Source organism: Erythrobacter sp. JB1-15, from assembly GCF_057365035.1.
In genome coordinates this window covers 2508218-2967073 of sequence record NZ_CP200295.1, presented here as the reverse complement: position 1 = coordinate 2967073, position 458856 = coordinate 2508218, and the positions used below count along the sequence as shown (strand labels likewise).

General features: G+C 57.7%; 427 protein-coding genes, 8 tRNA genes, 1 other RNA gene and 9 pseudogenes (2 of these 445 only partly in view). 230 read left to right on the top strand and 215 right to left on the bottom strand.

The window, feature by feature from the left end; translation table 11 throughout:
• The 6 genes and pseudogenes from dnaE to AC0V6L_RS14300 all read left to right on the top strand — a co-directional run.
• A pseudogene (gene dnaE, locus AC0V6L_RS14325) lies at positions 1 to 1394 on the top strand (DNA polymerase III subunit alpha); it begins 2106 nt to the left of the window's first position.
• Complete coding sequence (locus tag AC0V6L_RS14320) at positions 1394 to 2230, top strand: DUF4019 domain-containing protein (RefSeq protein ID WP_486154848.1); 837 nt, start codon at positions 1394 to 1396, stop codon at positions 2228 to 2230. The pseudogene dnaE and the gene AC0V6L_RS14320 overlap by 1 nt, the downstream one beginning before the upstream one ends.
• Before the next feature lie 151 nt (positions 2231 to 2381).
• Positions 2382 to 3980 (top strand): long-chain fatty acid--CoA ligase, encoded by a 1599-nt coding sequence (locus AC0V6L_RS14315; protein WP_486154847.1) that lies wholly within the window; start codon positions 2382 to 2384, stop codon positions 3978 to 3980.
• A gap of 4 nt (positions 3981 to 3984) precedes the next feature.
• The gene (locus tag AC0V6L_RS14310; RefSeq protein ID WP_486154846.1) at positions 3985 to 4425 is read left to right on the top strand and encodes a DUF1330 domain-containing protein; all 441 of its coding nucleotides are present in this window, start codon (positions 3985 to 3987) and stop codon (positions 4423 to 4425) included.
• The gene (locus AC0V6L_RS14305; RefSeq protein ID WP_486154845.1) at positions 4422 to 5063 is read left to right on the top strand and encodes a hypothetical protein; all 642 of its coding nucleotides are present in this window, start codon (positions 4422 to 4424) and stop codon (positions 5061 to 5063) included. Before AC0V6L_RS14310 ends, AC0V6L_RS14305 begins: the two co-directional genes overlap by 4 nt.
• Positions 5064 to 5191: 128 nt before the next feature.
• Positions 5192 to 5404 carry a cold-shock protein gene (locus AC0V6L_RS14300; protein WP_486146427.1) on the top strand — a complete coding sequence of 71 codons (213 nt, stop codon included), beginning with the start codon at positions 5192 to 5194 and terminating at the stop codon, positions 5402 to 5404.
• A 119-nt stretch (positions 5405 to 5523) separates the two neighbouring features.
• On the opposite strand, the gene AC0V6L_RS14295 is transcribed toward AC0V6L_RS14300, so the two are convergent.
• The 5 genes from AC0V6L_RS14295 to AC0V6L_RS14275 form a co-directional block, all read right to left on the bottom strand.
• Complete coding sequence (locus AC0V6L_RS14295; protein ID WP_486146425.1) at positions 5524 to 5688, bottom strand: hypothetical protein; 165 nt, start codon at positions 5686 to 5688, stop codon at positions 5524 to 5526.
• A gap of 117 nt (positions 5689 to 5805) precedes the next feature.
• Positions 5806 to 7041: a PA0069 family radical SAM protein gene (locus AC0V6L_RS14290; RefSeq protein WP_486154844.1), complete on the bottom strand. Its 1236-nt coding sequence runs from the start codon at positions 7039 to 7041 to the stop codon at positions 5806 to 5808.
• Positions 7042 to 7293: 252 nt separating this feature from the next.
• Complete coding sequence (moaB, locus tag AC0V6L_RS14285) at positions 7294 to 7821, bottom strand: molybdenum cofactor biosynthesis protein B (RefSeq protein WP_486154843.1); 528 nt, start codon at positions 7819 to 7821, stop codon at positions 7294 to 7296.
• A gap of 11 nt (positions 7822 to 7832) precedes the next feature.
• Entirely contained in the window at positions 7833 to 9617 is a 1785-nt protein-coding gene (locus AC0V6L_RS14280) for a lytic transglycosylase domain-containing protein (RefSeq protein WP_486154841.1), read from the bottom strand.
• On the bottom strand, positions 9596 to 10396 hold the full coding sequence (locus AC0V6L_RS14275) for a uracil-DNA glycosylase family protein (RefSeq protein WP_486154840.1): 801 nt from the start codon (positions 10394 to 10396) through the stop codon (positions 9596 to 9598). The genes AC0V6L_RS14280 and AC0V6L_RS14275 overlap by 22 nt, the downstream gene beginning before the upstream one ends.
• Positions 10397 to 10499: 103 nt before the next feature.
• Here AC0V6L_RS14275 and AC0V6L_RS14270 point away from each other — a divergent pair, with 103 nt between their 5' ends.
• The 7 genes from AC0V6L_RS14270 to AC0V6L_RS14240 all read left to right on the top strand — a co-directional run bounded on the left by AC0V6L_RS14270 (position 10500) and on the right by AC0V6L_RS14240 (position 17649).
• Positions 10500 to 12146 carry an electron transfer flavoprotein-ubiquinone oxidoreductase gene (locus AC0V6L_RS14270; RefSeq protein ID WP_486154839.1) on the top strand — a complete coding sequence of 549 codons (1647 nt, stop codon included), beginning with the start codon at positions 10500 to 10502 and terminating at the stop codon, positions 12144 to 12146.
• 7 nt (positions 12147 to 12153) lie between these two features.
• Positions 12154 to 12462 carry a hypothetical protein gene (locus AC0V6L_RS14265; protein WP_486154838.1) on the top strand — a complete coding sequence of 103 codons (309 nt, stop codon included), beginning with the start codon at positions 12154 to 12156 and terminating at the stop codon, positions 12460 to 12462.
• A gap of 319 nt (positions 12463 to 12781) precedes the next feature.
• On the top strand, positions 12782 to 13606 hold the full coding sequence (locus AC0V6L_RS14260; protein ID WP_486154837.1) for a 4-(cytidine 5'-diphospho)-2-C-methyl-D-erythritol kinase: 825 nt from the start codon (positions 12782 to 12784) through the stop codon (positions 13604 to 13606).
• 9 nt (positions 13607 to 13615) lie between these two features.
• Positions 13616 to 14338 carry an N-formylglutamate amidohydrolase gene (locus AC0V6L_RS14255; RefSeq protein ID WP_486154836.1) on the top strand — a complete coding sequence of 241 codons (723 nt, stop codon included), beginning with the start codon at positions 13616 to 13618 and terminating at the stop codon, positions 14336 to 14338.
• Between the two features lie 41 nt (positions 14339 to 14379).
• Positions 14380 to 16095: a dihydroxy-acid dehydratase gene (gene ilvD / locus AC0V6L_RS14250; protein ID WP_486154835.1), complete on the top strand. Its 1716-nt coding sequence runs from the start codon at positions 14380 to 14382 to the stop codon at positions 16093 to 16095.
• Positions 16076 to 16438, top strand: coding sequence for a hypothetical protein (locus AC0V6L_RS14245; RefSeq protein ID WP_486154834.1), 363 nt, complete (start codon positions 16076 to 16078; stop codon positions 16436 to 16438). The genes ilvD and AC0V6L_RS14245 overlap by 20 nt, the downstream gene beginning before the upstream one ends.
• Complete coding sequence (locus tag AC0V6L_RS14240; protein ID WP_486154833.1) at positions 16435 to 17649, top strand: class I SAM-dependent RNA methyltransferase; 1215 nt, start codon at positions 16435 to 16437, stop codon at positions 17647 to 17649. Before AC0V6L_RS14245 ends, AC0V6L_RS14240 begins: the two co-directional genes overlap by 4 nt.
• Here AC0V6L_RS14240 and AC0V6L_RS14235 read toward each other — a convergent pair.
• The 4 genes from AC0V6L_RS14235 to AC0V6L_RS14220 form a co-directional block, all read right to left on the bottom strand.
• A complete protein-coding gene (locus AC0V6L_RS14235) occupies positions 17646 to 18461 on the bottom strand; it encodes a hydrolase 1, exosortase A system-associated (RefSeq protein WP_486154832.1) in 816 nt (271 codons plus the stop codon). The two genes, AC0V6L_RS14240 and AC0V6L_RS14235, sit on opposite strands and share 4 nt — an antisense overlap.
• Positions 18458 to 19177, bottom strand: a complete 720-nt coding sequence (locus tag AC0V6L_RS14230) for an alpha/beta hydrolase family protein (protein WP_486154831.1) — start codon at positions 19175 to 19177, stop codon at positions 18458 to 18460. The genes AC0V6L_RS14235 and AC0V6L_RS14230 overlap by 4 nt, the downstream gene beginning before the upstream one ends.
• Positions 19174 to 19467: an acyl carrier protein gene (locus AC0V6L_RS14225; RefSeq protein ID WP_486155155.1), complete on the bottom strand. Its 294-nt coding sequence runs from the start codon at positions 19465 to 19467 to the stop codon at positions 19174 to 19176. Before AC0V6L_RS14225 ends, AC0V6L_RS14230 begins: the two co-directional genes overlap by 4 nt.
• Positions 19468 to 19633: 166 nt before the next feature.
• On the bottom strand, positions 19634 to 20662 hold the full coding sequence (locus AC0V6L_RS14220) for a GNAT family N-acetyltransferase (RefSeq protein WP_486154830.1): 1029 nt from the start codon (positions 20660 to 20662) through the stop codon (positions 19634 to 19636).
• A 32-nt stretch (positions 20663 to 20694) separates the two neighbouring features.
• Between AC0V6L_RS14220 and AC0V6L_RS14215 the strand changes: the two genes are divergently transcribed.
• The 13 genes from AC0V6L_RS14215 (at position 20695) to AC0V6L_RS14155 (ending at position 36971) form a co-directional block, all read left to right on the top strand.
• Positions 20695 to 22257, top strand: a complete 1563-nt coding sequence (locus tag AC0V6L_RS14215) for an acyl-CoA ligase (AMP-forming), exosortase A system-associated (RefSeq protein ID WP_486154829.1) — start codon at positions 20695 to 20697, stop codon at positions 22255 to 22257.
• Positions 22254 to 23480, top strand: coding sequence for a pyridoxal-dependent decarboxylase, exosortase A system-associated (locus tag AC0V6L_RS14210; RefSeq protein WP_486154828.1), 1227 nt, complete (start codon positions 22254 to 22256; stop codon positions 23478 to 23480). Before AC0V6L_RS14215 ends, AC0V6L_RS14210 begins: the two co-directional genes overlap by 4 nt.
• A 198-nt stretch (positions 23481 to 23678) precedes the next feature.
• Positions 23679 to 24320 (top strand): XrtA/PEP-CTERM system exopolysaccharide export protein, encoded by a 642-nt coding sequence (locus AC0V6L_RS14205; RefSeq protein ID WP_486146395.1) that lies wholly within the window; start codon positions 23679 to 23681, stop codon positions 24318 to 24320.
• A 15-nt stretch (positions 24321 to 24335) separates the two neighbouring features.
• Complete coding sequence (locus AC0V6L_RS14200; RefSeq protein WP_486146393.1) at positions 24336 to 25856, top strand: XrtA system polysaccharide chain length determinant; 1521 nt, start codon at positions 24336 to 24338, stop codon at positions 25854 to 25856.
• Positions 25857 to 25866: 10 nt separating this feature from the next.
• Complete coding sequence (locus AC0V6L_RS14195) at positions 25867 to 26829, top strand: AAA family ATPase (RefSeq protein ID WP_486154827.1); 963 nt, start codon at positions 25867 to 25869, stop codon at positions 26827 to 26829.
• 32 nt (positions 26830 to 26861) lie between these two features.
• Positions 26862 to 28505 carry a TonB-dependent receptor gene (locus AC0V6L_RS14190; RefSeq protein WP_486154826.1) on the top strand — a complete coding sequence of 548 codons (1644 nt, stop codon included), beginning with the start codon at positions 26862 to 26864 and terminating at the stop codon, positions 28503 to 28505.
• Between the two features lie 20 nt (positions 28506 to 28525).
• The gene (locus AC0V6L_RS14185) at positions 28526 to 29680 is read left to right on the top strand and encodes an XrtA/PEP-CTERM system-associated ATPase (protein WP_486154825.1); all 1155 of its coding nucleotides are present in this window, start codon (positions 28526 to 28528) and stop codon (positions 29678 to 29680) included.
• A gap of 65 nt (positions 29681 to 29745) precedes the next feature.
• Positions 29746 to 30618: an XrtA system polysaccharide deacetylase gene (locus tag AC0V6L_RS14180; RefSeq protein WP_486155154.1), complete on the top strand. Its 873-nt coding sequence runs from the start codon at positions 29746 to 29748 to the stop codon at positions 30616 to 30618.
• A gap of 8 nt (positions 30619 to 30626) precedes the next feature.
• Positions 30627 to 31688 carry a FemAB family XrtA/PEP-CTERM system-associated protein gene (locus tag AC0V6L_RS14175; RefSeq protein ID WP_486154824.1) on the top strand — a complete coding sequence of 354 codons (1062 nt, stop codon included), beginning with the start codon at positions 30627 to 30629 and terminating at the stop codon, positions 31686 to 31688.
• A gap of 15 nt (positions 31689 to 31703) precedes the next feature.
• The gene (locus AC0V6L_RS14170; protein ID WP_486154823.1) at positions 31704 to 32927 is read left to right on the top strand and encodes a TIGR03087 family PEP-CTERM/XrtA system glycosyltransferase; all 1224 of its coding nucleotides are present in this window, start codon (positions 31704 to 31706) and stop codon (positions 32925 to 32927) included.
• Positions 32917 to 33948 carry an exosortase A gene (xrtA, locus tag AC0V6L_RS14165; protein ID WP_486154822.1) on the top strand — a complete coding sequence of 344 codons (1032 nt, stop codon included), beginning with the start codon at positions 32917 to 32919 and terminating at the stop codon, positions 33946 to 33948. Before AC0V6L_RS14170 ends, xrtA begins: the two co-directional genes overlap by 11 nt.
• 10 nt (positions 33949 to 33958) lie before the next feature.
• The gene (locus AC0V6L_RS14160; RefSeq protein WP_486154821.1) at positions 33959 to 35857 is read left to right on the top strand and encodes an XrtA/PEP-CTERM system amidotransferase; all 1899 of its coding nucleotides are present in this window, start codon (positions 33959 to 33961) and stop codon (positions 35855 to 35857) included.
• Positions 35858 to 36047: 190 nt separating this feature from the next.
• Positions 36048 to 36971, top strand: coding sequence for a crotonase/enoyl-CoA hydratase family protein (locus tag AC0V6L_RS14155; RefSeq protein ID WP_486154820.1), 924 nt, complete (start codon positions 36048 to 36050; stop codon positions 36969 to 36971).
• 11 nt (positions 36972 to 36982) lie between these two features.
• Here AC0V6L_RS14155 and zapE read toward each other — a convergent pair whose 3' ends face one another.
• The 3 genes from zapE to AC0V6L_RS14140 are packed head-to-tail and all read right to left on the bottom strand — an operon-like array spanning position 36983 to position 39433.
• Complete coding sequence (zapE, locus tag AC0V6L_RS14150; RefSeq protein ID WP_486154819.1) at positions 36983 to 38116, bottom strand: cell division protein ZapE; 1134 nt, start codon at positions 38114 to 38116, stop codon at positions 36983 to 36985.
• The gene (locus tag AC0V6L_RS14145; protein WP_486154818.1) at positions 38113 to 38598 is read right to left on the bottom strand and encodes a PaaI family thioesterase; all 486 of its coding nucleotides are present in this window, start codon (positions 38596 to 38598) and stop codon (positions 38113 to 38115) included. Before AC0V6L_RS14145 ends, zapE begins: the two co-directional genes overlap by 4 nt.
• Positions 38599 to 38650: 52 nt before the next feature.
• Positions 38651 to 39433 (bottom strand): succinate dehydrogenase iron-sulfur subunit, encoded by a 783-nt coding sequence (locus AC0V6L_RS14140; protein WP_486154817.1) that lies wholly within the window; start codon positions 39431 to 39433, stop codon positions 38651 to 38653.
• A gap of 363 nt (positions 39434 to 39796) precedes the next feature.
• Between AC0V6L_RS14140 and AC0V6L_RS14135 the strand changes: the two genes are divergently transcribed.
• A complete protein-coding gene (locus AC0V6L_RS14135; RefSeq protein ID WP_486154816.1) occupies positions 39797 to 40531 on the top strand; it encodes an SDR family NAD(P)-dependent oxidoreductase in 735 nt (244 codons plus the stop codon).
• 156 nt (positions 40532 to 40687) lie between these two features.
• Here AC0V6L_RS14135 and AC0V6L_RS14130 read toward each other — a convergent pair whose 3' ends face one another.
• Positions 40688 to 41887 (bottom strand): serine hydrolase domain-containing protein, encoded by a 1200-nt coding sequence (locus AC0V6L_RS14130; RefSeq protein WP_486154815.1) that lies wholly within the window; start codon positions 41885 to 41887, stop codon positions 40688 to 40690.
• A gap of 266 nt (positions 41888 to 42153) precedes the next feature.
• The gene (locus AC0V6L_RS14125; RefSeq protein ID WP_486154814.1) at positions 42154 to 43185 is read right to left on the bottom strand and encodes a D-alanine--D-alanine ligase family protein; all 1032 of its coding nucleotides are present in this window, start codon (positions 43183 to 43185) and stop codon (positions 42154 to 42156) included.
• Between the two features lie 258 nt (positions 43186 to 43443).
• Here AC0V6L_RS14125 and AC0V6L_RS14120 point away from each other — a divergent pair, with 258 nt between their 5' ends.
• Both AC0V6L_RS14120 and AC0V6L_RS14115 read left to right on the top strand, forming a co-directional pair.
• The gene (locus AC0V6L_RS14120) at positions 43444 to 44862 is read left to right on the top strand and encodes a hypothetical protein (RefSeq protein WP_486154813.1); all 1419 of its coding nucleotides are present in this window, start codon (positions 43444 to 43446) and stop codon (positions 44860 to 44862) included.
• 58 nt (positions 44863 to 44920) lie between these two features.
• A complete protein-coding gene (locus AC0V6L_RS14115; protein ID WP_486154812.1) occupies positions 44921 to 45514 on the top strand; it encodes a class I SAM-dependent methyltransferase in 594 nt (197 codons plus the stop codon).
• Positions 45515 to 45603: 89 nt separating this feature from the next.
• On the opposite strand, the gene AC0V6L_RS14110 is transcribed toward AC0V6L_RS14115, so the two are convergent.
• On the bottom strand, positions 45604 to 48315 hold the full coding sequence (locus tag AC0V6L_RS14110; protein WP_486154811.1) for a ribonuclease E/G: 2712 nt from the start codon (positions 48313 to 48315) through the stop codon (positions 45604 to 45606).
• A gap of 490 nt (positions 48316 to 48805) precedes the next feature.
• Between AC0V6L_RS14110 and AC0V6L_RS14105 the strand changes: the two genes are divergently transcribed.
• From AC0V6L_RS14105 to AC0V6L_RS14060, 10 genes are all read left to right on the top strand, one after another.
• The gene (locus tag AC0V6L_RS14105) at positions 48806 to 49657 is read left to right on the top strand and encodes an N-acetylmuramoyl-L-alanine amidase family protein (RefSeq protein ID WP_486154810.1); all 852 of its coding nucleotides are present in this window, start codon (positions 48806 to 48808) and stop codon (positions 49655 to 49657) included.
• 87 nt (positions 49658 to 49744) lie between these two features.
• Positions 49745 to 52258 carry a penicillin-binding protein 1A gene (locus AC0V6L_RS14100; protein ID WP_486154809.1) on the top strand — a complete coding sequence of 838 codons (2514 nt, stop codon included), beginning with the start codon at positions 49745 to 49747 and terminating at the stop codon, positions 52256 to 52258.
• Between the two features lie 66 nt (positions 52259 to 52324).
• Positions 52325 to 52855: a peroxiredoxin gene (locus AC0V6L_RS14095; RefSeq protein WP_486154808.1), complete on the top strand. Its 531-nt coding sequence runs from the start codon at positions 52325 to 52327 to the stop codon at positions 52853 to 52855.
• An 83-nt stretch (positions 52856 to 52938) separates the two neighbouring features.
• Positions 52939 to 54066: a peptide chain release factor 2 gene (gene prfB / locus AC0V6L_RS14090; protein ID WP_486154807.1), complete on the top strand. Its 1128-nt coding sequence runs from the start codon at positions 52939 to 52941 to the stop codon at positions 54064 to 54066.
• Entirely contained in the window at positions 54066 to 54791 is a 726-nt protein-coding gene (locus AC0V6L_RS14085; protein WP_486155153.1) for a class I SAM-dependent methyltransferase, read from the top strand. The genes prfB and AC0V6L_RS14085 overlap by 1 nt, the downstream gene beginning before the upstream one ends.
• A gap of 106 nt (positions 54792 to 54897) precedes the next feature.
• A complete protein-coding gene (fabA, locus tag AC0V6L_RS14080; protein WP_486146355.1) occupies positions 54898 to 55407 on the top strand; it encodes a bifunctional 3-hydroxydecanoyl-ACP dehydratase/trans-2-decenoyl-ACP isomerase in 510 nt (169 codons plus the stop codon).
• Positions 55408 to 55415: 8 nt separating this feature from the next.
• Positions 55416 to 56645 (top strand): beta-ketoacyl-ACP synthase II, encoded by a 1230-nt coding sequence (locus tag AC0V6L_RS14075; RefSeq protein WP_486154806.1) that lies wholly within the window; start codon positions 55416 to 55418, stop codon positions 56643 to 56645.
• Positions 56646 to 56706: 61 nt separating this feature from the next.
• Positions 56707 to 57495 carry an enoyl-ACP reductase FabI gene (locus AC0V6L_RS14070; RefSeq protein ID WP_486154805.1) on the top strand — a complete coding sequence of 263 codons (789 nt, stop codon included), beginning with the start codon at positions 56707 to 56709 and terminating at the stop codon, positions 57493 to 57495.
• A gap of 14 nt (positions 57496 to 57509) precedes the next feature.
• Complete coding sequence (locus tag AC0V6L_RS14065; RefSeq protein WP_486154804.1) at positions 57510 to 57965, top strand: GNAT family N-acetyltransferase; 456 nt, start codon at positions 57510 to 57512, stop codon at positions 57963 to 57965.
• A gap of 11 nt (positions 57966 to 57976) precedes the next feature.
• On the top strand, positions 57977 to 58684 hold the full coding sequence (locus AC0V6L_RS14060; RefSeq protein ID WP_486154803.1) for an alpha/beta hydrolase family protein: 708 nt from the start codon (positions 57977 to 57979) through the stop codon (positions 58682 to 58684).
• Here AC0V6L_RS14060 and AC0V6L_RS14055 read toward each other — a convergent pair.
• Entirely contained in the window at positions 58681 to 59799 is a 1119-nt protein-coding gene (locus AC0V6L_RS14055; RefSeq protein ID WP_486154802.1) for an ammonium transporter, read from the bottom strand. The two genes, AC0V6L_RS14060 and AC0V6L_RS14055, sit on opposite strands and share 4 nt — an antisense overlap.
• Positions 59800 to 59903: 104 nt before the next feature.
• Positions 59904 to 60920 carry a 2-hydroxyacid dehydrogenase gene (locus AC0V6L_RS14050; protein WP_486154801.1) on the bottom strand — a complete coding sequence of 339 codons (1017 nt, stop codon included), beginning with the start codon at positions 60918 to 60920 and terminating at the stop codon, positions 59904 to 59906.
• Positions 60921 to 61034: 114 nt separating this feature from the next.
• On the opposite strand from AC0V6L_RS14050, the gene AC0V6L_RS14045 reads away from it, so the two are divergent.
• The gene (locus tag AC0V6L_RS14045) at positions 61035 to 61526 is read left to right on the top strand and encodes an SH3 domain-containing protein (RefSeq protein WP_486154800.1); all 492 of its coding nucleotides are present in this window, start codon (positions 61035 to 61037) and stop codon (positions 61524 to 61526) included.
• A gap of 40 nt (positions 61527 to 61566) precedes the next feature.
• On the opposite strand, the gene AC0V6L_RS14040 is transcribed toward AC0V6L_RS14045, so the two are convergent.
• Positions 61567 to 62763 carry a thiolase family protein gene (locus AC0V6L_RS14040; protein WP_486154799.1) on the bottom strand — a complete coding sequence of 399 codons (1197 nt, stop codon included), beginning with the start codon at positions 62761 to 62763 and terminating at the stop codon, positions 61567 to 61569.
• A gap of 153 nt (positions 62764 to 62916) precedes the next feature.
• On the opposite strand from AC0V6L_RS14040, the gene AC0V6L_RS14035 reads away from it, so the two are divergent.
• The 22 genes from AC0V6L_RS14035 (at position 62917) to AC0V6L_RS13930 (ending at position 83607) form a co-directional block, all read left to right on the top strand.
• Entirely contained in the window at positions 62917 to 64347 is a 1431-nt protein-coding gene (locus tag AC0V6L_RS14035) for a coniferyl aldehyde dehydrogenase (protein ID WP_486154798.1), read from the top strand.
• Positions 64348 to 64504: 157 nt separating this feature from the next.
• On the top strand, positions 64505 to 64879 hold the full coding sequence (locus AC0V6L_RS14030; RefSeq protein ID WP_486146339.1) for an NADH-quinone oxidoreductase subunit A: 375 nt from the start codon (positions 64505 to 64507) through the stop codon (positions 64877 to 64879).
• On the top strand, positions 64876 to 65469 hold the full coding sequence (locus tag AC0V6L_RS14025; RefSeq protein ID WP_486146337.1) for a NuoB/complex I 20 kDa subunit family protein: 594 nt from the start codon (positions 64876 to 64878) through the stop codon (positions 65467 to 65469). Before AC0V6L_RS14030 ends, AC0V6L_RS14025 begins: the two co-directional genes overlap by 4 nt.
• Before the next feature lie 2 nt (positions 65470 to 65471).
• Positions 65472 to 66176, top strand: a complete 705-nt coding sequence (locus AC0V6L_RS14020; protein WP_486154797.1) for an NADH-quinone oxidoreductase subunit C — start codon at positions 65472 to 65474, stop codon at positions 66174 to 66176.
• Positions 66176 to 67387 carry an NADH-quinone oxidoreductase subunit D gene (locus tag AC0V6L_RS14015; RefSeq protein ID WP_486146333.1) on the top strand — a complete coding sequence of 404 codons (1212 nt, stop codon included), beginning with the start codon at positions 66176 to 66178 and terminating at the stop codon, positions 67385 to 67387. The genes AC0V6L_RS14020 and AC0V6L_RS14015 overlap by 1 nt, the downstream gene beginning before the upstream one ends.
• Complete coding sequence (locus AC0V6L_RS14010; RefSeq protein ID WP_486154796.1) at positions 67384 to 67572, top strand: hypothetical protein; 189 nt, start codon at positions 67384 to 67386, stop codon at positions 67570 to 67572. The genes AC0V6L_RS14015 and AC0V6L_RS14010 overlap by 4 nt, the downstream gene beginning before the upstream one ends.
• Positions 67565 to 68233: a complex I 24 kDa subunit family protein gene (locus AC0V6L_RS14005; RefSeq protein WP_486154795.1), complete on the top strand. Its 669-nt coding sequence runs from the start codon at positions 67565 to 67567 to the stop codon at positions 68231 to 68233. The genes AC0V6L_RS14010 and AC0V6L_RS14005 overlap by 8 nt, the downstream gene beginning before the upstream one ends.
• On the top strand, positions 68233 to 68418 hold the full coding sequence (locus AC0V6L_RS14000) for a hypothetical protein (protein ID WP_486146327.1): 186 nt from the start codon (positions 68233 to 68235) through the stop codon (positions 68416 to 68418). Before AC0V6L_RS14005 ends, AC0V6L_RS14000 begins: the two co-directional genes overlap by 1 nt.
• On the top strand, positions 68405 to 69700 hold the full coding sequence (gene nuoF / locus AC0V6L_RS13995) for an NADH-quinone oxidoreductase subunit NuoF (RefSeq protein ID WP_486154794.1): 1296 nt from the start codon (positions 68405 to 68407) through the stop codon (positions 69698 to 69700). Before AC0V6L_RS14000 ends, nuoF begins: the two co-directional genes overlap by 14 nt.
• A 162-nt stretch (positions 69701 to 69862) precedes the next feature.
• Positions 69863 to 71878 carry an NADH-quinone oxidoreductase subunit NuoG gene (gene nuoG, locus AC0V6L_RS13990; protein ID WP_486154793.1) on the top strand — a complete coding sequence of 672 codons (2016 nt, stop codon included), beginning with the start codon at positions 69863 to 69865 and terminating at the stop codon, positions 71876 to 71878.
• Between the two features lie 82 nt (positions 71879 to 71960).
• Positions 71961 to 73007 carry an NADH-quinone oxidoreductase subunit NuoH gene (nuoH, locus tag AC0V6L_RS13985; protein ID WP_486154792.1) on the top strand — a complete coding sequence of 349 codons (1047 nt, stop codon included), beginning with the start codon at positions 71961 to 71963 and terminating at the stop codon, positions 73005 to 73007.
• On the top strand, positions 73004 to 73492 hold the full coding sequence (locus AC0V6L_RS13980; RefSeq protein WP_486154791.1) for a hypothetical protein: 489 nt from the start codon (positions 73004 to 73006) through the stop codon (positions 73490 to 73492). The genes nuoH and AC0V6L_RS13980 overlap by 4 nt, the downstream gene beginning before the upstream one ends.
• Positions 73489 to 73977 carry an NADH-quinone oxidoreductase subunit NuoI gene (gene nuoI, locus AC0V6L_RS13975; RefSeq protein WP_486146317.1) on the top strand — a complete coding sequence of 163 codons (489 nt, stop codon included), beginning with the start codon at positions 73489 to 73491 and terminating at the stop codon, positions 73975 to 73977. The genes AC0V6L_RS13980 and nuoI overlap by 4 nt, the downstream gene beginning before the upstream one ends.
• Positions 73978 to 74123: 146 nt before the next feature.
• The gene (locus AC0V6L_RS13970; protein ID WP_486151420.1) at positions 74124 to 74750 is read left to right on the top strand and encodes an NADH-quinone oxidoreductase subunit J; all 627 of its coding nucleotides are present in this window, start codon (positions 74124 to 74126) and stop codon (positions 74748 to 74750) included.
• Positions 74751 to 74758: 8 nt separating this feature from the next.
• Complete coding sequence (nuoK, locus tag AC0V6L_RS13965; RefSeq protein WP_486155152.1) at positions 74759 to 75061, top strand: NADH-quinone oxidoreductase subunit NuoK; 303 nt, start codon at positions 74759 to 74761, stop codon at positions 75059 to 75061.
• A gap of 5 nt (positions 75062 to 75066) precedes the next feature.
• Positions 75067 to 77058, top strand: a complete 1992-nt coding sequence (gene nuoL, locus AC0V6L_RS13960) for an NADH-quinone oxidoreductase subunit L (protein ID WP_486154790.1) — start codon at positions 75067 to 75069, stop codon at positions 77056 to 77058.
• A 16-nt stretch (positions 77059 to 77074) separates the two neighbouring features.
• On the top strand, positions 77075 to 78622 hold the full coding sequence (locus tag AC0V6L_RS13955; protein WP_486154788.1) for an NADH-quinone oxidoreductase subunit M: 1548 nt from the start codon (positions 77075 to 77077) through the stop codon (positions 78620 to 78622).
• A complete protein-coding gene (nuoN, locus tag AC0V6L_RS13950; protein ID WP_486154787.1) occupies positions 78622 to 80103 on the top strand; it encodes an NADH-quinone oxidoreductase subunit NuoN in 1482 nt (493 codons plus the stop codon). The genes AC0V6L_RS13955 and nuoN overlap by 1 nt, the downstream gene beginning before the upstream one ends.
• The gene (locus tag AC0V6L_RS13945) at positions 80100 to 80843 is read left to right on the top strand and encodes a biotin--[acetyl-CoA-carboxylase] ligase (protein ID WP_486154785.1); all 744 of its coding nucleotides are present in this window, start codon (positions 80100 to 80102) and stop codon (positions 80841 to 80843) included. Before nuoN ends, AC0V6L_RS13945 begins: the two co-directional genes overlap by 4 nt.
• Positions 80843 to 81619, top strand: a complete 777-nt coding sequence (locus AC0V6L_RS13940) for a type III pantothenate kinase (RefSeq protein ID WP_486154784.1) — start codon at positions 80843 to 80845, stop codon at positions 81617 to 81619. The genes AC0V6L_RS13945 and AC0V6L_RS13940 overlap by 1 nt, the downstream gene beginning before the upstream one ends.
• Positions 81620 to 81651: 32 nt before the next feature.
• The gene (locus AC0V6L_RS13935) at positions 81652 to 83310 is read left to right on the top strand and encodes a ribonuclease J (protein ID WP_486154783.1); all 1659 of its coding nucleotides are present in this window, start codon (positions 81652 to 81654) and stop codon (positions 83308 to 83310) included.
• A gap of 6 nt (positions 83311 to 83316) precedes the next feature.
• Positions 83317 to 83607, top strand: coding sequence for a DUF1467 family protein (locus AC0V6L_RS13930; RefSeq protein ID WP_486154782.1), 291 nt, complete (start codon positions 83317 to 83319; stop codon positions 83605 to 83607).
• A gap of 2 nt (positions 83608 to 83609) precedes the next feature.
• Here the strand turns inward: AC0V6L_RS13930 and AC0V6L_RS13925 are convergent, their stop codons facing one another.
• Positions 83610 to 86213: a coiled-coil domain-containing protein gene (locus AC0V6L_RS13925; RefSeq protein WP_486154781.1), complete on the bottom strand. Its 2604-nt coding sequence runs from the start codon at positions 86211 to 86213 to the stop codon at positions 83610 to 83612.
• 70 nt (positions 86214 to 86283) lie between these two features.
• Between AC0V6L_RS13925 and AC0V6L_RS13920 the strand changes: the two genes are divergently transcribed.
• From AC0V6L_RS13920 to AC0V6L_RS13910, 3 genes are all read left to right on the top strand, one after another.
• Entirely contained in the window at positions 86284 to 86595 is a 312-nt protein-coding gene (locus tag AC0V6L_RS13920) for an Hpt domain-containing protein (protein ID WP_486154780.1), read from the top strand.
• A gap of 155 nt (positions 86596 to 86750) precedes the next feature.
• Positions 86751 to 87701 carry a hypothetical protein gene (locus AC0V6L_RS13915; protein ID WP_486154779.1) on the top strand — a complete coding sequence of 317 codons (951 nt, stop codon included), beginning with the start codon at positions 86751 to 86753 and terminating at the stop codon, positions 87699 to 87701.
• Positions 87702 to 87712: 11 nt separating this feature from the next.
• Complete coding sequence (locus AC0V6L_RS13910; RefSeq protein ID WP_486154778.1) at positions 87713 to 89104, top strand: sensor histidine kinase; 1392 nt, start codon at positions 87713 to 87715, stop codon at positions 89102 to 89104.
• A gap of 17 nt (positions 89105 to 89121) precedes the next feature.
• On the opposite strand, the gene AC0V6L_RS13905 is transcribed toward AC0V6L_RS13910, so the two are convergent.
• Both AC0V6L_RS13905 and gltX read right to left on the bottom strand, forming a co-directional pair.
• Positions 89122 to 90408 (bottom strand): citrate synthase, encoded by a 1287-nt coding sequence (locus AC0V6L_RS13905; protein WP_486154777.1) that lies wholly within the window; start codon positions 90406 to 90408, stop codon positions 89122 to 89124.
• 40 nt (positions 90409 to 90448) lie between these two features.
• Positions 90449 to 91852 (bottom strand): glutamate--tRNA ligase, encoded by a 1404-nt coding sequence (gltX, locus tag AC0V6L_RS13900; protein WP_486154776.1) that lies wholly within the window; start codon positions 91850 to 91852, stop codon positions 90449 to 90451.
• Positions 91853 to 91920: 68 nt separating this feature from the next.
• Here gltX and AC0V6L_RS13895 point away from each other — a divergent pair, with 68 nt between their 5' ends.
• Positions 91921 to 94203 (top strand): ComEC/Rec2 family competence protein, encoded by a 2283-nt coding sequence (locus AC0V6L_RS13895; protein WP_486154775.1) that lies wholly within the window; start codon positions 91921 to 91923, stop codon positions 94201 to 94203.
• An 82-nt stretch (positions 94204 to 94285) separates the two neighbouring features.
• On the opposite strand, the gene lexA is transcribed toward AC0V6L_RS13895, so the two are convergent.
• From lexA to AC0V6L_RS13835, 12 genes are all read right to left on the bottom strand, one after another.
• Positions 94286 to 94999, bottom strand: coding sequence for a transcriptional repressor LexA (gene lexA / locus AC0V6L_RS13890; protein WP_486154774.1), 714 nt, complete (start codon positions 94997 to 94999; stop codon positions 94286 to 94288).
• A gap of 217 nt (positions 95000 to 95216) precedes the next feature.
• Complete coding sequence (locus tag AC0V6L_RS13885; RefSeq protein ID WP_486154773.1) at positions 95217 to 95978, bottom strand: molybdopterin molybdotransferase MoeA; 762 nt, start codon at positions 95976 to 95978, stop codon at positions 95217 to 95219.
• The gene (locus AC0V6L_RS13880; RefSeq protein WP_486154772.1) at positions 95972 to 96403 is read right to left on the bottom strand and encodes a hypothetical protein; all 432 of its coding nucleotides are present in this window, start codon (positions 96401 to 96403) and stop codon (positions 95972 to 95974) included. Before AC0V6L_RS13880 ends, AC0V6L_RS13885 begins: the two co-directional genes overlap by 7 nt.
• The gene (gene moaC, locus AC0V6L_RS13875; protein ID WP_486154771.1) at positions 96400 to 96873 is read right to left on the bottom strand and encodes a cyclic pyranopterin monophosphate synthase MoaC; all 474 of its coding nucleotides are present in this window, start codon (positions 96871 to 96873) and stop codon (positions 96400 to 96402) included. Before moaC ends, AC0V6L_RS13880 begins: the two co-directional genes overlap by 4 nt.
• A 190-nt stretch (positions 96874 to 97063) precedes the next feature.
• Positions 97064 to 97852 (bottom strand): indole-3-glycerol phosphate synthase TrpC, encoded by a 789-nt coding sequence (trpC, locus tag AC0V6L_RS13870; RefSeq protein WP_486154770.1) that lies wholly within the window; start codon positions 97850 to 97852, stop codon positions 97064 to 97066.
• Positions 97849 to 98841, bottom strand: a complete 993-nt coding sequence (gene trpD / locus AC0V6L_RS13865) for an anthranilate phosphoribosyltransferase (protein WP_486154769.1) — start codon at positions 98839 to 98841, stop codon at positions 97849 to 97851. The genes trpC and trpD overlap by 4 nt, the downstream gene beginning before the upstream one ends.
• A complete protein-coding gene (locus AC0V6L_RS13860; RefSeq protein ID WP_486154768.1) occupies positions 98838 to 99473 on the bottom strand; it encodes an anthranilate synthase component II in 636 nt (211 codons plus the stop codon). Before AC0V6L_RS13860 ends, trpD begins: the two co-directional genes overlap by 4 nt.
• Before the next feature lie 33 nt (positions 99474 to 99506).
• Positions 99507 to 99908 (bottom strand): ribosomal maturation YjgA family protein, encoded by a 402-nt coding sequence (locus tag AC0V6L_RS13855; protein ID WP_486154767.1) that lies wholly within the window; start codon positions 99906 to 99908, stop codon positions 99507 to 99509.
• Between the two features lie 6 nt (positions 99909 to 99914).
• Complete coding sequence (gene pip / locus AC0V6L_RS13850; RefSeq protein WP_486154766.1) at positions 99915 to 100871, bottom strand: prolyl aminopeptidase; 957 nt, start codon at positions 100869 to 100871, stop codon at positions 99915 to 99917.
• On the bottom strand, positions 100868 to 101740 hold the full coding sequence (locus tag AC0V6L_RS13845; RefSeq protein ID WP_486154765.1) for a phosphodiester glycosidase family protein: 873 nt from the start codon (positions 101738 to 101740) through the stop codon (positions 100868 to 100870). Before AC0V6L_RS13845 ends, pip begins: the two co-directional genes overlap by 4 nt.
• Positions 101741 to 101748: 8 nt before the next feature.
• Positions 101749 to 103290: an anthranilate synthase component I gene (trpE, locus tag AC0V6L_RS13840; protein WP_486154764.1), complete on the bottom strand. Its 1542-nt coding sequence runs from the start codon at positions 103288 to 103290 to the stop codon at positions 101749 to 101751.
• Between the two features lie 12 nt (positions 103291 to 103302).
• On the bottom strand, positions 103303 to 105270 hold the full coding sequence (locus tag AC0V6L_RS13835; RefSeq protein WP_486154763.1) for a SurA N-terminal domain-containing protein: 1968 nt from the start codon (positions 105268 to 105270) through the stop codon (positions 103303 to 103305).
• Between the two features lie 192 nt (positions 105271 to 105462).
• On the opposite strand from AC0V6L_RS13835, the gene tpiA reads away from it, so the two are divergent.
• From tpiA to pyrG, 3 genes are all read left to right on the top strand, one after another.
• Positions 105463 to 106236, top strand: a complete 774-nt coding sequence (tpiA, locus tag AC0V6L_RS13830) for a triose-phosphate isomerase (RefSeq protein ID WP_486154762.1) — start codon at positions 105463 to 105465, stop codon at positions 106234 to 106236.
• A 109-nt stretch (positions 106237 to 106345) separates the two neighbouring features.
• Positions 106346 to 106768, top strand: a complete 423-nt coding sequence (gene secG, locus AC0V6L_RS13825; protein ID WP_486154761.1) for a preprotein translocase subunit SecG — start codon at positions 106346 to 106348, stop codon at positions 106766 to 106768.
• A 95-nt stretch (positions 106769 to 106863) separates the two neighbouring features.
• Positions 106864 to 108501: a CTP synthase gene (pyrG, locus tag AC0V6L_RS13820; RefSeq protein ID WP_486154760.1), complete on the top strand. Its 1638-nt coding sequence runs from the start codon at positions 106864 to 106866 to the stop codon at positions 108499 to 108501.
• 398 nt (positions 108502 to 108899) lie between these two features.
• Here pyrG and AC0V6L_RS13815 read toward each other — a convergent pair.
• Positions 108900 to 109374 (bottom strand): annotated as a pseudogene (locus AC0V6L_RS13815) (Hsp20 family protein).
• A gap of 202 nt (positions 109375 to 109576) precedes the next feature.
• Here AC0V6L_RS13815 and grxC point away from each other — a divergent pair.
• From grxC to AC0V6L_RS13795, 4 genes are all read left to right on the top strand, one after another.
• The gene (gene grxC, locus AC0V6L_RS13810) at positions 109577 to 109840 is read left to right on the top strand and encodes a glutaredoxin 3 (protein ID WP_486154759.1); all 264 of its coding nucleotides are present in this window, start codon (positions 109577 to 109579) and stop codon (positions 109838 to 109840) included.
• Positions 109841 to 110677 (top strand): carbon-nitrogen hydrolase family protein, encoded by an 837-nt coding sequence (locus tag AC0V6L_RS13805; RefSeq protein ID WP_486154758.1) that lies wholly within the window; start codon positions 109841 to 109843, stop codon positions 110675 to 110677.
• A gap of 8 nt (positions 110678 to 110685) precedes the next feature.
• A complete protein-coding gene (locus tag AC0V6L_RS13800; protein ID WP_486154757.1) occupies positions 110686 to 111228 on the top strand; it encodes a DUF1178 family protein in 543 nt (180 codons plus the stop codon).
• Between the two features lie 79 nt (positions 111229 to 111307).
• Positions 111308 to 111381 (top strand) — tRNA-Arg (locus AC0V6L_RS13795).
• A 375-nt stretch (positions 111382 to 111756) separates the two neighbouring features.
• Here AC0V6L_RS13795 and AC0V6L_RS13790 read toward each other — a convergent pair.
• The gene (locus AC0V6L_RS13790) at positions 111757 to 112677 is read right to left on the bottom strand and encodes a haloalkane dehalogenase (RefSeq protein ID WP_486154756.1); all 921 of its coding nucleotides are present in this window, start codon (positions 112675 to 112677) and stop codon (positions 111757 to 111759) included.
• Positions 112678 to 112727: 50 nt separating this feature from the next.
• Positions 112728 to 113591, bottom strand: a complete 864-nt coding sequence (locus AC0V6L_RS13785) for a mechanosensitive ion channel family protein (RefSeq protein ID WP_486154755.1) — start codon at positions 113589 to 113591, stop codon at positions 112728 to 112730.
• Positions 113592 to 113805: 214 nt separating this feature from the next.
• Between AC0V6L_RS13785 and AC0V6L_RS13780 the strand changes: the two genes are divergently transcribed.
• From AC0V6L_RS13780 to AC0V6L_RS13770, 3 genes are all read left to right on the top strand, one after another.
• Entirely contained in the window at positions 113806 to 114105 is a 300-nt protein-coding gene (locus tag AC0V6L_RS13780) for an FtsB family cell division protein (RefSeq protein WP_486154754.1), read from the top strand.
• A 157-nt stretch (positions 114106 to 114262) separates the two neighbouring features.
• Positions 114263 to 115333: a pyruvate dehydrogenase (acetyl-transferring) E1 component subunit alpha gene (gene pdhA / locus AC0V6L_RS13775; protein ID WP_486154753.1), complete on the top strand. Its 1071-nt coding sequence runs from the start codon at positions 114263 to 114265 to the stop codon at positions 115331 to 115333.
• A 3-nt stretch (positions 115334 to 115336) separates the two neighbouring features.
• Positions 115337 to 116734: a pyruvate dehydrogenase complex E1 component subunit beta gene (locus tag AC0V6L_RS13770; RefSeq protein ID WP_486154752.1), complete on the top strand. Its 1398-nt coding sequence runs from the start codon at positions 115337 to 115339 to the stop codon at positions 116732 to 116734.
• Between the two features lie 78 nt (positions 116735 to 116812).
• Here AC0V6L_RS13770 and AC0V6L_RS13765 read toward each other — a convergent pair whose 3' ends face one another.
• From AC0V6L_RS13765 to AC0V6L_RS13755, 3 genes are read right to left on the bottom strand one after another with little or no spacing between them, the layout of a single operon-like run.
• Positions 116813 to 117505 carry a TadE/TadG family type IV pilus assembly protein gene (locus AC0V6L_RS13765; protein ID WP_486154751.1) on the bottom strand — a complete coding sequence of 231 codons (693 nt, stop codon included), beginning with the start codon at positions 117503 to 117505 and terminating at the stop codon, positions 116813 to 116815.
• A complete protein-coding gene (locus AC0V6L_RS13760; protein WP_486154750.1) occupies positions 117502 to 118113 on the bottom strand; it encodes a TadE/TadG family type IV pilus assembly protein in 612 nt (203 codons plus the stop codon). The genes AC0V6L_RS13765 and AC0V6L_RS13760 overlap by 4 nt, the downstream gene beginning before the upstream one ends.
• A complete protein-coding gene (locus AC0V6L_RS13755) occupies positions 118113 to 120134 on the bottom strand; it encodes a TadE/TadG family type IV pilus assembly protein (RefSeq protein ID WP_486154749.1) in 2022 nt (673 codons plus the stop codon). The genes AC0V6L_RS13760 and AC0V6L_RS13755 overlap by 1 nt, the downstream gene beginning before the upstream one ends.
• A gap of 214 nt (positions 120135 to 120348) precedes the next feature.
• On the opposite strand from AC0V6L_RS13755, the gene AC0V6L_RS13750 reads away from it, so the two are divergent.
• Entirely contained in the window at positions 120349 to 121011 is a 663-nt protein-coding gene (locus AC0V6L_RS13750) for a hypothetical protein (protein ID WP_486154748.1), read from the top strand.
• A gap of 60 nt (positions 121012 to 121071) precedes the next feature.
• On the top strand, positions 121072 to 121536 hold the full coding sequence (locus tag AC0V6L_RS13745; protein WP_486154747.1) for an EF-hand domain-containing protein: 465 nt from the start codon (positions 121072 to 121074) through the stop codon (positions 121534 to 121536).
• 21 nt (positions 121537 to 121557) lie between these two features.
• On the opposite strand, the gene trmFO is transcribed toward AC0V6L_RS13745, so the two are convergent.
• The 3 genes from trmFO to gyrA all read right to left on the bottom strand — a co-directional run bounded on the left by trmFO (position 121558) and on the right by gyrA (position 126631).
• Entirely contained in the window at positions 121558 to 122943 is a 1386-nt protein-coding gene (gene trmFO / locus AC0V6L_RS13740; protein WP_486154746.1) for a methylenetetrahydrofolate--tRNA-(uracil(54)-C(5))-methyltransferase (FADH(2)-oxidizing) TrmFO, read from the bottom strand.
• Between the two features lie 44 nt (positions 122944 to 122987).
• A complete protein-coding gene (locus AC0V6L_RS13735) occupies positions 122988 to 123806 on the bottom strand; it encodes a fatty acid desaturase family protein (protein WP_486154745.1) in 819 nt (272 codons plus the stop codon).
• A 137-nt stretch (positions 123807 to 123943) separates the two neighbouring features.
• A complete protein-coding gene (gene gyrA, locus AC0V6L_RS13730) occupies positions 123944 to 126631 on the bottom strand; it encodes a DNA gyrase subunit A (protein ID WP_486155151.1) in 2688 nt (895 codons plus the stop codon).
• Positions 126632 to 127042: 411 nt separating this feature from the next.
• On the opposite strand from gyrA, the gene AC0V6L_RS13725 reads away from it, so the two are divergent.
• Complete coding sequence (locus tag AC0V6L_RS13725; protein ID WP_486154744.1) at positions 127043 to 128398, top strand: hypothetical protein; 1356 nt, start codon at positions 127043 to 127045, stop codon at positions 128396 to 128398.
• An 83-nt stretch (positions 128399 to 128481) separates the two neighbouring features.
• Here AC0V6L_RS13725 and AC0V6L_RS13720 read toward each other — a convergent pair whose 3' ends face one another.
• A complete protein-coding gene (locus tag AC0V6L_RS13720; RefSeq protein ID WP_486154743.1) occupies positions 128482 to 129210 on the bottom strand; it encodes an NYN domain-containing protein in 729 nt (242 codons plus the stop codon).
• A 48-nt stretch (positions 129211 to 129258) separates the two neighbouring features.
• On the bottom strand, positions 129259 to 129900 hold the full coding sequence (locus tag AC0V6L_RS13715) for a carbonic anhydrase (protein WP_486154742.1): 642 nt from the start codon (positions 129898 to 129900) through the stop codon (positions 129259 to 129261).
• Between the two features lie 144 nt (positions 129901 to 130044).
• Between AC0V6L_RS13715 and lipA the strand changes: the two genes are divergently transcribed.
• Together lipA and AC0V6L_RS13705 are read left to right on the top strand one after the other, a co-directional pair.
• Positions 130045 to 130995 (top strand): lipoyl synthase, encoded by a 951-nt coding sequence (gene lipA / locus AC0V6L_RS13710; RefSeq protein ID WP_486154741.1) that lies wholly within the window; start codon positions 130045 to 130047, stop codon positions 130993 to 130995.
• Positions 130995 to 131456, top strand: coding sequence for a type II toxin-antitoxin system RatA family toxin (locus AC0V6L_RS13705; protein ID WP_486154740.1), 462 nt, complete (start codon positions 130995 to 130997; stop codon positions 131454 to 131456). The genes lipA and AC0V6L_RS13705 overlap by 1 nt, the downstream gene beginning before the upstream one ends.
• On the opposite strand, the gene AC0V6L_RS13700 is transcribed toward AC0V6L_RS13705, so the two are convergent.
• From AC0V6L_RS13700 to AC0V6L_RS13690, 3 genes and pseudogenes are all read right to left on the bottom strand, one after another.
• A complete protein-coding gene (locus AC0V6L_RS13700; RefSeq protein ID WP_486154739.1) occupies positions 131417 to 131929 on the bottom strand; it encodes a CinA family protein in 513 nt (170 codons plus the stop codon). The two genes, AC0V6L_RS13705 and AC0V6L_RS13700, sit on opposite strands and share 40 nt — an antisense overlap.
• Positions 131930 to 131938: 9 nt before the next feature.
• Positions 131939 to 132487, bottom strand: coding sequence for a hypothetical protein (locus AC0V6L_RS13695; protein WP_486154738.1), 549 nt, complete (start codon positions 132485 to 132487; stop codon positions 131939 to 131941).
• Between the two features lie 21 nt (positions 132488 to 132508).
• A pseudogene (locus AC0V6L_RS13690) lies at positions 132509 to 133665 on the bottom strand (bifunctional 2-C-methyl-D-erythritol 4-phosphate cytidylyltransferase/2-C-methyl-D-erythritol 2,4-cyclodiphosphate synthase).
• 77 nt (positions 133666 to 133742) lie between these two features.
• Between AC0V6L_RS13690 and dusB the strand changes: the two are divergent.
• The 9 genes and pseudogenes from dusB to hflX all read left to right on the top strand — a co-directional run bounded on the left by dusB (position 133743) and on the right by hflX (position 143266).
• Complete coding sequence (dusB, locus tag AC0V6L_RS13685; RefSeq protein WP_486154737.1) at positions 133743 to 134759, top strand: tRNA dihydrouridine synthase DusB; 1017 nt, start codon at positions 133743 to 133745, stop codon at positions 134757 to 134759.
• Positions 134760 to 134770: 11 nt separating this feature from the next.
• On the top strand, positions 134771 to 135907 hold the full coding sequence (locus AC0V6L_RS13680; protein WP_486154736.1) for a two-component system sensor histidine kinase NtrB: 1137 nt from the start codon (positions 134771 to 134773) through the stop codon (positions 135905 to 135907).
• Between the two features lie 7 nt (positions 135908 to 135914).
• Entirely contained in the window at positions 135915 to 137375 is a 1461-nt protein-coding gene (locus tag AC0V6L_RS13675; protein WP_486154735.1) for a sigma 54-interacting transcriptional regulator, read from the top strand.
• Between the two features lie 70 nt (positions 137376 to 137445).
• Positions 137446 to 137808: pseudogene (locus AC0V6L_RS13670) on the top strand (PAS domain-containing sensor histidine kinase); the annotation flags it as partial.
• Between the two features lie 73 nt (positions 137809 to 137881).
• Entirely contained in the window at positions 137882 to 138010 is a 129-nt protein-coding gene (locus AC0V6L_RS13665) for a hypothetical protein (protein ID WP_486154734.1), read from the top strand.
• Entirely contained in the window at positions 138000 to 139712 is a 1713-nt protein-coding gene (locus AC0V6L_RS13660) for a sensor histidine kinase NtrY-like (protein ID WP_486154733.1), read from the top strand. The genes AC0V6L_RS13665 and AC0V6L_RS13660 overlap by 11 nt, the downstream gene beginning before the upstream one ends.
• Positions 139713 to 139752: 40 nt before the next feature.
• Complete coding sequence (ntrX, locus tag AC0V6L_RS13655; RefSeq protein WP_486154732.1) at positions 139753 to 141141, top strand: nitrogen assimilation response regulator NtrX; 1389 nt, start codon at positions 139753 to 139755, stop codon at positions 141139 to 141141.
• Between the two features lie 163 nt (positions 141142 to 141304).
• On the top strand, positions 141305 to 141904 hold the full coding sequence (gene hfq / locus AC0V6L_RS13650) for an RNA chaperone Hfq (RefSeq protein ID WP_486146203.1): 600 nt from the start codon (positions 141305 to 141307) through the stop codon (positions 141902 to 141904).
• Positions 141905 to 141967: 63 nt separating this feature from the next.
• Positions 141968 to 143266 carry a GTPase HflX gene (gene hflX / locus AC0V6L_RS13645; RefSeq protein ID WP_486154731.1) on the top strand — a complete coding sequence of 433 codons (1299 nt, stop codon included), beginning with the start codon at positions 141968 to 141970 and terminating at the stop codon, positions 143264 to 143266.
• Here the strand turns inward: hflX and mazG are convergent.
• The 9 genes and pseudogenes from mazG to AC0V6L_RS13600 form a co-directional block, all read right to left on the bottom strand.
• Complete coding sequence (gene mazG, locus AC0V6L_RS13640) at positions 143263 to 144060, bottom strand: nucleoside triphosphate pyrophosphohydrolase (RefSeq protein WP_486154730.1); 798 nt, start codon at positions 144058 to 144060, stop codon at positions 143263 to 143265. The two genes, hflX and mazG, sit on opposite strands and share 4 nt — an antisense overlap.
• Before the next feature lie 79 nt (positions 144061 to 144139).
• Entirely contained in the window at positions 144140 to 144316 is a 177-nt protein-coding gene (locus AC0V6L_RS13635) for a hypothetical protein (RefSeq protein ID WP_486146197.1), read from the bottom strand.
• The gene (locus AC0V6L_RS13630) at positions 144313 to 145095 is read right to left on the bottom strand and encodes an MBL fold metallo-hydrolase (RefSeq protein ID WP_486154729.1); all 783 of its coding nucleotides are present in this window, start codon (positions 145093 to 145095) and stop codon (positions 144313 to 144315) included. The genes AC0V6L_RS13635 and AC0V6L_RS13630 overlap by 4 nt, the downstream gene beginning before the upstream one ends.
• Positions 145092 to 145868: a TatD family hydrolase gene (locus tag AC0V6L_RS13625; protein ID WP_486154728.1), complete on the bottom strand. Its 777-nt coding sequence runs from the start codon at positions 145866 to 145868 to the stop codon at positions 145092 to 145094. Before AC0V6L_RS13625 ends, AC0V6L_RS13630 begins: the two co-directional genes overlap by 4 nt.
• Positions 145868 to 147443, bottom strand: a pseudogene (gene metG / locus AC0V6L_RS13620) (methionine--tRNA ligase). Before metG ends, AC0V6L_RS13625 begins: the two are co-directional and overlap by 1 nt.
• Positions 147436 to 148401 (bottom strand): DNA polymerase III subunit delta', encoded by a 966-nt coding sequence (locus AC0V6L_RS13615; RefSeq protein WP_486154727.1) that lies wholly within the window; start codon positions 148399 to 148401, stop codon positions 147436 to 147438. The pseudogene metG and the gene AC0V6L_RS13615 overlap by 8 nt, the downstream one beginning before the upstream one ends.
• Positions 148394 to 149053: a dTMP kinase gene (tmk, locus tag AC0V6L_RS13610; protein WP_486154726.1), complete on the bottom strand. Its 660-nt coding sequence runs from the start codon at positions 149051 to 149053 to the stop codon at positions 148394 to 148396. The genes AC0V6L_RS13615 and tmk overlap by 8 nt, the downstream gene beginning before the upstream one ends.
• Entirely contained in the window at positions 149050 to 150288 is a 1239-nt protein-coding gene (locus tag AC0V6L_RS13605) for a D-alanyl-D-alanine carboxypeptidase family protein (protein WP_486154725.1), read from the bottom strand. The genes tmk and AC0V6L_RS13605 overlap by 4 nt, the downstream gene beginning before the upstream one ends.
• Before the next feature lie 38 nt (positions 150289 to 150326).
• Positions 150327 to 151370 carry a lytic murein transglycosylase gene (locus tag AC0V6L_RS13600; protein WP_486154724.1) on the bottom strand — a complete coding sequence of 348 codons (1044 nt, stop codon included), beginning with the start codon at positions 151368 to 151370 and terminating at the stop codon, positions 150327 to 150329.
• Between the two features lie 117 nt (positions 151371 to 151487).
• Between AC0V6L_RS13600 and AC0V6L_RS13595 the strand changes: the two genes are divergently transcribed.
• Positions 151488 to 151577 (top strand) — tRNA-Ser (locus AC0V6L_RS13595).
• Positions 151578 to 151599: 22 nt separating this feature from the next.
• On the opposite strand, the gene AC0V6L_RS13590 is transcribed toward AC0V6L_RS13595, so the two are convergent.
• The 4 genes from AC0V6L_RS13590 to AC0V6L_RS13575 all read right to left on the bottom strand — a co-directional run bounded on the left by AC0V6L_RS13590 (position 151600) and on the right by AC0V6L_RS13575 (position 155727).
• Positions 151600 to 152220, bottom strand: a complete 621-nt coding sequence (locus AC0V6L_RS13590) for a hypothetical protein (protein WP_486154723.1) — start codon at positions 152218 to 152220, stop codon at positions 151600 to 151602.
• A 17-nt stretch (positions 152221 to 152237) separates the two neighbouring features.
• Positions 152238 to 153653: a dihydrolipoyl dehydrogenase gene (lpdA, locus tag AC0V6L_RS13585; RefSeq protein WP_486154722.1), complete on the bottom strand. Its 1416-nt coding sequence runs from the start codon at positions 153651 to 153653 to the stop codon at positions 152238 to 152240.
• A gap of 209 nt (positions 153654 to 153862) precedes the next feature.
• Complete coding sequence (locus AC0V6L_RS13580; RefSeq protein WP_486154721.1) at positions 153863 to 154282, bottom strand: hypothetical protein; 420 nt, start codon at positions 154280 to 154282, stop codon at positions 153863 to 153865.
• Positions 154282 to 155727, bottom strand: a complete 1446-nt coding sequence (locus tag AC0V6L_RS13575) for a 2-oxo acid dehydrogenase subunit E2 (protein ID WP_486154720.1) — start codon at positions 155725 to 155727, stop codon at positions 154282 to 154284. The genes AC0V6L_RS13580 and AC0V6L_RS13575 overlap by 1 nt, the downstream gene beginning before the upstream one ends.
• A gap of 131 nt (positions 155728 to 155858) precedes the next feature.
• Between AC0V6L_RS13575 and AC0V6L_RS13570 the strand changes: the two genes are divergently transcribed.
• Positions 155859 to 156311 carry a universal stress protein gene (locus AC0V6L_RS13570; protein ID WP_486155150.1) on the top strand — a complete coding sequence of 151 codons (453 nt, stop codon included), beginning with the start codon at positions 155859 to 155861 and terminating at the stop codon, positions 156309 to 156311.
• Between the two features lie 21 nt (positions 156312 to 156332).
• Here the strand turns inward: AC0V6L_RS13570 and rnr are convergent, their stop codons facing one another.
• The 9 genes from rnr to radA form a co-directional block, all read right to left on the bottom strand.
• Positions 156333 to 158663, bottom strand: a complete 2331-nt coding sequence (gene rnr / locus AC0V6L_RS13565) for a ribonuclease R (RefSeq protein ID WP_486154719.1) — start codon at positions 158661 to 158663, stop codon at positions 156333 to 156335.
• A gap of 68 nt (positions 158664 to 158731) precedes the next feature.
• Complete coding sequence (locus tag AC0V6L_RS13560) at positions 158732 to 159271, bottom strand: DUF805 domain-containing protein (RefSeq protein ID WP_486154718.1); 540 nt, start codon at positions 159269 to 159271, stop codon at positions 158732 to 158734.
• Positions 159272 to 159292: 21 nt separating this feature from the next.
• Positions 159293 to 160837 carry a proline--tRNA ligase gene (gene proS / locus AC0V6L_RS13555; protein WP_486154717.1) on the bottom strand — a complete coding sequence of 515 codons (1545 nt, stop codon included), beginning with the start codon at positions 160835 to 160837 and terminating at the stop codon, positions 159293 to 159295.
• A 53-nt stretch (positions 160838 to 160890) separates the two neighbouring features.
• Positions 160891 to 161454, bottom strand: coding sequence for a polyhydroxyalkanoate synthesis repressor PhaR (gene phaR, locus AC0V6L_RS13550; protein ID WP_486154716.1), 564 nt, complete (start codon positions 161452 to 161454; stop codon positions 160891 to 160893).
• Between the two features lie 66 nt (positions 161455 to 161520).
• Positions 161521 to 162561 carry an alanine racemase gene (alr, locus tag AC0V6L_RS13545; protein WP_486154714.1) on the bottom strand — a complete coding sequence of 347 codons (1041 nt, stop codon included), beginning with the start codon at positions 162559 to 162561 and terminating at the stop codon, positions 161521 to 161523.
• Positions 162548 to 164203 (bottom strand): MFS transporter, encoded by a 1656-nt coding sequence (locus tag AC0V6L_RS13540; RefSeq protein WP_486154713.1) that lies wholly within the window; start codon positions 164201 to 164203, stop codon positions 162548 to 162550. The genes alr and AC0V6L_RS13540 overlap by 14 nt, the downstream gene beginning before the upstream one ends.
• A 60-nt stretch (positions 164204 to 164263) precedes the next feature.
• Positions 164264 to 164704, bottom strand: coding sequence for an iron-sulfur cluster assembly scaffold protein (locus tag AC0V6L_RS13535; RefSeq protein ID WP_486154711.1), 441 nt, complete (start codon positions 164702 to 164704; stop codon positions 164264 to 164266).
• Positions 164701 to 165234 carry a CvpA family protein gene (locus AC0V6L_RS13530; protein ID WP_486154710.1) on the bottom strand — a complete coding sequence of 178 codons (534 nt, stop codon included), beginning with the start codon at positions 165232 to 165234 and terminating at the stop codon, positions 164701 to 164703. Before AC0V6L_RS13530 ends, AC0V6L_RS13535 begins: the two co-directional genes overlap by 4 nt.
• Before the next feature lie 57 nt (positions 165235 to 165291).
• Positions 165292 to 166659 (bottom strand): DNA repair protein RadA, encoded by a 1368-nt coding sequence (gene radA, locus AC0V6L_RS13525; RefSeq protein ID WP_486154709.1) that lies wholly within the window; start codon positions 166657 to 166659, stop codon positions 165292 to 165294.
• Positions 166660 to 166730: 71 nt separating this feature from the next.
• On the opposite strand from radA, the gene AC0V6L_RS13520 reads away from it, so the two are divergent.
• Entirely contained in the window at positions 166731 to 169067 is a 2337-nt protein-coding gene (locus AC0V6L_RS13520; protein ID WP_486154708.1) for a patatin-like protein, read from the top strand.
• Between the two features lie 4 nt (positions 169068 to 169071).
• Here the strand turns inward: AC0V6L_RS13520 and AC0V6L_RS13515 are convergent, their stop codons facing one another.
• From AC0V6L_RS13515 to dnaK, 3 genes are read right to left on the bottom strand one after another with little or no spacing between them, the layout of a single operon-like run.
• Entirely contained in the window at positions 169072 to 170004 is a 933-nt protein-coding gene (locus AC0V6L_RS13515; RefSeq protein WP_486154707.1) for an MBL fold metallo-hydrolase, read from the bottom strand.
• Positions 170005 to 170063: 59 nt separating this feature from the next.
• Positions 170064 to 171209 (bottom strand): molecular chaperone DnaJ, encoded by a 1146-nt coding sequence (dnaJ, locus tag AC0V6L_RS13510; protein ID WP_486154706.1) that lies wholly within the window; start codon positions 171207 to 171209, stop codon positions 170064 to 170066.
• 38 nt (positions 171210 to 171247) lie between these two features.
• Positions 171248 to 173233, bottom strand: coding sequence for a molecular chaperone DnaK (dnaK, locus tag AC0V6L_RS13505; RefSeq protein ID WP_486154705.1), 1986 nt, complete (start codon positions 173231 to 173233; stop codon positions 171248 to 171250).
• 191 nt (positions 173234 to 173424) lie between these two features.
• On the opposite strand from dnaK, the gene AC0V6L_RS13500 reads away from it, so the two are divergent.
• The gene (locus AC0V6L_RS13500; RefSeq protein ID WP_486154704.1) at positions 173425 to 173922 is read left to right on the top strand and encodes a copper chaperone PCu(A)C; all 498 of its coding nucleotides are present in this window, start codon (positions 173425 to 173427) and stop codon (positions 173920 to 173922) included.
• Between the two features lie 35 nt (positions 173923 to 173957).
• Positions 173958 to 174440, top strand: coding sequence for a vgr related protein (locus tag AC0V6L_RS13495; RefSeq protein WP_486154703.1), 483 nt, complete (start codon positions 173958 to 173960; stop codon positions 174438 to 174440).
• Positions 174441 to 174468: 28 nt separating this feature from the next.
• Here AC0V6L_RS13495 and grpE read toward each other — a convergent pair whose 3' ends face one another.
• Both grpE and hrcA read right to left on the bottom strand, forming a co-directional pair.
• Positions 174469 to 175047: a nucleotide exchange factor GrpE gene (gene grpE, locus AC0V6L_RS13490; protein ID WP_486154702.1), complete on the bottom strand. Its 579-nt coding sequence runs from the start codon at positions 175045 to 175047 to the stop codon at positions 174469 to 174471.
• Positions 175048 to 175079: 32 nt separating this feature from the next.
• Complete coding sequence (hrcA, locus tag AC0V6L_RS13485; protein ID WP_486155149.1) at positions 175080 to 176126, bottom strand: heat-inducible transcriptional repressor HrcA; 1047 nt, start codon at positions 176124 to 176126, stop codon at positions 175080 to 175082.
• 117 nt (positions 176127 to 176243) lie between these two features.
• Here hrcA and rph point away from each other — a divergent pair, with 117 nt between their 5' ends.
• From rph to rdgB, 3 genes are all read left to right on the top strand, one after another.
• On the top strand, positions 176244 to 176957 hold the full coding sequence (gene rph / locus AC0V6L_RS13480; RefSeq protein ID WP_486154701.1) for a ribonuclease PH: 714 nt from the start codon (positions 176244 to 176246) through the stop codon (positions 176955 to 176957).
• Between the two features lie 167 nt (positions 176958 to 177124).
• Entirely contained in the window at positions 177125 to 177478 is a 354-nt protein-coding gene (locus AC0V6L_RS13475; protein ID WP_486154700.1) for a YcxB family protein, read from the top strand.
• Complete coding sequence (gene rdgB, locus AC0V6L_RS13470; protein ID WP_486154699.1) at positions 177475 to 178101, top strand: RdgB/HAM1 family non-canonical purine NTP pyrophosphatase; 627 nt, start codon at positions 177475 to 177477, stop codon at positions 178099 to 178101. The genes AC0V6L_RS13475 and rdgB overlap by 4 nt, the downstream gene beginning before the upstream one ends.
• 29 nt (positions 178102 to 178130) lie before the next feature.
• On the opposite strand, the gene AC0V6L_RS13465 is transcribed toward rdgB, so the two are convergent.
• A complete protein-coding gene (locus AC0V6L_RS13465; protein ID WP_486154698.1) occupies positions 178131 to 178808 on the bottom strand; it encodes a CAP domain-containing protein in 678 nt (225 codons plus the stop codon).
• 135 nt (positions 178809 to 178943) lie between these two features.
• Here AC0V6L_RS13465 and hemW point away from each other — a divergent pair, with 135 nt between their 5' ends.
• Genes hemW through AC0V6L_RS13450 form a run of 3 tightly spaced genes read left to right on the top strand, consistent with a single transcriptional unit; the run spans position 178944 to position 181693 of the window.
• Complete coding sequence (hemW, locus tag AC0V6L_RS13460) at positions 178944 to 180110, top strand: radical SAM family heme chaperone HemW (protein WP_486154696.1); 1167 nt, start codon at positions 178944 to 178946, stop codon at positions 180108 to 180110.
• An 11-nt stretch (positions 180111 to 180121) separates the two neighbouring features.
• Positions 180122 to 181033, top strand: a complete 912-nt coding sequence (locus AC0V6L_RS13455) for a tyrosine recombinase XerC (protein WP_486154695.1) — start codon at positions 180122 to 180124, stop codon at positions 181031 to 181033.
• 33 nt (positions 181034 to 181066) lie between these two features.
• A complete protein-coding gene (locus AC0V6L_RS13450; protein WP_486154694.1) occupies positions 181067 to 181693 on the top strand; it encodes a hypothetical protein in 627 nt (208 codons plus the stop codon).
• Positions 181694 to 181703: 10 nt separating this feature from the next.
• On the opposite strand, the gene gshB is transcribed toward AC0V6L_RS13450, so the two are convergent.
• The 3 genes from gshB to rsmI are packed head-to-tail and all read right to left on the bottom strand — an operon-like array spanning position 181704 to position 183898.
• A complete protein-coding gene (gshB, locus tag AC0V6L_RS13445) occupies positions 181704 to 182666 on the bottom strand; it encodes a glutathione synthase (protein WP_486154693.1) in 963 nt (320 codons plus the stop codon).
• Between the two features lie 9 nt (positions 182667 to 182675).
• Positions 182676 to 183035, bottom strand: coding sequence for a YraN family protein (locus tag AC0V6L_RS13440; RefSeq protein ID WP_486154692.1), 360 nt, complete (start codon positions 183033 to 183035; stop codon positions 182676 to 182678).
• The gene (gene rsmI, locus AC0V6L_RS13435; protein WP_486154691.1) at positions 183032 to 183898 is read right to left on the bottom strand and encodes a 16S rRNA (cytidine(1402)-2'-O)-methyltransferase; all 867 of its coding nucleotides are present in this window, start codon (positions 183896 to 183898) and stop codon (positions 183032 to 183034) included. The genes AC0V6L_RS13440 and rsmI overlap by 4 nt, the downstream gene beginning before the upstream one ends.
• 38 nt (positions 183899 to 183936) lie before the next feature.
• On the opposite strand from rsmI, the gene AC0V6L_RS13430 reads away from it, so the two are divergent.
• From AC0V6L_RS13430 to AC0V6L_RS13405, 6 genes are all read left to right on the top strand, one after another.
• Positions 183937 to 185109, top strand: coding sequence for a penicillin-binding protein activator (locus AC0V6L_RS13430; RefSeq protein ID WP_486154690.1), 1173 nt, complete (start codon positions 183937 to 183939; stop codon positions 185107 to 185109).
• Positions 185110 to 185197: 88 nt separating this feature from the next.
• Positions 185198 to 187186 (top strand): DNA topoisomerase IV subunit B, encoded by a 1989-nt coding sequence (gene parE, locus AC0V6L_RS13425; RefSeq protein ID WP_486154689.1) that lies wholly within the window; start codon positions 185198 to 185200, stop codon positions 187184 to 187186.
• Complete coding sequence (locus AC0V6L_RS13420) at positions 187183 to 187716, top strand: hypothetical protein (RefSeq protein ID WP_486154688.1); 534 nt, start codon at positions 187183 to 187185, stop codon at positions 187714 to 187716. The genes parE and AC0V6L_RS13420 overlap by 4 nt, the downstream gene beginning before the upstream one ends.
• On the top strand, positions 187713 to 188078 hold the full coding sequence (locus AC0V6L_RS13415; RefSeq protein WP_486154687.1) for a hypothetical protein: 366 nt from the start codon (positions 187713 to 187715) through the stop codon (positions 188076 to 188078). The genes AC0V6L_RS13420 and AC0V6L_RS13415 overlap by 4 nt, the downstream gene beginning before the upstream one ends.
• A gap of 160 nt (positions 188079 to 188238) precedes the next feature.
• Positions 188239 to 189405, top strand: a complete 1167-nt coding sequence (locus AC0V6L_RS13410; RefSeq protein WP_486155148.1) for a serine hydrolase — start codon at positions 188239 to 188241, stop codon at positions 189403 to 189405.
• 123 nt (positions 189406 to 189528) lie between these two features.
• On the top strand, positions 189529 to 190383 hold the full coding sequence (locus AC0V6L_RS13405; RefSeq protein WP_486146125.1) for an AAA family ATPase: 855 nt from the start codon (positions 189529 to 189531) through the stop codon (positions 190381 to 190383).
• Positions 190384 to 190407: 24 nt separating this feature from the next.
• Here the strand turns inward: AC0V6L_RS13405 and AC0V6L_RS13400 are convergent, their stop codons facing one another.
• Positions 190408 to 191826, bottom strand: coding sequence for a methyl-accepting chemotaxis protein (locus tag AC0V6L_RS13400; protein ID WP_486154686.1), 1419 nt, complete (start codon positions 191824 to 191826; stop codon positions 190408 to 190410).
• A 126-nt stretch (positions 191827 to 191952) separates the two neighbouring features.
• Here AC0V6L_RS13400 and AC0V6L_RS13395 point away from each other — a divergent pair, with 126 nt between their 5' ends.
• The 4 genes from AC0V6L_RS13395 to AC0V6L_RS13380 all read left to right on the top strand — a co-directional run bounded on the left by AC0V6L_RS13395 (position 191953) and on the right by AC0V6L_RS13380 (position 195337).
• Positions 191953 to 193137, top strand: coding sequence for a vWA domain-containing protein (locus AC0V6L_RS13395; protein WP_486146121.1), 1185 nt, complete (start codon positions 191953 to 191955; stop codon positions 193135 to 193137).
• A gap of 26 nt (positions 193138 to 193163) precedes the next feature.
• The gene (locus AC0V6L_RS13390) at positions 193164 to 193499 is read left to right on the top strand and encodes a hypothetical protein (protein ID WP_486154685.1); all 336 of its coding nucleotides are present in this window, start codon (positions 193164 to 193166) and stop codon (positions 193497 to 193499) included.
• Between the two features lie 216 nt (positions 193500 to 193715).
• Entirely contained in the window at positions 193716 to 194138 is a 423-nt protein-coding gene (locus AC0V6L_RS13385) for a hypothetical protein (RefSeq protein ID WP_486154684.1), read from the top strand.
• A gap of 77 nt (positions 194139 to 194215) precedes the next feature.
• On the top strand, positions 194216 to 195337 hold the full coding sequence (locus tag AC0V6L_RS13380) for a zinc-binding dehydrogenase (protein ID WP_486154683.1): 1122 nt from the start codon (positions 194216 to 194218) through the stop codon (positions 195335 to 195337).
• On the opposite strand, the gene AC0V6L_RS13375 is transcribed toward AC0V6L_RS13380, so the two are convergent.
• Positions 195334 to 196536, bottom strand: a complete 1203-nt coding sequence (locus AC0V6L_RS13375; protein WP_486155147.1) for an exo-beta-N-acetylmuramidase NamZ family protein — start codon at positions 196534 to 196536, stop codon at positions 195334 to 195336. The genes AC0V6L_RS13380 and AC0V6L_RS13375 overlap by 4 nt on opposite strands.
• A gap of 51 nt (positions 196537 to 196587) precedes the next feature.
• Here AC0V6L_RS13375 and AC0V6L_RS13370 point away from each other — a divergent pair, with 51 nt between their 5' ends.
• A complete protein-coding gene (locus AC0V6L_RS13370) occupies positions 196588 to 197109 on the top strand; it encodes a TspO/MBR family protein (protein WP_486154682.1) in 522 nt (173 codons plus the stop codon).
• Here the strand turns inward: AC0V6L_RS13370 and AC0V6L_RS13365 are convergent.
• Positions 197106 to 197621, bottom strand: coding sequence for a DOMON domain-containing protein (locus AC0V6L_RS13365; protein WP_486154681.1), 516 nt, complete (start codon positions 197619 to 197621; stop codon positions 197106 to 197108). The two genes, AC0V6L_RS13370 and AC0V6L_RS13365, sit on opposite strands and share 4 nt — an antisense overlap.
• Before the next feature lie 79 nt (positions 197622 to 197700).
• On the opposite strand from AC0V6L_RS13365, the gene tyrS reads away from it, so the two are divergent.
• From tyrS to cysK, 4 genes are all read left to right on the top strand, one after another.
• Positions 197701 to 198933 carry a tyrosine--tRNA ligase gene (tyrS, locus tag AC0V6L_RS13360; protein ID WP_486154680.1) on the top strand — a complete coding sequence of 411 codons (1233 nt, stop codon included), beginning with the start codon at positions 197701 to 197703 and terminating at the stop codon, positions 198931 to 198933.
• A gap of 133 nt (positions 198934 to 199066) precedes the next feature.
• On the top strand, positions 199067 to 199405 hold the full coding sequence (locus AC0V6L_RS13355; RefSeq protein WP_486146107.1) for a PilZ domain-containing protein: 339 nt from the start codon (positions 199067 to 199069) through the stop codon (positions 199403 to 199405).
• 84 nt (positions 199406 to 199489) lie between these two features.
• Entirely contained in the window at positions 199490 to 200797 is a 1308-nt protein-coding gene (locus AC0V6L_RS13350; protein ID WP_486154679.1) for an MFS transporter, read from the top strand.
• A 1-nt stretch (position 200798) separates the two neighbouring features.
• On the top strand, positions 200799 to 201719 hold the full coding sequence (gene cysK / locus AC0V6L_RS13345) for a cysteine synthase A (protein ID WP_486154678.1): 921 nt from the start codon (positions 200799 to 200801) through the stop codon (positions 201717 to 201719).
• A gap of 274 nt (positions 201720 to 201993) precedes the next feature.
• On the opposite strand, the gene AC0V6L_RS13340 is transcribed toward cysK, so the two are convergent.
• From AC0V6L_RS13340 to AC0V6L_RS13325, 4 genes are all read right to left on the bottom strand, one after another.
• Entirely contained in the window at positions 201994 to 203799 is a 1806-nt protein-coding gene (locus tag AC0V6L_RS13340) for an acyl-CoA dehydrogenase C-terminal domain-containing protein (protein WP_486154677.1), read from the bottom strand.
• Positions 203800 to 203850: 51 nt separating this feature from the next.
• Entirely contained in the window at positions 203851 to 204315 is a 465-nt protein-coding gene (locus tag AC0V6L_RS13335; protein WP_486146099.1) for a MerR family transcriptional regulator, read from the bottom strand.
• Positions 204316 to 204346: 31 nt separating this feature from the next.
• Positions 204347 to 204748, bottom strand: a complete 402-nt coding sequence (gene hisI / locus AC0V6L_RS13330; protein WP_486154676.1) for a phosphoribosyl-AMP cyclohydrolase — start codon at positions 204746 to 204748, stop codon at positions 204347 to 204349.
• A 482-nt stretch (positions 204749 to 205230) separates the two neighbouring features.
• Positions 205231 to 205896 (bottom strand): ComF family protein, encoded by a 666-nt coding sequence (locus AC0V6L_RS13325; protein ID WP_486155146.1) that lies wholly within the window; start codon positions 205894 to 205896, stop codon positions 205231 to 205233.
• A gap of 56 nt (positions 205897 to 205952) precedes the next feature.
• Between AC0V6L_RS13325 and AC0V6L_RS13320 the strand changes: the two genes are divergently transcribed.
• Complete coding sequence (locus AC0V6L_RS13320; RefSeq protein WP_486154675.1) at positions 205953 to 206708, top strand: class I SAM-dependent methyltransferase; 756 nt, start codon at positions 205953 to 205955, stop codon at positions 206706 to 206708.
• 5 nt (positions 206709 to 206713) lie between these two features.
• On the opposite strand, the gene ppdK is transcribed toward AC0V6L_RS13320, so the two are convergent.
• From ppdK to AC0V6L_RS13305, 3 genes are all read right to left on the bottom strand, one after another.
• A complete protein-coding gene (ppdK, locus tag AC0V6L_RS13315; RefSeq protein ID WP_486154674.1) occupies positions 206714 to 209401 on the bottom strand; it encodes a pyruvate, phosphate dikinase in 2688 nt (895 codons plus the stop codon).
• A 96-nt stretch (positions 209402 to 209497) separates the two neighbouring features.
• The gene (gene glyS, locus AC0V6L_RS13310) at positions 209498 to 211810 is read right to left on the bottom strand and encodes a glycine--tRNA ligase subunit beta (protein ID WP_486154673.1); all 2313 of its coding nucleotides are present in this window, start codon (positions 211808 to 211810) and stop codon (positions 209498 to 209500) included.
• The gene (locus tag AC0V6L_RS13305) at positions 211810 to 212739 is read right to left on the bottom strand and encodes a glycine--tRNA ligase subunit alpha (RefSeq protein ID WP_486154672.1); all 930 of its coding nucleotides are present in this window, start codon (positions 212737 to 212739) and stop codon (positions 211810 to 211812) included. The genes glyS and AC0V6L_RS13305 overlap by 1 nt, the downstream gene beginning before the upstream one ends.
• Before the next feature lie 123 nt (positions 212740 to 212862).
• Here AC0V6L_RS13305 and AC0V6L_RS13300 point away from each other — a divergent pair, with 123 nt between their 5' ends.
• The 10 genes from AC0V6L_RS13300 (at position 212863) to AC0V6L_RS13255 (ending at position 222014) form a co-directional block, all read left to right on the top strand.
• Positions 212863 to 213795: a TraB/GumN family protein gene (locus tag AC0V6L_RS13300; RefSeq protein ID WP_486154671.1), complete on the top strand. Its 933-nt coding sequence runs from the start codon at positions 212863 to 212865 to the stop codon at positions 213793 to 213795.
• Between the two features lie 30 nt (positions 213796 to 213825).
• A complete protein-coding gene (locus tag AC0V6L_RS13295; protein ID WP_486154670.1) occupies positions 213826 to 214725 on the top strand; it encodes a TraB/GumN family protein in 900 nt (299 codons plus the stop codon).
• Between the two features lie 136 nt (positions 214726 to 214861).
• Positions 214862 to 215536, top strand: a complete 675-nt coding sequence (locus tag AC0V6L_RS13290) for a 50S ribosomal protein L25/general stress protein Ctc (protein ID WP_486146082.1) — start codon at positions 214862 to 214864, stop codon at positions 215534 to 215536.
• A gap of 98 nt (positions 215537 to 215634) precedes the next feature.
• Entirely contained in the window at positions 215635 to 216204 is a 570-nt protein-coding gene (gene pth / locus AC0V6L_RS13285) for an aminoacyl-tRNA hydrolase (RefSeq protein WP_486154669.1), read from the top strand.
• A 224-nt stretch (positions 216205 to 216428) separates the two neighbouring features.
• A complete protein-coding gene (locus tag AC0V6L_RS13280; RefSeq protein ID WP_486154668.1) occupies positions 216429 to 216575 on the top strand; it encodes a hypothetical protein in 147 nt (48 codons plus the stop codon).
• 134 nt (positions 216576 to 216709) lie between these two features.
• Complete coding sequence (locus tag AC0V6L_RS13275) at positions 216710 to 216868, top strand: hypothetical protein (protein ID WP_486154667.1); 159 nt, start codon at positions 216710 to 216712, stop codon at positions 216866 to 216868.
• 206 nt (positions 216869 to 217074) lie between these two features.
• Positions 217075 to 218175 carry a redox-regulated ATPase YchF gene (gene ychF, locus AC0V6L_RS13270; protein ID WP_486154666.1) on the top strand — a complete coding sequence of 367 codons (1101 nt, stop codon included), beginning with the start codon at positions 217075 to 217077 and terminating at the stop codon, positions 218173 to 218175.
• 323 nt (positions 218176 to 218498) lie between these two features.
• On the top strand, positions 218499 to 220937 hold the full coding sequence (locus tag AC0V6L_RS13265) for a PAS domain-containing protein (RefSeq protein ID WP_486154665.1): 2439 nt from the start codon (positions 218499 to 218501) through the stop codon (positions 220935 to 220937).
• A gap of 8 nt (positions 220938 to 220945) precedes the next feature.
• Positions 220946 to 221410 carry a response regulator gene (locus AC0V6L_RS13260; protein WP_486154664.1) on the top strand — a complete coding sequence of 155 codons (465 nt, stop codon included), beginning with the start codon at positions 220946 to 220948 and terminating at the stop codon, positions 221408 to 221410.
• 205 nt (positions 221411 to 221615) lie between these two features.
• Positions 221616 to 222014 (top strand): response regulator, encoded by a 399-nt coding sequence (locus AC0V6L_RS13255; protein WP_486154663.1) that lies wholly within the window; start codon positions 221616 to 221618, stop codon positions 222012 to 222014.
• A 32-nt stretch (positions 222015 to 222046) separates the two neighbouring features.
• Here AC0V6L_RS13255 and mutL read toward each other — a convergent pair whose 3' ends face one another.
• A complete protein-coding gene (mutL, locus tag AC0V6L_RS13250) occupies positions 222047 to 223912 on the bottom strand; it encodes a DNA mismatch repair endonuclease MutL (protein ID WP_486154661.1) in 1866 nt (621 codons plus the stop codon).
• 187 nt (positions 223913 to 224099) lie between these two features.
• Here mutL and AC0V6L_RS13245 point away from each other — a divergent pair, with 187 nt between their 5' ends.
• The 5 genes from AC0V6L_RS13245 to rodA are packed head-to-tail and all read left to right on the top strand — an operon-like array spanning position 224100 to position 229918.
• Entirely contained in the window at positions 224100 to 225143 is a 1044-nt protein-coding gene (locus AC0V6L_RS13245) for a rod shape-determining protein (protein ID WP_486146064.1), read from the top strand.
• Positions 225144 to 225193: 50 nt separating this feature from the next.
• Positions 225194 to 226144, top strand: a complete 951-nt coding sequence (gene mreC, locus AC0V6L_RS13240; RefSeq protein WP_486154660.1) for a rod shape-determining protein MreC — start codon at positions 225194 to 225196, stop codon at positions 226142 to 226144.
• The gene (gene mreD / locus AC0V6L_RS13235) at positions 226144 to 226698 is read left to right on the top strand and encodes a rod shape-determining protein MreD (RefSeq protein WP_486154659.1); all 555 of its coding nucleotides are present in this window, start codon (positions 226144 to 226146) and stop codon (positions 226696 to 226698) included. The genes mreC and mreD overlap by 1 nt, the downstream gene beginning before the upstream one ends.
• On the top strand, positions 226695 to 228797 hold the full coding sequence (gene mrdA / locus AC0V6L_RS13230; protein ID WP_486154658.1) for a penicillin-binding protein 2: 2103 nt from the start codon (positions 226695 to 226697) through the stop codon (positions 228795 to 228797). Before mreD ends, mrdA begins: the two co-directional genes overlap by 4 nt.
• The gene (gene rodA / locus AC0V6L_RS13225) at positions 228794 to 229918 is read left to right on the top strand and encodes a rod shape-determining protein RodA (protein WP_486154657.1); all 1125 of its coding nucleotides are present in this window, start codon (positions 228794 to 228796) and stop codon (positions 229916 to 229918) included. Before mrdA ends, rodA begins: the two co-directional genes overlap by 4 nt.
• Positions 229919 to 229936: 18 nt before the next feature.
• On the opposite strand, the gene AC0V6L_RS13220 is transcribed toward rodA, so the two are convergent.
• From AC0V6L_RS13220 to AC0V6L_RS13170, 11 genes are all read right to left on the bottom strand, one after another.
• Complete coding sequence (locus AC0V6L_RS13220; protein WP_486154655.1) at positions 229937 to 230512, bottom strand: sugar transferase; 576 nt, start codon at positions 230510 to 230512, stop codon at positions 229937 to 229939.
• On the bottom strand, positions 230509 to 231408 hold the full coding sequence (locus tag AC0V6L_RS13215) for an NAD-dependent epimerase/dehydratase family protein (RefSeq protein WP_486154654.1): 900 nt from the start codon (positions 231406 to 231408) through the stop codon (positions 230509 to 230511). Before AC0V6L_RS13215 ends, AC0V6L_RS13220 begins: the two co-directional genes overlap by 4 nt.
• Entirely contained in the window at positions 231408 to 232403 is a 996-nt protein-coding gene (locus tag AC0V6L_RS13210) for an ATP-grasp domain-containing protein (protein WP_486154653.1), read from the bottom strand. Before AC0V6L_RS13210 ends, AC0V6L_RS13215 begins: the two co-directional genes overlap by 1 nt.
• Positions 232400 to 233125, bottom strand: coding sequence for a metallophosphoesterase family protein (locus tag AC0V6L_RS13205; RefSeq protein WP_486154652.1), 726 nt, complete (start codon positions 233123 to 233125; stop codon positions 232400 to 232402). The genes AC0V6L_RS13210 and AC0V6L_RS13205 overlap by 4 nt, the downstream gene beginning before the upstream one ends.
• 30 nt (positions 233126 to 233155) lie before the next feature.
• The gene (locus tag AC0V6L_RS13200; RefSeq protein WP_486154651.1) at positions 233156 to 235507 is read right to left on the bottom strand and encodes a GumC family protein; all 2352 of its coding nucleotides are present in this window, start codon (positions 235505 to 235507) and stop codon (positions 233156 to 233158) included.
• A gap of 156 nt (positions 235508 to 235663) precedes the next feature.
• On the bottom strand, positions 235664 to 236752 hold the full coding sequence (locus tag AC0V6L_RS13195; RefSeq protein ID WP_486154650.1) for a glycosyltransferase family 4 protein: 1089 nt from the start codon (positions 236750 to 236752) through the stop codon (positions 235664 to 235666).
• A gap of 28 nt (positions 236753 to 236780) precedes the next feature.
• Complete coding sequence (locus AC0V6L_RS13190) at positions 236781 to 237695, bottom strand: sulfotransferase domain-containing protein (RefSeq protein WP_486154649.1); 915 nt, start codon at positions 237693 to 237695, stop codon at positions 236781 to 236783.
• Positions 237635 to 238258: a glycosyltransferase gene (locus AC0V6L_RS13185; protein ID WP_486154648.1), complete on the bottom strand. Its 624-nt coding sequence runs from the start codon at positions 238256 to 238258 to the stop codon at positions 237635 to 237637. Before AC0V6L_RS13185 ends, AC0V6L_RS13190 begins: the two co-directional genes overlap by 61 nt.
• On the bottom strand, positions 238237 to 238782 hold the full coding sequence (locus tag AC0V6L_RS13180) for a glycosyltransferase (protein WP_486154646.1): 546 nt from the start codon (positions 238780 to 238782) through the stop codon (positions 238237 to 238239). Before AC0V6L_RS13180 ends, AC0V6L_RS13185 begins: the two co-directional genes overlap by 22 nt.
• Positions 238779 to 240146: a lipopolysaccharide biosynthesis protein gene (locus AC0V6L_RS13175; protein WP_486154645.1), complete on the bottom strand. Its 1368-nt coding sequence runs from the start codon at positions 240144 to 240146 to the stop codon at positions 238779 to 238781. The genes AC0V6L_RS13180 and AC0V6L_RS13175 overlap by 4 nt, the downstream gene beginning before the upstream one ends.
• Positions 240131 to 241477, bottom strand: coding sequence for an O-antigen ligase family protein (locus AC0V6L_RS13170; protein ID WP_486154644.1), 1347 nt, complete (start codon positions 241475 to 241477; stop codon positions 240131 to 240133). The genes AC0V6L_RS13175 and AC0V6L_RS13170 overlap by 16 nt, the downstream gene beginning before the upstream one ends.
• Before the next feature lie 194 nt (positions 241478 to 241671).
• Between AC0V6L_RS13170 and AC0V6L_RS13165 the strand changes: the two genes are divergently transcribed.
• The 3 genes from AC0V6L_RS13165 to AC0V6L_RS13155 are packed head-to-tail and all read left to right on the top strand — an operon-like array spanning position 241672 to position 245242.
• Positions 241672 to 242679 carry a sulfotransferase family protein gene (locus AC0V6L_RS13165; protein ID WP_486154643.1) on the top strand — a complete coding sequence of 336 codons (1008 nt, stop codon included), beginning with the start codon at positions 241672 to 241674 and terminating at the stop codon, positions 242677 to 242679.
• A complete protein-coding gene (locus AC0V6L_RS13160) occupies positions 242676 to 244043 on the top strand; it encodes a pectate lyase family protein (RefSeq protein ID WP_486154642.1) in 1368 nt (455 codons plus the stop codon). Before AC0V6L_RS13165 ends, AC0V6L_RS13160 begins: the two co-directional genes overlap by 4 nt.
• Positions 244043 to 245242, top strand: a complete 1200-nt coding sequence (locus AC0V6L_RS13155; protein ID WP_486154641.1) for a glycosyltransferase family 4 protein — start codon at positions 244043 to 244045, stop codon at positions 245240 to 245242. Before AC0V6L_RS13160 ends, AC0V6L_RS13155 begins: the two co-directional genes overlap by 1 nt.
• Before the next feature lie 47 nt (positions 245243 to 245289).
• On the opposite strand, the gene AC0V6L_RS13150 is transcribed toward AC0V6L_RS13155, so the two are convergent.
• The 5 genes from AC0V6L_RS13150 to AC0V6L_RS13130 form a co-directional block, all read right to left on the bottom strand.
• The gene (locus AC0V6L_RS13150) at positions 245290 to 246528 is read right to left on the bottom strand and encodes an outer membrane beta-barrel protein (protein ID WP_486154640.1); all 1239 of its coding nucleotides are present in this window, start codon (positions 246526 to 246528) and stop codon (positions 245290 to 245292) included.
• On the bottom strand, positions 246528 to 247106 hold the full coding sequence (locus tag AC0V6L_RS13145; RefSeq protein WP_486154639.1) for a polysaccharide biosynthesis/export family protein: 579 nt from the start codon (positions 247104 to 247106) through the stop codon (positions 246528 to 246530). Before AC0V6L_RS13145 ends, AC0V6L_RS13150 begins: the two co-directional genes overlap by 1 nt.
• A gap of 62 nt (positions 247107 to 247168) precedes the next feature.
• Positions 247169 to 248026 carry a sulfotransferase family protein gene (locus AC0V6L_RS13140; RefSeq protein WP_486154638.1) on the bottom strand — a complete coding sequence of 286 codons (858 nt, stop codon included), beginning with the start codon at positions 248024 to 248026 and terminating at the stop codon, positions 247169 to 247171.
• Positions 248027 to 248034: 8 nt separating this feature from the next.
• Complete coding sequence (locus AC0V6L_RS13135; protein ID WP_486154637.1) at positions 248035 to 249276, bottom strand: DegT/DnrJ/EryC1/StrS family aminotransferase; 1242 nt, start codon at positions 249274 to 249276, stop codon at positions 248035 to 248037.
• Entirely contained in the window at positions 249273 to 251399 is a 2127-nt protein-coding gene (locus AC0V6L_RS13130; RefSeq protein WP_486154636.1) for a polysaccharide biosynthesis protein, read from the bottom strand. The genes AC0V6L_RS13135 and AC0V6L_RS13130 overlap by 4 nt, the downstream gene beginning before the upstream one ends.
• A gap of 388 nt (positions 251400 to 251787) precedes the next feature.
• On the opposite strand from AC0V6L_RS13130, the gene AC0V6L_RS13125 reads away from it, so the two are divergent.
• The 7 genes from AC0V6L_RS13125 (at position 251788) to AC0V6L_RS13095 (ending at position 258288) form a co-directional block, all read left to right on the top strand.
• Positions 251788 to 252990 carry a glycosyltransferase family 4 protein gene (locus AC0V6L_RS13125; RefSeq protein ID WP_486154635.1) on the top strand — a complete coding sequence of 401 codons (1203 nt, stop codon included), beginning with the start codon at positions 251788 to 251790 and terminating at the stop codon, positions 252988 to 252990.
• 4 nt (positions 252991 to 252994) lie between these two features.
• Complete coding sequence (locus AC0V6L_RS13120) at positions 252995 to 253900, top strand: methionyl-tRNA formyltransferase (RefSeq protein WP_486154634.1); 906 nt, start codon at positions 252995 to 252997, stop codon at positions 253898 to 253900.
• On the top strand, positions 253900 to 254583 hold the full coding sequence (locus AC0V6L_RS13115; RefSeq protein WP_486154633.1) for a PIG-L deacetylase family protein: 684 nt from the start codon (positions 253900 to 253902) through the stop codon (positions 254581 to 254583). Before AC0V6L_RS13120 ends, AC0V6L_RS13115 begins: the two co-directional genes overlap by 1 nt.
• 176 nt (positions 254584 to 254759) lie before the next feature.
• On the top strand, positions 254760 to 255500 hold the full coding sequence (locus AC0V6L_RS13110) for a LuxR C-terminal-related transcriptional regulator (RefSeq protein WP_486146012.1): 741 nt from the start codon (positions 254760 to 254762) through the stop codon (positions 255498 to 255500).
• Positions 255501 to 255690: 190 nt separating this feature from the next.
• Positions 255691 to 256938 carry a 3,4-dihydroxy-2-butanone-4-phosphate synthase gene (ribB, locus tag AC0V6L_RS13105; protein ID WP_486154632.1) on the top strand — a complete coding sequence of 416 codons (1248 nt, stop codon included), beginning with the start codon at positions 255691 to 255693 and terminating at the stop codon, positions 256936 to 256938.
• A 3-nt stretch (positions 256939 to 256941) separates the two neighbouring features.
• Positions 256942 to 257364, top strand: a complete 423-nt coding sequence (ribH, locus tag AC0V6L_RS13100) for a 6,7-dimethyl-8-ribityllumazine synthase (protein WP_486154631.1) — start codon at positions 256942 to 256944, stop codon at positions 257362 to 257364.
• Positions 257365 to 257673: 309 nt separating this feature from the next.
• A complete protein-coding gene (locus AC0V6L_RS13095) occupies positions 257674 to 258288 on the top strand; it encodes a MarR family transcriptional regulator (protein WP_486154630.1) in 615 nt (204 codons plus the stop codon).
• Here the strand turns inward: AC0V6L_RS13095 and eno are convergent.
• Positions 258285 to 259574 (bottom strand): phosphopyruvate hydratase, encoded by a 1290-nt coding sequence (gene eno / locus AC0V6L_RS13090; RefSeq protein WP_486154629.1) that lies wholly within the window; start codon positions 259572 to 259574, stop codon positions 258285 to 258287. The two genes, AC0V6L_RS13095 and eno, sit on opposite strands and share 4 nt — an antisense overlap.
• A gap of 214 nt (positions 259575 to 259788) precedes the next feature.
• On the opposite strand from eno, the gene AC0V6L_RS13085 reads away from it, so the two are divergent.
• From AC0V6L_RS13085 to AC0V6L_RS13060, 6 genes are all read left to right on the top strand, one after another.
• Positions 259789 to 260421 (top strand): hypothetical protein, encoded by a 633-nt coding sequence (locus AC0V6L_RS13085; RefSeq protein ID WP_486154628.1) that lies wholly within the window; start codon positions 259789 to 259791, stop codon positions 260419 to 260421.
• Positions 260422 to 260459: 38 nt separating this feature from the next.
• Complete coding sequence (locus AC0V6L_RS13080; RefSeq protein WP_486154627.1) at positions 260460 to 260984, top strand: phage holin family protein; 525 nt, start codon at positions 260460 to 260462, stop codon at positions 260982 to 260984.
• On the top strand, positions 260981 to 261409 hold the full coding sequence (locus AC0V6L_RS13075) for a hypothetical protein (protein WP_486154626.1): 429 nt from the start codon (positions 260981 to 260983) through the stop codon (positions 261407 to 261409). The genes AC0V6L_RS13080 and AC0V6L_RS13075 overlap by 4 nt, the downstream gene beginning before the upstream one ends.
• Positions 261402 to 261983, top strand: a complete 582-nt coding sequence (locus AC0V6L_RS13070; protein ID WP_486154625.1) for a glycine zipper domain-containing protein — start codon at positions 261402 to 261404, stop codon at positions 261981 to 261983. The genes AC0V6L_RS13075 and AC0V6L_RS13070 overlap by 8 nt, the downstream gene beginning before the upstream one ends.
• Before the next feature lie 122 nt (positions 261984 to 262105).
• Positions 262106 to 262336, top strand: coding sequence for a DUF4170 domain-containing protein (locus AC0V6L_RS13065; RefSeq protein ID WP_486145994.1), 231 nt, complete (start codon positions 262106 to 262108; stop codon positions 262334 to 262336).
• A gap of 22 nt (positions 262337 to 262358) precedes the next feature.
• Positions 262359 to 262847 carry a GNAT family N-acetyltransferase gene (locus AC0V6L_RS13060; RefSeq protein WP_486154624.1) on the top strand — a complete coding sequence of 163 codons (489 nt, stop codon included), beginning with the start codon at positions 262359 to 262361 and terminating at the stop codon, positions 262845 to 262847.
• A gap of 30 nt (positions 262848 to 262877) precedes the next feature.
• On the opposite strand, the gene greA is transcribed toward AC0V6L_RS13060, so the two are convergent.
• From greA to carA, 4 genes are all read right to left on the bottom strand, one after another.
• Positions 262878 to 263354, bottom strand: a complete 477-nt coding sequence (gene greA / locus AC0V6L_RS13055) for a transcription elongation factor GreA (RefSeq protein WP_486154623.1) — start codon at positions 263352 to 263354, stop codon at positions 262878 to 262880.
• Between the two features lie 122 nt (positions 263355 to 263476).
• Positions 263477 to 266824 carry a carbamoyl-phosphate synthase large subunit gene (gene carB, locus AC0V6L_RS13050; RefSeq protein WP_486154622.1) on the bottom strand — a complete coding sequence of 1116 codons (3348 nt, stop codon included), beginning with the start codon at positions 266822 to 266824 and terminating at the stop codon, positions 263477 to 263479.
• Positions 266824 to 267357 carry a hypothetical protein gene (locus tag AC0V6L_RS13045; RefSeq protein WP_486154621.1) on the bottom strand — a complete coding sequence of 178 codons (534 nt, stop codon included), beginning with the start codon at positions 267355 to 267357 and terminating at the stop codon, positions 266824 to 266826. The genes carB and AC0V6L_RS13045 overlap by 1 nt, the downstream gene beginning before the upstream one ends.
• On the bottom strand, positions 267357 to 268559 hold the full coding sequence (gene carA, locus AC0V6L_RS13040) for a glutamine-hydrolyzing carbamoyl-phosphate synthase small subunit (protein ID WP_486154620.1): 1203 nt from the start codon (positions 268557 to 268559) through the stop codon (positions 267357 to 267359). Before carA ends, AC0V6L_RS13045 begins: the two co-directional genes overlap by 1 nt.
• 153 nt (positions 268560 to 268712) lie before the next feature.
• On the opposite strand from carA, the gene AC0V6L_RS13035 reads away from it, so the two are divergent.
• The 11 genes from AC0V6L_RS13035 to rpsD all read left to right on the top strand — a co-directional run bounded on the left by AC0V6L_RS13035 (position 268713) and on the right by rpsD (position 278782).
• A complete protein-coding gene (locus tag AC0V6L_RS13035; protein WP_486154619.1) occupies positions 268713 to 269165 on the top strand; it encodes a GatB/YqeY domain-containing protein in 453 nt (150 codons plus the stop codon).
• Positions 269166 to 269225: 60 nt separating this feature from the next.
• Positions 269226 to 271151 carry a DNA primase gene (gene dnaG, locus AC0V6L_RS13030; protein ID WP_486154618.1) on the top strand — a complete coding sequence of 642 codons (1926 nt, stop codon included), beginning with the start codon at positions 269226 to 269228 and terminating at the stop codon, positions 271149 to 271151.
• Positions 271152 to 271160: 9 nt separating this feature from the next.
• Entirely contained in the window at positions 271161 to 273185 is a 2025-nt protein-coding gene (gene rpoD / locus AC0V6L_RS13025; protein ID WP_486154617.1) for an RNA polymerase sigma factor RpoD, read from the top strand.
• Between the two features lie 14 nt (positions 273186 to 273199).
• A complete protein-coding gene (locus AC0V6L_RS13020; RefSeq protein ID WP_486154616.1) occupies positions 273200 to 273811 on the top strand; it encodes a DUF2059 domain-containing protein in 612 nt (203 codons plus the stop codon).
• A gap of 42 nt (positions 273812 to 273853) precedes the next feature.
• Entirely contained in the window at positions 273854 to 274507 is a 654-nt protein-coding gene (parA, locus tag AC0V6L_RS13015; RefSeq protein ID WP_486154615.1) for a ParA family partition ATPase, read from the top strand.
• An 84-nt stretch (positions 274508 to 274591) separates the two neighbouring features.
• Positions 274592 to 275071 carry an RpiB/LacA/LacB family sugar-phosphate isomerase gene (locus AC0V6L_RS13010; RefSeq protein ID WP_486154613.1) on the top strand — a complete coding sequence of 160 codons (480 nt, stop codon included), beginning with the start codon at positions 274592 to 274594 and terminating at the stop codon, positions 275069 to 275071.
• Complete coding sequence (gene glyA / locus AC0V6L_RS13005) at positions 275068 to 276378, top strand: serine hydroxymethyltransferase (protein ID WP_486154612.1); 1311 nt, start codon at positions 275068 to 275070, stop codon at positions 276376 to 276378. The genes AC0V6L_RS13010 and glyA overlap by 4 nt, the downstream gene beginning before the upstream one ends.
• A gap of 15 nt (positions 276379 to 276393) precedes the next feature.
• Positions 276394 to 276870, top strand: coding sequence for a transcriptional regulator NrdR (gene nrdR, locus AC0V6L_RS13000; RefSeq protein WP_486145968.1), 477 nt, complete (start codon positions 276394 to 276396; stop codon positions 276868 to 276870).
• A 3-nt stretch (positions 276871 to 276873) separates the two neighbouring features.
• Positions 276874 to 277611, top strand: coding sequence for an RNA methyltransferase (locus AC0V6L_RS12995; protein ID WP_486154611.1), 738 nt, complete (start codon positions 276874 to 276876; stop codon positions 277609 to 277611).
• A 122-nt stretch (positions 277612 to 277733) separates the two neighbouring features.
• Positions 277734 to 277988: a hypothetical protein gene (locus AC0V6L_RS12990; protein WP_486154610.1), complete on the top strand. Its 255-nt coding sequence runs from the start codon at positions 277734 to 277736 to the stop codon at positions 277986 to 277988.
• A 179-nt stretch (positions 277989 to 278167) separates the two neighbouring features.
• Positions 278168 to 278782, top strand: coding sequence for a 30S ribosomal protein S4 (gene rpsD, locus AC0V6L_RS12985; protein ID WP_486145962.1), 615 nt, complete (start codon positions 278168 to 278170; stop codon positions 278780 to 278782).
• Between the two features lie 93 nt (positions 278783 to 278875).
• On the opposite strand, the gene AC0V6L_RS12980 is transcribed toward rpsD, so the two are convergent.
• The 10 genes and pseudogenes from AC0V6L_RS12980 to AC0V6L_RS12935 all read right to left on the bottom strand — a co-directional run bounded on the left by AC0V6L_RS12980 (position 278876) and on the right by AC0V6L_RS12935 (position 286010).
• Entirely contained in the window at positions 278876 to 279178 is a 303-nt protein-coding gene (locus tag AC0V6L_RS12980; protein WP_486154609.1) for a chorismate mutase, read from the bottom strand.
• Positions 279179 to 279181: 3 nt separating this feature from the next.
• Positions 279182 to 280311: pseudogene (gene tgt, locus AC0V6L_RS12975) on the bottom strand (tRNA guanosine(34) transglycosylase Tgt).
• Entirely contained in the window at positions 280304 to 281071 is a 768-nt protein-coding gene (locus AC0V6L_RS12970; protein ID WP_486155145.1) for an ABC transporter permease, read from the bottom strand. The pseudogene tgt and the gene AC0V6L_RS12970 overlap by 8 nt, the downstream one beginning before the upstream one ends.
• Entirely contained in the window at positions 281071 to 282048 is a 978-nt protein-coding gene (locus AC0V6L_RS12965; protein WP_486154608.1) for an ABC transporter ATP-binding protein, read from the bottom strand. The genes AC0V6L_RS12970 and AC0V6L_RS12965 overlap by 1 nt, the downstream gene beginning before the upstream one ends.
• A gap of 10 nt (positions 282049 to 282058) precedes the next feature.
• Positions 282059 to 283096, bottom strand: a complete 1038-nt coding sequence (gene queA / locus AC0V6L_RS12960; RefSeq protein ID WP_486154607.1) for a tRNA preQ1(34) S-adenosylmethionine ribosyltransferase-isomerase QueA — start codon at positions 283094 to 283096, stop codon at positions 282059 to 282061.
• Between the two features lie 51 nt (positions 283097 to 283147).
• The gene (locus AC0V6L_RS12955) at positions 283148 to 283822 is read right to left on the bottom strand and encodes a peptidylprolyl isomerase (RefSeq protein ID WP_486154605.1); all 675 of its coding nucleotides are present in this window, start codon (positions 283820 to 283822) and stop codon (positions 283148 to 283150) included.
• A 131-nt stretch (positions 283823 to 283953) separates the two neighbouring features.
• Complete coding sequence (gene coaD / locus AC0V6L_RS12950) at positions 283954 to 284466, bottom strand: pantetheine-phosphate adenylyltransferase (protein ID WP_486154604.1); 513 nt, start codon at positions 284464 to 284466, stop codon at positions 283954 to 283956.
• Positions 284463 to 284756 (bottom strand): hypothetical protein, encoded by a 294-nt coding sequence (locus tag AC0V6L_RS12945; protein ID WP_486154603.1) that lies wholly within the window; start codon positions 284754 to 284756, stop codon positions 284463 to 284465. Before AC0V6L_RS12945 ends, coaD begins: the two co-directional genes overlap by 4 nt.
• A 68-nt stretch (positions 284757 to 284824) precedes the next feature.
• The gene (locus tag AC0V6L_RS12940) at positions 284825 to 285739 is read right to left on the bottom strand and encodes a polyprenyl synthetase family protein (RefSeq protein WP_486154602.1); all 915 of its coding nucleotides are present in this window, start codon (positions 285737 to 285739) and stop codon (positions 284825 to 284827) included.
• A 1-nt stretch (position 285740) separates the two neighbouring features.
• Entirely contained in the window at positions 285741 to 286010 is a 270-nt protein-coding gene (locus AC0V6L_RS12935; RefSeq protein WP_486145950.1) for an exodeoxyribonuclease VII small subunit, read from the bottom strand.
• Positions 286011 to 286075: 65 nt separating this feature from the next.
• Here AC0V6L_RS12935 and AC0V6L_RS12930 point away from each other — a divergent pair, with 65 nt between their 5' ends.
• The 5 genes from AC0V6L_RS12930 (at position 286076) to AC0V6L_RS12910 (ending at position 291153) form a co-directional block, all read left to right on the top strand.
• Positions 286076 to 286480 carry a DUF2177 family protein gene (locus tag AC0V6L_RS12930; RefSeq protein ID WP_486154601.1) on the top strand — a complete coding sequence of 135 codons (405 nt, stop codon included), beginning with the start codon at positions 286076 to 286078 and terminating at the stop codon, positions 286478 to 286480.
• A gap of 26 nt (positions 286481 to 286506) precedes the next feature.
• Positions 286507 to 287190, top strand: coding sequence for a hypothetical protein (locus AC0V6L_RS12925; RefSeq protein ID WP_486154600.1), 684 nt, complete (start codon positions 286507 to 286509; stop codon positions 287188 to 287190).
• Positions 287191 to 287206: 16 nt separating this feature from the next.
• Entirely contained in the window at positions 287207 to 289486 is a 2280-nt protein-coding gene (purL, locus tag AC0V6L_RS12920; protein ID WP_486154599.1) for a phosphoribosylformylglycinamidine synthase subunit PurL, read from the top strand.
• 115 nt (positions 289487 to 289601) lie between these two features.
• Positions 289602 to 289922 (top strand): DUF6122 family protein, encoded by a 321-nt coding sequence (locus AC0V6L_RS12915; RefSeq protein WP_486154598.1) that lies wholly within the window; start codon positions 289602 to 289604, stop codon positions 289920 to 289922.
• Between the two features lies 1 nt (position 289923).
• Positions 289924 to 291153 (top strand): TCR/Tet family MFS transporter, encoded by a 1230-nt coding sequence (locus tag AC0V6L_RS12910; protein WP_486154597.1) that lies wholly within the window; start codon positions 289924 to 289926, stop codon positions 291151 to 291153.
• Here AC0V6L_RS12910 and AC0V6L_RS12905 read toward each other — a convergent pair.
• The gene (locus AC0V6L_RS12905; RefSeq protein ID WP_486154596.1) at positions 291150 to 291947 is read right to left on the bottom strand and encodes a Coq4 family protein; all 798 of its coding nucleotides are present in this window, start codon (positions 291945 to 291947) and stop codon (positions 291150 to 291152) included. The genes AC0V6L_RS12910 and AC0V6L_RS12905 overlap by 4 nt on opposite strands.
• 117 nt (positions 291948 to 292064) lie before the next feature.
• On the opposite strand from AC0V6L_RS12905, the gene AC0V6L_RS12900 reads away from it, so the two are divergent.
• Entirely contained in the window at positions 292065 to 292751 is a 687-nt protein-coding gene (locus tag AC0V6L_RS12900) for a nitroreductase family protein (protein WP_486154595.1), read from the top strand.
• Here AC0V6L_RS12900 and serB read toward each other — a convergent pair.
• Positions 292748 to 293710: a phosphoserine phosphatase SerB gene (gene serB, locus AC0V6L_RS12895; protein ID WP_486154594.1), complete on the bottom strand. Its 963-nt coding sequence runs from the start codon at positions 293708 to 293710 to the stop codon at positions 292748 to 292750. The genes AC0V6L_RS12900 and serB overlap by 4 nt on opposite strands.
• On the opposite strand from serB, the gene miaA reads away from it, so the two are divergent.
• The 5 genes from miaA to AC0V6L_RS12870 all read left to right on the top strand — a co-directional run bounded on the left by miaA (position 293667) and on the right by AC0V6L_RS12870 (position 298897).
• The gene (gene miaA, locus AC0V6L_RS12890) at positions 293667 to 294614 is read left to right on the top strand and encodes a tRNA (adenosine(37)-N6)-dimethylallyltransferase MiaA (RefSeq protein WP_486154592.1); all 948 of its coding nucleotides are present in this window, start codon (positions 293667 to 293669) and stop codon (positions 294612 to 294614) included. The two genes, serB and miaA, sit on opposite strands and share 44 nt — an antisense overlap.
• A 269-nt stretch (positions 294615 to 294883) precedes the next feature.
• Positions 294884 to 296638 (top strand): biosynthetic-type acetolactate synthase large subunit, encoded by a 1755-nt coding sequence (gene ilvB, locus AC0V6L_RS12885; RefSeq protein WP_486154590.1) that lies wholly within the window; start codon positions 294884 to 294886, stop codon positions 296636 to 296638.
• 34 nt (positions 296639 to 296672) lie between these two features.
• Positions 296673 to 297191 carry an acetolactate synthase small subunit gene (gene ilvN / locus AC0V6L_RS12880; protein ID WP_486154589.1) on the top strand — a complete coding sequence of 173 codons (519 nt, stop codon included), beginning with the start codon at positions 296673 to 296675 and terminating at the stop codon, positions 297189 to 297191.
• Between the two features lie 40 nt (positions 297192 to 297231).
• Positions 297232 to 298251, top strand: a complete 1020-nt coding sequence (gene ilvC / locus AC0V6L_RS12875) for a ketol-acid reductoisomerase (protein ID WP_486154588.1) — start codon at positions 297232 to 297234, stop codon at positions 298249 to 298251.
• Between the two features lie 19 nt (positions 298252 to 298270).
• Positions 298271 to 298897, top strand: a complete 627-nt coding sequence (locus AC0V6L_RS12870; RefSeq protein WP_486154587.1) for a DUF4329 domain-containing protein — start codon at positions 298271 to 298273, stop codon at positions 298895 to 298897.
• A gap of 109 nt (positions 298898 to 299006) precedes the next feature.
• Here the strand turns inward: AC0V6L_RS12870 and AC0V6L_RS12865 are convergent, their stop codons facing one another.
• A complete protein-coding gene (locus AC0V6L_RS12865) occupies positions 299007 to 299477 on the bottom strand; it encodes a hypothetical protein (RefSeq protein WP_486154586.1) in 471 nt (156 codons plus the stop codon).
• 45 nt (positions 299478 to 299522) lie between these two features.
• Positions 299523 to 300002 (bottom strand): YHS domain-containing (seleno)protein, encoded by a 480-nt coding sequence (locus tag AC0V6L_RS12860; RefSeq protein ID WP_486151362.1) that lies wholly within the window; start codon positions 300000 to 300002, stop codon positions 299523 to 299525.
• A gap of 352 nt (positions 300003 to 300354) precedes the next feature.
• Between AC0V6L_RS12860 and AC0V6L_RS12855 the strand changes: the two genes are divergently transcribed.
• On the top strand, positions 300355 to 301503 hold the full coding sequence (locus AC0V6L_RS12855; protein ID WP_486154585.1) for an alpha-hydroxy acid oxidase: 1149 nt from the start codon (positions 300355 to 300357) through the stop codon (positions 301501 to 301503).
• Between the two features lie 96 nt (positions 301504 to 301599).
• Positions 301600 to 302073, top strand: a complete 474-nt coding sequence (locus AC0V6L_RS12850) for a hypothetical protein (protein ID WP_486154584.1) — start codon at positions 301600 to 301602, stop codon at positions 302071 to 302073.
• Between the two features lie 63 nt (positions 302074 to 302136).
• Here AC0V6L_RS12850 and AC0V6L_RS12845 read toward each other — a convergent pair whose 3' ends face one another.
• Positions 302137 to 302691 (bottom strand): YHS domain-containing (seleno)protein, encoded by a 555-nt coding sequence (locus AC0V6L_RS12845; protein ID WP_486154583.1) that lies wholly within the window; start codon positions 302689 to 302691, stop codon positions 302137 to 302139.
• 288 nt (positions 302692 to 302979) lie between these two features.
• Here AC0V6L_RS12845 and leuA point away from each other — a divergent pair, with 288 nt between their 5' ends.
• The 5 genes from leuA to AC0V6L_RS12820 all read left to right on the top strand — a co-directional run bounded on the left by leuA (position 302980) and on the right by AC0V6L_RS12820 (position 309008).
• Entirely contained in the window at positions 302980 to 304656 is a 1677-nt protein-coding gene (gene leuA, locus AC0V6L_RS12840; protein ID WP_486154582.1) for a 2-isopropylmalate synthase, read from the top strand.
• Positions 304657 to 304676: 20 nt separating this feature from the next.
• Positions 304677 to 305453 (top strand): glucose 1-dehydrogenase, encoded by a 777-nt coding sequence (locus tag AC0V6L_RS12835; protein WP_486151352.1) that lies wholly within the window; start codon positions 304677 to 304679, stop codon positions 305451 to 305453.
• A gap of 61 nt (positions 305454 to 305514) precedes the next feature.
• Positions 305515 to 306669: a serine hydrolase domain-containing protein gene (locus tag AC0V6L_RS12830; RefSeq protein WP_486154581.1), complete on the top strand. Its 1155-nt coding sequence runs from the start codon at positions 305515 to 305517 to the stop codon at positions 306667 to 306669.
• Positions 306670 to 306913: 244 nt separating this feature from the next.
• Positions 306914 to 307969 carry an amidohydrolase family protein gene (locus tag AC0V6L_RS12825; protein ID WP_486154580.1) on the top strand — a complete coding sequence of 352 codons (1056 nt, stop codon included), beginning with the start codon at positions 306914 to 306916 and terminating at the stop codon, positions 307967 to 307969.
• A gap of 49 nt (positions 307970 to 308018) precedes the next feature.
• On the top strand, positions 308019 to 309008 hold the full coding sequence (locus AC0V6L_RS12820) for an NAD(P)H-dependent flavin oxidoreductase (RefSeq protein WP_486154579.1): 990 nt from the start codon (positions 308019 to 308021) through the stop codon (positions 309006 to 309008).
• Here AC0V6L_RS12820 and AC0V6L_RS12815 read toward each other — a convergent pair.
• From AC0V6L_RS12815 to AC0V6L_RS12805, 3 genes are all read right to left on the bottom strand, one after another.
• Positions 309005 to 309628, bottom strand: a complete 624-nt coding sequence (locus tag AC0V6L_RS12815; RefSeq protein WP_486154577.1) for an AHH domain-containing protein — start codon at positions 309626 to 309628, stop codon at positions 309005 to 309007. The genes AC0V6L_RS12820 and AC0V6L_RS12815 overlap by 4 nt on opposite strands.
• Before the next feature lie 3 nt (positions 309629 to 309631).
• Positions 309632 to 310339, bottom strand: coding sequence for a hypothetical protein (locus AC0V6L_RS12810; protein ID WP_486154576.1), 708 nt, complete (start codon positions 310337 to 310339; stop codon positions 309632 to 309634).
• A 230-nt stretch (positions 310340 to 310569) separates the two neighbouring features.
• A complete protein-coding gene (locus AC0V6L_RS12805; protein ID WP_486154575.1) occupies positions 310570 to 311070 on the bottom strand; it encodes a flavodoxin family protein in 501 nt (166 codons plus the stop codon).
• Between the two features lie 81 nt (positions 311071 to 311151).
• On the opposite strand from AC0V6L_RS12805, the gene recJ reads away from it, so the two are divergent.
• From recJ to phoB, 8 genes are all read left to right on the top strand, one after another.
• Positions 311152 to 312939 (top strand): single-stranded-DNA-specific exonuclease RecJ, encoded by a 1788-nt coding sequence (gene recJ / locus AC0V6L_RS12800; RefSeq protein WP_486154574.1) that lies wholly within the window; start codon positions 311152 to 311154, stop codon positions 312937 to 312939.
• Positions 312940 to 313048: 109 nt separating this feature from the next.
• Positions 313049 to 313123, top strand: a tRNA-Glu gene (locus AC0V6L_RS12795).
• Positions 313124 to 313233: 110 nt separating this feature from the next.
• Entirely contained in the window at positions 313234 to 314475 is a 1242-nt protein-coding gene (locus tag AC0V6L_RS12790; RefSeq protein WP_486154573.1) for an ATP-binding protein, read from the top strand.
• A 101-nt stretch (positions 314476 to 314576) separates the two neighbouring features.
• Entirely contained in the window at positions 314577 to 315962 is a 1386-nt protein-coding gene (pstC, locus tag AC0V6L_RS12785; protein ID WP_486151334.1) for a phosphate ABC transporter permease subunit PstC, read from the top strand.
• A 1-nt stretch (position 315963) separates the two neighbouring features.
• On the top strand, positions 315964 to 317247 hold the full coding sequence (pstA, locus tag AC0V6L_RS12780; protein ID WP_486154572.1) for a phosphate ABC transporter permease PstA: 1284 nt from the start codon (positions 315964 to 315966) through the stop codon (positions 317245 to 317247).
• Between the two features lie 17 nt (positions 317248 to 317264).
• Entirely contained in the window at positions 317265 to 318032 is a 768-nt protein-coding gene (gene pstB / locus AC0V6L_RS12775; protein ID WP_486155144.1) for a phosphate ABC transporter ATP-binding protein PstB, read from the top strand.
• On the top strand, positions 318032 to 318700 hold the full coding sequence (gene phoU, locus AC0V6L_RS12770) for a phosphate signaling complex protein PhoU (RefSeq protein ID WP_486151330.1): 669 nt from the start codon (positions 318032 to 318034) through the stop codon (positions 318698 to 318700). Before pstB ends, phoU begins: the two co-directional genes overlap by 1 nt.
• A 137-nt stretch (positions 318701 to 318837) precedes the next feature.
• Complete coding sequence (phoB, locus tag AC0V6L_RS12765; protein ID WP_486151328.1) at positions 318838 to 319527, top strand: phosphate regulon transcriptional regulator PhoB; 690 nt, start codon at positions 318838 to 318840, stop codon at positions 319525 to 319527.
• Positions 319528 to 319543: 16 nt separating this feature from the next.
• Here phoB and AC0V6L_RS12760 read toward each other — a convergent pair whose 3' ends face one another.
• The 4 genes from AC0V6L_RS12760 to AC0V6L_RS12745 are packed head-to-tail and all read right to left on the bottom strand — an operon-like array spanning position 319544 to position 326746.
• Positions 319544 to 320287 carry an extensin-like domain-containing protein gene (locus AC0V6L_RS12760; RefSeq protein WP_486154571.1) on the bottom strand — a complete coding sequence of 248 codons (744 nt, stop codon included), beginning with the start codon at positions 320285 to 320287 and terminating at the stop codon, positions 319544 to 319546.
• Between the two features lie 8 nt (positions 320288 to 320295).
• Positions 320296 to 324003 carry an error-prone DNA polymerase gene (locus AC0V6L_RS12755; protein WP_486154570.1) on the bottom strand — a complete coding sequence of 1236 codons (3708 nt, stop codon included), beginning with the start codon at positions 324001 to 324003 and terminating at the stop codon, positions 320296 to 320298.
• Between the two features lie 2 nt (positions 324004 to 324005).
• Positions 324006 to 325496, bottom strand: coding sequence for a UdgX family uracil-DNA binding protein (locus AC0V6L_RS12750; RefSeq protein ID WP_486154569.1), 1491 nt, complete (start codon positions 325494 to 325496; stop codon positions 324006 to 324008).
• Positions 325496 to 326746, bottom strand: coding sequence for a putative DNA modification/repair radical SAM protein (locus tag AC0V6L_RS12745; RefSeq protein ID WP_486154568.1), 1251 nt, complete (start codon positions 326744 to 326746; stop codon positions 325496 to 325498). Before AC0V6L_RS12745 ends, AC0V6L_RS12750 begins: the two co-directional genes overlap by 1 nt.
• Positions 326747 to 326964: 218 nt before the next feature.
• Between AC0V6L_RS12745 and AC0V6L_RS12740 the strand changes: the two genes are divergently transcribed.
• Complete coding sequence (locus AC0V6L_RS12740) at positions 326965 to 327546, top strand: phosphoribosyl-AMP cyclohydrolase (RefSeq protein WP_486154567.1); 582 nt, start codon at positions 326965 to 326967, stop codon at positions 327544 to 327546.
• 81 nt (positions 327547 to 327627) lie between these two features.
• Here the strand turns inward: AC0V6L_RS12740 and AC0V6L_RS12735 are convergent, their stop codons facing one another.
• The 5 genes and pseudogenes from AC0V6L_RS12735 to AC0V6L_RS12715 form a co-directional block, all read right to left on the bottom strand.
• A complete protein-coding gene (locus AC0V6L_RS12735; RefSeq protein ID WP_486151318.1) occupies positions 327628 to 327960 on the bottom strand; it encodes a PilZ domain-containing protein in 333 nt (110 codons plus the stop codon).
• A gap of 366 nt (positions 327961 to 328326) precedes the next feature.
• Positions 328327 to 330444, bottom strand: a complete 2118-nt coding sequence (locus AC0V6L_RS12730; protein ID WP_486154566.1) for a sensor histidine kinase — start codon at positions 330442 to 330444, stop codon at positions 328327 to 328329.
• A 165-nt stretch (positions 330445 to 330609) separates the two neighbouring features.
• On the bottom strand, positions 330610 to 330888 hold the full coding sequence (locus AC0V6L_RS12725) for a DUF6504 family protein (protein ID WP_486155143.1): 279 nt from the start codon (positions 330886 to 330888) through the stop codon (positions 330610 to 330612).
• A gap of 335 nt (positions 330889 to 331223) precedes the next feature.
• Positions 331224 to 332045: pseudogene (locus tag AC0V6L_RS12720) on the bottom strand (Y-family DNA polymerase); the annotation flags it as partial.
• Positions 332046 to 333334: 1289 nt separating this feature from the next.
• Positions 333335 to 334768, bottom strand: coding sequence for a sodium-dependent transporter (locus AC0V6L_RS12715; RefSeq protein WP_486151310.1), 1434 nt, complete (start codon positions 334766 to 334768; stop codon positions 333335 to 333337).
• 174 nt (positions 334769 to 334942) lie between these two features.
• On the opposite strand from AC0V6L_RS12715, the pseudogene panB reads away from it, so the two are divergent.
• A pseudogene (gene panB, locus AC0V6L_RS12710) lies at positions 334943 to 335816 on the top strand (3-methyl-2-oxobutanoate hydroxymethyltransferase).
• A 38-nt stretch (positions 335817 to 335854) separates the two neighbouring features.
• Positions 335855 to 336919 (top strand): DUF475 domain-containing protein, encoded by a 1065-nt coding sequence (locus tag AC0V6L_RS12705; protein ID WP_486154565.1) that lies wholly within the window; start codon positions 335855 to 335857, stop codon positions 336917 to 336919.
• 4 nt (positions 336920 to 336923) lie between these two features.
• Here the strand turns inward: AC0V6L_RS12705 and AC0V6L_RS12700 are convergent, their stop codons facing one another.
• The 6 genes from AC0V6L_RS12700 to AC0V6L_RS12675 form a co-directional block, all read right to left on the bottom strand.
• The gene (locus AC0V6L_RS12700; protein ID WP_486154564.1) at positions 336924 to 337889 is read right to left on the bottom strand and encodes a bile acid:sodium symporter family protein; all 966 of its coding nucleotides are present in this window, start codon (positions 337887 to 337889) and stop codon (positions 336924 to 336926) included.
• A gap of 50 nt (positions 337890 to 337939) precedes the next feature.
• Positions 337940 to 339460 (bottom strand): tetratricopeptide repeat protein, encoded by a 1521-nt coding sequence (locus AC0V6L_RS12695; protein ID WP_486154563.1) that lies wholly within the window; start codon positions 339458 to 339460, stop codon positions 337940 to 337942.
• Positions 339444 to 340808, bottom strand: coding sequence for a PEP-CTERM-box response regulator transcription factor (gene prsR, locus AC0V6L_RS12690; protein WP_486154562.1), 1365 nt, complete (start codon positions 340806 to 340808; stop codon positions 339444 to 339446). Before prsR ends, AC0V6L_RS12695 begins: the two co-directional genes overlap by 17 nt.
• The gene (gene prsK, locus AC0V6L_RS12685) at positions 340808 to 342964 is read right to left on the bottom strand and encodes an XrtA/PEP-CTERM system histidine kinase PrsK (RefSeq protein WP_486154561.1); all 2157 of its coding nucleotides are present in this window, start codon (positions 342962 to 342964) and stop codon (positions 340808 to 340810) included. Before prsK ends, prsR begins: the two co-directional genes overlap by 1 nt.
• Positions 342964 to 344349 carry a TIGR03013 family XrtA/PEP-CTERM system glycosyltransferase gene (locus tag AC0V6L_RS12680; RefSeq protein WP_486154560.1) on the bottom strand — a complete coding sequence of 462 codons (1386 nt, stop codon included), beginning with the start codon at positions 344347 to 344349 and terminating at the stop codon, positions 342964 to 342966. The genes prsK and AC0V6L_RS12680 overlap by 1 nt, the downstream gene beginning before the upstream one ends.
• A 146-nt stretch (positions 344350 to 344495) precedes the next feature.
• Positions 344496 to 345845 (bottom strand): helix-turn-helix domain-containing protein, encoded by a 1350-nt coding sequence (locus tag AC0V6L_RS12675; protein WP_486154559.1) that lies wholly within the window; start codon positions 345843 to 345845, stop codon positions 344496 to 344498.
• Between the two features lie 152 nt (positions 345846 to 345997).
• Between AC0V6L_RS12675 and AC0V6L_RS12670 the strand changes: the two genes are divergently transcribed.
• Together AC0V6L_RS12670 and AC0V6L_RS12665 are read left to right on the top strand one after the other, a co-directional pair.
• Positions 345998 to 347596 carry an isocitrate lyase gene (locus AC0V6L_RS12670; RefSeq protein WP_486151292.1) on the top strand — a complete coding sequence of 533 codons (1599 nt, stop codon included), beginning with the start codon at positions 345998 to 346000 and terminating at the stop codon, positions 347594 to 347596.
• 192 nt (positions 347597 to 347788) lie between these two features.
• The gene (locus AC0V6L_RS12665; RefSeq protein WP_486151290.1) at positions 347789 to 347974 is read left to right on the top strand and encodes a hypothetical protein; all 186 of its coding nucleotides are present in this window, start codon (positions 347789 to 347791) and stop codon (positions 347972 to 347974) included.
• Between the two features lie 354 nt (positions 347975 to 348328).
• Here AC0V6L_RS12665 and AC0V6L_RS12660 read toward each other — a convergent pair whose 3' ends face one another.
• Positions 348329 to 350158: an SLC13 family permease gene (locus AC0V6L_RS12660; protein WP_486154558.1), complete on the bottom strand. Its 1830-nt coding sequence runs from the start codon at positions 350156 to 350158 to the stop codon at positions 348329 to 348331.
• A gap of 146 nt (positions 350159 to 350304) precedes the next feature.
• Between AC0V6L_RS12660 and AC0V6L_RS12655 the strand changes: the two genes are divergently transcribed.
• Positions 350305 to 350389, top strand: a tRNA-Leu gene (locus AC0V6L_RS12655).
• 272 nt (positions 350390 to 350661) lie between these two features.
• Here AC0V6L_RS12655 and AC0V6L_RS12650 read toward each other — a convergent pair.
• On the bottom strand, positions 350662 to 351480 hold the full coding sequence (locus AC0V6L_RS12650) for an inositol monophosphatase family protein (protein ID WP_486154557.1): 819 nt from the start codon (positions 351478 to 351480) through the stop codon (positions 350662 to 350664).
• Between the two features lie 6 nt (positions 351481 to 351486).
• Complete coding sequence (efp, locus tag AC0V6L_RS12645) at positions 351487 to 352050, bottom strand: elongation factor P (RefSeq protein WP_486151284.1); 564 nt, start codon at positions 352048 to 352050, stop codon at positions 351487 to 351489.
• A 194-nt stretch (positions 352051 to 352244) separates the two neighbouring features.
• Between efp and AC0V6L_RS12640 the strand changes: the two genes are divergently transcribed.
• Positions 352245 to 352694 carry an elongation factor P gene (locus AC0V6L_RS12640; RefSeq protein ID WP_486154556.1) on the top strand — a complete coding sequence of 150 codons (450 nt, stop codon included), beginning with the start codon at positions 352245 to 352247 and terminating at the stop codon, positions 352692 to 352694.
• On the opposite strand, the gene thiE is transcribed toward AC0V6L_RS12640, so the two are convergent.
• The 7 genes from thiE to tkt form a co-directional block, all read right to left on the bottom strand.
• On the bottom strand, positions 352691 to 353338 hold the full coding sequence (thiE, locus tag AC0V6L_RS12635; RefSeq protein WP_486154555.1) for a thiamine phosphate synthase: 648 nt from the start codon (positions 353336 to 353338) through the stop codon (positions 352691 to 352693). The genes AC0V6L_RS12640 and thiE overlap by 4 nt on opposite strands.
• Positions 353339 to 353350: 12 nt before the next feature.
• On the bottom strand, positions 353351 to 354241 hold the full coding sequence (locus tag AC0V6L_RS12630) for a fructose bisphosphate aldolase (RefSeq protein WP_486154554.1): 891 nt from the start codon (positions 354239 to 354241) through the stop codon (positions 353351 to 353353).
• Positions 354242 to 354378: 137 nt separating this feature from the next.
• Positions 354379 to 354837, bottom strand: a complete 459-nt coding sequence (locus tag AC0V6L_RS12625; protein WP_486154553.1) for a PaaI family thioesterase — start codon at positions 354835 to 354837, stop codon at positions 354379 to 354381.
• On the bottom strand, positions 354830 to 355918 hold the full coding sequence (locus tag AC0V6L_RS12620) for a serine hydrolase domain-containing protein (RefSeq protein ID WP_486154552.1): 1089 nt from the start codon (positions 355916 to 355918) through the stop codon (positions 354830 to 354832). Before AC0V6L_RS12620 ends, AC0V6L_RS12625 begins: the two co-directional genes overlap by 8 nt.
• 1 nt (position 355919) lies before the next feature.
• Complete coding sequence (locus tag AC0V6L_RS12615; protein WP_486154551.1) at positions 355920 to 357119, bottom strand: phosphoglycerate kinase; 1200 nt, start codon at positions 357117 to 357119, stop codon at positions 355920 to 355922.
• Between the two features lie 114 nt (positions 357120 to 357233).
• Positions 357234 to 358241, bottom strand: a complete 1008-nt coding sequence (gene gap, locus AC0V6L_RS12610; protein ID WP_486154550.1) for a type I glyceraldehyde-3-phosphate dehydrogenase — start codon at positions 358239 to 358241, stop codon at positions 357234 to 357236.
• Positions 358242 to 358268: 27 nt separating this feature from the next.
• Positions 358269 to 360248, bottom strand: coding sequence for a transketolase (tkt, locus tag AC0V6L_RS12605; RefSeq protein WP_486154549.1), 1980 nt, complete (start codon positions 360246 to 360248; stop codon positions 358269 to 358271).
• Between the two features lie 367 nt (positions 360249 to 360615).
• Here tkt and AC0V6L_RS12600 point away from each other — a divergent pair, with 367 nt between their 5' ends.
• The 5 genes from AC0V6L_RS12600 to AC0V6L_RS12580 all read left to right on the top strand — a co-directional run bounded on the left by AC0V6L_RS12600 (position 360616) and on the right by AC0V6L_RS12580 (position 362488).
• A complete protein-coding gene (locus AC0V6L_RS12600; protein ID WP_486154548.1) occupies positions 360616 to 360813 on the top strand; it encodes a hypothetical protein in 198 nt (65 codons plus the stop codon).
• Entirely contained in the window at positions 360813 to 361289 is a 477-nt protein-coding gene (locus AC0V6L_RS12595; protein WP_486154546.1) for a cell division protein ZapA, read from the top strand. Before AC0V6L_RS12600 ends, AC0V6L_RS12595 begins: the two co-directional genes overlap by 1 nt.
• 32 nt (positions 361290 to 361321) lie before the next feature.
• A non-coding RNA gene (ssrS, locus tag AC0V6L_RS12590) (6S RNA) lies at positions 361322 to 361512 on the top strand.
• 136 nt (positions 361513 to 361648) lie between these two features.
• Positions 361649 to 362224 (top strand): 5-formyltetrahydrofolate cyclo-ligase, encoded by a 576-nt coding sequence (locus AC0V6L_RS12585; RefSeq protein WP_486154545.1) that lies wholly within the window; start codon positions 361649 to 361651, stop codon positions 362222 to 362224.
• Between the two features lie 12 nt (positions 362225 to 362236).
• Positions 362237 to 362488, top strand: a complete 252-nt coding sequence (locus AC0V6L_RS12580) for a DUF2842 domain-containing protein (protein WP_486151260.1) — start codon at positions 362237 to 362239, stop codon at positions 362486 to 362488.
• 49 nt (positions 362489 to 362537) lie between these two features.
• Here AC0V6L_RS12580 and AC0V6L_RS12575 read toward each other — a convergent pair.
• The 5 genes from AC0V6L_RS12575 to thyA all read right to left on the bottom strand — a co-directional run bounded on the left by AC0V6L_RS12575 (position 362538) and on the right by thyA (position 367448).
• Positions 362538 to 362614: transfer RNA gene (locus AC0V6L_RS12575), tRNA-Asp, on the bottom strand.
• 88 nt (positions 362615 to 362702) lie between these two features.
• Complete coding sequence (locus AC0V6L_RS12570) at positions 362703 to 364016, bottom strand: dihydrolipoamide acetyltransferase family protein (protein WP_486154544.1); 1314 nt, start codon at positions 364014 to 364016, stop codon at positions 362703 to 362705.
• A gap of 2 nt (positions 364017 to 364018) precedes the next feature.
• On the bottom strand, positions 364019 to 365017 hold the full coding sequence (locus tag AC0V6L_RS12565) for an alpha-ketoacid dehydrogenase subunit beta (RefSeq protein WP_486155142.1): 999 nt from the start codon (positions 365015 to 365017) through the stop codon (positions 364019 to 364021).
• Positions 365018 to 365088: 71 nt separating this feature from the next.
• Positions 365089 to 366393 (bottom strand): thiamine pyrophosphate-dependent enzyme, encoded by a 1305-nt coding sequence (locus tag AC0V6L_RS12560; RefSeq protein WP_486155141.1) that lies wholly within the window; start codon positions 366391 to 366393, stop codon positions 365089 to 365091.
• Between the two features lie 71 nt (positions 366394 to 366464).
• Entirely contained in the window at positions 366465 to 367448 is a 984-nt protein-coding gene (thyA, locus tag AC0V6L_RS12555) for a thymidylate synthase (protein ID WP_486155140.1), read from the bottom strand.
• Positions 367449 to 367551: 103 nt separating this feature from the next.
• Between thyA and AC0V6L_RS12550 the strand changes: the two genes are divergently transcribed.
• Positions 367552 to 367628, top strand: a tRNA-Pro gene (locus AC0V6L_RS12550).
• A 37-nt stretch (positions 367629 to 367665) separates the two neighbouring features.
• Here AC0V6L_RS12550 and AC0V6L_RS12545 read toward each other — a convergent pair.
• Positions 367666 to 368151 (bottom strand): DUF3429 domain-containing protein, encoded by a 486-nt coding sequence (locus tag AC0V6L_RS12545; RefSeq protein WP_486154543.1) that lies wholly within the window; start codon positions 368149 to 368151, stop codon positions 367666 to 367668.
• A 110-nt stretch (positions 368152 to 368261) separates the two neighbouring features.
• Here AC0V6L_RS12545 and AC0V6L_RS12540 point away from each other — a divergent pair, with 110 nt between their 5' ends.
• The 3 genes from AC0V6L_RS12540 (at position 368262) to AC0V6L_RS12530 (ending at position 370291) form a co-directional block, all read left to right on the top strand.
• Entirely contained in the window at positions 368262 to 369662 is a 1401-nt protein-coding gene (locus tag AC0V6L_RS12540; RefSeq protein ID WP_486154542.1) for an ABC1 kinase family protein, read from the top strand.
• Between the two features lie 127 nt (positions 369663 to 369789).
• A complete protein-coding gene (locus AC0V6L_RS12535; RefSeq protein WP_486154541.1) occupies positions 369790 to 369987 on the top strand; it encodes an arsenate reductase/protein-tyrosine-phosphatase family protein in 198 nt (65 codons plus the stop codon).
• Positions 369902 to 370291, top strand: coding sequence for an arsenate reductase/protein-tyrosine-phosphatase family protein (locus AC0V6L_RS12530; RefSeq protein ID WP_486154540.1), 390 nt, complete (start codon positions 369902 to 369904; stop codon positions 370289 to 370291). The genes AC0V6L_RS12535 and AC0V6L_RS12530 overlap by 86 nt, the downstream gene beginning before the upstream one ends.
• A gap of 17 nt (positions 370292 to 370308) precedes the next feature.
• Here AC0V6L_RS12530 and recG read toward each other — a convergent pair whose 3' ends face one another.
• Positions 370309 to 372372, bottom strand: coding sequence for an ATP-dependent DNA helicase RecG (gene recG / locus AC0V6L_RS12525; protein ID WP_486155139.1), 2064 nt, complete (start codon positions 372370 to 372372; stop codon positions 370309 to 370311).
• A 121-nt stretch (positions 372373 to 372493) separates the two neighbouring features.
• Between recG and AC0V6L_RS12520 the strand changes: the two genes are divergently transcribed.
• From AC0V6L_RS12520 to AC0V6L_RS12510, 3 genes are all read left to right on the top strand, one after another.
• Positions 372494 to 372772 carry an FAD assembly factor SdhE gene (locus AC0V6L_RS12520; RefSeq protein WP_486154539.1) on the top strand — a complete coding sequence of 93 codons (279 nt, stop codon included), beginning with the start codon at positions 372494 to 372496 and terminating at the stop codon, positions 372770 to 372772.
• Positions 372773 to 372858: 86 nt separating this feature from the next.
• Positions 372859 to 376365, top strand: coding sequence for a transcription-repair coupling factor (gene mfd, locus AC0V6L_RS12515; RefSeq protein WP_486154538.1), 3507 nt, complete (start codon positions 372859 to 372861; stop codon positions 376363 to 376365).
• The gene (locus AC0V6L_RS12510; RefSeq protein ID WP_486154537.1) at positions 376362 to 376820 is read left to right on the top strand and encodes a phosphatase domain-containing protein; all 459 of its coding nucleotides are present in this window, start codon (positions 376362 to 376364) and stop codon (positions 376818 to 376820) included. Before mfd ends, AC0V6L_RS12510 begins: the two co-directional genes overlap by 4 nt.
• A 26-nt stretch (positions 376821 to 376846) precedes the next feature.
• Here the strand turns inward: AC0V6L_RS12510 and AC0V6L_RS12505 are convergent, their stop codons facing one another.
• Positions 376847 to 377692 carry an EAL domain-containing protein gene (locus AC0V6L_RS12505; RefSeq protein ID WP_486154536.1) on the bottom strand — a complete coding sequence of 282 codons (846 nt, stop codon included), beginning with the start codon at positions 377690 to 377692 and terminating at the stop codon, positions 376847 to 376849.
• A 152-nt stretch (positions 377693 to 377844) separates the two neighbouring features.
• On the opposite strand from AC0V6L_RS12505, the gene AC0V6L_RS12500 reads away from it, so the two are divergent.
• The gene (locus AC0V6L_RS12500; RefSeq protein WP_486154535.1) at positions 377845 to 378669 is read left to right on the top strand and encodes an NAD kinase; all 825 of its coding nucleotides are present in this window, start codon (positions 377845 to 377847) and stop codon (positions 378667 to 378669) included.
• Between the two features lie 87 nt (positions 378670 to 378756).
• Positions 378757 to 378831, top strand: a tRNA-Asn gene (locus AC0V6L_RS12495).
• 72 nt (positions 378832 to 378903) lie between these two features.
• Here AC0V6L_RS12495 and AC0V6L_RS12490 read toward each other — a convergent pair.
• The 5 genes from AC0V6L_RS12490 to AC0V6L_RS12470 form a co-directional block, all read right to left on the bottom strand.
• A complete protein-coding gene (locus tag AC0V6L_RS12490; protein WP_486155138.1) occupies positions 378904 to 380589 on the bottom strand; it encodes a formate--tetrahydrofolate ligase in 1686 nt (561 codons plus the stop codon).
• 90 nt (positions 380590 to 380679) lie between these two features.
• Positions 380680 to 381435, bottom strand: coding sequence for a sulfite exporter TauE/SafE family protein (locus tag AC0V6L_RS12485; RefSeq protein WP_486154534.1), 756 nt, complete (start codon positions 381433 to 381435; stop codon positions 380680 to 380682).
• A gap of 33 nt (positions 381436 to 381468) precedes the next feature.
• Entirely contained in the window at positions 381469 to 384231 is a 2763-nt protein-coding gene (gene secA, locus AC0V6L_RS12480) for a preprotein translocase subunit SecA (protein ID WP_486154533.1), read from the bottom strand.
• A gap of 99 nt (positions 384232 to 384330) precedes the next feature.
• Entirely contained in the window at positions 384331 to 384606 is a 276-nt protein-coding gene (locus tag AC0V6L_RS12475; RefSeq protein WP_486154531.1) for a hypothetical protein, read from the bottom strand.
• Positions 384607 to 384684: 78 nt separating this feature from the next.
• On the bottom strand, positions 384685 to 385377 hold the full coding sequence (locus tag AC0V6L_RS12470; protein ID WP_486154530.1) for an energy transducer TonB: 693 nt from the start codon (positions 385375 to 385377) through the stop codon (positions 384685 to 384687).
• An 89-nt stretch (positions 385378 to 385466) separates the two neighbouring features.
• Here AC0V6L_RS12470 and argJ point away from each other — a divergent pair, with 89 nt between their 5' ends.
• Both argJ and AC0V6L_RS12460 read left to right on the top strand, forming a co-directional pair.
• The gene (argJ, locus tag AC0V6L_RS12465) at positions 385467 to 386702 is read left to right on the top strand and encodes a bifunctional glutamate N-acetyltransferase/amino-acid acetyltransferase ArgJ (protein ID WP_486154529.1); all 1236 of its coding nucleotides are present in this window, start codon (positions 385467 to 385469) and stop codon (positions 386700 to 386702) included.
• A complete protein-coding gene (locus AC0V6L_RS12460) occupies positions 386699 to 387502 on the top strand; it encodes an inositol monophosphatase family protein (protein ID WP_486154528.1) in 804 nt (267 codons plus the stop codon). Before argJ ends, AC0V6L_RS12460 begins: the two co-directional genes overlap by 4 nt.
• A 75-nt stretch (positions 387503 to 387577) precedes the next feature.
• Here AC0V6L_RS12460 and trxA read toward each other — a convergent pair whose 3' ends face one another.
• From trxA to ahcY, 8 genes are all read right to left on the bottom strand, one after another.
• Positions 387578 to 387898, bottom strand: a complete 321-nt coding sequence (trxA, locus tag AC0V6L_RS12455) for a thioredoxin (protein WP_486151228.1) — start codon at positions 387896 to 387898, stop codon at positions 387578 to 387580.
• 51 nt (positions 387899 to 387949) lie between these two features.
• Complete coding sequence (gene addA, locus AC0V6L_RS12450; protein WP_486154527.1) at positions 387950 to 391480, bottom strand: double-strand break repair helicase AddA; 3531 nt, start codon at positions 391478 to 391480, stop codon at positions 387950 to 387952.
• Entirely contained in the window at positions 391477 to 394506 is a 3030-nt protein-coding gene (gene addB, locus AC0V6L_RS12445) for a double-strand break repair protein AddB (RefSeq protein WP_486154526.1), read from the bottom strand. The genes addA and addB overlap by 4 nt, the downstream gene beginning before the upstream one ends.
• A complete protein-coding gene (locus AC0V6L_RS12440) occupies positions 394499 to 395233 on the bottom strand; it encodes a nucleotidyltransferase family protein (RefSeq protein ID WP_486154525.1) in 735 nt (244 codons plus the stop codon). Before AC0V6L_RS12440 ends, addB begins: the two co-directional genes overlap by 8 nt.
• Entirely contained in the window at positions 395230 to 396231 is a 1002-nt protein-coding gene (locus tag AC0V6L_RS12435) for an aminoglycoside phosphotransferase family protein (protein ID WP_486154524.1), read from the bottom strand. Before AC0V6L_RS12435 ends, AC0V6L_RS12440 begins: the two co-directional genes overlap by 4 nt.
• Before the next feature lie 12 nt (positions 396232 to 396243).
• Positions 396244 to 396714, bottom strand: coding sequence for a tRNA (adenosine(37)-N6)-threonylcarbamoyltransferase complex ATPase subunit type 1 TsaE (gene tsaE / locus AC0V6L_RS12430; RefSeq protein ID WP_486154523.1), 471 nt, complete (start codon positions 396712 to 396714; stop codon positions 396244 to 396246).
• Positions 396711 to 399089 (bottom strand): sensor histidine kinase, encoded by a 2379-nt coding sequence (locus AC0V6L_RS12425; RefSeq protein ID WP_486154522.1) that lies wholly within the window; start codon positions 399087 to 399089, stop codon positions 396711 to 396713. Before AC0V6L_RS12425 ends, tsaE begins: the two co-directional genes overlap by 4 nt.
• A gap of 105 nt (positions 399090 to 399194) precedes the next feature.
• Positions 399195 to 400613, bottom strand: coding sequence for an adenosylhomocysteinase (ahcY, locus tag AC0V6L_RS12420; protein ID WP_486154521.1), 1419 nt, complete (start codon positions 400611 to 400613; stop codon positions 399195 to 399197).
• Positions 400614 to 400765: 152 nt separating this feature from the next.
• Here ahcY and AC0V6L_RS12415 point away from each other — a divergent pair, with 152 nt between their 5' ends.
• Complete coding sequence (locus AC0V6L_RS12415; RefSeq protein ID WP_486154520.1) at positions 400766 to 401245, top strand: redoxin family protein; 480 nt, start codon at positions 400766 to 400768, stop codon at positions 401243 to 401245.
• A gap of 68 nt (positions 401246 to 401313) precedes the next feature.
• Here the strand turns inward: AC0V6L_RS12415 and folE are convergent, their stop codons facing one another.
• The 3 genes from folE to AC0V6L_RS12400 form a co-directional block, all read right to left on the bottom strand.
• Entirely contained in the window at positions 401314 to 401925 is a 612-nt protein-coding gene (gene folE, locus AC0V6L_RS12410) for a GTP cyclohydrolase I FolE (protein ID WP_486155137.1), read from the bottom strand.
• Between the two features lie 301 nt (positions 401926 to 402226).
• Positions 402227 to 402304, bottom strand: a tRNA-Cys gene (locus tag AC0V6L_RS12405).
• A 53-nt stretch (positions 402305 to 402357) separates the two neighbouring features.
• Positions 402358 to 402762, bottom strand: a complete 405-nt coding sequence (locus AC0V6L_RS12400) for a (deoxy)nucleoside triphosphate pyrophosphohydrolase (RefSeq protein WP_486154519.1) — start codon at positions 402760 to 402762, stop codon at positions 402358 to 402360.
• Positions 402763 to 402873: 111 nt separating this feature from the next.
• Here AC0V6L_RS12400 and AC0V6L_RS12395 point away from each other — a divergent pair, with 111 nt between their 5' ends.
• Together AC0V6L_RS12395 and AC0V6L_RS12390 are read left to right on the top strand one after the other, a co-directional pair.
• Positions 402874 to 403053 (top strand): Flp family type IVb pilin, encoded by a 180-nt coding sequence (locus tag AC0V6L_RS12395; RefSeq protein ID WP_486151212.1) that lies wholly within the window; start codon positions 402874 to 402876, stop codon positions 403051 to 403053.
• A 131-nt stretch (positions 403054 to 403184) separates the two neighbouring features.
• Positions 403185 to 403346, top strand: a complete 162-nt coding sequence (locus tag AC0V6L_RS12390) for a Flp family type IVb pilin (protein WP_486154518.1) — start codon at positions 403185 to 403187, stop codon at positions 403344 to 403346.
• Positions 403347 to 403441: 95 nt separating this feature from the next.
• Here the strand turns inward: AC0V6L_RS12390 and AC0V6L_RS12385 are convergent, their stop codons facing one another.
• The 7 genes and pseudogenes from AC0V6L_RS12385 to AC0V6L_RS12355 form a co-directional block, all read right to left on the bottom strand.
• The gene (locus AC0V6L_RS12385; RefSeq protein ID WP_486154517.1) at positions 403442 to 404134 is read right to left on the bottom strand and encodes a LysM peptidoglycan-binding domain-containing protein; all 693 of its coding nucleotides are present in this window, start codon (positions 404132 to 404134) and stop codon (positions 403442 to 403444) included.
• Positions 404050 to 404853 (bottom strand): M48 family metalloprotease, encoded by an 804-nt coding sequence (locus AC0V6L_RS12380; protein ID WP_486154516.1) that lies wholly within the window; start codon positions 404851 to 404853, stop codon positions 404050 to 404052. Before AC0V6L_RS12380 ends, AC0V6L_RS12385 begins: the two co-directional genes overlap by 85 nt.
• A gap of 202 nt (positions 404854 to 405055) precedes the next feature.
• Positions 405056 to 406000 carry an acetyl-CoA carboxylase carboxyltransferase subunit alpha gene (locus AC0V6L_RS12375; RefSeq protein ID WP_486154515.1) on the bottom strand — a complete coding sequence of 315 codons (945 nt, stop codon included), beginning with the start codon at positions 405998 to 406000 and terminating at the stop codon, positions 405056 to 405058.
• A gap of 65 nt (positions 406001 to 406065) precedes the next feature.
• Positions 406066 to 406883, bottom strand: a pseudogene (locus tag AC0V6L_RS12370) (tyrosine-type recombinase/integrase).
• A gap of 105 nt (positions 406884 to 406988) precedes the next feature.
• The gene (locus AC0V6L_RS12365; RefSeq protein ID WP_486154514.1) at positions 406989 to 408227 is read right to left on the bottom strand and encodes a hypothetical protein; all 1239 of its coding nucleotides are present in this window, start codon (positions 408225 to 408227) and stop codon (positions 406989 to 406991) included.
• Entirely contained in the window at positions 408185 to 408877 is a 693-nt protein-coding gene (locus AC0V6L_RS12360) for a hypothetical protein (protein WP_486154512.1), read from the bottom strand. Before AC0V6L_RS12360 ends, AC0V6L_RS12365 begins: the two co-directional genes overlap by 43 nt.
• Before the next feature lie 23 nt (positions 408878 to 408900).
• The gene (locus AC0V6L_RS12355; protein ID WP_486154511.1) at positions 408901 to 409110 is read right to left on the bottom strand and encodes a hypothetical protein; all 210 of its coding nucleotides are present in this window, start codon (positions 409108 to 409110) and stop codon (positions 408901 to 408903) included.
• 38 nt (positions 409111 to 409148) lie between these two features.
• Between AC0V6L_RS12355 and AC0V6L_RS12350 the strand changes: the two genes are divergently transcribed.
• Genes AC0V6L_RS12350 through AC0V6L_RS12340 form a run of 3 tightly spaced genes read left to right on the top strand, consistent with a single transcriptional unit; the run spans position 409149 to position 411588 of the window.
• Positions 409149 to 409715: a shikimate kinase gene (locus AC0V6L_RS12350; protein WP_486154510.1), complete on the top strand. Its 567-nt coding sequence runs from the start codon at positions 409149 to 409151 to the stop codon at positions 409713 to 409715.
• Complete coding sequence (gene aroB, locus AC0V6L_RS12345; RefSeq protein WP_486154509.1) at positions 409706 to 410821, top strand: 3-dehydroquinate synthase; 1116 nt, start codon at positions 409706 to 409708, stop codon at positions 410819 to 410821. Before AC0V6L_RS12350 ends, aroB begins: the two co-directional genes overlap by 10 nt.
• Positions 410818 to 411588, top strand: a complete 771-nt coding sequence (locus tag AC0V6L_RS12340) for a cyclase family protein (RefSeq protein WP_486154508.1) — start codon at positions 410818 to 410820, stop codon at positions 411586 to 411588. The genes aroB and AC0V6L_RS12340 overlap by 4 nt, the downstream gene beginning before the upstream one ends.
• A 21-nt stretch (positions 411589 to 411609) precedes the next feature.
• Here the strand turns inward: AC0V6L_RS12340 and AC0V6L_RS12335 are convergent, their stop codons facing one another.
• From AC0V6L_RS12335 to pgi, 16 genes are all read right to left on the bottom strand, one after another.
• Positions 411610 to 413646, bottom strand: coding sequence for an ATP-binding protein (locus tag AC0V6L_RS12335; RefSeq protein ID WP_486155136.1), 2037 nt, complete (start codon positions 413644 to 413646; stop codon positions 411610 to 411612).
• An 85-nt stretch (positions 413647 to 413731) separates the two neighbouring features.
• Positions 413732 to 414154, bottom strand: coding sequence for a lysozyme inhibitor LprI family protein (locus AC0V6L_RS12330; RefSeq protein ID WP_486154507.1), 423 nt, complete (start codon positions 414152 to 414154; stop codon positions 413732 to 413734).
• 6 nt (positions 414155 to 414160) lie between these two features.
• Positions 414161 to 415465: an O-acetylhomoserine aminocarboxypropyltransferase gene (locus AC0V6L_RS12325; protein WP_486154506.1), complete on the bottom strand. Its 1305-nt coding sequence runs from the start codon at positions 415463 to 415465 to the stop codon at positions 414161 to 414163.
• Positions 415466 to 415515: 50 nt separating this feature from the next.
• Complete coding sequence (gene bioB / locus AC0V6L_RS12320) at positions 415516 to 416526, bottom strand: biotin synthase BioB (RefSeq protein WP_486154505.1); 1011 nt, start codon at positions 416524 to 416526, stop codon at positions 415516 to 415518.
• Positions 416523 to 416774, bottom strand: coding sequence for a hypothetical protein (locus AC0V6L_RS12315; protein ID WP_486154504.1), 252 nt, complete (start codon positions 416772 to 416774; stop codon positions 416523 to 416525). Before AC0V6L_RS12315 ends, bioB begins: the two co-directional genes overlap by 4 nt.
• A complete protein-coding gene (scpA, locus tag AC0V6L_RS12310; RefSeq protein ID WP_486154503.1) occupies positions 416771 to 418936 on the bottom strand; it encodes a methylmalonyl-CoA mutase in 2166 nt (721 codons plus the stop codon). Before scpA ends, AC0V6L_RS12315 begins: the two co-directional genes overlap by 4 nt.
• A 46-nt stretch (positions 418937 to 418982) precedes the next feature.
• Positions 418983 to 419771 (bottom strand): enoyl-CoA hydratase-related protein, encoded by a 789-nt coding sequence (locus tag AC0V6L_RS12305; protein WP_486154502.1) that lies wholly within the window; start codon positions 419769 to 419771, stop codon positions 418983 to 418985.
• Between the two features lie 121 nt (positions 419772 to 419892).
• Positions 419893 to 420327, bottom strand: a complete 435-nt coding sequence (mce, locus tag AC0V6L_RS12300) for a methylmalonyl-CoA epimerase (RefSeq protein ID WP_486154501.1) — start codon at positions 420325 to 420327, stop codon at positions 419893 to 419895.
• A 13-nt stretch (positions 420328 to 420340) separates the two neighbouring features.
• Positions 420341 to 420640, bottom strand: a complete 300-nt coding sequence (locus AC0V6L_RS12295) for a GIY-YIG nuclease family protein (protein ID WP_486154500.1) — start codon at positions 420638 to 420640, stop codon at positions 420341 to 420343.
• A gap of 384 nt (positions 420641 to 421024) precedes the next feature.
• Positions 421025 to 422557 carry an acyl-CoA carboxylase subunit beta gene (locus AC0V6L_RS12290; protein ID WP_486154499.1) on the bottom strand — a complete coding sequence of 511 codons (1533 nt, stop codon included), beginning with the start codon at positions 422555 to 422557 and terminating at the stop codon, positions 421025 to 421027.
• 107 nt (positions 422558 to 422664) lie between these two features.
• On the bottom strand, positions 422665 to 424020 hold the full coding sequence (gorA, locus tag AC0V6L_RS12285) for a glutathione-disulfide reductase (protein WP_486154498.1): 1356 nt from the start codon (positions 424018 to 424020) through the stop codon (positions 422665 to 422667).
• Positions 424021 to 424119: 99 nt separating this feature from the next.
• A complete protein-coding gene (locus AC0V6L_RS12280; RefSeq protein WP_486154497.1) occupies positions 424120 to 425148 on the bottom strand; it encodes a hypothetical protein in 1029 nt (342 codons plus the stop codon).
• A gap of 105 nt (positions 425149 to 425253) precedes the next feature.
• The gene (locus tag AC0V6L_RS12275) at positions 425254 to 426729 is read right to left on the bottom strand and encodes a DEAD/DEAH box helicase (protein ID WP_486154496.1); all 1476 of its coding nucleotides are present in this window, start codon (positions 426727 to 426729) and stop codon (positions 425254 to 425256) included.
• Between the two features lie 229 nt (positions 426730 to 426958).
• Positions 426959 to 427366 carry a hypothetical protein gene (locus AC0V6L_RS12270; protein ID WP_486154495.1) on the bottom strand — a complete coding sequence of 136 codons (408 nt, stop codon included), beginning with the start codon at positions 427364 to 427366 and terminating at the stop codon, positions 426959 to 426961.
• Positions 427367 to 427398: 32 nt separating this feature from the next.
• Positions 427399 to 428061, bottom strand: coding sequence for a hypothetical protein (locus tag AC0V6L_RS12265; protein WP_486154494.1), 663 nt, complete (start codon positions 428059 to 428061; stop codon positions 427399 to 427401).
• 339 nt (positions 428062 to 428400) lie between these two features.
• On the bottom strand, positions 428401 to 429933 hold the full coding sequence (gene pgi / locus AC0V6L_RS12260; RefSeq protein ID WP_486154493.1) for a glucose-6-phosphate isomerase: 1533 nt from the start codon (positions 429931 to 429933) through the stop codon (positions 428401 to 428403).
• Between the two features lie 50 nt (positions 429934 to 429983).
• Between pgi and lepB the strand changes: the two genes are divergently transcribed.
• From lepB to era, 3 genes are all read left to right on the top strand, one after another.
• The gene (lepB, locus tag AC0V6L_RS12255) at positions 429984 to 430874 is read left to right on the top strand and encodes a signal peptidase I (protein WP_486154491.1); all 891 of its coding nucleotides are present in this window, start codon (positions 429984 to 429986) and stop codon (positions 430872 to 430874) included.
• Positions 430871 to 431578 carry a ribonuclease III gene (gene rnc / locus AC0V6L_RS12250; RefSeq protein ID WP_486151168.1) on the top strand — a complete coding sequence of 236 codons (708 nt, stop codon included), beginning with the start codon at positions 430871 to 430873 and terminating at the stop codon, positions 431576 to 431578. Before lepB ends, rnc begins: the two co-directional genes overlap by 4 nt.
• Before the next feature lie 109 nt (positions 431579 to 431687).
• The gene (era, locus tag AC0V6L_RS12245; protein WP_486154490.1) at positions 431688 to 432593 is read left to right on the top strand and encodes a GTPase Era; all 906 of its coding nucleotides are present in this window, start codon (positions 431688 to 431690) and stop codon (positions 432591 to 432593) included.
• An 18-nt stretch (positions 432594 to 432611) separates the two neighbouring features.
• On the opposite strand, the gene AC0V6L_RS12240 is transcribed toward era, so the two are convergent.
• From AC0V6L_RS12240 to plsY, 6 genes are all read right to left on the bottom strand, one after another.
• Positions 432612 to 433484, bottom strand: coding sequence for a hypothetical protein (locus AC0V6L_RS12240; protein WP_486154489.1), 873 nt, complete (start codon positions 433482 to 433484; stop codon positions 432612 to 432614).
• Between the two features lie 65 nt (positions 433485 to 433549).
• Entirely contained in the window at positions 433550 to 433732 is a 183-nt protein-coding gene (locus AC0V6L_RS12235) for a hypothetical protein (RefSeq protein ID WP_486154488.1), read from the bottom strand.
• A gap of 5 nt (positions 433733 to 433737) precedes the next feature.
• Entirely contained in the window at positions 433738 to 436323 is a 2586-nt protein-coding gene (topA, locus tag AC0V6L_RS12230; RefSeq protein WP_486154487.1) for a type I DNA topoisomerase, read from the bottom strand.
• A gap of 73 nt (positions 436324 to 436396) precedes the next feature.
• Positions 436397 to 437086: a hypothetical protein gene (locus AC0V6L_RS12225; protein WP_486154486.1), complete on the bottom strand. Its 690-nt coding sequence runs from the start codon at positions 437084 to 437086 to the stop codon at positions 436397 to 436399.
• Between the two features lie 103 nt (positions 437087 to 437189).
• On the bottom strand, positions 437190 to 438302 hold the full coding sequence (dprA, locus tag AC0V6L_RS12220; protein ID WP_486154485.1) for a DNA-processing protein DprA: 1113 nt from the start codon (positions 438300 to 438302) through the stop codon (positions 437190 to 437192).
• Positions 438299 to 438898, bottom strand: coding sequence for a glycerol-3-phosphate 1-O-acyltransferase PlsY (gene plsY, locus AC0V6L_RS12215; RefSeq protein WP_486154484.1), 600 nt, complete (start codon positions 438896 to 438898; stop codon positions 438299 to 438301). The genes dprA and plsY overlap by 4 nt, the downstream gene beginning before the upstream one ends.
• Before the next feature lie 95 nt (positions 438899 to 438993).
• On the opposite strand from plsY, the gene murI reads away from it, so the two are divergent.
• The 4 genes from murI to AC0V6L_RS12195 all read left to right on the top strand — a co-directional run bounded on the left by murI (position 438994) and on the right by AC0V6L_RS12195 (position 442935).
• Positions 438994 to 439794, top strand: a complete 801-nt coding sequence (murI, locus tag AC0V6L_RS12210) for a glutamate racemase (RefSeq protein ID WP_486155135.1) — start codon at positions 438994 to 438996, stop codon at positions 439792 to 439794.
• Positions 439795 to 439959: 165 nt separating this feature from the next.
• Positions 439960 to 441180 (top strand): 5-aminolevulinate synthase, encoded by a 1221-nt coding sequence (gene hemA / locus AC0V6L_RS12205; RefSeq protein WP_486154483.1) that lies wholly within the window; start codon positions 439960 to 439962, stop codon positions 441178 to 441180.
• 73 nt (positions 441181 to 441253) lie between these two features.
• Positions 441254 to 442126, top strand: a complete 873-nt coding sequence (locus AC0V6L_RS12200; protein ID WP_486154482.1) for a TauD/TfdA dioxygenase family protein — start codon at positions 441254 to 441256, stop codon at positions 442124 to 442126.
• A gap of 104 nt (positions 442127 to 442230) precedes the next feature.
• A complete protein-coding gene (locus AC0V6L_RS12195) occupies positions 442231 to 442935 on the top strand; it encodes a nitroreductase (protein ID WP_486151148.1) in 705 nt (234 codons plus the stop codon).
• Positions 442936 to 442977: 42 nt separating this feature from the next.
• Here AC0V6L_RS12195 and AC0V6L_RS12190 read toward each other — a convergent pair whose 3' ends face one another.
• A complete protein-coding gene (locus tag AC0V6L_RS12190; RefSeq protein WP_486154481.1) occupies positions 442978 to 443169 on the bottom strand; it encodes a hypothetical protein in 192 nt (63 codons plus the stop codon).
• Between the two features lie 212 nt (positions 443170 to 443381).
• Between AC0V6L_RS12190 and AC0V6L_RS12185 the strand changes: the two genes are divergently transcribed.
• A complete protein-coding gene (locus AC0V6L_RS12185; RefSeq protein ID WP_486154480.1) occupies positions 443382 to 444377 on the top strand; it encodes a hypothetical protein in 996 nt (331 codons plus the stop codon).
• 24 nt (positions 444378 to 444401) lie between these two features.
• Here AC0V6L_RS12185 and AC0V6L_RS12180 read toward each other — a convergent pair whose 3' ends face one another.
• Both AC0V6L_RS12180 and AC0V6L_RS12175 read right to left on the bottom strand, forming a co-directional pair.
• Positions 444402 to 445607, bottom strand: a complete 1206-nt coding sequence (locus tag AC0V6L_RS12180; protein ID WP_486154479.1) for a type III PLP-dependent enzyme — start codon at positions 445605 to 445607, stop codon at positions 444402 to 444404.
• 168 nt (positions 445608 to 445775) lie between these two features.
• On the bottom strand, positions 445776 to 446333 hold the full coding sequence (locus AC0V6L_RS12175) for a LemA family protein (RefSeq protein WP_486151142.1): 558 nt from the start codon (positions 446331 to 446333) through the stop codon (positions 445776 to 445778).
• 100 nt (positions 446334 to 446433) lie between these two features.
• Here AC0V6L_RS12175 and AC0V6L_RS12170 point away from each other — a divergent pair, with 100 nt between their 5' ends.
• The gene (locus AC0V6L_RS12170) at positions 446434 to 447507 is read left to right on the top strand and encodes a DUF3137 domain-containing protein (protein WP_486154478.1); all 1074 of its coding nucleotides are present in this window, start codon (positions 446434 to 446436) and stop codon (positions 447505 to 447507) included.
• A 3-nt stretch (positions 447508 to 447510) separates the two neighbouring features.
• Here AC0V6L_RS12170 and AC0V6L_RS12165 read toward each other — a convergent pair whose 3' ends face one another.
• Positions 447511 to 448701 (bottom strand): carboxynorspermidine decarboxylase, encoded by a 1191-nt coding sequence (locus tag AC0V6L_RS12165; RefSeq protein ID WP_486155134.1) that lies wholly within the window; start codon positions 448699 to 448701, stop codon positions 447511 to 447513.
• 160 nt (positions 448702 to 448861) lie between these two features.
• On the opposite strand from AC0V6L_RS12165, the gene AC0V6L_RS12160 reads away from it, so the two are divergent.
• On the top strand, positions 448862 to 449533 hold the full coding sequence (locus AC0V6L_RS12160; protein ID WP_486154477.1) for a hypothetical protein: 672 nt from the start codon (positions 448862 to 448864) through the stop codon (positions 449531 to 449533).
• 4 nt (positions 449534 to 449537) lie between these two features.
• Here AC0V6L_RS12160 and AC0V6L_RS12155 read toward each other — a convergent pair whose 3' ends face one another.
• Entirely contained in the window at positions 449538 to 450764 is a 1227-nt protein-coding gene (locus tag AC0V6L_RS12155; RefSeq protein WP_486154476.1) for a saccharopine dehydrogenase family protein, read from the bottom strand.
• Between the two features lie 308 nt (positions 450765 to 451072).
• Here AC0V6L_RS12155 and AC0V6L_RS12150 point away from each other — a divergent pair, with 308 nt between their 5' ends.
• From AC0V6L_RS12150 to AC0V6L_RS12130, 5 genes are all read left to right on the top strand, one after another.
• Entirely contained in the window at positions 451073 to 452029 is a 957-nt protein-coding gene (locus AC0V6L_RS12150; RefSeq protein WP_486154475.1) for a threonine ammonia-lyase, read from the top strand.
• A gap of 95 nt (positions 452030 to 452124) precedes the next feature.
• The gene (locus AC0V6L_RS12145) at positions 452125 to 453342 is read left to right on the top strand and encodes a BtaA family protein (protein ID WP_486154474.1); all 1218 of its coding nucleotides are present in this window, start codon (positions 452125 to 452127) and stop codon (positions 453340 to 453342) included.
• Positions 453339 to 453986, top strand: a complete 648-nt coding sequence (locus tag AC0V6L_RS12140; protein ID WP_486154473.1) for a class I SAM-dependent methyltransferase — start codon at positions 453339 to 453341, stop codon at positions 453984 to 453986. Before AC0V6L_RS12145 ends, AC0V6L_RS12140 begins: the two co-directional genes overlap by 4 nt.
• Before the next feature lie 82 nt (positions 453987 to 454068).
• Entirely contained in the window at positions 454069 to 454512 is a 444-nt protein-coding gene (locus AC0V6L_RS12135; RefSeq protein WP_486154472.1) for an MAPEG family protein, read from the top strand.
• Positions 454513 to 454519: 7 nt separating this feature from the next.
• Positions 454520 to 455002 carry an MAPEG family protein gene (locus tag AC0V6L_RS12130; protein WP_486151124.1) on the top strand — a complete coding sequence of 161 codons (483 nt, stop codon included), beginning with the start codon at positions 454520 to 454522 and terminating at the stop codon, positions 455000 to 455002.
• A 3-nt stretch (positions 455003 to 455005) separates the two neighbouring features.
• Here AC0V6L_RS12130 and trxB read toward each other — a convergent pair whose 3' ends face one another.
• From trxB to AC0V6L_RS12115, 3 genes are all read right to left on the bottom strand, one after another.
• Positions 455006 to 455980 carry a thioredoxin-disulfide reductase gene (trxB, locus tag AC0V6L_RS12125; protein WP_486154471.1) on the bottom strand — a complete coding sequence of 325 codons (975 nt, stop codon included), beginning with the start codon at positions 455978 to 455980 and terminating at the stop codon, positions 455006 to 455008.
• A 61-nt stretch (positions 455981 to 456041) separates the two neighbouring features.
• Positions 456042 to 456509, bottom strand: coding sequence for a tyrosine-protein phosphatase (locus AC0V6L_RS12120; RefSeq protein WP_486154470.1), 468 nt, complete (start codon positions 456507 to 456509; stop codon positions 456042 to 456044).
• On the bottom strand, positions 456506 to 456832 hold the full coding sequence (locus AC0V6L_RS12115; protein ID WP_486154469.1) for a tyrosine-protein phosphatase: 327 nt from the start codon (positions 456830 to 456832) through the stop codon (positions 456506 to 456508). Before AC0V6L_RS12115 ends, AC0V6L_RS12120 begins: the two co-directional genes overlap by 4 nt.
• 178 nt (positions 456833 to 457010) lie before the next feature.
• On the opposite strand from AC0V6L_RS12115, the gene AC0V6L_RS12110 reads away from it, so the two are divergent.
• A complete protein-coding gene (locus AC0V6L_RS12110) occupies positions 457011 to 457475 on the top strand; it encodes a response regulator (RefSeq protein ID WP_486154468.1) in 465 nt (154 codons plus the stop codon).
• Positions 457476 to 457490: 15 nt separating this feature from the next.
• On the opposite strand, the gene AC0V6L_RS12105 is transcribed toward AC0V6L_RS12110, so the two are convergent.
• Positions 457491 to 458856, bottom strand: the 3' portion of a protein-coding gene (locus tag AC0V6L_RS12105; protein WP_486155133.1) for an alpha,alpha-trehalose-phosphate synthase (UDP-forming). The gene runs 26 nt beyond the window's last position; the window shows 1366 of its 1392 coding nt (coding positions 27–1392); the start codon falls outside the window, past its right edge — the gene reads right to left on this strand; its stop codon occupies positions 457491 to 457493.

The following is a 458856-nucleotide window of genomic DNA, read 5'->3' as shown; positions in this document are numbered from 1 at the left end:
GTGCAGGCCGAAATGGACATTCAGCGCGTCCGGTTTGTGGATGGCTGTAAGGAAGTCTCCGGGATTGAGAAAAAGCAGGCCAACGAATTGTTCGATTTGATCGACAAATTTGCAGGCTATGGCTTTAACAAGTCGCACGCGGCAGCTTACGCTTTGCTCGCCTATCAAACGGGCTGGATGAAAGCGCATTATCCTGAAGAATTTTACGCCGCTTCCATGTGCTTTGACTTGCACCAATCGGAAAAACTCAACATCTTTGTCGATGATGCGCGCCGTTATCCGGTTGCTGGAGAAGCAGGAGGCGGGATCGAAGTGCTTCCCCCTGCATCAACGCATCGCAGGCCAAATTCACTGTCGAACAGACCGATCATGGATACGGTGTGCGATATGCGCTCGCAGGCATTCGCAATGTTGGCGAAAAAGCCATGGAGGCGATCACCGCAGAGCGCGATGCGAGCGGCGAATTTGAAAGCCTTTCCGATCTGTTTGAACGCTTGCCGCAAGGATCGATGAACCGGCGGCAATTGGAAGGATTGATCTGCGCTGGCGCATTTGATTGCCTGCATCCCAATCGCGGTGAATTGTTTGCGAATGCCGATATGCTGCTGGCCGTGGCAGAAGCCGCCGCGCGTGAACGCGATAGCGGGCAGGTTGGACTGTTCGGCGGGGAAGACGCTCCCGAAGACACGCTGCGTTTGAAAGAGACACCTGCATGGCCGCGCATCGAACAGATGGCGAAAGAGCGCGAGAATTTCGGCTTTTATTTCTCTGCCCATCCAGTGCAGCAATACCGCGATGTCGCCTCTGGCCAGGGCGCTCGCAGCTATCAGGCGGTGATGGAAGCGGGCGCGCCTGTGGGCGGCAAAGGAACCGCAATGCTGGCCGCCATGGTCGAAGGGGTCGCCAAATTGCGCACCAAGCGCGGGGCCAATTATGTGCGCGCGGATTTCTCTGACAGCTCAGGCCAGTTTTCCGCCGCCTGTTTTGAAGAGAGCCTTGTCCCGCAATTTGAAACCTGGGCGGGTGAGGGCACGTGCCTGCTGCTCACCGCGGAACTCGACGCGCCCAATCCGGGTGAACCGCCGCGCCTGACCATTCGCGGTGCGCGCCCGCTTGAAAGCGTATCGGGCAGCATTCCGATGATATTGAAAGCCGATGTGCTCAGCGTGTCGGCGCTGGCGGATCTCAAGCTGGAGCTTACCCCCAGCGAAAGCGCCATGGGTGAGGTGCTGCTGCGCCTTGTGCTGGGCGCGGATGAGGAGGCGCATATTCGGCTTGGCTCGCGCTATGCGCTTGATGGAGCGCTGGCTGACCGGCTGCAGGAGGCCGAAGGGCTGGCCAATGTGACGCTTGAGCCGAAACGCGACCGCGCAAAGCTGAAACGGGTCGCGTAATGGCTGAGGTGCTTGGGCAGCTTACCGAGAAAGAAAAGGAAGCCTTGCGCCTTCTGCTCGGCGGCCATGACACCAAATCGAGCGCGACTGAACTTGGCATCTCGGTACACACCGTCAACGACCGGCTGCGCAATGCACGCCGCAAATTGGGTGTGGGCAGCAGCCGAGAGGCCGCAAGAATCTTGGGGGATGCCGAGGGCAGCGCGCCGCAAAACTCACCCGAAAATGCCCCCCAAAATCCTGTGCGCACATCTTCTGGGATAGCGGATGAAAGCGCTGGCGCAGACAATGCAGACCTCAGCCAATCACGGCCATCCCGGCTCATCTGGCTCGCAGGAGGAATGCTCATCATGTCTATCGTAATCGCCGCCGCCATCATCGCAGTTGTTTCAGGCTCTGGAGAAGAGGATGGCTCAAATTCAGCCGCTGTTTCTCCTGCTCCTGCTGCCACCACGGCAGCGCAGCAAGCAGCGCCTGGCGCTTTTAGAGATGCTTCGCCTGCAGCGCTCAGCCGCGCAAAATCATTCATGAGCGCGGTGGATAAAGGCGACTGGGAAGCCAGCTGGCAGCGAGCTGGGGAATTCTTTCAAAGCCAGTCCAGCGTGAGCGAATGGGCAGCGCTTGTCGAACCTGTTCGTCAGCCTTTGGGCGCGGTGACAAAACGGCGTCTGGTTTCGGTCGAAAAAGTCGAAACTCTGCCCGGAGCGCCAGCGGGGGATTATGAAATCCTGCAGTACCAAACCGAATTTGAGAACATTGAGGGATGGTCCACGGAGACCGTCATTCTGATCAAAAATGGCGAGACTTTCGATATCGCCGGGTTCTTCATCCGGTAAGGCAGATTGCTTCGGCTAAGCCATAAAAGGGGGTCGGTAAGCGCCGGCCCCTTTTTCTTGTCATGCAATATCATTGAAAAGCGCGGTGAGCCTTGCCAGAAGGTTGCTTAAAGAAACGCGCAAGAGCGCTTGATGAGAGAGGACACAATTGATGCTCGGAGCCATGCAGAACTGGACCATGCGGGTCACCCATGTGATCGACCATGCCGCGCGCGAGGCGGGCGGGCGCGAAATTGTGACGCGCTGGGCTGATGGCAATGAAACGCGCACGGATTGGTCAGGCATTCGCCGCGATGCGCTGAAAATGGCGCAGGCTTTGGAGGCTTTGGGTCTGAAACCGGGCGATAAAGTGGCCAGCCTAGCGATGAACCATTCGCGCCATCTCGTCAGTTGGTACGGCGTTGCGGGCATGGGCGGGGTTCTCCACACGGTAAACCCGCGCCTGTTTGCCGATCAGCTCGAATATATCGTCACTCATGCGGAAGACAAAGTGATGCTGTATGATGCGGCGTTCCAGCCCATTATCGACCAGATGAAAGATCGCTGGCCCACGGTTGAGCACTACATCTGCTACGATTCAGCCGAGCATTCCCCCGCATTCGAAGACTGGATTGGCGAACAATCGGGCGACTACAGCTGGGTTGACGGCGCGGAGACCGATCCGTGCATGATCTGCTATACGTCGGGCACGACGGGCAATCCCAAAGGCGTGCAATATGAGCACCGCTCCACCGTGCTCCATGCGCTTGCCGGGCTGCAACCGGCGGCGTTCAATTTCTCCAGCGCTTCTGTGATGCTCCCCGTTGTGCCGATGTTCCATGCGGCGAGCTGGGGCCTGCCATATGCGGGCGCGATGGCGGGGATCAAATTTGTGTTCTCTGCCGTCAATGATCCGGCTGTGCTCCACGAATTGATGCTGCGCGAAGGGGTAACCGACAGCGCAGGCGTGCCGACCGTGTGGCTCGCGCATTTCCAATATTGCGATCGTGAAGGCATCGACCTGCCGCCTTTGAAAGCCGCCACAATCGGCGGCTCTGCCTGCCCGCGCTTTATGATTGAGCGGTTGATGAAAAACGGCACCCGCGTCCAGCACGCCTGGGGGATGACCGAAACATCGCCCATCGGCACGGTTGGCGGGCCGACATGGGATTGGGACCAGCTTTCGTTCGAGGAAAAAGTCGACAAAACCGCCATGCAGGGCCGCCCCGTTTTCGGCGTGGAGCTTCGCATTGTCAGCCTCGATGACATGACCACCGAATTGCCGCGCGATGGCGAAACATCAGGCGCGCTGCAAATCCGGGGGCCGTGGATTATCAAGCGGTATTTCAAAGCGGAAAAAGACGCAGTGGGCGCAGATGGCTGGTTCGATACCGGCGACGTTGGCATCATCCACCCCGATGGCACTTTGCAGCTGACCGACCGCACCAAGGATGTGATCAAATCGGGCGGCGAATGGATCAGCTCTGTCGAGCTTGAAAACGCAGCCATGGGCCATCCTGACGTGGCAGAGGCCGCTTGTGTGGGCATGCCGCATCCCAAATGGGATGAGCGCCCCGTCCTGTTCGTCATCAAGAACGAAGGCGCAGCCTGCACAGGCGATGATATCGTGGAGCATCTAAAGCCTATCGTTGCCAAATGGTGGCTGCCCGATGCGGTCGAATTTGTGGACGATATTCCGCACACTGCCACGGGTAAAATCTCGAAGAAAGATCTGCGCGATAGGTTCGCGGATTATAAGCTGGAGGGGTGACGCAGTGGCTAAAGCATATATCGACCCATCGCCCGCCAACTTCCAAGCATTCAAAGATCTGCCCCGCGATGAGCCGATCCATATGCTCAACCTGCTGCGTTTCCGCGATTTGGCCGAATACCCCGAGGGCCACGAGCACCATGGCAATGGCTGGTCAGGCAAGCGCGCTTATGAGGAATACGGCAAAACCTCAGGCCCAATCTTCGCCCGCGTGGGCGGAGAGATCGTGTGGCGCGGCGCGTTTCAAACCATGGTCACAGGGCCAGAGCCGGATGACAAGGTGTGGCACGACGGGTTCGTGGCGCAATATCCCAATGCCGGCGCGTTCTTTGAGATGATCAAGGATGCGGACTATCAGCTTGCCGTGGTAAACCGGACAGCTGCGCTGGTGGACAGCCGCCTGATGCGGTTTAAGCCGGGAGAGATTGGCGGGGGTTTTGGGTGAGATTTCTTCTCGCCCTCTTATCACTGGTTTTGGTGAGCTGTGGTCAATCGAATGGGGAAGGGCAGTCGCCTGATGAAGAAAGAGCCAACAACTTAGCATGGGCTTGTATGCTGGATACCGATTTTGCCCCAATTGAAAACTCAGCGAACTGCCTCGCCGTTTTGCGCAATTTTAACGAGGCGCTCAACAAGCTTCCGTCATGCGATTTCGCTCATCGAGACAAATGCGATCGGACCGAAAACTCAGTGCACGACATCTATGATGCCGGATATTTACGAGCAATCAGCAATTCTCTTTGGAGACATGGGCGCCCTTCTGATGCTTTGCTAGAAAAAGTGGGCGCCGACCCTGCAAGCTCTTATTTGAATGTCTACCGCAGTCCCGAGGTCATGGAGCTGCTTTATCGATATTGCTCAGATGAAGAGCAAAGAGCCGACGGGAAACGGGATCACTCGCCAAAATCGACAGTGCTCAAAAAAATCAAATCTGCACTCGAGACAAATCTTGATAGCATTGCGGTGAAGCTGAAAGGGGTCAGCCCGGATAACTCACCCCAAACACAAAGCTATCCACGCCGCCTATACCCTGCTACACCGCTTTTGCTGACGTCGAAATATGCGACGGACTTCGGATTATGACGACCGCCGCTTGGTTTTAAAGCCCCCGGCGAAAACCAGACGACGACTTCCTTTCATCGGACGATTTTACGCATACCGCCTGGCGCTTTGCCATGCGGCACACTCAAGCGTTCTTGAAAGGAACCATTATGAGCAAGACCGGAACCGTTAAATTCTTCAACACCGACAAGGGCTATGGCTTTATCCAGCCCGACGATGGCGGTGATGACAGCTTTGTTCACATCAGCGCCGTGCAGGCTGCTGGGATGCAAACGCTCGATAAAGAACAGCGCGTGAATTACGAGATCGAAACCGGCCGCAATGGCAAGGCTTCGGCTGTGAACCTGTCTGCCGCTGATTAAGCGATCAGACCTGCTGCCCGCCGCTTTCGCTTTCGTCCTTGGATGAATGCCGGGACCGGCGGGCTAGCTTTGCGCCTTGCAAAGCGCGCCTGAGGCCATTGCCTTAAACAGCCGGATAATCACACACCGGCCAGGCGGATCATTTTTCGCAATTCTTGGATCGAGGCATCCAAATGGATCGCCGGAATTGCGGCCCCCACTTTATCAAGTTTTGCCAATTGCACCTGCAAGGCGGCCAGAACCGCGCGCAGTTCGGTTGTGGTGGTTTGTTTTGTGTGTTCCATGACTATCCCCGGTCAGATCGCGCCCGAAACATCGATTTCGGACCTATTCCCCGAGGTTCTACGTAGAAATCACGAAGAGTGATATACGGATAAACCCCTAACTTACCGCCATTATGGTTAAAGCAGCCGCATCTGGCCATCAATCTCAGGCGGTCTGAAGGCGCTGCAATCAAGCGGATGGCGCATCGCGCTGCCCCCATCATCCACCCAGCGCGCGCCCTGTTCGCGCCCTTTCATCACACTCCCGCGCCTTTCACCCCCGCGCCTTTCACCGGCGCGCTTTTCACCCCCGCGCTTTTTACCTGCGCCCATATCGCTATGCGCGATGCCCGCGCGCTTGCACGCAATCCGAAACCGCGCGCGAAACAGATCGGCCCACACGCCTTGAGGTTTCATCCGGGTGAAAAACTGCGGATCATTATCACGCGCGCGGCCGTCTTTTGTGCGGATGGAACGCACAATGCTCATCACTTTCGCGGCGCGCTGCGGGTAATGCACATCCAGCCACTCGCGAAACAGCGGGGCCACTTCGTGCGGCAAGCGCAGCGGGATCCAGCTTGCGCTTTGCACGCCTGCATTGTCCGCCTCTGCAATGATGCTCTCCATAAACTCATCGGTGATCGCAGGGATGATGGGGGAGACAGAGCAATGGGCCGGCACGCCAGAAGCGGCCAGCTTACCCAAGGCCGCTATGCGTTTGGCAGGCGCGGTGCAGCGCGGCTCCAGCTTGCCCGAAAGCACCGGATCAAGCGTGGTCACCGATATCGCCACGGCCAGCAGGCGGCGGCGCGCCATTTCCTCCAGCAGATCGGCATCGCGCAATATGCGGTCCGATTTGGTGGTGATGGTGACGGGATGGCGCGCTTCCAGACACACCTCAAGAATGGCGCGCGTGATGCGGTAGCGCCCCTCAATCGGCTGATAAGGATCGGTGTTGGTGCCCAGCGCAATCGGGCGCGGCTGATAGCGCGGCTTTGCCAGCGTTTTGCGCAGCAAGTCTGCCGCATTGGGCTTGGCAAATAACTGCGTCTCAAAATCGAGGCCGGGTGACAGATCGTGATACGCATGGGTGGGCCGGGCAAAGCAATAGATGCACCCATGCTCGCACCCGCGATAGGCGTTGATCGAACGGTCAAATGGCACATCGGGCGATTTATTGAAGGAGAGGATGGTCTTGGGGTTCTCCTCGGTCACATGGGTGCGCAGCTTTGCAGGCGGGCCATCGTTAAGGGCGGCCACATAATCGCGCCAATCGCCGTCCACCTCGCGCGAGGATAGCCCAAACCGCGTCGGCGCATCGCCAGAAGCAGCGCCTTTGCCGCGCTCATAATCGGGGTGAGGGGGCGATTCCATAGTGGGAACATATATAGAACATAATATCCCAATGCCAACCGAATTTCTGATGCGAGCGCCGGGACATTGATGGGCGGCGCGCAAACTGGACCGCTTTCCTACAGGGCGGCATACCGCTATTGCGGCGGCCACTTTTCAAGGCCGGAATAGGAGGGAAGGTTTTTAGCGCCAAGACCGTGTAACATGCGGTCCATGTCTCAGCTAAGTGCTTGATAACGCTTTATGGGTGAATGGGCGCTGTCATTCGCGCAATCACTCTCTTAGGCGCGGCATCAGTTCGACGAAGTTGCACGGCCGATTGCGGCTATCCAATTGCTCGGCAAGGATACCGTCCCACCCGTCCTTGACCGCTCCGTTCGAGCCGGGAAGGGCGAACAGGTATGTGCCGCGCGCGACCACGGCGCAGGCGCGCGATTGGACGGTGCTGGTGCCGATGGTCTTGTAGCTGAGCCAGCGAAACAGCTCGCCAAAGCCGGGTATGTCGCGGGCGCCGTCTATCAGGGTGAACGCCTCTGGCGTGACATCGCGGCCTGTCAGCCCGGTGCCTCCGGTGGAGACAACGGCGTCAATCGCGGGGTCATCAATCCACGTATCAAGCTGTGCGGCGAGCAAGGCGGCATCGTCTTTGACAATGGTGCGGGCGGCCAGAGTGTGACCTGCACCGGTAACCCGCTCGGCAAGGATGTCGCCAGAGGTGTCCGTTTCCGGCGTGCGGGTGTCAGAGACGGTAAGGACGGCGATCTGGATGGGTTTGAATTCTCTATCCGTGTCGATCGCCATGGGTCATGTCCTTACTGCTGAAGAAGCGCTGCCCTTGCCGTAGCCATTTGCGGGAAGAGTGGCCACTGTCCTTGTGCAAGCGCTTTGCGCGAAGGCGATTGGAGGCCGGCGGCGCGTTCGTACATCCAGTAATTGCGCATGACGATAGCGACATAGCCGCGCGTTTCCCAATAGGGGATCGACTCCATCCAAAGAAGCGGATCACCCTGATCGCGGATCTCGTAGTTCCAGCGGCTGACAGGAGTAAGGCCTGCATTGTAGGCCGCCATGATCTTGGGAAGCAGGCCCTGCGTTGCGCCGCTATCGCGCAGCATCTCAAGGTGTTGCTGGCCATAGGCAAGGTTGACCTCGGGGTCGTTGAGGTCAGCATAGGATGCGCCAAGGTTGAGGCGGCGGTTGTGATCGCGCGCGGTGCCCGGCATGATCTGCATCAACCCGCGCGCATTGGCTGGGCTGACGGCAGAGGCGCGAAAGTTGCTCTCTTGCAGGGCATGGGCAAAGGCAAGTGCAGGGTCAACGCGCCAGCCGGTCGCGGGCTTCCACCGCGCGACGGGAAAGCGCAAGGCCGCATCGCTGCGCACGCCGTAAGGTGCGTTGTGCGCCATGAAGAGCTGGGTGGAAGGCAGGCCGAGCTGGCGCGCGAGCTTGGTCATTGCGGTGTAGTCTTGCGGATTGCCGATCCGGGTCTCATGCCGCAGCACTTCGTCGGCCAGTTGAGGCCGCCCGATCTGGACAAGCGCGGCGGCAACCTGGACGTTGCTGCGCCGGGCAAGGGCATACCACTCGTCCTGGCTGAGCGGTTCCGGCTCACCTGCGGCAGGCGGGGTGATGCCCAGTTGGTCGGCGGCGAGCATGCCGTACAGCGTTTCGGCATGGCTGGCAGCGCTGGACAGGTGCGATTGCGCCCGGCCCGGCTCTCGGCAGCGGACAAGCGAACGGTGCGCCCAGTAATGGGCAGCCGCTGTTAGTTCGGCATTGGCAGAACCCGCAGCGGCGCGCGCGAAGGCTTCACCAGCGATGGCGCAATCGCCCATCCGCCACGAAGCAAGCCCTGCGACCCAGTACCCCTCAGCCACCCATGGGCCGGAGCCTTCGGATACGGTGTCCGCAAGCGCGAGAGCGTTCGCATCGTCGTTCTCGATGTAGTAGCTCCACGCGACACGCTGGCGCCATTCAGCGCGGGCAGCAGAGCTGAGATAGGGATCGACTTCGGCGAGCAATGCGTGTGCGCCAGCCGGGTCATCGTTCTTGATCCGGTCACGAATGGCGGACCTTGTGCTGGCCGAAATGGTGCCATCATTGATGGCGCGCGGACGAATGCGCTTGGGCGCGGAAGGCTGACGGCGAAAGCTGCGGGCCTGGGGCAGATAAGGGAGGCTGGTCAGCCCGCGCTTTGCCCCCAGCCGGCTGAGCTGTTGAGCCTGCGGCAGATCTGATCCCGCCTCAAACCAGCGCGCGATCTGGCCGGCGCTGGCTTTGGGGCTTTTGGCATGGGTGTAGTATTCCGCCCAAGCCGCCTGATGCAGCACGCCCGGCTGCGTATTGGAAAGCAGCTGCTCAACGCGTGACCATTGCTGCGCATCGATCGCGGCAAACACATCGCGGTAAAGCGCCAGTTCCTCTGCCGACAGGATCGTGAAAGCGGTGTCGTTCGCCCCGGCTGAAGGGCGTTCATAATGCGCGACCATGCTGCTCGATTGAGCGGCAAGTGCGGACGGGACAGCAAAACTGGCAACAAGGCCTGCGGCAAGTCCGAGCCTGCGCAGGCCAACATTCAAAACACTTCGGCTGACCATTCGATCCATCTCCGCCAGAACCGCGCTTTCAATCGCGGCATGGCCAATAGGCTGTCCAGCCCGTCGGTTAACATGAAAGGCTTTGATAAATGACCTAGGTTGATTTCACGTAAAGACGCAGATGCTTTCGGTGATGCGAGCCCAAGCAGCGGCAAAGTGTTAGGCCCCATGGCCAAGACAGCCTTGGGCTGGGCCAAAGCAATATGATGCAGCGTTACCGTATCCATCCCGCTCGCCGCGATGGCAGCGGTGTCTGCAACAGGCGTGCGGCGCGGCAGAGCCGACGCGATATAGGTTTCGCTTTCATCAATGCCCATTGCGCGCAGCATCGCAGTCAGCAACTCGCCCTGCGGACCAGATAGCAATCGCTCGCTATCGTGCGCCTCAGGATCGGTGACCAACAGCATCAGCTTTGTGCTCTGATTTCCACCGGGATCACCACGGGGCGGCACCCGGCCGCGCGGACCGATCGCGTCCAATCCCGGCGCCTCCATCCAGAAAGTGCGGAAAGCTTCAAGGGTTTCAGGCGGTGATCCTGCGAAAAGATCAACCCTGTCCGGCAAAGTTTGAGCGGGTGGCGGCGTATTTTCGCTCTTTGCCTCACCCGCAACCGCTTCGCGTTTGGACGGCTGTTTGAGCGTTTCAGGCTCCCCTTGCGCGGCCGCTTCACCCAGCCATGCCGCTGCGTCATCGGTGAACGCACAATCCACCCCGGCATCGCGCCACCAGTCAAATGCGCTTGCCAATTCATCTTTGATAGGGGGCAGAGAGGTATCCATCGGTTACACCAAGTCTTGACTGCGGCTTTGCCAGTAAGCAAGTGATAATGCGAAAGAAGCGGATTTGCGCCGTTTCGATGACTAACCGGGATACCAAAAGCAGATGACTGAACGCGAATCCATGCCATGCGATGTTGTGATTGTTGGTGGCGGGCCTTCGGGCCTTTCCGCCGCAATCAGGCTGAAACAGCTGAATGAAGAGCTTGAGGTTGTGGTCCTTGAAAAAGGATCGGAAATCGGCGCGCATATCCTTTCGGGCGCAGTGGTTGATCCCAAGGCCCTGGATGAACTGATCCCCGATTGGCGCGATAAGGATTGCCCGATGGCAGAAACGCCGGTGACCGATAATTGGCACTGGGTTTTGTCCAAAGGCGGCAAAACCTCGATCCCGCATATCGTTATGCCGCCTTTGATGAGCAATCATGGCTGTTACACCGGATCGCTGGGCAATATGACACGCTGGCTGGCTGAACAGGCCGAAGAGCTTGGCGTGATGGTCTTCCCCGGCTTTCCCGCATCCGAAGTGATGTTTGACGACAATGGCGCGGTCAAAGGTGTTATCACGCAGGATATGGGCATCGCCGAGGATGGCAGCCAAAAAGGCGACTTTGCCCCCGGCATGGAGATCGAGGCGAAATACACTCTGTTTGCCGAAGGCGCGCGCGGCTCGCTTACCAAGCAGATGAAAGCCAAATACAACCTTGAGGCCAATTGCGAGCCGCAGGTCTACGGACTTGGCATCAAAGAGCTGTGGGACATCGATCCCAAGAAGCACAAGCCGGGCCGGGTCATCCACACACAAGGCTGGCCTTTGTCGGAAAGCGGCACGTGGGGCGGCGGCTTCTTCTACCATCAGGCGAACAACCAAGTCGCGATCGGCTTTGTCACCGCGCTCGATTACAAGAACCCATGGGTTTCGCCCTATCAGGAGTTTCAGCGCTGGAAGCAGCACCCCGAAATCCGCGCCTACTTGGAAGGCGGAACCCGCGTTGCTTACGGTGCGCGCGTTATCAATGAAGGCGGCTGGCAGTCTGTGCCCAAGCTTGCCTTTCCCGGCGGCGCGCTGATTGGCTGCGCGGCTGGATTTGTGAACGTGCCAAGGATCAAAGGCTCTCACACCGCGATGAAAAGCGGTATGCTGTGCGCAGAGGCGATCGCGGCTGAAATCGAAGGCCACGAAAGCCAGCCCGAACTGCAAGCCTATGAGCCCGCTGTCCGGTCAAGCTGGATTGCGGACGAGCTCAAGAAAGTTCAGAATGCAGAACCTGCCGTTGCCAAGTACGGCGAAGATATCGGCGCTGTGCTCGCCGGCGTGGATATGTGGATGCGCACTTTGAAGATAGGCCTGCCGATCAGTATGAAGCACCATGCCGATTACACGCAGACAGGCCGCGCGGACCTCTATCCCAAAATCGACTACCCCAAGCCCGATGGCGAAATCAGCTTCGATAGGCTGACCAATGTGGCCTATTCCTTCACCAACCACGCAGAGGACCAACCGGTGCACTTGCATGTGGCGGATTGGGATTTGCAGAAGGAAAGCGAATACGAAGTCTTTGGCGGCCCCTCAAACCGGTATTGCCCGGCGGGGGTCTATGAGTGGATCGAGGAAGAGGGCAAAGAGCCCAAATTCCAGATAAACTCGCAAAACTGCGTCCACTGCAAGACCTGCGATATCAAAGACCCGAACCAGAATATCAACTGGGTAACGCCAGAGGGTGGCGGCGGGCCTAATTATCCGAATATGTGATGGGTCAATGAACCAGATCGATCCATTTATGGCTTTGGCAATCACAGGGTTTGTTCTGGCACTGCATTTCAACACTAGGCACACGATTGATAAGTGGATCGAAGAAACAGTAGTTGACCGCGAAGTTACTGAATTTACGCGAAAATGTTCCAAATTCGAACCGTTTATGCGTTACGGTGGTATGGCTGCAATGGCATTTGGTTTGATACTTATATCTGCAAGGATTGAGTTTTGGATGGGTGTTCTTCTGTCCGTTATGGGTCTTCTCTTCTACGTCGCAGCTCCAACTTGGCGGCTAATTGAATGGAAGCGGTGAAAGAGACTGCATTCGTCCAGCACATCCTCCCCGAAACGGGGAGCGGGACCACGAAGTGGTGGAGGGGCGATTTGCTCCACCAGTATGATAATTGAAAGTGAATGAAGTTTCTTCCGATTCTCCGCAAAATTATTTGTTGGGCAATCTTGCTCTTGGGAATGCTGTTCGCTGGGTTTGTGAATGAGCTTGTCAAAACGGTTCTGACCGATCTTGACCGTTCAGTTTTACTGGTAGGCTATATCGTCGGAGTTGGAGCAATAGTCCGTTGGATTGCGCTACGAGAGTTTTGGAGTGGAAATATCAAAAGCAATAGTGACCGATGATCGAAACCGCCTACGCCAAGATCAACCTTGCGCTCCATGTCCGCGCGCGGCGCGATGATGGCTATCACGAGCTTGAAACGTTGTTCGCTTTCGTCGACGCGGGCGACACGCTTAGCGCGCAGATTGCCGATCAGGGCAAAGTCACCACCGTCGGAGAATTCGCAACAGGCATCGACAATCCATTCGACAACCTCGTCACCAAAGCTCTTGCCATCCTTCCACGCCCGAACGGCCTCGACATCACCCTTGAAAAGAACCTCCCCGTCGCTGCTGGCCTCGGTGGTGGGTCTGCCGATGCAGGCGCGGTTTTCCGGCTGATTGAACAAATGTACGGCCTGCCCGATGATTGGCACGCGCGCGCGGCAAAGCTTGGCGCAGATGTGCCGTGCTGTGTGCGCAGTGAGACGGTGATTGGCCTCGGAACAGGCACCGACTTGGAGCCGGTTGAAAACGACCTCACTGGAACCCCCGTATTGCTCGTGAACCCGCGCGAACCTCTCGCGACAGGGCCGGTTTTCAAAGGCTGGGATGGCAAGGATCGCGGCGGGCTTGCCTTACCAGAGGGCTGCGCCTTGGCTAGTGCGCGTAATATTGCAATAGAAGGGCGTAACGATCTTTCCATCAGCGCCATTTCGCTCAGACCCGCAATTGCGGAGGTACTTCATCAACTAAACCAGTCCGAGGCGTGGCTCACTCGCATGTCTGGTTCAGGTGCCACATGCTTTGCGCTATACGACAATATCGAGGCGCGCGACGAAGCCGCTGCCCAGATAGAGACAGCCCATCCGGATTGGTGGCAATTGGCGGGTAAATTGCGCTAAAGCGCCGGGATGAATGACTCTCCTGCGTTCCGACAAATCGGCACACTCACGTCCGGCGGCATAGTGTGCGTTTCCGATCACGCCTCTAATTTTGTGCCCGAAGACGTGCCGCTGGGCATAGCGGCCCATCTTTTGGCCGAGCACATCGCCGTCGATATCGGAGTTGAGGGCATCGCAGAGCGTTTGGCGCGCCGTCACGGCATCCCAGCGCATCTTGCCTGCCAGAGCCGCCTTGTCATTGATCTTCACCGTGAGGAAAATCACCCCGGCCTTATTCCGGAGGAAAGCGATGGGCACCTCATCCCCGGCAATTTGGGAGCGGATAGAGACGCGCGGATTGCGCGGTTTTACCGGCCCTATCACGATGCTCTGGCCGCATGGCTGGATGATGCGCGGCCCAGTCTGATCCTTTCGCTCCACTCTTTCACCCCTAGCTTGAAAACCAGCGATGAAAAACGCCCTTGGGAGGTTGCATTGCTCTATAATCAGGATGACCGCGCTGCGCGTCATGCAATTCGATTGTTCAGCGAATTCGGTCTGAATGTCGGTGATAACCAGCCCTATTCAGGCCGCGAGCTGAACGCGACAATGAACCGCCATGCCGAAGCGTACGGGCGTCCTTACCTCGCGATTGAGATCCGCCAAGACTTGATCGCTACAAGGGCAGAACAATCGCGCTGGGCTGCGATGGTTGCTGATGTAGCGGGCAGGGTTGCGCTGGCGCTCGCATAAAGGCAGGGCTGTTTCGCAAATACAATGCAGCGGGAAACATAATGTCTTACGACAAATCGAAATTGCCATCGCGCCATGTCTCTGTTGGCCCGGAACGCGCGCCGCATCGCTCGTATTATTATGCGATGGGTATGACCGAAGACGATATCGCAAAGCCTTTTGTTGCGGTTGCCAGCGCCGGCAATGATAGCGCCCCGTGCAACACCACTCTTGATCCGCAAGCGGATATCTGCCGCGAGGGTGTTATCGCCGCAGGCGGGACACCGCGCCGTTTCAACACGATCACAGTCACAGATGGCATCGCGATGGGCCATCAGGGCATGAAAAGCTCGCTGATCAGCCGCGAAGTGATTGCGGACAGTGTAGAGCTTTCGGTGCGCGGGCATTGTTATGATGCGCTGGTTGGTTTTGCCGGGTGCGATAAAAGCTTGCCCGGCATGATGATGTCCATGCTTAGGCTGAATGTCCCCTCGATCTTTGTCTATGGCGGCTCCATCCTTCCCGGCGTTTATAAGGGCGAGGATGTCACGGTTGTCGATGTGTTCGAAGCTGTGGGCCAACACGCTGCCGGAAACTGCCCATTGCAAGAGCTGATTGAGCTGGAAAAGGTCGCGTGTCCCGGACACGGTGCATGCGGCGGACAATTCACGGCAAACACAATGGCATGCGTTGGGGAGGCGATTGGATTATCTCTGCCAAATAGCAATATGTCGCCCGCGCCATACAAATCACGCGAAGAAATTGCGCGCGCTGCGGGCGCTCAGGTGATGGAGTTGTTGAAGATCAATCTGCGCCCGCGCGATATATGCACAAAAGAAGCGTTCGAAAACGCTGCCCGTGTGGTGGCTGCGACAGGCGGATCGACCAATGCCGCACTGCATCTGCCTGCGATGGCGAGCGAGGCGGGGATTGATTTTGACCTTTTCGATGTCGCCGAAATCTTCAGATCAACGCCTTACATCGCCGATCTGAAACCGGGCGGTAAATATGTGGCGAAGGATATGCACGAAGCGGGCGGTGTCTATATGGGCATGAAAACGCTCCTAGACGGCGGTTTCCTTGATCCCAATCCGATCACCGTGACCGGCAAAACGCTGGGCGAAAATATTGAAGAAATCACGTGGAACCCGGATCAAAAAGTGTTCTATGACGTCAAAACCCCGCTGACGCCTACTGGCGGAGTGGTTGGCCTGAAGGGCTCGCTTGCACCTGATGGCGCCATTGTAAAAGTTGCGGGGATGGAGCGCCTTCAGTTCACAGGCTCTGCGCGCGTGTTCGATTGCGAGGAAGACGCTTTTGCCGCGGTTGAGCAGCGCGATATTGCCGAAGGCTGCGTTGTCGTTATCCGTTACGAAGGACCCAAAGGCGGCCCCGGAATGCGCGAAATGCTATCCACCACGGCGGCGCTATACGGGCAGGGTATGGGCGAGAAAGTCGCGCTTATCACCGATGGCCGTTTCTCCGGCGCAACACGCGGGTTTTGCATTGGTCATGTCGGGCCGGAGGCTGCGGATTGCGGCCCCATCGCTTTGGTCGAAGATGGCGACACGATCAGCATTGACGCCGAAGCGGGCACCATTGATCTGGATGTTGATGAGGCGACACTTGCGGCGCGCAAATCCAAATGGGAAGCGCGCACCAACGATTACCAGTCGGGTGCTTTGTGGCGCTATGCCCAGAATGTCGGCAAAGCGCGTTATGGCGCGCTCACCCATCCCGGAGCAAAAGAGGAACGCCATGTCTTTGCGGATATTTAGCGCTGTAAGCGCGGCGGCATTGCTAAGCGGGTGCGGCACGCAGGCAAGCCCCGAACCCGAAGGTGATGCCATCGACTGTGCGATCGGCCAAGGCGTGGAAATGTCCCAAGTTTGCACGCTTGAACATAGTATTAGGGCGGATGCTGATTTCTTCATCCTGCACCATCCTGATGGCGGCTTTCGCCGGATCGAATTTGATCCCGAAACCCAGGAATTGGGAGTCGCTGATGGGGCGGACACTCTCAGAATAAGCGATCAGAGCAGTGAAGACGTGACAGAGTTTTCCATCGGGCAAGATCAATACCGCGTTCCTGCAGATATGCTTCGAGCGTCTGCGGAGTGAGCGATGCCAGCGCTCCCTTGACGGAGCAAGTTGTCCGCCTCGCCGCGAAAGGCGATGGGGTGACACCGAGCGGCATCCATGCCAAAGGCGCGCTGCCGGGCGATTCTGTCGATCCGGCGGGCGCAATTGTCAAACGCGGCCCCCATCATCAATCACCGCCATGCCCGCATTTTGGAACGTGTGGCGGGTGCCAGTTGCAGCACGCCGATGATACCGCCTTAAGCGCTTTTGTGCGCGATAGAGTGGTGAACGCTGCATTGGGGCAGGGCCTGCAAATTGGCGTGGAACTGCCAGCCTATTTGTCGCCCGCCGCCGCTCGCCGACGATGCACTTTGCACGCCTTGCGCACCAAAAAAGGCGCATCTTTAGGATTTCGCGAGAGCGGATCGCACCGCATCGTTGACGTGAACGCATGCCCGGTTCTGCATCCCGATCTTTCTGAACTGGTCGCTCCTTTACGCAGGCTCATCGGCCAATTCGGGCCAAAGGGCGCAGTGGACATCGATCTGACCGTTTGCGACCAAGGGGTTGATGTGGGGCTTTCGAATTTCGCGTTGGACGGCCTTGCAGCGATTGAGGCGCTGTCGGAATTTGCGCGTGAATATCGGCTTGCAAGGGTAAGCGTGGATCAGGGATACGGCGCAGAAACGCGGTGGGAACCAGATCCGGTAAGCGTTACTTTGGGCGGGGTTGCGGTTTCACTGCCGCCGGGTGCCTTCCTGCAGGCAACCCAAGATGCTGAAACGCAATTGGTCAAAGATGCGCGCGAGTTTCTGGGTGATGCAAAGCTGGCGGCGGATCTGTTTGCGGGGCTTGGAACATTCGCTTTTGCTTTGAAGTCCGGGCGAAAGATGCTCGCTGTTGAAGCCGATCAAGCCGCGCACCTGGCGTGCAAGACCGCCGCTGCTCGAACCGGCGGCGCGGTGCATGCCCTTCATCGTGACCTTTTCCGCAACCCACTGACCGGCGAAGAACTAAGCAGATTTGACGCGGTGTTGCTCGATCCACCGCGTGCGGGCGCCAAAATGCAAGTAGCTGAGATCGCCAGCAGCACTTGCGACCGAGTTGTCTATGTGAGCTGCAATCCATCAAGCTGGGCAAGGGATGCTGCAACATTGGCTGAAAAAGGGTTTGCGCTCACCAAACTGCGCCCGGTGGGCCAATTCCGCTGGTCGACCCATGTCGAACTGATCAGCCTGTTTGAGCGCTAAGCACGCATTCCAGCCAATATTTGCGCGATCAACCATTCCTGATGCGCAGGCTCGACATAGGCATGGCCGGCACCTTCGCACTTTTCAACTACGCAGCTTGCAAGGCTTGGTTTTGAACGATCCCAAGCGTTTTCAAAGATCTGAGCGGTGCGATCAGCGCTTCCCAGCAATATCCTCACTGGTCCGTCAAATTTGGCGAGACCATCGCGCATTTCAGCTGCGAGATCGGAGGGCTGGGACGTGGCGCTCACAGACTTGAACAGCCCGCGCGCCAATTTGCGCATATCAACACCACCGCGCAGCAACCTCATTATTTCTGCTGGGTCTTTAAGCTTTTCAGCATAGCGTGCACGGATCGCAGCTGGCGGCGGCGTTGGGTCGCTTATTTGGCCATCTGAAACGCGGTTATTGTCATCGGTAGTCCATGGGTTGGACAGGATAAGGCCGTCGAAACCCGCTCCCGATGTGAGCATCAACGCCGATGCTGCATCGCAATTGCCAAACGCGATCACCCGGTTGATCTGAGGGGCAAGGGCGCGAAACGCCTTTATCGCTGCGGCAATGTCACCCGCACTGGAGCGAAAGCCGCGATTTTCGCCTTCGCTATCGCCAACGCCGCGCCGGTCAAACCTGAACACAGGAAAGCCCGCCTTTGCAATCTGCGCTGCAAGTCTTGCTTGACCCGCAAATGCCCCTGATCGAATTTCATTTCCGCCGCTCACGATCAGCAGACCAGTGGCGCCCGGTGCTGTGTCGAAGCTGCCAGCAAGTTTGAGGCTGCCGCAGCCGAAATCGAGCGCGAGCCGGGTCATGCGCTTGGCAATCCCAGTTCTTGGATATGCGCCGCAATGATGTGCGCGATTTGCTCAGCCTGCGGCACGTCTTGCGAGGGTTCAGCACGGAGCCAAAGGCCAGCATTGCTGACCTGCGATTGTTGAATCTCTCTGAGGTCCGGCGCGGCAGCAACATTTGCTGTTTCAAGTTCTCTGACCATGTGCGCCCCAAGGTGCCACCCTGAAAGAACAATCCCATCCTCAAGGCCGCGCTGCATCATATCGTTCACTTGCTCTGCAATTCCCGCCTCGCGACTTGCGATGCTTTGCGCCCTGATCATGCCGCGCAACAGCTTCGCGCCTGATTGGGGTTCGTAGAGGGTGCCCGGCAACACATCTGAGGCGAGCAACGCGCCGCTGCGCACCGCGAACACATATTTTGCTCCCAATTGCTCAACTGCGCGGCGAATTGAAGAACGCCAATGAGCGATGGTCTGGTCCCCAAGCGGCTCCACGCTTTCATTCAGTCCGGGCAAATCCGGCATGTGGCTTGCGATACCCGATGCCGCGAGCGATCGCATGACCAGGACCAGTTGCCGTCGCATCAAATTGTGCTCGCCAAACAAAGGGGGGACAATCAGAACGCATGCTTCGCCGGTCTTGCCGTTTTCCCCCGCTTCGTCAGCTTCAATCGAAAGCAGCAATTCATCAACGTTCCGGCCATCGGGCAGCGGGCAAGGCCAGGTTGCGATCACTTCGCCGGACTATCCTTGCCATTCTCTGTAAGACGCTGTTCGCTTTCCGAAAGCTTGGATTGGGCAAACGCAAGCAACCCGCCATAGGTTTCAAGCATTTCGCCATCGACATCATCATCTTCGATGAAGATGCTGAGCCGATCCTCCATCTCTGTCAACAAGCCTGCAACGGCCATGGAGTCCAATTCCGGAAGATGTCCAAACAATCCGGTTTCCGGGGCGAACTGGAGAACTGTTTCCGCATCAAGCCCGAGCACGTCGGCAATAATCTGCTTCAGGTCAGTGTCCACATTCTCCGCCGCAACACGATCATCGTCATTGGTGCGCGCGGCATGCTTGCCATCACTTGGGTGAGCTTGCGAATTGCTCATGACCTTTAATTCCCCTTCCGCAGCATTGTGTCGTCATTAGCGCGAAAAAGCGCGCATTAGGCTGCTTTCAAACTTTCGCGCGCGTTTAGCCAGCGGCGGGGCGCGGTGCAAGCGCCGGGACGGTATCGGATTGAAGTCGGCGATAGGCCAGTCTGGCAAGATCGACCCATGCGCGCGGGCTTTTCATGTTGAGGCAATCGATCCGGTAGCGCGGGCGCGTTTCGCCCATCCAGTCTGATTTGTAGGGCTGATCGCCAGTGCCAAAATCAACAAGCTCAACTTTATCAATGTCGATTACATGTTTGAACATCGCCGCTGACAATGTGGTGCCAGCGGAAAGATTGCGGTGTTCGTCGAGGTGTGCGAGCTTGTGGATATAGGCGCATCCGTCCTCAACGGTCCAAAACTGGGCGGCAATGGGTTCATCTTCGTAAAGCGCGATGCCCAACCGCAGTCGCTGCGATCTCGCCTCGTTTTCGGCAAAGGCCCGCAGCATTCCGGGGTGGTCCTCATCGGGCTTCCAACTGGCTGAATAGATACTTTCATAGTGCGCCCACATGGATGCATCAAATTCGGTCAACATGCGAGTTTCAACCTTGTTGCCCTTGCGCTTGAGCGTGGTGCGCAGCGGGCCGGGGCGCGTTGACCAGAAGTCTGCAAAACTGCGACCGCGAAGGCGGATAAAGTGATTGGTGTCGCATTGGCTGACTTCGACGCGCCATCCAGCTTTTGCAAAAGCACGCGCAATCTGATCTGCTGATCCGCATTCATTGGGCACAGGTTCCAAGATGACCCGATGTGCGCGCGATCTAAGGTCGCGGGCAATAAGCGAGATTAGCTGATCGCCATGGGCATTTCGAGAGGCTTGTGGCCGCCACGTGAAAGCGTACCAATTGCGCAGAGCCTCCAGCTGTCTGCCGGTTTGGGACAGCGCCAGAAAAGCGCCTTCCTCGCCGTCTTCAACACAGGCATAGAGCGGGGAAAGACCAGTCTGCTGAAGCAGATCATACCAGTCAGTACGGTCAAAAGGGGCGATGGCAGTGCCAGCAAGACCCCCTGCGCTGCCAAACTGGGCTTGCACATCCTTAACGCTATCGTGATAGCTGGTAATCATCACAATTCGCTATATCCCTTAAAACACAAGCCATGACAAACCGGTCAACCAAAGAGCCTCGGGAAACTTTTCGCCCGATCGACCATCTTGCTGAACTAGCATTGGAGCGGGGGGATGAAACACGTCCGGCCCTCATATTGCGCGATGAGGTGCTTAGCCACGAAGCGTTAAGGGCGCGTGTTGCTCGGCTTGCTGGATGGCTCCGACATAAAGTGCCTGAGCAAGGCGCGCGGATCGCGAGTTGGGCAGCCAAAGGCGAGCTCACTAGCCTTCTGCCACTGGCAGCGGCGCGGGCCGGTCTGGTGCATGTTCCTATCAACCCATTGCTCAAACGCGCGCAAGCAGCGCATATTTTGAAAGACAGCGGCGCTGTGATGCTGATTGCGACGCCTGCGCGGTTAAAGTCGCTCGAGGCGGGCGACATTCCGCCGGGTTGCGGTGTATTGGAAGAACCCGCCGCGCTGGATGAAGCGGCTGCTTTTGCGATGGATCTGGGCCCATCGGGCGGTGCGCCTGAGGATCTTGTTGCGATTCTGTATACAAGCGGATCGACCGGAAGGCCCAAAGGCGTAATGCTGAGCCATGCCAATTTATGGTTGGGTGCTGTCAGTGTGGCGCATTACCTCAAATTGCAGAAGGATGACGTCACGCTTGGCGTGCTGCCATTCTCGTTTGATTACGGGCAAAACCAACTGTTATCGACGTGGTATGCGGGAGGGAGCGTGGTTCCGCTCGACTTTCTGTTTGCGCGCGATGTGGCAAAGGCTTGTGCAAAGCATGCGATCACAACCCTTGCCGCCGTCCCGCCGCTTTGGGTGCAATTGACCGAAATTGATTGGCCTCTCGAAGCAAGCAAGCCCTTGCGCCGTCTGACCAATAGCGGCGGCGCGTTGACGCGCGAGCTGGTGAGTGATTTGACGTCAATCTTTCCGCAGGCGGATCTTTATCCGATGTATGGCCTGACAGAGGCGTTTCGCTCGACCTATCTGGACCCAATTCTTGTAGAAAAACACCCAACTTCAATGGGTAAAGCGATACCTTTTGCAGAAATTCTCGTCATGTCTGAAAACGGAAAAGTCGCGGAGCCCGGGCAGGAGGGCGAACTCGTCCATTGCGGCCCATTGGTCGCGCAAGGATATTGGCAAGACCCTCAGCGCACCGCCAAACGCTTTCGACCAGCGCCAGCCCAATCACGCTATGGCGGCATGGCTGTGTGGTCTGGCGACACGGTGATGCGGGACGATAACGGATTGCTGCATTTTGTGGCACGCAAGGATGCGATGATTAAAAGCGCAGGCAATCGTATTAGTCCGCAAGAGATCGAAGAGGCGGCAATTGCCAGCGATTTTGTGCAAGAAGCGGTGGCGATTGGTCTGCCCGACACGTCTTTAGGCCACGCGGTTCATTTGATTGTGCGCGGACACGCAGACGAGGCGCAGCGCGAGGCGTTTCGCAAAGAGCTGGCGCAGGAGCTTCCCAATTTCATGCACCCCAAGGTGATCCACTGGCGCTCAGAAATGCCCCTCAATCCTAACGGCAAGATTGACCGAACGGCACTCTTGCATGAGCTGACCGCGCAGGAGAAGACCCAGTGAAACCTGTAGGGCCAATTCCTGATGGATATGAAACGATAGATGGTGAGCTTGCGGTTGGCGGGCATAAAGCCAGCGACTTGGCGCAAGAAGCAGGCCGAACGCCGCTGTTTGTTTACTCACGCGATCTTCTAAGTCGCAGGATTGCGCGTTTGCGCGCCAATATCCCAGGCCGGATCGGGATCAATTATGCGATCAAGGCCAATCCCATGCGGGAAGTGGTCGCGCATTTGGACGCGCTTGTTGATGGTTTCGATATTGCTTCGGCAGGAGAGCTGGCGGTTACGCAGAGCCTTGGGATTGATCCGGCACGTGTGAGTTTTGCAGGGCCAGGTAAGCGCGATGAGGAACTGGAAGCTGCCATCGCAGCCGGCGCTACGCTGAACTGCGAATCTGAAGGCGAAGCTGGCCGCGCAATCGCCATCAGTCAGCGCTTGGGTAAAGCACCCCAGATCGCCCTTAGAGTAAACCCCGATTTTGAGCTCAAAGGCTCAGGCATGAAGATGGGCGGCGGGGCTAAACCATTTGGTATAGATGCGCAGCGGGTGCCCGATTTGGCCAAATTTGTCATATCAGAAGGCGCTGAATGGCGCGGTTTGCATATTTTTACAGGCAGTCAGGCTCTCAGCGAGGACGCGATCATCGATGCGCAGAGAAATGTGCTTCAGTTGTCGGTCCAACTGGCTGATAAAATTGGCGAAAGTGTGCCAAAGCTGAACATGGGCGGCGGCTTTGGGATACCCTATTTCCCAAATGATGAGGCGCTCGACCTTAGTATGATCGGTTCGGCGTTAAGCGACATGATTTCTGATCTGCCCGACGCGCTGGCAAAGACTGAATTATGCCTCGAATTAGGACGCTACATTGCCGGGGAAGCCGGGGTTTATCTGTGCCGCGTCATTGATCGCAAGGTTAGTCACGGAGTAACCTATTTGGTAACTGATGGCGGCCTTCATCACCAATTGGCGGCGTCCGGCAATTTTGGCACGGTCGTAAGGCGCAATTACCCCGTCGCAATTGCCTCTCACTTCGCCGCAGAACCCAGCGAAGTGGTTAATATTGTGGGATGTTTGTGCACGCCGCTCGATCGGCTCGCGGACCAGGCGCATGTTCCAGAGGCAGAGGTTGGAGACCTTGTCGCGGTCTTTTGCGCGGGTGCATATGGCGCTTCGGCCAGCCCAAGCGGTTTCCTTGGGCACGGCCCTGCGGCAGAAATAATGGTCTGACACTTGCCGAGTTAAGCTGTGTTAAGGAGCCTTGTTGCATTGTCTCATTCCGAGATAGGCGGTGATTAGGCGCACATCACTAACCGGATGTTCACCATTTTCTGCCAGTTAACCCGTGTGTTTGATGGAATGAAAGTGGCAGGTCGCTCCTGCACCCTCGCTTTTGGACCAGGCGCGCAACGTTAAGGATACGTATCAATGCAAAAGACCATCTCGTTTACGCGGTTTGCCGGCGCTGCCTTTGTTAGTGTGGCCGTCGCGGCCTGCACCACTACCGGCCCTGAATTGCCGCCTGCAACCTACACCAACGAGGCTATAGCGCCGAGTGAGGAATACCGCATTGGTGCGCTTGATGAGATTACGATCCACGTCTGGCGCAATCCGGAGCTGAGCGCGGAAAAGGTAAAGGTACGCCCTGACGGTCGTCTGACGATCCCTCTTGTGCGTGACATTCCAGCCGTTGGCAAAACGGCAACTGAATTGCAGACCTACATCGCCGAACAATTGGCTGAGTATATCGAACAGCCGATCGTTTCGGTGATCGTCAACACGCCAGAAGGAACCTACGACCAACGCGTAAAGGTGGTCGGTTCGACCGAACAGCCTGCCTCGTTGCCGTATCAGGCTAACATGACAGTGCTTGATGCCATGATCGCAGTTGGCGGGCTGAGCGAGTTTGCCGCAGGCAATCGTGCCAAGTTGATCCGGCTTAATCGCGAATCGGGCACGCAGGAAGAATATCGCCTGCGCCTTTCCGATCTTCTTAAGCGCGGCGACAGCACGGCCAATGTGCTTTTGAAACCCGGTGACACCATCATCATTCCCGAGAGCCGGTTCTAAAGGCCTGCTGATTTTATGAACGAACTTGTCGAAGAACTGCGCACAGCGCTCCATGCTGTCTGGCAGCGCCGCTGGTTGGCGCTGGCCGTGGCGTGGGGCGTGTGCCTGCTGGGTTGGCTGGTGGTCGCGCTCATTCCCAATTCCTATGAGGCGAAGGCGAGCATATATGTCGATGTCGATGATGTCCTCTCCGAACAGATGGGTATCGCGAATGACGGTCAGGAAGAAATTCAGCGTGTTCGCCAAACTTTGGTGAGTGCGATCAATTTGCGCAAAGTCATCTCGTCAACGGAGCTTGGCAAGGAAATCACGACTGACAGCGAAATGCAGGCAGCGATCGAGGACTTGAGGCCGAATGTCCAAGTGCGCAGCGAGCAGGACAGCTTGTTCTCCATCGTGGCGACTGTCGGTGAGGGCAATCTGAGTGATGCCGAAAACGCGGTTGTTGCGCGCAATGTGGTGCAAAAGCTACTCGATATTTTCCGTGAAGAACATATCGTCGGCAATCGCGCAGGGATCAGCCAGGGCGTCGCAGAGCTCAATGAGCAACTAGAAGAGCGCAAGGTTGAGCTGGAAGCCGCCGAAGAACGCCGTCTTGCTTTCGAAACGCAATATCCTGAATTGATTGGCGGGTCTGAATCACTGTCGACGAAGATCCAGCAATCACGCACCGAACTTCGTGAGATCGAAGCGGATCTGGCGGCAGCGCAAAGCGCGCTTGGGGCAATAAACGGCCAGATCGCCTCGACCCCGCGCACAATCACGGGCGGGCCAAACGCATCTGGCCCCCAGGCAGCTTTATCAGAAGCACAGACACAATTGGCGACATTGCGCGCTCGCGGTCTGACCGACAACCATCCTGACATTGCATCCGCAAAGAAACAGGTTGAGATATTGCAGCGGCAGGTGGCTGCCGCTGGTGATGGCGGCGGAGGCACTATGAACCCTGCCTATTCATCCCTGCTGGCTATACGCGGCGACCGTCAGGCATCGGTTGATTCAGCCCAAGCGCGCCGCGCTGCTGTGCAGTCGCAAATCGCGTCTTTGATGGCGAGCCAGGCTTCTGAGCCTGCTGTTGCTGCGGAAGCCAATCGTATCAGCCGCGACTACGAAGTTTTGCGCAAAAACTATGAGGATCTGTTGCAAGACCGCGAGGATCTCAGGACTCGCGGTGATGTTGAGGATCAGACCAGCCAGTTCCGTTTTACGGTCACCGATCCGCCGGTTGTTCCGCAAGAGCCGATTGCGCCCAATCGTCCCTTGCTCTTACTCGGCATCCTGTTTGTTGGAGCCGCTGTCGGCGCGGGTGCCGCGTGGGGCATGGCGCAATTGCGGTCTGGCTTTGCCACGCCGCATAAATTGGAGCGCGCGATGGATCTGCCTGTCATCGGTTCGATTTCCTTGAATCGTTCCGATGCCGTTCGCTTGCTTGAAAAGCGGCGGCTCAAACAATTCGCCGGGGCCTGCGCTGGGCTTGTGGGTGTGTTTTTAATCTTGCTCGTGATCGAAATGATCTCGGTCGCATCGGTGGCATGAGGGTATTGATATGACCGAGCACGGCAAAATCCCGAAACCCGGTAAGAAAACGCCATCCTTGTTGGAGCGGGCTAATTCGGCCTTTGGTCTGGACAAGGTGAGTGCTGTCAACGTTCCAAAGGATCTCCCGGAGGATGATCGGCGGCGGCCTGTTCCTGTCGCAGCGACGCGAGGTGCTCAATCGGAAATTGCAGAGCGCCAGAATCCCGCTGTTCCTGAGGTAAAAGTTGAGCTGAGCGGACCTGCATGCGTTGTCAATCGCGACCGCTTACGCCGCGAGGGGCTGATTGTTCCCGAAGATCAGGTCACTGGCCTGCTCGAGGAGTTCCGCATCGTAAAACGCGAATTGATTGCTGATGCGCGCGCTACCAAAGACAAGCGCGGCCGCCGTATTCTTGTTTCTTCCCCGCATGAAGGCGAGGGTAAAACCTATTGTGCTGTCAATCTCGCCATTGCGCTTGCCGCAGAACGCGATGTTGAAGTGTTGCTGGTTGACGCCGATGTCCTCGATCCTTCCGTTGCTGCCCGCTTGGGTATTGATGATGAAGAGGGCGAGGGTCAGGGGCTGATGGACGCGCTGGCTGATCCGAATGTCAAAGTTGAGGCGCTCGCGCGGAAAACGGATATCGAACGCCTGTATGTTCTGCCCGCTGGCACGAGCAGTGCGCGCGATTCTGAATTTCTTGCAAGCGCGAGAACTGGGGAAATCCTTGACCGGCTGACCGCCGGTGCGCCCAACCGTTATGTGATTTTCGACACGCCGCCAGCTTTGGCAGCTTCGCCTGTGGCTGAGCTTGCCAGCCATGTGGGGCAAACCGTTTTGGTGGTGCGCGCCGGCGAAACGGGCCGCGCCGCTTTGGAAGATGCGCGGCAATTGTTGTCCGCCTGTCCCGATATCAAGCTGCTTTTGAATGCAGCGCAATTCAGCCCGTCTGGTCGCCGCTTTGGTGACTATGGTGAGAGGGAGATCTAATCATGCCCATCGCGCTAAGAAATGCATCATCTATGGGGAAATCCAAACTGGCTATGCGCGCAGCGACAAAAGCCACCGCAGCATTTGGCGTCGCGGCGATCGGTCTTTCTGCGCCCGTCTTCGCTCAGGACCAAGCGCCACAAAATGATCGGCGCGGGGTTAACGTTCAACCCTACATCGAAGTAAGCCAGGTGCTCAGCGCCCAGCTGTCGCCTGGTGATGATGTTCTGACCTTTACCCAGATTGCCGCCGGCGTTGATTTGAATGCGCAAGGGCGAAACTCAGGCGGTTCGGTCTCGCTGCGATATGAGCGGAACATCAGCTATGATGACAACCGTGTAGACACAGATCGCCTGACCGGCATTGCGCGTGGTTACGTCGCGCTTGATCAGTCAGTGCGTATCGATGCGGGCGCCTTGGCCAGCACAACGCGGCTTGACGGTGGCGGCGGCTTTTCTGCCAATCCGCTTGTTCAGGATGGCGCATCGAGTGAGATTTACAGCATATTCGCCGGGCCGACACTCAATCGCAGGTTCGGCATTGTCGATGTCGCAGGATCCACTCGCGTCGGCTATAACCGCTTCGAAAGCGACAGCGTGCTCGCCGATGTTAATGGCAATCCAATCGATCTCTTCGATGAAAGCACGACCATAAACAGCCAGCTGAGCGCCACCACGCGCCCCGGCGAGCCATTGCCAATCGGTATTGGCGTCGCTGTCGGGGCTTTTCAGGAAGACATTTCCAACCTTGACCAGCGTGTGCGTGATCTGTTCGCCCGCGTTAATGTCACGGTCCCGATCACTCCTTCATTCGCCATCACTGGCGGTGTCGGATATGAGGATGTTGAAATTTCAAGCCGTGATGCTTTGCGCGATACAAACGGCGATCCGATTATCGATGACACGGGCCGGTTCGTAACTGACGAAACCGGTCCGCGCCAGATTGCCTTTGATGTGGATGGGCTGCTGTGGGACGTTGGCGTATTGTGGCGCCCCAGTTCGCGGACATCGTTGGCGGCAAGTGTTGGTCAGCGTTACGATCTGACCACGTATTATGGCAATTTCACCTATGCGCCTGATGCGCGCAGCTCGCTTGCTGTGAATGTCTATGACGCGGTGAGCGGCTTTGGTGGCGGATTGAACGGCGGGCTTGCGGGGCTGTCGAGCGACTTTAACGCGGTCCGAAATCCTGTAACAGGCGGGTTTGGCGGGCTCGTAACTGGCGCCGGCGGACCTGGTTCAATTGGTTCTGTTGGTTCCATTCGGTCCGCAGCTTTCAGAGGCCGCGGTGTGAATGCCAGCTATCAGCGCCAACTGGGAAGATGGAGCACGGGACTTGCTGTCGGTTATGATAATCGAGAGTTTATTGGAGCTCCCGGAACCGTCCTTGAATCACTCAATGGCGTCACCGATGAAAGCTATTTCGTCATCGCCTCGGCCAATCGCCAATTGGGCAATAGCGGCCGTTTTACCACCAATGCCTATTACAACCGCTTCGAAAGTGGAACCGATGGCGGTGATGTGAATTCTGCGGGTATCTCTGCGGGCTATACAAGGTTTATCACTTCAAAACTTTCAGCCCGTGGTGCGCTTGCTCTAGACTATGTCGACAGTGAATTTTCGGCAGACGATTTTGCAGTCGCATCAGCCCTTGTGGGCCTGCGCTACGACTTCTGAAGGACGGGGCCCTAAACAATATGTACGATCAATATTATGGCTTTACCGGACGCCCGTTTCAGCTCACGCCTGATCCGGATTTCTATTTTGAAAGCTCAACGCATAAAAAGGCGATGTCCTATCTTGGCTATGGTTTGAACCAGGCCGAAGGGTTCATTGTTATCACCGGTGAAGTTGGTGCGGGTAAATCAACGCTTGTTGCGCATTTGATGGAACGGGTTGACCGTAAATCACTCACCGTAGCGCATGTTGTTACAACGGCACTGGATGGTGAAGAGATTATCCATGTCGTCGCGCAGGCATTTGGTCTTGAGGTGGCAGGGCACGATAAGGCGGGCGCGCTGGGCGCGCTTGAACGTTTGCTTCAGGACGAGGCCCGTGCTGGACGGCGGTGCTTGCTGATCGTCGATGAATGCCAAAACCTCGATTTGGAGCCTTTGGAAGAGCTACGAATGCTGTCCAATTTTCAGCTTGGCTCGCATCCCTTGCTGCAATGCCTGCTGCTGGGGCAGCCGGAGTTTCGCAAAACACTGGCGCATCACCCAAGTTTGGATCAACTGCGCCAGCGCATCATCGCATCGCATCATCTGGAAGCATTGGATGAAGATGAGCTGGAAGGCTACATCACGCATAGGATGAAGCGAGTGGGCTGGGGCGGACGTCCCGCCCTCGATGAAAAGCTGATGCCAGCCCTGTTTGCCAAGACTGAGGGTATTCCGCGCCGCGTCAATCAGGTCATGAACAGGCTGCTGTTGTTGGGAGCTATTGAGACTGAGGACCGCTTGACGGCCGAAATGCTGGACACCGTCATTGAAGAGATGGCGGGTGATGTCGAAGGCGGACTTGATGCGCCTGCACCGGCAATTGAACTGACCGGAGATATGTCAGTGTCCGATCAGGATGCTGCCCATATGGGTGTGGCTGGCAATGTCCCGGCAGCTGAAGTAGCTGCGCTGCTGGCTGAGCGCGATAAGCGCACCGCGAGACTGGAAAAAGCCATTAGCGAACTGCGTGCCAGCGGAGCCAGGTCGGGCGATCTGGAATCGGACCCGAATCTAGCTTCGGCGATAGAACGCATCGAAAAACGACTTGAGGATCAAGAACAATCCGTTCGTCATATTCTGACAATGTTGATTGAATGGCTCGAAGATGATTCCGAGCGTGAGGCCGCCTGACAATGCATCGGGGCGATCCCAATGACAGTTATTTGAGCCGGTCTACGGACCCGGTCATCAACGGCATGTCGGTTGATGTCGAGGACTGGTTCCAGGTCGGTGCGTTTGAAAATGTGATCTCTCGCGATGACTGGGACGGCATTTCGTGCAGGGTTGAAAGCAATATCGACCGCATTCTGGAACTGTTTGCCGAAGCGGGCATCAAATCGACATTCTTCACGCTTGGCTGGATGGCAGAGCGTCACCCGGTCATGGTGCGCCGGATTGCTAATGCGGGTCACGAATTGGCCAGCCACGGATATGATCATGCGCGCGTGTTCACCTTGGACCGCGAAAGCTTCTCAGAAGATATCCGCAAAGCGCAGCAACTGATCGAAGACGCCAGCGGTCAGCCTGTAAAAGGGTACCGCGCACCAAGCTTTTCCATCGACAAGCGCAATCCTTGGGCTTTCGAAGTGTTGGCCGAACACGGCTATGCCTATTCCTCCAGTGTCGCCCCCGTAGCGCACGATCACTATGGTTGGCCTGAGGCGCCGCGTTTTGCTTTCACGCCGATCACCGGCTCTTCGCTCGTCGAAATACCCGTGACGACCGCAATGCTGGGCGGCCGCCGCGTGGCCGCTGGCGGAGGGGGCTTTTTCAGAGTGCTGCCATACGCTTTTTCGCGCTGGGCCATCAATCAAGTGAACACGCAGGAAGCGCGCCCGGCGATGTTCTATTTCCACCCATGGGAAGTGGACCCAGATCAGCCGCGCGTGCCTAACGCGCCCATGCGATCACGGCTGCGGCACTATACCAACCTGCGCCAAATGGCCGGCAAGTTGCGCGATCTGGCTGAGGAATTTCATTGGGACCGCGTCGACAAGGTCGCAGAAACCGAAAAGCAACGCGCCAAACCGTTTGATGTCACCGCTCCGTCTCAGGAACTGGCAGCGTGAATGCGCCTGTGAAACCTCCCACTAAGACCGTTCTGCAGGTGAACCCGGTTGACCTCAACGATGTGCGTACCGTTCGGCGGATTGAAGGTTTTGTGGCCGAACGCAGCGCGAGTCTGTTTCATCTGCCTGCCTGGCTGCAAGCGGTAGAAGCAGGAACAGGCCAGCGTGCTGCAGGTTTTCTGGCAGAGCAGGGCGGTGTTATCACAGGTTGGCTGCCTATCAGCGAAGTACGGTCTGCTCTGTTTGGAAAAGCTTTTATTTCAAGCGGGTTTGGGGTCGGAGGCGGAGTTTGCGCAGTCGATCAAGAAACTGCGAATGCGCTGGGTCAAACCGCTGAGACGTTTGCCACGGCAAACGGCTTTACGACGATTGAGGCGCGCGGCGGGGCAGTCCCTGATGGATGGCGGCTCTGGGATGATAAGCATTGCGGCTTTGAACGCCCGCTCGCCGCAGACGATGAAGCTGAGCTCCTTGCAATCCCGCGCAAGGCCCGCGCTGAAGTGCGCAAGGGGTTGAAAAACGATCTTGAGATTCGCATCGGCTCAGGAAAAGAGGATTTGGCTGCTCATTACGCGGCGTTCAGCGCAAGCGTTCGCAATTTGGGTACGCCCGTTTTCCCAAGGAAGCTGTTTGCAGCCATGCTTGAGGCGTTTCCTTACGCCAGCAATGTGCTGACCGTTCTGCACCAAGGCGAGCCGATATCCAGCGTTCTGTCCTTTTACCACAATGGTGCCGTGATGCCGTTTTGGGGCGGCGGCACGTTTGCGGCGCGCGGCGCTCGCGCCAATGAGCGCATGTATTACGAGCTTATGAAACACGCGCGCGAACGCGGGATGCAAAGTTTTGATTTTGGCCGCTCTAAAACCGATAGCGGGCCATACAAGTTTAAGAAAAATTGGGGGTTTGAGCCCAAGCCGCTCACTTATGCAGGCTGGAATGCGGCGGGACACGAGCCGCGCAATATCGATCCCACTGACGCCAGCTACAGCCGCAAGATTGATCTGTGGAAGAAGCTTCCATTGCCGGTTGCGAACACGATTGGGCCGTGGATCGCTCGCGGGCTCGCCTAACAGTTGGGTGGGCCAGTGAGCGATATTCTGTTTCTTACGCATCGGGTCCCGTTCCCGCCCAATCGCGGCGACAAAATCCGCGCGCATCATTTGCTTGCCAAACTGGCGCAATTGGGTCCGGTGCATGTGGGCTGTTTTGCCGACAGTGAAGAGGACCGGGCAGCCATCACTCAATTGGACGCAGTGGCCGCATCGCATTGCGTAGTGGACCGCAAAAAACCCTTGTCACTCGCTGGCGCGCAAGCGGTTGTGACGGGCAAGCCTGTGAGCCTTACCGCTTTTCACAGCGCGCGGCTTGAAAGCTGGGTGCGCTATACTCTGCGCGAGCGCGGCATTGGCAAAGTCGTTATATTTTCGGGCCAGATGGGGCAGTATCTACCCGCAGATTATTCAGGCTCGTGCGTCATTGATCTGTGCGATGTTGATAGCGCCAAGTTTGAAAACTACGCCGATGCGGGTGAACGGGTTTGGCTCAACGCCCGTGAGGCTCGGTTGCTATCGCAAGAGGAGGAAAGGCTCGCACATCGTGCTGACGCTACAATCCTCATTAGCGATGCTGAAGCGGCCTTGTTCACTTCCCGCCTTCAGGAGCCATCCAAAGCTAATGTGCAGGTGATTGGCAACGGCATAGACGCGCGCGCTTTTGATCCCGCCGCCACTGCTCCTCATCCGGACTTAAAAGCGAGCGAGGGGCCGCATTTCGTCTTTACCGGCCAAATGGATTACCGGCCAAATGAACAAGCCACCTTGTGGGCGATTGAAGAGCTTTTGCCACTCGTAAGAGCCGATCATCCCAAAGCGGTGTTTCATATTGTTGGCCGCAATCCCACGCCTTCTTTGCTGAAACACGGTGATATGCCGGGTGTTCGCATATGGGGTGAAGTTCCCGATGTGCGCCCGTTTCTTGCTGCCGCTGACTGTGTTCTTGCCCCTCTCTTGATTGCCCGCGGGGTTCAGAACAAAGTGCTTGAGGCGATGGCGATGGCCAAACCTGTTTGCCTAACTCCCGAAGCCGCAACCGGAATTGCAGCGACCCACGCGGAACATTGGCTGGTGAGCGATGCTGACCCGCAAGAAATGGCCAGCATAATAAAAACCGCTTTGGCGGACAAAGCCGCTTTGATGGGTATCGGTAAGGCTGCGCGCCGTTTTGTCATGGATCATCACGATTGGACGGCGACCTTGGCTCCGCTTGATGATTTGCTTGGCATGACTGGAGGCGCGCGCGATGCCGCCTGAAGGGACAGCGAGCGATGCGGCGCGCGGGGGGCTGCTGGACAGCCTACCTGCCGAGTGGCGTATGCCGGTGCTCAGCCTTGTCGCAGCGAGCGCGGCACTCATTCTTGTGACCGCTCGCGAATGGGGCGAAATGCTGCACCAATGGTGGAACATTGATACCTATTCGCACATCTTGTTGGTGCCGCTCATTATCGCTTGGCTGGTTACTCTGAAACTGCCTGAGCTTGGCAAGATTGTGCCGCGCAGTTTTGCCCCAGGACTGGGGCTTGTGGTCTTGGCTTTGGGCCTATGGGCGGTTGGACGGTTCACGGGGATCAATCTGTTTGCCCAAGCTGGCGCGGTCGGCGCGCTTCAGGCCACTGTCCTGACAGTTTTAGGTGCCCGGGCATCGGTGCTTTTGATGCTGCCATTAGGGTTTGCGGCGTTTCTGGTGCCGTTCGGCGATGAGATTATCGGACCCTTGCAGATGATCACCGCAGACATCGCAATAGCGCTCACCGAATGGTCTGGTATCCCTGCCAGTATTGATGGCATCTACATCGACACTCCCGCAGGGCTGTTTATTGTTGCCGAGGCGTGCTCGGGGGTTCGTTTTCTCATCGCTATGGTGACATTGGCAGTGCTGGTTTGCTTCACTCGCTTTAACAGCTGGATGAAGCGCGCTTCTTTTTTGGCCGCTTGTGTGATCGTTCCGATCCTTGCCAACGGAGTGCGCGCATGGGGGACGATCTATATCGCGCAATTTTACGGCGTCGAATTTGCAGAGGGGTTTGACCATGTCATTTATGGATGGTTCTTCTTTGCAATCGTGGTCGCAGTTTTGCTTGCGGCGGTATGGCGGTTTTTTGAACGTGAACCCGAAGATTATGGCTGGACTGCTGAACAAATCGGTGATGCGCAAATTCTGGCTCGATTGGACCCGCTCGTTGTAAAGACCGGCATTGCCGCAGCCGCAGTGATGGGACTTGCCATTTCAGCAGCAATAACAGGCGCTGCTCTTATTCCTTCCATCGGTGTTTGAAAGCTGAACCATGTGCGGCATCGCAGGAATTTTTGATACGCAAGGCAGCGGCCATATCGATCCAGCAAGTGTTGAGACGATGACCGATGCTCTGGTCCATCGCGGGCCGGATGGGGCAGGAGTGTGGACCGCACCAGGCATTGGCCTTGGCCACCGCCGTTTGTCTGTTATTGATCTGGAGGGCTCACCGCAACCGATGCACTCGGCTGACGGGCGGTATGTCATTGTCTTCAATGGGGAGATCTACAACTTTCAAGCGCTCAGAGCGGAACTGGAAGACAGCGGCGCGCGCTTTCAGACATCGGGCGATACAGAAGTTATTCTCGCTGCGTATGCGCGCTGGGGAGTTGATTGCCTCGCGCAGCTCGATGGGATGTTCGCCTTTGCTCTTTACGACACTCAAACCCGCGAGCTGTTTTTGGCGCGTGACAGGTTTGGGGTAAAGCCGCTGTTTCTTTCCCTCCTTCCCGATGGGCAGCTAGCCTTTGCTTCGGAGCTGAAAGGTTTGCTGGCCTTGCCGCAAATGCCGCGCAGGCTTGATGCTCAGGCACTCGATGCATTTTTGACATGGGGCTACGTGCCTGACAGTCACTCGATCCTTGAAGGCGTAAGTAAGCTACCTGCGGGCCATTTCTTGAAGCTTGAGCAGGGCAAGGGGATGTCCGATCCGCGTCGTTGGTGGGATATCAGCTTTGAAGACCGTACCGCGGGCAGTGAAGCGGACTTATCGGCTGAGCTTGCGCATTTGATGCGCGAGGCGGTCACATCGCGTATGGTCTCCGATGTGCCGTTGGGCGCGTTTCTTTCAGGCGGCGTAGACAGCTCCAGCGTGGTGGCGCTGATGTCCGAGCAAAGCGCGCATCCTGTCACAACCTGTTCGATCGGCTTTGAGGAGAAAGGGCTGGATGAGACCAGCTATGCCAACACGATAGCTGAGAAGTTTGAGACAAATCACAAGTCGCAGATTGTCGATGCGGGCGAGTTTGCAGGCATTGATGCATTGGCAGATATGTTTGACGAGCCGTTTGCGGACGCTTCTGCCTTGCCCACCTGGAAAGTGTGCCAGCTTGCCCGAAAGCATGTGACCGTTGCCTTGTCCGGTGATGGCGCGGATGAAGCGTTTGCGGGTTATCGCCGTCAGGTTTTTCATCACAATGAAGAGCGCATTCGCAGCAAGCTTCCCGCATCCCTGCGCGGGCCGCTGTTTGGCGGGTTGGGACGATTGTGGCCCAAAGCCGATTGGGCGCCGCGTCCCTTGCGCGCAAAAGCGACCTTGTTGGCATTGGCAGAAAGCGGTGAGCACGGCTATGCGCGCGGATTGTCTGCAACAACATCGGACTTTCGCGCGGGGCTCTATTCCGCCAGCTTCAAGCGTGATCTGGCGGGCTTTAAGGGCGAGGATGAGCTGATCGACATTATGCGTCATGCTCCCGGACGAAGCGGTCTGGACCGCGCTCAATATGCCGATCTCACTTTCTGGATGCCTGGCGATATCCTAACCAAAGTGGATCGCACCAGCATGGCGGTTAGTCTTGAGGCGCGTGAGCCTTTGCTCGATCACCGCTTGGTCGAATTTGCAGCTCGTTTGCCCGAAGATATGCGAGTGCGCGGCAGCATCGGCAAATATCTGCTGAAACATTCAATGGAGCCGGTGCTTCCGCGCGATATCCTGTACCGGCCCAAGCAAGGGTTCGTTACGCCGATCGCTGATTGGTTTCGCGGCCCACTGGCTGATGAAGCGAGGGCGATAACCAGTACTTCGGTGATCGCGAATGCCGGTTGGTTTGATGCACGCAAACTCTCCGATCTTTCCGAAGATCATATCGCGGGCAGGTCAGACAATTCGCGTATCTTGTGGCAATTGCTGATGCTCGACAAATCGATACAGCGTTTGGAATTGACAAGGTAATCTCTCGTTTTTGAATGTGTCCCAAAGAGCACTATCCCTTTTTGGGATTTCAAAACCCGAATTAGTTTGAATTACTATTTGCAAACACGCAGCGCTCTCGACTAGCTTGCTTCCATAGCAAGCCGCAAAGGCTGCGGCTCTATTCAGAGCCATTTCCCTTGAATTTCTTGGGGAGGGTCGGAGAACTGGTATGGATATTGGCGCCAACAGCGCAATTCCCTTGACGGGTGACGACGACGCACTTGCGGAAAGCCTTGTTCACGCCTCGATCCCTCAAGAGCTGTTGAACCTCGATCAGCTTGATGTGTTGTATGACGATAAGCGTGCAACCTTGTGGACGTTCATGCGGCCTGAGTTTCGGCCCAGTTTCACGCCCGCAATGCTTGATGATTTCGAAGCTTGGCAGCGGCTTATTGGCGGCAGTTTCGGCGGGTCCGGCGTTCCGCTTCGTTACCTTGTGTTGGGCAGCCGCGCCAATGATGTGTTCTGCTATGGCGGCGATCTTGAGCTGTTCCAGCGCTTGATCCGCAATCGTGACCGGGATGCATTGGTCAGATACGGCCACCGCTGCTGCGCCATTCTTGACCGCAATCTGCGCACGCTCGACATTCCGATGGTTACTGTGGGCCTTGTCCAAGGTGCTGCGCTTGGCGGCGGGTTTGAGGCTTTGCTCTCCTTTGATACGATCATTGCCGAAAAGCAGGCGACGTTCGGCCTGCCTGAGATCATGTTTGGCCTTTATCCTGGTATGGGCGCGCATGCGATGTTGTCGCGCAAGCTTGGCAGCGCCATGGCGGATCGCATCATCCTTTCGAGCGAGACTTACACCGCTCAGGACATGTACGACCTTGGAATTGTGCATGTTCTTGCAGAGCCGGGTGAGGGTGTCCAGGCTGTGCAAGACTACATCAAGAAGTCGGATCGCCGTCATGCGGGTATCGTCGGCGCTTGCCGGGCGACCAAGCATGTGTGGAACCTTGAGCTAGCAGAACTGAACCGCATCACCGAAATGTGGGCGGACACCGCTTTGCAATTGACCGACCATGACCTGAAGATGATGAGCCGTCTTGTTGCCGCTCAAGGCCGAGTGGCAGAGCGCAACGCTGCAGCCTAGACTGCCAAGCGTTAAACACCAGCCTCCTCCTGCGCTCCATGGCCCAAAGCCATATAGTCATCGCTTTGCATTTCGTTTAGCCGGCTCGCCGTGCGCTCAAACTCGAACGCGCCATCGCCTGTCTTGTAAAGCCCATCGGGCTCTGCCGCTGCGGTTGCAAACAGCTTTACGCGGTGTTCATACAGCGCATCAATTAGCTTGGTGAAACGGATCGCTTCATTGCGGTTTTCCGGACCCATTTGCGGAATGCCCACGATAATGACCGTGTGGAACGCGCGGGCAATTGCGAGATAGTCTGACGCTCCGCGGTTCTCTGCGCACAATCGCTTGAAACTGAACACGCCCACACCTTTGAGCGCTTTGGGCACATGCAGAGTGCGCCCTCCGCCCAAGTCCAAAGTGCCCGTGGGCACGTGATCGGCATCTTCGGGGGCAAAGTCGGTCAATCGGAAGAACGCCTCGCGCACCTGCGCTGTGGCTGCCTCACCGATGGGAGTGTGCCAGGTGGATAGCCCGCCAATCCGGTCCAATCTGTAATCGGTCAGGCCGTTCAGCTCGACCACATCCATCTCTTGCTCAACCAGATCGATGAAAGGCACAAACAGCGAGCGATTGAGCCCTTCCTTGTAGAGGTCTTGCGGCGGGCGATTGGATGTTGTCACGATCACTGTGCCGTTTTGCATCATGGCAGTGAAGAACCGCCCCATGATCGCTGCATCAGCTGTGTTGGTCACCACCATCTCGTCAAAGGCCAGGCAGCGTGTCTTCTCGGCAAGCTCCAGTGCGACCGATATCAGAGGGTCCTGACGCTGCTGTTTGCGCGCTTCAGCGACCAGAGCGTCAACCTCGAGCATAAAGGCGTGGAAATGCACGCGCCGCTTGCTCTCAATCGCGAGCGTTTCGACGAACAGGTCCATCAGCATCGATTTGCCGCGTCCCACTCCGCCCCACATGTAGACACCGCGCGGGTCTACGCGCGATGCCGCAGTGCCCGTCAACCGTTCGAACCAGCTGCGTGAGGGCGGGGAAGCGGCCAGCTCATCCTGCAAGCGTTGCAGGCGCTCAGCTGCGGCTTGCTGTGCGGCGTCGGGTTGTAGCTGACCCTCTGCGATCAGCTGTTCGTAGCGCGCAATTATCCCTGTCATTTGCGCGCCTTCATCTTGCGCACAATGCCCGAATAGCTTGCGACAATCGTGTCCCCTTGCACCGCCTGTCCGCGCACGAACAGCATCCGGCCAGTCTCGCGCACGATCTCGCTTACGGCATCAAGCGGCCGCGAAGGGTCGCCTGCATCCACAAACTGAGTGGAAAGCTCGACCGTTACCGAAGGGCCTGCATCGCCCGTGCCGCACATATGCATGGTTGCAAACAGCGCGATGTCGATCAGGCCAAGGGTGACTGCGCCATGCACATTGTCACCCAGATTGGTGTGGCGGCGTTCGGGATACATGCGCAAACGGCACGTATCGCCTTCTCGGCGAACCCGCATATCGCCCAGCACGGCGGTGTTGTAGCGTGTGCGATCGACAAGGTTCCAGCTGAACCAGTCTTGCTCCCCCTCGGCATCTTCAGGCGCTATGGCGTGAAAGTCGAAGGGGACGTTGATCGTGTCAGGGGCGGTGTTCATGCGCCAGCCTCTGCCATGCCTTATGGAAGTAGGAAAGCGCCTTTAACCCAGCTTAGATCGCGCGTTCTGCCATCATCTTCTTGGTTTCTGCAATCGCTTTGGCTGGCGACAAGCCCTTGGGACACACATTCGCGCAGTTCATGATGGTGTGACAGCGATAGAGGCGGAACGGGTCTTCCAGCTCATTGAGCCGTTCGCCTGTCATCTCATCGCGGCTGTCAGCGAGCCAGCGATAGGCCTGAAGCAGGATTGCTGGACCCAGGAACTTGTCTGAATTCCACCAATAGGAAGGGCACGATGTTGAACAGCAAGCACACAGAATGCACTCATACAGCCCATCCAGCTGCTCGCGCTGTTCAGGCGATTGCAGCCGCTCCTTACCCGAAGGTGTTGGGCTGACGGTTTGCAGCCACGGGCGGATACTGGCGTATTGCGCGTAGAAGTGCGTGAAATCGGGCACCAGATCCTTGATCACATCCATATGGGGCAGGGGAGTGATGCGGATCTCGCCTTTCAGATCCTCAATCGCGGTGGTGCAGGCAAGGCCGTTTTTGCCATTCAGGTTCATCGAACATGACCCGCAAATCCCTTCGCGGCAGGACCGGCGGAACGTCAGCGTCGGGTCGATCTCGTTCTTGATCTTGAACAGGGCATCCAGAACCATCGGGCCGCATTCATCCAGATCAATCTCGAACGTATCGTAACGCGGGTTCTTGCCGCTATCGGGATCGTAGCGGTACACCTTGAACTTCTTCACCCGCGCAGCGCCTTCGGCTTTGTGCGTGTTGCCATCCTTGCGGATGACTGAGTTCTTCGGAAGCGTGAAAGTAGCCATTGTCAGTCTGATCCCATGTGTCTTGACACTGTTACTAGCGTTTCCACCGCCTGAGACAAGGGGCACGCGATTGCGTGGTTTGGCCTGTGGGTTGCACCAAAGGCAAGGCGATAGGCAAGACGCGCGCGCATTCGGTGTTTTCGGTGCATTCGGCCACGCCAACATGGACCGCTCACCCCTATATTCTGCAAAAGTTCTTCTTTTCGACAACGCCTTTAGAAACTGAGGGAAATCGGCAAATGCGTGTTCCAATGTGTAACCTTTGGTTCGGGCCAATTTGCCAGTGACTGAATGCCGCGTGTTCGCGCCTGAGCGCTGAGTGATTGCGGGGAACCAAGCGCGCATTCCAATGCTTTACTCTCTATGAGTGAAGTAGGAAAATATCCGCGCACTGCCGCAGTCTTTGGCAGCACCGGCGGGATTGGGCGCGCTTTGTGTGAGCAGCTGGCTCGCGGCGGCTGCGAACGGGTCTATGCAGGCTCTCGGACAGGCGAGGCTCCGCAAGGCGATGCCATAACCCCTTTCGCATTCGATCTGGCTGATGAAGCGACGATAAAAGCCGCCGCAGACATGATGCGCGGTAATCCGCCCGAATGGGTGATCGCGGCCAGCGGAGTGCTCACTTTGCCTGATGGCACCGGGCCAGAGCGGACGTATAAACGCCTTGATCCGGGCGCGATGGCGCAGGTGTTTGCGATCAACACAATCGGCCCTGCCATCATCGCCAAACATATGCTGCCCCTGATGGCGCGCGATGATCGGTCCGTGTTCGCAGCGCTCTCTGCGCGGGTCGGCTCGATTTCGGATAACCGGCTTGGCGGATGGCATTCCTACCGCGCCTCAAAAGCGGCGCTCAATATGCTGATAAAGAACTTCGCGCTGGAAATGGCCCGCACTCACAAGCAAAGCGTGGTGGTGGGCCTGCATCCCGGCACGGTGGACAGCGATCTATCAGCGCCTTTTCAAAAAGGCCTGCCCGAAGGACAGCTAACCCCGCCGGATAAAGCGGCTGACAATCTGCTTGCTGTGCTTTGTGGGCTCGATGCTGGGGACAGCGGGAAGGTATTCGATTTCGCCGGCAAGGTGGTTCCCGCCTGATCTGCGAGATTTTGGGGCGCGAGGCGCTCTAGATGTAGGCTTTTGGCGAACACCTTTGTCAAATGGCTTGACCGTATTTGGGGGTGAAAGCGGACGTCGGCCTTGATGAGCTGCCCAGACGGGAACACCTTCAATTTGACTGAGCAAAGTGTACTCTTAATCGGGACCAGCAGCAGCTTCAGCTTGTTGTAGCCAACGCTGGTAAAGTTCGATCATTGGCGAGTCAGCATCCAACAATGAAATTGCTTTTGGCATGACCTTCAAAGCGTCTTTGCTCGGGGCGTTGAGAAAGATGATGACACCGTCTTTTGACTGCGTATCGAAATAAGCTAGCGTTAACTCGTGCCAATCACTGCCGCCATGGGAAACAATCTTACGGTCCCCGAAGTCGAGTACTTCCCATCCCAAGCCATACCCTTGAGCAAGCGGGCATTGCGCGTATTTTGTGCTGTCGCAAAGGATTGTACTGTCAGCCTCTTTCTTTTTGACATGCACTGTATCTCTATCAGCAGTTAGGGATTTTTCGTACCCGTCGGAATTCATCACCGAGATGAGAAATAAGGCATAATCGCTGACTGAAATCACCAAATCGTCTGCTGGGGTCGAGCTACCTTCCGAGCGGCAATACCCGTTGTTTGGGTAACAATAATGTCCTGGAAAGGATCCATCCGGGGCCTTCGCTTGAGCGATGTTATCGAAATAGGCCTTGTCAATGCTATACGATGCATTCTCAATGCCTATCGGATTAAAGACGTATTCTTGGACAAGCGCTTCAAACTTCTGGTCTGTTAGCATCTCAGAATAGGTTGCCAAATATTCATACCCTTCACCCGAATAGGTGAATGATGTCCCCGGATCGGCATTGAAGGCAAGCTTTCCGTTCTCGGTAAAGAACCGCCAATTGGGAAAACCCGTACTATGTGTAAGCGCGACACGAGGCGTTAGTAGCTCATGCCGATTGTCATCTTGGAGGTCGGGATCTATCCAAACAGGTGACATTGATGCGTCAAGCGACAATGTACCATCCGATACTAGTCGAAGTATGGTTTCCGCTGCGACAGTTTTGGTAATCGACCCTACATTGTACAAAGTCTGTTCGGAGGCCATGATCCCGGGCGCTTGCTCACCAAAGTTTCCAATCCACGCAACGTGCCCTTCAGTGATTATCGCTGCCCCGGCTGTGACAACTTTGTTTTCCGCCAGAAGAGCATCAAAATCTAGCTCTAAATCGGCATATGGATTGCTGATACTGGGTTGAGATGAAGCAACAGTCGCCTGAGGCGAACATCCATGCAGGAGAACCAAACCGCTGCAAACGACCAGAGCGGTACGCGCAACATAACTTGTTGTCTTCAATTCGTCGAACTCCCAAGAACCCTACTCTCTCCGCTACCTCGATTACGGTCGTAGTCAACACTTCTTTTGACCGTCGATCACAGAAATCTGGGCTGACTGCTCAGCGCCAAATGTTGTCGTCGGACGGCGCTGCGCAAAGCGAAATGGCTACCTTAGATTGAAAATAGACGGTCAGCGGTCAACCCAATTCCCAACCGAGTTCAATAGCCGAAACTGGGTCGCCTGCCGACTGTCCTCTTTGCCCCTGATCAAATACGTATTGGCTCTTAAATCAACCCGTGCCGTCCCATCGCCTCTGACAGCAGAGTTTCGATCAGCTGTTCCTGGGTCCACCCGGCCATTGCAGCCGCTTTGCCGAAGACTTTTTCGGACCACAAATTGCAGTTGAGATTGAGCTCTAGAAACGTGATTTCGCCCGTTTCCTCGTTCACCCGGAATTCGAACCGGCCATAATCGAACGGGCGATATTCTTCCCAAACCTGTGCGGTCAGCTTGGCGATTTGATCCACCATTTGCGGGTTTTCAAATGGGTCGAGTGAATATTTCTGGCTGCGATCCACCAGGTCGCGTTTTTCGTAATAGGTGCGCAGATGTGACGGGTCTGCCTGGCGAAAGATCAGCATGGGCATGATTTGCGGCGTGCCGTTGATTGTCACCACCGGCACTTCGACATCGCTGCCTTTCAGGAACGGTTCGACAATCGCATCCTGCCCGCCATTGTCCGGATCATTGTGAATGCGCTCTATCGCGGCGGCGATCCCGTCCCAGTCATGCGCATCTTCGACGCCCCAGCTGGCCGAGGAATTGTTGGGTTTCACGACATAACGCGCGGCTTTGGGCAGTTTTTCCGGCGTAACCGGCGCGCCTTTGCGAAACACGGCCCAAGGGGCGGTGGGCACGCCCGCATCGGCAGCAACGCGCTTGGCCAAATGTTTGTCATCCGACAATCCGCGCAGGATGGGGCTTGCCCCCAGATAGGGCAGCCCGGCTCTTTCGCACAGCAAGGGCACCAGCATTTCAGAATTGAAAAACCCAGCCCGGTTAAGCAGCGGAAAGACGAAATCAACATCACCCGGCGGATCGAACAGAATATCGTGCGTCTCGCTGATGGTCAGATTAAGGCCGAGCCTTTCGAGCACTTCGCGCATTTCGCGGTGATAGCGCGCATGATTGCCATCGGTGGGGTGGATGTCACCCTCCCAAAGGGCATTCTTGGCCAGAAACAGCACGTTAAGCCGGGCTTTGGCCTCAGCGGGAATGCGCAGCGGGGTGAGGGCGGATGTTAAGGCTTGCACCATGGTTGCGATTTCGTTCTTTTTTGTTTGGATCAGCTTACCCGGCCTAGGCAAACAGGCGGGCGCGCGCCAGTCAATTTGCGGTTTTCTTGTGGTCAGCCTTTGGTTAAAGCCAATCCCGTACATGACCGCGGGCAGGGCGCGATCTAAATCGGGCATTGGACACAAGGCTGAAGCGGCGCAAAGCGGCATGGCCATTCGGGATCGGCATTTATTACCCAAATCAGGCTAAACCGGCCTTTACCAGGCATAACGTTTGACGTGGCAGAGCGGCAGCTGATCGGTGATCTGGCTGCCGGCGGTGATGCGCGCATTGCCTTGCGCGACGATACGGGCCTCAACAAATATATGTCCGCGCCTTTTCCGCGCGATGTGCTGGCCTACTCGTCTTCTACAGTGAACGATATCTCGGCAGATGCCTTTTCGCATTTGCTGGAAAGCGCGGGGGATGCACCCGATTATGGCGCGTGGCTGGGCAATTGCGCGGCGCGGATCAAGGCTGCTTTTGCGCTGGGCGAGGCGGCTGAGATCGTCTTTGCGCCGTCAGGGACGGATCTGGAATATACGGCGCTTGCCTGCGCCGTAGGGCGTGCGCCGGGCGGGGTGCACAATGTCCTCTTGGGCGCGGATGAAATAGGCAGCGGCTGCGTGCATTCAGCCCGCGCGCGCTATTTCGCTGCTGAAACCGCTTTGGGCATCAGCGTTAACGCAGGCGAGCCTGTGCCCGGATTTGGCGATGTCACCATGGTCGATATCCCGGTGCGATGCGCGGCGGGCAAGGGCCTTTCCAGCGCCAGCATAGCGCAGGCGATGGCGCGAGAGATTGAGCAGGCGGGGCGCGCGGGCAAGCATTGCTTGGTCCACGGGGTCCATGGCTCAAAAACTGGGCTGGTCCTGCCGAGCGTTGCGGATATTGATGCCTTGCAGGCCCGGTTTGGCGATGCGGTGACGTTCGTTATTGATGCTTGTCAGGCGCGGATCACGCAAAGCGCTATAGCCGCCTATCTGGCGCGCGGCGCGATTGTGCTGATGACGGGGTCCAAATTTGTGGGCGCGCCGCCGTTTAATGGCTGGGCTCTGGTGCCTCCTGAAATCATGGCGCAGGCGCCGCCGCTGCCAGAGGGGCTGAAGACAATTGCCCGGCGAGCGGAATGGCCTGCGGCGTGGCCGGGCGCCTCGGTGCTGGAGGATAGCGAGAACCGCTCGCTTGCTCTCAGGCTGGAAGCTGCCGTGTTCGAGATTGAGCGGTTCCAGCGCATACCAATGCAGCAGGTCACAGACATCATCGCCGCCTTCGAAACCGCAGTGATGGAGCATTGCGCGCACCCCTTGGGGGCAAAGCGGGTTTGGCCGGGTGAGGCGCAATGCACCCCGGACATGCCGATTGAAATGCGTACTTTGGTGACATTGGATATGAGCGCACTGCCCGGCTTTGAGGCATTCGATGATGCGCAAGGCATTCATGCAAAGCTTGCGTTTGATGGCATCAGGCTGGGGCAACCGGTGAAATGTGTTAAGCTGGCTGATAGCGGCGGTTGGGGCGGCAGTTTGCGTATTGGGCTTTCCATGCCGATGATTGCGCATCTGGCCGGGCTGATGATTGACGATGCACGCGCAAGCATTGAGGCTGATATGACGCGCATTCGCGAGGCTATTAGCGCGGCCGCGGGCGGCATTTGAGGATTGCACGATTGAGGAGCAGGCGGTGGGACTGAAGGCGTGGTATAATGAGAGCATCATGCCGCGCCTGATCACCTGCGCGTGTTCGCAAGGTCAGGTGATGAAACGCCGGGCGGCGATTGTCCCTCTTGCGCGCGGCGATGTGTTTGAGCTGGGCTGCGGCGGGGGTATCAATCAAGCGTTCTATGACCCGGCGACCATCACCAGCTATGCTGGGATTGATCCGCATGAAGGGCTGCTTGAAAGCGCAAGATCAAGTGCGCGCGAACTTGGCGTTGAAGCGGATTTTAGGCCTGCAAAGGGCGAGCATATCCCGTTTGCCGCCAGCTCTTTTGACACTGCGGTGTGCACATTCACGCTGTGCTCGGTCGATGACCCGGCGGCGGTTCTGGCCGAGATGCGCCGGATATTAAGGCCGGGAGGCCAGGCGCTGTTTCTCGAACATGGCCGCGCGCCTGATGCAGGGATTGCCAAATGGCAGGACCGAATTGAACCTGTGTGGAGCCGGTTGGCAGGCGGCTGCCGTCTGACCCGGCCAATCAGCGCAGCCTTTCGCGGTGCGGGCTTCTCCGTAGAGCCAAAGGGGCAGGGCTATCTGCCCAAAGCACCCCGATTTGCGGGCTGGAATGAGTGGGGCATTGCCCGAAAATAAGCGCACGGACGGCGTAAGAATGCGAAAAATGTGAAAGCCCAGGCGGCGCGGTCACACCGCACAGCCCAGGCTTCACATTGAATCACATCTTATTCGCCGAAGGTGCGCTGCCACCAACCGCGTTTTTTGGAGCCTGATTTGCCAGTCTCCTCTGACGCTTCAGCCGTGTCACCGCTCTCGGCGCCGCTTTGCGCCTCGGGTTCAGCCTGAACGGCCTGCGCAGGTTCGGCCTCTTCGACCTTTTTCTTACGCGGTGCGCGTTTGCGCTTGGGCTTTTCCTCTGCCTCCGGCTCTGCCTTGGCGTCAGCTTCAGCAGGTGCATCTTTTGAAGGTTCTGCGTCTTTCGGCTCGACCTTTTTCTTGCGGGCTACGCGTTTGCGCTTTGGCTTTTCTGCCGGTGCTTCGTCCTCGGCAGGTGCCTCTGTTGAAGGCGCTTCATCAGCCGTTTGCTCGGCCATTGCCTCGGCTGTTTGAGGTGCATCGTCTGGGCCTGCCACCACGGTCATGTCTTCTTTGACCTGTTCGGCAAGTTCCTCAGCTGCCTGTGCATCGCCATTCTCGCCTTGCGAACCGGCCTCGTCACCAGATTTGCGGCGGCGACCACGGCCCCCTCTGCGGCGGCGCTTTTTCGGCTTTTCCTCGCCATCGTCGCTGTCACCGGCATTGCCAGAGGTGTTGTCAGAGGCCCGGTCATCATCGGAATTGTCATCCGATGCGCTTTCGCCGCTTTCGCCGCTATCATCGCCGCCTTCATCGCTGCGTTTGTTGCGCCCGCGTCCACCACGGCGGCGGCGGCGCTTCTTGCGGGGGCGCTCGTCCTCGTCTTCGTCAAAGCTTTCTTCGGGCAGATCCTCGTCCTCATCGTCATCATCAACGATGGGCTCAAACTTGGGAGCCGATGTTGGGCGAGGGCCGCTGCTGCCAACGACCATTTTCGCGCCTTCATCCTCACCCTCAGGCGCGATTTCGACATTCACGCCGTAGCGCTGTTCAATCTCAACCAGCTCGGTGCGTTTCTCGTTGAGGAGATAAATCGCCGCCTCGGTGCTGGCTGCCAGTTTGATGACAGTGCCTTTGCCTTTGGCCGCTTCGTCTTCGATCAGACGCAGCGCGGATAGACCTGCTGAAGATGCTGTGCGAACAAGGCCCGTGCCGTCGCAATGCGGGCATTCGCGCGTGGTTGCTTCCAGCACGCCGGTGCGCAGACGCTGGCGGCTCATCTCCATCAGGCCAAAGCCCGAAATGCGGCCGACCTGAATGCGTGCGCGGTCCGTTTTGAGCGCGTCTTTCATCGCTTTTTCGACTTTGCGGACATTGGAATTGTATTCCATGTCGATAAAGTCGATCACCACCAGGCCTGCCATATCGCGCAGGCGCAATTGCCGGGCGATCTCGCGCGCAGCTTCCAGATTGGTGTGAAGCGCGGTCTGCTCGATCCCGTGTTCTTTGGTTGAACGGCCCGAGTTGATGTCGATCGACACCAAAGCTTCTGTCGGGTTGATAATAAGATATCCGCCCGATTTCAGCTGCACCATAGGATCATACATCGCGCGCAATTGATCCTCTGCGCCGTAACGCTGGAACAATGGCACAGGATCAGAATAGGCTTTCACCCGGCGCGCATGGCTGGGCATCAGCATTTTCATGAAGGCTTTGGCGGCTTTATAGCCATCTTCCCCTTCGACCACGACTTCCTCGATCTCGCGGTTATAGATATCGCGGATCGCGCGTTTGATCAGATCGCTGTCCGAATGCACCAGACTTGGCGCGGTAGAGGACAACGTGGTCTCGCGAATTTCGTCCCACAACCGGGCAAGGTAATCAAAGTCACGCTTGATCTCGGTTTTGGTCCGGCTGAGCCCTGCTGTGCGAACGATCAGGCCCATTTGTTTGGGCAAGGACAAATCGGACACAACCTGTTTCAACCGCTTGCGATCAGATGAAGAGCTGATCTTGCGGCTGATCCCGCCCCCATGCGAGCTGTTGGGCATCAGCACAGTGTAACGGCCTGCAAGGCTGAGATAGGTTGTCAGCGCAGCGCCTTTATTGCCGCGCTCTTCCTTGACGACTTGCACCAGCACAACCTGACGGCGCTGGATAACGTCCTGAATCTTGTAGCGGCGACGCAGAGCCATGCGCTTGGCGCGGACTTCGTCCACTTCCTTGGCACGGCTGCGGCCTTTGCCGCCTTTGCCTTTGCCGCCCTGACGGCGGCGTCCGCGGCCACGCCGGCCCCGGCGCGATTTATCCTCGCCGTCATCTTTGTCTTCGGATGATTCGTCTTCATCCTCATCGTCGTCATCGTCGTCCGATGCATCATCGCTATCGTCGTCTGATGCGCCATCTTCGATAGTGGCGACCTTGTCCTTTTCGGACGTGTCTATTTCTTCAAGGCCATCTTCGGCGAGATCTTCGGCGAGCGCTTCTGCGCTTTCTTCGTCGGCGTCGTATTCTTCGCCGGGAGTGTGCCCTTCGTCCTCTTCCTCATCGCGCAAACGCGCTTCTTCTTCGGCGGCTGCGGCTTCTTCGGCAAGCAGCGCCTGCCGGTCATCCGCCGGGATCTGGTAATAATCGGGATGAATTTCGCTGAACGCGAGGAAGCCATGCCGATTGCCGCCGAAATCGACGAAGGCTGCTTGCAGTGATGGTTCTACCCTTGTGACTTTGGCCAGGTAGATATTGCCTTTGATCTGCTTGTGTTCGGCAGATTCGAAATCAAATTCCTCAATTCGATTGCCTTTGAGCACCGCCACCCGGGTCTCTTCCGAGTGGCGCGCATCGATTAGCATGCGCGTTGCCATTATATTGTCTCCAAACCCGGTGTCGCACCGCTTTTCGGCGGGTGCGGTCGGGTTGTATTTGTGTCTGATGGATAAAAGCGCGCGCCGGATTTGGTGACGTTGCGCCAATTGCTATAGTCGCGCCCAATCCCGTAACGGGAACGTGCGCGAGATCTGTGTCTGCTTTGAACGAGGTGCGGATCTTGTCCGCGCTCAGGCCCGCAAACCGCCCAGCGCCAAAAGCGCGAACGGATAAATCTTGCGAGCGGAAGCGTCTCGTCACTGCATCAACCTGTTGTGTGACCGGCAATGGATTTGAACACCATCCGGCCTTTGGAAAAGAGGTTTCACCGTCTGCTCGTCCGTGACGCGCTTGGTCTTACCTCATAATTTGAACGCTAGCACCGTGGGTTACACCCCGCAACTCTATTGCGCATGTCTTGCCCGGCGGCCTAAGCGGTTAACCACGATGAGCATTCGCAGCTTACTGTTAATAATTCTTGGATGCCCTGTGTTGATTGTCGCAGGGGCGATCGCGCTGGGCGTGTCCATTCCCGTCCCGGTTCTGGGGCGTGATTATGTCTTGCGCTGGGAATTGATGGGAGAAGGCGGCGATTTCGCGCTGCCGGATATTGCCGGACCCGAGGAGGCTGATCGTCCGCTGGTGGTGATTGATGCAGGGCATGGCGGGCGCGATCCCGGTGCGATTGGCGAAGACGAAGAAGGCGGGCGGATCGAGGAAAAAGCGATCACGCTCGCGATTGCGCTCGCCTTGCGCGATGAATTGGTGGAGCGAGGCGGCATCCGCGTGGCCTTAACGCGCGACGGGGATGAGACGCTGGTTCTGGGCAATCGGCCAGAGATCGCGCGGCAGCTGGAAGCGGATCTGTTCATTTCAATCCACGCCGATTCTGCAGGTGAGTTTGACACGGTTTCAGGCGCGAGCATTTACACCTTGTCCACCGATGCTTCATCCGAGGCTGCGGCCCGTTTTGCTGCGCGCGAGAACGAGGCAGACCGTCTGAATGGGATTTCGGTGGAGGGGGAAAGCGAAGTTGTCAGCTCAATCCTGGTGGAGCTTTCGCAGGCGCAAACGCAGGAAGATGCGACGGAATTTGCGCGGCTTATCAACCGGGAGGGCGAGGGCGAAATCGTGCTCCACCCCGATTCGCGCCGATCTGCCGCTTTGGCTGTATTGCGTAGTCCCGATGTGCCTTCGGTTCTGTTCGAAAGCGGCTTTGTCACCAATCGCGATGACCGCGCGCGGCTGACAACGGCTGAAGGTCAGGCCGCCTATGCCCGCGTTTTGGCCAATGCCATTCAGGTCTATTTCGCCCGCCGCTCTGATGCGCGTGGTGAGTGATGGGGGCCACATCTTTCGGTCTTGCGTTAAACTGGCGTTCAAAGCGCCTAGCGCAGCGCAATAAAGCCATGCTATCGGCCATCCGAAATGACTGAGACTGACAATTCCAACCTGTCCACATTTGCCTATATCCGCTTTCGCGCGGGCCGCGATGTGTCGCGTTTTGGTGGCTGGGTTGCCAATAAGTGGCGCACCAGCTGGCTGTTCAAAATCGCCGCTGTTCTGTTCGTTTGCCTGATTGCGTTCTGGATTGCGGCATGGGTGTGGCTGGCGCGCGATTTGCCAGAGGCGGAAAGCCTGCTCGAATATGAAACGCCGCTGCCCACGGTGGTGCGCGGGATGGAAGGGGATATCATTCATTCCTATGCCCGTGAGCGGCGCGTGCAGCTGCAATATGCCGATTTTCCTGAAAAGCTGAAACAGGCTTATCTTTCGGCGGAAGATAAGACTTTCTACAGCCATGGCGGGGTGGATTTTACTGGCACTGCGGGCGCGGTTCTCGATTACCTGAACCCCGCGCGCACCGGGCGCGCGGTTGGCGGCTCAACAATCACTCAGCAGGTTGCCAAAGTGCTGCTCTTGGGTGATGAATATTCGGTCACGCGCAAGCTGAAAGAGATGATCCTTGCAAGCCGCATCGAAGCGGCATTGACTAAGCAGGAAATTCTTGAGCTTTACCTCAATGAAATTCCGCTGGGCCGCCGATCATTCGGAGTGCAGGCAGCTTCCCGCGCTTATTTCGATAAAGATGTGGGCGAGCTGGAATTGCATGAAATGGCGTTTCTGGCTGTCCTTCCCAAAGCGCCCGAACGGTATGGCCGGGCAGGGCAGCAGGATGCAGCGATTGCCCGGCGCGGATTTGTGCTCGATCAAATGGCGGATAATGGCTTTATCACCGCTGCCGAAGCGTCCGCTGCCAAAGCGCAGCCGCTTGGGTTGGTCCGCCAGCGCACACAGCGCAGCGTTGATGCCGGATATTTCCTCGAAGAAGTGCGCCGCGAGCTGATCGACAAATTTGGCGAGACATCCGAGGATAGCGGCAATTCGGTCTATGGCGGCGGGCTGTGGGTGCGCACCTCGCTCGATATGGAATTGCAAGAGGCTGCGCGTGATGCCCTGCGTAAAGGCTTGATCCGCTATCATGGATCGCGCGGATGGTCCGGTCCGATTGCAACGATTGACGTGTCAGAAGGCAATTGGGCCAGCCAGCTCGCGAGCTCCTATATCTCGATCAATTACGATGACTGGCGCGTTGGCGTAGTCACAGCGCGCAATGGCAGTTCTGCGACTATTGGATTTTCTGATGGGGAAGAAGCGCCCCTTTCGCGCCTGCCCAATGCTCTTAAAACAGGCGATGTGATCGCGGTGTCTCCGCAAGGGAGTGGTTACCGTGTGCGCACCATTCCGGGCGCGCAAGGCGGGTTGGTGGTGCAGGATGCGCAATATGGCCGCGTGCTCGCGATGCAGGGCGGGTTCGATCACCGTTTGTCTGATTTCAACCGTGCGACCCAGGCGATGCGGCAACCCGGATCGACGATCAAACCGTTCGTCTATGCGACCGGGCTGGACAATGGCATGACCCCTTCGACCCAGATCGATAACAGCCGGTTCTGCTATTATCAGGGACGCACAAAGGGGCAGAAGTGCATCCGCGGCGGGCGCGCAGGTCAGTTTCCGATGCGCTATGGGCTGGAGCAATCGCAGAACATTATGACAGTGCAGATCGGCATGCAGGCCGGGATGGACAATGTCGTCGATATGATTGCCAAGACCGGGATCAGCGATGATGCCGATCCCTATGCCGCGACTGCTCTGGGATCGGAGGAAACGACCGTTTCCCGGATCGTTGCGGCCTATGCTGCTTTGGCCAATCACGGGCGGCTGAATGATCCCACGGTCATCGACTATGTTCAGGATCGCCGCGGGAAAGTCATTTGGCGTGCGGATGAACGCACCTGCCGCGGCTGCAATATGGCCGAATGGGACGGCGAGGCGATGCCGCGCTTTGGTCTGAAAGGCCGCCAGGCGATGGATGCGCGCACCGCTTTCCAAACGATGCATATGCTCGAAGGTGTGGTGACGCGCGGGACGGCGACTGTGCTCAATTCGCTCGATCTGCCTTTGTTCGGCAAGACGGGCACCACCAGCGGGCCAAAAGATGTGTGGTTTATCGGCGGTACGCAGCAAATGATCGCAGGGGCGTATCTCGGTTTTGACACGCCCAAAAACCTTGGCGGATATGCCTATGGCGGCACGATTGTCGCACCCATTATCAAGGACATGATCCAGCAATCGCGCGGCAAATGGGCCGATCTGCCCCCCGTCGCGCCCGAAGGCATTCGCATGGTCCGTGTGGATCGCCGCACGGGCAAAAGGGTGTTTGATGGCTGGCCATCCGGCGCGGACAAGGCTGATATCATCTGGGAAGCATTCAAACCCGATACCGAACCTGACCGCGCGACAAGAGCCGACGCAATCGCTGCCAAACGCGACGAAATCCTCGCATTGATCCGCGCTGGCAGGCGCGGGGCGCAAGTGGTCGAGGAAGAAGCCAGCGATGAACCCGAAGACTTTGTTGAGGATCAGGGCGGCATTTATTGATGCGGTTTTGATGCTTGCGGCACCGCGCGCGGGGAACACAGGCACAGCATGACGAGTTTCAATGATATGACCAAACATCTCCGCATGATCACCGCAGCTTTGCTGGCGGTTTTCCTCACCGCACCTGCCGTAGCCCAGCTTGCCGCAGGTGATAGAGCGCCCGCCATATCGACCAAGGCCGCAGTAGCGGGCGATGAGTTCACTTTCTCGCTCACCGCCGCGCTCAAACAAGGGCCGGTGGTCCTGTATTTTTATCCCAAGGCGTTCACCAAAGGCTGCACCTTGGAAGCCAATGCCTTTGCCGAGGCGATGCCTGATTTTCGCAAAGCCGGCGCGCAGGTTATCGGTTTGTCCAACGATGATATTGCGACCCTGAAACGCTTTAGCCGCGAAGAATGCCGCGATGCCTTTCCCGTAGGCGTTGCGAGCAGCCGGACCATTGGCGCCTATGATGTGGCACTGGGCAATTCCGGTCTGTCGAGCCGCACATCTTATGTAATTGCGCGAGATGGCCGCATTGCCTTTGTTCATTCGGACGGGGATTACCGGGGCCATGTCAAAAAGACGCTGGCGGCAGTGCGCAGGCTTTCCAGGTGAACGACAAAGCCGCCCTGCCAAGCTTTACAATCACGCCTGCCCCGCTAAGCGGTTCGCTCTTGTTTTTGTAAAGGGTATGAACGATGCGCGCCGAAGCACAGGCTCATATCGACAGGATCGAAGCGGCGCTTGATCTGGTGCGGCAATCGCTCGATTGGGAGCGCGCTTTGCGCCGCCTGGATGAGCTGAATGCCCGCGTTCAGGATCCGACATTGTGGGACAATCCCAAGGAAGCCCAGGCCGTCAGCCGCGAGCAGAAACAGCTCGAAAACGCGGTGGAAACGGTCAATTCCATCTCAGCTGAAATGGCCGATGCGATCGAATTCATCGAAATGGGCGAGGCGGAAGATGAGGAAAGCATCATCGATGATGGCCTCGCCAGCCTTGCCAAACTGGCCGACCGGGCGGATGCCGATAAGGTTCAGGCGCTGCTTTCAGGCGAAGCGGATGGGAATGACACCTATCTCGAAATTCACGCAGGCGCGGGCGGTACGGAATCGCAGGACTGGGCCGAAATGCTGTTCCGCATGTATTCGCGCTGGGCAGAACGGCGCGGGTTCAAAGTGGAAACGGTTGAATATCAGGCAGGCGATCAGGCCGGGATCAAATCGGCGACTTTGCTGATCAAAGGCGAGAACGCCTATGGATATGGCAAAACCGAGAGCGGCGTTCACCGCCTTGTCCGCATCAGCCCCTATGACAGCGCGGCCAAACGGCACACCAGCTTTTCCAGCGTCTGGGTCTATCCGGTCATTGATGATGATATTGATATTGAGATCAATCCGGCAGACCTCAAAATCGACACTTACCGCGCATCGGGGGCAGGCGGCCAGCATGTGAACACGACCGATTCGGCCGTGCGCATCACGCACCAGCCCACCGGCATCGTGGTCGCCAGTCAGAATGATCGCAGCCAGCACAAGAACCGCGCAACCGCGATGAACATGCTGAAAGCGCGTTTGTTCGAACGCGAAATGGCCGAGCGTGAGGCGGCCGCCAGCGGCGAATATCAGGAAAAGAGCGAGATTGGCTGGGGCCACCAGATCCGCTCTTACGTCTTGCAGCCCTATCAGATGGTCAAGGATCTGCGCACCGGATTCACTTCCAGCTCGCCCGACAAAGTGCTCGATGGCGAAATTGATGGGTATATCTCGGCGGCCTTGGCCCAGCAGGTGACGGGCGAAACGGCTGATATTGAGGATGTCGATTGATGCGGGCAGGAGTGCTGTATTGTGTGCTCCTGGCGCCATTTGCGCTGCTTTCCGCTTGCAATCAGGCAGGCGACAATGGCCAGCGGCCCGAAAGCGCGCTTGAATTCCCGCTGCCCGACCGGCCGGTTGCCGAAGTTGTTTCCAATCAATTCTCGAACGAAGACGCCCGCGATGAACGCGGTGAGGCGCAAAAGGTGATGGACCTTGCCAATATCTCCGATGGCATGACTGTCGCAGATATCGGCGCAGGCGAGGGATATTACACCGTTCGCCTTGCTGAACGGGTGGGCGAAACAGGCCGGGTCACCGCGCAGGATATCGATCTGAAAGCGCTGGAACGGCTTGCCCGCCGGGTTCAGAACGAGCGGCTTGAAAACATCTCGATCAAGCCCGGCGCTGTCGATGATCCGCGCCTGCCCGCTGACAGCTTTGACCGGATTTTTCTCGTCCACATGTATCACGAAGTGGGCGAACCTTACGCATTCCTGTGGAAGATGTGGCCGGCTTTGACTCAAACCGGGCAGATCATCGTGGTTGAAGCTGATCGCCCCACCAATCGCCACGGTATTCCTCCTGCCTTGTTGTTTTGCGAATTTGAAGCAGTGGGCTACAAACTTATCGAGTTCAGCGAAAAGCCTGACATCAAAGGGTATTTCGCCCGCTTTGAAAGAGGCGATGCGCGCACCGAACCGGGCGCGATTGAAACGTGCAGCAGCGCGCCCTAGCCAATCACGGAAACCATTACGAAACCGGATGCGCCCTTTTCCTCGGCAATCGGGGGTGCTAGGCGCGCCGCAGGGTACAAACAACAACAGGTGGGACGCTTTTAGGATGGCAGATTATCCAAGCAGTTTTGATCGCGAGGATCTTCTTAAGTGCGCGCGCGGGGAATTGTTCGGGCCCGGCAATGCACAATTGCCCGAACCGCCCATGCTGATGATGGACCGGATCACCGAAATCTCTGGCGATGGCGGGCCGGGTGGCAAAGGGCACGTGGTTGCCGAGTTTGATATCAAGCCTGACCTGTGGTTCTTCGATTGCCACTTTCCCGGCAACCCGATTATGCCCGGCTGTCTTGGTCTTGATGGGCTGTGGCAGCTTACTGGTTTTAATCTGGGCTGGCGCGGTTGGAAGGGGCGCGGCTATGCGCTTGGCGTGGGCGAAGTGAAGCTGACCGGCATGGTCCGGCCTGATCGCAAGCAGCTGACCTATTTCGTTGATTTCACCAAAGCTGTGCAAACCCGCCGGCTGACCATGGGTGTGGCCGATGGCCGGGTCGAAGCTGATGGCGAAGTTATTTATCAGGTCAAAGACATGAAAGTCGCCTTGTCAGAGGCTTAAGGGGGATTATGCGCCGCGTTGTTGTAACAGGATTGGGGATTGTCTCTTCAATCGGGAATAATCAAGCCGAAGTGCTCGCTTCGCTGAAAGCTGGCAAATCCGGCATCACCTTTAACGAGGATATGGCCCAGCACGGGTTTCGCTCGCAGATTGCGGGCGCGGTCGATCTTGATGTAAAGGAACATGTCGACAAGCGCACGCTTCGTTTCATGGGGCCGGGTGCGGCCTATGCGCATATCGCGATGGGGCAGGCGATTGCAGATAGCGGGCTTGAAGAAAAAGACATCGTCGATCCGATGACTGGCGTGATTGCCGGGTCTGGCGGTCCATCGACATCTGCAATGCTGGCCGCGCATCAAACCGTGCTAAAGAACGGGTCTACCAAGCGCATCGGGCCGTTTGCTGTTCCCAAGACGATGTCGTCAACCGTCAGCGCGAACCTCGCGACGGCGTATCAGATCAAGGGCATGAATTTCTCGATCACCTCGGCCTGTTCAACCAGCCTGCATTGCATCGGCATGGCAGCGCAGCAAATAGCGCTGGGCACGCAGGATGTGGTGTTCGGCGGAGGGGGCGAAGAGCTGGATTGGACACTGTCGTGCCTGTTCGATGCCATGGGAGCGATGTCGAGCAAATATAACGACACTCCGGAGCGCGCATCCCGCGCATTTGATGCAGATCGCGATGGGTTTGTGATTGGCGGGGGCGGCGCGATGGTGGTGCTAGAAAGCCTCGAGCATGCACAGGCGCGCGGCGCGAAAATCTATGCCGAGGTCACCGGATTTGCAGCGACGTCCGATGGGGCGGATATGGTTGCTCCATCGGGTGAGGGCGGCGAGCGTGCAATGCGCGGGGCGATCAAAACCTTGGGCGAAGACCGCAAGGTAAGCTATATCAACGCGCACGGCACATCGACCCCGGTCGGTGATGTGGGCGAGATCGAAGCGGTCCGCCGGGTTTTTGGCGAAGGAAGCACGCCTCCCGTCAGCTCAACCAAATCCATGACCGGACACAGTCAGGGGGCAACGGGCGCGCAAGAGGCGATCTATTGCCTGCTGGCGCTGGAGCATGATTTCATCATCCCGTCGATCAATGTAGAAACGCTCGATCCGGAATTGAAGGCTGAAGAGATTGCAACGCAGCTCGTCGAAAATGCCGGGCTTGATACGGTTATGACCAACAGCTTTGGTTTCGGCGGAACCAATGGTTCGATGCTGCTGTCAAAGTTTCACGGGTGAATTAGAGGCCGTAAGGCCTTAAAAAACGGCGTCAGGGCCAAGAGAATAAGGTGAGATGAAAATGGGCATGCTTGCAGGAAAACGTGGCCTGGTGATGGGCGTTGCAAACGAGCGTTCAATCGCATGGGGCATCGCCAAAGCCTGCGCTGAGGCCGGGGCTGAGCTTGCTTTTACCTATCAGGGCGATGCTTTTGGCAAAAGACTGGAGCCGCTTGCGCAAAGCGTGGGTTCTGACTTTATGCTCGATGTGGATGTAACCGATGACGCATCGCTCGACGGGGCATTTGACGCGCTTACCAAACGGTGGGGCAGCCTCGATTTTCTTATTCATGCCATCGCTTTTTCCGACAAATCGGAGCTGACAGGCCGCATCCTTGATACATCGCGGGCCAATTTCAAAAACTCCATGGATATCTCGGCCTACAGCTTCATCGAAGTATCGCGCCGCGCGCATCCTTTGATGGTGGAAAACGGCGGCACTTTGATCACGCTGAGCTATATGGGATCGAACCGCGTCACGCCCAATTACAATGTGATGGGCGTTGCCAAGGCGGCTTTGGAAGCGGGCGTGCGGTATCTTGCCAATGATCTGGGGCCAGAAGGTATCCGGGTCAACGCGATTAGTCCCGGCCCGATGAAAACGCTTGCCGGATCAGCGATCGGCGGCGCGCGCAAGACGTGGAAACACACCGAAGCCAACGCTCCCTTGCGCGCCAATGCCACGCTTGAAGCGGTGGGCGGCACGGCCGTTTATCTGTGCAGCGATGCAGGTGCGTGTACGACGGGTGAGATTATCCGTGTCGATGGCGGTTTCCATGTTCTGGGGATGCCGCAGCACGACAATCTGTAAAGGCAGCGCGCAGAATGCAAATCGCCCGCACCGATCTTAGCGAACCCGATGTGATCGCTCTGCTTGAATTGCATCACGGCGAAATGGTCGGCTCTTCACCTCCCGGCACGTGTCACGTGCTCGATTTGAGCGGGTTGAAAGCGGATGATGTCACCGTGTTTGCAGCGCGCGATGGTGACAGTTTGCGTGCAATCGGAGCGATCAAACGACACGCCGATTTTGCCGAGATCAAATCCATGCGCGCCCATCCCAGCGCGCGCGGCACCGGGGCGGGCAAGCGGATGCTGGAGCATTTGATTGAGGCTGCGCGCACGCAAGGCTTTGCCGAAATCAAATTGGAAACAGGATCGGGGCCAGTGTTCGAAGCCGCGCTTGGCCTTTACCGCAAATATGGATTTGAACCCTGCGATGATTTTGGGGGCTACACGTCGGGCGAGTTTAACCAATTGTTCGCGCTTCGCCTTGCTTGAAGGGGGCGGATATGAGCGAGGCCAAACCGCCGCCTTTATCCAGTTGGCTGCGCGAAATTCCCAATCTGGCGCTGATCTGGTCCAGCCCCGTGCGCCCTGTTCGCCCGCCAATTGCAGCGAAGCCGCAAAAGGAAAAGCTTCCCCCTGTGCTGGTCTTTCCCGGCATCCTTTCGAGCGATTATGCCACATCTTTGATGCGCCGCACGCTTAGCGCGCATGGCTATCCGGCCTATGCATCAAAAATGGGGGTGGTGACCGGGGTGACGCCTGAATTCTTTGCCAAAGCTGAAGCACGGCTTGATGCGGTGCATGCCCGGCACGGGCAAAAGGTCTGCGTTATTGGGATCAGCCTTGGCGGATTGTTCGCCCGGGTGCTGGCGCAGCGCCATCCTGAAAAGGTGGAACTAGTGATGACGCTTGGCACGCCGTTTTCGGGTAATCGGCGCGCAAACAATGCCTGGCGTTTGTATGAAGCGATCAATGACCACAAAGTCGATGCGCCGCCGCTGCCTGATGATCCCAGCGCCAAACCGCCAGTAAAAACGCTCGCCATATGGTCGCCGCGCGATGGAATTGTCGCGCCAGAATGTTCATGCGGGCGCGAGGGCGAAAGCGATCTGCGGATCGAAGTGAAAGAGCGGCATTTCCAGTTTTCCGCCAGCCGCCCCTCCATTGATCATGTGGTGCAATTGCTGGGCGAGCATGCGGCGTGTGATTAGGTCTCGCTGGCTCGCATCGGAAAGATCAGCGACACCGCCAAAGCGGTAAGCGCAGTTCCAACCGCGCTCCACACAGCGACAGCGCCGACTGCAATGGCTTGCGCGGTCAATTGGCTCAGCATTGTGGACGTGCCGAAATAGCCCGTGCCGCCAAGGCCCGATGACAGGAACACCGCCAGCAGCAGCGCGCCCAAAATGCCTCCGACACCATGCACGGCAAAAACCCCCGCCGCATCGTCAACACCCAGACTAACCGTGACCCAGCGATTGACGGCAAAGCACCCAATCCCCGCAAGGATACCAATGATAAGCGCCGCCATCGGGGACACATAAACAGATGCCGCAGCAATCGCGGCCAGTCCGGCCAGGGCGCCTTTGGCAAAGCCTTGCGCTGATGGTTCGCCGCTGCCGGCATTTTCGAGCGCAAGCCAGGTCAGCCCGGCTGCGCTCCCGGCGCTCAAAACAGATATCATGGCCGCTGCGGCATTGTGATTGGCGCTGAGCGCAGAGGCTCCATTGAGCGCCAGGGATGCGGTCCACAAAAGGCCCATGCCAAGCATGATGGTAGTGGGAGAGACATCGGACACGGCGCTTTTCTCAAACCCTTTGCGCGGCCCTATCAGAACCGCGATCACCAGAGCGGAAATGCCAGTTGCGGTGTGGACAACCAGACCGCCCGCATAATCAATCGCGCCAATCTGCGACCGCAACCAGCCGCCGCCCCACAGCCAGTGCGCGATGGGTGCGAACACGATCAGAGTCCAAAGGCCTGCAAAAACAATCGCCCATGACAGCCGCGCGCGGCCAGCCCATGCGCCGACCAGTAAGGTGGCTGCTAATATCGCAAAGGCCATGCGAAACAGCGCAAAACCGCTTTCTGGCAAAGCTGTGCCGGAGCGCACACCGCCTGCATCAAACCCCATGCCGAGCGCTATCTGGCCAAACCAGCCATTCGTCACCGCGCCAAATCCGAGGCCATAGCCTGCAACAAGCCAAACAAGCGCCGCCGCTGCGGTGATGCAGGCGCTTTGCAAGATGGCTGCGCTGCGCTGCGGCGCGCCCAAATGGCCCGCTGCGAGTGCGCCTGCGCCCAACGCTCCAAGACCGATGGCCATTACGCTGGCGCCCAGGACGAATGCGCCATCCGCACCGCTGATAATTACAGCAGCCTGCCGTCCTGATTCTTGTGCCGCCGCCGATTGCGCCCCCGCCATACCGATCAGCCGATCAACGCGGTGAGCACTTGGTCAGGCGGGCGATGCCCATCGGCCCAAAAGCGGATATTGGCGATCACCTTTTCGCCCGATGCCTCGCGCCCTTCCGCAGTGGCGCTGCCGATATGGGGCAGGGTCATCACATTGGGATGGGCGATCAGGCGCGGATCGACATTGGGTTCATCTGGATAGACATCAAGTCCAGCGCCGATCAGATGCCCGCTTTCCAGCGCGCTTACCAAAGCGTCATTGTCGATCAATTCCCCGCGCGCGGTGTTAACGATGCTGCTGCCCGGTTTCATCAAGGCGATCCGGCGCGCATCGACCATTCCGGCTGTTTCGTCTGTCAGCGGGCAATGCAGTGATAATATATCTGCCTGAGCCATCAGATCATCGACATTGGGGACAAAGCGCACGCCCAGCATGCTTTCCACCGCATCAGGCAGCGGTTTGCGATTGGTGTAGGCGACCTCAAGCCCGAAAGCGCGCGCGCGGTGTGCAACCGCCTGACCGATGCGCCCCATGCCGACAATGCCGAGCACTTTGCCGCCGAGCTTTCGGCCCAGCAGGCCCGATGGTGCCCAGCCTGTCCATTCCCCCCGGCGCACCAGGCCAGTGCCTTCGCGAATGCGGCGCGGCACACCGATAATCGCCGCCATTGCAATATCGGCGGTGTCATCGGTGAAAACGCCTGGCGTGTTGGTGACAGGGATTTTGCGAGCGGCTGCTGCGGCAAGGTCGATATGTTCAGTGCCCGCGCCAAAACTGGCGATCAGGCGCAGATCCTTGCCTGCCTGCGCGATCATGTCTGCATCGATCCGGTCTGTGACTGTGGGCACCAGGACATCGCAATCCTGCATCGCAGCGATCAGCGCATCGCGGCTCATCGGGATATCTTCGCTGTTAAGCCGCGCTTCGAACAGTTCCGCCATGCGCGCCTCGACGCTTGGCATGAGCTGGCGAGTGACAGCGACTTTGGGACGTCCGGCTGAAAATTGGGGCGATGCGGTTTGGTTGGCCATGGCACAAGGGCTAAAGCGAGTAGGGCGGCCCGGTCAAGGGATGCAGGTCCTTGATGCGAAACCTTTCCCAACTGTCTTGATGAAAGCGGGCCATCGGCGCTATTGCTGGATGTTATGATCACTCGGCTATTTTCTTTGTTCGCTTTGGTTTTGATTGGCGTGATGGGCGGTCCTGCTGCTGTTGCACAGGATGCCGACACGACCGAATGGCGCAGCTTGCGCTATGAAGAGGTGCGCATGCGCGTTGGGCCTAGTCAGGATTACCCGATTGACTGGGTCTATAAACGCAAAGGATTGCCAGTGATCGTCATCCGCAAACGCGAAGCGTGGAGCCTGGTTGTCGATTACGAAGGGACACAGGGCTGGATTGCGGACAGCCAATTGAGCGGCGTGCGCGGCGCGCTCATCATGGGGGAGGGCGCGACCGAATTGCGCGCAAAACCTGATGCAACGGCGCAAATCCGCTGGCGCGCTCAGCCGGGCGTGGTGGGTAAGCTTGGCACATGCCAAACCGATTGGTGCGAAATTGATATAGAAGGCCGCACCGGATGGGTGGCGCGTGACAGGTTATGGGGCACACGCGCACCCCAATTGCCGAGCGAATAAAGCGGCAGCGCCAAGATTACCTCAGCGCTGCCGCATAACATCAGATCATTTCAACAGCGATCGCGGTCGCTTCCCCGCCGCCAATGCACAGACTGGCAACGCCTTTGGTTTTGCCTTGAGCTTTCAGCGCGCCGAGCAAGGTCACGATGATCCGCGATCCCGAAGCGCCGATTGGGTGGCCCAGCGCGGTGCCGCCGCCATTTACGTTAATCTTGTCATGCGCAATGCCCAAATCGCGCATCGCAAACATAGCAACGCAGGCAAACGCTTCGTTCACTTCGAACAAGTCCACATCATCGACTGACCAGCCCGCTTTATCGAGCACTTTCTGGATTGCGGGGATGGGCGCGGTGGTGAATTTGGCAGGCTCATGCGCATGGGCTGCGCTGGCGACAAGACGCGCGACAGGGGTCAGGCCTTTTTCCTTGGCGACGCTTTCGCGCGTCAAAACCAAAGCTGCCGCGCCATCCGAAATCGAGCTGGAGGTTGCCGCTGTGATCGTGCCGTCTTTGGCAAATGCAGGGCGCAGCTGAGGGATTTTGTCAGGACGGCCTTTGCCCGGCTGCTCATCGGTTTCAACCGTGACATCGCCTTTGCGCGTTTTGAATGTCACGGGGACGACCTCGTCATCAAATGCCCCGCTGGAAATGGCTGCATTGGCGCGTTCGAGCGAGCTGATCGAATACTGGTCCATGTCTTCGCGCGTCATCTGGTATTCGTCCGCGGTCGCCTGCGCAAATGTCCCCATCGCGCGGCCTTCCTCATAGGCATCTTCCAGCCCATCAAGGAACATATGATCATACGTCGTATCATGGCCCAAACGCGCGCCCGAACGGTGCTTTTTGAGCAGATATGGCGCATTGGTCATGCTTTCCATGCCGCCTGCAACCACCATGTCGATAGTGCCAGAGGCAAGCGCTTCTGATCCCATAATCACCGTTTGCATGCCGCTGCCGCAGACTTTGTTCACCGTGGTCGCTTCAACCGATAAAGGCAGGCCCGCTTTCACTGCCGCCTGGCGGGCAGGGGCCTGGCCCAAGCCTGCGGGCAACACGCATCCCATATACGCACGGTCCACCTCTTCGCCCGCTACGCCTGCGCGCTCCACTGCCGCCTTTAACGCCGCCGCGCCCAGATCGGTTGCGGCCACATCCGCCAAAGCGCCTTGCATGCCGCCCATTGGAGTGCGTGCATAAGACAGGATGACAATGGGATCTTGGGCAGAAAAATGAGCCATAGCAGGAAGAATCCTTGTGTGATTAAATGGTGCAGTGCGTCATGTAGGATTGTGCGAGCGCGTTGGCAAACGATGACGATCCGCTTGCTCAATCGCTGCATTTGCGCAAGAAGCATGGCAAATAACAACTTACCAGCTTCGGGGAGAGACCAATTGGCCGATAATCGCAAAGCAGAACTTGATGCTCTGTTGGACCGCCAGCGCGCAGCTTTCACAGCGTCGCGCCCGGAAGGGATCAACATACGCAAAGACCGGATCAAGCGTGCGATGGCTTTGGTCAAGGAGAACGGCGAGGCGTTTGCTAAGGCTATGGCTGATGATTTCGGTAGCCGTTCGGTGCACCAAAGCATGCTCACCGATGTCGCTGCGACGGTGGGAGCGGGTAAGCATGCGCTCAAACACATCGACAAATGGTCCAAGCCCGAAAAACGTCCGGTGCAATTTCCGCTCGGGCTGCTCGGTGCGAAAGCCGAGGTTCGCTATGAACCTAAAGGCGTGATTGGCATTTTGTCGCCATGGAATTTCCCGCTGCAACTGGCTTTCGGCCCACTTATGCAGGTATTGGCCGCTGGCAATCGCGCCATGATCAAGCCTAGCGAATTTACAGAAAGCACGTCGGCTTTGATGGCGGAGCTGACGGCGGAGTTTTTCGCAGAGGACGAAGTGGCTGTTATGACAGGCGGTCCGGAAGTGGCGGCTGCTTTTTCCGAAATGCCGTTTGATCATTTGGTTTTCACCGGCTCAACCCCCACTGGCCGACTTGTTATGCAGGCGGCTGCCAAAAACCTTGTTCCAGTTACGCTCGAACTGGGCGGAAAATCTCCCGTTATCATGGGCCGCAGCGCCAATTTTGAAAAAGCGGGCGAACGGATCGCTTTGGGCAAGATGATGAATGCCGGGCAAATCTGCCTCGCGCCTGATTATATGTATGTGCCCGAGGACAAACAGGACGCAGCGGTCGCAGGGGTGACCAACGCGACCGCATCGATGTATCCTACCCTGCTCGAAAATGATGATTACGCTTCGATCGTGTCAGACCGGCATTTTGAGCGTTTGCAAGGTCTGGTCGAAGATGCGCGCGACAAGGGCGCTGAAGTGATCGAAGTCAATCCGGGGCACGAGATTTTCGGCAGCACCAACAGCCGTAAGATGCCGCTCAATATTCTCAAAAACGTCACCGATGAAATGAACGTGATGCAGGAAGAGATTTTCGGGCCGATCCTGCCGGTGATGACATACAATTCGATCGATCAAGCGGTTGATTATGTGAACGAGCATGATCGCCCGCTGGGCCTCTATTACTTTGGCGAGGACAAGTCAGAGCAAGAACGCGTTCTGTCCCGCACCATTTCGGGCGGGGTCACCACCAATGATGTGATCTTCCATGTCTCAATGGAAGACCTGCCCTTTGGCGGTGTTGGCCCATCGGGTATGGGCAGTTACCACGCGATTGAGGGCTTCCGTGAATTCAGCCATGCGCGCGCAGTTTATCATCAACCCAAGATCGATATTGCGGGGCTGGGCGGCTTCAAGCCGCCTTATGGCAAGGGCACAGAGAAAGCCGTCGCGCAAATGATGAAATAGCATTGGAAAATGCGGGCAGGGGCGCTATTGGGCCGCCTGTTCGCTTTTACGCAACAGATATGCCCGCTTTTGCTGGTAATTCCGTGCGTTCCCGTGCTTGCGCATTTGAAAAGACGGGCTTAGGGCGCTCTTGGGACAAATCAGCTTGGACAATGCCGTGTTAGATTTAAGCCAGTATCTGCCGATACTGATCTTCATCGTTATCGCTCTTGCGATATCGTGCCTGTTTGTGTTTCTGCCGATGGGCGTTTCGCGCTTGACCGGAGCGCACAATCCCGACGCGGAAAAACTGTCGGAATATGAATGCGGTTTCCCCGCGTTTGAAGATGCCCGCAGCCAGTTCGACGTGCGCTTTTACCTCGTCGCGATCAGCTTTATTATTTTCGATCTTGAGGCAGCGTTCCTGTTCCCATGGGCGGTAAGCCTGGGTGAGACGGGCTGGATTGGCTGGGCCGGGATGATGACATTTTTGGGAATTCTGGCCATCGGCCTTGCCTATGAGTGGAAGAAGGGAGCTCTGGACTGGGAATGAGCAACATTATCACGCCTCCCAATGCGCTTCCCATTGCGCCCACAGGTTCGCAAGCTGGTTTGCCAACCGCTCAGCCCGGCGATGTCAAAACGCCGGATGCGGATTATTTCAACGCGCTCCAAACAGAGGTGAATGACAAGGGTTTCCTCGTCACCTCGACCGAAGACTTGTTCAACTGGGCGCGCACCGGCTCGCTGTGGTGGATGACATTTGGCCTTGCCTGCTGCGCGGTGGAAATGATCCACGTAAACATGCCGCGCTATGATATGGAGCGGTTTGGTGTGACCCCGCGCGCATCTCCGCGCCAGTCTGACGTGATGATCGTCGCTGGCACGCTCTGCAACAAAATGGCGCCTGCATTGCGCAAGGTGTACGATCAGATGTCTGATCCGAAGTATGTCATTTCGATGGGTAGCTGCGCCAATGGCGGTGGATACTACCACTATTCCTATAGCGTGGTGCGCGGATGTGACCGGATTGTACCGGTCGATATCTATGTGCCAGGTTGCCCTCCGACTGCCGAGGCGCTGCTTTACGGCGTGATGCAATTGCAGCGCAAAATCCGCCGCACTGGGACGATTGAGCGTTAGATATGGCCGCCGTTCACTCCGCCCCCAAATTCGCGTCTAATGAAGGCGTGCTGGATACGCTTTGCGAGAGCCTGAGCGTTTGGCTTGACGCCTCGCGTGAAGAGCATGGTGAGATCATCCTCACGGCAAAACGCGACCAGATTGCCAATGTCCTGAAAATTTTGCGCGACGATCATCAATATCAGCAAATGGTTGAGATTGCGGGCGCGGACTATCCGGATCGCGCTGAGCGTTTTGAAGTCGTCTATATGCTGCTCTCGCTCACCAAGAACCACCGGGTCATGGTGAAATGTTCCACCAACGAGAACACGCCTGTCCCCACGATCACGCATCTCTGGCCCAATGCTGGTTGGTTGGAACGCGAAGTGTTTGACATGTACGGTGTCGTTTTTGATGGCAATCCCGACTTGCGCCGCATTCTCACCGATTACGGGTTCGAAGGGCATCCCTTCCGCAAGGATTTCCCGATGACGGGCTATACCGAGCTGCGTTATTCCGAAGACGAAAAGCGGGTCCTCTATGAGCCGGTTGAGCTGGCGCAGGATATGCGCACGTTTGATTTCCTCTCGCCGTGGGAGGGTTCGGATTACGTGCTGCCCGGTGATGAAAAGGCCAAAACGCCCGCGCCTGAACCGGACGCTCCTGAAGCTGAAAGCGAAGAGCCGCCTAAAGACGGCGTCGAATTTGATATCGAGGAGGGCGAATAATGGGCATGCAAGTCGAAGAATCGCTCACCACAGAAGGCGATGTCATCCAGAACTACACGATCAATTTCGGCCCTCAGCATCCGGCCGCGCACGGCGTTTTGCGCATGGTGATGGAGCTGGATGGCGAAGTGATCGAGCGCGTCGATCCGCATGTCGGCCTGCTCCATCGCGGCACTGAAAAGCTCATCGAAACAAAGACCTATCTTCAGGCTTTGCCATATTTTGACCGGCTCGATTACTGCTCGCCGCTGGCGCAGGAATATTCGTATGTGCTCGCGATTGAGAAACTGCTCAACATCGAAGTGCCAGAGCGTGCGCAATATCTGCGGGTGCTCTTTGCTGAGCTCACCCGCATCTGCAATCACATGCTCAATATCGGCGCGCATGTGATGGATGTGGGCGCGATGACGCCTAACCTGTGGGTGTTCGAAATCCGCGAGGATTGTCTCAACTTCTTTGAGCGCGCTTCGGGTGCGCGGATGCACTCTGCCTGGTACCGCCCCGGCGGTGTGCACCAAGATGTGCCGGAAAAGCTGCTGGTCGATATCGGCAATTGGATCGACACACGCCTGCCGGAGATTTTCGGCGATGCGATGAGCCTAGTGACTGACAACCGCATTTTCAAACAGCGCAATGTCGATATCGCGGTTGTGGGCCGTGATGATGCGATTGCGTGGGGTTTTTCAGGCCCGATGATCCGCGCTGCTGGCATCCCATGGGATCTGCGCAAATCGCAGCCTTATGATGTGTATGACCGGATGGAGTTCGACATTCCTGTCGGCACCAATTCCGATTGCTATGACCGCTTTATGGTGCGCGTGAACGAAGTTTACGAAAGCGCCAAGATCATCAAGCAATGCCTGCGCGACATGCCAACCGGCCCTGTCGCCAGCACCGACGGCAAAGTCTCCCCGCCCAAACGCGGCGAAATGAAGCAGTCGATGGAAAGCCTGATCCACCACTTCAAACTCTACACCGAAGGCTTTCACGTGCCCGAAGGCGAAGTTTACGTCGCCACCGAAAGCCCCAAGGGCGAATTTGGCGTCTATCTCGTGAGCGATGGGACGAACAAACCCTATCGCTGCAAAATCCGCCCGACCGCGTTCTCGCACCTGCAAGCGATGGAATTCATGAGCAAAGGCCACATGCTGCCTGATGCGACCGCCATTCTGGGCGCGATTGATGTGGTGTTTGGGGAGTGTGATCGGTGATTGACCTTCTCCGAGTTCTTTGGGCTGGCGTCACCGGTTTTCTGCTCGCGATCATCGTCGTGGAGTATTCGCTATTTGACATCACCTACGGCCCCATCAAGTTGGTCTTAAGCTGCGTATTTTTCGCGCTGATGGCGTTTGGGGCAATTTCTGCAAAACGCGAGAAAGCTAGAGCGCATGGCTGACCGTACACCTGCACCAGATACCCCCGAACTCCGCGCGCGTTGGGGCTCTTTCGCGTGGACGCCTGAGAACAAGAAAAAGGCCGATCGTGAGATCGCCAAATATCCCAATGGTCGTCAAAAATCGGCGGTAATGGCGCTGCTTGATCTGGCGCAGCGTCAGGTTGGCGAGGAAACCGATACGCAGGGTTGGCTGCCCATGCCGGTCATCGAATACATCGCCGACTATCTCGAAATGCCGGCCATCCGCGTGCTCGAAGTTGCGACGTTCTATTTCATGTACAACATGAAGCCTGTCGGGAAATACCACGTGCAGGTGTGCGGCACTACGCCGTGTATGCTTCGTGGTTCTGATGAAATCATTAGCGCGTGCAAAAAACGCGGGATGGAGAAGGGCAAAGTCTCCGAAGACGGCCTTTGGACGCTGACCGAGGTGGAATGCATGGGCAATTGCGCCACTGCTCCCATGGTCCAGATCAACGATGACAATTTCGAAGATTTGACGCCTGAGCGGCTCGACGCAGTGCTTGATGCGCTGGCCAAGGGCGAAACGCCCAAGGCGGGAACGCAGGAGCCCGGTCGGCACACCTCGGAGCCTTCGGGCGGCCCGACAACGCTCAAAGAAATGGTTGGTGCCAATCACGATTACCGGAGTGACTGGTGATGAATGGCGGCGTTCTTGCCATGATGATCGCGGGCTTTGCCTGCTTCGGTGTTGGCGCGTATCTCGCCGCCACTGATGAACGATCAACAGGTATTGTTCTCATGGGCATGGGTTTGCTTTTTCAGGTGCTGACTTTGCGCCAGCTTAGAATTGCAAAGAGTAAGGGATCGAATGATGCTGGCTGATAAGGATCGCATCTTCACCAATGTTTATGGCTTTCAGGACGCGGGCCTCAAAGCGGCGCAAAAGCGCGGCGATTGGGATGGCACCAAGGCTCTGATTGAGCGCGGCCAAGAAGCGATCATCGAAGAGATCAAGGCCAGCGGATTGCGCGGGCGGGGCGGGGCGGGCTTTCCCACCGGCCTTAAATGGTCATTCATGCCGAAATCGTCTGCTGATGGGCGGCCCAGCTTCCTGGTTATCAATGCGGACGAATCCGAACCGGGCTCATGCAAGGACCGCGAGATCCTGCGTCACGATCCGCACAAGCTGATCGAAGGCGCGCTGGTGGCTGGCTTTGCGATGCGTGCGCGCGCGGCCTATATCTATATACGCGGCGAATATATTCGTGAGGCCGAAGCGCTGCAAAAAGCCATCGATGAAGCGAACGCCGCCGGGCTGATCGGTAAGAATGCCAGCGGTACTGGCTATGATTTCGACGTGTTCATGCACCGGGGTGCAGGCGCGTATATCTGCGGCGAAGAAACCGCGATGATCGAAAGTCTTGAGGGCAAAAAAGGCCAACCGCGGTTAAAACCGCCATTCCCGGCAGGCGCAGGCCTTTATGGCTGCCCGACTACGGTCAACAACGTCGAAAGCATCGCTGTCGTGCCGACGATCCTGCGGCGGGGTGGTTCATGGTTTGCAAGTTTTGGACGTGAGGGCAATCACGGGACGAAGCTATTCCAGATCAGCGGCCATGTCGAAAAGCCGTGCGTCGTCGAAGAGGAAATGGGGATCCCATTCGAAGAGCTGATCGAAAAACACTGCGGCGGCATCACGGGCGGTTGGGATAATCTGCTGGCGGTTATTCCCGGCGGTTCTTCGGTGCCGCTTGTGCCTGCTGAACAAATTCGTAGCGCACCAATGGATTTCGACGGGCTGAAAGAGCTTGGCTCCGGCCTTGGCACGGCAGCGGTAATCGTGATGGACAAATCCACCGACATCGTGCGTGCGATCTCGCGTCTCAGCTATTTCTACAAGCACGAAAGCTGCGGCCAATGTACGCCATGCCGTGAGGGCACCGGTTGGATGTGGCGCATGATGGAACGCCTGCGCACAGGCGATGCGGCGATCGAAGAAATCGATATGCTGCAAGAGGTTACCAAACAGGTCGAGGGCCACACAATCTGTGCGCTTGGCGATGCAGCCGCATGGCCGATCCAGGGCCTTATCCGTCATTTCCGCCCAGAGCTGGAGCGGCGGATCGAAGAACATAACTCTCAGTTTGCGGAGGCTGCGGAGTGAGGTGGGCAATATCTTTGAACTTTTACTCAGCTTTCTTGGCGGGACTTCAGGCAACGGATCTCATGCTTCTGAAAGCGATACAAGGACGCGCAAGTTTGCAATGGTCTTTGCCGCTGTTTTATTTGTTGCCGTTTGCGCGCTCCATTTCGGTGGGGTCATCTGATGCCTAAAGTCACCGTAGACGGCGAAGAAATCGAAGTGCCAGCGGGCGCGACTGTCCTTCAGGCTTGCGAGCTTGCGGGCAAGGAAATCCCGCGTTTCTGCTATCATGAACGCCTTTCGATTGCGGGCAATTGCCGCATGTGTCTTGTCGAAGTGAAGCCGGGGCCGCCCAAACCTCAGGCGTCTTGCGCGCTTCCCGCAGGTGACGGGCAGGAAATCCGCACCGATACGCCGATGGTCAAAAAGGCGCGCGAAGGGGTGATGGAGTTTCTCCTGATCAATCACCCACTGGATTGTCCGATTTGCGATCAGGGCGGCGAATGCGATTTGCAAGACCAGTCCATGACCTATGGCAAGGGAGCCTCGCGTTACACCGCAAATAAGCGCGCGGTAACTGAGAAATACATGGGTCCGCTGATCAAGACAGTGATGACCCGCTGCATTCACTGCACGCGCTGTGTCCGTTTCTCCGAAGAGATTGCAGGCGTTGATGAAATCGGCGCGCTGTATCGCGGCGAAGACATGCAGATCACGACCTATCTGGAACAGGCCGCAGCGCACGAATTGTCAGCCAATGTGATTGATCTGTGTCCGGTGGGCGCTCTCACTTCGCGGCCTTATGCGTTTGAGGCGCGCCCTTGGGAGTTGAAGCGTACACTGAGCATTGATGTGTCGGATGCGGTGGGCGCCAATATCTCGCTGCATTCCAAAGGCCGCGAAGTGATGCGTGCGCTGCCCCGCGTGAATGATGATGTGAACGAGGAATGGCTTTCGGATAAAGGTCGCTATCAGGTCGATGGCTTGACCAAACGCCGCCTGGATAACGTGTTTGTGCGCCGCGATGGCAAGCTTGTGGCGGCGGACTGGAACGAAGCGTTCGGCGTTATCAAAGATGCTTTGGGTTCGGACAAATCCTCGATCGCAGCGGTCGCTGGCGATATGGTCGATTGCGAGACTATGTTCGCCGCGAAGGCATTGCTGAAAGCCAGCGGATCAAGCCTGCTTGAAGCGCGCCAGACCGGCATGACCTATGATGTTTCCAACATGGCGGCTGTCAATTTCAACTCGACCTTTACCGGGATTGAGACCGCCGATTGCATTCTGATCGTCGGTTCGCACATTCGCTGGGAAGCCGCCTTGGTGAATGCGCGTATTCGCAAGGCTGTAAAAGCGGGAGCGAAAGTGTTTGTTGTGGGCCCTGAATGGGAGACGACATACCCCACGACATTCCTTGGCGAAGACCTGAAGGTTCTCAACCGCGTGCCCAAGGCTTTGGGCGATGCGATGAAAGCGGCGGATCGTCCAGCGGTTATCCTTGGCGGTGCGGCTTTGGCTAAGGGCGCGCTGGGTGCCGCGCTCAAGCTGGTCGACAAGTTCAAGCTGGTTCGCGATGATTGGAACGGCTTCAATGTCCTCCATATGAGCGCGGCACGCATGGGTTCGCTGATGCTCGATTTCACTGTACCGGGCGGCATGGCAGAGGTGGCGGGCGCGAAGCCGAAAGTGCTGCTCAGCCTTGGCGCGGATGAAATGGACCACTCTTCGTTTGCGGATGCGTTGAAGGTCTATATCGGCCACCACGGCGATAAAGGCGCGCATGCGGCTGATGTCATCCTGCCAGCGGCAAGCTATGCTGAGAAAGACGGCACCTACGTCAACACCGAAGGCCGCGTGCAGTTTGCTGAGAAAGCGGTGTTTGCACCTGGCGATGCGCGTGAAGATTGGACGATTCTGCGCGCGCTTGCTGATGTGCTGGGTGTGAATGTCGGCTTTGACAGTTTTGGCGAATTGCAAGCCGCGATGATCGGCGAAGTGCCTGCTTTGGGTGAAGAAGGGCTGGCCGATTACGGCGCGCTTCCCAAGGCTGACGCTTCCGCGAAGGCAGAGGGCGAGATTAGCGCTTATCCGATTGCGGATTTCTACCTCACCAACCCGATTGCGCGTGCAAGTGCGGTGATGCAGCAATGTTCTGCGGAATTGCTGCACGGGGATGAGATGAAGGAGGCTGCGGAGTGAATTCCTTTGAAGTGATCCCCAGCGAAGGCTGGGGTCTCCCGCAAATTCGATGGAGGTCCCAGCCTGCGCTGGGGCTCGCATTATGACAGATTTCTTCGTTTCCCTCGGCCTTCCCTACGAAGCCGCATGGACCATCGCGACCATCGCGGGCATCCTGCTGATCGCGCTACCGCTGATGCTCGCGGTTGCGATGGTGATTTATGTCGACCGCAAGGTTCTCGGCGCGGTTATGCTGCGGCGCGGGCCCAATGTGGTGGGGCCGTTTGGTCTGCTCCAATCTTTCGCAGATGGCCTCAAGGTCTTCTTGCAAGAAACCATCATTCCGAGCGCGGCCAACAAGGGTATTTTCCTTCTCGCCCCGATCATCACCTTTACCGTGGCGCTGGCTGCATGGGCGGTCATCCCGTTTGGCGAGGGGTTGGTGCTGTCCGACATCAATCTCGGCCTGCTCTACATCCTCGCGATATCCTCGCTTGGGGTATACGGCGTGGTGATGAGCGGTTGGGCGTCAAACTCCAAATATCCGTTCTTCTCCGCCATGCGCGCCGCTGCGCAGATGATCTCCTACGAGGTCTCGATCGGCTTTATCCTCGTATGCGTGGTGCTGTGGACCAAGTCGTTCAACATGACCGATATCGTGATGGCGCAAAAGGGACATGGTCTGGGGATCGTAAACGGGTTCTTTTTCAACCCGCTGCTGTTCCCAATCTTCGTGGTGTTCTTCATCTGCGCCTTGGCAGAAACCGCACGCGCACCCTTTGACCTTACCGAAGCGGAATCGGAGCTGGTTGCCGGATACCAGACCGAATATTCAAGCATGAGCTTTGCGCTGTTCTGGCTGGGTGAATATGCGAACATCCTGCTGATGTGCTCGTTGTGCACGATCCTGTTCGTAGGCGGATGGCTGCCGCCTGTGGATTGGGCGCCGCTTTATGTGGTGCCAGGCTTTATCTGGTTCCTGCTCAAGACCTTTGGGTTCTTCCTCGTCTTCAGCTGGATCTGGGCAACCGTACCGCGTTACCGCTATGACCAGCTGATGCGGCTTGGCTGGAAGGTCTTCCTTCCGATGAGCTTGATCTTTGTGGCGCTGATTAGCGGGTATTTGATGGCGACGGGGCATTGGGCATGAGCTGGCTTCTTTTTTCGTTGGCTTCACTCTCATTTCAGGAACCGGTCCCGATGAAGGTGGTTCCTACTCCTCCTTCGACAGCGCCGATGCCTGCGGTCGTATGGAGCTGCAACTTTTCCGATACGGAGGGCGGTACAATTGTACTCAACGGGCAAATCCCGGAAGTTCCGGCGGGTTGGGATCATTATGACCGCTTAGAGGTCAATGTCGAAGGTCTCGCTCCAGAGTTTTTGTTGGGTAAGCAGAAGTTCGAGATAGCGAACTCGCCGAAAGCAAATATTCGTCGATATTCCTTCTCCGCACTTGGGCCCGACGGAATGGAGTATATTGCGAACTTCCAGTTCGTACGCGACCAACTTAGCCTGGCTACAATCAGTCGATACACTCCACCAACCGACTCTGACCACGGGCGTATAGCAGCCTTTGCGACCGGTGCGTGCAGTCCGAGATTTAAAAAAATTGGCGAAAAGGTGCTTAGCCAATGACCTCCATCACCCAGCTCGCTAAGAGTTTCACCCTCTACGAGTTCGTCAAGGCCCACGCGCTGACCTTGAAGTATTTCTTCAAACCCAAGGTGACGATCAACTATCCGTTTGAGAAATCACCGCTCTCCCCGCGCTTTCGCGGCGAGCACGCTTTGCGCCGCTATCCCAATGGCGAAGAACGCTGCATTGCGTGCAAATTGTGCGAGGCTGTCTGCCCCGCGCAAGCGATCACGATCGAATCCGAACCGCGCGAAGACGGCAGCCGCCGCACGACGCGCTACGATATCGACATGACCAAATGCATTTACTGCGGTTTCTGCCAAGAGGCGTGCCCTGTGGATGCCGTGGTCGAAGGTCCAAATTTTGAATACGCCACCGAAACGCGCGAAGAATTGCTCTATGACAAGGCAAAATTGCTCGCAAACGGTGACAAATGGGAACGGGCCATTGCGGCCAATCTTGAAGCGGACGCTCCCTATCGTTAGGGGCGTGCACGAAACACAACAGGGATAAGCGATTCCGGACTGTCAGCATTCGCTAAAAGTCCGGTTTCGAGGGATAACAAAGGGATCACATTGCCGCTTTCTGGACCTCGGCCTTTCGCCGGGGTGACGATTTGGCCAAGCTCATCATGATACAGGCACTCGCCTTCTACCTTTTTGCAGGCATCGTCATCGCTTCAGCGGTGATGGTAATCCTGTCGCGCAACCCGGTGCATTCTGTGCTGTGGCTTATCCTTGCCTTCTTCAATGCAGCGGGTTTGATGGTCATTGTGGGCGCTGAGTTCATCGCGATGCTGCTGGTGATCGTCTATGTCGGCGCGGTCGCTGTGTTGTTCCTGTTTGTCGTGATGATGCTCGATATCGACTTTGCGGAAATGCGGGCCGGGCTGATCAAGAATTTTCCGCTCGGCATTGCGATGGCGATTATTCTGCTCGCGGAACTCGGGCTTGCACTGGGTGTCTACGGCGCTGGCGGGTTGGTGCTGGGCGATGCGGCTGCCAGTGGCGGCGCGCAACTGGTCGGCGAAAGCAATATCGAGGCGATTGGGCGGCTGCTTTACGGCAAATACATTCTGCTGTTTGAGATCGCCGGGATCATTCTACTGGTTGCCATGATCGGGGCCATTGTGCTCACGCACCGTGAAGCCAAGCCGGGTGCGCGGGGCCGTCAGGATATCGGCAAACAAATCAGCCGCCGCCCGCAAGATGCCAATGTGATGAAGCAACCGGCCGTTGGTGAGGGGATTGAGCTGTGACGTCACCCATCGGCATTGAACATTATCTGGTGGTCGGCGCGATCCTGTTTGTGCTGGGCGTGCTGGGTATCTTTATCAATCGCAAGAACGTCATCGTGATCCTGATGTCGGTTGAGCTGATCCTGCTCAGCGTGAACATCAATCTGGTCGCATTCAGCGCGTTTATGAATGATCTGACCGGACAGATTTTTGCGATGATGGTGCTGACCGTCGCGGCGGCAGAGGCTGCTATCGGACTTGCCATTCTCGTCATCTATTATCGCGGCCGGGGCACGATCGCGGTCGATGATGTCAATCAGATGAGAGGGTAACGGATATGAGCCCCATTCTCATCATCGTGTTCGCACCATTGATCGCGTCGATCATTGCCGGTTTTGGCAATCGCGCGCTGGGCAATACAGGCGCAAAGGTTGTCACGACCGGCGCTCTGTTCCTCTCAGCAATCCTCAGCTGGCCGATCTTCATCGCCTTTATCACAGGCGATGCCATTGCAGAGGTGGTGCCGGTGCTCAAATGGGTTCAGTCGGGCGATATGAGCTTTGACTGGTCGTTCCGTGTGGATGCGCTGACCGCTGTGATGCTGGTTGTGATCAACAGCGTGTCCGCGCTCGTGCATCTGTACAGCTGGGGATATATGGAGGAAGACCCGGATCAGCCGCGCTTCTTCGCTTACCTTTCGCTGTTCACTTTTGCGATGCTGATGCTGGTGACGGCTGATAACCTCGTGCAAATGTTCTTTGGCTGGGAAGGTGTGGGGCTGGCCTCGTATCTGTTGATCGGTTTCTGGTTCCGCAAGCCAACCGCAGGCGCCGCTGCGATTAAGGCTTTTGTGGTGAACCGCGTCGGCGATCTTGGCTTCATGCTGGGAATATTCGGCACGTTCCTGGTGTTCCAGACCACATCAATTCCGGCCATTCTTGACGCTGCACCCGCGATGAGCGGAGCGCAAATCTCTTTCCTTGGCATGCGCGCGCAGACGATGGATGTGCTGTGCATCCTTTTGTTTATCGGCGCGATGGGCAAATCAGCGCAATTGGGGCTTCACACATGGCTGCCCGATGCGATGGAGGGGCCCACACCGGTCTCCGCTCTGATCCATGCGGCCACCATGGTGACAGCGGGCGTGTTTATGCTGTGCCGCTTGTCGCCCATGTTTGAGGCTGCTCCTGTTGCGCTTATGGTGGTAACGGTAATCGGCGGGGCGACCTGTTTCTTTGCCGCGACCATTGGGACCACCCAGTGGGATATCAAGCGCGTGATCGCGTACTCAACGTGTTCGCAGCTGGGTTATATGTTCTTTGCCGCTGGCGTGGGCGCCTACGGTGTGGCGATGTTCCACCTGTTCACGCATGCCTTCTTTAAAGCGCTGCTGTTTTTGGGTGCAGGCTCGGTCATCCATGCGATGCATCATGAACAGGATATGCGGTATTATGGCGGCCTGCGCAAAGAGATACCGCTGACATTCACCGCGATGCTTTTGGGAACGCTCGCGATCACGGGGCTTGGCGTGTATCACCTTGGCGTGGGCTTTGCTGGGTTCTGGTCAAAAGATGCCATTCTTGAGGTTGCGTTTGCGCGCGGCACGGGCACGGGGACCATGGCATTCTGGCTGGGTGTGACCGCGGCATTGCTTACCAGTTTTTACAGCTGGCGGCTGATGTTCCTCACTTTCTGGGGCAAGCCACGCTGGATCGAAAGTGAGCATATCCAGCACTCCGTCCATAAAACGCCCGATGAAGCAGGTGAAGACACGACCGGCGGATACCACCCGCATGAAAGCCCGCTGACGATGCTAATCCCGCTGGGATTGTTGAGCGTGGGTGCCGTGGCCGCGGGCCAAGTGTTTGCGCCGAGTTTCCTCGATGATGCAGCTTTTTGGGCCGGGTCGATCTTTTACAATGAAAACCTGATCCACGCGATGCATGCGGTGCCTTACTGGGTGAAGTATTCTGCGCTGATCGTCATGGTGCTTGGTTTTGCAGGCGCATACCTCGCCTATATCGCCAAGCCCGATATCCCGGCCAAATTCGTCGGTACATTTGGCTGGCTGCACAATTTTGTGTTCCGCAAATGGTATTTTGACGAGCTGTATGATCGGATCTTCGTAAAGCCAGCCTTCTGGTTTGGCCGCCAGTTCTGGAAACTGGGTGATATCGGCACGATTGACCGGTTTGGCCCGAACGGTGTTGCCGCCGTTGTTCAGCGCGGATCGGTCGCGGCGAAGTCAATACAGTCTGGCTATCTCTACACTTATGCGCTGATCATGCTTTTGGGTCTGATCGCCGCTGTCACTTACGTGCTGCTCTAGGGGCGATATAAGAGCAATGGACTTTCCCATCCTCACCGTGATGATGCTGGTGCCCCTTGCGGGGGCAATTGGGTGCTTGTTCGCAGGGCAGGGCTCACGCCTGATCGCTTTGCTGGCGACGCTGGTCACATTTGGCCTGGGCGTAATGCTTTGGGCCAATTACGATATTGGCGGGGCGCAGTGGCAGTTCACCGAGCGCTATGAATTGGTTGCAGGTTTCAATTATGCGTTGGGGATTGATGGCATCGCGCTGATGCTGATCATGCTGAGCGTGTTCCTGATGCCGATCTGTATTTTGGCCAGCTGGGAAGCAATCCAGAAACGCGTTGGCGAATACATGGCTGCGTTTCTGTTCATGGAACTGCTGATGATCGGCACTTTTGCAGCGCAGGATATCTTCCTGTTCTACATCATGTTCGAAGCAGGCCTGATCCCGATGTATCTGATCATCGGCGTTTGGGGCGGCGATAACCGGATCTATGCGAGCTACAAATTCTTCCTCTACACACTGATCGGTTCTGTGCTGATGCTGATCGCGATGTTCTGGATGGTGGCGACCGCTGGCACTTCGGACATCCCGACCTTGATGCAAACCGATTTCCCGCCGGCGGCTCAGACATGGCTGTGGCTGGCGTTCTTTGCGAGTTTCGCGGTGAAAGTGCCGATGTGGCCGTTCCACACTTGGCTGCCCGATGCTCACGTTCAGGCTCCAACCGCCGGTTCTGTGATCCTGGCGGGGGTTTTGCTGAAACTTGGCGGATATGGCTTTATCCGGTTCAGCCTGCCGATGTTCCCCGCTGCGAGCGCGGATTTCGCCTGGCTCGTCTTTGCGTTGTCGATGGTTGCGGTGGTTTATACGTCGCTCGTCGCCTTGGTGCAGTCCGATATGAAAAAGCTGATCGCTTATTCCAGCGTCGCGCATATGGCGATTGTGACGGTCGGTCTGTTTGCTTTCAACGTGCAAGGCATTGAAGGCGCGATCATCATCATGCTGAGCCACGGCCTTGTATCGGGCGCGCTGTTCCTGTGCGTAGGTGTGATTTACGACCGCCTCCATACCCGCGAGATTGAGCGATATGGCGGCTTATCGATCAATATGCCCTATTATGCGGTCTTCTTCCTGCTGTTCACCATGGCGAGCATCGGGCTTCCCGGAACCAGCGGTTTTGTCGGCGAATTCCTATCGCTGGCGGGTATCTATCAGGTGTCCACCTGGGTCGCTTTGGTTTGCACCACTGGGATCATTCTTGGTGCGGGGTATATGCTTTACCTCTATCGCCGGGTCGCCTTTGGCGTTCAGAAGAACGAAGACGCGGCGGCCATGGGCGATATCACTGTGCGCGAATGGGCGATGCTTGCTCCCATTGCTGCGGTTGTGATGTGGATGGGTGTTTACCCAGAAAGTTTCCTTGCTCCGATGCGTGAAGACATCAAAGCGCTTGATGCGCGACTGATCCTGTATGCTCCGCAAAGCGACAGCCGGCTCGAAGTCCTTCCGCCATCCGGCAAGGCGGCGAATGAAGTGCCCGCTCCTGTAGCGCATGATGCAGAAGGGGCGCACTGATGCTCGATTTCACGCAATCCTTTGGGCTGATCATTCCTGAGCTGATCCTGACGGGCGCGGGCCTGCTGTTGCTGCTGATTGCTGCATGGGGTGGAGACAAAGCGGCCCGGACAATCGCAATCCTTGCAGCGACCGCTTTGTTCGGTGCTGGCATTGCGCTTGTGCCCGATCTGCATTTTGGAACGGACGGGCCGGAAACCATCGCGTTTGGCGGATTGATGCGAGTCGACAGTTTTGCTCTGTTTGCCAAGGCGCTGATTTACCTTGCCGCGATTGGCTGCCTTGTGGTTGCCCCGCAGTTTTTTGCGAGCCCCGCCGCGGGTACAGAACGCGGCATGCGGGCCGAATACCCGGTGCTGATGCTGTTTGCGGCAGTCGGCATGAGCGTTATGGTTTCGGCCAGCGATTTCATGACGCTTTATATGGGGCTGGAGCTAAACTCACTCGCTGCCTATGTCCTCGCTGCCATCTTGCGCAATGACAACCGGTCGGCAGAGGCAGGTCTTAAATACTTCGTTCTTGGCGCGCTCGCTTCGGGCATTCTGCTTTACGGGATGAGCCTGCTTTACGGCTTCACTGGCGGAACTGATTTCGCGACCGTGCGCGCTGGGCTTGAAGGCGAATTGGCTTATGGGCCGCTCTTCGGGCTTATTTTTGTGATGGCCGGCCTAGCGTTCAAGATCGCGGCTGTTCCCTTCCACATGTGGACACCCGACGTTTATGAGGGCGCTCCAACACCGGTCACCGCATTCTTTGCCACTGCTCCGAAAGTCGCCGCTGTCGCTTTGACTGCGCGCGTGGTTTTCGATGTGTTTGGTGCGCAGGTCACCGCTTGGCAGCAGATCGTGATGTTCACAGCGCTTGCCTCAATCGTGTTCGGCGCATTGGGCGCGATCGGGCAAGAGAACCTTAAACGGCTGCTCGCCTATTCCTCGATCAACAATATCGGGTTTATCCTGTTGGGTCTGGCCGTGGCGAACCAATCGGGCGCGAGCGCGATGCTGGTTTATCTGTTTATCTATGTCGTGATGAGCCTGGGCAGTTTTACCGCATTGCTGATGCTGCGCGATAACAGCGGCAATCTGTATGAAAATCTGAGCGATGTCGCAGGACTTGCAGTCACGCGTCCGGCGATTGCACTGTGCTTATCCGTGATGATGTTCAGCCTTGCCGGCATTCCGCCCTTGTTCGGGTTTTACAGCAAGTTCGTCGTCTTCAAGGCTGTGGTTGACGCCAATCTCGTTGCATTTGCCGCCATTGCCATTGCGGCGAGCGTTATCGGCGCGTTTTATTACATCAAGGTGGTGAAAGTCATTTGCTTTGATGAACCCGCTGGCCTCGCAACAGGGAAAAGCGGCGCTGCGCATTGGGTCCTGTTGGCGATTACCACAGCGATCATATCGCCGCTTGGCTATTTGATGACAGGCTCGCTTACCGATCTGGCCGATAAGGCGGCAGCAGCGCTGTTCATGGCGGTTTGAGCCCACCTGTAACCATTGAAGTGGTGGAGGAAACCGGCTCGACCAATGCCGACCTGCTGACGCGTCTTGGCTCTGGCGAGCATATCGATGAGGGGTATTGGCTGCGTGCAAAACGTCAGAATGGCGGGCGAGGGCGGCTAGGACGCAAATGGGAAAGCCCGGTGGGCAATCTGTTTTGCAGCACTTTGGTTAATCTGCACGCAGAGCCTCATGCTGCGCACACGTTGTCTTTTGTCGCAGGCCTGGCATTGGCAAATACGATGAGGCGTTCGCTGCTGCCCAAAAGCAATATCGAATTGAAATGGCCCAATGACGCGTTGATCAATGGCGCCAAGATTGCCGGCATCCTGCTCGAACGCCGTGCGAGCAGCGTGGTGGTGGGGATTGGCGTGAACGTTTGCTACGCCCCCGAAGTAGAGGGCCGCCAGACCACGAGTATCCTCAACGAGAACGGCAAACATGGCGGTGGGTGCGATCTGGTCTTGTCGATCCTTGCTGAAGAATTTGCCAAACGGCTTGCCCTTTGGCGCTCAAAACCTTTGAATGAAACACTGGCAGCTTGGACCGATGCAGCGCACCCAATTGGCACTCCGCTGATTACGGGCACGGGTGATGCGGCTGTCGCAGGCACTTTTGCGGGGCTGGATGATGATGGCGCTTTGCTCTTGCGCTTGGCGGATGGAGCGATCCGCACTATCCATGCCGGCGACGTTTCGTTGATTGCGCAAGAGGAAACCTGATGCTGCTGGCTGCTGATGTTGGAAACACCAATGTGGTGTTCGCGCTGTTCGAAGGACGCGAGGTAAAAGCACGCTGGCGAATTGCCACCGATCCGCGCCGCACAGGTGATGAATATGCGGTGTGGCTGCTCCAATTGCTCAGCATTGAAGGGGTAGAGCGCGAACAGATCACGCAGATCATTTTCGCCTCAGTTGTCCCGCGTGCTGATCACAATCTGACCGTTTTGTGCCAAAAATATTTCGGCATAACGCCGCTGAAAGCGGGCGAGGGGGATGCCGCCTGGAGCTTTGCCATTGATGTCGATCAACCCAGTTCATTGGGCGCGGACCGCGCGCTCAACATTCTGGCCGCGCATACCAAATATGGCGGCGACATTATCGCGATTGATTTTGGCACTGCGACCAAATTTGAAGCGATCGATTTCACCGGCGCTTATAAAGGCGGTTCTATTGCGCCGGGTATCAACCTCTCGCTCGACGCGCTGGTCGGAAAAACAGCCAAGCTGCCCCGCATCGCGGTTCGCGCTCCGACGAGCAAAAGCGTGATTGGCCGCAACACCGAAGACCAGATGCTGATTGGCGTTTTCTGGGGCTATGTCGCCATGATGGAAGGCATAGTCGAGCGCATGAAAAGCGAAATTGGCCGCCCGGCAAAGGTTGTAGCGACCGGCGGGCTCGCCATATTGTTTGATGAGGCGACCGACATTTTCGATCACGTCGATGCCGACCTTACCATTCAGGGGCTTGCCATTCTGGCTGAACAGGCCAAGGCGTAATTCCCTCTAATTTAACGAGTATTTCCTCTACCGTGAAAAAGAATTTCAAGCCCGAAAACGAATTGCTGTTCCTGGCGTTGGGGGGCTCCGGCGAGATTGGCATGAATGTCAATCTGTATGGCTGCGATGGTAAGTGGCTGATGGTCGATCTGGGCATGACTTTTTCCGGCGGCGAATATCCCGGCGTTGATCTGGTCTTTGCTGATCTGGAGTTTATCGAAGATCGCACCGAAGACCTGCTTGGCATTGTTCTAACTCACGCGCATGAAGACCATATCGGAGCGGTGCCGTATTTTGCCGGCGAGCTGGGCGTGCCGCTTTATGCGACGCCGTTCACGGCCGATTTGGTTGCGCGCAAACTGGAAGAGGCCGGGCTGCAGGGTCAGGTCGAACTCAACATCATCCCTGATGACCACGGCGAAATTGCGCTGGGCCCGTTCACGGTCACCTATCTACCGCTAGCCCATTCCATTGCAGAAGGTAACGCGCTGCTGATTGAAACGCCCTATGGACAAGTTTTTCATACAGGCGATTGGAAGCTGGATGAAGAACCCATCATTGGTGAACCGACCACGCAAGAAGAGCTGACTGAGATCGGGGATGACGGTGTGCTTGCGCTGGTGTGTGACAGCACCAATGTCTTCAATCCCAACCCGTCAGGTTCTGAAGGCGCGGTGCATCGCGGATTGATGGAGGAAGTCGCCAAGCATGAAGGCAAGCGGGTTGTTGTGACAACCTTCGCCAGCAATGTTGCACGCTTGCAAACCTTGGGCGAAGTGGCCCGCGAAACAGGCCGGCAAGTGTGCATTGCGGGCCGCTCGCTTGACCGGATATTGGAAGTAAGTCAGGCCAATGGTTACCTTACCAATTTTCCTGATCCGATTGATTTTGACACGGCCATGCGGTTGCCGCGCGGGGAGGTGTTGATCCTTGCCACAGGCGGGCAGGGCGAACCGCGCGCTGCGCTGGCCCGGATGGCGGATGATAATCATCCCATTGAACTGGCGCGCGGCGATGTGGTGCTGTTTTCCTCGCGTCAGATCCCCGGCAATGAAATTTCCATCGGCAAGATGCAAAACCAGCTTGCCGCGCGCGGGATCACGATGGTGACTGACAGGCAGAGCTTTATCCATGTGTCCGGTCACCCCGGCAGGCCCGAACTGGAGGCGCTGTATGGCTGGCTGCGGCCAGAAATTCTGGTGCCGGTGCACGGCGAAATGCGTCACATGCAGGAACAGGCCCGCGTTGGAAAAGCCCGCGGCATCGCGCATAATGTTGTCCAATCCAACGGCGATATCGTCAAACTTGCTCCCGGCAAGCCTGCGACTTTGGCGCAGGTCCGCAATGGGCGGCTTGTCCTTGATGGCGATATCATCGCTCCGGCTGACGGCGAGGCGATCAGTATGCGCCGCCGCATTGCGCATGAGGGATTGATGACGGTGGCATTGGTCAAAGGCAGCAATCCGGTGATCGATTGCATCGGTTTGCCTCTGGATGAAGACATGCCTGAATTTATCGCCGAGACCCAAAGCGATATTCTGTCAGCCCTGCGCAAGCTAAAAGGCAAAGACGCGCAAGACCCCGCTGCCGTTCACGAAGCGGCACGCCTTGCCGCCCGCCGTGCGGCGCGGCGATGGTCGGGTAAAAACCCGCAAGTGCGTGTCCTGATGCCGGGTCTGGTGCCGAGCTAACCCGCTATGCAATGGACGTCTATCATCGCGATCTATTTCCTCATCTGGGTGATGAGCGCGTTTGTCCTCTTGCCTTTTGGCGTGAAGACGGCGGACGAGGTTGGCGACAAAACTGCACCCGGACATGCAGAAAGCGCGCCCGTTAATTTTCGGCCCGGAAAGGTCGTCATCCGCGCGACTGTGATCGCGGCTCTGCTCACGACGTTGTTTGTGCTCAATTTTGAATATGGCTGGATCAGCGCCGATGATCTGAACATCTTCCCCGAACCGCCAACAAAGCTCTCTGCTGACGATTGAGCCTAATTGCGCAGCCGCTCAATGCCCTGCGCAAGCGCAACGTAAAGTTTGCCCATATCCGAACCCAGCACGGTCACACCCAGCGCATTACCATCGCGCGTTGACAGCATGGAACGCAGCATAGCTTCGAAGTCGTGGATGTAGCGGTTCACATTGGCGTGAAATTCGCTGTCCGACTGGTAAAGTTCGGAGATTTCCTTGGCCTGAGAATTGTCGATCAGGCGCACCGCACGGCGGGTGAATATTCCGCGATCGCCTTTCAAATAGGCGTTCCATTCCGTGTCTGGCACTTCGCTCGACAATGCGGACGCGATATCGATTGCGCCGGAATTAAGGCTGTCGGTGATGAGCGCCATGCGGCGGGCGAAATCGTTATTGACCTGTTCTTCTGCCAGTTCCCGCGCGCGAGTGATGCGCTGTTCCAGATTTCCCGTGAGCTCGTTTACTTTGGCCAATTGATCGCGCAATTGAGTGGTCGCCTCACGCCCAGCGCCGGATGCTTTGGATGTCGCGTCCTCAATTTGCGCGATGGCAGAGGCGCTTTCGTCGCGCAAAGATTGCGATAGCTGCTCAACCGCTTCCGTGCTGATCTGTGCGGCAAGCGCCTCAACCTTCTCTTTGGCGCCATTTTCAAGCGAGGCAAAAGTCGTCTGCGTGGCGGTTTCGAGCGATGTGATAGCCTCGCGCAGTTTGTCTTGCGTGGCCCCTGCAAATTCTTCGCTTTCCGAGGTGATCTGCGCCAGCCCGCCGCGCAATCCGTGCAGTTTTGCCAAAGCTTCGTCCGTATGTTCGGAAAAGCGCGCCGTGATCTCTTCAATCGAATTGTCAGCCCGTTCAATCTCGCCGTGGGCTTTCGTTAGATAACCGCTCAAATCTTCGCCGCGCTGCGCTGTTTCCAGGATCACGCCTTTGAGCGCGCCGGCACGTTGTTCCACATCACCCAGTTCGCTCGCTGCGGACTGGATCGCCTGCGGGAGCTCTTCGCGCGTGTGGTGGACGCCCAATTCGATGTTTTCGAGCACTTTGAGAGCTGCATTGTTTATTTCTTTGAGCGCTTCGGCGGTTTGGCCAAGCGCCAAGCGTTTGTCAGACAAGGTCTTGCCCAGATCGCCAAGCCCTTCTGACAGGCTGCGCCGCGACATATCGCCTTGTTCGCCGATCCGTTTGATAAGCGCACCCATCTCGCCAAACTGTTCGCTCAGCGCAGCGCTTTGTGCAGACAGCTTTTCCGTTTCCTGCGCATGCAGATCGCGCTGCTCGGCCATGGCGGCATCGAGTTTCGTGAGGCGCTCAGCCAGTATTTCAGCGCCGCGCGCCTCGCGCTGTTCGAATTGCGTTTGGCGGTTTGTCATTTCGTCGAGGAACCGGATATCGCGCTGGCCAAGTAAAGTGTCGAAATCCGCGGCCTCTTTGTGCAGGCTTTGCACGCGGACTTTGGATGCTTCGATGGAATTGCGATCCAGCGTGTCAACCTGTTCGAACAAATCGGTGACATTGGCCTGAATTTTCTCAAGCGCGGCTTTCTGCCTGTCGCCCGCCAATTTTTCAGCGTCATGCAATTTCGCAATCAGCGTGTCGGTTTCGCCCTGCAATCCAGCAAATCGGCCACTCAGTGAAGCAAAGGCCTGCGCCTCTGTTTGGTCCATTTCGCTGCGGTATTCTGCGGCCTTGTTTTGCAGCAAATCGAACCGAGCGCCTACGGTTTCTTCCAAACGGGTGATCTCGGTATCAAAATCGCTCAGTGTGGCGCGAACCCGGTCGCCCATACCGCTGATTTGCTCTTCGCTTGACGTGCCAAGCGCTTGGATTTTCTCAAATTCGCCCGTCATGCTTTCAAGGCTCTGCTTGGCCGTGTCGCCAGCATTGCCGATCTGATTGGACACATCGCGCGCGGAATTTGCAATCACGGGTAAGTCATCGCGCAATCGCACCATATTGGCGAGGGCCGTATCACTTGCGGTGCCGATGGATTGCACCTGCTTGTCGTTCTTTTTGATCAAATCCTGCAAAGACGCGGCATGTTCGCCAATGCGCTCGCTCGCCACACGGCCAAGCGATTCCAGATCGCGCGATTGAGAAGCGAGAAATTCCCGCGCAAGGCTCAGCTCGCGATTGACCACGGTAAGCCGGGTTTCAAGCTGCGCGCTTTCCTGACTAAGCAGCGATGCCGTGGTAGCAAAGCGATTGGCCTCAACCCGCGAATTGCGCATGGCGAGCAGCCAGATCACGCAAACCAGCAGCACGGGCACCGACCAATCAATGATCCAGCGAACCCATTGCGCAGGCGCCACAGCGGCCGCGTTCATCAATTCCCCGCGCATCGCCCAGCCATAAAGGGCCGTCCAGCTAAGGATTACGGTGATCGCCAGAGCGGGGATAACCCAGGTAAAGCGCGCTGAAGGTGTCTCGATCATCTCTTCGAAATACCCCGTATCTTCGTCCATCTCGGATAGGTCGAGGATGTCCAAATTGTCATCGGCCGGGCTACCGGTCTGGGCATTTTCGGCATCAGGCATATCGCCATCGTCCGCTTTTGCAGGTGAGCTGGATGAAGCTTTGCGCTTCTCTTCTTGGCGAACCGCCCGGATATGCTGTCTTTTTGACATGCCCTTCTGATACCACATGGATCCTGTGGATAAACCCTCCATTAACCCTTAGTCGCCTAGTGTTGCCTTTATGGCATTTGAAAATGGAGCCCTTGATGCAACTCTGGCAGCGGCGGCAGGTGATGATCCTGCATTGCTGCGGGAATTGCGCGCCGCGTTTGTTGAAAGCGCCGAAAAGCAGCTCGATTTGCTGAAGCGTTCTCGCTGTGATGGCAATTGGAATGTTGCGGCGATGCGGCTTAAGGGTTTGGCGGCCAGCTTTCATTCTGACGAATTGCTGCTGGCGGCCGAAAATGCGCTTGTTTCTGCCCCGGGTGAACCAACGGCGATCCGAGATATCGAGACGGTTTTGCGCCAATATTCGGGTGTTTCACCAAGCTAAACTGGGCAAGCTCCGGCTCACAAGGCCGGCGATGGGTGCAATGCACTTACGAAACACTCACGCTTCGTTGCCACAAACCTATCCGCAATTGCTGCTGTGTCTTGCGATTAAATCGGCTAACGCGGGCTTAACTATAGCACCTGTATAGGCGAGGTATGGGCAAGATCGTCATGGACCAGCCGGCGACACCGCATGTCGAGCTGATGCTGCGCGCTGAATTGGCGCGTGGTGATCGTGCGCTCAGCGGCGTTGCCCCGGTTCTGTCGCACCTTTTGGCAAGTTCGGGCCATGCGCTCGTAAACGAGGACATTGTCGCCCGGCTGCGCGGCATGATGAACGACGCTGCCCGTCAATTGATCGTGGCCGCGGGGGCGCACGAACCCGAGGAAATCGCGGTTGATGCCCTGTCAGATCATTTGGCCGGCGACGGCCCCATACTGAGCCATTTCTACTCGCTCGCGATGGAAGGTCATTTGGCCTATCGGTTGGAGCAGCGATCGTCATTGGACCCTGTGCTGTGCCCGTTATTGCAAGAGCTGATCGCGTCTGAACAAGCTGAGGTGGCCGAACTTGGGATGCACGCGCTCGCCGCGCAATCTCGGTTTGTTCAAGCCCAGCGCCGTATGTCCATGCCATTGGGTGAATTGCCTGCGCGCCTCTATCACGGGGTTCTTGAGGCTTTCGAGGCATGGCCGGGGTCAGCTGCGGTATGCGCAGATGCCGAATTGGAAACGGGCATCCAGCGATTGCGCTTGGAGTATGATGAGGGGGCAACCCGTCTGGCATTGCTGACGCGCCTTGCGCGCTCCATGCGGGCAGGCGCTGTTGCAGCTTTAGACCTTGATCATGCAGGATTAGCGCTGTTCGTCACGGCTTTGGCCGCGCTGACCGGGCAGCCGCGCGACCTTGCAATCCTTGCCTGTCACGAACGTCAAGCGGCGCGCCTTGCATTGGGCCTCCGCGCTGCTGGTCTCGATCAATCCGCGATTGAGCGCCAGTTTCTGCTGCTTGAACCTGCGGAACGTCTGCCCAGCCATATGGATGAGATCGCCCCTGGAAAAGCAGCTGATTTGCTTGGGCAATCGGCTGCATGGAAAGCGGGATAAGAGCGCGGGCGATGGATCAACGCAGTTCCCTTCTTGCCGCGCGCGGTGTGACAGACAAGCTTGACCGCCTGGTCACAGCCGATGAAGCGCTTGCGGATTTGCATGAGAAATGCGGCGGAGCACTGCCGGGAACTCTGGCAATCCCGGAACTGCTCGATCTGGTGCAGCAGGGCAGGGCCATGGGCCTTCGGATTGCGCGCGAGTTTACTTGTTTTGATGGCGAGGAAGTGGTCAGCGGGTTTGCCCGCGTTCATCCCCTTGATGAAACGGACGGCGGCGGGTGCGAGCTGCTGATCGACAATTGGCAGCGCGCACAAGAGCCGCAATTGACCTCTCGCGAACTGGCAGAGCAGATCGATGCCATTGACCGCGCGTCGGCAGAAGTAAACGCGCGGTTAGATAACCGCCAGCACTTGCAATTGCTAAGCGGTTTGGCGCCGGATACCGCTGAACTGGTGGCGCTTTCCAAATCTCAGCCCGGAAAGCTATGGACGGACTATGTCAGCTTGCAAGGCGTTGCGCATCAGCAGCCTCTGCATTGGCGTTTGCTGGATGGAGCGTCTTGCACCTTTGCGGGATCGGAGCGTTCCTGGAGAGTGCGGATAATCCCGACGGGGCCGGGGACAGGCACGCCGCGCGGGTTTGAATTGCTGCTTGTCGCCGAAGAGCCACTTGTTGCAGCCGCCGATGCCGGCACCGCGGATGACCGTTCGCAAACCCGCCTGATCGGCAGTGCGCTAACCCCGGTTCTGCGCCAACCTATAGCCAGCATTATTGCCAATGCCGAAACCATTCGCGCGCGCTTGGCGGGGCCATTGCGCGGCGAATATAGCGAATATGCAGGCAATATTGCTGCCGCTGGTCAGCACCTTTCGGGGATGCTTGATGATCTTGCCGACCTCGAAGTGGTCGAAGCGCCCGGTTTCAGCACGCTTCAGGAACGGGTTGATTTAAGCGATGCAGCCCGGCGTGCAGGCGGGATATTGGGCGTAAGAGCGCAGGCCCGAAACATCACTCTCAACCTTCCGGCGAAGGACGAGCATGCGCCCGCAAACGCAGAATTTAGGCGCGTGCTGCAAATTCTCATCAATCTGATCGGGAACGCCATTTCCTATTCGCCGGAAGACAGCACTGTCACCGTGGCGATTGGCGAAGATGAAGCTTCCGAGGCCGTATTCCTGACGGTGGAAGATGAAGGTCCCGGTATCAGCGCCGAACAGGCCGAGCATATTTTCGAAAAGTTTGAACGGCTTGGGCGCGATAATGACGGCGGCTCTGGCCTTGGTCTTTATATCTCGAAAAAGCTCGCAGACGCGATGCAGGGCGAATTAGCGCTCGCCGAGCCGCAAGAACGCGCCGATCAGGGCGCGCTCTTCCGTCTCACATTACCAAAGCACAGCTAAAACGCTGGCTTTACACCTTACCGGTTGGCCAGCGGCACGTAATCGCGCGCTGTCGGTCCTGTATAAAGCTGGCGAGGGCGGCCAATAACCTGGCCTGGATCAGAGATCATCTCGTTCCACTGAGCGACCCAGCCCACGGTGCGCGCCAGAGCAAACAACGCGGTGAACATCGTTGTCGGGAACCCGATTGAGGACAGGATGATGCCGGAATAGAAGTCAACATTGGGGAACAGCTTCTTTTCCTTGAAATAATCATCGTTGAGCGCAAGCTCTTCAAGCTGCAACGCCACTTCGAACACAGGATCAGTTGTTTTGAGTGCTTCAAACACTTCGCGAAGCGTCTGCTGCATCACCGTCGCGCGCGGATCGTAGTTTTTGTAAACCCGGTGACCAAAGCCCATCAGCCGGAAGGGATCGTTCTTATCCTTCGCACGCTCGATATAGTGCGGGATCCGGTCCGGCGTGCCGATTTCTTGCAGCATGTTCAGCGCCGCCTCATTCGCGCCGCCATGCGCCGGGCCCCAGAGGCAGGCAATGCCAGCAGCGATACACGCAAACGGGTTTGCGCCAGAGGAACCAGCCAAACGCACGGTTGATGTTGATGCGTTTTGTTCATGATCGGCATGGAGGATAAAGATCCGGTCCATTGCCTTCTCAATCGCCGGATGCACCTCATATTCCTCGGCCGGAACGCCAAATGTCATCCGCAGGAAATTGCCCGTGTAGCTCAGATCGTTCTTGGGCTGCATCATGGGCTGACCCACAGCATATTTGTATGCCATCGCCGCGATGGTTGGCATCTTTGCGATCAGGCGGTGCGATGAAATCTTGCGATGCTCAGGATCGGAAATGTCAGTGCTATCATGATAAAACGCCGAAAGCGCGCCCACAACGCCGCACATAATCGCCATCGGGTGCGCATCGCGGCGAAATCCCTGGACGAACTGTCGCAGCTGATCGTGCAGCATTGTGTGTCGAGTGATCGTGTACGTGAAATCGTCAAGCTCTTCGCTATTGGGCAATTCACCGTTCAGCAGCAGATAGCTGACTTCCATAAAGCTGGATTGTTCGGCCAATTGCCCAATGGGATAACCGCGATGGAGCAAAATGCCTTCATTGCCATCAATATAAGTGAGCGCGCTTTCGCAGCTGGCCGTCGATTTGTAGCCCGGATCGAAAGTGAACGCACCGGTTGACCCGTATAGCTTACGGATATCGACCACATCGGGGCCAGTGCTGCCTTCTAATACAGGAAATTCGTGGGTCTGCCCGCCCAATTCGAGTTTCGCCATTTTGTCTGCCACACTGTATCTCCTGTCCAATTTTTACCGCAAAAAGACGCGGCTAAGACGCTTCGGCGTCGAGCCGGGCCAGCGATTCATCCCGTCCCAAAAGGACGAGAACGTCAAAAATGCCGGGCGAAGTCATCGTTCCGGTCAAGGCAGCGCGCATCGGCTGCGCAAGCTTGCCAAAACCCAATCCCATGTCCTCAGCTAAGGCTTTCGTAGTGGCTTCGAGAGCGTCGATTGTCCAGTCATTTTCACTGCCCAATCGTGCAGAAATTTGCGCTAATCTTGCTCGCGCCTCATCATCGAGCGCCTTCGCCGCTTTCTCGGTCATTTTAAGCGGTGTGGTTGCAAAAAGAAATCCTGCACCATCAACCAGTTCATCGACTGTCTTCGCACGCATTTTTAGAGCGGGCATTGCCTTTTCCAAAAGCGCATGATCCGCGCCATCACCCATCCGTTCCGCCACCAATCTGGCCAATTGCGCATCATCAGCCTCGCGCAGATAGTGCCCGTTGAGGTTTTCGAGCTTTTTCAGGTCAAATCGTGACGGGCTTTTGCCCACACCTGACAGGGTGAACAGCTCAATCGCTTCTTCGCGGGTAATTTCCTCTTTGTCGCCATGGGCCCAACCAAGCCGCAACAGATAATTGCACAAGGCTTCAGGCAGAATTCCCATGTCGTCGCGATAGGCCTCAACCCCCAAAGCTCCGTGCCGTTTCGATAGCTTCGCGCCGTCAGGCCCGTGGATCAGCGGTACATGGGCATAGACCGGCTCGTTCCAGCCGCCCTCGATTGCCTCCATCGCATGATAAATGGGAAGCTGGCGGAACGCATTGTTGAGGTGATCATCGCCCCGGATTACATGCGTGACGCCCATGTCATGGTCATCCACTACCACCGCGAGCATGTAAGTGGGTGTCCCATCGGCGCGTAGGATGATGAAATCATCGAGTTCTGCATTGCTTACCGAAACCGAGCCCTGAACCTCGTCAACAATGGCCGTCTCCCCCTGTTGCGGAGTTTTAATCCTGACAGTGAAAGGCGCATTTTGGGGCGCCTCTGACGGGTCACGGTCGCGCCAGCGCCCGTCATAGCGCATGGGCTGCTTTTTCGCCTTTTGTTCGGCTCGCATCGCCTCGAGTTCCTCAGGGGTAGCAAAGCATTTGTAAGCGTGACCAGCATCAAGCAATTGGTGCGCAATTTGCGCATGGCGCCCTGCGCGATCAGACTGAAACACGGGTGGTTCATCGTAATCAAGACCCATCCAATCCAGGCCATCAATGATCGCATCGATTGCTGCCTGGGTTGAACGCTTGGTATCGGTATCCTCGATCCTGAGCAGCGCTTTGCCGCCGTGATGACGGGCATACAGCCAATTGAACAACGCTGTTCGTGCCCCGCCGATATGCAGAAACCCAGTGGGTGAGGGGGCAAATCGGGTAACAATCTCGCTTGCCATACGCGTCCAATTCCTATTCATATCATGCGCTGAGCCGACCGGCCGCACCCCAGAAGGGACTATGGCAAATGGCTGATCTACCAACTGTTCCAATGGGAGATGATGACGCTGGCAGTGCGGCTGCCGGCGTTACCGTTTCTGATGCGACTTTTGACAAAGCCAGCCGAGATCCCACGCGCACTTGGCAAACGGGCGCGGGAATGTCCAGCATCACGGTGGCAATCTTCGATAGGATCGAGGAATTTCTTGCGAGGGCAGGCTTTGACCGCGCACCCTGGATTGCGGTTTGCTTTGCGTGCGGGATCTTTGCCTGGTTCGCACTCACAAGTCCGTGGCAATGGGCCAGCGCAATCGGGGCCGGACTGCTGCTTGCGCTGGCGGCAATGGCGGCATGGCGCGGGGTGGATGAACGCGAGCATTGCCGCCGGGCGAGCATTGCGATCGGATTGGTCTTTGCCGCTGGCCTTGCTGTGATCTGGGCCCGGTCCGAAATGGTGGGGGCGGAGCCGATTGAGAGGCCAGTGGTCGAGCGCGTGCAAGGATATGTGCTCGAACGCCAGGATCAACCCGCCGATGAACGCATCCGGCTCACCTTGGCTATCCGCGATCCCGAAACCGGTGAGAGCCGCAAGATCCGGATCAATGTCCCTTTGGCAGAGGTGGACCGGGTTGATGCCAATGCTAATGCTAATGCCATTGGGAATTCCGCCCTGAGTGAAGGCGCAGTTCTACGGATGCGTGTGCGCCTGATGCCTCCTGCGAGCCCCATGTTGCCGGGAGCCTATGATTTTGCGCGCGCCGCGTGGTTCAAGGGCTATGCTGCGACGGGTAGCCTTGTCGGGGAGATTGAGGTTATCGAGGCTCCTCAAACCAAGAGCGGTTTGAAAGGTATCCAGCGCAGCCTTGCCAATCACGTTCGCGCCAATGTTGATGGATCGGCGGGCACGATTGCTGCAGCCTTTGCGAGCGGTGACCGAGGAGCCATCCCGCAAGCTGATGAGGAAGCGATGCGCGATGCGGGCCTTACGCATTTGCTTGCTATCAGCGGACTGCATGTGAGCGCGGTGATTGCCGCTGCTTATTTCGTGGTGATTAAGCTATTGGCGCTGTTCCCCGCTTTGGCTTTGCGGGTGCGATTGCCGGTTGCGGCTGCGGTAGCCGGAGCAATGGCCGGTATCGCCTACACCTTACTCACAGGCGCGCAGGTACCCACCGTCAGAGCCTGCGTTGCGGCCATTCTGGTGCTGGGCGCTCTGGCGCTGGGGCGTGATGCGCTTTCGTTTCGTATGGTCGCGGTCGCTGCGATGTTCGTCATGGTGGTGTGGCCCGAGACGGTCATCGGTCCCAGCTTTCAGATGAGTTTTTCCGCCGTCCTTGCGATTGTTGCTTTGCATTCGTCTGGCCCGGTGAGAGCCTTTCTGGCTGCGCGCGAAGAACCCTGGTGGCAGCGATTTGGACGCAACACGGCCATGCTTTTCCTGACGGGCCTGGTCATTGAGCTTGCCCTGATGCCGATTGTCATGTTCCATTTTCACCGTGCGGGCCTTTATGGAGCGCTGGCCAATGTCATCGCCATTCCTTTGGTGACCTTCATCGCGATGCCGATGATCGCGCTCGGTCTGGCTCTCGATCTGGTCGGCGCGGGCGCGCCTGTTTGGTGGATTGCCGAACGCGCGCTTGAAGCTTTGCTTGCCATTGCGCATTTCACTTCCGCTCAACCCGGCGCGGTTAAGCTGATGCCGCAAATGGGCGGCGTTACGATTGCCCTGTTTGTCGCAGGAGGGCTGTGGCTGGCGCTGTGGTCGGGCAGAGCGAGGCTGTTTGGTTTTGCTCCTGTTGCAGCAGGGATAGCCGCTTTGCTAGCCACCCCAATACCCGACATTCTGGTCGGGCGGGAAGGGCGCCATGTCGGGATCACCACCATTCAACCTGATGGGTCGAGAGCGCTGCTTTCGCTGCGAGACAGCCGTTCCTCCTATTCGCGCGATAACCTGCTTGAACTGTCTAGCGTGACCAGCGATCCTATCCCGCTTAGCGAATGGCCTGGTGCGCGGTGTTCTGCTGAGTTCTGCCTCATCACTCTTGAGCGAGGCGGCAGAGAATGGGTGCTTCTGCTTGCGCGCAACCGCAATCTGATCGAAGAGCGCGCTTTGGCTGCTGCATGCGATCAGGCCGATATCGTGGTCGCGGACCGGTTTTTGCCGCGCTCGTGCAAACCGCGCTGGCTCAAAGCGGATCGCGGTTATCTTGGCCAGAACGGCGGTCTTGCGATTGACCTTGGCAGCGAGACGATCACCACGGTTGCTACCAGCCAAGGCGAGCACGGTTGGTGGAAGGGGTTTGAGGACTGAGCCAAGCCCGCTTATGACGCGCAGCGGGGAGGGGTGCCGATAGGCTTACGCCGGAACAGAACGCACCCACCCCCCGACGCAATCAGTGATAGCGGCGCAGCAATCCTGCAAGTTTGCCCTGAACCTGCACCTCACCCGATCCATAGACCTGCGGATCATAGGCTGCATTGGCCGGATCAAGGCGCACCATGCCTTTATCCTTGTGCAGATACTTCAAGGTCGCCTCTTCACCGCGGACCAGCGCAACCACAATCTCGCCATCGCGCGCAGTGTCTGTCCGTTTGATCAGGGCGAAATCGCCATCGAAGATGCCTGCCTCGAGCATTGAATCGCCTGACACTTCGAGCGCATAGTGCTCACCGGGGCCAAGCAGGGCCGCTGGCACGGGAAGCGCGCTTTGTCCTTCGAGCGCTTCGATTGGTGCGCCTGCTGCAATTCGGCCATGCAGCGGAATGCTGATGACATCATTGGCAGGTTCGGGCTGCGAGCGAGCCGCAGCTGCTGTGCGTGCTGCCGCCAGATCGACGACTGTATCATCCGCCGCCGTTTCACCCGATGCTTTGCGCGCAGCCGGTGTTGCATCTTCGGGCATTTTGATGACTTCGAGTGCGCGCGCCCTATTGGGCAGACGGCGGATGAAGCCGCGTTCTTCCAACGCCGAAATCAGACGGTGCACGCCCGATTTGCTTTTGAGATCGAGCGCTTCTTTCATCTCTTCGAAGCTGGGCGAAATGCCGGTTGCTTCAAGCCGCTCTTGTATGAAGCGGATCAGTTCGTGTTGCTTTGCCGTCAGCATCAGGCAAACTCCTTTTGACGCACTTTCAGGCGAGGCACCAAAGCCCCCGCAGTGCAGAACTCACGCGTTCAAAGAGGCACAGTGCCAAACGGGTGTGACCCAGGGGCAAAGTGCGGTTGGAACGCTGCCCGATCACCGATAGGGTGAACGAATGAGGAACAAGTAGGCAACCAATCGGAACAAGTCAACACCCGGTTCGCTCGCAAACTGCTGCAATTCAGCCATTTCGGAGGTTATACACAGCCACTTCTTCGCCTTCAGCCACCGCACAGCTGTTTTCGGGACGCACGATCAGGCAATTGGCCTCAGCAAGCGCGCGCAAGGCACTGGAATCCTGTGAGGATGCGGGGCTCACATGCCGCCCATCGCTCACTCCTCTCACGAACTCGCGCCGCGGGCCGGTTGCGGGCACGGCCGTGGACGCGATCCGGATCTCCTCAGCCGGCAAGGGCGCTTTATCACCTAGGCATTCGCGGACCAGCGGGAGAGCGAACAGGAACGCGGTCACATAGCTTGAGACCGGATTGCCGGGTAGGCCCAGCACCACTTGGCCTTTGCGCTGTGCCACCATGAGCGGCTTGCCCGGCTTGATCGCCACTTTCCAGAACGCGAGATCCGCGCCCCAATCCGCCAAAGCGCGCTGGATCAGGTCATGATCGCCCACCGATGCACCGCCAGATGTGATGAGGATGTCAGCGCTTTCCGCCTTGGCCAAGGCCTCTGCCAGCGCTTGCATGTCATCCGCCACCGGGCCAAGCCGCATGGTGGTGCAGCCCAGCGCTTCGACCATGGCTGCGATCATCGCGCCATTGCTGGCAGGGATCTGGCCCGGTCCGCACTCGGCAGGGTCGCTTGCCAGTTCGTCCCCGCTATCAAGGATCGCGATGCTGGGCGGCCCGTGCACGGGTAGCTCACCGCATCCAGCCGACAGCGCGAGCGCGATCTGTGCAGGGCCTATCCGCGTGCCGGCGCTCAGCACGCGGTCGCCTTGCGCAAAGTCGAAGCCGCGCGCGCGCACATGGCGCCGGGGGAGGGCATTTCCTCTCCCTCGGCCAAGACCACAGAAACGCCATCAATGACTGCGTTCTCCTGGATCAGCACTCTGTCTGCGCCTTGCGGCATGTGCGCCCCTGTCGAGATGCGAGTGCATTCGCCGCCTGTCAGCACTCCGTCATAGGGCTGGCCTGCGCGTGCCTCGCCCACACGCTGCCACGGGCCTGCGCCTGCAATCGCATAGCCATCCATGGCTGACAGGTCCGCGGGCGGCTGAGTGCGCTGCGCTGTTACATCGGCAGCCAGATAGCGCCCCTGCGCTGCGCTGGCGCCGAGCTGCTCCACAGGGCCGGGGACGGCCATGGCGAGGAGCCGCTCCTGCGCTTCATCCAAGGGCAGAAGCCCGCTCACTGGCTCGCTTTCCACGTGCCCGATTTGCCGCCGCGCTTCTCGATGAGCCGCACTTCGCCGATCACCATGCCTTTGTCGATCGCTTTGGCCATATCGTAGATCGTCAGCAGGGCGGTGGAGACAGCGACCATCGCTTCCATTTCCACGCCCGTCTTGCCGGTTAGCGAGCAAGTGGCAACCGCGCGCACGCCGGTATCCTCAAAGGTGAACTCAATCCCCACCGCTTCCAGCCCCAGCGGATGGCAGAGCGGGATCAGCTCGCCTGTCCGTTTGGCCGCCATGATGCCTGCAATGCGCGCAGTGCCAAGCACATCGCCTTTGGGCGCATCGCCTTCGCGGATCGCGGTCAGCGCCTCTGACGACATGGTGATAAGGCCCGAGGCGATTGCGGTCCGCTCGCTTTGCGCCTTGCCCCCCACATCCACCATGCGCGCCGCTCCGTCATCGCCGAGATGGGTCAGTCTGTTCATACTACGCGCCCTTAACCTGAAGCATGGACCGCATGTTACACGGTCCTGAGACTAAAAACCTGCCCTGCCGCACACAGCGCTGCTCTGCCTGTCAATGCGCGCAATTCTGCGTGTTTCGGGGAGGAAATGCCAATCACATACGCCATTGGCCCTGATTGCCACAAATGCGCGTTGTAGGACAGCGCCGCTACTATCCGTCAAGCAGACGCTGCGTCGCAGCGGCGACGTCTGTTTCGCGCATCAGGCTTTCGCCGACCAGAAATGTCCGAACCCCTGACGCTTCAAGCCGCACAAGGTTTGCATGCGCGTTGATACCGCTTTCGCCGACCAACAAGACATCATCAGGCACAAGCGCGGACAGCCGCTCTGTCACGGATAGCGAAGTTGTGAAGGTTTTAAGATCGCGATTATTCACCCCGATCAGTTTGGATTGAAGGTGAGTGAGCGCGCGTTCCAGCTCTTTCTCATCATGCACTTCGACCAGCACATCCATGGCATGTTCGCGCGCGGCCTGTTCAATCTCTGCCATTTGCGCATTGCCGAGCGCCGCGACGATAATCAGGATCGCATCGGCCCCGATTGCGCGCGCTTCTGCGCATTGCCATGGATCGATCATAAAATCCTTGCGCAAAACCGGCAGATCGCAGGCCGCGCGTGCAGCGATGAGGTAATCTTCATGCCCCTGAAAATACGGCGCATCGGTAAGGACGGACAGGCACGCCGCGCCGCCAGCGGCATAATCGCGGGCGTGCTGAGCGGGGTTAAAATCCTCTCTTATCAATCCTTTGGAAGGCGAAGCTTTCTTGATCTCTGCGATCAGCGCATAGCCCGATTTGGCGGTTTCACGCAGCTGCCGCTCAAACCCGCGCGGGGGTGATTGCTTAGAAGCGAGCGTTTCCAGCTGAATATCGGATGCGCCCGCTTTGCGCGCGGACACTTCGCCTGCCTTATGGGCGCAAATTTCCTCCAGCTTGTTCATACTGCCAGCGCAATCCAACGCTTTAGCAAATCCTCTGCGCGGCCAGCATCAATCGCTTCTGCCGCCTGGCTGGCGCAGTCCTGCCAGTGATCGCTCTTGCCCGCCACCATCAGCGCGCCCGCGGCATTAAACACGACTGCATCGCGGTATGGTCCCGGCGTTCCTTGCAGCAACGCTTTCAATGCCGCTGCATTGTGAACCGCATCATCGCCCCGGATCGCTTCAACAGGAGCATTGGCAAGGCCGGCCATGCTCGGATCGACCCTGCGCATTTCAAACGCATTGCCGCTGACCCAGGCTGCCTCGTTTCCTCCGGCAAGGCTCAATTCATCAAGCCCCTCATCGCCTGACACAATCATCGAACGCCCCGTGCCAAGCTTTGCCAAAGCGCCCGCGTAAATCGGCACATAGGCAGGCCGGGCAATCCCAATCAATTGCGCGGTGACCCCGGCGGGGTTGGACAGCGGGCCCATCAGATTGAAAATGGTGCGTTTGCCAATCTTTTTGCGGATCGGTTGAATACGGCCCATGGCGGGGTGGTGGTTTTTGGCAAACAGAAAACAGATGCCAATTTCGCCCAACGTCTTTTCGGCCGTTTCGCCCGCTGCATCCATATCCAGACCCAGCGCTTCCAGCGTATCGGCTGCGCCCGCTTTGGAAGAGGCAGCGCGGTTGCCGTGTTTGGCGACCGGCACGCCGCATGCGGCCACCACGAGGCTGACGGCGGTGGAAACATTGAGCGTGTGATGCCCATCACCGCCTGTCCCGCAAACATCAATGGCATTGCCGGGCGCATCAATGGGGATAAGCCGCGCGCGCAATGCCCGCGCAGCGCCAGCGATTTCGTTTGAGGTTTCGCCCCGCTGCGACAGCGCGATAAGAAAGCGTTCAATCTCCGCTTCGTCCGGCGCGCCATCGAGCAGCGCGCCAAAGGCGGTTTCCGCCTGCGTTTCGGTGAGCGGCGTGTCGATATCGGGCAGGGCGGTCATGCGGGCTCTCTATCAGGCTCTCTATCAGTCAGGCTATCAGGCAGGCGCGCATCCATGCCGCACAGGTTCAGGAAATTGGCGAGGAGCGCGTGACCATGCTGGGTCGCGATGCTTTCAGGGTGAAATTGCACGCCGTGAATGGGCAGGGTCTTATGATGAAATCCCATAATGCTGGGGTGATCACTGCCGGGTGTGTCGGCATGGGCATTGGCGATAAGCTCGCTCGGCATATCGACCACTTCAAGGCTGTGATAGCGCGTCGCGGTGAAGGGGGAAGGCAGGTCTTTGAAAACGCCGCTGCCATCGTGAGTGACAGGCGAGGTTTTGCCATGCATCAATCCGCCGCGCACCACAGTGCCGCCAAAATGCTGGCCAATGCTTTGATGGCCAAGACACACGCCAAGCAAAGGTGCGCCTGCATCCGCGCAGGCCGCAACCAGATCAAGGCTGATACCTGCTTCATTCGGGGTGCAAGGGCCGGGGGAAATGAGATACCCCTTGGCCCCGCGCTCCATCGCTTGGGCCGCAGTGATCGCATCATTGCGAACGACTTCCACTTCTGCCCCCAATTCCATCAGATAATGGACAAGGTTGAAGGTAAAGCTGTCGTAATTGTCGATGACGAGAATCATGGAAGAGAGCCTTCGCGCAAATGGGGCGGGGGTTCAAGATTGGGTGTGCGGGGTTCGCAGGGCGCTTAGCCCCTTATCAGTCACAATCGCCCCAATCGCTCCCACCCCATAGGCGAGGATATCGCCCCAGGTGAATGTCGTGCCAAGGACAATGCGCGCCGCCCGGTTATCCTCCAACCCCAGCATCGTTAGAACGTCCAGATATTGCATGATCTCAATCACAACCGCGATGCCAAATGCGATGAGCGCGGCTGTCACCAAGCGAAACTTCAGGACGCTAAGCAGTCCGCAATAGACAAACATCACCGCCAGCACATCGCCCAATATGGGCCGCACAAATGCGTCGCGCACGAACAAGGCGATATAGACTTCGGCCGCAAACAATGCCGCAGCGGCAAGGGCATAGCCGCGGTGAAACCTCACAATACGGGCCATCTCACATCAAAGGCCGGCAAAATGATCGGTTGCGCGCACCAATCCATCCACAATGCCCGGCTCGCTGGCGGAATGGCCTGCATCATCGACAATCCACAAATCTGCTTTGGGCCATGCTTTTTTGAGCGCCCAGGCAGCGCCCGGCGGGGTGCAGATATCATGCCGCCCCTGCACGATAATGCCGGGAATATCCGCCATGCGCGCTACATCGCGCAGCAATTGGCTTTCTTCGAGGAAAAAGTCCTCAAGGAAAAACCGCGCGCATATCCGGGCAAAGGGCACGGCTTTGGCAGGATCGGCAAAATCTTCGAGCAGGCCTGGATTGGGCAGCAGGGTTGCGACCGTTCCCTCCCACAAAGACCATTGCTTGGCCGCTTCAAGCCGCACAGCCTCATCCTCGCTGGTGAGGCGGGCGTAATACGCTTTTACCAGATCACCGCGTTCCTCTTCGGGGATTAGGCCAGTAAAGGCGTCCCATTGTTCGGCCATGATCTCGCTTGCGCCATATTTATAGAGCCACGTCTTTTCGCGCTGGCGGGCAAGGAAAACGCCGCGCAGGATCAATTCTGTAACGCGTTCGGGATGCTTTTGCGCGTAAGCAAGCGCCAAGGTGGAACCCCAGCTGCCGCCAAAGACCTGCCATTTGTTAAACCCGCAATGTTCGCGCAGCCGCTCCATATCGGCGACAATGCGCCATGTGTCATTGTGCTCTATTTGCGCGAAAGGAAGCGATTGGCCGCAGCCGCGCTGGTCAAACAGCAGCACGTCATAATGGGCAGGGTTCCATTGCTGGCGGTGCGAAGGGGCCATGCCGCCGCCGGGGCCGCCATGCAAAAACACCGCAGGCCGCGCGCCGGGCGTGCCGACACGTTCGTAATAAAGCGAATGCCCTTCGCCGACATTGAGCATGCCTGTCTCATACGGCTCTATCGCGGGATAAAGCGTGCGGCGCGGGGCGCTCATTTCTTGGTGACAACCACGATTGGCCCGGCGCGCTTTGTATCCAGCCTGCCCGTTGCCGGATCCCACAGGGCCGACACATTGCTATCGAGCAGCAGCGCATTGGGCGTGCCAAGGCGATCTTTGAAGAACCGCGCGATCTTGCCAAAGCTGACAGGATCATCCGCGATCACGAAATGCGCTGTCCCATCCGCGCCAAGCCCCACGCCATTGCGCACCGCGCGCGATGGGCCATCGGTCTGGATTTCGGGGTGAAGCTTTCCATCGATCACCAGCATGGGGCCGGATTGCGTGCCGAAATTGGGCCGGTCTGAGACATTGCGCAAGAAACTGTCGGCGGTGCGCATGCGCCACTGCCCGCCCGTACCATAAAACACGCCATTGGGCTTGAGGAAGAAATTGCCGCTTCCGCTCTCTCGGTTGAGCAGTTTCAATCGCTCGCCTTTTTCCACGTAATAACCAAGCGCGCGCAGATCATCGCCAAACGCGCCTGCATTCATGGCAAAGGCGACTTTGGTCTTGTCCGCTGTCGCCGCATAGGCAGACAGCGATCCGAACGGCTGCCGTCCGGAACCGGGGCTGAGCACGGTGGCAATCCGGTGCTTGGCCGGATCGGCGATGCAATGGGTGAAAGTGGCCGCCTCAAATTCCGCTTTCTTGCAGGCAGAGGCCGCCGCTTCGGGTGTCTCGGTGGCTTCGGGTGAAGGCGTCTCTTCGGGCGTGGCTGCGGCCACCACTTCGCCGTCTTTGGGCGGGCTTCCATCAAGCGATGTGCGCACCACAGGTTCGCCGCCCGGCTGCTGTTCGCACGCGGACAAAGCCAGCGCGAACCCCGCCACGCATACAAGGCCCAACCGGGAAGATGACATCATTGATCGGCTCATTGCCCAAACCTCAAGCTGTTGGAAATGCGGACCGCTTCGCGCGCAGCTGCGATCAGCGCGCCCGCTTTTGCGCGGCATTCCGCCAGTTCGTAATCCGGATCGCTGTCTGCGACGATCCCCGCGCCTGCCTGCACATGCATAACCTTGTCCTTTACCACCGCGGTTCTAAGGACAATGCACGAATCCACCGAACCATCGGGCGAGAAATAGCCCACGCCGCCAGCATAGGCCCCGCGCGTCTCTCCTTCCAACTCGGCAATGATCTCGCATGCCCGGATTTTTGGCGCACCTGAGACAGTGCCTGCGGGAAATCCGGCGAACAGCGCATCCAGCGCATCGCGCCCCTTGGCCAATTGCCCCACCACATTGCTGACAATGTGCATCACATGGCTATAGCGTTCGATGGTGAAACTGCCGGTGACTTTAACGCTGCCGCGCTCCGCCACCCGGCCCGTATCATTGCGCCCCAAATCAAGCAGCATCAGATGTTCGGCCAATTCCTTGGGATCGCTCAGCAGGCTTTGCTCATTGGCGGCATCTTCCTCAGCGCTTGCGCCGCGCGGGCGGGTGCCGGCAATCGGGCGAATGGTCACCTCGTTATCGCGCACCCGCACCAATATTTCAGGGCTGGACCCGACAATCGCAAATCCGGGCAGATCGAGGAAATAGAGGAAAGGCGAGGGGTTCACCCTGCGCAAAGCGCGATACAGCGCCAGCGGAGGGAGTTCAAACGGGCAGGTAAAGCGCTGGGCCAGCACCACCTGAAAGATATCGCCTGCAAGGATGTAATCCTTCGCTCGCGCGACCATCGCCTTGTAATCATCCCCTGCGATAACGGGAGTCAGTTCCGGTTCGGTATCACCTGCGCTTACTTGCGGCGCGGATCGGTCACGCGGCTGCTCCAATGCGGCCAAGGTCGCATCAATCGCATCGCCCGCCTGCGTGATCGCAGCATCTGGGTTTTGCGCAGATTTCGCATCGGCCCAGACAGGTGCGATGCAGAACAATTCATCAGACAGGCTGTCAAACACCAACAGAACCGTGGGGCGCACAAACAGCATATCGGGCAGATCAAGCTCGCTTGGCGCCGCGCGCGGCAGCGTTTCGACAAGGCCGATTGTCTCATACCCGAAATACCCCACCAGACAGGCGAGCGCCTTGGGCAGGGTATCGGGCACATCGATCAGGCAGTCTTTGGCAAGCTTGCGCAATTCACCCAGCGCATTGGTGCCATCGCGCATATCGCATGGGACAAACCGGGCGCGATTGGTGCGCCATTCGCGGTTAATCTCGGCAGTGTCTCCCGACGCACGAAACACCAGATCGGGGTTGAGGCCGAGCAGACTGTAACGCCCGCGCACTTCGCCGCCTTCGACCGATTCGAGCAGAAAATCGCCGCGCCCCGGCTCAATCAGGCGCACTGCCGCGCTGACGGGCGTGTCGCAATCCGCGATGACCCGGCGCCACACCAGCGCCGGCTTACCAGCGGTCAATGCGGCATGCGCGCCGTCTGCATTCTCAGGAAGCGCAAATGCCACTTTGATCAGCCCTTAATTGTCGCCGGTCAGCTGTCTGCGCACTGCCTCGATTGCATCCTCATTGCGCTCAACGCCAACCTCGTCGCGGATCGCGGCTTGCAATTGGGCCGTGTATTCCGCGCTTAGGGCCTGCGCAAATTGCTGCTGCGTCTGCGCGAGCAGGGGATCATCATCTTCGGGCAGAGTTGTTACAATCTCATCGAGGTCAACCACGAACCACCCGCCATCGCGCGCGCCTTCGAACAATTTGGTGGACCCCTCGGCCATCGAAAACAGCAGTATCAGCGGCGGAGGCACATTCTGCCCGCCTTGGGAAAGCAGTTCGGCGCGCGCCAGATCGATCTTGTCAGCGGGCGGCAGTGCGGCGTTTTCCGCCGACATTGCATCGGCCAATGACGCGCCGCCGCGCACTTTTTCAAGGATCGTGTCAGCCGCTTTGCGCGCCGCTTTGCTGCCTTCGGAGAATTTCCACGCCTGCACCGCTTCATCACGGACTTCGGCGAGGGGAGGCGCGGCGCTTTCGGTGATGCTTTCAACATCGAACACGATAAATTGCTGCCCCGGCACCAGCGCTGCCAATTGCGGCTCGCTTTCCTCCATCTGGAACGCCGTTTCGAGAATGGGGCCCAGCTGCGGGCTAAGCCCCGGCCCCTGCTGGCCAAAAATGCGCCCATCGGCGAGCACTTGCGGGGTTGTTTGCACTTCCAGCCCATAAGCCTGCGCAACATCGGTGAGGGAAGTGCCGCTATCGACTTCTTCCTCGATATTGGCGGACATATCAGCCAGCGCAGATGCGGCTTTTTCAATTTTTAGAGCTTCGCGAATTTCATCGCTCGCTTGTGCCAGAGTGCGCGCAGGGGTCGTCTCAATCTGATCGACGCGCGCGACATACCAGCCCAGCGTGCTTTGCGCAGGTTCGGCCACACCGCCGCGCGATGTTTCGAATATCTTCTCAGCCGCTGCAAAACTGGTGGCAGAGGCCAATTCCTCGCGCGTGCTCAATTCGCCCGATGATATGTTGAACCCAGCCTCACGCGCCGCCGCTTCAAGCGAGACACCACCGCGAATGCGCTCCGCTAGCGCCTGAGCGGCCTGCTGCGTTGGCACAACGAAAGAACTGACCGCGCGGCGCTCAATCGCTTTATATTGCTCGGCGTTCGCCTCGTACCGGGCAGCGATCTCGGCATCGGTTGGCTCTGCGCTGGAAGCGATGGAGCCCGCCCCGAACGCGGCATAGCGCAGCACCCGGCGTTCCGGGATGATGAACCGGGTGCGATTGTCCGAATAGAACGTCTCCAATTGCTCAGCCGTGGGATCGCCACCGGGCATAAACAGTTCACTGGGGATAAGTCCGATTTGCCCGCGCCGGCGTTCCCGTACCAAAGCGGCATATTGCTTGGCCGCTTTCTTAGGCAGAATGGGAGAGGCAAGGGCAGGGACGAGCAATTGCTGCGCCAGCAGCCCATCAGCCAGATCGCGCCGCAGCACAGCATCGGTCAATCCCTGGCGCGAAAGCGCCGCCTGATAGACCTCGTTATCAAATTCGCCGGTTAAATTTAGGAAAGCGGGGATCTGCAGAATCTCGCTGTTTACAAGATTTTCCCCGGCGCGAAGACCAAACATCTCCGCATATTCGCCCACAGCATAGCGGTTGATAAGCTGATCGAGCACTTCATCAAATCCGCCCTGTTCAACGAAAACGGGCATGGTCAGCGTTGGATCTTGCTGGCGCACCTGGCTTAAAGCACTGTTGGCTGTGCTGGCCAATTCGCTCGCTGAAATGCTGTCATCGCCCACCAGCGCGGCGCGGTCACCACCTGAGATGCCGCCAAATGTGCTGCCGGTGATATCACTCGCCGCAAAAGCAAGCGCCACCAGCACCAAAAACGCGATAAAGATCGGCAGGCCGATTTTGGACTGAAAGAAATTGCGGAAAAAGAGATCATTTTGCGTGTCTGGTCCCGTGCTTTGGGCGTTCAAATACCAAGGAATTGCGTATTATCACTTTTGCAAGTCCTTATCCGGTAAGCGCCTTATCCGGCCTGCGACCTGTCGGCAACAGGTGGCAGCAGGTTTTGACGGGATGAAATTCCTTGGCTAGCGGACCGGGAGATGCGGCCTTACATGCTGGCTGAAGATTCGAAACACACGACCCATTGGCAGGATACCTGAATGTCTCAGCGTCCCTACATCGTAGGAAATTGGAAAATGCACGGCACGCGCGCAATGCTTGCCGAAGCGCGCGCGATTGATCGTGCGGCCCAGCGTCATATGAAAGTGGAAGTGGCAATTGCGCCGCCTTACACTCTGATCCACCCCGTCCACCGCGAGGCGGAACAGATCGCTGTTGGCGCACAAAACTGCCACGAGGCAGAAGGCGGCGCGTATACAGGCGAGATTGCAGCAGCCATGCTGGCCGATGCGGGGGCGAAATTCGTTATCCTTGGCCACAGCGAGCGCCGTCAGGGTTACAGCGAAAGCAATGCTTTGGTCAAAGCCAAGGCCGATGCCGCATTGCAAGCAGGCCTGCGCGTTATCCTGTGCTGCGGCGAGGATGAGGCGACCCGCGACAAAGGCGAAGCGGTCGCTTTCGTCAAAGAACAACTCACCGCATCCCTGCCTGAGGCGGGCGCTGATCTGAGCGAGGCGTTTGAGAAAATCACCGTCGCTTATGAGCCGATCTGGGCGATTGGCACCGGCAAAACCGCGAGCCTTGATGATATCGCCGAGATGCACGGCGCGATCCGAACCTTGTTGATCGAGCTTTACGGCGAAGAAGACGGCGCAGCGATCCGCATATTGTATGGCGGCTCTGTCAAACCAGACAATGCGAGCGATATTCTGGGCATTGGCGAAGTGGGCGGCGCGCTGGTCGGCGGGGCCAGTCTGACAGCGGACAGCTTTATGGGCATTGCCCTTGCCGCCGGGGAAACTGCAGACGCTTAAATCCCGCACCGCGTGATCCCGCCGCGCCGCTGCGCACGGGCTACGCTTGCCACTGCGCGCTGCGATCCCTATGTCGCGGCCAACAAATTGTTATTGGAACACCCTTTTCATGTCCGTCTTTATCTTTCTTACCGTTGTTCAGGCGCTGGTAGCCGCCGGGCTTGTCGCCGTTGTGCTGATGCAGCGCAGCGAAGGCGGCGGATTGGGCATTGGCGGCAATCCCAATGGCGCACTGGGCGCGCGCGGTGCGGCGGATTTTCTCACCAAATCAACCAAGTGGCTGGCGATTGCCTTTGTCACTTTGTCCATTGCACTGGCCGCTGTTGCGGTGAAAGAACGCAGCGGCAGCACGGTTGAGACTACTCTTGATCGCGGCGCAGCAGGCTCAGCGCCATCAAGCGAGGATTTGCTGGGCGGCGCGCCTGAAACAGATGGCAGCGCCGATCCGCTGGCTGATGGCGCAGAACCACCGGCTGAAACCGCCGGTCCGGCAGTGGGCGAAACCCCGGCTGCTGATCCGCTGGCTGAATAAAGCCGCATTTGATTATCTCAGCTGTGGATTGGGCTGCAAATCGCGGCGCAATTTGCTTGCCCCACACCCCAAACGAGGCTTAGGGCTTTTCTCCCATGGCGCGGTACATTTTCATCACCGGCGGCGTGGTCTCCTCGCTCGGCAAAGGTTTAATGGCAGCATCCCTTGCAAGCCTCTTGCAGGCGCGCGGGTACAAGGTGCGCATTCGGAAGTTTGACCCCTATCTCAATGTCGATCCGGGCACGATGAGCCCGTATCAGCATGGCGAAGTTTACGTCACCGATGATGGGGCTGAAACCGATCTCGACTTGGGCCATTACGAGCGGTTCACAGGCGTTTCTGCCCGGCAAAGCGACAACATAACCAGCGGGCGCGTCTATCGCGATATCATCGCGCGTGAACGGCGCGGCGATTATCTGGGCGCAACCGTGCAGGTAATCCCGCATGTGACCGATGAGATCAAAGCGTTCGCGCTGGCAGACAGCGATGATCTTGATTTTGTCCTGTGCGAAATTGGCGGGACGGTTGGCGACATCGAATCGCTGCCCTTTATGGAAGCGATCCGCCAGCTTAGAAATGAATTGGAGCCGCTCCAAACGCTCAGCGTACATGTGACGCTGGTGCCTTACATCGCGGCGGCGGGCGAGCTTAAGACCAAGCCCACCCAGCATTCCGTGCGCGAACTGGCCAGTCTGGGCATCAAACCCGACGTGCTTTTGTGCCGGGCTGAACACCCCATTCCCGAAAGTGAGCGGCAGAAGATCGCCAATTTCTGCAATGTGCGCAAAGAAGCGGTGATCCCGGCTCTGGACGCGCCCTCGATTTACTCGGTTCCGCTGCAATATCACAAGGAAGGCCTCGATGCAGAGGTGCTGCGCGGGTTCGGCATCACCGATGCACGCGAGCCTGACCTTTCATCATGGCTCGATGTAACGGACCGCTATTTCAACCCCGAAGGCGAGGTTACGATTGGCGTGGTCGGCAAATATGTCGGTCTTCAAGACGCCTACAAAAGCCTCAACGAAGCGCTTGTGCATGGCGGCCTTGCCAACCGGGTCAAGGTCAAGATCAAGTGGATCGATGCCGAGATTTTCGAAGGCGAAGATGAAAGCGCGATCATCGCGGCGCTTGAGCCTATGCACGGTATTCTGGTGCCCGGCGGTTTTGGGGAACGCGGCAGTGAGGGCAAGATCGCCAGCGTGCGCTTTGCTCGCACGCGGAAAGTCCCGTTTTTTGGCATTTGCCTGGGCATGCAAATGGCCTGCATCGAAAGCGCGCGCGAGGCAGGGTTTGACTCGGCGTCTTCAACCGAATTTGGCGACACGCGCGAACCTGTTGTCGGCATAATCTCGGAATGGATGAGCGAAGAGGGCATCCAGCAACGCCAGGAAGGCGGCGATCTGGGCGGCACGATGCGTCTGGGCGCTTATGAAGCGAAACTGGCCGCAAACAGCCACACGTCAGCCATTTACGGCGGGGTGGATGCGATCAGCGAACGCCACCGGCACCGTTATGAGGTGAACAGCGCCTATATCGAACCTTTGGAGAAACAGGGCCTGATATTTGCCGGCATGTCGCCCGATGGATTGCTGCCCGAAATTGTCGAGCGGCCCGATCACCCCTGGTTTGTCGGCGTGCAATTCCACCCCGAGCTTAAATCGCGCCCGTTTGATCCGCACCCGCTGTTTGCAGGCTTTATCGCCGCCGCGCTGGAGCAATCGCGTCTGGTTTGACCGGGCTGAGCGAGCGGCCAGATAGGCCGGATCAGCAGATTTTTATTACAATTGAAACGATCTGTCGCGTTCTTACAAGAGCAACAGTTTAATCTTGCGCACAGTGCAACACAGGCATAGGCCCGTGGTTAAAGCTATAGGTTTTCTTAAGGGGGCAGGGGGATACCGCTTCTCATGAGAAATCGCTTTGCCGCGCCCGCTGCGGCGCAAAGCGGCTTTTGCAGCTCTGATCGTTTTTGACCGTCTTCTGCGACCCGGACGGCCATCAATGATAGAGGCGACTTTCGGTCGCGGGGGCGGACTGTAAGGTCCGCCCCCAACCAAGCTGACACAGCTTGGCCCGATAATTTTATCAATTTGAAAAGATGGATTTTATCCAGTCCAATCGGTTGCGCCGATTAAGCTGCGCTGGCCTCATCATCGCCATCTGGCACGGCGGTAAGGGTTGCGCCGCCGTTCACAGCGATCTTTTTGGGCTTCATCGCCTCTGGCACTTCGCGCACCAGATCGATGACCAACAGACCATCTGCAAGATCAGCGTTTTCTACGCGGACATAGTCGGCCAGTTCAAACCGGCGTTCAAATCCGCGATCTCGCAATGCCGACATGGATCAGCTCGCCAGCATCGCCGCTTTCATCGCGCTTTTTGCCTTGCACGGTCAGCAGATTTTGCTGCGCAGTGATGTCGATATCCTGCGGGCGAAAACCGGCCACCGCCAAAGTGATGCGGTAATTGTCTTCGCCCTGGCGAGCGATGTTGAAAGGGGGGTAATTGTCGCCGGAATTGCTGCGCGCCTGGTTTTCAAGCAGATCGAACAAGCGATCAAAACCAACGGTGCTGCGGCGATAGGGGGTAAAATCTAAACGTGACATAATGTGCAAATCCTCGTGTTTGAGCAATTTGAGTGTATTTTCAGGCCAAGCCTGCCTCATGCAGCGCTTTTCCCGGCCGCATCCCCTTCCCAGTCTGGCGAAACGGTGCGACAGGTCTTAGTTAGTAAGCGCATTCAGGCTTTCAAGATTGACGCGCGCAGGCTCTGTTCTGCGCCCAAAACCAAACCGAGGAACCACCGCGATGAGCGCCCCTGTGATTGATATGTACACCAAATTCGCCTGCCCGTTCTGCACACGGGCCAAGCATTTACTTAGCCAGAAAGGCGCTGAGTTTAACGAGATCGACATTACCATGGGCGGGGCAAAGCGCGATGAAATGATCGCGCGCGCGCCTGATGCACGCACTGTGCCGCAGATATTTATTGGCGATACGCATGTGGGCGGTTCGGATGATCTCGCGGCGCTTGAACAAGCGGGCAAGCTTGACGCCTTGCTGGCGGGCTGAATGGTTAAAATTGCTGTCCTCCAGATGACTTCGGGGATTGATCCGGAGGCCAATTTTGACTGTATTGAGCAAGCGGCGCGCGATGCTGCAAAGGCGGGGGCGGCAATGCTGTTCACGCCTGAGATGTCGCTCTTGCTCGACCGCAAACGATCGCGCTCTGGCCCGTGGATTGACAGCGATGCCCCTCATCAAATGATCGCTCGGCTTGGCGATGTGCAAGCAGCGACAGGCGCCGCGCTGGCTATCGGATCAATCCCGATTGCGCGCGGGGATGGCAAATGGGCCAATCGCTCGCTTTACTATGCGGCTGCGGGTGCCGGTCCGGGCAGAGACCTTGCGCCGCAGACCTATGACAAGATCCATATGTTCGATGTGGAGCTGTCCACCGGGGAAACATGGCGCGAAAGCAGCGCCTATGAACCCGGGCGCGATGTTGTAACGGTGGAAGGCACGCCGATTGGCCGGCTTGGCCTAACCATTTGCTATGATCTGCGCTTTCCCGCCTTATTCGAGGCGCTGGGCAAGCAGCGCTGCGATGCGATTGCGGTGCCCGCCGCGTTCACCCGGCCCACTGGCGCTGCCCATTGGCACATCCTGCTGCGAGCCCGCGCAATTGAAGCGAGCGCTTTCGTTATTGCCGCGGCGCAGGTTGGCACCCATGAAGATGGACGCGAAACCTATGGGCACAGTCTTGTGGTGGACCCTTGGGGTGATGTGCTGCTCGATATGGGCGGGGAAGGGCCGGGCCTTGGCTTTTGCGAGATTGATCTTGACCGTATCCGCGAGGTGCGCAGCCAATTGCCGAGCCTTGTCAATGCGCGCAAAATCGCCACATAGGATGCGAAATGATAGTTTATGATCTCCAATGCGAACATGGCCACCGGTTCGAAGGGTGGTTCGGATCGTCCTCCGATTTTGAAAGCCAGGGCGAACGCGGTCTGTTGGCATGTCCGGAATGCGGTACCGACGCGGTGATGAAAGCGCCCATGGCGCCTGCCGTCCCCGTAAAAGGCAATCGCGATATTGCCCCGCGCCCGGCCGCGCAGGCAGAGGAGCAATCGCCCGCATCGCAGCCCGGTGCCGCTGCCGGTACCGCTCCCGCACCTGCAATGCCATCGGGCGGCCAAGCGGTATCGAATGAACCGATCCCCGCTGAGATGCAAAAGGCGTTGAAAGCTCTGCATAAAGCGCAGTCCGAAGCGCTCAAATCGAGCACATGGGTGGGTGACAGTTTCGCCGAACAATCGCGCGAAATGCACTATGGCGAACGCGAAAACGCCCCCATCCACGGCAAAGCGAGCCTGGAAGAAGCGAAATCGCTGGTCGATGAAGGGGTTGCAGTGGCCCCGCTGCCATTTCCGGTCGCACCGCCGGATGAGCTTAATTGAGCGCCAAGCGCGCGCAATCGCGGCCAAATGAGCGAACATGATTGAACGAGGCGGCGGCTTTGCTAAGGCGGGTTTCGTCGTCCCCGTAGCTCAGTTGGATAGAGCGTCGGATTCCTAATCCGAAGGCCACAGGTTCAAATCCTGTCGGGGACACGTTTTAGATGCGAGTCTTTGATTGCGCGGGCATGCGGTATCCAGAACTCTGCAATCTCACCCAAACAAAAAAGGGCGCTCGGCATATCCGCAGCGATCCCCGGGGAAGGACCAGTCGGAAGAGCCGAAGCGCCATTTTCCTTTTCACAGCTCCGCGTCATCGACACCAGTGTCAGCGATTTGAAAGCCAGTGATACGATCGAAGACACTCGGTTGAACCAGAAGTGACCTTGGCCGCAGGGCCGATCATTCGGTAAGTTCGTAACGTCTTCACCACCTGCAATAGGCAAGTATGCTTAATAAAAGGTAAAAAGCAGGAGAAAACCCTGCATTATCCCTTAGGTATTCGTCGCAGGATTACGGGTTTTATCGCAGCTATCCGCCAAGGACGCCCGCACGGCGTGCAGTGTCAATCACGCCTTGAGCAAGCTTTTCGGGTTGGTCTTCCTGACAGAAATGCCCGCAAGTGGGCAGCATGGCATGCGGCATATCTTTCGCGCCCGCGATCCGTTCAATCAGCGGCTTGGCCAGCCCTCCGGTTACCGGATCATCTTCCCCAAACAATGTGAGGAACGGGCGATCAAATGCCGCGAGCCCTTTCCAAGCCTCGTTGTTCTGCGCGATGCCGTCCATCCCATCTTCCACTGGCACCAATTGCGGAAAAGCGCGCGCGCCCGCTTTGCTTGGCTCATCGGGGAAGGGTGCATCATAGGCAGCGATCTCCTGATCGGTGCGCGGCGTCGCGGTTGACCTTTGCAGCAATTCTCCGATGGCAAATTCCGGTGAGCTTTTGGCAAATTCGCGCCATGCAAGAAAAGCCGGGGAAGGGGTGCCGCCCGTGGGCAAAAACGTATTGCTCGCAACGACAAAGGTGAAGCTTTCGGGGGCTTCCCCAACCATGCGAAGGCCCAGCAAACCGCCCCAATCCTGACAGAACAGCCCCGCTTGCTGCGGCACAACTTTATCGCGCCATTGGCTCAGCCAGCTTATATGACGGTCATAGGTATAGAACGCGATATCATCCGGCTTGTCGCTTTTGCCAAACCCGACAAGATCAGGCGCAAAACAGCGAAAGCCGGCCTGCGTGAGATGCGGGATCATTTTGCGATAAAGAAAGCTCCAGCTTGGTTCGCCATGGAAAAGCAGCAGGGCAGGGCCATCGCGCGGCCCTTCGTCCACATAGTGCATCCGTCCATGATGCCCTTCGCCAAGGTCAATATCGCACCAGTTTGCAGCGAAAGGGTAATCTGGAATATCCGCAAAGCGCGCTAGGTCTGTCGTCAGGACTTGCACCACTATCTCTCCTCATCGGGTTTACGCCGTCGAAGGAGAGGCGCGAGCGGCTTTTATGCGGCCTCGCCCAACTTCTCCCCCAGCGGCACACGTTCTTTGAACGTATGTGTGATATAGGGGAAGGGAATTTCGATATCGGCATCATCAAGCGCACGTTTGATCGCCCGGATCACTTCGTCGCGGTTGAGCACAGCGTCGGGTCCGCCCGATGCGGCCCACCAGCGAACGACAAAATCCATCGAGCTGCCACCAAACCCATCGGCAAGCACCTGAATGGGCTTTTCCTGTTCGACCAGCTCGCAGCTTTCAACCGCCGCGCGGATGATGCGGGCGGCGTGATCGAGATCGGTGTCATAGGATACCCCAACCCCCACCTCGAACCGGCGCAGTGGCTCATCAGTCCATATTTCAACCGAGTTTTTGAAAATCGTTGAATTGGGGATAATCGTCAATTCGCCAGAGAACGAGCGGACATGCGTTTCGCGCAAAGTTATGTGTTCAACCTTCCCGATGATATCATCGACTTCGATCGTATCGCCAATGCGCATCTTGTCGCGCAGCATGATGAGCACGCCGGCGAGGAAGTTCTCAAAAATGTCCTGAAACGCAAAGCCGATGGCCACCGTGCCAAGGCCAAGTCCGGCGATAAGGCTGGCGGGGGTCAGATCAGGGAAAATCACGACTGCTGCGATCATCAGGCCGATGACCCAAACAGCCAGACGCACAATCGTGGTGACCAGATTGCTGAGCGAGGGGCGAATTTCGGTTTTGCCCACCAGTTTCTTGGAAAGCCGGGTGGCAAATTTAGACACAGCCCAAGTCATCACTAAAATGACGGTGCTGATGACGATTGCGGGCACAGATTGCACCGCCGCTTCAATCATGGACTGGATCTGGTTTTCGAGCACTACAAACATAAAATTACACGCGGCCTTTCGTTTGTGACTCAATGAGCCGAGGCGAGCTATGTTCCGAGAATTGTGTGCAGTGCAGCAAAACTGGAGCTTCTTGTGCGACGCAAGCCACGTAGAAACCGCAAATATCAGCTTTTTACCTGTAGATGCGTCTTTATGCTTGCAGTCTGGCGGCAAACATGATTCTTGGTGTTTGGGTAAAGGGATGAGGGTTTAGGTGATTAAGCAGCCTCCACGCGAGCAATTGAAACAGGGCGCGGCTCTGGCATTGCTGCTGTTCTTGGCTGGCTTTGCCATTGCCGGGCCGACAGGGCTGCTTGCCTGGAACGAAAATTCCCAAGCTTTGCAGCAGCGGCACGCGCAAATTGCAGCGCTTGAAGAACGCCGCGATGCGCTGAAGAACCGGGTTGATCTGCTCGATCCAGGTTCTGCTGATCCTGACCTAGCCAGCGAATTGGTGCGCCGCGATCTGGGCGTTATGCACGCCGACGAAGTGGTTATTGCGCTTCCGGAATAAGGGTATTTTTCGCGCTTGTTCAAATCCTGCGCACCCTAAGCTTTGATCGCTCCAATTTCCGTTGCGTCACCTGCGATTTCCCGATTATAGGCGAAGATGAGAGCACCGCGCGATCTCCTCCCCCCACTGCGCGAATTTCAAGATAAAGGGATATCCTTTGGCAAAACAGCCTGACACATCCAAGCCATCCGCTCCGGCAGACGATCCGGATTTTGTGCTGCATTCGCTTCAGAACGATTTTGAAAAAGCCAAACGGTTCAACGCTACGAAAGAGCAGAAGCTTGAATTTTACGAGCAGATGCTGCTGATCCGCCGGTTTGAAGAAAAAGCAGGCCAGCTATACGGGCTCGGCCTGATTGGCGGTTTTTGCCACCTGTATATCGGGCAGGAAGCGGTCGCCATTGGCCTGCAATCTGCATTGGACGGCGACAAAGACAGCGTCATCACCGGATATCGCGATCACGGGCACATGCTGGCCTATGGCATTGATCCCAAGGTTATCATGGCCGAATTGACCGGCCGCGAAGCTGGCATTTCCAAAGGCAAAGGCGGCTCGATGCATATGTTCTCTACTGAGGACAAATTTTACGGCGGCCACGGCATTGTCGGCGCGCAGGTCGCGCTGGGCGGCGGATTGGCGCTGGCGCATCAATATAACGAGGATGGCGGGCTGTGCCTTGCTTATTTTGGCGATGGTGCGGCGAACCAGGGTCAGGTTTATGAAACCTTCAACATGGCGGCCTTGTGGAATTTGCCGATTGTGTTTGTGGTTGAGGACAACCAATACGCGATGGGCACTGCAAGCAAGCGGTCCTCTGCCGAAACCCGGTTTTACCGCCGCGGCACGGCGTTCCGCATTCCCGGCATGGAAGTGAACGGCATGGACGTTCTCGAAGTGCGCGCCGCAGCCGAGGTTGCTTTCAAGCATGTGCGTGAGGGTAAGGGCCCGGTCCTGATGGAGCTTAACACATACCGGTATCGCGGCCATTCCATGTCCGACCCGGCCAAATACCGCACCCGCGATGAAGTGCAGGAACAGCGCGATCAGCATGATCCGATTGAGGGTTTGAAAAAGACTTTAATCGAAGACGGCCATGACGAAGCGGACCTGAAGTCCATCGATAAGGCAATCCGTGCGCGCGTCGCCGAAGCGGCTGATTTTGCCGAAAGCTCGCCCGAGCCGGAGCCGTCCGAACTCTACACCGATGTCTTGGTGGAGGAGTATTGAGCCATGGGAATTGAACTGAAAATGCCCGCGCTTTCCCCCACTATGGAAGAAGGCACTTTGGCCAAATGGCTGAAATCCGAAGGCGACACGATTGCGCCGGGCGATATCATTGCTGAAATTGAGACGGACAAAGCCACGATGGAATTTGAAGCCATCGATGACGGCGTTCTGGGCAAAATCATGATCGCGGAAGGCACGGAAAACGTGGCCGTCGGCACTGTGATCGCCATGCTCGAAGGGGAAGGGGAGGAGGCTTCCACCTCAGAACCCGCGCCGGCCCCCGCGCCGGCCCCCGCGCCTGCCAAGCAAGACGCTGCACCCGGCGAAGGCAAAGATGTGGGACGCGAGGAACCTGGCGGTATCTCAGCGCCCAAGGCATCATCGCCAAAGGCCGATCCCGCCATTCCCGAAGGCACCCCGTTCACGTCCACATCGGTGCGTGAAGCTTTGCGCGACGGCATGGCCGAAGAAATGCGCCGCGACCCGCGCGTTTTCGTGATGGGTGAGGAAGTGGCCGAATATCAGGGTGCATATAAGGTCACTCAGGGTCTGCTTGATGAATTTGGACCCAAACGCGTGATCGACACGCCGATCACCGAATATGGCTTTGCCGGGATTGGTGCAGGGGCTGCCATGGGCGGCCTGCGTCCGATTGTGGAGTTCATGACGTTCAACTTTGCCATGCAGGCGATTGACCACATCATCAATTCAGCCGCCAAGACCAATTATATGTCGGGCGGTCAGATGCGGTGCCCGATCGTGTTTCGCGGGCCCAATGGCGCGGCCAGCCGTGTGGGCGCGCAGCATTCGCAGAACTATGGGCCGTGGTATGCAAGCGTTCCGGGCCTGATCGTTATCGCGCCCTATGACAGCGCGGATGCCAAAGGCCTTATGAAAGCGGCCATCCGCACCGAAGACCCGGTGGTCTTCCTTGAAAACGAGCTGGTTTACGGGCGCAGCTTTGATGTGCCTGATCTGGACGATCATGTCCTGCCCATCGGTAAAGCGCGGATCATGCGCGAAGGGGCTGACGTTACGATTGTCAGCTATTCCATCGGTGTTGGCATGGCGCTCGAAGCGGCAGAGGAGCTAGCGGGTGAGGGCATAAATGCCGAAGTCATCGATCTGCGCACTTTGCGCCCGCTCGACACGCAAACGGTGCTCACCAGCCTTGCCAAAACCAACCGTCTTATCGTTGCAGAGGAAGGCTGGCCGACATGCTCCATCGCCAGCGAGATTATCTCGGTTTGCATGGAGCAAGGGTTCGACGATCTCGACGCGCCAGTTTTGCGGGTGTGCAATGAGGATGTGCCGCTGCCTTATGCGGCCAATCTGGAAAAGCTTGCGCTGATTGACCCAAGCCGGATTGTCAGCGCAGCTAAAAAGGTCTGCTATTCATAAGCTGATCAGCGGACCGTGCGAAAAATGCGAGCGCGCAAAGGGGGGCAATGCGCGCTCGCAAGGCCTTGTTTGAAAGGCTTAGGTCGTGAAATTGGCGCAGCTAGCCACTGGCTCGGGCGGGTTTGTGTTGAACACCCCTGTCAGATCGCGATTGTTGCGCACGTTGAACGCCGCCGTGTAATCAATTTCGCGTCCATCAAGGAAATCGAACGGCGTCAGCGCTTCGTAAGTGTACGAGAGTTCCACAAACATCACAGCTGTGCCAGGCGCTGCCGTTATTTCTGATCCGGATTCGCCCATTCCAGGGAAGCTCGTTCCGGTCGCTCCATCACCTGCATCACCATAGGAAGACGTGTGGTTCTTTGCGCCTCGGCATCGCTGCCAGCGGATTTCCTGACCGCCGTCTGAGTTTTGCTGAAGGCTGGAAAGAATGATCCGCCCTTGCGCCATGATATCAATTCGCCCGCCGAGCTTTTCAGCGCCGATAAACACGTCATTGATATCATCTTCGAACAATTGCTGCTGAGCCAGCGCGCCCTGTTCGCCAGCGCGAGATGCACTATCGGCAACCTGCATCGCGACCTGGCTGATCTTCATATGCGTGACCACGTAATTGGCCGTTTCAGCACCCAACATACCCAGCGCAAGAATGATTGGCATGGTGTAGGCAAACTCAATCAGAGCAAGGCCCGAATTGTCTTTGGCCAAAGCCTTTGCATTGGTCGCGCTTGCGGCGAATTTTTTGCGCATTTTGGCGGCGAATGTGGTCATGAGCAATTCTCCACAAAGTCTCGCTGCTGTTGCTCATCATAAGGCTGGTTTCGCAGCACCGTGGATGCGGACAGTTCGACATCTTCAGGAAGGCCGATCAGTCCCGCCATCGGGAACAGCCGCGGATAGGTCACCACGGCAGTGTAAAGCACAGCATCACGCGCGCCGCCGATCCCTTCGGCACCGCGGTTTGGATCCCAGGTTCCGTTATCATTGGCATCGATAAACGGTTCGCCATCATTGCAAGTGCCATCGCCGTTTGTGTCGGTAAATTCTTCGGCTTCACCAATATCGCGAAAGTCAAAGTGTGACAATTTGCGAAGCTGAACGTCGGCAGTCGAAGGCGTAACCGCTTTCACCTGATCGATCACAGCCTGGTCGATTGAGCCTTCTTGGCTACCAGCCGATTCAAGCGTGAGGTTCCGGCCCGCTTTCTGCATCGCACCGTTCACCAAAGATGAGGTGTATTGCGTGTGCGCCATGTCAAAGATGCCCATGATCAGGACGCACAGGATCGGGGCCACCAACCCAAATTCGGTTAAGGTGGCTCCGCGTTGATCGCGGAGCCCCTGTTTGCCGAAGAGAGAGAGTGCATTCGGCACCCGCATCACGATGTAAGCCTCAAAGCTGCGATTTTCTGTGCGATTTCCTGAAATGCGCTGTTCAAGGCTTCTGCGTCGTTGGCAGAGTAAGAACGGCCAGGTGATGCACAATCGATGAGGTTCTGATCGAGCGGAGTGCCGAAAGCGACGGTCCAAACAGTGATGTTCTCGTTTCTTGCTGCCGCACAGGCCGCTTGGAAGCGAGCTGCGTGGCGGTTGAAGGCATCACTGCCATTGCCTGTTACTCGGCGGTCCCACCATTCAATACCGTAAGAACTGTATCCTTCCGTATTCATGACCAGTCGACCATCCGTCATAAAGACGATGTGGCGGGCAATGGCATCACCGTTAGGCGCTGCTGCGTTGTCACCGGCAAAGATGCCCTGCGGTGACAGGAAGCGCGCACCCCAAATCATACCGACATCGTGATAGGTAAACCCATTCGGGTTCAGACTGTTCACATAGGTCTGCAAATCCCCCCGAGTGATATCAGTCAGGCGGAAAGCGGCTTGCGGACAGGCATAGGCATTGGGACGTCGCTCATTGCCGGTTTGGTACAGCCAATCTGTGGTGTTACCGCTGCCGTTTTCTCGCCGCCAGACAGCATCGCGCAAAACAGGTTTCCAGCGTTGCACCTCTGTTGTCGGGATCAAGTTAATGTTGAGATCGTGCGCGTTGGCAGGCACCGGACTAAAGGTGTCTGTGGCAACAGTTTGCGCCTCTTCAACACAGCCATCCCATGTCAAAGTACTCATCGCACCTTGCTCGCCAACTGGCATGTCGATCCGGTTGTCATCATAGAGTGTCGACAGGTTCACCTGGCTCCAGCTGGGCCGTTCGTCGATATTTTCATCGCCGTCACGGTTGTTGTCCGGTGGAGTGGATAGATCAACCGGACGATAGACATAGCGATCGAATTCGATCACTTCCTCTACGGTCGTGATGTTCTCACGAGTTTCGCGCAGATCCCACAAGGCATCGCCTTTGCCGTTATAAACGTTGTAGCCAACTTCGCAGGTGCGGCTTGCTCCGCCACGATTGCGGTTAAATTTGGCATAGCCGCGGTAAACAAGGAAATCCTCGTTGGTGTCGTTATACCGTGTCCGCCGGATATTGCCTTCGGTGCGGCGCCATTGGAAACCGTAAGGCCCCAGTTCATCGACGAACTCGTTATAATCGGACGGTTTGCGCCGGCGGCAATTGTTGTTGCCAATATTGCTGAAGGTATCGGTTACGTCTGTACGGACTAAATCATCTCGGCGTTGCAACCTCAGGCGGACGATTGTGGCCGATTCAAACTCCCAATCACCGGGATTATCGACAGCCACTCTTTCCTTGGTAAACTCGGCAACGCGCGATTGATATGTGTGCGTGTTGGCCATGAATTGTGTCGGGATGGAGCCGCCAACATTGGCAAGCTGCGAATAGGGCACCACGCCGTAGCGCACTTGCGCGCTGTTCGATGTCGCGGTTTCCACTGTGTCATAGAAATTCATCACGGCCGTGCGCAGCGCGGTCATGCGCGTGCCAGAACCCATGGTGGAACCCATCGAGCCGGTTGTATCCAACACAAACATGATGTCGGTGTTGGAAATGTTGATGTCAGCCGTGCAGCTAACCGTCAAATCAAACTCTTCATATCCGAAAATGCCCATCAGGCTGGTTGGCAGATCGCCCGTTGCGGTGCCTGTTACTGTGCCGTCCTGATCGGCGGAATAGGCGCGCTGAAGATTGGCGAGGCCGAACGTGCCTTCGGGATAGTTCTGGTCGAAGAAATTCTCACCGACTTGGCGATGCTCGGATGTGAAATCATCCGTCACCATGGCGCGGCGCGCGGCCAGTGCCCCTGCATCGCACGCTGCCTGAAGCCGCGCGGATGTCATGTAATACCGCGAGGAATCCACAGCGCCGCCGACCATACCGATCAGCGGGATCAGCGAAGCAGCGGCAATCACAATCGTGTTGGCCGAGGTGTCATTCAGCAGTGTGCGCAGAAAGGTGCTGCGATGTGTCGGTTGCGTGCCCATTGGCTGCGTTCCTTGTGCGTTGTCCCCCTGGGGGAACGGGACGGAGTTATAATTACGTCAGCAAGGCTTAGCGCTGCCGGGTAACCGCATTCCGAACGGCCTTGGTTAAGAAAGTATGAAAGCTGTATCAGGTTGTTAAATCGGTCTGTGTTTTGGTGAATTAGGCCAGAAAGCTTGACAAACCCTTGCAATCCCAAGCTACGCGTTGTCCCGCGTGTCCGAGATCCCATCAGAATCCTTGCCCGATGAAGCGGCGCTGGCTGCGGCCCATACCGGGCAAACCCTTCGCGGCACGTTAAGGACGTTGCTGGAACTGGACGCACGGCTCGCCCGATTGGTGGCGGGCACAAGCGAGCCGATGCTGGGCCAGATGAGGCTTGCATGGTGGCGCGATATGCTGGGCAGCGCGCCCGATAGCTGGCCGCAGGGCGATGCGGTTCTGGATGCGATAAAGGTGCATTGGCAGGGCAGGGCAGGCGATCTTGTGCCTTTGGTGGATGGGTGGGAGCATCTCTTGGCCGAGCCGCCCTTGCGCGAAAAAGACGCGGCAGCCTTTGCCAGTGGGCGGTGCGACGCCATGCTGGCGGCTGTCTCGATCGATGCCTCCCACAGCTCCTATGCGTTCGCGCGGGTCGCCGCATGGCATTGGGCTTTGGCAGACCTCGCGGCGAAAGTGTCGCTGGAAGAGGAGCGTGAATTGCTGGTCACGCTGGCATTGGAGAAAGATCGACCGCAGGGGCGATTGCCCCGGAATGCGCGCGGATTGGCAGTGCTGGGCGCTTTGGGCCACCGTGCGTTGGTGCGCGGAGGCCGGCCTCTGATGGAGGGGCGCGGCGCATCGATTGTTGCCATGCGAGCGGCGATTACAGGACGTTAATCGCAGCGCTCCGCCAATAGCCGCTATTGTGCCGCATTGACCGCATGAAAAGGGGCCGGGATGCGTCAGGCTATATTGGGATTGTTTGCAGGATTGGTGATCGCCAGCGTCGGCGTTTACTGGTGGCAGGGCCGCGCTCAGGTAGAGCAAAACGCCCCTGCGCCGCCCGAACCCGAAGAAGAAGCGCCCCCGCCAGAAGAATTGCCCGAAGTTGATCCGGGCGAAATGACAGGCCCCGCGCCGCCCACCGCCAGCGAGCTGACGCGCGAGGAGCGCCGGTTCTTTCGCTATGATCGCAACCGCGACCGCGAGATCACGCGCAATGAAATGCTTTCCACCCGCTCCGATGCGTTTCGCAAACTCGATGTGGACGGCAACAATCTGCTGACATTTGAGGAATGGGCCAAAACCACCTCAGACCGGTTCGCAAAGGCCGATGGCAATGGCAATGGCAAGCTGACCCCGGCTGAATTTGCCACAACTGCACCAAAGAAAAAGCCCAAGAAACCCGCGTGCCGCTGTTAATGGCTTATGCGAGCACGGGGTTTATGCGAGCACAGGCGTTTTAGACCCTGCGATCCAGCTCGCCAGATCAGCTTTGGCGCGGTCTGTATAGGCCTGTTTGCGCTGCTTCTTCTTCACTTCGTGCAGCGGCGGGAACAGTCCGAAATTGACATTCATCGGTTGAAAGGTCGCTTTATCCGCATCGCCGGTGATATGGCTTAGCAAGGCGCCCATGGCTGTTGTCGGGGGAAGCGGTTCCCAATCTCTGCCCGCCAATTCCGCCGCTGCCATCATGCCAGCAACCAGCCCAATCGCTGCGCTTTCGACATAGCCCTCGCATCCCGTTACCTGGCCAGCAAAGCGGATATGCGGCGCGGCTTTTAAGCGCAATTGCCGGTCCAGCACTTCGGGAGAATTGAGGAACGTGTTGCGATGCAATCCGCCAAGCCGGGCAAATTCAGCATTCTCCAGCCCCGGAATGGTGCGGAACAATTCGACCTGCGCGCCATATTTCAGCTTGGTCTGGAACCCCACCATGTTCCACAAAGTGCCAAGCTTGTTATCCTGCCGCAGCTGCACGACGGCATAGGGCCAGGTGCCTTCGGGGTGTTCTTCTGTCGCGGCATAGGGATTGTCCAATCCGACACCTTTCATCGGTCCATAACGCAGGGTTTCCACCCCGCGTGACGCCATGACTTCAATCGGCATGCACCCATCGAAATAGGGCGTATCCTTTTCCCACTCTTTGAAATCGCTTTTCTCGCCATCAATCAGCCCTGCATGAAATGCGAGATATTGCTCTTTTGTCATCGGGCAATTGATGTAATCGCCATCTTCGTTGGAAGCCTCGGTGGTCTTGTTCCAGCGCGACTGGATCCAGCATTTGGACATATCGATGCTGTCGCGGTGAACGATGGGCGCAATGGCATCGAAAAAAGCGAGCCGTTCTTCGCCCGTTGCGCTTACAATGCTGCGGGCGAGGCTGGCAGCAGTTAGCGGCCCGGTGGACACAATGGTCAATCCGGATGAGGGCAGAGCATCGACCCGCTCGCGCACAATTTCGATATTGGGATGGCTAGTCAGGGCTTTTTGAACCTCGGCGGAAAACACATCGCGGTCCACCGCCATGGCGCTGCCAGCAGGCACGCGCGCCACTTCGCCTGCGCGCATGACGATGCTGTCCAGGCTGCGCATCTCATGGTGCAGCAGGCCCACTGCATTGCTTTCGTCATTGTCAGAGCGAAAACTGTTCGAACACACCAGTTCCGCCAGACCATCGGTCTGATGCGCAGGCGTCATCTCGCCGCCGCTTTCCGCCGGCGCGCCGCGCATTTCAGACAGTTTCACCCGGACACCGCGCTGGGCGAGCTGCCAGGCTGCTTCTGATCCGGCCAAACCGCCGCCTATTATGTGAACATCTGTTGCCATGCAGCGCCATGTAGGCGGGCGGCGCGCAACCTGCAATCCGCGCGTTACGCGCCCAGAACAGGCCGCACCGCTTTCGCAAGGGCGGGTTCCTCGCGCTCAAGCCTGCGGGCAAGTTCGGGCAGATGGCGCACAGGGACAGCGGGGAAGAGGTGATGCTCCAAATGGAAGAACATATTATAGCTCACCGCATTCACCATCCGCCCGCGCTGGCTGCGCGCGACCAAGGCGCTTTCGCTGCAACCGCGATGAGTGATCCACACCGCGAACAGGGCGGTAAAGCATTGTGCGGCCAGCATCATCAGCCAGTGCCAGATGATAAATGTAAGGCCGAACCCAAAGGCAAGCAGAGGCATCACCAGATTAAGCGCAAGATCAATCATAACGCGCCGCCGCCACGCAGGCCCGCCTTCGCTGAGCGCTGCAATGTGGCATTCGAACGGGAATAAAGGCCCATAAAGCAACACTTGCCACAGGCTCATCTGGCCGGCTTTGCCCTCAAGGTCTTGATCGGTGTTTATGTGCTGATGATGGCGCAAATGGTTGAACGCGACCGAATTGTTGCTGCCCAGCATGACCACGCTGAGAGCATGCAGAACGAGCCGGTGCCCCCGAGCGCCAAAGCCCAGATTGTGATGGATCGCCTCGTGGTTGAGCCTGAGAGCGGTGAGGAAGAACATAAATTCAGCCGCCATGGCCAGCGGCCAATATCCCCAATGAAACAGGGCAAGACCAAGGATCAGCCAAGGGACAGGGTGCAGACATTCACGCAGCCCGTCGCGCGCGCGCATTTGGGTCAAATCGCGCCATTTGACGCGCCGAACAGCGCGTTTCAGGCGGGCGGGATCAAGCTCAATGTCATGCATGACGCACTCCCTTTATGTCGCAGGGAGAGATAGCATTTTGATGCCTGACAGGTGAGTGCAATCGGGACTATAAATGATGCGTTTGGCGCAACACCTTGGGGAAAAGGGCCCCTATGGCCGCGCCAAATGCATCATTCTTAGCTGTCGGTGTTTGACGTGTCCGATGCGCCATCAGCCGTTGTTCCGGCTTCAGTGTTTTCCTCGCCTTCTGCCGCTTCGCATTCCGCTGCGTCTTCTTCAGGCTCTTCGATCTTCACCGCGCTGACGATTTGTTCGTTCTTGCCCACCGTGAACAGACGCACCCCGGCCGTGTTCCTGCCCATCACGCGCAGGCTATCAAGGCCGATGCGGATGAGTTTCGCCTGATCGGTCACCAGCATCAATTGCTCACCTGAACTCACGGTAAAGCTAGCCACAACCGGGCCATTGCGCGCAATGTTATCGATATTGGTGATACCCATGCCGCCGCGCCCTGCGCGCCGATATTCGTATGAGCTTGATACCTTGCCATAACCATTGGCGCACACGGTGAGGATAAACTCCTCTTCGCCTGCCATGCGTTCGTGATCCTCGGATAGCGGCGGGGCATCCTCATCCGCTTTCCACGGGGCGACTTTCAGATAGGTGTCGCGTTCTTCCGGTGTGGCCGACCCGCCTGCAAGGATAGAAAGCGAGACAACTTCGTCGCCTTCTTCCTTGAATTTCATACCTCTTACGCCGGTTGATGTCCGCGATGTGAACTCGCGCACATCCTCGCCAGCAAACCGGATTGCTTTGCCCATGCGCGTGGCTAGCAGCACATCGTCGCCTTCCTCAAGCAGAGCAACCCCGATGAGCTTGTCTTCGCTTTCACCATCGAATTTCATCGCGAATTTCCCGTTGGAGGGGATATTCGTGAAGCTATCCATCGAATTGCGCCGCACGCTGCCTTTGGCGGTGGCGAACACCACGGACAGTGCAGACCATTCCGCCTCGTCCTCAGGCAGAGGCAGAACCGTTCGAATTGTCTCCCCATCATCAAGCGATGGGAGCATATTCACAATCGGCCGCCCGCGCGTGGCAGGCCCGCCTTCGGGCAATTTCCACACTTTGAGCCGGTAAACCTTGCCCGCGGTTGAGAAGAACAGCACCGGCGTGTGCGTCGATGTGACGAACATCTCAGCGATGGCATCTTCGTCCTTGGTGGACATGCCCGCACGCCCCTTGCCGCCGCGATTTTGCGCGCGGAAGGTGGAGAGCGGGGTGCGTTTGATATATCCGTCATGGGTGACGGTGACGACCATTTCTTCGCGCTCGATCAGGTCTTCATCTTCAAGACCATCCCATGCAGGCGCAATTTCAGAGACGCGCGGGGTTGCGTAAGTGGCGCGGATTTCCTCCAGCTCTTCGCGCATCACCCCGTACAATTTGACGCGGTCCGCCAGAATTGAGAGCAATTCTTCGATTTGGGTCGCAAGCTCTTTTAATTCATCGCCAATTTCATCGCGGCCCAGCGCGGTCAGGCGGTGCAGTCTTAGTTCCAGAATGGCGCGCACTTGCCGTTCGGACAGGGTGTAAGTGCCGCCTTCCTGATCTGCGCTGGGCTCAATCGCTTCGACCAGTTGGATATATTGCGCGATATCGCCAATCGGCCATTCCTTGGCGAGCAGCCTTTCGCGCGCAGTCGCTGGATTGGGCGCGCCGCGAATGATCGCGACCACTTCATCAAGGTTAGAGACCGCAACCACCAGACCCAGCAAGATATGCGCGCGTTCGCGGGCCTTGTTGAGCTCAAATTTGGTGCGCCGGGTGATGACCTCTTCGCGGAACTGGATGAACGCCTGAATGAAATCGCGCAGCATCAGCGTTTCGGGCCGGCCCCCGCGAATGGCGAGCATATTGGCCGGGAAACCCGATTGCGCCGGAGTGTGCCGCCAGATCTGGTTCAGCACCACTTCGGCCGTGGCATCACGTTTCAGATCAACAACAACCCGCACGCCTTCGCGGGAGCTTTCATCGCGGATGTCGGAAACACCCTCAATCCGCTTTTCCTTGGCCGCCTCAGCGATCTTCTCAACCAGATTGGACTTGCCAACCTGATAGGGAATGGACGTGAATACAATGGTTTCGCGGTCGCCAGAGCGTGTTTCAATCTCATGACGGCAGCGCATCAGAATTGACCCGCGCCCGGTTGTGTATGCCGATTTCGCCCCGCTGGACCCTAGGATCAGCGGCGCTGTCGGGAAATCAGGGCCGGGGATGTATTCGATCAATTCCTCTGATGTGATCGCCGGATTGTCCATGAAGGCAAGGCAGCCATCAATCACTTCGCCCAGATTGTGCGGCGGCACATTGGTGGCCATCCCAACCGCAATCCCGCCTGCGCCATTGACAAGCAGGTTGGGGAAGCGCGCTGGCAGAACCGTCGGTTCTTTTTCAGTCCCGTCGTAATTGTCCTGAAAATTGACCGTATCCTTGTCGATATCGGTCAGCAGCGCTTCGGCCACTTTGGCAAGGCGGCTTTCGGTGTACCGCATCGCCGCTGGCGGATCGGGGTCCATCGAACCGAAATTGCCCTGACCATCGATCAGCGGCACGCGCAAAGACCAATGCTGCGTCATCCGAGCAAGCGCATCGTAAATCGCGCTGTCACCATGGGGGTGGTATGAACCCATCACTTCACCGACAATCTTGGCCGATTTGCGGTATGGCTTGGTGGAAGTGTAGCCGCCCACTTGCGCGGCATACAAAATCCGGCGGTGCACCGGTTTCAATCCGTCGCGCACATCGGGCAAAGCGCGGCTGACAATCACGCTCATCGCGTAATCGAGATAGCTCGTCTTCATCTCATCGACGATGTCGATGCGTTCGAAATCTCCCGGTACTGCGGGCAGGGCGGGGTCGATGGTGTCGCTATCGCTCAAAAGAGGGGCCGTTTCTGATCAAATTGGTTCAATTTATCGTCAAAATGAAGGTAGGCCCAATGCACGGATATTACCACCGCGTGACAGGAACGAAGTTGGAACACACAGCCGTTTTCCACAAGTGCCCGTGCGTTTCGTTCAATTGGCTCAGCTGCGCGCGGCAAAGGGCCAATGGCTAACCATTTTTTCACCATTCAAAGGCCGTTCAGCCCAGTTCGCCTACAAGGAATTGCAAATGACGGAATGCACGTCCAAATGTGCTTTCGAAAATTGATTCCAGCCTGCCGCCAAAGACGCAGGCATCGTAACAATCCTTAAGGAGGACACACCAGGATGACCATCACCACACCGCGCCTTTCGCCCGCGAAAAAGCCGTTTTCAGGCATCGCATTGGCGATTGCGCTTGCCACTGGAACAGCTGTCGTTGCGACTGCTGTTATGCCCGCAGAGGCGCATGCACAGCGCAAGAAAAAGAAGAAGAAAGAGGGCAAGCCTGACTACACCGAGGCATTTGTCGCAGCCTTTCAGCCTGTGGATGAAGCGCTTAAGGTCGAGGGCGCTGATGCCGCCGCGCTTAAGCCGCAAGTTATGGCGCTTGTGCCTCTCGCCGCGACGCCGGATGACAAGAACGCGCTTGGCGGGATGATGTTCAACGCCGGTATCGGTGCGAAAGATCAGGCCATGCAATTGCAGGGCATGGAATTGATGCTCGCAAGCGGCAAGGTCGCAATTGACCGGCTGCCGCGCTTTAACTTTATCGCCTATCAATTGGCCAATGCGCAGCAGGATTTCGGCAAAGCCCGCAATTATCTGCAGCAGGCTATCAACATGAATTACTCATCAGAAACGGTGAGCGCTGCTGATATGCAAATCTTGATGGCGGAAAACTTCTTTTCGTCAGAGCAGAACGTGGAAGGTCTCGCCTTTCTCGATAGCGCGATCAAAGACCGCAAAAATCAGGGCGTAGAAGTGCCAGACAACTGGTATCGCCGCGGTATCCAAATCTCGTACAACAACGAGATCACGCCGCAAGTCTATGACTTTGTGCTCGGTTGGATCGCTGACTATCCAAGCCCGACCAACTGGAAAGATGCCGTCAATGTGACGCGCAATCTGAATGAATTCCAAAACCAGGAATTGCTCGATCTTTTCCGTCTGAGCCGCAAGGTTGACGCTTTGAAAGACGCAGCTGACTACGACTATTATGTCGAAGCTGCCGATGCGCGCCGCCTTCCCAAAGAGGTGAAAGATGTGATCGAGGCGGGTTATGCATCGGGCGATGTGTCGCGCGACAATTCGTATCTGTCAGAATCGCTTGAAACCGCCACGGCGCGGATCGCCGCTGACCGGGCTGATCTGCCCGCTCTGGAAGCCGATGCACGCAAAGGTTCAGCCCAGCTGCGCACTGTAACGGCGGCCGCCAGCGCTTTGCTCAGCTATGGCGAATACGCGAAAGCGGCAGAGCTTTACACCAAAGCGCTGGGCATGCCCGGCGTTGATGCAGGCGAAGCGATGACGCGGCTTGGCATTGCGCAGGCTGGCCTTGGCGATTTTGCCGCAGCCCGCGAAACTTTTGCCAAGGTCGAAGGATCACGCGCTCCGATTGCGCGGCTGTGGATTGCCTATGCTGATGAGCAAAGCCCGGAAGCGCCGCAAACCCAAAGCTTGCAAGAGCTGACCGGCGGCTAAGCCTTCGTTCGATTTGAACACAAAAAAAGGCGCTGCGACCTGATGGTTGCAGCGCCTTTTTCTTTGCCTGAAAGCGCGCCGCATTACCGCAGGCGTTTGACGTAAATCTGATTGCCCGCGCGCCGATCAAGAGTGAAATTGGGCAGGCTTTCGAAGAGGTCGCTGAGGCTTTTGAAACCGTAATTGCGCACATCAAAGCTCGACCTATTGCCTGCGATCTGGCCGACCTGTTGCAGCCGGGCAAAGCCTTTCTCATCGCGCTTTGCCTCGGAATAGGCCGCGGTAATCAGCTCCAGCAGATCCTCATCCAGCACTTCGCCTTTGGTTTTCGGCGCCGACTTGTCAGAGCCTTGGCGATCTTCCGCATAGCTGCCGATCAATTTCTTGATGTCGATAAACCGGGTGCACACCGATTTGAACGCGTCAGGCGTTTTGCTTTCGCCAAATCCGTAAACAAGGATGCCGTCCTGCCGCAGCCGGGTGACAAGCGGGGTGAAATCGCTGTCCGATGTCATCAGGCCAAAGCCATCAACTTTGCCTTGATACAGCAGATCAATCGCATCAATCGTCATCGCCATATCGGTGGCGTTCTTGCCTTTCGACACGTCGAATTGCTGCTGCGGGCGGATGCCGAATTTGTTGGTGATCTTGTCCCAGCGCGACAAATTGTCTTTGGCAAAATTACCATAGGCGCGGCGGATGTTCACCTGCCCCAGCTCCGCCATCACAGTGAGGACGGGGTCGATGCCGTCAGGCGTGGTGTTGTCCGCATCAATCAGCAGAGCGATATTTTTCAGTTCAGTGTCTGGCATTGTCTGGCACGGGCCTTTTGCGCGTTAGAGTGCGGGCGGTCTTGGCAATCAGTCTTCGGGCAGAAATTCGCCCGTTTCTTCATCGAGCGAATAGAGCACACCTTCGCGGATGGAAAAGTGTGCGCCGCGCAGTTTAAGCGCGCCGCTGGCTTCTTTGTCGGCGAGCCAAGGGAAAGTGCGCAAATTAGCAAGGCTTTGGCGGATGGCTGCAAATTCCATGGCGAGCTCCGCCTTGCGCCCCTCGGTTCCGTGTTTGCGCGCCACCGGTTCGCGCGCCTCATCGAGCAATTTGATCCAGCCCGCGACAAATCCGCCATCGCCTGGTCCGTGCCCAGCAAGGCTTTGATCAAGCGCGGCCTTGCATCCGCCGCATCGCCCATGCCCCATGACAAGCACCTGAGCGACTTCGAGAACTTGCACCGCATATTCGACCGCTGCGGACACACCGTGCTTGCCCGGTGTGGTTTCGTATGGCGGGACTAGCGCTGCGACATTGCGCACAACGAATATCTCGCCGGGATCAACGTCAAAAATCTGCGCGGGATCAACCCGGCTGTCCGAACAGCCGATAACCAGCATTTTGGGATGCTGTCCCTCCGCAATGGTGTGGTCAAAACGCTCGCGCTGGCGCGGATAGGTGTCCTCGCGAAATCGGCGATAACCTTTCAGCAATTCGGCATATTCTGGCATGTGCGTATCCCTCTTGGCATACGCGATAAGCATATGCGGGGGCAGGGGGGCAAGAGGGGCGATGCGCTTGCCCGCAGCTTACTTACTCATTTTGCAAGGGCGTGCACGCTTGCAGCGCCCGCTTGTGCCGCCTAGATGACCTCTATGAACGACCTTGCGAATACGCCCAAGCCTGCGCAAACAGGCGAAGACCGTCCCAAACGTCAGCGCAAACCGGATTGGATCCGCGTTCGCGCTCCGGTGAGCGAGGGGTATCATGAAACGCGCCGTTTGATGCGCGATCTCAATCTCAACACTGTCTGCGAAGAGGCCGCATGTCCCAATATCGGGGAATGCTGGACCAAAAAGCACGCGACCGTCATGATCCTTGGCGATGTGTGCACGCGGGCATGCGCGTTCTGCAATGTCAAAACGGGGATGCCGCGCGCAGTGGATCCGATGGAGCCTGAAAACACCGCGATTGCAGCGGCAAAGATGGGCCTCCAGCACATTGTCATCACCAGCGTTGACCGCGATGATCTGCCCGATGGCGGCGCGTCGCAATTTGTGAAAGTGATTGAGGCGCTGCGGCGCAACACGCCGGATACGACAATTGAAATTCTCACTCCCGATTTCCGCGGCAAAATGCGCCCCGCAGTCGAGGCGATCTGCGCTGCTGGCCCGGACGTTTACAACCACAATCTGGAAACCGTTCCTCGGCTTTACCCCACGATCCGGCCGGGCGCGCGCTATTACGCCTCGCTGCGATTGCTGGAGGAAGTGAAAGCGCACAACCCGCTGATTTTCACCAAATCGGGCATCATGCTGGGACTGGGCGAACAGCGCTTAGAAGTGCATCAGGTGATGGATGATATGCGCAGCGCCGAGGTCGATTTCATCACAATGGGCCAATATCTCCAGCCCACGCCCAAACATGCAAATGTCGAGGAATTCGTGACGCCCAAAGCGTTTGACGCCTTCGGTTCCATCGCGCGGGCAAAAGGGTTCTTGCAGGTCGCCTCAAGTCCGCTCACCCGGTCGAGCTATCATGCGGGGGACGATTTTGCCGTCATGCGCGCGGCGCGCGAGGCGAAGTTGGCCAAAGCGAACGCGTAATGCCCGGCATCCGCGAAACCCGTCAACTGCCCTACAGCGCTCAGCAGATGTTCGATCTGGTTGCGGATGTGGGGCGGTACAGCCAGTTTTTGCCCTGGGTCATCGCCACGCGCGTGCGCTCCAATTCCGACACCGAAATGGTCGCTGATATGGTTGTGGGTTTCAAAGGCCTGCGCGAGAGCTTTGCCTCACGCGTGGCCAAGGACCGGCCCAATGAAATCGCGGTGCACTATGTCGACGGACCGCTGAGCGATCTTGATAATGTGTGGAAGTTTCGCGAGCTTGGCCCCAATGATTGCGAGATCGAATTCACCGTCGATTTTACATTCAAAAACCGCATTTTTGAACGCCTAGCAGGCCAGTATTTCGACCGCGCTTTCCGCAAAATGGTCGCCGCATTTGAAAGCCGCGCTTTTGAGCTTTACGGCAGCAGCAATTCGAGCGCACAGACCGTCGCCTGATGGCGAATTTTCGCCCGGCCACCCGGCCCATCGCCGCCATCGAAATGCTTTAATTCGCCTTCGGGTTCGCCATCCTGATTGCGAAACGCCCGCGCGAAGACGACGGTGCCCACAGGCTTAAGCTGTGTGCCGCCGCCGGGGCCTGCAACCCCGCTGATCGCGACAGCAACATCGGCGCCCGATCGTTCAAGCGCGCCGGTTGCCATGGCCCACACGCACGCGATGGAAACCGCGCCAAAGGTTTCGATGATATCGCTGCTGACCCCGAGCATCTCCATCTTGGCTTCGTTTGAATAGGTCACAAAACCGCGATCAAGCACGGCCGAGGAACCCGCAATTTCAGTGAGCGCGCCGGCGACAAGCCCGCCCGTGCAGCTTTCAGCGGTGGCAACCATACGGCCAGCCTTTTGGTTTTCGGCATTGACGCGGGCCGCCAACTCGGTGATGTCGGCGGGGAGAAGCAGAGAGGTCATAAAGGGGTCCTAGGCCGGGCAGATCTGCGGGTCTTTAACGCCGCTCATCTCAAAGATGAATGTGACAAGGGCTGAGGTGTTTTCCGCAGGCAGCGGGGCAAGCAATGTGAGGCCGCGTTCAATATCGCTGCACGTATCAGGCTTGATTTCTGAAGCAATCATTTGCTGCACGAATCCGTCGAAAAACGGGCGCACTTGATCTGCGGGCATTTGATCGATGAGTTCGAGCATTCCTGCACCGGCCTCGTCGCCTTGCTCTGCGCGCTCAGCGGCTCTGGTGGCCATCATCTGTTTGCCGAGCCGGTAAGCGCCCGGCCATGCCGCATCCTGTTTTGCGCGGAAGCGATTGGCGAAATCGCCGCCTTTGGTCTTCATAAATCCATCGGCGGCGTATTTTGCATCGCAGCTTTGCATCGCTGCATCAAAGGCAAGCGGTACGGCATAGGTCACCATATCGGTAACGTCCTGGGGCGCGACGCAATTTTGCTGCGCCTGTGCGGTTTGCGCGCTGGCCAATGCGGCCAAAGCAAGCGGTAAGGCGACAAGGGGAGAATTCATATTCGGTGTTTCCTTGATAAATTAGCGGCGCTGCAATGCGACAATCGCCTGGGCTGCCATGCCTTCGCCCCGGCCTGTAAAGCCGAGCCGTTCGGTCGTGGTCGCTTTGATGCTCACCGCGTTTTCGTGCGCGCCCATAATCTCGGCCACTTTTGCGCGCATGGCGGGCCGGTGGGGGCCAATTTTGGGCGCTTCGCAGATAATGGTCAGATCCACATTGCCAATCGCATAGCCAGCATCATTTGCCAGCTTCGTCGCATGGGCAAGGAACTGCGAGGACCGTGCCCCTTTCCATTGCGGATCGCTGGGCGGGAAATGGGTGCCAATATCCCCTTCAGCAATCGCGCCCAAAACCGCATCGGTGATCGCATGAAGCGCCACATCAGCATCGGAATGCCCGGCAAGCCCGTGCGTGTGCTCAAGCTTGATGCCGCACAGCCACAATTCCTCACCTTCGGCCAGGCGGTGCACATCATAACCCTGGCCAATGCGAACAGGGGGAGAGTGGCTGCGTCCATAAAGTCTTCTGCAAATGTGATTTTCTTCAATCGTTCGTCACCCTGCACCAGCGCAACTGAACCCCCGCTGGCTGAAAGCACTTGCGCATCATCGCCTGCATTCAGCGCACTTTGCCAAGCGCGATGCGCGGCAAGGATATCGGCAAAGCGAAACGCCTGCGGGGTTTGCACCCGGCGAAGCGCCTCACGCTCTGCTTTGCCCGCCATGGTGCCGTCATCGCTGGCAAGGGCCAGGCTATCGACCACGGGGAGAGTGGGGATGGCGCCGGGGTGCTGCTCAAGGCCTGCCAGCAACCGATCAATCACCGGGGCAGGTAGGTCTGGACGGGCCGCATCATGGATGAGCACGCGTGCAGGAGCAGCATCCGCCAATGCCTCCAGCCCCTTGCGCACCGACCCTTGCCGGGTGTCATCGCCCTGCGTGAATGCGATCCCCGTGAGGCCGCCAAGCGCGCTTTGAGCGAATTGGGCCGCATCTTTCGCGACCACCACCAGCACGGGCGATGCACCAGCGTTCAGCAAAGCTTCCACCGAATGACGGATCAAAGGCTTTCCCTGAAAGTCGCGAAACTGTTTGGGCGTGTCACCGCCCACGCGCAAACCTTTGCCAGCGGCAACGACAATCGCGGCAAATGGGGGGAGGGCGGCATCTGACAACATGAAGGTGATGCGCTTAGGGTCTGGACGGGAATTTCGCAATCCACTATGCGCTGCCTATAAATTAGGCAATTACCCCCATGACAGCATTACCCCCTCCTCCCAGCTTAAAGCCGATCAAGGTCGGCCCCGTCACGATTGACGAGCCGGTGATCCTTGCGCCCATGACAGGCGTGACGGACAAACCGTTTCGCACGCTCGTGCGCCGGTTTGGCTCAGGGCTAAACGTAACCGAAATGATCGCGAGCGAAGCGGCCATCCGCGAGACGCGCCAATCGGTGCAAAAGGCAGAGTGGGACAAAACCGAAGAGCCCGTTTCCATGCAACTGGTGGGCTGCGATCCTGTCAGCATGGGGGAGGCGGCCAAGCTGCAAGAAGGCAATGGCGCAGCGATCATCGACATCAATTTCGGCTGCCCGGTGCGCAAGGTTGTGGGCCAATTGGCAGGCTCTGCCCTGATGCGCGAAGTGCCGCTTGCGACCAAGCTGATGGAAGCGACCGTCAACGCGGTGGACGTGCCCGTCACGGTCAAAATGCGCATGGGATGGGATCACCAAAGCCTCAACGCCCCTGAAATGGCCCGCATTGCAGAGGATCTGGGGGTTAAGATGATCACCGTTCACGGCCGCACCCGCAATCAGATGTATAAAGGCAGCGCCGATTGGTCGTTTATCCGCAAAGTGAAAGAGGCGGTTTCAATCCCTGTCATCGTCAATGGGGATATCTGCACCATCGCTGATGCGGCAAAGGCGCTGGAACAATCGGGCGCGGATGGGCTGATGATCGGGCGCGGGGCCTATGGCAAACCTTGGCTTTTGGGCCAGGTGATGCATTGGCTGCGCACGGGCGAAAGCATCCCGACACCCAGCTTTGACCTGCAATATGCGACCGTGGTTGAGCATTATGAGCGCATGCTCGATCATTATGGCCGCGATGTCGGCACCAAGATCGCGCGCAAGCATCTAGGCTGGTACACCAAGGGGATGCATGGTTCGGCCGAATGGCGGAATAAAGCGAACTTTATCAACGACCCTGACGAAGTGCTGGGCGAACTCGAACGGTTTTATACCCCCTTCCTCAATCGCAGAGCTGCGTGATGGCGCCAATCGTGTCCGATCCCGCACCGCAGGATGCAGCTTCGGACGCTGTCCATGAGCCTGGCGATACCCCCGCAAACACGCGGCCCGATGCGCGCAGCCAGATTGCGGGCCTGATATTTGCGGTGATCCTGATCGATCACGAAGGGCGCATTGCCGAAGTTAATCACGCCGCTGAAAATATGCTGGGAACAAGCGAAAAACGCTTGATCGGCAAACATATCGTCCAAGCTCTCGCCATAACCGAGGCGCGCGTGGTAGAACGGATTGAGGACACCGATGCTGCCCTTTTGGCGCGCGGATTGACGGTGGCGGCCAGCTCTGGCGAGATGAAAGTCAATCTCACCGTTTCGCCCATGCCATCCAGCCATGGCTGGCGCGTGGTGGCGATGTCTGAACTGGGTCATGACGACACTATCTATGGCGAACGCAACAATGCCCCGCTGGGAGCGCCGTCGATCCTCGCGCATGAGATTAAGAACCCGCTGGCCGCCATTCGCGGGGCGGCGCAATTGATCGCGCGCAAATTGCCGCACAAGGACAAATCGCTCGCCCGGATGATCACCGATGAGGTCGACCGGATCGCGCGGTTGATTGACCGGATGCAGCAATTGGGCCGGTCAAAGCCTGACCCCGCATCCGCCTGCAATCTGCACGAGGCGATCCGCTCAGCGCTTGCGATTGTGCAGGCATCGGGCAGCAGCGATGTCATTATGACAGAGGAGTTTGATCCCTCCTTGCCCCCGGTTTTTGCCAATAGGGATGCGTTGGAGCAGGTTCTTATCAATCTGATCTCAAACGCCCGCGATGCCGCTTTGGCCAATCATCATGAAGGCGATCCGGCGCGCGTCACTGTGCAGACCCGGTTTGTCAGCGGGCTTGCTTTCAGCGCGATCAGGCTGGGCCGTGCGGTCAAGCTGCCGATTGAAATCACGATTAGCGACAACGGCACCGGGATTGATCCGGCCATGCGTGATTATGTCTTCGAACCCTTCGTATCCTCCAAACAATCGGGCCAGGGGCTGGGGCTGGCTTTGGTGCGCAAGCTGGTGCGCGATATGAACGGCAATATCGGCCACGAACGCGATGCCCGCGCACGGCTTACGCATTTCCGGCTGCATCTGCCGCTGGCAACGGGCAAGGGATGAGGCCGACATGACCCAAATCAGTTCAGGCCCGGATGGCGCTGCCAGCATCCTGCTGGTTGAAGATGACCGCGCCATTGCCACTGTCATTATCGCCGCTTTGGAAGACGAAGGCTTTGCGATCAGCCATTGCACCAGCATTGCGCGGCGTGATGAGCTTTTGGCTGATGGCCCATACGATGTGATGCTCACCGATGTGATGCTGGATGATGGCGATGGTCTGGCCAGCCTTGATGCAGTGCAGAGCGCGGCCGCCGACATGCCCGTGATCGTTCTGTCAGCGCAAAACACTCTCGATACTGCGGTGCGCGCCAGCGACAGCGATGCGTTTGAGTATTTTCCCAAACCTTTCGACCTTGATGAATTGGTCCAGACCGTGTGCAAGGCCGCAGGTCAGCGCAAAATGGCGCAGGCCATTCCCGACGAAATCACAGCCGATGGCGATGGCTTGCCGCTGGTTGGGCGCAGCCCGGCGATGCAATCTGTTTACCGGATGATCACCCGCGTTTTGCGCAATGATCTAACCGTGCTGATTACTGGCGAAAGCGGCACGGGCAAAGAACTGGTCGCAGAGGCGATCCATCAATTGGGCAACCGGCGCACTGGGCCATTTGTCGCGGTCAACACCGCTGCGATCCCTGCTGATCTTATTGAAAGCGAGCTGTTCGGTCACGAAAAGGGCGCGTTTACAGGCGCTATTGCGCAGGCAATCGGCAAATTTGAACAGGCCAATGGCGGCACCTTGTTCCTCGATGAAATCGGCGACATGCCGGCAGACGCGCAAACCCGGCTGCTGCGCGCGCTTCAATCGGGCCGGATCCGGCGCGTTGGCGGGCGGCAGGAAATCGCGGTGGATGTCCGCATTGTTGCAGCGACCAATCGCGATCTGGCGCCTTTGATTGCATCGGGCGGTTTCCGCGAAGATTTGTTCTATAGGCTCAATGTGGTCCCGATTGAACTGCCGCCTTTGCGCGAGCGGCGCGAGGATATTGGCGAGCTGGTGCAGCATTTCTTTATCCGCGCAGCCGAAGAAGGATTGCCCAGGCGCAACCTAACCGCTGATGCCTTGGCTATGTTGGAAGCCCGCCAGTGGCGCGGCAATGTGCGCGAATTGCGCAATGTGGTTTTTCGCCTCGCTCTGATGGCGCGCGAGGACATGATCGACGCGCAAAGCCTGGCTGACATTATTGGCGATGAAACGCCCATCGGCCTTGGCCTTTCAGGCGAGGCAAACGAGCCGGGTTTTGCCTCCGCTTTGTCCTTTTGGCTCGAAAGCGAAAGCCCTGCGCAGGGCACCGTCTATCACAGCGTGCTGGCCGCGTTTGAAAAGCCGCTGATCGAACACGCGCTGGGCCAGACAAGCGGTAATCAACTGCGCGCTGCCCAATGGTTGGGTATCAATCGCAATACGTTGCGCAAACGCATCGTTGAGCTCGACATCGTGCCTGATCGCTTCGCAAGACCGCTTTGACGTAGTTTTTAGGACAGTGCGGCGTTTTTCACTTGCATGAAAGACACAGTGGCGTTGTAACTAAGCCACGATGGACATGCCCGCTGATCCCGGAACTCTTGCGCCGCGTCACTCGCCGCGCTGGTGGCGGCGTTTTATCGTCTCTTCGCGAAAGGCGAACATCTTTGCATGGCTGGAAGCGGCCTCCCTCATTGCCCTTATCGCGGCTATCACTGCGACATATTTGACATATTCGGGTGACCGGCAAGCGGGCGAATTGCTGCCCACCTTGCAAGCGTCGTTGCTGCTGATTGCAACGCTCGTTCCCGCGATGGCGATCCTGGTGCTTGTTGGGCGAAGGCTCGCCATGCGCCGTGCGGCCGGCAGCACGGCTCGGCTGCATGTGCGGCTTGTGTTCTTCTTTTCGATTGTGGCGGCGGTGCCGACTTTGCTGGTGGCGGGATTTGCGGCCTTTCTGTTCCAGTCAGGTGTGGATTTCTGGTTTTCGGACGATCTCGCGCGGGCTGATGGAAAACGCCAACGAATTGGCGCAAAGCTATTACGATGCCAATCAGGCCGATGTGCAGGAAGAAACCATCGCCATGGCCAGCGATTTGCGCTTTTTCTTCTTCGAGCGGGGGGCAGTTGTCGGATGACAATTTCCCCGATTTCTATGCGTATCAGGCTCAGCCGCGCGAAATAACCGAAAGCGCGATCCTGCAGCGGCTGCCCGACGGATCTTTGCGCACAGCTGCGATTATGAACCTGCTGGACGACAATCGCTGGCTCGAATTCAGCGAGGCCGCTTTGCCGCAGCTTGATGAGGGCAATTTTGTCGCAGTTGCGGGCAGTCCGGAACGCATAGCGGCGCTCGCTCCGATTGATGCGGAAAGCGGGATTTACCTCTACAATGCGCGCACGACCGAGGCGAGCCTGTTCAATTCCTGGGAGCGCGCGCAGGCCATTTCATCGTCGTATGAATCGCTGACCGCTGACGCGCGCACGCTGCAATTGCGGTTCAACATTGCATTGTTCGCAGTCAGCCTGCTTTTGGTCGGGCTGGCAGTGTGGTTCGCGCTGCGCTTTGCCGACCGTCAGGTTGAACCACTTACGGATCTTGTGGGTGCCGCCCGCAAAGTGGGGCAGGGCAATTTTGCACTGCGTGTTGAAGGGCGCACTGGCGCGGATGAAATTGGCCTGCTCAACCGGGCCTTCAACCGCATGACAGCGCAATTGGAAAAGCAAACCGATGCGCTTGTAAACGCCAATCGCCAGATCGATGATCGGCGCGCCTTTATGGAAGCGGTGCTGGAATCGGTTTCCGCAGGGGTTGTCTCGGTCGATAGCGAAAGCAGGGTGCTGCTGATGAATTCATCGGCCCAATCGCTGCTGGGAAATGGCGGTGAAAATGACGCCGCATCCGATCAGCTCGTTGGGCGTTCGCTCAGTGATATCGCGCCCGAAATCTGCCAGATGCTGCGCGATGGCAAAGAAAGCCAGATCGTCAGCCACGCCCGCGGCAATGAGCTGCTGACGCTGGCCGTGAAAGCGGCGCCTGGCTCAAGCGGTCATGTGATCACTTTTGAAGACATCACGCGCCAATTGCTCGATCAAAGACAGGCGGCATGGTCCGATGTCGCGCGCCGTATCGCGCATGAAATCAAGAACCCGCTTACCCCGATCCAGCTCGCCACCGAACGGCTCAAACGCCGCTATCGCAAGCAGATCGACAAGGACGAAGAGCTGTTTGACGAATTGACCAACACCATTGTGCGTCAGGTCGGCGATTTGCGCAAAATGGTGGATGAATTCTCGTCTTTCGCGCGTTTGCCCAAACCCATGTTCCGCCCCGAAGACCCGGTGGACTTGGTGCGCCAGGCGGTGTTCCTGCAAGAGGTCGCACATTCCAAGATCGCCTTCAAAGTGACGCTCGATCTGGCCGAGCGTTCCGCCATTCGCTGCGATCGCCATCAGCTGGGTCAGGCGATGACCAATGTGCTTAAAAACGCGGTTGAAGCGGTGGAAGCCAAATTGGCCATTGAACCTGCTCCTTATTCAGGTGAGGTATCTGTGACCATCACCGATACCATCCCCGATACTGGCACAGCGGATGCGGGCTTCATCGTCATCACCGTCACCGATAACGGCATTGGCCTTCCCACAGACCGCGACCGATTGACCGAACCTTATGTCACCACGCGTGAGAAAGGCACCGGGCTTGGCCTCGCGATTGTAAACAAGATTGTCGATGAACATGGCGGCGATATGAGCTTTGCCACCGGCGAAAATGGCGGCACCGCTGTCACCCTGCGCTTTGCCCGCGATCCCGAACTGGCTTCGGCAGAACCTGCATTATGACCCCTATCAACATGACCCCTATCAACCCAAGGAAACTTTGATGTCGCTCGATATTCTGATTGTCGATGATGAGCATGATATTCGCGAACTCGTCTCCGGCGTGCTCGGAGATGAGGGGTATGATTGCCGCACCGCTGCTGAAAGCCGCGGCGCTTTGGCGGCGATAGATGAACGCCGGCCCAGCCTGGTGCTGCTCGATGTGTGGCTGCACGGCAGCGAGATGGACGGGCTGGAATTGCTCGACGCGATCAAAGTGCGCGAACCTGAATTGCCGGTCATCATTTTCTCCGGTCATGGCAATATCGACACCGCCGTATCCGCGATTGGACGCGGGGCAATGGACTTTATCGAAAAGCCGTTTGAGGCTGAGCGCCTGCTTTTGCTGGTTGAACGCGCGACCGAAACCGAACGCCTTCGCCGCGAAAACTCGCGCCTGCGCGAAGGGGCCGTGGATGGGGCGGAATTCACCGGCAATTCCTCGTCCATCAACACAGTGCGCGCGACATTGAAACGCGTCGCGAACACTGGCAGCCGCGTGTTGATCACCGGGCCAGCGGGCGCAGGCAAGGAAGTTGCGGCAAGGCTGCTCCATTCCTGGAGCGGGCGCGCCGATAAAGCGTTCGTCACGGTCAATTCTGCGCGCATCACGGCGGAACGCTTTGAGCATGAATTGTTTGGCGAGGAAAATGACGGGCGTCAGGTGCGCTCTGGCTTGCTCGAACTGGCCGATGGCGGAACCTTGTATCTCGATGAAGTGGCCGACATGCCGCTTTCAACACAGGCCCGCATCCTGCGCGTGCTGACCGAGCAGAGCTTTGTGAGGGTAGGGGGCACGCGCCAGATTGGGGTCGATGTGCGCGTTGTCTCCTCAACGTCGCGCGATCTGGCGCTCGAAATGGAAGAAAAGCGCTTTCGCGAAGACCTGTTTTACCGCCTGAATGTCGTGCCCGTCGCCATTCCAAGCCTGAGCCAGAGACGCGATGATATTCCTGCTCTCGCTGAGCATTTCTTTACGCGTTATTCGACCAATCAGGGGATCACTCCGCCGGACATTTCTGAAGAAGCGATGGCCGCGCTCCAGGCTTATGACTGGCCGGGCAATGTGCGCCAATTGCGCAATGTCGTGGAACGCATCATCATCATGACCCCGCGCGAACGGCTGACGATGGTGGAAACCGATATGCTGCCCGCCGAAATTACTGGAGGGCGCCTTGCCGCATCAGGACAGGGGCTTTCCGCAATGATGGGCGTTCCTTTAAGAGAGGCGCGCGAAAGCTTTGAGCGCGAATATCTCACCATTCAGATCCGCCGATTCTCTGGCAATATCTCCAAAACGGCGACTTTCATCGGGATGGAAAGGTCAGCTTTGCACCGCAAACTCAAATTGCTTGGCATGGCAGAACGGCGCGAAAACGTGCGTAAAGACTGACCTGCTGCAAGAAAAACGCATCCATTTGGCTGTAAAGCAATTCAAGCATTGCTCCTATGCCTAGTCAAAGGCATAAAAGGGTGAGGGCGCTGTAAGTGATCGATCACTTCAACCGTTCTACCGCGGACCGCAAAAGCGGCCGCCAATAATAGGAGCATAAAACATGTCAAATGGGCGAACTCTCTCTCCGCGCCCACGGCCTGCCTCTGAGCAATCAGATGCGGTGCAAAGCGGTAATTCTTCGCGCTCATCAGGTGCGCGCGGCAAGGCAGGCGCAGGCAATCTTCAGGACGCGTTTCTGAATTTCCTGCGCAAAAACAAAATTCCTGTCACGATGTTTCTTGTAAAAGGCGTTAAACTTCAAGGGATTGTCACATGGTTTGACAATTTCTCGATCCTTTTGCGCCGCGATGGACAGTCGCAATTGGTGTATAAGCACGCCATTTCGACGATCATGCCGGGACAGCCGGTCGATGCCGATCAGTTTGAGATGCGCACAGGCAATTCCAAACAGCGATTGTTGCAGGACATTTTCCTCAGCCGGGTGAGCGAGGCGAATGTGCAGGTTACCATGTTCCTTGTGAACGGGGTGATGTTGCAGGGCCGGATCGCGTCCTATGATCTGTTCTGCATGCTGCTCGAGCGTGAAGGGGCGGTGCAACTGGCCTATAAGCACGCGGTTTCGACCATTCAGCCAGCCACGCCAGTCGATCTCACCGATGATGATGACGATCCGGAATTTGGCGAGCTGGATGAAGGGTGAGGGCATGGCCTGCTGCGGCCTCGCCCATTTTAGGATAGACGACTGAGCTTCGATGATGACTTGATGGACGAGGTAACCCGCGGTGCGCGGGCCCTTGTGCTGTGCCCGGATGTGCGCAGCCTGTCTTATGACCTCAGCGCCAAGGAACGGCTTGAGGAAGCCCAAGGCCTTGCGCTCGCCATTGGGGTGGTCATCGCGCATTCCGAAGTGTTCACGATCCGCCAGATGCAGCCCAACACTTTGTTCGGATCAGGGCAGGTTGAACGCATAAAGACCGATTGCGAGCTGCACGAGGCGGAGCTGGTGATTGTCGATGGCGCTTTGGCGCCAATCCAGCAGCGCAATCTTGAAGACAAGTTCAAGCGCAAAGTCATTGATCGCACAGGGTTAATTCTGGAAATCTTTGGCGAACGCGCCGCTACGGCAGAAGGCCGCTTGCAGGTTGAACTGGCGCATCTGGACTATCAACAAAGTCGGCTCGTGCGCAGTTGGACCCACCTTGAACGGCAACGCGGCGGGTTCGGCTTTCTGGGCGGTCCGGGCGAAACCCAGATTGAGGCCGACAGGCGGATGATCCGCCAGCGCATGGCGCGGCTCAGGCGGGAGCTCGAACAAGTGCGCAAAACGCGCGCTTTGCACCGCGAAAGGCGGGGAAGGGCGCCCTGGCCTGTGATTGCCCTGGTTGGGTATACCAATGCGGGAAAATCCAGCCTGTTCAACCGGCTCACGGGCGCAGAGGTGATGGCAGAGGATATGCTGTTCGCGACGCTTGATCCGACGATGCGCGCGATCAGCCTGCCGGGCGTTGAAAAAGCTATATTGTCGGACACGGTCGGCTTTATCTCCGATTTGCCGACCCAACTGGTCGCCGCTTTCCGTGCAACACTCGAAGAAGTCACCGGTGCGGACATCATTTGCCATGTGCGCGATATTTCCAGCGAAGCGCATGCCGCACAGAAAAAGCAGGTTATCGAGGTTTTGAGCGATCTTGATGTGGTCGATCCTGAGACGGGAGAGGGCGACATTCCCATACTCGAGGTTTGGAACAAGGCCGATTTGCTGGACGCAGATCAATTGGCAGAATTGGAGACAGCAGCGCTGAATTCTGGCGCTGTGCTGCTATCTGCGCTTGATGGCAGCGGGATGGAAAGTTTTGAAGCGCGCATCGCCGATATGCTGACCGAGACCGCGCGCGAAGTGACGATAAGATTGCCCGCCAGCGATGGCCGCCGGATCGCATGGCTGCACGCGCACGGCGATGTGCGCAGCGATACAGATGCGGGAGAAGGGGATGCGGGGCCAGAACGCGAGCTGATCGTGCGCCTTAACCCCAAGGAATTGGGGCAATACGCGACGCTTTAGGCGCTGCCGCTGCCTTTCTCATCAGCCTTCACGGCCTGCCACAGGCTTTCTTTTTGATCGAGATCCAGGTCAGCAAAATCACCCTGGGCGCGCTGTTCCATCCCGCGAAAGCGGCGTTCAAACTTGGAATTTGCCGCGCGAAGAGCTTCTTCTGCGTCGATCCCATGCGCCCGCACCAGGTTCACCGCTGCAAACAGAAAATCGCCCGCTTCTTCGGCTTTGTGTGATGGTGAGCTTGCCGTCTTTAGCTCCTGTATTTCCTCAAAAACCTTGGCCTCAGGACCATCGGTATCGGGCCAGTCAAACCCTGTACGCGCGGCGCGTTTCTGCAATTTTTGCGCGCGCATCAAGGCCGGTAAAGCCAAGGCCACGCCGTCCACCGCGCTTTGCATGCCTTTTTCACCGCGTTCAGCAGCTTTGATCGTTTCCCAGCGTTGTTCGCCCATGGTCCCGCCAGCATCGCCAAAGATATGCGGATGGCGCGCTTCCATCTTGTCGCTGATGGCTGCTGCAACATCGTCAAAATCGAATGCGCCTGTTTCCTGCGCCATGCGCGCGTGAAAGACGACTTGCAGCAGCAGATCACCAAGCTCATCGCGCAATTCCGCCATATCGCCGCGCTCAATCGCATCGGCAACTTCGTAAGCTTCTTCGATCGTGTACGGCGCGATTGTCTTGAAATCCTGCGCCAGATCCCATTCGCATCCGCCATCAGGATTGCGCAATTGCGCCATGATAGCGAGGAGACGGCCGATAGGGGTCTGCGCGGCGGGTTTGTTGGCGGGCTCGCTCATCGCAAGAACCTCGCCTCAGAAAGATTGATAATATATATTATGTTAAATATTGGCATCCCGTATGGAGGAATGCTCGCCCTCAAAGCTCAAGCCCCATCAGGTTCGCAACCAGAAAACCGCCGGTAAAAATGCAAGCCCAGATCAGGATCAATTGCACCATTTTGCCCCAGCTCAATTTGAATGAAGCCAGCGCACCGCCAGCCAGAACCAGCCAACCCAGCATCGCTATCACTGAAACAATCGCGACATCATTCATGCTGTCATCTCCAAGCCATCAAAGCCAACGATCACATGATCGGGCGTTTCTGCGTCCAGTGTGCGGTAATCCATGCTTTTATCAAGGTGGCTGAGCACAATTTGCCTTGCGCCGCAGCGTTCGCCAAGCTCCATCGCAAGGTCCAGATTGGCATGCGTCGGGTGCGGATCGCGCCTTAAACAATCGCTAACCAAGATATCGACGTCTTCGAAACATTCGATCATTGCATCGTTTATCGCGCTGTAATCGGTTGCATAGGCAATGGATTTGCCATCCGCTTCGAATCTGTAACCGGTCGTTTCGCCGCTGCCATGCGCCATTTGGCAGAACTCAACGCCAAATCCGGCGATCATTCGCAGCCGGTCAAGCGTGTCGAGCGTCGCAATGGTCGGATACCCATCCTGACCGGCAAAGACATAGCCGAACCGCTGCCGCAGACGGCGCACAGTCTCTGTCGAAGCATAGCCCGGTATCGGGCCGCCGCGGCCATATCTCAGCACGCGTAAATCGTCGATACCGTGGCAGTGATCAGCGTGATCATGCGTCCAGAACACGCAATCAAGCCGCCCGATCTGGTGGCGCAGCAATTGCGCGCGGCAATCAGAGGATGTGTCGACCAGAATCCGCGCGCCATCATCGCTTTCGACCAGAATGGAGACGCGCGTGCGCCGGTTACGCGGTTCATTGGGATCGCAATCGCCCCAATCGCCCGCGCCATCCTCTCCGCCAAGCCGGGGCACACCTGTTGAGGTGCCAGAGCCGAGCATGATGAATTTCACAGGCCAGCCTTGCTGAACAGGCGCGCAAAGTTACGAGTGGTGACCGCAGCCAGATGCTCGCGCGTTTCGCCGCGCAGGTCCGCGACAAATTGCGCGGTATCTGCAACAAAAGCAGGCTCACACGGGCGCCCGCGATGCGGCACCGGGGCAAGGAACGGGCTGTCGGTTTCCACCAGCAATCGGTCTTCCGGCACGGTTTTGGCGACCGCTTGCAGCTCTTTGGCATTCTTGAATGTGACAATGCCCGAAAGCGAAATTGTCAGCCCCAGATCGAGCACTTTCTGGCCAAATTCAGCCGACGCGGTGAAGCAATGGATGAGCGCTGGAAACGCGCCCTTGCCCATTTCATCGTCCAGGATGGCGAATGTGTCAGTTTCTGCATCGCGCGTGTGGATGATAACTGGCAAGCCTGTTTCGCGCGCGACATCGATATGCATGCGGAACAATCTGGCCTGCGTTTCTCGGTCCGAATGTTCGTAAAAATAATCGAGCCCGGTTTCTCCGATGGCGATGACGCGCGGGTTTTGAGTGGCAGCAAACAGCACCTCGCGGGGCAGATCAGCGTGGGCGTCTGCTTCGTGCGGGTGAATGCCGACACTGGCGAACACGTCATCTTCGCGCATGGCGGTGGCGACGACCTGGTCCCATTCGGCTTGTTTGGTCGAGATGTTGAGAAACGCCCCCACCCCCGCACTGCGCGCGCGTTCCAGTACGCCCTGCTGGTCTTCAATCACGCCCTTATATTCAAGGTGGCAATGGCTATCGACTAACATTACGCCCCCTCCCCTGCATCCTCGGGCAATTCGAGGCGCGGGAACAAAGGCGTCGGTTTGCTTAGGTTAAATCCGCTTTCGACGAGATTGCGATACCAATCGGCATTGTCCAGCGCGCTATAACTGCGCGCATCGGGGGCAATGCCAAGCTGATCGAGCAGAGCGGATGCTTTGTCAGGAACCACCGGTTGGATCGCAATTGTCAGATCGCGGATCGCCATGAACAGCGTTTGCAAGACCACTTTCATGCGGGCAGGATCGGTCTTTTTGAGCGCCCACGGAGCCTGTTCATCAACATATTGATTGCACGCAAACACTGCGCGCATCCACGCATCAATCCCGGCCGAAAAGTTGAGCGCGTTAAATTCTCGCGGCAATTCGCGCCGGCACGCATCGCTGACGGTGCTGGCCAGATCATCATCGGCAGGGGCCGCATCAAACAGTTCAATCGCCCCGTCCATATTCTTATGGATCATCGACAAAGTGCGCTGCGCCAGGTTGCCAAAACTGTTGGCAAGTTCGGCATTGGCGCGTTCCACAATCGCTTCGGGTGAATAGCTGCCATCTTTGCCAAAAGCGACTTCGCGCATCAGGAAATAGCGCAGGGCATCAACGCCAAACTGATCGGCCAAGGCCAAAGGATCGGTCACATTGCCGAGCGATTTGGATTCCTTTTGTCCCCGATTGAGCAGAAATCCGTGGCCAAACACCTGTTTTGGCAAAGGCAAGTCCGCGCTCATCAAAAATGCGGGCCAATAGACCGTGTGAAACCGGACAATATCCTTGCCAATCAGATGCAGATCGGCGGGCCAGAATTTGGGATAGTTCGCTGTCTCATCAGGAAAACCCAGCCCGGTGAGGTAATTGGTAAGCGCATCGACCCAGACATACATCACATGATTGTCAGATCCGGGGACTTTCACGCCCCAGTCAAAACTGGTGCGGCTGATCGAGAGATCGCGCAGGCCCTGTTCGACGAAAGCGATCATTTCATTGCGGCGGCTGACAGGTTCGAGGAAACCGTCAGAGCGAAGCAATTCGAGCAGGCGGTCCTGATATTTGGACAGCCGGAAAAACCAGCTTTCCTCAACCGTCCATTCCACCGGCGTGCCTTGGGGGAAAGCTTCTCGCCCCCCTCCCTGCCGTCAGCTCGCTTTCGTCGTAATAGGCCTCGTCGCGGACCGAGTACCATCCTTCATATCGGTCGAGATAAAGGTCGCCTGCTGCCTCCATGCGCTGCCAGATAGCTTGGCTGGCGCGGTGGTGATCATCCTCAACCGTGCGGATAAAGCGATCATGGCTGATATTAAGCGCGGCGCACATATCCTGGAAATAACCCGACATCTCATCGGCAAGTTCACGCGGGGTGCGGCCCTGTTCTTCGGCTTTGCGCGCCATTTTGAGGCCGTGTTCATCGGTGCCCGTTTGAAAGCGCACATCGCGGCCCTGCAAGCGCTGAAACCGCGCGATCACATCGGCGGCAATCGCTTCATAGGCATGGCCGATATGCGGGCGGCCATTGGGATAGCTTATCGCAGTGGTGATGTAATACGGGGCGTTTGAGGGTTCAGCCATGGGCGTGTTCGCTAGCGGGCGCGGCCTCGCTAAGCAAGGTGCCGATTTGCATTGTCAAAAGGCCGGTATCGTAATTGTAGCTGGGCGCTTCGCCAGCAAGCTTGACCAAGGCGGCATGGGTTTCAATCAACCGGGCGCGGTGTGCGGAAACTTGCGTTTTGCGCGCATGGTCAGCGGTGATCGCCTGCGCGAGTTCGAGCACGGCAGACAGCCTGTCACGATCAGCGCGCGGACCAATCGCTCGGGCAAGATCAGCACGCGCGGCCAGTGCCGGGTCGCCTTTGGTGATCAAAGCCTCGATCAACCCGGCGAGCCCGCCCAGATCCTGCTCCACAAATCGCAAGGCTGCACCAAAAGACCCCTCTGCGGCTGCAATCGCGCTGCCAATCGCCGCCGGGTCTGAGGGGGCTGCATCCTCCAGCATGGCGCGCAGATTGCTCTCGCTGATAACGGGAAAGCGCACCATCCGGCAGCGCGAACGGATCGTGGGCAGCAGGCGCGATGGGCGGTGCGTGACCAGGAGAAAGAACGTGCCTTGCGGGGGTTCCTCCAGGCTTTTGAGCAGCGCGTTTGACGCATTGCGCTCCATATCATCGGCAGGGTTGATAATGATCGCCCGGCGCGCGCCCAATGTTGGCCGGGTGTTCAGCCGCCTTTGCATTTGCCTTATCTGATCAACGCGGATGGAACGCGCACGTTCGAACGGTTTGCCATCGGCCTGAAGGCGCGCTTCCTTGTCGTTTTTTGCGCCATAGGTGAGCGTGAGGATATCGGGGTGATCGCCTTGGGGTTGGGGAACGCCATCTTCTGCGACCAATTCGCGTGCTGCGGCCATCGCAAAGTCGTTTTTGCCAAGCCCGCTTTTGCCCGCCAAGATCCAGCCATGATGCATCCGCGCGCCGCCAAGGGCGCTGCGCCATTCGCGCCATGCAGCCGCGTGATTGGGCCAGTCAGTCATGGCCTAGTGCGCCTTCCAATAACGGCATGACCGCTTGCCAGATGCGCGCGTGAACCTCTTGCGGATCGCCGCCTGCATCAATGATGACGCTGCCGCCGGGATCACGCTCCGCCTGATCGCGGAAAGCGCGCGCCACTTTCGCATGATACTCCGCGCTGCGCCCGCCAATCGCGTCGCTTTCATCGCCGTCGCGCGCGGATAACCGCCGTGCTGCATCTTGCGGATCAAGCGCCAGCACCAGCGTGAGATCGGGCCGCAAACCCTTGCTACCAAATTGATGCAGGGCCTGAATGGCCGCATCGCCCAATCCCCCTGCCCCGCCCTGATAGGCTCTGCTGGAATCGACAAAGCGATCACATATGACCCAGGTGCCTGCGGAAATCTGCGGCATGATCCGGCGCGCGACATGATCGGCGCGGGCCGCAGCGAACAGCAGGGCTTCGGCCTCAGCCCCCCACCCTTCGCCCGGCGGATGCAGCAGCAATTCGCGAATGGCTTCTGCGCCCTGTGTCCCGCCCGGTTCGCGAGTAAGATCCGCTGCAATGCCGCGCTGTTCCAATGCCGCGATCAGCAATTTGGCCTGCGTCGATTTGCCCGCACCCTCGCCGCCTTCAAGCGCGATAAAACGCCCCTTTGCGCCCGCGTCAGTCACGATACCCACCCCAGCACGCCGTTATAGATGCGCGTGAAAAACCCGGCCTCTTCAACCGCGTTTTTGGCAAGCAGCGGCACGCGCGCTTGCTCCATTCCGGGAGCGGTGATTTCCAGAAAGCCAACCTCTTCACCCGCAGCAATAGGCGCGCGCAGTGGCCCCAGATAATGCACTTTTACCGAAGGATTGGCGGGGCCGTCAGCGGCGCTGTCTTTAGGCAGATTGATAAAGACATCGCGGTCAGTCACCAGTTCGACCATGCGCGATGCGCCGCCTTGGACGCGCGCTTCGCTGATGACAGCGCCTTCGTCATACAGGCGTTGGCGTTCAAACGCGGCAAAGCCCCATTCCATATATCGGCGTGCCAGATTGGCGCGCGCGCCAATGCTGCGCGTTCCAGCAAGGACCAGCACAAGGCGCTGTCCATCCCGCTCAGCCGAGCCGAGATAGTTGTAGCCCGCTTCATTGGTGAAGCCCGTCTTGATCCCGTCCGCGCCTGCAAATCGTTCAATCAGCGGATCGTAATTGGTCTGCGTGATGCCGTTATAAGCGAAAGTCTTGCGCCCGATATAGCGATCATAATGCGCGCGGTGGCGGCCCAGCATCGCCTGCGCCAGCGTCAAAAGGTCGCTAGCCGTGGTGAAAGTCTGACCGCCATCGGGCCAGCCATTGGGCGTGGCAAAATGGCTGTTCACCATGCCAATTTCGCGCGCTTTGGCCGTCATCGCCTGTGTCCAGCCCTCCACCGATCCCGCAGTCCCGCCGATAGGGGCGCTGGCCAGCACGGTGGCTGCATCATTGGCCGACACATTGGCAATGCCCAGCAGCATATCGGACAGCGGAACCTGAGCGCCTGCTTCCAGGAACATGGTCGAGCCCTTGCCCTGCCATTCTTCGGCAATGTCGGGCGAGACTGTCATCACTTGGCCCGGATCAAGCTCACCCGCCTCGATCAATTCGAACGCAAGAAACAGCGTCATCACTTTGGTGATAGAGGCCGGGACAAATCGCCTTTGCGCATTGCGTTCGTGCAGCACTTGTCCGCTGGAGATATCAACCAGCATAGCAACCGGCGCATCGCGCTCAGATGGAACGCCGGTGGGCGCAGCACCTTGGGCATGGACCGGAGCGCTGGCGAGCATGGCCAGAGCAGGCGCAGCCATCACAGCCAGCACGAGCTTTGCTCTTTTCACAACCAGAAACCCAAACACAAACACCACATATCCGTGACGCATAGCCGCGCGCACACCGATTTGCGAGCGGTAGTCGCTGCTCAGTTCACGATTGCATCAGCCAGCAGGCCAACGCTCATCGCGTAATAATTGGAGCAATTGTATTCTAGGATCACCCGGTAATTACCCGTCAGCAGCCAAGCGGGCTGGCCCGGACCATCAGGCTGGAACAACGAGACCAGCGTGTCATCGGGCAGAAAACGCTGCGGGGCGACGCCAAGATTGCGCCATTCGGCCACCGTTTTCCACTGGCTGTGGCGTTCATGGACGCGCGGGCAAACGGCGGCTTTCAGCTTGGTCTTGTAAGCATCGACATTGAAACCCGCCGGCACATTCGCGCGCACGCCCCATGGCTGGCCGGTGCGCCATCCGGCATCGCGGAAATAGTTGGCGATAGAAGCAAAGGTGTCTGCCCGGTTGGAGAAGATATTGGCGCGGCCATCACCGTCGCCATCGGCGGCAAGCCGCAGATAAACGCTCGGCAGAAACTGCGGATTGCCAAATGCACCGGCATAGCTGCCGATCAGCTGACCGCGCGAATAGCCCCGATCCGCCACTTGCATCAGCGCCACCCATTCGCCAGCGAACAGTTCGCGCCGGCGGCCTTCCCATGCGAGCGTTGCCAGGCTGCGCGACAGATCGAAATTACCCCGGATCCGGCCATAGCTGGTTTCATGCCCGAAAATGGCAACGATAATCTCTGCCGGAACGCCATATTCCGCTTCGACCCGGCCCAGCATGCTGCGGTTTTGGCGATAGACATTTTGTCCGCCACCAATCCGCACCGAATTGACATGCGTGCGGATATAGGGGGCAAGCGCAGGATAGCCGCGCCGTGTCGGCGTGCCCGGCTGCCCCTGATCGAGCCGAATCACTCGCGCATTCGGTGTCAGGCCCGATGTCATGCGCGCCAGCGTCTGCTCGCTCACACCTTCGGCTCTGGCGCGCGCTTTGAGCAGTTCCATATAGGCATCAAAGGCAATGCCATCGCGCGCCTGCACCTGCGCATGGGCGGGCGTGGCAAGGGCACCGAACATCGCCATAACGGCGATCAGGAAAGCGAGAGGGGTTGAGTGTTTCAGCATGGGTTTGGGTATCTCATAATCAGCATGAACCCTCTATAACCAAATCGAGTGACACTCCCATGGTGACAATCGCGAAATCCCCCGCTAGAGAGCCTCGCTCACAGACCCATCTCGTGCGGACAGTTGGCAGAGTGGTCGAATGCACTGGTCTTGAAAACCAGCAAGGGTGCAAGCCCTTCCAGGGTTCGAATCCCTGACTGTCCGCCACCCTATTTCAAGCAACCGCAGTTTACGCGCGCGATGGCGGGTCGGCAGGTGTCATCTTGCCTACGATGATGCAGTCCGCTTCCCAGTCCAGCTTGCCAACATTCACATCATCCTCGCCCACGTGCAGCTGTTCAATGCGGGTTTGTTTCCCGCAATAGTCTTGAACAACCAGCTTGTATGTTCCCGGCTTAAGGTTGGTGAACTGAAAGGTGGCATCGTTTTGCGCGCGCGTTTTGTAGCTGCGTATTGGTCCTTCCAATATGATCTGTGCATTGCGTTGATAGGGTTCAACTGACCCAGCAACAGTAAAGCGAGGCGAAACCGCTGGTCCATCCACGGACGAACAGGCCGCCATCGCCAAAGTGGCGGCCCCGCCCAAGGCGGCCTTTAATCGGCGTTGCCCTTGCCCGTTTCTGTCTGCGAGCTTGATCGCGCCATCTGCGCCGACTTTAGCTCTGACGCAGGCCTCTTCATCCATGGCAAGCAGCGCTTGCGCCTCTGCAAATGTCATCGCTTCAAGGTCGTGAACGGTGCGCTCACACACAGCGCAATGGCGGTGGCACCCTTGCCCGCTGTCCATATCCTCCCAATCCTCGTCACACGGCTTGGGAAAGGCCACGGATAACTCTGTCTTTTCCGTCATCATCGCTCCTTTTGCGCTTACATATGGAGAGCCCGCCCGTAAGCATCGAGCACGCTTTCATGCATCATTTCTGACAAAGTCGGATGCGGGAAGACGGTTTGCATCAGCTCTTCCTCGGTCGTCTCCAGCGTTTTGCCGACCGTATATCCCTGGATCAGCTCGGTCACTTCGGCGCCCACCATATGCGCGCCCAAAAGCTCGCCTGTGCCTGCATCGAACACGGTTTTGATAAAGCCTTCTGCTTCGCCCAGCGCGATGGCTTTGCCATTGCCGATAAAGGGGAAATTGCCGACTTTGATGTCGATCCCCGCATCGCGCGCCGCGGCCTCTGTCATGCCGACGCTGGCGACTTGCGGATGGCAATAGGTGCAGCCGGGTATCGCATCACGGTTGAGCGGATGGGGGTGCACATCTTTGTTGCCAAGCTCCTGCGCGATAGCCTCAGCGCAGGTCACGCCTTCGTGGCTGGCCTTGTGCGCCAGCCATGGGCCGGGCGTGCAATCGCCGATAGCCCACAATCCTGCCGTTTTGGTGCGGCCATAGGGGTCAATCTGGATGAAGCCGCGATCCATTTCCGCCAGTGCATCTATCCCGATATTTTCGGTGTTAGGCTGAATCCCGATGGCGGTGATGACATGGCTGTATTCGGCCGTTTCCACCGCGCCTTTGGCATCCTTGATCGTGGCTTTGACGCTTTTGCCGCCGGCCTCAATCGCTTCGACCCCTGCGCCGGTCATGATCGTGATGCCTTGCTTTTTGAGCGATTTGGCAAGGAAGGTGGACACATCTGCATCCTCAACCGGGACGATCCGGTCCAGCATCTCAACCACGGTTACATCGGCGCCCATATCGTTGTAGAAGCTTGCAAACTCGATCCCGATTGCGCCTGATCCGATCACCAGCAGCTTTGTGGGCATCTCAGGCGGTACCATGGCATGGCGGTATGTCCACACGCGCTTTCCATCGGCAGGTGCAAACGGCAGATCGCGCGCGCGTGCGCCTGTAGCCACGATTACGTGCTTTGCGCTGAGTGTATCTGTGCCTTTGTCCGATGTCACCTCAAGGGTGGTTGGCCCCGTCAGCTTGCCCTCGCCCATGTGGACGGTGACCTTGTTCTTCTTCATCAGGTGGGCGACCCCCTGATTGAGCTGTTTGGCCACCCCGCGAGAGCGTTTGACGATGGCGTCCAGATCCGCCTCAATCGCGCCTGCGACTTTCAAGCCGTAGTTTGCCGCATTGTCCATATAGTGCTTGATCTCAGCCGAGCGCAGCAGCGCTTTGGTCGGGATACAGCCCCAGTTGAGGCAGATGCCGCCCAGGTTCTCACGCTCAACAATGGCCGCTTTCAGGCCCAATTGCGCGGCCCGGATGGCAGCCACATAGCCGCCCGGCCCAGAGCCAAGCACGATTACGTCATATTGGGTTTCAGCCATGGTGTGATCCTGTTTCAGAGGGGAGGAGGGGAGGATGAAAGAAGAGACATGGACCGCATGTTACACGGTCCAATGAAGAATAAAGCGAGCGAGCAATACCGCATGTTTCGGCGGGTTTGCGCCAGATAACAGGCGGTGAGGCAGGCTTACGGATCACCGCGCCCCTATGCCCCAAACCCGCGCCTGTAGGAAAGCGGTCCATACGCCGTTCAGCCCGCCAAATGCTCGACGAAATATTTGTGAACCCAGCCATAGCGGCACGGGCCGCGATAGGCACCGACAAAAGCAGACGGCGTGCCCGTGCCGCAATCCGCCAGATCATCGCCCGGCTTTTGATAGACAACGCCGTACCAATCGCCATGCATATCGCACAAAGTCAGCCGGTTGCCATTCAGCAGCCGGTCGCGCTCCTTCGAAGCGGTGCCGGGCGCAATTCGGACGCTCAAAAACCCATCGCCGCTGCGGGTTAGGCCGTGCACTTGACCCATGCTGGAACATGCATCGAAATCAGGTCCATCATGGCCGACCATGACAAGCCGCTCGCCAGTTTCAAAATCGGCAGAGGCGCCGGCAAGGCCGGGCATCGCAAGGGCAAATGCTGCGATAACGGCCAGCAAACCCGCCCGCATCACACCACCAGCCCCAGCGGATTTTCGCACAATTGCTTGATAGCTTCCATCAATTGCGCGCCTTCGGCCCCGTCGATTGCGCGGTGGTCGAAACTGCCCGATGCGTGGAGCACGGTGGCGGGCTTGATCTCTCCATCCACTACATAAGGCTGCTGTTGCCCTGCCCCAACGGCAAGGATCATCCCTTGCGGCGGATTGATGACGGCATCGAACTGCTTGATGCCGAACATGCCCAGATTGGACAGGCTGGCGGTGCCGCCTTGATATTCGTGCGGGAGCAATTTGCCATCGCGCGCTTTTCCGGCGAGCGTCTTCATCTCCTGCGATATGACCGCAAGGCTCTTGGTATCAGCCTCGGTGATAACCGGCGTGATCAGCCCCGAAGGCGCGGCCACAGCAACCGAGACATCAGCGCGGGTATAGCGGCGCATGGTATCGCCGTGGAAGCTGACATTGCATTGCGGCACCCGGATGAGCGCGCGGGCGAGCGCTTTGATCAGCAGATCGTTGACCGACAGCTTCACTCCGTCCGCTTCAAGCGAGGCATTCAATTCCTTGCGCAGGGCAAGAAGCGGATCAAGATGGATGTCGATGGTGAGGTAGTAATGCGGAACGGTTTGCTTGCTCTCGGTCAGGCGGCGGGCAATGACTTTGCGCACGCCTGAGACTTTCTCTTCCTCAAACGGCGCGCCGTGATCTGGCACTTGAGTTGCTGCAGCTGGAGTGGAGGCAGGTGCAGCCGCGCTTGCAGCAGGCGCAGGCGCGGATGCCGGATCGAAATTCTCCACATCGGCTTTGACGATGCGGCCATTCGGACCAGATCCGCTAATGGCGGACAGGTCGATGCCCTTTTGTCCCGCAATGCGTTTGGCAAGCGGGGATGCGATGATGCGGCCACCATCTGAAGATGCCGTGGCCTGAGCGGGTGCCGAAGAAGGGGCTGGCGCTGGCGCAGGTGATCCGCCCCCTTGCTCAATCGCACTCTCCACATCGCCTTTGGTGATTTTGCCTTTGGGGCCTGTGCCGGTGATCTGCGCCAGATCAACTCCGTTGGCCTCTGCCAATTTGCGCGCAGTGGGCGATGCGGCGGGCGCGTCGCTGGCGGCGCTCGCTGGTGCGGGAGTTGGAGCAGGCGTTGGAGCCGGAGCCGGAGCCGGCGCAGGCCCCGAACCACCGGCTGCGGCTGCCGCTTCAACATCTTCGCCTTCTTCGGCCAGCATCGCAATCACCGCGCCGACTTTCACATTCTCCGTGCCCTCTTCGATCAGCACCGATGCCAGCACGCCTTCATCGACCGCTTCAAATTCCATGGTCGCCTTGTCGGTTTCAATCTCAGCCATGATATCGCCGGACGATATTGGATCGCCGACTTTGACCAGCCATCTGGCCAGTGTCCCTTCTTCCATGGTTGGCGAGAGGGCAGGCATTTTGAGTTCAATAGGCATAGGCGGCAAAAATCCTTGTATCCCGGGGAGGTGATGGGTGTGTCGCTCCCGTTTTAGGGCCTCACGCCAAGGGAGCAAGCGTTCGATTGTTTTGCAATTGATTAGTTTGGTGGTAGCGCATGTACCACGTTATGCGCACATTCCTTGTGGTCATCGATGAAACGGAAGAAGCCCGCTCGGCTTTGCGCTTTGCCGCCCGGCGCGCGGTGAGCGTTGGTGGCGCGGTGCAGATCCTCGCTTTGGTGCCTCAGCAGAATTTCAGCGCCTTTGGCGCAGTGCAGGCGACAATCGAACAAGAAGCCCGCGACCGGGCCGAAATGCTCGCCCACGGTGTGGCAGGCAATCTGCTTGTGGAAAGCGGGATCATGCCTGCGATTGATGTCAAATCGGGCAATGGCCAAAAACTGGTGAGCGAATTTCTGGCCGCCCATGAAGAGGTTGCCGCGCTGGTACTCGGAGCGGCCAAAAGCAGCAATCCCGGCCCGCTGGTCACGCATTTTTCGGCCAATGCCGGAACGCTGCCCTGCCCCCTTTATGTAATCCCGCATGATTATGACGAGAAAGACAGCGATCATCAGGCCTGAACGGATTGGTTCAGGGCCGGATTACTTGCGCCGCCCCTGATGGCGGATATTGCCTGGCCGCCCGCGTTTTCCGGTGGCGAACTTGCCCGCTTTTTTGGGCCCGCCTCTTGGCCCGCCGCCCCGCGAACCCCCACGCCGTGATCCGCGATCCGACCGGCCGCCGCGCACTTCTACCGCATTGCCATCTGCGTCCACCGGCACAAATTTGAGCGCTCCTGTCAGCGCATTCGCTTCGGCAAGGTTCAGCTTTAATCGGTCACCCGCCGCATAGCGTGTGCCGCTGTCTTCCCCGATCAAAGCTTGCGCTGCTTCATCATGGCGGAAATATTCATCGCCCAATGTCGATATCGGCACCAGCCCATCCCCGCCCATCCCTTCGATGGTGGCGAAAAAGCCAAAGCCCTGAACCCCGGTGATGCGCGTGTCGAAAGTCTCGCCCACACGCCCCGATAGCCATGCCGCGACATAACGGTCTGTGGTGTCCCTCTCTGCCTCCATTGCGCGGCGTTCGGTCTGGCTGATCGCGTCGGCAATTTCCTGAAGGCTTGCCCGGTCCTTGTCCGAAAGACCCGTTTTGCGCGGCATGTCGTTGCCGGGCGCAGGCTGTTCAAGCCCGTAAGCATCCACCAATGCGCGGTGCACCAGCAAATCGGCATAGCGGCGAATGGGCGATGTGAAATGCGCATACGACCCCAGCGCTAGGCCGAAATGCCCCGCATTGGCCGGGCCGTAATAGGCCTGCATCTGGCTGCGCAGCACCGCTTCCATCACTTGCGGCTTTTCCGCCTCGTCGGTGATATCTTTCAGCATGGCGTTGAACAGGCCCGGCGTTATCACCTGACCCAGAGCCAGTTTCTTGCCCATCGTGCCCAGATATTCGCGCAGAGCAATCAGCTTTTCGCGCGCGGGCACTTCGTGCACGCGGTAAACAACCGGCGCGTTCTTCGCCTCCAGCGCTTTGGCCACTGCGACATTGGCTGCGATCATGAAATCTTCGACCACGCGGTGCGCATCAAGCCGTTCGCGCACCGCAATCTCGGTAATCTGCCCTTCATCATTCAATTGAACGCGGCGTTCCGGCAAATCAAGATCGAGCGGATCACGCTTCGCCCGCGCAGCGGCGAGCGCTTTCCATGCTTCCCACAGATTTGCCAGATATTCGGGCGCATCGCCTGCATCAATCGCGCTTTGCGCATCTTCATAAGCGATATTGTGATGGATACGCACCAGCGCGCGCGTGAAGCGGAACGCGGTCACTTTGCCTTCGCTGCTGATTTTGAGATGGCACGCCATGGCCGCGCGGTCTTCGTGTTCGCGCAGGGAACACATATCCGCCGACAAGAGTTCGGGCAGCATGGGCACGACCCGGTCGGGGAAATAGACCGAATTGCCGCGTTTGCGCGCCTCTTTGTCGAGCGCGGATCCGGGGCGCACGTAAAAGCTGACATCAGCAATCGCGACGAGCGCATTGAACCCGCCTTTGCCATCAGGCTCTGCCCAGATCGCATCATCGTGATCGCGTGCATCGGCCGGATCAATCGCCACGATGGGCAATGCGCGCAGGTCTTCGCGTTTTTCTTCGCTGAGAGTGAGGTCAGCTGCCGCGCCCGCTTCGTCGATCACTTTTTGCGGAAAGATGTGCGGGATGCCGTGTTTGGCGATGGCAATCAGGCTGAAGCTTTTGGGCGCAAGCGGATCGCCGATCACTTCGATCACTTTGACCCCGGCGCGCTCTGATCGGCCCATGCGTTCGGCCAGGACCAATTGGCCTTCTTCGGCTTCCCCCAGATCGTTTATCCGTGCCGAATGCCGCACCCGTTTATCAACCGGGGCAAGCCATGCGGTGTTGCTTTTGTCGATCTCAACCACGCCCATCAACCCTTCGGTGCGGGCGGGCAGTTTCTTGATCGGCTGCGCGATCCAGCCTTGGGGCGTTTCTTCGGTGCGGGCGAGCACGCGGTCGCCTTTTTTGAGAGCAGCAGCGCCGCGTCCGCTGCGTCCTTTGCCCTCTTTGACGATCAAACGAGGCGGCTTGCCGGGTGCTTCAGGATCCCAATTGTCAGGCTGCGCAACAGGCTCGCCGTCTTCAATCTCAATGACGCGCAGCACCGTCACCTTGGGAACGCCGCCCATGCGGTGAAAGGCGGATTTGCTCCCGTCGATCAGGCCTTCTTCGGCCATATCCTTCAGCAAGCGTTTGAGCGCGATCTTTTCCTGACCTTTCACGCCAAAGGCTTTGGCAATCTCTCGCTTGCCTGCCGGAATGTCGGATGTCTGGATGAATTCCAGAACCTGCTTTTTGGTGGGCAGGCCCTGGGGCTGTTTTGCATTTGAGCGTTTTGTTTTTGCCATTGCGCGCGCCTTAGCCGCTCGCCGCCTCGCTGTCGATTAGCGCAGGCCTGACAAAGCCTAAAGCACACTCAATCCTTAGTCGGCAGCAACCCGCCAACGATAATGACGAGATAGCCGATCCAGCCAATAAGGCTCCACACGGCGGTGGATGCCGTCATCGCATTCATGGCTTCAAGATCGCCGCTGGCCATCACTTCGGCCATCTCGTCCACCATCGTGATGCTGAAATACACGCTGACCAGAGTTGCGATAATCGGGATCACGACCAGCACGGGCGGCAGGCCTGCATCGCGCAAGCGGCGCGTGAATGTCGCAGCAATTGCCGCCATGCCAAGGATCGAGATGCCTGCGCTGATCCATGTCTGAATGCCCAGCGAGCCCGCCATCGAATGCATTATCTCAACCTCGATCTGATCCGGATCGCCCCCTGCCGATACCGACTGAAACGCGCCTGCCATGGACGACGCTGTAAACACCATGCTGGATGCAAAGCTGACTATTACGCTGACAATCACAATGGCCAGAACCCACCACCAGAATGTCGCACGCGCATCGCGTCCATCAAAATTGGTGAGATTGGCAAGACAGTGTTTGACGGCATCACCCATGATATTTCCCCCTGATTAAATTCAATATGCCCGAGCGATGAGAATGCGTTCCACAGCCGGTTCGCCGGTAAAGATGCACGCGCCATCCGCAGGCGCCGCATCGCGCGGGACATTGCGAACGGTCAGCTTTAACGCTTTCAATTGCTCGACGACTTTAACAAGGCCTGCGCCTGCCGGCCGGGACCATTGGACCTCGATCCAACCGGGATATTTCGTATCGCCCGCATAAAACGCCTCAACCTCGGCCCAATCGGTGATGCCGCGGGTGATATTGGCATCGCGGCGCGCGGCAGCTTCGCTGAACAAGGCGGCCTGAATATCGGAGAGCATTTCGGGCGCAGCGGCGGCCAATTTATTGCGCGGCGTGAAAGCCATATTGGGCTTGCCATTTTCCACGTTCCACAATTGATCGCGGCGCAGCACGGCGACTTTCGCGTTTTCCATATCGCGCGGGCCGACCTCGATGATGATTGGCGCACCTTTGCGCACCCAGTCCCAGCGTTTGGCAGACGCTTTGCCCGGCGTCTTGTCGAGCAATACCCGCAGCGGCTCACCCAAAGCGGACTGCGATGCGAGCGAGGCGCGCACTTCCTCGCAATAGGCCAGCACAGCTTCGTCTTCAGGCTTGTCGCGCAGCATGGGCAGGATCACGATCTGATGCGGAGCAATGCGCGGCGGCACGCGCAGCCCATCATCATCGCCGTGGGTCATAATGACCCCGCCAATCATCCGGGTCGAAACGCCCCAGCTGGTGGTGTGCGCGTGTTGCTGAGTGCCTTCGCGGTCCTGGTATTGAATGCCCGCTGCATGCGCGAAATTGGTGCCGAGATAATGCGACGTGCCCGCTTGCAAGGCCTTACCGTCCTGCATCATCGCTTCGATTGACCATGTTTCGACCGCGCCGGGAAACCGTTCATTCTCTGGCTTTTCGCCCGCAATCACAGGCAGCGCCAAATCTTCCTCAGCGCAGGCACGGTACATTTCCAAAGCGCGCTCGGTTTCGGCCTTGGCATCATCCGCATTGGCGTGGGCGGTGTGCCCTTCCTGCCAGAGAAATTCGGAGGTGCGCAAAAACATCCGCGTGCGCATTTCCCAGCGCACCACATTGGCCCATTGGTTGAGCATGAGCGGCAGATCGCGCCAGCTTTGCACCCAGCGCGCCATCGCATCGCCGATAATGGTTTCAGACGTTGGCCGCACAACCAGCGGCTCTTCCAACTTGGCTTCCGGATCGGGGATCAGCCCCCCTTCCCCATCGGCAATCAGGCGGTGATGCGTGACAACCGCCATTTCCTTGGCAAAACCTTCGACATGGTCAGCTTCGCGTTCAAAATTGGCAAGCGGGATGAAAATCGGGAAATAGACGTTTTGCACGCCCGCCGCCTTGATCCGGTCATCCAGCAAGCGCTGCACGCGTTCCCAGATGCCGTAACCCCACGGCTTTATCACCATGCAGCCGCGCACACCCGATTCCTCGGCCATGTCAGCAGCCGAGATGATTTCCTGATACCATTTCGCGAAATCGTCTTCGCGCTTTACGGTCAAAGCGTGGCGGATATTGGACACGGGTAATTCCTGCTTAAATCTGGCCGATGGAGTGTGCGCGGGCGCGCTTGGCGTTATTTGCCCAGCTCGTCCAGCTTCTTTTGCATGGCGGCCATCTGATCGCGCAACGCCGCGATTTCATCGGGCGCGGCGTCAGGCTTACTCGCTTCGCGCTTGGTCGCAGCGCCCGCGCCGGGAATGAACGTTTCTGCTGCGGCGCGCATCATCGCCATATTGGTTTCGTGGATGGCGGCGATCGGATTGGCGCTCATGCCTTTTTCGAACGCTTCGCGGATCTTGCCCTGATTGTCACGGAAATTGGCCATGCTCGCTTCGAGATAAGACGGCATCAGGCCCTGCATCGAATTGCCATACATCCCGATCAATTGGCGCAGGAAACTGACAGGCAGCATCTGTTCGCCATTGGCTTCTTCATCCATAATGATCTGAGTGAGGATCGAATGGGTGATGTCGTCGCCCGATTTCGCATCAACGACCTGAAATTCGACATTGTCGCGCACCATCGTCGCCAGATCATCAAGCGTGATGTAGCTCGATGAGCTGGTGTTGTAGAGCCGCCGGTTGGCGTATTTCTTGATGATGATGCCGCCATCGGCATTGTCTGATTTCTTAGCCATGCTGATCCCTGTTCTGTTCGTTATGCTGCGTTTAGCACCTGCACAATGTGCAGCGCAACATATTGCTCAGATCGTGGAGAAACGCGCACCAAGTGTGGTCAACAATTCGTATTGTGAAAGGCCGCTTTGCTGCGCAGCATTGGGAAGATCAAACGGAGCGGTTAGCCGGTCGCCTGCCATAAGATCGGGCGCGCGGGTTAGGTCGATTACGATCATATCCATCGAAACCCTGCCGATGATCGGCAGCGCGGTTTCGCCGTGCAGCATGTGATTGCGCAGCCCGCGTGCGCGCAGGAACCCATCGGCATATCCGAGCGATACGGTGGCCGTTTTTGTCGGACGCTTTGCTGTAAACTGGGCATTGTATCCCACGCTTTCACCCGCCTCAATTGTGCGGGTCTGAAGGATCGCGGCCTCAACATAAGCGACCTGTTTGATCACACCTTCAAGCTCTCCGCGCGGCACGCCGCCATACAGCGCAATGCCGGGCCGGGTGAGGTCAAAGGCGTATTCCTTGCCCAGCGCGATGCCCGCGCTGTTCGCAAGACTGGCAGCGCGGTGCGTGACATTCCCGCGCGCAGAATTGAACCGCTCCAATTGCGCGGCGTTCATCGCATTGTCCTCATCCGCGCAGGCAAGGTGTGAGAGCAGCGTGTCCACTTCAAGCGCATGGATACGCGGATCGGAAAGCTCATCCAATGACACGCCGAGCCGGTTGATCCCCGTATCCACCATCAGATGACAGCGCCCGCCGCCAGCTTCTTGCCAAACCTGCGCCTGGTGGAGCGAATTGATAACCGGCAGCGCTCCTACCGCGTGCGCATACTCCGCCTCTGCCGCGTTCAATACGCCGTGCAGCACTGCGATATGGTCCGCAGGCACATGCGCGGCGACCGGCGCCACTTCCCCCCAATGCGCGACGAAAAACGCAGTGCACCCCGCATCGCGCAAGGCGGGCACGCAAATATCCACGCCCAGACCATAGCAATCCGCCTTTACAGCAGCGCCAGTATTGGCGGTACCCGACATGGCATCAAGCGCGCGCCAGTTATCAGCCAGCGTGTCTCGATCAATTTTCAGTCTTAACGAAGGCTCAGGCAGCTTCATCTTCAAAGTCTTTCGGAGGGCCGCTGGGCAGGCCCCACCAGGCAACCAGCACGCCAAATCCGACAACCACCCATGTGTACCATAGGCCCGAATAGACATTGCCCGTACTCGCCACGATAATGCCCGATATCAGCGGCAGGAACCCGCCGAGATACCCTGCCCCGATGTGATAAGGGATCGACATCGAGGAATAGCGGATTTTGGGCGGAAACATCTCTGACAGCAAAGCGGCAACCGACCCGTATGTCAGCGCCGACAGGAAGCCGAGCACCGACAGGATCGCGATGATGCCAAGAATGCTCATCGCTGGCGGCACTTGGCGGGTAAAATCAAACCCAGCATTGGCCAAGGCGGCCTGAATGCCATCGGTGCGCGCTGCAGAATTGTCCATCCAATCATCGCCAATGGCAATCGGATTGCCGCCAACGCTAAGCCCCAATTCGCCGCCCGGCTCCAGCGTATAGGCAACCCCGCTTGCCGTGAGAGCGCCAAGCACTTTGCCGCAATCGGTCTGCTGCCGGTCAAACAATTCGGCAAAGGGATCGGTGACGCAGTCCTCGCCTGTCACCACCACCGGATTGCGCTCGGCCGCCTCAGCAAGACCCGGATTGGCAAGACTGCCCATGGTCCAGAACAGCGGGAACAACAGCGCCAAAGTGGCAAGCGCGCCGATGATGATCGGTTTCTTGCGGCCCACCCGGTCCGACCATTTGCCCACGATAATATAGAACCCCAACGATATCGCGCCCGCTGCCAGCAGGATCAGCTCAACCGTCAATTCATCCAGACGCATATCGCCTTTGAGGAAGGACAGGCTGGAGAAAAACGCGGTGTACCAGATCGTCGTCAAAATGCCGGTGACACCGAACAGCGCGATAAAGATACGCTTGGGATTGCCGGGATAGGTGAAGCTTTCGACAAATGGATTGCCGGCGGTCTCGCCCGCTTCCTTCATCGCTTTGAACACCGGGCTTTCCGACAATTTGAACCGCATCCACAGCGATATCGCCAGCAGCGCAATCGAGAGCAGGAACGGCACGCGCCAGCCCCATGCGTTGAACTCATCTTCGGGAATGATCGCGCGGCAGGCGAGCACCACGATGATCGACAGCACAAATCCGCCCGCGACACTCGCCTGAATAAAGCTGGTGTAAAACCCGCGTTTGTCCGGCGGGGCGTGTTCCGCAACATAAATCGCAGCCCCGCCATATTCTCCGCCCAAAGCAAGGCCTTGCAGCACGCGCAGGATGATGACGATGATCGGGGCGACCACTCCGATTTGATCGACCGTGGGAATAAAGCCCACCCCGGCGGTTGCGATGCCCATCAAAGTGACAGTCACCAGAAACGTGTATTTGCGCCCCAGCTTATCGCCCAGAAAGCCAAACAGGATCGCGCCAATGGGACGAAACGCGAAACCTACAGCAAAGGTCGACCACACCAGCAGCAGGCCCAATGTGGGGTCATCCACATCGTAAAACGCATCTTTCAGAATATACGCGAGCGTTCCGTAAATGAAGAAATCATACCATTCAAAAATGGTGCCCGCAGATGATGCGCCGACAACCAGGCGAATTTCGCTGGCGCTCGGCTGACGCGCGGCAAGCGCGGCTGCATCGCTGGTTTGTGATGTGTTTTCCATGGATGTCCCCATCTCCATTGGCCCAATATCAGGCGGCTTTTTCGCCGTTCGATATGCGCCTTAGCCTGAGCTTGGGAGTGAGGAAAGCGCTTGATGTGCGGCTGTCCATGCAATGAGCAAAGCGCCGTGGCGGCCTGTATGCGGCAAAACCTGCTCAAGCGCGTCAAATCCTGGCCAATCGGGCAGCGGGCCATTGCCGCCAAGCCATTGCTCAATCGCGCTTCGTGCCGCGGCGATATCATCAAGGCTGCGCCCCTGCGCTGCGCCTGCAAGGATTGCGGCCGACGCTTGCCCGATTGCGCAAGCGGTTACCGCCATGCCGGTGCGCACAATGCGTCCCTGTGCATCGGCCGAAAAACTGACCCGGATTGAACTGCCGCACGTGCGCGATTGCGCTTCGCCTTGATAGGCGGCGGTTTCATCGAGCGGGTGATGATACAGCGCGGCGGCAAGACCGAGCAGACGCGGCGTATACAGTTTGGTGGCAGGCGAAACGCTCATTCGCCGTCTTGTGCGCGCGCTTCCGCTTCCCCGCGCAAAATCGCGCGGCGTTCATCAATCAGACCGACAAGCTGGCGTGAAAATGCGTCGGCTGCCTGATAGGTGCGCGCGCTCGTGATCCAGGTCGGACGGCCCTGATACCCCCAAACCGTATCAAAGCCGAGCACCAGCACCGAAAAGGCGAACACAACAATCAGCGCGCCTTTAACCGCTCCAAATCCAAATCCAAGCACTCGGTCAATCGGGCCAAGGATCGAATTGCGCGATGCTTCGCCTGCATTGTTGGCAATCAATTTCATCGCAGCATAGGGGATAAGCAGCAGCAGCGCGAAAGCCAGAATAGAAGTCGCCGGGTCCGCATCGTAAAACTGGCGCAATTGCTCTGTCAGCGGGGTGTGCAGATAATAGATCGAGAACGCCGCCAATATCCACGCAGCGAGCGAGAGCACTTCCTGCACCAATCCGCGCAGGAAACCGCCAATCGCGGCCACTCCGACAATTATTAAAACAAGTGCATCAAAGCCCGCCATAATTTCCCCGATTACGCTGCTTTTCCATCCATCGCTGCCGCAGCTTCAAAGCCCCGATTATGCAGGAGCCATCACCTGGTCAACGAGGTTCGCCAATTGAGCAACACCGTTATAATTTAATGAAGATGAATGAACCTTTGAACCCGTAGGCCCATATCCGCGCAGAAATCCGAGTTTAGCCGCCTCTTTCAAGCGCAGATCGGAATGGGCAACGGGGCGAATCTCCCCCGCCAAAGACACCTCGCCAAACCACACCGATTTATCGGGCAGCGGTTTATCCGCCAGAGCCGATATGAGAGCAGAGGCTACCGCCAGATCGGCAGCCGGGTCTGACAGCCGGTATCCGCCTGCAATGTTGAGATAGACCTCAGCTGATGAAAAGTTCAGCCCGCAGCGCGATTCGAGCACGGCAAGCAGCATCGCAAGCCGGCCATTATCCCACCCCACCACCGCGCGGCGCGGGGTTGCGCCCGATTGCAATCGTACAATCAGCGCCTGTATCTCAACAAGGACAGGCCGCGTGCCTTCCAATGCAGGGAACACGCTGCTGCCTGCCAGCGGAGCATCGCGCCCTGACAGGAACAGCATGGAAGGGTTTGCGACCTCTTCCAGCCCCTCGCTCGCCATTGAGAACACGCCAATTTCATCGACCGCGCCAAACCGGTTCTTGAGCGCGCGCAAGATGCGGTATTGATGCGACCGTTCGCCTTCGAAACTCATGACGACATCGACCATATGTTCCAGCACGCGCGGGCCAGCAATGCTGCCATCCTTGGTCACATGGCCGACCAGAAACAGCGCGGTGCCGTGTTCCTTGGCATAGCGGATGAGTTCCAGCGCGCATCCGCGCACCTGGCTGACAGTGCCCGGCGCGCCTTCGATGGTGTCGGAGTGCATGGTTTGAATGGAATCGATGACGAGCAAGGCAGGCGGCGGCCCGCTGCCAAGCGTGGTGAGAATATCGCGCACTGATGTGTCGGATGCGAGACGAATGGGCGCATCGGCAACGCCCAAACGCGTTGCGCGCAGGCGCACCTGCCCCGCAGCCTCTTCGCCGCTGACATAGACGACATCATTGCCGCCTTTTGCGATGGTGGCCGCGGTTTGCAGCAGCAGCGTTGATTTTCCGATCCCCGGATCGCCGCCCATCAGCACCGCTGAGCCCGGAACCAGACCCCCGCCCAGCGCGCGGTCAAATTCCGCCAGCCCGGTGGATTTGCGCACAGGCAATTCAGCCGGCTGATTAAGCGGCACAAATTCAAGCGAGCGCCCCCCGCGCGACAGATCATGCTTTTGCGAAAACACCGTCGCAGGCGCGTCTTCAATCAGAGTGTTCCACTCCCCGCAATCCCCGCATTGCCCTTGCCAGCGCGGCGAAACCGCGCCGCAGCTTTGACAGACATACCGTTTTTTCGCTTTGGCCATGCACAGGCTTTATCGAGAACAGAAGCTGAACGCAATTGCATCGCAGGACGCTTTCCCCTTACAGCTTTGTTATGCGGCAAAAGGAATTAAGACTGGCCTTGGTGTGCTATGGCGGGGTTAGCCTTGCTGTGTACATGCACGGCATCACCAAAGAGATCTGGCATCTGGCCCGTGCAAGCCGCGCCTCTCACGGTGAAGCCGCAAAGGACGCAGCGGGCGTTGCTGCTGTTTACTGCGATTTGCTGCGCGAGATTGAGCGCGAGCATGCGCTGAAATTGCGTGTGCTGCCCGACATTCTGACAGGCGCAAGCGCGGGCGGGATTAACGCTGTATTCTTGGCGCAAGCCATGCATTCGGGCCATTCGCTGGAGCCGCTTACCGATCTGTGGCTTGAAAATGCTGATGTCGATCAGCTGGTCGATCCGCAAAACGGGCCGATGTGGCGCTATGCCAAGATCTGGGCGCAGCCGATTGCGGACTGGTTTTTGAAACGCCCCGGTAATGTGGTCAATGAAACCGTCTCGCCCGAAACGCAGGCCGAAGTGCGGCGCAAGGTTTCGCATCTGGTGCGCGGGCGCTGGTTCAGCCCGCCATTTTCGGGCGACAAGTTTTCCGCCATGCTGTTCGAAGCGTTTGAGAAAATGGCCGGTGCTGAGGCAGAGGCTCCCTTGCTGCCGCCGGGCCATCCGCTCGATCTGTTTGTAACCGCCACCGATTTTCGCGGCCATGCCGAATTGCTGCGCCTTAATTCACCCGCGGTCATTGAAGAGACAGAGCACCGGATGCCGATTGCCTTTCGCGAACGTGTGCCCGCAGCTGAGCAATTGCCGCTGGCTGATCCGCTTGAACTGGTGCTGGCCGCGCGCGCCACGGCGAGTTTCCCCGGCGCATTCCCGCCGCTCACTTTGGCAGAGATTGACCGATTGGCAGGCGAAAACGGCGCGCAGTGGCCATCGCGAGAGGCTTTCTTAAACCGGGTGATGCCTGTCCATTCGCGGCGCGGCACTTTGGATGAAGTGGTGCTGATCGATGGATCAGTGCTGGTAAACGCGCCGTTTGGCGCGGCCTTGGCCGCTCTTGATAGCCGCCCTTCGCAGCGCGAGGTGGACAGGCGCATCGTCTATATTGATCCGCGCCCTGATCGCCATCCTGAAACGAGTCAGCAGCCGGTCGAGCCGGTTGGCTTTTTCGGAGCCATTTTTGGCGCCTTGTCCACCATTCCGCGCGAACAGCCGATCCGCGATGATCTGGAACGGATTGAGCAATTGTCGCGCGATGCGGCCCGGCTGACTGGCATCGTCAAAGGGCTGCGCCCCGAAATTGACCGCGCGGTGGAAAAACTGTTTGGGATGACGTTTTTCCTCAATCATCCCACGCCCAAACGGCTCGCCAATTGGCGAGCGAAAGCGCACCAAGCTGCCGCTGAAAATGCAGGCTATGCCTATGGTCCATATGCGCAGCTGAAATTCACCGGCATTGTCGATCACATGGCCGAAATGGCGCATCAGGCCGCGCCCGAACTGGGCCTGTCCGATGCTGATATGGTCGCGCAGGTGCTGCGCCGCGAATTGGACGTTCGCGGGGCTGATCAGCTTGTCATGGAAAGCGGCGGGGCGAGCGAGGCGGCGATTGCGTTCTTCCGCTCGCAAGATACCCGTTTTCGAATTCGCCGCTTGCAATTGCTGGCCCGCAGGCTGGCGCGTGATTGGGAAAGCGATCCTGACATTCCCGACGATGCGCTCGATCTGGCGCGCACCCATATCTACAAGGCGCTGCAATTGTATCAAAAGGCAGAGGCCGATGCGCTGGCCAGCCCGGCATTCCGCGCTGCGGCCAGCGAGGCGCTGACCGATCCGGGAGAACTGATCGATTGCCTGGCCGCGCATCTTCAATTGGCGCAGGTCGACGCGCAGGTTGAGGATATTTTGGCACAGGCGCTGGAGGCCATGCCGCGCAATCTGAAACGGCGCATGCTGCTGACATATCTGGGCTTCCCCTTTTACGATCTGGCGACCTTGCCTCTGCTGAAAAGCGACCGTCTGGTGGAATACAACCCCGTTAAAGTCGACCGGATATCGCCCGAAGATGCGCGCTCCATCCGGGATGGCGGGACCAAAGCGACTTTGCGCGGGACCGAGTTTTACAATTTCGGCGCGTTTTTCAGCCGCGCTTACCGCGAAAACGATTATCTGTGGGGCCGCTTGCACGGGACAGAACGGATGATCGATCTTGTCTGTTCTACCGCCGAAGACAGCATCGAAGGCGGCGTGGATGAACACGTCATCCGCGCTTACAAACGATCCGCATTTCTCGCGGTGCTGGAGGAGGAAACACAAGCCGGGCGCTGCCAGCGCGGATTGATTGCCACGATTGAAGCAGAAATCCTCGCCCGGTTTGACGCGGAGTGACCGATCAGCGCGCTTTGCTGTTCCAGATCGCGGTGACAAAGGCATCGGCATCGATGAAGCCGCCCTCGCCCCGGTCGATATCCGCCAGGGGTTTGGCCGCCAGAATATCCTCAAGGCTGGCACCCTCACCGGCCCCCTTTTCGGCCAGCGCGTCAACGCGCGAGACCGCTTCTCCGATCACGGCACGGTAAGCTGTCAGCTCCGCCTTGTTTGACATCGGCCCGTGCCCCGGAATGACTTTCGCATCCGCATCAATCATGGCGAGCACGACGTCGATAGAGCGCATCGCATCATAGACACTGCCGCCTGAATTGGTGTCGATGAACGGATAGCCTGCAATGTTGAAATACAGATCGCCCATATGGACGACCTTGTTTTCCTCCCAGATGACAACGCTATCGCCGTCCGTGTGCCCGCCGCCAAGGAACATCAGATTGATCGTATCGCCATTCAGGTGAAAGCGCAGACCCTGGCTGTAGGTCACAATCGGCAAGGCTTCCTTTGGCGCGGGCGGTGTCGCGCGCCCGCCTGCCGTGCCGCCTGCTGCCATGCGCACACGCACATTGTCATGCGCAAAGATGGTGGCGCCGGTTTTGCCGAAATGTTCATTGCCGCCGGTGTGATCGAAATGCCAATGCGTGTTGACGACATATTTGACAGGCGCCGCGCCCAGCTCAGCAATGGCGGCTTCGATTTTGCCGGATAGAGGCGCGAATTGATCGTCGATGATTACGGTTGCATCGTCGCCGTGGCTGACCCCGATATTGCCGCCTTCGCCAAACAGCACAGCCACGCCCGGCGCAACCTCTTCGGTGCGGATCTCGACATAATCGAGATTGCTTTGGGCGGTTGCGCCGACAGCAGTGAACGCGAAAGTGATAGCGGCAGTGGCCGCAAAAGCATTGGCAGCAAAAGCAGTGGCGGCGATTTTAGGCATTGGTCTCTCTCCGAATGTTTGAGAGACCGTCTATGCCAGCGCGCGCGCCAAGTCGAGGATCAGGTGCCGAAAGCGTCTTTCAGCTTGGAGAAGAACCCTTTGCTTTCCGGGCATTCATCGCCCGTTTCGGTCTCGCGAAACTCCTGCAACAGCTCTTTTTGCTTGCGGCTAAGCTTGGTCGGGGTTTCCACCGCAATCTCGACCACCAGATCGCCGCGCCCGCGCCCTTGCAGAACGGGCATGCCAGCCCCGCGCACGCGCAATTGCTTGCCCGATTGAATGCCGACGGGGATTTCGATCGAATTGGTGCTGCCGTCCATATCGGGGAAATCAACCGTGCCGCCGAGCGCCGCCGTCGTAAAGCTGACGGGGACGCGCGCTGCCAAAGTGGTCCCTTCGCGTTCGAACAATTCGTGCGGAGCGACATGGATAAAGATATACAAATCACCCGCAGGCGCACCGCGCGCGCCCGCTTCGCCTTTGCCAGCGAGCCTGATGCGCGTGCCGGTATCCACGCCCGGCGGGATTTCTATTTCGAGCTTTTGCGGGCGGTCCACCCGGCCCTCACCCCGGCACACCGCGCAGGGGTCTTCGATAACCACGCCGCGCCCGCTGCATGTGGGGCAGGACCGTTCGACCACGAACAGCCCCTGTTTTGCGCGCACCGTTCCGCGCCCATGGCACAGATTGCACGAACGCTCGCCTGTGCCGGGCCGCGCGCCGCTGCCATCGCAGGTGTCGCATTCCTGGCTGACTTCGATCTCGATCTCTGTGGATTTGCCGTGAAACGCCTCCTCCAAAGAGATTTGCATGTCATAGCGCAGATCAGCCCCGCGCCGGTTCTGCTGGCGCGCACCGCCGCCGCCGCCGCCAAATGCGCCGCCGAAAATGGTTTCAAATATGTCGCCAATATCGCCGAAATCACCGCCAGCGCCCGGCCCGCCGCGAGCGCCACCGCCGCCGCTCATGCCCTGCTGAAACGCCTCATGACCATAGCGATCATAGGCCGCGCGTTTCTGCGGGTCTTTGAGGCAATCATAGGCCTCATTGATCTGCTTGAATTTCGCCTCAGCCGCGGCATCTCCCGGATTTTTGTCCGGGTGAAACTTCATCGCGAGCTTGCGGTAAGCCCCCTTGATCGCAGGGCCATCGGCATCGCGGGCCACGCCCAGCGTTGCGTAATAATCTGAAGCTGTCTGCACCATGTTGACCTATCCCGGCGAACTGGCGGGGGCCGGATCACCTAAATTATAGCGATCCGTCCCCGCCGGGTTGCATGTAAGGGGATCAGCCCTTTTTTGTCTTCGTCAACTTCCGAAAATTCGGCGTCCACCACGTCATCATCTTCAGCCGCTTCAGGCGCGGCATCATCGGCTGCACCCGAAGCTTCTGCTTCTGCGGTCGCGGCGGCTTGCTCTTTTTCGTAGATCTGCTTGCCCATTTCCATGGCCGCTTCGGTCAGAGCCTGCGCTTTGGAGTTGATCTCCTCAGCATCGTCACCTTCGAGAGCGGTCTTGGTCGCAGCAACAGCTTCCTCGACAGAGGTTTTGGTCGCCTCATCAATGGCATCGCCATGTTCGGAAAGCTGCTTTTCGGTCGCGTGGACAAGACTGTCAGCCTGATTGCGCGCTTCGGCGCTTTCGCGGCGTTTCTTGTCTTCCTCAGCGAATTTCTCCGCATCCTGGACCATTTGATCGATATCCCCATCGGACAAACCGCCCGATGCCTGAATTTTGATCGTCTGCTCTTTGCCCGTGCCTTTGTCTTTCGCAGAGACGCTGACAATACCGTTTGCATCAATGTCAAACGTCACTTCGATCTGCGGTACACCGCGCGGTGCTGGCGGAATGCCAAGCAGGTCAAAATTGCCGAGCAATTTGTTGTCGCTCGCCATTTCGCGTTCGCCCTGGAAAACCTTGATCGTCACAGCGTTCTGATTGTCTTCGGCGGTCGAATAGGTCTGCGTTTTCTTGGTCGGGATTGTCGTGTTGCGATCAATCATGCGGGTGAAGACACCGCCCAGCGTTTCAATGCCGAGTGACAGCGGGGTCACGTCGAGCAGCAGCACGTCTTTCACATCGCCCTGCAACACGCCTGCCTGAATAGCCGCGCCCATGGCGACGACTTCATCGGGGTTCACGCCGGTATGCGGCTTGGCTTCGAAGAATTTCTCAACCACTTCGCGAACGCGCGGCATACGGGTCATCCCGCCGACAAGGATCACCTCGTCGATGTCGTCTTTCGACACGCCCGCATCGCTCAATGCCTTTTTGCACGGATCAAGCGTGCGGGTGATCAGATCGCCCACCAGCTTTTCGAGGTCAGCCCTGCTGATCGTTTCAACCAGGTGCAACGGGGTGGAACTGCCGCCTTCCATGCGCGCGGTGATAAATGGCAGGTTGACTTCGGTGGTGGCAGCGCTGGAAAGCTCGATCTTGGCTTTCTCGGCTGCCTCTTTCAGACGCTGAAGCGCGAGTTTATCCGCTTTCAGGTCCATGTTTTCTTTCTTCTGGAATTGCTCTGCCAGCCATTCGACGATTGCGTTGTCGAAATCTTCACCGCCAAGGAACGTATCGCCATTGGTCGATTTCACTTCGAACACACCGTCGCCAATCTCAAGGATGGAAACGTCGAATGTGCCGCCGCCAAGGTCATAGACCGCGATGGTTTTGCCATCATCCTTGTCCATACCGTAAGCAAGAGCAGCCGCTGTCGGCTCGTTAATGATGCGCAAGACTTCAAGGCCAGCGATCTGGCCCGCATCTTTGGTTGCCTGACGCTGGGCATCGTTAAAGTACGCAGGCACGGTGATAACCGCCTGCTCCACGCTTTCACCCAGATAGCTTTCGGCGGTTTCTTTCATCTTTTGCAGGATGAATGCGGAAACCTGGCTGGGCGAATATTCCTCGCCATTGGCTTCGACCCAGGCATCGCCGTTTTTGCCTTTGACGATGTCATAGGGAACGATGCCCATGTCTTTTTTGGTCAACGGATCATCGAACCGGCGGCCAATAAGACGCTTGATCGCGAACAGAGTGTTATCCGGATTGGTCACTGCCTGGCGTTTTGCCGGCTGACCGATCAGGCGCTCATCATCTTTGGTGAAAGCCACGATGGAAGGCGTTGTGCGCGCGCCTTCTGCATTTTCAATAACCTTGGGTTTTCCGCCATCCATGACAGCAACGCACGAATTGGTGGTGCCCAGGTCAATACCGATAACTTTAGCCATTATTTCCCCATCCATTACAGATTGCTAAATGCTGCGGGATAGCGGCCTTGCAATCATCGCCAGCGCGTGGCGGGGCGTTGCAAAAGTCGCAAGCAGCGTGAACATGACCGCGATATAGGTGCGGTTTTGCTTGGCACAAGGGACGACACGCCCTAGTTTTATACCGAGACAAAATGAGGGGAATTTGCGTGATGGGCACTTTAAGATTTGGAATGCGAAAGCGCGGGGCGAGCGTGATGGCAGCAGCGGCTGCATTGGCACTTGGCGCATGCGCTGAGGAAGCCGCGGTTGAGGCCCCGCCCGAAGGCGTGGTGCCCGGCCTTGAAATTGCCGATGCGCGCCTGATGCTGCCGGCGGTGTCGGGCAATCCGGGGGCGGTGTATTTCGACCTCACCTATAACGGGGAACGCGGCCTGTCGATCAACGGGGCCAGCGTAGAAGGCGCTGAGAAAACCGAAGTCCACGATACGATGGAATACAATTTCAAAATGACCATGGGCGAAACCGGCCCTGTCGCGATGCGCAAAGGTGAGACGGTCAAGTTTGAACCGGGCGGCAAGCATGTGATGGCGTTTGACCTTGATGAAAGCATTACGCCGGGCAGCACTGTCGAGGTGGAATTGCGCGTGTCAGGCGGCGACCGTCACAAATTCAGCGCTGAGGTGAAAGCCGCCGGGGACGAGCGCTGAACGCACCGCCAGATATACGCAAAACCGATCCCACTTTGCCCGCATGTCCGGTTGGCGCAGAACGCCATCTGACATCGGGCGAGGCGGAATTGGCGCGCTCTGTTTTCGGCACTGCGGTCGATTATGGCGCGGTCAAGATCAAGCGGCGCAAATGGTTTCCCTTTCAGCCGCGCAAAGTGACCATGGCGCCTCAGGGGCACATGCATTTTCATCCCAAAGGCCACGCTTATTGCGATGATTTCGCCAAAGAAAACCTGATCCGCCAGGGCCTCTTCATTCACGAGATGACGCATATCTGGCAAGCGCAGACGCGCGGGCGGTGGTATCTGGTGCTAAACCGCCATCCGTTCTGCCGCTATGATTATGCGCTGAAACCCGGCCAACCCTTCGCCGCCTATGGCATCGAACAACAGGCCGAGATCGTCAAACACGCATTCTGGCTCAGAAACGGCGCAAAAGTCGCAGGCGCACCAGACCCGCAAGCTTACGATATGCTCGTGAATTTTCCTGGAAGTTAATAAGGCGAAAAGCCTTGAAGGCTCCCTATCAATCCGGTTTTTTCGCCACGCCCACCATGGCCGGGCGCAGCAGGCGGTCTTTGATTGTCCAACCGGGCTGCATTTCCTGAATCACAGTGCCCGGCTCATGCTCTTCGGTGGGCACTTCCATCATGGCCTGATGGTGATTGGGATCAAGCGGCAGGCCCATGGCCGGCACGCGTTCGATGCCGTGGCCTTTGAACACTTTTTCAAGCTCACGCTTGGTCGCCTCAATCCCTGTGACCAGACCTTTCATCTTGTCATCTTCACGCAGGCTATCAGGTATCGCATCCACTGCGCGTGACAGGTTGTCAGCAACGCTCAGAATATCGCGGGCAAAGCTGGTTGCAGCATAATTGCGCGCATCGGTGATTTCTTTTTCCATTCGGCGGCGCACATTTTGCGTTTCAGCCTTGGCATAAAGAACATCCTGCTTGGCCGCTTCGAGATCGCCGCGCAGGCTTTCCAATGCTTCATCCAGGCTATCAGCGTCTTCATCATCGCTGCCGTGATCCAGCAATTCTTCGGGCACGCCTTCCAATTCGTCAGGCACGGGCTCACAAGAAGGTTTGTCGATATGTTCCATAAAGCCTTAGCGATCCGGTCTAAAAGTTTGCGTTATTTGATAAGTCGGCCCAGTGTTCGGGCCGTTAAATCTACCATGGGCACGACACGCGCATAATTCAAGCGAGTGGGGCCAATCACGCCCAAGACACCCACAACTCTCTCTTCGCTGTCATAATAGGGCGATGCAATTACGGAAGAACCCGAAAGGCCGAACAAACGGTTTTCGCTGCCGATGTAAATTTGCGTGGCATCTGCGCCGCGCGCGCTTTCCAAAAGGCTGGCGACTGATTGTTTATCTTCCAGATCATCGAGGAGCGATCGGACCCGTTCGATATCATCCAGCGCCGCTTCATCCAGTAGATTGGCCGCCCCGCGCACGATCAGAACCGGGCGCGCATTGGCGTCTTCGCTCCACACGGCAAGGCCGCGCTCCACCAGATCGCGGCTGGCATCATCAAGTTGGCTTTCGCCTGCGCTTATCTCGGATCGCATGGCCTGTTCGGCATCGGCCAAGGTTCGCCCGGCCAACCTTGCGGTGATGTAATTGCTGGCCTGTTCCAGCGCGCTTGGCGGCAATTGCGCCGCCACTTCGATGACGCGGTTTTCCACGCTGCCATCTTCGCCCACCAGCACAGCGAGCGCTTTATCTGCGCCCAAAGGCACAAGATTAAATTGCGTCAAGCGCACCTCGCGCGTGGGCACCATCACCATCCCGGCAGCGCCCGACAGGTCTGACAAAAGCGAACTGGCCTGTTCCAGCGCCGCCTCAATCGGACCAGCAGCGCCAAGGCGGCTTTCGATTTGATCGCGCAATTGAGCGGTGGGCTGATTGACCCGCATCATCCCATCGACAAATATACGCAGGCCCGCATCGGTAGGCCTGCGCCCCGCGCTCGTATGCGGCGATTCCAATAGGCCAGCGCCTTCTAAATCCGCCAGAACCGACCGGATCGAGGCAGGCGACAGATTAAGCGCGCCATCTGCGGCCAGCGTTTTGGAGCCGACCGGCTGGCCGTTATCAATATACCCCTCAACCACGCGGCGAAAGATTTCGCGCGCGCGCTCGGTCATTTCGGTGATGGGCAGAATGGTGGGCATATCGCTCATGATCCCAATCTAATTGTTTTTGCCAATTCGCAAAACCTTGCAGCCCGGATTGTTCCCAGCCAAACCGCGCATCAGACAGAATCATCCCCTTTTAAGGAACCGAAACCCATGCGACCTTCTGGACGCGCGCCTGATGAAATGCGCGCTATCACGATTGAAACCGGATTTACCAAACACGCCGAAGGGTCATGCCTTATCAGCTTTGGCGATACGCGCGTTTTGTGCACTGCCAGCGTTGAAGAGCGCATCCCGCCATGGCTGCGCGGCAAAGGCGAAGGGTGGGTGACGGGCGAATATTCCATGCTGCCCCGCGCAACCCACACACGCGGCAGCCGCGAGGCAGCGCGCGGTAAGCAATCGGGCCGCACTCAGGAAATTCAGCGTCTGATCGGGCGATCCTTGCGCGCGGTTGTTGACCTTAAGAAACTGGGCGAGCGCCAGATTACGCTCGATTGCGATGTCATTCAGGCCGATGGCGGCACGCGCACCGCGTCCATTTCGGGCGCATGGGTGGCGCTGCGTCTGGCGGTCAATTCGCTTATGGCATCGGGCGATCTGAAAGAAGACCCGATCACTGCGCAAGTCGCCGCAATATCCTGCGGGATCTATAAAGGCACTCCCGTGCTCGATCTGGATTACCCTGAAGACAGCGATGCGGATGCGGATGCCAATTTCGTGCTGATTTCAGGCGGTCAGATCGCCGAAGTGCAAGCCACCGCAGAAGGCGCGACCTATGACGAAGAAGGCCTTTTGCGCTTGCTCCGTCTCGCCAATATTGGCTGCGATGGGATCTTTAAGGCGCAATTGGACGCGGTGAAGTAAGCTGTGCAATCTCCCGTCTTGATAAAGCTGAGCGAGGCAGATCATACGGCCTTTCACAAGCTTCATTGGCGGGGACAATCAGGGCGGCTTGCGATTGCAGCCGTCCTGATCGCGGCGGCTGCAGCGCTGTTTGGCGTTGCCGGGGAAGCCGCTTTCATGAGGCGATTGTGCCCGTTCTTGTCGGCATATTGGCAGGGGCCGTCTTTTGGGCGCTTTATTACCTGGTGATCTTACCCGCTCAATCGCGCAAGATATTCGGCGAAACAGCCTTTCTGCAAGAAGAGCAGCGATGGTCATTGCTGTCTGATGGCGTCGAAATCGCTCAATCCAGCGGGAACGCCCGCGTTCTTTGGGCCAACATTGTCCGCTGGAACGAAGATGAACATGTCTTTGTGTGCTATGCCAACCGCATGTTGGGCTACATCATTCCAAAACGGCGCGTCGATCCGGTCTTTATCGACCACATTCGGGCCGCGCTTATCGAAAGCGGACTGCACGAGAAACGGACAATGCGAAAATGACACGCAAACTGGGCGGCGGATCGCTGGTGATAGCGACGCATAATGCGGGCAAGCTGAAAGAGATATCGGCCTTGCTTGGCCCTTATGGGATGGAATGTCTGTCCGCAGGCGCTTTGGGCCTGCCAGAGCCTGCGGAAACCGGCACGACCTTTATCGAGAACGCTCTAATCAAAGCGCGCGCCGCAGCTGAAGCCTCACAATTGCCCGCGCTGGCCGATGATAGCGGGCTCGCCGTCGCAGCTTTAGGCGGGCGCCCCGGTGTCTACACCGCCGATTGGGCAGAGCGGCAGCATTTCGAAGGCGATCCGGGACGCGATTGGTACATGGCGATGGGCAAGGTTGAAGGGATGCTGCAAGAGCTTGGCCCTGATACAGACCGCTCCGCTGCATTTCACTGTGTGCTCGCGATTTGCTGGCCCGATGGGGAGCATCACGTGTTCGAAGGAACATGCCCCGGCACTCTCACCTGGCCCCCGCGCGGGCAATTGGGATTTGGCTATGATCCAGTGTTTGTGCCCACAGGCGCAGGCCAGACCTTCGCCGAGATTGAGCCAGCGGCCAAACACGCCATCAGCCACCGCGCCGATGCGTTTGCGAAACTGGTCGCGCATCAATTTGGCTGAAAGCTAGCCCAGCGCGTCAACTCAGCGCGCTAATAGGCGAATTGCCCAGTAACATTGCCCGGCGGCGCATAGCGGCATACCAGATAATCGCGCCCCGTTCCGGTAGCGACCCCGCAGCCCAATCGCGTGGTGTTGCGCCAGATGATCTGGGTGTAGTGCCCGACATCGGCCCAATTGCCCGTGCTGCTGACCTGCGGGAATGCGGCGTGGATGTAATATTGCTTCTCATCAATCCAGCCAGCGGCCATCACTTCGTAGGAAAATGCGCCCGCTGTACCGGCCCACAGGTTTTCGCCCTGGCCTTGCCGCGTGTTTCCGGGACTGTGCTCAAACCGCCCTGTGCGCGCCAGTTCCTCTGCATAGGCAAGCGCCTGATCGCTCAAATCCTGATCGAGCACCAAATCGGGCACACCCACTTCTGCGCGCGCATCATTGTGCGCCGCCAGCATAACGGCGAGCATCTGGTTCTGACGCCCTGATGCTGTCCCTTGCGTAGGAGTGGGCGTCGGCGTGGGAGAAGGCGATGCGGACGGTGTTGGCGATGGAGTCGGCGAAGGCGATGGGCTGGGCGACGGTGTCGGTCCGGGCCCGGCAATCGCTGCGCCAGCAGAGGATGCGCCATCCCCTCCCCCGCAAGCCACCATCATGGGAACCAAAGCAATTGCCAAAGCGCGCCGCACGCCTGCGCCAAAATGTGTGTTTTTCATACGTCCCGTCTTCTTTAATTTATTTGCCGAAACCTAGGCAAAAAGGGTTACCGCCGCCTTAGCAAATGCGCCTTCCCCCGCAGGTTAGCGGCAAGGTGTGGCCATTTCCGGCTGAACGGGCCTATGACAGGCCCAATGGCACGCGCGCTTTATATCCACTGGCCCTTTTGCGAAAAGAAATGCCCCTATTGCGACTTTAACTCGCATGTCCGTGCTGATGTGGATGTGGCGGCGTGGCAGGCCGCTTTGATCGCGGATATGCGCGCAGAGGCGAGCGCGGCAGACACCAGCGCGCCGCTGACCTCGGTGTTTTTTGGCGGCGGCACACCGTCGCTGATGCCGCCGGCATTGGTTGGGGCCTTGCTGGGGGAGGCTGAGACGCTTTGGGGATTTGCGCCCGATATTGAGATCACTTTGGAAGCGAACCCTTCCTCGGTCGAGGCGGGCCGCTTTGCCGATCTTTCCGCTTGCGGGATTGGCCGCGTATCGCTGGGCGTGCAATCCTTGGAGGATGAGGCGCTGCAATGGCTGGGCCGATTGCACAGCGCAGGCGAAGCTTTGGCCGCGCTTGAAACGGCGCAGGCGTGTTTTGACAGGGTCAGCTTTGATCTCATCTATGCCCTGCCCGATCAAACAGCGCAGGCGTGGGAAGCGCAACTGGCGCGCGCGCTGTCTTTTGGGACAGGGCATCTCTCGCTTTACCAGCTGACGATTGAGCCTTCGACCCGGTTTGAAACCGATGTGCTGCGCGGCGTTTTCGCGCCGCTTGATGCAGACCGGGCCGCCGATCTGTTTGCGATCACACAGGACTTTACCGTGGCGGCGGGCCTGCCAGCTTATGAGACCAGCAATCACGCGCGCGGCGGCGAGGAAAGCCGCCATAACCTGACCTATTGGCGGTATCAGGATTATTGCGGCATTGGCCCCGGCGCGCATGGGCGGCGCGCGGGCGCTGCGACGGTGCGGCACAAAAAGCCGGAAAATTACCTGCGCGCGGTGACACAACGCGGCCACGGCATTGCCGAGCAGCGCCATCTGAGCGCGCGCGAACAGGCGAGTGAGGCTTTGCTGATGGGCCTGCGATTGGCGCAAGGCATAGATCTGGGCGCTTTGGCGGAAAGGTTCGGGATTGCGCCAGACCGCCTCATCAATCCGGGCAAAGCCGCGCTGTATGAAAAACAGGGCCTGATCTGGCGCGATGGCGAAAGCGATGGCCGCCGGTTGGGCGTGGCGCGCGATGGCAGGCCGCTGCTTGATGCGCTGCTGGCTGAGCTTGTCGCTGATGAATTGGTGTCCCCATGAGCAATTCAGACATGAGCACCGCACAAAGCATCGCTGGCATGTTGGAGGTGTGGACGCATCACCTCACCCATTCGCTGCGCCGGTCCCCGCACACCGTGCGCGCTTATGGGAATGCCGCGCGCAATCTGATCGCGCATTTCCAGTGCAAAGCGCTGACCGATATCGCCGCCATTGAAGCGCCTCAATTGCGCGCGTTCCTCGCTGCGCGCCGTGCGGGCGGTTTATCGAACGCCAGTGCCGCGCGCGAATTGTCGGCGGTGAAAGCCTTTATCGCTTTTGCCCGCGCTGAAACCGGCGACCCCGACCCCGCAGCCCCGCGAATGCGCGGACCGCGCCTCAAAAAAGGCCTGCCCCGCCCTGTCACTCCGGATGAGGCGGTGGGCCTTGCCGATCTGGTCGAGGGGGCAGCGGGAGAAGACTGGATCGGCGCGCGCGACCGTGCGGTGCTGCTGCTTATGTATGGCAGCGGGTTGCGAATAGCAGAGACATTGTCGTTGAAAGGCAGCGACGCGCCATTGGCAGAGACTCTGACCGTCACCGGAAAAGGCGGCAAACAGCGCATCGTCCCCGTTCTGCCCATCACCCGCCAGGCTGTGGCCGAATATGCCGAGGCCTGCCCCCTCCCCCTCGCGCCGGAAGAGGCGTTGTTTCGGGGAGCAAAAGGCGGGCCGCTCGCCGCAGGAATGGTACAAAAAGCGGTGGCCCGCGCTCGCACGGCGCTCGGCCTGCCCGATACAGCAACGCCGCACGCTCTGCGCCATTCCTTCGCGACGCACTTGCTGGGAGCGGGCGCGGATTTGCGGTCCTTGCAAGAATTGTTGGGGCATGCATCGCTTGGCTCGACGCAGATTTATACGAAGGTGGATGCCGCGAGCATGCTGGAGACATACCGGGGCGCGCATCCCCGGGCGAAGAAATCTTGAATGCAGATACACCAGGATGAACAGAGGTACATTATGGTGCGACTGACTAAGCGAGTGGCCGTAGCCCTCTTCGTAATTGGCTTGGTCTCATTCTTTGGACCAATCCTCGTTGCCGCAATCGCGACAACCATCGCTATCAATGCACCAGAGGACCCTTGGCCGACCCGAACAGAAGGCGATCGACTCGTCAGTGCCTACCGGGACCACGAGAAAAACCCAGCTATACTTTCCAGTCACCTTGCTCCGCCCGATGGCGAGGAGTGTGGATATGAGCCATCAGAGTTGTTTCCAAAGAGTGGATTTATTGAAGCAGCAAAAGAACAAAAGTTCACTCATTACTGGGGTTATTTTATCCTTGATAGATGGCGCGGAGATTTTGAATGGGAAGCGTTCAATTCTAGAATTTCTTTGGAACTCGACGAAAGTGTTAGCCAATTTCAGCTTGGCTTTCTGCGAAGGTGCATAACAACAACCTTAGCGCGGGACATTTGCATGTCGCAGGTCGAGGAATTGATCCACTCTTCTGCCGACAACATCACCCGTAACTACGAAGGAACCGAGTCGATACACCCTGGCACAACCAATGACGTAGTCTGCTTGTATGCTGACGGCGTCGCGGCAAGAATTGGCATTCCATTGCAATCTAAGGATCAGAAGTAAGCCTCGATTATTAGTCGGCCTCTAAACCAACCCGCCCCTCAATAGCATCCCAGATCATCCCCGCCACATCGCTGCCGTCAAACTCCGATATCGCCACGATCCCCGTGGGCGAAGTCACATTGATCTCGGTCAGCCATTTGCCGCCGATTACGTCGATGCCGACAAAGGTTAGCCCCAAGCGTTTCAGTTCCGGCCCCATTGCGGCGCAGATTTCCGCCTCGCGCTCCGTCAAGCCCGTCGCCTCGGCGCTGCCGCCCATCGCAAGGTTTGAGCGAAACTCACCCTCGCCCGGAATGCGGTTGATTGCGCCTGCCACTTCGCCGTCCACCAGCACGATGCGTTTGTCGCCTTCTGCCACTTCGGGAAGGAAAGGCTGCACCATGTGCGGTTCGGGCCAGGTCTGATTGAACACCTCGAACAGGGCTGTCAGGTTCTCGCCGTTTTCGGGCACGCGAAAGATGGCTTTGCCGCCATTGCCGTGAATGGGTTTGACCACCACCGCGCCGTGGCTTTCCATAAAGCGTTTCACTTCATCAGGGGACCGGGTGACGAGCGTTGGCGGCATAAACTGGCGGTAATTCAGCACCATCACCTTTTCCGGCGCATTGCGGACATTGGCAGGGTCATTCACCACCAAAGTTTCACCCTGAATGCGTTCAAGCAGGTGCGTCGCGGTGATATAGCCCATGTGAAAGGGCGGATCCTGCCGCATCAGGATCACATCAATATCGCGCCCCAGATCGAGCCGCTGGCGCGCCCCAATTTTCACGTGATCGCCCTCGACCCGCTGCACGCTCACCGGCGCGCATTCGGCATAGAGGCGGTCATCCGCATCCAGCGTCAGGCTTTCGACGTGGTACTCATATAAAGTGTGCCCGCGTTCCTGCGCGGCCAGCATTAGCGCGAACGAGCTGTCGCCTTTGATATTGATATCTTCAATGGGGTCCATTTGGACCGCGATGCGCAGGCTCATGCAAACTCCTTAAGGCATCCAAGCGTTTTCGATGTGGCGCGGGCGGGTGCCGGGCGCAAGCAGCAATACGTCGATTGTTATGTCATCCATAGGCGCTGCATACTCATGAGCGACCAATTCCACCGCCGCAGCAACTCTGCTCAATCGCTTTTCATCAATCGCATCGGCAAGGTTTGCGGCGCGTTTGCGCCATTTGACTTCAAAGAAACCGGTTATGCCGGGCTTTGCCGCGATCAGATCAATTTCGCCAAGCTTGGTCTTCACCCGCTGGGCCACGACGCGCCAGCCCTGCTGCATCAGCCATTGCGCCGCCTCAGCTTCAGCATCGCGGCCCTTTTGATCAGCGATAACGCGTTTGGGATCGGTCATGATTTTAACTCAACCGCGCGGGCATAGAGCGTCTGGCGGTCGGTCCCTGTGGCTTTGGCAACCTGGCCTGCTGCTTTGCTGGGGCTCATCTGCGTGAGAGCATCGCGCAGCATCGCATCGGTGTCATGCGCGGTTTCCTCTGCCACAGGCGGGCCGACCATGAGCACAATCTCCCCTTTGGGCGGGTGCGCGGTGTAATGTTTGGCGAGAGTTTCAGCGGTGCCTGTGCGGCATTCCTCGTGCAGCTTGGTCAATTCGCGCCCCACGGCAATGGCGCGCGTAGGCCAAAGCGCGGCGAGCAAATCCAGACTGCGCACCAGTCGCGGGCCGGTTTCGTAAAATATGACAGTGCCGGAAAAGTCTGCAAAGTCTGCCAGCATATCGGATTTTGCCTTGTCCTTGACTGGCAGAAAACCGGCAAAGGCAAACCGATCCGTGGACAGGCCCGATATGGTCAATCCGGCGATTGCGGCTGAAACTCCGGGCACGGCAATCACATTGATCCCGGCAGCGCGCGCCTCGCTCACCAATCTGTAACCCGGATCAGAAATCAGCGGAGTGCCCGCATCACTCACCAAAGCAATCGCCTCTGACCGTGCCCGGTCCAGCAATTGCGCACGGTTTTCATCAGAGGCATGATCGTCATAGCGAACCAACTGATTTTTCAGACCGAGATGCCCCATAAGTCTGGCAGTGACGCGCGTATCCTCGCACGCAATAGCATCGCAGCGCCTCAACACATCGACAGCGCGCATCGTTATATCGCCTAGATTGCCAATCGGCGTTGCGACAATATAAAGGCCCTGATCCAAGGGTTCGTAAAAAGCTGATTCAGGCCTTGTGGGTTTGGCGGTATTGGTCACAAGACGGGCAATGAAGCAGCAAATGGGGGTCGGCAAGAATGAAACGCATGATTTTAAGCAAAATGAGCCGCGGTGCAGCGGCATTGGCGCTTGGCGCGGTGGCGCTTGCCGGGTGCAGCGTTATTCCCAAAACAACTGTGGATACGCCGCCGCCTGTCGCAGCGCCGACCCCGCAGCCGACCACCGGCCTGCCTACAGATGCAACGCGCCACCGGATTGCACTGCTGCTGCCAACATCGGGCAACACATCAGAAGTGGGCCAATCGCTCGCCAATGCGACCACGATGGCGCTGCTTGATACCAATGCGAACAATCTGCGCATCACCACCTATGACACCGCCAAAGGCGCAGGCGCAGCGGCGCGTCAGGCGATTGCCGATGGCAACAAACTGATCCTTGGCCCGCTGCTGGCAGGCAATGTGCCCGCAGTGCAAGCCGCCGCCCGGCCTGCGCGCGTGCCCGCGATTGCCTTTTCCAACGATGCCACTGTCGCCAGCGCGGATGTGTTTGTGATGGGGCATATCCCCGAACAATCCATTCGCCGCACGGTCCGCTATGCCCGCGCGCGCGGGTCCAATCGGTTCTCGGCCCTTGTGCCGCAGGGTGCTTACGGCCAGCGGTCTTACAGCGCGCTGCAAAACGCTTTGCGCGATTATGGCGGCGTTCTGGTGTCGAATGAAAGCTATGCCCGCGGCAACACCTCTATCGTCAGCGCGGCCCAGCGTCTGCGCACCAAAGGGGGATATGACACGGTTCTAATCGCCGATGGCGCGCGCCTGGCGGTGCAGGCGGCAGGCGAGCTTAAATCAAGCGGGGCAACCGGCACCCGCATTCTTGGCACCGAATTGTGGAGCGGCGAATCCGAACTCACCCAGTCCGCCATGATCGAAGGGGCGCTGTTTTCTGCCGTCTCTGATGGCCGTTTCCGCCGTTTTGCTGACAGTTACGAACAGCGCTTTGGCGCAAAGCCTTATCGGATCGCGACATTGGGGTACGATTCTGTCCTATTGACCCTGCGCGTGGCGCGCGATTGGCGCGTGGGGGACGATTTTCCCAAATCCAAGCTGTTTGATCGCGGCGGATTTCTGGGGGTCGATGGCGCTTTCCGCTTTGGCGCAAACGGCATTGCCGAACGCGCTTTGGAAGTGCGCGAGGTGCAATCGGGCGGCGTTGTCCGCGTGGATGCGGCCCCTTCCAGCTTTTCACGCTGATTGGCACCCTCCGCACAAGCGCGCAGAGTTGCGCATAAGGCACCGCCCCACCTTGTGACATCGGACACGCGCTGCCTATATCAGCGCCATGTCCGATGATCTGTTTGATGGCACGCCTGCCTCCTCCGGCGATTACGATAGCTCCTCGATCGAGGTTCTCGAAGGGTTAGAGCCCGTCCGCCGCCGCCCCGGCATGTATATTGGGGGGACCGATGATCGCGCGCTGCATCACCTTGCAGCAGAAGTTCTCGACAATGCCATGGACGAAGCGGTCGCGGGCCATGCTTCGCGGATTGAGATGCGATTGGAGGAAGGCAACAGGCTTTCCATTGCCGATAATGGCCGCGGCATTCCGGTGGATGAGCACCCCAAATTTCCGGGCAAATCCACGCTCGAAGTGATCCTTTCCACCCTGCATTCGGGCGGCAAGTTTTCGGGCAAAGCCTATGCCACCAGCGGCGGCCTGCACGGTGTGGGGGTGAGCGTAGTCAACGCTCTATCCTCCGACACCCGCGTCGAAGTCGCGCGCGACAAGAAACTCTATGCGCAAAGCTTTTCCAAAGGCCAGACGCTGGGCAAGATTGAGGAATTGGGCGCAGCGCCCAACAGGCGCGGCACCACGGTCACTTTTACTCCCGATACCGAGATATTCGGCGACCGCGCGTTCAAACCGCACCGATTGTTCAAGCTTGCCCGGTCCAAGGCGTATTTGTTTGCAGGAGTCGAAATCCGCTGGAAATGCGCCGACAGCTTAGCCTCAGACGATGTTCCGGCAGAGGCGGTGTTTAAATTCCCCGGCGGGCTGGCCGATCATCTCAAAGAACAAATCGGCGGGCGCGAATGCGTCACAGCAGAGCCGTTCACCGGCAATCAGGAATTTCCGGAAGCCGATGGCATCGTGCAAGGCCGGGTCGAATGGGCGATTGCCTGGCCGCTTTTCTCCGATGGTTCGACCAGCTGGTATTGCAACACCGTCCCCACTCCTGATGGCGGCACGCATGAACAGGGCCTTCGCGGGGCTTTGACCAAGGGTTTGCGCGCCTTTGGCGAACTCACCGGCACCAAAAAAGCCAAGGATATCACCGCCGATGATGTGATGACCGGGTGCGAAGTGATGCTGAGCGTATTTATCCGCGATCCGCAATTTCAGTCGCAAACCAAAGACCGGCTCACCTCGCCCGAGGCCAATCGCCTTGTTGAAAACGCGGTACGCGATCACTTTGACCACTTCCTCACCGACAATATGGACCGGGGCAAAGCGCTGCTGGGCGAAGTGATGGAGCGCATGGATGAACGCCTGCGCCGCAAGCAGGAACGCGAGATCAAGCGCAAGACCGCGACCAATGCGAAAAAACTGCGCTTGCCCGGTAAGCTCACCGATTGTTCGGGCGAAACCGATGGCGAAACCGAATTGTTTATTGTTGAGGGGGATTCGGCTGGCGGCAGCGCCAAACAGGCGCGCAATCGCAAGACGCAGGCGATCCTGCCGATCCGGGGCAAGATCCTCAATGTCGCCAGCGCCACTGCCGATAAAATCCGCGCCAATTCCGAAATTGCCGATCTCGCGCTCGCGCTGGGATGCGGGACGCGCAAGGAATGCGATGCGGAAAATCTGCGCTATGACAGGGTCATCATTATGACTGATGCCGATGTCGATGGCGCGCATATCGCAACTTTGCTGATGACATTCTTCTTTCAGGAAATGCCTGATCTGGTGCGTAAGGGGCACCTGTTCCTCGCCCAGCCCCCGCTCTACCGCCTGACCGCTGGGAAAGAGAGCCGCTATGCCGCCGATGATGCGCACCGTGCAGAGCTGGAGGCGACCGTGTTTAAAGGCAAAAAGGTCGAGGTTGGCCGGTTCAAAGGCCTTGGCGAAATGAACCCGGCACAGCTTCGCGAAACCACGATGAACCCTGACACGCGCAGCCTTATCCGCATCACCCTGCCCGCCGAATTTGAAGACCGCGCAAGCGTTAAAGTGCTGGTCGATCAGCTCATGGGCCGCAATCCTGAACACCGTTTCAACTTCATCCAAAACCACGCAAGCGATGTGGACCGCGAAATGATCGACGCATGATGTTGGCGCGATTGGCTATGTTGGCGGCGCTGTTTTCTGCTTCTGCGCAAGCGGAAGATATCAATGTTTCCTACCCGTTTGAGCGTTTCGAGGGCAGTTGGACGTTAAAAGACGACCAGTTCCAGCAGGTCTGGGACGGTGAGACGCTCCAGACACTTTCCATTCCTGGCCACCGCACAGACTGCGCGCGGGTAAACACCGACATGTCGATTTTGTGCCAGGTCGACGCAGTCGATTTCAAAGGCCACATATTGTGGGCAGTCAATGGCGAGAGCGGCGAGGTTTTTCATCTTTCCCACTTCGGCACCTCGCGCCTTGGTGATGGTGTAGGCAGCATTGATGCGGGCGGCAATTTGACGCTCAGCATACGGTTCTCTGATGAACCAGAAGGAACGTACCGGATTTACAGATACACTTGGCTTTCTCAAGACACCTATGAGATGATGTCGACACAGTTCGCTGCAAATGGCGAGGCCACCGGCAATTGGTATGGCGGCACGTTTGTAAGGATCGAAGACAGCACGGAATGACCGACCGGAAAATCCCCAATCCGCGCGAAGAGGACATTATGGCAGGCGACCGCCGTCTGTCGCGGCCCGATAGCTCGCTGCCGGATTGGGAAATGCCCGATACCGCCTACCGGCCCGTTCCGATTGTGTGGTTCACAGGCGCATTTCTGCTCCATTTCGTAGTCGCCAGCACATTGCTCGTCATCACGATCAATCAGGCCGATTGGGTGCCGGTTGCCCTCACGGCGCTGTCGGGCGGAGCGGTGCTGAAATGGACATGGGATCGCGGGATGCATTCCGCTGGCCGGGGCTGGAAAGTGGCAACCGTTTTGGCGCTGGCTATGAATACGCTATTCGTGACGGCCGCTGCTCTTTCGGTCTAATTCAGGAGGTATCTATGCGCCCCATCTGTCTGATCGCAGCGGGTCTGGCGCTGCTTCACGCCCCATTTCACACCCCCTTCTGGCTCAAGACAATTCGGCTGAGGCGGCCGGAGTTGAAGAACGCAGCCTAATCGAATTTCGCGCGGTTCAGGTGATCGCCATGATCAATGGCGAGGTGGAGCCCGAAGCGGTGCTTTCGGATGAATTTCTCGCTGCAATCCCTGCCAATCAGATCAAATCCTTCGCGCAGAATTTGGTAGCGCAATATGGCGCTGCTCTGTCGGTTGAAACGCTCGCTCCCAAAACCGGCACCCGCTCGGTTTACGAAGTGCGATTTGAACGCGGCATCGCCAAAGGGGGATTGGCGATCGACGCGGATGAGCCGGGCAAAGTCAGCGAGCTTGTCTTCAGAACCATCGAACCGATCAGCGCGGACGGCGACACGACCGAGAAAATCGCAGCAGACCTTGCCGCCCTGCCCGGCACGGTCAGCGCCTATTTCGGCCCGCTTGATGGCCATGATGCCGCGCTGGCCATCAACACCGATACACCGCTCGGATTGGGGTCCACTTTCAAGTTTTACGTGCTCGCAAAGCTGGGCAAACAGGTGGCCCAAGGGCAGCGATCGTGGGATGATACAGTCCCGCTTTCGGTGCAAAGCTATCCCAGCGGCATGATGCAGGATTGGCCGCAGGGCGCGCCTGTAACGCTGCACACATTGGCCAGCCTGATGATATCAATCAGCGACAACACGGCAACCGATCAGCTCATTCAGGTTTTGGGCCGGGATAATGTGTTCGGTGCAATGCAAGCGAGCGGCCATACAGCCCCGCATTTGAGCGCGCCGTTTATGACCACGCGCGAATTGTTTCTGCTGAAAGGCGGTGATCCTGCACGGCTTGCGGCCTATGCCAGCGGTTCGCCTGAAGATCGGCTCGCAATCCTAGAGCGACTTGAAACCAATGCCCCCAGCGATGAAGCGATTTCGGCGGCCTTTGCTGGTGATCCGGTGCGCATTGATGTGGAATGGCTTGCCAGCGCGCAGGATCTGCTTGGCCTCATGCGCTATATGCGCGCCGAAGCTGATCCGCAGGTGTTCGAAATCATGGCAATCAACAAAGGCATTGGCGATGAATATCTGCGCGAGTGGGCATTTGCGGGCTATAAAGGCGGCTCAGAACCCGGCGTGCGCAATCTGACATGGCTGCTCACCGATAGAGATGGCGTGGACCACGTCCTGACTTTGGGTTGGAACAATCCCGATGCGGATATGGACACGCAGGAATTGATGACCTTTGCGCAGCGGCTTCTGACGCTTCCCCGCTAAGCGTGTCATGACCCAAGCGCCCTTTCGTGCTCCCATACTAAAACACTAGCTCTGCCCCCCTTGCGCACCGAAGGCTCGCCGCTTATCGGTTGGGCAAGCAAATTAAGTCTCATAGGAAAACTCATGGCCGATACCCGTTTCGAAGGCACCAGCAATTATATCGCAACCGATGATCTGAAAGTCGCGGTGAACGCCGCTGTCACTTTGCGTCGGCCTTTGCTGGTGAAAGGCGAGCCGGGGACAGGCAAAACCGTGCTGGCGCATGAGATTTCAAAAGCGCTTGGCGCGCCGATGATCGAATGGAACATCAAGTCCTCAACGAAGGCTCAGCAGGGCCTGTATGAATATGACGCGGTGGCGCGTCTGCGCGATGGGCAGCTGGGCGAAGAGCGCGTTCACGATATTCGCAATTACATCAAAAAGGGCAAATTGTGGGAAGCTTTTACCAGCGAAAAGCTGCCCGTCCTGCTGATTGATGAGATCGACAAGGCCGATATCGAGTTTCCGAACGATTTGCTTCAGGAACTCGACCGGATGAGCTTTGACGTTTACGAAACGCAGGAGCGCATCGAGGCGAAAGAGCGGCCCATCGTTGTCATCACGTCCAACAATGAAAAGGAATTGCCCGACGCATTTCTGCGCCGCTGTTTCTTTCACTACATCAAATTTCCCGACCGCGACACGATGCAGTCGATCATTGATGTGCACTTCCCCGATATCCAGAAAACCCTGGTGAAAAAGGCGATGGATATTTTCTACGAGCTGCGCGAAGTGCCCGGCCTTAAGAAAAAGCCTTCGACCAGTGAATTGCTCGATTGGCTGAAATTGCTGCTCAATGAGGATATGCCGCTTGAGACATTGCAGGATGCCAATCCCAACAATGCAATCCCGCCTTTGCATGGCGCGCTGCTCAAAAATGAGCAGGATGTGATGATGTTTGAACGGCTGGCCTTTATGGCGCGCCGCAATCCCACCTAACGCGCAATCCCACCTGAGGCGCAATCACATCAGGTGGTCATACCCGCCGAGCATATAGGCGAGTTTCAGATCGCCCCATCGTTTGCCGGTGATAATCAGCGGAACATAGACACTGCGCACGATGAAATAGTGCTGGCCGTCGCCTTCCTGGCGAAACACGGACATCCGGTAAGGTGCGGTGCTTTGCAAGGCGGCCTTGTCGGCCTGGTCCATAACAATCCGGCCATTGCGGCAATAGCGCGTATCATGCGCCAGGTCCCCGGTGGGAGCCTGCGAGAATTGATCGATATGGGTTGGCATAAAACCGTTCATATCGGCGCACACCGTCGCAACGCAATCGTCAATGGAATTGGTCGTCTCATTGAGAACGGTGCGCCAGTTCAAATCTGCAAATTGCGAGAAGCGATTGGTGAAGCGTTCCGGCTTTGAATTGGGAACAGGCTGGTAATCATAGTCGAACAATTGCGCTATCGTGAGAGTGCCATCAGCGACCGCGTCTTCGGTCACTTCCACAATGCGGCGCGCGGTTTCCTGTGCGCGGTCAACCATTGCGCTATCGAGCGGGGACAGGCCGGACTGCACCAGCCCATCGAACATATCATTCGCAAGCGATTCCAGGTCATTGATCCGTCGCTGCGCATCGACCAGTTCGGCTTCATTGCTTTTGCTCGAGCTGTCAAAGCGTTCGAGCACGTCTTGCACCTCGATTACCCGGCCGCTGATCGTTCCGGTTGAGCGCGCGATCATATCGTTCTGCTTGTCAACTTCCTCTACAAGCTCGCCGACGCTGGTGATCGTGCTTTCGATCCGGGTCACCGATGCCTGCGCCTGATCCCTGACCAAAGCGCCCTGCTCTATCTGTCCAATGACAACCGCTGCCTCTTCGCCCAGCGCATCAATGGTCGTGGAGATTTCTTCAGTGGCATGGCGCGTATCATTGGCAAGGCTCTTCACTTCGTTTGCAACCACGGCAAATGTGCGCCCAGCATCGCCTGCGCGCATGGCTTCGATAGTGGCATTCAGCGCCAGAATATTGGTTGTCTCGGCAATATCTTCGATATCTTTGGCGCTGCGGCGAACCTGCTCCATCGCGGCGGAAAAACTGGTGACGTGTTTGCCCAAAGTCTCAACCAGAACAAGCAGCGATCCGATCTGGGCAAGCGAGGAATTGATCAGCGATGTGCCCTCACCCAATCGCTCAATCGCGCGTTCCGACAGCAGCCGCGCCTCGTCACTTGCTTCAGACACTTTGGCCTGATCCGCTTCGAGAGCGGTGACTGTGCCCTGCAGTTTCTGGTGCTCATCGCGCAACGCTTCCGATGACCGGATAACCGCCTCGACAATGCCCGCCACATCAGCGCAGCCAACTGTGACGGCCCCGCACTTTTCGGGGATGGTATCCAACGCGGATGCGTCAGTAGTGTCGATAGCGTCGTGTTTCATAATAGCAGCGTCCCCCGGTGTTTGCACAAGGTAACGCATATATGGTTAGCGAAGGTTTAAGGGTTCGCCTGAATATGGCGCGCAAAGGTCTGGTCAGCCCCTCGGTTCGCAGCTAAACCGCTCGCCATGTTTTTCAATTTTACAGACGAATTGCGCAGCGCAGGCATTGGCGCGAGTTTCAAAGAGCATTTGACGCTATTGGAAGCGCTGGATCGCGATGTGATCGATCAGACGCCCGAGGCGTTCTATTACCTATCCCGCGCGACTTTCGTAAAAGACGAAGGGATGCTCGATACGTTCGATCAGGTGTTCCACAAGGTGTTCAAGGGGATCATGGCCGATTACGGGCAGAACCCTGTCGACATCCCCGAAGACTGGCTGAAAGCGGTCGCCGAAAAATTCCTCTCCGAAGAGGAAATGGCCGAGATTGAAAAGCTGGGCGATTGGGACAAGATCATGGAGACGCTGAAAGAGCGTCTGGCCGAGCAGGAAAAGCGCCATCAGGGCGGCAATAAATGGATCGGCACGGGCGGCACATCCCCGTTCGGCAATTCCGGCTACAACCCCGAAGGCGTGCGTATTGGCGGAGAATCGAAGCACAAGCGCGCGATCAAAGTGTGGGAAAAGCGCGAGTTCAAGAACCTCGACAACACCAAGGAATTGGGCACGCGCAATATCAAAATGGCGCTGCGCCGCCTGCGCCGTTTCGCGCGCGAGGGCGCGCAGGATCAGCTCGATCTGGATGCCACGATCGAAGGGACCGCAAAACAAGGCTGGCTCGACATCCACATGCGCGCCGAACGCCGCAATGCGGTGAAACTGCTTCTGTTCCTCGATGTGGGCGGATCAATGGACCCGTTCATCAAGCTGGTCGAAGAATTGTTCAGCGCGGCCACGGCTGAGTTCAAAAACCTCGAATTTTTCTACTTCCACAACTGCCTTTATGAAGGCGTGTGGAAAGACAACAAACGCCGCTGGCAGGAACGCACCAAGACATGGGACGTGCTCCACAAATACGGCCACGATTACAAAGTGGTGTTCGTGGGCGATGCCGCGATGAGCCCCTATGAAATCACCCATGCAGGCGGCAGCGTCGAACATATGAACGAAGAAGCGGGCGTCACCTGGATGAAACGGGTGACAGACACCTACCCCGCAACCGTATGGCTAAACCCCGTCCCCGAAAAGCAATGGGGCTATTCACAATCAACCAAGATGATGAAAGAGCTGGTGAATGACCGGATGTACGGCCTGACGCTCGATGGCTTAGACGAAGCGATGCGGGAGCTTAGTCGCAAGCAGGGGCATTGAGCCGGGAGTTCATGGGAATCCACTCAATGAAGAACATCCAAGTCATCGACGGTGCGACAAACGCGACGTTCAGTATTTTTCAAGCGACGGATGAAGAGTTCGAGATCATCTTTCCGTCAGGGCGAGAAATGGAAATTGCTGACGATTTCGTGCAGCGAGTGGGAAAAAACGAAGCGGGTAAAGTGTTAAGCCTAGTTTGGCAATGTCCGATCCTAAAACGCGATGCTGATGGCATTCATGGAACGCTATTTTTTGACGGTGATACCAGACGTAAACACCTTCCGCATTCCGGCTTGGAAATCGACTGGGATGAGCGCTATATCAATGAAGCGCAACGCAAGCTGTTCGCTGCCAATCGGTGACACCATGATCGCCGACAAATCTACAAAACAAGCTCCATCCTTCCCTTGCCAAGGCTAATTTTTCAAATGGGTTAAGAGGGTCTTCGCGCCCTTTCGTCATCCCGGACTGGCCTGCACCGAACTGAACCGGCGATGCGAGCACCGGCTTGTTAGCTTCGGGCTAGCTACACAGATCGCGAAAAATGGGCTATAATGCTGTGATCATAGGAGGTTCGTATGCGCGTTATATTGGCCTGTGTTTCAGGACTCGTTCTGATCGGAGCCGATGACGGCTTGCACCTCGCCGATGATGCGCAATCCGCGCCGCTGGATGAGAAAAACGCGCCCATTGAGGCGGCGGCAAATGGTGCGGCTGAGCTTGATAGTGACGGGCTCGATGAAGCGGCCAGTGCGGCCCTGCGCGAAGTGCTGGATGCCAATGAATGCGGCGATCAGATTACCAAAGCGCGCTCCGATGCCCGGCAGCCGCAATTGGAGCGCGAACCCGCATCGCCTGACAAACCTTTTCTGATCTATGCCGTGGACCGGAAAGAGAACGGCTGTTCAGTTATGGTGATGATTGGCGACACAGAAGATATTCGAGCGCTTCCTTCACACAGCACAGAGCCGTTGCAGATCATTCCGGCAGCGGGCGAGTAAGCGCAAGGCTATCCGACAGGCGCAAAGCCGAATGCACTTGCTTGCTCTTTTCACTGTCTGAGGCGAAATAGGCTCGCATGACGAACACTATTTCGGCCGCTCTCCTGCGCCAGACCGGCGGGCATCACGCCCCTTATGACAGTTCAGCACCGCTCGCCATTACTGAGCTGCAACTGGCGCCGCCAAAGCCCGGCGAATTGCTCGTGCGGATTGATGCAGCCGGTCTGTGTCACAGCGATCTGTCTGTGATTGATGGCAATCGCCCTCGCCCGATGCCGATGGCATTGGGACACGAAGCGGCTGCTACGGTGATCCAAACAGGTGATCCTGACGAGCGCGATTTCTCCCCGGGCGACAAGGGTGTGCTGGTGTTCTTGCCGAGCTGCGGGGCCTGCCCAAAATGCGCCAGCGGCGAAGGGTATTTGTGCCCCAATGGCGCGGCGGCCAACGGCAAGGGCGAATTGCTCAACGGCGGCTCGCGGCTCAGCTGCTGCGATGAAACGGTGCATCACCATTTGGGCGTATCGGCCTTTGCTGATCACGCCGTCATCGACAAACGCAGCGCGGTCAAGATTGACGATGATATCGCGCCCGAAATTGCCGCTTTGTTCGGGTGTGCGGTGCTGACGGGTGTGGGCGCTGTGTTCAACACCGCGCAGGTGAAACCGGGGGAATCGGTGCTGATCTACGGTTTGGGCGGCGTCGGGCTTTCTGCGCTGTTGGGCGCTCTTGCGGCAGGGGCCAACCCGGTGGCAGCGGTCGATCCTTCGCCTGAAAAGCGCGCGCTGGCGGCCGAGCTAGGCGCTGCCAAAACGGCCGCGCCTGATGATGATGACGCGTTGTTCGGCGCGGATGTGGTGATCGAAACCGCCGGCAAAGCTGCTGTTTTAAGCCGCGCTTACGAGGCCGCCGCGCGCGGCGGGCGGATCATAACCGTCGGATTGCCGCATCCTGATGAAAAGCTTGATATTTCCGCGCTGTCTCTGGTGGCCGATGGGAAGACCTTGCAGGGCAGCTATATGGGATCGTGCATCCCATCGCGCGATATTCCGCGTTTTATCGGGCTTTGGAAAGCAGGCCGATTGCCGGTTGAAAAACTGCTCACATCAGTCAGCCCATTGAGCGAGATTAACACGCTGATGGATATGCTGGCGGCGGGCGAAGCGGTGCGGCAAATCGTGGTGCCCGATCACTCTTAATAAAGCAAATGCGGCTTAACCGTCTGCACCCATGCGGCCTCATCCGCTGAGGCAATCGCATCAAGATCGCCCGGCACGGCTTCGGGATTATCCACCCATTCGCGCAAAGACGGCCCGCCATTGATGACATCAATCGCCAGCACGTCGTTCGTGTATTCATATTTGAAATCGGTGCCGCGCCACAGCTCGTAATCGGGGTAAAGCTGGCGGATCGCTTTGAACGCGAGCGCTTGCATTCGCCATGGTTTGAACGTGTCGTGTACATAATGCGGCCCCTCGGCATGCACCATCAGCGCGTTGCACAATTGGCCGGTGTGTTTGTGAAAGGTCGGCTCAAACCAGCAATCGCGCACGGCGGCCCCTGCGCACCATTCGCCCGCGATGCGCTGCATTTGGGCTCGCACTGCGCCTGCATCAATATCGGGCGCGCCGAATAGCACTTCCAGGGGGCGCGTGGTGCCTCTCCCCTCGCTCACGGTCGCGCCCTCGATCATCACCGTGCCCGCATAACAGCGCGCCATATTGATGCTGGCGGCGTTGGGGGATGGGTTGATCCACACGCGGGTTTGCGGCCAGCCATGCCCTTCCCCGTCGGGCTGCCACCCCGACATCGCGATGACGCGGTAATCCACATCGAGGCCGAAATGATCGGTAAACCAGTGGCCCATCTCTCCCAGGGTCAAACCGTGGCGCATGGGCATGGGCGCAGCGCCCACAAAGCTTTCATGCCCCGGAACCAGCAAAGTCCCCTCGACCGGGCGGCCAGCGGGATTGGGCCGGTCCAGCACCCAGACGGTTTTGCCTGCCTTGGCGGCCTCTTCGAGCAGGTAAAGCAGAGTTGTGACAAAGGTGTAGATGCGGCAGCCAAGGTCTTGCAAATCAAACAGAAAAACATCGGCAGATGCCATCATTTCGGGCGTGGGGCGGCGCACCTCACCATACAGGCTGAAGACAGGGATGCCGTATTTTGCATCCACCTCGTCATGGGTTTCGACCATATTGTCCTGCTTGTCGCCTTTAAGCCCGTGCTGCGGGCCGAACGCGCTGGTGACATTCACTCCCGCCGCAATCAGCGCGTCGAGCGAATGGGTGAGGTCTGCCGTCACGCTCGCCGGATGGGCGATAAGAGCGGTTCGCTTGCCCTCCAATTCGCCGAGCAATTGCGGGTCAGCCAAAAGGCGGTCGATGCCGAAAGTCACACGCGTCATAAGGAGCGAAGTGGCGCAGGCGCTCGCCAAAGGCAATGGCCTTTGCGCCTCGAACAGCGTATTGCCGGGATTATGGATTACACCGCGCTCACTTTCGCATTGCTTTACGGCATTGGCCTCAATGTCGCAGGAGGGCTGCTTACCGATATTGGCGAATGGTACGAAGCGCTGGAGAAACCGTGGTTTCAGCCGCCCGGCTGGGCCTTTGGTCCGGCATGGACGATAATTCTGGGGCTGGCCGGATGGGCGCTGTATATTGGCTGGACTGAGGCGGGAAGCCCGGCGCAGTTTGGCGCGGTCGCCGCTGCGTTTGGCGTGAATGCGGTGCTGCATTTCCTGTGGTCGCCGCTGTTTTTCACGTTCAAGCGGCCGGACTGGTCATTTATCGAGAATTTCGCGCTGATAACGTCGTGCGCTGCGCTGATTGTGGTGCTTGCGCCTGTCTCGGCCTTGGCGGCGTGGCTGATTGTGCCCTATCTTGTGTGGACGTGTTTTGCGCAGGCGATCAATTATGCGGTTGTCAAAAAGAACGGACCGTTTGGCAGGAACAGCGCCGAAGCTTAACGCTCCACAATCATCTGGCGGCACGCCTCTGAGTGGAACTCCGGCTTACCCGGCCCAAATGCGAGCGCCCAGAATTGCAAGCCTCCATCAGCGTGTTCGACAATGGCGTTGAGCGCCACTTGCGCCGGGGCCGGCAATTCGCTGGCGATGCTGGCTTTCAAAACCAGCTCATCATCCGAATGCGAGCATGACAGCGCAATCGCATCCACCGGCGCATCGCGCATCCCTTCGCGGAACGCGTCAAAATCATAACATGCCCAGCGCGAGGATGGGGACAGATTAAACTCGCGGTAGGAAGTACCGCCAATGGGCTGCCAGAAGATTTCAAAGCACGTCGTCTTCCACAGATTGTCCATCCGCTCAGATGGGCTGAGCGCGGGCACTTCGATCCCCGCAATCCGCCCATCAAGGCGAAATTCCGCCTCGCACCCCTCTGGCGTCGCTTTAAGCGCAGCGGTTACCGCGCGGATGGGGCCAAGATCGCAGGTCTGGTGGAGCATCAAGGGTTGCATGGCCGCTCCTATCGGACATGCGGATCATCTGGGCAAGTCACTTCCCCACCCGCCCCTGCGCTGTTAAGCGCTCAGCCTTATGACACATGCATACGAATCCGATCTGCTGCGCCTGCTCGAAAGCCGCGGCTATATCCACCAGATCACCGATCCCGGCGCGCTCGATCAGCTCGCCGCAAAGCAGGTCGTGCCCGGATATATCGGCTTTGATGCGACCGCGCCCAGCCTGCATGTCGGCAGCCTGGTGCAGATCATGATGCTGCGCCGATTGCAGCAGACGGGGCACAAACCCATCGTCGTGATGGGCGGCGGAACGACCAAGATCGGCGATCCATCGGGCAAGGATGAGAGCCGCCAGATGCTGACCCCTGACATGATCGACCAGAACATTGCCAGCATTCGCACCGTGTTTGAAAAACTGCTCACCTTTGGCGATGGGCCAACGGATGCCATTATGGTCAACAATGATGAATGGCTGTCTGCGCTCGGCTATGTCGAGTTGCTGCGCGATGTGGGGCCGCATTTCACGATCAACCGGATGCTGACTTTCGATTCTGTCCGGCTGAGGCTGGACCGCGAGCAGCCGCTGACATTCCTTGAGTTCAATTACATGATCCTTCAGGCTTATGATTTTGTTGAGCTGGGCCGCCGGTATGATTGCCGCTTGCAAATGGGCGGCAGCGATCAGTGGGGCAATATCGTCAATGGCATGGAATTGGGCCGCCGGATGGAAGGGCGCGGCCTGTTCGGGCTCACCACGCCTTTGCTGACAACGGCGGATGGAGCCAAAATGGGCAAGACCGCATCGGGCGCCGTCTGGCTGAACGAAGACGCCCTGCCCGCCTATGATTTCTGGCAATATTGGCGCAACTCAGATGACCGCGATGTCGGCCGCTTTCTGCGGTTGTTCACCGATATACCGCTCGATGAGATTGCGAGGCTGGAGGCTTTGGAAGGCGCGGAGATTAACGAGGCAAAGACGGTGCTTGCCAATGCGGTCACCGATCTTGTGCGCGGGGAAGATGCCGCCAAAGCAGCCGAGGCAACCGCGCGCGAAACCTTTGCAGGCAGCGGCGTGGGCGAAGATCTGCCAACCATCAGCGTGGGCGAAGACGGCAAACGCATCGGCGCCGTTTTGACCGAGATTGGTTTCACCGCATCTAACAAAGAGGCGAAGCGCAAGCTGGCCGAGGGGGCCGTGAAACTGGATGGCGACACCGTGAGTGACGCAGGCCATCTGGTGACCGCCGCTGATGGTCAGACCATCCGGTTAAGCCTGGGTAAGAAGAAACACGGGCTTATCACGCGTTAAAATTCTAACCCTACCGCGCCTATCGCGGGCGGCCATGCTTGCCCGGCACAACCTTTCTGCGCCTGTTTTACCAATTATCAGCCTTTTTCCTGCACTAGGAGATATTGGCGTTTTAGTTGGAGGGTGAAACCCCGTGTCTGCCGGAGCAAATTTAAGCGTAACCGATATGCGCCGGGCGACCCGTCACCCGGTCGATTTCCCGGCTATCGTGGAACACAACACGCATGGCGATCTCAGCGTGCATGTCTGCAATATGTCCGCCCATGGTTTTATGATTGATGATGCCCACAGCATCGCACGCGGCGACCGCGTGATCATTCGCCTGCCGATTGTTGGCCGGATCGAAGCCTATGCAATGTGGTGTCATGAAGAACGCGCCGGATTTCAATTTGAGCGCATCATCCGGCTTGATGATTTCATGACCATTATTGACGGCCTTCAGCCTAATCCGCGCCTGCGCAAAAAACGCTAAAGCGCTTCTTCGCACACGCCGGTTAAGTGCAAGCGGAACACGGCGCCGCTTGGCATAAGCCTGCCCGCCTGCCATGGGCGATGAGTGACTTCCGCTCAGCCCGCCCATCCCATCCAGATCCATAATTTTCGCAGTTACCTGACATCGCGTTTTGCGATGACATTGGGTCAATATGCGATGATCCTGATTATTGGCTGGCAGGTTTACAATCTGTCACGCGATGCGGGGATGTCGATTGCCGCTGCATCGGGGCAATTGGCGCTGATTGGCCTGTTGCAATTTGTGCCGCTGTTCCTGCTCACTCCGTTTACCGGGCTTGCCGCAGACAGATTTGATCGCCGAACCATCGGATCTATCACCATCCTGCTGCAATTGGCCTGCGCGGGGGCCTTGTGGTGGTTTACCGCCAATGATGGGATCACCCTGCCCGTGCTTTACGGCGTGGCGATTGTGCTGGGCATTGCGCGCGGATTTGCCGGGCCTGCTTTGTCCGCGCTTGCCCCAAATCTGGTGCCCAAAACGCTGCTTCCCACTGCCATCGCCGTTTCCACAGTCGCCTGGCAGGTTGGCACGATCTTGGGCGCAGCTTTGGGCGGGTATCTTTATTCGATCACGCCCGCTTTGCCCTATGCTGTGTCTGCCGGATTGTTCACACTAGGATTTATCGCGCTCAACCTGGTGGGCAAAGTGGCGCAGCCTATCTTGCGCAAAGATGTGCGGCCCATCGGCCAGATCATTGATGGAATGCGCTATGTCGTGCGCAACAAAATGGTGCTGGGCGCGATCACGCTTGATCTGTTTGCGGTGTTTTTGGCAGGCGCGAATGCGCTGCTGCCTGTCTTTGCCCGCGATATCTTGCAAACAGGCTCCACCGGCCTTGCCCAATTGGCAATGGCACCGGGCATCGGTGCGGGGCTGGTCGCGGCGTATTTTTCGTTTAGGCCGCTCAAAACCAATGTCGGCCCCAAAATGCTGGGCGCGGTGTTGGTGTTCGGGATTGCGACGATTGTCTTTGCCTTTTCCAAGATCATGGCGCTCAGCCTTGCCATGCTGCTTATTATTGGGGCCGCCGATATGTTCAGCGTCTATGTTCGCCAATCGCTGATCCAGCTGCACACGCCGGATGAAAAGCGCGGGCGCGTATCTTCTGTGTCGATGATGACCATCAGCGCATCGAACGAGGGCGGCGATGCGTTTTCGGGCGCTTTGGCATTCCTGATCGGTCCGGTCGCCGCATTGGTGGCAGGCGGCGCGGGCGCGATTGGTATCGTTTTGTTATGGAGCCGAATATTTCCTGTATTGCGGACAACGAAAACCTTCGATCCCCCCACTGACCTAACAGAGCAAGACCTGCTAGAACCCGATCAAACACCATCATCCAAGGGAGCCTGATATGAAAGCTGCAAGCATCCTCGAAACCATTGGCAACACTCCGCATATTCGCCTGTCGCGGCTGTTCCCCAATCATGAAGTGTGGCTGAAATCAGAACGGTCAAATCCCGGCGGATCAATCAAGGATCGCATCGCCTTGGCCATGGTCGAAGATGCAGAAGCATCGGGTAAACTTGCCCCCGGCGGCACGATTGTTGAACCCACCAGCGGCAATACCGGCATTGGCCTTGCCATGGTTGCCGCGGTCAAGGGATACAAACTGGTGCTGGTCATGCCTGAAAGCATGTCGGTTGAACGCCGCCGCCTGATGCTTGCTTACGGCGCGAGCTTTGATTTGACGCCCAAGGAAAAGGGCATGAAGGGCGCGATCGAACGCGCGTCTGAGCTGGTGGACAGCACGCCGGGTGCATGGATGCCGAGCCAGTTTGAAAACGGGGCTAACCCCGCCGTGCATGCGCGCACCACGGCGCAGGAAATTCTCACCGATTTCGCCGATAGCCCGATTGATGTGATGATAACGGGCGTTGGCACAGGCGGGCATTTGACCGGCTGCGCAGAAGAGCTGAAAAAGCACTGGGCCGGTTTCAAAGCCTATGCGGTCGAACCCGAAGCATCCCCCGTGATCGGAGGCGGACAGCCCGGCCCGCATCCCATTCAAGGGATCGGCGCGGGCTTTATTCCCGAGAACCTCCACACCGATGCGATTGATGGCGCGGTCGCGGTGAATGCCGATGATGCCAAGGAAATGGCCCGCCGCGCTGCGGCAGAGGAAGGGATGCTGATCGGCATATCATCGGGCGCAACCTTGGCCGCGATTGCGAAGAAGCTGGCGGATCTGGACGCAGGCGCGCGGGTGATGGGCTTTAACTATGACACGGGCGAGCGGTATCTGTCGGTGCCCGATTTCCTGCCGGTGGAATAAGGGGTTCTTGGTTGTCAGTGCGCAGGCCCGTGTAGGGCCGTGTAGGAAGCGATTTTCCTACATGGCGGTGCGCTGTTATGTTTGACGCGGGCGTTTCTGTGCCTGAAGCGGCGGAAGGATTGCGCGCGCGGCCCACCTCCCCCACTCGAAAAGTCACTCTCCCGAGAATGTACTTCGTCAACCAGAAAGGCGCGGCAGAATCGGAAATGACGGCGCAAAAAAGGCCCGGCAAGTGGTAACCTACCGGGCCTTTTTGGTAGGGTGAAATCGGGGTTTAGGCCGCGGTCGAAAACGCCTCTTGCGGCAGAGCCATCATGTGATCGCTACCCGCCTCAAGCTTGCGCCTCAAAGCGCCAGCATCCGGCAAAAAGCGTTCGGCATAATACGCAGCGGTGGTAAGTTTCGCCTCATAATAAGCCGCATCGGAAGGAGCGTTTTCCAAAGCTGATTTGGCAACCTTCGCCATTTTGAGCCACATGAAACCAAGCGTCACAATGCCCATGATATGCATGTAATGATGCGCGCCGGCGCCCAGGTGATTGGGGTTCGCCATAGCGTTCTGCATGAACCACATCGTGGCCGCTTTTTGTTCGCCCAGTGCCTTTTCAAGCTTGCCCGCCATATCGGCCAAACCGTCCACCTGCTTGGCAGAAGCGATCTCTTCATCAACCGCAGCAAAGAACGCCTGCACAGCGCGCCCACCATTCGACGCCAGCTTGCGCCCGCAAAGGTCCATCGCCTGAACGCCATTGGTCCCTTCGTAGATCATGGCAATCCGGCTATCGCGCACGAACTGCTCCATGCCCCATTCCTTGACATAGCCATGCCCGCCATAAACCTGCTGCATGTTGTTCGCGATGTCATAGCCCTTGTCGGTGCCATAGCCTTTGATCACCGGGGTCATCAGGCTGATAAGGTCGTCGGCCAACTGGCGTTCTTCCTCGGTTTGCGCCTTGTGGCTCAGGTCAACTTGCAAAGCGCCCCAAAGGCACAAAGCCCGCATCCCTTCGTTAAACGCTTTGGCATCCATCAGCATCCGCCGCACATCGGGGTGCACGAAAATGGGATCAGCCTGCGCCTCCTTGTCAGCCGGCCCCGTCAAAGCGCGGCCCTGACGGCGGTCCAGCGCATAGGTGACAGCGTTCTGATAAGCGACCTCGGCCTGGGCAAGCCCTTGCAAGCCCACGCCCAAGCGCGCCGCGTTCATCATCACAAACATGGCAGCGAGGCCCTTGTTCTCCTCACCAACCATCCAGCCTTTTGCACCATCGTAATTGAGAACGCAGGTGGCGTTGCCGTGAATGCCCATCTTCTTCTCGATAGAACCGCAGGAGACGCCATTGCGCTCACCCGGCTCGCCATTTTCATCGAGGATGAATTTCGGCACGACGAAAAGCGAAATCCCTTTTGAGGAATCCGGCGCACCTGGCGTTTTGGCCAGCACCAGATGGATTATGTTGCTGGTGAGGTCATGCTCGCCGGCCGAAATGAAGATCTTGGTGCCAGTGATAGCATACGAACCGTCACCCTGAGGTTCGGCTTTGGTGCGGATCATGCCCAGATCGGTGCCGCAATGCGGCTCCGTCAGGTTCATCGTGCCGGACCATTCGCCCGAAACCATTTTCGGCAGATAGGTTTCTTTCAATTCCTGACTACCCGCAGCTTGAAGAGCAGCCGCAGCGCCCCCGGTCAGGCCGGGATACATCGCAAACGCCTGATTGGCGGTGCCGATATATTCTTCAAACGCAAAGCCCATTACGTGCGGGAGGCCTTGTCCGCCAAACTCTTCGGGAGCGGTCAAAGTCGTCCAACCCGCTTCAACCAGCTGATCATAGGCGCCTTTGAAACCATCAGGCGTAGTCACCGAACCATCATCATGGCGCGTACACCCTTGCTCATCCCCAATCTGATTGAGCGGTGCGAGCACTTCTGAACAAAACTTACCGGCTTCATTCACGACAGTGTCGATCATATCCTGTGAAGCGTTTTCAAAGCCCGGCAAATTGCCATAGCTCGCAAGATCGAGCATTTCATTGATGATGAAACGCGTGTCGCGTGTGGGTGCAGTATAAGTTGGCATCACAAGATCCCTTCGTGAAAAGTTGTTTTAACTGGGTAATGACGGCGCGGTTTAGCCAAGATCAAGCTGCTCAATCTCGGTGACAAATTGTGACAATTCTTTGATCGACGATTCAATATCAGCCCGTTGGGCCTTCAATTTGGCAATGTGCGTCTTGCATTTTTCAATGGTGACTCGTCTTTGCTCAACCCGGCCATCGTCGAGGTCATAAAGATCGATCATCTCACGAATTTCAGTGAGGCTAAACCCGACATTCTTGGCGCGCATAATCCAGGCAAGCCGCGCTCGATCTCGTTTTGAATAAACACGCGTCAAACCGACCCGCGCTGGGCTGATAAGCCCCTCATCTTCATAAAAGCGCAAAGCACGTGCGGTGCAGCCGAACTCACCCGTTAAATCGGAAATTGTGAATTGCTCACGTTCCTGTTCATCGGGTGTATCAAGATGCGCGCGGTTCTGGCGGATTTCTCCACCGCCAGCTTGCGTTTGATCGGTACGAAGTGGTGCTGTAGCCATAACGCCCAACTACCTTACCTTTACGTGAGCGTCAAGTCTTTACCTTCACGAGAGTTGGGCTAGCACCTCCGACCGCCTCAAGTCGTCGGTAGAAACAGCTTGTGCGCCCGGTATGACAGGTTGGTCCGGCAGGCTTGGCCATGATAACCAGCGCGTCCTGATCGCAATCGACGTGTATCTCTACCACGTGCAGCAGATTGCCCGAGGTCTCCCCCTTTTTCCACAAGTCACTGCGTGACCTCGACCAAAAATGCACCTCCCCGCTCGATAGCGTTGCATCGAGCGCTTGTGCATTCATGTAAGCCACAACCAGAACCACTTTTGTATCCGCATCCACTACGACCGCGGTGAGCAAACCATTGGCATCAAATTTTGGAGCGAACGCAGAGCCCTCTTCGCGCTCTGATGTGGTAAGAACGTTTTCGATGGTCATCGGTGTGTCTCTCGTGTTTTGAAAATACAGCTGCGCATCAGACCCATGACAATGAGCAACCCGTTCCTGAACCATTTGAAAATTTGCGTCCAGTGGACTTCCTCATGCGATTGGTTGTTGCACGATAACCACATTAACGGTTCAAAATCGGACAAGTGGCTAAATTCGACTTCCGATTTTGACAAGCTGATGGGACAAGGCACTCAAGGATGCCCTAGGGTATTCTTCAACCGAACAACGGCCTTTCGGCCAGGTTCAGGGGGTGATCGGCGGCGAACTGGCAGCGGGGTGTCAGCGCAGCTGATTGAACGACAAGGATAGGATCCTGATGGCGAAGTTAGGGGGTCGCCGTCTGAGCTCTTCATGAGCGGATCCATACCATTTCGTCACGTGGCGCCCGGGGTCGTAATGGCCCCGGGCGTTTCGAATTTTATGGCTAGGCTGCGGCGTCAGGCCGGTACTTGCACCGTTGAAGTGTTGCCCTAACCATCCCTAACCCGCGCAAAACACGCGATGCGCACCGACCGGGCACCGCCCTCCAGCAAGGCGGCAATGCAAGCATTGCTGGTCGCTCCACTGGTGAGCACATCATCAACCAGGATAACGTTGCGCCCTTTTACTTTCCGGCCAGATCCAGACCCCAAATGAATGGCTCCGGCCAATGCGGCCTTGCGCTCGTCCTTGCCTAAGCCGCCCAGCGAAGGGGTGCGCTTGCGCCTCTGCAGCCCGCCGACGAGCAGTTCACCGTGCCCCCGCTGTGCCAGCTCCTTTGCAAGCAGCGCCGCCTGATTGTACCCGCGCTGCCACAAACGCATCCGGTGTAGCGGGACGGGAACCAATAGCGGCAGATCGTTGCCATCGGGCGGCGGCATGCGTGAGGCCATGATCTGGCCTAGCAGCTTTGCCAGAGTGATTTTGCCGCCATGCTTGAACGTCAGAATCAGCTTGCGCGAGATATCGTTATATACCGTGGCAGCCATCACCGCGCCGTGGTCGCCTGTATCAGAGGGGAACTCAATCTCGCTCCAGCATTCGGGGCATAAGCCGCCTTGCTGTGCCACCGCAGCCCCGCATGACGGGCAACGCGGTGGATAGACCAAGTCCACCAACGGCTGCATGCCATGCGATATATGCGCTGCAATCCCCATCACGCATGGTCTCGCACGGCTTGCGCATTCCTGGCAAGCACGGCAGGGCGCATTTTATGCCAGCGGACACCATCCCGAACATCTTTGATCCCAACCGGCGCATCGCGCGGCACCAGCGGGCTTTACAGTTAAGCCAGCGTGATGATCCAGCAAACTGGCTCGATACCGATATGGCAGAAGACCTGCTGGACCGGGCCGATTTCATGCAGCTTGCCGGAGGGCAAGCTTTGATCTTGGGCGACATTTCGGCCGCGCTCGCCCCGCAATTGGAACGCCGCGGGCTAACTGCGCAAATCTCTCATCCCGGCCAATTCGATGAAGAGCAGCCCTGGCCGAATGCTCCCCAAGATTACATCTTCGCAATCCGGACGTTTAGCACGCTCAATGATCTTCCCGGCAGCCTCATTCATTTGCGCGGCGCGCTTGCGCCTGATGGCATAGCCTTTGCCCAAATCCTCGGCGCAGGCACGCTGTCTACCCTGCGCGCCATCATGATCGAGGCGGATGGTGAGCGGCCCGCAGCGCGCATCCATCCGCAGATCGACAACGCTTCGGCCTCTGCCCTCCTCCAACGCGCTGGCTTTTCGCGCCAGGTGGTGGACAGCCGCATTCTCACCGTGCGCTTTTCCAGTTTTGAGCGCATGATCCAGGATCTGCGTAACCAGGCGCTAACCGGGATTTTGGCCGATCGTCCCAAACCGCTTACCAAAGCCGGTTTAGCTCGGGCCAAGGCGGCCTTTGACGCTCGGCGCGACACCGATGGAAAGGTCAGTGAGACCTTTACCATCCTTGCGCTTACCGCGTGGAAGTAGGGGAGCTAGTTCTGCTTTGCCGCCGCATTCTCGGCCAATGCCGCTTGCGCCGCAGCTAGCCGCGCAATTGGCACACGGTAAGGCGAGGCGCTTACGTAATCGAGCCCAACGCTTTCACAAAACGCAATGCTGGCCGGATCGCCGCCATGCTCTCCGCAAATGCCAAGCTTGATATCGGGCCGCGTCATCCGTCCGCTGGTTGCTGCCATATCGACCAATTGGCCAACCCCTTCGACATCAAGACTGACAAACGGATCGCGCGCGAAGATGCCTTTTTCGACATAGGGTGCGAGGAACTTGGCCGAATCGTCCCGGCTGACACCTAGAGTGGTCTGTGTGAGGTCATTGGTGCCAAAGCTGAAGAACTCGCCCTCTTCCGCGATTTCGCCCGCCATCAGCGCAGCGCGCGGCAGTTCGATCATGGTGCCAACAAGATAGGCAACCTCAGCGCCCTGCTCCTCAAACACCGTTTTGGCCACCCGGTCCACCAGCTCGCGCAGGATTGCCAGCTCTTTGCGAGTCGCAACAAGCGGGATCATGATCTCTGGCAAAGGCGCTTTACCGCTGGCCTTTTGCACCGCGCACACAGCTTCAAAGATGGCGCGCGCCTGCATTTCGTAGATCTCGGGGAAAGTGATGCCCAATCGGCAACCGCGGTGCCCCAGCATCGGGTTGAATTCGTGCAGCTCATCCGCGCGCCGTTTCAGGTGATCAACGCCCAGCCCTGTCGCATCAGCAAGCTCGGCAAAGTCCTCGTCCCGCGTGGGCAAGAACTCATGCAAAGGCGGGTCCAGCAGCCGGATCGTGCATGGCAGGCCTGCCATCACTTCGAAGATCGAGGTGAAGTCCGCGCGCTGTTCAGGAAGCAACTGGTCCAGCGCCGCGCGCCGCCCCGCGTCATCTTCTGCAAGGATCATCTGGCGCACCGCCTTGATCCGGCCAGCATCGAAGAACATGTGCTCTGTCCGGCAAAGCCCAATGCCTTCTGCTCCAAACTGCCGCGCAATCGTGCAATCCGCCGGTGTTTCCGCATTGGTGCGCACGCGCATTCGGCGGCTGCTATCTGCCCATTCCATCAACGTGCCAAAGTCACCAACAAGCTCAGGCTCCACCGTGGGCACAATGCCCAGCATCACCTGGCCATTAGCGCCATCAAGCGTGATTTCATCGCCTTCTTTCAGCTCCTTAGAACCGATGCGCAAGGTCCGCGCTTTCCGATCAATTGCGACGCCGTTTGCGCCCGAAACACAAGGACGCCCCATACCGCGCGCCACAACCGCAGCATGGCTCGTCATACCGCCTCGCGCTGTCAGGATGCCTTGGGCTGCATGCATGCCATGAATGTCCTCGGGCGAGGTTTCGACCCGGACCAGAATGACCTTATCGCCGCGCCCTGCCCATTGCTCTGCCGTATCCGCATCAAGCACGATTTTGCCCGCCGCAGCGCCAGGAGACGCAGGCAGACCCGATGTCATCACATCGCGGTCCGCTTTGGGGTCAAGCGTTGGGTGAAGCAGTTGATCGAGCGCCATCGGGTCAATCCGCGCAACAGCCTCTTCTTTGGTGATGAGCCCTTCGCCCACCATTTCCACAGCCATGGTCAGCGCCGCTTTCGCGGTTCGCTTGCCAGATCGCGTTTGCAGCATCCACAGCTTGCCGCGTTCCACGGTGAACTCGATATCCTGCATATCGCGGTAGTGGTTTTCAAGCAGGTCAAACACCCGCGCCAATTCCCCGTAAGCATCGGGCATCGCCTCTTCCATGCTCAGCGGCTTGGCCCCTGCCAGATCGCGCGCGCGCTTCGTCAGGTATTGCGGCGTGCGGATGCCTGCGACCACGTCTTCGCCCTGTGCGTTGATGAGGTATTCGCCGTAATAGGCCCGCTCACCCGTTGCCGGATCGCGGGTAAAGGCAACGCCCGTCGCGCTCGTGTCGCCCATATTGCCGAACACCATCGCTTGCACATTGACCGCCGTGCCCCAATCGGCCGGGATGTCGTTCAAGCGGCGATAGACCTTCGCCCGGTCGCTGTCCCAGCTGTCGAACACAGCGGCAATTGCGCCCCACAACTGCTCTTTCACATCTTGCGGGAACGGCTTGCCCCATTCGCTTTCCACGATGCCTTTGAACTCTCCCACCAGAGTGCGCCATTCATCGGCTGAAAGCTCCGTATCGGCGTAATAGCCATTGTCTTCTTTGGCGATTTCCAGCGCTTCTTCGAACAGTCCGTGATCAAGGCCCAGCACCACATCTGAGTACATCTGGATGAACCGCCGGTAACTGTCCCAGGCAAAGCGTTCATCGCCGCTCGTTTGTGCCAGCCCTTCGACCGTTGCATCGTTGAGACCAAGGTTCAGCACCGTGTCCATCATGCCGGGCATCGACACCCGGGCACCTGATCGCACCGACACCAGCAGCGGATCACTGCTATCTCCAAAGCTCTTGCCCACGGCCTCTTCGATATGGGCAAGCGCGCAGACCACTTCGCCGCGCAGCTCTTCTGGGAAGTCTGCCCCTTCGCGCAGGTAACGCACGCTTTCCTCGGTCGTGATGGTGAAGCCGGGGGGCACAGGCAGGCCAATACTGGCCATTTCGGCAAGGTTCGCGCCTTTGCCGCCAGTGACTGTCTTGTCCTTTTGGCGAGCATCATCATGCTTGGCATTGCCGCCGAATGTGTAGACCGTTTTGACCATTATTGGGCTCTCTTTGGGATCGTTGGAGAGGGAGACATCTGATGAGACATGGACCGCATGTTACACAGTCCAGAGACTAAAAAAGGACCGGGTGATTTACCCCTCGATCCGGCTGAAATCTGCAACCCGGTGAACCGCATCGCGAAATGCGCCAAGCAGCGCAAGGCGAGCATCGCGTTTGTCCGGGTCTGGGTCATTAACTATCACCTTGTCAAAGAACGCATCAATCGGTGCCCGCAGAGTGGCCAGCGCCGCCATGGCCGCTTCAAAGTCCTCCGCCTCAACAGCTTTGGCAGCCTTGGGAGCCGCAACGCCAAGCGCATCAATCAATGCCTTTTCGGCTGTTTCCGGCGTGTAGGAAAGGTCTTTACCAGACGGGTTTCCTTCGCTCGTCATCCCAGCGGAAGCTGGGATCGCATCCGTTTGAGCGGTGCCGCCAGTGACCCCGGCCTGCGCTGGGGTGACGTGGTTTTCCTTCTTGAGAATATTGGCCGCGCGCTTGTATCCGGCGAGCAGGTTGGTGCCGTTCTCGGTTTCGATGAACGCTTGGAGGGCATGGACGCGCGCGAGGAGCCGGACGAGGTCATCCTCTCCGCCTAGAGCGAACACCGCGTCGATCAGATCGTGACGAACGCCAGCTTCCCGTTGCTGGACTTTGAGGCGGTCGGCGAAGAAATCGAGGATTTCTTCAACAACCTTCAGAAACTCAATACCGAGCTTCTCGCCGTCTGCCTCAAGCTTCGCAAAATTTGTGGCTTTGAGCTTATCGAATAAAAGCTGAACGTTTGCGCCGTAGTCTGTTTGTAATTTGGCGATACTCGTTGCGGCCCCCAGGAAGTCCTCGCGCTGCTTTTTTAGACTGCTCATTGCAAATGCTTCTGCACCAGCAAGCGAGGTTGCATGAAGCAGCGGCATGCGCAGTGAATTGTCCAAGATAAGTGCAGCAATAGAAATTGCGGCGCGCCGAAGTGCAAACGGATCTTTCGAACCTGTCGGCTTTTCATCAATCGCAAAGAAGGAAGCCAATGTATCCAACTTATCCGCCAGCGACACCGCCACAGTCACCGGAGCAGTCGGCACATCATCACCCTGGCCCACTGGCTTATAATGATCGCGGATTGCATCTGAGACCTCGCGCGGTAAGCCTTCTTTTTCGGCATAATATCCGCCCATCAGGCCTTGCAGCTCGGGGAATTCGCCAACCATCTCAGTGACAAGGTCCGCCTTACACAGACGCGCGGCCTGTTCGGCGAAGTCGGCGTTGCCTTTGACGATCCCCTCTTCACACAGCCACCGCGCAAGCTTCGCTACCCGCTCAACCTTATCCGCAACCGTGCCCAGCTTTTCGTGGAACGTAATCCGCTCCAGCCCCTCGGCATGCTGCGCCAGGGTCTTTTTCTGATCCAGCTCCCAAAAGAAGCGCGCATCGGCCAATCTTGCGGCGAGCACTTTGCGGTTGCCATCGACCACCACGGCGGGGTCTTCGGCGGCGATATTGCTCGTGCAGATAAAGGCATTGGCGAGGCGCGTCGTGCCATCGGGCGTGCGTTCTTCGCAGACGAAGTATTTCTGGTTCACCCGCGCGGTCAGCTGGATCACCTCAGGCGGGACATCCAAAAACGCCTCATCAAACCGCCCAAGCAGCGGCACGGGCCATTCGGTCAGGCCTGCGTTTTCGATCACCAGCCCTTCGTCCTCGACCACGGTCAGGCCCGCAGCTTTCGCAGCTTTGCGCGCGCCTTCGCGGATGATCCCGGCGCGCTCTTCATGATCGACGATAACGCATGTCTCGCGCAGCTTATCGGCGTAGTCATCCGCGCCCGAAATTTCGATTTCGCCGACCGAGTGGAACCGGTGGCCCACCGTTGTGCGTCCGCTGGCAAATCCATCGGTTAGGCACGGCACGACCTCGCCATCTAGCAGCGCGACTATGCCCGACAGAGGGCGCACCCATTTGAGGCTTTCATTGCTGACAGAGGCATCGCCCCAGCGCATGCTCTTGGGCCAAGAGAAATCGCGGATAATGGCAGGGATCGCGGCGGCGAGCAGATCGGCCACCGCCTGGCCTGGCTTCTCAATCACCGCAAAGTACGTCGCGCGCCCCTTTACCTCGCGCTCCTCCAGCTGATCGCGGCTCACGCCGTTCTTGCGGCAGAACCCGTCCACCGCCTGATCGGAAGCGCCGACTGGCGGACCTTTGGCCTCATCGCGCACCCCTTCGGTCTCGGTCGGAAGCCCGCGCGCAATCAAAGCAAGGCGGCGCGGAGTGGACCAGACGGCAAGATCGCCCAGAGCAATGCCTGCCGCGTCCAATTCACGGCGGAACAGTCTCTCCAATTCAGCCCGAGCGCCTTTTTGCATGCGGGCGGGCACTTCTTCGGACAGCAATTCGAGCAGGAAATCAGCCATTAGATGAGGCTCCATTCCGGGTACTTCTCTGCCCATTGAGGCGCCATCTGCTTCGCATAAGTCTCGCAAGACCCACGCGCCAGATCGCGCACGCGGCCCATATAGCTGGCGCGTTCCTGCACGCTGATCACGCCGCGCGCTTGCAGCAGGTTAAAGATGTGGCTGGCTTCCACCGCTTGTTCATAAGCGGCGATAGGCACTTCATTTTCAAGTGCATTTTGGCATTCTGCCTCGGCCTTCGTGAACAGGTCAAACAAAGCGTCCGTTTCAGCAACCTCGAAATTCCATTTCGACATCTGCTTTTCGTTCTCAAGGAACACTTCGCCGTAAGAAACGCCGCGGCCGTTGAAATCGAGATCATAGACGCTATCGACGCCCTGCACATACATGGCGAGCCGTTCGAGCCCGTATGTCAGCTCGCCTGCGACAGGCTTGCAGTCAAACCCGCCCATTTGCTGAAAGTAAGTGAACTGGGTGACTTCCATCCCATCGCACCAGACCTCCCAGCCCAGCCCCCATGCGCCAAGTGTTGGCGATTCCCAGTCATCTTCGACAAAGCGAATATCATGGCGCAGCGGATCAATTCCGATGGCTTTGAGGCTGCCAAGATACAGATCCTGAATATCGGCGGGCGATGGTTTCAGGATGACCTGATATTGGTAATAATGCTGCAAACGGTTGGGATTTTCGCCATAGCGCCCGTCTGTCGGGCGGCGGCATGGCTGCACAAAGGCCGCATTCCAGGGCTCAGGCCCCAGCGCGCGCAAGGTTGTCGCGGTGTGAAACGTGCCCGCGCCCATACGCATGTCGTAGGGTTGCAGAACAACACAGCCCTGCGCCGCCCAGAAATCGTGTAGCGTCAGGATCAAATCCTGAAACGATGCCTTGGGATTGCGCGCGGGAAGCTGGATTTCAGGCTCTAAACTCATGGCAGCCGCCCATGCAGGATGGCCCGTTTATCGTCAATGCCGCAGCGCAGCACAGATGTGCGCGAATTTGGGCCATTTGACCTTGTTGCGCAACGCTCTATCTTACCTCGCAAAGGAGACATCATGAAACTTCGCTCAACACTCACCGCTTCTGCTGCCGCATTCGCAATGCTTTACGCCGCCCCCGCTTTTGCAGATCATCACGCTGCTGCCGAAGTGCCTGCCGAGGCCGATGCCGCAGCTGAGCCTGAGGGCGCGCCGGCAATGTGGCTGGTGTCTGATGAGGACACCACCATTTACATGCTTGGCACGGTCCATATGCTGCCCGATGATGTCGAATGGTATGCAGGCCCGATAAAAGCCGCTTTGGATAGCGCAGACACTCTCGTCACCGAAATCGATATGACGCCTGAAAAGATGGAAGAGGCGGCAGTGCTGATGGGAACGCTTGGCATGCTGCCTGAAGGGCAGACATTGCGCGGTCTTATGACAGAGGAACAGCGCACCACCTTTGAGGCAGGCCTGGCGAAAATCAACGTCCCTGCTGAAACCTTTGATACGATGGAGCCGTGGTTCGCGTCGTTAATAATGACACAGATCATCGCGCAGGCTTCTGGTTTTACACCTGAAAAAGGGGTGGAGTCGGTTTTGGAAGAGAAGGTCGGGCCCGATGTAGGGCGCGGTGCGCTTGAGACGATCCAGAGCCAGTTGGCTGCATTTGATGAAATGCCGATCGATGCGCAAATGGACTTTCTGATTGAAGGCTCAAAAGACCCACTTGAAGGGATCACCTTGTTGAACCAGTTGGTCGATCTTTGGGCCATGGGCAAAGTGGATGAACTCGCCGATCTGATGGATGATGGCTTTGCCGACAACACCGTGCTCGCAGAACGCTTGCTCTACAACCGCAATGCCGCTTGGGCTCAGTGGATCGCAAAACGCCTTGATACACCGGGAACAGTCTTCATTGCAGCGGGCGCCTTGCACTTTGCGGGCGATATGAGCGTGCAGGATTATCTCAGCAAAGAAGGCATTGCGACCGAGCGATTGCAGTAACGCGCTCATTCTCGCTTACGCTAGCTCACCGTGTATTTTCGGCAGGTTCTCTCAGCCGCGCTCTTTGGTCTCGCCGCGCTCACCCTAAGCGCGTGCGGACCGGATGATCGTGCGGCTGAGCCAGCCCTTGCCGCGGACCCCATCGTTTACGAGATCACCAATGCGGGCGGCGAAATCGAAGGATGGATGCTGGGCACAATCCACGCCTTGCCCGATGATACCAAATGGCGCTCTGCTGCGACGGAAAAGGCAATTGACGGGGCCGATTATGTCATGGTCGAGGTTGCCAATTTATCCGACCGCGCTGGGATCGCCAAAACTCTTGCGCAGCTGTCCACTTCGACCGATCTGCCTGACCTAACTGCACGCGTCGGCCCCGAACACCGCGAAGAGCTCGCCAAACTGGTCGAACGCTCGCAATTTTCCCTCGCCGATTTCAAAGCGACAGAGACATGGGCAGTCGCCCTGATGCTCTCGCAAGTCGGCGCGGCGGGCGATCCTGCCAATGGGGTTGACCGCGCCGTAATCGCCGATTTTTCAGGGCGTGATGTGATCGAATTGGAAGGGGCCGAGAATCAGCTGAGAATTTTTGACGAGCTGCCCGTAGAGGATCAGCGCGATCTCCTTGAAGGAGTCATCACCGAAATCGCAATGCGGGATGACCAGACCGATAAACTGCGCACCGCCTGGATCACCGGCGATGAAGCGACCCTGATCGAAACGACGCAAAGCGGTATTATGGCAGACCGCGAATTGCGCGATGCCTTATTGGTTCAGCGCAATCGGGATTGGGACAAACAGCTCGCCGCAGCACTTACAAAACCCGAAAAACCCCTCGTCGCGGTTGGCGCTGCGCATCTTGTAGGGGCAGCTGGACTGCCGGCCATGCTGGAAGACCGCGGCTACACGGTGACCCGCATCCACCAATAGGCGCGCGCTTACCCGCAAAAGGCTTGCGTTTTCGCCCATCCCCGGTATGTGCGCCCTTCCCAAGCGTTCTGGTCATCCCTGGAGGCGGCGCGCTGGAAGACAATACTGTAAACAATGCATTCGAAAGGCACGTATTATGAGCGAAGCTCTTAACCTGCCCGCCGAAGCGCGCGAACGGGCTGGCAAGGGAGCCTCCCGTGCACTTCGCCGCGAAGGTCGGGTTCCTGCTGTTATTTATGGCGGAAAAGAAGAACCGGTAACAATCCATGTTGAAGAAAAGCTGCTCGTCAAGCAATTGATGACAGGGCACTTCATGAACTCAATCGTGCAGGTTGAGCTGGGTGGTGACAAGGTTCGCACGCTTCCCAAAGACGTTGCGCTGCACCCGGTAACGGATCGCCCGACCCACGTGGATTTCCTGCGTCTTTCGAAAGATGCGAAAGTTGATGTCTCGATCCCAGTGGTCTTCATCAACGAGGAAGAATCGCCCGGCCTCAAAAAAGGCGGCGTTTTGAACGTGGTCCGCCACGAGCTGGAATTGATCTGTGCCGCAGACAAAATTCCCGGCGAGATCGCTATCGATGTCACCGGCAAGGAAGTTGGTGATTCGATCCACATTTCCGAAGTCACTCTGCCCGAAGGCAGCGAAAGCGCGATCACAGACCGCGATTACACCATCGCGACCCTCGTTGCTCCATCCGCGCTCAAGAAGAGCGAAGACGAAGCAGAAGAAGGCGAAGAAGTGGCAGCCGATGAGGTTGAAGCCACCAATCAGAAAGACGATGGCGACGGCGAAGAAGGCGGCGAATAAGCCCCACTCCTTCGGTCATCGAACCAATCACCAAGGCACCGGGCTCCCACAAGGGGTCCGGTGTTTTGTTTTGTGACGCGCAGCGCTAGGGAGCGCAGATGCAGATTTGGGTAGGCCTTGGAAATCCGGGACCGCGCTATGCGCTTCACCGGCACAATATCGGTTTTATGGCGCTGGATGTGCTGGCGGACATGCACGGCTTTGGCCCGGTGCAAAAGAAGTTTTCCGGATGGGTGCAGGAAGGCCGGATTGGCCCGCATAAAATCCTGCTGCTCAAACCCGCTACCTTTATGAATGAAAGCGGACGCAGCGTGGGCGAAGCGATGCGGTTCTATAAACTCGATCTGGACGCGCTTACGGTGTTCCATGATGAGCTTGATCTGGCCCCGTTCAAGATCAAGGTGAAACAGGGCGGCGGGCATGCTGGGCACAATGGGCTGCGCTCTATCGACCAGCATCTGGGTGCCGCTTTTCGCCGGGTTCGCATCGGGATTGGTCATCCGGGGCACAAGGAAAGAGTGAACGCGCACGTGCTGGGCAATTATGCCAAGGACGAGCAGGATAATCTGGCGGCCATGCTTGGCGCCATCGGAGCAGAGGCGCAGTGGCTGGCCGATGATAACAATCCCCGCTTCATGAGCGAGATTGCCATGCGAATGCAGGACTAAACGCTGCAAACCCAAAGGCAGGCAGCAAGCCGGCCTGCCCCTTCCCCGCTGCGCTCTTCCGTTAACCAAATCGCTTTGATGGTTAACCGGAATAACCCGCACAGAAATTCTGATCCGATGCGGCACAGCCCCCGTTTCGCGCGGGACAGCGCGCCCAGCCTCCATTAGTTAAAAATCAATAACGAACTGGTTTTTAACCAATTGCTTTAGGGGTTATTGTTCACATGAGCCGCGAATTCATCCTTCCCGCCATTTTCACCGTCATGGTCATCGGCATGACGATCTTTCCTGACCGTAGCGAAGTATTCGGATCGGACGACGGCGACACCGCCAGCGAAATCGCCGCATTGGACAACGCCGCGCAAGGCTGAAGCCGCTGCGTGAGCCACGAAAACTGACCCAAAAAGGAACGGTGCAAAGCGGACCAGCGCGTTGACTTGGAAAAGTCACAGGCCTGTGGTTAACGCGGATTAACGGATCGCATATGACGATCCACGGGGGAACTATGCGTAAAGATGTTATCATGCCGCTGGTGCTGACGGTTATGGCCGTGTGCTTGGCTGGCGCGCCCACGGCTGCCAAAGACCTGTCCTCAATCGGCTCTGTCATCGATCAGATTGGATCGAAAGTCCAAGACCTGCACCAGGACAACTCCGCCGACTAAGCGTGTTCACAAGTTGTTGCCTGAAGGGCGTGCCTTGCATAGTGGTCGTGAGGCACGCCCTCTTTTTGTGCGCATTGCGTGCACGCAACATTGGCCCTTACGCTTGACGGGCGGCAAACAAATCTCAAAGAGGCAGCAACCTATCCAGGCACAGCCATTGGCACCCGCCAATCAGGCAACGCCGATGCACTCAAGGATCATCTCACATGGGCTTTCGTTGCGGAATTGTCGGCCTGCCCAATGTCGGCAAATCAACTTTGTTCAACGCGCTTACAGAAACGCAATCGGCGCAGGCGGCAAACTATCCGTTTTGCACGATTGAACCCAATGTGGGCCAGGTCGCGGTGCCTGATGAACGGCTCGACCAAATCGCGGCAATTGCGAAAAGCGCCAAGGTTGTCGCGACGCAACTGGCCTTTGTCGATATCGCCGGATTGGTCGCAGGGGCCAGCCAAGGCGAAGGATTGGGCAACCAGTTCCTCGGCAATATCCGCGAGGTTGATGCCATCGTGCATGTGCTGCGCTGTTTCGAAGATGACGACATTCAACATGTCGCCAATACGGTTGATCCCATCGCAGACGCCGAAGTGGTCGAAACCGAATTGATGCTTGCTGATCTGGAAAGCCTAGAGAAACGCGTGCCCAACGCTCAAAAACGAGCCACCAGCGGCGACAAGGAAGCCAAGATCCTCGCAAGCGTGCTGGGTCAGGCGTTGGACCTCTTGAAAGATGGCAAGCCCGCCCGCCTAACCGAACCCAAGGATGACGAAGAAGCGCGCATGTTTGCTCAGGCGCAATTGCTCACCGCCAAACCCGTCCTGTATGTTTGCAACGTTGCTGAGGAAGATGCGGCCAAAGGCAATGCCATGTCCGCCAAAGTCTTCGCCAAAGCCGAAGCCGAAGGCGCGCAGGCAGTCGTCGTCTCCGCCGCAATCGAAGCGGAATTGGTAGAAATGCCGGCAGAAGACCGCGGCGAATTTCTGGCAGAATTGGGCCTTGAAGAAAGCGGCCTCGCCCGCGTCATCCGCGCGGGCTACACTTTGCTTGGCTTGCAAACCTTCTTCACCGCTGGCCCCAAGGAATCGCGCGCCTGGACTTTTCCCAAAGGTGCAAAAGCCCCGCAAGCCGCCGGCGAAATTCACACGGATTTTGAACGAGGGTTTATCCGCGCAGAAACGATCGCTTTTGACGATTACGTGGCGCTCGGCGGTGAAGCCCCTGCACGCGATGCGGGTAAACTACGCCAGGAAGGCAAGGATTACGACGTTCAGGATGGGGATGTGATGCTGTTCAAGTTCAATGTGTGATAAGATTGAATCATATGTATATTCCTCGGATTGAACATCGGAACGAGGGCTGAGTAAGCGTGTACGGTCGTTTGCGCCCAACGCTTGTTCTTCATGAGTCAGTAAAAATACAACAGATCTACCACTGCTTCACCAAATGCTGCACCTCAAAAGCAATTGATTTACTTGAACTAAGGGGATTTTGGGTGGAGGTAACACACTGCGACCTCAAATCCTCCGCAAAATCTTTATGTGTTGTAAAACATGTAAGTCCTATTGCGCTAACAATACATACGACTACAAGGGTAAATCGGTTATCCGCGATGTTTTGTGGGGCTTGATTGGTGAGTGACGAAACAGGTTCCGACGAAGATAACGAAGCAAGCGGCGCGTTTAATGATCATGTGAAGTTTCTCTCGATAACAGAACGCATGAGTGCTGCGGAGGCGCGCGACTTTCTGAGCCTCGTTCTGCATAGCATTCCAGATGTCGTGTTTATTAAGGATGCGCAGTTCCGCCATATTCAAGGCAATGCAGCTTTCTTTGATTTGTTTCCCGAGGACATGCGTCAAACCGTGTTGGGTTCCACTGGCGCTGAAGAGATCGCGCCTCAGGACGTCGAGGCCTTTCAGGCCAAAGACCGTGAGGCTTTTGAAAACGGGCATTCAGAGACGACAGAGATTGTTACGGTCGCCGGCCAAGAACCCCGTAGATATCACACCAAGAAAATTCGGTTCGAAACGCAAGACGGGACACCTTATCTGCTTGCTTTGGCACGCGATGTAACCGCTGCCCACAAGGCAGAAGAACAGCTTCGTTCAGCGGTCACCTTTCAAGATCTGATGCTCGATCACATCCCCGATATGGTGTTTGTTAAAGACCAAGATTTCAAAATCATCAAAGCCAATGAGAATTTCCTCAACGTCTATCCAAGCGACGTGCGCGCGACTGTCATCGGTTCCACCACAATCGAACAATATGACGAGGAGGAACGAGAACAATTTCTAAGACAAGACAGAATCGCATTTGAAGCTGGCTTTTCTGAAACTGAGGAAGACATCACCTTCCCGGACGGACAACGCCGCGTTCTTTTCACTAAGAAAGCGAGATTTGAAGACGAAGATGGCGAACCGTTCGTGCTTGGCATCGGCAGGGACATCACTGAACTGGTCGAAGCGCGCAAAGACAATGAGCTTTCCATCGCATTGCTCAACACCGTGTTTGAAACCGTTACCGGCGCGATCATTGGTCTCGATAACGACAAGCAAGTGTTGATGATAAACAACGCTGCACGTCAAATGCTCGGCGGTAAGTCCACCGAAACTCCGTTTGCCTGGCCGGATGATATCGAATTCCTTGATCCTGCCGATATGCAGCCGCTGGAATCCTCACACGATCCCATTGCGCGGGCGCTGATCGGACATGCCATTGGTGGCGAAGTGCATTTGATGACCCGCAGGTCATCGTCCGAAAGTCGATATGTGCGCGTGACCTCATCTGAAGTGAAAAGCGCAAGCACTGCCTTACGGACAGTGATCGTACTTGATGACGTATCCGAGGCGGAACGCAACCGGCAGCATATAGAACGCCAGTCACGGCTTGATGCTCTAGGCCAGCTAACAGGCGGGATCGCGCATGATTTCAACAATCTGCTCAACACGATGCAATATGCTCTCGAACTGATCCGACGCGATGACCTGAGCGAGCGAAGTCAGCGATCCGTCGCAGCGGCGCTAAAATCGATCACTCGCGGGTCAGATTTGACCAATCGCCTATTGGCGTTTGCCAAGAAACAGCCCTCTCGCGCGGCCGCCCATCCCTTGCGTGAGGTTCTGTCTGATGTGCGAGAGCTGGTTGGCCCTGCAATCGAAGCATCTTTGGCGGTCGAATTTGCCGAAGCGGATGAAGACTATCTGGTGTATTGCGATTCAGGCCAATTGCAGAACGCCATTCTCAATCTGATACTCAACAGCCGCGATGCGATCATGCAGCACAACAAGGGCAATCTGATCCGGATCGACTCGCGCGCAATAGATGCACTGCCCACGGAAAAATCGAAAGACGGCGAGCAACAATCTGGCGAACCGGAAGAGTATCCTGAAGTTCCCGATGGCGATGCCAAGGCCGGGCATTCACGCCGATATATAGAGGTTTCGGTTTCCGATAACGGCCCCGGCATGACCAAAGCCGTTGCAAGCCGCGCCCTTGATCCTTTCTTCACCACCAAAGGCGTCAATTCAGGAACCGGGCTGGGCCTGTCGATGGTTTATGGCTTTGTCCAGCAGGCCAATGGTGACCTGCGCATCTACACAGAGGAAGGCGAAGGCACCGCCGTCAAGCTGTATTTACCGCGCGGATCTCGCGATATCGGGCTGGAAAAGCCCACCGAACTTGATCCGCTTACTCTGGGTTCTGGCGAGACAATTATGCTCGTGGAGGATGAAGAATATCTGCTCGAGCAGATGGCCGAGTTGTTGAAAGAGCTGAATTACAACGTTCTTAGAATACCCAACGGAAGAGCAGCGCTTGCCGTGTTGAGGGACGGCGCACGGCCCGATTTGATCCTGACGGATGTTGTCATGCCGGGCGGGATTGGCGGTTTTGAACTGGCCCGCAATGCACGCGAAATCATTCCCGATATCCCGATCATTTACATGTCGGGGTACACAGGTTTCACCGATGAAGAAATGGGCGATGTTATCGCGCCGCTGCTGCCCAAACCATCTTCTCCAACCATGACCTCGAAACAAATCAGATCCGTGCTCGACAGGGCGAAAAAGTAAGGCAAATCATGGCGAAGATCTTGGTGATGGAAGACTGCACACTGCAGTCCATGATGCTCTCAGATTGGTTGGAGCTGGACGGCCATGAGGTCCAAGTGGCTCACACAGGAGCCGAGGCCTTAAAACAGCTGCAAGAGCAAAGCGATTTCGATCTGCTTATAACGGACATGTATGGCGGCGAAGACAATGACGAGGCACAAGGGCTGGATCTTATTACTGCGGTTCGCAATGGCGATCACGGGGGATCAATTGATCTTCCGATTGTGTCGATGTCGGGCGTGGAAATGGACGCCGTTTTGTCCAATCTTACAGAAAATCAGCCTGGAACACCTGCAAAAAGCGATGAGCATTTTGTGAAGCCTATTGACCTTGCTGCGTTTTCAGAAACGATAGCTGGGCTTATCGTGGGTAACGAAAAGCCGCCGCAGGCTTCTTCTGAAGGTCGCGCAGGCCCGCCCAAAACCGCGCATTAAGAAAGCGCTTAGGTATTCACGCGTATTAACCTGTGCTCAAGCCGGCCGTCATGATTCAGGCGTGACAGCGGGTTTTGTTAGCGTGAGATAACCTCGCATCTTGCACGATATCTCACGACGATTTGAAAGTGTGTTTCGTGATGAATGTCTTGACCAGACCTGAAATGATGCTCGAACACAAATGGCCTGACCGAGGAGCGTATTCGTGGCGAAAAACAAAGCTAAAACGATTCTCATTCTCGAAGACGACGTCGAATTTGGCCCGCTCCTGAAATGGTCTCTAGAAGAGGAAGGGTTTATCGTAACGCTCCATGTCGATGCAACAAGCGCGCTTGACCATATCGAAGCCAATGATGTGGACCTCGTTATCTCCGATCTGTTGATCAAAAAAGACGGGCACTTTTTGCAGGATGGCGGGATTAAACTCATCTCGACGCTCAAGAAAATTCTCGGTCACCCTGCTCCTGTGATTGCGATCAGCGGCTCTTTTGCAACCGATCAATATCAGGCAATTTCAACAGCCATGACAATGGGCGCGGACAAAACGCTGGCAAAACCTATCAAGCCTACCGAACTGATTGAATTGGTGCGCACCTATTTGTGAGGGTTGGCGGAAAGAACCCGTCCGGTTTGGCTTCAATGCCGGCCGAAAAGCTTTTCCACATCGTCCATGCTGAGTTTGACCCAAGTGGGCCGGCCATGATTGCATTGGCCTGATCGCGGAGTGGCTTCCATTTCGCGCAGCAGCGCGTTCATTTCCGCCACGCTCAACACTCGCCCGGCCCGAATCGATCCGTGGCAGGCCATGGTGGCGAGGACATAGTCCAGTCTTTCAGCAAGTAACAAGGCGCCGCTGTCAGATTGGGGGCCGTGTTTGGCAATATCGTCAGCAAGGTCGCGCAGCAATTTTGCGCTGTCCGCTTTGGCAATAGCGGCGGGCACAGCGCGCACCAACATTGCAGCCGGGCCAAACCGTTCAACCGACAATCCATACCGCGCAAGGCCGTCAGCGGCTTCTTCGAGGCGGTCGCAATCAACCTCGTCCATCTCGACGACGTCAGGCACGAGCAAAGCCTGCGAGCGTTGCGCGGCCTCAGCAGCGCCAGACGCTTTCAGCCTTTCCAGCACAAGGCGTTCATGCGCGGCGTGTTGATCGACCAGAACCAGACCGTCGGCGCTTTCGGCGATGATGTAAGTGTTCGCCACCTGTCCGCGCGCAATCCCCAGCGGATATTGCGCAGCACCCTGAGGCAAAGGTTCCGCCTGCTCTGCCCGCCCCTGAGGAAGCGCCTGATCGCTTTGCCCTTCGGCAGCGCTGTTCCAATCCACTCGCGGCTCTGCGACCTGCCCTGAAGAAGCAGACCAATCGCGACCTTCAAAGATAGAGCGCAGCGCAGGTGCGGCTTCGGGAGCCGGCACAACCGGTTCCGCTTGCCAGCGCCCCATCGCCGCGCGGTCCGGCCCTTGGGCAGAGCGCTGATCGCCCGTCGCCAAAGCCTGCCGCAAGCCCGAAACGATAAATCCGCGCACCCCGCTCGCATCGCGAAAGCGGACCTCGGTCTTAGCCGGATGGACATTCACATCCACATCCTGCGGCGCAATATCCAGAAACAGCGCCAGCACAGCGTGCCGATCCCGCGCGAGCATATCAGAGTACGCGCCCCGCACCGCGCCTGTCAGCAATCTGTCTTTCACCGGACGGCCATTGACGAACAGGTATTGGTGATCGGCAATCCCGCGATTGTAGGTTGGCAATCCGGCAATCCCGGTCAGCCGCATGATGCCGCTTGGCCCGCCGCGTTCAAGATCAATGGCGACCGAATTGTCTTTCAGCTCGCGCGCGACAATCTGCGCAACACGCGACGCAAGATCGTCCTGACCCTGCGTTGTGAGAACTTTGCGGACCTTGCCCGATACTTCGTTCGTCAAGGTGAAGGCGATATCGGGCCGCGCCATTGCGAGGCGGCGCACGCAATCGAGGCTCGCAATATGCTCGCTGCGTTCGGTGCGCAGAAACTTGCGCCGCGCGGGCACTTTGCCAAACAGGTTTTCCACCCTCACTCGCGTTCCCGGAGGCAATGCCGCCGGGCCTTGATCGACGATTTCGCCATGATCTATCCGGCATCGCCAGCCCGTGTCCGCATCATGCGGGCGGCTTTCGATGGTCACTTCGGCAACGCTGGCGATCGAAGGCAAGGCTTCGCCCCGGAAACCCAGCGAGGTGACCATTTCAATCGCTTCATCGGGCAGTTTGGATGTCGCATGGCGTTCCAGCGCCAAGGCAATATCATCTGGTCCCATCCCACAACCATTATCGGTGACTTCCAGCGACCCCAGCCCGCCCCCTTTTAGAGCGATAGCGATTCGCGAAGAACCAGCGTCAATCGCGTTCTCCACCAGCTCTTTGAGCGCAGCGGCAGGGCGTTCGACCACTTCGCCTGCCGCAATTCGGTTCACCAGACCGGGCGGAAGACGGCGGATATGGGGGGTATTACCAATCATTGGTCGCAAACTAGCCGCGATCTGACCCGGTTTCGAGGGTTGCCGTGAATAAATTGGCGTCTCGTCAACAAAATTTTGGCCTTTTGGCACTGGATTCGCTAGGCGCGAAAGATGTTGCATTAATCGGGGCACGAAACCTTGCAGGGGGTCTGCAAGTCACGCCCGGCAGCCGTGGAATACAAACGCAATGAGCTTCTTTTCGAATCTGTTTAAATTCGGGTCGCAGAATATGGCGATCGATCTGGGGACAGCCAACACGCTGGTCTATGTGCAGGACCAGGGCATTATCCTCAACGAACCCTCTGTCGTCGCGATTGAGACGATCAATGGGATCAAGCGCGTCAAAGCGGTGGGCGATGATGCCAAGATGATGATGGGCAAGACACCCGACACCATCGAAGCGATCCGCCCCTTACGCGATGGCGTGATTGCAGATATCGAAATCGCCGAGGAAATGATCAAACATTTCATCCGCAAAGTGCACGGAAAGCGCAACCTGTTCCGCTATCCTGAAATCGTGATCTGCGTGCCCTCAGGCTCAACTTCGGTCGAAAAACGCGCCATTCGCGATGCGGCCTCCAACGCTGGCGCATCGGAAGTTCACCTGATCCTTGAACCCATGGCGGCCGCAATCGGTGCCGATATGCCTGTGACAGAGCCCGTGGGATCGATGGTCGTCGATATTGGTGGCGGCACGACAGAGGTCGCCGTTCTGTCGCTGCGCGGTCTGGCCTACACCACATCGGTGCGCACGGGCGGCGATAAGATGGACGAGGCAATCGTCTCCTATGTCCGCCGGCACCACAACCTGCTGATCGGTGATGCAACCGCTGAACGCATCAAGAAGGATTACGGCATCGCCGTCGTTCCCGAAGACGGCGCGGGCGAAAGCATCACATTGAAAGGCCGCGATCTGGTCAACGGCGTGCCCAAGGAAATCACCATCAATCAGGCGCATGTGGCAGAGGCTTTGTCCGAACCCATCGGCGCGATCGTCGAAGGTGTGCGCATCGCGCTTGAAAACACGGCTCCCGAACTCGCCGCTGACATTGTCGATCAAGGCATCGTGCTCACCGGCGGCGGCGCGCTGATCCGCCGGTTGGATGAACATTTGCGCGAAGAGACAGGCCTGCCCGTCTCTATCGCCGAAGACCCCCTCACCTGCGTTGCGATTGGTACGGGCCGGGCGATGGAAGACCCGATCTATCGCGGCGTTTTGATGACTGCGTAAACCTCCTATAAGGGTCGCTCGCAAGACGGAAAAAAGGACAAAGGCAAGCCATGGCGTCGCCATCATCGCGCCGATCGGGCTTTTCGAAGAAGGCGCAATATTCAGTCTTTACTGGCTATGTTCTCGCCTCGCTTGGGGCGCTGATTGGTCTTGCCCTCTTGATTTTGTCCATGTGGCAACCCGCCAGCTTTGCACCTTTGCGCGGCGCAGCGCAGGATGTGACCGCGCCTGCTGGTGTTGCAACGGCCGTTGTGCGCGATGAGACGACCGACTGGTGGGAATACCTTTCAGGCTATTTCGAAGCAGCGGATCAAAACGCGGCCTTGCGCGAAGAAGTTGAACTGGCGCGGATCAAATTGGCAGAGGCAGAAGCGCTGGAGCAAGAGAATGAGCGGCTGCGTTCGCTCATCGCACTGGCTGACAGCGAAATTGAACCTGTCGCGGTGACCAGGCTGATCGGGTCCAGCGCATCGAGCAGCCGCCGCTTTGCCACAATTAGTGCAGGCCGCAATCAGGGAATCGAGGTTGGCATGCCCGTGCGATCCCCGCGCGGCGTGGTGGGCAGAGTGCTCGAAGTGGCGCGCGGTTCGTCACGCGTCCTACTGCTTACCGATAGCGAGAGCATCGTGCCTGTGCGCCGCACATCCGATGACAATGTCGCTTTTGCCGAAGGGCGCGGGGATGGCCTCTTGCGCATTCGGCTTATCAATTTGGGTTTGAACCCGTTTGAAAAAGGCGATGTCTTCGTAACATCAGGGGCCGGCGGCTATTACCGTCCCGGCGTCGCCGTCGCGATTATGAGCGAAATTCTGCCTGATGGCGGTCTTGCGCAATTGATTGCTGATCCGGCAGCGACGGACTTTGTCTCGGTTGAACCCATCTATGAACCCGAAGGCGTCGCCGCATCGCAGATCCCGATTGAGGAACCGCTGAGCGATGATGTGTTGAGCGATACCCCGCAAATCAACCTGCCCGCAGGCGCTGAAACCCCGGCAGAATAATGGCCCGCCTCAGCCCAATATCGCGCGCAGATCGCTTTCAGAACCGCATCAATCACGAACAATCGCCGTGGCGTGCGCTTATGGTGCCCTATGCCTCGATCATGATGGCAAGCTTTCTACCTGTGCTTTTTCTGGCGATTGTGATGCCCACTTTTCCGCCGATGGGTTTTTTGATGCTGATTGCATGGCGGATTATGCGGCCCGGCCTTTTGCCAATTTGGGTCGGCGTGCCGCTGGGCGCATTTGATGATCTGTTCAGCGGCCAGCCATTTGGCAGTGCCATATTCCTTTGGTCGATCACAATGATCATGCTGGAAATCATCGAAAGCCGCTTTCCCTGGCGCGGTTTCTGGCAGGATTGGTTCGCCGCGACGCTTGCCATTATCGGTTATGTTCTGTCCGCTATTGTAGTATCAGGGGGCAATGTGACCCCTTTCCATTTATTTTCAGCAGTGCCTCAAATCGTCTTCTCCGTTCTGTTTTATCCAATCCTTGCCCGCATCATCGCGCGGCTTGATCGCTTTCGCCTTGCCCGTTCGCGGAGGGTGGGGTGATAAACTGGAAGAAATGGCGCAGCGGTCAGGCAAAGCGGCGCCCCTCAAAAATCGTCAACGCATCAACGCTCAAAAATGCCTTTGATCGCCGGGCGGTCATGCTTGGCACGTTTCAGGGCGGCATCGCCGTGCTGCTGGCGGGGCGGATGGGCTATCTCGCGATTGCTGAGAATGAGAAATATCGGCTCGAATCCGAAAGCAACCGCGTCAATCTGACGCTGATCCCGCCTCGGCGTGGATGGATATTGGACCGCAATGGTTCCCCGCTTGCCACCAATCGCGCGGATTTTCGTGTCGATGTGATCCCTGAACGTCTCTCAGAGCCAGAAAAAACGGTCGATCAAATCGGCGAGCTGCTCAAACTGGAGCCTGCGCGCATAGCGGACATCAAGCGCAATGTGCTCGAACAAAAGGGCTATCAACCGGTCGAAGTTGCGAGCGGTTTGAACTTTGATGAATTCGCAGCGCTCAGCGTGCGCCTGCCCGATATGCAGGGCGTAATCCCGCAGCAGGGTTTTGCCCGCTATTACCCCACCGCATCCAGCGTCGCGCATCTGATCGGCTATGTCGGCCCGGCAGATGCCGAACAATACGCTGAGGAAGATAGAAATCCTCTGCTGCTCACCCCGGGCTACAAAATCGGCAAGGATGGGCTGGAGCGCCGGTTTGAAACCAATCTACGCGGCATTCCCGGCGCGCGGCGCGTGGAGGTCACTGCATCGGGCCGGGTCGTTCGCGATCTGGAAAAGCGCGATGATGAACAAGGCGACCCGGTCAAGCTGACGATTGATGGCCCGCTGCAGGATTACGCCGCCCGCCGCATCGGGCTGGAAAGCGGATCGGTTGTCGTGATGGATTGCCTGACGGGCGACCTGCTCTGCATGGCATCTATGCCCAGTTTCGATCCCAACAGCTTTTCCGATGGGATTGGCAGCATCGAATACGCCATGCTGCGTGAAGACGAACGCGTGCCCCTGCGCAACAAAGTGCTTCAGGGTCTCTACCCGCCCGGCTCAACCATCAAACCCATGCATTGCATGGCGTTCCTGGCAGAAGGGGTGAAACCCACCGACACAATTGTGTGCGGCGGCGGCAGGCAGATCGGCAACCGCTTTTTCCGCTGCCACTCAAGCCATGGCGTTGTCGATATGGACAAGGCCATCGCACAAAGCTGCGACAGCTATTTCTATCATTTCGCGCAGGTTATCGGCTTTGATAAGGTCGCCAATATGGCCAAGCTGATGGGCATGGGCCAGCAATACCCCCTACCCGTCTCCAGCCAGTTTTATGGCACGGTGCCCGATCCTGATTGGAAGCTGAAGAAATTCGATCAGCCCTGGCGCGCGCATGACACGGTAAACGCATCCATCGGGCAAGGATATTACCTCGCCAGCCCGCTGCAACTGGGCGTGCTTGCAACCCGGCTTGCGACCGGAAAAGTGGTCAATCCTCGTCTAGTGATCGACGATGCCAAACCGACCATCAAGAGCTATAATTTCAACGAAGACGAAATGGCCTATATCCGGCAAGCCATGAGCAATGTGGTGAATGGCGCAGGCACTGCTCGCCGTGCGCGATTGCCTTTGCCGGGCGTCAAACTTGCGGGCAAGACAGGCACAGCGCAGGTCGTTTCCTTGAGCGTATCTGATGGCCGCAGCGGTCCGTGGAAATACCGCGATCATGGCCTCTTCGTGTTCTTCGCCCCGTTTGACAATCCGCGCTATGCAGGCGCGGTTGTGATTGAGCATGGCGGCGGGTCCGGTTCAGCCTATCCGATTGCCCGCGATGTGATGACATTCATGTTCGATCCGCAACGCGGGCTCGATCAATTGCGCGAATTGGAACGGGCCTGGGGCGGAACGGCGCAGCAACGGCTCGAAAAACGCTATGCCGCTTATGCCGCCGAACGCGGGGAAAGCGTGACCCGCCCGCCTAGCCGCGATGAAGAAATCTTCGACATGGTTGAAGCAGAAGCGCGCCTTGCGGCCTCTCAATCAGAAGAAATCGCTGACGATGCGATCATTCCGCGCGCCGATCAGGCGGCATCGGGAACACCAATCGCTGACACAGCGCCGACGCCGCGAGGCCCGGCGCAATGAATTCCATCGTCCCAGAACCCATAGCGCGCCAGCCCTGGGGGATGTTGATCCCGCTGTTTATGCTCGTCGCGTTTGGTGCAGCCGTATTGTTTTCAGCCGCGGGCGGATCAATGCAGCCATTCGCTTCCTCGCATCTTATGCGTTTTGGAGTGGCGCTCGGCATTGCCGCGTTTATTTCGGTCCTGCCCAAACCGCTCGTCAAATTTATGACCTATCCTGCTTATGTCATAATCTTACTGATGCTGATCGGGGTGGAGATTGTTGGCCAAGTGAACGGTGGCAGCCAGCGTTGGCTCAACCTAGGGTTCATGGTGCTGCAACCGTCCGAATTGATGAAGCCGGTGATTGTGGTCACGCTGGCGCATTTCTATTCATCGCTGCCTTTGGGCATGATCGCGACCTGGCGCGCCATATTGCTGCCGGGAGCTTTGATTATGCTGCCGGTTGCGTTTGTTCTGCTTCAGCCTGATCTGGGCACATCGCTTGCCATCGTGTTCGGCGGAGCGGTGGTTATGCTGCTGGCGGGATTGCCGCTGCGCTGGTTTATTGGCGCTGGTGTTGCGGGCGCTGCGCTTGCGCCTTTGGTGTTTTATTTCGGTCTACAGGACTATCAACAGCGCCGGGTCATGACCATGTTTGACCCGGAATCGGACCCGCTGGGCGCTGGCTATCACATCACGCAATCCAAGATCGCCATTGGATCGGGGGGCATTTTTGGCAAAGGCTTCAACGAAGGTTCGCAAAGCCATTTGCAGTACCTCCCTGAACCCCACACCGATTTCGTGTTTGCCACAATGGCGGAAGAATGGGGCCTGCTCGGCGGGATTTTCGTGATTGGAATATTCACAATCATCCTGCGCTGGGGCCTACGCGTCGCGCGGCAATCGCAGGATCGCTTTGCTGCGCTGATGGCGGCGGGCATGAGCGCGACGATCTTTTTCTACATCGCGGTCAATCTGCTCATGGTGATGGGTTTTGCGCCCGTCGTTGGCATCCCCTTGCCGTTTATGAGCCATGGGGGATCATCCATGTTGACCAATATGATCTGCATCGGCGCGCTGATGATGGTCAATCGCTGGAACCAGAATGCTCCGCGCGGCGGGCTTAGCGGCCTGTCTTAACTGCGATATCCGGTCCGATTAATCAGCAGTGCTTTCCGGCACATCGGCGCTCAACTTTTCCCCGCCAACCATCACGATAACCGTGCGCGCAATGATCTGAATGTCGAGCGCAAAGCTGCAATTGTCGATATACCAATGGTCCAGCGCGACTTTTTGGTCGAGCGTCAGCAGCGTGTTCCCGCTCACCTGCGACCATCCGGTCAGGCCCGGCCGCACCGATTGGCGTTTCACCCCCGCCGCTCCCAGATCACGGATCGTTTCGGGAAGGAGAGGCCGCGGACCGACAATCGCCATATCGCCTGTGACGACATTCCAAATGCCCGGCAGTTCATCAATGCGCGACCGGCGCAGGAACTTTCCGATGCCTGTCGTGCGCGCCTCATCGGGCAGCAATTCACCCTTTTCATCGCGCGTGTCGCGCATGGACCGGAACTTGATAAGCTCAAAAGGGACAGAATTTTTGCCCGCGCGCATTTGGCGAAACATAACGGGGCGGCCTTGGAAAATGATAACCAGCACCGCCAGAACGAGCAGCACCGGCAGGATCGCAAGCAGCACAATCAGTGCAAGCAGCCGGGTGAGAAGCGAGATCATGCTTGCCCTTCCTCGTTCAAAATGTTGGCGCGCATTTTGACCAGCACATCTTCAAGCGTATCGGGTTTATATCCATGCGCTGAGAGCCGCGTGCAATCAATCGCGGGAAAGCCAGTATCGGGCGCGCCGTGCGGGCCGCTTTCGTTGATATTGACCGGCGCGGCGCACACTTTCGCGATTGTCACTGCGAGGTCTTCCAATGTGTACCGCTGGCCAGAGGAGAGGTTGAAATCACCTTCAAGGTGTTCCTGCGCTGCCAGCAAAAGGCCATCAGCCACATCGTCCAAGCCCACCATATCAGCGCCATATTCCGGGTTCGCCAAAGCGATAGTTTTGCCCGACATGGCGATATCAAGGAACTTGCTCGCCAGATCATTGCCCGTCCCGATGACCGATGAAATGCGCAGGATTGCCATAGGTATACCAAGCTTGCGGCAGGTCTCGCGCGCATAGGCTTCCTGCGCGGCCTTGGATGAAAGGTACAGCGTGCGGCTTTGCGGGCGGATGGGAGTGTTTTCATCGGCGCGTTCGACATCGGGATCGTAGATATTGGCGCTCGATGCCATCACGATATGCGCCACGCCAGCTTTGGCCAGCGCTTCGATAAAGCGGCCTGTGCCCAGCACATTGGTGCTCCACAAAGCCGCAGCGGCTGCCTCATCACCAGGGTTGGTATCAACACAAGCGGCCAAATGCACCGCGCAATCAGCGCCATCCAGCGCATCGCCCAAGGCGAAGTCTGACGCGGTCAGATCAAATTTTTGCCATTCACAATTGGCAGGCAGAGAATCAGGCGCGGTCCGGCTCAGCAGGACAAGGCTGTGCCCCGCCGCCGCTGCGCGTTCGGCAAATGCCCGGCCAACCGTGCCGGTTCCGCCTGTAACCGCAATGCGCATTACGCTCCGGCCTTTGGCTCTCGCGCCAGATCGTCTGGCAGCAATTGTTCTTCCAAAAAGCGGACGACGGTGCCTTTATGAATGTCGGGCTGCGTGATCGCTTCGCCGAACAGCAATTTGCCCAGCACCATGTTGACCTCGTTAAAACCAAGCAGCGCGCGCATGGGCGTAGTCCCGGAATACCGGGCGTTGATCTCAAACAGACGGAATACCCCGTCAGGCCCTTTGCGGAATTGAAAGTTTGCGGGGCCGTAAGGTTGCAGCGCCTGAGCCAGATTGCGGACATATTCCTCGCATTCGGGATATTCGCCCGCATAGGCGCGGAATGTGTTGCCATCGCGCAGGTCGCGGCGAAGGACGATGCTGGCTTTCACTTCGCCATCGAAACACAAAGCCCCAGCGGTGTATTCCTGATCGTCAGGCCCTGCCCATTGCTGCACCACCAGCCCCTCACGCCCTTCCAGCGCCGCATCGAGTTCCGTCCTGTTGCTGACCATCGAAACACCGACAGCGCGCGCGCCTATGCGCGGTTTGACGATAAGCGGAAAGCCGATGTCAGCGACCAAAGCGTCAATCGCATCTGCATCCTCACCCGGAACCGATTTTGGAAAAGGCAGCCCATTCGCCTCAAGCCAGCGAGCGGTTTTCAGCTTGTCATCGGCAATCGCAATGATCTGGGGCGAACTAACCACGATATGGGTGCCGAAACGCTCCTCCCATTCTGCGCGGTTCTCCGCGAAGATATCCAGCTCTACATCCGTGCCGACGAGAACAGCGGCGGGTTTTTCCCGTTCCAGCATTGCCTCAATCGCAGGTTTGTAAGCGGGGTCTTTCGCCATCGGCAAAAGCCCGTGGCTGTCGCCCCAATACAGCCCCGGCGAACGCGGGTCTGGGTCAAGGCAATGCACCTGATATTCTCGCGAGGCGATTTTGAGGGATTTGATAATCCCCTGCCCCAAAACAGCGCCCGCGCCAGTTACCGCAATTTTTGTCATTGATAGAACCTGCAAAGCATAGATTTGGTATCATCCGAAAGGCCGTTGGTCGCCGTGATTGCGGCACAATGGTCTTCGGTATCAAAGGGGATTGGACGCGTTTCGACCGACAGATCGCCACTTTCCAATTTCACCATTGTCCATGATGGCCCTTGTTCGGTTTTGCTGCGCGGCTGGCCAACCGAATTCACCACGTGCACCTGTGTCCCGTCGTCAGCACAAAAGAATTTGGGCCGGTGCAGATGGCCGAAAATCCCTGCACGAAAGCCCCGCTCCGACAGCGTTTTCGCCGCCGCGCCCTGCAATTCCTCATTCGACAGATAGGTCCAATCACCATAGCCCCACGGATTGGCATGCGCGAACAGCACATTACCCCACGCCCATTCCGGGATCCATTCCAGCTTTGCAGGCCAAGTCTCGCCCAATTCACGCCAGGTCCATTCGACGGATTCGCGGATCCAGTCGGGCAGTTTGTCAAAATAGGCAGACCGCTTTTCGGTCATATCGATATAGAGCTGTTCGTGGTTTCCCCCGACCAGGAAAGCACCATCGCGCTCCATCGCTTCAATCGCAAGATCCATGCATTCAGCGGGATCCACGCCATAGGTGAACAAATCACCCAGTAGGATCATCTGATCAAACCCTTCGGCGCGCGCGTCTTTCAACGCAGTGCGAAAAGGCGCTGCCACCGAATGGACATCAGAGATAACCGCGATACGCATATGGTTTGATGGGCGCTCAACCCGCCTTTGTCAGATCGACGCTTTAGCCGGGCGGCGACCGAATTTGCGCATGATCCGCTCTTTCAAAGTCAACTGACGCGGCACACCGACATAATAATCAGCAGCCTCGTAGTAGAACTGGACCGAGTCGCCATAACGGCGGCGCGCATGTTCAGCGTAATCGACCTGGTTATAGACGCAGCCAGCAACATTGCCCGAGCCGAGCATCTCCAGCGTGGCACGGAATTGATCGATCGTGGTGTTACCCCAGCGCGCAACCAACACCGTATCATCGGTGTAATCGCACATGGAACGGGCATCGCGTACAGCCAGCACGGCAGGCGCATTGACGACCACCAGGTCAAACCGTGATTTGAGGTCTTGAACCATATTGTGGAACTTCGACGAGCTTAGAACTGCGGCAGGCTCTGCCACCGGCGATGAGGCGCTGAGCAGGGCAAAACGGCTAATCATCTCTTCATCGTCATTAGGGTGCGTGACCAGATCAACACCTGATTTTGCATCAACCACATCGGGATCCTCAGGCGCATTCAAAGCGGGCAAGTCAACTTCGCCGCGCACCACGTCCATCAATTCGGGCGCGTTGATATCCTGCTGGATCATCTGCAAAATACCCGAACGGCGCAGATCAAGATCAAGGATCACCGCGCGTTTACCCATTGACACAGCCGCCGCTGCCAATGTCAGCGCGACCACCGATTTGCCATCCCCCGGCAAAGGCGATGTGACGAGCACGCTTTGCGACTGATTGACAGGCATCAGCGCGCGCACTTCGGAATACATTGAGCGCGACACTTCGGAGAACATCGATTGCGGCTCTTTGAACAGCGGGCTCTCGCGCAGTTTGGGCGAGACACCCTCATCCAGCATCGGCAACATGCCAAACACCGGCATACCGAAGAACTTGCGAATTTGCGCGACAGTGCGCAGCCGGTCGTCGAGCATGTCGATCATGAATGCGATAATCATGCCCAGAATGGCCGAGCCGATCAGCGCGATCAATGTCGTCTTGAGCGGTGATGGTGACACGGCTTCATTGTTGGCTGTCGCAGGTGAGATGATGTTGGATGTCACACCTTCAACCAGCTTTTCAGAACGCACGCGCGTAATCCGTTCAGCGACCTCGGCAACGGCCTGCGCGCTGGTGACAGCTTCGCGTTCAAGCTGTTCGAGCAGCGGAGTATTGGCCGCATTCTGATACGCTTTGGATGTCAGCGAAGCGACTGCGGACTGCAACTGGCCGGCACGCGCCTGATCGCGGGCGGCATCGGCGCGGGACAATTGGGCCATGCGCGCACTTTCGGCATTGGCCTGTTCCTGCGCGGCAGCGCGTGCGGCTGCCTGTTCGCGCGCCAGATTGGACTGCACGGTTTGCAGCTCGGTGCGCACTCGCACCAGCTCAGGATATCCATCACCATAAGTTTGCGACAACCGCGCCAGTTCCGCGCTCAATTGCGCTTCTTGGCGTTGCAATTGGTTGACCGCAGCATTGGTAGCGCCCGCGGTTGAGCGAATGCCAGCGGCGGCTGCAACACCTGCGCTAGCGGCTGACGCGCCTGCCCCTCGGGCGGTGGCAGAGGCCGCTTCGGCCGCAATGCGGTTGATCTGCGCAAGGTCTTCTGTGCCCCCTGCCCCGACCAGCATTCGGTTTTCAACGCGGAATTCAGCGAGCTTGTCGGCCGCTTCTTTTGCAACGGTCACACGCTCTTCGCGTTCAGCACCCAGATCGCCGAGCAATTCCTGACGGCGCTCTTCGCTGCGTGTGCGTTTAAGATCGCGCACGGCTGCGGGGAATGCGTTGGCGATATCGGCGGCCATTTCAGGCGAACGCGCGGTTGCCGTCAATTCGATAAGGTCAGAGCCATCTTCCGATTCCACCCGTGTCATATCAAGGACGGTGGAAACGGCCTTGTTGATCTGGTCCGCCTCGCTGCCCGAAGGCGCTCCGCCCATTTCGCGGTGGAAGGCAGGATCTTCATGCAAGGCCAGCGTTTCAACAACAGTCTGTGCAGAATTGCGCGAACGGTACAATTTGCGCTCGTTTGCCAAGCGCTGAACATTGCGCGCCAGAACATCGGCCTGGTTGGTGCCGGTGTCATCGATCAGCTCAACCTGAATATTGGCGGTGGACTGGTAAAGCTTGGGCGACAGCAATTGCCACGCCAACGTCGCCAAAGTGACCGCCGCAACAATGCCAAGGATCAGCAATTTGTGGCGTTCAAAAATGCGGATCAGATCCTGCAGGCCGAATTGTTCCGCCTGCAAGGTTTGCGGCTGCGAATCCTGCAGCTGCTGCGTGAGATACCCTCGGCGCTGGGTGGGAAGGTTTTCCCGAGGCTGATTGAGGGCTAGATCGTTCACCGTTCGTCTCCAATGATTGCTGCACCAAGGGTTGCGTCCCGCAGCAAGTTCCCAGCCTCAATACCGTAGATCAGTGACCGGGGTAAAAGGCTATTGCGGAGCGGACCCGTCCCTCTTGAGACTACCCCTTTGGTGGAGGTCGCCCTGTCCGAATGCTCACCCCGCCAAAGAAACGTAGAGATTCCGGTGCTTTGCAGCGGTGTTCTCCATGGAGTAATCACCGCTGCGAGCAACCGAGCCTTTCGATAGCTTCGCATAAAGAGCGCCATCGCCAAGAATGTCGCTGATCCGTGCGGCAATCGCATGCGCATCGCCCAAGGGTGCTTTCAGCCCGTTAATATCATCATCAACCAGCTCGCAATTGCCGGGAACATTGGTGGCAATGATCGGCAATCCGCTGGCCATCGCCTCAAGCAATGTGATCGGCATGCCTTCATAGAGCGACACGTTGAGATAAAGGTCGCTCGCCCGCATAAGATCAGGAATATCAGACCGTTCGCCCAAAAAGTGAACCATTTCGTCAAGGCTTTCACGCGTAACAGTCGCGCGCAAGGCGTCCAGCTGCGCCCCGCCGCCCGCGATCTGGAACACCGGCATGGGATGGCCCGGCTCGCTGGCCTTCATCGCTTTGGCAACCTCTATCAGCAGCGGGTAATTCTTCTGCTCGCTGATCGTGCCTACCGATAGGATATGCGGCTTAGCTTGCGAAGCAGCGCGCGGTTTACCCTGCGCAAACGAACGGCCTGCTGCATTGGGAATGCGGACAATCGGCTTTTGGACCAAAGGTGCCAGCACGTTTTCAACATCCGCTCCGATGGCGACATAGGTGTCCGTCATCCGGTCAAACAGAGGAAACATGCGCGGCGAAAACGGCAATTTGGTGTTGTGATGAGTGAGCACAACCGGCGCTTTATTCCGGCTCAATGTCAGCATCGGAAGCGCGCGGACGGTGTGCGCATGGACGATATCGGGCTGAAAAGTCCGCAAAGCTTTGCGCATCGCAAAAGCGCCTGCCACCGGCCCTCGCTTTGCCGACAGGCCCAGCGACACAAAGCTGCCGCCCGCAGCTTCGATCTCGGCGATCATGCGCGCTTCGGTTTCCGGCGAATTGCCCACCGTTTCAGCGTCGCAAAGCGCGATCACCAATGACGCATCGCCCGCGCGCGCGAATTCAGCCGAAAGCCCGCTCACAAGCACTTCTGCGCCGCCCGATGTCAGGCTGTTGGTGATGGAGCAAATCTTCACTAGCGTGCCTGACCCTGCACCCTTTCGCCTAAGCCAAAAAGCCGGTTGGTGCGAACAAAGCACGACCTGCCGGCGTTAAATGCGCATCGAACAATTCCTGCACGCGCGCGTCTTCATCAGGGCCAAGATAATCAGTGTATCCAGCAACCTTACCCCGGCGCACCCGCGATGCATCGGCATCTTCGCGATTGTATTCGTGGCCGGGAATGCCGGTTTTCTGCTCTTTCTTGCGCATCTTATCAAACTGTGCCTTGGTCACCGCTTCATCCAGCACCGCTTCATCCACCGGAATGCCCAAAAAGTGCAGGACATTGCGAACAACCCCGTGCGTGTCCTCGCTCAATTCTTCGTAGCTGATCGTCAGTGCGTGATGCCCGATCAAGCCTTGCGCCCAGCCATTGTGGTAAGCAGCAATCGCAGCAGCACCGTAAGTTTCATCTTCGAGAAATGCGGCAATATCACCTTCAAAGCGGTGCTTGTGCTTGGTTTGGTGGAAATAGGATGAGACCAGCACATCGCGCGGATCACGCACCAACATGATCGTTTTGCGCGGGGCGAACAATTCTGCGTCAAAATCCCGGTGGCTGACCGCGATCAAAGGCAGGTTCTTGGTAGCCAAAGCCTCAGTCGATGGCAGGCCGCGCTCCATATCGAGATCGAAATTTGGCAGCACTTTGAAAGTCGAGCGCAGATCAGGCTCGAAGCCCAGGTCATATGTGCGCGCCAGATAAAGCGACAGCAGATATCGCAGCCAGGTCCGCCCGCTTTTGGGATAGGAAACCAGATAGGCGCTGACATTGCCCACCATGGTTTGCAGCCGCGCATCATGGTTGGATCGTTTGAAATCCAGCACACGGGCTTTGAGGGCAGTCAACATCGTCTTCAAACTCCGGTATCTATAGGTGCCGTCTCGCTCAGGAGATTTTCGATCATATCGGTCCATTGTTTGCCAATGGCTTCTGGCACAAATCTCTGGCTGGTCTCTTTCGCGCGAGCGCCTAGCTGGCGGCGCAGGTCATTGTCACCCAACAATCGGTCAAGCCCCTGCGCCAAAGCCTGCGGATCATCGGCGGTTACCAACAGGCCATCATCGCCATCTGTTATCATGTCTTCAGGGCCAAAATCGCAGGCAAATGAGATTGAGGGAATGCCCGCCGCCATCGCTTCACCCAAGACAAGGCCCCAGCCTTCAAACCGCGAGCTTAAGACAAAGGCATCGGCGCTTTCGACCCATTGGCCTGGCCTTTCGGTCACACCGGGAAGCTCTGCTCGCCCTTCAAGGCCAAGATTGTCGCGCAATTGTTCAAGCGCGCGGCGATCAGGCCCTTCGCCCCAGATGCGCAAAGTCCAATCGGGATGGTCGGACGCGATTTTGGCGAAGGCTTCGAGCAGCATGTCAAAACCCTTCTGATGGGTCAGCCTGCCAACCGCAGTGAGCACTTTGCCCGCCTCTTGATCGTTCGCCCCTTTATGGCCCGCCGGGTTCACATCACCCCACTCAGCCATATTGGGAATAACCCAAGATCTTTGGCGCATAGCAGGGGGAAACACTCCATCGCGCCGCGCGTCATCGTGACAAGCCCGGTCGCCATGGGATAGGTTTTACGGCGCAGCCAGTTCCACACTCTGCCCGGATTTTGCTGCACCGGATTGTTGCGCTCGGACACGATCACAGGGATGCCCAATTCGCGGCTGGCGAGCACCGCTTGGACATTGGTGCGGGTCAGAAAACTGATGATGAGATCGGGCCTTGTGCGCTCAAAATGCCGGCGCAGATCACGCGTGCGCACTGCAATTTCGCGCAGCGCATCAAGCTTGGCGCGCTTTTTCACAGGCCGCGAGAGATAAGAAACCTCAACTCGCGGATCGGGGGGATAATAAGGCGGTGTTTCGCCGGTTTCAAAATTGACAATTTCAACCTTGTGGCCGCGCTCTGCCAGCTTGCCCGCCACGAAAGTGACGACATGCTCAGAACCTCCGGCCCGCAATCCGGGCAGCACAAATGTGATATGGCGCGCGGGCGCGGTCATGACGCTCTCGCCTGTGCATCGCGCGGCGCGGCATACCCAAACCGGAACGCAATTTCGAGCGCGATGACGGTCAGCCCTGCAAACGCGATATGCGCATAATTCGCGCCAATCGCGCCAAAGGCGGGTAGAGCGGTGAACGCGACACCAAAAAACGCCGCCGTTGCCGCGATGGCAATACCGAGAACAATCGTGGGCCGGTTCATCGCAAGCATGGTTGAGCGCGCAGGCGCGGCCACCATAATCAAAGTCACCGCAACCAATTGAGTGAGCAGTAACGGGAACACCAGTTCAAAATCAGAGCCAAACACCCATTCAACCAAGGGCCGTCCAACGGCCCACGTGCCCCCAATGAGAAGCACGCCAATCGCCCCGAGTGCCAATTGCACTTTCAGTTTTAGCCCGCGCACATCGGTGAATTGCTTACGCGCCCACATGCGTGAAAGGTCGGGATAGATCACCGCTTGCACATGCTGGCCCACCTGCTGTGCAACTTTCGCAAAGCGTTTTGCCAGATGGTAGAAACCGGCCGCCGCAGGATCGACAAATGCAGCGACGATCAAGGTGTCCGCCTCTTGCGTAAGGGTTCGCAGCGCGCTTGATGCATTGGTGGACCAGGCAAATCCCATAAAGCCGGGGAAGCGGTTCGTCATGCCTGCGACTCCCGCTTTAAACGGATTGGCAACCCCCATGTCTTCAAGCGCTAATTTCGCCAGCCAGCCAAACACGGCAGTGTCAATCAATTGCGCAGCCATCCAGATCGCCAGAAACGTCGCAATGTCAGCCCCTGCAAGATAAGCGGCGCCCGCCATGATGATCCGCAGCACGGCAGAAAACAGTTTGAAATAGGCAAGCCGTTTGAACTGACCCGCCATTCTGAGCGCAGCGGTGGGCGCGCCTCTGATGTTGAACGCGATGGCAGGTGCAAAAATGGCAAGGAGGTAAAAGTCCGATGGCTCGAGCCCGACCTGTTCAAGCAGAAAGAACCCTGCCCCCAACATAACCGCCGCAGCAAGCAAAGCGCACCCTGCATCGAGCAACAGCCCGAACAAGAACAGCTGCGACATTTTTTCAGGATCGTTTTCAACCTCTTCCTGAGTGCCAAACCGGATCAGCGGCTGCCAGCTTTCAAATCGCAAAAGACGCTCGCAAATGCGCCCGATGGTAAGCACGATGGCCAGGACGCCGTAAGCCTCTGGCCCCAATGCGCGCGCAGCCAGCACTGTGCTGACCATCATCAGCAAAGCCACACCGATGCTGCCGGTGAGCAAATGCATGATGCTGCCAAGCCGCGAGCGCAGCATATCGTTGCCCGACAGCTGCGCCCATTTTTGCCCGATAGCGCCCATATTCAGCTGCGCTGCCATGGTCTGAAGACCGCCTGATAGCTGGGATGAATGGCGAAATAGGTGCTCATCGCAAGCAGGACGGGCATGATCCATTGGCGCGAATACATGTGCGGGATGGAAAAGGTGTAAACCATAAACACCGCGACAACCGCGATGATCATCGCGCCTTCATCCCGGCTTCGGGCAAGCGCGGTCAGCCCCGCTGCGATCAGCATAATCAGGATCATCAGCAAGCCGACAAACGCGACAACGCCGCCTTCATTCCAGATGAGCAGGTGCAGTTCATGCACGGGCGCGCCATGCGGGCTGACGACGCGGTATTGATCGACACCCAATCCAACCAGCACATTATCGTCGGCCATTTGCCAGGCTTCTGAAATCAGATCAGCGCGGTCAGTGAATGTGCCCGCTTCATTAAGATCGCCTGTCGTAAGCGCGCCTGCCACGCGGGTCTCAAACGCTTCGGGCAGGGGCGCACCGGATGCGACAAACAAAAAGATGCCAAGCGCCCCTGCGATCGCGAACCGTGAGAATGCGGCAAAGCCGGAAAAACCGAAATACACACCCGCCGCGACAACCGCCGCAATAAAGCCCGTGAAAGACCCGCTCGCCAGCAATCCCCATGCTAAGATCACTCCGCAGATCACCGCGATGCTGGCTGGAATGGTGCGATTACGCACACAATAAAGCAGCATCGGAAACGCAAAGGCGATCATGGCGCCATTGGGATTGGGCTCTCCCGTCATCGCGCCGACGCGCCCATTGCCCGTGAGAAATCCATCGCCCATCAGCGCGAGCGTGTCAGTGTGATCGAACAACAAGCTCGCTGAAATCCCGATCATTTGCGACACCGTAATGCCCAGCACAAACAGCGCAGGCAGCCGCCGGGTTACTGTGATTTGCTGACCCATAAGGACCATCGGCACCAACAGAAACGCAAACAGATATTGCGCAGCGACGAGCAGCCAGCGGATCATCTCTCCATTGGCAATCGTGCTGAGCAGCAGTCCGCCCAGCATCAGCGCGATGCCCGATATCCAGAAGACGCTCATCGATCCAAATGGCCGGGTGTTCAATTCTCCGCGGAAAAGCATCGCGCAGATAACCACGGTAATCCCGATATCGCTCAATGTCAGGTTGATGTCGCCAACCCGCAGCACGCTCCACCCGCACAGGAACACTGCCAGGAACAGAACCAGACGCGTGATGCGCGGCTGGGCACCGACATTCATGTGGCCCTGTTGTTCAACCCCATAAACCGGCGGCGCAAAATATCCGGCCTCATCCGCAGATGTTTCCGGCGCTTCAGCAGCGCTTTCGGTTTGGTCAAAGGTGTGTTCGCTAGACATGTCTGCGGCCTTAGTGCCTTCACGCCCGCCGTCACACAATTGCGTAGAAGGACAGCCGCTTGCGCATTGTGGCTATCACTTCGTATCAGGAATTGGTCCTTTGGATATACCAAAGATACCTTGCTCACTGTGCCCAAAATAGCCGATTTAACATCGCGTAGAAGTTTCGCCTCGAGCCAGAAAGCCCGCGATCAATGTCCAAGCATCAAAGCCAGGGGGAAAGCGGGCGCGCTCCGCTCAAATTGATCTATGTGACAGGCTATGGCCGCAGCGGGACAACGCTGCTTGATATCGCTGTGGGCCAGCAGGAAAGCGTGTTTGCAGCAGGCGAGATCACCGCGCTTCCGCGGCATGTATGGGAAAACAGCGAATTTTGCGCATGCCGCGAAACCGTGCCTGATTGCGAGTTTTGGGGGCCAGTTGTCACCCGCTGGAAGGATGCCAATCCCGAAACTTCGGTTGAAGAATACGGGCGGCTGCTGAACCGCTCAGAGTGGTTATTCAGCTTGAAACGCCTGCTGCGAAAGCTGCGCCCGCACAAAGATGTGGCGGATTATGCCCGCCTTTCCCGGTCTTTGTTTGCCGAAATCGCCAATCAGGCAGGCACGCGCATTGTGCTCGATAGCTCAAAATTGCCGGGCCGCGCGTCCAGCATGCTCGCCATGGACGATGTCGAGATTTATCTTGTCCATGTGGTCCGCGATGGACGCGGTGTCGCATGGTCGATGATGAAGCCGTACAGCATCAAAGTCGAAGACGGCATTCAGAAAGAGCTTAAGCCCAAGCCATTGTGGTTTACCGCTGCGCGCTGGTTCGTCGTCAATATGGGAGCGGAAATCTTGCGCTGGAGACTGCCAAGCAATCGGAGCATCCGCGTGCGCTATGAGGATTTCGTCGCCGACCCCGAAGCCACGATCAAACGGATCATGGCGCTGGTTGGTGAAGAGTATGTCCGCCCTGCCCATGGCGGCGAGATTATGAAGCCGCAGCATCAGGTCGCGGGAAGCCGTCACCGGATGTCAGATGAAATCCGCATCAGCAAAGATATCGGATGGAAATCCAAAATGCCGCGCGCCAAACAGGCGATGTTCAGCTTGCTTGCTGCACCCTTGTTGTGGCGGTATGGTTATTTCAACAAGTCCAATGATGATAACGTCGCAAACGAAACTCAGGACAGGTCTATGTCAGGGAGACCAGCATGATTAAGATGTTTGCGCATTCGGCAAAAACAACATTTGCCGCAGGAACCGCGCTGGCCCTGGGCCTTACGGCCTGCGCTGAACCGGTGGATGCAGCGCCTCCGCCCGCGCCGCAGCCGGTAAGCGGCACGCTCGCATTTCCGGGCGCTATTGGACATGGTGCGGGCGCTGTTGGCGGGCGCGGGGGCAAGATTATCTATGTCACCACGCGCAAGGATACCGGCAAAGGATCACTGCGCGCCTGTCTTGTGGCGAAAGGTCCGCGTGTCTGCGTGTTCCGCGTCGGCGGCGTCTTCCGCTTCACATCGCGCCCTCCGGTGATCAAAAACCCCTATCTGACGATTGCCGGGCAGACCGCTCCGGGCGGAGGCATTGTCATCACCCATGCAGGCGGCAATTCTGCGCGCACCCCCATCCTTATCAAGAACACGCACAATGTGGTTGTCCGCCATGTGCGCATCCGGCTCGACCGGCTCAGCGCCAATCGCAAAAGCGATGATGCCATCACCATTGAAAACAGCCGCAAAGTTTTGCTCGATCACATCAGCGCCAGTTGGGCGAGCGATGAATTGATCAATGGATATGGCGACAATGATCAGATCACGATCAGCAATTCGATCTTTTCTTACGGTATCCCTCGCCATGACAAATGCGCTTTGCTGGCAAGCGATCCCAAAGACGCGCAGCGCGTCAGCTTTATCGGCAATATCTGCGCGCATAATGGCGACCGCAATCCGGACATAAATTTCCCCAAGGGCTCCTGCGTCGAAGTGGTCAACAACGTCCTCTACAACGCGGAAAGCCAGTTTGCCGAGGTTTGGGAGAGCTTTGGCGGAACACCCGTTTCCATCGTCGGCAACACCTTTGTTCTTGGCCCCAATGGCAGCCAGAACACGCAAGGCATCGCGCGCAACAATATCGGCTCCAAGGGTAAGGCGAGCATCTACCTTTGGGACAATAAGTTTATCGGCAATTTCCGCTTTGTCGCGACATCCGCGCGCCAGCGTCAGGTCGCCAATGCGCCCTGCGCGCCTACCATCAAAGCGAAAAGCGCCGCGAAAGCTTACGGCGATGTTCTTGCCAGTGCAGGTACATGGCCGCGCGATGGGATTGACCAAAAGGTCGTCAGCGAAATCCGCAGCCAGACAGGCAAGATTGTCTCTCGCCCCGGCACCATCAGCAAGCTGCGCGATGGCACGGCCTACAAGGATAAAGACCGCGACGGGATGGATGACAATTGGGAAGTCCGCCACGGCGCCAACCCCACCGTTGCCGATAGCTGGGGCGATGCCAATGGCGATGGATATTCCAATTTCGACAATTTCTTGAGCTACCGCGACAGTCTGAAGAAAAAAGGCAAAGGCTGATGAACGCTGCTCCTCCCAAACAAGGGTTTGAAGCGGCGAGCAACAGTGATGGACCAAAGCAAAACTCGCGCATCACGATCTGCTTTCCCTTTGCCGGTGACAGCATAGGCGGCAGCCACATTTCCTTGCTCGGTTTGCTCCAACGGCTTGACCAGACGCGGTTCCGCATTCTGATAGTGCCCGAAATGGCAGGCGGCAAAATCGCTCAGCATTTCGGTGCGTTTGAGCAAATCGCTGACCCTGCCTCTCCAGTCACATCCTTCACTCCGGGCGAGGCATTCAGCGCGGGCAAATTTGTGGGCACTTTGAAAGGCGTAAGCCCGCGCGCAAAATTCCTGCGCGATCAGCAGGTTAGCATTGTGCACACCAATGATGGCCGCACTCACGCCACCTGGGCACTGGCCGCGCGCATGGCCGGCCTGCCGCTTATCTGGCACCACCGCGCCGACCCCACCGCGATGGGTTTGCGGTTGCTCGCCCCTGCCCTCGCAACCCGCGTGCTGACTGTGTCCAGCTTCTCCCTTCCCAAAGGCAAAATCTGGAGCGCGGCGCACAAGGCTCAGGTCGTTCACAGCCCCTTTGACACCACCATTAGCGTGGACCGCGATGAAGCGCGCGCGCAATTGCTGCGCGAAACGGGCCTGCCCGACAATGCGCTTGTGCTTGGGTTTTTCGGCAGTTTCGTGCCCCGCAAACGGCCCTTGCTGTTCGTCGATACGATCAAGCACTTGCAGGGCACGCTGGACCGCCCCGTTTTCGGCTTGATGTTTGGCGAGGCAAAGGTGCCCGAAATGGACGCGAAATTGTGCGATCATATTGCGGCAAGCGGGATGAAGGATGCGGTGCGAGTGATGGGCTTTAAGAAACCCGGTCACGTCTGGATCGGCGCATGCGATCAATTGCTGGTTCCTGCAACGGGCGAGCCCTTGGGCCGCACTCTGGTGGAAGCGATGCTGGTGGGAACGCCGGTGGTTGCAACCCGATCAGGCGGCAGCCCAGAAGCGCTCAAAGATGAGACGGGCATTCTGGTGGAACCGGAAAGCGCGGCCGCTTTGGCTGAGGGAGTAAGGTCCGTTCTGGCAAATCCTGATCAAACCGCTCAGATGATTGCCCGCGCCGCGCCATCAGCGCGCGACCGCTTCAGCGTGGAACGCCACACGGAAAGTGTCACACAGGTTTACGAGGAATTGTCTCGCTAACCAGGCTGGCTGCGACCGCGCAAGACACGGGCCGCAGGCAAACCGGATTAGAAGCGCAGCCGCGCGGTAAGGCCCACGCGGAACCGTTCAAATTCCTCAAACGGATCATCGCTCACCCGCTCTGCCACATTGGCATCCGCGATCAGCGAGAGATTGCGATTGGCCAGATATTCAACCGCAATTGTCGGACCATAAGTCTGCTCGCTTATGCCTGAGCCGACAAAGTTGGTATCGCGATATCGCAGGCCAATCCGGCCATAGAAATTGTGCCGCATTTCAACCTGACCCGTCACCGCAACGCGCGTGTCCGTTCGCGCTTGTGCGCCCTGGCGGAAGGTTGCAACGTCGCCTCTGAACGCATCAATGACAACCGCCGCGCGGCGGTCAAGCAGCAGCGAGATCGAGGCATCGACAGACAACCCCGTTCGCGCATCGAGCCGCGCATCTTGCGGATCGAACTGGAACACACCCACGCCGACACGGCCCCTGATACGGTCGCTGTCGACAAAGCTGAGCCCCACACGTCCGCCATAGGTTGTGGCATCGCGATCCGGATCAATCGCGGTCGCAGGCAGCACAAAATCGCGATAGGTCGCAAAACCTGTGACGGTCGCATAAAGCGGGCCGCTCACACGATAGCCAACCGTTGCGCGCCCACCAAACGAAGTGAAATCGCGATCATCGTCAATCGCCGCTGTCGCATCAAGCTCGCGCACTTCGGCTTCGAAATCGAGCAGGATCCTGCCCCCTTCGCGGCGATAGCGCACACCTGCTTCAAGCTGATCGATCAAACGCGGGCCTGGCCCTGCGATATTGCGCGCTTCGGGATCGCCGCGATCCTCTGCCAATCGGGCAAAGCTGATATTGGAGCTGAGCCGCTCCCCCTGACGCGGGCTGTAGCTTACGCCCAGCCCAGCGCCATAAGTATCCGAATTTTCCGTGGTGAAATCGAGATAACGGGTGAACTGGCCGAACGCATCGAAATTAACACGGAAATCATTCTCACCAATTTCCACGCCCAATTCCGGGCGGACGATGAATTCCAGATCGTCAATTTCGGTCCCTTGCGGGGCGGCAAGAATATTGCTGTCATACCGCGTGGTCGCATTGATGCCAGGCGATATCTTGAGCGGGCCGGCGGTGATTGGGTCGATCTGAAATTCAGAATCCTCCCCATCCACCAACGGAGCAATCGTCGTTTGCGCCGCCAAAGGAGCGCCCGAAAGCGTCGCAGCGGAAATCGCCAACAGCGAGACAGCGCGCCATGCGCCCGGTTGTTTCGGCATTAGAACCACCGTTCATAAATGCGGATACGGTCACCGGGCAAAAGGATCGTGTCTTCTGATGCCTTGCCCGTGGTTTCGCGGTCACCAATCGTGCGGATAACTTCAACTTCATCGGTTTTCGCACGGTATGTGTACCCGCCCGCAAGCGAAATCGCTGCAAAGACGGTGAGACCTTGGCGATAGGCGTATTCGCCCGGCTGGCGCACTTCACCAAGGATATAGATCGGGCGCAGTTCGAGCGGCTGGACCGTGACATTGGGGTTTTTGAGAACCTCTTTGGAAGCCAAAGCTCCGCGCAAAGCTTCTTCAATCTCCACATAGGTCAAACCGCTCACTTTCACCTGCTGGATCAGCGGCAGCGAAATTGAGCCGGTTTCGTCAATGGTGTAATCGCCATTGACTGTATCAAGATCCTGAACCGAAACGCGCACCTTATCTCCCGGCGCAACGCGCAATTGGGTGGCGCTTGCGCTTTCGAGCGGCGGCAAATCAGCTGTCCCACTGGTGCAGGCTGTCATCGCGCCGAGCAGAATTGCTGCGGCGGCGGCTTTGGTGGTGTTGATCGAGACTGTGCGCATGGCAGTGCCCCTCCTTCTCATCTGGCCCGCATTCGGGCGGTTTGCGTCATACATAACAATAACTAGGCGGCATCTGCATGTTTTTGTGCAGAAAGCCATGGTGACAGATCGCGTCCCAACATCGTTCCAAGCTGCGCGACATCATCGGCATAGAATTCAGCCAGATGCGCGCGCAGATCAGGCGAAAGCGCGGGATATTCAAGATCGCGCGCAAACAAGGCGCGGGTTGATTTGAACAGGGATGAATTGCGATAGGGCTTAACCAGCGGCTTTAACGGGGCAAGCGCCTGCCGCACTGGCAAAGGCAACAGCCGCGCTGAGCTGTCATTTTGCCGCCGCTTGGCAAATTCACTGTCAAAATGCGGATTGGCCCCGATATGGCCCCACACTTTGTCGAGAGTTTCCTGCGGACGCTGTTTCACATCTTCAAATGTAAAGCTGAGGATTTGCTCTTTCGGGAACAGATCAAACCAGCGCGACAGGTGCTTTGCATACAGCCCATCGTTCAAAAATCGCGGCTGGGTATTGCCGGGCGCGGTGAGATATTCTTCCGGCTGGCCTTTCACAGTGCCCCGGCGATAGAGCATTTTGTAATCGGAATAGGCACGCTCAATCGGATTGCGAAACTGCACGATCAATCGTGCATCGGGATATTCGCGTTTGATGTGCTCGGCGGCTTCGGGCTTGGCCAGGTAATCAGCTGTCTTCTCGCCCCACAATGCGCCGCCAGCTTTCTCATCAGGGAACAGATCGCGATACCACTGCCACCCTTTATCATGATCGCGGGTGAAGAAATGCGGTTCAATCTCTGGTACAAATATGTCGGGGTGCTGGGCCATCTGTGCCTGCACCCATGTCGTCGCCGCTTTGATCGCGCCGATGACGATAAAATCTAAGGGAGGTTTGGGGGAAACGGCCATGGCCTGCCTCAATCCTCACTCTCAAGCCGGTCAAGCACGCTCACAAGCGCGCGGCCATAGCGGGCCGTGTCTCCGCGCGACAATGTATGATCGACCGGAAACATGATCGTGCGCGCTGCCATCGCATGGCTTGCCGCCAAATCGCCATCGCGGCGCACTTCGAGATCGGAGAATGCACCTTCGCGGCTCATATCCGGGCACGATCCGCTGCCGCAAGCGATGCCTTCTGCCATTAGGCCGCCCAGAACATCTGCTCGCGAAACGCCCGCTGGCAATGCGTCCAGATCAAGCAGGACATAGCATTTGTAGAACGCATGAAAGGCGTGATCCGGCGTGTTCATGGCGGAAACGGCGGGATGCTTGGTCGCCTCTGTCACCAATGCGCAGGCATTTTCGCGCCGCTGCTCGACCCATTGATCAAGCTTACCCAATTGCACCCGGCCAATCGCGGCCTGCATTTCGGTCATCCGGAAATTGCTGCCGAAATCATCAATACAATAGCGAAATTCGCCGGGGGCAGAATTGGTCTTTTCCTTGAGGCGGATGGGATCTTTGCCATGGTCTTTATAGGCCCATGCTCGCCGCCACACCTTCTCATCACGCAGCACCAGCATGCCGCCTTCGCCGCCGGTTGACATGATCTTGTCGGTGCAAAACGAGAAAGAGCCCGCATCGCCAAACGATCCGACCTGTTTTCCCCGCCATTTCGCCCCGTGCGCCTGCGCGCAATCTTCGATAAGGAACAGGTCATGCCGCTGCGCAATGTCGCAAAGGCGGTCCATATCGCAGGGCTGGCCTGCCAGATGGACACAGGCAATTGCCCGCGCCTTGTCGCTGATGACCCGTTCAACAGAGGCCGGGTCGATATTCTGAGTATCGCCCTCTACTTCAGCAAAAACAGGTGTAGCGCCAACCGCGACGACTGCACTGGTGGTGGCGAAGAAGCTTCGCGCCGGAACGATAACTTCATCGCCCTTCCCAACCCCCAGAGCCCGCAGCGCGAGTTCGATTGACACCGTGCCGTTACTCACTGCGACCGCGAAGGGCACTCCGACGTAATCTGCAAATTCTGTTTGAAACGCTGTGTTTTCATCACCGTGGACCAGCGAATTGGTGCGACCGCTTTCCAGCACGCGGGTGACGGCGGCGACTTCATCCGCATCATGGCGCGGCCAGCTTGATTTGGCGGGCGGCGGCAATTCTTCTTCAAAGCCGGGAGCGGTGTGCATGGCGCCTGCGATCTGGATCATGGGGCCTTTACCTCCTCAACCGTTTTGAACCGGCGACTGCGCCAAAATGCTTCGGAATTGGAGACATAGCCTGCCAGACTACCAGCGCTGCTGGGCAGAGTTGTCAGATGATGCGTTATGCGCCGCACATTGCTGTCATTGCCCGCTTCCACTTCGAGCGCGAGTTGTTCAATCGCGCGCGTGATAAAGGGCAGCGGGATGGGATTGGACGAGGCTTCGAAAATACCGGGAATGTCCGATTCGTCTTGTTCCTCGCAGCTGTCGAACAATTCCTCAAACAGCTTTTCCCCCGGACGCAGCCCGGTGAAGGAGATCGCGACATCGACATCGGGTTCCAGCCCGTAAATGCGGATCATCCGTTTCGCCAAATCGACGATTTTGACCGGCTCACCCATATCAAGAACCATAACGCGGCCGCGCGGCGTGTTCTCCTGAAGCGCTCGCGAGGAGCTTTCGAGGATCAACTGAACCGCTTCGCCAACCGTCATAAAGAAGCGTTCAATATCGGGATGGGTAACGGTCAAAGGACCGCCTGCAAGCAATTGCCGTTTGAACAAGGGCACAACCGAACCCGACGAGCCCAGCACATTGCCAAACCGCACCGTCATAAAGCGCGGCGCATCCGGATCATCAATTCCGCACAGATCGAGCGATTGGGCATAAAGCTCGCCCACGCGCTTGGTTGCGCCCATCATGCCGACGGGGTTCACCGCTTTGTCCGTGCTAACCTGAACCATTGCACGCACGCTAAATTCGCACACGGCATCGGCAATATTCTTGGTGCCGATCACATTGGTGTGGACGCCCGCGCACGGATTGCCTTCGACAATGGGAACATGCTTAAGCGCGGCGGCGTGATACACAATCGCTGGCTTGTGCCGCTCAAACACGCGGCGCACTTCGATGGGGTTGCGAATATTGCAAAGCTCAATCGAAAGGTTCTGCTCGGAGAAATCCTCACGGATCTGCTTTTCGATATTGTAAAGGCCGTATTCGGAATGATCGAGCAGCACGATCTTGCTGGGTTTGAACCCTGCCAATTGGCGCACAAGTTCGCTGCCGATGGTGCCGCCAGCGCCGGTGACCAGCACCGGTTCGCCCGCAATCTGCTGCGAGATGGCCGCCTCGCGCAGCTCAAATTCGCGTCTGCCCAAAAGGTCTGCGGTGGAAAGCTTATCAAGGTTAGGCGTGGTGGAGCGGCCCAAAAGCTGGCCCCAATCATCACCAACGCGCGAAACGGTAATGCCCAGATCGCGCGCGCGGCCAGTGATAGAGGCGATTTCGCGCGCGCTCATATTCACCGCATCATCGCACAATACGATGTTTTCAGGCCGGCGACCGCGCTGTTCCAATATTGCGATGGCGGTGGGAAGGTTCTCAGGAAAACCGAGCACCTGCACGCCGTGGATCTGTACAATCGGGCCATCAGCTTCGGGTAGCAGCACACCAACAGCCTGAACCGGAGCCATCGCTTCCGAATTGCTGAATTTTATGATGGATTCGGCCCAATTGGCAGGGCCAACCAAGATCACATTCTGGCGCTCCACTTGCGATGCACCGCGCCCGCCCGACACATTGCCAAGCGGCAGATACCGAATTGCCCGGCGCGACAGGCGCATGACCTGCATAGTGAGGAAGCTAAGGCAGAAATGCAGCAAGCCCAACAACGCAATATCGCCCAAACTGCGCGGGCTGCCAATCGACCACCAGATCGCAGACCAAGTGATCGCCAGCGCAAAGCCGATATTGAAACCCATCGCGACGCAATCGGACAAGGACGTAAATCGCCAGCTGCGCCGGTAAAGCCCGCTCAGATACAGCAGCGCAACAGTCAACGCGCTCGCCGACAATGCAAGCAGCGGCAACGTGTCGAGCATACCTGTCAGCGTCACGCGCGGCTGAACGAATGGCAGCAGCAGCAGGAACGTGCCCGCCACCGCAACAAGGTCAAGCGACATCACGCCGGCAAGCCGGATCATCTTGCGCCACATAAACGCAGGCACGATGCCGAATGTATCAGCAAACAGGCGCGACCACCGGGTCAAACGGCCGGGCGTTCTTTCCGCAGCCTCCAGCTTTGCTGCCACATTTGCCGGACCTGTATCGTCAGCAGGAGTGTCCATGAAGATACTGCTTTCCCAATCCTTGGGCGTTTGTGGCCCGAGAACTCCCCGGACAACGCCCATACAATTTCACGGTTTCTTAAGTACCCGGCCTTGATCAAGGCTGCACTTGCTCATCAAGCCATTAGCCAGAAGGGCATAACGTGAGCCTTTGGCAATCAGGGAGAGAACGCGATCTGCGCGAAAGGATGAGCGGGGCACTCCCCAAACGAGAGGTTGCCTTCTCCTATGGCTCTGTGAAAGGCCAATCCGGGCGCAGAAATTCTTTGGTTTATGCCACTGAATGCAGCTTTCCCTTTACCCGCCCTCGCGGCAAAGCAGACATTGGAAATTAAAGCGCGGTCAGCCGCGACAGCAATTGCGGGTGACCGCGACAAGGAGCTCTTCGGTGAAAATCGTTGTTCTATCGAGCCTGGCATTCTCGCTCATTAATTTTCGCGGGGCTTTGCTGGCAGAGATGCGCAAAGCGGGCCATCAGGTAGTCGCGGTTGCGCCCGATGATGATCCGCGAGTGCGCGAAAAGCTCTCCGAAATGGGCATTGCATTTGAGATCGTGCCAATGGCGCGCACGGGCACAAACCCCATTGCCGACCTTCAAACCATCAACGCCTATGTAAAAATGCTGCGCGCGCATGAACCTGACGTGGTGGTCGCTTACACGCAGAAACCGATCATCTATGGCGGGATTGCCTGCCGGATTGCCGGGATCAAACGGTATTACGCGCTGATGTCAGGGCTTGGATACCTATTCAGCGAGGCGGCTGAAGGGCGCAATCTTTTGAAGACAGTGTTCTGCCGCCTTTATCGATCCGGCCTCGCCAAGGCTGAGCGAATATTCGTGTTCAACTCAGACGATGAACAAGACATGCTTGATGCAGGCATAACCGATGCCAAAGCGCCTGTCCTCCAAGTGCCGGGATCTGGCGTTGATCTTGAACGGTTCACCACCACCCCTCCCCCTCAAGAACCCATCCGGTTCCTGATGATCGGCAGACTGATGCGCGATAAAGGGGTATGGGAATATGCCGAGGCCGCAAAATCACTTGCCGCAAAATTTCCCGATGCGCGTTTCAGTCTGATTGGCCGGCCCGAACCTGCCAATCCAACCGGACTGAATGAAAGTGACCTCGAAAGGCTCAAGCGCGATTACCCGGTCGAGGTGATACCAGAGACCAACGATGTGCCCAGCTTTCTCGCTAGCTCACATGTGTTCGTATTGCCAACCTATTACCGCGAAGGTCTGCCGCGCACGATCCTTGAGGCGCTGGCGGTGGGCCGCGCGGTTGTCACAACCGATATGCCTGGATGCCGCGATGCGGTTGCCGATGGCAAAAACGGCTTTCTCGTTAAACCGCGCAGCGCTGAAAGCTTGGCCGAGGCTATGGGGAAACTTGCCGCAGACCCGGCCCTCGTCAAACAAATGGGCGCGCATTCGCGCCATCTGGCAGAGACGGTATACGATGTGCGCCTCGTCAACGCCTTGCTGATGGATGAAATGCACCTGACCCGCCCGCACGATGCGCCCGATGCCAATGTGAAGCCGTCCCCAGCAAAACCAAATGCGGGCCAGTTCGCTAGCCAGGCGCAATAAGACGATGCGAGTGGCTCTTGTAGGCGCGGTCGACAGCACCGAATGCGCGATGCGCGCGATGATTGCGGCATCGGGGTGCGAGCTTGTGCTTGTGGCTACGCTCGAACCTGAATTGTCAAAACGGCATTCCGATTTTGTCGATCTGGCCCCTCTTGCGCGCGAGCATGGGGTTGATGTGCTTCATGTCCGCAATATCAACGATGATCACGCCATCAAAGCCATGCGCGATGCGGCTCCCGATTATATCTTCGTGATTGGCTGGTCGCAGATTTGCCGGGATGAATTTCTCGGCATTTGCCCTGATCGGATCATCGGATATCACCCCGCACCGCTTCCCCGAATGCGCGGGCGCGCAGTTTTGCCATGGACGATCATTGCAGATGAAAAGATCACCGGGGCAACCCTGTTCTGGATGGATGGCGGTACCGATACCGGCGCGATCCTTGCGCAGCGTTTCTTCCACGTAGCCCCGCGCGAAACAGCGCGAACTTTGTATGACAAACACATGATTGCTCTCGAAGCGATGGTTGGCGGGGCTTTGAACGAGCTTGCCAGCGACAATCCACGGCGCGAAGTGCAGGACGAAAGCTGTGCAACGTTTGCTGCGCGTCGCAGGCCCGCAGATGGCCGGATTGATTGGCACCAGCCAGCTGAGGCCATTGATCGCCTTATCCGAGCGGTAGGCAGGCCCTATCCCGGCGCGTTCTGCGATATCGGCGATGGAAAACTCGTGATCTGGGAGGCGGATTTTGAAGCCTGCGCCATCCATCACGCGGTGCCGGGTCAGATCGTTGCGATGAGCGAAAACAGCTTCGACGTGCTCACCGGCGACGGCCTTATCCGCGCCACAGACTGGGAACTGACCGGAGACAAACCTTTGCGCATGCATGCAGTGTTGGGACGCGATTGATGAGCGATATATCACATTTGGGCAAAGTTCTGGTGATTGCCCCCCACCCTGATGACGAAGTGCTGGGGTGCGGCGGAACGATGGCGCGGCTCGCTGATGCGGGGCACGAAGTGCATGTTGCCGTCATCACCAAAGGGTTCGAGCCTGCCTTTCCCGAAAGCCTGGTGACGCAAGTAAGAGCCGAGTTAGCCGAAGCGCATAAATTGCTGAGAGTGAAACAATGCCATTTTTGCGACCTGCCCGCCGCTGCGCTCGACACGCTGCCAGGATCTCAAATCAATGCCGCGATTGGCCGGATTGTGAACGAGGTTCAGCCCGACACTTTGTTCATTCCATTTATCGGCGATATCCATCGCGATCATCAACTGATCTTTATTGCAGCACTCGTCGCCGCAAGACCGCGTTCGAGGGATATTCCGAATCGCGTTTATGCTTACGAAACACTCTCAGAGACCAATTGGGCAGCCCCTGGCATCACAGAAACATTCATTCCGAACGTTTTTTTTGATGTTACCCACACCCTTGATCGCAAGCTGAAAGCGTTCGCCTGCTTCAAAAGTCAGGTCAAGCCTACCCCTGATGAGAGGTCGTTCAAAACGATCGAGGCGCTCGCAACCCTTAGGGGATCAACGGCTTTTCTGGACGCAGCCGAGGGTTTTATGCTGATTCGAGAGATCGCCTAACCAGAGGTAAACGCCTACAACTTTATGGTGTTTCCTGTGCCAAAATGAGACTCGACATCGCAAGGGCATTTCCCTTAGCGGGCTTTTCATAGCACTAAACAAAAAAACCAAGGTCAACAGCCGCTTGGGAGCGGATTCTTCGGGTCGCAGGGGTTTATCTCGAAGGAGGTTATGCGATGGAAAACGGTGCATGCGTACCAGTCGCAATTGTTAGTAGAAATACATTAGCCCGAGAGGGCATGCGAAGAATTCTAAATGGTGACGTTTTCTCTGTCACAGAGTCACACGATTCCAGTCTCGGACTGCTTGAGAAGACGCAGCGCGATGAATGCCCGCGTCTAATCATTTTGGATGAGAACGAGGACGACAATCTTTGCTCTGAAGTGGAGCAATTGCAGGAAGAACTTCCTGATGCGCGTCTTGTGGTGCTCAGCAATGATTTCGATTTTGACGCAATGGTCGGTGCATTCCGGGCAGGCGTTGATGGCTATATCGTCAAGCGTATTGCTTGCGAGCCGCTGATTGAATCGCTGAAACTGGTTCACATGGGCGAAAAGGTCATGCCGAGCGAACTCGCTCTTGGCCTGCCGCGCCGATGGGCTCGTGGCACATTGCCGGCCATGTCCCAGCGTGAGCTTGTGACTTTGTTGTCAGAGCGCGAGATTGAGACGCTGCGGTATCTGATCCTGGGTTCGCCCAACAAAGTGATCGCAGGTCATCTCAACATCAGCGAAGCCACAGTGAAAGTCCATGTAAAGGCCATTTTGCGCAAGCTTGGCGTTCAAAACCGCACGCAAGCGGCCATTTGGGCGGTCAATAATGGCGTCGATCTGAAGAAGCCCGAACTGGTGGTCTCCGCCGACGAGCTTCAGGATAACAAAGCCGACTTTGACGAACAGCGTCCCATCGCTGTTTGATCGGGACTTTCGGACAGGTTCCACTGAGATAGAACGCGGTTCGCAGCCGCTGACACATTAACGTGTGTCAGCGGCTGTTTCGTTTGCATTGCTCTTATTGGGCATTTGCAAGACCGGCTCCACCAGAGATCGATTACCCTTGGCGCAATTGATAGCTTGATTGCACATTTTAATGTGATATTGTGCAAGCATGAGCACATCCACCATCACACGCGTTCGCAACCTCATCACCACCGGTCAAATGACCAAGGCAGGCATGGCGCGCGCGTCCGGCCTTCACGCCAACACCTTGCGTGACTGCACCGAGGATGACTGGAACCCCACGGCAGAAACGCTGGCGAAGCTCTCTGAGTTTCTTGATGCGAATGACGATAAGCCCGTCCTGGTCCCCATCGAAGAGATCATCGACGAAGCGCGAAATGGGCGGATGTATATCCTTGTCGATGACGAAGATCGCGAAAATGAAGGCGATCTTATTATCCCGGCACAAATGGCAACACCTGCCGCAATCAACTTTATGGCGACCCATGGGCGCGGGCTGATCTGCCTTGCGCTCGATCAGAAGCGTGTTGACGAGCTTGGGCTTGAGCCGATGACACGCAACAACACCGAAAGCATGCAAACCGCCTTCACTATCTCAATCGAGGCGAAGGAGGGCGTGACCACGGGGATCTCCGCCGCAGACCGCGCACGTACGGTGTCGGTCGCAATTGATGCCACCAAGGGCGCCGCCGATATTGTGACGCCGGGCCACGTCTTCCCCCTGGCTGCGCGCAATGGCGGTACCTTGGTACGGGCCGGCCATACCGAAGCAGCGGTCGATATATCGCGCATTGCGGGGCTTAATCCCAGCGGCGTGATCTGCGAGATTATGAATGAGGATGGGACAATGGCCCGCCTCGACGATCTCGTCAGTTTTGCGCGCAAGCACGATCTGAAAATTGGCACCATCCGCGACTTGATCGCCTACCGGATGCGCAACGATCATCTTGTGGACCGACTGGGTGAGCGCAGTTTTGAAAGCGATTATGGCGGGCAATGGCGGCTCATCACCTACCGCGATAGAGTGGCCAACACCGAGGCGTATGTCTTGCAGAAAGGGCATGTAGATCCTGCAAATCCCACTCTGGCCCGGGTTCATCCCATTTCGGTGTTCGATGATGTGCTGGGCCAACCTGGTCCGCGCAAACGCACTTTGCAGCGCGCCATGGACGCGATCGGGGAACATGGTTCGGGCGTGATTGTTATTATCACAAGCCGCATTGGCGGCAGCGAATGGAGCCACGACGAAGAAATTCGCAATATCGGCATTGGCTCACAAATTCTCGTAGATTTGGGCGTTAATGACATGATATTGCTATCCAATTCCCGCCCCGATCTTGTCGGCATCGAAGGCTATGGCCTCACGATTTCTGGCCACAAACCCATTCCGGAGTAACCAATGTCACGCATTCTAATCGTCGAAGCCCGCTTTTACGCAGGCCTGAATGACATGCTTATCAAAGGTGCTCGCGCTGCTTTGGAAGCTGAAGGCCATGAGGTCGAAATCCTCACAATGCCCGGCGCGCTCGAAATACCCGGCGCTATCGCTCTTGCGGCGGAAAGCGGCGAATTTGACGGCTTCGTCGCCATTGGCGTCGTGATCCGCGGTGAAACCTATCACTTCGAAATTGTGGCAGGAGAAAGCGCGCGCGCCATCATGGCGTTAACGATGGATGGTATTGCCATTGGCAATGGCATTCTGACGGTCGAAAACGAAGCGCAGGCGCTCGTTCGCGCTGATCCTGAACAAAAGGACAAAGGCGGCGAAGCGGCCAAGGCAGCCTTGGCGCTGCTGGATTTGGCTAGCAGGTTTGGCCGGTAAGGCTCTGCTCAAGACCAGGATTTCGCCAAAAAGCAGGCTGCCTTCTCCAATATGGATGTATCTTACGCAGTTATCCTTAATGCCCCCATCCGCACAATAGACTAAGAACATACCCTCAATCGATGCGAAGAAATGAAGCACATATTTCTTACGCGCAAATGGAGGTGTAATAGCTCTCAATGTCTAGTGTCGCAGTTTTATTGCAAGGCACGCACGGCGATTGTTCCGCAACACTGCTTGCGAAGTCTTCCAAGATGATGAAGTCCTCCAGTTTGAAAGGGCTGCGTAGTCAGCTTGCGGAGAACCGTCGTGGATCTTGATGACGGCCAAATCGCCTCAATCATATCGCGCAGCTCCGACGGCGCCGCCGCTTTTGAGGACGATCCTGTAGACCTCCGCCCTTTCGCAGAACAACTGATCGCCATTGCCCAGGCTTTACGAAGTCAGGATACCGGTACGCCTGAGGCTTCCAACATCGATAGCCCAGCCTCCAACGAACCAACCCAATCGAGCCCTCGGATCGCTCAAAAATCGTTACAGGCCAACCGCCAAGGCCAATCAGCCACACGGCAAATCTACGCCCAAATGGCACGCGATGCTTATGCAATCAGGCGGCAGCGCACTGGCATATTCACCAATGACGTGATCTTTGGCGAGCCAGCTTGGGATATCCTGCTCGACCTCTACATCGCGCATGCCGACGATAAGCTAGTTTCCGTTTCGAGCGCCTGTATCGGTTCCGCTTCGCCTCCCACGACCGGATTGCGGTGGCTTGGCGTGCTCGAAAGCCACGAACTGATCGCGCGCGAGCATGATCCCGAGGATCAGCGCCGGGTTCTGGTGCGTCTAACCGATAGAGCGGTGGAGGCGATGGACACCCATTTTGCCAATGTCGCCAGGCGCCTGAATAAAGCCTCCGCTTAACCCTTCAGCGATCCAAAACACCCTCGCCCGGCATAGATCGCGCTGTCGCCCAATTCTTCTTCGATGCGGATGAGCTGATTGTATTTGGCCAGCCTGTCCGACCGTGCGAGCGACCCGGTTTTGATTTGTCCGCAATTGGTCGCCACGGCAAGATCAGCAATGGTGGCATCTTCGGTTTCGCCCGAACGGTGGCTCATCACAGATGTGTAGCGCGCACGGTGCGCCATATCGACCGCAGCCATAGTCTCGGTCAGCGTCCCGATCTGATTGACTTTTACGAGCAGCGAATTGGCAAGCCCCTGATCGATCCCATCAGACAGCCGCGCGGGATTGGTCACAAACAAATCATCGCCCACCAATTGCACGCTGTCGCCCACCATATCGGTGAGCGCTTTCCAGCCTGCAAAGTCATCTTCGCTCATCCCGTCTTCGATTGATCGGATGGGATAATCCTTGCACAATTGGGCAAGGTATTGCGCCATGCCTTCAGGATCGAGGCTCAGGCTTTCGCCCGAAATTTCATATTTGCCATCGCGGAAAAACTCGGTGGCCGCGCAGTCGAGCGCGAGGACGACATCATCGCCCGGAGTAAAACCGGCACGCGTGATCGATTCCATAATAAAATCGAGCGCGGCGCGCGTGCTCGCAAGGTTGGGGGCAAATCCGCCTTCATCGCCCACAGAGGTCGCAAGGCCTTTCTCGCTCAGGCCCTTTTTCAGCGTGTGGAAGATTTCGGAACCCCACCGAACCGCCTCGGCAAGATTATCTGCGCCCACAGGCATCACCATGAATTCCTGTATATCAATCGGGTTGTCAGCGTGTTCGCCGCCATTGATGATATTCATCATCGGCACGGGCAGCACATGCGCTGACACTCCGCCCAGATAGGAATAGAGCGGCAATCCGCGCGCATTGGCAGCGGCTTTGGCCACGGCGAGGCTGGTGCCCAGAATGGCGTTTGCGCCAAGCCTGCTTTTGTTATCGGTGCCATCAAGCGCGATCATCGCCAGATCAACATCACGCTGGTCTTCTGCATCAAACGCGCCAACCAAAAGATCGCGGATGTCATTGTTGACGGCGTTCACCGCGCCCAGAACGCCTTTTCCCATATAGCGTCCCGCATCGCCATCGCGAAGCTCAACCGCCTCGTGCGCGCCGGTTGAAGCGCCCGATGGCACGGCCGCGCGGCCAAAACTGCCATCATCGAGCAGCACATCAACCTCAACTGTGGGATTGCCCCGGCTGTCAAGAATCTCACGCCCGTGCAGGTCGATGATCGCGGTCATATTTGGCTCCTGGCTCAATGTGTAGTATAGAGGTAAAACACCTTAAGGTGCAGCGATTCTGAAAAGTCAGCAGCACCGCGGTAATGCAATGCTCCAATTTCACCGGTGCCCTATTCGCCGGAAACAATCGGTGCAAGATGCGTTAACTCTACAAACGCATCTGCATGCGTTTAAACACTGGAAATTCACGCAATCAGAAGGCAAGACAAAGCTCATGGCTGAGACGAAAACAACCAAAACGACCACACGCAAAACCGCAAGCACGCGCAAACCCGCTGCGAAGAAGACGGCAACCAAATCTACGGCATCCGCGAAAAAGGCCCCTTCGGCAAAAGCCGCCAATGGCAAAGCTGCCAGCGCGGCGACAACTGGCACTGCTGAGGCAAAAAGCCGCTTTAACGCTGCGCTTGAAGAGGCAAAAGCAGGCGCGCAGGCTTTGCGTGCAGAAGCGGGCGATCGCGCTGATGCCTACCGCGATCAGGCCAAAAACAAAGGAGACACACTCGTGAACGATGCCAAACAATATGGCGACAAGGCGATGAGCCGGGCTGGCGAATTGGCCGTTGATGGCAAAAGCGCGGTCAGCGATGGCATCGCCTCGCTTGGTCAGGTCGTTGGCGATACCGCTGGACAGATTGATGAGCGTTTGGGCGAACAATATGGCGATTACGCTCGCAAGGCTTCGCGCACATTGGCTGAAACCTCGGCAAAGCTCGAAGCGAAAAGCGTCGATGAGTTGGGCGAAGATGCGCGCGAATTTGTCCGCAAAAGCCCCGGTGTCGCCGTTGGTATCGCAGCGGTTGCAGGCTTTCTTGTGGCGCGAATGTTCCGCGGATCGCGCGACTGAGCCAGATCAACAGCTCTCCCATTGAAAACAACCAAACTATGAGCGGTGACGGCAGACTGGCCGCCAATGCTAATGCAGGTGCAGCTGGTTCCAACCCGGACCCGGCTGCACCGCTGCACGGCGCATATGTCCCCACGGGCGAAGCCAACGCGCGCGAGCCAAGCGCACAGGGCGCAGTCCCCGGGGAAGCGGAGACCGCCCCGCCCCAAACTTCTTTCGATGATACGATCACCGGCGAAATAGCGGCCCTGATTGATGATGGGCGCACCTATGCTGAGGCTGAACTGGCGTTTCAAAAAACGCGCGCAAAGCTGACAGGCCGCACCATTGCGATCACCGCTGTTTGTGTCGTCTTGGCTATTGTTCTGCTTCACATAGCGTTCTTGGCGCTTGCCGTAGGTCTGGTGATTGCACTCGCCCCTTTGGTGACCACTTGGGGCGCGATTGCCATTGTGGTGGGCGGATTGATGGTTCTGGTTGGGCTTTTGGGCTGGCAAGCGAAGTCTAGCGGCCAGAAAATTGCCCGTTTGTTCGCCTCACCGCCCAAGGATGACGCAGCATGAGCCGGCTTGATGAGCAATTGGTCGAAGACAGAGCGATGCGCGATGCAGCCAAGATGGTCTTGATGGCTGATATTGAGCACACCAAAGAAGCGCTTTCAGGCAAAGCCATCGCTGGGCGGGTCGGCAACAAGGTTGGGGACGGCGCCAAGGACGTCTTTGAGATCGCCAGATTTCATGCCGAGGAAAACCGCGGTATCCTCGCGGCTATTATCGCAGCGGTCATCTTGTGGTTTGCCAAAGATCCCATTCTCAATGCAATGGGTTTCGGTTCAGCAAGCGACAACGAAACAGACGATACAGCGGCACAAGAGACTGAAGCAGGGCTGGACGAGGATGCGCCGCAGCCAGCGGCGGCAGCTCCAATGAACAATCACGAAGCCAAGCCAGACGAGCAGGCTTCAAATATGGTGAGTGACAATGACTAAACCCTCCGCAACCGTACCCGTCCCTGCCCCGCGCGATGAATTGCGCGCCAAAATCGAAGCCAGCGAACGCCGCATAGCAGAGCGCACCATGGCCGATCAGGCCAGCGATGCGGCAGGCGCGGCGACGCAATATGTGAAAGACAATCCGCTGACGGTTCTGGGCGGCGCGATCGCGGTTGGTTTGGTAATCGGGATGATGACACAGCCAGGCCGCAGAGCAGCCAAGGGCGCCGCCACAGGCGCTGCAAATGCCGTAAGCGGGGCTGCATCAGGCGCTGCCAAATCGGTTGGAACAGCCACCAAAAAGCGCGGAACGGCCTTCGGTGCTTTGGTAGCAGATGCCGTAGTTGCCTACGGTATCAAGGCGATCGACAACGCACTTGATGGCGCGCGCACAGGGCGCGACAAACTTGAGGACATCTCCGATGATGCCTCTGCAAAAGCGCGCGAAGTCCGGCGCGATGCTGAGTATTTTGCAGGGTCCGCCGCGGACAAATCCCGCGCCGTTTCGCAGCGCACTCGCAGACGTGCAGAGCGCGCAGTGCGCACCATCAAGGACCGCGTTTCGAACTGATATCCAGTCCCGCAATAGCCAGCGCGGCCCAAGGGAGCTGCCAAATTCGACACGCTTGCCCTTGCCACGCCGCTGAGCAGCGCTAAACGCGCCGGGGAACACTATCAAAACGGAACCCTGCCATGGAAGAAACCACCACAAAACAGCGCTTGCATCTGGTAATGGGCGGACGCGTTACCGATCCGCGCGGGCATGAATTTGCCGATCCCGAAAGCGTCCATGTCGTGGGGGTCTACAGCTCTTACGAAGCAGCAGAGGACGCTTGGAGAGCGCAGGCACAGCGCACAGTTGACGATGCTGAGATGAAATATGTGGTCGTGCATATTCACAAATTGCTGACCCCAAGCGAGTAAATCCGCCGGGCGCTCGCTCTCCTTGAAATACTCAATCAGACCTTTCGCCCTCAGCGACGCCCATGCTCTTGCGGCGCTTACCGTTGCAGCAATCGAAGCTGTCGGGTCATCACGGTATACCCCTGAGCAAACAGCGGCCTGGGCAGCGCGCCATCCGGGGCCAGAGCGCTTTGCCGAACGGGCAAAGGCGGGCGACAATATCTGGGTGGCAATGGGAGAAGACCAAAAAGCGGTCGCCTACGCCCTGCTTGAGGCCGATGGGCACCTCGACATGCTGTATTGCCACCCCGATCATACGCGGCAGGGACTGGCTGATGCTTTGCTGCAGACTGCGGCAGACCACGCTGCCAAAGGCGGCCTATCGCGCCTTTACACAGAGGCAAGCGAACTGGCTCGTCCGGCGTTTGAACGTGCGGGATACTCAGTGACCGAAAGGCGCGACTTCACTATTCGCCACGAGGGCCGCGATGTCGCCATCCACAATTATGCGATGGAGAAGCGGATCGGCTGAGCATTGCTGCAGCCGATCAGGCTTTCAACCTCAAACAAATTCGATCTTGTCGACCAAATAGAACTTGTCGCCTGCTGGCACAGTGACTTCAATCTCGTCTTCGACCTGCTTGCCGATCATCGCGCGCGCCATGGGCGATGAATAAGAAATGCGCCCTTTGGTTGCATCCGCCTCGGTTTCACCGACGATCTGATATTTGATCGGCTTGTCGTCATCATCAAGCAAAGTGACGGTCGCGCCAAATACGATGCGGTCGCCGCTCAAACTTGCCGGATCGATGATCTGCGCACGGCTGATCTTGCTTTCCAGATCGCCGATCATGGCTTCGACCTGGCCCTGACGCTCTTTAGCGGCGTGATATTCCGCATTTTCGGAAAGATCGCCGTGCGCGCGCGCTTCTTCAATCGCGTCGACAATCCGGGGACGTTCCTCGCGCAGAGTTTTGAGGTCAGCGGTTAACTGCTCATACCCTTCAGCCAACATTGGAACTTTTTCCATCGTCGCCATTACCTTTTCTTCCTTCTGACGCAGACCTGGCACATTCAAAATCACCCACATCCCAAAGCCATGGTCGCTCCTGCCGGAACGGCCTGTCGGACTATGAAATGTCGGAAAAGGGCTGCAATTGCCTAGCTGTAATAGTCCTGAAGAGAACGAACTTCAAGTTCCTGCGAAATTGTGCTGATTGCTCCCACCGATGCGATCGATGCCGCAGCGGTGGTGTAATAGGGCACTTTGTTCTCCAAAGCGGCCTGCCGGATTGATTTGCTGTCGAGCAAAGACTGCCACCCCTCGGTCGTGTTGAAGATCAAGGCGATGTCGCCATCAATGATCCGGTCAACAATATGCGGCTGCCCCTCGGCGACCTTGTTTACTCGCTCAACATCCAAACCCTGCTGCGCCAGATACGCTTGGGTGCCAGCGGTGGCGACGACATCAAACCCTTGTTCAAGAAGGCTTTTTACGCCCGGCAGGATAACTGATTTGTCGGTGTTCTTGACCGATACAAACACAGTGCCGGATGTCGGCAGGACCATGCCTGCGCCCATTTGAGATTTAAGAAATGCGGTGTCAAAATTGCGATCAATCCCCATCACTTCGCCCGTTGATTTCATCTCGGGGGTCAAAACAGGATCGGATCCGGGGAAACGGCTGAAGGGGAACACCGCCTCTTTCACCGCCATATAGTCAAGATCGCGCTTGAACGGTTCAAATTCGCTCAAAGGAGTGCCTGCCATCACGCGCGCGGCGATTTTGGCGACTGGCTGTCCGATGGCTTTGGCGACAAAGGGGACCGTGCGGCTGGCGCGCGGGTTCACCTCGATGAGATAGACCTCGCCCTCTTTCACCGCGAACTGAACATTCATCAATCCGCGCACACCGAGCGCCATGGCAAGACTTTCGGCCTGCCGCTCCATTTCCGCGATAATGTCAGCGGGCAGCGAATAGGCGGGCAAAGTGCAGGCGCTGTCGCCTGAATGGACCCCGGCTTCCTCAATATGCTGCATCACGCCTGCAATGCGCACTTCATTGCCATCGCACAAAGCATCGACATCGCATTCAATCGCATCGCGCAGATATTGATCGACCAGCACCGGGCTTTCGCCTGACACCTGGACGGCTGTGCGCATGTAGTCATCCAATTGCGCTTCGGAATCGACGATTTCCATCGCGCGCCCGCCCAGCACATAGGATGGGCGCAGCAGCACCGGATAACCGATCCGCGCCGCGACAGCAGCGGCTTCATCGCGGCTATAGGCGATGCCGTTATCGGGCTGTTTAAGACCTAGCTGATTGACCAGTTTGGCAAAGCGTTCGCGGTCTTCGGCAAGGTCAATCGCATCAGGGCTGGTGCCAAGGATCGGGATGCCTGCATCCTCCAATGCCTGAGCGAGTTTCAATGGGGTCTGCCCGCCAAACTGCACGATCACACCCACAAGCTCGCCCGATTGCTGTTCAACCCGGAGGATTTCGAGAACATCCTCACCAGTCAGCGGCTCAAAATACAGCCTGTCAGACGTGTCGTAATCGGTTGAGACCGTTTCGGGATTGCAATTGACCATGATGGTCTCGAACGCTTCGGCAGGATTGGCACCCTTTGGCCATTCCTCGCCCAACGCAAAGCAGGCATGCACGCAGCAATAGTCAAACTCGATCCCTTGCCCGATCCGGTTCGGTCCGCCGCCCAGGATGACAATCTTGCGCCGGTCAGACGGTGCGGCTTCGCATTCGGGCTCGCCAAAGCTTGGGGCTTCATAGGTTGAATACATATACGGCGTGATCGCTTCGAATTCGGCGGCGCAGCTGTCGATCCGCTTGAACACGGGCAGCACACCAAGCCGCTGGCGCAGCGCGCGCACTTCGTCTTCGCTGGTGGCTCCGGCCATCGCCTGAAGCGCATCGTGCAGCAGCCCGGATCGGCGCGCCTGCGTTTCGGCTAGCCCGCCTTTCACCCCGACAGAGCGGACGGCAAGATTGGCCAATCGCTGATCGGAAAAACCCATGGATTTCAGCCGCCGCAAACCTTGCGCATCCTGGGGCAGACCGTTTGTCGCAATATCCGCCTCAGCAGCAATAATCGCCTCAATCTGGCGAAGGAACCAGGGATCATACCCAGTAAGCGCGCCAATTTCCTCAACGCTCAATCCCTCACGCATGGCCTGGGCCACTTTCAACAGCCTGTCAGGCGTGCGCTTGGTGATGGCCGCCGTGACGACATCGCGCGACACGCCTTCAAGCTCTCGCACCCGGTTGAACCCGTCGAGCCCTGTTTCCAGCCCGCGCAGGGCTTTTTGCATCGATTCGGCGAAATTGCGCCCTATCGCCATCACCTCGCCCACCGATTTCATCGCGGTGGAAAGCGATGCCTGTGCGCCTTTGAATTTCTCAAACGCAAAGCGCGGGATCTTGGTCACGACATAGTCAATAGTCGGCTCAAAACTGGCGGGCGTTGCTCCGGTGATCTCATTGGTGATCTCATCCAGAGTGTATCCGACCGCCAGTTTCGCAGCGACGCGGGCGATGGGAAAACCGGTTGCTTTGGATGCAAGCGCCGAGGAACGCGACACGCGCGGGTTCATCTCGATAATGATGAGCCGCCCGTCTGCCGGATTGACCGCAAACTGCACATTCGATCCGCCGGTTTCGACGCCTATCTCGCGCAGGCAGGCGAGTGAGGCGTTGCGCATGATCTGATATTCTTTGTCCGTAAGCGTCAAAGCGGGCGCGACCGTTATGGAATCGCCGGTGTGAACCCCCATCGGGTCGACATTCTCAATCGAGCAAATGATGATCGCATTGTCCGCTTTGTCGCGGACGACTTCCATCTCGTATTCTTTCCAGCCGAGCAGCGATTCTTCGATCAGCACTTCGGTTGTGGGTGATGCATCGAGGCCCTCGGACACGATCTTGTCAAACTCGGCCTTGTTATAAGCGATCCCGCCGCCAGTGCCGCCCAAGGTGAAACTGGGCCGGATGATTGAGGGAAGACCGGTGCGCTCCAAAATCATGCGCGCTTCTTCCAGCGTGTTTGCCACACCCGAACGCGCGCTTTCCAGACCGATCGAATCCATCGCCTCGCGGAAACGCTGGCGGTTTTCCGCCTTGTCGATGGCGTCCGCCTTGGCCCCGATCATCTCGACACCGTGCTCGGCCAGCACACCCATTTCATCAAGTGCCAGAGCGCAGTTGAGCGCCGTTTGCCCGCCCATGGTCGGCAGCAGAGCATCGGGCTTTTCCTTGGCGATGATCTTGGCGACAACTTCTGGCGTGATCGGTTCAATGTAAGTCGCGTCGGCAAATTCCGGGTCGGTCATGATGGTCGCTGGATTGCTGTTGACCAGAACGACGCGGTACCCCTCCTCTTTCAGTGCCTTGATCGCCTGTGTGCCCGAATAATCAAACTCACACGCCTGCCCGATAATGATGGGACCAGCGCCAATGACGAGGATTGAGGATATGTCGTTACGCTTGGGCATTATTGAGGGGTCTCATCATTCGAGGTGTCTGAATTGAGCTTGGAAGCAGGCTTAGCGGCGGGTGCGCTCACGGTGAAAGCAATCAGCCGCATGCCGTCCTGCTGGCGCTCGCACCCGGCGCGCACGATTGCATCATGCGACACGGCCGCGCCGCGCACTCGGTAAAGCGCGGGGTCTTTGCCAAGGAAAAACGCGCCTTTTTCATCGACCGATTGCGCCATGAATTGATCGACAGCGGTGGAGGTTTCATTGGTGCTGGTCATATTGCGCCGCCCAGCCTTTTCATCACTGCCTGCCACGCTGAGCGCATTGATTGCATCCAGATCAAGCTTGGTGATGTCATAAGTGAAGGTCGGCACCCAAACCCCGCTATCAATACCCGCATTGCGAAAATCACGCGCCGACTTGGTGGAGGCCATGCGCGCGGCGCACTCGTCGGTGGATTCGGCAACATCGCGCCAGTCTTCGGGAAAGAGGATGGAGCATGCCGGGAGGGTTAAGGGCAAAAGGAGGATGGCGAGGCGCACGCGCATTATGGCTGATCCCCCAGCCCCCCAACAAACTTCTCAAACAGGTAGAAACTGTCCTGCGGGCCCGGCGATGCTTCGGGGTGGTATTGCACGCCGAAAGCGCGCTTGCCTTTCACCGCGATCCCGCAATTGGAGCCGTCGAACAGGCTCACATGGGTTTGCTCCAGCGTATCGGGCAAAGTGTTCGCATCGACGGCAAAGCCGTGGTTCATGCTGGTGATCTCGACCACACCGGCGCTCTCGCCCCAGCCTTCACCCACGCGCTGCACGGGATGGTTTGCGCCGCGGTGGCCTTGGTGCATTTTTACCGTTTTTGCTCCCGCTGCCAATGCGAGCATCTGGTGGCCTAGGCAAATGCCGAACATCGGCACATCGCGTTCCAGCAGAGCCTTGATAACCGGCACCGCATAAACGCCTGTTGCCGCCGGATCGCCGGGGCCGTTGGACAGGAACACGCCGTCAGGGTCCAGCGCAAGGATCTCTTCCAGCGCTGTTTTAGCAGGCACCACCGTCACACGCGCGCCTGCCCGCGCCAGATTGCGGAAGATGTTGTCTTTTGCGCCGTAATCAATCGCGACCACATGCGGTTTGTTTGACCAATCTGCACGGCCATAGCCTGTGCCAAGCCGCCAATACCCGCCTTCCCATTTCTGTGACGCTTGCCGGGTGGACCGCGCGGCAAGGTCCATCCCTTCAAGCCCGGCCCAATCCTGCGCTTGAGCAAGCAAAGCGGGAATATCAAACTGGCCCGATGCTTCATGCGCAATCACCGCATTGGGCGCGCCCGATTGCCTGATGCGCCGAGTTAAGCTGCGCGTATCAATGCCGGACAGGCCAATCTTGCCATGGCGCGCCATCCAGTCGGAAAAACCATCCACGCTGCGAAAGTTTGATGGCGCTGTGACATCCTCGCGCGTGACGCAGCCCACTGCGCTTTCCACAGACTTATCCACAGCGCTTTCCACATCTTCGCTGTTGGTTCCGACATTGCCAATATGCGGGAATGTGAACGTGACAATCTGCGCTGCGTAAGACGGATCGGTCATCACTTCCTGATAGCCGGTCATCGCGGTGTTAAAGCACACCTCGCCCACGGCTGTGCCAGATGCGCCAAATCCGCGGCCCCACAGCACGCTGCCATCGGCCAGAACAAGACAACCTGTCGCGCCGTCAGGCTGCGCAGGGGTAGAGGCGGATGGGGCCATGGGGCGCTCCGTTCAAAAAGGTTTTTCCAGCAATGTCGCTAAGTCTCACCGGCTAAGCTTGCACATGGCCCGCGTCAACCTAGGTTTCCATCGCAATGTGCGTTAGGCCGCGCTTATGCATCCACTCATCCACAGCAAAGTTTGAAAACAGCCATGATCCGAGACGACATCAAAGCCGCCACCATCACCGCAATGAAAGCGAAAGAGAAAGAGCGCACCGCGACCCTTCGCCAGATATCGGCCAAGATTAAGGACCGCGATATCGAAGAGCGCACCTCTGGCAAGGACATCGACGATGATGCGCTGGTCACCAGTGTCTTGCAAAAGATGGCCAAACAGCGGCGCGAATCGATTGAGATGTACGAAAAAGGCGGCCGCGCTGAACTCGCAGCGAATGAGCAGGCAGAGCTTGGCGTGATCGAGGAATTCCTGCCCCAGATGATGAGCGAGGCAGAAACCGCAGCCGCCATTGATGCGATCAAAACCGAGCTTGGCGCGTCCTCGATGAAAGATATGGGCAGCGTGATGGGCGAATTGAAAAAGCGCCATGGCGCCGTGCTGGACGGCAAGCTGGCGAGCGGAATGGTGAAAGCCGCGCTGTCTTGACCACAGACATATTCACACACCCCGCTTGAATTGCGAGCGCGGCGGGCGCACTTTGTCGCCATGGCCATCACCCCGCAATGGAAAGACGAACTGCGCGCGCGCGTAACCTTGTCCACCATTGTTCAGCGCACGACCAAAATCGTCAAAAAGGGGCGCGAATGGGCCGGGTGTTGCCCGTTTCATGATGAGAAAACGCCCAGCTTCTATGTGAACGATCAAAAGCAGTTCTATCACTGCTTTGGCTGCGGCGCGCATGGCGATGTCATCACATGGATGATCGAGCAACGCGGGCTTGGCTTTATGGATGCGATCAAGGAACTCGCGCTTGAAGCGGGCATGGAAGTGCCTGCGCCCGATCCTGTCGCAGCCAAGAAGGCGGAGAAACGCGCGGAGCTCGTCGATGTGACCACTGCCGCGCAGGATTGGTTTGTCGATAATTTACGCGGCGCTGATGGGCGCGAGGCGCTCGATTATCTCAAACGGCGCGGGCTGACGCGCGAGATTTTGCGCGAGTTTGGATTTGGCTATGCGCCCGAAGACAAACAGGCCCTTGCCAAAGCGCTCTCGCAATTCGATCCGGCGATGCTGGCGACAAGCGGAATGCGCATCAACACCGATGATGGCAGCTCCTATGACCGGTTCCGCGGGCGGGTGATGCTGCCCATTCAGGATGCGCGCGGACGGGTGATCGCGTTTGGCGGGCGCATTCTGGCCAAGCGCGACGGCGTGGCGAAATATCTCAATTCGCCTGATACGCCGCTGTTTGACAAGGGCCGCACGCTTTACAACCTCCACCGCGCCTCCACCGCCTCACGCCAGACCGGCCGCGTGATCGTGGTTGAGGGTTACATGGATGTCGTCGCGCTGCACCAGGCGGGCTTTACCGACAGCGTTGCACCGCTTGGCACCGCTCTTACCGAAACGCAGCTCGAAATGCTGTGGCGCATGGTTGAAGTGCCGATCTTGTGTTTTGACGGGGATAAAGCCGGACAGCGCGCCGCTATGCGGGCCATATCGCGCGCTTTGCCTATGCTCGCCCCGATGCGCTCGCTTGGCATAGTGCGATTGCCCGCAGGCCTTGATCCGGATGACCTTGTCAAACAGCAAGGCCCGCACGCGATGGAAAAGCTGCTTGCCAATCCGCAAAGCCTGCTCGATGCGATCTGGATTGCCGAACGCGATGCCCAACCGCTCGATACGCCCGAGGCGAAAGCGGGATTGAAAGCGCGGCTGATGCAGCATGTCGATACAATCGCCGATGGCGACATCAAAGCGCTGTACCGGCGCGAATTGCTCGATCGGTTTTCAGCATTCGCCTATCCCCCGCGCGAACCGCGCAAAATGAACAAAGGCGAATGGCGCGGCAAACCCATGGCCCCTGCCCGTTTGTCCAACGATGCGCGCGCTGCGCTTCAGGGGGTTTTGGCGAACAGCCTCGATAACAACCTTTTAAAGGCCGTGCTCGCCGGATTCCTGCGCCATCCCGACCAGATAGAGCGTCATTCCCGCGCGCTGATCCAGCTTGCTCAGGCCGACCCGCAAAGCACAGCTGCAATAGAATCGCTGATAGACCTGTCAGACACCCTTGATTCAGGCAGCAAAATGGCCATATCGCTAGATCAAGGCCAAATCGCCCCAGCGGATACTCGTAAATACGCCTTTCTCCGAGACGGCGCCCAACCCGCTGAAGCGCGCGATCAACTGGCTGAAGCTGTGTCGCTGCTGGCCCAAAAGCCAGCGCTCGAAGCTGCTATGGCAGCAACGGTCGCGCGTTTTGATGAGGATCCCGAAGGGGCCTTTGCTGAACAGGAACGGCTCCGCACACAGCTGACTTTAGTTAATGATCGTTTGAAAGCGTTTGGACGGCGCAACGCCTCTCCTGCCGATAGCGACGAAAGTGACACCACCCTGGCTGCCGATCAGGCGGCATCGGAATTAACATCGGCGCGGGCAGACGGTTCTGCTCAAGACCGGGCAATGGATTGATAGCGATATATGGCAACGAGCGCGAAATCTCAGGATAAAGAAGATGCTCCGCTGATTGACCTCAATGAGGCATCAATCAAAAAGCTCATCACCAAGGCAAAGAAGAAAGGCTATGTCACTTATGACGAGCTGAACGAAGCTTTGCCATCGGGTGAAATGAGCCCAGATCAGATCGAAGATGTCCAGACCGCTCTGTCGGAAATGGGCGTGCAGATCGTCGAGAATGACGAGGAAGCAGAGGCCGAGGCGGAAGCCGAATCCGAAGTGGAAGAAATGCAGGTTGGTGCTGGCGACAAGAAAGACGCCAAAAAAGATGCCAAGCCTGCGGCCAAGAAAACCGGAACCGGTGACCGCACCGATGATCCGGTGCGCATGTATCTGCGCGAAATGGGCGCTGTCGAGCTGCTCAGCCGCGAAGGTGAGATCGCGATTGCCAAGCGGATCGAATCCGGTCGCGACATGATGATTATGGGCCTGTGCCAAAGCCCGATCACTTTCCACGCGATCATCCAATGGTCTGAAGCGCTCAATGCAGAAGACATGCAATTGCGCGAAATTCTTGATCTGGATGCCATGCTTTCCAAGGAACCTCCGCCAGACAAGATGGAGGAGGAGAACGAGGAAGACGACGGTACAATCTCTGAAGAGACCGCTGGCCCCACCATCCGTGAGGATGAAGAGGTCGAGGATCACAAAGAGGAAGGCGAAGAGGGCGAAGAGGGCGAAGGCTCTGAGAAAAAGCGCGACGATGAAGAGGAAGAGGACAACACTCTTTCACTCGCGCAGATGGAAGCCGCGCTTAAACCCGATGCGATCGAGCGGTTTGCCCGCATCACCAAGCTGTTCAAAACCTTTGAGAAATTGCAGGCCGAACGCGTCGACACTTTGGCGGTTGGCAATGAATTTCCCAAGGCGAAAGAGAAGAAATACGAAAATCTTGGCGATGAGCTGACTGCTGAGGTGGAAAGCATGCAGTTCCACGCCACGAAAATCGAATTTCTGGTCGACAACCTCTATGCTTTCAATCGCCGCCTCACCGCGCTGGGCGGCCAGATGCTGCGTTTGGCGGAGCGTCATAAGATCAAGCGGATCGATTTCCTCAAAAGCTATGTTGGCAATGAGCTCGATGACAGCTGGATTTACGCCAACGCCAAAAAAGATAAGAAATGGGCCGCTTTCGCTGAGAAAGAAGCCTCCGCCATCGAACGCATCCGCACCGAAATCGCTGATATTGCAGCGAACACCGGCATGGCGCTTCCCGAATTTCGCCGCATCGTGAACATGGTGCAAAAAGGCGAGCGTGAGGCGCGCATCGCGAAGAAGGAAATGGTGGAAGCCAACCTTCGCCTCGTGATTTCCATCGCCAAAAAATACACCAATCGCGGCCTGCAATTCCTCGACCTTATTCAGGAAGGGAATATCGGCCTGATGAAAGCGGTCGATAAATTTGAATATCGCCGCGGCTACAAATTCTCGACCTATGCGACATGGTGGATCAGGCAGGCGATCACGCGATCTATCGCTGACCAAGCCCGCACGATCCGTATTCCGGTGCACATGATCGAGACGATCAACAAACTCGTGCGCACAAGCCGCCAGTTCCTCCACGAGGAAGGCCGCGAGCCGACACCGGAAGAAATGGCAGCGCGCCTTTCCATGCCGCTTGAAAAAGTGCGCAAGGTCATGAAAATCGCCAAAGAGCCGATCAGCCTTGAAACCCCCATCGGGGACGAGGAAGATTCGCATCTGGGTGATTTCATTGAGGACAAGAACGCGATCATCCCTGTGGATGCCGCGATCCAAGCTAACCTCAAAGAGACCGTCACCCGCGTCCTCGCATCGCTGACCCCGCGCGAAGAACGCGTTTTGCGTATGCGGTTTGGCATCGGCATGAACACCGATCACACGCTTGAAGAGGTCGGCCAGCAGTTCTCGGTTACGCGCGAACGTATTCGCCAGATTGAAGCGAAAGCTTTGCGTAAGCTTAAGCATCCGAGCCGTTCGCGCAAAATGCGCTCGTTCCTGGATCAGTGATAGAGGCGAACACAATGAAAGCATTCACTCGGTTTGCGCTGCCAATGGCTGCTGCGATCACTTTTCCGCTGGCTTCGCCTGGGCTCGCTCAGGACGCAGCTTACGAAGCGCCAGCGGATGAGCTGGTGGAGGCACAGGCCATTATCGAGGTGATGTTTCCAGCAGAAACACGCGAGGAAACAATGCTCGCAATGGCGACATCGATGGGCGAACAGGCAGCCCAAGGGATGATGCAGGGCCCCGTTTTTGAAGAGCCGGGCATCCGAGCGATTATGGACCAGTTCTTGGCCGATCTGTCTGAAACCATGCGCCCGGTGATTGTAAAACATTTGCCCAGCATGCTCGATTCCACCGCGATTGCTTACACACGAGAATTTTCGCTGAGCGAGCTCCAAGACATCCGCGCCTTTGCAGAAACCGAAAGCGGCCGGCGTTACTTTTCCAGTTCGCAGCAGCTTTTGAACGATCCCATCGTTGCGGAAACCAACAGGACGTTTTTTCAGGACGTCTCCCAGCTTTCGCAGGAACGCTCAGCGGCGCTTGCGCAGGAAGTTGTCCAATATCTGCAAGACAATCCTGACGTGGTCGAACGCCTTGAAAAGGCCGGAGTTGGCGCTTCCAATTGATCGCGCTGATACAGGGATCGCTTTTGCGGCGGGGAATGCAAAATGCCAACGACAATCGCCCCTAAGATTATCGCCATTGCGAGCCAGAAAGGCGGGTCTGGCAAAACCACTCTCGCCGTCCACCTCGCCACGCGCGCGGCGCAGGCTAAGCATGAAAGCTGCGTGATTGACACCGACCCGCAGGCAACCGCTGCGGCTTGGTCCGATTGGCGCGGGGATTTCTTGCCCGTTGTCGTCACCGCGCCCCCTGCCCGGCTTGGCCGCACGATCGACAGCGCCAAGAAACAGGGCGTGGACTTTATCGTGATCGACACCCCGCCCCATGCCGATGCCGCCGCGCGAGAGGCGATCAAGGCGGCCGATATCGTCCTGATCCCGACAAAGCCGCGCGCCTTTGATCTTGCTGCGCTGGAGCCGATTGCGGATCTGGTGAATTTTGCGAACACTCCTGCTTTTGTGGTTCTGAACGCGGTGCCATCGGGCGCAACCAAAATCTCTGCCGAGGCCAAGGACGCGGCGAAGGACATTGGCCTGAAAGTCTGCCCGGTGGAACTGGGTGACCGCGCCGCTTTCCACCGCTCCAGCGCCAAGGGCGAAACCGCGGCAGAAATCAACCCGGACAGCAAAGCCGCCAAAGAGATCGACAAGCTGTGGAAATGGCTCAGCAAAGAGCTGAAAAAAGCCGCGAAAGAGTAGCTGGGCGGCGAACAGCGCAAAACTCGGTCTAAAACCGCAACATCCGGGGTGGAGCATTGCGCCTGCACCCACTATGTAGCGCCCATGCGCATCGCAATAGCATCAGACCACGCCGCAACGGACCTGAAAGCCGACCTGATCGAATGGCTTATCGAATCGGGCCACGAAGTTGCCGACCTAGGCCCCGACGCGGGCGAAAGCGTCGATTACCCCGATTATGGATATAAGCTCGCCGAAGTCTTGGCCGAGGGCGTCGCCGAGGCAGGCGTTGCTCTGTGCGGCAGCGGCATCGGCATTTCGATCAGCGTCAACCGCCATCCGGCTGTGCGCTGCGCTTTGGTATCAGAACCTTTGTCCGCTGCTTTGGCCCGGGAACACAATGATGCGAATTGTATCGCCCTTGGCGCGCGGATAATTGGCATCGAAATGGCCAAAGCCTGCGTATCTGCTTTTCTGGAGACCGAATTTGCCGACAAGGGCAATCCCGAAGGTCGCCATCAACGCCGGGTTGCAAAGCTCGGTCATCCGCCTGTTCACTCTGATACAATCGAGACCCTCCAATGAGCACAGCCCCGTCAGACGTACTCAACCCTATGGATGCATTCTGGAACGATGATCTGGCAGCCGCTGATCCGGAAATCGCAGCAGCGATTGGCAGCGAACTGGCTCGTCAGCAAGACAAGATCGAGCTGATCGCATCTGAGAACATCGCTTCAAAAGCGGTGCTGGAGGCGACAGGCAGCGTCTTCACCAACAAATATGCAGAAGGCTATCCGGGTAAGCGGTATTACGGCGGCTGCGATTATGCCGATGTGGTAGAAACCTTGGCAATAGACCGCGCCAAGCAATTGTTTGGATGCAATTTTGCCAATGTGCAGCCGAACAGCGGCAGCCAAATGAACCAGGCCGTGTTCCTTGCCCTGCTTCAGCCGGGCGACACCTTTATGGGACTCGATCTCAATTCAGGCGGGCACCTCACTCACGGCTCTCCTGTCAATATGTCGGGCAAATGGTTCAACCCTGTCAGCTACGGTGTGCGCCGCGAAGACGAGCTGATTGATATGGACGCGGTTGCCGCAACGGCGCGCGAACACAAGCCGAAGCTGATCATTTGCGGCGGCACGGCCTATTCGCGTCAATGGGATTTTGCCGCATTCCGCGCCATTGCCGATGAAGTGGGCGCCATTTTGCTGTGCGATATGAGCCATATTTCCGGCCTTGTTGCAGGCGGCGCGCATCCCTCGCCTTTCCCGCATTGCGATATCGTCACTTCGACCACGCACAAATCCCTGCGCGGTCCGCGCTCGGGCATCATCCTTTGGAATGACGAGAAATACACCAAGCCGCTCAACATGGCGGTGTTCCCCGGCCTGCAAGGCGGACCTTTGATGCATGTGGTCGCGGCCAAAGCGGTGGCTTTCCGCGAAGCGCTTCGGCCCGATTTCAAAACCTATGCGCACCGCATCGTGGAAAACGCGCGCGCGCTCGCAGCCAGCCTCGAAGAAAACGGTCTGCGCATTTGTTCGGGCGGGACAGACAACCACTCGATGCTGGTTGATCTGACGGCAAAGGATGTGACCGGCAAGGACGCGGAAAAAGGCCTCGATCGCGCCTGGCTCACCTGCAACAAAAACGGCATTCCGTTCGATACGCGCTCTCCGTTTGTCACCAGCGGTGTCAGGCTGGGCACGCCGGCGGGCACAACGCGCGGTTTTGGCCCTGCGGAATTCCGCCAGATCGGGGCGCTGATCGCCGAAGTGGTCGAAGGGCTCTCCAAAAATGGCCCCGAAGGCAACGGCCAAGTCGAAGAACGCGTGCGCGGCGAAGTCGCCAAATTGTGCGCGGCCTTCCCCGTCTATCCTGACGCTTGATCGCCGCCGCCCATCATGCGTTGCCCCTTTTGCGCCAATGAAGACACACAGGTAAAAGACAGCCGGCCGACAGAGGACAACACCTCTATCCGCAGGCGGCGCCAGTGCAATTCATGCGGGGCGCGCTTCACCACCTTTGAACGCGTGCAATTGCGCGAGGTTGTGGTGGTGAAAGCGGGCGAGGACGGGGAGGATGCCCGGCGCGAACCGTTTGACCGGACCAAACTTGACCGATCCGTCGCGCTCGCCTGCCGCAAGCGCGGTGTGAGCCAGGAACAGATCGACCGCCTCGTCTCAGGCATTCAGCGCCAGGTGGAAACCGCAGGCGATGCCGAAGTGCCCTCTGCACGGATTGGCGAACTGGTCATGGACGGGCTGCGCGGGATCGACAGCGTTGCTTATATCCGCTTTGCCTCCGTTTACCGCGACTTTTCAGAAGCGCGCGATTTTGAGGAATTTGCGAGCACTGTCGCCGAAGCGGCCAAGGATTAAGGCATGGCGAACAAGCCTGTCATCGTGCTGGTCCGCCCGCAATTGGGCGAGAATATCGGCAAGGCAGCGCGCGCAATGCTCAATTTTGGGCTGACTGAGATGCGCCTGGTTGAGCCGCGCGATGGCTGGCCGAACCCATCGGCAGGGCCATCGGCGGCAGGTGCGGACATCGTGCTGGACCGCGCCGAGGTGTTCGCCACCACTGCTGAGGCGGTCGCGGATTGCGAGCATGTCTATGCCACCACGGTGCGCAAACGCGGCGTAACAAAGCCGGTGGTGGGAGCGGATGAAGCAGCGCGCCTGATCCATAGCGAGACTGGCCGTCACGCGATCCTGTTCGGGCCAGAGCGATCAGGATTGGAAACGGGCGATGTTGCGCTGGCGCGGCACATTCTCACCGTGCCAATCAATCCCGAATTTGGATCGCTCAATCTCGCGCAGGCGGTGATCCTTGCCTCGTATGAATGGGCGCGGATCGGGCGCGAACAGGCGGATGCTGGCGATCTGGTCCAGCCCACTGCGGAGGAAGAGGCGCTGCCCCCTGCCCCGCAGCATGACCTTGAAGGGTTGATCGCGCATTTTGAAAAGTTGCTCGATCCGTGTGGCTATTTCCTGCCCGAGGCCCGCCGCGAGGCGACGCAGCGTACTTTGCGCACCGTTCTAACAAAGCCGGGGTGGAACCACCTTGAGGTGCGCACCTTGCGCGGGATTTTGAGCACGTTGGAGCGCGGCCCACGCTAAGCGGGCTGTGTGGTGAGGGGGCAACGCGGCGGGGCAAGTTTCACCGATTGGCAAGCTCGTGATGGACAGGCTGTAGCGCATTGGGTAGCACCACCCTTCCCCCTATCTTTGTGAGAACTTTGATGAAATCTCCCATTTTCGCCGCAATCCTGCTGGCTGCACCTTTCGCTTTTGCCCCTGCCAATGCATTTGAGCCTGATAAGGCGAAACCCGCAGCTTCAGCCAAGAGCGAGGACAAAGGCGCCAAGGACGAAGCCGCCGCTGGCGATAAAGACAAAGTGATCTGCCGCTATGTCCGGCTGGACACCAGCAGCCGGCGCAAGACCAAAGTGTGCCGCACCGAAGAAGGGTGGCGCGCGCTCAACAATCCGCGCTGATCGCGGGCGGCGCAAACCCTGCGGCTTGACTGCACGAGCAGCCCTGTTATTGGGCGCGTTCGCAATTGGCTCCGCACCCCGGTGAAGCGGCGGCCGCATCCAGCATTCTGGCTGGATGGTGCGATGCCGGGTTCAACGATTGCCACACGGGCAGTCCAGCAAAATTGAAGGAAAGACATATGTCAAAGCGCAAAAGCGCCAAGTACAAGCTCGACCGCCGGATGGGCGAAAACATCTGGGGTCGTCCCAATTCTCCAGTCAACAAGCGCTCCTATGGCCCCGGCCAGCACGGTCAGCGTCGCAAAAGCAAGATGTCAGACTTTGGTCTGCAGCTGCGCGCCAAGCAAAAGCTCAAAGGCTATTACGGAGATGTGACGGAAAAGCAGTTCCGCTCAACCTACAAAGACGCAACCCGCATGAAAGGCGACACTGGTCAGAACCTTATCGGTCTGCTCGAACGCCGCCTCGACATGATCGTTTACCGTGCGAAATTTGCGCCAACGATCTTTGCTGCGCGTCAGATTGTGAACCACGGCCACATCTATGTGAACGGTGTGAAATGCAACATCCCGTCGCGTCGCTGCGATCTGGGTGATGTCATCAGCCTGGGCAGCAAAGCCAAGGAAATGGCGCTGGTCATCGAAGCGCAAAGCCTGCCCGAGCGTGAAATTCCCGATTATGTCGTGCCCGAAGGCAATGACAAAGTCGCATTCAGCCGCGTTCCCAAGCTTGACGAAGTGCCTTATCCGGTCACGATGGAGCCGAACCTGGTGGTCGAATTCTATTCCCGCTAATTCAGGCGCATTTATATAAAAAGGCCCCGCCATCCAATTGGATTGCGGGGCCTTTTCATTTTTGAGCCTCGTTAGAGAGGCTTATGAAATGCATCAATCGCGCGTTTGATCCCAGATTTTAAATTCATATCGGATCGAACCTTCGACAAGCTGTTCCCAGATATCGCCAATAACGTCAGAGGGGATGCCGCGCGCCTCTGCATCATCGACCGCCGCAGCAATCACGCTGGCTTTGCGTTCTTCATCGCGAACCGCCTCGCGCACTGGTTTGATCCGGGCCGCCGCGCGCATATAGCCAAAGCGCCGGTCAAGCAGCGCGACCAATTCACGGTCAGTCGCATCCACCCCTTCGCGCACGTCGATCATGGTTTCACAAGTGTCGGGAGATTTGGGCATTTATCAGGAGCTTCCAAAATAGTTACGCCGAAATTCGGCAGCGAATTCAGCAAATGTGCCCTGCCCAATGGCATCGCGCATCTTTTGCATCAAGGCTTGGTAAAAGGCGAGATTGTGTTCCGTCACCAGCATCGCCCCCAGGATCTCGCCCGATTTCTGCAAATGGTGCAAATAGGCCTTCGAATAATCGCGCGATGCGGCGCAATCGGATGCGGGATCAAGCGGCGCTGTATCCTCGGCAAAGCGGGCATTGCGCAGATTTATGGGGCCATTCCAGGTAAACGCCTGCCCATTGCGGCCTGAACGGGTTGGCAGCACGCAATCGAACATGTCGATACCGCGTTCCACCGCGCCAACCAGATCATCGGGCTTGCCCACGCCCATCAGATAGCGCGGGCGGTCTGCGGGCAATTGCGCGGGTGCGTAATCGAGCACGCTGAACATCGCCTCTTGCCCTTCCCCCACGGCGAGCCCCCCACCGCATATCCATCAAAGCCAATGTCAGCCAGTTTCTCAGCGCTGATCCGGCGCAAATCTTCGTCCAATGCGCCCTGCTGAATACCGAACAAGGCTGATCGCTGCGCATGTTCGCCGCCTTCATCGAAAGCATCGCGGCTGCGCTTTGCCCAGCGCATCGACATTTCCATGCTGGCTGCGATCTCATCACGCGGACGGTCTGCACGCGGGCATTCATCGAACACCATGACGATGTCAGAGCCAAGCAGCCGCTGAATTTCCATTGAGCGTTCAGGGGTCAGCATATGCTTTGACCCGTCAATATGGCTGCGAAATTCAACGCCTTTTTCGGTCAGCTTGTTGAGATCAGACAGGCTCATCACCTGATAACCGCCGGAATCGGTCAAGATGGGGCGATCCCACTTCATGAATTGGTGCAACCCGCCAAGCCGCGCAATGCGTTCGGCCCCCGGACGCAGCATCAGATGATAGGTGTTGCCAAGAATGATGTCCGCACCCAGCGCGCGGACGCTTTCCGGCTTCATCGCTTTCACAGTGGCCGCAGTGCCCACAGGCATAAAGGCAGGCGTCTCAATTGCGCCGCGGTGCATTTCGATAGTGCCCCGGCGTGCCTTTCCGTCTGTCGCGTGGAGAGTAAACTGGAACCGCTTACTCACGCAGCCGCCATCCGGTTTTGAAAATAAACGCGATCACGCCAACGCACACAGTAAGAAATCCCAATGTCAGCCCCAAGGATACAGCGATCGACACATCGCTGGTGCCGTAAAATGTCCAGCGCAGCCCGCTCACCAGAAACGCAATCGGATTGGCAAGCGCAATCGTGTCCCACGGCGCTGGCAGCATATCGAGCGAATAGAACGTGCCGCCCAGAAAGGTAAGCGGGGTGAGGATGAGGACGGGGATAATGCCGAGCTTCTCAAAACTGTCCGCCCAAATCCCAAGGATAAAGCCGAACAGCGAGAAACTGGCCGCAACCAGCATGATATATCCCAAAGCGAACAGCGGATGCTTTATTTCGTAATCCACGAAAAGGGTCGCTGTGCCCAGAATGATCGCGGCGAGAACCAGGCTTTTGGTGGCAGCCGCCCCGACAAATCCGGTCAGCGTTTCCGCCACTCCAACGGGTGCGGATAGCAGTTCATAAATGGTGCCGGTAAAGCGCGGCATGTAAATGCCGAAACTGGAATTGCTGGTCGTCTCCCCCAGCAGGGTGAGCATGAGCAGGCCCGGAATGATGAACGCTGCGTATTCCACCCCGCCAATCGGCTCCATCCGGCTGCCAATCGCGGACCCGAACACGATGAAATACAAGGCAGTCGTCAGCACCGGAGCAAGGATTGACTGGAACGCCGTGCGCAAGGATCGCATCAGCTCGCGCTTGTAGATCGACCAGGCTCCGCGAAAATTGAACCCCATCATGCGGCCCTGCCCTGTTCGGATTGAGCCGGATGATCTTCCTCACCGAGCAGGCTGACGAAGATATCTTCCAAGGAGCTGTCGTGAATGTCGATGCCGACGAAATCCACCCCGGCACCGATCAATGCCTTGGTCAGCTGTGCAACCTCTGCCCGCCCGCTGCCGCTGCCATCGCCGCTATTGCCGCCGCGATAACAAATCTCGCGCCCTTCGTTGCGCAGTTCGGCGGGATAGTGGGCGATAGCGTCCGGCAAGGCGGCCAGCGGTGTGGCAAGCTCAATCACCGCCTCTGTCGTGCCGAGCCGTTCCATCATCGCCGCCTTGTCATCAACCATCAGGATTTTGCCGCCGCGAATAATGCCGACGCGGTCTGCCATTTCCTCGGCTTCTTCGATGTAATGCGTGGTGAGGATTATTGTGACCCCGCGTTCTTTCAGCGCGCTGATCTGCTGCCACATGCCTTTGCGCAGTTCCACATCAACGCCCGCCGTAGGCTCATCAAGGAACAGCAATTCAGGTTCATGGGCCAAAGCTTTCGCAATCAAGACCCGGCGTTTCATCCCGCCTGACAATTCGCGGATCTGGCTATCGCGCTTGTCCCACAAGGACAGGCTTTTCAATATCTCTTCGATGCGCGCTTTATCAGGGGCCAGGCCGAACAGGCCGCGCGAATAGGATACGGTACGGAAGACCGTATCGAACATATCCGTGCTCAATTCCTGCGGAACCAGTCCGATACGCGCGCGCGCTCGGCGCCAATCGCGCGATAGATCGTGGCCAAAAGCGGTGATGACGCCGCTGCTTGGCCGGACCAGACCGCAGACCGCGCCAATCATTGTCGTCTTGCCTGCGCCATTGGGACCAAGCAGCGCGAAAATCTCACCTTTGCGAATGGTCAGATCGACATCGTCCAGCGCACGCACCCCGCCTTTGTAAACCTTGGACAGGCTTTCGATTGTAAGGATCGGTTCGGACATGAAACCGGACCTAGGGAAGCAGCAACGAAGAGTCACCATAGGAATAGAAGCGATATTTATTTGCGATCGCATGGGCATAAACAGCCATCATCCGATCGCGGCCCATCAGCGCGCTCACCAGCATCAGCAGAGTTGATTTGGGCAGGTGAAAATTGGTCATCAGACCGTCGACGCCGTTGAAGCGGTATCCGGGCGTGATGAAGATATCGGTGTCGCCTTCAAACGCATTGATCGTCCGGTCAGGCGAGGCAGCGCTTTCAAGGAGGCGCAGCGACGTGGTGCCTACCGCAATGACCCGGCGGCCATCGGCGCGGGCCTGATTGAGCCGGTCAGCGGTTGCTGCGTCAATCCGGCCAAACTCGCTGTGCATCTGGTGATCGTCAGTGTCCTGCGCTTTTACTGGCAGAAACGTCCCTGCGCCCACATGCAAAGTGAGCGTTTCGCGCGCTATCCCGCGCGCATCGAGACTGCCGATCAGCGCGTCGGTGAAATGCAAAGAGGCGGTTGGGGCAGCAACCGCGCCATCCTCCCTTGCAAACATTGTCTGGTAATCTTCAAGGTCGGCTTCATCCACGCCGCGTTTTTGCGCGATATAGGGCGGCAGCGGCATGGTGCCTGCACGCTCGAGCAGCACTTCAACCGGCTCATCACCTTCGAACAAAAGCGTGATTGAACCGTCGCCGGCGCGGTGCTCCGCAATCGCCGTCACCCCGCCGCCAAACACCAGCTGATCGCCCAGTTTCACCCGCTTGGCATTGCGGACAAAGGCCTGCCAACGGCGCAAATCGATGCATTTGTGCAAAGTGGCGCCGATCTTGGCCTCACCGCCTGCGCGGCGGCCTTCCAATTGAGCCGGAATGACGCGCGTATCGTTGAACACCAGCACATCGCCGGGTTCCAAACACTGCGCCAGATCGCGCACGCCGGCATCTTGCAATGGGGCATCACTGCCGCGCACAACCAGCATTCGCGCCGCATCACGCGGGCGCACGGGGCGCAGCGCTATGCGGTCCTGCGGGAGCTCAAAATCGAACAGGTCAACTTTCATATGCCGAAGCCCCTAATCGCAGGCGGCGGCGCTGGAAAGTCCTGAGAACGCTTATTGCTCCAATGGAGCGTTCAGCAAATCAGCCGTGATCGTCTCTTCCACAGGGGGAGCAGGCGGCGCTGGCGGGGCGCGGTTGTCACTGGCGAGTGAAGCTTGCACGATGCGCGTGGGGTTTTGCGGCGGCTCGCCCTTATTGATCGCGTCGACGCCTGCCATATTATCAATCACGCGGCCAAAATTGGTGTAGCGCTTATCAAGGCTGAAACGCGGATAAAACACGATGAAAAACTGGCTGTTGGCGCTGTTTTCTTCACTCGCCCGGGCCATGGCGAGACTGCCGCGAACATGCGGCATGGGGTTAAATTCCGCTTCGAGGTCGGGCAATTCCGACCCGCCCTGCCCGGTTCCGGTGGGATCACCGCCCTGAGCCATAAATCCATCGATGACGCGGTGGAAAATAATGCCATCGTAAAAGCCGCGGCGAGTCAGTTCCTTGATCCGCTCAACATGCGTGGGCGCCCATTCGGGCATCAGGCGGATCGACACGCGTTCGCCGTTGGACAGATCCAGCACCCAGACATTTTCGGGATTGGCGCTCACATCATAATTGATCGGCGCAAAGGTGCGCGGCGCGGTAGGCGCCTCGTCTTCGTCCTGTGCGGATGCAATAGAGGGATTGAAAGCCAAAGTGAGCGCGGCAAATCCGGCGAGAAATGTCTTAGGCATAGCAAAAGTTTTGATCGTTTTTTCCAACATGCGCGCGTCTTAACCAGAGCAGGCTGACACTTCAATGAATGATGCGAGCGCCCCAGCCAATAATCCCCGCGCCAATAATGCCTGCGCCGATCATACTCGCGCTAATAATCACCGCGCCTGCCGATTTTCTCCACCCGTGCGTTCACATCCTTGCAGATCTGCTCGCTAACAAACGGAGTGACATCGCCGCCATAAATGGCGATTTCCTTGACCAGTTTGGAGGCGATGGGTTGCAGGGACACATCGGCCATCAAAAAGACGGTCTCAATCTCTCCATCCAATTGCTGGTTCATGCCCGCCATCTGATATTCGTATTCAAAATCAGCCACCGCGCGAAGGCCCCGCACGATAACGCTAGCCCTTTGCGCGCGGGCGAATTTCATCAACAGCGCATCAAAGCCAACGACTTTGACATTGTCGATCCCCATATCTGCCACTTCGCGCTTGACCATGGCAAGGCGTTCGTCGGTCGTGAACATGGGGTTCTTGGACGGATTGGTGGTGACGCCGATGATAAGATCATCCACCAGCTTAGCCCCGCGCCTGATGATATCGGCATGGCCCAAAGTGATCGGGTCGAATGTTCCGGGGTAGATCCCGATGCGGCGTGTCATGGGTAGAACTCCTCCCATTCTATCGTGTAATCAACATTTCCATCGCTTGGAGTGATAGTGACTTTCTCACTCACCCGGTCATCCAATTTATACAAAAAGGCGTTTCGAGAAGCTCTGGAAAAACCAATATCGCTCATGCCTTTTCGCAAAGACGCTACGCAATTGCTGTCCGCGCTGAAAACTCGATTAACCACGCGCAGGCCTTCGGGTGTGTCTCCGTTCGACATTCTAAGCGGCCGAACTTCTTCGCACGCATCAGCGGCAAATCGGACAATGAACATCTCAGTCAAATTGTCAGGCTCTTGCTCGCACGCGGCCAATGCGGACAGACAGGCAGACAGAATGAAAAGCCGCGCTCTCACCGGTCCCGCTCAACAATAAACCGAGCCAGCGCGCGCAGCATATCCGCTTCTGCGCCGTACGAACCAAGCCGCTCAACCGCCTGATCCACCAGCATCCGCGCCTGATCGCGCGCTTTATCCGCGCCCATCAGGGTCACAAATGTCTGCTTGCCCTGGCTTTCGTCCTTGCGCAGCGCTTTGCCCGCCTTTTCCTCATCGCCCGACACATCCAAAAGGTCATCAGCAATCTGGAAAGCAAGGCCAATATCGCGCGCATAGGCCCGCAGGTTCGCGCGGCCTTCGGGCGGTACTTTGCCCAGCACCGCGCCCATTTCAACGCTGGCTGCCAGCAAAGCGCCCGTTTTCAATTGTTGCAGCCGCGTGATCGCCTGAAGGTCGTATTCCACCCCTTCTTCATCGGCGACCATATCCATCATCTGACCGCCCGCCATGCCGCTCATCCCGCTCGCCTGGCCAAGCGTCGCGATCAATTCTGAGCGTGTGAACGGATCGGTGCTCGTCCCGCTATCGGCCAAAATCTCAAACGCCAGCGCATGCAGCGCGTCCCCTGCGAGCACAGCGGTTGCCTCATCAAATTTGCGATGCAGGGTTGGCTTTCCATGGCGCAAATCATCATCGTCCATGCACGGCAGATCATCGTGGATCAGCGAATAGACATGGATCGCCTCTATCGCAGCCCCTGCCCGCAAAGCCGCATCGCGCGACACGCCGAACAATTCCGCCGTGCTGACAAGCAGGAATGGGCGCACCCTTTTGCCCCCGCCAATCGCGGCATAGCGCATGGCCTCTACCAGCCGGGCGCTGGTGTCATCAGGCACGGGCAAGAACGCATCAAAGACCGAATCCACTTCGGCCTGAACCCGTTTCAGCTCAGCTGCGAGCCCATCATTGGCAACCTCTTGCAACGCCACGTCAACCCGCCTTGTCGAACGGCGCAGTGCCCGATGGCGCGCCATCTGCACCCGTCACAATCTTCTCAATCCGCGCCTGGGCTGCATCCAGCCGCTTCTGGCACGCCTCACGCAGGCGCTCGCCTTTTTCATACAGATTGATCGACTGGTCGAGCGGAACATCGCCGCGCTCCAGCTGCTGCACGATCTGCTCAAGCGCGATCAACGCGTCTTCAAAGCTGAGCTGTTCAATTTCGCCGCCGCTTTGCGCGGAACTATTTGCCTCATCCATGCGCTCAAGCATTGGACATGCAATATCACCCGGTCAAGACCGGGACGAATGAAGGATAGAGACAAATGACAAATTACCTCATCGCCTTTGGCATTGCCGCCGTCACCTTTGGCGCGATGGATGCGATGTGGCTTAGCTGGGCCGGGCCAAATCTGTACCGCCCGATTATCGGCGAGATTATGGCCGATAACTTCAATATGGGCGCAGCCGGAGTGTTTTACGTCCTCTATCTGCTTGGCATGATGTGGTTTGGCATCAAACCCGGCCTTGAAAGCGGTGACTGGACCAAAGCCCTGCTCAACGGCGCGTTGCTCGGCGCGCTATGCTACGCGACTTTTGACTTGACCTCGCAAGCAGTTTTTAAGGTATGGGCCACGAAAATAAGTGTCATGGATATCTGCTGGGGCGCGTTCGCAACGGGCACGACCAGCGCGATTGCCACCTGGGCAACGCTTAAGATAACCAGCTAAACGGGTCAGGAATTGGGAGCGAAAGCATGTTTATTGGTCATTTCGCTCCTGCTTTCCTCGCCGCCTCTGTCACACAGCGCCGCGCCAACGGGCCGGGCATCGCCACAATGTTTGTGGCCGCGCAATTGGTGGATTGGGCGTTTTTCATCCTTGCCTTTGCTGGGATAGAGAAAATGCGCATTGATCCTGATGCGACCGTGATGGTGCCGTTTGATCTGTATCACCTGCCTTATACTCACAGCTTAACAGGCTCTGCCGCATTTGCGCTTGGGTTTGCGCTGTTTGTGTGGATCAAACACAAGGATGCAGTGGGCGCTTTTCTCGCTGGCCTTGTAGTAATCTCGCATTGGGGGCTCGACTGGCTGACCCACCGCCCCGATTTAACGCTGACCGGCAGCGGGGAAGCTTATGGTTATGGCCTGTGGAACTACCCTGAAATCGCGATGCCGCTGGAACTGGGCATCACTTTGGGCGCGTTTCTCATTTATCTGCGCCGCAGCAAGGGGCCGTTGCTGCCCCCGCTGGTGCTGATCGGTACCTTGGTCACTTTGCAGATGGTCAATTGGTTTGCCCCCCATCCCGAAGCGGCTGGGCCGTTTGTCTATGGCCAGGCGCTGCTCGCCTTTGCGATTCTCACAGGTCTTGCATGGTGGCTTGGGGAGAACCGCTATGTGATGCGAAAAGCTGGCTTGGCCTCAGCCCTTAGCTGACATATGGGCATGGGCCATGAGTGAACAGCCAAGCCCCACCGCCCCGAGCCAAAACACCAGCGAAATCACCGACGAGATCGTCGAACAGCACGGCTTTTCGCACGAGGAATACGCGCAGGTGCTCAAATCATTGGGCCGCGTGCCCAATATGGTGGAGCTGGGCATCTTCTCCGTCATGTGGTCAGAGCATTGCAGCTACAAATCATCGCGACTGCATCTGAAGAAATTGCCGACCGAGGCCCCCTGGGTAATTTGCGGCCCCGGTGAGAATGCGGGCGTTATTGATATTGGCGATGGTCAGGCGGCAATCTTCAAGATGGAGAGCCACAACCACCCCTCTTACATTGAACCCTATCAGGGCGCGGCAACCGGCGTTGGCGGGATTTTGCGCGATGTCTTCACCATGGGGGCAAGGCCTGTTGCGAATGCCAACGCGCTGAGGTTCGGACGGCCCGAACATCCCAAGATGAAGCATCTCGTGCAAGGCGTGGTCGCAGGCATTGGCGGATACGGCAATTGCGTGGGCGTGCCGACCGTGTGCGGGGAGACGAATTTCCATCCCGCCTATGATGGCAATATCCTCGTGAACGCGATGACAGTGGGCGTCGCGGATACGGACAAGATCTTCTATTCCGCGGCCACAGGCGTCGGAAATCCGATTGTTTATGTCGGATCAAAGACGGGCCGCGATGGTATTCACGGCGCGACCATGGCGAGCGCTGATTTTGAAGAGGATGCGGAGGCCAAGCGCCCCACCGTGCAAGTGGGCGATCCCTTCACCGAAAAGCTGCTGATCGAGGCGTGTCTCGAACTGATGGCAACCGATGCGATTGTCGCCATTCAGGATATGGGGGCAGCCGGCCTGACCTCATCCAGCGTCGAAATGGCGACCAATGGGAAAGCGGGCATCCGGCTCGATATGGACAAGGTTCCCTGCCGCGAAGAGGGCATGACGCCTTACGAAATGATGCTTAGCGAGAGCCAAGAGCGGATGCTGATGGTGCTCAAACCCGGCAAAGAGGCCATGGCGCAGGCGATCTTCGAAAAGTGGGAACTGGATTTCGCCGTGATCGGCGAGGTTACTGATACGCGGCACATGGTGCTCGAATGGGGCGGCGAAGTGGTGTGCGATATTCCGCTTGGACCATTGGCAGCAGACGCGCCGGAATATGACCGGCCCTATCTGTCGAAAGAGGAATACAAGGCATGGGCGCAGGTTAAGCCCTTGGATGAGGTGCCGGAAAGCACCGACATCGGCGCGGACTTGCTCAAGCTGATGGCCAGCCCCGCCCTTGCCTCGCGCCGCTGGATTTCCGAGCAATATGACAGCCAGGTTATGGGCGACACGCTGCAAACTGGCGGCGATGCCGGTGTTGTGCGTGTGCACGGCACCAACAAAGCGCTCGCGCTGACCACCGATTGCACGCCGCGCTATGTCTATGCTGATCCCTATGAAGGCGGCAAGCAGGCGATTGCCGAGGCGTACCGGAACCTGTGCGCAGTGGGCGCACGGCCCCTCGCGGTGACAAACTGCCTGAACTTCGCCAATCCTCAGCGGCCCGAGATCATGGCGCAATTTGTCCATGCTCTTGAGGGTATGGGCGATGCCTGCCGCGCTTTGGACTTCCCGATCGTTTCTGGAAACGTGTCACTCTACAATGAAAGCAAGGCGACAGGCGGAGGCAGCGCCATCCTCCCTACGCCCGCGATTGGCGGGGTCGGCATTATCGATGATGCGTCCAAGATGATGACGATGGGGTTTAAGGAGGAAGGCGATGCAATCTACCTTCTTGCACCGGAATTCTGGGCAAAGCCGGATCCAACCCGATCTCACCTTGGCAAATCGCTGTGGCTCGAATTGGTCAAAGACGTCAGAGATGGTCGCTCGCCGCCAGTAAATCTGACAGCTGAAATCGGTGCGGGTCAGATTGTTCGCAAGTTGATCGGCAAAGGATTGTTAAGCGCGGTGCATGATATCTCAGACGGCGGTTTGGCCGTAGCCTTGTCGGAAATGGCAATGTCAGGTGGCAAAGGCGCAGAGGTAACCTCGAACGATGCCTACACCGCTTCACAATGGTGGTTTGGCGAGGATCAGGCCCGCTATGTGATCACGGTAGCATCTGACAACATCGAAGCATTCAATGCAATCGTTGCTGAGGGACCAGATATTGAGGAAGCCGAGATGGTTGGCCTTACGCGCATCGGAACAGTCGGAGGGGAAAACGTATTGAACGTCCCCCTCACCGACCTGCGCGCCGCGCACGCCAGCTTCTTTCACGACTGGATGGGCCAATAAAACGAAACCGCTCATGCTGAGCTTGTCGAAGCATCGCACTTTTCTTCTGGCACCTTATCAAAAGTGAAGTGCGGTCCTTCGACAAGCTCAGGACGAGCGGGGAAAGTGTTTGCTCATGCTCCAGCCCCTACTCCACTACGGCGGGCATTGGCTTGTCCCCTTCGCTATCGGCTGGCTCATCTGGCGCGATAACTGGTGGCGCGCCGGACTAATCATTGCGAGCGCAAACCTGATCGACCTCGACCATCTGCTCGTCAGCCCTATCTTCGACCCGAACCGCTGCTCAATCGGGTTTCACCTGCTGCATGGCTGGCAAGCTGCCCTTGCCTTCACCGCAATGCTCGCAGTGCCCAAATGGTGGATACGTGCCTTTGGCGTAGGCGCGCTTTGGCATCTTTGCGTGGACTATGGCGATTGCGTGATGCAGACATGGTGATGTGACCGCGGACCTCTCCAGCAAAGCTACCCTAACCCTCGTCGCCTTTATCGTGTTTGTCGACATGATGGGGATCGGGCTCATCGTGCCTGTCATGCCATCTTTGCTCGAAGAGATGACGGGCCTTGCCGAGGCGCAAACCGCGAGCATTGGCGGCTGGCTGCTGTTTGCCTATGCGGTGATGCAGTTCCTGTTTGCGCCCGTTATTGGCGGATTGTCCGACCGGTTTGGCAGGCGGCCCATCTTGCTCGTCACCGTGTTCCTGCTCGGCATTGATTACATCATCATGGCGCTCGCGCCTGATTTGTGGTGGCTGTTTGCAGGGCGCATCCTCTCGGGCATTATGGGCGCGAGCTGGGCTGCGGCCAATTCGTGCATTGCCGATATCGCCGGGCCGCAGGATCGCGGAAAACTGTTTGGAATGCTGGGCGGTGCAGGCGCGAGCGGGTTTGTCATTGGCCCTGCAATCGGCGGCACTTTGGGCGAATATTCGGTGCGCGCGCCGTTTTTTGCAGCGGCCATTTTGTGCATAGGCGGCGCGGTAATCGGCTGGTTTGCCCTGCGCGAAACTTTGCCGAAGGATCGCCGCCGCCGCTTTACGATGGCGCGCGCCAATCCGCTGGGAACGATATTTGAGATGTCGAAAACGCCGCTCATCCTCGGCTTTCTCAGCGTGATATTCCTGATGCAGACCGCAGCGCAATCCACCATGGCGGTGTGGTCATATTACACTCGGCTCAAATTTGATTGGAGCGAATTTGATATTGGGCTCGGTGTTGCCTTTTACGGTCTGATGCTCGCCTTTACGCAAGCTGGCCTGACAGGCGTTTTGATTAAGCGTTTTGGCGTGAAAGCCACCGCGATCGGCGGGCTGGTTATCGGCCTGCAATCCTATGTCCTGATGGCATTCGCACCAACCGGCTGGTTTTTGATCTTTGCGATTGTGGTTGGCAGCATTGCAGGCGTCACATTTCCCGCCATCCAACAAATGATGAGCGAGCGGATTTCCGAAGACGCACAGGGCGAGTTACAAGGCGCGGTCGCCTCCACCATGAGCATTACCAGCGTTTTTGGTCCGGTTATGATGACCAGCGTTTTCGCGGTCTATGCCGATGACACCGGGCTCTATTTCCCCGGCGCACCATTCCTGCTGTCCGCCATGTTCGGCTATGCCGGTCTCGCGGTTCTGTGGCGCGTTACCCGCCAGATTGCGCAGCGAACGCCCGGCTAAGCAGGCGCTGCATCGTTGATTGCAATGTCGTGTTCGCCGTAACCCTCGCTCTCCAATTGCGCGAGGCATTCGCGGTAGAGCACGGGCTTGCCGATATTCATTTCCGCGCGGACGTCATCAATGTCACGGGCCATCATCGCTTCAACATCCATATGGCTGAGCTTTGCTGCAGCCTTGCCCAGATTGCGCCCTTCGCGAATGGCGGCATAGATCGGGGCTGATGTGCCCGTTGCCTTCTTAATCTGACGCGCGGCGGCATAGGCGATAAATTTGACGCCCAGATTGTGATCTTGCTCATAGGAAAAGCCGAGCAAAGCCGCTTCGCCCAAAGCATCGCGGCCATACCCTGTCAGGATGTGCGACAAATCATGCGTATCGCGCAGGCGGCACGTGTACCATTCCAGCTGATCATTCGGCCGTTCGTGGCGGGGCCGCCAATCATAGCTTTCAGCCTGAAGGCCAGCAGCAGATAACCCTTCGCGTTTCATAAAGCGGATGTAATGCTGCGCCAAAGTGTTCGGCCCGCAATCGGCCCAGCGCGCATGATCATCAAGCATCTCGCCAATCGGCAACACGTCTTCGCGCTGCATAAATTCGCGCGCTTTGGGCGTTGCGACGAAATTGCGAGCCTTATCCAGAACTCTGCGGCCTGACAGCGCCTCGATAATGTAGAACACCTGTTTGGTGTCCTCTTTATCGGCCACCAGCTTGCGGAAATGGCGCAGCGCGGTGAACGGGCGGAAACCGCTGATTTTGCGGTCGGGCGCAAGGAAAGGAAGGTCGATGGTAGCCATGGTTTGTCTCGTAAATCCGAATCTCAATAACCAGTCATTGGAATGCAACCTACATCAATGTTAGTAAGATGTCCAGCGCGTTGACTAGAGCGGCGCAAGAGCGGATAGGCTTGGGCTATGAAGACCCACGAAACGGCCCCTTACGCCCTTGAACAATTGAGCGATGATGAAGCGATAGAGCGGGCGCGCACTTTTCGCGACACGACCAAAACGCGCCGCACCTGCCGCTATTTCGCTGACACGCCCGTGCCGCGCGAAGTGATCGAAGCGGCCATTGAAGCCGCCGGCACCGCGCCAAATGGGGCAAACCACCAGCCATGGCATTTCGCGGTGATTGAAAGCGCAGACAAAAAACGCGCAATCCGCGAAGCCGCCGAAGCCGAAGAACGCCGCTTTTACGGCGAAGAAGGCAGCAAACCCAAGGCATCAGATGAATGGCTGGGCGCATTGAAAGACCTTGGCACCGATGCGGATAAGCCTTTTCTCGAAAACGCGCCTTATCTCATCGCGGTTTTCGCCCAGCGCAAAGGTGGGATTGAAGAGGATGGCAAAACGCAGAATTACTACGTCAATGAAAGCGTCGGGATCGCCTGCGGCCTGCTGATCGCGTGTCTGCACGAGGCGGGATTGGCAACTTTGACCCACACGCCCTCCCCCATGGGTTTCCTGCGCGAGGCGTGCGAGCGGCCCGAATGGGAAAAGCCGTTGATGATTGTCGTGGTGGGCCGCCCTGCCAAGGACGCGACAGTGCCAGCGCATGCCTTGAAGAAAAAACCGCTGAGCCAGATTGCGAGCTGGCTTTAGTCGCGCACCCACTCATCCTCAGAAATACCCAATAGGCTGAGCACGGCTGTCAAATCGCCGTTATCAATCACGCCATCAGCCGCGGCTTTTGCTTTGGGTTTGGCGTGGTAGGCAAAGCCATAGGTCGCGGCTTCGATCATTGGGATGTCATTCGCGCCATCGCCAATTGCCAGCGTCCAGGGATGGGTATCAAGCGCGGAGGCTTCAGCTTCCAGAACCTCGCGCTTTGTGGAGCTGTCGACGATTGCCCCCTCAAGCGCGCCTGTCAGCTTGCCGCCAGTTACTTCGAGCCGATTGCCGACCACACGATCAAATCCCAATTCTTCGGCCACACGGTCTGCGAAGTGGTGAAACCCACCTGTGACCAGCACCGTTTTGCAGCCCTTGGCTTTCAGCGTTTGCACCAAAACCCGCGCGCCGGGATTGGCGCGGATGCGCTCTGCAAGACATTGCGCAATCGCGTCTTCGGGTAGACCTTTAAGCAGCGCGACACGCTCTTTCAGCGCGTCTTCGAAATCCAGATCGCCTTGCATCGCGCGTTCGGTGATGTCGGCGATCTTGTCTTTGAGACCGGCATAATCAGCCAGTTCATCAATGCATTCCTGCCCGATCATGGTGGAATCCATGTCGGAGACGAAGACATTGGGAATGCGAACCATTTCGCTGGCAAATAATGTATCACATTTTCCGAAGTGAGGGTGCATCACATTGAGGGCATATCCGGTGTCCTCTATGTTCAAGTGCAGTTGGAGAACGGTCTGAGGGATCGGTAGACGAACACCTGAAATCACCTGCATGTGAGCAACGGGCCACGCCTGACGGAAGCCGCCCAGAATTGAGCTGCCCTTGGGATGCTCGCTCTTGAAATCGCGAAGCTGTGTTTCCCAATTCTGATTGTCTGCTATCAGCCGCGCTATGAGCACTATCGAAGACCCTCTTTCCAAACCTGTCGCGCTCATTGCAGGCCCCACTGCAAGCGGCAAGAGCGCATTGGCCGTGGACCTTGCAAAAACGCTTGAAAAAGCCGGGCGCGAGGCGGTGATCCTGAATGCGGACAGCGCGCAGGTCTATTCCGATCTGTCCATCCTGTCTGCCCGGCCCAGCGAGGATGAGATGGGCGGGATCGACCACCGCCTGTTCGGTGCATGGGACGGGGCATGGGCGTGCTCAGCAGCCGATTGGGCCAAGCGTGCGCGCGAGGAAATCGGCGCCTGCCATGCAGCTGGCGTGGTGCCCATACTGGTGGGCGGCACGGGGCTTTATATCAAAGTCCTGCTCGAAGGGATCGCCCCCATTCCCGAAATCAACCCCGAAGTCCGCGCCGCCACTCGCGCGCTTTCAACCGAGGCCGCTTATGCAGCCCTCCAAATCGAAGACCCAGAGCGCGCCGCCGATCTCAATCCCGGCGATACCCAGCGCATTGCCCGCGCACTGGAAGTGAAACGATCCACTGGCGTGACGCTGGGCGATTGGCAATTGTCCAAAACCGGCGGGATCGCGGAGGACATCACGCTTTACCCCGCCGTCCTGATGCCGGAGCGTGAATGGGTCTATCAACGCTGCGACAAACGCTTTGGCATGATGGTTGATAACGGCGCGCTGGAAGAAACCGAAACCCTGGTTGCGCGCGGGCTTGATCCTGATCTTCCAGTTATGCGCGCCATCGGAGTGCCGGAATTGAGCGAGCATCTGGCCGGGCGGCTGTCGATGGCGGATGCGATCATCAGCGCCCAGCAATCCACGCGCAATTACGCCAAGCGCCAGTTCACCTGGCTGCGCAACCAGTCTCCGGAAGAATGGCCGCAAATTGAGTCCGAAAATTACGATGCGTCAAAAATTTTTGGTTCATTATTACAAAAATAACGCTTGACGCATCATAATATGCCCTCTAGCGCGGCCTCGAAGACGCAATTTAATACGGCGCGGCGGTTCGGTTCTTGGAATTGTCCAACGCATCGCTTAACGATGGTCAAAGAAGCATATAGAGGAAGGCAATCTGATCATGTCCATTATTTTGACTGTGGTGGTTACGGGCTGATCGGGCGTTCTTCATACGAATACCCGGAACGGCCCGATGCGAATAACCGCCTCGGGCCTTTTTTGTTTTGAATTGAAAGATTTGGGAGACGCACGTGGCGCAACCATCTGGTGCCGCAATTCTGGTTCAGGGCCTGATAGATCAGGGGGTCGAATATGTGTTCGGCTATCCCGGCGGCGCGGTCCTGCCGATTTACGACGAACTGTTCGGCGATGAACGCATTCGCCACATCCTCGTCCGCCACGAGGCCGGCGCGGCGCATGCCGCCGAAGGATATGCGCGCGCGACCGGCAAGCCGGGCGTTGTTCTGGTCACATCCGGCCCCGGCGCAACCAATGCGGTAACCGGCATTGCCGATGCGTGGATGGATTCGATCCCGCTTGTCATCATCACTGGCCAAGTGCCCACCGCATTGATCGGGTCCGATGCGTTTCAGGAAGCCGATACCGTCGGCATCACGCGCCACTGCACAAAGCACAATTATCTGGTCAAAGACCCCTCTGATCTTGCCGCCACCATTGAAGAAGCGTTCTGCATTGCAACGACGGGCCGGCCGGGTCCGGTTGTGATCGACATTCCCAAAGATGTGCAGATCGCAGTGCCTTCCAAAAACCGCGCTTCAAAACTCACCGCAACACACCGCTATACCCCGCAAATGGTCGCCCCCGCTGAACAGATCAGCGAAGCGGTGGAGTTGATTGCCAGTGCCCAGCGGCCCATCTTTTACACAGGCGGCGGCGTTATCAATTCCGGCCCGCAGGCCACTGAATTGCTGCGCCAGTTTCAAGATCTAACCGGCGCGCCCACCACATCGACGCTGATGGGGCTTGGCGCGTTTCCATCTGAGCATCCCGATTGGCTGGGAATGTTGGGAATGCACGGCACTTACGAAGCCAATATGGCGATGAACGGGGCCGATGTGATGGTTTGCATCGGCGCGCGCTTTGATGACCGGGTGACCGGCAGGCTCGATGCGTTTTCGCCCGGTTCGAAGAAAATTCACATCGATATCGACCGGTCCTCGATCAACAAAACGGTGCCGGTGGACCTTGGTATTGTGGGTGATTGCGCGACTGTGCTTGACCAGATGATCGAGGCGTGGGGTGCGCGAAGCCCGCAGGATATGGGCGAATGGAAAGCGCGCATTGCCGGATGGCGTGCGCGTGAATGCCTGGCTTACCCGGGCAAATCCAAGAAACATCCCGATATGATCATGCCGCAAAAAGCGGTGGAGCGGCTGCATGCTTTAACGCACGAACAATCACCCATCATCACCACCGAAGTGGGCCAGCACCAGATGTGGGCGGCGCAATATTTCGGATTTGAACAGCCGAACAAATGGCTGACTTCCGGCGGGCTTGGCACGATGGGTTACGGCCTTCCCGCAGCGATCGGCGCGCAATTGGGGCATCCCGATGCCCTGGTGATCGACATCGCAGGCGAAGCCAGCATTCAAATGAATATTCAGGAACTTGGCACGGCATCGCAATACCGTCTGCCGGTGAAGATTTTCATCCTCAACAATGAATATATGGGCATGGTGCGCCAGTGGCAGGAGCTGACTTACGAAAGCCGCTATTCCAATTCCTATTCCGACAGCCTGCCTGATTTCGTCGCTTTGGCGCAGGCGTATGGGTGGAAAGGTATTCGCATCCACGGCGAGGATGAGCTGGATGCAGGCATTCAGGCGATGATCGATTATGATGGCCCGGTGATTGTCGATTGCCTTGTAGCTCAAGATGCCAATTGCCTGCCGATGATCCCATCGGGCGCAGCGCACACCGAAATGCTGCTGTATGGTGACAGCGTCGATGGCACGATGGATGACGAAGCCAAAGCGCTCGTCTAAAGCGCAGCAGACAAGCGGAAAGACAAACACACCCATGAAAATCAAAAGCGCCGAAACAGAGCGCCATGTCCTTGCGATAACGGTCGATAATGAGCCGGGCATTCTTGCCAAGATCACCGGCATGTTCACCGCGCGCGGCTATAACATCGACAGCCTTACCGTGGCCGATATTTCCGACGATCATGCCGTCAGCCGGATCACGATTGTGACCAATGGCCCGCCAGAAGTGATCGACCAGATCGAGGCGCAACTGGAACGGCTGGTGCCGGTTCACAAGGTTATCGACCTAACGGCGGCTGGCCCGCATGTGGAACGCGAATTGGCGCTGATCAAAGTGGCCGGCACTGGCGACAAGCGTGTCGAAGCGCTGCGGATCGCGGATGTGTTCCGTGCGCAAGTGGTCGACACCACCACCGAAAGTTTCGTGTTCGAACTCACCGGCGCGCCGGACAAGATCGACAGCTTTATCGCGCTTATGCGCGGCCTTGGACTGGTTTCCGTGGGCCGATCCGGCGTAGTCGGCATGATGCGCGGCGTCGACGGCACAACCTAATTCATCCCGATATTCAGCAATTTAAAAGGAATACTTCACAATGAAAGTCTATTACGACGCCGATGCCGACCTTGATCTGGTAAAGTCGAAGAAAATTGCCGTTCTCGGCTATGGCTCGCAAGGGCACGCGCATGCACAAAACCTGCGCGATAGCGGCGTTGGCGAAGTTGCCATTGCTCTGCGCGAAGGATCAGCGACCGCGAAAAAGGCAGAGGCAGCAGGCTTCAAGGTGCTGTCCAACACCGAAGCGGCCAAATGGGCCGATATTCTGATGATCCTTGCCCCTGATGAACATCAGGCCGCAATCTATGCCGACAATGTGCATGGCCACATGAAGCCGGGCAGCGCGCTCGCATTTGCACACGGGCTCAACATTCACTTTGGCCTGATTGAGCCGCAGGACGATATCGACGTCATCATGATCGCGCCCAAAGGGCCGGGCCACACGGTGCGCTCTGAATACACACGCGGCGGCGGGGTGCCTTGCCTTATCGCAGTGCATCAGGATGCCAGCGGCAGCGCGCATGACACCGCCCTTGCCTATGCCAGCGGCGTTGGCGGCGGGCGCAGCGGCATTATCGAGACAAACTTCCGCGAAGAATGCGAAACCGATCTGTTTGGTGAGCAAGCGGTGTTGTGCGGCGGGATCACGCATTTGATCCAGGCTGGGTTCGAAACTCTGACAGAGGCCGGATACGCGCCTGAAATGGCCTATTTCGAATGCCTTCACGAAACCAAGCTGATCGTTGATCTGCTGTATGAAGGCGGCATTGCCAACATGCGCTATTCGATCAGCAACACCGCCGAATATGGCGATATCAAAACTGGTCCGCGCATCATCACTGATGAAACCAAAGCGGAAATGAAGCGGGTTCTTGAAGACATCCAAGCTGGCCGTTTCGTCAAAGACTTCGTACTGGACAACCGCGCAGGCCAGCCAGAACTCAAAGCATCGCGCAAAGCGGCAGAAGCGCATCCGATCGAGAAAACGGGCGCAGAGCTGCGCGCGATGATGCCGTGGATCAGCGCCAACAAGCTGGTCGACAAAGCCAAGAACTAAAGGGTATGCGGGCGTCATTATGGACGCCCGCCCACCTTCCCGCCCGCCTGCCCTTCCGCCTGTTCACCCGCTTATTTATGTCGCCATGGCGATCATCGGGATCGTCATCGTTGCGCGCGCCTATATGAACGTCAAAGGCCCTGAAGACTTTGAAATCACTGTCACACAGGAACAGGTGCAGGAATTTGCCCGCGCACAATTGAACGAGCTGCAACAGCAATCCTTTGCCCGGGACATCGAATTGTGCGGCATCATCTTTGAAGGCACAGGCGGCGAACTGGGCGCATCTGACCCGCGCCCGGGGGATGAGGCAAGCTGCGGCATCCAGTATTTCGATGAGCCGGGAATGCGCCCTGTGGCCAGCTATCATACGCATGCCGCTCAGAACGATGATTATGACAGCGAAGTGCCTTCAACGTTTGATCTGGAAAGCGATGCGGCGGCGGGCATGGATGGCTATGTCGCGACCCCTGGGGGGCGGTTTTGGCATGTCGATGCGAGCGAACCGTCCGCCAATATGGTGTGCGGAGCCGGATGTCTGGCGCAGGATCCGGGTTACAGATCCTGCCCAGCGCTTGATCCGCTGCCGCGCTACACTCTTACAGAATTGCGAGCGCGGCAGAGCGGGCCATTGCCTGATTGCTGAGGGTTGAGAGGCGAAAGCGCCTGCATCCATTCTCAGCCATTTGAAAAAAGAGTGTGACCAGCAGGATTTAGGAGGAAACTCCCACCGGCCACACCCAATCTACGCGCCTTCAGGCAGTCGGCGCGCAATCTGATCCGGAACAATCCGCTTCGCATGCCGAGGCATCGCAAGCTGCACCGCAGGCCGCCGCGCCACATGCTGCGGCACCGCAAGCCGCCGCACCGCAGGCATCCGCGCCGCAACCCGAAGCATCACACACCGCACCGCAGGCCGAGGCATCGCACGCCGCAGCGCAGGCCGAGGCATCGCACGCTGCGCCGCAGGCAGACGCTGAACAGGCCGAGGCGCTGCACGCTGCCGCCGCGCAGGCTGCTGCCTGACGTTTTGCGCGTTTCTTTGCTTCTTTGCGCGCTTTGCGTTCAGCACGGGCAGCTGCGCGATCAGCGGAGGAGTAAGACGAGCTGCTGGAGACACCGCGCGCACCGCACGGAAATTCTGCCATCGCTGGCGCGCCAGCACTCGCTGCGGCAAGACCGCCTGCAACCATCAACATCTTCGCAAGGCTTGTGGATTTTGACATAGGTAATTCCTTCAAAAATCAGTGCATTCGTGAAATGGTTTTCAATCAATCGCCGAATTTCTTGCCATCGGGCGTTTTGGCCCAGGCCGGATCGGATTTGGCAATGAAGCCATCGATATCGCCCAGCCATGTCTTTTGGACGTTCTGGTTGAAGTTCAAATAGAGTTTGCCACCGTGGATTTTGTACAAGGTGGGATCACCCGGCGCGAGCGAACCGCGGCTCATGGCCCAGGCGCAGTGTCCGCCATATTGCGGCGCATAGGCATCGGGATCGGCTTTGAACGCATCGGCATTGGCCTTGGATGCAAAGTGCCAGACAGCGCCGTCATGCTTTACAGCGAATTTCGCGCTGCCTTTTTGCGGCACACCATTGCCTTTGAAATAGCTGACCGTGTCATAGCCGCTCACCGCGATATCAGCGCCTTCGACGCCAACAAAAATGCCGCCATCAGCAGAAACGGGCGCGCTCAGCGCAATAGGTGCGGCCAATGCAGCAAAGGCAAGGCCGATATGAGATAGTTTCATCGGGGTTCTCCTAGAATTTGTAAGTCTGGCCCGTTCTTGCAAACACATTGGCCAACAAGCGCATAAGCCAGACAAAAAACGTGCGACGACCACCGGGCAGACAATCAGATAGGGGCGTCAGGGGGTTGGTCAGCAGGGGAACTGACCGGGGTTCCTGATTGCCGCCCAGTGGCCGCGCACATCTGGTATTCGCGGGGATGTCCGGATTGGTGACACCCGGCACAAAAAAATTTCGAAAAAACCGCGCACGCCTGCAAAAAGCGCAATATCGATAGGGCCGAATCGATAGGGCAGAATCGACATCGCAGACGCAATCAGGCAAAAGTCGCGCGCAAGGGGAAAGCAACCGAATATGCGGCTTTCGCAATGTCACAATATTGATGATTTTCGAAAGCTCGCCAAAGCGCGGCTGCCTTTTCCGGTGTTCGATTATATCGACGGCGCGGCCGATGATGAGCTGACCAAAGCGCGCAACACTTCGGCCTATGACAGCGTTGATTTGGTGCCCGATGTGCTTGCGGGGGTTGAACAGATCGACACCTCCTGCACCATTCTTGGCCGCAAAAGCGCTCTGCCCTTGATGCTGTCGCCAACTGCGGTTCAGCGCGCGTTTCACTGGCAGGGCGAAACAGCTGTGGCAAAAGCGGCGGAGAAGTTTGGCTTGTGGTTCGGCATCTCCAGCCTCGCTACCCGCTCAATCGAGGAAATCGCTGAGCTGACGAGCGGGCCTAAGCTGTTCCAGCTTTATGTTCACAAGGACAAGGGCCTCAACACTCATATGATCGAACGCTGTCAGGCGGCCGGCTTTGATGCGCTGGCGCTGACGGTGGATACGATTGTTTCGGGCAAGCGTGAGCGGTGCTTGCGCTCAGGTTTCACCACCCCGCCCCGGTTCACCCCTGCCGCCATTTTCAGTTACGCCACTCGCCCGCGCTGGACGCTTGATTATCTGATGCGCGACAAATTCCGCCTGCCCAATCTTGATACCCATGTGAGCGAGGGATCGAGCAAAGCGGTGAGCATTGCAGAATATTTCAACACCATGCTCGACACATCCATGGATTGGGAAACAGCCGCCGCTTTGCGCGAACAATGGGGCGGCACATTTGTGCTGAAAGGCGTAATGAGCGCCGCCGATGCCCGGCGCGCGGTGGATATTGGCGCGGATGCGATCATGCTGTCCAATCATGGCGGGCGGCAATTGGACGGCAGCCGCACGCCGTTCGATCAATTGCCGGAAATCGTCGATGCGGTGGGCGGAGAAATGGAGATCATCTGCGATGGCGGCGTGCGGCGCGGCACGCATGCGCTCAAAGCACTATGCACCGGCGCAAGCGCAGCATCGGGCGGGCGGCTGTATCTCTATGCTCTTGCCGCAGCCGGGCAGGACGGGGTTGAGCGCGCCTTGTCGATCCTGAAAGACGAGATAGAGCGGGCGATGCGGTTGATGGGGGTCACCCGAATTGACCGGCTAACCCGCGAGCGTTTGCGCGTGCGCTGATAGCTGCGGGATAGCGGATCAGGCGCAGGGGTGTCATAACCGCGTAAAGAACGCGCGCCTTACGGTGCGAACCAATTGCCAATCGGGGGACCAGCCTTGACCATTGCTGCCAAAATCGCAGGTACATTCGCCGCCATGCCGTTGCTGCTTGCTCTGGCTGCATGCGGCACGGCGGAAAATACAGGCGATGCCAGCAGCGCCGCTGATGATTTTGCCGCGCGGATCAAATCGGGCAATCCTGATGCTGCCTCCGAAACAGCGCCTGTGCCGCAGGGGACTGTCGCCCCTACCGTGGCAGAGCCTTTGCCCAATGCCGCCGAAGGCGCCTTTGCCCCCGGCACGGCTACCGATCCCGCCAGCGCCACATGCGGCGCGAATGAAATGGGCCAGTTTATCGGACTTGAAGCGAGCGATGATGTCCAGCTTGCGATCATCAATGTGATCGATGGCGCGAATGAAGTTCGCTTTGTCGCGCCGGGCGGTGAATATGTCCGCCCCGATGCGACCAATCCGCGCCTGAACATTATGCTCGATACTACCAATATCATTCGCGATGCGCGGTGTGGGTGAGGCATAGAAAAACCCCGCCACTCAGATGAGCAGCGGGGCTTTTGAAAGTCGGTTTATCCCGGATCAGTCCTGATAATGTTCATCAGCTGAGTGAGTGGGATAATTGGTGTCGGCTTTTGCGATAAAGCCGGGGATGTCAGCCTGCCAGCGGCCCTGAACATCTTCGTTGAAGTTCAGATACAGCTTGCCATCGACGATCTCGTAAACCTGCGGATCACCCGGAGCGAGCGCATCATTCGCGCCAATGGCCCATGCGCAGTACCCGCCATAGGCTGGTGCATATTTGGCCGGATCTTCGGCAAAGGTGTCTGCGTTTTCAGCGCTGGCAAAACGGTAATCGTACCCTTCGTAACGCACAGTGAATTCCTCTGCGCCTTCCACCGGAACGCCGTCATCGGTGAAATAGCTAACCACGTCATAGCCGGACACAGCCAGCGTACCGCCTTTAGCTTTACGATACACAGGGCCAGTGGCCTCGCCGCCAAGGTCTTTATACAGAGCAGTTTCGGTGGCCGCCTCTGCTGCTGCGGTATCAGTATCAGCCGGAGCATCTGCGGCAGGCGCGCCGCATGCGGCGACTGTGGCGAGAAGTGCGACTGCGAAAAGTGAACGTTTCATAATATGTCCTCCTAAGGGGGTTTTCACCGGCAGCCTGATTGCCGGTACACTCCTGTTTCGCAGACGTGCCAGCAATGGTTACACCGGGCCATAACTTTTTGTCACTCGCCCGCTTGCACCCGCTTCGAAATTCGCACACAAGCATGATTGTAATGCGATATGCTGGCCTTCTCCTACGACTTACGCGCCCTTGGGCGTGATGGCGCGCGTGCCAGTGGCCGCCTGCTGACGCTCAAGGGCTTTTGAACCAAACACCACCTGCCCCTTCGCATTCGAGACACTGCCATCATGCCCATGCTGAAAAACCCTTCGACCAAATACGCGCCCTTTGGCCAGATTGATCTGCCTGATCGCCAATGGCCAAGCCGCCTGATTGAGCGCGCACCGCGCTGGCTTTCCACCGATCTGCGCGATGGCAACCAATCGATCATTGATCCCATGGATGCGGTGAAGAAACGCCGGTTCTTCGATCTTCTCGTCGAAGTCGGCGTGAAAGAAATTGAGGTTGGCTTTCCCAGCGCAGGCGCGACCGAGTTTGACTTTATCTCAGGCCTCGTCAAATCGGATGCTGTGCCTGATGATGTCATGGTGCAGGTTCTCACGCAAAGCCGCGAAGATTTGATCCGCACTTCGTTCGAAAGCCTCGAAGGCGCGCGCGCAGCCATCGTGCACCTTTACAACGCAGTCAGCCCGGCATGGCGCGATATCGTCTTTCGAATGTCGCGCGATGAAGTGCGAGAAATCGCAGCCCACGGCGCAAAAGTGATGCGCGATTGCGCGGCCGAGCGGCCCGGCACCGATTGGCATTTCCAATATTCGCCCGAAACCTTCTCCACCGCAGAACTGGATTTCTCGATTGAGGTTTGCGCTGCGGTGATGGACGTGCTCGCCCCCACGCCGGAAAAACCGATCATCCTCAACCTGCCTGCCACGGTGGAGGCTGCGACTCCCAATATCTATGCCGACCAGATCGAATATTTCTGCAAGCACCTGCCAAACCGCGAAAGCGCGGTGATCTCGCTCCACACGCATAATGACAGAGGCACGGGCGTTGCCGCAGCAGAGCTGGGCCTGATGGCAGGCGCAGACCGGGTTGAAGGTTGTCTGTTCGGCAATGGTGAGCGAACGGGCAATTGCTGCCTCGTCACCATGGGGCTGAACCTGTACACGCAAGGGATCGATCCCGGCCTTGATTTCTCCGATATCGACCGCGTCATCGAAACGGTCGAATATTGCAACGACCTGCCTGTCCATCAGCGGCACCCTTATGGCGGGGAACTGGTCTACACCGCATTTTCCGGCAGCCATCAGGATGCGATCAAGAAAGGATTTGAAGCGCGCACCAGCCAGAACGACGAAGCCTGGCGCGTCCCCTATCTGCCTATCGATCCGGCAGACCTTGGCCGCGATTATGAGGCTGTCATTCGCGTCAATTCGCAAAGCGGCAAAGGCGGTTTTGCCTGGGTGCTGGAACAGGATCAGGGCCTCAAACTGCCCAAGCAAATGCAGGCGGATTTCTCAGCCCATGTTCAGAACCTGGCTGATGAATTGGGCCGCGAATTGAACGCTGCTGATATCTGGGATGCGTTCAAAGCGACTTATCATGTCGGCACCACCGACAGATATTTCAGCCTCGTCGATTACGAAGAAAGCCGCACCCCCGATGGCACCCGCCTGTTCGCGGGCAAGATCGCGGTCGAAGGCGGGCAGCAAAGCGTTTCTGGCAAAGGCAACGGCCTGATATCCAGCGTGGTCAGCACATTGGAAGGCGCGTTCGACCTTGATATCAGAGTGCTCGATTACTCCGAGCACGCGCTCGGCTCTGGCCGCGATGCGCGCGCGGCCGCTTACCTCAAATGCGAAAGCAAAGGCCGCGTCATCTGGGGCTGCGGCATTGACGAAGATGTCGCAACCGCCAGCGTTCGCGCAGTTCTTTCCGTCGCCAATTCAGCTATTGCGGCTTAAAAATTTCCAAGGGAGAATACATGCAAAACCTCTTCGATGTATCGGGCAAAGTGGCTGTCGTGACTGGCGGATCAAGCGGCATTGGCGCGATGATGGCCAAAGGGCTGCTGGTGGGCGGCGCGAAAGTTTACATCACCGCGCGCAAGGCCGACCGGCTTGAGGCCAAAGCCAAAGAGCTTTGCGAATTTGGCGAATGCACCGCGATTGCTGCGGACATGTCAAAGCTGGAAGGGATTGAGGCGTTTGTGGCCGAGGTTTCCAAACACGAAGACAGCGTGGATATCCTCATCAACAATGCCGGGGCGAATTGGGCCGCGCCCTTGGAGCAATTCCCCGAAAAAGGCTGGGACAAGGTGATGGATATCAACATCAAATCGGTGTTTTTCGTCGCGCAGAAATTCCTGCCGCTGTTGAAAGCCGCTGGCACGGCGGAAACCCCCGCGCGCATTATCAACATCGCGTCGATCAATGGCATCCGCAATTCGGGCATGCCGACCTATGCCTATTCCGCCAGCAAATCGGGCGTCATCCATCTGACAGAGCATCTCGCCACCGATCTTGCCTCAAGCCACATCAATGTGAACGCCATCGCCCCCGGCCTCTTCCCCAGCGATATGACCAAGCAGATCGTTGAAAATGACGGCATGGTCGATGCCGCACTGAAAAGCATTCCGCTGCGCCGCATGGGCGAACCTGAAGACATTGCGGGCACTGCCATTTACCTCAGCAGCCGCGCATCGGCCTGGCTGACGGGCAAAACGATTGCGCTGGATGGCGGGATGATTTCGACCGCGTGAGTAAGAGGCGGGAATCACAAACGGATTGGGGACTGACCGGAGAATGAAAATGCTGCGCCAAATGTCTCTATCCATCGCCCTTGTTTGCACGCCTTTGTGGGTGAGCGGTTGCACTGCACCTGCGATTGATCCCGAGCTGGAATCGCAGCTCAACGCCGCCCCGGCAAGCGACATTGCGGCGATGATTGAACCCGAAGCCGACAAGCTGGGCGTCACCGCGCTCAGCGTCACCGTTCTTGAAGACGGATCACCGCCCGAAACCTATTATTTTGGCAGAGCAAAAGCGGACGGGTTGATGCAGGTCGCCAGCCTTTCCAAAGCGGTGGCCGCTGCCGTCATCCTCACTTTGGCAGATCGGCAATCGGTGGGGCTTGATGATGATATACGCTCGCAGATTACCTCGCTTGATATAGCCGCGCTGGAAGGCGGGGACAGGCCGGTGACTTTGCGCCAATTGCTCTCGCACACAACCGGCGCATCGCAATCGGGTTATCCCGGATATCCGCGCGAAAGCGATCTGCCATCTGCCGCTGACATTATCTCCAACCCGCCGCGTATATTCGAAAGCGCTCTGGTGTTTGATGGGGAGCCGGGCGAGTTTCGCTATTCAGGCGGCGGGTATATGATCGCGCAGCTATGGGCAGAAGATGTCTCTGGCCAAAGCTTTGATGCGCTGGCGCAAGACATTTTGCTGGGTCCGCTTGGCCTAGACCAAAGCACATTTGCCCAGCCCATTGATGAAACTGCGATTGCACCGCTGGAAATTATCGGCGCGGATGCAGGCTTTGACATCCTCGATGGTGTGTTTGCCGCTGTTGAGGACAGCTGGCACGATTATCCCGAACAGGCCGCCGCAGGATTTTGGACCACATCTGAAGATTATGCGCGCTTTGTCACCGCGCTGATGGATGCCGCGTCGGGGGAGGAAAACGCTATTCCCTCTGCCATGGCCAAAGCGATGATTACGCCGCAGGTCACGCTTGAAAAGGGGCAGGCTTATGGTCTGGGAACGCAGCTTGTTCTGCATGATGATACCGGGACCAGCGGCGATGTCCGTTATGTCTCTCACAGCGGCGCGAACACCGGATATCGCGCGCTGTTTTCCACGCGGCCCGCATCGCCCGATCAGCCGCGCCGGATTGTCGTATCGATTGCCAATACGACCAGCGGAGCCGCTCTGAATGAAGCGATTGTGTTTGGGCTGACGGACAAGTGATACCATTGCAGGTGGGGGCGTGCGCATTTTCCTACGCTCAGGCAATGGGGTAAGGGACGGTCATGTTTGCTGTTTTCCCCATGCAATCTCTCGCCGTTTGTGGGCGATTTTGGGGAGAGTTTGGCTCTCCCGCGTTTTTATTCCCAGGACCGTGTAACATGCGGTCCATGTCTCGGCTAAGTCATTGGAATCGCACAAAGTTGCAAAAAGCGTCAAGCAAGACGCACGAAGGGGAGAATCAGCCATGAGTGAACCCGCATTAGAGACCATCCTCGAACCCGATCTGCCGATCATCGATCCGCATCATCACCTGTGGGACTTGCGCCCCATGATGCCCATGTTCCCCGAACCGCGCCACCGGTTCATCGAAACGCTGGTGCCAGCGGCCTACTACGCCTTCGATCAGTTCAACGATGAGGTTGCAGCAAGCGGTCACAACATCATCGCCACCGTCTTCATGGAATGCGGCGCGTTCTACAACGCATCCTATGGCGATGCGCTGAAACCGGTTGGCGAAGTTGAGTATGTGAACGGCGTGGCGGCGCAATCCGCCAGCGGCCTTTACGGTGATGCGCGACTGTGCGCCGGGATCATCGGCCATGCCGACCTGACGCGCGGCGCAGCGGCGGGCGACGTGCTCGATGCGCTGCAAGCTGCCTCGCCTGCCCGGTTCAAAGGGATACGCCATCAGGGCGCGTGGGATGCGGACCCCGAAGTGCTTGGCCCGCCCTTCCATGCCCCGCCCCAGCTTTACCGCGATCAGGCCTTCCGCGAAGGGTTTGGCGAGCTTGGCAAGCGCGGCCTGTCATTCGATGCGTGGATATTGGAACCGCAGATCAGCGATGTCACAGACCTTGCGCGCGCGTTTCCCGATACGCCTATCTGCCTTGACCATTGCGGCACTCCGCTGGGCAATGCGAGCTATGCTGGCAAGCTTTCAGAACGCTTCGATGTATGGCGCGATGCGATTGTGGAATTGGGCAAATGCGACAATGTGATGGTGAAGCTGGGAGGGCTAGCCATGCACAATTGCGCCATGCCCGAGGCTGGTCCGGCAGCAGGTGTAGGGTCAGAGGAGCTGGCGGCTTTGTGGAAGCCCTATATCGAAACCTGCATTGAAGCATTCGGGACAAACCGCGCGATGTTCGAAAGCAACTACCCCGTTGACCGGTGGGGCGCGAGCTATCCGGTGCTGTGGAATGCCTTCAAACGGATCACAGCCCACGCGAGCGCGGATGAGAAAGCGGCGCTTTATGCAGGCAATGCAAAGCGGTTCTATCACCTTCAACAGCTTGCGTAGTTGCTCATTGCAACCTAATTCGCTCGCAATTCATAGGAGATAACCTGCAATGCCTCTTCCCGCCCCGTTTGATCGCCTTCGCCTGCCCCTGATCGGATCGCCGCTGTTCATCGTATCAGGGCCAGAGCTGGTGATTGCGCAGTGCAAAGCCGGGATCATCGGAAGCTTCCCCGCGCTGAACGCTCGCCCGCAAAGCCTGCTGGATGAATGGCTGCACCAGATCACCGAAGAACTGGCCAAGCACAACCGCGAAAACCCTGACAAGCCTGCCGCACCCTATGCGGTGAACCAGATCGTCCACAAATCGAACGACCGCGTGATGGCAGACATGGCAACTTGCGAGAAATGGCAAGTGCCGATGGTCATCACATCGCTGGGCGCGCGCACCGAGATATTTGATGCTGTGCGCAATTGGGGCGGCATCACGATGCACGATGTCATCAACAACCGCTTTGCCAACAAGGCGATCGAGAAAGGCGCAGATGGGCTGATCCCTGTTGCCGCGGGGGCTGGCGGTCATGCCGGCACTTTGTCGCCCTTTGCTTTGATGCAGGAAATCCGCGAATGGTTTGACGGCCTCGTCGCGCTCTCAGGCTCCATCGCGCACGGTGCCTCGATCCTGTCAGCGCAAGGTATGCGCGCCGATTTCGCCTATGCCGGAAGCGCTTTCATCGCCACCGAAGAAGCCAATGCGGATCAAGCGTATAAGCAAGGCATTGTAGAGGGCGATGCGAGCGGGATTGTCTATTCCAACCTGTTCACAGGCGTGCACGGCAATTACCTGCGATCCTCGATTGAGAAAGCCGGTCTTGATCCTGACAACCTGCCAACCAGCGATCCATCGAAGATGAACTTTGGATCAGGCGGCAACACCAAAGCCAAAGCCTGGAAAGACATCTGGGGATCAGGCCAGGGCGTTGGCGCGGTGAAATGCGTCGGCACCGTCGAAGACATGGTCGCCCGCCTGGAACGCGAATATCACGAGGCGAAAGCCGGAATGATGGCGAATTCTGACTACACCGCGTGGGCCTCTGCCTAATTGGTCGTAACAGCGGTGGCCCCGTAAAGCGTGGCTGCCATGTCATCGAGTTCGGTAAAGTCAAAGCCTGTGCCAATCGGATCCCTGCGATTGAGCACAAGCCGATTGCGCATGCGGCTTTGTTCGCATTCGTTGATCAACCGTTTGCGCAGCGCGCGTTGCAGCCATTCGAGCCGGGTAATGGCGAAGGCATTGGCGGCTGCGCGATCATGCATGCATGCAGCAGACCATTCGCGTTCAATGCTGCCCATGCGGGCGATCACAACCTCGTTATACCGTTTATGCGGCCCCCGGTGCAAAGGCAGACCCGTGGCGGTTGAGCCCTGCTCGGTCGAGGGAAGCAATATCCCGTTTGCTCTAAAATCGTGAAAGCCGATGGAATTGCGACCAATTTCGTTCAACATACGGTCAAAACAATGCAGGTTGAGTAATTGTAGCGGTAAAAGATGATGGCACTGACTAGACGGTCTGTAATCAGGCTGGCCTCTACAATTTGCCTGCCGAAAAGGAATGGCGCTTCGCCTCCTTTTTCTATGACCTATGTTATAATAATGCCCCTGCAACCGATCTAAAGATGGTTGCACAGCAATGCTCGTGCGTTTCGTATGGCCCCTGTTCATTCATTAATCAGGCCACACTCTAATAAATTTTTGGTTACGAGAAGGTCGCATGATAAGTGGAGTTCTATCAGGACCAGTAATTCTTTCCGGTTCTTCAAGACCACCAATAAGTATCATTTGATTGATAAGTCTAACGCCGAGCCTGGTTGCTGCGACCTTGTCTTCGGATAAAGGAGGCTCAATCCTGATTTCTTGACCGACCCAAAAATCAAGACCAACACTTTGCAAAGCGCCATCCAGCGTTTCGCGAAATGCGGTGAGACCCAGTGCTGGAAATGCCCCGCCTTCGAGCCAAGCCGTTGAAATTGACTCGAAAAACCGGCGACCAATCGCGCTGCCCGATGGCGGCCATACGATGCCGACAATGTCATCGAACTGATGGATCATATCGCGCGCCAGCGCTGTCATGCCTTTAACAACCGGCATTGATGCCTGACCGCCCACCAAATGTTCCCCCGGGACAATCTGGACACTTTCCAAAACCGAAAGCGAACCGGTATCATCCAAGTCGAACCGATGTTCGATTGCAGGAATTTCACAGGCAAGACCCGGCGCCAGACCCGTTAAATCGAATGTCAGACCGTTATGCAGCAGCTCAACCCAAGCCGATTCGGTCGGCTGGACAACCTGTGGTTGCTCTTTTCTTTTGAGTGTTTCGCCATCTGTGGAAACCAGATGAAGTGATGATCCTTCGCAAGGATCATATGACATTGAGACAGCCCGTTGGCTTTTTGCAAAGTCACGAATGGCGAAGCGAGTGGGCCGTTTGCCACGGGCAAACAGCAGGTAAAGGCCTTCCGACGCAGCGTTTGGACTATCTGCGATACCAACTGCCCTTTCCTGTGTAGCGAGCGGCAATTCATTGACACATGCGGCTCCGTTGCGCGCACGTCTAGCGTGTCAATGTTAACATGTCACTCTCTCTCAAACAGGCACATACACTAAAATATGCCGTTGCGCAGTCCCTCAATTAGGCCTTCGCCCAAATCACGACAATTGTGTTCTACTTCCTCGCCCAAAGTTTTCGTGGCCAATATTTCTTCAGGCGTTTGCGCAGCAAAATTGACGATCATTTTTTCAGTCACTCTTTTCAACCGCCACCCCGTGACAATGCGCTCCAATTGGCGGTGCGCGCCTTCTCCATCTGACCCTGCAGCGATGACCGAGGTATAGGCGCGCCCCTCTAACTCCCCCAAAAGAGGGTAATAAAGCCGGTCAAACATCTCTTTCATCGCGCCGCTCATGCTGCCGAGATTTTCCGGACAGACGAATGCATATCCGCGCGCATCCAGCATATCGCGCGCGCTCACCATGTCCGCGCGCAGCAGCACAGCGCCGCCATCAGCGGCCCCCGCAATGGCGCGGGCCATCTGCTCGCTTGCCCCTGTGCGAGAGTGCCAGATCACTGCCAGAACGGGTTTGGTTACAGTGTTTTCATCCATACGCTTCGGCAAACCCGATGACCTGTCGATTGTCAAACCGCATGGCTGTCACCCCCTATAGCTTTGCTGTAGGTATGCCTGATGGCTGCACATTCCCTTTCCCATGTTCTTGGCGTCGATAAATCCTTTAATGGAAAGGCATGGCTGTGGCGCGGCGGGAATATGGAAGTTGGAGGCAGCGCGCATGGACTTGAAAAATCCATCGTTGAACAATTGCTGCTCACGCGCGGGGTCGAAGCCGATGATCTGGCGCGGCACGCATCGCCCACAATGCGCGCTTTTTTGCCCAACCCGTCCGAGTTTAACGATATGGATCAGGCAGCAAAGCGCATTGCGGACGCGGTCACTGCGAATGAGCAGATCACCATTTACGGCGATTATGATGTCGATGGCGCGACCAGCGCCGCTTTATTGGTTCAAGTGCTGCGCGACCTTGGCGCGGATGCGGGATATTACATTCCCGACCGCTTGCTCGAAGGGTATGGCCCCACAGGCGAAGCTTTGGTGAAACTCGCTGAGAGCGGCTCCACCTTAATCGTGACGGTTGATTGCGGCGCGATGGCGCACGAAGCGTTGACGATGGCGCGCGATGCAGGGGTGGATGTGATTGTGGTCGATCACCACAAATGCTCCGCCGATCTGCCGCCCACTGCCGCGCTTGTTAATCCCAATCGCCTCGATGAAAACGACCTTGCCGCATCGCATGGCCATTTGGCAGCCGTGGGCGTCGCGTTTCTGCTTGCGATAGCCCTGGTGCGGACATTGCGAGCGCAGGATTTCTTTGCCGGCCGCGATGAGCCTGATTTGATGGCTCTGCTTGATCTGGTCGCTTTGGGCACAGTTGCCGATGTCGCCGCATTGCATGGGCTGAACCGGGCGTTCGTATCGCAGGGGCTTAAAGTGCTTGCCCGGCGCGAACGGATCGGGATGGCAGCGCTGATGGATGCAAGCCGTTTGACGCGCAAACCGCAGGCCTCTGATCTGGGCTTTGCGCTTGGCCCCCGGATCAATGCGGGCGGGCGCATCGGCGAATCGACCCTTGGCGTGCGATTGCTCACAACGCAGGACCGCGAAGAGGCGAAAGAAATCGCGGAAAAGCTATCCCATCTCAACGAAGAACGCCGCGCCATCGAAGGCGAAGTGCAAGCCCAGGCCGAGGAACAATTGGCCCATCAGCACAATATGGCTGTCCACGTGCTGTCCGCCAGCGGATGGCATCCCGGCGTGATCGGCATTGTTGCAGGCCGGATAAAAGAGAAAACGGGCAAACCGTCGATTGTCATCGCGCTGGATCAAACCGAAGGCACGGGCAAAGGATCGGGCCGCTCCATCAGCGGAGTGGATCTTGGCGCTGCCATCATCGCCGCGCGCGAGGAAGGCTTGCTTGTCGCAGGCGGCGGTCATGCCATGGCGGCAGGACTGACCATTTCAGCCGAGGCAATCGGTAAGTTCACCGAATTTCTCGACACCCGACTTGCCCGCGATATTGACCGGGCGCGTGCGTCGATGGCGATGCAGCTTGACCTGTCGCTCGCACCCGGCGGGCTTACGCCTGAACTTGTCTCGACATTGGAAGAAGCCGGGCCATTTGGCGTTGGCTGGCCCGCCCCGCGCATCGCGGTTGGCCCTGTGCGCGTGATAAAGGCTGACATTGTGGGCAAGGATCATTTGCGCGTCATCGCCGCCGGACGCGATGGCAAATCGTTCAAGGCGATAGCCTTTCGCGCGGCCGAAACCGAAATGGCGCAAACCCTTATCCACCGCAGCAAAGGGCGCCAGTTTCACTTTGCTGGCCGCGTTAAGCGCGATGATTGGGGCAACCGTCCCGCAGCCGAACTGCACCTTGAAGATGCCGCCTTTGCCGATTGAGCGCGGCTGCACTTTTCCACGCCGCAGCATAAAAACTGACAGGCAGGGCTGCATGAGGGCTTGACCGTAATCGCCGACGCTCCTAGATGCGCGCTCTCGCGATTAGCGTGGCCCCTTCGTCTAGCGGTTAGGACGCGGCCCTTTCACGGCTGAAACACGGGTTCGATTCCCGTAGGGGTCACCACTTCGCTCTTCCCCATACAAATGGCGCAGAGCTGGCGGCGGCAGGCTCTCAGGTGCGGCTCTGGATAAAGGGCGCTTCCCCTTGCGCAAGCTTGGCGATAAAGCGCGCCCATGGGTTTTGGACAATCACTTCCATTTGCCGGTATCACTTTGGCGCTTGTCACAGTCGCAGCCATTATTGCGCTGGATGTTGACCCGGTCATTGCCATTGCGGTTTTGGCGGTGTGGATCGGATCGCTTTTGGTCGCCGCTGGCCGTCCGCCCGAACCGCCTGCGGTTGTGATTGAAAAGCCGTTCTCAATTGAATCGATGCGCGCATTGTTTGAAAATTCGTCCACTCCCGTCCTTGTTACAGATCGCAACACCATCGCGGTGGCCAATCGCAGCGCGCGCAGAATGCTGGGCCAGCACATTATCGGCCAGGACGCGCGCGTCGCCTTTCGCCAGCCTGAGGCGATTTCCTTGCTGGCAAAAAACATCAACGGACAGGCCATTGTGCGCGGTTTGGTGCGCCGTCAGGATATCTGGCAAGTCAATCGCCACGGCATCGATCAGAACCTCGCTGTGATCGAGCTAATCAACCAGACCGCAGAAGCCGACCTCAGCCGCGCGCACACCGATTTCGTTGCCAATGCGAGCCACGAATTGCGCACGCCGCTCGCTGCCATTTTGGGCTATGTCGAAACGCTGAATGAAACCGCTGACAGCCTTGATACCGCTACATCGAAGAAATTCCTGACCACGATTGAACGCGAAGCCCAGCGGCTGCAATCGCTGATTAGCGATCTGATGAGCCTGTCACGGGTTGAAGCTGAAAAGCATGACGCACCGAGCGAAGAACTGGCTTTGGGAAAACTGGTGGAACGCGCGGCGCGCGATGCCGCAGGATCAGAGCGGTTTGACCGCGTGGTTTTGCAGATCGATCGCAATGCGCAAATCCACGGCGATCGCGGCCAATTGGAACAAGTGGTGCGCAATCTGGTCGACAATGCGCTCAAATATGGCACGCCCGATACGCCTGTCACAGTTGTTTTGGACCGCGCGCCCGATGGTCAGGCGCGGCTTTGTGTGAGCGATGAAGGCGACGGCATCGCGCCTGAACATATCCCTCATCTGACCCGGCGGTTTTACCGCACCGATCCCGGCCGCAGCCGCGCATCGGGCGGAACCGGGCTGGGCCTTGCGATTGTGAAACACATTGTGGAGCGGCACCGGGGCCGGCTCGACATTGAAAGCAAAGTCGACAAGGGAACGCGCATCACGGTGCGGCTGCCTGTTATCGAGAGCGAGAATCAAGGCGGCGGCGACGGTCAGACTGCCGCGCCAGAACCGCAAGAAACGCAGTGGACATGACGTTGTCTTATTTCCTCAACATGAAACGGCCATGGCAGCGGCTTGGTCTTGCCAGAATCGCATGCGGGCAAGGCCGCAAACCGGGGAACTCACACTAAACCATGTCGCCGATTACGCTTATCCTGATTGCCATCGGGCTTGGCCTTGCAGGCTGGCTTGCCGGGCGCGCCAAGGCGTGGAGCTTTCAAAAGGCGAGCCCTGATACGCGGCCCGTTGCCCGGCCCGTCTATCACGCCTGGTATGTTGCGGTGTGGATCGTCATCCCCGTGCTGGCCTTTGTTGCGCTGTGGTCGTTTGTCGCCCCGCAGCTGATCACGCAAAGCGTTCTTGCCAGTCCGGGAGCGCAAAATCTCCCATCCTTCGGATTTGAACGCGATGCCTGGCTGTCAGAAGCCCGCGCGGTCGCCAGCGGCAATGCGCCCGGCGTGTTCAATGATGGCGCGGAGGCACTGGTCGAACCCTTTCGTGAGGCGATCGGGCGGTACAACTGGATTGGCATTGTGATCACTTTGCTGATTGGATTTGGCGGCGGCGCGTTTGCATTCCTGCGCATCCGCCCCGATTTCCGCGCCCGCACACGGGTAGAGCGCACCGTTATGGTGGTGCTGCTGCTGGCCTCGCTCGTCGCGATCCTGACCACATTTGGCATCTTTGCCAGCCTCGTATTTGAAACGGTCCGCTTTTTCGGGATGGTATCGCCTGCCGATTTCCTGTTCGGCACATTCTGGTCGCCCGATCCGATGAGCAATCCTGAAAACCCCGATGGCTCCCGCTATGGCGCGATTCCGCTGTTTTGGGGCACGATCTTTATCGGCGCGATCATCGCGATGATTGTCGCGATCCCGCTGGGTTTGATGAGCGCGATTTATCTCACCCAATATGCCGATCCCCGATTGCGCGCCTGGGTCAAACCTGCGCTGGAAATTCTCGCCGGTGTGCCCACGGTCGTTTACGGCTATTTCGCCGCGCTGACTGTGGCCCCTGCCATCCGCGATGCAGCGCTTGCGCTTGGCATGACGAATGCCTCCACCGAAAGCGCGCTGGCAGCGGGCGTTGTGATGGGGGTGATGATTATCCCCTTCGTCTCCTCAATGGCTGACGATTCCATTGCAGCCGTGCCAAGCGCGATGCGCGATGGTTCCTATGCGATGGGCGCGACCAAATCGGAAACGATCCGCAAAGTGCTGTTCCCCGCCGCCCTGCCCGGCATTGTCGCAGGGATCATGCTGGCGGTAAGCCGCGCGATTGGAGAGACCATGATCGTGGTGATGGCCGCGTCCACCGCTGCCAATCTGAGCGCCAATCCGCTGGAACGCATGACGACCGTGACTGTGCAAATCGTCAAAATGCTCACCGGCGAAGGCAGCTTTGATCACCCCGCCACATTGAGCGCCTTTGCGCTGGGCTTTGTCCTGTTTCTGGTGACACTGGCACTCAACTTTATCGCCTTGCGCGTCGTCAAACGGTTCCGGGAGGCTTACGAGTAAGATGGCTACTATCCCTGCAGACACCGCTGATCTGACCCCCGACCTCACTCGCCCTACCCGCACGCCCGCTTTTGAAAAGCGGCTCGCCAAACGGTACCGGTCGGAACGCAATTTTAAACTGATGGGACAAGGCGCGATCCTGTTCTCTGTTGCAGTGCTGATCTTCCTGCTCGGCAATATGCTGGTCAATGGCATTGGCGGGTTTCAGCGCGCCGAACTGACCGTGCCAATCAACTTTCCCGAAAGCGGTGTGACCGGCGATGAAGTGTCGCTGACCGCCCCAAGCGCGGTGCAGACACTGGAAATGCAAGGCCTGCCCGATGTCGTGGAATTCTACGCCAGCGAAGCCATGGGCGAAGCGGCTGCCGAGCAATTGAGCCGCGATGCCTGGCGCGATGTGGCCGCCGCGCTCGCCGCTGATCCCAGCCTGATAGAGCGTTCGCAAACCTTCAATCTGCCCGCTTCATCTGATCTGGCTGCAGGGCTTGCCGGCGAAGGATCGCCTGAAATGCAGGCGCTCGCGAGCCAGCTTGCAAGCGAGGGCAAATTGGCGGAAAACTGGGATTGGGCTTTCCTGTCGCGATCTGATGCGACCAGCCCGCAGCAGGTCGGTATCTGGGGCGCGCTCAAGGGATCAATCCTGACGATGATCGTCACTTTGATGCTCGCTTTTCCCATTGGTGTATTGTCGGCGCTTTACCTCGAAGAATACGCGCCCAAAAACCGCTGGACCGATCTGATCGAGGTGTCGATCAACAATCTTGCGGCGGTTCCCTCAATCATATTTGGCCTTTTGGGCCTTGCGGTATTTCTGGCGATCTTTCCCAATCTGCGTTCAGCGCCGCTGATCGGCGGGATGACTTTGGCGCTGATGACGATGCCCGTCATTGTGATTTCGGGCCGCAACGCGATCAAAGCTGTGCCCCCTTCGATCCGCGATGGCGCGCTGGCGGTTGGAGCATCGCCCATTCAAGTCGTGTTCCACCATGTCCTGCCGCTCGCCATGCCCGGAATGCTGACCGGCACGATCATCGGCATGGCCCGCGCGCTGGGCGAAACCGCACCGCTTTTGATGATCGGGATGCGCGCTTTTGTCGCCACTCCGCCTGACAGCTTCTCATCGCCCGCCACCGTTTTGCCCGTGCAGATCTTCCTGTGGTCAGACGAGATTGACCGCGGCTTTGTCGAACGCACCAGCGCTGCGATCATCGTCCTTTTGCTGTTCCTGCTCGCCATGAACGGCCTTGCCATTTACCTCCGCAACAAATTTGAGAAAACCTGGTGACAGTCATTCACGACAATATGGAAGACACCGCCGCGAAAATGCGCGCGCGTAATGTCTCTGTCTATTACGGCGATAAGAAAGCCATCGATGAGGTTTCGATCGATGTCTCTCCCGATTACGTCACCGCGTTTATCGGCCCATCGGGCTGCGGCAAGTCGACGTTTCTGCGGTGCTTTAACCGCATGAACGATACGATTTCGGTCGCAAGGGTGACGGGCAATATCGAATTGGAAGGCGAAAACATCCTCGATGATACGATGGATGTCGTGCAATTGCGCGCACGCGTTGGGATGGTTTTTCAAAAGCCCAATCCGTTTCCCAAATCGATTTATGAAAACATCGCCTACGGCCCCAAAATCCACGGCCTTGCGGAGAAAAAGCCCGATCTTGATGTGATCGTCGAAAAATCACTCACGCGCGCGGGTTTGTGGGACGAGGTGAAGGAGAGGCTGGAGGATTCCGGCACGGCTCTCTCAGGCGGTCAGCAGCAGCGTTTGTGCATTGCGCGCGCGATTGCGGTTGATCCCGAAGTGATCCTGATGGACGAACCCGCATCGGCGCTTGACCCTATTGCCACGGCAAAGATCGAGGAACTGATCGATGAATTGTCGGGCCGCTATGCCATCGTCATCGTCACCCATTCCATGCAACAAGCCGCGCGGGTCAGCCAGCGCACTGCCTTTTTCCACCTTGGCAAAATGGTCGAATACGGGCCAACCTCCGATATCTTCACCAACCCCATCGAAGAACGGACCAAGGATTACATCACAGGACGCTACGGCTGATGGCCGATCATACAGTCAAAGCTTTCGATGAAGACATCACCCGGCTGCGCGGCTTGATTGCGGAAATGGGCGGCCTCGCCGAAGTTGCCATTCAGGAAGCGCTCGAAGCGATGATCCGGGGCGATGAAGAATTGGGCGACCGGGTGGTTGCGCGCGACAAGAAAATCGACGCGCTGGAAAGCGAAGTGGACCGCCTTGCCGTGCGCATCATCGCTTTGCGCGCGCCTATGGCGGATGACCTGCGCGAGGTGATTGCAGCGCTGAAAATTGGCGGCGTGGTCGAACGGATCGGCGATTATTCCAAAAATATCGCCAAACGCGTTGGCATGATCGAAGGGCGCGACCGGTTCGAACCGCTCACTTTGCTGCCCGCCATGGGCGAACTCGCCAGTGAAATGGTGCACGATGTCCTCACCGCATACGCCGCGCGCGATCCTGGTCTGGCGCGCGAAGTGATTGCAACCGATGCCAAGGTTGATGCCTTTTACAACAGCATTTTCCGCAATCTCGTCAGCCACATGGTCGAAAACCCGGCGACAATCTCAAGCGCGGCGCAATTGCTTTTCGTTGCGCGCAATCTGGAACGGATCGGCGATCATGCCACCAATGTTGCTGAAATGGTGCATTTTGCTGCAACCGGCGAATATCCGCCCGAGGAAGATCGCTGAGCCGCAATGGGCTCAATCGGCGCAGGCTGCGGGACGGGTGTGGAAAACTTGGGCGCTCTTATTTCATCAAATTGTAGCCGTAATGAAACATCACACCATGGGTCTTGTCTGATCGAGACATAGGAGCTGCGAAGATTATGTCCGCTGCCAAATTGCTGCTGGTCGAAGATGACCCGGCCTTGTCCGAATTGCTCGAATACCGTTTTCAGAACGAGGGGTATAATGTCCGCTGCACCAGCGACGGGGATGAAGCTATGGTGCTGGCAAGCGAGGATGTACCCGATCTCATCATCCTTGACTGGATGATCGAAGGCACCAGCGGGATCGAGGTTTGCCGCCGCCTGCGCCGCGACAAGGAAACCGCCCATGTTCCCATCATCATGCTGACCGCGCGCGAGGCAGAGGATGACCGGGTGCGAGGCCTGGAAACGGGCGCGGATGATTACCTCACCAAACCGTTCAGCCCGCGCGAACTTTTGGCCCGTGTCGCTGCCGTGATGCGGCGCATTCGCCCGGCATTGGCTGGCGAAACGATAGAGGTTGGCGATATCCGCCTTGATCCGGTGGCGCACAAAGTTCAGCGGCGCGGGCGTTCGCTCCAATTGGGGCCGACCGAATACCGCCTGCTCAAATTCTTCATGGAAAGCCCCGGCCGCGTGTTCAGCCGCGGCCAATTGCTGGATGGGGTATGGGGCACAGGATCGGATATCGAATTGCGCACCGTCGACGTTCATATCCGCCGGCTGCGCAAAGCGATTGGCGTGGACGGGGTGAAAGACCCCATTCGCACCGTGCGCTCTGCCGGCTATGCCCTAGAAGCGACCTAGGCAGGCGACCTGAGCTCTAGCGGCAAACGCTGACCCAGCGCGCATCCTGATCGAGGTGGAAGTGATCGGCATGCGCGGCGTTGTAATCGGGCGATAAAACGGTTGCGTAAACTCCGCAGGCATCATCGCGGATCTGGCGCAGAAAACGCGCCTCATCCCCCTCCCCGTCCCATCCGCCAAGCAGAGTGATCCGCCGCCCATCGGCCAGCACAAAAGCGGATATGTCGATTGCGTTCGCAGTGGCGTGCTGGCTCCACCCCGCACCTGATCCGGCCCCGCGCATTCTGCGGCAATTATACGCGCCCAGATGCTCCATCCGTACAAGCTCGCTGCCCAGAATATCGCGCGCGGCAGGCTCAACCGACCGTGCTTTCCACATGGCAAGCGCGGCGGCGACCGGGCAAGTGACAGCGGGCGTGTCCGGAGCCAGCGGAAAACCAGTTAGCTGCGTGCGATCAGGGCGCGCACATGGCCCCTCGCCCACAGGCTCCAGCGCTTCAAACGCGATATCGCTGCGGGTCAGAACCGCGCGGCATTCCGGCGTATCATCGCGCATCGCGACCAGCTTTCGCGCGGTCGCCATGCCAACCGGATCGTTGAGATTAAGCGGCGCCCAAGGATTGTGCTCAGGATGCGCGGCGAGCCAGCTCCACCCCGCAAAGATGATAAGCCCCGCAATCGCCAGCAGTATCAAACGGCTTTCGGTGCGAAAGCGCGGCTTTGCTGTGGCTTTTCGGCGCTTTGGACGGGGTTTGGGCATGAGTGCCTTTAATGGAAATCGCGCGATTTGGGCAAGATACGATGATTGCGCGGATGGCCTTTCACATTGGGCGCCAAAGCAGAAAGCGCGCCGTCTGCCAAACCGCCGGGCAATGCATCAATATCCTCGCGCACACGCACGGCGTCTCGCCCCGCTGGCATTTTGCGGCCCTGTAAAGGCGCGGTCACATGATCCGCGCGCGCGGTAGGCGCGTTCAGCATGTCATCGGAAAGACCATACAAAGACGGCGTCGCATCGGTCATATGCTGCGCGATCACATGGATCACCTCATCATCATATTCGACCCGCCCGCGCACTTCCATCAGCCGAGCGCCCATCACAACCTTGCGCTGTTTCTCTTTCAGATCGGGCCACACCACCAGATTGATAACGCCCGTCTCATCCTCCAGCGTGATAAAGCACACGCCCTTAGCGCTGCCCGGACGTTGACGGATCAGAACCACGCCTGCGACCTGCACCATGGAGCGAAATTTGCGATTGCGCAGATCACACGCACGCACAAAGCCGCGATCCCCAAGGCTCGCGCGCAGAAACGCCATCGGATGCGCTTTCAGGCTGAGCCGGGTTGTCTGATAATCGGCCACGACTTCTTCGGATAAAGGCATAACGGGCAGCTGGGTGGGAGATGTCTCTGCCCCCTCATCGCGTTCATCCGCCGCGCGGAACAGCGGCAGATCAGGCCCCGCAATCAGGCTGCGCGCATCCCACAAGGCCTGCCTTCGCGTCAGGCTGAGCGAGGTAAAGCAATCTGCACTGGCAAGCCGTTCGATATGCGCAGGCGACAATCCGGCGCGCTCTTTCAATTCGGCCACATCGCGGTAAGGGCCGCGCTCCTCTCGCTCGGCAATCAACTGGGCGGCGATATGTTCGGGCAGACCGTCTATTTGCCTAAGGCCCAGACGCAGGGCGATGGGGGTATCTTGCTGGCCTTTGTCTTGCGGCTCGCTATCGCTCGCTGCCCCATGATCTTCTGGGCCACCCGCGCCCTCCACCCTTCCACCCGGATTGTGTCCCGGTAGGCTCCGGGTGGAAGGGTGGAGGGCGCGGGTGGCTGCGGTCAAGGGACGCGCGGATGCGTGTCCCGCACGCGGCTCAAGCGTGCAATCCCACATCGACCCGTTCACATCCGCTGGCAGCACTTCCACCCCGTGTTCGCGCGCATCGCGCACGATTTGGGCAGGCGCGTAAAAGCCCATGGGCTGCGAGTTCAGCAGGCCGCACGCAAAGGCTGCGGGGAAATGGCATTTCAGCCAGCTCGACACATAGACCAGATGCGCAAACGATGCCGCGTGGCTTTCGGGAAAGCCGTATTCGCCAAAGCCCCTGATCTGATTAAAGCACCGTTCGGCAAAATCGGGATCATAGCCGCGCGCCACCATCCGCCCCACCATCATATCCTGCAATTCATCCACCATCCCGCGCGATCGAAATGTCGCCATCGCTTTGCGCAGCCGGTTGGCCTCGCGCGAGGAAAATTTGGCCGCATCCAGCGCAATCTTCATCGCCTGTTCCTGAAAAATCGGCACACCCAAAGTGCGCTCCAAAATGCTGGAAAGTTCATCAGGCGGGCCATGCTGGGGCGAAGGCGCGGGGATTTGCACCTGCTCTGCACCCCGGCGGCGTTTCAGATAGGGATGCACCATATCGCCCTGGATCGGGCCGGGCCGCACAATCGCCACCTGGATCACCAGATCGTAAAACACGCGCGGGCGCAGGCGGGGCAGCATGTTCATCTGCGCGCGGCTTTCCACCTGAAACACACCCAGAGAATCGCCTTTGCGCAGCATCGCATAGGTTTCCGGATCTTCGCGTGGAACGCTGGCGAGCGTCAAAGCGCGGCCATGATGCACCTCAAGCAGATCGAGGCATTTCTTGATGCAAGTCAGCATGCCCAGTGCCAGCACATCAACCTTTAGAATGCCCAGCGCTTCGATATCATCCTTGTCCCATTCGATAAAAGACCGATCCGGCATCGCGCCATTGCCAATCGGCACCGTTTCGGTGAGCGGGTTTTGCGTGAGGATAAATCCGCCAACATGCTGCGATAAATGGCGCGGCATCCCGATCATCTGCTCGGTCAATTTGAGCACGCGGCGAAGATGCGGATCATCCAGCTTCAAGCCGATATCCTCGACATGCGCTTCGCCAATTTCGCGGCCATGCCCGCCCCACACCGTGCGAGCGAGCGCGCTGGTCACATCTTCGGACAGGCCCATCGCTTTGCCCACTTCGCGGATCGCCATGCGCGGGCGGTAATGGATGACCGTTGCCGTCAGCCCGGCGCGGTGGCGGCCATATTTGGCATAGATATACTGGATCACCTCTTCGCGCCGTTCATGCTCAAAATCGACATCAATATCGGGCGGTTCCTTGCGTTCTTCAGAGATAAACCGATCAAACAGCAATTGGTGTTTGGCAGGGTCCACGCTGGTGATTTCAAGGCAATAGCAAACGGCTGAATTCGCCGCAGACCCGCGCCCCTGGCACAGAATGGGCGGATCAACTTGCCGGGCGAAATCGACAATATCCTTGATCGTGAGGAAATAGCGCGCAAGATCCAGTTTCTCGATCAAGGCCAATTCGCGCTTCAGCGTTTCGCGCACCGTTTCGGGCACTCCTTCGGGATAACGCCGCGCTGCCCCTGCCCATGTTTCGCTGACCAGATATTGCTGCGGCGATTGATCGTTCGGATATATCTCCTCGGGATATTCATAACGCAGTTCATCCAGCGAAAAATCGCACGCATCAGCCACTTCGCGCGACGCCCGGATGGCATCGGGCCACCGGGCAAACAGGCGCTGCATTTCCTGCGGCGATTTAAGGTGACGCTCGCCATTTGCGTTCAGTTTCAGGCCTGCTTCTGCCACGGTTGTCTTATTGGCAATCGCTGTCATCACATCTTGCAAAGGGCGGCGTTCGGGCGCGTGGTAATGCACATCATTGGTGGCCAGCAGGCGCAGATCATACGCTGCGGCCATGCCCGCCAGATAGTCAATCCGGGCGGTATCATCGCCGCGGTACAAATAGCTGGCGGCAAGATGGCGCAAGGTCGGCAGCCCGGTGGTCAGATGCACCAGCAGATCGGGCAAAGCGCCTGTTATTGTGTCCTGCGTGACCGTGCCTTGCGCACCCTCCCCCTCCAGCGAGGTGGCATTGCTGGCAAAAGCAGCCCCTCCAAAAGCAGGACCGGCAAAAGCAGGAATCGTAAAGCGCGCGCTCAGATCATCAGGCGGCAGCGCGATCAGCTGCACATCCTCGCTATGGCGGGCCAGCATGGACAGGCTCACCGCGCACACGCCTTTATCCTGCCACTCCCCCTCCAGCGTGCGCATTCGCCCTTCGCTGATAAGCTGGCACAGCCGCCCATAAGCGGCCCGGTTGCGCGGATAGGCAAGGAAAGCCAGCCCCTCGACCGTTTCAATCCGGGTGCCGATCACCGGGCGCAATTTGAGCGTCTTTGCCTCAGTATGCACGCGCACTACGCCTGCAAAGCTGTTGGCATCGGCCACTGCAACCGCATCATAGCCAAGCGCACGCGCGGTCATAACCAGGTCAACCGCATCAGATGCCCCGCGCAGAAAGCTAAAGCAGCTCACCACGCCAAGTTCGACAAACGGCGCGCGCGCTGGCGGCTCGATCAGGTCAGGATCCAGATCAAGCGTGCGTTTGTCAGGGGTAAGCGGCGTGTCAGGCATATTCAGAGCGAGCGGGAGTGGGCCTCCGATAATTCAGAAAGACGCGCTTTCACCGCCGCCAGATCGCGCGCAAACAATTGCGCCTGCTGCGCGCGCGCATCGCCATCGAGCCGCAAAAGGTAGGAAGGGTGCGCGGTGATCCACAATTCGCTGCCATCATCCAGAGCGATGGGCGCGCCGCGGGCGCGGGTGATGCTGATGGTTTTGCCCAAGAGGCCGCGCGCCGCGCTCGCCCCCAAAGCCAGCACGATGCGCGGTTTCACAATCGTGCGTTCCGCTTCAAGCCACCAGCGGCATGTGTCGATTTCCTTGGCCGTGGGCGATTGGTGGATGCGGCGCTTGCCCCGCGCCTTGAACTTGAAATGTTTGACCGCATTGGTGAGATAGGCTGCATCGCGGTCAATCCCGGCGGCTTGCAAATGCTCATCCAGCAATTGCCCGGCTGGCCCCACGAACGGACGCTCCGCCATATCTTCTTGATCGCCGGGCTGTTCGCCAACGATCATTAGGGGCGTGACGGCAGGCCCCTCACCCATCACCGCGCGGGTGCCGCAATCCGCTATTGCGCAGTCCCGGCACGCGGCTATTCCTGCACCGATCACGTCCAGCGTTGCAGGCCGCTCCCTCGCCTCGCGCGCGCCTGCGGCCACCATGCCAGCCTCCCGCGCTTGCGCGCCTGCAATAAGCTCGGGGATCAGCTCAGCCTCGGGCATGTTCTTCCAGTATTTCTTGGGCATTTCCGCCAGCATCGCGCCCACTTTCAGGCGCGCGGGGTTGAAGATTGAGGAATAATACGACTTCCACAATTCCTCCACCGGATCGCCATCAGGCGCGTCCTCTCGCCGCGCTGGACCGCTTTCGCGCATGGTGGTCCCGTCCCAATGCAAACAGCCGCGCGGGGTCAGGATCGACCAATTCATATTGGCAAAGCGGCGCATAAAGAACCCGGCATTGGCGCGCACAATGTGATGATCGGGCTCAAACCAGGCGACATAATGCGCGTCTTGGGTTTCCGGCCCGCTGTCATCGCGCACTTCGCGAAAGCGGACAAAGGCGTGCATTTTATGGCTGTCCCGGCGAACCGATTTATCCAGCTCTTCTATCCGGCGAACATCCCGGTCCGCCTTATCCTCCATGATCCGCGTGTTCGATTGGAGCCGCCACAACATGCGGTAGAGCAGGCCAAAACGCTCTGGATCAGAATGCAGAGCGGCATTCTTTGCAAGGGCCATAAACCGTTTGGAGACGCGCACGTTTCGCGCATCTTTACCCGGAACAGGCAGGCGCTTTTCACTGCGTGAAGGCCCTTCCAAGGCGAACAGATCACCTGTCCCGCCCGGCTCCACCCAGGCGACCCTGTCGGGCGGCACATCGCACTGGATCAGAGCGCGCGCCCGCTCTCGCCAGAAGGCAAAATCATCAGGCTGCGGCATATGCACCGTATAATGCGCGCCGAGCGAGACGTTTTGCATGACCGGGTTATGGGCAGTCATCAAAACAGCTCCAGCTGTTCCTGCTTCGGCGCCAGCAGGCTGCGCAGATCCGCCCGGTCCGTCAGCTGCGTGGGCCGCCAATCCAGCGCCACCAGAAACGGGCGCACTTTGGCGATCGACTGGGTAAGCTTTGCCACATCATCCAATCGCAATGTCCGGTGCCTGCGCGCGCGCAAGATCCGCCCCACCGCAACCGTCCCCAGCCCCGGCACACGCAGCAATTGTTCTTTTGACGCACGGTTCACATCCACCGGGAAATGCGCGCGGAATTTCAGCGCCCAGGCCAGTTTCGGATCGATATCGAGCGGCAGATTGCCATCCTTATCCGTCGCCTGGGCCACCTCGCCCGGCGCATAGCCATAAAACCGCATCAGCCAATCGGACTGATACAATCGGTGCTCACGCATCAAAGGCGGACGTTTCAGCGGCAGCACGGCAGAGGCATCCGGGATCGGCGAGAACGCGCTGTAATACACCCGGCGCAGGCCAAAATTGCCATACAGCCCGGCCGCCCGCCCAACGATATCGGCATCATTGGCACCGTCCGCCCCCACAATCATCTGCGTCGATTGGCCCGCAGGGGCAAACCGGGGCGCATGGCGAAAGCGTTTGCGTTCATCCTTTGCCTCAACAATCCGCGCCTTGGTCTGAGCAATCGCGCCTTCGATCTGGTTTTCATCCTTGTCAGGCGCGAGCCGGCTTAAACCCTGGCGCGTGGGCAGTTCCACATTGATCGACACCCTATCGGCAAACAGCCCCGCCTGCTGAACCAGTTCCGGGTCTGCCTCTGGAATGGTTTTGAGATGGATGTAACCGCGAAAATCATATTCCTCGCGCAGGATACGCGCCGCTTCGACCATTTGCTCCATCGTGTGATTGGAGCTTTTGATGATGCCTGACGAGAGAAACAGCCCCTCAATATAATTGCGCTTATAAAAATTGAGCGTGAGGTCCGCGATTTCCTGAGGGGTGAAACGCGCGCGGCGGACATTGGAGCTTTTGCGGTTGATGCAATAGTGGCAATCGAAAATGCAGTGATTGGTCAGCAGCACTTTGAGCAAAGAGATGCAGCGCCCATCAGGCGCATAGGCATGGCAAATACCCATCCCCTCGGTCGAGCCAATGCCGCCCCTTCCGTTTGGGCCGCCAAGCGAGTTTTTCTTGGCCGTCCCCGAAGACGCACACGACGCATCATATTTTGCTGCATCGGCAAGGATTTCAAGCTTTTGTCTGATCGTTTGCTGAGCCATGGAACCTCTGTGTTCTTTTTATGTTCTCACACAAAATTCTTCAACTGCAAAATTTGCACACGTGCGGGAACCAGCCGCAGCATGGGTCGTTTTTGAGACACGGACCGGGCCCCTCTGGCGAGCAATTCTGCTCGTGATGTCGGACGTAAATCGCGGCACAAATCGCCGCTTTTGCAAAGGGGACTGGATAGGATGTTCCCTTGTAAGGGAGTATCCAAATGAAAAATTCAATTACCCTGTCGCTTCTCACCGCAAGCGCCGTCGCTCTTGCAGCATGCGGCGCAAATGACGTCGCCGGCGCTGATGCCGAGGGTGCAGAGGCTGCTGTCAGCCCAATCACCGCCGAAGAAGTTCAAGCGGCACAAGCAGCCTGGGGCGAAGGCATTGTAAAAATCGGCAAGGTTTACACCGAAGAAGGTGACTACCGGCAAGCCGCCACCGATCACATCAACCAGTTTTACGCCTATGAAGACAGCGAAACGGTGCTGTTCAAACCCACTTTGGCAGCCGAAAACCAGTTCCGCGGCACATTTGATGGCGCATTGAGCTACTTTGTCGGCACCGAAGGCACAGAAGATAAAGGCTTTGCCCTTGCCCCCTACACCGCTGTGCGCTGGGACAATCAAGGCACCGTTATCGACAAGGACGGCGACAAAGCGGTTGCGATGGGCAATTATCACTTCACCGGGCCCGATGGCGCTGACACCAAGGTCGAATACACATTCGGCTATATGAAGGATGATGACGGCAATCTGAAAATCACCGTCCACCACAGCTCTTTGCCGTATAACCCCGGCTGATAGGCACGCATAAGGAAAAGGCCGCCTTCTCAGGTGAGAGGGCGGCCTTTTTCTTTGCCTGACGGTGTTCGCATATGCCGCTTACAGCTTGCGGCTTTTATCCTCAGCATCGGGCATCAACCGGCCGCCCTGCGTTGCGCGCAAGTGATCAAGCACGCCTGCATGCATCTCCCCTTCAAAGGAGACGCCTGCATATTTGCCATCGACCCACGCAACCGTGCCAAGCGGCGCGTTGACGCTGCCCACTTTGAGCAGGATGCGATCGCCAATTTCGGCGAAGCCTGCGCTGCCTTTCACTTTGCAGCCGCCTTCGGAGATATCGATCAGATCGACATAGATGACGCGCGATTGCACCCGGCTTTTAACCATCAGGCTAAGCGGGTGGCGCTCGGCAGAACGGGGAATCGATTGCATATTCATAGCCGCCTGATTGCACAAATTGGTAAACGATCCTTAAGCGCTTCGATAAGAATTTTTTGCAGTGTCGCCAGCGCGCGCCTTCTGGAGGGTGCACCAGAACTCAAGGTCGGCGTCCGGTTATAGGCGAGTGATCGGGGCGGCGGTGTGGCTGTTATTGGGGGTGAGAGCAGACAGTCCACTTCTAGCGTAAGTTTGTAGCTTACTCACGCGCTGCATCGGAGTTTTGTTCTGCAAATCTGCGTCTATTCAGTCCTTAAAGAGTGGCGCTTTAGAACCTCCACTGCTTACCCCTATCATCGGTGCTAATTGGGAGCAAAATGACGATGGCAACTTTTGAGAGGAGCCAGACACATTAGGACCCTATGCTCGCGAAAGTTTCCAAGTCGTGCCTTCTGCGTCAGTTTGAACGTCGAGCTTGCCATCGATCTGCTCCGAAAGATCATGCAATAGCTCCCACCCAAGCGACCTATCGCTTGCGCGCGCTCTCTGGGGGTCAAACCCATTTCCAGTATCTTGAACGGTCAACACGAGTGAGCCCACTTCTCCGGTCAATGTGACCGTGATCGCACCGCCTCCTTCTGCGAAGGCATGCTTGAAGGCATTGGTAACAAGTTCGCACACAATCAATCCGAGCGGCGTTAGGCGATCAACATCGACCTCAGCTGAGACGCTATTCACTTCCAGTGTCACGTTTTCCCGACCAAGACTCTCGTCAAGCAGTTCAATCAGGCCTTCCAGAAATGGTCCAACATCTGCCTTCGTCGTGTCTGGCTTGCTGTGATTGAAGAGATGATCATTGACAAGCGCCATTGTCCGAGCGCGGTTCGCAGCATCCACTTGAGAACTAGTATCAACTTTCGGATCGCGATTGCGTCGCGCCTCCATGCTTAGCAGGCTCGAAAGGATCTGCAGGTTGTTTTTTGCACGATGATTTATCTCGGCAATAAATGTGTCCTTGGTTTTCGAAAGACGCCTTTGCAAGCGGTAGGATCTGTAAAGGAAGAATGCCAGCACTCCAACGAGACCAGCGGCCAAGAAACCAAGTATGCTGCGAGTGGTTTGCTCTCTTAACCTTAGATCGGCAACTGTCGCCTTTTCACGCATCAACTCAAGTGACGCGTCTCTATCGCGAAGGTCAAAGAGCAATTCAGAGTTTACTATGGCGCTTACCTTTTCCTGCTCGAAGCGATCTTCGCTAAGTGTCAAAGCCGCATCAAGATATTGATTGGCTTCACTAGATCGATCCAATTGCATCAAAAGCCGTCCACGCGTTTTGGCGTACTCAAGAGCCCAGTAGGTGTTCCCAGGATTGTCTACCAAGCCTTTAGAACCGGAGTCCCGAAGACCCATGATCATTTGTGCCCGATCCAATGCAGCCATGGTTTTATCAAAATCATCGACTTCCAGATATCGCGCAGCCAACCAATTCAGTGCCACGGCAGCCTCACTGGGTTCCCGGAACTCTATTCTGGGCTCAATCGATTTCTCCGCTAACTCAATTGCCCGGCCTCTATCGCCGATCGCGAAAAGGGAAATAGCCTCTTCAAAGTCGATATAGCCATCGAGATAAGCGGCATTTCCTGCGCTCGCGGCTTCGCGGGCATCATCGAATAGAGTAATTGCTTTATCATGATTTTCCATGCGAGAGTGTGCAATTGCCATGTTGAATAGACACAGCGCGATGCGCTCATCATATCGGGTTTCAAGCTTGCGATATCCATCCAACGCGCTCTCATGGCGTCGCAGGGCTGCCTTGTAATCCCCAAGGTCAAACAGGATATTCCCTATATTGGACGTCGTCGCATAAATGCCAGCAAGGGCCGCTTCTCCAACGATTGCTGAATTGTAACTGATGTTTTTTTCATAAAGTTCAATCGCAACGGCATAGTCGCCATCGGCTTTTGCCCTGACGGCCAGCGCGCCAACAACACCCGGTAAAAGCCCGACCATCTCGTTAGACTCGGCGAAAGACAGGCTGTCTTGAAGAAAAGACTCCATTCGAGCCGTATCGCCATCCAGTTGAAATGCACGAATGCCTCGATAGAAATTGAGGTAAGCCAGCGACAGTTCGTCATTGGCAGATCGTGATTGTGCAACAAGCGTGTCCAGTTCTCGGGCTTTCTCGTCGCCTGGCTCTTCAAAGCTTCTCCCAATCTCAAGGACCTTCAGCATGCGGGCTGCATTGGGCTCAACTTGTTCGATTAGAGCTGGTCGCTCATCTCTCGGTATGAAACTCGCGCGCAGCCGAAGGTAGTTTTCCATCAAGCCAGCTTGCTGCTCGTCAGGGAGTGTTGGTAGCTCAGCAGCGCATCTGTTCCCAGCACCGCTTTCCAATTGCTCTCCCTTGGTGACCGAAGCTATCAGCTCTGCGCAGATGGACTTCCCTTGCGATCTCGCGGATTGTTGCAAGGGTATTTCTAATGCTGCTGCAACCGCGACAACAGCAAAAGCAATTCTTAGGATAACCAATCTGGACAATAGCTCCCCCAACCAACACCTAGGTCCAGCGACCATAAACGGCTATTAAGCAGCTTACGGGTCTTAGTGCTAGTCCGAGAATGGTCGGCCGATGGAGACAAGAATAATCTCTGCAAATGGGTCGATAGCCGAATGACGGCTTTCACGCCCAGCGATAGGTCATCCCTAAGCCCCCAGCCCCTGCAAGTACCATTGAGGCTCTGCGCCGCGGCCATCGCCTGATTGTCCGTGGCGATAGATCCAGTATCGTTGCCCTTGCGCATCCTCAATCCGGTAATAATCGCGCAGGCGCGCTGTTGATTTTTCCCGCCACCATTCAGGCGCGATGCGTTCCGGTCCTTCCACTCGCACCACTTCATGCACAGCGCCGCGCCAGCGAAACCGCTGCGGATAATCATCAGGCGATATATCCAGAACCGTGATCCGTTCGGGCCTGTCGAGCATTTTAAGCGGTCTGGCGCGCTGTTCATGGCTTTGCTCGCCGATATGTGCGCCGGTGTGCGGGCCAGTGTGGGCGCCAGTGTTCGGGATCGGATCCAGGGGGGCTGCCACTTTTGTGATCGTTCGGGCAAATGGCTGGGATAAGCCACGGGCCGGCGCACCGCATCCGGGCCAAGCCGCGCTGTCAGCCGGTCAACAAACCCCGCCAGCGATGTGCCGCAGCGTTCGGCTTCTGCCTCGACATCTTTTTGGGCCATGGCCACAGGTTCTGACCAGCTCGCGCGCAATCGCACCGTCTCAATCCCGAAACCGGCATCAATATTATCAAGCTTTTCGGCAAACAGGCGCAGGATGTGATCGGGTTCACGCGTGGCCGCTGCCAGTTCAAGGCTGCGCACAATCACTTCGCCATCAATCCGCCACAGCCCCAGCTCAAGCCGCCGCGCACCTTCGCCGCGCGCTTCCAGTTCGCGCGCCAGATCGCGCGCCAGATCGCCCAGCACTGTATCAAGCAAAGTGCGGTGACGGATCGGTTCCGCCAGACGGCGCTGCACCATCGGCAGGGTTTGCGCCGCAATCGGCAGCAGCGGTTCGGGCACGCGGCCCAGCAATTGGTCCAGCCTGATAAGCGGATTGGCTGATGGCGATTTGCGATTGCGAAACCGGCGGTGCAGCGCATCGCGCGCCTTTGCACGGTCATACGATGACGCGCCAGAAATGATCGCGGCAAGGTCTTCAAGCCGTTTCAGCCCTAACCGTTTGAGGACTGTCAGCACATCGTCATCCAGCCTGAGCGCGGCCACCGGAAGATCGCCCAAAGCGCGCATCATCGGTTGATCGGGCGCGATGATACGGGCGGAAGGCGGGCCGAAATGCGCCAGCGCCCAGGCCGCGCCAGCAGTGGGCGCAATGGCCGCTCTGGTGGTGAGTTTACGCCGGGCAAAGACGGCCTCAACATCGGCCAGCACGCGCTCTTCCCCGCCAAACAGGTGAGCGGCAGCGGTGATATCGACCAGCACGCCATCAGGCGGGTCAAGCGCGCTCCACGGCCCCCAGCGCTGTGCCCACACGCACAGCTTTTCCAGCAGAGCAAGATCGCCTGCCGGGTCTGCCGGAGCGGTCTGGATAGCAGGGCAAAGAGTGCGCGCATCGGCCAGCATCATGCCGGCATGGACACCAGCGCGGCGGCCAGGCGCATTGACCGCCTCAACCCGCAAACCATGCGCGGTCTCGGCGATGAGAGCGGTAGGGGGAGAGCTGTGGGGGGAGCGCGGTCGAGGGCGGCGGCGTGGTGGGGGGCGGCGCAGCGGGGGCCGCATCCGCCCCCTCCCCCGCCTCACATCCGAGCGAAAGCTGCCAGCGATCGACCGACAGTTGCACGAACCAGATAGCGAGAATGCGGCGCGGCGCAGCCTGGCGTGAGTTCGCCGATATTGGGCCTGGGGATGTTGGATTTGGAGATGTTGGATCTCGCGAATGTTGGATTCGCCGAAATCGGGATCGCGGGCAATAAGATGCCCGGTGGAAAAGTTGGTAAAACCGGGCTTTTCAGCATGTACTTCATCATCTTGTAAAATCCATTTTCCAGGCAAATACCCCCTCGCGCGAAACAATTCAGCCTGCCAGGCAGGCGGTCCCGGAGCGTGGAAATTCGCCCCTCTGATCTGCAAAAAAGCCCTTGGACGAGGAGCAGAAGGCGCGCTGCAAACCCGCCAGCGCATCCGCGCCGAAGACAGGTCAGCCTCCGCATCCAGCCTCACTAGCCACAGCGGAACACCATGCTTTTGCGCTGTCAGGCTCAACCGGCGTGAAGCGGTGAAATCAAGCGCGCGCGGATTGCCGACAACTTCCCCCATCACGCAAGCAAGATCGCGGCATTTCAGCCCTTCCTCCAGCGCAAACAGAACATCTTTCACCGTCTCCGCTTCGACATGGATCACCCGGCTTTGCCATGCGCGCGGGAACCCGTGGAGAAAGGGCCGGCCGCTGCGCTGGATTGCGCGCGCTTCCTGCACCCACAAGATTGGCCGGTGGTTTTCCGCCTCTGCCGGGGAGGCACCGCCTAGCTGCGGCTTGCGCAAAAAATCGCTCGCCAAACACAGCGCCGCCCCTACCCCGCTGGCATTGTTGGTGCCTGCGAAAACCTCATTATGCAGCGCCTGATCAGCCAGCCCCGGCTGCCAGCGCCCCTCCCGCTTTCGAGCAAGCGCAGTGGCGTCCTTGGCCGAATAGCTGACAGGCAAACGCAGCGACAACCGCGCAGAAGCGCCCCTGCTTTTCGCGCGCGAGGGAACAGGAAACGGATGAAGCGCATCAGCGCCAAAGGAGCGTGCTGGTTGTGTCATAGGAACGGCATGAAAGACTCACGAGAGCCCTATCTGTTCCCATTATGTTCCACACATGGCAAGCGATTGCAACGGGATTGTCTCCGCTCCAATCGCCGCCAAAATCAGCCGCCCAATATTTGCGGGAAAAGACCTGTGACCAAGATTGTCCCTACCGCCAGCGGGCACAACCACGCGATCAGGAACCGCCACACATTCAACCAAAAGCCAGACAATCCCGTCTTTTCTTCAACCAATCTGCGATCCGCACGCCAGCCCACAAAAATAGCCGTGAAGAACGCTCCCAATGGCAACATAACTTTGCCTGTAAAGCCATCGACCGTGTCGAGAATATCCGTCTCTGCAAACAGCGGCCAGAAACCAAGCAAGCGCACATCTGCCCACACATTGTAGCCGAGCAAACACGCAATCCCGATCAAAAACGCTGCCCCGCCAAACACCAGCGAAGACTTAGTCCGGCTCCACCCCAGCTCCCCAATTCCCCAGGCAGTCGGGACTTCGAGCAGGGAAATCGAACTGGTGACTGCCGCAACCAAGATCAGCACAAAAAACAAAAAACCGATCAGCGCGCCAGCAGGCATCGTCTGGAACGCAAACGGCAATGTCTGGAACACCAAAGTCGGGCCCGCTGCTGGATCAAGACCAACGGCAAACACAATCGGGAAGATCATCATCCCGGCCAGCAAAGCCACGCCGGTATCAGCAAAAGCAATCGTCAAAGATGTAGGCCCGAGCCCGCCGGACCCTTTGATATAAGAACCATAGGTAATGAGCCCAGCAACCCCCAAAGACAGCGAGAACAAAGCCTGTCCTAGTGCCGTGTTCATCACTTGAGGGGTTAGTTTAGACCAGTCAGGCGTGAACAGAAACGCAACCGCATCGCCCATATTGCCTGCAAACGCACCGTAAATGGTGATGCACACCAGCAGCACAAAGAACATTGGCATAAGCACAGTAGCGGCCGTCTCAATCCCCGATCCAATACCGCGCGCAACGATAAAGAGCGTCACGCCCATAAAGACGAAATGCATCGACAAAAGCAGCACAGGGTTGGCAAACAAGTCGCCCATGCGGCCCTGAATAGCTTCCTGGCTTTGCCCCACCAACGCACCGCGAAGAGGATCTCCGGCGAAAAGAGCGCTGACAAAATCACCGCCCATCACACCTGCATAATAGAGCACCCACCCCGCAACCACTGAATAGAACGAGACGATGAGAAACGCTGCGATAACGCCCATCAAACCAAACAGCGACCATTTGCCAGACACGCCCGATTTTTCTGCAACCTTGCGGATAGAACTCACCGCGTCATCTTGACCGGTGCGGCCCAGAAAAATCTCTGAGATGACAAGCGGAAGACCAAGCAGAAACACGCAGGCGACATAAAACAGCACAAAAGCTCCGCCGCCATTTTCGCCGGCCAGTGTGGGAAACCGCCAAACATTCCCCAGCCCAACTGCTGCGCCCACAGCCGCCAAAATGAACGCACTGCGCGATGACCAGCCTTCGCGTGCTGGTGAACCGGATGCTGCTACCATGTTTGAAAAGTCCCTTGTAAAGCGCATCCCCGGCGCGCTGTCCCGTATCCTGCCTTCCTGCAAGAAAATTGCGCCCGCGCCAAGAGCCAATGCGATTGCCTTCTTGCGCCTTTCCTAAGCGCCCCCAGACACGACCTTTGCCTTTGCCGCAGCCCGCCGCTAAACGCTTCACCCATGTCGACCACATTCGAGCTCGATACGAGCACCAGCAGAGCCAACCCCACGCCCAAACCCATGCGCCGCCTGACAGTGCCGCGCATTCGGGCGCGCAAAAAGGATGGTGTGACCGAGCAGCCGCTGGTTATGCTCACCGCCTACACTGCGCGTCAGGCGCAATTGCTGGACGCCCATTGCGATCTGCTTTTGGTGGGGGATTCTGCTGGGACAAGTGATTTATGGTCTGCCCTCCACGATCCCCGTAACCCTTGAGATGATGGCCAATCACGGGGCTGCAGTTGTGCGCGGTTCGTATCATTCCGTCGTCGTGGTTGATATGCCGTTTGGCTCTTACGAAAGCTCGCCCGAACAGGCATTTGAAAGCGCGGCATATCTACTCAAGGAAACCGGCGCTGCTGCTGTCAAACTCGAAGGCGGCGAAGCGATGGCACCGACTGTCGACTTTCTCAATTCCAGAGGCATCCCGGTCATGGGGCACGTAGGTCTAACCCCGCAGGCCGTCAATGTGCTGGGCGGCTATGCAGCGCGTGGGCGATCTGACAGCGAAGCAGACAAGATTGTCAGCGATGCCATCGCGCTCGATCAGGCTGGCGCATTTGCGATCGTGATCGAAGGGGTTGTCGAACCCATCGCTATCACTGCAACCAAAGCGGTATCGTGCCCCACTATCGGCATTGGCGCGTCGGCCCAGTGCGATGGGCAAGTTCTGGTTACCGAAGACATGCTTGGCATGTTTGAGCGTGTCCCCCGGTTCGTGAAACGTTATGAGGACATTGCAGGCGTGATCGACAAAACCGTGGCAAGCTACGCGGCAGAAGTGCGCGAACGGTCTTTCCCCGGTGAAGATCAGACTTATCAACCCAAAGACTGACCCTTTCAAATTCTCTCCAAAAGAAAGCTGATTTGCTGATGCAAGTGCTGATGCGCTACTACTTCACTTCGCTGCTGTTTACGGCAGTCTGCTTGGGAATGGCCGCATGGTATGGCTGGGCCAGCACAGGCACTATAACGGGCACATTATCGCTGCTGTGGATTGTTATTGTGCTTTCCATTCTGGAAGTATCGCTCAGTTTCGACAACGCTGTCGTCAACGCGACCGTACTGCGCGATATGGACCCTGTTTGGCAGCAACGGTTCCTCACCATCGGCATACTGATTGCAGTGTTCGGGATGCGCATTGTTTTTCCCATCGCGATTGTATCCATCGCTGCGAATATCGGCCCTATCCAAGCTATCGAACTGTCGCTGGGCAATCCCGAGGAATATGAGCGCCTCGTCGCCAGCGCGCATATCGGCATTGCAGGATTTGGCGGAGCATTCCTCGCCATGGTCGGGCTGACCTTCTTCTTTGAAGAGGACAAGGACGTTCACTGGATCGCGTCAATCGAACGCGCGATCAGCAAATTTTCCACCGTCCCTGCCATTGAGATCGGTCTTGTCTTGGCGCTACTTTATTCAGTGTCGACCCTTTTGACCGCTGACGAGGCCCTGACATTCCTTACCGCTGGGCTGCTTGGCCTAGTCACCTATATCGGTGTTAATGCGCTCGGCGCGCTGATCGAACAGCGCGAAGCCCGCAAGAAAGCCGCCGGCGAGATTGTGCGTTCAGGTCTCGGCGGATTTCTCTATCTTGAAGTGCTTGATGCAAGCTTCAGCTTTGACGGGGTTGTCGGTGCCTTTGCGCTATCGAACAATATGATCGTGATCGCGCTCGGGCTGTCTGTCGGGGCCATGTTCGTGCGTTCAATGACAGTGCACCTAGTGAGAACCGGGACTTTGGCGCAATATCGCTATCTGGAACATGGCGCGTTTTGGGCGATCATCGCGCTTGGCATCATCATGCTGGTGTCGGCACGCTATCACATTCCCGAAACGATCACTGGCCTGTTGGGCGCGACTTTGATCGGGGTCTCGCTGTGGTGGTCGATCCGCTACAACAAACGCCATCCCGAAGAGGCAGAGGGCACGATCTGACCCCTCAGGCGGCTTGCTGCCTAAAATGCGCAGCGAGCGGAGCTGCGAACACCAATTGCAGCAGGTGATACAGCAGCAAGGGCGCGATCACAAAACCGGCAAGCTCAGGTGGAAACATGATCGCAGCAAGGGGCGCTCCAATTGCTACGCTCTTTTGCGCTCCTGCAAAAAGGAAGGCGATCCGATCAGCGCGCGGGTAATCCAGCATCCCGCTCACCGCCCAGCATAGTGCATTAGCCGCCAGCATAAACAGGGTTGAAATTACGACCAGCAGCAACGCGCTCATCGGCGTGAACATGGTCGCGAGACCTTGCTCAATCGCGCCTGAAAAGGCGGCATAGACAAGGATCGCGATCACACTGCGGTCAAGCCATGCGATATTGGTCTTGCGAGCGGTCACCCAGTTGTACGTCCATCCCTGCACCAACTGCCCTATGATAAATGGCAGCAGCAGGATCAGACCGATCCGCTGGACTACCTCTGTGCCTAAAGCGCTTGCCTCCCCTCCGCCGAGCAATGCGAAAAGTGGTGCGGTGACAAATATGCCTGCAATATTGATAAGCGCCGCGCCAACCACGGATAAAGCAATATTGCCGCCCGCCAGCGTCGTGTAACTCGTGGCCGACTGAATAGTGGACGGCAGACATCCAAGAAACAGAAACCCCAGCGCAATCCTGGGGTCGAGATAAAAGGCTGCAAACTGTGAAAGGCCCAGCCCCGCAAGCGCCATTGCGCCAAACACCCATGCCATCAAAGGCGCGAAGAAACGCCAATTTGCAAAACCCGCCAGAATTTCAGAGCGCTTGATCCGCATCCCGTTCACCAAGAACAGGACGAACACCCCGCTATTGGCGACCCACTGCGCACTCTCGCGTTGCTCGCCGATGGCAGGCCAAATATTGGCAAGCACAATCGCTGCCAGCAGCATGACAATCATGGGATCTGAAAATTTGGAAAGCAGGCCTCGCATCAGGCCAAGTTCCTTGCAGCGCGTTTATGATTTTGTCGAGCCAGCCCGGGCTAATTGCGGACCAGCTTGGATGGACGCACAGCTTGCAGCAAAGCTTCGTACCGGGCCATAGCATCATCGTCACCCATCGCGCGCGCCGCATCAATCCGCATCGTCAGCACGCTGGGGTCCTGACCCGCACCAAGCGCAATCGCATAATCAGCAAGCAGCGCACAGCGCTCCCATTCTTCTTTCGCGAATGCGCTGCGCAGCACCGCGACTACCGCATCAGCATTACGCGGATCGCCCAAGGCATAGCGCGATAGTAGATTGTCCGCCGCTCGGTCTTCGCCGGCGCTGCGCAAAGCTGCGACAATCTTGCGGGCCATAGGCCATGGACGGCGCACTCGCGCGCTTTCGCTGTAATTGTCTAGGGCGCGCGCGGCATTGCCCTGAGCCAGAGCCGCATCCCCTGCAAGTGCAAGAATATCAGCCGACTGATCAAATCGCTGCTTTAATTGCGCCGCCTGCGTACCCGCCGCCGCAATCTCGCCGGACGCTATGGCCATGCGAATTGGTTTGGTAGGCGCTGGCAGGTTTCCACCAAGCACCGCTCCGCTGGACAGCACGCTCCAACCTGATTTTTGATCCCTATACGCTTTAGCGATCAAAGGCGCCGCAGCTGCACGGTTACCCAACCTCTCATGCGCGCGGCCCACCAACATGGTGAGAAAAGCAGAGGCATCGGGCTGCTCGATCGCTGGGGTCAGTTCTTCGATCAGCTTTTCATCCCGGCCCGCTTGCCACAAAGCCCGCGCATACAGTTCACGCACTCGGCTGTTGGCCGGCTGACGTTTGGCAAGCTGAGCAAGAGTTTCGGTCGCAGTATCGGCATTGCCTTGCTCCATATCGATAACGGCGCCCAGCATCATAGCAGCCGGGATGCCAATCTCCCGCCATTCGCTGCGTTCCAGCAGGCTCTGCGCCATCACAGGCTCGCCAGCGCGCGCGGCCAGGACCGCCTGAAGATAGAGTGCCTGATCGTTTTCTGGTTCAATTTCGGCAAGCTGCCGCACCACTTTAAGCATTTGCTGGTTCTGACCAAGATCGCCTAAAGTGGCAGCGTATTCCCCCATTGCTTCGGCGTTTTTTGGGTCCGCTTCGACCGCCGCTTCAAACCAAATCAGGCTTTCATAAAGACCATTGGCATCGCGGACCAATTGCCCGCGCATCAAAAGTGCAGGAGCATATCCCGGCCCCAGCTCAAGCGCCCGATCAGCCGCCGCAATCGCGCTAAAATGTTCCCCGCCGCGAAAGCGCAGCCGGGCGATTGCCACCCAGACCGCGGGGTTTTCAGGATTTCCAGCGCGCGCATCATCCAGCAAACGACCCGCTTCTGCCAGATTGCCATCACGCATTTCAGTTTCAGCCGTGCGGATGGTCAGCGCGACCTCGCTGTCATCAGCCTGCTGCGCTGCGGCGGGCGGGACCAGTTCGGCCTCGTCAAACGAGCACGCAGTTAAGCCCGCGGCCAACAATACAGCGGCGATGACGCCAGACGGCAAAGAGACAGGTTTACGCACTAAGGTCATATTGCTTGAGCAGATCATACAATGTCGGGCGGCTGATCCCCAACAATTTTGCAGTGCTGGAAATGTTGCCCTCACTTCGGGCCAAAGCATGTCGGATGACGCGCCTGTCCGCTTGTTCGCGCGCAGCTTTCAGGTTGAGCACTTCGCTGTCTTCTTCATCGTCTCCGCCGAAATCCAGATCCTCTGCATGAACCAGTTTGCCTTCTGCCATAATGACCGCGCGCTTAACCCGGTTTTCCAGTTCGCGAACATTGCCTGGCCATTCATGCGCGTCAATCGCGCTAAGAGCATCGGTGGCAAAGCCTGTGACCGACGGGTTCATTTCCTTTGCAAACCGTTTGAGGAACGCTTTCGCGAGCAAGACGGCATCGCCATAGCGTTCCGCAAGGCCGGGAATGCGCACGACGATTTCCGCGAGGCGGTAGAACAGATCCTCGCGAAACGTGCCCTCACTGATCATTGTTTCAACGTCTTGGTGGGTGGCGCAAACGATGCGCGTGTCCACCGCGATGGTTTTGCGCCCGCCGATCCGCTCAATCGTGCGTTCCTGCAAAAACCTCAGCAATTTCACCTGCAAAGGCAGCGGAATATCCCCTACCTCATCAAGGAATAACGTGCCGCCGTTCGCGCTTTCAATCTTGCCTTCGGTGGTTTTGACAGCCCCTGTAAAAGCGCCCTTTTCATGGCCGAACAATTCGCTTTCGAGCAAGTTTTCCGGGATCGCAGCGCAATTGATTGCAACAAACGGTCCATCCGCGCGGTCGCTGACATCATGCAAGCCTTGGGCCAGTAATTCTTTGCCCGTACCGCTTGCGCCAAGCAGCATGACTGACACGCTCGTCTTCGAAACCCGCTCGATCGTTCGGGCGACTTTCATCATTTCAGGCGCGCCCGTAATCAAGCGGCCCAGGACCGTGTTGTCTTCTGCTGCGTGATTGACGAGGCGGCGGTTTTCTTCTTCGATCTGGTGCAGATTGAATGCACGCCGCACAATCAGGCCCAGCGCGTCAATATCGACAGGCTTCTGGTAGAAATCATACGCGCCCCGCTCAATCGCCTGCAACGCGCTTTCGCGCGCGCCATGGCCGCTCGCGACGATGACTTTGGTGTCAGGCTTTAATTCCATCACCGCATCCAGCACCGCAAAGCCCTCAGTTGTACCATCAGGATCAGGCGGCAGGCCAAGATCGAGCGTCATCACCGCTGGCGTTTCGCTGCGCAGCGCGTTGATCGCGCTCTCGCGGTCGCCAGCTATGACAACTTCGAAATCGTCATAGGCCCATTTCAGCTGTGCTTGGAGACCTTCATCATCCTCCACCACCAGCAAAGTGGGTTTCTTATTGGCCATTATGCAACCTCGTTGGAATGTGGGGGTGTTGAGTTGTGAGTGGAAATGGACGATTGCTCTTTGTCTTCAGCCTGCAAAAGCCCAGCCGTCTCTGCGAGAGGCAGCGAAATGGTGAAGCGCGTGCCCAATCCTTCGCGCGATTCCACCGCGACCCGGCCGCCCATCGCTTTGATCATTTCGCGCGCTTCAAACGCGCCAATGCCAAATCCGCCCTGTTTCGATGAAACGAACGGTTTGAACAGACCTGAGCGGACAAATTCAGGTGTCATTCCCGATCCCGTGTCGATGATATCAAGCAGGCCTGACAACCCCTCTTGCCGCACGCTGATTGCGACAGGTGCGCCGGCCTCGCTTGCATCAACCGCATTCTGCACAAGGTGGATGAGCGCCTGTTCCAACGCTTCAGGGTCGGCAAGCACCAGAACTTCTGCGCTTTTGTTGATTGTCACAGGATGTCCCTGCTCGAACCGCCGCCTCAGATCGAGCGCTATCTTGACAAGGTCTGTCCTTACAGGAGCCTTGGCCTGCCCCGAACCATAGCGCCCCAGACGCGCCAGCAGCGCTGTCAGCTTGTCCGATGAATTGCGCAAGGTAACCAGCATGTCCTTGCGAAAGGCGGGGTTGTCAGCGTGCTTTTGCGCATTGGTGGCAAGCAGCGACATCTGACTCGCGAGGTTCTTGATGTCGTGCATCACAAAGGCCATGCGGCGGTTAAACTCGTCAAACCGGCTCGCATCCATGAGCGCTTGCTGGCCCGTTTGCTCTGCGAGATAGCTGGCAAGCTGCTGGCCAGCGACCCGCAAAAGATCAAAGTCTTCCCAATCAAGGCGCCGCTCAATCCGAGGCCGCGCAAGCACAATAGCGCCCACCAATCGGTCAAAGTGAATTAGCGGGACGAGCGCCCACGCATCATTGGCCTGCATCAACCAGGCGGGAACATGCGCAAGCTCTCCATGCCGATCAATCCCGCTGCGCGTCTCGTCCAGATCAAGAATGTGGCTGTGACGCTCCAATAAGGTGGACAGGTCATGCGGGCCCGCATTGGCCGGCACCTCGATAGTCGCCCAGTTCCACCGCGCTGTCAGCTCCAGCTCGGCCTCTTCATTGGGCGTTAGAAGCAGCCCGGCGGGGCTCTCTGTAATGTCCGCGATCGCTTTGACAGAACGCTCGTGAAAACTCGGTCCGTTGCTAGCACTGCGCCCCATAGTGTGAGTAAAGCGCAGCCATTCCTCACGGTAATCATAGCGGTGCTGGAACAAATGCTTGGTCGCAGTAACGCGCAGCCAGGCGCGCAATTTTGGCGAAGGAAGCCATACAATCGCAAAGAGCACTGCGAGCACGATAAAAACAATCTGACTGGCCCGCGCAATATCACCGCCCAGAAAGGCAAGCGAGCGCGTAATCATCACCATTGCGAGCAGATAACTGCCAATCACGAGCAGCGATAAGGTCTGAAAGGTGACAGCGCGCGAAGGGTTGAAATTGCGGCTCGCGCTTTTCGCGCTGGAACCAAATGCCAAAGCCAATGTAAGAACACCGCTGACACCCGTCCTTAGCGCGCCCAGCAATGCAGGCTGTTCGCCCACCAGATAGGCCAGTGTGTAAAGATTGAGGTCAAATGCAAAGATGCCCGCCAGCCCAATAGCGCTCCAGCGCAGAACACGGCGCGATCCGGCTGCTGCGCCGACATACAGATTGTGCAGCAACACCAACGCGCCAATTGCCACCAGCATCGAAAGCAATGTGCCCGCTTCGAATACCAGAGCGGAAATCTCTCGCACGCCGGTCATACGCTGATCGATAATGACCAGAACGGGCTGAAACAGCTGAACAAGCGCGAGCGAGATCAGGACGGGGCGTGTCGGTTTCAGGCTTTCATCGCGCCCATCGACCGAAAACAGGCGAAAAATCACCGCGATCATGGCCAGGTTGCGGCAGGTTTCCGCCAGCATTGTGGCCGGTTCACCAAAACCCAGAGAGGCGCCCAAAACGCACCACAAAGCCGTCATAAAAGCCACTGCCATTGCCGCAGCGCGGTCAACCCGTTTGCGATCTCCGAACCGCACAATCCACAAGGCGGCAGCACCGCTGAAGACGGCGCCCGCTATTGCGCAGGCCGTCGCCAAATCCAAAGGAATGCCGAACGCGCCAGTCATCACCGCGCGCCCTCAGGCCACAGGATCACGCGCACGGTTTGCAGCAGAATTACAAAATCCAGAAACGGGGTGTAATTCTTTGCGTAATACAGATCATATTCGAGCTTTTTGCGGCTGTCTTCGATCGATGCGCCATACGGGTAATTGATTTGCGCCCACCCCGTAATGCCCGGCTTTACCATATGCCGCTCGCTGTAGAACGGGATGTCTTTTTCCAGATCGTTGACGAACTGCGGAACTTCGGGACGCGGCCCGACAAAGCTCATATTGCCTTGCAGCACGCTCCAAGTTTGGGGCAATTCATCAATTCTGACCTTTCGAATAAAGCTGCCGATGCGGGTGACGCGCGGATCGTCTTTCTCTGCCCATTTCGCCCCGTCTTTTTCGGCATCGGTGCGCATCGAGCGCAATTTGATCAGCTCAAACGTCTCACCAAACAGTCCAACGCGCTGCTGACGGAAAAATGCAGGGCCTTTGCTGTCCAATTTTACCAGAATGGCGAAAATCAGGATGAGCGGGAACGTGAGCGCCAAGAGCATGCAACTGGCCACTATGTCGAACAACCTTTTGGCAGCGCTGGAGAACATACGGCCTGACGAAAACCCATCGGAGAAAATCAACCAACTGGGATTAACCGTTTCAAGATCAACACGCCCCGTTTCGCGCTCAATAAAGCTAGAGAAATCATTAATGTGAACGCCTTTGGTCTTAAGCCGTAGCAAGTCTCTTAGAGGCAGAGCCTTGCGCCGCTCCTGCATAGCCAGCACAACTTCGCTAACGCCCAAGTTCTCAACAAATTGCGCCAAATCATGCACGGCTTCGCGCGGGATCGCTTGTGAGACGCCTTTTTCGCCTTCGCTCATCGCGATGAACGACACGGTCGTAAACCCGCTCTCCGGTCTTTCGCTAAGCTTGCGCAAGCGTTCAGCCCGGTCTCCCGCGCCCAAGACCATCACGCGTCGCTTGAAGGCAGTTGACCCAAGGAAACTGGTCAATAGCAAGCGATCAACCACTAGAACTAACGTGGAAAAGCCCATCGAATACAGCAATGTAGATCGCCAGAACGTGCTTTCCGGCAGCAGAAAGTCAATAAATGCGAGCGCGATGATACCGAGGCTGATCGCAACCAAAAGCCGCGCGCCTGCAAACCGCAAAGAGCGCAGCGCAATCGGTCCATAAACTCCCACTGCAATCATCGCGAGCCATACCACCACAGCCGAACCGATAATCGGAACCCAACGCTGGGTCAGTGGCCCGACTTCCATCTCAATCTGATAGGCTCGCAAATGCCACGCCGCTTCGCTTGCGAAGATCAGCAGGACAAGATCCAGCAGGCCGAGAAGCAGCACAGCATGAGGAATATAGTGTTTGAACAGTCTGATCATTGGTCTGGTGCGACGCTCACGAGGTTTGTTATTAGCGTGCCTAATAGGCGGCACTGTTTAAGTGTCGGTAAACTTTACACCCTTGTAACATGGCTGTGAAGATGCACGTTTCGTTAGGTAAAATGTGCGCTAAATCGTGTTGCAGGCTAACGCTTCTGTCGTCGCCTATCGCTGCCCGCAATCCGTTCAGGTGATGGAGTTAGGCAATCCATGCGTCCACAACGCGGACAGCCGACGCCCAAAGGTAAAGCATCATCTCGGTCAAGCGATACGCCGCGCGCCTGTGCCAATTCACCCGCAAAACGCGCCTCAAGCCCCAGTACGATCGCTTTTCGGGCTGAGCAGGCAACTCCGTCCACTTCGACAGTGCGCGCCATCGTGAACCAGTGTTTGGGCGATGCTTCCCCTTCGCCAAAGGTCACTGCTTGGGTAAGCAAGGTGCCGCGACTTTCAAACGCTGCGTAAGGCGCCCAGGCAGGCCAGCGGGCACCATCAAGCGGATACAGCGCCCCGCTCGCCCCGGCTGTGTAGGACACCATGCGCCCTGTCCTGCCAAACCGCGCACTGAAAAACGGCAGACCGCGTTCACCCACACGTTGCAGCGTCGTCAGGCGCTGGGCTACTTGGTCAAAGCTGGAGGCGAACCGGCGCTGGAGGATGTTCACATCATAAGCTGTTTGCTCACATGCCCTTAGAAAGCGCCGATACGGCATCAACAAAGCGCCCGCGACATAGTCAGTCACATGCTCGCGAAACTGTTCATAAGCCTCATCCGAGCGCAGATTGGCACCCGCAACAAGCGCCTCGATCTCGTCTCGCATTTCTAGACTGCCAATCTGGCGGGCAATTTGAAAGCGCCGGGCAGCACCCGGCAACATCTCAGACAATTGCAATTGCCGGGCATGCAGATCGAGCCTGTGAACGATGCCCGGCATCACTTCGGTTGGCAGCACTCTAACTGATAGCTGGTGCTTTTCACGCAGTCGTTCGCTCAATGCTGCGCTGATATCGCCATGGGACAGACGGAGAGTTTCCGACAAAGCTTCAGCCGAGTGATCGAGGTCGGCAAAGTGGTTTTGCCACCGTTCGACCGCCGATCGCGCCTCTGCCAGGGGATCCTCTGTTCGAACCGATGGTGCGCCTGCGTTGTCATACAGCCTTGCAAATGCGGCAGCGGCTTGCGGCGCGGCAGCGAGGAATTCGTGCACTTCCTCCCGGTCAATCCCCAGATCAGTAAAGCGCTTGTCCGCCAATCGCCGCGCTAATCCGTCCACACCGCCTATCGATTCGTCTTCGCGCAAGGATCGCGGATCAAAGTCGAACCGCTCTATCGTTTGCACCAGAACGCGCGCAGAAACAGGGCGCTGGTTCCGCTCTATCAGGTTGAGATAGCTGGGAGAAATGCCCAGCGCATTGGCCATTGCAGCCTGAGTGAGGCCCTCGCGCTTGCGCAATCGGCGCAATGCAGGGCCAGCGAGAAGTGCGTTTTCAACCATACGATTCTTGTAAATACATTTACAACCTTACACAAGATTAACGCCTGATTTGCCGATATCGACAAGATATCTTGTAACTTTCTCTGTTTTGCTGCGCTGCAACAGTCCATCAGAGCCTCATTCACTCCCCAGAATCAGATAGGAGATCTCCCATGACTTACACTCAGCAAATCACACAAATGCGCGAACTGGTCGATGCAAACGGCCATGCATGGCGCGCCATCGATCCTGAAAGCGCAGCTCGCATGGTTTTGCAAAACCGCTTCCCCACCGGGCTCGATATCGCGAAATACACTGCCAAGATCATGCGCGCTGATATGGAAGCCTATGATGCAGATCCCGCCAATTACACCCAGTCGCTGGGCTGCTGGCACGGGTTCATTGCACAGCAGAAGATGATCTCGATCAAGAAACACTTCGGCTCCACCAAGCAGCGTTACCTCTATCTTTCCGGTTGGATGGTTGCCGCACTTCGCAGCGAATTTGGCCCGCTTCCCGATCAGAGCATGCACGAGAAGACCAGCGTGCCTGCGCTTATCGAAGAGCTCTACACGTTCCTCAAGCAAGCCGATGCGCGCGAGCTTGGCGGCATGTTTCGCGATCTCGACACCGCTCGCGAGAACGGCGATGCGGTTGAAGCCAAGCGGCTTGAGAACGCCATCGACAATTACGAAACCCACGTCGTTCCCATCATTGCTGATATTGATGCAGGCTTTGGCAATGCAGAGGCAACCTACCTTCTTGCCAAGAAGATGATCGAAGCGGGCGCGTGCGCTTTGCAAATCGAGAACCAGGTTTCCGACGAAAAGCAATGCGGCCACCAGGATGGCAAAGTCACCGTTCCGCACGAGGACTTCATCCAGAAGATCCGCGCTTGCCGCCATGCATTCCTTGAAATGGGCGTTGATGATGGCGTCATCGTTGCCCGCACCGATTCGCTCGGCGCTGGCCTGACCAAGCAGATCGCGTTTTCCAAAGAGCCCGGCGATCTCGGCGATCAGTACAATGCATTTATCGATTGTGACGAGGTTGATCCTGCAAACGTCACCAATGGCCAGGTCTTCATCAGCCGCGATGGCAAGCTGATGTCGCCCAAGCGTCTGCCTTCCAACCTGTTCCAGTTCAAACCGGGCACTGGCGAAGACCGCTGCGTTCTGGATTGCATCACATCGCTCCAGAACGGCGCCGACCTGCTGTGGATCGAGACCGAGAAGCCGCACGTTGAGCAGATCGCGGGCATGGTTGACCGGGTGCGCGAAGTCGTCCCCAATGCCAAGCTTGTCTACAACAACTCGCCCAGCTTCAACTGGACGCTCAACTTCCGCCAGCAGGTGTTCGACGCATGGGAGCAGGCTGGCAAGGACGTGTCCGCCTATGACCGCGCTGGCTTGATGAGCATCGACTATGACGGCACCGATCTCGCGATTGAGGCTGATGAGCGCATCCGCACTTTCCAGTCTGATGCAGCGAAACGCGCTGGCATCTTCCACCACCTCATCACTTTGCCGACTTACCACACCGCCGCGCTCAGCACCGATAACCTTGCCAAGGAGTACTTCGGTGACCAGGCGATGCTTGGTTACGTCAAGAACGTGCAGCGCGAGGAGATCCGTCAGGGCATCGCCTGCGTTAAGCACCAGAACATGGCCGGCAGCGACATCGGTGATGATCACAAGGAGTACTTTGCCGGTGAGGCTGCCCTGAAGGCAGGCGGCAAGGACAACACCATGAACCAGTTCGCCGCTGCGTGATCCGCAGCGGATGGGAACCAGTTCGCCGCTGCATAAGCCGCAGCGGATGGGAACCACTTCCCCGGTTCCCTGCCCAGTTGGAGAGGGGCCCGCAAGGTCAGCGTAAGACTGGCCTTGCGGGAACCGAACTCGTCCGTCATTAGCTTAGACACCATCAAGCCCGAATACGGATGACGACCGGAGAGACACACGATGAGCGATACCGATACACCGAACCGCGAACCCTCACGCGCTCGCGCGCTGCTTTCAACGGCTGACATGAAGCTGCTCCGCCGTGCTTTGGAAAGCCACGCCCGCGGGACCGAGGATCGCGAAGAGCTTGCCAAGATCAACGCGTTGCACCACCGGCTGGGCACTTACGTGCCGTCTTCCAGCTAGTATTGCGCGCATACCAGTTCTCCTGGGGAGGAGAATGCGGCCGTCGAAGCAGGTGAACCCCCTGCTTTGGCGGCCGTTATCGTATGGGCGATTCGCCCGCGTTTGCAGCCTTTGCCGCTCCAATCCCAACATCGCAGCATTACAAGCACTTAGCTGAGACATGGACCGCATGTTACACGGTCTTGGAACAATAAAGTCACCCGCCCAAAACAGGCCAGAACGGGCACACAAAACCGCGCCGAAAATCCGCTGAAAAAGAGCATCGCAAACCATCCAGCGATGCTGCCACAATCCGCAATATGTAGGAAAGCGAAGGCTGCGTTCAGAACCCCGCCAGAGCGCTCACCCGCCGCGCTATAGCCCGTAAAACAGCACCAGCAGGATAGACAGGGTCGTCACCATCAACACCACCAGCGGCACGCCGGTGCGGATGTAATCGGAAAATTCATACGACCCTTCGGACATGATCAGCATATTCGTCTGATAGGCAATCGGCGTTGCATAACACAAATTGCACCCGAACAGCACAGCCAGCACCAAGGGTTCTGCCGGAATGCCCAATTGCGCCGATATGCCAAAGGCGATGGGCGTGCCCACAGTCGCAGCGGTCGCGTTGGAGGCAAAATTGGTTATGAAAGTCACAAACGCCATCACAGCTGCCAAAACCAGGGCAGGCGGCAAATAGACCAGCCCCAGCGATAAAGCCTGACCAAGCCAATCCGCAGCGCCGCTTTCATCAATCACGCGGCCAATCGCGATACTGGCCGCAACCAGCACGATCACTTGCCCCGATAAAGCCCGGCCCACCCGGTCAAATTTCACGCATCCCGTCACGAACATCAGGATCGATCCAGCCAGCGCCGAAATCGCAATAGGGAACAGACCAATCGCCGCAGTCGTGACCGAAAACGCCATGATCGCCGCAGCCAGCAACGCCTTTGACCGGCGCGGCAATTCGCGCGCGCCATCCAGGATCAACAGGCTGTCATTGCGGGCAAAGGTTTGCAGATCTTCATCAAGCCCCATCACCAGCAGCACATCGCCTTCTGCAATGCGCAGATCGCCGCCATCGGAATATTGGTCTTTCTCGCCCAGCAGCCGGTCGGGCCGGTGAATGCCCAGCACCGCAACACTGTAAAGATCGGCAATGCCGGAACTGGGCAAAGTGCGCGTGATGAGGCGGCTATCGGCAGTGACAGTCATTTCGTAAACCATCACATCTTCATCCTGCGCGGACGCGGTGCGTTTAATCCGGTCCAGCACCCAGCTGGGCGCCAATTGCCCCTTCAATTCGCGCGTTGCATCCTCCAGCGCTGTATGGCTGCCCGAAATGTGCATTTGCTGAAGCGGTTGCAGCACGCCCGTCAACGCGCCGTGCAGAGTGATCCCTTTTGGCAGTTTATCGACGATGTCGGCCATTTCCATCCCGGCGAGCGAGGAATTGTTGCCAACCCGCATGCGCGTGTGAAACTGCCGCTCTGTCGCCTGCGCCTCGGTGCGGTTATCCTTAAGCAAGCGCGGCATCACCAGCCACATATATGGCAGCGCCACCAGTGCGGCGAGCAGCACAATCGGCGTAAAATCAAACACACCCATTTGCCGCATACCCAGATCCACCGCGATGGAAACCACCAGAATATTGGTCGAAGTGCCAATCGTGGTTGCCAATCCGCCAATCAGCGATGCGGCATTCAACGGCATCAGCGTTTTGGACGTCGCCATCGCGCCGCGGTGCGCGAGAGCTGCGAAAATCGGGATCATCAACACCAGCACTGGCGTGTTGTTCACAAACATCGAGAGCAGCAGCGTGATGATCAGCGATATGAGCAAGCCCAATTGCAGGTTGAACTTGAACAATCGCTCCAAAATGCGCGCAGCAGGCTCCAGCGCGCCTGTCACGACCAGCCCCCTGCCCATAATCATCAGCGCACAGATCGTAATCAGCGCGTAATGGCCAAACCCGCCAAAGGCGAGCGCAAGGCCGTCGGTTGGGCTTGCCTCCTCCATCAGGCCGGTTTCTGGATTGAGCGTAGGGATCGGGAAGAAATAGAGCCCGACCGCAATCACCGCGATCGTCAGCAGGCTGATAATTTCAATCGACATCCGCCCACGCGCAAAGGCGACGAACATCGCGACCGTTACGGCCATTGCGGCCATTGCGTGATAAGAGGGAAGGTCCAGCATAAGTGTCCAATTGCCGATGTCTCAGCAGATGAGCCGAATGGCAAGCGGGTTTTTTGCGTTTACCGGCCCAATCGGGGGCCAATATCATTGGGTTCTTGCCAGTCGCGCCATCGAGCGCTAACAGCGCGGCTCCCGCATGCAGGAGTGCCCCTGTGGTGGAATTGGTAGACGCGCTCGACTCAAAATCGAGTTCCTAACGGAGTGCCCGTTCGAGTCGGGCCAGGGGCACCATTCTCACGAAATGTGAGAATGCGTTTTTGTTGTTGCTCACCCATCCGGGCGAGCATCCTCGGTGCAATTCCTTCATTTCATTCCGGGCACCTACGGACGCCCAGTCGCGCTTGCGGTCGCAGGCGCGACCGTGCGCCGCAACACAGAAGTTAGATAGCTCAAGATCGACGCCGCAGGCGGCGAAAGGCCGACCGGCCGCCCGCAGCGGGGCCGCAGCGCAGCGGAGGCCATCTAGCGAGGACGCTCGCCCGGATGGGCGAGCGCAAGGCAAACTAACGCAGCGATCCAGCCAAAATCTTGTGCAGCTTTGAATGCAGCGCATCATTCGCGGCCAGCACCTGTTTGGAATGCACAGGCTCGCTGCGCCCGCGATAATCGGTTACGAAACCGCCTGCCTCGCGCACCAGCAAGCAGCCGGCTGCCGTGTCCCAATCGTTCAATCCGCTTTCCCAGAAGCCATCAAAGCGCCCCTGCGCCACATAAGCCATGTCGAGCGACGCCGCGCCGAACCGGCGAATGCCCGCAACTTCCGGCCCAATGGCGCCAAAAATGCGGCTCCATTCGGCAAAGTCGCCGTGCCCTGCAAAAGGAATGCCGGTCGCGATCAAAGCATCGGACAAATTGCGCCGCGCTGACACCCGCAGCCGCGCATCCTGCAACCATGCACCGCGCGTCTTTTCAGCCCAATAGGTTTCATCAAGGATCGGATTATATATAACTGCAGCAGTGACTTCGCCCCAACCCTTGCCATCAAGTCTAGGTTCCTGCACCGCGATACTGATCGCGAAATGCGGTATACCGTGGAGGAAATTGCTGGTCCCATCAAGCGGATCGATAATCCAGCGCGGTTTGCCCTCATCGCCTTCGATAATGCCCGCTTCTTCCAGCACAAAACCCCAACCAGGCCGCGCATTGAGCAATTCATCATAGAGCGTGCGTTCGGACCGCATATCGGCTTTTGAGACGAAATCAGCAGGGCCTTTGCGGCTCACCTGCAAATGCTCAACTTCGCCAAAATCGCGCCGCAATCGCCCGCCCGCTTTGCGCGCCGCGCGCTCCATCACGCGGATCAGGCCTGAAAACATGCTCATCGCAGATCAGCTCGCCTTGCCGACATAGGATTGTTCGTACACGTCAACGATAATGCGCGTCCCGCTGGCAATATGCGGCGGCACCATGATGCGCACGCCATTGTCGAGCACGGCAGGCTTGAAACTGGACGAAGCGGTCTGCCCCTTCACCACCGCATCAGCCTCAACAATTTCGGCTTCGATTTGCGCGGGCAATTGCACCGAAATCGGCTTTTCTTCCCACAATTCGAGCATCACCTGCATACCGTCCTGCAAAAACGGACGCGCATCGCCCAGCAGGTCGGATGGCAGCATGATCTGTTCGTAATTCACCTGATCCATAAAGACGAGCATGTCGCCATCTTCATAGAGGAACTGATAATCGGCAGTATCGAGGCGAACCTTCTCCACCGTGTCAGCGCTGCGAAAACGGACATTGGTTTTGCGCCCATCCTGCAGGTTCTTCATTTCGACCTGCATGTAGGCGCCGCCTTTGCCCGGCTGCGTGTGCTGGATCTTGGCAACTTTCCAGATGCCGTTTTCATATTCGATGATATTGCCGGGGCGGATATCGACGCCGCTGATTTTCATGAGAAGTCACGCTTTTTTCAGAAGTGGATGAGCCCGGCGATAAATCCGCAAAAGCTCGATTGTCACGCCGCATAGACCGATGGCGTGGCGACAGCAAGGTTACCCTTTTTAGACATGTAAATTGGTGTCTTTCCTGTGGTAACTACTTATTCACCCTGATATCAGGCTGTCCAAGGGGATTGGACAGAAAAACCATGCAAACTCGATATGTTATCATGCTGACAGCGGCGGCGGCCGTGATCGCGGGATCATCCGGAAACATGCTTTCAGCAGAGGGGCCGGTGCTCAAACCGATCCTCGCCAGCGTGCAGGGAACCGAGGCACAGGCAGCAACGCCATTGGCAGAAGGCGGCCCCTTGGGCACCATGCCGCATGGCCGATATCAATGCGCCCTGCCCGGCGATGCTCAGGGCCGCGCGATCGAGGTGACAGAGGCGAAAAGCTTCACCATTTCGCAAGCCTCCAGCTACACCAATGAAGACGGGCGCGGCATTTATCTGATGCGGGGCAAATCGCTGACATTCACACGCGGCCCCAAAAAGGGTGAGACGTTCAAGCGCATTGGTGAATATCAATTGCAGCAGGTGAAGGCTGACGGATCGCTTAGCAAATTGATCTGCACCCGGCTCAGCGGACGGGCTTAATCGCTTTTCGTTGCGGCTTTGATCGCAGCGGCGAAATCTGCGACCGCTTTTGCTTCATCACCGTTCCACACTCCGCCTGACACAGCGAGGAAATCCGCGCCTGCCTTTACCAGCGGCGCGCAATTGGCAGGCGTGATCCCGCCGATGGCGACCAGCGGTATCTCAAACAGCTGCGTCCACCACTCTACCAGCTCCAGATCGGGCGTTTCCGCATCATCCCCCTTATCCTTGGTGGAGGAAGGAAAGAACGCGCCGAACGCGATGTAATCGGCTCCTGCTTCGCCCGCTTCCATCGCCAGATGGCGCGAGGCATGGCAGGTCACACCGATTTGCACATCGCGGCCCAATTCCTCGCGCGCTTCCCGAGCGCTCCCATCGCCCTGCCCCAAATGCACGCCATCTGCGCGCAACCGTTTGGCCAATGGCACGCTATCATTCACCACAAAGGCGCAATCATAACGCGCGCAAATGTCCTGCAAAGGCTCTGCCAGACGCGCGGCCTCATGCTGGTCTACATCTTTCACGCGGAACTGGAAAGCCGTGACCAGCCCCTCGCCTGCGCCAAGCGCACGTTCGAGCCGGTCAGGAAAATTCCCGCCCACTTCGAGCGGGGAAATCAGATACAATTGAGTAGCAGGTGTCATCACCTGCGCGCCTTAGCCAGCAACGCTGGCCGCTGCAATCTGGTCAATCGCTTTACCCAAAGCGCCATCAAATTCGCCATCCGACTGGCCTTTGCGCAGGTCCTGCAGCAGCCCGCGCGAAAAGCTTGCGATCATGCCGGGGTTCTTCGCGAGATGCGCGCACGCATCATCGGTCGAATAACCGCCCGAAAGCGCCACGACGCGCAGCACGGCGGGATGCTCAATCGCGGGGGTGTAATGGCCAGCCTTAACGGGAATCGACAATTTCAGCATCACTTTGCGGCCCTCGCGCAGGCTATCCAAATGCTTCATAATTTCAGCCAGCAGAATGTCTTCACCCGCTTCGCGGTCATCAGCGGTGATGTCATATTCCGGCTCAAGCATTGGCATCAGGCCTGCATCCGCAATTTGGCCGCCCACTTCAAATTGCTGCGCGACAATCGCGGCAATTCCGTCTGCATTGGCCGATTTGATGACTGAGCGCATTTTGGTGCCGAACATGCCGTGACCCACCGATTTTTCGAGCAGTGCGGGCAGTTTGTCCAAAGGCTTCATCAATTGGACGCCGTTCTCTTCATCGGCAAGCCCCTGATCCACCTTGATAAATGGGACAATCCCGCGCGCTTTCAGAGCATCGGCTGTGGTTTTGCCATCGACCATGCCGTCCATGGTTTTTTCAAACAGGATGGCGCCGATGACCTTGCCGCTGGAAAAACAGGGCGATGTGATGACCCGGCTGCGCATTTGGTGGATCTGGCCGAACATTTCCTCATCACCTGACCATTCGCCATCATCGACGCCGTATCCGCGCAAAGCTTTGGGCGTAGAGCCGCCCGATTGATCGAGCGCTGCGATAAAGCCTTGTCCTGCGGCGATCTTTGCGGTCATTTCTTCGGTGTTCATGGCTGTCCCTCGTGTTTTCAGTCTGTCTGGTTTTGTCTTTAATTTTCGTAGGCCCTAACGCGCGGAAAATGGCGCTGCAATTGGCCACAAGTATAGGCGCAAAGGGGCTTTGGAGAGGGGCGACGAGCCCAATGGGTTCACGTGCGGGGTGAAAGTTTCCGAATAATCCCAGTAAAGCTCAGCGCAGGCGCGCCATCGCCAGTGATCAGGCCGCGGAGAAAGATCGTCTTGCCCCCGCCGCGCGTAACTTCGCCGCGCGCTTCGACCAAAGCGCCGGGCTGAACTGCGCCCAGAAAATCGCTCGACAGGTTCATGGTGACAGCATGCGCGCCGTCCAGCTCATCTGTTGCAATCGCAAACAATGCAAAATCGGCAAAGGTCATCAGACACCCGCCATGCATCGCGCCGCCCCCGTTCATATGGCGATCTTCGGCGCGAAAGGCGCTCAGGTAAGTGCCATCATCCTCGCGGCGCATAAAGAACGGGCCAGAGCGCGTTTCGAACGGATCATGGTTCCAGTGATACCACCCAGCAAATTCGCCCTCACAGCATTCAACAGCATTGCCGTATCCGTATTGAGTTTTTTCCTCAGTCATCGACATAAAGCTCTACAAATTTTCGGGCAACGGGGCTTTGTGCAACGCGCGCTGTCACAACTGAGGAACCTTCATTCCAAATCGCATCAGAATTGGCCAGCACAATCAAAGTAAGGTTTTTAGCCGGCACTTTCAGGTAAACCGCAGAATACTTTCCATCGTCCTTACCGGAATGCCACATCAAGCGCTGCCCGCGATATTCCTCCAACCACCATCCTTTGCGATAATCGCCTAGGGGCGGAATGGTTATTTGCGTTGCCAAATGGTCGCGAACCGCCAGCGGGACGATCAAGCCTTCGTCGTACGCAATATCGAACGCCGCGATTGAACGGGGGCTGGCTATGATTCCAGCCGATGCGCGGAAATCGTCATCGGGATAAGCCTGCTTTAGAACCCGGCCGTCTTCAATCGTGTGCGGCATTGCGAGCCACCGCAGCGCGTCGCCTGCATTTTCATCGCGCCAACCCAACGCAACATTCTCAGCGCCTGCCGGTCGAATGGCACGTTCGCGCACAATGGTTCGCAATGACCTACCGCCAGCGCCCTCAATCGCTCGATCTATCCGGGCAAACGCAATGGGGTTGTAGACAAACGCTTCGCCATTGGCCCGCATATCCAACATATGCCCAAGAGTGGTAGGTTTTGAGCAATCAATGGGCGCAATCAGATTGCCAAATCGGTCAGTACCGCCGCCCATGAACGGGATTTCGGTATTGCGAAAGTGCGCGCAGAAGCCCTTCCATTTCAAATCATTTGTCATGGGTAAACTAAGGTCAATCGCACTCGCAGCACGCTCAGCGAGAATTGCGGACGCAGCAATTGGCTTGGTCACTGAAGCGATATAGTAGGTGGTCTGGGCGGTGGTCGGAAAATCACCTTCATCATCCCAAGTCCCAAGATATGCCTCCCAAACAATCTCTTGATCTTTGACAATCAACGCGCTGATTGACGGGGTGTTGGTCTGTTTTCGGAACTGTTCGAGGCTGGTTTCAAAGGCACTGTGCGCATTCCCATCGGCAAGTGCAGGTGCGCTCCATAGTGCGTGAAAGATTATGGCCAGCGATAGAGCAGCACTGCGCATCCTAATTCGAGAGCGCCGCAACGCCGGGTAACTGCTTGCCCTCCATCCATTCAAGGAACGCTCCGCCGGCGGTGGAGATATAAGTAACCTCATTCGTAACGCCTGCCTGCGCCAAAGCGGCAACCGTGTCGCCGCCGCCCGCGACTGAGATAAGCGAGCCTTCCTGTGTGAGAGCCGCAACATGCCGGGCGAGCGCCATGGTGGCGGTGTCAAACGGCTTTGTCTCAAAGGCGCCAAGCGGCCCGTTCCACACCAGAGTGCGGCAGGTTTTCAGCACATCGGCAAGCGCTTCGGTGGCTTGCGGGCCGATATCGAGGATCATTTCATCCGCGGCAACCTCGTGGACATTGCAGGTGCGCAAAGATGCAGGATTTGCGGCAAATTCTTTCGCGACCACCACGTCATAAGGCAGATGCACGGTGCATCCGGCATGATCCGCCTCGTCCATGATTTTGGAAGCGGTTTCAGTCAGATCGTGCTCGCACAAAGATGTGCCCACATCAACACCGCGCGCGGCGAGGAATGTGTTCGCCATGCCCCCGCCTATAATCAAGTGCTGAACCTTGCCGACAAGGTTTTCGAGCACCGCGAGTTTGGAGGACACCTTAGCCCCGCCCACAACAGCAGCGACGGGCTGCTCAGGCGACCCAAGCGCTGTATCGAGCGCTTTCAGCTCCGCTTCCATCGACCGCCCGGCATAGCTTGGCAGGTGATGCGCCAGACCTTCGGTGGTGGCATGGGCGCGGTGCGCTGCGGAAAAGGCATCGTTGACGTAGAAATCGCCGTGGGCGGCAATGGCTTTAGCGAAATTGGGGTCATTGCCTTCTTCACCCGGCCAGAACCGCGTGTTGTCCAGCAGCCCGATATCGCCATTGCTCAAAATGCCGATGCTTTGTTCAACGACCGGGCCAGCGACTTCGGGGATGAACATCAGTTCCTTGCCTAGCACCCCTTCGACATCGCCCACCACCATGCTGGTGGAAAGCACGCTGGAACGCTGCCCTTTGGGCCTGCCGAAATGGGCGAGCAAAAGGACTTTCGCGCCCTTCTCGGACAATTCAAGAATGGTCGGCTTAACCGCCTCAACCCGCGTCACATCGGTGGCAGAGCCGTCCTTCATCGGCAGATTGAGATCCACCCGGACAAGCGCAACCTTGCCAGCGATATCGCCCAGATCATCGAGAGTTTTGAATGTGGTCACTGCATCTACTCCGCTCACCCTCAGCCTGTCGAAGGGTCGTACTTACTCATTCGCGCCGCGTCTTAAGGAAAAACGGTCCTTCGACAAGCTCAGGACGAGCGGAGTTGCGTTCAATTAAAGAAACTTCGCCATCACACCCGCTGTGTCGATCATGCGGTTGGAGAAACCCCATTCATTGTCGTACCAGCTGACAACCCGGCCCAGCTTGCCTTCCATCACGCCTGTTTCGAGGCTGTCGATGGTGGAGCTGGCGGCGTGGTGATTGAAATCGCCTGAGACAAGCGGCTGATCGGTGTAATCGAGCACGCCTTTCATCGGGCCATCAGCGGCCGCTTTCAAAGCTGCGTTCAGTTCCTCGGCAGTGGTGTCGCGGCCGGGTTGGAACACAAGATCAATCAGCGACACATTGGGCGTAGGCACGCGGACGGATGATCCGTCGAGCTTGCCTGCCAATTCCGGCAGCACCAGACCCACAGCGCGCGCTGCGCCTGTCGTGGTCGGGATCATATTCTGCGCCCCGCCGCGCGCACGGCGCATGTCAGAGTGCATTTGGTCAAGCATGCGCTGATCGTTGGTGTAAGAATGGATCGTGGTCATAAAGCCGCGCTCAATCCCGACAGTGTCATTCAGCACTTTGGCAACTGGTGAGAGGCAATTGGTGGTGCAGCTGGCGTTTGACACGATCACATCATCAGCGGTCAGCACATCGTGGTTCACCCCGTAAACGACCGTCGCTGATACGCCTTTGGCAGGAGCCGAGATCAAAACGCGCTTCGCGCCCGCGTCGAGGTGCGGGCGGCAGGCTTCATCGCTTTGGAAAAAGCCGGTGCATTCCAGCACAATATCAACGCCTTGCGCCGCGTGCGGCAGGTCAGCAGGGTTGCGTTCCGAGGTCACCGCAATGCTTTTGCCGTTGACGATAATCGCGCCATCTGCGGTATCCACAGTGCCGGGGAAACGGCCATGCGTGCTGTCATATTGGAACAACAGCGCATTGGATTTGGTGTCGGCCAGATCATTGATCGAGACCAGCTCAAAATCGTGATCGGTGCGTTCGAGAAGAGCGCGCGCCACAAGCCGTCCGATACGGCCAAACCCATTGATCGCAACTTTAGTCGCCATGTGAAGAACTCCTGCTTGTCTTATGCTTTAACTGGAAAGTTTGGAAAGAATTTGCGGGACCACCTTGTCCGCTGTGAAACCGAAATGCTTAAACAGGTCACTAGCAGGTGCAGAGGCGCCGAAGCTGTCTATTCCGATATTCAGCCCCTTTAATCCGGTGTAACGCTCCCATCCAAAAGTCGTGCCCGCTTCGATCGACACTTTCATGACGCCGCCGGGAATGATGTCCTGTTTGTAAGCATCGCTTTGCTCTTCAAACAATTCCGCGCACACCATCGAGACCACATCAGCGCCAACGCCCTCAGCCTCAAGCGCATCCGCGCATTCAAGCGCAAGGCTGACTTCGGAGCCTGTCGCAAGAAGAACCACTTTTCTTGGCAAACTTGCCGCGCGGACCCTGTAACCGCCTTTGCTCGACAGGTTCTCATCTGCCGCCTCAAGCCGGAATTGCGGCAATCCCTGACGCGACAGGGCAAGGATAGATGGCCGGTCCTTTTGCGCCAAAGCCGCCGCCCAGCATTCTGCGGTTTCCACTGCATCACCGGGGCGGAACACCAAGAGATTGGGCATAGCCCGCAGCGAAGCGACATGCTCCACCGGCTGGTGCGTGGGTCCATCTTCGCCAAGGCCGATGCTGTCATGCGTCATCACATAGATTGCGCGCGCCTGTTGCAAGGCCGACAGCCGGATCGCGCCGCGTGCATAATCGGTGAACACCAGGAATGTGCCGCCATAGGGGATCACGCCGCCATGCAGCGCCATTCCGTTCATTGCGGCGGCCATGCCAAATTCGCGAATGCCGTAATTGAGATAGCGGCCCGCATAATGATCCGCATCCAGCGTTTCGATACCGCCCGCTTTGGTGTTGTTTGAGCCAGTTAAATCAGCGCTTCCGCCGATTGTCTCAGGCGCATTTGGATTGATCGCGTTAAGCGCCAGTTCGCTCGCTTTGCGGGTCGCAACCTTTTGTGGTTCCGCCACCAGAGCCGCGATATGATCATCCAGCGCGCCCATATCGGGCAAATCGCCTGCCATGCGGCGTTCAAATTCGGCGCGATTGTCGGATGCGGAAAGCCGCGCGGTCCATTCGCCATGCGCGGTGCGGCCGCGTTTCGCGCAATCGCGCCAGTCTGCCAGCACATCACGCGGGATATCAAACGGCGCAGCATCCCATCCCAGCGATTCTCGGGCAGCCGTGATTTCGTCTGCGCCAAGCGGCGCGCCATGGGTTGAGCTGGTGCCTTGCTTGGTCGGAGCGCCTTTGCCGATAATGGTACGGCACGCGACAAGCGATGGTCGCGGATCGGCTTTTGCTTCGGACAATGCGCGCTCAATATCGGCAAAATCATGCCCGTCGCATTCGGTCACATGCCATCCGGTTGCGGCATAACGAGCTTTTACATCTTCCGAAGTCGACAGATCAGTCGCGCCATCAATCGTGATGCGGTTGTCATCCCACAGGACATTCATCTGACCAAGGTTCAGGTGGCCAGCAAGGCCGATGGCTTCGTGATTGATGCCTTCCATCAGACACCCATCACCAGCGATCACCCAGGTGCGGTGATCGACCAGATCATCGCCAAACACCGCGTTCAAATGCCGCTCTGCAATGGCCATGCCGACAGCCATGGCAAGCCCCTGACCCAAAGGCCCGGTGGTGCATTCCACCCCTTCGAGCAGGAAGTTTTCAGGGTGCCCTGCGCACGGGCTGCCCAATTGCCGGAAATTGCGGATATCGTCCATCGTGGGCTGCGCATATCCGGTAAGGTGCAGCAGGCTGTAAATCAGCATGGAACCATGCCCGGCGGACAGCACAAACCTGTCTCTATCGGCCCAATCGGGGCGCGCGGGATGGAATTTGAGGTGGTTTGAAAACAGCACAGCCGCCACATCCGCCATGCCCATCGGCATACCGGGATGGCCGGAATTGGCGGCCTGAACAGCGTCCATGGATAAAGCGCGAATGGCATTGGCCATTGGTTGGAGACGGGCGGCGTCAATCGTCATGCTGGCGAAAATCTCCTGCTCATTGACTGCTGTGCCGGCTGGCCTTGCAGTGTTGCTTTGCAGCGTTGGCGTTGCAGCTTTTCGCCCGCATGTGCGCTTGTCGGCGCGTTCCGGTCTATAACCCCGGCAATTGGGCGATTCGGTGTGCGCACATGCCATTGCCGAGCCGCCATAAGAGGTCAACCACGCGCACGCGGCAAGCCCCGATCAAGTGCAGCCCGCCAAGCCCAGGCCTAACTCCACTTATCAACAGACCCGGCCCGCCACAGCCCCCGCACACTTTGCCTCCGCGAAGTAACCTTGATAATTCCCCACCATTATGGGCGGAAGCCGAACACACAACGCGCTGGACCGTTTGAATGCGGCCATGGCACGCATAGAGGTCGCACAGAAACACGCTGCCGCATCAAGGGGCGCGCATTCTGCCGCGCCTGCGGTTGATGTGGAGCCCGCCGATTCTGGTTCTGCCAGGATCGCAGCCCTCGTGAACAGCCACGAAAAACTACGCGAAGAAGTGGCGGAAACGCTGCGCGAAATTGATCAGATGATCGAAGAACACGGCTGATGAGCACTATCAACATCACCATTGGCCAGCGTTCCTATCCCGTGGTCTGCGCCGATGGCGAAGAAGCGCAGATTGAACGGCTCGCGCAGTTGATTGACGAAAAATACAATCAGCTTGGCGATGCGCGCACTCCGCAAGAAGCGCAAAACCTTGTCTTCACCGCTCTCTTCCTCGCCGATGAACTGACCGAGGCGCGCAAAACGGGCGCGCCAGCCGATCAGGACAAGCCCGGCGGTAAAAAGGCCGAACTGCGCGCTGAAATCGAACAATTGCGCGTGGCTAACAATGAAGCGGCTTCGCAAAACGCCCGTTTGCAGGCGGAGATAGCGCAATTGCGCGATGCAGCCGCGCCTCGTTTGGACCTGCCTGATGAGGCGGGCAAAGACGATGATGCGCTTGCAGAAAAGCTCGAAACTTTGGCCGCTCGCGCGGAAGCAGCCGCCAGCGCGCTTGAAGCCGGTACGCGCAGCGGTTGAAGCTGGCGGCTTGGACGCTTAGATAGATCGCGGCGAGGCTGCCCGGAACGAGCCGATTGAATATCCCTGAGGCTATAAGCATTCCTACGGGAGCTGTCCCTGCTCTGGAACATGGGCCACTGCGTCCCTTTGGGGATGGAACCCGGGAACCGGAGTATACGGCGCCCACCTGACGTTTTCGCGTCAGAGGATTTCCGTGCAAACGACCCATGGTGGTCTCGTCATTTTCGCTTACGCACCCGCATCCGCGGGCGCGTCCTCGGCGCTGTTCCTCCGCTACGCGTTCTGCCGCCTGCGGGCGGGCGCTTATGGTCCTTTGGCGCCCTTGCGGGCCTGCCGGGCCGGTTGGGATCTAAAGAATGAGCGCCGCTAAGAATTCCCTTCGCAAAATCCTCCGGGCCACGCGAAAAGAGCATGCCGCCGCCCAGCCCGATGCCATTCGCGCTTTGCTGTTCAATCGCCCGCCTTCCCCGCTGTTGAAGCATATTGAACCGCAAGCCGCCATCGGCGTCTATCACGCCGCACGCGGCGAAGCGCCTGCGTCAGGCTATGCCAAATTCTTTGCCGAGGCTGGCCACACCATCGCCCTGCCCTTTTTCGCCTCAGCAGGTGCCGCGATGGAGTTTCGCGAACACACCGATCCTTTTGGCGAAACCGATCTGACTGCGGGTGCATTTGATTTGCAGCAACCCGAACACGGCGCATCCGCGCTGACGCCCGATATCGTCTTCGTCCCGCTGCTGGGCTTTACCGCGGCCGGTGACAGACTGGGCCAGGGCGGCGGGCATTATGATCGCTGGCTGGCGGAACATCCGCGCGTCATGACCATTGGGCTTGCATGGGATGTGCAGCTGCTTGAGACATTGCCAACACAGCCGCATGATGTGAAACTGGATGCGGTTGTAACCCCCACCCGCATGTATGGCCTGGATTGAAAGACCCGATTGATGCGCGAAACACCGACCTGGCGAATTCCTGTTGGCATAATCGGCCTGTTCATTGCGATCATGGTCTATGCGATTGTGATCGCGCGCTATGCGCCTGATCTGATCGGCACATGGTCAGGCGCTGCGCAAACGGTGGTTTATGTGATTTTGGGGCTGATCTGGCTGTTGCCGCTCAAGCGGTTTTTGATCTGGATGGAAACCGGCAGCTGGTCCCCGCCCAAAGAGACAACATCGCAAACACCAACGGAATAAAGCAGGCCCCAAGCGCGCTGCGCCATTTCCGTTTCAAATTGTAAGGAAATGGCGCGAGTGACGAGACTTGAACTCGCGACCTCCGGCGTGACAGGCCGGCGCTCTAACCAACTGAGCTACACCCGCATAAAAGCAGTTCAAAACCGCTTGGGAGCGAGGCCATTAGGCCGGGCGTGATGGGCTGTCAACGCCCTCGCTCACCAAACAGCCAAAATTATTCCGCCAGCAGCAAAACAGGCGTTTCAATCAGCTTTTTCATCGCCTGTACAAAGCTTGCCGCATCATAGCCATCAACCACGCGGTGATCGCACGAAATTGAGATATTCATCAGCTTGCGTTTCTCAATCCGCTCTACGCCATCCGGGCCGGTTACGAACATCGGCCGTTCGATAATGCGATTGGGACCGATAATCGCGACTTCGGGCCGGTTGATGACGGGCGTGGTCGCCACCCCGCCCAAGGGGCCAAGCGATGTGATCGTCAATGTGGAGCCGGACAATTCCTCTGACTTGGCCGATCCATCGCGCGCAGCATTGGCCAGCCGTCCGATCTCGCTTGCAAGCTGCCAGACATTGCGGCTTTCGGCATTGCGGATGACAGGCACGATCAGCCCGCTATCTGTTTGCGTCGCCATGCCCAAATGCACTTCGCCATGGCGGGTGACCACGCCCGCTTCGTCATCATAACGCGCATTGATCATCGGAAATTCGGGGATCAGCCGGGTGATCGCTGCAATCATCAGCGGCAGCATCGTCAGCTTGGGCTTGTTCCCGCGCGCCGAATTGAGATTGGCGCGCATCGCTTCAAGCTCGGTCACATCGCATTCTTCAACATAGGTAAAATGCGGGATGTGGCGTTTGGAAGCGGCCATGTTCTGCGCGATACGCTTGCGCAGGCCAATAACCTTAATCGCCTCATCATCGCGTTTTGCGCCCGCGGGCGAGAACCCACCGCCTGCATTGTAGGCGAGGAACTGATCGAGATCGGCATGGCGCACGCGGCCATCGCTTGCGGGTTTCACTTCGGCAAGATCAATCCCAAGATCGCGCGCACGCTGGCGCACGGCTGGTGTGGCCAATACCTTACTTTCCGCTCGCCCTGAGCTTGTCGAAGGGCCGTCCTTCTTTTGTTCAGTTGATTCGGAAGAAGAGGACGGTGCTTCGGAGACAGAGACGGCGCTTTGCGCCACCGGCTCAGCACGAGCGGATGTGGGTTCATCAACTTCGACTTTAGACTCCAGCGCGGGTGCATGTGCAGGCTCGCCGCGCTCCTCCTCGCCATCTTCCCCCTCAACCTCAACCACCAGCAGCATCGATCCCACCGCGACCACATCGCCCAGATCACCCGCAAACTCAGTTACGGTGCCGGTGACAGGGCTTTCAATGTCGATTGTCGCCTTGTCCGTCATCACATCAACGAGGTGCTGATCTTCCTCGACCTTATCGCCGACTTTCACGTGCCATTCGACAATCTCGGCCTCGGCAACGCCCTCGCCTACATCGGGCATGTTGAATGTGAATTTTGCCATGATCAGTCTTTCAAAATTGTGTCGATAGCCTCGCCGATCCGCACAGGACCGGGGAAATACGCCCATTCAAGGCTATGCGGATAAGGTGTGTCGAACCCGGTCACACGCTCCACTGGCGCCTCGAGGTGGTAAAAACACCGCTCTGTCACCAGCGCGGACAATTCCGCGCCAAAGCCTGAAGTGCGCGTTGCCTCATGCACGATCAGACAGCGGCCCGTTTTCTTCACGGACGCTTCAATCGCATCAATATCCAGCGGCATCAGCGTGCGCAGGTCAAGGATATCGGCCTCCACGCCTTTTTTCTGGCACACCGCCTCAGCGACATGCACCATCGTTCCATAGGCAAGCACAGTCAGCGCATCGCCTTCATTGACGTGGCGCGCTTTACCCAGCGGGATTTTGTAATACCCCTCTGGAACTTCGCTGTCGGGGTGCTTCTTCCACGGTTCTACCGGGCTGTCATAGTAGCCTGTAAACGGGCCGTTATAAATCCGCTTGGGTTCGAAAAAGATCACCGGATCATTGTCTTCGATTGCAGAAATGAGCAGCCCTTTGGCATCATAGGGCGTTGCCGGGATCACCGTTTTAAGGCCCGCGACATGGGTGAACAGGCTTTCCGGCGATTGCGAATGCGTCTGCCCGCCGAAAATCCCCCCGCCAAAGGGAGAGCGCACAGTCATCGGCGCGATATATTCAGTGGCAGAGCGATAACGCAGCCGCGCCGCTTCTGAAATCAGCTGGTCAAGGCCGGGATAGATGTAATCGGCAAACTGAATTTCGGGCACCGGGCGAAGGCCATACGCCCCCATCCCCACAGCAACGCCGATGATACCGCATTCCGAAATCGGCGTATCAAATACGCGGGTTTTACCGTGCTTTTCCTGAAGGCCAGCCGTGCAGCGGAACACCCCGCCGAAATAGCCGACATCCTCGCCCATCACGATCACATCATCATCGCGCGAAAGCATGACATCGAGCGCTTCGTTGATCGCCTCGATCATATTGATCCTGCGACTTACCGCAGGGCCGCTTACCGCGGGGGTTTTTGGGGTGCTTGTGTCCACGTGCGCGTTCATTTGCCTGCTCCATCCATGGGGTGATGGTCGGGCCATTTGATCTTGCGTTCGCGCGTTGCCTGCTCTGCCTGTTCTTGCAGGTGCCATGGCAGATCCTCGAACACATCTTCGAACATCGTGTGGAAGGGGTGATGCAGACCGTGTCCAAGAATGCCGTTTTTCTCGGCTTCTTTGGTCGTGGCTTTCACTTCCTCCGCGCATGCCTTGTCCATTGCCGCCTGACGGTCCTCATCCCATTCGCCGATTGCGATCATATGGTCTTTCAGCCGGGTGACCGGATCGCCCAGCGGCCATTCCAATTGCTCTTGCGCGCTGCGGTAACCGGACGGATCATCCGAGGTGGAGTGCCCTTCTGCCCGGTAAGTAAAGTATTCGATCAGCGTCGGGCCTTGGTTCGCCCTTGCCCGGTTCGCGGCCCATTGCTGCGCTGCAAAGCAAGCCAGTGCGTCATTGCCATCCACGCGCAGGCCAGCAATCCCATAACCCAGCGCCCGCGCGGCAAAGGTGGTGCGCTCTGCGCCCGCAAAACCGGAGAAGCTCGATATCGCCCACTGATTGTTGATAACATTGAGAATAACCGGTGCATTATAAACGCTCGCAAAGGTGCAGGCGCTGTGGAAATCGCCCTCTGCCGTAGAGCCCTCGCCCACCCAGGTCGCCGCGATCCGGCTATCGCCTTTAATCGCGCTTGCCATGGCCCAGCCGACCGCTTGCGGGGTTTGCGTGGCAAGATTGCCGGAAATGCTGAAAAAGCTGTGTTCGCGGCTCGAATACATGATCGGCAGCTGGCGGCCTTTCAGCTTGTCGCCTTTGTTTGAATAGATCTGATTGATCATCTCAATCAGCGGATAGCCGCGCGCGATCAGAATGCCCTGCTGGCGGTAAGATGGGAACACCATGTCATCGGAAGCCAGCGCCATGGACGATGCCACGCTGGTCGCCTCTTCGCCGGTGCATTTCATGTAAAAGCTGGTCTTGCCCTGACGCTGCCCGCGAAACATGCGTTCATCAAAAGCGCGCACCATCGCCATATGGCCCAGCATTGTGCGAAGCGTATCGGCATCAAGCTTGGGATCCCACGGCCCGTGCGCTTTATTGTCATCACCCAGAACCCGGACCAAGCCGTAAGCATGGTCTTTCATATCCTCAGGCTTGGTCGCCTCATCAGGACGCGGTTGATCACCGGGCGCGCCAATGTCGATATCGGAGAAATCCGCCTTGTCGCCAGGGCGAAACTTGGGCTCCGGCACATGCAGGGCTAGCTGCGGGCGATTACCTGATGGATTGGCCCCATCGGCCATAAAACTCTCTCCCAAGACAGTGTTGGGATCATCGGGTATGTTAGCCAAAACCCTCGGTCAAGGGCGGGAAACTACACCGCAACAGGTGCCTTGATCGGGGGCATTGGCGCGTAATCATGCACCTCAAAATCCTCGATTGAGTAGTCGAAAATTGTTTCAGGCTTTCGTGTGATTGCGAGAGTGGGACTGCCTTTTGGTTCGCGAGTCAGTTGTTCCTCGATCAAATGCGCATGGTTGAGATACAGGTGAACATCCCCGCCCATCCACACCAGCTCGCCTGGCTGCATGCCCGTTTGATCCGCCATCATCCGCGTAAGAAGCGCGGCCGACCACAGGTTAAACGGCAGACCCAAAGCGACATCGCAAGACCTCTGGTAAAGCACACAATTGAGCCGCGCATCCTGGCCGCTTCCGCTAACATGAAACTGATAGGTCTTGTGGCACGGCGGCAATGCCATGCGGGGCACTTCGGCTACATTCCACCCTTCGATAATGTGCCGGCGGCTGCCCGGATTGGTGCGCAGACTTTCAACAACCTCAGCGACCTGATTGATGCCGGGCCCGCGTTCATACAGGCCATCTTTGCGGTATTGGTAGGTAGGCCAATCCACCCATTGCTTGCCATACACCGGACCAAGATCACCCCACCTTTTCGCAAACGCCTCATCATCGGCGATACGCGTGACAAAATCATCGAGCGCAATGTCCTCGCCCGTCTCTTTGACATAACGGGCATGGGGCCATTCATTCCAGATCTTCACCCCTTGCAGCACCAGCGGGCGAATATTGGTTTCGCCGGTAAGGAACCACAGCATTTCGCGCGTGGCCGTTTTCCAATAGACTCGCTTGGTCGTCAGCAGCGGCATTGCGCCATCTGCCAGATCGTATCGCAATTGCGCCCCGCAAATGGAACGCGTGCCAACCCCGGTGCGATCGCCGCGTTCATCGCCGCTTTCCCAAATGCGGCGCATCAGATCGAGATACTGCCATTCGGGATGCGCGCTGCCCCGATCAAGACGGGAGGGAATCGTTTCAGGTGTCTGCAAAGTCGCCATGGCGAAAACTATACGCAGCAAAAGCCCGCTTGCCACCCCGCCCATCCACACTTATAGGCGCGCCCCTACCGCATGATTGCGTCTAAGCGTCATGCAATTGAGTCGGGAAGTAGCTCAGCCTGGTAGAGCACCGTCTTCGGGAGGCGGGGGCCGGAGGTTCGAATCCTCTCTTCCCGACCAAATATTCAGACAAAACCGAAAAAGCGTGATGGCGGCTTCAAACAGCCATCATGTTCATCGCGGTAAAGCCCAGCGCCACTGTCAACAAACCAAGCCCAGCTGACAATTGCACGCGCAGCAGCAGAAAATCGCGGCTCGCAAAACCCAGCGCGCGGTCAATTGCGGGCGACAAAGCAATAAACGCTCCTAAATACATCAGCGCAGGCCCCGGCCATTCCCAACCGAATGTCCATGGCAAAAACAGCGCCACCGCCAACAGGCTGGGCATAACGGCAATAATGTAAGCGCCCGCACCTGCTTTGCCCGCCTGAATGGCTTGGCCCCACCACACACCGCCCAAAAAGCTGAAAATCGCTGCGCCATAGGCAAATCCGCCAGCGATTGCCGAATACGCATATTCGTGACCGCTCAGAGCAATGCCAAGGCAGATGCTTTGCGGCAGTAGCCCCAGATAACCCAGCAGCCGTGCAGCAGGCGTAAGCTCCTCAGTCTGGGAAGTTTCGGTAGAATTGATCTCGTCCATGGCATCAAAAGCGCATGGCGCCTTGCGCGGTTCCCGCTTGCGCCAAGGAACATGCACCGCCACTTTGAGTTTGGTAACAAAGCCCCTCTTCAAAAGGCGACCATTCCACTGTGTCAGACGATTTTTCCGACCTGCCCTCTTCCCAGCATTCCGGCGAAGATGATCGCGCCGCGCGTAAGCGGCACCGCGCAGTGCCATCGGGCCGGGTTTCGCGCTTTGCAACCTTTGGCAAGCTCGTCGGCGGGGTGGCAGGCGGCATGGCGGCCGAAGGTGCGCGCAGGCTGACCAGCGGGGAGAAGATTTCAACCCGCGATCTGATTTTAACTCCCGGCAATGCAAAACGCCTTACCGAACGTCTGTCTCACTTGCGCGGGGCGGCCATGAAAATGGGTCAGATGATCAGCTTGGATGCAGGCGAGTTTCTGCCCGATGAACTGGCCAAGATTATGGCCACTTTGCGCGATCAGGCGCATTTTATGCCGGCAAAGCAGCTCGATCAGGTGCTGAAATCAGAATGGGGCAATGATTGGCGCCGCCAATTCCGCTGGTTCAACCCGCGCCCCATCGCCGCTGCCAGCATTGGCCAGGTGCACAAGGCGTTGACCCGTGATGGCGAGGAATTGGCGATCAAAGTGCAATATCCAGGCGTTGCCAAAAGCATTGATAGCGATGTCGATAATGTGATGACTTTGCTGAAAGTCGCAGGCTTTGCCCCGCCCGAACTCGAAGTCGACAAATTGCTCGCCGCAGCCAAAAAACAGCTGCACGAAGAGGCCGATTATGAACGCGAGGGCCAGCAATTGCAGCTTTATCGCGAAAAACTGGGCGGCGTGCCCGGCTTTGTCGTGCCGGCCCTGCACGAAGGGCTGACGCGCGGGGCCATCCTGGCGATGTCGTTTGAAAAAGGCGTCGATATCGAAGAACTGGCCAAGGAGCCCGACGACCGCCGCGATGAGGTGTTTGGCCGCTTGCTGCGTCTGGTTGCGCGCGAATTGTTCGAATTTGGTGTGATGCAAACCGATCCCAACTTCGCCAATTTCCAATATCGCCGCGAAACAGGCGAGATTGTGCTGCTTGATTTTGGAGCCTGCCGCCCGGTCGATCCTGATGTCGCCAATGGCTATCGCAAAATGCTCGAAGCGGGCCTTGTGGGCAATCGCGATGAAGTGCGCCAAGCGACGCTCGATGCAGGTTTTATGCAGCCCATCGTGGTCGAAAAGCATGGCGAACGGGTCGATAAGATGATCGATATCGTCATCAATGAAATGCGCCGCGATGCGCCGTTCGATTTTGGCGACCGGGCCTTTATCCCGGATCTGCGCGAAGAAGGTTTTGAAATCGCGCAGGACAAGGACACCTGGGCTTTCCCGCCGATTGAGACTTTGTTTGTGCAGCGCAAAGTATCGGGCACCGCGCTCCTGGGCGCGCGGCTAAAAGCCAAGGTCAATATCCGGCGCATCACCGAAGAAGTGCTGAAATCAACCAAACCCATGACGGCGAGCGCAGCCTGAAACGCGCCCGGCACCTGAACGGCGTTACCTGCGTGTAAAACCCTATCCGGCCGATCAGCGTCTATTTACTCAAAATTCAGCAATGTAAGTTGTGGCTTAGTTTCAATTGCAACGCTAAAACGCTGAGATGCTGGAACGCCGTAAGCCTGAATTGAGCATATTGTTCGTATGCCTTGGCAATATCTGCCGTTCGCCCATGGCAGAGGGCGCGTTTCGCGCTGCGTGCGAGGAAGCGGGTTTTGACTGCCGTATCGATCTCGGCGGGAACGGGCGCATACCATATCGGCAATCCGCCCGATCCGCGCGCGATCAAGGTCGCAAATGAAAACCGCGCTGACATCGCCGATCTTCAGGCCCGCCAATTGCAGCGGACCGATTTTTACGACTTCACCCATATTTTCGCGCTGGACCGCGCCAATCTTGAAGGCATGAAAGCAATCGCCCCGCGTGACGGCACGGCGTCAATTGCAATGCTGATGGATGCGGTTGAAGGCCGCGAGAATGAGCCAGTGAAAGACCCTTATTACGGCGATGAGGATGATTTTCGCCGCGCCTGGGACGATATCAACGCGGCAGCCCATGCACTTGTCACCAACTTTCAAGAACGCGGTGTAAAGGTCGAATTTTAAGCGTTTATCGGACAATCCTATCCGCCGCGCAGCAATTGGACGCCCCAATCGCGCTCAAACAGATACAGCAATATCCGCGCGGCCTCACCCCTGGCTGACGTCAATCCGCCATCATGCTCGATCAGCATGCGCGCATCGGCGTGCGCGATGGGGAGCATTTCTTGCACCTGTTCCAGATCAGCAATACGAAACGCCGCATCGCCCGATTGGCGCGTGCCCAAGAGTTCCCCGCCGCCGCGCAGCTCCAGATCCTCTTCGGCAATGCGAAACCCGTCCTGTGTCTCGCGCATCAGAGCGAGCCGCTTCTTGCCGGTTTCCGAAAGCTCATTACCGCGCAGCAGCAGGCAGGTCGATTTGTCAGCCCCTCGCCCCACACGACCGCGCAGCTGGTGCAATTGCGCAAGGCCAAACCGCTCCGCCTGTTCGATCACCATCAGAGTGGATGACGGCACATCAACCCCGACTTCGATCACTGTGGTGGCGATCAGCAGTTTCGCATCCCCGCGCGCAAAGCTCTCCATATTCGCGTCTTTGATCTCAGGCTTAAGCTGCCCGTGGACGAGCGTGACCGCATCGCCGAAGCGTTCTTTTAGCCCCGCATAACGCATCTCAGCCGCCGCAATATCGGCCACTTCGCTGTCTCGCACCATGGGGCAAACCCAATAGGCCTGCTGCCCTGTGGCAAGGTGGCGCTCAACGCCTGCAACCACATCATCGAGCCGTTCCTGCGCCACCACGCGGGTATCAATCGCTTGCCTTCCCGGCGGCAATTCATCCAGACGGCTCACATCCATTTCGCCATATTGCGCCAGCGTAAGCGAACGCGGGATCGGGGTTGCTGTCATCGCCAGAGTGTGCGGCGCGCGCCTCCCCTTGCCTGCCAGCGCCAACCTTTGCGCCACGCCAAAGCGGTGTTGTTCATCAATCACCACAAGGCCCAGATCCTTATAGCTCACCGTATCCTGAAAAATCGCATGGGTACCCACGAGAATGTCAATCGTGCCATCGAGCAGCCCCATCAGGATGCTCTCGCGTTCCTTGCCTTTGGCGCGGCCCGTCAACAGCGCGACTTCTGCCCCCGTAGGCGCAGCCATTTTGCGCAAGGTCTCAAAATGCTGGCGCGCGAGGATTTCTGTGGGGGCGAGCATTGCCGCCTGTTTGCCCGCTTCGACCGCGATCAGCATGGCCGCGAGCGCCACCACCGTCTTACCCGCTCCCACATCGCCTTGCAGCAGGCGCAGCATGGGAGCCTCTTGTTGCAGATCGCCTTCGATTTCGTCGATGGAGCGTTTTTGCGCGCCCGTCATCTCAAACGGCAATTGCAGCTTTGCCCGTAGGGCGCCATCCCCTGCAAGTGCTTGCCCGCGCCGCCGCCGGCTATCCGCTTTCACCAGCAGCAGCGCTAGCGAATTGGCGAGCAGCTCATCATAGGCCAGCCGGTCGCGTGCGCTCTGGTGCTGATCCTTATGCGCCAGATGCAGCGCATCGCGCCATGCGGGCCATCCAGCAGCATCAAACTGGCCCGGCTCAACCCATTCAGGCAATTCGGGCACCTGCGCCAATGCCTTGGCGACGAGCCCCGCCACGCGCGGCTGCGTCAATCCTTCGGATAGACGGTAGACAGGCTCATTCATCCGCGCGAGATGCGCCGCAGAATCTTCCTCCACATGATCGGGATGCACAATCTGGAGCATGTCGCCATACCGGTCCAATCGACCGGCGACCCAGCGTTTCTCTCCCACAGGCAACTGTTTTTTCGCGGTGTATGACGCGCGGCCAAAATAGGTGAGCGCGCAGATATTGCCCGCCTCATCCTGCGCAAGCACCCGGTACGGCCCGCGCCCCGGATTGCGGGGGCTGCGGTGTTCAGTTGGCGTCAGCGCAATGATCACCTGCTCGCCCTCGCCGCCTTCATCCAAATCCGCAATCACCCGCCGCGTGACGAAGCGTTCGGGCAGATGATAGGCAAAATCCTTGATCCGGGTGAGGCCAAGTTTTTCGAGCGGCTTGGCAAGTTTTGGCCCGACGCCGTCGAGCGTATCGTTTGTCGCAAACAGAGGGTTGAGAATATCGGGACGCATTGCGCTCTTCTTAAGCATCATCGTCATCCTAGCGAAAGCTGGGATCGCAATCGGATCGAGCTTGCCTGTTGATAGCGATCCCAGCTTTCACTGGGATGACGAATTGGCTAAGCACTCCACCATGACTGACACGCCCCCATTCGATGCGCGCTTGGCCCGCGCCAAATTCCGCAGCTGGCACCGCGGCACGCGCGAAGCTGACTATATGATCGGCGGCTTTTTCGACCGATATTCAGCCGATTGGGGCGAGGATGAGCTTAGGTGGTTTGAAGACCTGCTTGACGAAGACGACGTGGATATCATGGCCTGGGCGCTCAAAACGCAGGATGTGCCGGAAAAATTCGCAGGCCCGCTGATCGAGGCGATGATGAAGCTCGATTACGTCGACATTCCGCGCTAGGCGGCCTGCCAACCTTAATTTTTTAGCTCTGCGCGGAAACGCCCAGAGCTGTTTGCGTTTCTGCTATTCGAGTTTGAAAACTATCCATGACTGACCTCTCCCGTATCCTCACGGCCAAAACGCCGCTCACTCTCGCTTCGCTCCCGCGCGGGGCTGTGCCTTTGGTGATGAGCGATCTGGCGCGGGCTGCATCCCGGCGCGCGGTGTTTATCGCCGCCGATGATGCCGCGATGCGGTCCGTGGCGGAGGCCGCGCGGTTCTTTGCGCCCGAAGTGGAAGTGCTCGAATTTCCCGCATGGGATTGCCTGCCTTACGACCGCGCCTCGCCAGCATTGTCGATCAGCGCGGCGCGGCTGTCAGCCTTGTTCAAGCTGCAATCGGGCGGGGCAAAACCGCAATTGCTGGTCACGACGATTAACGCGGCTCTGCAACGCGCGCTCACCCCGTTCCGTATCCGTGAAAGCGTGCGCCAGTTTAAGGCTGGCACGGTGATCGGCCATGACAGTCTGGCTGCGCTGCTGACGCGCCAGGGATATTCGCGCACCGATACGGTGGTCGATCACGGCGAATTTGCGGTGCGCGGATCAGTGGTGGACATTTTCCCATCCTCGCTCGATTCCGGCCTGCGGCTCGATTTCTTTGGAGATGAGCTGGAAAGCCTGCGCCTGTTTGATCCCAATACCCAGCGTTCGACCGGGCGTTTGGATGAGCATCTATTGCTGCCTGCATCTGAGGCTTTGCTTGATCCCGACAGCATCAAACGGTTCCGTTCGCGCTATCGCGAACAATTTGGCGCAGCCGCCACGCAAGACCCGCTTTATGAAGCGGTCAGCGATGGGCGCAGGCTTGCGGGGATGGAGCATTGGCTTCCTCTGTTTGAGGAAAAGCTTGCCACTTTGTTCGATCATCTGGGTGATAATGATGCGGTGGTGATCGACCAAAGCGCGCTTGGTGCTGCCGAAGAGCGGCTTAAAGACATTGGTGATTACCACGAGCAGCGCACGCGCGTTGCGGGCGACAAGTCAGGTTCCTACCGCCCGCTTGCCGCTGATGCGCTGTATCTGGCGCAATCCGAACTCACCGCCAGTTTAGACAGCGCCCCTGCCCACCGCGCGAGCGTCTTTGCCGCGCCTGAAGGCGATAAGGCGGTGGACTTCGGCTTAAAAGCCTCACGCGATTTCACCCCCGAACGCGCGCGGGGGGACAATGTCTACGACGCGGCGGGCAAGCATTTCGGCGAGGTCGCAAAATCAGGCAGGAAACCGCTCTTTGCCGCCTATTCGCAAGGTTCCGCCAAACGCATCGCCTCGATCCTCGAAGAAGCAGGCACCCCAACCGCGCTCGCTGGCACATGGCAAGAGGCATTGGGCGCAGCCGCCAAGGGGCAAGCGACCGCGATGGTCCTGCCGCTGGAAACAGGGTTCGCCAATGCCGACCTTGAGCTGCTGACAGAACAAGATGTGCTGGGTGACCGCCTCGTGCGTCGAAAGAAAAAGCGCAAAGGTTCCGATGCTTTCCTTGCCGAATTGCAAGCATTGGCGCGCGGTGATCTGGTCGTCCATGTCGAACACGGCATCGGCAAATATCTCGGCCTTGATCCTGTCCCCGTTGGCAAAAGCCAGCACGATTGCGTTTCGCTTGAATATGCGGGCGGCGATAAGCTTTTCATCCCGGTTGAGAATATCGATGTTCTCTCGCGCTATGGCTCCTCCGAGGAATCCGTTCCGCTGGACCGATTGGGCGGCGAAGCATGGCAGAAACGCCGCGCGCGCCTTAAAGAGCGCATCACCGCAATTGCCGGCGAATTGATGAAAGTGGCAGCCGCGCGCGCGCTTAAGAAAGCGCCCGTTTTTGAAGCAGAAGAAGCCAGCTACAACCAGTTCGCCGACCGTTTCCCTTGGGAGGAAACCGAAGATCAAGACGCAGCTATTGCCGATGTTCTGCGCGATCTGGAAAGCGGCAAGCCGATGGACCGGCTGGTGTGCGGCGATGTAGGCTTTGGCAAAACCGAGGTCGCTTTGCGCGCCGCTTTCGTCGCCGCCATGAACGGCCAGCAGGTTGCCATGGTCGCGCCCACCACTTTGCTTGCGCGCCAACATTTCCAGAATTTCTCCGAACGCTTTGCCGGCTTCCCGCTGAAAATCGGACGGTTATCACGGCTCGTTTCGTCCAAAGAATCGAGCGAAACCCGCGACGGGCTTGCCTCTGGCGATATCGACATTGTGGTGGGCACCCATGCAATCCTGTCGAAATCAACCGAGTTCAAAAACCTTGGCCTTGTGATCGTCGATGAGGAACAGCGCTTTGGCGTGACGCACAAAGAGAAACTCAAAACCCTGCGCGCCGATGTGCATATGCTGACGCTGACCGCGACGCCCATTCCGCGCACGCTGCAAATGGCTATGACAGGATTGCGCGAGCTTTCGACCATCCAAACCCCGCCTGTCGACCGGCTCGCAGTGCGCACATATGTGATGGAATGGGACGAAATGGTGATGCGCGAGGCTTTGCTGCGCGAACACCATCGCGGCGGGCAAAGCTTTATCGTGGTGCCCCGCATTTCTGACATGCAGGCGGTCGAAGAATGGCTGCGCGAAACCGTACCGGAAGTGAAATGCGTCTCCGCCCATGGCCAAATGGGCGCGAATGAAATCGAAGAGCGGATGAGCGCCTTTTACGAAGGCAAATACGAAGTGCTGCTGTCCACAACCATCGTGGAATCCGGTCTCGACCTGCCATCGGCCAACACAATCATCATCCACCGCGCAGACCGATTTGGCCTCGCCCAGCTTTACCAATTGCGCGGCCGCGTGGGCCGGTCAAAGCTGCGCGCCTATGCTTATCTGACTTACGAAAAAGACGTGCAATTGTCCGAAATTGCGGAAAAACGCCTCAAAGTGCTCGGCGATCTCGATTCGCTCGGCGCTGGCTTCCAGCTGGCCAGCCACGATCTCGATATCCGGGGCGCAGGCAATCTCTTGGGCGATGAACAATCGGGCCATATCCGCGAGGTTGGCTTTGAATTGTACCAAAGCATGCTCGAAGATGCGATTATGGCCGCGAAAGCGGGCGATGCAGGGCTTGAGGCTAACCGCGATGTCCTGTCCCCGCAAATCACTGTCGATGCGCCGATTATGATCCCGGAGGATTACGTCCCCGATCTCGCCGTGCGCATGGCGCTCTATCGCCGCCTCAACCAGGCGCAGGACAAGGCAGAGATTGAGGGCCTCGCTGCTGAAATGATCGACCGTTTCGGCGATCTGCCTGCGCCCACGCACAACCTTATTCGCCTGATCGAGATCAAGCATCAGGCCATCACCGCCAATATCTCCAAAATCGATGTCGGTGCGCGCGGGACTTTGGTGACATTCCACAAGGATGATTTCCCCGATGGGCCAGGCCTTATCGCCTATGTTGATCGACTAAACGAAGGGGGCCGCGAAACCGCGAAATTGCGCCCTGATATGAAACTAGTCATCAACCGGGCATGGGGCGACCCGCAAAGCCGGTTAAATGGCCTGTTCCAGCTGACCAAGGGGCTATCGCGCATCGCTTTGAAGGCGCAGCGTTCGGAGAAGAAAAAGGCGGCATGAAAAACGACAGCGAAGTGAAGACCGTCCTTTTCGATATCGACGGAACCCTAGCTGACATAGAGCACAGGCGTGTATTTCTCAGGCAGGGAAAGCCCGACTGGGCGGCGTTCAACAGTACCATGGGGGACGATACACCGAACGTACCTGTAGTTTCGCTTTACAAAACGCTCTGGCTATCCGGCGACTACAATCTGATCCTTGTAACAGGCCGCAATGAGCGCTTTCGCAAGATCACCGAAAATTGGCTCGTTTGGAACGAGATTCCATTTGAGCGGCTCTTAATGCGGGCAGACAACGACTCGCGGGCCGACCACATCATAAAAGAAGAGATACTTGACCAACTTTTAGGAGAAGGCCTGGATATCCACTTCACCGTGGATGACAGGCAGCAGGTTGTCGACATGTGGCGCAGAAGGGGGATTACCTGCCTGCAATGCGATAATGGTGACTTTTAGAAAGCCTCCCAACCCTCACACATGCCCTAATTCTGGGCTGAGCGCGCGACGCCTAGCATATCCTCGCTGCTCATCGGCTGCGCTTTCAAAAAGCCCTGCCAATAATCGCACCCTTCGCTGATAACGGCAGCGCGCTGGATCTCGCTTTCGATCCCTTCGGCGTACACATCCAGATCGAGCGCCTTTCCAAGGCCCATGATCGCGCGCAAAACCGCAATCGCTTTGGGATCGCCCGGAATGCCTTTGACCATCACCCGGTCAAGCTTGAGCGCATCCAGCGGCAATTCGCGCAAATACTGAAAATTGCAAAAGCCGGCGCCAAAATCATCCAACGCCGTGCGAAAGCCCAGCTTGCGCAGGCCGGACAGCGCGATGCTTGCCTGGCTCAGATTGCGCAGCAGCAAATCCTCTGTAATTTCCAGCATCAAACGCGAAGGGTTAATCCGGCTCATCCCGATCAGCTCGGCAAAATCGGATGGGAAACGCGGATCGCCCATTTCCTCAGGCGTTATGTTGAGTGACAGGCTGAGATTTTCAGGCCAGCATGCCGCCTCTTCCAAAGCGCGCGCAACGACATGGCGCGACAATGGCGCCACCAAAGCCGCGCGTTCGGCAATTGCGAACAGATCGCTCGCGCCAATCTCACCAAGCGAGGGATGCTGCCACCGGGCCAAAGCCTCTGCCCCGCTAACGGTTGCATCCTCGCACGCAAATTGCGGCTGAAACAGCACTTCGATCTCACAATGATCAAGCGCGCGCAGCAGATCGCTTTCCAGCGCGCCGGGCGGCACACCAGGCAGAACGCCGCGAGTTGTGCCCTGCAGGGTTGATCCTCTTAGGGAGGTGCGCGTGTTTCGCTGTGCGTGATCCATGGCACTCTACATAGGCGCACTTTAACGGAATTGACCATGGCAATTGCAAATCGACCGATAATGGAACATCAGGATTGGCCCGTAGTGGCGGTGTTTTAACGCAGCCGCGCTAAGGTCGGTCAATTAAGGCCTTTTGCGTAAACGCTCTGGCCATGGCGATGGAGACGACGATAACCACACATCCCGCCAGTGAAAGCGACGGCACATCGCGGATCGCATTGCTCGCGTCCGATACACCGCGAGCGCAAGAAGCGCGTGCGGCACTGCTGGATCAGCACAATTGGTGCCCGCTCGAAGACGCGCGCGTGGCCGTGGTTCTGGGGGGCGATGGCTTTATGCTTCAAACCCTGCACGCCATGCTCGATGCGGGCCGGGTGATCCCTGCTTACGGCATCAATCTGGGCACAGTCGGCTTTTTGATGAACCCGTTTGATGAGACAATGTCAGTGCTTGATCGGTTATCGCGCACCAAGGCAAAACGGATCGCGCCGCTGCGGATCAAAGCGACCACGCAGGACGGCACCGTGTATGCTTTGCGCGCGATCAATGAATTGTCGCTGCTGCGCGAAACCCGGCAAACCGCCAAGATCGAAGTAACCGTGGGCAGCCGCGTGCGCATAAATGAGCTGGTTGGCGACGGCGTTTTGGTTGCAACACCGGCGGGGTCAACCGCCTATAATCTGTCTGCCAATGGCCCGATCCTGCCGCTGGGCAGCCAGATGCTTGCCCTTACCCCGATCAGCCCATTTCGCCCCAGACGCTGGCGCGGCGCGATCCTGCCCGATCAGATGCGGATTAAGCTGCGCGTGCTCGAAGCGCACAAGCGCCCCGTATCCGCAGTGGCCGACCAGAAAGAACTGCGCGACATTGCCGAGGTCACTCTCGATATCGATCACGAAACCGAATTGGAGCTGTTGTTTGACCCCGGTCAATCGCTCGAAGACCGGATTGTGTCAGAACAATTTGTGGTGGATTAACAATTGCGCGCTATACCCCCTTGCATTGCGCAAAGCGCGCTCATATACGCGGCTCACCTTGTTTCGGAGAGAAACCCGAAGCGATGTTCCCCGATAGCTCAGCGGTAGAGTAGGTGACTGTTAATCACTTGGTCGTTGGTTCGAATCCAACTCGGGGAGCCATTTTCTAAAATTGAGGCAACGTGCGGCTTTTGTATGGGCTATTGCTCTGCGTAAGGCGAACTTTGTGCGCCGTTAAAACAGCCCTTCAATCTCACCCGTTTCATCCAGATAGATCGTCTCCGCAGCCGGTTTCTTGGGCAGGCCGGGCATCGTCATTATCCCTCCGCAGATTGCCACAACGAAACCCGCGCCCGCTGCCAGGCGCACTTCGCTTATTTCGACTGTGTGGTCGTCCGGCGCTCCGACTTTGGAGGGATCGGTGCTGAAGGATGATTGAGTTTTCGCCATACAAACGGGGAAGTGGCCGTATCCCATGCTTTCCCATTGCGTAAGCTGTTTGCGGATCGCCGGGCTGATGCTCACCTCGCTCGCGCGGTAGATTTGGGAGGCGACAGTCGTAATCTTGTCAGCCAGCGGCATGTCCGATGGGTAGAGCAGCTTAAAATCAGGTGCGCCTGCATCGGCTTTTGCTGCGACGACCCGCGCCAGTTCTTCAGCGCCCTCGCCGCCTTTGGCCCAGTGTTCGCATGATACCACTTCGGCGCCTTTGGCAGCGGCCATATCCTTTATGACAGCAATTTCTTCGGGCGTATCGAGATGGAAGTGATTGATCGCGACCACTGGCTCCACGCCGAACTTTTTGATGTTTTCGATATGCCGCGCAAGATTGGCAAACCCCTTCGCAATGGCCTGCGCATTGGGCGTATTGAGGCCGTCTTTCGCCGCTCCGCCATTCATCTTGAGCGCGCGGCACGTCGCGACCAGCACAATCGCATCGGGTTTGAGGCCCGAAAGGCGGCATTTGATGTCGAGGAACTTTTCCGCGCCCAAATCCGCGCCAAAGCCCGCCTCTGTCACCACGTAATCAGCCAATTTCAAAGCCGTTTTCGTTGCGATAATGCTGTTGCAGCCATGCGCGATATTCGCGAAAGGGCCGCCATGCAGCAATGCTGGGCGCTGTTCCAAGGTCTGGACAAGATTGGGCAGAACCGCGTCTTTCAACAAGGCTGCCATCGCGCCATCTGCCTTAACATCGCGGCAGAAAACCGCGGTCCGATCACGTCTGTATCCAATGACAATATCGCCAAGCCGGCGGCGCAGATCATCAAGATCAGAAGCGAGGCACAAAATCGCCATCACTTCCGATGCGACGGTGATGTCAAAGCCGGTCTCTCGCGGAAAGCCATTGGCCACGCCGCCCAGCGACGCCGTGATCTGGCGCAGCGCGCGATCATTCATATCGAGCACCCGTTTCCAGGTGACACGGCGCACATCAATATCGAGCGGATTGCCCCAATGGACCGAGTTGTCGATCATCGCAGCAAGCAGATTGTGCGCGCTTGAAATGGCGTGAAAATCGCCAGTGAAATGCAGGTTAATCTCATCCATCGGCATAACCTGGGACCGGCCGCCGCCTGCCCCACCGCCTTTCATGCCAAAGCACGGGCCAAGCGATGGCTCTCGCAGGCACAGCATGGTTTTCTTGCCGATCCGGTGGAGCGCATCTGACAGGCCGATGGATGTCGTGGTCTTGCCCTCGCCCGCAGGCGTGGGGTTGATCGCCGTGACCAGGATGAGCTTGCCCCTCTTGCCCCCTGCACTCTCACCCTTGCTCGCATCGGACAATGCGGATGTGTCGATCTTGCCCTTATATCGCCCGTAAGGCATCAGCGCGTCATCCGGGATACCGGCATCCTGCGCGATTTCGGCGATGGGTTTCAAAATGGCCTGACGGGCAATTTCAACATCGGTGGGCAATTTCAATCTTCCCCTGTTTGGCAGAATTGCGCCCGATCACTCCAAGCAACATAACGCAGGCGAAGCAAGCTGCCTTGCGCGCCGATCACATTATCCCGCTATCAAAATTCTAACCCCCACAATCAGAACCAGACCCGCCGTCAGCCACCTGACCCAGCGCACAGGCAGAACGCGCGCAGCCATTACGCTGCCGATCTGGCCGCCAATGGCCACTGCGATCAGCAGCGGCAGGCTGTATCCAATCGCGCCTGTAAACGCGCCGGGGCCTTGCTTGGCCAATTGCCCGGCGAGGCCGAACAGCGAATTGATGAGGATGAACAGACTTGCCGTTGCTGCGATCGCGCGCGCATCTCTCCAGCGCGTGAGATGAAGCAGCGGCGCGAGGAATATGCCGCCGCCTATGCCGACCAGCCCTGCAACAAGGCCCATGGGCGCTGCGACAAAGGGCATGGCTTTGGCGAACCGTGTCGGCTCGCTTGCCGCTGACGGGCTGACAGGGACGAGCAAGGTCATGCCGGTCAGGATTAGGCTGATGCCGAGCAGCGCCATAAACAGCGCCTCATCCACCGGGATCAGCCCGCCAATAAAGGCAGCGGGCGCAGCGAGGGCGGTGAGCCCCAGCGCGCCGCGCCATGGCACCAAACCCGCGCGCGCAAACCGCACGCTGGCCCCTGCAACAACAACAATATTACACGCCAACGCGACCAGAGGCAGCAGGCGGTAATCCAGCCCCGATATCGCGAGCAGAGCGGCATAAGTCGAACCGCCGCCAAACCCGACGCTCGCATAAAGCAGCGCCGTCACCGCGAAGGCGAGCGCCAAAAGCGCAGGGATCGCACCAATCACGGGCTAGCCCCTTTCTGACGCGCCGCGCGCAAATTACGCCGCTGGCCGCGCGCCTGCTGCTCCGTGGCAATGCTTGTATTTGTTGCCTGACCCGCACGGGCAAGGCGAATTGCGGCTGACATTCAAATTGGCATAGGGATTATCGGTGTTCGCCCCGCCCGGCCCCGATGCCGCACGCGGAGAGCCCGCTAGCGATCCGAACAGCTCTGGCCGCTCTGCTGAACCATCGCCATCATTGGAATTATCAAGCCCCGTCAGCGGATCGATGTGTCCGGTTAGGAAATCGGGCAGATCGGGCAAAGCTTCGGGTTCGGGCTGTTGCTGCACCAATTGCGCGCGGAACAGGATCTTGGTCACTTCCTCGCGCAGGGTATCGAGCAGACCTTCGAACAGGCCAAACGCTTCCTGCTTGTATTCATTGATCGGCTGTTTCTGCGCGATCCCGCGCATCCAGATCACCTGACGCAGCGCATCCAAAGTCGCCAGATGCTCTTTCCAGTGGTAATCGAGCTGGCGCAGCAGCACTTCTTTTTCCACGCCGCGCCATGCGCCTTCGTCATATTCGGCCGTTTTGGTGTCCATCATCTCATCGGTGATCGCGCGCAGGCGTTCCTCGATGATTTCAGGCTCAACCTGGTTTTCTTCGAGCCATTCATCAAACGGCACTTTAAGATTGAAGATCTCGACCAGTTTTTCCTCAAGCCCGGCGATGTCCCATTGTTCGGGATAGGAACCCGGAGGGCACGCAGTGCCGACCATCGCGTTGATCGTATCGTGACGCATATCGAGCACAACGTCATCCACCGCTTCTGAATCCATGATTTCAGAGCGCTGTTCATAGATGACTTTGCGCTGGTCGTTCATCACGTCATCATATTGGACGACCTGTTTGCGCGCTTCGTAATTGCGCCCCTCGACCTTTTTCTGCGCCGTCTCAATCGCTTTGGAAAGCCATTTGGACCCGATTGCCTCGCCATCTTCGAGGTTTGAATTCATCATTTTGGAAAACAGCGTATCGGGGCCAAAGATGCGCAGCAGATCATCTTCAAGGCACAGGTAGAACCGCGAAAGACCCGGATCGCCCTGACGGCCAGAGCGGCCACGCAATTGGTTATCAATGCGGCGGCTTTCATGGCGTTCCGTGCCCAGCACAAACAATCCACCTGCTTCCAGCACTTTGGCTTTTTCCGCTGCGACTTCCTCTTTGAGCTTGGCGATGGCTGCTTCTTTTTCGGGGCCATCTTCCATGGCGCCAAATTCATCCTCGATCAAAAAGTCGAGATTGCCGCCCAGCTGAATATCGGTGCCGCGCCCGGCCATATTGGTGGCGATCGTCACCGCACCAAGGCGGCCCGCCTGCGCCACAATATGCGCTTCACGTTCGTGCTGGCGAGCGTTTAGAATTTCGTGTTTGACCCCTTCTTCATCGAGGAATTTGCTAAGCAATTCAGACTTTTCAATGGAGACCGTGCCAACCAGAATGGGCTGGCCAATCTCGTTCTTTTCCTTGATCGCTTTTGCTATCGCGGCAAATTTGTCCATCGTATTCTTGTAGAACTCATCGTCCTCATCAACACGCGCGACGGGAAGATTGGTCGGAATTTCAACGCAATTGACTTTGTAAATGTCCCAAAATTCCGCCGCTTCGGTTGCGGCTGTGCCCGTCATGCCGGACAGTTTGGGATACATGCGGAAATAGTTCTGGAAAGTGATCGAGGCCATGGTCTGGTTCTCAGGCTCAATCTTGACCGCTTCTTTCGCCTCGATTGCCTGATGCAATCCGTTGGACAGCCGCCGGCCTTCCATCATCCGGCCGGTAAACTCATCAATCAGGATAACCTTATCATCCTTGACGATGTAATTGTCATCGCGCTTGAACATATGGACCGCGCGCAGGGCCTGATCGAGGTGATGGACAACTTGCGTGTTTTCAACGTCATAAAGGTTGTCGGTTTCCAGCAGCCCTTTTTCGATCAGAAGCTTTTCAACCTCTTCGTGGCCCTCTTCGTTCAGTTGAACATTGCGCGCCTTTTCATCCTTATCGAGCCATTCCTCAGGGATTTCCTTGGCCACTTCGTCAAGCGAGACATAGAGGTCGGATTTATCCTCGGTCGGCCCGGAGATAATCAGCGGCGTGCGCGCTTCGTCGATCAGGATCGAATCCACCTCATCGACAATCGCAAAAGAGAACGGGCGCTGCATCATTTCGCCACGCGAATGCTTCATATTGTCGCGCAGGTAATCAAAGCCAAACTCGTTGTTCGTGCCGTAAGTGATGTCGGAATTGTATGCTTCGCGCTTGGTGTATTCGTCCATATTAGGGACGATCACGCCCACGCTCAGGCCCAGCCAATTGTAAAGCTTGCCCATGTCCTGCGCATCGCGGCGCGCAAGGTAATCGTTGACAGTAACAACGTGAACGCCCTTGCCCTCAATCGCGTTGAGATAAACGGCAAGCGTCGCCATCAGCGTCTTACCTTCACCTGTGCGCATTTCGGCAATCTCGCCGCGATGCAGCACGATGCCGCCGATCAGCTGAACATCAAAATGCCGCATGCCAAACACGCGCATGGATGCTTCGCGAACGGTTGCGAACGCTTCGGGCAGGATATCATCCAGCGTGCTGCCGGTATCCAGCTTTTCGCGAAAAGCATTGGTCTGGGCGCGCAGCCCTTCATCGGAAAGCGCCTGAATTTGCGGTTCAAGATCATTGATTTGCTTAACGATCTTGCCAAGCGATTTGACATAGCGATCGTTGGAGGAGCCAAATACGGATTTGACGAGAGCTTCGAACATGGATGGATTCCTGAAACGGATGCGGCCCGCTTGTGGGGCCATGAATTGTGAGATGTGGGAAAACCGCGCAACCGGCGCGAAAAGGGAAAAAACGAGGCGCTATTCGTAAGCGCGCTCAACACCCATCAATACAGGCAAACGCAATGCCAGCGGCAGCGGCTGAGGCGCAAGATCGCCTTGTTTCGCATCGCGCTGATCGGCTTTTTCCGATGCGATTTTTACTTCGCCATGATTGGCCTGCGCGCCCGTTTCGGCGCTGGCCTCAACCCCGGTATCGCACGCAGCCGATGCCTCAGCCAGATGCGCATGCACAGGCTGGTTGATCGCAGCAAGGCCCGATAAAAGGGCAAGAAAGGCAAACAGATGCCGGGTCATGTGGTCTCAAATAGGGTCATTCACCGCTCACGTCCACCGCAATGGCGCGTTTGACCGGTGATGAGCGGTATCGCAGCGTCATTCTAAGATATCATTAGCTTCGACCAAAACCTTAAGATTGACTCGCTTTGCCACCGGATAGCCATTTTCGTCGCGGTAGACTGCGCGCGGCGGACGATCTATACCCGGACATGGCTCGCGCTCAAAACTCTTGCGCATCGTGTCACTTAGATCGCCAGACATTTCATTCACGTTGCAGTTTTCAACCTTGCCTTCGGCTGTCACGGTGAACGTGACATCGATAACGGTGTTGGTGCCGAATTCGGGCTGTCGCTTGCGCCAATCGATGTAATCGACATACTTGCCCGGGACAGGCTGCCCTTCCGCATTCAGCGCAGGCTCAAACGCCCCGCGCTCCATCGCGATAGAGCAAGTCTTTTGATCGAGAAGGGCTGAGCCAGACGAGGCGAGAATGGTGCACTTTTCGGGCTTGCCCTCTTTACTGACAGAGAGTTCGAACCTCACCGATCCCTCGTCACCTGCCACCCATGCCTCAGGCGGATAGTCGGCAGGTTTCGCCCCTAAGAGGTCGTATGAAACTAGCCTTGGCGGAAGGCGCCCGTCATCCTTCTCAATAACCTCTGGTGGCGGCGCAATCGAAATGGGCGGCGGCGCGGGCGCTGTTTCCTCAGCCGTATCCTGCGCCATTACAGGCGATGCGAGGGTTGAAAGAAGGCCAATGGCCGCAGCACAAAGATGTTTCCTATTCATTGGCATATTCCTAACCGCCCCGCGCATTTTGGCAATACGCCAAACGCCGATTGAACCTGGCCCCAATGCCGCTTAGAGCGCTGTGCATTATGGATCTTGCCCCTTCCCCTCTTGCGCTTCCTTTTCCTGATCTGCCCGATATCGAAGGCGTTACTTTGCGTGTTGCCCATGCCGGATATAAGGATGGCTCACCCAATACCCGCGCTGATCTGACCTTTGTCGAAGTGAGCGAGGGAACCGCTGTCGCAGGCGTGTTCACCCAGTCCGCCTGCGCATCCTCCGAAGTGGAGCTGGGCCGCGAGCAGGTGAAATCGGGCAGCGCGCGCGCTTTGATCGTCAATTCGGGAAATTCCAACGCCTTTACCGGCTATCGCGGGCGCGAAGCGGTGGAGCAGATCATGGCGCAGGTCGCAGGCGGCCTTGGATGCGAGGCGCGCGAGGTTCTGGTGTGTTCAACAGGGGTGATCGGGGTTCCCCTGCCCAAGGATAAAGCGCGCGAAGGCATTGCAGCAGTTCTGAATACAGCCCCCTGTTCCTGGGAGGATGCAGCGCGTGCCATCGGCACGACTGATACGTTTACCAAAGGCGCGCACACCAGCGCCATGATCGGCGCTACGCGGGTCGAACTATCGGGTATTATCAAAGGCTCCGGCATGATCGCGCCTGATATGGCGACGATGCTGGGCTATATCTTCACCGATGCCAATATCGCGCCTGCATTTCTGCAAGAATTGCTCGGCAAGGCCAATGCGCAAACTTTCAGCTGCATCACGGTGGATGGCGACACATCGACCAGCGACACGGTCCTTACCTTTGCAACCGGAAAAGCCGGCAATGCGAGGATCGAAAACTGGGACAGCCCCGGCGCAGATGCCTTTGCCGCCGCTCTCACCGATATGTGCCGCTTACTTTCACAAAGCGTGGTGCGCGATGGCGAAGGGGCCTCCAAATTCATCACCATCCGCGTGTCGGGCGCAGTGTCCGATGAAAGCGCGCGCCGCGTGGGCCTTGCAATTGCGAACTCTCCGCTCGTCAAAACCGCCATCGCTGGGGAAGACGCAAATTGGGGCCGCGTTGTTATGGCCGTGGGCAAAGCGGGCGAACCGGCAGACCGCGACAAGCTCTCCATCGCATTCGGCGGGGTTTGGGCCGCGCGCGATGGCCTGCCGGTCGATGATTATGACGAAGCGCCCGTGGCCGAGCATTTAAAAGGCGAGGAAATCGACCTCGCGGTGGAATTGGGCATGGGCGAAGGCCGCGCGAGCGTTTGGACCTGCGACCTCACGCACGGATATATCTCGATCAACGCGGATTACAGATCATGAGCGAGCTTAGCGCCCTTGATGCGGAAATTCTCGACCTGATGCGCTTTGCCGCCCAGCGTTCAATGCTGCCGCGTTTTCGCGCGCTGGCAGACAGCGATGTCGAGATGAAAGGCGAGGATGATCCCGTCACCATCGTTGACCGCGAGGTGGAAACGTTCCTGACCGACGCGCTCACCAAACTCGCGCCCGGCGTCGCCGTGGTGGGCGAAGAAGCGGTTCATGTGGACAAGAAAGTGCTCGATCTTTTGTCAGAGCAATGCTGGATCATTGATCCGCTGGACGGCACAGCGAATTTCACCGAAGGCAAAGAACCCTTTGGCATCATCATCGCTTTGGCTGATGCGGGCAAAACGGTTGCGGGTTGGATTTACGATCCGAACAAAGACCGTTTTTGCCACACCCGCGCAGGCGAAGGGGCGTTTATCAATGGCGAGAAAATCAAAGCGCGCACCACGGGCAAAACCCCGCCTGTGACCGCCGTCAGCCGGATGTTCCTCACCGAAGAACAATCCGCAATGGTCGATGAAAAGCTCGCCCCGCATTACACTCTGGTCGACATCCCGCGCTGCGCTGCTGAACAATATCCGCGGCTTGCGCTGGGCGAAAACGATGTGTCGAGCTTCAAGCGCACGCTTGCGTGGGATCACGCAGCGGGCGTGTTGTGGCTCAATGAAGCGGGCGGGAAAGCGGCACGATTGGACGGCAGCGAATACCGCGTCGATGAACACGGTAAACCGGGATTGGTCGGCGCATCCAGCCCAGCGATCTGGGATGAATTTGTCAGTCGGGTACTAGATTGACGCGAGTCCCCGCGCAGGCGGGAACCTCTCTCTATATGCGCAGAGGCCCCAGCCTCTGCGGGGGCTCACCACAAATCAGATCGCGCTTTCAATCCACTCTTTCAGCTGGCTTTTCGGCACTGCGCCAACTTTGCGCGCGACCTCTTCGCCGTTTTTGAACATCACCATGAGCGGGATCGACTGGACGCCCATATCCGCTGGCACGCCTGTGCTTTCCATGATGTCCATTTTCGCGATAGTCACGCTATCGCTCAATTCCTCGCTGATCTCTTCCAAAGCGGGTGCGATCATTTTGCACGGTCCGCACCAATCGGCCCAGAAATCAACCAGCACAGGCTTATCGCTATCCAGCACATCGGTTTGAAAGCTGTCATCGGTTACATTGACGGTAGCCATATCTAAGGTCTCCTGAAAAGTGTTGCATTGCATCTAGTGCGGCAGGCGCGATCACTCAATAAGCGGCGGCAGATAGCTTTCCTGCGTCTTGCCCAAAGCATTCTTGTGCGCTTCGATCAGTGCAGCGGGCAATTCGAACAGCTGCGGCGCGTGTGTGTAAAGCAGGCCAGCGCGGACGCTGCGTCCCGGATAGATCACTTGCAACGCCGCGACATAGGCCGCCATCTGGCGCAAAGCCGCACGCGGAACGGCATCCACGCCGGCAGGCGGGCGGCGCGTGGTTTTGTAATCGACGACCAGAATATCGCTGTCTGTCACCAGCAGCCGATCAATCGTGCCCGCAATCACCGCGCCATCAACCGTTGCGGCCAGCGGCACCTCGGCCAAAGTGCCGGGCGCAAACAGATCGGCAAAGGCGGGGTGTTCGAGAACCTTCATCGCATCACTGAGCATTTCGGCCCGCGCCGCCTCGGACAGATCGGCAGCTTGCCGGGCAAGCCATGCCGCACCCGCATCGCCCCGCGCACCGGGCGCGATATCGGGCAAGCGTTCGAGCAATTTGTGGATCAACACCCCGCGCCGAGCGGCCTCTGGCGCGCTCGCAGCACCGGTGCCAAGCGGCGGATCGCTGCCCAGATCCTCCCCTGCATTGCTGGGGGCAAGCGGGCGCGGCGGGCGCGGTTCCTCACCAATAGGTGTCGTTGCCCATTGCGGCAGCTTGGTCGCCATAGGCGCGCCGCTTGCATCATCATCAGGCTCCAGCGGATCGGCGCGCGCGCGCCACTCGCGGCGCATCCCCCAGATTCCATCGTCAATCTCGTGCCCTTCAAAGAGCGGCGCAAGCCGCGCATACCAGCTATCTTCGTGCGGCACGCCGTTTTTCGCTGCACGCGGGCCAAGCGACCCGCCCACAAACAGCGCTTCTTCTGCGCGAGTCATCGCGACATACATCAGCCGCCAATGTTCCTGTTCCTGAGCCGCCTTGGCCGCGTCCTCGGCCTCTTCCACTCGCCCGGCTTTCTCCGTTTTGGAAAGCGCGGGCAGCGGGATTGAAGTAGGCGGGCTGTCATCCGGTGCACCGCCCAGCGCCGTCTCTTGCAGTTTGAGATCACCGGGCGACCCCGGCGCGCCCGCTGCATCGGCGAGGATAACTATCGGCGCTTGCAAGCCTTTGGAGCCATGGACGGTCATCACCCTCACTTGCCCCGTCGCGCTGTCGGCATCGCGTTTCAATTCAGCAGAGCCTGCTTCGAACCATTGGATAAATCCGGCAAGGCTGGGCGTCCCAATCGTCTCGTAAGCGAAAGCGGCGTTGACCAATTCGTCAATCGGATCATTCGCCTCGCGCCCCAATCGCGCAATCAATTTGGACCGGCCTTGCCATGGCCCCACCAGCAGCCAAGAAATAAGCGCCTGCGGGGTCTGATAATCGGCCCGCCGCAGCAATTCGCGCAAGGCATCGGCGGTTTGCGCGGCAAATGGATCGTCAGATTTGCGCAGATGATCCCACAATTTTACCCCGTAATCGCGCGGAGCATATTGCAGCAGATCATCCTGCGACCACCCGAGCAATGGCGAAACCAGAACGTTAGCAAGCGACAGATTATCATAAGGTTGTGCTGCAAACTTAAGAGCCGCTATCAAATCCTTCACAGCCAGCGGATCACCCAGACGCAGCCGATCAACCCCGGCGACGGCCACGCGCTTTTCATGCAGTTTGGCGACAATTTGCCCTGCTAGCTCGCGCCGTTTTTGGACCAGCACCAGCACATCGCCTGCCTGCGCATGGCGCGGTGTGTCCCCTTTTTCGAGTACCAGCGGCTCTTCAAGGCTGACCCATTGGCGCACCTGTTCAGCGATTTTTTCAGCGAGCACCGTTTCATGCTTGGCCAGCCAATCGCGCCCTTCGCCATCGTCAGAATTGCTTTCGGCTTCGTTTTCGCCCGCAATCACTGGCTTCCACAAGGTAACCTGTCCGCCCAGTTCCGGTTTGAAAGATCGGTGATCTTCGGGCGGTTTATCAAGGCCGAACGCATCGTGCCCCAGCTGCGCCATTGCCGCATTGACGAAATTCAGCACCGCAGGCGTGGTGCGATAGGACAGGCCCAGCTCCAATTCCCGCCATGTCGGCACGCGGCGCTGATCGCGCAGACCGCTGGCATTTTGCTGAGCAGAGGCAATCTGGCGCTCAACCTTTTTGCGAGCGCGCGCGAAGTTTTCCGGGCTGGTCCCCTGAAATCCGAAAATGGCCTGTTTATAATCGCCGACAGTAAAAATGGTGCGCAAGGCGTCACCCGATGCCCCGTCGCCGCTGAAGAAATCATCGATCAGCGCAAACACAATATCCCATTGCGCCTGATTGGTATCCTGCGCTTCGTCGATGAGAATGTGGTTAAACTGGCGATCAAGCTTATAGCGGATCCAGGCAGATGTGTCGGGATTGCCCAGCAATTGCGCCGCTTTGACGATCAGATCGTCAAAATCGATCAACCCCTCGCGCGCTTTGGCCGCTTCCCATTTGTGCGCAAATGCGCCGCCCAACTCAAACGCAGCGGTAAGAAAATGGGACAGCGCAAGCAAAGTGCGGCGCTCTTCCACTCGGCTGACCGCATCTGCGATCAGATCCTGCCCCTCGGCAAAGCCGGGCGATGCCTCACGCGGTTTTTTGAGCACCAGACTGGCCGTGCCGTCCGCTTTCAATAGCGTCTTGCGAAACATCGGGTAAATTTCGCGCCGAACAGCCTCATCCGCGCCGATCCATTGGGCAATGAAATCAAGGCATTTATCCGCCGTTTTCGTGCCCCATTCACGCAAAGGTTCAACCATTGCGGCCGCTTCGCCATCGGGGAAGACATCAGGGTGCAGACCTTCAAATGCCCAATCCTCATCCGCGCTGACGGGAATTTCAATGAGGCGGCAAACCCGCGCGCGCATCGGACGTTTCCAAGACGTATTACCGTGCCACATCCCGCTTGCCCCGGCGCAGCGCATCAACCAGCTCTGCACCGCTGCGGGATCCTTGCGCGTGGTCAGCATGCGCATCGCATCGAGCACAACCGCGTCGTTATTCGCCTCTGCCTCGATCAGCACATCGGCCAGCACATCGCGGGATAGCAGGTCGCGTTCGCGGTCCTCCATCGGGCGCGCGCCGGGGGCAAGATTGGCCTCTTCCGGGAAATTGGCGAGCAGCCACTGCGAAAACGCGTGGATCGTATCAATCCGCAGCCCCCCGCCGGGGCAATCGAGCACGCTTGCAAACAAAGTGCGCGCATGGGCCTGTGTTTCAGGACCGATATCTGCGCCCAGCGCTTTCAATTCCTTACTAAGCCGCGTGCCCGGCATCCTTACCCACCGCGCCAGCACCGAATTGATGCGGATCGCCATTTCGGCCGCGCCCGCTTTGGTAAAAGTCAGGCACAGAATATCGCCCGGATCGACATCAGGGCGAAGCAGCATTCTGAGCACACGGGCCGAAAGAACCTGCGTTTTGCCCGTGCCGGCAGAGGCGGACAGCCAGACATTATCCTCAGGTTGCGCTGCTTTCAGCTGATTGCCGACAAGTGGGAAAACCTTGCCGCTCATGCGTCACCGCCGGCGGTGCTGCCCGCGAACAGATCAATCGCCCATTCTTCAAGCCGCATCAGTTGATCGTAATCCGAATAGCCATCGTAATCAGGGTTTTCGCGCGCGGTGAAAGGCTGCGTGCCTTTCAGGTATTTGGCAATCGCCTCGGTCAGCTTAGCCTCGTGATGGGGGAGGAAATCTTCGGGACCGCGTTGGCTTTCCTTCATACTAAACTTGTCTTTTGGAGAGATTCGCGTGCCAAAATCCTTGTCTTTTTTATCGCGGCCTAGAGACCAATATTCAAACGCACTGGCGTCACCGTTGATCAAACGGTCATCCTCTTCAAAAGTACCATGCTGCGCGATCAGGCCAAGCAGCCCCAGTTGTAAAGCATAGCCTGCTTCAATCTGGTCAGGTTTGGGCGGCGATCCCGTTTTATAATCAACAATGGCAAGGCTTCCATCCGCCATCCGGTCAATCCGATCAGCCCGGCCCAGCACGCGCACGCCGTTGAATGTCATCGCGCCTTTGATCTCTGTCGCAAGGATATGGCGCCCATCGGCGCGCGCTTCGATAATCCACGCTTCAAATCGCTCCAGCGCCGCCAGAATGCGCGGTTGCCACAGCCCGCGAAACAGCGGGTGCACATTGCGTTTTGCCAGAAAATCGCGCGCAAAATCGGTAACGCTTTCGCTCGCCCCTGCCCTGCTCCACGCATCCAGCAGTTCATGCACCAAAGTTCCGCGCAAAGCAGGATCGCTGAACGGATCAGCGCCCAGCGGATCAAGCCTGCGCAGCTGCAAAATCTCTGAAGCATAAAACTGATAAGGATCGCCCAGCAACCGATCAAGCGCGGTCACTTTGATCGCGACATCGCGCTGTTTCGCGGTCGGGCACGGCGCGGGGACCGGGTATTTGGGCGGATTGTCAGGCGGGGTCCGGTCGATCAGCGGCAGGATCGCAGGAATATCGCGCAAAGTGTGCTCGCGCGTCATATCCTCGCCCAGCAAGGCGGTGACGCGCAACCAGAAACGCGAAGGCAAAGTTGGCCCATCGGCATCGCGCAAGGAGCGGGTCAGCACCACTTCGCGCGCGCCCATTGCGCCTGCCAGATCATGCGCGGCCAGCCCGATGCGGAATTCAGCCCCCGGCACTCCCAATGCGCGCAGAATAGGCGGGGCAAGCACTGGATCAGGCCCTGGCACTTGCGGCCAGCTGCCTTCATTCAGCCCGGCACAAATCACCAGATCGGCGCGCGCCATGCGCGATTCCAGCAGGCCATAAATCGCAATACGCGGGTGGCTGCCATAAGGGGGGCGCACTGCAATCTCGTCCATCGCCTCACGCAGGATGAGCGCCAGATCGGCAGACGCAATCTGCGTGCCCGCATTGCGCGCGTGGAGGCGCACATCCTCAATCATATTGGCAAGAGCGCGCCCATCTTCGAGCGCCCAGACATCCTCGCCGCCCAGCGCCTCAGCGGTCTGCGCGCAGGCATCGAGCGCGTCGGCCAAGCCGATTTGCGCAGGCATGTCGGTGACGGGCGCAAGCAGGCTTTCCACTTCGGCAAACCACTGCGCCACATCCGCTTTGCGCGCGGTTTCGCGAAGCGGTTCAAGCCCGGGCGCAGGCGCCGGGCCGCGCAACCGGTGATCGAATGCGCGCAGTGCAGTAAGCCACGGGCCGCGTGCACCTTCGGTTTGGGCGCGCACCAAGGGATGAGCCAATGCCGCGATCAATCCAGCAGGCTCCAACCCGTCAGAACCGATTTGCGCAATCAGCCCCAGCAACCGGCCCGCAGCCGTCAGGGACAAGGGCCGCCCTGCACTGTCGTCTGCTGTTATGTTCCAGCGCGACAAATGCTGCACCACCCGGCGCGCCATTGACCGGTCGGCGCTGATGACAGCGATGCGTTTTTCCGGCGTTTCCAAAGCCTCTCGCACCATCAGGGCGATGGCCTGCGCTTCTTCTTCGGATGTGCCAGTTTCCATCAGGGACAGACCCGGCATCCGCCGCTTATCTGCATCCAGATCAACCCAGACTTTGCTCGCTTTGGGCGGCAGGAAAAGCGAGCTGATCGCTTTGCTGCGCTGCGGGGCTGCGGCCCCCTCGCCTTTGCGATGCCAATTGCGAACCTCTCCGCGTGCAGCGCCCATGCGTTCAAGCAGCAGTTTGAGGTGATATTGCGGATGGGTGACGGCATCGCGCCTGCTGAAGGCTTCGCCATCAACCTCGTCAGCCGCGCCTGCTCTGCCAAGCTCGTCCCACGCCTCCTCGCTCATCGCCAGATCGAGATCGGGCAGCACGACCGACCCCTGAGGCAGCCCTGCGACCACGCGCAGCAAGCGCGCCAAAGCTGGCGCGGCGCTGGTAACGCCGGCTGCAATGATTGGCGATTGCGGCGGGTTGGCGCGCCATTGTTTCGAAGCGCGATCAAACAAAGCGCTGCGCCGCGTTGCCGCATCCACTTCGCCCGTTCGGGCCAGGCGATCATTCCAGTGCGCTTGCACATTGGCAAAGATGCGGATCGAGTTTTGATAGTGCTTTGAAATGTTCTGAAATTCGTTGATGACAGCAGGATCAACCAGATCAGCGGGCGATTTCTGCTCAACCAGCAATCGGTCCATCACGCGCGCAAAATCACGCGCCATGCGAAGCCGCACCGCGCCGGGGAGCGGGGGCTCGTTCTCCTTTGCGCGTTCCAGCGCGATCAATTCGGCCAGGTCCAGCCAGCGCCGCCCCGGCTCCACCGCAGGCGCAATCTCGCCCGCATCCAGCGGATCGAGGAGCGCGCCCAGCGCCTCATCCAGATCGAGATCGCCAATCGCGACCATGCGCGGCATCAGCAGGCCCGTATCGCCCGAATGCCGGATAAATGCCTCGGACAAAGTGCGCGCAGCGCGGGTGCTGGGGACAAGCAAAGTGGTTTTTGCAAGGCCCAAAAGCGGGTCTGCGTATCGCGGCACCAAACCGGCCACCAGAGCATCAGCAAAGCCGCGATGCGCAGCGATGGAATAGAGATTGAGCGAGGATGTATCAGCCACGCCGGAGAGCGTCTTCGGTGGGCTTGATCGCTTGCGGTGTGCCGACCTCATACCATTGCCCGGTAAAGGAGACGCCGAACAGGCGGCCTTCCTCTATCGCGCGGTTCCACAATATGTTGGTTGAGAATTTGCCATCGGGCGCATCGCGGAGCAGGCGGTGCGATACCAGCTGAATGCCGGTATAGATGAACGGAGCAATCAGGCCCGGACGCCGGCGGGACAATTTCCCGCGCGGGTCCATATAAAAATCACCCGTACCGCTAAAATTGGCCGCGCGAATATGCGGGACGACCAGCAGCAATGCGTCCATTTCATCAGCGTTCCAGCGTGCCGACAAATCAGCAAAGGCATCGCGCGGACCATCAAGCCAGATATTGTCTGCATTCAAACAGAAGAACGGATCGGCAAGCTTGCCTTGCGCTTTGACCATGCCGCCGCCTGTTTCGAGCAGCGCCTCACGCTCATCCGAAATGACGACTTTGGGTGCAGGCCGGTCCAGAACATGCGCCTCAAGCGCATCGGCAAGGTAGTGCACATTGACCACTGCACGCGCCACGCCCGCTTCGGCCAAGCGGTCAAGCGCGTGATCGATTAGAGGTTTGCCGGCGACGCGAACCAAAGGCTTTGGCTGGCTGGCGGTGAGCGGGCGCATGCGTTTGCCCATCCCTGCTGCCATCACCATGGCAGTATCGCTGGCAAGGCCGTGTGCGCCTGGCTCCTTTGTCATGCGATCGTGCCTCCGCCCGATGCGCGCAGATCGGCAGGGATATTGGCATCAAACCACGCGGCCACAGGGCTGAGCGCGCTATGCGCCAAATCACGCTCCATCGCGGCCCAGACGCGCGGGATCATGCTGAGATAGCGCGGCTTTCCATCGCGTTTGTAAAGCCGGGTGAAAATGCCCACAATCTTCGCATTGCGCTGCGCCCCAAGCCGCGCGTAATCGGCGGCAAAGTGTTCATCAGGCTTTGCGCGCGCCACATACCGTTCCAGCATGGCGGCCTCTAGCTCGGCCGAAACATCGCGCCGCGCATCCTGCAACAGCGACACCAGATCATAAGCGGGATGGCCGGCAAGCGCGTCCTGAAAATCGATCAGTCCTTGCGTCGCAGAAGGCGATCCGCCCAGCAGCATGATGTTTTCCGCATGATAATCGCGCAGCACTGTCACTGGCTTTGCCTGACGCGCAATCATGGGGCCAAGCGCTTCTTCCCATGCTGCGATATAGCCATCGACATCGACATCAAGGCCCTGGGCCGGCGCATACCATTCGGTCAGCAGAGCCACTTCGCGATTATATGTCGCCATATCATAGGGATCAAAAGGGCCTGCGGCGCGCTGATGCAATTCAACCAGCGCATCAATCGCGGTTTCGTAAGCGGCGGTTTCGCCGTCGGGATTTAGGTCTATCCAATCGCGCATCCGGTCATCGCCAAAATCCTCGATCAGCACCCATCCGCGCGCTGCATCATCGGCAAGGATATCGGGCGCGCGCATGCCGTTTTCGCGCAGCCAATGGGCGACTTTCAGGAACGGTGCGGGATCTTCGTGCGGCGGCGGAGCGTGCATCAGCATCGCCTTATCGCCATCCGGTTTGGCTCCATCCGGTTTGGACAATCTGAAATAACGCCGGAACGAAGCATCGCCGGGAATGGGATCAATCGCCGCATCCGCCCAGCCCGCTTTATCCAAAAACGCGCCCATGCCTTCGGGTTGATCACTCATGCGGTACATCACTCATATTGTGCGCCTTAGCCAATCCGCCCCATATCTCGCAATCGCAATTCGCGTCTGATCCTCAGGGTTATCAGGCCTTTCAAGTTCAATGTGAAGGCATCCCGCCTCATGCGCAAAGCCGCCCGCATGATCGGGCCATTCCGCGATCAATGCCGCGCCCTCGCGGTAATCATCAAGGCCTATCTCTGCCAGCTCGCTCGGATCGTCGAGACGGTAAAAATCCGCATGGACAATCGGCAGCCGCAAAGGCGGCGCATCATAGGTTTCGATGATAGTGAATGTGGGGCTTGGCACTTCGCCTTCGTGCCCCAAAGCGGCGAGCATCGCGCGCGCCAATGTCGTTTTGCCCGCGCCCAGCCCGCCTGACAGCGCGACCACATCGCCTGCGCGCAATTGCGCAGCGATACGCGCACCATATTGGGCCATGGCCGCAAGATCGGGCAGCGAAGTGCGCGTTTCAGAGCCGGTCACAGCAGCCGGATAATCGCGGTCGTGCCCGCGCCTTTTTCGCTTGCAAGGTCGAGTTCCCCGCCATGCGCTTCGATCAATTGCCGCGCGAGCGGTATGCCAAGCCCGCTGCGCTTTTTCGCGCCATCACTGCCGCCGCCCTTATCGCCATCCATCGCGCGGGCGAGTTCTTCCTTGCTCATCCCTTCGCCATTGTCGGAAATGATGATCTGCGCGGCAAACTCGCTGTCTGCAGGGGCCGCCTGTATCTCGATCAGGATTTTCCCATCGCGCGGCGTGCCGGCAATCGCATTGTCGAGCAGATGGCCCAAAGCGCGGCCCATTTGGCGCGGGTCAAGCTCTATGATGCGGCCACTGCGCCCTTTCAGATCAAGCCCAAGCCCGGCACCAATAATCGCCTCTTCGCGTGCGCGCACCAACCGTGTGAGGAACCGCAATAGATCGGTGTCCTCCTTATCAATCGGCAACAGCCCGGCCTCGCTCTGCGACAGGTCGAGCACGTTTTCCACCTGCTCTGTCAGCCGCGCGACTGCTGTCAGAATGGCATCAACATATTCGCCCGTCTGCTCGTTCACTTCGCCCGCCGCACCGCTTTTGATCATTTCAGCAAAGCCGCCGATAGAGGTAAGCGGAGTGCGAAATTCGTATGACATATTGGCAAGAAAGCGCGCTTTGACCGCATCTGCCTCTTCCAATGCCACAGCGCGGTCGCGCAGAGCTTTTTCCGCCTTTTGCGAATCGGTGATGTCGAGAACGCTGAGCAGCCCATTTCCATCGGGCAGCGGCACACCGGCAAACCGCAAAGTGCGCCCATCTGCCAGATCCACCTGGCCGCCTTTCTCGCGCCGATCAAGCGTGGCTGATCGCACCGCAGCGCCAATTTCGCGCGCTTCATCGGGCCGTTTCAAATTGGCGCCAATCGCGTCGAGCAAGTCGGACGCAGCCGGATGCGTATCAAGAAATTCAGGCGTCAGCCCCCAAGTGCCTGCAAAACTGCGATTCCACAATTGCACCGATCCATCAGGCGCGAAAATCGCCAGCGCTTCGAACAGGCTGTCCAAAGTCGCGGTGCGCGTGCGCAGCAAGGTATCGCGCGTGGCGGATAAAGCGAGGCTTTCAGTGCGGTCCTCTGCGACCAGCACCAGCCCTCCATCGGGCATGGGCTGAGCGACGATCCGCAAATGCGTGCCGCCGGGCAGCGGCCACAATTCTTCGATCATATCTGGCGCGCCGAACCACGCTTCGTGTTCACGCCGCCATTCCATAAAATCGCGCACTTCGGGCGTCAGGCCCCGTTCGCGCGCATCGGATAGGAACCGGTCAAAGCGCTGCTTTTCCTCAACCGCTTCGCTTGGCAATTCAAACAGGCGGCGCAGCGGGCGGTTCGCAAAAGTCAGTTGCTCGCTCGCGTTGAACTGCGCAACGCCCACTGACAATTGATCGAGCATCGCGCGCTGCGCATCGCGAAAGGCGCGAAATTCGCGGCGGACCTGCTGCTGTTCCTCAATATCTATCGCATATCCAGCCACGCCTTCCCGGCCCAAAGGCAAATCGGTGACCCTGAGCGATCGCCGCGCGCCAAGGATCGTGGTGGCCAATTCGCGCTCCGTTTTTTCCTGACTGGCCATTGCCGCCTTTGCGATAGCAGCGGGGCTTTTGCCATCGACCGTTTCGACAAGTTCGATCTGATCGGCGATCACTGCGGCGGCATCGGCTGCGCCCACCGCATCAACATAGGATTGGTTGACCAATTGCAGGCGCATATCCTTGGCCCGAAACCACATGGGGACAGGTGCCGCTTCGATCAGGCCGACAAGCGCTGCAAAATCCTTTTCCGCCCGCGCGGTGCTGGTGCGAAGGCGGTGCAGTTCATCTTCGCTTTGGGTAAAGTCAAAGACCCAGATCAACGCAGCCCCGCCGGGCGACACTTGGCTGTCGGCCAGCGCGCCATGCAAGGCAAGCGACCGGCTTGATCCCGGCGGTGTGATCGCCATGTGGAACGGCGCTGCAGTTTTCTGAGTGCGGCGCACATGCTCTGTCAGCGTGTCCAGCTGAGCGCGAGTAAGGCCAGCGCTTGCCGCGATCATCCCATCCGCTCCGTCTTCATCCGCAGCCAATTCGCTGAGATATTCGGGCATTGCCTCCAGCCCCAGCCACCGGGCCAGCCGCACGGGCGCTTCTACTTTGCCATCAACTCGCACCAGCATCGGCACAGATGGAGCCACTTCCAGCATGTGCTGCATCCGCTTGAGCGAGGTTTGCGTTGCCTCCATCCGCCGGGTCCGGCCATTGGCGCGCACAATCGCATAGCCCGCGGCCCCTGCCCATGCAGCCAGCAGCAGGCCGATCACAACCAATGCGAGAAGCGAAAATTCCATGACATCTCAGCTATGCGTGCGGCGTGCACGATGCAACGGCTGGAATCAGAAAAGCCCCCGCAATTGCGAGGGCTTTCCCATGTTTTCATGATCAACCGTTTGCGATCAATACCGGTAATGATCCGGCTTGAACGGTCCAGCCTGCGGCACACCGATATAGTCGGCTTGGCTCTGGCTTAGCTGGCTTAGCTGCACGCCCAGTTTTTCAAGGTGCAAAGCAGCCACTTTCTCGTCCAGATGCTTGGGCAAGACATAGACCTCGTTCTTGTATTCATCGGCCTTTGTGTAAAGCTCGATCTGGGCAAGCACCTGATTGGTGAAGCTCGCGCTCATCACGAAGCTGGGATGGCCGGTGGCGCAGCCAAGGTTCACAAGGCGGCCCTTGGCGAGCACCAGAATGCTTTTGCCATCGGGGAACGTCACCATATCGGTGCCGTCCTTGATTTCCTTCCAGTCGTAATTGTCGAGCGCGCTGATCTGGATCTCGCTGTCGAAGTGGCCGATGTTCGAAACGATGGCCATGTTCTTCATGTTCTTCATGTGCTCACCGGTGATGACACCTTCATTGCCGGTGGCTGTTACAAAGATGTCAGCGCGTGTGACCGCCTCATCCATGGTGACGACTTCGTAGCCATCCATCGCAGCCTGAAGCGCGCAGATGGGGTCAATCTCGGTCACCATTACGCGCGCGCCGCCATCACGAAGCGACGCGGCAGAGCCTTTGCCCACATCGCCGTAACCGGCAACGCAAGCGACTTTACCCGCCAGCATCACGTCAGTTGCGCGGCGGATCGCATCAACGAGCGATTCTTTACAGCCGTACAAGTTGTCAAATTTCGACTTGGTCACGCTGTCATTCACATTGATCGCGGGGAATGGCAGTTTGCCCTGTTTGGCGATCTGGTAAAGGCGCATGACGCCTGTGGTTGTCTCTTCGGAAACGCCTTTGATGTTCTGCACCGATTTGGTCAGATAGCCCGGCTTGGCTTTCACATAGGCTTTCAAGGCGCGCTGGAATTCGATCTCTTCTGCGTTGGCAGGTGCAGGCATTTCTTCGCCCGCTTCGATCCGCGCGCCCCAAAGCGCAAACATGGTCGCATCGCCGCCATCATCCAGAATGATATTGGCGGTTTGATCAGCGTCTGCATCGGTTGACCAATCAAAGATGCGGCCAACATAATCCCAGTAATCTGCCAAAGTCTCACCTTTGATCGCGAACACCGGAATGCCCTGGTCGGCAATCGCAGCAGCGGCATGATCCTGCGTGGAAAAGATATTGCACGTCGCCCAGCGCACATCCGCGCCCAGAGCCACCAGCGTCTCGATCAAAACGGCGGTCTGGATCGTCATGTGCAGCGAGCCCGTGATCCGCGCGCCTTTCAGCGGCTGGGCTGCGCCATATTCTTCGCGCAAGGCCATCAGGCCGGGCATTTCGGTTTCGGCAATCGCAATTTCATCGCGGCCATATTGGGCAAGCGCGATGTCTTTGATGATGTATTCCTGGGTAGCGGCAGCAGTGGCCATAATCAGTCTCCGTAAGTCGATTGCCTGCGCCCTAGCCGTGTGCCGTGCGAGAGGCAAATATAAACTTATCTTTATATCTGTAATTGTTGCCGCACGCCGCTGATCCCCTATAGCCGCTCCAGTAGGTGTTTAATCAACTAAAGGAGCTCCCAATGACAATTTCTGTTGGCGATAAACTGCCCGATGTCCAAATGGTGAAAGCCACAGCCGAAGGGCCGCAGCCGGTTCAGGCGTCTGAATATTTCGCAGGCAAGAAAGTCGCATTGTTCTCTGTGCCCGGCGCATTCACCCCGACATGCTCGGCAAAACACTTGCCCGGATTTGTCGAAAAAGCAGCCGACCTCAAAGCCAAAGGCGTCGACGAAATCGTTGGCACCGCAGTGAACGATGCGTTCGTCATGGGCGCGTGGAACGCCTCTGCTGGATCGGATGACATCACCATGTTGGCCGATGGCAATGGCGATTTCGCCGATAGCGTAGGCCTGACCATGGATGGATCAGGTTTTGGCATGGGCAAGCGCGGCCAGCGGTTCTCCATGGTGGTCAATGATGGTGTTGTGGAACAACTGAACGTCGAGGCACCCGGCGATTTCAAAGTGTCCAGCGCGGAACATATGCTCGGCCAATTGTAGAACCGGCAATGCAATCAAAAAAAGGGCGCCCAATCGCGGCGCCCTTTTTATTGTCTGCAAGGGATGGTTCAAAATCCCATCAGGCTCATAACTTCCTTGCGGCTGCGATGATCGTCGAGGAAACAGCCCATCATCCGGCTGGTCAGCATTTCAACCTCGTGCACTTTAACGCCGCGCCCGGTCATGCAGCCATGTTCCGCTTCGATCACCACGGCAACGCCAAGCGGTTCAAGATTGTCCCAGATGCACTCTGCCACTTCGGCAGTCAGGCGTTCTTGCACCTGGAGACGATTGGCATAGCCGTGCAGCACCCGCGCGAGCTTCGAAATGCCGACGATCTTCTTGTCGGGCAGGTACGCAATATGCGCTTTGCCCGTGATCGGTGCCATGTGGTGTTCGCAATGGGATTGAAACGGGATCCCTTTCAACAGGACGATTTCCTGATAGCCGCCAACCTCTTCAAAAATGCGAGAGAGGTGAATGGACGGATCTTCCTGATTGCCGCGGCAGTATTCCAGCCATGCACGGCCAACGCGTTTGGGGGTATCCAGCAAGCCTTCCCGCGACGGATCATCGCCTGCCCATTTGAGCAAAGTGCGGATGGCGTCCTGCACATCATCGGGGACATCGGGTTTGTTCAATGGATTATCCGGGTCAAATTCATCGCAATCGTGGTTCATATAGTTCACGGCATTACCTTTCTGTAGCCGTCTCCGGCCTATTTCTGGCAAGCAAATGGACCCGGTGCCCGGCCCGTCACTCCCTTGTTATGATCCCATATGAAAAAACTGACGTGGCTTCAGTGAGTTCCGTGCGAAATTTGCAATCTGCACCCTCAGTTGAAAAAAGCGAACCACATGCGTTTTCTTCAACTCGTATATAGGAAGGATCGCGGCCTTATTCACCCCTGAGGGTAAGATTTAACCTTCGCGATGGCGGTGAAACAAAAAAGGGACCGCCCTCGCAGGCAGTCCCTTTCTATGGCGCACCCGGAAGGATTCGAACCTCCGGCCCCCTGATTCTGTAGTCAGGTACTCTATCCAGCTGAGCTACGGGTGCGCGTGAGCAGCGGCACATAAGCGGGCATTCCAAGCTTGGCAATCCTTAATGCGTCACCCGTGCAAAGCTTTTTCAAACAGCTGGGCTGCCAATGCTTCATCCAGAGGCGGCTTTGGCAGAGAATCAATTTCTTCCGGCGTGAACCAACCGACCCCGCCGCCCTCCAGGGATTTCGGCTGCCCATCCCAATCACTCAATTTGTAAAGGAGTATTACAATGGCAGGCTCTGCAGGCAGAGGCGCGCTCTGAGCAAAGGCCGCTGGCGAGCAAGACTGCGGCGAAACATCAATCCCCAACTCCTCTTTCAACTCACGAACAAGAGCTTCTGCAGGAATTTCAGAAGCTTCAACCTTGCCACCAGGGAATTCCCATAGACCGCCATGGTGTTTGGCCATGGGCCTGCGCTGCATAAGCCATAACCCGTCCCCCCGCGTTAAAGCGCCCGCAACAACCGGCATCCAAGGAAGCGACCTGTCGGTTTTTTTCCATCATCAGCCATCAGATCAACCTTTTCTTAACCCGCAACCGCGATTTCACGAATTGTCAGAAACGTACAAACGGGTGACTCCATGAAATTGACGAAATTCCTGAATGACCTTGGAACCGACAATTCGGGTGCCACAGCCGTGGAATACGGTCTGATCGTAAGCCTGATCGTGATTGCCATGATCGGGGCCTTTACGTCCGTTGCCGATTCCAATGACGGTATGTGGAATGAGGTTTCTAATGCTTATGAGCAAGCCTCGTAGAATTAACTCTTTCGAAACAATGCGGATTAGCAATTCTTCAAGAGCTCATGATTAGAACGATGAATGTCTGATGAGAACGTTTCAGAATCAGACACGGGTACAGAAGACCAAAAAACCAGGAGAATACAGTTATGTTTATGAAAATGCTTCGCGACGAACAGGGTGCAACTGCTATCGAGTACGGCCTGATCGCTGCTCTTATCGCTGTCGCTGCCATCACTGCAATGGGCAGCCTGGGTGATAACCTCGGCAACACCTTCAACACCGTTTCGGACGAAATGGAAGGCGCATAAGCCTTTAGCTCTAACGAGCTAAGTTGACCAAAAAAGAGCGGCGGAGGGAAACCTCCGCCGCTTTTTTGTTGTGCTGGTTCACAACGCAGGCGCGATTAGCGCGCTCTCACCACCAATTTAACTTTGCGGCCTGCGGTCAAACGATCATTGGCGCCAAGTCCATTAAGCACACGGAACCGCGCTTCCTGCCCGGTGGTGTAAGCCATACGCCGGGCGAGCGAGCTGACAGTGTCACCGCGCTGGACGGTTACCACATCAATTTCCCGCTCGACCACGCGGTCTGCCTCCGCTTGTGTGATTCGTTTCATCGATTGGAACATCGGATTAAACGTCGCAGCCTTGCCCGCAGGCGCGATTGCGGCAAAATGATAGGCGCGATCAGGCGAAAATTCATACGCAAAGATCACCAGATCAACCTGGCTTTGGCCGTTGTTAACTCGCGCAGTGCCGTATGCCGCATTCAATCCGTTAACCCGCGTGCGCTGAATGCTGGAGGGAGCAAGGTTGTTTTCTTTCCCGCCCATGGTCGTGAATTGCTGGCGAACATAGCTCTCCAGATCGCCTGCATAGGCGGCAAGTGTAAGCTGCGCCTTGCCGCTTTGGCCGTTAATGCTGACAGCGCGACTGCCATTGACCATGTAAAACCCTTGCGGCGCAGTGAAACTCAGGCGGAGCTGAGGATGGATAAATTGCGATCCTTCAATCACGCCCTGTTCCGGATCATCGCCGTACAACAGCCCGTCAATCCGGCTGAGGAATGTGTCGCGATTGGTAACGCTTCCCTGCAAACCTTCGGCTTTCGCCAGGGCCCCCGCACCCGGCTGGCGGGATCGGGGTGAGTGGATGCCCATGCAGGAACACTTGCATTGCCGCGGCCCTGCAATTGCGCATCTAGCGAATTTTGCGCAGCAAGGCTGGCGAGCACTGTGCCCATGGCGCGCGGATTATAGCCTGCTTTGGTAAGATATTGGATGCCCAGATCATCGGCTTCCAATTCCTGACTGCGCGAAAAACGCAGAGTCAAAAGCTGCGAACCCTGCAAGAAACCGCGCGAAACTGTATCGCCAATACCGCTATTGCCCAGCAGGATCGAAGACCCAATCGCGCCGAGCACGCCAAGGATCGAATTGCGCTGAGCGTTTTGTTGCCGGCGCTGCGAATGGCGCGCTGCGACATGGCCAACTTCATGTCCTAAAACCGCCGCCAATTCCGCTTCGTTGTTCATCAAGCCGACCAGCTGGCGCGTGGTGTAAATATACCCGCCTGGCACCGCAAAAGCGTTGTTTACCGATGAATTGAGCAGGCTGACCGTGAAGCTTTCGCGCGCATTGCCCAGCCCCGATTGCACCGCGATATTCTTGCCCACCTGCTCGACATAGGCCGCTTGCGTGCCGGTCATCGCGCCGCCAAATTCATTCAGCAATTGCGGGTGATATTCCGCGCCTTGCTTGGCTTCGGTTTGGGTAATCGGAGTGGAAGCAGACGGGATAGCGCCGCCCCCATACAACCCGCCAGCGCCAACGCGCCCAAGCCGGCACCGGAAAACCGGGCCGCCATTTTGGTGAAGTTCTTTTTGGTTTTCATCGCATCTCTCCCGCCGGCCTGTATTTATCAACTGCCCCAAGGGTATCGGCAGTGGGCGCTTGGGAACAAGACCGGCAATCAAAATTAACCTTAAACGAGAGGCACCCCGCCCTCTTTTGAGGTCACTAACCCCCTAATTGCAGGAATCGTTCCTCCCGCATTCTAATCAGGTCTTCGCTTGGCATATCAGACAGCGCATCCAGCTCCTCGCTCAAAGCTTTGGCAAGGTTGCCCGACACGCCTGCCGGATCGCGGTGCGCGCCGCCGGCGGGTTCTTTGACAATGCGATCAATGACTTTGAGCCGCTTAAGGTGCTGCGCGGTCACTTTCATGGCCTGCGCCGCATCGGCCGCTTTTTCGGCGGTGCGCCATAGAATCGAAGCGCATCCTTCAGGCGAAATCACAGAATAAACGGCATGTTCAAGCATCAGGACGCGCTCTGCGCTGGCCAGCGCAACCGCGCCGCCCGATCCGCCTTCGCCCACGATCACCGCGACCATGGGAACCGGCAGAGCCAGACACGCCTCGGTCGAACGCGCGATCGCTTCTGCCTGGCCGCGTTCCTCTGCTTCAACGCCCGGAAAAGCACCCGATGTGTCCACCAAAGTCACAACCGGCAGGCCAAACCGCCCGGCAAGTTCCATCAAACGGATCGCTTTGCGGTATCCTTCGGGTTTGCCCATGCCGAAATTGTGCGCGATCCGGCTTTGCGTATCGTTGCCTTTTTCATGGCCGATCAGCATCACCCGGCGGCCATTCAGCCGCGCAAATCCGCCCATTATCGCGATGTCATCGCCGTACAGCCGATCCCCGCCCAGCGGCATGAAATCGGTAAAGGCATTCGCCACATAATCACGAAAATGCGGGCGCTGGGGGTGCCGCGCGACCTGCGTTTTCTGCCAGGGCGTAAGCGAGGCATAGGTGCTCGCCAGCAATTCAGCGCTTTTGTTTTCGAGCCGTTCGATCTCCGAGGCTACGTCAACACCGTGATGCGCATCCACGCCGCGCAATTCATCGATGCGTTCTTCGAGGCTGGCGACCGGTTTCTCGAAATCGAGATAAGTAATCATGGCGATGTCGCTAAAGCGATGCGAGCCGCGCTGCAAGAGGATCGCGCGTTTATCCCGACCTTGCGTCAGCTTTTGTGCATCGCCAGCGGGTGACGTTCATTCACCAAAGCCACCAGACGCGCTGCATCGACATGGGTGTAAATCTGCGTCGTGGCGATATCGGCATGGCCCAGCAGAGTTTGAAGGACGCGCAAATCAGCCCCCCTTCGAGCAGATGCGTGGCAAAAGCATGGCGCAGAACATGCGGACTGATCCCTGCCGGATCGATGCCTGCACGCGCCGCCAAACCTTTCAAAAGCTGAAACAATCGCACACGGGTGAGATGCCCCGTTTTCCCGCGAGAGGGAAACAGAAACGCCGATTTGTGCTCAGCCTTACGCACATCGCACCACCGCGCCAATGCCTCGCCAGCACGCTCGCTCACCGGGACCATGCGCGCCTGCCCGCCTTTGCCCATTACCGTCAACAAAGGCGCATCGCGCGGGACCGCCGATAAAGGGAGCGAAACCAGCTCGCTCGCTCTCAGCCCCGATCCATAGAGCATTTCTATTAGGGCAAGCTGGCGAATATCAGCAGCTTTGCCGCTTTCCGCTTCCACTTGCGCGCGTTCAAACAGCGCGCCAACCTCACCGTGCGAAAGCACTTTGGGCAGCGGGCGGCGGGTTTTGGGCTCTGGCAATGCGCCCGAGGGATCATCGCTACGCCAGCCTTCATCCACAGCAAAACCAAAGAACTGCCGTAAAGCCGACGCTTTGCGCGCCACGCTGGACGGGGCAAGATCGCTCCAATGGCCGGCAAGCTTTCCGACCTGCGCGCGCGGCGCTTCGGCGAGATCACCGATCGCCTCCTCCGCTCCCGCCAGATCGCGCGAATACGCAACCAAAGTGTTCGCCGCCGCACCGCGTTCCGCGGCGAGCATATCAAGGAAAGCGGATACGGCAGGCGACATAAGGCGGCGCGTTAGCGAGCGTGAGACTGCGGGTGAATGCTACCCACGCGCCACCGCTTCGGCAGCGATCATGCGCGCTTCTGCCTTCAGCCCGCTGCGATCCAATGCGCGCACCACATGAAACAGATGAAGCGGCGTCATCTGCCCCCAATTCTCGCCCTGCATCCCAAGCCCCGCAAGCAGCGAAACGAGAGCGGGGTTATCAACATCCGCCGCTTTCGAAATCAGCTGCGTCCAGCGCGTGTTGCGGTTGAGATCAATCTCAAGATCGCCGGAGAATTCCTCCAGATCCGCAGGCGCAATCCGCCCAAGCCCTGCAAGACCCGCAATCAGAAATTTCGATCGGCGCGCATCCTCGCTGTAATCGTTGGACATATAGGCATCAATCGCATCCGCGCTCGCCTGACCAGCGCCCGACCGGGCAAGCGCCAATTGCGCCCAACCCTCGCTGCCATCGGCAACAAAATCGCGCCAAACGGCCGCATCCCGGTCAAGCCCGGCTGACAGCATGGAGGCGATCAGACCCGGTGCCTGATCGGTCACCTGCTTGGATGGGACAATCCGCGCAGCCGCATAAGCGGTGAGCACTTTGCCAGCATAATCGCCCGAGCCCGTTTCCCCCCACAAAGTGCGCATCGCACCGATCCGGGCCGATGGATTGCCGCCAATATAGGCTTGACGCAGCAGATCCGCTTTTTGCGCCGGATCACCCTGTATGCCGGGCTGCGCATAAATCGCGCTGTATAGATCAACCATTGCGCGCGATGATAGAATTCCGCGCTGCGCTGCACTATCGGCAAGCTGCGCGCGCTTGGCCATAGGCAGCATGGCGCTAGCCGCTGCCGCATCGGCAAAATAGCGGCCCGATGCGCTTTCAAGCGCCTCTTCGAGCAAATCATCCGGCACATCTTCACCCACCGCATTGGCAAGCGAAAACCGCCAAGGGGTCAGCGTTTCGACCGGCTCCCAGTCAATTTCCGCAGCCCGCCTGCCGCGCCCTGCCGCCCCTGCATATCGCAGCGCCAGAATGAGGTCGATTTCAGGCGCAACTTCCTCGGCCAGAGCGTTATCGAGATTGGCGTTCGAGCGTGCGGTCTCCCCGCCATAGGCCTGGCAGATCGCCTCTAGCATCAGCCATTGAGGATCATCCTCGCGGTCAGCGCTCTGCCCGCGCACACCCGGACATGCGCCCGACAGATCGGATGCGGCAATATAAGCGCGCACCGCCTCATCGGTCAGCGCCTTGTCCCAATTGCCAGTGTCAATATCTTGGACCAAAGCGCGTGCAGCAGCGAATTCCCCATTTCATTCATGATGCGCACACGCAAAGTCGCAAACTCAACGGGCTCCATGCCTTCGGGCGCAGTCAACCGGCTGGCGAGCGTGCGGCGCACCAGGATATGCCCCCAGCGCGAAACGAACGGACCATCGATCCCTTGCAATACGGCGCGCACGAGGTTTTCGGGCTGTTTGGCCAATGACGCGGTTGGCAGTCCACCTTCCTGTTCTGACAACAGTCCCACTTGCGACAAAGTGCGCCGCGCGGCGGGCGGTATATCGAATTTGGGCGTCAAACCGAGCAAATCGTCGAGTTCATCGGTGGAAAGGTTTTCAAGCTCTCTTAGCGATGGAACCCGGTCCAGTTGTCCGCGCGATATGGACGGGACAGATGGCGCAGCTCCGCTTTGGGTAGCGCTGCCACCGGCACCGCCTGAAGGCGAAGCCACGCTGCCGCCACTGCTCGATGCGGGAGCAGGCGATGGCGAAGATGCGGAAGGCCGCGGCGCCGGACTTGGCGCAGGAGCGGGATCGTCAAAGCCCGGCGGCAACAGCGATTCCGGAGCATCCTGCGCGCTCGCCAGCCCTGCCGCGAGCGCGCCCATGGCCGCCCCCGCGATGCCCAAAGCGGCGACAGAGCCAAGCCACACGCTTCTTTTCCTTGTTCCAGCGCTCATGATGCAGCCCCTGTTTTCTGCGGAACAGCAATATCCTGCACAATCGGATGCAATGGCTCCTCGCCCCCATCAATATATGCGAGCGCAGCTATGCCGATCACAGCCAAAATCGCATAAACAGGCGCGCGGCGGCGCAATCCGGCGGCGAAAGAGCGATCCGGCGGACCATCAGAAAAATTTCTATCAGTGGGTTCAGCGTTTGCCATATTGCGCGCGCTTTAACCCATCTATAGGCCTTCGGGCAATGACCCAGCAGGCGACTTTGAACGACAGCGCAATTGCGCAAATCGCGGCGCGGATTGATCGCCCCATTGTCCTTGTCGGATTGATGGGAGTTGGCAAATCCACAGTTGGGCGGCGATTGGCCGCTATGCTGGAACGCAATTTTATCGATGCTGACGAAGAAATCGAAAAAGCCGCCCAGCGCACCATTGCTGAAATCTTCGAGGAGTTCGGCGAGGTTTACTTCCGCGATGGAGAACGCCGCGTGATTGGCCGCCTGATAGAAGAGGGCCAGGGCGTCATTGCAACAGGCGGCGGCGCATTTGTGGATGACGAAACCCGCTCGCAGATATTGGACAACGCCATTGCAGTCTGGATCGACTGCGATATCGACATTTTGGTTGAACGCACGAGCCGGCGCGACACGCGGCCATTGCTCAAAAATGGTGACCCGCGCGAAATCTTGACTGACCTGTTCACTCGCCGCGAACCGTTCTACCGGCAAGCGCAAGTGCGCGTGCAAAGCCGCAATGGCCTGCATGCCGACACAGCGCGCGCAATTATCGAGGCAGTGGGCGAATGGATGTGATTAAAGTCGCTCTCGCGGGGCGCAGTTACGATGTGACAATTGAAGAAGGGTGCGTGCTGAGCGATCTTGCAACTCATGCTCAGCCTTTCCTTGCCTCTTATGGCGCGCGCAAGGTGCCTTTTGTTGCAGATAGCAACACGCATAATCTGTTTGGTGAGGCGATAGAGAAAAGCCTAGCCGCCGCAGGGTATGAACCTGCCTGGTTCATCGCTCAACCGGGCGAAAGTGCGAAATCGTGGGGCGTTTTGGAAAAGCTCACCGACTGGCTGCTCGCCCAAGGGGTCACGCGGTCTGACCATGTCTTCGCGCTGGGCGGCGGAGTGGTGGGCGATCTTACCGGTTTTGCCTGCGCGGTCACCAAGCGCGGCTGCGAGTTTGTGCAGATCCCGACGACACTGCTTGCACAGGTGGATTCATCCGTGGGCGGAAAGACCGCAATCAACACGGGCGCGGGCAAAAACCTGATCGGTGCGTTTCACCAGCCTGCCGCGGTGCTGATCGACCCGCTTGTGCTGGACACTTTGCCAAAGCGCGAAATGCAGGCGGGTTATGCTGAAGTGCTCAAATATGGCGTGCTGGGCGATGCGGAATTTTTCGGTTGGCTTGAGGCCAATGGCCCCAAGGTTCTCGCGCGCGAACCGAGAGAATTGGGCCATGCCATTGCGACCAGCATCGCCGCCAAAGCCCGCATCGTCGCCGAAGACGAACGCGAGACATCAGGCGTGCGAGCGCTGCTTAATCTGGGGCACACTTTCGGGCACGCTTTGGAAGCCGAAACTGGGTTTTCGCAAGACCTGCTGCATGGCGAGGCGGTCGCACTCGGCATGGTGCTCGCCGCACGCTATTCGGCGCGGCGCGGCGACTTGAGTGATGCGGATGCGCAGAGGATTGCGCGCGCGGTTTCCGATGCGGGGATGCGCCATGAGATCGCCCAGCTTGGCATGCACTGCAATGGCGCGAAGCTCGCCGATCACATGCGGCACGACAAGAAAATGGAAGGCGGCACCCTCCCCTTCCTGCTGCTGCGCGGCATTGGCGAGGCCTATCTAGCCCGCGATGTGGCGCTGGATGATGTCGCCGCGTTTCTTGACGAGCAACTCGCTTGACCCGCTTCATCGATTTGTCGATCCCGATCACCAATGATGTGATCTCCGATCCCGAAGTGATGCGTCCCAAAATCACTTACATGACCCATCAGAATACCTGGGAACAGATCGCCATGTTCTTTCCCGGTCTTACCAAAGAAGACCTGCCCGATGGCGAAGGCTGGGCTGTCGAAACGCTCGAATTGTCCACTCACAACGGCACGCATATGGACGCGCCGTGGCATTATCATTCAACCACAGATAGCGGCGCGGCGCCTGCCCCCAGCATCGATGAAGCACCGCTCGACCGGTTCTTTCGCCCCGGCGTAAAGCTCGATTTCTCGCATCTAGCGCACGGGGCTGTCGTCAGCGCGGCACAGGTAGAAGAGGCGCTCGCGAAGATCGAATACACCCTAGAGCCGCTCGATATTGTGCTGATCCAATCGGGCGCGGTTTACGGCACGGATAATTTCACCGATCAAGGCGTGGGATTGGGAGCCGAGGCGACCCTCTGGCTCACAAGCCAAGGCGTCGAGGTTGTCGGCACCGATGCGTGGAGCTGGGATGCGCCCTTCAGCCACACGGCAAAGCGGTGGGCTGAAACCCGCGACCCCGCGATCATCTGGGAAGGTCACAAGGCAGGCCGCATTCGGCCATATTATCAGATTGAAAAGCTAACGAACCTCGCCGCACTACCGCCGCACGGCTTCATGTTCAGCTGCTTTCCCGTGAAGATCGAACGCGCGAGTGCGGGATGGATCAGAGCTGTGGCGATTGTCGAGGACTAGACGCCCGCCTATAAACGCCGCTCACTCCAGCTCCAAAATCACCGCATCCACTGCCAGGCTCTCGCCCTCTTCGGCGTTGAGTTTGGCGATCACGCCCTCTTTTTCGGCGCGTAAGATGTTCTCCATCTTCATCGCTTCTACTGTGGCAAGCGGCTGACCCGGCTGCACTTCTTCGCCTTCTGCCACATGCAGTTTCACCAGCATTCCGGGCATGGGGCAGATCAGCATTTTGGACAGATCCGGAGGGATCTTTTCAATCATGTGCTGGGTCAGCGGAGCCACATCTGCGGGCAGCACCAATGCCTCATGCGAGGCGCCCCTCGTTGTCATCCGCCAGCGAACACCGATCCTTTCGACCTGAACAGCCATATCCTTGTCGCCCGTCACATTGGCGAGTTGCTCACCCACGCGCCAATCCCATGTGCCGCGCAAAGTGTGGCCATCGACATTCGCGCCGCCTTCTTCGAGCAGCACGTCAAATTTTCGCTGCGCAATCGTCACCATCCAGCGCGATGGCGGATTGCCAGGATCGCTAAGCTGGCCAGAAATGCGGCGCGAGCGGACCTGATGATCGAATTCAGCGCCAGCAAAAAGCGCCGCCAATTGCCGCAGATGCGCATCATCGGCAGGCGCGCCGGTAAAGCCATCGGGATATTCCTCGGCGATAAAGCCGGTGGTCAACTCGCCCGAACGGAACCTTTCGTGCTGCATGATTGCGCTGAGGAAATCGACATTGTGGCCAAGCCCCTTGATCTGGAACCGGTCGAGCGCCTCAATCTGCAAATCTGCCGCTTCCTCCCGCGTGGGTGCCCAGGTGATAAGCTTGGCGATCATGGGGTCGTAGAACATCGACACTTCGCCGCCTTCGAACACGCCATCATCCACACGGATGCTGCCTGATCCGTGCGCAGTCCCGCGGCGCGCTTTGCCGCCGACCATCTCATCTTCGCCCCAGCCAGCGATTGGTGGCTGATAGCGAACAAGACGGCCGGTTGATGGAAGAAAGCCGCGATAGGGGTCTTCGGCATAAACGCGGTTTTCGATCGACCAGCCATCAATGCCGATATCATCCTGCGTGATCGACAGTTCTTCCCCCGCTGCAATACGGATCATTTGTTCAACCAGATCAACCCCGGTGATGGCCTCGGTCACAGGGTGTTCAACCTGCAAACGCGTGTTCATTTCAAGGAAGTAGAAACTCTCACCCGTTGGGTCTGCCCCGCTGACGATCAGCTCAACGGTGCCGGCAGAATGATAGTCCACCGCCCGCGACAAAGCGACGCATTGTTCGCCCATGGCTTTGCGCATTTTGGGTGTAACAAAGGGCGAAGGCGCTTCTTCGACAACCTTTTGGTGCCGCCGCTGGATCGAGCATTCACGCTCGTTCAGATACACGATATTGCCGTGCTTATCGCCCAAGATCTGAATTTCGATATGACGCGGGTTTTCGATGAATTTCTCGATAAACACGCGGTCATCGCCGAACGAGTTTAGCCCTTCACGTTTGGTCGCCTCAAACCCTTCGCGTACGTCTTTTTCAGACCAGGCAAGACGCATCCCTTTGCCCCCGCCGCCAGCGGACGCTTTCATCATCACCGGGTAAGTGATCCCGTTTGCAATCTCGACAGCATGTTCTGTGTCGCGGATTTCGCCGATATGTCCGGGAACGACATTGACGCCCGCTTCCATCGCAAGCTTCTTGGATTCAATCTTATCGCCCATTGCCGCAATCGCGCCTGCTGGCGGGCCGATAAAGGCGATGTTCTCAGCCGCCAAAGCTTCAACAAAACTCGCGCGTTCAGACAAGAAACCGTATCCGGGATGTACGGCCTCTGCACCGGTTTCCTTGCACGCCGCGATAATTTTTTCCGGGATCAAATAGCTTTCCGCCGCCGGAGCGGGACCGATATGAACCGCCTCATCCGCCATACGCACAAATGGCGCTTGCTTGTCAGCATCAGAATAGACCGCGACAGTTGCGATCCCCATTTTCTGCGCAGTCTGGATCACGCGGCATGCAATCTCGCCGCGATTGGCAATCAGGATCTTGGAAAACAAAGTCGTGATCTCCATCACATTTGGTGTTCGCACATGGCTATGGCGCGTGCGTGCACCGCGCGCAACCTATCGGAATTGGGTGCATTCAAGCGGGACCGTCTGCCAGTTCTTTCAGCTGCGCTGTCCGCGCCTCGGTGAGAGCGGTTTTGCAAGTGGATACCAAAAGCGGCTCCAAGCTCCCCCCGCGCGCCGAATACCCTTCGACCCGGCAATGCGCATCGCGAAAATGCAACCATGCTCGCTGGGATTTCAGAAGACTTTCATCCCAGCCCATTCGCTCATCGCTATCTGGCGAAGTGTTTTCCTGCCACGATTTATCGCGCGCCTTCATCAGGGCCCGAACGATTTTCCATTGCTTGTTCAATTCAGCATCGGCGACCAGATAATCGCGGTGCGCACATATGTTCATTTCCTGCTGAATACCGCGATCCGCTGCTTCCTGATTGCACTCGGGCAAATACACATCGGCAGGCTGTATGAGCATCAACAGCAATTCAGCGATCATCATCGTCTCCTAAGCCAATTGTGCAAAGCCGGCTTCAAGATCGGCTTTAATATCGTCAATATGCTCAATCCCGACAGAAATGCGAACCACATCAGGGCCAGCGCCAGCCGCTTCCAGCTCATCGGCTGACAATTGCGAATGCGTGGTTGATGCCGGGTGGATAATCAGCGAGCGTGTATCGCCGATATTGGCCAAGTGGCTGAACAATTTCACGCTTGAGACCAGCTTTTTGCCAGCCTCATATCCGCCTTCAAGCCCAAAGGTGAACACCGCCCCGCCTTTGCCGCCAAGATATTTGTGCGCGCGTTCATGATAGGGATTGTCGGGCAGGCCTGCATAATTCACCCATGCGACCTGCGGCTGCTGCGTCAGCCATTCGGCCAATGCCTGCGCGTTTGCACAATGCCGCTCCATGCGAAGATGCAATGTCTCCATCCCCGTCAGCGCCAAAAACGCATTCATCGGAGCCATCGCAGGCCCAAGATCGCGCATGCCCAATACACGGCAGCCAATGATGAATGCGATCGGTCCAATAGGCTCCAAAGCATCGACCAGCACCGCGCCGTGATACGAACCATTTGGCTGGGTCAGCGAGGGGTATTTGTCGCCATGCGCTTTCCAGTCAAACTTACCGCTATCAACCAGCACGCCGCCAATTGCATTGCCATGGCCGTTCAGGAACTTGGTGGTCGAATGCACAACAATATCTGCGCCGTGTTCGATGGGACGGCACAAAGCGGGCGATGCCATGGTGTTGTCCACCATCAGCGGCACGCCGCCTTCATGCGCGACCTCGGCAATGGCAGAAATGTCGCTTACCACACCGCCAGGATTGGCGAGGCTTTCAATAAAGACAAGGCGCGTCTTGTCATCCATCGCAGCGCGCACTTCATCGAGATTGTCGGTATCGACGAAGCGGGCTTCCCAACCGAATTTTGTGATCGCCTCGCCCAGCTGGTTGAGTGATCCGCCATATAATTTCTTGGCCGCGACAATGTTGCAGCCCGCTTCCATCAAGGTGTGAAACGCGAGGAGCTGCGCCGCATGGCCCGATGCGCAGCCAAGCGCGCCCACGCCGCCTTCCAAAGCTGAGACCTTCTTTTCCAGCGCATCATTGGTGGGGTTCATGATCCGGCTGTAGATATTGCCGAACTCGGACAGCGAGAACAGATTGGCTGCATGTTCGGGGCTGTCGAACACATATGAGCTGGTCTGATAAATCGGTGTGATGCGCGCATTGGTGGTGGGATCAGGCGCGCACCCTGCATGCACGCTAAGCGTTTCCGGGCGGGTTTCGGGCGGCAGATCGGTCATGGCTGTTCCTTAGGTCAAATTTGTTGGTCGGCGGCGCTATGACCCCGCCATCACTCGGCCGGCTCGCTCACTTTGCACGCTCTCGCTGGTTCTTCGCCTTGCAGCGCTGTGAGGCCAAGCTTCGCAAACAGCGCTCCATCGCTGTCATCGCCTGCATTGGGCGCGGTTAGCAATTTGTCGCCGGTAAAGATCGAGTTTGCGCCTGCAAGAAAAGCCAAGGCTTGCGTCGCCTCAGACATGCTTTCGCGCCCGGCGGACAAGCGAACCATACTCATCGGCATCGTAATGCGAGCCACCGCAATGGTTCGCACAAATTCAATATCGTCGATCTTCGCAAGCGGGGTATCGGCCAGCATATCGCCCAGCACCGTGCCTTTCACCGGCACCAAAGCGTTCACCGGCACGCTTTCAGGATGTTCGGGCAAAGTCGCCAGAGTGTGGACAAAGCCGACCCTGTCCTCGCGCGTTTCGCCCATGCCGACGATCCCGCCACTGCACACATTGATGCCAGCACCGCGCACATGATCGAGCGTATCGAGGCGGCATTGGAAATCGCGCGTTGAAATCACCCGCTCATAATATTCCGGGCTGCTGTCGATATTGTGATTGTAATAATCGAGGCCCGCTTCGGCGAGCTGCTCGGCCTGGTGCGGCTCCAGCATGCCCAGCGTCATGCAAGTCTCAAGCCCCATGCCCGATACGCCTTTAACGATCTCGACAATCGCAGGCATATCGCGGTCTTTGGGATTGCGCCACGCAGCGCCCATGCAGAACCTTTGCGAGCCCGCATCCTTGGCCTCAGCCGCGCGTTGCAGAACGGCCTGCACATCCATCAGCTTGGTCGCCTCAACCCCGCTGTCCGCTTTCACGCTTTGCGAGCAATAGCCGCAATCTTCGGGGCAGCCGCCGGTTTTGATGCTGAGCAGAGTGCACAGTTGCACTTGATCAGGCGGATGGTTTTCGCGGTGGACGCTAGCGGCCTGAAATAGCACTTCTGTGAAAGGGAGGTTGAAGAGGTCCGCGATCTCTTCGCGGGTCCAGTCGGTGCGGATTTGGGTCATTCAAAGGTACTCTTTGTGCTTGCGATCTTCTCGATCCCTCTAAAAAGCCAGCGGCAAAAAAAGAATGAAATACCGGCGACGATTGCTAGGTTTAGAGCGAACCAAACCCAAGCGAATGGGCCATCTGTGTATGGACCTGGCAATTCCAATAACACCGCAAGAAAGGTGTTCAAGAACTCAACGGCATAGCCGACTGCAAAGAACAAAAAGGTCAGGATGGCCGTAGCTATAACGCGGAATCGTTTCACTCCGCCGCCTCATCAATCACGCTATCCCAAGGCGGCATATTGTGCCCCAGCAACGTCAGGATATCCGCCGCACATTCCACAACATTCGACCCCGGCCCATAAATCCCCTGCACGCCTGCTTCGCGCAAGAAGTCGTAATCCTGCGGCGGGATCACGCCGCCTGCGGTGACTTTGATATCCGCGCGCCCTGCTTCTTTGAGCAAACGGATGAGTTCAGGGATCAGCGTCTTGTGACCGGCGGCAAGGCTGGATGCGCCCACCACATCAACGTCTTTCTCCAGCGCCATCGCACACGCCTCTGGCGGGGTTTGGAACAGCGGGCCTGAGACGACTTCAAATCCCATATCCGCAAAGGCGCTCGCGATGACATTCGCGCCGCGATCATGACCGTCCTGACCCATTTTCGCGACCATAATCCGCGGTTTGCGGCCCAATCGCCGCTCCACCGCCGCCACGCCGTCCGTGACCTGCGCCCATCGCTGATCGAATTCGTAGGCGGTCTTGTAAACGCCCGAGACCGGCTTTGGCGTTGCATCATGGCGGCCAAACACCTCTTCCATCGCAGAGGATATCTCGCCCAGGGTTGCATCATGGCGCGCGGCTGCCACTGCCAGTTCGAGCACATTGCCGCCATCAGAGCAGCCCGCAGTCAAGGCCTCCAAAGCCTCACGGCAAGCGGCCTCGTCGCGGCCTTCGCGCACCTGCGCCAACCGCTTGATCTGGCCCTTGCGCACAGCGGCATTGTCAATATCGAGCGTTTCGATCTGCTCTTGCTCTGCCAACTTGTATTTGTTGACGCCGACAATAACCGTCTCGCCTTTGTCGATGCCGGTCTGCTTCTCTGCAGCAGCCCGCTCAATCGCCGCCTTGGGTGCTCCGGTCGCAACATAGGCTGTCATCCCGCCTGCTGCATCAACTTCGGCCATCATTGCCTCGGCTTCTTCAACCAAGGTCGCGGTCAGTGCCTCGATATAATGCGAACCGCCGAGCGGATCGACGACCTGCGTGATCCCGCTTTCCTCTTGCAGTACCAATTGCGTGTTGCGCGCGATGCGGGCGGAAAAATCGGTGGGAAGCGCAATGGCCTCATCCAGAGCGTTGGTGTGCAGCGACTGCGTGCCGCCAAGGGTCGCCGCCATCGCCTCAACCGTGGTTCGGATGACGTTGTTGTAAGGGTCTTGCTCTTGCAAGCTCACGCCCGAAGTCTGGCAATGCGTCCGCAGCATTTTGGAGCGTTCCTTTTGCGCGCCCAGCCCATCCATCGTGCGATACCATAAAGTCCGCGCTGCACGCAGTTTGGCAATCTCCATAAAGAAGTTCATGCCAATACCGAAAAAGAAGCTCAATCGCCCTGCAAACGCATCGATATCAAGCCCCGTCGCGCAGGCCCGCTCAACATATTCCTTGCCGTCCGCAATGGTGAAAGCGAGCTCTTGCACAGCCGTTGCGCCCGCTTCGTGCATGTGATAGCCGCTGATTGAAATACTGTTGAATTTCGGCATGTTGGCGGATGTATATGCGATAATGTCTGAGATAATCCGCATGCTGGGCTCGGGCGGATAGATATAGGTGTTGCGGACCATGAACTCTTTTAAGATATCGTTCTGGATCGTGCCGGAGAGCTTTTCTGCCGACACACCCTGCCGCTCGCCTGCAACAATGTAGAACGCCAGAACCGGGATCACTGCGCCGTTCATGGTCATCGAAACCGACATGGTATCAAGCGGGATCTGATCGAACAGGATCTCCATATCCGCAACCGTATCAATCGCGACGCCCGCTTTACCAACGTCGCCGGTTACGCGTTCATGATCGCTGTCATAACCGCGATGCGTCGCCAGATCGAACGCGACGCTGAGCCCTTTTTGACCTGCCGCCAGATTGCGGCGGTAAAAAGCGTTCGATTCTTCCGCCGTTGAAAAACCCGCATATTGCCGGATCGTCCACGGGCGGCCTGCATACATGCTCGCCTTTACCCCGCGCGTAAACGGCGCAAAACCGGGCAAGCCGGGGTCAAAACCAGCGTGATCTTCGCCCGTATAAAGCGGCTTTACCGTAAAGCCTTCGGGCGTTTGCGTCGAAAGATCGCGGCCTTTCGCTTCCTTGTCGGCAAGAGCTTTCCAATCAGCAGGAGTCGGCGGAGAGTTATTCGTATCGGTCATCAAAAAGCCATTAGCACAAAGACACAAGGACGAAAGTTGTCCGGACTTATTGCCCCTTAAATTCAGCCTTACGTTTTTGCAGGAAAGCCATGCCGCCTTCCATCGCATCAGCGCTTGCGCCCGCTATGCGCTGGCCTTCTGCTTCGGTGACGAACACTTCCTGCACGCTGCTGTCGAGCGCGACGTTCAGCTGCTTCTTCATCGTTTTGAGCGCAAGCGTCGGCCCATTGGCGAGCTTTTCGCCCAAGGCTCGCGCTTCATCCATCAGGCTGCCTGCGTCAACCGCCTTGTAGATAAGGCCCCAATCCTCAGCCTGCTGCGCACCGATTTTCTCGCCCAGCATCATCATTTGCGTGGCGCGCGCGCGGCCAATGGCGCGGGCAAGCAGCCATGTCGATCCGCCATCGGGCACCAGGCCGATATTGACGAACGCCTGGAGGAAATAGGCTTTTTCCGAAGCGATCGTGAAATCCGCCGCGAGCGCAAGGCTGCACCCAACGCCCGCCGCCGGGCCGTTGACTGCGCAGATCACCGGCACTTCGGCACGCAGAACCTGGCTAATGGCGGGATTGTAGTGATTTTGGAGAGCCTTGTGACTGCCGCCTTTGCTGGTGAGCGCTGAAGCTTCTCCGCGTGCAGCAAGATCCGCACCAGAGCAAAACCCCTTGCCCTCGCCCGTGATAAGCACGGCGCGCGCATCGCCAAGATCGTAAAACGCCTCGCCAATCTCATCGGCCATTTGCGGCGGCATCGCATTCAGCCGATCAGGACGGTTGAGGGTGATGATCTTGAGCGGGCCTTCGGTTTCAACCTTGATGGTTTCGTATTCTGACATGGTGGTAATCCTTCCCGTTCTCCCTGAGCCTGTCGAAGGGCCGTTCTTCCTTCTGGCGCGGGGATTAAGAAAAGTGCGGGACTTCGACAAGCTCAGCCCGAACGGCTCTCAATGTGGTGCTTTAGTGATCGCCCTTGGGCGTTTCCATGATCTCGGTAAGCATGCCCTGCATATCCTTGGGATGCACGAAAAAGATAGGTGTCCCATGCGCGCCAATACGGTTGGGGCCAAGGACGCGTTTGCCTTGTGCTTCAAACTCCGCGCGTGCGGCATCAATATCGGGCACTTCGAAGCAGAGGTGATGCTGCCCACCGGATGGGTTCTTGGCGAGGAAACCGCTGACCGCTGTCTGGTCATTCAATGGCTGAATCAGCTCCATTTGCGTCCCGTCCATGCCGGAATCGGTCGGCGTGTTCACAAACATAATGTTGAGGCCATCTTGCGGGACATGCGCTTCTTCAAAGCTGGTCGCACCCATGACATTGCGCCAATGCACGAGCGCTGCGTCTATGTCGGGCACAACGATGCCGATGTGATTTAGGCGGCCTAGTTTCATTTGATCCTCATCGTCATTGCGCAATATCCTCAAACAGATCGCGCCAAGTTGGGTTTTCGGCTTCGATCAATTTCAATTCCGCTTTCCGATTGCCAGCTTTGATCTGTTTTTCACGCTGGATGGCGCTTTCCATTGTGTCTTGGCGTTCAAACCAAACGAGCGACTTGCAGCGGTATTTCTCGGAGAAGCCATCAACCGAGCCCTGCCGGTGTCGCCACACTCGTTTCGGCACATCCGATGTGACGCCAGTGTAAAGCGTCCCATTGCGCGCAATGGCCATGATGTAGACGCCAGGAAGCTTCTCAACCGTCATTGCGAGGAGCCGAAGGCGAAGTTGCCATCGAAAGAACTCGTCATTGCGAGGAGCGAAGCGACGCGGCAATCCAGAGCGTATTGCAAACCGCTCTGGATTGCTTCGCCCGGCTCTAGACCGGGGTCGCAATGACGATTGGAGCGGCCAAGTTTCATGATTGCACCAATCTAAAGATGATCAAAAGAGCCCCGAATATCGACATCAACCCATAAAGGAGAGTGCAAAACCAATATTCCGATGGGCTTGTCTCTTTTCTAGCAAGCTGGAGGCCATTTGAACGGCTTAGCTTTGCATACCTTCTAGTCCAAACGTGGTGGAGGGTTGCCCCACCGAAAATCGCGGTAAAAAGGGCTAGTTGCCATGCCTCGGTTGATGGAAACTCACTCACAACGGAATATTGTCGTGCTTCTTCCAAGGGTTCTCGAGCTGCTTCGTCCGCAGCTTCCGTAGCCCCAGAGCAATCCGCCGCCTCGTTGAGTGCGGGTGGATCACCTCGTCGATATATCCCCGCTGCGCTGCCACAAACGGATTGGCAAAGCGGTCCTCATATTCCTTGGTTTTCTCGGCGATCTTTTCTGCATCGCCGCGGTCTTGCCTGAAAATAATCTCCACCGCGCCTTTTGCGCCCATCACCGCAATTTCAGCCGTCGGCCAGGCGTAGTTTAAGTCTCCGCGCAGGTGCTTACTCGCCATCACATCATACGCGCCGCCATAGGCCTTGCGGGTAATGACGGTGATCTTGGGCACGGTCGCCTCGGCATATGCGAAGAGCAGTTTCGCGCCGTGTTTGATGATGCCGCCCAATTCCTGCGCGGTGCCGGGTAGGAAGCCGGGGACATCGACAAACGTCACAATCGGGATCTCAAACGCATCGCAAAACCGCACAAAGCGCGCCGCTTTCTTTGATGAATTGATATCGAGCACTCCGGCAAGCACCATAGGCTGGTTCGCGACTACGCCCACTGTGCGCCCTTCAACGCGGCCAAAACCGCAGATGATGTTCGCGGCATGGCCCGGTTGAATTTCGAAAAACTCGCCTTCGTCCAAGGTCTTCGCAATCACCTCATGCATATCATAAGGCTGGTTGGCATTGTCCGGGATCAGCGTGTCGAGGCTTTTGTCCTCGCGGTCCCACGGATCATTGGTGGGCAGCTCGGGCGCGGTTTCGCGGTTCGACAGGGGCAGATAATTGAAGAACTCGCGCGTCGCCATCAGCGTTTCGATGTCGTTTTCAAAGGCGCAATCAGCGACCGAGGTTTTGGTCGAATGGGTGACCGCCCCGCCCAGCTCTTCCTGCGTAACAACTTCGTTGGTGACCGTTTTCACCACATCCGGGCCGGTGACGAACATATAGCTGGAATCCTTCACCATAAAGATGAAGTCCGTCATGGCAGGCGAATACACCGCCCCACCCGCGCATGGTCCCATGATGAGGCTGATCTGCGGGACGACGCCGCTGGCGAGCACATTTTTCTGAAACACCTCAGCATATCCGCCCAGCGATGCCACGCCTTCCTGAATACGCGCCCCGCCAGAATCGTTAAGGCCGATAACGGGCGCGCCGACTTTCATCGCCGTTTCCATCACTTTACAGATTTTCTCCGCATGGCGTTTGGACAAAGAGCCCCCAAACACGGTGAAGTCCTGAGAGAACACATAAACGAGCCGGCCATTGATCGTGCCCGATCCGGTGACGACGCCGTCGCCCGGTATCTTTTGTGTTTCCATGCCGAAATCGACGCAGTCATGTTCGACATAAGTGTCGACCTCTTCAAAGCTGCCTTCGTCCAGCAAAACCTCCAGCCGTTCACGCGCAGTCAGTTTGCCTTTCGCGTGCTGTGCGGCAATGCGTTTTTCGCCCCCTCCCAGCTTTGCAGCGTCCCGGCGGCGTTCCATTTCAGCGATATTGGCGGACAAGCGGCTTCCCCTGATGGTTATCTGATTGGCTGCAAACCGTTGCCGCAGCCTCCGCCCGGGGTCAATCATGCAAAAGTGATGGGTTTGCGAGATTCGCCGCCCAGCGGCTATTTCAGCAGCACCAATTCTTCGGCCATTGTCGGATGAATTGCAGTGGTCGCATCAAAATCCGCTTTGGTCAGCCCCGCTTTCACGGCGACGGCAGCGGCCTGCATAATCTCTGGCGATTCAGGCCCGATCATATGCACGCCCAAGATCTTTCCATCCGCAGCATTGGTGACCATCTTGTAGAGCCCGCGTTCATTGCGGCCTGCCACCACATTTTTCATCGGACGGAAATCGGATTGGTAGACAGCGATATTGCCAAATGTGTTGCGCGCCTCGCCTTCGGTTAGGCCAACCGAAGCAATTGGGGGATGGCTGAAAACTGCGCTGGGAATGCAGGAATGGTCGACCGCATAGGGCTCTCCTTTGCCAAAGACGCTATCGGCAAAAGCCTGTCCTTCGCGGATGGCGACAGGGGTCAGCTGCACTCTGTCGGTCACATCGCCGACGGCATAGATGTAATCGACATTGGTCTGGCTGTAGGCATCAACTTTGATCTCACCCTTTTTGCCCAGCTCCACGCCAACCGTTTCAAGCCCCAGCCCGCCCGTATTGGGGACGCGCCCGGTGGCAATCATCACCTGGTCAAACTCGCGCGGGTCGTGGCCGGTCATCTTGACCAGAAGAGAGCCATCCTCCTGTTTTTCGACCCATTCAAATTCGACGTTGAAGCAAAATTCGATCCCCTTCACCAAACTGATCTGAAGCAGCCGGTCACGCAGCGTTTCGTCATAGCCGCGAAGGATGACATCAGACCGGTTGGCAATTGTCACTTTGCTTCCAAATTCGTTGAAAATTCCGGCAAATTCATTGGCGATATAGCCGCCGCCCGCGATCAAAACGCGATCCGGTATTGCATCGAGATGAAACGCCTCGTTGGACGTGATTGTGTGCTCATTGCCGGGAAAATCAGGTTTGTGCGGTGTGGCACCTGTTGCGACCAGTATGTATTTTGCGGTGACCACCTTGCCGCTGGCCAAAGTAATCTCATGATCGCCGCTGATCACCGCTCGTTCGCGAAAAACGGTGACATTGTTGTTGTCGAGCGTTTCACCGTATAGCCCTTCGAGCCGGTCGATGTCCTTTTGAACATGATCGCGCAGCCGCACCCAATCAAAGCTTTTGCCTTCAATGTTCCAGCCGAATTGTTTTGCATCTTCCAAATCTTCGGCAAAATGCGCACCGTATACGAGCATCTTTTTGGGCACGCAGCCGCGGATCACACAGGTGCCGCCCACGCGGTATTCCTCTGCCGCGGCAACCCGTGCGCCGTGCGCTGCGGCGATGCGGCTGGCCCGGACACCGCCGGACCCTATGCCGATGGTGAAAAGATCAAAATCATATTGCGTATCGGGCATAGCGGGGATCGCTCCTGTTGAATGTCAGGGGCGATATGGAGCGCGCCAGCTATCTTGCCAAGCGCCTTGGCCGGTCACATTGCTTTTGCCTGTGAAAGCTTAGCTTTCCAGCAGCGGCGCATTATCACGCAGCAATTCATACGAACCGCCATCATGATGGGTGAACAGATCATCGCTGGTGATCCCGGTCTTGCGCTTCATCAGGCGGGCGATGGCGGCGCGTTGTTCCTCGACCGTGCCGGCAAAGGATACCAGCACTTCGGGATCGTGATCCATCGGCGCGCCAAAGATCATCGCGAGTTTGAGCGGGTCAAAATCAAATCCCAGCATGGCGAGGCGTTTGCCCTGCTCCATTTCCGCTTTCATATAGCTGGAAAACTGGCGATTGGCGCTGCGCTTGCCATAGGTGAAGATGCCTCTGGTAAGATCGGCATAATCGTCCGGTTCCACCTGCCCCCAATCGGCAATTGGCTTGTCATCCTGTTGCCACGGCAATTGCCCGGCTGTGCCAAAGGGATGCACGATCCTGACATGCAGATCGACCAGTGCGCGCGCTTCATCAATGTCCATGCCGAACGCGATGGCGACCACCCATGGCAGATAGTTTTCGATTGCGCGGTCATAGGTGAAAGCGATGATCGACAATTTGTAAAAGCAGTTCTCCGCCTCACGCCGCGGCGCGCCTGTCACGATCATCTGAGCCAGCTTAAACAGCCAGTTTTCCGTACCGCGCAAAGGCATTTCGCCCGCATTGCGCGGCTCGCGCGCCAAGGTGGACTTCGATTCCGCCTGAAGCGTGTAGTAAACAATCCCGACTTTACCCGCGATGCCGACCAACGGATCATCGGACAATTGCTCCATAATCGATTCAATCGACGGGGTGATAAACGCCGCAGCGCGAATTTTGCGAGCAGCTTTCATCAGCTCATCCGCGCTCGTATCAAAGCGCGGAGCGATGCTTTCGAAAATGTGCGCAAGGTTAACCAGATCGCGACTTTGCACATCCGAGCCAAGCCGATCAAAATCATAGCCCGCCGCGATCCTGTCGAGCAGTTCCGGCCCATCGGGCATTTCAATTTCGCGGTTCGCGCCCGCGCCGATCACCAGCGTCGTTTCGGTTCTGAACATGGCGGGTCGCGGGCTCCTTGTAAGGCGGGATTACTGCTCACAAGGCTCCTACGCGCAATAGGGTTAATATGGCTTTAGCTTACAGCACGATTGAAGGCCCCAATCTTAGGCGCCGCCGCGCCGCTGCCCGCCGCCCGAATTGCCGCCAGAACCGCCGCCCGAACCACCGCCCGGCCGCCGGTTACGGCGTCTGCGTGGCGGCGCGCCTGCGCGCCCTTCGCCCCCGCCCGCGCGATCATTCCGGCCATCAGAGCCCGATTGCGGTCTGCCTTTGCGCGAAGGATGCTTTGCCTTGGGTTTGGAGGAAGATTTACCGCCGCCGGAATGGCCGCCACCTGATTGGCCCGAGGCACGCGGTTTGATCCGTTTTTTCGATACCCGCGTCGCCCCGCGCGGTGCAGGCTTTGTCGGCCCCACCCCTTCGACAACAGCGCGGAAATTCTCCGGCAGATCAAGCCGTTCCATCTGCGCATCGGTGACTTTCTGGATATCCTTCAGATAGGCGCGTTCATCCTCTGCACAAAAGGCAATCGCAATCCCATCACGCCCGGCGCGCGCGGTGCGGCCAATGCGGTGGACATATTGTTCGGGTACATTGGGAAGCTCATAATTGATAACGTGCGAAACACCCGGAATATCAATCCCGCGTGCAGCCACATCGGTCGCCACCAAAATCAGGCATTTGCCGGAGCGAAATTCATCGAGCGCACGCTGTCTTTGACCTTGCGATTTGTTGCCGTGAATGGCTTCGGATTTGATGCCCGACTGGCGCAGCTTTTTCACCACGCGGTCTGCGCCGTGCTTTGTGCGGGTGAAGATAAGCACCCGTTCCTGTTCGCCGGGCACTTTGTGGCGGCGCGACAGGATCATATCGAGCAGCGATTGCTTTTCGTTCTGCTGCACCATGAACAGATATTGCTCAACCCGTTCTGCCGTGCTCGATTCCGGCGTAACCGAAACGCGCACCGGATTGTGGCAAAACCCGCTGACCAATTCCTTGATCTGCTTGGGCATGGTCGCGCTGAAAAACAGCGTCTGGCGTTCTTTGGGTACCAATTGGCTGATTTTGCGCAAGGCATGGATAAAGCCGAGATCAAGCATCTGATCCGCTTCATCCAGCACCAGCACTTCGACGCCGGACAAATTGAACGCCTTTTGATCGATCAGATCGAGCAGCCGTCCCGGCGTCGCCACCAGAATATCAGTGCCCCGGTGCAGCTTGTTGCGGTCCTTGTTCACCGATGTGCCGCCGACAATCGACTGCACTTTAAGACCCGCCATCGCGCCATAATCCTTGGCGCTGGTGGCGATTTGAGTGGCCAATTCGCGCGTTGGGGCAAGCACCAGCATCCGGCAGCTTTTAAACGGGATGCGGTTATCCGCTTCTCGCAGCCGGTCGATGCTGGGCAGCATAAATGCCGCCGTCTTGCCAGTGCCGGTCTGCGCAATGCCGAGCAGATCGCGTCCTTCAAGAACGGGCGGGATCGCCTGGGTTTGGATGGGGGTAGGCTCTGAATAGCCTTTAAGGTCCAGCGCGCTCAAAACGGGCTGGGACAGACCAAGCTGGTCAAATGTTGTCATTATTTACTCACAAGATATCGGGCGCGCGCGCATCATCGGCGCGGCGTCGCGGGGGTCAAAACCGCCCGCGTGAAAAGGGAAGTCTAAAAGGGGTTCCGAACGAAACGATGCCGGGGCAGGCCAATCTTTATGGCCGCCGCTTCACGCAGACAAATGCGTTTCGATTGGCGTGCAGATGGGCGCTTGGATGCGAAATGTCAAAGGTTTAGCTTAAAACCCTGCGGCATTCTCACAAATCGCGAGCATTGGACCCGCCACCGGGATGGAAAAACATCCTGAAATCGATTGAGGCAGAATATTGCCCCTCCACCGGGTTGCCAGCATCATTGCGCGCGGGTTCAAATGTATGATGTTTAAGCAGCGGCCTGCACAGCGCAATCTTGATATATTTGCGCCGAAATTCGCGGCTGATCGCGCAATCCGTGGGCTTACCCGCAGCATCAACCGTCAAAGTGTAATGCAAAACCTGCGACAGCATTCCCACACGCGATGCTTCTGCTGCGAGTTGATTAATGCCATCAAACGCAATCAAACGCGGCGGTGATGACTGATTGGTTTCAGCCTGCGCTGGAAAGGCCAAAAACGCTGCCAAACCAATAAATCCGGCTCCGAATTTTGTGCAAGCGTGGATGGCCATGTGCCGAACCTCGAAGCCTCCCTTTCAGACGCTTACTTGCCCTGTTTTTCGCGCATGTCGAGGTAGACAAGCCGCGATGTGTATTGCCCTTCGACCGGCTGATCAGTGCTCGCATCGCGGGCTGGTTCAAAATGGTGGTGTTTGCTCAAGACTTCGCACAGTTTCTGATTGACGTAAGCACGCCGGAATTTCTCGGTAAGTTCGCAAGACGTGGCCTTGCCCTGCGCATCGACAGTGATCTGAAATTCCACCGCCGGACGCCAAACTCGCAAGCGGCGAGAGACATCAAGGAACCTTTTATCACCATCAAAGGAAACAAGCCGCGGTTTCGATGCATCGCCCGCAGGCTGCAAAGCAGTGGGGGCGATGTCAGCGGCAAGCAGGCTCACGACAAATTGCCGCTGCGCTTCTTGATAGGCTGCCCCGCCCGCAAACTGTCCGACATCAACGAATTGCAAGCGGTATTCGGTCGGGTTGGCCGGGCTCTGCGCCCCGATGGATTGCAGCAGGTTGGCAATAACAGCGCGCTCACTCGCCTGAAAATCTGCTCCGCCCTGAAACTCTTCAAGCTCAACCACTTCGAGCGCAATTTCAGGCTGCGTCGACGGCTGGGCCGAAGGCTGGGCTGCGGCAGTGGATGCCACCGAAAAAAGAGCCACTGCTGCAAGCGAAAGCGATCCGAAACGGTTGGACATGCGACCTCAAAATAAACGGGGTGAACAAGAACTTAAGGCGCGCACCATACGCACAAATCGGCACAGTGCAAATTGGACTCAAACACTGCGCTGCAGCGCAACATGGCGATATGCAACACCGATAGCGCGTAATTATCTGTCGCAATCGCGTAAATTTACCATATCTGCCGGATTCTGCAAACATTTCGCGGGGCGCATAAACTTACCCCGGTTTCCGGTCCGCAATGCTTAACGCGCGCATTGGCAGCAAACTGTGGCGTCTCTACAACGCTGCAGTTGAATTTGACCTGAACTTTGCCGCTCAGTGAATTGTTAAATAAAGGTAAGAGTGAATTTGCCTCAACTTAATCCAGCCGCTTCCATCAGCGCCGCTGTGCTTGGGTCAAAGCTGCCTTCGCCTGCATCCAATTGCTTGGCGATGGCTTTGCCCAGCTCGACGCCGAATTGATCGAATGGATTGATCTGCATGAGCACTGCATTGGCAAAGGTCCGGTGTTCATGAAACGCAATGAGCGCGCCAAGCGTCGCTGCATCCAGATCATCGACAAGGAACATCGTAGATGGCCTGTCGCCCGAATAAGCACGCGCAGCGTCACCGGAGGGTTTGCCCGCCATCAGCGCCGCGCCTTGCGCCAGACAATTCATCAGCAAAGCCTTGTGATGCGCAGGATCGAGCATATCGCCCGGCGCAATGCTGGCGATGAAGTCCACCGGGATCAGCACTGTTCCTTGGTGCAGCAATTGGAACACCGCGTGCTGCGCATCGGTCCCCACCCCGCCCCATGTGACAGGCGCAGTGGGTGCGGGCACCGGCTCGCCTGAATGCATCACGCTTTTGCCATTCGATTCCATTTCCAATTGCTGGAGGTAATCGGGAAACAGCGTCAGCCGTTCGTCATAAGCAAACACCGCGCGGCTTTGGCATCCGCGCAGGCGGGTGTAATATTGGTCTGCAAATGCCGCCAACAAGGGCAGGTTACCGCGTCCACTGGTGTCGCGGAAATGCTCATCAATGACTTTCGCACCCGCCAGCATTGCACGAAAATCGTCCATCCCCGCGCCCAAGGCAACCGGAAAGCCGATCGAGGACCACAGCGAATATCTCCCGCCCACGCTTTCAGGGAAAGGCAGGATGCGCGTTTCATCAACGCCCCATTCCACCGCGCCTTCGGGGTTTGCCGTCAGCGCGATCACACGCCCGCCCGGATCATCCACGCCATTGTCTGCCAGCCATTTCAGCGCGCTGGCGGCATTGGTCATGGTTTCGGTGGTGGTGAAGGTTTTGGAAGCGACCGCAATCATCGTCGTCGCCGGATCGCATTTGGCAAAGGCCTGTTCCAGCGCAAGCCCATCAATGTTCGAAACAATATGGCAATCCACCAGCGCCAGATCGCGTGTCAGCGCGTCCACCGCCAAAGCCGGGCCAAGCGCCGATCCGCCGATCCCGATATGGATAAGGTGCTTTACCTCGCCAAAAGCCCCTTCGTGGATGGCTTTGACCAGAATGCCCATCCGATCGACCAGCGCGGCAGCCTCTTCAACTTCCGCCTCTGGCCCTGTCCCGCGCAAGGCGGCGTGGCTGGCTGAGCGGCCTTCTGTCGGATTAACGATCCCGCCTGTGAACAGCGCTTTTCGCATACCGTCAAAATCGCACGCCTGTGCCATGGCCTCAAACGCATCAAGCGCGGCTTCGTCCAGGTGCGTTTTGGAAAAATCAACGAGGATCCCCACCTCGCCCAATTCGCCGCAAGACCCCTCAATCCGGTGGCTCAGCTTCCGCGCGCGCCCCTCATCGGCGGCGAACAGATCGGCCAAAGTGGCGGGTTTGAGATTGCGTAGTGCTTCCCAGGCGGACGAGATTGGATCGGTCATTGGGCAAATCCCCTTTGCGCGTTTCAATAGCGCGCCTAAGGGTGGATGCGATGGATGTTAAGACCCAATCTGCACAACTGCCCATTTCAGGCGATGGTCATAGCGGCGGCCAGGGCAGCGCTATGGCCGATCCCGCAAACCCCGCAAACGAAGAGGACGCGCCGGAAAGCTGGTTCAGCTTTGCCAGGTTCCTGTTCAAACTTGTGCTTGCCGTGCTGATTTTCCGCAGTTTCGTGTTTGCCCCCTTCTCCATCCCGTCTGAAAGCATGCTGCCAAGGCTGTGGAATGGCGATTATCTGCTCGCAGCCAAATGGCCTTACGGCTTTACCAGCAATTCGCTGCCGTTTTCCGCGCCGCTGATCCCTGGCCGCGTGCTTGCCGGCGCCCCGGAACGCGGCGACTTGGTGATTTTCAAGCATCCGGTGGACGGGCAGGATTATGTGAAACGCGTCATCGCCCTGCCCGGAGACACCATCGCGGTTGCTGGCGGGCAATTGGTGCTGAACGGCGAATTGGTCCCGCGCATCCAAATCGATGATTTTGAGATCCCGCTTTCTGAAAACACCAGCTGCGCATGGGGCGGCGATGAAGTGCGCTTGGACAGCGGCGAAATTGTATGCCGCTATCGCCGTTTTCGTGAGACGCTGCCGGGCGGGCGCGAATATGATGTGCTCGATTTCGGCCTTAAGCCCTCACACGATACGTTTACGGAAAAGCCCGTGCCCGAAGGCGCGATGTTCGTGATGGGCGACAATCGCGATTATTCGCAAGACAGCCGGTTTGAAGCCATGGCAGGCGATGGCGTGGGCATGGTCGATCAGGACTTGCTGGTTGGCCGGGCAAGCGTGCTGATGTGGTCCACCGATGGCAGCGCGGAATGGATCAAACCGTGGACTTGGTTCACCGCCGCCCGTTGGAACCGGATCGGGGATGCATTGTGAGCGCGCCTGCCGCCTCTCTTGCCCCCGAAACACGCGCATGGCTGGCCGCGCAGAATTTCCCGGTCAGCGATGAAAGCAAATGGTTAGAAGCGCTGACCCATGGCAGCTTTAACGGCGGCAGCGGCGCTGGTAGCTTGCACGAACCGGACTACCAGCGGCTTGAATTTCTGGGCGACCGCGTGCTGGGGCTTTCGGTGGCAGAATGGCTTTACGGCGCGGGCAATTTTCCCGAAGGCAAATTATCGCAGCGCCTCAACGCTCTCGTCAGCGGGGCAACTTGCGCTCGGATAGCGCGGCGCATCGGATTGCCCGATCACATCCGCCTTGGCAAACAAGCGCGCGAGGATGGCGGGGCGGATAGCGACAACATTCTGGGCGATGTGATGGAGGCGCTGATCGGGGCGTGCTTTATCGAAAACGGCTTTGATGTGACCCGCGATCTTGTCCACCTGTTGTGGGAAGCGGAATTTTCTGGCGATGCGGGCAAATCCAAACATCCCAAAAGCGCGCTTCAGGAATGGGCCGCGGGAAACAAGCGCTCCATGCCCAATTACGAAGTGATCGAGCGCACCGGGCCGGATCACAATGCCAGCTTTACCGTTGAGGTATCGATCAACAATGTCGGCAGCGCAAAAGGCGTTGCCGGCAGCAAAGGCGAAGCTGAAAAGCGCGCCGCACAAAGCTTTTTGGAGGAATTTGGGTGAACACCCCATCGTTAACACAACTTCGAAATCGCCAGGTTTCGCAAGACCGACCGGTTATCCGCAGCCGCTCCGCAGCTATGCCGCGAGAACGCGGCGAGGAGCTCACGCAATGACCGGGCAAAAATGCGGCGTTGTCGCCGTCATCGGTGCGCCCAATGCAGGCAAATCGACATTGGTGAACCAGCTTGTGGGCCAAAAGGTCGCGATCACGTCTGCCAAGGCGCAGACAACCCGCGCGCGGATGCTGGGCATTGCTCTGCACGAAGCTGGCGATGCCGCGACCCAGATGATCCTGGTGGACACTCCCGGCATATTCTCGCCCAAGCGCAAGCTTGACCGGGCAATGGTGTCGGCCGCGTGGGATTCCACCGCGCAGGCTGATGCTGTGCTGCTGATTGTCGATCCGATCAAACAGCGCCGCCACGAATTGGTGCCGCTGGTCGAAGCATTGGCCAAACGGCCCGAGCGCAAGATCCTGGTCCTCAACAAAGTCGATAAGGCGAAGAAAGAACCGCTGCTCGCGCTCGCACAGGAATTGGGCGGGCAAGTGGAATTTGCCGAGATTTTCTTCGTGTCCGCACTAACAGGCGACGGAGTGGCGGAGATGAAAGACGCGCTCGCAGCAATGATGCCTGAGGGGCCGTGGCATTATCCCGAAGATCAGGTTTCCGACGCGTCAGAGCGCCTGCTGGCCGCCGAAATCACTCGCGAACAGCTTTATGCCCAATTGCACGAGGAACTCCCCTATGACGCCGCCGTGCGCCCGGAAAGCTACGACGTGCGCAAGGACGGCAGCGTCGAAGTGCGCCAACAAATCGTGATCGCAAAGCCCAGCCAGAAACCCATCGTTCTTGGCAAAGGCGGCTCGAAGATCAAAGCCATCGGCGAAGCGGCGCGAGCTGAGTTGGCGGAGATTTTGGGATTGAAAGTGCACCTGTTTCTGCATGTGAAAGTGAGCGAGAAATGGGACGAGGATAAAGAGATTTACGAGGAAATTGGGCTGGATTTTGGGTGATGATGCTGAATTCTAAAACTAGGTTTTTCTCACTCTTGCACGAGTCCGAGTCAGAGGATCGCGAAGCGATTGAAATCTAAGGTCTCGGCCTCCACTGGAATTTGACCAACGGAAAACCATTGTCGGTTGCAATAGACGATGACCATCGGTCGACCTTTTTGAACCTTCAATCAGTTGGGGCAGCTCTTTAGACATTTGAAACGACCACTGATTCAGATCAAGAGTTAGTGCATAAAAACAGCGAGTTAAGTTGATTGACATATGCTTTTTAGCATTCAACGTTATATTATCTATCGGTCCAATGACGCTGTCACTGAGGTGGTCTGGTATCTTTCCCTTGGTGGGCCCCTTCAATAACCCCCAAGAAATTAGTGTTATAAATGCAAAGTCGCTCTTCTGAGATGGCGGTCTCAAGCAGGGGTTTGTCTGATAACTAAGCCAGCCTGTAAGCGGCGCCCAATTTTTTGCCGAAGACGCATTCTGCAAGTTCTCGGGTAGGTGGTCCAAAAAATTTCTGAGCTTTTGAATATTCTTGCCTACCTGCTTGGTCTCTTCTGCTAATTCGAAGGGAACACCGCAATTGGCAGTTCTCGACAACCGAAGTAAAAAATCCATTGAGTCGAGCAAGCCCCAGGCAGCACAAAAAGCTTCGCGAACCACCAGTTTGTCCGTCACAAAACCCCCATCCGGCGAGGTATTTTGGTCCAATAACCCTTCTAACTTTGAATAGTGTTGATAAGCTCCAGACGCTGCGAAGATGATGGCTTCGATCTGGATGGCAGTTCTTTGATCCATCTTGGCTTGCAATAGATCAAGCATGCCAATTAGCCCTGCTTCATAAAATTCCTTCAATAGGGCGCGGTTTTCATTGGCCAGATCGACGCTGATCATTGCTAGCTAATCTCCAACATTTGAACTGACGACTTTCACGATCAACAAGCAATAGCACTCGCCTCTCACCGCTTCTTCGCGATCTTAATTTTCTGCTGTTTCGCGAAAGTCTTGGTGGAATCCTCGCTCCGGCCCAGCGCTTTGGCGATTTGTTTCAGCCCCTGCCCTTTGGACGCGAGCAGCTTTAAACGCCCCGCTTCTTCTGCGTTCCACGGTTGCTTGTGGCGTTCAAAGCGTTCCTTGCCCATTCCGGCTATTCTGCGGCTTTCTTGGCCGGAGCCTTTTTCTTCGCTGGCGCCTTCTTCTTGGCCGCTGGCTTTTTCGCTGCCGCTTTCTTCTTGGGCGCGGCCTTTTTGCGCTTCTTCTTCGCCGGACCTTTCGCGGCGCGCGCATCGATCAATTCGATGGCCTGAGCGGCCTCGATATCCTCTGGTTTCACGTCCTTGGGCAAAGTCGCATTGGTCGTGCCATCGGTGACATACGGGCCATAGCGGCCCTCCATCACTTTCATCTCGCCGCCCGATGTGGGGTGTTCGCCCAAAGTCTTGATTGGCTCACGCGCAGCCCCTCGCCCGCCGCCTTTGCGATTTGCAGCTTCGGCCAGCAGGACGACCGCCTGGTTCATGCCCGTTTCAAACACGTCTCGCGTTGAGGTGAGTTTGGCGTATTTGCCATCGTGGCGCAGATAGGGGCCATAGCGGCCAATCGCAGCCTCGATTTCCTTCGCCGTTTCAGGATGCGCACCGATAATACGCGGCAGATCGAGCAGTTTAACCGCCCATTCCAGATCAAAATCATCGAGGTCTTTGGGGATGGAGGCGCGCTTTTTCTTCTCTTCGTGCTCCATCTCCACATAGGGGCCAAAGCGGCCCGATTTGCGGTGGATCTCTGCGCCTGTTTCCGGGTGCGTGCCCATAAGGCCGTCCTGGCTGCCATCATCCCCGTCGCCGCCCGGCTGGGCAAAACGGCGGGTGAATTTGCATTCGGGATAATTCTGACACGCGATAAACGCACCAAACCGCCCGCCGCGCAGGGACAAACGGCCGCCTTCGCGCCCCTCTGTTTCGCAGAGGGGGCAGTGGCGCGCATCCTTGCCATCTTCGCGCGGGGGGAAGAGGTAATCGGAAAGATATTCATCAAGGACTTCGGTGACTTCGCTGGGAAGTTTCTCCATCACCTCTTCGGTTTTGGGTTTGAAATCGGCCCAGAATTTGGACAGCAATTCCTTGTAATCCTCGCGCCCGTCAGAAACCGTGTCGAGCTCATCCTCCATGCCTGCGGTGAAATCATAGGCGACATAAGTGGGGAAGAACCGCTCAAGGAACGCTGTTAATAATCGCCCGGAATCCTCTGCAAAAAAACGGTTTTTCTCCATCCGCACATAATCACGATCGCGCAGGGTCTGGATGGTTGAGGCATAAGTTGATGGCCGGCCAATGCCCAATTCCTCAAGCCGTTTAACCAGCGAAGCTTCGGAAAAACGCGGCGGCGGCTGGGTGAAATGCTGGTTGGCCTCAACACCCTTTTTCGCCGGGCTGTCGCCTTTATCCATTGCGGGGAGCAGGCCATCATCATCATCGTCGGACTTATCGTCGAAGCCCTCTTGATAGACCGCGAAAAACCCAGGAAATTTGATCACCTGACCCGTGGCGCGCAATTCGTGCTGGCCGGTGGCATCGCGCAAAGTGATCGTGGTGCGCTCCAATTGCGCGGCGGCCATCTGGCTTGCCATGGCGCGCTTGAAAATCAGCGAATACAGCTTCGCCTCATCGCCTGCCCCTGCTTTATCGCGCGCAAAATTGGTGGGCCGGATCGCTTCGTGCGCTTCCTGTGCGTTTTTCGCTTTGGTTGAATAGAAGCGCGGTTTTTCAGGCAAATAGGCGCTGTCATAGCGCGATCCGATTTCCCCGCGCACAGCCGCAATGGCGCTGCCATCCATCTGCACACCGTCTGTCCGCATGTAAGTGATCGCGCCCGCCTCATACAAGGACTGCGCGCACCGCATGGTGTGGCTGGCGGAAAAGCCGAGCTTGCGGGCGGCTTCCTGCTGCATGGTCGATGTGGTGAACGGAGGCGATGGATTGCGTTTGAGCGGCTTGGTCTCCACCGCTTCAACCGTAAATCTCCCGGCTTCAACGGCGGCTTTCGCCTCGTTCGCGGTGCCTTCAGCGCCGAGCGAGAGCTTCTCCAACTTCTCGCCTTTAAATTTGACCAGCCGCGCGTCAAATTCGGTGCCGTCCTGCTCCAACTTGGCCAGAACCGACCAGTATTCATCGGGCTTGAACGCCTCGATCTCGCGTTCTCGTTCGACAATCAGACGCAGCGCAACCGATTGCACCCGGCCTGCCGATTTTGCGCCGGGCAGTTTGCGCCACAATACAGGCGAGAGGGTAAAGCCGAACAGATAATCAAGCGCTCGGCGGCCCAGATAGGCATCAATCAGCGGCTGATCGAGTTCGCGCGGGGCAGCCATCGCGTCGGTCACCGCCTTTTTGGTGATCGAGTTAAATGTCACCCGGTCCACATCCTTGGGCAGAGCTTTGCGCTTTTTCAAAAGCTCCTGCACATGCCAGCTGATCGCTTCGCCTTCGCGGTCAGGGTCGGTTGCGAGGACCAGCCGGGTCGCGCCCTTGGCCGCATCGGCGATTTCCTTGAACCGTTTCTGCTTGTCCCGGTAGAGCTCCCAATCCATCGCGAAATCTTCATCGGGCCGGACGCTGCCATCTTTGGGCGGCAGATCGCGGACATGACCATAGCTGGCGAGGACTTTGAAATCCTTGCCCAGATATTGTTCGATGGTCTTGGCCTTGGCGGGCGATTCAACGATGACAAGCTGCATGAGAGGTCTGAAATTTCCTTACACGTGTACGTGTGCGCGAGAGTGGGGCCCGGTTTGAAGGCGCGTCAATAGCCTATTCGAAAATCGCGACAAGGCTTTCTGCCGGATCTTTGAGCGCTCTATAAGAAGTTACAGATAGGCCCATCAGCATCACCGGCAAGGCATGGAAGGCTAGCGAGCTGAAAGCGCTGGTAATCGTAGAACGCGAAAATCCGGCAAGCCCGCCGACAACAGCCTCAAACCCGCCAGACACAGTGCCAAGCACCGCGATCAGCGCAAGCCAGATGAACCAGATGATCGTGAATGTCAGCGCGATAGCCGCCAGATTGCCCTCGCTTGCGCGCCAGCTTGCGCCGATGGCTTCGAACAGATTGAGCTCCTCTGCCACCAGAAATGTCGGCGCCATAATCCATTTGGCACCCAGCAGGATCGCGGGGATCACGAGGAAGAACATCGAGAAATAGAGCGCAATGCCGAGCAGCACGCCCATAAACAGAAAACTGAAAACCTTGAACCTGTCATCAAAGGTGATTTGCGCCGCGCCAAGCAATTCGCGGTAAAGGTAATATTGCCCTGCGAAATAGGCGATAAACAGCGGGATCGACAACAAAGAGCCAAACGCAGAACTGACCGATGCGACAAGGCTGGCGATGAAGAAAAAGCCGAAATACATCGCCAAAGGGCGCTTGATCCCGGCAAGCTCGCGAAACGTACCGTTGATCAATTCGCCCGTTGTAACCTGGCGGTTTTGGTTGGTTGCCATGGGATCTCGTTTAAATTGCGTGCTTTAGGGCTTACGGCGAATATCCGCCCATCTGGTTAATGCGCAAGCTTTGCTGGAAAACCTGCGCAGATCTAGCTGGCCATCACTGAACGCTGACGGCCCCGTTGTCGTGGCGTTCCAGCTCGCCTGACAATTCCAGTTCGAGCAGCGCCATATGCACCTGCGCCGCGCTTGCGCCTGATTGGCGGATCAGTTCGTCAATCGCGATCGGGGCTTTGGTCAGCAGCTTTGTCACATCCACATTCTCGCCGCCTTTGGCCTCGCCCCACTGCATATTGCGCAATTCTTCGTAATCGAAGGGCTGCGCGGTTTCCGCCACGCGAAATTGTGATCGGGGCGCGCCGGTGAAGCTTTCGAGCAATTCGATCACGTCTTCCGGTGTCTGCACCAGCACCGCACCATCGCGGATCAGCTGGTTGCAGCCAAGCGAGCGCGGATCGAGCGGAGAGCCGGGTATCGCTATCACTTCGCGCCCCGCCTCACCCGCCAGCCGCGCAGTGATGAGCGAGCCGGATTTGGGCGCGGCTTCCACCACCAGAGTTCCGCTGGAAAGCCCTGCGATAATCCGGTTGCGGCTGGGGAAATGGCGCCCGCGCGGCTCTGTGCCTGGCGGCTGCTCGGCGATCAGCAGGCCTTCATTGGCGATCCGTTCCTGCAGTTTTTCGTGCTGCGGAGGATAGGTGATGTCGATCCCGCTGGCGATCACGCCAATGGTGTTTGGCATCGCCCCTTCGTGGCAGGCCCCGTCAATCCCGCGTGCCAATCCGGAGACAATGGTAAAACCTGCCTGCGCCAGCTCGCTCGCAAAATGGCGCGCCAGTTTCACCGCAGCGCCCGAAGCATTGCGCGCGCCCACCATCGCGGCGCATGGCTTTGATGCGAGCGCGAGATTGCCTCTGCATGTCAGGATGGGCGGCGCGCTTTCCAGTTCGGCCAGCAGCGGCGGGTAATCGGGTTGATCGTGAAACAGATAGCGCGCGCCCGCTTTGCGCACACCTTCAACCTCGCGCTCAATCTTTGCTACGGGGACAGGGCGATAAGCGGTTTTGCCGCGCGCTCCCAGATCGGGCAGAGCCTCTATCGCAGCCTCTGCCGTGCCAAAGCGCGCCAGCAATTGGCGATAGGTCACAGGCCCGATATTGGGCGATCTGAGCAAACGGATACGGGCAAAAGCTTCAGGCTGGGACAGGCTCATTTCGAAGAGCCGACTTTCGGCTCCTCACCGCGCATCAGCCGGCCGATATTGGCCCGGTGCTGGACGATGACGATGGCGGCAATGGCGATGAGCGGCATGATGAGCGCCTGATGACCAAAGGCGGCAGCGGCAATGGGCGCGGCAATGACGGTGGCCATTGAGGCGATCGAAGAGGTGCGGAAAATGGCGAGCACCCCCGCCCAAACCCCGGCGCACAGCAGCATCATCGGCCAACTAAGCGCGCCCAGAACGCCGGCAGCGGTCGCAAAGCCCTTGCCCCCTTTGAATTTGAGCCACGGGGTAAAACAATGCCCAGCTACCGCGGCAACAGCCGCAATGCCTTCGGTGCCCGGCGCAAAGACCCGCGCCAGCAGCACAGGAACAACGCCTTTGGCCGCGTCCAACAAAACCGTCGCCGCTGCCAAACCCTTATTGCCGGTGCGCAGCACATTGGTCGCGCCGATGCTGCCAGAGCCAATATCGCGCACATCGCCCAGCCCTGCCGCTTTGGTGAGCAACAGCCCGAACGGGATCGAGCCGCAAACAAAAGCCAACAAAGCTGCGTAAACTGTTTCCAAATCAACCACCCCGTTCATGCCAAGCTTGTCGAAGCATCGTCCTTCTTCTAGCGCACTGGCTAAGTAAAGATAGACAGCCCTTGGACAAGCTTTGGGCCAGCGGAAACGGCAAGTTGAACGAATTTTCACCCATCCTTGTTCTTGATACCGGCGTTGGCGGGCTGACCGTTCTGCGCGAAATCCAGCGCGCTTTGCCTGATGCTCCGCTAATTTTCGCAGCGGACCGCGCTGGCCTGCCCTATGGCACCAAAACGGAGGCTGAGGTCGCTGCGCGCGTTGCCGGATTGCTGGGCCGGATGAGCGAGCGATATCAGCCGCGCCTCGTCTGCATTGCCTGCAATACGGCGAGCACCATTGCGCTTGGCATGGTGCGCGAAGTGCTTGAAATCCCGATTGTCGGCACTGTGCCCGCGATCAAGCCAGCCGCTGCGATGACCAAAACCGGCACGATTGGCCTGCTGGGCACCGCTGCAACCGTGCGCCAGCCTTATGTGGACCGGCTGGAAGCTGAATTTGCGAGCGACAAACGCCTCATCCGCTTTCCCGCCCCCGGATTGGTCGATCTGGCAGAAGCAAAGGCGGCGGGAGAGGCGATTGCGGCCGAAGATGTTCGAGCAGAAGTGGCCGGATTGATCGGAAAAGAAGGCGCAGGCGATATCGACACTCTTGTTCTGGCCTGCACCCATTTCCCGCTGCTGGAAGAGGAACTGATCGCGACATTCGGCCCGCAGGTTCGCTGTATCGACGGGGCTGCTGGCATTGCCCGCCGCATCGCCTCGCTCACGCAGGGACAAGGGTTTGCCCGCTCGCATCCCGATTTCGCCGTTGTGACGGGCAAGCATGATAAGGCGCAGCTGGATAGGCTTGCCCGCCAATTTGCGCCCTATGGCCTTAACGATATTCGGGTTTTCTAATCGCAAAGTGGTAAGAAAGGATTTGCCGCAAATATCCTTAATGGCAAAATCGATCACTCTCACCTAGAAACCCGCGAAACAAATCAAGACGTTCTGAGTTATTAGGGTCAAACCGTCACAAAAGCTCTGATCGCAGGGCATGACCCGCAGGGCAGCGAGACTTCCGTGAATTACGACCAAATCTTCGATTCTGCCATTGATCGCCTGCACGAAGAAGGCCGCTACCGCGTCTTTATCGATATTATGCGTAATAAGGGCGCTTATCCCAATGCACGCTGTTTTCACGGGCATAACGGGCCAAAGCCGATCACGGTGTGGTGCTCCAACGATTACCTCGCCATGGGCCAGCACGAAAAGGTTATCACCGCGATGGAGGATGCGCTGCACGATGTGGGCGCAGGATCAGGCGGCACGCGCAATATTGGCGGCAACACGCATCTGCATGTTGAACTGGAAAACGAGCTGGCAGACCTGCACGGCAAACAGGGCGCGCTGCTTTTCACCAGCGGATATGTCTCCAACGATGCGACTTTATCGACGATTGCCAAATTGCTGCCGGGCTGCGTGGTTTTCTCCGACGCATTGAACCATGCAAGCATGATTGCAGGCATCCGCAATTCGGGCTGCGAAAAACGCATTTATCGCCATAACGACATGGCCCATCTCGAAGAGCTTTTGGCCGCTGAAGATCCCGAATTGCCCAAGCTGATCGCGTTTGAGAGCGTCTATTCCATGGAAGGCGATGTCGCGCCGATCCATGCGATTTGCGACCTTGCCGAAAAATACAACGCGCTCACCTATATCGACGAAGTGCATGCCGTGGGCATGTACGGCGAAAATGGCGGCGGGATCTCGCAGCGCGACAATGCAGCAGACCGGATCGACATTATCGAAGGCACTTTGGGCAAAGCCTTTGGCGTGATGGGCGGCTATGTCGCTGCCGATACCCGCGTGATTGATTGCATCCGCAGCTATGCTCCCGGTTTCATCTTCACCACATCGCTTTCCCCCGTTCTGGTGGCAGGCGTGCTGGCATCGGTGAAGCACCTGAAATCAAGTAATGTTGAGCGTAATGCCCAGCAGGCCGCTGCCGCCATGCTCAAACTGAAATTTGCCGAAAGCGGCCTGCCCGTTATGGACAGCACGACGCATATCGTGCCGCTGATGGTGGGCGATCCAGTGCGCGCCAAGAAAATCAGCGATATTCTGCTCGCCGAGTATGGCGTCTATGTGCAGCCGATCAATTTCCCCACTGTGCCGCGCGGGACAGAGCGACTGCGCTTCACCCCCGGCCCGCATCACACAGAGGCGATGATGGACGAGCTGACCGAAGCTCTGGTGGAAATATGGGACAGGCTGGATATGTCTCTGCGCGAGGCGGCGTAATCGCCCACTCGGCTTGATCTTGGAAGCGGTCTGACGCACACTCGGGGCGACAACCGGTTTTGGGAGAGACAAGGTGGCCACGACATTCAATAAAGGCTCATTCGATAAAGCCGCGCTTGATACAGGCGCGCTCAATATTCATCCAATGACGCCTGCAATTGGCGCGGAAATTCTTGATATTGATCTGGGCGCGCCGGATATCGCCCAAACCATTCCCGCAATCCGCTCAGCCTTGCTCAAATATGGCGTGATCTTTTTTCGCGATCAGGATCTGACGCAGGAGGCGCACATCGCCTTTGCTCGCCATTTTGGCGATCTGGAAATTCATCCGGCCACTCCCAAGGATCAGCCCAACCCTGAAGTCCTGCGCATTGCGCATGGGCCGGACAGCCGCGGGCAGGAAAATCACTGGCATTCCGATGTGACGTGGCGGAAACAGCCATCGCTTGGCTCCATCCTGCTGGCGCGCGAAGTGCCCGAGGTTGGCGGCGACACCCTGTTTGCCAATATGCACCTTGCCTATGAACGGCTGTCCGAAAAAATGCAGCGCCATTGCGAAGGGCTGATAGCGGTCCACGATATTGCGCGCGTCTTTGCACGGCGGCTGGGCAAAGCGCCCGAAGACCTGCACGAAAAATATCCGCCAGTGCGCCATCCCGTCATCCGCACGCATCCTGAAACGGGTGAACGCGTGATCTATGTCAACACCGCCTTTACCTCGCATATCGAAGGGCTGGCGGATGATGAAAGCCGTTGGCTGCTCGATCATCTATACGCCACCGCTAAGGATGTTGAATTGCAATGCCGGTTCCGCTGGCGCGAGGGGTCTATTGCGTTCTGGGATAACCGGGTGTGCCAGCATCTGGCTGTGTCCGATTACTTTCCCGCGCGCCGCGTGATGGAGCGCGTGACGATTGCGGGCGATGCGCCCTATTTCTCGGCCTAGCGCCGCTCGCGTCCCCGCCGCCAAGCCACCCGTTCCCTAGCGTCCTTTGCGCCTGCTTCCGCTTGCGCTAGCTCTCGTGCCGAACAGAATCGGGAGAATACGGCATGGATAGCCAATTGGGCGGCAACGAAAATCAGACCTTTGCCGAGGTTGTGCGCGGGCGAAAATCCATTCGCGGCTATCTCGACAAGCCTGTGCCCAAAGAGCTGATTGCCGATGTGCTCGCTCTTGCCATGCGCTCGCCCACCAGCATGAACACACAGCCCTGGCATTTTCATGTCATCACAGGCGAGCCGCTGGACCGCATTCGCAAAGGCAACACCGAACGCATCCTTGCAGGCGAACCCGACAGCCGCGAATTTCGGCGCGGCGAGCCGTTTGCAGGGGTCCACCGCGAACGCCAGATTGAGGTCGCGGTCCAATTGTTCACCGAAATGGGCATTGCCCGCGATGACAAGGAAGCGCGGCAGGATTGGGTGCTGCGCGGCTTTCGCCAGTTCGATGCGCCCGTCTGCGTGATCGTCACTTACGATCGCGAACTGGGCACAAGCGATGACACCGCGTTTGATTGCGGCGCAGCCACCACCGCGCTGGTCAACGCGGCATGGTCCAAGGGGCTCGGCTGCGTCATCAATTCACAAGGTATCATGCAAAGCCCGGTGGTGCGCGAACATGCCGGTATTCCCGACGATCAGGTCATTATGAAAGCGGTCGCGATGGGCTGGCCCGATCCCGATTTCCCCGCCAACCGCGTCTATTCGAACCGCAAAAGCGAAGAGGATGCTGTCAGGTTCGTGGGGTTTGATTAAGGCGTAAGCTGGCTCTGCCAGCCTCGGAACCTCAGAATGCTCTTATCCCGCTTTGCGCGGGGCGTTTTGCGCAGGCATATCTTCCTGCCATGGCAGAGCGTCAAAAGGCGGATTGTTGATCAGCGCTTCATATTGAATGCGCGGCACTTCCAGCTCGGCCCCGTCGGCATAGCGTACACAAACGCTATCATCATCGCCCCAGCCGCCTCGTGTCCTAAAAATTCCTCGTGTCATAAGAGAAGGTTCCAATAATTTTCGTATGTCCCAGTGCATGTGCGATTGTCCTTGCGTCAGCCTATATTGCTGCAGTGCAACATGGGACTACACTAGTAACATTTGAAACTAAATATACACTGAGGTAAAATCATGTGAAGCGCTGGGTTTACTTCTGGCGAAATTACGGGAACATCCGGGCAAAAGTGGGGGTGCGCCGTGTGACATATGAAATGACCTGGAATTTCGCTCATATCGTCATCTGCGCCAGCGTCGGGGTAAGTCTGTGCGGATGCGGCTCCGAAGATGCGCGCGGGAGCAGCCAGCCAAACCCAATCAGCAGTCCTTCACCATCCCCCTCACCATCACCGACGCCCACACCCACATCCACGCCCGTTTCAGGGCAAAGCCGGCTTACCCAGTTTGGTTTCGCGGCTGTCGCCTGCGATCATGATGATCCCTTCGATAGCGACACAATCACCGACTACAGCGACGAAGTTTCCGCTTTCACCAATCTCAATCAGGTGTGTCCCACAGGCGATGTTGACACCGACCGTGATCGGTTGATCCGAACGGCGGCCTTGTTTGATCCCCTGATCCTGATTGAGCCGGTATTTTTCACCTCCGGCACCAACGACCTGCGCCCCGCAGCGGACGCCGAAGCGCTTTGGCAGGGATATCAGACAGCGATTACCGATAGCGGGATTAATCCTGATCGGATTGTCTTCTATTTGTTTGACGAGCCAGCTTTGCGCGGTGTGTCACTCACCACTCTGGAGCCTGTGGCCGCCCAGATCCGCAGCGCTTATCCCGGCTCCAGCATCCTTTTGGTCGAAGCTTTCTCAACCAGCGCTGATCCTGAAGTGCCTGATTTCGTCGATCTGTGGGGCTTTAACGCATACACATTGCGCGATCCGGCAGCTGATCCGCAATATGTTGAATTTCTTGATAAAGCATCGGCGCAATTACGCGCGGACCAATCGCTCGTCCTTATCGGAGACGGAATTCACACACCGTTCCACACATCTGCCGGGTTGAGCCAAACGGATATGGCCGAGACAGCAAACAATTATCTGGCCCTTGCCGATGCCAGAACTGATATTGCCGCCTTGCTCGTTTACACTTGGGCAGGCGGGATTGATAGCAATCAGGAACGCGGTGTGCGCGATTTGCCTCAGAATGTGCAAGATGCGTGGCAGGCCATCGGGACTGATATTATCGCCCGGTAACGGAGCGCCGCGGTAAAGATCGCTTTACCGCAGGCTCACCACATTGTCCGCGTCCACTTGGCGGCGCTCACCTGTAAACAGGCTCATCATCGGTTCGTCTTCGACCACCACGCATTGCGCGTCGCCAAATCCGTTAAAGCCCGTTTTCATCGCCGCGCCATAAGCGCCCAGCATGCCAATCTCGATATAATCGCCCGCCTGAATATCGCCGGGCAAAGGAAAGGGGCCTGCCATGTAATCGGCATCATCGCAGGTCGGCCCGTAAAAGGCGAAATCCATTAGGCCATCGCGCAAATCATCTTCGAGCGCGCGCACAGGAAAACGCCACTCGACATGCGCTGCATCATAAAGCGCGCCATAGGCGCCGTCATTGATATACAGCTCATCCCCGCGCCGCTTCGTCACTTGCACGATCATGCTGGAAAATTCCGCCGCCAGCGCCCTGCCCGGTTCGCACCACAGCTCTGCGTTATAGGCGATGGGCAGTTCTTCGTAATGCTTGGCGATGATCGCGAAATAATCTTCAAGCGGGGGCGGCTCCATATCGGGATAGATACTGGGGAAACCTCCGCCCACATCCACCATGTCGATCACCACGCTGGCTTCTGCAATCGCGGCGCGGGTGCGGTCCAGCGCTTGTACGAAAGCCCACGGCGTCATCGCCTGGCTGCCGACATGGAAACACACGCCCAGCCAATCGCAATGCTGGCGCGCTTCTTGAAGCAGGCCGGGCGCTTCTGCCTGATCGCAGCCAAACTTTGCCGCAAGGCTCAATTGCGCGTGTTCCGATGATACCCGCAGCCGCACGCATAACCGCAAATCGGTTGCCGCCTCGCCCGTTTCGGGATCGCGGCAGGCATCGACAATTTTGGTCAGCTCTTCGTGACTGTCGAGGCTAAAGGTTTTCACCCCGTGCTGGAAATACGCCTCGGCAATGGTTTTGCGGGTTTTGATGGGGTGCATAAAGCACAGCTCAGCATCCGCCAGCAGGCCGCGCACCAGACGCACTTCTGCAATGGAGGCGACATCGTAATGGGTGATGCCCGCATCCCACAGGCATTCAATCAGATCGGGCGCAGGATTGGCTTTGACAGCATAAAGCACTTTGCCCGGAAATTTCTCGGCAAAGAACGCAGCCGCCCGCTTTGCCGCGTGGGGGCGGTTCAGGATGATCGGCTCATCCGGAGCGAGCGAGCGGACTACAGTGCGTGCGTCAGGAAAAGTGTGCAACTCAAGGGACCCCCAGAAGGTTTAGTTTCTGTCCGCCGAAACGGTTTATGGGCTGCCTTGCGGTAATGTCCCTTGGGGCAGCGAAGCCGCGCATATAAGCCCCATGCGCGCTTTCGCAATCAAAATCGTTATGCGGCCCCTTGGTTCCACACCGGATGGAAATAGCGTTTAGAACGCGATAGATGGCGCCTGATCGACGGTGCCGCGTTCGCTATCGTCAAGCTGGTTGAAATCGGCATTCTGGAAACCGAGCAAGCCAGCAAACAGCACTGCGGGGAAATTCTCCCGCGCCGTATTGAACCGGGCGACCGCTGCGTTCAGCGCGCGCCGGGCCGCGGCCAGCTTGTCTTCGACATTGGCCAGTTCGCGCTGCAATTCCTGAAAATTCGCACTCGCTTTCAGGTCAGGATAAGCCTCCCCCAGCGCCAACAGATTGTCGAGCGCCACGCGCAGACCCTGTTCATTGCCCGAGCTGGGCGGATTTTTGGCAGCGGTATTGCGCGCCTCAATCACCGCTTCCAAAGTCGCCGCTTCGTGTCCGGCATAACCTTTGACCGTTTCGACAAGGTTCGGGATCAGATCATGACGCTGGCGCAATTGGGCGTCGATATCGGCAACGCCCTGACGCACATTCTGGCGCAGGCCAACAAGATTGTTGTAAATGCCGATAACCAGCACCGCCAGAAATCCAACAACGCCGCCAATGATTGCTAATGTCCAGAACATTGTCACCCCTTCTTTGCCTGTTTTGTGTATATTAGCATCAATTGGTTAAGGGAACACCGCTATTGCTGCGGTCATCGGTGAAAAAGGGGTTTTCACAAGCATGATGCACGCAGATGTGCAGGCACTGATGGGCGGCGAGCTTGGCCAATGGCTTGAGCAGCAATCCGCCATGCGCGCAGCAGCCAAGGACAAAGCGCAATGGCGTTGGACCATCGGTGCCTGCATTGCTTTGCCGGTGCTCGCCTTTTTATGGTTTGCCCCTTTTGGCCTTGGGAACTTAATTTATGCCCTATCTTTCCTCGCTTTTGCCGGGATTGGAACCTGGGGCTATATTCCGATCAGGAACGCGAAAAGAGAAATTAAGATCGGGATCAATTCCGCTATCGCCAAAAGCCTGGGCGTGACTTACGAACATGATGCCGAACCGGGCATCGAATTTGACGCGTGCAAAACCTACCAATTGGTCCCCAGCTGCGACCGATCCAGTTTCGAAGACCGCTGGTTTGGCGCGATCGAAGGGCACGGCTTTCAACTTTACGAGGCGCATCTGGAAGAGCGGCGCGGGTCAGGCAAAAATCGCCGCTGGGTCACTGTGTTTCGCGGCGCGATCATCGCGATGGAATTTGGCCGAAGGTTCCACTCCACCACTCTTTTACAGCGCGCGGGCAAGCACAAATCGTGGTTCGGCCTTGGCGGGCGCAAGGACCGGGTGAAATTTAGAGGTCATGAACTCAGCATAGTCGATCAGGTCCACCCTGCGTTCGAAGATGTGTTCGATATTTACAGTGACGATCAGGTCGAAGCGCGCGTCATTGTGCATCCCAGCTTTATCGAACATCTCATCGCGATAGAGGCCGCGTTTGATGGCGATGCCGTGCGCGCGATATTCAAGGATGAAGCGGTGATTATCGCGGTGGAAAGCGGCGATCTGTTCGAAAGCGGATCACTGAGCGCGGCAGGCGACCGGGAACGCGTCGAAGAAGCCGCCCGGCAATTTGCCTCGCTTGCCAAACTGGCCCTGGCGATCAATCAGACGGAGCGCGGTGAAGCGATGGGGCATGCAGGCCCTGACGATGCGCGTAATCTCGGCCTACCGTCGGGGCTGAATGCGGCCAGCGATACCGCAAAGCGCGCCAATAGCGGCGGTGGCGGGTTTGGGCGCAAAGGTCTGTAAAGCCTAGCTCAAGCGGTCGCGAAAATCGTGATATTCGAACCGTTTGACGCATTCCAGCGCATCGGTTTCGCTATCCCACAGCCAGATGCCGGGCAGCGGCACCCCGTTAAACGTGTTGGTCTTCACCATCGAATAATGCGCCTGATCAAGCAGCGCGAACCGCGCGCCGGCCTGCGCTGGTACGGGCAAGCGGTATTCGCCGATTACGTCCCCTGCAAGGCACGATGGCCCGCCCAGCCGGATGGGAATGCTGTCATCCGTCAGCTCGCCCAGCATTGCAGGACGATAAGGCGCTTCCAGCACATCGGGCATATGGCAGGTCGCTGATACATCGGTGATGCCCACAGGACCATCGTTGAACATCGTATCGAGCAGCGTGCCCACCAGAATGCCTGCATCCAGCGCAATCGCCTCGCCCGGCTCGAGGATGATTTCAGCGCCGGTATCCTCTGCGGCTTCTTTCAGGAGGTCCACCAGCTGATCGCGCTCATAATCGGCGCGCGTGATATGGTGCCCGCCGCCCATGTTGATCCATTTGAGCTGACCAAAATAGGGCTCAATCGCATCAAACACCCGGTCCCACGTCGCGCGCAGCGGTTCAAAGGTCTGCTCGCACAGATTGTGGAAGTGAATGCCCTCCACCCCTTCCATATGCTCGTCAGTTAACTGGTCAATCGGAAAGCCAAGCCGCGAACCGGGCGCAGAGGGATCGTATTTGGGCACTTCGCCTGTCGCAATCATCGGGTTGATCCTGAGCCCCACCGACACATCCCCGCCGGTTGTGGCAGCCGCATCAAGGATCAATCGCGCGCGCGCCATTTGCGCGGGCGAATTGAAGATAACGTGATCGGACAGCCGGCAAATCTCCTCCAGCGCCTCAGGCTTGTAAGCGGCAGAATAGGTCGCAATTTCGCCATCGTAAAATTCGGACGCCAATTGCGCTTCCCACAGACCGCTGGTGGAAACACCATCGAGATATTCGCCCAATAATGGCGCAACCGACCACATCGAAAACGCTTTCAAAGCGGCAAACACTTTGATGCTGGCACCATCTATGCACGCCGCATCGCGAATATCGGCGAGGATCTGGCAATTGGAGCGCAGCTTTGCCGCATCCACAACGAATGCGGGGCTCTCGACGCGGGAGAGATCGAATTGGGCGAATGCGCCGGGATCACCAGCCATTGTCGGCATCGGGTTTTGCATACTCGGCTCCTTTGACTTTTGCCTTATTCATGTCATCTTCTCTCGGCAATCTCTTGGAGTGGAGGTGGGATCTTAGATGCGACGATTTTTTCTGTTCATGATCGGATTAAGCCTGGCAGTCATATCGCCTGCTCACGCAAAAGCTCCCGTGCCGATTGTCGATGGATTTGAGGTAAAAGGCTTTGAAGGTTGGGAAAAAGTCTCAGAGCCGACAGCTGACCGTACGGGCATACAATATATGCATCGCCCCGTTCGCCCCTCGTCATTTGCGGGAAGCGCATTGTGGTTTTTTGGCGCAAATGGCAGCGATGTAGCGGGTGCCTTTATGGCATCGGCACGCGCCGGAGGCATTAGCGATGTGCGCATACTCGCCTCCCACAAAATGCAAAAGGCAGTCTTACTGGACGACCAAGGTTCGGGGACCGTTTTCATCGCCGATGGCAAGCGTAACGCGAAACCATACCGAATGGCTGCCATCGTAATCTATGGCACTCTGAGTGATGATGAGGAGCGCGGTGTGGGCGTGCATATGTTCGTAGCTCCGCGTGAAATGTACAGCGACATGGGCGGCTGGATTGTGCCAGCGAGCTTGTTCCTCAACCTTGACCCGCACCGTGACGTTTCAAGCATCAGTGAGCAGGGAAACGCGAGTCCCGCGCTACAAGCCCGCCGTTTGGCAGGCACCGCAGATGTGTGGGCGCAATGGGTACTGGAGACATATATCCAGATGGCACAAAGCAATATTCAGGCGCTTTCTAATGCCCGGCAGTCAATTGTGTGCGCTGGTGATCCAAACTGCATTATCGTGCCGGGCTATTGATAGCTTAGAAAACGACCGGCCCATCAAGCTCCTTCACCTGCCATGACAGGCCGTGCTCATTCAGCATGTCCATAAACGGATCGGGGTCCATTTCCTCGATGTTGAATACACCTTTGCCGTTCCAAACGCCCATCACCATTAGGGCCGAGCCGATCATTGCAGGCACGCCGGTGGTGTAGCTGACCGCCTGATTTCCGGTTTCCTCATACGCCGCCTCATGGCTGCAAATATTGTTGATATAGAAGGTCTTCTCGCCCGAACCGTCTAAAGCTTCTCCGGTTGCTATGCAGCCGATATTGGTGTTGCCCTTGGTGGTTTCGCCAAGGCTTTCCGGTTTTGGCAGAACGCTTGCCAGGAATTGCAGCGGGATGATTTCCTGGCCCTGATAACGCACCGGCTCAATCGAAGTCATGCCGACATTTTGCAGCACTGTGAGGTGCTTGATGTATTCATCGCCAAAGGTCATCCAGAACCGCGCGCGCTCAATTTCCGGGTTGAATTTGGCCAGGCTCTCCAGCTCCTCATGATACATCAAATACGCCTGACGCGTGCCCACCGCTTCGAAATCAAACGGGGTTGAGACCTGCATAGCGGGCGTTTCCACCCACTCGCCGTTCTCCCCCGGTCTCTTTTCCCAATGCCGTGCAGGCGCGGTCACTTCGCGAATGTTGATTTCGGGATTGAAATTGGTCGCAAAGGCCTGACCGTGATCGCCGCCATTGCAATCGAGGATGTCGAGCGTGCGGATAGTTTTGAGCTTATGCTTCTTCAGCCACATCGTGAAAACCGATGTCACACCGGGGTCAAACCCGCTGCCGAGCAAAGCCATAAGCCCTGCCTCCTTGAACCGGTCGTGATAGGCCCATTGCCATTTGTATTCGAACTTCGCCTCATCCTTGGGTTCGTAATTGGCGGTGTCGAGATAATGCACGCCCGCCTCCAGGCACGCATCCATGATCGGCAAATCCTGATATGGCAGCGCAAGGTTCACCACGAGGCTGGGCTGAACCTTTTTGATGAGGTTCACCATTGCGGGCACTTCTTCCGCGTCGATTTCATAAGTCGCCACATCCTGCCCCGTTCGCTCCTTTACCGAGGCGGCAATCGCGTCGCATTTCGATTTTGTCCGGCTGGCGAGGTGAATATTGGTGAAAATCTGCGGCAATTGCGCCATTTTGTGGACGCAAACGGAGCTGACACCGCCCGCTCCTATGACGAGAACTGTAGACATATGAGAAGCCTTTCGATGAGCGATTCTTGTCAGCGCTCCTAATGCAATGCGCGAAAGGGCTCAATTGATCGCTCGCGCAAATCTTGCCCGTAATGGTGCGTTCAAAGTTTCCTACAACAGCCAAATTGGGCATAGCGAAATAATGGCTTTTTCAATTCCAACATCGTCTGTGAAGAGTGCTGCAAAAAACCCAATGAAATCAGTTCGATTTTTAATGCTAAGACCGTGTAACATGCGGTCCATGTCTCATGCTTGGTTAGGCGGACCAGGCCGCCCGCTCCCACGCCTATCAAGGAAGCACTCCTGCCATGACTGAGGCAAGCCCGATCCCATCCCGCCAAGGCGTGATCGCAGCGGCCAAAGCGGTGGCAAGCATCCTGCCCCCCACCCCGCTGCTGCCTGCCACCATCAACGGCACCGATTGCTGGGTAAAGGCAGAATGCCTGCAACCCATCGGCGCGTTCAAGATCAGAGGGGCATGGTGGGCGCTGTCGAACCTTGATGGGGACCGGGTGGTCGCTGTCTCATCGGGCAACCATGCGCAAGGCGTTGCTTGGGCCGCACGCAGGCTGAGGATCAGTGCAACCATCGTGATGCCGCGCGATGCCCCGCAGGTGAAGCTGGACAACACCCGCAATCTGGGCGCTGAGGTCGTGCTCTACGACCGCGCGAGCGAAGACCGCGACGAAGTGGCCGCCCGGCTGATCGAGGATGAAGGCGGCACGCTCGTCCACGCCTTTGGCCACCCCCGCGTGATCGAGGGGCAAGGCAGCGCCGGGATCGAGATTGCAGACCAACTGGCCGCAGCATCGGCCAAAGCCGGGCCAAGCCGCATCATCGCATGCTGCGGCGGCGGCGGGCTGGCTGCGGGGTTGTCGCTTGCCTGCCCTGATGCCCGCATCCACGTGGTCGAGCCAGTGGGCTGGGACATGGTGGGACGCGCGCTGGTGGCCGGTGAGATCGTGCAAGTGGAAGCAGATGCGCCCGCCACCATCTGCGACGCCCTGCAACCCAATGCGACCAAGCAGATCAACCTTGATGTGCTGCATGGCCGCGCAGAGCCCGGTGTCGCGGTGACCGATGACGAAGTGCGCGATGCGCAGCGTTGGGCCTTTGCAAACTTGCGCATTGTGCTCGAACCGGGCGGAGCAGCGGCGCTGGCAGCCGCGCTCGCCGGCAAAGTGCCCTTGGATGATCGCAGCGTCATCATGGCGACAGGCGGCAATGCCGACCCCGCCCGCTTCGCCGAGACGATAGCGGCATGAGGTGAGCGAAGGGTGAGCTTGTGCAAAAGCGTCTTTGAACTGGCACATAACGGCTATAGGAGCGTAGGACTGACGTAACGGAAGGTAGACCCCACATGACCGCCCAGCCCAAGCGCATCATTGCCGATGCCGTCGTGCGCGATGATGCAAGCGCCAAGGACAAGCTGCTCGATAAGGCGTTCGCGCTCGCTTTCAACGGGCTTGTCTATGCGCAGATATGGGAAGACCCGGTGGTGGATATGGAAGGCCTTGCCATCCAGAGCGACAGCCGCGTGATGTGCATCGCAAGCGGATCGTGCAACGCGCTTTCCTACTTAACTGCTGATCCGCTACAGGTGACAGCGGTGGATCTGAACAAAGCGCATGTCGCGCTGGGGCAGCTCAAAATCACTGCAATCCGGCATTTGCCCAATTACGAACGCTTTCACCGCTTCTTCGGCCATGCCGATCACAAAGAGAACAAGGCGGTCTACAAGGAGATGATCGCTCCGCATTTGGACGATGTATCACGCAAATACTGGGAAAAGCGCGACATACGCGGCCGCAAGCGGATCAGCTACTTCACCAAAGGGCTGTATCGCAAAGGTTTGCTGGGCAACTTCATAGGTTTGGCGCATGTATTTGCCAAATTGTATAAGGTTGATCTCAATCGCCTGCTAAAAGCTGAAACGCTTGAGGAACAGCGCGCTGTGTTTGAAGCTGAGCTTGCGCCGGTGTTTGATAAGCGCTTCGTGCGCTGGCTCACCGATCAGCCGGCCTCGCTGTTTGGGCTTGGCATTCCGCCAGCGCAGTTTGACGAGCTGGCAGGCGATGAACGCATGGCAGAAGTGCTGCGGCGAAGGCTGGAAAAGCTGGCCTGCGATTTCGCGATAAAGGACAACTACTTCGCATGGCAGGCATTCGGCAGAGGCTATGCAAGGTCAGAAGAAGCGCCCCTGCCGCCCTATCTGCAGCGCAAGCATTGGGACGCCATGCGGACACGGATCGACCGGCTAGACGTGGTGCGCGGCAATATGGTGCAGTGGATCGGGGACCGAGATGCGGGAAGCATGGACCGTTTCGTGCTGCTCGATGCGCAGGACTGGATGAACAATGCGCAGCTTGATGAGCTGTGGAGCCGGATTACGGCCGCATCGCGCCCCGGTGCGCGCGTGCTGTTCCGCACAGCGGCAGAGCCCACGATGCTGCCGGGCCGTCTGGATGATGCGATCCTTGGCAAATGGCGGTATCTGGAGGAGACATCGGCTGACCTGACCAAGCGCGATCGCTCCTCGATCTATGGCGGCGTGCATGTCTATGAGCTTGCCGGATGAGCGCATCGGCCAATCACGACACAGGCCATGCAGCGCTGATGGACAGCGTCTATAAGGGCCAGCGCCACGTCTATGACGCGACGCGCAAATACTACCTGTTTGGGCGCGATACGTTGATTGAGGGGTTGGATGCCCGCCCTGGAATGCGCGTCCTCGAAGTCGCGTGCGGAACCGGGCGCAATCTGGCGAAGATCGGCAAGGCATGGCCGGGCGCGCGGCGGTTTGGGATCGATATCTCGGCGGAAATGCTCAAGAACGCGCGCAAGGCGCTGGGCAGCTCGGCGCAATTGGCAAAAGGCGATGCCTGCGCCTTCGCCCCCGCAGACCTGTTTGGCGAAGAGGCATTTGAGCGGGTGGTGCTGTCCTATGCGCTGTCGATGATCCCTGATTGGGAAGCGGCATTGGACCAGGCCGCCAGCGTTCTTGCGCCAGGCGGTCAGCTGCATGTGGTGGATTTTGGCGATCTCACCGGCCTTCCCGCCCCGCTTGAGACAGGCCTGCATGCATGGCTCGCCAAGTTCCATGTGGAGACCCGCAGCACGCTGCCAGATGCGTGCAAGCGCATTGCAGCAACGCGCGGGCTGACGCATTCGAGCAGACGGGGAAAGCTGGGCTACTATCAACTCCACGTGCTGGCTGCATAATGCGTTGCAATTGACAATCGTCCTTCACCCTCGCAGTTAGATCGAAACGAGAAGAGGGGATCGCCCAATCATGCAAGCGCAAATGCTCGCACCTGCCGCCGTTTTGGTGGTCTGGACGCTGATAGTCCTGTTCTGGATCATCCCGCCGCGCTTTGGCTCCATCGCCAAGGTGGACAAGTCCCAATTCTCCGGCAAACGGGGCGGACGCGGACAGGATCTGGAAGGCCTGATCCCGGACAAAGCCAATTGGCCCGCACACAATCACACCCACCTGCACGAACAACCCACCTTGTTCTATGCGGTGGTCATCATGCTGGCGATTGTGGGCGCGGGACATTTCGATGTCCTACTTGCGTGGATCTATGTAGGTGTGCGCATCGCGCATTCGCTGTGGCAGATATTGGTGAATACGCTGCCTGTGCGCTTTGCGTTATTTCTGATGAGCACAATTGCGCTGATCGTGATGGCTGTGCGATTGGTTATGGCAACTGTGTTTGCCGACCCATCGGTTCTTGCGGGGGCTTAAACTGACTATGAGAGAGCAAATCATACTTATGGGCATGGATATCCTGCAACCCGCCGTCGCATTGATGATTTGGACCATGGTGATGTGGGCATGGATGTATGCCACCCGCATTCCTGCGATGAGCAAATCGCCCGAGATCGCAAATCCATCGAAATTGGTCGGATCAACAGGCGCTGATCTGCGATCAAAACTGCCCGACCCGGTTAATTGGAAGGCGGACAATTACAACCACTTACACGAAGCACCTACAGTGTTCTATGCAGTCGCGATCGTGCTCGCCATTGTCGGGCACGGCGATGGTCAAAACGCGCTGTTGGCGTGGATTTACGTCGGGCTCCGAGTGGCTCACAGCCTTGTTCAGGTGACGGCCAACCGCGTGATGGTCCGCTTTGTGCTGTTCGCATTGTCCAGCGTTGTGCTGATCGTGCTGATCGCCAAAGCCGCACTGATTGTCTTTGGTGCCGGAACCGAAGTGCAGACCGGCGCCTGACCCTTATTCTGCCGCTTCGGCGGTTTCCTCCATCGCATCTTCGCGCGCGGCGAGGAATTTCTCGCCATCCAGCGCCGCCATGCAGCCCATGCCCGCCGCTGTCACGGCTTGGCGATAGGTGTGATCGGCAACGTCACCGGCCGCAAAGACGCCGGGGATTGCCGTCTTGGGCGTGCCCGGTTCGACATCAAGATACCCGCCATCATCCATTGCAAGCTTGCCTTTAAATAGCTCGGTTGCAGGCGCATGGCCGATGGCTACAAACGCGCCATCCACTTGCAGCATTGAGGTTTCGCCCGTCACCGTATCTTCGAGCACAAGGTGATCCAGCGCCCCGCTCTCACCCGCTTCGAAGCTCTTGACCGTCTTGTTCCACAGCACATTGGTTTTGTCCGATTTGAACAAGCGGTTTTGCAGGATCTTCTCCGCGCGCAATTCATCACGGCGGTGTATCAAAGTCACATCATCGGAATGGTTGGTGAGGTAAAGTGCCTCTTCGACAGCGGTGTTGCCGCCGCCGATCACAGCCACTTTCTTGCCGCGATAGAAGAACCCATCGCATGTTGCGCAGGCCGATACGCCTTTGCCGCCCAATTCCTGCTCTCCCGGTGCGCCAAGCCACTTTGCCTGCGCGCCGGTCGCGATCACCAATGTCTCGCCGATATATTCATCGCCGCTGTCACCGATCGCGCGGAACGGCGCTCCGCCTTCCAAATCAACCGAGACGATAGTGTCCCACATCATCCGCGTGCCGACTTGCTCTGCCTGCGCCTGCATTTCCTCCATCAGCCACGGCCCCTGGATCACATCGCGAAACCCGGGATAGTTTTCCACCTCGGTCGTAATCGTCAGCTGGCCGCCGGGTTGCAGGCCCTGGACCACAATCGGTTCAAGCATGGCGCGCGCGGCGTAAATCGCGGCGGAATACCCTGCAGGGCCGGAACCAATGATGAGCATTTTGGTGTGATGGGTAGCCATTGTTTGTCTCTTCAGTTCGAAAGTTATGTTGAAGCGAATATGGGAGCGCTCTGCCCCATTGTCACGTCAGGAAGCGTTCGCGCAGACGAGCTTTGCTTGCCTCATCCACACCTAAAGTTTCAGCCAGATAGCCATCAATCGAACCATGGCTGGCTGTGACCGCGTCAAAATAGGTCGCGATGTATTCGGGCAAAACGCCCATCAGATTGCGGATCGCTGCAGGTTCAATGGTGCCATAATGCTCTTTCATGCGCGGCAGCGATTGGCGTTCAAGGATGTGCTGGGTGGGCGCGTCATTAGTCTTTAGAAACTCAGCGACCACATCATCGCGGTGCACGCCGAGTGTATGGAGCAGCAGGCTTGCCGCGATACCCGTGCGGTCTTTCCCGGCAAAGCAATGGACGAGACTGCCGCCATCTCGCTCCCCCAACGCTTTGAAATAACGTGTGAACATATCAATCATCGCAGGATTTACCGGCATCCGGGTGTAGACCGAAAGCATGCGTTGGCGCGCCTTTTCAGCGGTCATTTCGGCGCTTTCCAAACCGCCTTCATGCGGGGGGAACTGGTGGTTTCGCCATCATACGCAATGACATCGGCGGTGAAATCGGCGTGCCGGCGGCAGGGAAAGCGCGTCCGCTCGCTCGTCCCGCGCAGATCGATAATAGTGCGGATATCAAGCGCCTGCACGGCATCAAGATCAGCATCGCTAGCTTCGATATGCTGGCCTGAGCGGAACAGCAGACCTCGTTTCACCTGCGCGTTATCAGCGCCGGAATAACCGCCATAATCGCGTAGATTGTGAATGCCCTGTGTGGGGATGAACGGATCGGTTTGATTGGATAGAATCATCACTCCCACCCCTGACAGGCGCATCGCGGCGGGGCAACTGCCGGACCTATGTTCAAACGCAGGTCTTAACGCGCTGCGGCAATACCTAGGCAGTTAAACTGAGGGACACTCAAAGGGGGAATTGGAAACCATGCGCTAACCACAGCCTGTCCGCCAACAACGAAAAGGTGCGCTGAAAATGGCACGGATACTGATCGCCGATGATGATGAACTGGTCGCGGATTTGGCCAGCCAAGTGCTTATCGATGCAGGCCACGCCTGCGGCTGGGTAACCACCGCCGAAGACACGCTTGCGCTGCTGGTAAAAAAGCGACCCGATCTTCTGCTGTTAGATCAGGATATGCCGGGTATATCGGGCCTCACTTTACTGAGACAACTGCGAGGATCCCCGCAATTTTACGATTTGCCTGTGATGATGTTCACCGCGATGAGCGGGATCGACGACGAAGCGCAGGCAATCTATGCGGGCGCGCAGGATTACATCCGCAAACCGTTCGATGCGGTCGGATTAAAAAGCAGAGTCGACCGGTTGCTGTCAAAACGTGCAGAACGGCCGCAGCACACCGACCTTAAGACGTATCTTGAGCGAAATTCGGGCATTGAACCGGCCCCGGAACGATCAAGCGGCTACCGTATGCTCTAGCGCTGGCGCGGCATATCAGTCAGCAGCAAGATCCGCGCAAAAATTTGAGGTCCATTCGGCCACATTATCTTCGCGCACTGTGGCGATCATCGCCTCAAAGCGGGTTTTGCGCTCTTCCAAAGGCATGTCGAGCGCGTGCCTGATCGCGTGGGCCAACGCGTCCGGACTGTGCGGATTGACCAGTAAAGCGCCCTCCCCTGCGCAGCCCAATTGATGCGCGGCGCCGGCAAAATCAGACAGGATCAGCACGCCGGGATTATCCGGATCCTGCGCTGCCACATATTCTTTTGCGACAAGGTTCATCCCATCTCGCAAAGGTGTCACCAACCCGATTTTGGATGCGCGGAAAAAGCCATACAGCTCAGCATGGCTGTATCCCCGGTTCACATAGCGGATTGGCACAATATCCACTTCGGAACGCGCGCCGTTGATCTGGCCGGTTTTCTGTTCAAGCTCGCCGCGAATTTTCTGATAGCTTTCCACATCTTCACGGCTGGGCGGCGCGATCTGGACAAAGACCAGATCGCGCGTTCGATCAGGAAATTCGTCAAAGAACCGGCCAATGCCGTCAATGCGTTCCGGCAGACCTTTGGAATAATCGAGGCGGTCCACTCCAATCATCCCTGTGCGGCCACGGATTGAAGCAAGGAAACGTTCCTCTGCCGCTTTGGCCGCATCGGTTTCGCCTTGCGTCTGAAAATGGTCCCAATCGATCCCAATCGGATAGGCCCGCGCGATGACTGTGCGCCCTTCATGGCTGATCTGACCGGTTTCGTGATCGACCTTAGCACCAAGCTCTGTCTCGCAATAATGAACGAAGCTCGACAGCCATTCCTCTGTCTGAAAGCCCAGCAGATCATAATCGAGCATGGTGCGCACCAAGCGCTCGTGAAACGGCAAAGATGTCAGCAGCCGGGTGGGCGGCCAGGGGATATGCAGGAAAAAGCCGATACGATTTTTTAAGCCCCGCTCGCGCAGGTTCTGGCCCAGCGGAATGAGGTGATAATCGTGCACCCACACCATATCTTCAGGCTCAATCAGGGTGGAGACACTGTCGGCAAACCGGTCATTGACCCGCTCATACCCTTGGCCCGTGCGCTGTTCGTATTGCGCAAGGTCTATCCGGTAATGGAATAGCGGCCACAAGGTCGAATTGGCATAGCCGTTATAATATTCATCGACCTCGCGCGTGGTGAGATCAATGGTTGCGGTTGTCACCCCATCATTGCGCTGAAGGTGGACATTGTCGCTTGCCTCATCGCTCTCCTCACCCGACCAGCCGAACCACAGGCCGCCGCGATCTTTCAGCGCTGCATTCAGCGCGCCTGCAAGCCCGCCTTGCGCACCAGCAACGCCGCGCGCCTTTGGTACGGCGACGCGA

Excerpts from the sequence above, each read along its gene's own strand:
- AC0V6L_RS13395 (WP_486146121.1), top strand. The coding sequence starts at position 191,953 with ATGTTTTTCAATTTTACAGACGAATTGCGCAGCGCAGGCATTGGCGCG.
- recG (WP_486155139.1), bottom strand. The coding sequence starts at position 372,372 with ATGCGTCCCGATATTCTCAACCCTCTGTTTGCGACAAACGATACGCTC.
- eno (WP_486154629.1), bottom strand. The coding sequence starts at position 259,574 with ATGACCGCGATCATCGACCTGCACGGGCGTGAGATTCTTGACAGCCGG.
- AC0V6L_RS12470 (WP_486154530.1), bottom strand. The coding sequence starts at position 385,377 with ATGAATAGGAAACATCTTTGTGCTGCGGCCATTGGCCTTCTTTCAACC.
- AC0V6L_RS12195 (WP_486151148.1), top strand. The coding sequence starts at position 442,231 with ATGGATAGCCAATTGGGCGGCAACGAAAATCAGACCTTTGCCGAGGTT.
- AC0V6L_RS13220 (WP_486154655.1), bottom strand. The coding sequence starts at position 230,512 with ATGATCTCGCTTCTCACCCGGCTGCTTGCACTGATTGTGCTGCTTGCG.
- AC0V6L_RS13035 (WP_486154619.1), top strand. The coding sequence starts at position 268,713 with ATGATCCGAGACGACATCAAAGCCGCCACCATCACCGCAATGAAAGCG.
- AC0V6L_RS13590 (WP_486154723.1), bottom strand. The coding sequence starts at position 152,220 with ATGACGGAAAAGACAGAGTTATCCGTGGCCTTTCCCAAGCCGTGTGAC.
- AC0V6L_RS12835 (WP_486151352.1), top strand. The coding sequence starts at position 304,677 with ATGCAAAACCTCTTCGATGTATCGGGCAAAGTGGCTGTCGTGACTGGC.
- AC0V6L_RS12165 (WP_486155134.1), bottom strand. The coding sequence starts at position 448,701 with ATGCCGACAATGGCTGGTGATCCCGGCGCATTCGCCCAATTCGATCTC.
- AC0V6L_RS12225 (WP_486154486.1), bottom strand. The coding sequence starts at position 437,086 with ATGGCAACCAACCAAAACCGCCAGGTTACAACGGGCGAATTGATCAAC.
- AC0V6L_RS13895 (WP_486154775.1), top strand. The coding sequence starts at position 91,921 with ATGGCTGATCTACCAACTGTTCCAATGGGAGATGATGACGCTGGCAGT.
- AC0V6L_RS13010 (WP_486154613.1), top strand. The coding sequence starts at position 274,592 with ATGCGCATCGCAATAGCATCAGACCACGCCGCAACGGACCTGAAAGCC.
- AC0V6L_RS12965 (WP_486154608.1), bottom strand. The coding sequence starts at position 282,048 with ATGTCCGAACCGATCCTTACAATCGAAAGCCTGTCCAAGGTTTACAAA.
- AC0V6L_RS13805 (WP_486154758.1), top strand. The coding sequence starts at position 109,841 with ATGGTTAAAATTGCTGTCCTCCAGATGACTTCGGGGATTGATCCGGAG.
- AC0V6L_RS13245 (WP_486146064.1), top strand. The coding sequence starts at position 224,100 with ATGAGCTTCTTTTCGAATCTGTTTAAATTCGGGTCGCAGAATATGGCG.
- AC0V6L_RS12505 (WP_486154536.1), bottom strand. The coding sequence starts at position 377,692 with ATGGATCACGCACAGCGAAACACGCGCACCTCCCTAAGAGGATCAACC.
- AC0V6L_RS12235 (WP_486154488.1), bottom strand. The coding sequence starts at position 433,732 with ATGGGCAAGGAACGCTTTGAACGCCACAAGCAACCGTGGAACGCAGAA.
- aroB (WP_486154509.1), top strand. The coding sequence starts at position 409,706 with ATGGATGTGATTAAAGTCGCTCTCGCGGGGCGCAGTTACGATGTGACA.
- AC0V6L_RS12935 (WP_486145950.1), bottom strand. The coding sequence starts at position 286,010 with ATGGATGAGGCAAATAGTTCCGCGCAAAGCGGCGGCGAAATTGAACAG.
- AC0V6L_RS13140 (WP_486154638.1), bottom strand. The coding sequence starts at position 248,026 with ATGGCCGTTTCCCCCAAACCTCCCTTAGATTTTATCGTCATCGGCGCG.
- AC0V6L_RS12790 (WP_486154573.1), top strand. The coding sequence starts at position 313,234 with ATGGGTTTTGGACAATCACTTCCATTTGCCGGTATCACTTTGGCGCTT.
- AC0V6L_RS12135 (WP_486154472.1), top strand. The coding sequence starts at position 454,069 with ATGCTCGCACCTGCCGCCGTTTTGGTGGTCTGGACGCTGATAGTCCTG.
- AC0V6L_RS12955 (WP_486154605.1), bottom strand. The coding sequence starts at position 283,822 with ATGCCTAAGACATTTCTCGCCGGATTTGCCGCGCTCACTTTGGCTTTC.
- AC0V6L_RS13405 (WP_486146125.1), top strand. The coding sequence starts at position 189,529 with ATGGCCGATACCCGTTTCGAAGGCACCAGCAATTATATCGCAACCGAT.
- secG (WP_486154761.1), top strand. The coding sequence starts at position 106,346 with ATGTCCGTCTTTATCTTTCTTACCGTTGTTCAGGCGCTGGTAGCCGCC.
- rpoD (WP_486154617.1), top strand. The coding sequence starts at position 271,161 with ATGGCAACGAGCGCGAAATCTCAGGATAAAGAAGATGCTCCGCTGATT.
- nuoL (WP_486154790.1), top strand. The coding sequence starts at position 75,067 with ATGAGCCCCATTCTCATCATCGTGTTCGCACCATTGATCGCGTCGATC.
- AC0V6L_RS14025 (WP_486146337.1), top strand. The coding sequence starts at position 64,876 with ATGAGCAACATTATCACGCCTCCCAATGCGCTTCCCATTGCGCCCACA.
- AC0V6L_RS14145 (WP_486154818.1), bottom strand. The coding sequence starts at position 38,598 with ATGAACACCGCCCCTGACACGATCAACGTCCCCTTCGACTTTCACGCC.
- alr (WP_486154714.1), bottom strand. The coding sequence starts at position 162,561 with ATGAAGCTGCCTGAGCCTTCGTTAAGACTGAAAATTGATCGAGACACG.
- AC0V6L_RS12990 (WP_486154610.1), top strand. The coding sequence starts at position 277,734 with ATGAAATCTCCCATTTTCGCCGCAATCCTGCTGGCTGCACCTTTCGCT.
- AC0V6L_RS12325 (WP_486154506.1), bottom strand. The coding sequence starts at position 415,465 with ATGACCGATCTGCCGCCCGAAACCCGCCCGGAAACGCTTAGCGTGCAT.
- AC0V6L_RS14040 (WP_486154799.1), bottom strand. The coding sequence starts at position 62,763 with ATGGCTCATTTTTCTGCCCAAGATCCCATTGTCATCCTGTCTTATGCA.
- AC0V6L_RS12570 (WP_486154544.1), bottom strand. The coding sequence starts at position 364,016 with ATGGCAAAATTCACATTCAACATGCCCGATGTAGGCGAGGGCGTTGCC.
- AC0V6L_RS12680 (WP_486154560.1), bottom strand. The coding sequence starts at position 344,349 with ATGATCAGACTGTTCAAACACTATATTCCTCATGCTGTGCTGCTTCTC.
- AC0V6L_RS14115 (WP_486154812.1), top strand. The coding sequence starts at position 44,921 with ATGCCGCGCCTGATCACCTGCGCGTGTTCGCAAGGTCAGGTGATGAAA.
- xrtA (WP_486154822.1), top strand. The coding sequence starts at position 32,917 with ATGCCGCCTGAAGGGACAGCGAGCGATGCGGCGCGCGGGGGGCTGCTG.
- AC0V6L_RS14185 (WP_486154825.1), top strand. The coding sequence starts at position 28,526 with ATGTACGATCAATATTATGGCTTTACCGGACGCCCGTTTCAGCTCACG.
- AC0V6L_RS12625 (WP_486154553.1), bottom strand. The coding sequence starts at position 354,837 with ATGACTGAGGAAAAAACTCAATACGGATACGGCAATGCTGTTGAATGC.
- carA (WP_486154620.1), bottom strand. The coding sequence starts at position 268,559 with ATGGCCCCATCCGCCTCTACCCCTGCGCAGCCTGACGGCGCGACAGGT.
- AC0V6L_RS12970 (WP_486155145.1), bottom strand. The coding sequence starts at position 281,071 with ATGGGGTTCAATTTTCGCGGAGCCTGGTCGATCTACAAGCGCGAGCTG.
- AC0V6L_RS13925 (WP_486154781.1), bottom strand. The coding sequence starts at position 86,213 with ATGTCAAAAAGACAGCATATCCGGGCGGTTCGCCAAGAAGAGAAGCGC.
- AC0V6L_RS13735 (WP_486154745.1), bottom strand. The coding sequence starts at position 123,806 with ATGCATGACATTGAGCTTGATCCCGCCCGCCTGAAACGCGCTGTTCGG.
- greA (WP_486154623.1), bottom strand. The coding sequence starts at position 263,354 with ATGGCGACGATGGAAAAAGTTCCAATGTTGGCTGAAGGGTATGAGCAG.
- AC0V6L_RS12500 (WP_486154535.1), top strand. The coding sequence starts at position 377,845 with ATGGCGATGGAGACGACGATAACCACACATCCCGCCAGTGAAAGCGAC.
- nuoH (WP_486154792.1), top strand. The coding sequence starts at position 71,961 with ATGACAGATTTCTTCGTTTCCCTCGGCCTTCCCTACGAAGCCGCATGG.
- AC0V6L_RS13085 (WP_486154628.1), top strand. The coding sequence starts at position 259,789 with ATGGCTGAGACGAAAACAACCAAAACGACCACACGCAAAACCGCAAGC.
- ppdK (WP_486154674.1), bottom strand. The coding sequence starts at position 209,401 with ATGGTCAAAACGGTCTACACATTCGGCGGCAATGCCAAGCATGATGAT.
- AC0V6L_RS13385 (WP_486154684.1), top strand. The coding sequence starts at position 193,716 with ATGCGCGTTATATTGGCCTGTGTTTCAGGACTCGTTCTGATCGGAGCC.
- rdgB (WP_486154699.1), top strand. The coding sequence starts at position 177,475 with ATGACACGCAAACTGGGCGGCGGATCGCTGGTGATAGCGACGCATAAT.
- AC0V6L_RS13635 (WP_486146197.1), bottom strand. The coding sequence starts at position 144,316 with ATGAATGATGTCGCGATTGTTTCAGTGATAGCGATGCTGGGTTGGCTG.
- glyS (WP_486154673.1), bottom strand. The coding sequence starts at position 211,810 with ATGGCTGATTTCCTGCTCGAATTGCTGTCCGAAGAAGTGCCCGCCCGC.
- AC0V6L_RS14045 (WP_486154800.1), top strand. The coding sequence starts at position 61,035 with ATGATCACTCGGCTATTTTCTTTGTTCGCTTTGGTTTTGATTGGCGTG.
- rpsD (WP_486145962.1), top strand. The coding sequence starts at position 278,168 with ATGTCAAAGCGCAAAAGCGCCAAGTACAAGCTCGACCGCCGGATGGGC.
- AC0V6L_RS14135 (WP_486154816.1), top strand. The coding sequence starts at position 39,797 with ATGAGTGAAGTAGGAAAATATCCGCGCACTGCCGCAGTCTTTGGCAGC.
- moaC (WP_486154771.1), bottom strand. The coding sequence starts at position 96,873 with ATGAACAGACTGACCCATCTCGGCGATGACGGAGCGGCGCGCATGGTG.
- AC0V6L_RS13980 (WP_486154791.1), top strand. The coding sequence starts at position 73,004 with ATGAGCTGGCTTCTTTTTTCGTTGGCTTCACTCTCATTTCAGGAACCG.
- efp (WP_486151284.1), bottom strand. The coding sequence starts at position 352,050 with ATGAAAATCAGCGGCGTCGATATCCGCCCCGGCAATATCATCGAATAT.
- AC0V6L_RS12865 (WP_486154586.1), bottom strand. The coding sequence starts at position 299,477 with ATGTCAAAATCCACAAGCCTTGCGAAGATGTTGATGGTTGCAGGCGGT.
- AC0V6L_RS12755 (WP_486154570.1), bottom strand. The coding sequence starts at position 324,003 with ATGCCTGACACGCCGCTTACCCCTGACAAACGCACGCTTGATCTGGAT.
- AC0V6L_RS13955 (WP_486154788.1), top strand. The coding sequence starts at position 77,075 with ATGGACTTTCCCATCCTCACCGTGATGATGCTGGTGCCCCTTGCGGGG.
- pip (WP_486154766.1), bottom strand. The coding sequence starts at position 100,871 with ATGAGCGCCCCGCGCCGCACGCTTTATCCCGCGATAGAGCCGTATGAG.
- AC0V6L_RS13450 (WP_486154694.1), top strand. The coding sequence starts at position 181,067 with ATGGTGCGACTGACTAAGCGAGTGGCCGTAGCCCTCTTCGTAATTGGC.
- thiE (WP_486154555.1), bottom strand. The coding sequence starts at position 353,338 with ATGACACCTGCTACTCAATTGTATCTGATTTCCCCGCTCGAAGTGGGC.
- AC0V6L_RS12190 (WP_486154481.1), bottom strand. The coding sequence starts at position 443,169 with ATGACACGAGGAATTTTTAGGACACGAGGCGGCTGGGGCGATGATGAT.
- AC0V6L_RS13080 (WP_486154627.1), top strand. The coding sequence starts at position 260,460 with ATGAGCGGTGACGGCAGACTGGCCGCCAATGCTAATGCAGGTGCAGCT.
- AC0V6L_RS12705 (WP_486154565.1), top strand. The coding sequence starts at position 335,855 with ATGCAAGTGCTGATGCGCTACTACTTCACTTCGCTGCTGTTTACGGCA.
- dnaG (WP_486154618.1), top strand. The coding sequence starts at position 269,226 with ATGGCCATCACCCCGCAATGGAAAGACGAACTGCGCGCGCGCGTAACC.
- AC0V6L_RS14200 (WP_486146393.1), top strand. The coding sequence starts at position 24,336 with ATGAACGAACTTGTCGAAGAACTGCGCACAGCGCTCCATGCTGTCTGG.
- AC0V6L_RS14195 (WP_486154827.1), top strand. The coding sequence starts at position 25,867 with ATGACCGAGCACGGCAAAATCCCGAAACCCGGTAAGAAAACGCCATCC.
- AC0V6L_RS12330 (WP_486154507.1), bottom strand. The coding sequence starts at position 414,154 with ATGATGATCGCTGAATTGCTGTTGATGCTCATACAGCCTGCCGATGTG.
- gyrA (WP_486155151.1), bottom strand. The coding sequence starts at position 126,631 with ATGAAGACGAGCTATCTCGATTACGCGATGAGCGTGATTGTCAGCCGC.
- AC0V6L_RS13180 (WP_486154646.1), bottom strand. The coding sequence starts at position 238,782 with ATGACCGCGCCCGCGCGCCATATCACATTTGTGCTGCCCGGATTGCGG.
- AC0V6L_RS12805 (WP_486154575.1), bottom strand. The coding sequence starts at position 311,070 with ATGGATGAAAACACTGTAACCAAACCCGTTCTGGCAGTGATCTGGCAC.
- pgi (WP_486154493.1), bottom strand. The coding sequence starts at position 429,933 with ATGACCGATCCAATCTCGTCCGCCTGGGAAGCACTACGCAATCTCAAA.
- AC0V6L_RS12440 (WP_486154525.1), bottom strand. The coding sequence starts at position 395,233 with ATGACAAAGGAGCCAGGCGCACACGGCCTTGCCAGCGATACTGCCATG.
- AC0V6L_RS13600 (WP_486154724.1), bottom strand. The coding sequence starts at position 151,370 with ATGCTGAAACACTCAACCCCTCTCGCTTTCCTGATCGCCGTTATGGCG.
- AC0V6L_RS13340 (WP_486154677.1), bottom strand. The coding sequence starts at position 203,799 with ATGCCAACTTATACTGCACCCACACGCGACACGCGTTTCATCATCAAT.
- mazG (WP_486154730.1), bottom strand. The coding sequence starts at position 144,060 with ATGAGCGAGCCCGCCAACAAACCCGCCGCGCAGACCCCTATCGGCCGT.
- AC0V6L_RS14260 (WP_486154837.1), top strand. The coding sequence starts at position 12,782 with ATGATCGAAACCGCCTACGCCAAGATCAACCTTGCGCTCCATGTCCGC.
- AC0V6L_RS12675 (WP_486154559.1), bottom strand. The coding sequence starts at position 345,845 with ATGGTTGAAAACGCACTTCTCGCTGGCCCTGCATTGCGCCGATTGCGC.
- AC0V6L_RS13215 (WP_486154654.1), bottom strand. The coding sequence starts at position 231,408 with ATGCGCATTGCGGTTACAGGCGGAACCGGCACGGTTGGCCGGGCATTT.
- AC0V6L_RS13465 (WP_486154698.1), bottom strand. The coding sequence starts at position 178,808 with ATGAAAAACACACATTTTGGCGCAGGCGTGCGGCGCGCTTTGGCAATT.
- recJ (WP_486154574.1), top strand. The coding sequence starts at position 311,152 with ATGGCTGCACATTCCCTTTCCCATGTTCTTGGCGTCGATAAATCCTTT.
- AC0V6L_RS12915 (WP_486154598.1), top strand. The coding sequence starts at position 289,602 with ATGCTCCAGCCCCTACTCCACTACGGCGGGCATTGGCTTGTCCCCTTC.
- AC0V6L_RS12845 (WP_486154583.1), bottom strand. The coding sequence starts at position 302,691 with ATGAAACGTTCACTTTTCGCAGTCGCACTTCTCGCCACAGTCGCCGCA.
- AC0V6L_RS12145 (WP_486154474.1), top strand. The coding sequence starts at position 452,125 with ATGACCGCCCAGCCCAAGCGCATCATTGCCGATGCCGTCGTGCGCGAT.
- lepB (WP_486154491.1), top strand. The coding sequence starts at position 429,984 with ATGGATGTTAAGACCCAATCTGCACAACTGCCCATTTCAGGCGATGGT.
- AC0V6L_RS13700 (WP_486154739.1), bottom strand. The coding sequence starts at position 131,929 with ATGACCTCTCTGCTTCTCCCCGCCGACATCACCGAGTTGGCGGCCCGC.
- phaR (WP_486154716.1), bottom strand. The coding sequence starts at position 161,454 with ATGGCTAAGAAATCAGACAATGCCGATGGCGGCATCATCATCAAGAAA.
- radA (WP_486154709.1), bottom strand. The coding sequence starts at position 166,659 with ATGGCCAAAGCGAAAAAACGGTATGTCTGTCAAAGCTGCGGCGCGGTT.
- AC0V6L_RS14055 (WP_486154802.1), bottom strand. The coding sequence starts at position 59,799 with ATGGCCATCGGTCTTGGAGCGTTGGGCGCAGGCGCACTCGCAGCGGGC.
- AC0V6L_RS13695 (WP_486154738.1), bottom strand. The coding sequence starts at position 132,487 with ATGAATTCTCCCCTTGTCGCCTTACCGCTTGCTTTGGCCGCATTGGCC.
- AC0V6L_RS12640 (WP_486154556.1), top strand. The coding sequence starts at position 352,245 with ATGCAAACTCGATATGTTATCATGCTGACAGCGGCGGCGGCCGTGATC.
- phoB (WP_486151328.1), top strand. The coding sequence starts at position 318,838 with ATGTCCGCTGCCAAATTGCTGCTGGTCGAAGATGACCCGGCCTTGTCC.
- AC0V6L_RS14000 (WP_486146327.1), top strand. The coding sequence starts at position 68,233 with ATGAATGGCGGCGTTCTTGCCATGATGATCGCGGGCTTTGCCTGCTTC.
- AC0V6L_RS13440 (WP_486154692.1), bottom strand. The coding sequence starts at position 183,035 with ATGACCGATCCCAAACGCGTTATCGCTGATCAAAAGGGCCGCGATGCT.
- AC0V6L_RS14050 (WP_486154801.1), bottom strand. The coding sequence starts at position 60,920 with ATGGCCAACCAAACCGCATCGCCCCAATTTTCAGCCGGACGTCCCAAA.
- AC0V6L_RS12185 (WP_486154480.1), top strand. The coding sequence starts at position 443,382 with ATGACCTGGAATTTCGCTCATATCGTCATCTGCGCCAGCGTCGGGGTA.
- AC0V6L_RS12155 (WP_486154476.1), bottom strand. The coding sequence starts at position 450,764 with ATGTCTACAGTTCTCGTCATAGGAGCGGGCGGTGTCAGCTCCGTTTGC.
- AC0V6L_RS14255 (WP_486154836.1), top strand. The coding sequence starts at position 13,616 with ATGAATGACTCTCCTGCGTTCCGACAAATCGGCACACTCACGTCCGGC.
- AC0V6L_RS14085 (WP_486155153.1), top strand. The coding sequence starts at position 54,066 with ATGCGGGCAGGAGTGCTGTATTGTGTGCTCCTGGCGCCATTTGCGCTG.
- AC0V6L_RS12140 (WP_486154473.1), top strand. The coding sequence starts at position 453,339 with ATGAGCGCATCGGCCAATCACGACACAGGCCATGCAGCGCTGATGGAC.
- purL (WP_486154599.1), top strand. The coding sequence starts at position 287,207 with ATGAGTGAACAGCCAAGCCCCACCGCCCCGAGCCAAAACACCAGCGAA.
- AC0V6L_RS12520 (WP_486154539.1), top strand. The coding sequence starts at position 372,494 with ATGACTGACACGCCCCCATTCGATGCGCGCTTGGCCCGCGCCAAATTC.
- AC0V6L_RS12925 (WP_486154600.1), top strand. The coding sequence starts at position 286,507 with ATGTTTATTGGTCATTTCGCTCCTGCTTTCCTCGCCGCCTCTGTCACA.
- miaA (WP_486154592.1), top strand. The coding sequence starts at position 293,667 with ATGAGCACTATCGAAGACCCTCTTTCCAAACCTGTCGCGCTCATTGCA.
- AC0V6L_RS14140 (WP_486154817.1), bottom strand. The coding sequence starts at position 39,433 with ATGGCTACTTTCACGCTTCCGAAGAACTCAGTCATCCGCAAGGATGGC.
- AC0V6L_RS12630 (WP_486154554.1), bottom strand. The coding sequence starts at position 354,241 with ATGAACACCGAAGAAATGACCGCAAAGATCGCCGCAGGACAAGGCTTT.
- AC0V6L_RS13045 (WP_486154621.1), bottom strand. The coding sequence starts at position 267,357 with ATGCGCGTGCGCCTCGCCATCCTCCTTTTGCCCTTAACCCTCCCGGCA.
- folE (WP_486155137.1), bottom strand. The coding sequence starts at position 401,925 with ATGAACCACGATTGCGATGAATTTGACCCGGATAATCCATTGAACAAA.
- AC0V6L_RS13420 (WP_486154688.1), top strand. The coding sequence starts at position 187,183 with ATGATGTTGGCGCGATTGGCTATGTTGGCGGCGCTGTTTTCTGCTTCT.
- gorA (WP_486154498.1), bottom strand. The coding sequence starts at position 424,020 with ATGCCCGATACGCAATATGATTTTGATCTTTTCACCATCGGCATAGGG.
- AC0V6L_RS14275 (WP_486154840.1), bottom strand. The coding sequence starts at position 10,396 with ATGGATACCTCTCTGCCCCCTATCAAAGATGAATTGGCAAGCGCATTT.
- AC0V6L_RS14280 (WP_486154841.1), bottom strand. The coding sequence starts at position 9,617 with ATGGTCAGCCGAAGTGTTTTGAATGTTGGCCTGCGCAGGCTCGGACTT.
- AC0V6L_RS13410 (WP_486155148.1), top strand. The coding sequence starts at position 188,239 with ATGATCAATGGCGAGGTGGAGCCCGAAGCGGTGCTTTCGGATGAATTT.
- AC0V6L_RS12565 (WP_486155142.1), bottom strand. The coding sequence starts at position 365,017 with ATGATCGAGGCGATCAACGAAGCGCTCGATGTCATGCTTTCGCGCGAT.
- scpA (WP_486154503.1), bottom strand. The coding sequence starts at position 418,936 with ATGACCGATACGAATAACTCTCCGCCGACTCCTGCTGATTGGAAAGCT.
- pth (WP_486154669.1), top strand. The coding sequence starts at position 215,635 with ATGCAGATTTGGGTAGGCCTTGGAAATCCGGGACCGCGCTATGCGCTT.
- AC0V6L_RS12750 (WP_486154569.1), bottom strand. The coding sequence starts at position 325,496 with ATGACTGCCCATAACCCGGTCATGCAAAACGTCTCGCTCGGCGCGCAT.
- pstC (WP_486151334.1), top strand. The coding sequence starts at position 314,577 with ATGTCGCCGATTACGCTTATCCTGATTGCCATCGGGCTTGGCCTTGCA.
- AC0V6L_RS12460 (WP_486154528.1), top strand. The coding sequence starts at position 386,699 with ATGAGCGAGCTTAGCGCCCTTGATGCGGAAATTCTCGACCTGATGCGC.
- hisI (WP_486154676.1), bottom strand. The coding sequence starts at position 204,748 with ATGACCATCGAAAACGTTCTTACCACATCAGAGCGCGAAGAGGGCTCT.
- lpdA (WP_486154722.1), bottom strand. The coding sequence starts at position 153,653 with ATGGCTGAAACCCAATATGACGTAATCGTGCTTGGCTCTGGGCCGGGC.
- ribH (WP_486154631.1), top strand. The coding sequence starts at position 256,942 with ATGTCACGCATTCTAATCGTCGAAGCCCGCTTTTACGCAGGCCTGAAT.
- gap (WP_486154550.1), bottom strand. The coding sequence starts at position 358,241 with ATGGCGACTAAAGTTGCGATCAATGGGTTTGGCCGTATCGGACGGCTT.
- coaD (WP_486154604.1), bottom strand. The coding sequence starts at position 284,466 with ATGACACGCCGCATCGGGATCTACCCCGGAACATTCGACCCGATCACT.
- AC0V6L_RS13290 (WP_486146082.1), top strand. The coding sequence starts at position 214,862 with ATGAGCGAAGCTCTTAACCTGCCCGCCGAAGCGCGCGAACGGGCTGGC.
- AC0V6L_RS12475 (WP_486154531.1), bottom strand. The coding sequence starts at position 384,606 with ATGACCCGGCATCTGTTTGCCTTTCTTGCCCTTTTATCGGGCCTTGCT.
- AC0V6L_RS12735 (WP_486151318.1), bottom strand. The coding sequence starts at position 327,960 with ATGCAATCGATTCCCCGTTCTGCCGAGCGCCACCCGCTTAGCCTGATG.
- ilvD (WP_486154835.1), top strand. The coding sequence starts at position 14,380 with ATGTCTTACGACAAATCGAAATTGCCATCGCGCCATGTCTCTGTTGGC.
- AC0V6L_RS14005 (WP_486154795.1), top strand. The coding sequence starts at position 67,565 with ATGGCTGACCGTACACCTGCACCAGATACCCCCGAACTCCGCGCGCGT.
- AC0V6L_RS14095 (WP_486154808.1), top strand. The coding sequence starts at position 52,325 with ATGACCAAACATCTCCGCATGATCACCGCAGCTTTGCTGGCGGTTTTC.
- AC0V6L_RS14015 (WP_486146333.1), top strand. The coding sequence starts at position 66,176 with ATGGGCATGCAAGTCGAAGAATCGCTCACCACAGAAGGCGATGTCATC.
- AC0V6L_RS12870 (WP_486154587.1), top strand. The coding sequence starts at position 298,271 with ATGGACGCCCGCCCACCTTCCCGCCCGCCTGCCCTTCCGCCTGTTCAC.
- topA (WP_486154487.1), bottom strand. The coding sequence starts at position 436,323 with ATGCAGCTTGTCATCGTTGAATCGCCCGCCAAGGCCAAGACCATCGAA.
- AC0V6L_RS13745 (WP_486154747.1), top strand. The coding sequence starts at position 121,072 with ATGCGTCAGGCTATATTGGGATTGTTTGCAGGATTGGTGATCGCCAGC.
- AC0V6L_RS13135 (WP_486154637.1), bottom strand. The coding sequence starts at position 249,276 with ATGATCCAGATCGCAGGCGCCATGCACACCGCTCCCGGCTTTGAAGAA.
- AC0V6L_RS13145 (WP_486154639.1), bottom strand. The coding sequence starts at position 247,106 with ATGCGCACAGTCTCGATCAACACCACCAAAGCCGCCGCCGCAGCAATT.
- AC0V6L_RS12580 (WP_486151260.1), top strand. The coding sequence starts at position 362,237 with ATGCGCGAAACACCGACCTGGCGAATTCCTGTTGGCATAATCGGCCTG.
- AC0V6L_RS13210 (WP_486154653.1), bottom strand. The coding sequence starts at position 232,403 with ATGACAAAAATTGCGGTAACTGGCGCGGGCGCTGTTTTGGGGCAGGGG.
- AC0V6L_RS13675 (WP_486154735.1), top strand. The coding sequence starts at position 135,915 with ATGACCCAAATCAGTTCAGGCCCGGATGGCGCTGCCAGCATCCTGCTG.
- AC0V6L_RS12600 (WP_486154548.1), top strand. The coding sequence starts at position 360,616 with ATGGCACGCATAGAGGTCGCACAGAAACACGCTGCCGCATCAAGGGGC.
- thyA (WP_486155140.1), bottom strand. The coding sequence starts at position 367,448 with ATGGCGACTTTGCAGACACCTGAAACGATTCCCTCCCGTCTTGATCGG.
- nuoI (WP_486146317.1), top strand. The coding sequence starts at position 73,489 with ATGACCTCCATCACCCAGCTCGCTAAGAGTTTCACCCTCTACGAGTTC.
- AC0V6L_RS13260 (WP_486154664.1), top strand. The coding sequence starts at position 220,946 with ATGGCGAAGATCTTGGTGATGGAAGACTGCACACTGCAGTCCATGATG.
- AC0V6L_RS13300 (WP_486154671.1), top strand. The coding sequence starts at position 212,863 with ATGAAACTTCGCTCAACACTCACCGCTTCTGCTGCCGCATTCGCAATG.
- AC0V6L_RS12995 (WP_486154611.1), top strand. The coding sequence starts at position 276,874 with ATGGCGAACAAGCCTGTCATCGTGCTGGTCCGCCCGCAATTGGGCGAG.
- leuA (WP_486154582.1), top strand. The coding sequence starts at position 302,980 with ATGCCCATGCTGAAAAACCCTTCGACCAAATACGCGCCCTTTGGCCAG.
- queA (WP_486154607.1), bottom strand. The coding sequence starts at position 283,096 with ATGAAAGTTGACCTGTTCGATTTTGAGCTCCCGCAGGACCGCATAGCG.
- AC0V6L_RS12395 (WP_486151212.1), top strand. The coding sequence starts at position 402,874 with ATGAAATTGACGAAATTCCTGAATGACCTTGGAACCGACAATTCGGGT.
- AC0V6L_RS13915 (WP_486154779.1), top strand. The coding sequence starts at position 86,751 with ATGGGCAAGATCGTCATGGACCAGCCGGCGACACCGCATGTCGAGCTG.
- AC0V6L_RS12740 (WP_486154567.1), top strand. The coding sequence starts at position 326,965 with ATGAAAAATTCAATTACCCTGTCGCTTCTCACCGCAAGCGCCGTCGCT.
- AC0V6L_RS12305 (WP_486154502.1), bottom strand. The coding sequence starts at position 419,771 with ATGTCAGAATACGAAACCATCAAGGTTGAAACCGAAGGCCCGCTCAAG.
- AC0V6L_RS12425 (WP_486154522.1), bottom strand. The coding sequence starts at position 399,089 with ATGGAATTTTCGCTTCTCGCATTGGTTGTGATCGGCCTGCTGCTGGCT.
- AC0V6L_RS14235 (WP_486154832.1), bottom strand. The coding sequence starts at position 18,461 with ATGACCCGGCTCGCGCTCGATTTCGGCTGCGGCAGCCTCAAACTTGCT.
- AC0V6L_RS13930 (WP_486154782.1), top strand. The coding sequence starts at position 83,317 with ATGCAATGGACGTCTATCATCGCGATCTATTTCCTCATCTGGGTGATG.
- AC0V6L_RS13325 (WP_486155146.1), bottom strand. The coding sequence starts at position 205,896 with ATGGGGATTGCAGCGCATATATCGCATGGCATGCAGCCGTTGGTGGAC.
- AC0V6L_RS12855 (WP_486154585.1), top strand. The coding sequence starts at position 300,355 with ATGCGGCTTTCGCAATGTCACAATATTGATGATTTTCGAAAGCTCGCC.
- AC0V6L_RS13065 (WP_486145994.1), top strand. The coding sequence starts at position 262,106 with ATGGAAGAAACCACCACAAAACAGCGCTTGCATCTGGTAATGGGCGGA.
- era (WP_486154490.1), top strand. The coding sequence starts at position 431,688 with ATGACCGGGCAAAAATGCGGCGTTGTCGCCGTCATCGGTGCGCCCAAT.
- tpiA (WP_486154762.1), top strand. The coding sequence starts at position 105,463 with ATGTCTCAGCGTCCCTACATCGTAGGAAATTGGAAAATGCACGGCACG.
- AC0V6L_RS14315 (WP_486154847.1), top strand. The coding sequence starts at position 2,382 with ATGCTCGGAGCCATGCAGAACTGGACCATGCGGGTCACCCATGTGATC.
- AC0V6L_RS13400 (WP_486154686.1), bottom strand. The coding sequence starts at position 191,826 with ATGAAACACGACGCTATCGACACTACTGACGCATCCGCGTTGGATACC.
- AC0V6L_RS12265 (WP_486154494.1), bottom strand. The coding sequence starts at position 428,061 with ATGTCCAACCGTTTCGGATCGCTTTCGCTTGCAGCAGTGGCTCTTTTT.
- hfq (WP_486146203.1), top strand. The coding sequence starts at position 141,305 with ATGTCAAATGGGCGAACTCTCTCTCCGCGCCCACGGCCTGCCTCTGAG.
- AC0V6L_RS12400 (WP_486154519.1), bottom strand. The coding sequence starts at position 402,762 with ATGCCGGTTGTTGCGGGCGCTTTAACGCGGGGGGACGGGTTATGGCTT.
- AC0V6L_RS12350 (WP_486154510.1), top strand. The coding sequence starts at position 409,149 with ATGACCCAGCAGGCGACTTTGAACGACAGCGCAATTGCGCAAATCGCG.
- mutL (WP_486154661.1), bottom strand. The coding sequence starts at position 223,912 with ATGATTGGTAATACCCCCCATATCCGCCGTCTTCCGCCCGGTCTGGTG.
- addA (WP_486154527.1), bottom strand. The coding sequence starts at position 391,480 with ATGAGCGGCAAGGTTTTCCCACTTGTCGGCAATCAGCTGAAAGCAGCG.
- dprA (WP_486154485.1), bottom strand. The coding sequence starts at position 438,302 with ATGAGCCTGTCCCAGCCTGAAGCTTTTGCCCGTATCCGTTTGCTCAGA.
- dusB (WP_486154737.1), top strand. The coding sequence starts at position 133,743 with ATGACAGCATTACCCCCTCCTCCCAGCTTAAAGCCGATCAAGGTCGGC.
- grxC (WP_486154759.1), top strand. The coding sequence starts at position 109,577 with ATGAGCGCCCCTGTGATTGATATGTACACCAAATTCGCCTGCCCGTTC.
- AC0V6L_RS13175 (WP_486154645.1), bottom strand. The coding sequence starts at position 240,146 with ATGGCAGCGCAGCTGAATATGGGCGCTATCGGGCAAAAATGGGCGCAG.
- nuoG (WP_486154793.1), top strand. The coding sequence starts at position 69,863 with ATGCCTAAAGTCACCGTAGACGGCGAAGAAATCGAAGTGCCAGCGGGC.
- AC0V6L_RS12930 (WP_486154601.1), top strand. The coding sequence starts at position 286,076 with ATGACAAATTACCTCATCGCCTTTGGCATTGCCGCCGTCACCTTTGGC.
- AC0V6L_RS14060 (WP_486154803.1), top strand. The coding sequence starts at position 57,977 with ATGAGCGAGGCCAAACCGCCGCCTTTATCCAGTTGGCTGCGCGAAATT.
- AC0V6L_RS12825 (WP_486154580.1), top strand. The coding sequence starts at position 306,914 with ATGAGTGAACCCGCATTAGAGACCATCCTCGAACCCGATCTGCCGATC.
- AC0V6L_RS12695 (WP_486154563.1), bottom strand. The coding sequence starts at position 339,460 with ATGACCTTAGTGCGTAAACCTGTCTCTTTGCCGTCTGGCGTCATCGCC.
- rodA (WP_486154657.1), top strand. The coding sequence starts at position 228,794 with ATGAATTCCATCGTCCCAGAACCCATAGCGCGCCAGCCCTGGGGGATG.
- AC0V6L_RS13170 (WP_486154644.1), bottom strand. The coding sequence starts at position 241,477 with ATGTCTAGCGAACACACCTTTGACCAAACCGAAAGCGCTGCTGAAGCG.
- AC0V6L_RS13940 (WP_486154784.1), top strand. The coding sequence starts at position 80,843 with ATGCTGCTGGCTGCTGATGTTGGAAACACCAATGTGGTGTTCGCGCTG.
- AC0V6L_RS14205 (WP_486146395.1), top strand. The coding sequence starts at position 23,679 with ATGCAAAAGACCATCTCGTTTACGCGGTTTGCCGGCGCTGCCTTTGTT.
- AC0V6L_RS12390 (WP_486154518.1), top strand. The coding sequence starts at position 403,185 with ATGTTTATGAAAATGCTTCGCGACGAACAGGGTGCAACTGCTATCGAG.
- gshB (WP_486154693.1), bottom strand. The coding sequence starts at position 182,666 with ATGAGCCTGCGCATCGCGGTCCAAATGGACCCCATTGAAGATATCAAT.
- AC0V6L_RS14265 (WP_486154838.1), top strand. The coding sequence starts at position 12,154 with ATGAACCAGATCGATCCATTTATGGCTTTGGCAATCACAGGGTTTGTT.
- ilvC (WP_486154588.1), top strand. The coding sequence starts at position 297,232 with ATGAAAGTCTATTACGACGCCGATGCCGACCTTGATCTGGTAAAGTCG.
- AC0V6L_RS12170 (WP_486154478.1), top strand. The coding sequence starts at position 446,434 with ATGATGCACGCAGATGTGCAGGCACTGATGGGCGGCGAGCTTGGCCAA.
- pyrG (WP_486154760.1), top strand. The coding sequence starts at position 106,864 with ATGGCGCGGTACATTTTCATCACCGGCGGCGTGGTCTCCTCGCTCGGC.
- moaB (WP_486154843.1), bottom strand. The coding sequence starts at position 7,821 with ATGGCGATCGACACGGATAGAGAATTCAAACCCATCCAGATCGCCGTC.
- AC0V6L_RS13625 (WP_486154728.1), bottom strand. The coding sequence starts at position 145,868 with ATGTTAGTCGATAGCCATTGCCACCTTGAATATAAGGGCGTGATTGAA.
- AC0V6L_RS13755 (WP_486154749.1), bottom strand. The coding sequence starts at position 120,134 with ATGGGCACGCAACCGACACATCGCAGCACCTTTCTGCGCACACTGCTG.
- AC0V6L_RS12620 (WP_486154552.1), bottom strand. The coding sequence starts at position 355,918 with ATGCGCAGTGCTGCTCTATCGCTGGCCATAATCTTTCACGCACTATGG.
- AC0V6L_RS13520 (WP_486154708.1), top strand. The coding sequence starts at position 166,731 with ATGCGGCAAAAGGAATTAAGACTGGCCTTGGTGTGCTATGGCGGGGTT.
- mreC (WP_486154660.1), top strand. The coding sequence starts at position 225,194 with ATGGCGTCGCCATCATCGCGCCGATCGGGCTTTTCGAAGAAGGCGCAA.
- AC0V6L_RS13275 (WP_486154667.1), top strand. The coding sequence starts at position 216,710 with ATGCGTAAAGATGTTATCATGCCGCTGGTGCTGACGGTTATGGCCGTG.
- ribB (WP_486154632.1), top strand. The coding sequence starts at position 255,691 with ATGAGCACATCCACCATCACACGCGTTCGCAACCTCATCACCACCGGT.
- AC0V6L_RS12860 (WP_486151362.1), bottom strand. The coding sequence starts at position 300,002 with ATGAAACTATCTCATATCGGCCTTGCCTTTGCTGCATTGGCCGCACCT.
- AC0V6L_RS13535 (WP_486154711.1), bottom strand. The coding sequence starts at position 164,704 with ATGAGCGTTTCGCCTGCCACCAAACTGTATACGCCGCGTCTGCTCGGT.
- AC0V6L_RS13150 (WP_486154640.1), bottom strand. The coding sequence starts at position 246,528 with ATGCCGAAACAACCGGGCGCATGGCGCGCTGTCTCGCTGTTGGCGATT.
- AC0V6L_RS13715 (WP_486154742.1), bottom strand. The coding sequence starts at position 129,900 with ATGCCAGAATATGCCGAATTGCTGAAAGGTTATCGCCGATTTCGCGAG.
- rnr (WP_486154719.1), bottom strand. The coding sequence starts at position 158,663 with ATGGCAAAAACAAAACGCTCAAATGCAAAACAGCCCCAGGGCCTGCCC.
- carB (WP_486154622.1), bottom strand. The coding sequence starts at position 266,824 with ATGCCCAAGCGTAACGACATATCCTCAATCCTCGTCATTGGCGCTGGT.
- rph (WP_486154701.1), top strand. The coding sequence starts at position 176,244 with ATGCGACCTTCTGGACGCGCGCCTGATGAAATGCGCGCTATCACGATT.
- mfd (WP_486154538.1), top strand. The coding sequence starts at position 372,859 with ATGACTGACCTCTCCCGTATCCTCACGGCCAAAACGCCGCTCACTCTC.
- AC0V6L_RS12900 (WP_486154595.1), top strand. The coding sequence starts at position 292,065 with ATGAAGACCCACGAAACGGCCCCTTACGCCCTTGAACAATTGAGCGAT.
- ntrX (WP_486154732.1), top strand. The coding sequence starts at position 139,753 with ATGTCGCTCGATATTCTGATTGTCGATGATGAGCATGATATTCGCGAA.
- AC0V6L_RS13845 (WP_486154765.1), bottom strand. The coding sequence starts at position 101,740 with ATGATGTCATCTTCCCGGTTGGGCCTTGTATGCGTGGCGGGGTTCGCG.
- AC0V6L_RS13560 (WP_486154718.1), bottom strand. The coding sequence starts at position 159,271 with ATGGGTGATGCCGTCAAACACTGTCTTGCCAATCTCACCAATTTTGAT.
- trpC (WP_486154770.1), bottom strand. The coding sequence starts at position 97,852 with ATGAACAAGCTGGAGGAAATTTGCGCCCATAAGGCAGGCGAAGTGTCC.
- AC0V6L_RS13910 (WP_486154778.1), top strand. The coding sequence starts at position 87,713 with ATGGATCAACGCAGTTCCCTTCTTGCCGCGCGCGGTGTGACAGACAAG.
- AC0V6L_RS12760 (WP_486154571.1), bottom strand. The coding sequence starts at position 320,287 with ATGCCCAAACCCCGTCCAAAGCGCCGAAAAGCCACAGCAAAGCCGCGC.
- AC0V6L_RS13575 (WP_486154720.1), bottom strand. The coding sequence starts at position 155,727 with ATGCCTATTGAACTCAAAATGCCTGCCCTCTCGCCAACCATGGAAGAA.
- AC0V6L_RS12745 (WP_486154568.1), bottom strand. The coding sequence starts at position 326,746 with ATGGCTCAGCAAACGATCAGACAAAAGCTTGAAATCCTTGCCGATGCA.
- AC0V6L_RS13070 (WP_486154625.1), top strand. The coding sequence starts at position 261,402 with ATGACTAAACCCTCCGCAACCGTACCCGTCCCTGCCCCGCGCGATGAA.
- AC0V6L_RS14300 (WP_486146427.1), top strand. The coding sequence starts at position 5,192 with ATGAGCAAGACCGGAACCGTTAAATTCTTCAACACCGACAAGGGCTAT.
- serB (WP_486154594.1), bottom strand. The coding sequence starts at position 293,710 with ATGAGCGCGACAGGTTTGGAAAGAGGGTCTTCGATAGTGCTCATAGCG.
- AC0V6L_RS12650 (WP_486154557.1), bottom strand. The coding sequence starts at position 351,480 with ATGAGCATGTTTTCAGGCCTGATCCGCGTGATGGAGCGCGCGGCGCGC.
- AC0V6L_RS12670 (WP_486151292.1), top strand. The coding sequence starts at position 345,998 with ATGACTTACACTCAGCAAATCACACAAATGCGCGAACTGGTCGATGCA.
- parA (WP_486154615.1), top strand. The coding sequence starts at position 273,854 with ATGCCAACGACAATCGCCCCTAAGATTATCGCCATTGCGAGCCAGAAA.
- AC0V6L_RS14110 (WP_486154811.1), bottom strand. The coding sequence starts at position 48,315 with ATGGCAACGCGCATGCTAATCGATGCGCGCCACTCGGAAGAGACCCGG.
- AC0V6L_RS12715 (WP_486151310.1), bottom strand. The coding sequence starts at position 334,768 with ATGGTAGCAGCATCCGGTTCACCAGCACGCGAAGGCTGGTCATCGCGC.
- AC0V6L_RS13770 (WP_486154752.1), top strand. The coding sequence starts at position 115,337 with ATGGGAATTGAACTGAAAATGCCCGCGCTTTCCCCCACTATGGAAGAA.
- nrdR (WP_486145968.1), top strand. The coding sequence starts at position 276,394 with ATGCGTTGCCCCTTTTGCGCCAATGAAGACACACAGGTAAAAGACAGC.
- AC0V6L_RS13110 (WP_486146012.1), top strand. The coding sequence starts at position 254,760 with ATGGAAAACGGTGCATGCGTACCAGTCGCAATTGTTAGTAGAAATACA.
- AC0V6L_RS14065 (WP_486154804.1), top strand. The coding sequence starts at position 57,510 with ATGCAAATCGCCCGCACCGATCTTAGCGAACCCGATGTGATCGCTCTG.
- hrcA (WP_486155149.1), bottom strand. The coding sequence starts at position 176,126 with ATGCCCACCATTCTGCCCATCACCGAAATGACCGAGCGCGCGCGCGAA.
- prsR (WP_486154562.1), bottom strand. The coding sequence starts at position 340,808 with ATGGCCAATAAGAAACCCACTTTGCTGGTGGTGGAGGATGATGAAGGT.
- AC0V6L_RS12270 (WP_486154495.1), bottom strand. The coding sequence starts at position 427,366 with ATGGCCATCCACGCTTGCACAAAATTCGGAGCCGGATTTATTGGTTTG.
- prfB (WP_486154807.1), top strand. The coding sequence starts at position 52,939 with ATGCGCGCCGAAGCACAGGCTCATATCGACAGGATCGAAGCGGCGCTT.
- AC0V6L_RS13380 (WP_486154683.1), top strand. The coding sequence starts at position 194,216 with ATGACGAACACTATTTCGGCCGCTCTCCTGCGCCAGACCGGCGGGCAT.
- ilvN (WP_486154589.1), top strand. The coding sequence starts at position 296,673 with ATGAAAATCAAAAGCGCCGAAACAGAGCGCCATGTCCTTGCGATAACG.
- prsK (WP_486154561.1), bottom strand. The coding sequence starts at position 342,964 with ATGACTGGCGCGTTCGGCATTCCTTTGGATTTGGCGACGGCCTGCGCA.
- AC0V6L_RS12980 (WP_486154609.1), bottom strand. The coding sequence starts at position 279,178 with ATGCCCAAATCTCCCGACACTTGTGAAACCATGATCGACGTGCGCGAA.
- AC0V6L_RS13455 (WP_486154695.1), top strand. The coding sequence starts at position 180,122 with ATGAGCACCGCACAAAGCATCGCTGGCATGTTGGAGGTGTGGACGCAT.
- AC0V6L_RS14100 (WP_486154809.1), top strand. The coding sequence starts at position 49,745 with ATGACTGAGACTGACAATTCCAACCTGTCCACATTTGCCTATATCCGC.
- nuoN (WP_486154787.1), top strand. The coding sequence starts at position 78,622 with ATGCTCGATTTCACGCAATCCTTTGGGCTGATCATTCCTGAGCTGATC.
- AC0V6L_RS12130 (WP_486151124.1), top strand. The coding sequence starts at position 454,520 with ATGAGAGAGCAAATCATACTTATGGGCATGGATATCCTGCAACCCGCC.
- bioB (WP_486154505.1), bottom strand. The coding sequence starts at position 416,526 with ATGACCCAAATCCGCACCGACTGGACCCGCGAAGAGATCGCGGACCTC.
- plsY (WP_486154484.1), bottom strand. The coding sequence starts at position 438,898 with ATGAACGGGGTGGTTGATTTGGAAACAGTTTACGCAGCTTTGTTGGCT.
- AC0V6L_RS12545 (WP_486154543.1), bottom strand. The coding sequence starts at position 368,151 with ATGGACGAGATCAATTCTACCGAAACTTCCCAGACTGAGGAGCTTACG.
- AC0V6L_RS12375 (WP_486154515.1), bottom strand. The coding sequence starts at position 406,000 with ATGATTACTTATCTCGATTTCGAGAAACCGGTCGCCAGCCTCGAAGAA.
- AC0V6L_RS14220 (WP_486154830.1), bottom strand. The coding sequence starts at position 20,662 with ATGATTACCAGCTATCACGATAGCGTTAAGGATGTGCAAGCCCAGTTT.
- AC0V6L_RS13205 (WP_486154652.1), bottom strand. The coding sequence starts at position 233,125 with ATGCGTATCGCGGTTATCTCTGATGTCCATTCGGTGGCAGCGCCTTTT.
- AC0V6L_RS12355 (WP_486154511.1), bottom strand. The coding sequence starts at position 409,110 with ATGGCAAACGCTGAACCCACTGATAGAAATTTTTCTGATGGTCCGCCG.
- parE (WP_486154689.1), top strand. The coding sequence starts at position 185,198 with ATGTCCGATGATCTGTTTGATGGCACGCCTGCCTCCTCCGGCGATTAC.
- AC0V6L_RS12660 (WP_486154558.1), bottom strand. The coding sequence starts at position 350,158 with ATGCTGGACCTTCCCTCTTATCACGCAATGGCCGCAATGGCCGTAACG.
- argJ (WP_486154529.1), top strand. The coding sequence starts at position 385,467 with ATGGATCTTGCCCCTTCCCCTCTTGCGCTTCCTTTTCCTGATCTGCCC.
- fabA (WP_486146355.1), top strand. The coding sequence starts at position 54,898 with ATGGCAGATTATCCAAGCAGTTTTGATCGCGAGGATCTTCTTAAGTGC.
- AC0V6L_RS13365 (WP_486154681.1), bottom strand. The coding sequence starts at position 197,621 with ATGCAACCCTTGATGCTCCACCAGACCTGCGATCTTGGCCCCATCCGC.
- AC0V6L_RS12820 (WP_486154579.1), top strand. The coding sequence starts at position 308,019 with ATGCCTCTTCCCGCCCCGTTTGATCGCCTTCGCCTGCCCCTGATCGGA.
- lipA (WP_486154741.1), top strand. The coding sequence starts at position 130,045 with ATGAACGACCTTGCGAATACGCCCAAGCCTGCGCAAACAGGCGAAGAC.
- AC0V6L_RS13415 (WP_486154687.1), top strand. The coding sequence starts at position 187,713 with ATGACCGACCGGAAAATCCCCAATCCGCGCGAAGAGGACATTATGGCA.
- AC0V6L_RS13305 (WP_486154672.1), bottom strand. The coding sequence starts at position 212,739 with ATGAGTTTAGAGCCTGAAATCCAGCTTCCCGCGCGCAATCCCAAGGCA.
- AC0V6L_RS13155 (WP_486154641.1), top strand. The coding sequence starts at position 244,043 with ATGAACGCTGCTCCTCCCAAACAAGGGTTTGAAGCGGCGAGCAACAGT.
- AC0V6L_RS13335 (WP_486146099.1), bottom strand. The coding sequence starts at position 204,315 with ATGGCTACAGCACCACTTCGTACCGATCAAACGCAAGCTGGCGGTGGA.
- ychF (WP_486154666.1), top strand. The coding sequence starts at position 217,075 with ATGGGCTTTCGTTGCGGAATTGTCGGCCTGCCCAATGTCGGCAAATCA.
- AC0V6L_RS14075 (WP_486154806.1), top strand. The coding sequence starts at position 55,416 with ATGCGCCGCGTTGTTGTAACAGGATTGGGGATTGTCTCTTCAATCGGG.
- trxB (WP_486154471.1), bottom strand. The coding sequence starts at position 455,980 with ATGGCTACCCATCACACCAAAATGCTCATCATTGGTTCCGGCCCTGCA.
- AC0V6L_RS12595 (WP_486154546.1), top strand. The coding sequence starts at position 360,813 with ATGAGCACTATCAACATCACCATTGGCCAGCGTTCCTATCCCGTGGTC.
- AC0V6L_RS13920 (WP_486154780.1), top strand. The coding sequence starts at position 86,284 with ATGGCATTTGAAAATGGAGCCCTTGATGCAACTCTGGCAGCGGCGGCA.
- AC0V6L_RS14020 (WP_486154797.1), top strand. The coding sequence starts at position 65,472 with ATGGCCGCCGTTCACTCCGCCCCCAAATTCGCGTCTAATGAAGGCGTG.
- nuoF (WP_486154794.1), top strand. The coding sequence starts at position 68,405 with ATGATGCTGGCTGATAAGGATCGCATCTTCACCAATGTTTATGGCTTT.
- ahcY (WP_486154521.1), bottom strand. The coding sequence starts at position 400,613 with ATGGCCACTGCTGCCGCTACCCAGGAATACATCATCAAAGACATCGCG.
- hemW (WP_486154696.1), top strand. The coding sequence starts at position 178,944 with ATGGCACGCGCGCTTTATATCCACTGGCCCTTTTGCGAAAAGAAATGC.
- AC0V6L_RS14290 (WP_486154844.1), bottom strand. The coding sequence starts at position 7,041 with ATGGAATCGCCCCCTCACCCCGATTATGAGCGCGGCAAAGGCGCTGCT.
- secA (WP_486154533.1), bottom strand. The coding sequence starts at position 384,231 with ATGTTCGAAGCTCTCGTCAAATCCGTATTTGGCTCCTCCAACGATCGC.
- AC0V6L_RS14155 (WP_486154820.1), top strand. The coding sequence starts at position 36,048 with ATGGATATTGGCGCCAACAGCGCAATTCCCTTGACGGGTGACGACGAC.
- trpD (WP_486154769.1), bottom strand. The coding sequence starts at position 98,841 with ATGACCGCCCTGCCCGATATCGACACGCCGCTCACCGAAACGCAGGCG.
- AC0V6L_RS13390 (WP_486154685.1), top strand. The coding sequence starts at position 193,164 with ATGAAGAACATCCAAGTCATCGACGGTGCGACAAACGCGACGTTCAGT.
- AC0V6L_RS12240 (WP_486154489.1), bottom strand. The coding sequence starts at position 433,484 with ATGATCAGCGTCGATCTGGCCAATGAAAACCGCGCCCTATTGAAGGAA.
- AC0V6L_RS14295 (WP_486146425.1), bottom strand. The coding sequence starts at position 5,688 with ATGGAACACACAAAACAAACCACCACAACCGAACTGCGCGCGGTTCTG.
- AC0V6L_RS13725 (WP_486154744.1), top strand. The coding sequence starts at position 127,043 with ATGACCATCACCACACCGCGCCTTTCGCCCGCGAAAAAGCCGTTTTCA.
- AC0V6L_RS13115 (WP_486154633.1), top strand. The coding sequence starts at position 253,900 with ATGAGCGATATATCACATTTGGGCAAAGTTCTGGTGATTGCCCCCCAC.
- AC0V6L_RS13800 (WP_486154757.1), top strand. The coding sequence starts at position 110,686 with ATGATAGTTTATGATCTCCAATGCGAACATGGCCACCGGTTCGAAGGG.
- AC0V6L_RS13665 (WP_486154734.1), top strand. The coding sequence starts at position 137,882 with ATGGAAAACGCCAACGAATTGGCGCAAAGCTATTACGATGCCAATCAG.
- AC0V6L_RS13970 (WP_486151420.1), top strand. The coding sequence starts at position 74,124 with ATGATACAGGCACTCGCCTTCTACCTTTTTGCAGGCATCGTCATCGCT.
- AC0V6L_RS12810 (WP_486154576.1), bottom strand. The coding sequence starts at position 310,339 with ATGTCATATGATCCTTGCGAAGGATCATCACTTCATCTGGTTTCCACA.
- AC0V6L_RS13185 (WP_486154648.1), bottom strand. The coding sequence starts at position 238,258 with ATGGCTGAGTGGGGTGATGTGAACCCGGCGGGCCATAAAGGGGCGAAC.
- AC0V6L_RS12295 (WP_486154500.1), bottom strand. The coding sequence starts at position 420,640 with ATGACGGTTGAGAAGCTTCCTGGCGTCTACATCATGGCCATTGCGCGC.
- AC0V6L_RS13855 (WP_486154767.1), bottom strand. The coding sequence starts at position 99,908 with ATGGCCCGTATTGTGAGGTTTCACCGCGGCTATGCCCTTGCCGCTGCG.
- AC0V6L_RS12665 (WP_486151290.1), top strand. The coding sequence starts at position 347,789 with ATGAGCGATACCGATACACCGAACCGCGAACCCTCACGCGCTCGCGCG.
- AC0V6L_RS13540 (WP_486154713.1), bottom strand. The coding sequence starts at position 164,203 with ATGGAAAACACATCACAAACCAGCGATGCAGCCGCGCTTGCCGCGCGT.
- AC0V6L_RS13190 (WP_486154649.1), bottom strand. The coding sequence starts at position 237,695 with ATGGACCGATATGATCGAAAATCTCCTGAGCGAGACGGCACCTATAGA.
- AC0V6L_RS12815 (WP_486154577.1), bottom strand. The coding sequence starts at position 309,628 with ATGAACAGGGGCCATACGAAACGCACGAGCATTGCTGTGCAACCATCT.
- AC0V6L_RS13605 (WP_486154725.1), bottom strand. The coding sequence starts at position 150,288 with ATGCGTCACGGATATGTGGTGTTTGTGTTTGGGTTTCTGGTTGTGAAA.
- AC0V6L_RS13075 (WP_486154626.1), top strand. The coding sequence starts at position 260,981 with ATGAGCCGGCTTGATGAGCAATTGGTCGAAGACAGAGCGATGCGCGAT.
- AC0V6L_RS13570 (WP_486155150.1), top strand. The coding sequence starts at position 155,859 with ATGCGCACATTCCTTGTGGTCATCGATGAAACGGAAGAAGCCCGCTCG.
- AC0V6L_RS13615 (WP_486154727.1), bottom strand. The coding sequence starts at position 148,401 with ATGACTGACTGGCCCAATCACGCGGCTGCATGGCGCGAATGGCGCAGC.
- AC0V6L_RS14320 (WP_486154848.1), top strand. The coding sequence starts at position 1,394 with ATGGCTGAGGTGCTTGGGCAGCTTACCGAGAAAGAAAAGGAAGCCTTG.
- AC0V6L_RS14245 (WP_486154834.1), top strand. The coding sequence starts at position 16,076 with ATGTCTTTGCGGATATTTAGCGCTGTAAGCGCGGCGGCATTGCTAAGC.
- AC0V6L_RS13130 (WP_486154636.1), bottom strand. The coding sequence starts at position 251,399 with ATGGACACTCCTGCTGACGATACAGGTCCGGCAAATGTGGCAGCAAAG.
- dnaK (WP_486154705.1), bottom strand. The coding sequence starts at position 173,233 with ATGGCTAAAGTTATCGGTATTGACCTGGGCACCACCAATTCGTGCGTT.
- AC0V6L_RS13430 (WP_486154690.1), top strand. The coding sequence starts at position 183,937 with ATGAAACGCATGATTTTAAGCAAAATGAGCCGCGGTGCAGCGGCATTG.
- AC0V6L_RS12415 (WP_486154520.1), top strand. The coding sequence starts at position 400,766 with ATGACAATTTCTGTTGGCGATAAACTGCCCGATGTCCAAATGGTGAAA.
- AC0V6L_RS14070 (WP_486154805.1), top strand. The coding sequence starts at position 56,707 with ATGGGCATGCTTGCAGGAAAACGTGGCCTGGTGATGGGCGTTGCAAAC.
- phoU (WP_486151330.1), top strand. The coding sequence starts at position 318,032 with ATGGCCGATCATACAGTCAAAGCTTTCGATGAAGACATCACCCGGCTG.
- AC0V6L_RS13120 (WP_486154634.1), top strand. The coding sequence starts at position 252,995 with ATGCGAGTGGCTCTTGTAGGCGCGGTCGACAGCACCGAATGCGCGATG.
- AC0V6L_RS14270 (WP_486154839.1), top strand. The coding sequence starts at position 10,500 with ATGACTGAACGCGAATCCATGCCATGCGATGTTGTGATTGTTGGTGGC.
- AC0V6L_RS14215 (WP_486154829.1), top strand. The coding sequence starts at position 20,695 with ATGACAAACCGGTCAACCAAAGAGCCTCGGGAAACTTTTCGCCCGATC.
- AC0V6L_RS12280 (WP_486154497.1), bottom strand. The coding sequence starts at position 425,148 with ATGTTCAGAACCGAAACGACGCTGGTGATCGGCGCGGGCGCGAACCGC.
- AC0V6L_RS13705 (WP_486154740.1), top strand. The coding sequence starts at position 130,995 with ATGCCCGGCATCCGCGAAACCCGTCAACTGCCCTACAGCGCTCAGCAG.
- AC0V6L_RS13515 (WP_486154707.1), bottom strand. The coding sequence starts at position 170,004 with ATGCCTAAAATCGCCGCCACTGCTTTTGCTGCCAATGCTTTTGCGGCC.
- mce (WP_486154501.1), bottom strand. The coding sequence starts at position 420,327 with ATGAAACTAGGCCGCCTAAATCACATCGGCATCGTTGTGCCCGACATA.
- tyrS (WP_486154680.1), top strand. The coding sequence starts at position 197,701 with ATGACACATGCATACGAATCCGATCTGCTGCGCCTGCTCGAAAGCCGC.
- pstB (WP_486155144.1), top strand. The coding sequence starts at position 317,265 with ATGGAAGACACCGCCGCGAAAATGCGCGCGCGTAATGTCTCTGTCTAT.
- cysK (WP_486154678.1), top strand. The coding sequence starts at position 200,799 with ATGAAAGCTGCAAGCATCCTCGAAACCATTGGCAACACTCCGCATATT.
- AC0V6L_RS13760 (WP_486154750.1), bottom strand. The coding sequence starts at position 118,113 with ATGCGGGTGCCGAATGCACTCTCTCTCTTCGGCAAACAGGGGCTCCGC.
- pstA (WP_486154572.1), top strand. The coding sequence starts at position 315,964 with ATGGCTACTATCCCTGCAGACACCGCTGATCTGACCCCCGACCTCACT.
- trmFO (WP_486154746.1), bottom strand. The coding sequence starts at position 122,943 with ATGGCAACAGATGTTCACATAATAGGCGGCGGTTTGGCCGGATCAGAA.
- AC0V6L_RS12725 (WP_486155143.1), bottom strand. The coding sequence starts at position 330,888 with ATGCTCGACAGGCCCGAACGGATCACGGTTCTGGATATATCGCCTGAT.
- AC0V6L_RS13765 (WP_486154751.1), bottom strand. The coding sequence starts at position 117,505 with ATGACCACATTCGCCGCCAAAATGCGCAAAAAATTCGCCGCAAGCGCG.
- AC0V6L_RS12150 (WP_486154475.1), top strand. The coding sequence starts at position 451,073 with ATGACTGAGGCAAGCCCGATCCCATCCCGCCAAGGCGTGATCGCAGCG.
- AC0V6L_RS12435 (WP_486154524.1), bottom strand. The coding sequence starts at position 396,231 with ATGAGTGATCAACCCGAAGGCATGGGCGCGTTTTTGGATAAAGCGGGC.
- AC0V6L_RS14125 (WP_486154814.1), bottom strand. The coding sequence starts at position 43,185 with ATGGTGCAAGCCTTAACATCCGCCCTCACCCCGCTGCGCATTCCCGCT.
- AC0V6L_RS12510 (WP_486154537.1), top strand. The coding sequence starts at position 376,362 with ATGAAAAACGACAGCGAAGTGAAGACCGTCCTTTTCGATATCGACGGA.
- glyA (WP_486154612.1), top strand. The coding sequence starts at position 275,068 with ATGAGCACAGCCCCGTCAGACGTACTCAACCCTATGGATGCATTCTGG.
- AC0V6L_RS12275 (WP_486154496.1), bottom strand. The coding sequence starts at position 426,729 with ATGACAACATTTGACCAGCTTGGTCTGTCCCAGCCCGTTTTGAGCGCG.
- AC0V6L_RS13530 (WP_486154710.1), bottom strand. The coding sequence starts at position 165,234 with ATGGCGGGCTTTGATGCACTTGTTTTAATAATTGTCGGAGTGGCCGCG.
- AC0V6L_RS13320 (WP_486154675.1), top strand. The coding sequence starts at position 205,953 with ATGCCAGCGGACACCATCCCGAACATCTTTGATCCCAACCGGCGCATC.
- AC0V6L_RS13160 (WP_486154642.1), top strand. The coding sequence starts at position 242,676 with ATGATTAAGATGTTTGCGCATTCGGCAAAAACAACATTTGCCGCAGGA.
- AC0V6L_RS12830 (WP_486154581.1), top strand. The coding sequence starts at position 305,515 with ATGTCTCTATCCATCGCCCTTGTTTGCACGCCTTTGTGGGTGAGCGGT.
- grpE (WP_486154702.1), bottom strand. The coding sequence starts at position 175,047 with ATGGAACATATCGACAAACCTTCTTGTGAGCCCGTGCCTGACGAATTG.
- zapE (WP_486154819.1), bottom strand. The coding sequence starts at position 38,116 with ATGACAGGGATAATTGCGCGCTACGAACAGCTGATCGCAGAGGGTCAG.
- gltX (WP_486154776.1), bottom strand. The coding sequence starts at position 91,852 with ATGGCAAGCGAGATTGTTACCCGATTTGCCCCCTCACCCACTGGGTTT.
- AC0V6L_RS12700 (WP_486154564.1), bottom strand. The coding sequence starts at position 337,889 with ATGCGAGGCCTGCTTTCCAAATTTTCAGATCCCATGATTGTCATGCTG.
- AC0V6L_RS12115 (WP_486154469.1), bottom strand. The coding sequence starts at position 456,832 with ATGATTCTATCCAATCAAACCGATCCGTTCATCCCCACACAGGGCATT.
- hflX (WP_486154731.1), top strand. The coding sequence starts at position 141,968 with ATGGACGAGGTAACCCGCGGTGCGCGGGCCCTTGTGCTGTGCCCGGAT.
- dnaJ (WP_486154706.1), bottom strand. The coding sequence starts at position 171,209 with ATGGTGCAGACAGCTTCAGATTATTACGCAACGCTGGGCGTGGCCCGC.
- AC0V6L_RS12175 (WP_486151142.1), bottom strand. The coding sequence starts at position 446,333 with ATGTTCTGGACATTAGCAATCATTGGCGGCGTTGTTGGATTTCTGGCG.
- mreD (WP_486154659.1), top strand. The coding sequence starts at position 226,144 with ATGGCCCGCCTCAGCCCAATATCGCGCGCAGATCGCTTTCAGAACCGC.
- AC0V6L_RS12585 (WP_486154545.1), top strand. The coding sequence starts at position 361,649 with ATGAGCGCCGCTAAGAATTCCCTTCGCAAAATCCTCCGGGCCACGCGA.
- AC0V6L_RS14180 (WP_486155154.1), top strand. The coding sequence starts at position 29,746 with ATGTCGGTTGATGTCGAGGACTGGTTCCAGGTCGGTGCGTTTGAAAAT.
- tkt (WP_486154549.1), bottom strand. The coding sequence starts at position 360,248 with ATGACGATTGACGCCGCCCGTCTCCAACCAATGGCCAATGCCATTCGC.
- lexA (WP_486154774.1), bottom strand. The coding sequence starts at position 94,999 with ATGCTGACGGCAAAGCAACACGAACTGATCCGCTTCATACAAGAGCGG.
- AC0V6L_RS12905 (WP_486154596.1), bottom strand. The coding sequence starts at position 291,947 with ATGGCTACCATCGACCTTCCTTTCCTTGCGCCCGACCGCAAAATCAGC.
- AC0V6L_RS13280 (WP_486154668.1), top strand. The coding sequence starts at position 216,429 with ATGAGCCGCGAATTCATCCTTCCCGCCATTTTCACCGTCATGGTCATC.
- AC0V6L_RS13580 (WP_486154721.1), bottom strand. The coding sequence starts at position 154,282 with ATGCGGGCGGGTTTGCTGGCCGTTATCGCAGCATTTGCCCTTGCGATG.
- trxA (WP_486151228.1), bottom strand. The coding sequence starts at position 387,898 with ATGGCTACCGTCAATGTAACCGATGACAGCTTTCAAACCGATGTGCTG.
- AC0V6L_RS13165 (WP_486154643.1), top strand. The coding sequence starts at position 241,672 with ATGTCCAAGCATCAAAGCCAGGGGGAAAGCGGGCGCGCTCCGCTCAAA.
- AC0V6L_RS12110 (WP_486154468.1), top strand. The coding sequence starts at position 457,011 with ATGGCACGGATACTGATCGCCGATGATGATGAACTGGTCGCGGATTTG.
- AC0V6L_RS12560 (WP_486155141.1), bottom strand. The coding sequence starts at position 366,393 with ATGGCCGATGGGGCCAATCCATCAGGTAATCGCCCGCAGCTAGCCCTG.
- AC0V6L_RS13860 (WP_486154768.1), bottom strand. The coding sequence starts at position 99,473 with ATGATTCTCGTCATCGACAATTACGACAGCTTTACCTTCAACCTTGTC.
- AC0V6L_RS12535 (WP_486154541.1), top strand. The coding sequence starts at position 369,790 with ATGCTGGAACGCCGTAAGCCTGAATTGAGCATATTGTTCGTATGCCTT.
- AC0V6L_RS13020 (WP_486154616.1), top strand. The coding sequence starts at position 273,200 with ATGAAAGCATTCACTCGGTTTGCGCTGCCAATGGCTGCTGCGATCACT.
- AC0V6L_RS14190 (WP_486154826.1), top strand. The coding sequence starts at position 26,862 with ATGGGGAAATCCAAACTGGCTATGCGCGCAGCGACAAAAGCCACCGCA.
- AC0V6L_RS12120 (WP_486154470.1), bottom strand. The coding sequence starts at position 456,509 with ATGACCGCTGAAAAGGCGCGCCAACGCATGCTTTCGGTCTACACCCGG.
- AC0V6L_RS13720 (WP_486154743.1), bottom strand. The coding sequence starts at position 129,210 with ATGCCAGACACTGAACTGAAAAATATCGCTCTGCTGATTGATGCGGAC.
- AC0V6L_RS13500 (WP_486154704.1), top strand. The coding sequence starts at position 173,425 with ATGGGCACTTTAAGATTTGGAATGCGAAAGCGCGGGGCGAGCGTGATG.
- AC0V6L_RS14160 (WP_486154821.1), top strand. The coding sequence starts at position 33,959 with ATGTGCGGCATCGCAGGAATTTTTGATACGCAAGGCAGCGGCCATATC.
- AC0V6L_RS13785 (WP_486154755.1), bottom strand. The coding sequence starts at position 113,591 with ATGTTTGTAGTGCTCGAAAACCAGATCCAGTCCATGATTGAAGCGGCG.